General features: G+C 55.5%; 411 protein-coding genes, 2 tRNA genes, 12 pseudogenes and 3 riboswitches (2 of these 428 only partly in view). Of the genes and pseudogenes, 182 read left to right on the top strand and 243 right to left on the bottom strand.

Annotated elements, in window-relative coordinates; all coding sequences use genetic code 11:
• The 4 genes from pstB to BUA49_RS04265 form a co-directional block, all read right to left on the bottom strand.
• Window positions 1-463, bottom strand: the 5' portion of a protein-coding gene (gene pstB, locus BUA49_RS04280; protein WP_072795804.1) for a phosphate ABC transporter ATP-binding protein PstB. The gene continues 428 nt to the left of window position 1, outside the view; only the first 463 of its 891 coding nucleotides appear in the window; its start codon is at window positions 461-463; the stop codon falls past the left edge of the window.
• Window positions 464-473: 10 nt separating this feature from the next.
• A complete protein-coding gene (gene pstA, locus BUA49_RS04275) occupies window positions 474-1,751 on the bottom strand; it encodes a phosphate ABC transporter permease PstA (RefSeq protein ID WP_072795802.1) in 1,278 nt (425 codons plus the stop codon).
• Window positions 1,744-3,132, bottom strand: a complete 1,389-nt coding sequence (pstC, locus tag BUA49_RS04270) for a phosphate ABC transporter permease subunit PstC (RefSeq protein WP_072795800.1) — start codon at window positions 3,130-3,132, stop codon at window positions 1,744-1,746. The genes pstA and pstC overlap by 8 nt, the downstream gene beginning before the upstream one ends.
• Window positions 3,133-3,281: 149 nt before the next feature.
• Window positions 3,282-4,340, bottom strand: a complete 1,059-nt coding sequence (locus BUA49_RS04265; protein WP_072795798.1) for a substrate-binding domain-containing protein — start codon at window positions 4,338-4,340, stop codon at window positions 3,282-3,284.
• Window positions 4,341-4,534: 194 nt separating this feature from the next.
• Between BUA49_RS04265 and BUA49_RS04260 the strand changes: the two genes are divergently transcribed.
• Window positions 4,535-4,939, top strand: coding sequence for an acyl-CoA thioesterase (locus BUA49_RS04260; protein WP_072795796.1), 405 nt, complete (start codon window positions 4,535-4,537; stop codon window positions 4,937-4,939).
• On the opposite strand, the gene BUA49_RS04255 is transcribed toward BUA49_RS04260, so the two are convergent.
• Together BUA49_RS04255 and BUA49_RS04250 are read right to left on the bottom strand one after the other, a co-directional pair.
• Window positions 4,940-5,737 (bottom strand): ABC transporter permease, encoded by a 798-nt coding sequence (locus tag BUA49_RS04255; protein WP_072795794.1) that lies wholly within the window; start codon window positions 5,735-5,737, stop codon window positions 4,940-4,942.
• Entirely contained in the window at window positions 5,724-6,368 is a 645-nt protein-coding gene (locus BUA49_RS04250) for an ABC transporter ATP-binding protein (protein WP_323807510.1), read from the bottom strand. Before BUA49_RS04250 ends, BUA49_RS04255 begins: the two co-directional genes overlap by 14 nt.
• Before the next feature lie 194 nt (window positions 6,369-6,562).
• Here BUA49_RS04250 and BUA49_RS04245 point away from each other — a divergent pair, with 194 nt between their 5' ends.
• On the top strand, window positions 6,563-7,189 hold the full coding sequence (locus BUA49_RS04245) for a porin family protein (protein WP_072795790.1): 627 nt from the start codon (window positions 6,563-6,565) through the stop codon (window positions 7,187-7,189).
• Window positions 7,190-7,203: 14 nt separating this feature from the next.
• On the opposite strand, the gene arsJ is transcribed toward BUA49_RS04245, so the two are convergent.
• The 3 genes from arsJ to BUA49_RS04230 are packed head-to-tail and all read right to left on the bottom strand — an operon-like array spanning window position 7,204 to window position 9,838.
• Window positions 7,204-8,397, bottom strand: coding sequence for an organoarsenical effux MFS transporter ArsJ (arsJ, locus tag BUA49_RS04240; protein WP_072795788.1), 1,194 nt, complete (start codon window positions 8,395-8,397; stop codon window positions 7,204-7,206).
• Between the two features lies 1 nt (window position 8,398).
• Window positions 8,399-9,403, bottom strand: coding sequence for an ArsJ-associated glyceraldehyde-3-phosphate dehydrogenase (locus BUA49_RS04235; RefSeq protein ID WP_072795786.1), 1,005 nt, complete (start codon window positions 9,401-9,403; stop codon window positions 8,399-8,401).
• Window positions 9,404-9,448: 45 nt separating this feature from the next.
• The gene (locus tag BUA49_RS04230) at window positions 9,449-9,838 is read right to left on the bottom strand and encodes an ArsR/SmtB family transcription factor (protein WP_072795785.1); all 390 of its coding nucleotides are present in this window, start codon (window positions 9,836-9,838) and stop codon (window positions 9,449-9,451) included.
• 189 nt (window positions 9,839-10,027) lie between these two features.
• Between BUA49_RS04230 and BUA49_RS04225 the strand changes: the two genes are divergently transcribed.
• On the top strand, window positions 10,028-10,825 hold the full coding sequence (locus BUA49_RS04225) for an undecaprenyl-diphosphate phosphatase (RefSeq protein WP_072795783.1): 798 nt from the start codon (window positions 10,028-10,030) through the stop codon (window positions 10,823-10,825).
• A gap of 49 nt (window positions 10,826-10,874) precedes the next feature.
• Here BUA49_RS04225 and uvrD read toward each other — a convergent pair whose 3' ends face one another.
• Together uvrD and BUA49_RS04215 are read right to left on the bottom strand one after the other, a co-directional pair.
• A complete protein-coding gene (gene uvrD, locus BUA49_RS04220) occupies window positions 10,875-13,040 on the bottom strand; it encodes a DNA helicase II (RefSeq protein WP_072795781.1) in 2,166 nt (721 codons plus the stop codon).
• A 130-nt stretch (window positions 13,041-13,170) separates the two neighbouring features.
• A complete protein-coding gene (locus BUA49_RS04215) occupies window positions 13,171-14,625 on the bottom strand; it encodes an NAD-dependent succinate-semialdehyde dehydrogenase (protein ID WP_072795779.1) in 1,455 nt (484 codons plus the stop codon).
• A gap of 172 nt (window positions 14,626-14,797) precedes the next feature.
• Between BUA49_RS04215 and BUA49_RS04210 the strand changes: the two genes are divergently transcribed.
• Window positions 14,798-15,811, top strand: a complete 1,014-nt coding sequence (locus tag BUA49_RS04210; RefSeq protein WP_072795777.1) for a histone deacetylase family protein — start codon at window positions 14,798-14,800, stop codon at window positions 15,809-15,811.
• Window positions 15,812-15,936: 125 nt separating this feature from the next.
• Complete coding sequence (gene ppnN, locus BUA49_RS04205) at window positions 15,937-17,331, top strand: nucleotide 5'-monophosphate nucleosidase PpnN (protein WP_072795775.1); 1,395 nt, start codon at window positions 15,937-15,939, stop codon at window positions 17,329-17,331.
• A gap of 10 nt (window positions 17,332-17,341) precedes the next feature.
• Here ppnN and BUA49_RS04200 read toward each other — a convergent pair whose 3' ends face one another.
• Window positions 17,342-17,677 (bottom strand): c-type cytochrome, encoded by a 336-nt coding sequence (locus BUA49_RS04200; protein WP_072795773.1) that lies wholly within the window; start codon window positions 17,675-17,677, stop codon window positions 17,342-17,344.
• Window positions 17,678-17,895: 218 nt separating this feature from the next.
• On the opposite strand from BUA49_RS04200, the gene BUA49_RS04195 reads away from it, so the two are divergent.
• On the top strand, window positions 17,896-18,999 hold the full coding sequence (locus tag BUA49_RS04195; RefSeq protein WP_072795771.1) for an enoyl-CoA hydratase/isomerase family protein: 1,104 nt from the start codon (window positions 17,896-17,898) through the stop codon (window positions 18,997-18,999).
• Window positions 19,000-19,197: 198 nt separating this feature from the next.
• Here the strand turns inward: BUA49_RS04195 and BUA49_RS04190 are convergent, their stop codons facing one another.
• Window positions 19,198-21,330, bottom strand: a complete 2,133-nt coding sequence (locus BUA49_RS04190) for a tRNA(Met) cytidine acetyltransferase TmcA (protein ID WP_228704400.1) — start codon at window positions 21,328-21,330, stop codon at window positions 19,198-19,200.
• Window positions 21,331-21,341: 11 nt separating this feature from the next.
• Entirely contained in the window at window positions 21,342-21,719 is a 378-nt protein-coding gene (locus tag BUA49_RS04185; RefSeq protein ID WP_072795767.1) for a DUF2237 family protein, read from the bottom strand.
• A 112-nt stretch (window positions 21,720-21,831) separates the two neighbouring features.
• Between BUA49_RS04185 and BUA49_RS04180 the strand changes: the two genes are divergently transcribed.
• From BUA49_RS04180 to BUA49_RS04170, 3 genes are all read left to right on the top strand, one after another.
• Window positions 21,832-24,159 carry an ATP-dependent helicase gene (locus BUA49_RS04180; protein ID WP_072795764.1) on the top strand — a complete coding sequence of 776 codons (2,328 nt, stop codon included), beginning with the start codon at window positions 21,832-21,834 and terminating at the stop codon, window positions 24,157-24,159.
• A 171-nt stretch (window positions 24,160-24,330) separates the two neighbouring features.
• Window positions 24,331-25,536, top strand: a complete 1,206-nt coding sequence (locus tag BUA49_RS04175; protein WP_072795760.1) for an OmpA family protein — start codon at window positions 24,331-24,333, stop codon at window positions 25,534-25,536.
• A gap of 88 nt (window positions 25,537-25,624) precedes the next feature.
• Window positions 25,625-26,104 (top strand): DUF4124 domain-containing protein, encoded by a 480-nt coding sequence (locus BUA49_RS04170; protein WP_072795756.1) that lies wholly within the window; start codon window positions 25,625-25,627, stop codon window positions 26,102-26,104.
• 68 nt (window positions 26,105-26,172) lie between these two features.
• Here BUA49_RS04170 and BUA49_RS04165 read toward each other — a convergent pair whose 3' ends face one another.
• Window positions 26,173-27,444, bottom strand: coding sequence for a D-amino acid dehydrogenase (locus BUA49_RS04165; protein WP_072795752.1), 1,272 nt, complete (start codon window positions 27,442-27,444; stop codon window positions 26,173-26,175).
• A 185-nt stretch (window positions 27,445-27,629) separates the two neighbouring features.
• On the opposite strand from BUA49_RS04165, the gene BUA49_RS04160 reads away from it, so the two are divergent.
• Window positions 27,630-28,439 carry a TatD family hydrolase gene (locus BUA49_RS04160; protein WP_072795750.1) on the top strand — a complete coding sequence of 270 codons (810 nt, stop codon included), beginning with the start codon at window positions 27,630-27,632 and terminating at the stop codon, window positions 28,437-28,439.
• Window positions 28,436-29,644, top strand: coding sequence for an HD-GYP domain-containing protein (locus tag BUA49_RS04155; RefSeq protein ID WP_072795749.1), 1,209 nt, complete (start codon window positions 28,436-28,438; stop codon window positions 29,642-29,644). Before BUA49_RS04160 ends, BUA49_RS04155 begins: the two co-directional genes overlap by 4 nt.
• A gap of 22 nt (window positions 29,645-29,666) precedes the next feature.
• On the opposite strand, the gene BUA49_RS04150 is transcribed toward BUA49_RS04155, so the two are convergent.
• The 6 genes from BUA49_RS04150 to BUA49_RS04130 are packed head-to-tail and all read right to left on the bottom strand — an operon-like array spanning window position 29,667 to window position 34,140.
• Window positions 29,667-30,578, bottom strand: a complete 912-nt coding sequence (locus BUA49_RS04150; RefSeq protein WP_072795748.1) for a lysine exporter LysO family protein — start codon at window positions 30,576-30,578, stop codon at window positions 29,667-29,669.
• A complete protein-coding gene (locus BUA49_RS04145) occupies window positions 30,578-30,898 on the bottom strand; it encodes a DUF2288 domain-containing protein (protein ID WP_072795747.1) in 321 nt (106 codons plus the stop codon). Before BUA49_RS04145 ends, BUA49_RS04150 begins: the two co-directional genes overlap by 1 nt.
• Before the next feature lie 41 nt (window positions 30,899-30,939).
• A complete protein-coding gene (locus BUA49_RS04140; protein WP_217650396.1) occupies window positions 30,940-31,341 on the bottom strand; it encodes a response regulator in 402 nt (133 codons plus the stop codon).
• The gene (locus tag BUA49_RS04135; RefSeq protein ID WP_072795744.1) at window positions 31,319-32,479 is read right to left on the bottom strand and encodes an HDOD domain-containing protein; all 1,161 of its coding nucleotides are present in this window, start codon (window positions 32,477-32,479) and stop codon (window positions 31,319-31,321) included. Before BUA49_RS04135 ends, BUA49_RS04140 begins: the two co-directional genes overlap by 23 nt.
• 28 nt (window positions 32,480-32,507) lie before the next feature.
• Complete coding sequence (locus tag BUA49_RS17520) at window positions 32,508-33,044, bottom strand: GGDEF domain-containing protein (protein ID WP_084063486.1); 537 nt, start codon at window positions 33,042-33,044, stop codon at window positions 32,508-32,510.
• A complete protein-coding gene (locus tag BUA49_RS04130) occupies window positions 32,929-34,140 on the bottom strand; it encodes a response regulator (protein WP_084063485.1) in 1,212 nt (403 codons plus the stop codon). The genes BUA49_RS17520 and BUA49_RS04130 overlap by 116 nt, the downstream gene beginning before the upstream one ends.
• A gap of 102 nt (window positions 34,141-34,242) precedes the next feature.
• Between BUA49_RS04130 and BUA49_RS04125 the strand changes: the two genes are divergently transcribed.
• Together BUA49_RS04125 and BUA49_RS04120 are read left to right on the top strand one after the other, a co-directional pair.
• Window positions 34,243-36,030 (top strand): sensor histidine kinase, encoded by a 1,788-nt coding sequence (locus BUA49_RS04125; protein WP_072795740.1) that lies wholly within the window; start codon window positions 34,243-34,245, stop codon window positions 36,028-36,030.
• A pseudogene (locus tag BUA49_RS04120) lies at window positions 36,027-37,965 on the top strand (GAF domain-containing protein). Before BUA49_RS04125 ends, BUA49_RS04120 begins: the two are co-directional and overlap by 4 nt.
• A 59-nt stretch (window positions 37,966-38,024) precedes the next feature.
• Here the strand turns inward: BUA49_RS04120 and acnA are convergent.
• The 3 genes from acnA to BUA49_RS04100 form a co-directional block, all read right to left on the bottom strand.
• Window positions 38,025-40,793, bottom strand: a complete 2,769-nt coding sequence (acnA, locus tag BUA49_RS04110) for an aconitate hydratase AcnA (RefSeq protein ID WP_072795731.1) — start codon at window positions 40,791-40,793, stop codon at window positions 38,025-38,027.
• 130 nt (window positions 40,794-40,923) lie between these two features.
• Entirely contained in the window at window positions 40,924-42,447 is a 1,524-nt protein-coding gene (locus BUA49_RS04105; RefSeq protein WP_072795729.1) for a methyl-accepting chemotaxis protein, read from the bottom strand.
• 73 nt (window positions 42,448-42,520) lie between these two features.
• Entirely contained in the window at window positions 42,521-43,099 is a 579-nt protein-coding gene (locus BUA49_RS04100; protein ID WP_084063483.1) for an SCO family protein, read from the bottom strand.
• 148 nt (window positions 43,100-43,247) lie between these two features.
• Here BUA49_RS04100 and BUA49_RS04095 point away from each other — a divergent pair, with 148 nt between their 5' ends.
• Complete coding sequence (locus tag BUA49_RS04095) at window positions 43,248-44,702, top strand: hypothetical protein (RefSeq protein ID WP_072795728.1); 1,455 nt, start codon at window positions 43,248-43,250, stop codon at window positions 44,700-44,702.
• 39 nt (window positions 44,703-44,741) lie between these two features.
• Here the strand turns inward: BUA49_RS04095 and BUA49_RS04090 are convergent, their stop codons facing one another.
• Window positions 44,742-46,190: a rhomboid family intramembrane serine protease gene (locus BUA49_RS04090; protein WP_072795727.1), complete on the bottom strand. Its 1,449-nt coding sequence runs from the start codon at window positions 46,188-46,190 to the stop codon at window positions 44,742-44,744.
• A 193-nt stretch (window positions 46,191-46,383) separates the two neighbouring features.
• On the opposite strand from BUA49_RS04090, the gene BUA49_RS04085 reads away from it, so the two are divergent.
• Window positions 46,384-46,824, top strand: a complete 441-nt coding sequence (locus BUA49_RS04085; RefSeq protein WP_072795726.1) for an OmpA family protein — start codon at window positions 46,384-46,386, stop codon at window positions 46,822-46,824.
• A gap of 58 nt (window positions 46,825-46,882) precedes the next feature.
• Here the strand turns inward: BUA49_RS04085 and BUA49_RS04080 are convergent, their stop codons facing one another.
• The 5 genes from BUA49_RS04080 to BUA49_RS04060 form a co-directional block, all read right to left on the bottom strand.
• Window positions 46,883-47,284 carry an MAPEG family protein gene (locus BUA49_RS04080; RefSeq protein ID WP_072795725.1) on the bottom strand — a complete coding sequence of 134 codons (402 nt, stop codon included), beginning with the start codon at window positions 47,282-47,284 and terminating at the stop codon, window positions 46,883-46,885.
• A gap of 2 nt (window positions 47,285-47,286) precedes the next feature.
• Window positions 47,287-47,529 carry a GlsB/YeaQ/YmgE family stress response membrane protein gene (locus BUA49_RS04075; RefSeq protein WP_072795724.1) on the bottom strand — a complete coding sequence of 81 codons (243 nt, stop codon included), beginning with the start codon at window positions 47,527-47,529 and terminating at the stop codon, window positions 47,287-47,289.
• Between the two features lie 129 nt (window positions 47,530-47,658).
• Window positions 47,659-48,357, bottom strand: coding sequence for a lysophospholipid acyltransferase family protein (locus BUA49_RS04070; protein WP_072795723.1), 699 nt, complete (start codon window positions 48,355-48,357; stop codon window positions 47,659-47,661).
• A gap of 47 nt (window positions 48,358-48,404) precedes the next feature.
• On the bottom strand, window positions 48,405-49,007 hold the full coding sequence (locus BUA49_RS04065; RefSeq protein WP_072795722.1) for a class GN sortase: 603 nt from the start codon (window positions 49,005-49,007) through the stop codon (window positions 48,405-48,407).
• Window positions 49,004-51,172 carry a marine proteobacterial sortase target protein gene (locus BUA49_RS04060; protein ID WP_072797644.1) on the bottom strand — a complete coding sequence of 723 codons (2,169 nt, stop codon included), beginning with the start codon at window positions 51,170-51,172 and terminating at the stop codon, window positions 49,004-49,006. The genes BUA49_RS04065 and BUA49_RS04060 overlap by 4 nt, the downstream gene beginning before the upstream one ends.
• A gap of 321 nt (window positions 51,173-51,493) precedes the next feature.
• On the opposite strand from BUA49_RS04060, the gene pdsR reads away from it, so the two are divergent.
• Complete coding sequence (pdsR, locus tag BUA49_RS04055; RefSeq protein WP_072795721.1) at window positions 51,494-52,195, top strand: proteobacterial dedicated sortase system response regulator; 702 nt, start codon at window positions 51,494-51,496, stop codon at window positions 52,193-52,195.
• A 3-nt stretch (window positions 52,196-52,198) separates the two neighbouring features.
• Window positions 52,199-54,247 carry an ATP-binding protein gene (locus tag BUA49_RS04050; RefSeq protein WP_072795720.1) on the top strand — a complete coding sequence of 683 codons (2,049 nt, stop codon included), beginning with the start codon at window positions 52,199-52,201 and terminating at the stop codon, window positions 54,245-54,247.
• 2 nt (window positions 54,248-54,249) lie between these two features.
• On the opposite strand, the gene BUA49_RS04045 is transcribed toward BUA49_RS04050, so the two are convergent.
• The 4 genes from BUA49_RS04045 to BUA49_RS04030 all read right to left on the bottom strand — a co-directional run bounded on the left by BUA49_RS04045 (window position 54,250) and on the right by BUA49_RS04030 (window position 56,917).
• Complete coding sequence (locus BUA49_RS04045; protein ID WP_072795719.1) at window positions 54,250-55,032, bottom strand: ATP-binding protein; 783 nt, start codon at window positions 55,030-55,032, stop codon at window positions 54,250-54,252.
• Between the two features lie 169 nt (window positions 55,033-55,201).
• Window positions 55,202-55,780 carry a porin family protein gene (locus BUA49_RS04040; RefSeq protein WP_072795718.1) on the bottom strand — a complete coding sequence of 193 codons (579 nt, stop codon included), beginning with the start codon at window positions 55,778-55,780 and terminating at the stop codon, window positions 55,202-55,204.
• Window positions 55,781-56,081: 301 nt separating this feature from the next.
• On the bottom strand, window positions 56,082-56,594 hold the full coding sequence (locus BUA49_RS04035; protein WP_072795716.1) for a hypothetical protein: 513 nt from the start codon (window positions 56,592-56,594) through the stop codon (window positions 56,082-56,084).
• On the bottom strand, window positions 56,594-56,917 hold the full coding sequence (locus tag BUA49_RS04030; protein WP_072795714.1) for a hypothetical protein: 324 nt from the start codon (window positions 56,915-56,917) through the stop codon (window positions 56,594-56,596). The genes BUA49_RS04035 and BUA49_RS04030 overlap by 1 nt, the downstream gene beginning before the upstream one ends.
• Window positions 56,918-57,189: 272 nt before the next feature.
• Here BUA49_RS04030 and BUA49_RS04025 point away from each other — a divergent pair, with 272 nt between their 5' ends.
• Window positions 57,190-57,963: a substrate-binding periplasmic protein gene (locus tag BUA49_RS04025; RefSeq protein ID WP_072795712.1), complete on the top strand. Its 774-nt coding sequence runs from the start codon at window positions 57,190-57,192 to the stop codon at window positions 57,961-57,963.
• Window positions 57,964-57,968: 5 nt separating this feature from the next.
• Here BUA49_RS04025 and BUA49_RS04020 read toward each other — a convergent pair whose 3' ends face one another.
• The 15 genes from BUA49_RS04020 to tssB form a co-directional block, all read right to left on the bottom strand.
• The gene (locus BUA49_RS04020) at window positions 57,969-58,853 is read right to left on the bottom strand and encodes a DNA ligase (protein WP_072795710.1); all 885 of its coding nucleotides are present in this window, start codon (window positions 58,851-58,853) and stop codon (window positions 57,969-57,971) included.
• A 70-nt stretch (window positions 58,854-58,923) separates the two neighbouring features.
• Window positions 58,924-62,541 carry a type VI secretion system membrane subunit TssM gene (tssM, locus tag BUA49_RS04015; protein ID WP_072795708.1) on the bottom strand — a complete coding sequence of 1,206 codons (3,618 nt, stop codon included), beginning with the start codon at window positions 62,539-62,541 and terminating at the stop codon, window positions 58,924-58,926.
• A gap of 35 nt (window positions 62,542-62,576) precedes the next feature.
• Complete coding sequence (gene tssA / locus BUA49_RS04010; protein ID WP_072795707.1) at window positions 62,577-64,064, bottom strand: type VI secretion system protein TssA; 1,488 nt, start codon at window positions 64,062-64,064, stop codon at window positions 62,577-62,579.
• Between the two features lie 29 nt (window positions 64,065-64,093).
• A complete protein-coding gene (vasI, locus tag BUA49_RS04005) occupies window positions 64,094-64,786 on the bottom strand; it encodes a type VI secretion system-associated protein VasI (protein ID WP_228704399.1) in 693 nt (230 codons plus the stop codon).
• Window positions 64,783-66,354, bottom strand: a complete 1,572-nt coding sequence (locus BUA49_RS04000) for a sigma-54-dependent Fis family transcriptional regulator (protein ID WP_072795705.1) — start codon at window positions 66,352-66,354, stop codon at window positions 64,783-64,785. Before BUA49_RS04000 ends, vasI begins: the two co-directional genes overlap by 4 nt.
• Window positions 66,355-66,421: 67 nt before the next feature.
• Complete coding sequence (tssH, locus tag BUA49_RS03995; protein ID WP_228704398.1) at window positions 66,422-69,064, bottom strand: type VI secretion system ATPase TssH; 2,643 nt, start codon at window positions 69,062-69,064, stop codon at window positions 66,422-66,424.
• 10 nt (window positions 69,065-69,074) lie between these two features.
• On the bottom strand, window positions 69,075-69,902 hold the full coding sequence (gene icmH / locus BUA49_RS03990) for a type IVB secretion system protein IcmH/DotU (protein WP_072795701.1): 828 nt from the start codon (window positions 69,900-69,902) through the stop codon (window positions 69,075-69,077).
• Between the two features lie 3 nt (window positions 69,903-69,905).
• The gene (gene tssK / locus BUA49_RS03985) at window positions 69,906-71,240 is read right to left on the bottom strand and encodes a type VI secretion system baseplate subunit TssK (RefSeq protein ID WP_072795699.1); all 1,335 of its coding nucleotides are present in this window, start codon (window positions 71,238-71,240) and stop codon (window positions 69,906-69,908) included.
• Window positions 71,240-71,773, bottom strand: coding sequence for a type VI secretion system lipoprotein TssJ (gene tssJ, locus BUA49_RS03980; RefSeq protein WP_072795697.1), 534 nt, complete (start codon window positions 71,771-71,773; stop codon window positions 71,240-71,242). Before tssJ ends, tssK begins: the two co-directional genes overlap by 1 nt.
• Window positions 71,770-73,134 carry a type VI secretion system-associated FHA domain protein TagH gene (tagH, locus tag BUA49_RS03975; protein WP_084063482.1) on the bottom strand — a complete coding sequence of 455 codons (1,365 nt, stop codon included), beginning with the start codon at window positions 73,132-73,134 and terminating at the stop codon, window positions 71,770-71,772. The genes tssJ and tagH overlap by 4 nt, the downstream gene beginning before the upstream one ends.
• A gap of 20 nt (window positions 73,135-73,154) precedes the next feature.
• On the bottom strand, window positions 73,155-74,171 hold the full coding sequence (tssG, locus tag BUA49_RS03970) for a type VI secretion system baseplate subunit TssG (protein ID WP_072795695.1): 1,017 nt from the start codon (window positions 74,169-74,171) through the stop codon (window positions 73,155-73,157).
• Window positions 74,135-75,907 carry a type VI secretion system baseplate subunit TssF gene (gene tssF, locus BUA49_RS03965; protein WP_072795693.1) on the bottom strand — a complete coding sequence of 591 codons (1,773 nt, stop codon included), beginning with the start codon at window positions 75,905-75,907 and terminating at the stop codon, window positions 74,135-74,137. Before tssF ends, tssG begins: the two co-directional genes overlap by 37 nt.
• Window positions 75,908-76,052: 145 nt before the next feature.
• The gene (gene tssE, locus BUA49_RS03960; RefSeq protein WP_072795691.1) at window positions 76,053-76,481 is read right to left on the bottom strand and encodes a type VI secretion system baseplate subunit TssE; all 429 of its coding nucleotides are present in this window, start codon (window positions 76,479-76,481) and stop codon (window positions 76,053-76,055) included.
• 3 nt (window positions 76,482-76,484) lie between these two features.
• Complete coding sequence (gene tssC, locus BUA49_RS03955; RefSeq protein ID WP_072795689.1) at window positions 76,485-77,966, bottom strand: type VI secretion system contractile sheath large subunit; 1,482 nt, start codon at window positions 77,964-77,966, stop codon at window positions 76,485-76,487.
• A 65-nt stretch (window positions 77,967-78,031) separates the two neighbouring features.
• Entirely contained in the window at window positions 78,032-78,526 is a 495-nt protein-coding gene (gene tssB, locus BUA49_RS03950; protein WP_072795687.1) for a type VI secretion system contractile sheath small subunit, read from the bottom strand.
• A 304-nt stretch (window positions 78,527-78,830) separates the two neighbouring features.
• Between tssB and BUA49_RS03945 the strand changes: the two genes are divergently transcribed.
• Complete coding sequence (locus tag BUA49_RS03945; protein ID WP_072797640.1) at window positions 78,831-79,091, top strand: acyl-CoA-binding protein; 261 nt, start codon at window positions 78,831-78,833, stop codon at window positions 79,089-79,091.
• A 61-nt stretch (window positions 79,092-79,152) separates the two neighbouring features.
• On the opposite strand, the gene BUA49_RS03940 is transcribed toward BUA49_RS03945, so the two are convergent.
• A complete protein-coding gene (locus BUA49_RS03940) occupies window positions 79,153-79,611 on the bottom strand; it encodes a hypothetical protein (protein ID WP_072795684.1) in 459 nt (152 codons plus the stop codon).
• Window positions 79,612-79,746: 135 nt separating this feature from the next.
• Between BUA49_RS03940 and greB the strand changes: the two genes are divergently transcribed.
• Together greB and BUA49_RS03930 are read left to right on the top strand one after the other, a co-directional pair.
• Window positions 79,747-80,220 carry a transcription elongation factor GreB gene (greB, locus tag BUA49_RS03935; RefSeq protein ID WP_072795682.1) on the top strand — a complete coding sequence of 158 codons (474 nt, stop codon included), beginning with the start codon at window positions 79,747-79,749 and terminating at the stop codon, window positions 80,218-80,220.
• A 295-nt stretch (window positions 80,221-80,515) separates the two neighbouring features.
• Window positions 80,516-80,797, top strand: a complete 282-nt coding sequence (locus BUA49_RS03930) for a hypothetical protein (protein WP_072795681.1) — start codon at window positions 80,516-80,518, stop codon at window positions 80,795-80,797.
• Window positions 80,798-80,800: 3 nt separating this feature from the next.
• Here BUA49_RS03930 and BUA49_RS03925 read toward each other — a convergent pair whose 3' ends face one another.
• From BUA49_RS03925 to ftsY, 8 genes are all read right to left on the bottom strand, one after another.
• Complete coding sequence (locus BUA49_RS03925; protein ID WP_072795679.1) at window positions 80,801-82,282, bottom strand: HAMP domain-containing sensor histidine kinase; 1,482 nt, start codon at window positions 82,280-82,282, stop codon at window positions 80,801-80,803.
• Complete coding sequence (locus BUA49_RS03920) at window positions 82,269-82,949, bottom strand: winged helix-turn-helix domain-containing protein (RefSeq protein ID WP_072795677.1); 681 nt, start codon at window positions 82,947-82,949, stop codon at window positions 82,269-82,271. The genes BUA49_RS03925 and BUA49_RS03920 overlap by 14 nt, the downstream gene beginning before the upstream one ends.
• 108 nt (window positions 82,950-83,057) lie before the next feature.
• Window positions 83,058-83,831, bottom strand: coding sequence for a hydroxypyruvate isomerase (gene hyi, locus BUA49_RS03915; RefSeq protein ID WP_072795675.1), 774 nt, complete (start codon window positions 83,829-83,831; stop codon window positions 83,058-83,060).
• A 6-nt stretch (window positions 83,832-83,837) separates the two neighbouring features.
• Entirely contained in the window at window positions 83,838-84,749 is a 912-nt protein-coding gene (locus BUA49_RS03910; RefSeq protein ID WP_072795673.1) for an NAD(P)-dependent oxidoreductase, read from the bottom strand.
• Window positions 84,750-84,906: 157 nt separating this feature from the next.
• Complete coding sequence (rpoH, locus tag BUA49_RS03905) at window positions 84,907-85,767, bottom strand: RNA polymerase sigma factor RpoH (RefSeq protein ID WP_072795671.1); 861 nt, start codon at window positions 85,765-85,767, stop codon at window positions 84,907-84,909.
• 197 nt (window positions 85,768-85,964) lie between these two features.
• Window positions 85,965-86,978 (bottom strand): permease-like cell division protein FtsX, encoded by a 1,014-nt coding sequence (gene ftsX / locus BUA49_RS03900; RefSeq protein WP_072795669.1) that lies wholly within the window; start codon window positions 86,976-86,978, stop codon window positions 85,965-85,967.
• Window positions 86,968-87,657, bottom strand: coding sequence for a cell division ATP-binding protein FtsE (ftsE, locus tag BUA49_RS03895; protein WP_072795667.1), 690 nt, complete (start codon window positions 87,655-87,657; stop codon window positions 86,968-86,970). Before ftsE ends, ftsX begins: the two co-directional genes overlap by 11 nt.
• Window positions 87,658-87,684: 27 nt before the next feature.
• Window positions 87,685-88,902: a signal recognition particle-docking protein FtsY gene (gene ftsY, locus BUA49_RS03890; RefSeq protein ID WP_072795666.1), complete on the bottom strand. Its 1,218-nt coding sequence runs from the start codon at window positions 88,900-88,902 to the stop codon at window positions 87,685-87,687.
• 159 nt (window positions 88,903-89,061) lie between these two features.
• On the opposite strand from ftsY, the gene rsmD reads away from it, so the two are divergent.
• Window positions 89,062-89,736, top strand: a complete 675-nt coding sequence (gene rsmD / locus BUA49_RS03885) for a 16S rRNA (guanine(966)-N(2))-methyltransferase RsmD (RefSeq protein ID WP_072795665.1) — start codon at window positions 89,062-89,064, stop codon at window positions 89,734-89,736.
• 89 nt (window positions 89,737-89,825) lie between these two features.
• Here rsmD and BUA49_RS03880 read toward each other — a convergent pair whose 3' ends face one another.
• Entirely contained in the window at window positions 89,826-91,004 is a 1,179-nt protein-coding gene (locus BUA49_RS03880) for a DesA family fatty acid desaturase (RefSeq protein ID WP_072795664.1), read from the bottom strand.
• Between the two features lie 162 nt (window positions 91,005-91,166).
• On the opposite strand from BUA49_RS03880, the gene mutM reads away from it, so the two are divergent.
• From mutM to BUA49_RS03850, 6 genes are all read left to right on the top strand, one after another.
• Entirely contained in the window at window positions 91,167-91,979 is an 813-nt protein-coding gene (mutM, locus tag BUA49_RS03875; RefSeq protein WP_072795663.1) for a bifunctional DNA-formamidopyrimidine glycosylase/DNA-(apurinic or apyrimidinic site) lyase, read from the top strand.
• Window positions 91,980-92,184: 205 nt separating this feature from the next.
• Window positions 92,185-92,517 carry a hypothetical protein gene (locus BUA49_RS03870; protein WP_072795662.1) on the top strand — a complete coding sequence of 111 codons (333 nt, stop codon included), beginning with the start codon at window positions 92,185-92,187 and terminating at the stop codon, window positions 92,515-92,517.
• 93 nt (window positions 92,518-92,610) lie between these two features.
• Window positions 92,611-93,318 carry a GMP/IMP nucleotidase gene (gene yrfG / locus BUA49_RS03865; RefSeq protein ID WP_072795661.1) on the top strand — a complete coding sequence of 236 codons (708 nt, stop codon included), beginning with the start codon at window positions 92,611-92,613 and terminating at the stop codon, window positions 93,316-93,318.
• A gap of 41 nt (window positions 93,319-93,359) precedes the next feature.
• Window positions 93,360-93,767 (top strand): ribosome-associated heat shock protein Hsp15, encoded by a 408-nt coding sequence (hslR, locus tag BUA49_RS03860; RefSeq protein ID WP_072795660.1) that lies wholly within the window; start codon window positions 93,360-93,362, stop codon window positions 93,765-93,767.
• 58 nt (window positions 93,768-93,825) lie between these two features.
• A complete protein-coding gene (gene hslO / locus BUA49_RS03855) occupies window positions 93,826-94,680 on the top strand; it encodes an Hsp33 family molecular chaperone HslO (RefSeq protein ID WP_072795659.1) in 855 nt (284 codons plus the stop codon).
• Window positions 94,681-94,853: 173 nt separating this feature from the next.
• On the top strand, window positions 94,854-96,386 hold the full coding sequence (locus tag BUA49_RS03850) for a phosphoenolpyruvate carboxykinase (RefSeq protein ID WP_072795658.1): 1,533 nt from the start codon (window positions 94,854-94,856) through the stop codon (window positions 96,384-96,386).
• 125 nt (window positions 96,387-96,511) lie between these two features.
• Here BUA49_RS03850 and BUA49_RS03845 read toward each other — a convergent pair whose 3' ends face one another.
• The 5 genes from BUA49_RS03845 to BUA49_RS17940 all read right to left on the bottom strand — a co-directional run bounded on the left by BUA49_RS03845 (window position 96,512) and on the right by BUA49_RS17940 (window position 99,389).
• The gene (locus BUA49_RS03845) at window positions 96,512-97,762 is read right to left on the bottom strand and encodes an ABC transporter substrate-binding protein (protein ID WP_072795657.1); all 1,251 of its coding nucleotides are present in this window, start codon (window positions 97,760-97,762) and stop codon (window positions 96,512-96,514) included.
• A gap of 80 nt (window positions 97,763-97,842) precedes the next feature.
• Window positions 97,843-98,037 carry a hypothetical protein gene (locus tag BUA49_RS17955; protein ID WP_072795656.1) on the bottom strand — a complete coding sequence of 65 codons (195 nt, stop codon included), beginning with the start codon at window positions 98,035-98,037 and terminating at the stop codon, window positions 97,843-97,845.
• A 24-nt stretch (window positions 98,038-98,061) separates the two neighbouring features.
• Entirely contained in the window at window positions 98,062-98,223 is a 162-nt protein-coding gene (locus BUA49_RS17950; RefSeq protein ID WP_228704397.1) for a hypothetical protein, read from the bottom strand.
• Window positions 98,224-98,288: 65 nt separating this feature from the next.
• Window positions 98,289-98,876, bottom strand: a complete 588-nt coding sequence (locus tag BUA49_RS17945) for a hypothetical protein (RefSeq protein WP_228704396.1) — start codon at window positions 98,874-98,876, stop codon at window positions 98,289-98,291.
• A 294-nt stretch (window positions 98,877-99,170) separates the two neighbouring features.
• Window positions 99,171-99,389, bottom strand: a complete 219-nt coding sequence (locus tag BUA49_RS17940) for a hypothetical protein (RefSeq protein WP_228704395.1) — start codon at window positions 99,387-99,389, stop codon at window positions 99,171-99,173.
• A 350-nt stretch (window positions 99,390-99,739) separates the two neighbouring features.
• On the opposite strand from BUA49_RS17940, the gene BUA49_RS03830 reads away from it, so the two are divergent.
• A complete protein-coding gene (locus BUA49_RS03830; protein ID WP_072795655.1) occupies window positions 99,740-100,012 on the top strand; it encodes an HU family DNA-binding protein in 273 nt (90 codons plus the stop codon).
• 54 nt (window positions 100,013-100,066) lie between these two features.
• Here BUA49_RS03830 and BUA49_RS17935 read toward each other — a convergent pair whose 3' ends face one another.
• The 9 genes from BUA49_RS17935 to gshB form a co-directional block, all read right to left on the bottom strand.
• Window positions 100,067-100,198: a hypothetical protein gene (locus BUA49_RS17935; RefSeq protein ID WP_267283706.1), complete on the bottom strand. Its 132-nt coding sequence runs from the start codon at window positions 100,196-100,198 to the stop codon at window positions 100,067-100,069.
• Window positions 100,188-100,595 carry a putative solute-binding protein gene (locus BUA49_RS17930; RefSeq protein WP_228704393.1) on the bottom strand — a complete coding sequence of 136 codons (408 nt, stop codon included), beginning with the start codon at window positions 100,593-100,595 and terminating at the stop codon, window positions 100,188-100,190. The genes BUA49_RS17935 and BUA49_RS17930 overlap by 11 nt, the downstream gene beginning before the upstream one ends.
• A gap of 252 nt (window positions 100,596-100,847) precedes the next feature.
• The gene (locus tag BUA49_RS03820) at window positions 100,848-102,149 is read right to left on the bottom strand and encodes a dihydroorotase (RefSeq protein WP_072795653.1); all 1,302 of its coding nucleotides are present in this window, start codon (window positions 102,147-102,149) and stop codon (window positions 100,848-100,850) included.
• Window positions 102,146-103,168: an aspartate carbamoyltransferase catalytic subunit gene (locus BUA49_RS03815; protein WP_072795651.1), complete on the bottom strand. Its 1,023-nt coding sequence runs from the start codon at window positions 103,166-103,168 to the stop codon at window positions 102,146-102,148. The genes BUA49_RS03820 and BUA49_RS03815 overlap by 4 nt, the downstream gene beginning before the upstream one ends.
• A 27-nt stretch (window positions 103,169-103,195) precedes the next feature.
• Window positions 103,196-103,705 carry a bifunctional pyr operon transcriptional regulator/uracil phosphoribosyltransferase PyrR gene (pyrR, locus tag BUA49_RS03810; RefSeq protein WP_072795650.1) on the bottom strand — a complete coding sequence of 170 codons (510 nt, stop codon included), beginning with the start codon at window positions 103,703-103,705 and terminating at the stop codon, window positions 103,196-103,198.
• Window positions 103,706-103,720: 15 nt separating this feature from the next.
• Window positions 103,721-104,152 (bottom strand): Holliday junction resolvase RuvX, encoded by a 432-nt coding sequence (ruvX, locus tag BUA49_RS03805; protein WP_072795648.1) that lies wholly within the window; start codon window positions 104,150-104,152, stop codon window positions 103,721-103,723.
• A complete protein-coding gene (locus BUA49_RS03800; RefSeq protein ID WP_072795647.1) occupies window positions 104,145-104,711 on the bottom strand; it encodes a YqgE/AlgH family protein in 567 nt (188 codons plus the stop codon). Before BUA49_RS03800 ends, ruvX begins: the two co-directional genes overlap by 8 nt.
• On the bottom strand, window positions 104,708-105,574 hold the full coding sequence (locus BUA49_RS03795) for an energy transducer TonB (RefSeq protein ID WP_072795645.1): 867 nt from the start codon (window positions 105,572-105,574) through the stop codon (window positions 104,708-104,710). Before BUA49_RS03795 ends, BUA49_RS03800 begins: the two co-directional genes overlap by 4 nt.
• 45 nt (window positions 105,575-105,619) lie before the next feature.
• On the bottom strand, window positions 105,620-106,573 hold the full coding sequence (gene gshB, locus BUA49_RS03790) for a glutathione synthase (protein WP_072795643.1): 954 nt from the start codon (window positions 106,571-106,573) through the stop codon (window positions 105,620-105,622).
• Window positions 106,574-106,871: 298 nt separating this feature from the next.
• Between gshB and pilG the strand changes: the two genes are divergently transcribed.
• The 11 genes from pilG to znuB all read left to right on the top strand — a co-directional run bounded on the left by pilG (window position 106,872) and on the right by znuB (window position 122,505).
• The gene (pilG, locus tag BUA49_RS03785) at window positions 106,872-107,264 is read left to right on the top strand and encodes a twitching motility response regulator PilG (protein ID WP_072795642.1); all 393 of its coding nucleotides are present in this window, start codon (window positions 106,872-106,874) and stop codon (window positions 107,262-107,264) included.
• 32 nt (window positions 107,265-107,296) lie between these two features.
• Window positions 107,297-107,659 (top strand): twitching motility response regulator PilH, encoded by a 363-nt coding sequence (gene pilH, locus BUA49_RS03780; protein ID WP_072795640.1) that lies wholly within the window; start codon window positions 107,297-107,299, stop codon window positions 107,657-107,659.
• 20 nt (window positions 107,660-107,679) lie between these two features.
• Window positions 107,680-108,225, top strand: coding sequence for a chemotaxis protein CheW (locus BUA49_RS03775; protein ID WP_072795638.1), 546 nt, complete (start codon window positions 107,680-107,682; stop codon window positions 108,223-108,225).
• Between the two features lie 91 nt (window positions 108,226-108,316).
• Window positions 108,317-110,392, top strand: coding sequence for a methyl-accepting chemotaxis protein (locus tag BUA49_RS03770; protein ID WP_072795636.1), 2,076 nt, complete (start codon window positions 108,317-108,319; stop codon window positions 110,390-110,392).
• Between the two features lie 26 nt (window positions 110,393-110,418).
• Window positions 110,419-111,318, top strand: coding sequence for a CheR family methyltransferase (locus BUA49_RS03765; RefSeq protein WP_072795635.1), 900 nt, complete (start codon window positions 110,419-110,421; stop codon window positions 111,316-111,318).
• 11 nt (window positions 111,319-111,329) lie between these two features.
• Window positions 111,330-118,778, top strand: a complete 7,449-nt coding sequence (locus tag BUA49_RS03760; protein WP_072795634.1) for a hybrid sensor histidine kinase/response regulator — start codon at window positions 111,330-111,332, stop codon at window positions 118,776-118,778.
• Entirely contained in the window at window positions 118,778-119,830 is a 1,053-nt protein-coding gene (locus BUA49_RS03755) for a chemotaxis protein CheB (protein WP_072795632.1), read from the top strand. Before BUA49_RS03760 ends, BUA49_RS03755 begins: the two co-directional genes overlap by 1 nt.
• Window positions 119,831-119,841: 11 nt before the next feature.
• The gene (locus BUA49_RS03750) at window positions 119,842-120,303 is read left to right on the top strand and encodes a chemotaxis protein CheW (RefSeq protein ID WP_072795630.1); all 462 of its coding nucleotides are present in this window, start codon (window positions 119,842-119,844) and stop codon (window positions 120,301-120,303) included.
• A 118-nt stretch (window positions 120,304-120,421) separates the two neighbouring features.
• On the top strand, window positions 120,422-120,913 hold the full coding sequence (locus BUA49_RS03745; protein ID WP_072795629.1) for a Fur family transcriptional regulator: 492 nt from the start codon (window positions 120,422-120,424) through the stop codon (window positions 120,911-120,913).
• Window positions 120,906-121,694, top strand: a complete 789-nt coding sequence (gene znuC / locus BUA49_RS03740; RefSeq protein ID WP_072795628.1) for a zinc ABC transporter ATP-binding protein ZnuC — start codon at window positions 120,906-120,908, stop codon at window positions 121,692-121,694. Before BUA49_RS03745 ends, znuC begins: the two co-directional genes overlap by 8 nt.
• Window positions 121,681-122,505 carry a zinc ABC transporter permease subunit ZnuB gene (gene znuB, locus BUA49_RS03735; RefSeq protein WP_072795626.1) on the top strand — a complete coding sequence of 275 codons (825 nt, stop codon included), beginning with the start codon at window positions 121,681-121,683 and terminating at the stop codon, window positions 122,503-122,505. Before znuC ends, znuB begins: the two co-directional genes overlap by 14 nt.
• 43 nt (window positions 122,506-122,548) lie before the next feature.
• Here the strand turns inward: znuB and BUA49_RS03730 are convergent, their stop codons facing one another.
• The gene (locus tag BUA49_RS03730) at window positions 122,549-123,631 is read right to left on the bottom strand and encodes a patatin-like phospholipase family protein (protein ID WP_072795624.1); all 1,083 of its coding nucleotides are present in this window, start codon (window positions 123,629-123,631) and stop codon (window positions 122,549-122,551) included.
• 201 nt (window positions 123,632-123,832) lie between these two features.
• Between BUA49_RS03730 and BUA49_RS03725 the strand changes: the two genes are divergently transcribed.
• A complete protein-coding gene (locus BUA49_RS03725) occupies window positions 123,833-124,900 on the top strand; it encodes a GGDEF domain-containing protein (protein ID WP_072795622.1) in 1,068 nt (355 codons plus the stop codon).
• A 16-nt stretch (window positions 124,901-124,916) separates the two neighbouring features.
• Here the strand turns inward: BUA49_RS03725 and BUA49_RS03720 are convergent, their stop codons facing one another.
• Complete coding sequence (locus BUA49_RS03720; protein ID WP_072795620.1) at window positions 124,917-125,831, bottom strand: alpha/beta fold hydrolase; 915 nt, start codon at window positions 125,829-125,831, stop codon at window positions 124,917-124,919.
• A 211-nt stretch (window positions 125,832-126,042) separates the two neighbouring features.
• Between BUA49_RS03720 and folE the strand changes: the two genes are divergently transcribed.
• From folE to BUA49_RS03665, 11 genes are all read left to right on the top strand, one after another.
• Window positions 126,043-126,612: a GTP cyclohydrolase I FolE gene (gene folE, locus BUA49_RS03715; protein WP_072795619.1), complete on the top strand. Its 570-nt coding sequence runs from the start codon at window positions 126,043-126,045 to the stop codon at window positions 126,610-126,612.
• 25 nt (window positions 126,613-126,637) lie between these two features.
• Window positions 126,638-127,012, top strand: coding sequence for a dihydroneopterin triphosphate 2'-epimerase (gene folX / locus BUA49_RS03710; protein WP_072795617.1), 375 nt, complete (start codon window positions 126,638-126,640; stop codon window positions 127,010-127,012).
• Window positions 127,013-127,035: 23 nt separating this feature from the next.
• Window positions 127,036-127,473: a CoA-binding protein gene (locus BUA49_RS03705; RefSeq protein WP_072795615.1), complete on the top strand. Its 438-nt coding sequence runs from the start codon at window positions 127,036-127,038 to the stop codon at window positions 127,471-127,473.
• Window positions 127,474-127,574: 101 nt separating this feature from the next.
• The gene (locus BUA49_RS03700) at window positions 127,575-129,842 is read left to right on the top strand and encodes a putative bifunctional diguanylate cyclase/phosphodiesterase (protein ID WP_072795613.1); all 2,268 of its coding nucleotides are present in this window, start codon (window positions 127,575-127,577) and stop codon (window positions 129,840-129,842) included.
• Between the two features lie 51 nt (window positions 129,843-129,893).
• Entirely contained in the window at window positions 129,894-130,214 is a 321-nt protein-coding gene (locus BUA49_RS03695; RefSeq protein WP_072795611.1) for a hypothetical protein, read from the top strand.
• A 222-nt stretch (window positions 130,215-130,436) separates the two neighbouring features.
• Window positions 130,437-130,868 (top strand): MerR family transcriptional regulator, encoded by a 432-nt coding sequence (locus BUA49_RS03690; RefSeq protein ID WP_072797638.1) that lies wholly within the window; start codon window positions 130,437-130,439, stop codon window positions 130,866-130,868.
• 6 nt (window positions 130,869-130,874) lie between these two features.
• A complete protein-coding gene (locus BUA49_RS03685) occupies window positions 130,875-133,496 on the top strand; it encodes a heavy metal translocating P-type ATPase (RefSeq protein WP_072795610.1) in 2,622 nt (873 codons plus the stop codon).
• A 141-nt stretch (window positions 133,497-133,637) separates the two neighbouring features.
• Complete coding sequence (locus BUA49_RS03680; RefSeq protein ID WP_072795608.1) at window positions 133,638-134,087, top strand: DUF411 domain-containing protein; 450 nt, start codon at window positions 133,638-133,640, stop codon at window positions 134,085-134,087.
• Between the two features lie 226 nt (window positions 134,088-134,313).
• Window positions 134,314-136,032, top strand: a complete 1,719-nt coding sequence (locus tag BUA49_RS03675; RefSeq protein WP_072795606.1) for a diguanylate cyclase domain-containing protein — start codon at window positions 134,314-134,316, stop codon at window positions 136,030-136,032.
• A gap of 70 nt (window positions 136,033-136,102) precedes the next feature.
• On the top strand, window positions 136,103-138,079 hold the full coding sequence (locus BUA49_RS03670) for a ribonuclease R family protein (protein WP_072795605.1): 1,977 nt from the start codon (window positions 136,103-136,105) through the stop codon (window positions 138,077-138,079).
• A gap of 84 nt (window positions 138,080-138,163) precedes the next feature.
• Window positions 138,164-138,385, top strand: a complete 222-nt coding sequence (locus BUA49_RS03665) for a hypothetical protein (protein WP_072795604.1) — start codon at window positions 138,164-138,166, stop codon at window positions 138,383-138,385.
• Between the two features lie 46 nt (window positions 138,386-138,431).
• Here BUA49_RS03665 and BUA49_RS03660 read toward each other — a convergent pair whose 3' ends face one another.
• Window positions 138,432-139,325, bottom strand: a complete 894-nt coding sequence (locus BUA49_RS03660) for an acyltransferase (protein WP_072795602.1) — start codon at window positions 139,323-139,325, stop codon at window positions 138,432-138,434.
• Between the two features lie 275 nt (window positions 139,326-139,600).
• Between BUA49_RS03660 and BUA49_RS03655 the strand changes: the two genes are divergently transcribed.
• The 4 genes from BUA49_RS03655 to BUA49_RS03640 all read left to right on the top strand — a co-directional run bounded on the left by BUA49_RS03655 (window position 139,601) and on the right by BUA49_RS03640 (window position 144,004).
• On the top strand, window positions 139,601-140,512 hold the full coding sequence (locus BUA49_RS03655; RefSeq protein ID WP_072795601.1) for a LysR family transcriptional regulator: 912 nt from the start codon (window positions 139,601-139,603) through the stop codon (window positions 140,510-140,512).
• A gap of 155 nt (window positions 140,513-140,667) precedes the next feature.
• The gene (locus BUA49_RS03650; protein WP_072795599.1) at window positions 140,668-141,888 is read left to right on the top strand and encodes a Bcr/CflA family multidrug efflux MFS transporter; all 1,221 of its coding nucleotides are present in this window, start codon (window positions 140,668-140,670) and stop codon (window positions 141,886-141,888) included.
• A 134-nt stretch (window positions 141,889-142,022) separates the two neighbouring features.
• A complete protein-coding gene (gene tpx / locus BUA49_RS03645) occupies window positions 142,023-142,520 on the top strand; it encodes a thiol peroxidase (RefSeq protein ID WP_072795598.1) in 498 nt (165 codons plus the stop codon).
• A gap of 143 nt (window positions 142,521-142,663) precedes the next feature.
• Entirely contained in the window at window positions 142,664-144,004 is a 1,341-nt protein-coding gene (locus BUA49_RS03640) for an MATE family efflux transporter (protein WP_228704392.1), read from the top strand.
• Here BUA49_RS03640 and BUA49_RS03635 read toward each other — a convergent pair.
• The gene (locus BUA49_RS03635) at window positions 143,990-144,415 is read right to left on the bottom strand and encodes a thioesterase family protein (protein ID WP_072795596.1); all 426 of its coding nucleotides are present in this window, start codon (window positions 144,413-144,415) and stop codon (window positions 143,990-143,992) included. The two genes, BUA49_RS03640 and BUA49_RS03635, sit on opposite strands and share 15 nt — an antisense overlap.
• A 134-nt stretch (window positions 144,416-144,549) precedes the next feature.
• On the opposite strand from BUA49_RS03635, the gene hmgA reads away from it, so the two are divergent.
• A complete protein-coding gene (gene hmgA, locus BUA49_RS03630) occupies window positions 144,550-145,854 on the top strand; it encodes a homogentisate 1,2-dioxygenase (protein WP_072795594.1) in 1,305 nt (434 codons plus the stop codon).
• A gap of 3 nt (window positions 145,855-145,857) precedes the next feature.
• Window positions 145,858-147,159: a fumarylacetoacetase gene (gene fahA / locus BUA49_RS03625; RefSeq protein WP_072795592.1), complete on the top strand. Its 1,302-nt coding sequence runs from the start codon at window positions 145,858-145,860 to the stop codon at window positions 147,157-147,159.
• A 25-nt stretch (window positions 147,160-147,184) separates the two neighbouring features.
• On the opposite strand, the gene BUA49_RS03620 is transcribed toward fahA, so the two are convergent.
• The 4 genes from BUA49_RS03620 to BUA49_RS03605 are packed head-to-tail and all read right to left on the bottom strand — an operon-like array spanning window position 147,185 to window position 152,313.
• Window positions 147,185-148,486, bottom strand: coding sequence for a TRAP transporter large permease (locus BUA49_RS03620; RefSeq protein WP_072795590.1), 1,302 nt, complete (start codon window positions 148,484-148,486; stop codon window positions 147,185-147,187).
• Window positions 148,483-148,968 carry a TRAP transporter small permease gene (locus BUA49_RS03615; RefSeq protein ID WP_072795588.1) on the bottom strand — a complete coding sequence of 162 codons (486 nt, stop codon included), beginning with the start codon at window positions 148,966-148,968 and terminating at the stop codon, window positions 148,483-148,485. Before BUA49_RS03615 ends, BUA49_RS03620 begins: the two co-directional genes overlap by 4 nt.
• A gap of 27 nt (window positions 148,969-148,995) precedes the next feature.
• Window positions 148,996-150,012: a TRAP transporter substrate-binding protein gene (locus BUA49_RS03610; RefSeq protein ID WP_072795586.1), complete on the bottom strand. Its 1,017-nt coding sequence runs from the start codon at window positions 150,010-150,012 to the stop codon at window positions 148,996-148,998.
• A 27-nt stretch (window positions 150,013-150,039) separates the two neighbouring features.
• On the bottom strand, window positions 150,040-152,313 hold the full coding sequence (locus BUA49_RS03605; protein ID WP_084063548.1) for a cytochrome P450/oxidoreductase: 2,274 nt from the start codon (window positions 152,311-152,313) through the stop codon (window positions 150,040-150,042).
• A gap of 313 nt (window positions 152,314-152,626) precedes the next feature.
• Here BUA49_RS03605 and maiA point away from each other — a divergent pair, with 313 nt between their 5' ends.
• From maiA to BUA49_RS03590, 3 genes are all read left to right on the top strand, one after another.
• Window positions 152,627-153,259: a maleylacetoacetate isomerase gene (gene maiA, locus BUA49_RS03600; protein ID WP_072795582.1), complete on the top strand. Its 633-nt coding sequence runs from the start codon at window positions 152,627-152,629 to the stop codon at window positions 153,257-153,259.
• Window positions 153,260-153,413: 154 nt separating this feature from the next.
• Window positions 153,414-154,490 (top strand): 4-hydroxyphenylpyruvate dioxygenase, encoded by a 1,077-nt coding sequence (hppD, locus tag BUA49_RS03595; RefSeq protein WP_072795580.1) that lies wholly within the window; start codon window positions 153,414-153,416, stop codon window positions 154,488-154,490.
• A 182-nt stretch (window positions 154,491-154,672) separates the two neighbouring features.
• Entirely contained in the window at window positions 154,673-156,310 is a 1,638-nt protein-coding gene (locus tag BUA49_RS03590) for an MBL fold metallo-hydrolase (protein WP_072795579.1), read from the top strand.
• A gap of 39 nt (window positions 156,311-156,349) precedes the next feature.
• Here BUA49_RS03590 and BUA49_RS03585 read toward each other — a convergent pair whose 3' ends face one another.
• Window positions 156,350-156,508 (bottom strand): YqaE/Pmp3 family membrane protein, encoded by a 159-nt coding sequence (locus BUA49_RS03585; RefSeq protein ID WP_072795577.1) that lies wholly within the window; start codon window positions 156,506-156,508, stop codon window positions 156,350-156,352.
• A 202-nt stretch (window positions 156,509-156,710) separates the two neighbouring features.
• Between BUA49_RS03585 and BUA49_RS03580 the strand changes: the two genes are divergently transcribed.
• The 3 genes from BUA49_RS03580 to BUA49_RS03570 are packed head-to-tail and all read left to right on the top strand — an operon-like array spanning window position 156,711 to window position 159,460.
• The gene (locus tag BUA49_RS03580) at window positions 156,711-158,102 is read left to right on the top strand and encodes a succinylglutamate desuccinylase/aspartoacylase family protein (protein WP_072795575.1); all 1,392 of its coding nucleotides are present in this window, start codon (window positions 156,711-156,713) and stop codon (window positions 158,100-158,102) included.
• 46 nt (window positions 158,103-158,148) lie between these two features.
• On the top strand, window positions 158,149-159,090 hold the full coding sequence (locus tag BUA49_RS03575) for a DMT family transporter (RefSeq protein ID WP_072795573.1): 942 nt from the start codon (window positions 158,149-158,151) through the stop codon (window positions 159,088-159,090).
• Between the two features lie 19 nt (window positions 159,091-159,109).
• The gene (locus BUA49_RS03570) at window positions 159,110-159,460 is read left to right on the top strand and encodes a hypothetical protein (protein WP_072795571.1); all 351 of its coding nucleotides are present in this window, start codon (window positions 159,110-159,112) and stop codon (window positions 159,458-159,460) included.
• Here BUA49_RS03570 and BUA49_RS03565 read toward each other — a convergent pair.
• Window positions 159,444-160,646, bottom strand: coding sequence for a MalY/PatB family protein (locus BUA49_RS03565; RefSeq protein WP_072795569.1), 1,203 nt, complete (start codon window positions 160,644-160,646; stop codon window positions 159,444-159,446). The two genes, BUA49_RS03570 and BUA49_RS03565, sit on opposite strands and share 17 nt — an antisense overlap.
• Window positions 160,647-160,870: 224 nt before the next feature.
• On the opposite strand from BUA49_RS03565, the gene BUA49_RS03560 reads away from it, so the two are divergent.
• The 9 genes from BUA49_RS03560 (at window position 160,871) to lhpI (ending at window position 171,090) form a co-directional block, all read left to right on the top strand.
• On the top strand, window positions 160,871-161,758 hold the full coding sequence (locus BUA49_RS03560) for an AEC family transporter (protein WP_072795568.1): 888 nt from the start codon (window positions 160,871-160,873) through the stop codon (window positions 161,756-161,758).
• 11 nt (window positions 161,759-161,769) lie between these two features.
• Complete coding sequence (locus BUA49_RS03555; protein WP_072795566.1) at window positions 161,770-162,660, top strand: prenyltransferase; 891 nt, start codon at window positions 161,770-161,772, stop codon at window positions 162,658-162,660.
• 112 nt (window positions 162,661-162,772) lie between these two features.
• Window positions 162,773-165,274, top strand: coding sequence for an acyl-CoA dehydrogenase (locus tag BUA49_RS03550; RefSeq protein ID WP_072795565.1), 2,502 nt, complete (start codon window positions 162,773-162,775; stop codon window positions 165,272-165,274).
• A gap of 244 nt (window positions 165,275-165,518) precedes the next feature.
• On the top strand, window positions 165,519-166,292 hold the full coding sequence (locus tag BUA49_RS03545; RefSeq protein WP_084063481.1) for an ABC transporter ATP-binding protein: 774 nt from the start codon (window positions 165,519-165,521) through the stop codon (window positions 166,290-166,292).
• Window positions 166,282-167,001: an ABC transporter ATP-binding protein gene (locus tag BUA49_RS03540; protein ID WP_072795564.1), complete on the top strand. Its 720-nt coding sequence runs from the start codon at window positions 166,282-166,284 to the stop codon at window positions 166,999-167,001. The genes BUA49_RS03545 and BUA49_RS03540 overlap by 11 nt, the downstream gene beginning before the upstream one ends.
• A gap of 64 nt (window positions 167,002-167,065) precedes the next feature.
• Window positions 167,066-168,283, top strand: a complete 1,218-nt coding sequence (locus tag BUA49_RS03535) for an ABC transporter substrate-binding protein (protein WP_072795563.1) — start codon at window positions 167,066-167,068, stop codon at window positions 168,281-168,283.
• 44 nt (window positions 168,284-168,327) lie between these two features.
• Window positions 168,328-169,218 carry a branched-chain amino acid ABC transporter permease gene (locus BUA49_RS03530; protein ID WP_072795562.1) on the top strand — a complete coding sequence of 297 codons (891 nt, stop codon included), beginning with the start codon at window positions 168,328-168,330 and terminating at the stop codon, window positions 169,216-169,218.
• A 7-nt stretch (window positions 169,219-169,225) separates the two neighbouring features.
• On the top strand, window positions 169,226-170,146 hold the full coding sequence (locus tag BUA49_RS03525; protein ID WP_072795561.1) for a branched-chain amino acid ABC transporter permease: 921 nt from the start codon (window positions 169,226-169,228) through the stop codon (window positions 170,144-170,146).
• A 5-nt stretch (window positions 170,147-170,151) separates the two neighbouring features.
• Window positions 170,152-171,090 carry a bifunctional Delta(1)-pyrroline-2-carboxylate/Delta(1)-piperideine-2-carboxylate reductase gene (gene lhpI / locus BUA49_RS03520; RefSeq protein ID WP_072795560.1) on the top strand — a complete coding sequence of 313 codons (939 nt, stop codon included), beginning with the start codon at window positions 170,152-170,154 and terminating at the stop codon, window positions 171,088-171,090.
• A gap of 5 nt (window positions 171,091-171,095) precedes the next feature.
• Here lhpI and BUA49_RS03515 read toward each other — a convergent pair whose 3' ends face one another.
• Window positions 171,096-172,049 (bottom strand): LysR family transcriptional regulator, encoded by a 954-nt coding sequence (locus BUA49_RS03515; RefSeq protein ID WP_072795559.1) that lies wholly within the window; start codon window positions 172,047-172,049, stop codon window positions 171,096-171,098.
• 345 nt (window positions 172,050-172,394) lie between these two features.
• Here BUA49_RS03515 and BUA49_RS03510 point away from each other — a divergent pair, with 345 nt between their 5' ends.
• Window positions 172,395-173,312: a DMT family transporter gene (locus BUA49_RS03510; RefSeq protein WP_072795557.1), complete on the top strand. Its 918-nt coding sequence runs from the start codon at window positions 172,395-172,397 to the stop codon at window positions 173,310-173,312.
• 18 nt (window positions 173,313-173,330) lie between these two features.
• Here the strand turns inward: BUA49_RS03510 and BUA49_RS03505 are convergent, their stop codons facing one another.
• The gene (locus tag BUA49_RS03505; RefSeq protein WP_072795556.1) at window positions 173,331-173,894 is read right to left on the bottom strand and encodes a gamma-glutamylcyclotransferase; all 564 of its coding nucleotides are present in this window, start codon (window positions 173,892-173,894) and stop codon (window positions 173,331-173,333) included.
• Between the two features lie 33 nt (window positions 173,895-173,927).
• Window positions 173,928-174,551, bottom strand: a complete 624-nt coding sequence (locus tag BUA49_RS03500; protein WP_072795555.1) for a MarC family protein — start codon at window positions 174,549-174,551, stop codon at window positions 173,928-173,930.
• Window positions 174,552-174,791: 240 nt separating this feature from the next.
• Between BUA49_RS03500 and BUA49_RS03495 the strand changes: the two genes are divergently transcribed.
• Entirely contained in the window at window positions 174,792-175,634 is an 843-nt protein-coding gene (locus tag BUA49_RS03495) for a DUF2279 domain-containing protein (protein WP_072795554.1), read from the top strand.
• Window positions 175,635-175,643: 9 nt separating this feature from the next.
• Here BUA49_RS03495 and BUA49_RS03490 read toward each other — a convergent pair whose 3' ends face one another.
• Complete coding sequence (locus tag BUA49_RS03490) at window positions 175,644-177,332, bottom strand: phosphoethanolamine transferase (protein WP_084063480.1); 1,689 nt, start codon at window positions 177,330-177,332, stop codon at window positions 175,644-175,646.
• Between the two features lie 230 nt (window positions 177,333-177,562).
• On the opposite strand from BUA49_RS03490, the gene BUA49_RS03485 reads away from it, so the two are divergent.
• The gene (locus tag BUA49_RS03485; RefSeq protein ID WP_072795552.1) at window positions 177,563-179,140 is read left to right on the top strand and encodes a Re/Si-specific NAD(P)(+) transhydrogenase subunit alpha; all 1,578 of its coding nucleotides are present in this window, start codon (window positions 177,563-177,565) and stop codon (window positions 179,138-179,140) included.
• A 12-nt stretch (window positions 179,141-179,152) separates the two neighbouring features.
• Window positions 179,153-180,547: a Re/Si-specific NAD(P)(+) transhydrogenase subunit beta gene (pntB, locus tag BUA49_RS03480; RefSeq protein WP_072795550.1), complete on the top strand. Its 1,395-nt coding sequence runs from the start codon at window positions 179,153-179,155 to the stop codon at window positions 180,545-180,547.
• Between the two features lie 70 nt (window positions 180,548-180,617).
• Here the strand turns inward: pntB and bamE are convergent, their stop codons facing one another.
• Both bamE and BUA49_RS03470 read right to left on the bottom strand, forming a co-directional pair.
• Window positions 180,618-180,926, bottom strand: a complete 309-nt coding sequence (gene bamE / locus BUA49_RS03475) for an outer membrane protein assembly factor BamE domain-containing protein (protein WP_072795549.1) — start codon at window positions 180,924-180,926, stop codon at window positions 180,618-180,620.
• Window positions 180,927-181,027: 101 nt separating this feature from the next.
• Window positions 181,028-182,140, bottom strand: a complete 1,113-nt coding sequence (locus BUA49_RS03470) for an NADH:flavin oxidoreductase (protein WP_072795548.1) — start codon at window positions 182,138-182,140, stop codon at window positions 181,028-181,030.
• A 135-nt stretch (window positions 182,141-182,275) separates the two neighbouring features.
• Between BUA49_RS03470 and BUA49_RS03465 the strand changes: the two genes are divergently transcribed.
• Together BUA49_RS03465 and BUA49_RS03460 are read left to right on the top strand one after the other, a co-directional pair.
• On the top strand, window positions 182,276-182,746 hold the full coding sequence (locus BUA49_RS03465) for a winged helix-turn-helix transcriptional regulator (protein ID WP_072795546.1): 471 nt from the start codon (window positions 182,276-182,278) through the stop codon (window positions 182,744-182,746).
• 157 nt (window positions 182,747-182,903) lie between these two features.
• Window positions 182,904-183,551, top strand: coding sequence for an OmpW/AlkL family protein (locus BUA49_RS03460; protein ID WP_072795544.1), 648 nt, complete (start codon window positions 182,904-182,906; stop codon window positions 183,549-183,551).
• A 138-nt stretch (window positions 183,552-183,689) separates the two neighbouring features.
• Here BUA49_RS03460 and BUA49_RS03455 read toward each other — a convergent pair whose 3' ends face one another.
• Complete coding sequence (locus BUA49_RS03455) at window positions 183,690-185,594, bottom strand: hypothetical protein (RefSeq protein ID WP_072795542.1); 1,905 nt, start codon at window positions 185,592-185,594, stop codon at window positions 183,690-183,692.
• 195 nt (window positions 185,595-185,789) lie between these two features.
• Here BUA49_RS03455 and BUA49_RS03450 point away from each other — a divergent pair, with 195 nt between their 5' ends.
• Entirely contained in the window at window positions 185,790-187,946 is a 2,157-nt protein-coding gene (locus BUA49_RS03450; RefSeq protein WP_072795540.1) for a choice-of-anchor O protein, read from the top strand.
• Window positions 187,947-188,008: 62 nt separating this feature from the next.
• On the opposite strand, the gene mrtJ is transcribed toward BUA49_RS03450, so the two are convergent.
• The 4 genes from mrtJ to BUA49_RS03430 form a co-directional block, all read right to left on the bottom strand.
• Complete coding sequence (gene mrtJ / locus BUA49_RS03445) at window positions 188,009-188,485, bottom strand: JDVT-CTERM system glutamic-type intramembrane protease MrtJ (protein ID WP_072795538.1); 477 nt, start codon at window positions 188,483-188,485, stop codon at window positions 188,009-188,011.
• Window positions 188,486-188,624: 139 nt separating this feature from the next.
• The gene (locus tag BUA49_RS03440; protein ID WP_072795536.1) at window positions 188,625-189,941 is read right to left on the bottom strand and encodes a DEAD/DEAH box helicase; all 1,317 of its coding nucleotides are present in this window, start codon (window positions 189,939-189,941) and stop codon (window positions 188,625-188,627) included.
• Between the two features lie 279 nt (window positions 189,942-190,220).
• Window positions 190,221-191,525 carry a hypothetical protein gene (locus BUA49_RS03435; protein WP_072795534.1) on the bottom strand — a complete coding sequence of 435 codons (1,305 nt, stop codon included), beginning with the start codon at window positions 191,523-191,525 and terminating at the stop codon, window positions 190,221-190,223.
• Between the two features lie 104 nt (window positions 191,526-191,629).
• On the bottom strand, window positions 191,630-192,085 hold the full coding sequence (locus BUA49_RS03430; protein ID WP_072795532.1) for a DUF302 domain-containing protein: 456 nt from the start codon (window positions 192,083-192,085) through the stop codon (window positions 191,630-191,632).
• Between the two features lie 195 nt (window positions 192,086-192,280).
• Between BUA49_RS03430 and BUA49_RS03425 the strand changes: the two genes are divergently transcribed.
• Entirely contained in the window at window positions 192,281-193,354 is a 1,074-nt protein-coding gene (locus BUA49_RS03425) for a transporter substrate-binding domain-containing protein (protein ID WP_072795530.1), read from the top strand.
• Window positions 193,355-193,388: 34 nt separating this feature from the next.
• Here BUA49_RS03425 and BUA49_RS03420 read toward each other — a convergent pair whose 3' ends face one another.
• Both BUA49_RS03420 and BUA49_RS03415 read right to left on the bottom strand, forming a co-directional pair.
• The gene (locus BUA49_RS03420) at window positions 193,389-194,099 is read right to left on the bottom strand and encodes an SGNH/GDSL hydrolase family protein (protein WP_072795528.1); all 711 of its coding nucleotides are present in this window, start codon (window positions 194,097-194,099) and stop codon (window positions 193,389-193,391) included.
• A 15-nt stretch (window positions 194,100-194,114) separates the two neighbouring features.
• Window positions 194,115-194,405: an encapsulin-associated ferritin-like protein gene (locus BUA49_RS03415; RefSeq protein ID WP_072795526.1), complete on the bottom strand. Its 291-nt coding sequence runs from the start codon at window positions 194,403-194,405 to the stop codon at window positions 194,115-194,117.
• A gap of 157 nt (window positions 194,406-194,562) precedes the next feature.
• On the opposite strand from BUA49_RS03415, the gene BUA49_RS03410 reads away from it, so the two are divergent.
• Window positions 194,563-195,600 carry a histone deacetylase family protein gene (locus tag BUA49_RS03410; protein WP_072795525.1) on the top strand — a complete coding sequence of 346 codons (1,038 nt, stop codon included), beginning with the start codon at window positions 194,563-194,565 and terminating at the stop codon, window positions 195,598-195,600.
• 217 nt (window positions 195,601-195,817) lie between these two features.
• A complete protein-coding gene (locus BUA49_RS03405; protein ID WP_072795523.1) occupies window positions 195,818-196,975 on the top strand; it encodes an iron-containing alcohol dehydrogenase in 1,158 nt (385 codons plus the stop codon).
• A 73-nt stretch (window positions 196,976-197,048) separates the two neighbouring features.
• On the opposite strand, the gene rlmE is transcribed toward BUA49_RS03405, so the two are convergent.
• Window positions 197,049-197,669, bottom strand: a complete 621-nt coding sequence (gene rlmE, locus BUA49_RS03400) for a 23S rRNA (uridine(2552)-2'-O)-methyltransferase RlmE (RefSeq protein WP_072795522.1) — start codon at window positions 197,667-197,669, stop codon at window positions 197,049-197,051.
• 170 nt (window positions 197,670-197,839) lie between these two features.
• On the opposite strand from rlmE, the gene BUA49_RS03395 reads away from it, so the two are divergent.
• The 3 genes from BUA49_RS03395 (at window position 197,840) to BUA49_RS03390 (ending at window position 200,980) form a co-directional block, all read left to right on the top strand.
• Window positions 197,840-199,477, top strand: coding sequence for an NAD(P)/FAD-dependent oxidoreductase (locus BUA49_RS03395; protein ID WP_139248735.1), 1,638 nt, complete (start codon window positions 197,840-197,842; stop codon window positions 199,475-199,477).
• Window positions 199,474-200,208: a TrmH family RNA methyltransferase gene (locus tag BUA49_RS17615; RefSeq protein ID WP_139248734.1), complete on the top strand. Its 735-nt coding sequence runs from the start codon at window positions 199,474-199,476 to the stop codon at window positions 200,206-200,208. Before BUA49_RS03395 ends, BUA49_RS17615 begins: the two co-directional genes overlap by 4 nt.
• Before the next feature lie 109 nt (window positions 200,209-200,317).
• Window positions 200,318-200,980: a transglutaminase-like domain-containing protein gene (locus BUA49_RS03390; protein ID WP_072795521.1), complete on the top strand. Its 663-nt coding sequence runs from the start codon at window positions 200,318-200,320 to the stop codon at window positions 200,978-200,980.
• 24 nt (window positions 200,981-201,004) lie between these two features.
• Here BUA49_RS03390 and BUA49_RS03385 read toward each other — a convergent pair whose 3' ends face one another.
• On the bottom strand, window positions 201,005-201,772 hold the full coding sequence (locus BUA49_RS03385) for a type 2 periplasmic-binding domain-containing protein (protein ID WP_072795520.1): 768 nt from the start codon (window positions 201,770-201,772) through the stop codon (window positions 201,005-201,007).
• 187 nt (window positions 201,773-201,959) lie between these two features.
• Complete coding sequence (ahpF, locus tag BUA49_RS03380) at window positions 201,960-203,540, bottom strand: alkyl hydroperoxide reductase subunit F (protein ID WP_072795519.1); 1,581 nt, start codon at window positions 203,538-203,540, stop codon at window positions 201,960-201,962.
• A gap of 266 nt (window positions 203,541-203,806) precedes the next feature.
• On the opposite strand from ahpF, the gene BUA49_RS03375 reads away from it, so the two are divergent.
• Together BUA49_RS03375 and BUA49_RS03370 are read left to right on the top strand one after the other, a co-directional pair.
• Window positions 203,807-204,538 (top strand): DUF3581 family protein, encoded by a 732-nt coding sequence (locus BUA49_RS03375; protein WP_072795518.1) that lies wholly within the window; start codon window positions 203,807-203,809, stop codon window positions 204,536-204,538.
• A gap of 76 nt (window positions 204,539-204,614) precedes the next feature.
• Window positions 204,615-207,467: a cation-translocating P-type ATPase gene (locus BUA49_RS03370; protein ID WP_072795517.1), complete on the top strand. Its 2,853-nt coding sequence runs from the start codon at window positions 204,615-204,617 to the stop codon at window positions 207,465-207,467.
• 105 nt (window positions 207,468-207,572) lie between these two features.
• Here BUA49_RS03370 and ahpC read toward each other — a convergent pair whose 3' ends face one another.
• Window positions 207,573-208,136, bottom strand: coding sequence for an alkyl hydroperoxide reductase subunit C (ahpC, locus tag BUA49_RS03365; protein ID WP_072795516.1), 564 nt, complete (start codon window positions 208,134-208,136; stop codon window positions 207,573-207,575).
• 178 nt (window positions 208,137-208,314) lie between these two features.
• Here ahpC and BUA49_RS03360 point away from each other — a divergent pair, with 178 nt between their 5' ends.
• A complete protein-coding gene (locus BUA49_RS03360; RefSeq protein WP_072795515.1) occupies window positions 208,315-208,692 on the top strand; it encodes a thiol-disulfide oxidoreductase DCC family protein in 378 nt (125 codons plus the stop codon).
• A 14-nt stretch (window positions 208,693-208,706) separates the two neighbouring features.
• On the opposite strand, the gene BUA49_RS03355 is transcribed toward BUA49_RS03360, so the two are convergent.
• The 3 genes from BUA49_RS03355 to BUA49_RS03345 form a co-directional block, all read right to left on the bottom strand.
• Window positions 208,707-210,011 carry a TRAP transporter large permease gene (locus BUA49_RS03355; RefSeq protein WP_072795514.1) on the bottom strand — a complete coding sequence of 435 codons (1,305 nt, stop codon included), beginning with the start codon at window positions 210,009-210,011 and terminating at the stop codon, window positions 208,707-208,709.
• Window positions 210,001-210,495 carry a TRAP transporter small permease gene (locus BUA49_RS03350; RefSeq protein ID WP_072795513.1) on the bottom strand — a complete coding sequence of 165 codons (495 nt, stop codon included), beginning with the start codon at window positions 210,493-210,495 and terminating at the stop codon, window positions 210,001-210,003. The genes BUA49_RS03355 and BUA49_RS03350 overlap by 11 nt, the downstream gene beginning before the upstream one ends.
• Before the next feature lie 86 nt (window positions 210,496-210,581).
• Complete coding sequence (locus tag BUA49_RS03345) at window positions 210,582-211,592, bottom strand: DctP family TRAP transporter solute-binding subunit (RefSeq protein WP_072795511.1); 1,011 nt, start codon at window positions 211,590-211,592, stop codon at window positions 210,582-210,584.
• 238 nt (window positions 211,593-211,830) lie between these two features.
• On the opposite strand from BUA49_RS03345, the gene BUA49_RS03340 reads away from it, so the two are divergent.
• Window positions 211,831-212,997, top strand: a complete 1,167-nt coding sequence (locus BUA49_RS03340) for an AI-2E family transporter (RefSeq protein WP_072795509.1) — start codon at window positions 211,831-211,833, stop codon at window positions 212,995-212,997.
• Between the two features lie 318 nt (window positions 212,998-213,315).
• Window positions 213,316-214,704 (top strand): membrane-bound lytic murein transglycosylase MltF, encoded by a 1,389-nt coding sequence (gene mltF / locus BUA49_RS03335; protein ID WP_072795507.1) that lies wholly within the window; start codon window positions 213,316-213,318, stop codon window positions 214,702-214,704.
• A 4-nt stretch (window positions 214,705-214,708) separates the two neighbouring features.
• On the opposite strand, the gene BUA49_RS03330 is transcribed toward mltF, so the two are convergent.
• From BUA49_RS03330 to BUA49_RS03315, 4 genes are all read right to left on the bottom strand, one after another.
• Window positions 214,709-215,629 carry an LpxL/LpxP family acyltransferase gene (locus BUA49_RS03330; RefSeq protein WP_072795505.1) on the bottom strand — a complete coding sequence of 307 codons (921 nt, stop codon included), beginning with the start codon at window positions 215,627-215,629 and terminating at the stop codon, window positions 214,709-214,711.
• 161 nt (window positions 215,630-215,790) lie between these two features.
• Complete coding sequence (locus tag BUA49_RS03325; protein WP_072795503.1) at window positions 215,791-216,561, bottom strand: SDR family NAD(P)-dependent oxidoreductase; 771 nt, start codon at window positions 216,559-216,561, stop codon at window positions 215,791-215,793.
• A gap of 143 nt (window positions 216,562-216,704) precedes the next feature.
• Window positions 216,705-218,015 carry an LLM class flavin-dependent oxidoreductase gene (locus tag BUA49_RS03320; RefSeq protein WP_217650395.1) on the bottom strand — a complete coding sequence of 437 codons (1,311 nt, stop codon included), beginning with the start codon at window positions 218,013-218,015 and terminating at the stop codon, window positions 216,705-216,707.
• Window positions 218,015-218,788 (bottom strand): 3-oxoacyl-ACP reductase, encoded by a 774-nt coding sequence (locus BUA49_RS03315; protein ID WP_072795501.1) that lies wholly within the window; start codon window positions 218,786-218,788, stop codon window positions 218,015-218,017. The genes BUA49_RS03320 and BUA49_RS03315 overlap by 1 nt, the downstream gene beginning before the upstream one ends.
• A 58-nt stretch (window positions 218,789-218,846) precedes the next feature.
• Window positions 218,847-218,942: riboswitch (TPP riboswitch) on the bottom strand.
• Window positions 218,943-219,022: 80 nt separating this feature from the next.
• Window positions 219,023-219,130: riboswitch (TPP riboswitch) on the top strand.
• A 98-nt stretch (window positions 219,131-219,228) separates the two neighbouring features.
• Between BUA49_RS03315 and BUA49_RS03310 the strand changes: the two genes are divergently transcribed.
• Both BUA49_RS03310 and BUA49_RS03305 read left to right on the top strand, forming a co-directional pair.
• On the top strand, window positions 219,229-220,668 hold the full coding sequence (locus BUA49_RS03310; RefSeq protein ID WP_072795499.1) for a sodium:solute symporter family transporter: 1,440 nt from the start codon (window positions 219,229-219,231) through the stop codon (window positions 220,666-220,668).
• A gap of 161 nt (window positions 220,669-220,829) precedes the next feature.
• Window positions 220,830-221,249: a universal stress protein gene (locus BUA49_RS03305; RefSeq protein WP_072795498.1), complete on the top strand. Its 420-nt coding sequence runs from the start codon at window positions 220,830-220,832 to the stop codon at window positions 221,247-221,249.
• A gap of 11 nt (window positions 221,250-221,260) precedes the next feature.
• Here BUA49_RS03305 and BUA49_RS03300 read toward each other — a convergent pair whose 3' ends face one another.
• On the bottom strand, window positions 221,261-221,716 hold the full coding sequence (locus BUA49_RS03300; protein WP_072795494.1) for a CopD family protein: 456 nt from the start codon (window positions 221,714-221,716) through the stop codon (window positions 221,261-221,263).
• Between the two features lie 178 nt (window positions 221,717-221,894).
• Here BUA49_RS03300 and ltaE point away from each other — a divergent pair, with 178 nt between their 5' ends.
• Window positions 221,895-222,905 carry a low-specificity L-threonine aldolase gene (ltaE, locus tag BUA49_RS03295; RefSeq protein ID WP_072795492.1) on the top strand — a complete coding sequence of 337 codons (1,011 nt, stop codon included), beginning with the start codon at window positions 221,895-221,897 and terminating at the stop codon, window positions 222,903-222,905.
• Between the two features lie 727 nt (window positions 222,906-223,632).
• Window positions 223,633-223,827 carry a CsbD family protein gene (locus tag BUA49_RS03290; RefSeq protein WP_072795490.1) on the top strand — a complete coding sequence of 65 codons (195 nt, stop codon included), beginning with the start codon at window positions 223,633-223,635 and terminating at the stop codon, window positions 223,825-223,827.
• A gap of 72 nt (window positions 223,828-223,899) precedes the next feature.
• Here BUA49_RS03290 and BUA49_RS03285 read toward each other — a convergent pair whose 3' ends face one another.
• The 4 genes from BUA49_RS03285 to BUA49_RS03270 all read right to left on the bottom strand — a co-directional run bounded on the left by BUA49_RS03285 (window position 223,900) and on the right by BUA49_RS03270 (window position 225,685).
• Window positions 223,900-224,190, bottom strand: coding sequence for a sll1863 family stress response protein (locus BUA49_RS03285; RefSeq protein WP_072795488.1), 291 nt, complete (start codon window positions 224,188-224,190; stop codon window positions 223,900-223,902).
• A 45-nt stretch (window positions 224,191-224,235) separates the two neighbouring features.
• Complete coding sequence (locus BUA49_RS03280) at window positions 224,236-224,589, bottom strand: YkgJ family cysteine cluster protein (protein ID WP_072795486.1); 354 nt, start codon at window positions 224,587-224,589, stop codon at window positions 224,236-224,238.
• Window positions 224,590-224,684: 95 nt separating this feature from the next.
• Window positions 224,685-225,395, bottom strand: a complete 711-nt coding sequence (locus tag BUA49_RS03275) for a pseudouridine synthase (RefSeq protein ID WP_072795484.1) — start codon at window positions 225,393-225,395, stop codon at window positions 224,685-224,687.
• 68 nt (window positions 225,396-225,463) lie between these two features.
• Window positions 225,464-225,685, bottom strand: coding sequence for a zinc-binding dehydrogenase (locus BUA49_RS03270; protein WP_228704464.1), 222 nt, complete (start codon window positions 225,683-225,685; stop codon window positions 225,464-225,466).
• Window positions 225,686-225,845: 160 nt separating this feature from the next.
• Between BUA49_RS03270 and yccX the strand changes: the two genes are divergently transcribed.
• Window positions 225,846-226,124, top strand: coding sequence for an acylphosphatase (yccX, locus tag BUA49_RS03265; RefSeq protein WP_072795482.1), 279 nt, complete (start codon window positions 225,846-225,848; stop codon window positions 226,122-226,124).
• 86 nt (window positions 226,125-226,210) lie between these two features.
• Here the strand turns inward: yccX and BUA49_RS03260 are convergent, their stop codons facing one another.
• From BUA49_RS03260 to BUA49_RS03235, 6 genes are all read right to left on the bottom strand, one after another.
• Entirely contained in the window at window positions 226,211-226,999 is a 789-nt protein-coding gene (locus tag BUA49_RS03260; protein ID WP_072795480.1) for a fused DSP-PTPase phosphatase/NAD kinase-like protein, read from the bottom strand.
• A gap of 20 nt (window positions 227,000-227,019) precedes the next feature.
• Complete coding sequence (locus BUA49_RS03255) at window positions 227,020-227,622, bottom strand: DUF6691 family protein (RefSeq protein ID WP_072795479.1); 603 nt, start codon at window positions 227,620-227,622, stop codon at window positions 227,020-227,022.
• Window positions 227,619-228,128, bottom strand: a complete 510-nt coding sequence (locus BUA49_RS03250; RefSeq protein WP_072795478.1) for a YeeE/YedE thiosulfate transporter family protein — start codon at window positions 228,126-228,128, stop codon at window positions 227,619-227,621. Before BUA49_RS03250 ends, BUA49_RS03255 begins: the two co-directional genes overlap by 4 nt.
• Window positions 228,129-228,182: 54 nt before the next feature.
• Complete coding sequence (locus BUA49_RS03245) at window positions 228,183-228,644, bottom strand: DUF2231 domain-containing protein (RefSeq protein ID WP_175547544.1); 462 nt, start codon at window positions 228,642-228,644, stop codon at window positions 228,183-228,185.
• 487 nt (window positions 228,645-229,131) lie between these two features.
• On the bottom strand, window positions 229,132-229,500 hold the full coding sequence (locus tag BUA49_RS17610) for a hypothetical protein (RefSeq protein WP_072795476.1): 369 nt from the start codon (window positions 229,498-229,500) through the stop codon (window positions 229,132-229,134).
• A gap of 109 nt (window positions 229,501-229,609) precedes the next feature.
• Window positions 229,610-230,032, bottom strand: a complete 423-nt coding sequence (locus tag BUA49_RS03235; protein WP_072795475.1) for a Replicative DNA helicase — start codon at window positions 230,030-230,032, stop codon at window positions 229,610-229,612.
• Window positions 230,033-230,380: 348 nt separating this feature from the next.
• Between BUA49_RS03235 and BUA49_RS03230 the strand changes: the two genes are divergently transcribed.
• Entirely contained in the window at window positions 230,381-231,043 is a 663-nt protein-coding gene (locus BUA49_RS03230) for an OmpW/AlkL family protein (protein ID WP_072795474.1), read from the top strand.
• Window positions 231,044-231,124: 81 nt separating this feature from the next.
• Here the strand turns inward: BUA49_RS03230 and BUA49_RS03225 are convergent, their stop codons facing one another.
• The 4 genes from BUA49_RS03225 to BUA49_RS17750 form a co-directional block, all read right to left on the bottom strand.
• Complete coding sequence (locus tag BUA49_RS03225) at window positions 231,125-234,028, bottom strand: LVIVD repeat-containing protein (protein ID WP_175547543.1); 2,904 nt, start codon at window positions 234,026-234,028, stop codon at window positions 231,125-231,127.
• 737 nt (window positions 234,029-234,765) lie between these two features.
• Window positions 234,766-236,328 (bottom strand): diguanylate cyclase, encoded by a 1,563-nt coding sequence (locus tag BUA49_RS03220; RefSeq protein WP_084063477.1) that lies wholly within the window; start codon window positions 236,326-236,328, stop codon window positions 234,766-234,768.
• Window positions 236,329-236,497: 169 nt separating this feature from the next.
• Entirely contained in the window at window positions 236,498-237,223 is a 726-nt protein-coding gene (locus tag BUA49_RS03215) for a phosphatase PAP2 family protein (protein WP_072795471.1), read from the bottom strand.
• Window positions 237,224-237,371: 148 nt separating this feature from the next.
• Complete coding sequence (locus tag BUA49_RS17750; RefSeq protein ID WP_175547542.1) at window positions 237,372-237,542, bottom strand: hypothetical protein; 171 nt, start codon at window positions 237,540-237,542, stop codon at window positions 237,372-237,374.
• Window positions 237,543-237,619: 77 nt separating this feature from the next.
• Between BUA49_RS17750 and BUA49_RS03205 the strand changes: the two genes are divergently transcribed.
• Window positions 237,620-237,844, top strand: coding sequence for a hypothetical protein (locus BUA49_RS03205; protein ID WP_072795469.1), 225 nt, complete (start codon window positions 237,620-237,622; stop codon window positions 237,842-237,844).
• Here the strand turns inward: BUA49_RS03205 and BUA49_RS03200 are convergent.
• From BUA49_RS03200 to BUA49_RS17510, 3 genes are all read right to left on the bottom strand, one after another.
• A complete protein-coding gene (locus tag BUA49_RS03200; protein ID WP_072795468.1) occupies window positions 237,839-238,645 on the bottom strand; it encodes a substrate-binding periplasmic protein in 807 nt (268 codons plus the stop codon). The two genes, BUA49_RS03205 and BUA49_RS03200, sit on opposite strands and share 6 nt — an antisense overlap.
• A gap of 70 nt (window positions 238,646-238,715) precedes the next feature.
• Window positions 238,716-238,916 carry a GDCCVxC domain-containing (seleno)protein gene (locus BUA49_RS17925; protein ID WP_072795467.1) on the bottom strand — a complete coding sequence of 67 codons (201 nt, stop codon included), beginning with the start codon at window positions 238,914-238,916 and terminating at the stop codon, window positions 238,716-238,718.
• Window positions 238,852-239,676: an MDR family NADP-dependent oxidoreductase gene (locus tag BUA49_RS17510; protein ID WP_228704463.1), complete on the bottom strand. Its 825-nt coding sequence runs from the start codon at window positions 239,674-239,676 to the stop codon at window positions 238,852-238,854. Before BUA49_RS17510 ends, BUA49_RS17925 begins: the two co-directional genes overlap by 65 nt.
• A gap of 113 nt (window positions 239,677-239,789) precedes the next feature.
• On the opposite strand from BUA49_RS17510, the gene BUA49_RS03175 reads away from it, so the two are divergent.
• Window positions 239,790-240,035, top strand: coding sequence for a type II toxin-antitoxin system CcdA family antitoxin (locus BUA49_RS03175; protein ID WP_072795466.1), 246 nt, complete (start codon window positions 239,790-239,792; stop codon window positions 240,033-240,035).
• Entirely contained in the window at window positions 240,035-240,352 is a 318-nt protein-coding gene (locus BUA49_RS03170) for a CcdB family protein (RefSeq protein ID WP_072795464.1), read from the top strand. Before BUA49_RS03175 ends, BUA49_RS03170 begins: the two co-directional genes overlap by 1 nt.
• 66 nt (window positions 240,353-240,418) lie before the next feature.
• Here the strand turns inward: BUA49_RS03170 and BUA49_RS03165 are convergent, their stop codons facing one another.
• Window positions 240,419-240,631: a hypothetical protein gene (locus BUA49_RS03165; protein ID WP_072795462.1), complete on the bottom strand. Its 213-nt coding sequence runs from the start codon at window positions 240,629-240,631 to the stop codon at window positions 240,419-240,421.
• A 30-nt stretch (window positions 240,632-240,661) separates the two neighbouring features.
• Here BUA49_RS03165 and BUA49_RS17605 point away from each other — a divergent pair, with 30 nt between their 5' ends.
• Both BUA49_RS17605 and BUA49_RS18130 read left to right on the top strand, forming a co-directional pair.
• Window positions 240,662-240,862, top strand: coding sequence for a hypothetical protein (locus BUA49_RS17605; protein ID WP_139248732.1), 201 nt, complete (start codon window positions 240,662-240,664; stop codon window positions 240,860-240,862).
• The gene (locus BUA49_RS18130; protein WP_267283705.1) at window positions 240,859-240,984 is read left to right on the top strand and encodes a hypothetical protein; all 126 of its coding nucleotides are present in this window, start codon (window positions 240,859-240,861) and stop codon (window positions 240,982-240,984) included. The genes BUA49_RS17605 and BUA49_RS18130 overlap by 4 nt, the downstream gene beginning before the upstream one ends.
• Before the next feature lie 12 nt (window positions 240,985-240,996).
• Here the strand turns inward: BUA49_RS18130 and BUA49_RS03160 are convergent, their stop codons facing one another.
• Window positions 240,997-241,908: a LysR substrate-binding domain-containing protein gene (locus BUA49_RS03160; protein WP_072795460.1), complete on the bottom strand. Its 912-nt coding sequence runs from the start codon at window positions 241,906-241,908 to the stop codon at window positions 240,997-240,999.
• A 120-nt stretch (window positions 241,909-242,028) separates the two neighbouring features.
• On the opposite strand from BUA49_RS03160, the gene BUA49_RS03155 reads away from it, so the two are divergent.
• Window positions 242,029-242,976 (top strand): sterol desaturase family protein, encoded by a 948-nt coding sequence (locus tag BUA49_RS03155; protein ID WP_072795458.1) that lies wholly within the window; start codon window positions 242,029-242,031, stop codon window positions 242,974-242,976.
• A 253-nt stretch (window positions 242,977-243,229) separates the two neighbouring features.
• Here BUA49_RS03155 and BUA49_RS18255 read toward each other — a convergent pair.
• Both BUA49_RS18255 and BUA49_RS03140 read right to left on the bottom strand, forming a co-directional pair.
• Window positions 243,230-243,453, bottom strand: a pseudogene (locus tag BUA49_RS18255) (ribonuclease E inhibitor RraB).
• 268 nt (window positions 243,454-243,721) lie between these two features.
• Entirely contained in the window at window positions 243,722-244,933 is a 1,212-nt protein-coding gene (locus BUA49_RS03140; protein WP_072795455.1) for a hypothetical protein, read from the bottom strand.
• Window positions 244,934-245,194: 261 nt separating this feature from the next.
• Between BUA49_RS03140 and BUA49_RS03135 the strand changes: the two genes are divergently transcribed.
• The 4 genes and pseudogenes from BUA49_RS03135 to BUA49_RS03120 form a co-directional block, all read left to right on the top strand.
• On the top strand, window positions 245,195-245,446 hold the full coding sequence (locus BUA49_RS03135) for a type II toxin-antitoxin system Phd/YefM family antitoxin (protein WP_008938366.1): 252 nt from the start codon (window positions 245,195-245,197) through the stop codon (window positions 245,444-245,446).
• Entirely contained in the window at window positions 245,443-245,697 is a 255-nt protein-coding gene (locus BUA49_RS03130) for a Txe/YoeB family addiction module toxin (protein ID WP_008938367.1), read from the top strand. Before BUA49_RS03135 ends, BUA49_RS03130 begins: the two co-directional genes overlap by 4 nt.
• 66 nt (window positions 245,698-245,763) lie before the next feature.
• Window positions 245,764-246,072 carry a transposase gene (locus BUA49_RS03125; protein ID WP_072795453.1) on the top strand — a complete coding sequence of 103 codons (309 nt, stop codon included), beginning with the start codon at window positions 245,764-245,766 and terminating at the stop codon, window positions 246,070-246,072.
• Window positions 246,045-246,926, top strand: a pseudogene (locus BUA49_RS03120) (IS3 family transposase); the annotation flags it as partial. The gene BUA49_RS03125 and the pseudogene BUA49_RS03120, both read left to right, overlap by 28 nt.
• A 170-nt stretch (window positions 246,927-247,096) precedes the next feature.
• Here BUA49_RS03120 and BUA49_RS03115 read toward each other — a convergent pair.
• From BUA49_RS03115 to BUA49_RS03050, 14 genes and pseudogenes are all read right to left on the bottom strand, one after another.
• A complete protein-coding gene (locus BUA49_RS03115) occupies window positions 247,097-247,723 on the bottom strand; it encodes a LysE family translocator (protein ID WP_072795449.1) in 627 nt (208 codons plus the stop codon).
• Window positions 247,724-247,972: 249 nt separating this feature from the next.
• Entirely contained in the window at window positions 247,973-249,544 is a 1,572-nt protein-coding gene (locus tag BUA49_RS03110; RefSeq protein ID WP_072795447.1) for an IS1182 family transposase, read from the bottom strand.
• Window positions 249,545-249,690: 146 nt separating this feature from the next.
• Window positions 249,691-249,972 carry a type II toxin-antitoxin system RelE/ParE family toxin gene (locus tag BUA49_RS03105; protein WP_072795445.1) on the bottom strand — a complete coding sequence of 94 codons (282 nt, stop codon included), beginning with the start codon at window positions 249,970-249,972 and terminating at the stop codon, window positions 249,691-249,693.
• Entirely contained in the window at window positions 249,969-250,241 is a 273-nt protein-coding gene (locus tag BUA49_RS03100; protein ID WP_072795444.1) for a CopG family ribbon-helix-helix protein, read from the bottom strand. Before BUA49_RS03100 ends, BUA49_RS03105 begins: the two co-directional genes overlap by 4 nt.
• Window positions 250,242-250,369: 128 nt before the next feature.
• The gene (locus BUA49_RS03095) at window positions 250,370-250,669 is read right to left on the bottom strand and encodes a helix-turn-helix domain-containing protein (protein WP_072795443.1); all 300 of its coding nucleotides are present in this window, start codon (window positions 250,667-250,669) and stop codon (window positions 250,370-250,372) included.
• The gene (locus tag BUA49_RS03090; RefSeq protein WP_072795440.1) at window positions 250,662-250,976 is read right to left on the bottom strand and encodes a type II toxin-antitoxin system RelE/ParE family toxin; all 315 of its coding nucleotides are present in this window, start codon (window positions 250,974-250,976) and stop codon (window positions 250,662-250,664) included. Before BUA49_RS03090 ends, BUA49_RS03095 begins: the two co-directional genes overlap by 8 nt.
• Window positions 250,977-251,098: 122 nt before the next feature.
• Complete coding sequence (locus tag BUA49_RS03085) at window positions 251,099-251,413, bottom strand: HigA family addiction module antitoxin (protein WP_072795438.1); 315 nt, start codon at window positions 251,411-251,413, stop codon at window positions 251,099-251,101.
• 10 nt (window positions 251,414-251,423) lie between these two features.
• The gene (locus tag BUA49_RS03080) at window positions 251,424-251,702 is read right to left on the bottom strand and encodes a type II toxin-antitoxin system RelE/ParE family toxin (protein ID WP_072795436.1); all 279 of its coding nucleotides are present in this window, start codon (window positions 251,700-251,702) and stop codon (window positions 251,424-251,426) included.
• Between the two features lie 208 nt (window positions 251,703-251,910).
• Window positions 251,911-252,804 carry a dihydrodipicolinate synthase family protein gene (locus BUA49_RS03075; RefSeq protein ID WP_072795434.1) on the bottom strand — a complete coding sequence of 298 codons (894 nt, stop codon included), beginning with the start codon at window positions 252,802-252,804 and terminating at the stop codon, window positions 251,911-251,913.
• A gap of 165 nt (window positions 252,805-252,969) precedes the next feature.
• Window positions 252,970-253,614: a HEPN domain-containing protein gene (locus BUA49_RS03070; RefSeq protein WP_217650394.1), complete on the bottom strand. Its 645-nt coding sequence runs from the start codon at window positions 253,612-253,614 to the stop codon at window positions 252,970-252,972.
• Window positions 253,614-254,447, bottom strand: a pseudogene (locus BUA49_RS17595) (IS3 family transposase); the annotation flags it as partial. The gene BUA49_RS03070 and the pseudogene BUA49_RS17595, both read right to left, overlap by 1 nt.
• Complete coding sequence (locus BUA49_RS18250; protein ID WP_072795430.1) at window positions 254,423-254,794, bottom strand: transposase; 372 nt, start codon at window positions 254,792-254,794, stop codon at window positions 254,423-254,425. The pseudogene BUA49_RS17595 and the gene BUA49_RS18250, both read right to left, overlap by 25 nt.
• Before the next feature lie 77 nt (window positions 254,795-254,871).
• Window positions 254,872-255,351 carry a hypothetical protein gene (locus BUA49_RS03055; RefSeq protein ID WP_139248730.1) on the bottom strand — a complete coding sequence of 160 codons (480 nt, stop codon included), beginning with the start codon at window positions 255,349-255,351 and terminating at the stop codon, window positions 254,872-254,874.
• A 107-nt stretch (window positions 255,352-255,458) separates the two neighbouring features.
• Window positions 255,459-255,878: a tetratricopeptide repeat protein gene (locus BUA49_RS03050; protein WP_072795425.1), complete on the bottom strand. Its 420-nt coding sequence runs from the start codon at window positions 255,876-255,878 to the stop codon at window positions 255,459-255,461.
• 622 nt (window positions 255,879-256,500) lie between these two features.
• On the opposite strand from BUA49_RS03050, the gene BUA49_RS03040 reads away from it, so the two are divergent.
• Window positions 256,501-257,466 (top strand): integron integrase, encoded by a 966-nt coding sequence (locus BUA49_RS03040; RefSeq protein ID WP_072795420.1) that lies wholly within the window; start codon window positions 256,501-256,503, stop codon window positions 257,464-257,466.
• Between the two features lie 24 nt (window positions 257,467-257,490).
• On the opposite strand, the gene BUA49_RS03035 is transcribed toward BUA49_RS03040, so the two are convergent.
• Window positions 257,491-258,549 carry a ribonucleotide-diphosphate reductase subunit beta gene (locus BUA49_RS03035; RefSeq protein ID WP_072795418.1) on the bottom strand — a complete coding sequence of 353 codons (1,059 nt, stop codon included), beginning with the start codon at window positions 258,547-258,549 and terminating at the stop codon, window positions 257,491-257,493.
• 28 nt (window positions 258,550-258,577) lie between these two features.
• A pseudogene (locus BUA49_RS03030) lies at window positions 258,578-260,992 on the bottom strand (ribonucleoside-diphosphate reductase subunit alpha); the annotation flags it as partial.
• Window positions 260,993-261,158: 166 nt separating this feature from the next.
• Window positions 261,159-261,354: riboswitch (cobalamin riboswitch) on the bottom strand.
• A gap of 186 nt (window positions 261,355-261,540) precedes the next feature.
• Between BUA49_RS03030 and BUA49_RS03025 the strand changes: the two are divergent.
• Window positions 261,541-262,176 (top strand): DUF3047 domain-containing protein, encoded by a 636-nt coding sequence (locus BUA49_RS03025; protein WP_228704462.1) that lies wholly within the window; start codon window positions 261,541-261,543, stop codon window positions 262,174-262,176.
• 5 nt (window positions 262,177-262,181) lie between these two features.
• Here BUA49_RS03025 and BUA49_RS03020 read toward each other — a convergent pair whose 3' ends face one another.
• The 8 genes from BUA49_RS03020 to BUA49_RS02990 form a co-directional block, all read right to left on the bottom strand.
• Window positions 262,182-262,955, bottom strand: coding sequence for a substrate-binding periplasmic protein (locus BUA49_RS03020; RefSeq protein ID WP_228704391.1), 774 nt, complete (start codon window positions 262,953-262,955; stop codon window positions 262,182-262,184).
• A 165-nt stretch (window positions 262,956-263,120) separates the two neighbouring features.
• The gene (gene nhaB / locus BUA49_RS03015) at window positions 263,121-264,626 is read right to left on the bottom strand and encodes a sodium/proton antiporter NhaB (RefSeq protein ID WP_072795414.1); all 1,506 of its coding nucleotides are present in this window, start codon (window positions 264,624-264,626) and stop codon (window positions 263,121-263,123) included.
• A gap of 146 nt (window positions 264,627-264,772) precedes the next feature.
• Window positions 264,773-265,735, bottom strand: coding sequence for a 5-oxoprolinase subunit C family protein (locus BUA49_RS03010; protein WP_072795412.1), 963 nt, complete (start codon window positions 265,733-265,735; stop codon window positions 264,773-264,775).
• On the bottom strand, window positions 265,732-266,439 hold the full coding sequence (locus tag BUA49_RS03005; protein ID WP_072797625.1) for a 5-oxoprolinase subunit B family protein: 708 nt from the start codon (window positions 266,437-266,439) through the stop codon (window positions 265,732-265,734). Before BUA49_RS03005 ends, BUA49_RS03010 begins: the two co-directional genes overlap by 4 nt.
• Before the next feature lie 2 nt (window positions 266,440-266,441).
• Window positions 266,442-267,809: an amidase gene (locus BUA49_RS03000; protein WP_084063546.1), complete on the bottom strand. Its 1,368-nt coding sequence runs from the start codon at window positions 267,807-267,809 to the stop codon at window positions 266,442-266,444.
• Between the two features lie 179 nt (window positions 267,810-267,988).
• The gene (locus BUA49_RS02995) at window positions 267,989-269,512 is read right to left on the bottom strand and encodes a hypothetical protein (RefSeq protein ID WP_072795410.1); all 1,524 of its coding nucleotides are present in this window, start codon (window positions 269,510-269,512) and stop codon (window positions 267,989-267,991) included.
• Between the two features lie 66 nt (window positions 269,513-269,578).
• Window positions 269,579-269,773, bottom strand: a complete 195-nt coding sequence (locus BUA49_RS17590; protein WP_139248729.1) for a hypothetical protein — start codon at window positions 269,771-269,773, stop codon at window positions 269,579-269,581.
• 401 nt (window positions 269,774-270,174) lie between these two features.
• On the bottom strand, window positions 270,175-271,452 hold the full coding sequence (locus BUA49_RS02990; protein WP_072795408.1) for an abortive infection family protein: 1,278 nt from the start codon (window positions 271,450-271,452) through the stop codon (window positions 270,175-270,177).
• Between the two features lie 149 nt (window positions 271,453-271,601).
• Here BUA49_RS02990 and BUA49_RS02985 point away from each other — a divergent pair, with 149 nt between their 5' ends.
• Window positions 271,602-271,820: an antitoxin Xre/MbcA/ParS toxin-binding domain-containing protein gene (locus BUA49_RS02985; RefSeq protein WP_072795406.1), complete on the top strand. Its 219-nt coding sequence runs from the start codon at window positions 271,602-271,604 to the stop codon at window positions 271,818-271,820.
• 1,566 nt (window positions 271,821-273,386) lie between these two features.
• On the opposite strand, the gene BUA49_RS02975 is transcribed toward BUA49_RS02985, so the two are convergent.
• Window positions 273,387-274,952 carry a TnsD family Tn7-like transposition protein gene (locus BUA49_RS02975; protein ID WP_072795402.1) on the bottom strand — a complete coding sequence of 522 codons (1,566 nt, stop codon included), beginning with the start codon at window positions 274,950-274,952 and terminating at the stop codon, window positions 273,387-273,389.
• 97 nt (window positions 274,953-275,049) lie between these two features.
• Between BUA49_RS02975 and BUA49_RS17745 the strand changes: the two genes are divergently transcribed.
• Window positions 275,050-275,355 carry a hypothetical protein gene (locus BUA49_RS17745; protein ID WP_072795400.1) on the top strand — a complete coding sequence of 102 codons (306 nt, stop codon included), beginning with the start codon at window positions 275,050-275,052 and terminating at the stop codon, window positions 275,353-275,355.
• Between the two features lie 13 nt (window positions 275,356-275,368).
• On the opposite strand, the pseudogene BUA49_RS17585 reads toward BUA49_RS17745, so the two are convergent.
• A pseudogene (locus BUA49_RS17585) lies at window positions 275,369-275,592 on the bottom strand (integrase core domain-containing protein); the annotation flags it as partial.
• A gap of 44 nt (window positions 275,593-275,636) precedes the next feature.
• Here BUA49_RS17585 and BUA49_RS18305 point away from each other — a divergent pair.
• A pseudogene (locus tag BUA49_RS18305) lies at window positions 275,637-275,781 on the top strand (transposase domain-containing protein); the annotation flags it as partial.
• Window positions 275,782-275,948: 167 nt separating this feature from the next.
• Here the strand turns inward: BUA49_RS18305 and BUA49_RS02960 are convergent.
• The 4 genes from BUA49_RS02960 to BUA49_RS02945 form a co-directional block, all read right to left on the bottom strand.
• The gene (locus BUA49_RS02960; RefSeq protein ID WP_072795398.1) at window positions 275,949-276,854 is read right to left on the bottom strand and encodes an extracellular catalytic domain type 1 short-chain-length polyhydroxyalkanoate depolymerase; all 906 of its coding nucleotides are present in this window, start codon (window positions 276,852-276,854) and stop codon (window positions 275,949-275,951) included.
• A 237-nt stretch (window positions 276,855-277,091) separates the two neighbouring features.
• Window positions 277,092-278,735, bottom strand: coding sequence for a putative bifunctional diguanylate cyclase/phosphodiesterase (locus tag BUA49_RS02955; RefSeq protein ID WP_072795396.1), 1,644 nt, complete (start codon window positions 278,733-278,735; stop codon window positions 277,092-277,094).
• A 15-nt stretch (window positions 278,736-278,750) separates the two neighbouring features.
• On the bottom strand, window positions 278,751-280,223 hold the full coding sequence (locus tag BUA49_RS02950; protein WP_072795394.1) for an ATPase domain-containing protein: 1,473 nt from the start codon (window positions 280,221-280,223) through the stop codon (window positions 278,751-278,753).
• Window positions 280,220-280,675, bottom strand: coding sequence for a hypothetical protein (locus tag BUA49_RS02945; RefSeq protein ID WP_139248726.1), 456 nt, complete (start codon window positions 280,673-280,675; stop codon window positions 280,220-280,222). Before BUA49_RS02945 ends, BUA49_RS02950 begins: the two co-directional genes overlap by 4 nt.
• A gap of 175 nt (window positions 280,676-280,850) precedes the next feature.
• On the opposite strand from BUA49_RS02945, the pseudogene BUA49_RS02940 reads away from it, so the two are divergent.
• Window positions 280,851-281,054 (top strand): annotated as a pseudogene (locus BUA49_RS02940) (transposase domain-containing protein); the annotation flags it as partial.
• 93 nt (window positions 281,055-281,147) lie between these two features.
• Here BUA49_RS02940 and BUA49_RS02935 read toward each other — a convergent pair.
• The 3 genes and pseudogenes from BUA49_RS02935 to BUA49_RS02925 all read right to left on the bottom strand — a co-directional run bounded on the left by BUA49_RS02935 (window position 281,148) and on the right by BUA49_RS02925 (window position 284,845).
• Window positions 281,148-281,684 (bottom strand): PRC-barrel domain-containing protein, encoded by a 537-nt coding sequence (locus BUA49_RS02935; protein ID WP_072795391.1) that lies wholly within the window; start codon window positions 281,682-281,684, stop codon window positions 281,148-281,150.
• Between the two features lie 462 nt (window positions 281,685-282,146).
• Window positions 282,147-282,418 (bottom strand): annotated as a pseudogene (locus BUA49_RS02930) (transposase); the annotation flags it as partial.
• 69 nt (window positions 282,419-282,487) lie between these two features.
• A complete protein-coding gene (locus BUA49_RS02925) occupies window positions 282,488-284,845 on the bottom strand; it encodes a DUF748 domain-containing protein (RefSeq protein ID WP_072795390.1) in 2,358 nt (785 codons plus the stop codon).
• A gap of 274 nt (window positions 284,846-285,119) precedes the next feature.
• Between BUA49_RS02925 and BUA49_RS02920 the strand changes: the two genes are divergently transcribed.
• The 3 genes from BUA49_RS02920 to BUA49_RS02910 all read left to right on the top strand — a co-directional run bounded on the left by BUA49_RS02920 (window position 285,120) and on the right by BUA49_RS02910 (window position 288,853).
• Complete coding sequence (locus BUA49_RS02920; protein WP_072795389.1) at window positions 285,120-286,433, top strand: SAM-dependent methyltransferase; 1,314 nt, start codon at window positions 285,120-285,122, stop codon at window positions 286,431-286,433.
• Window positions 286,434-286,451: 18 nt separating this feature from the next.
• On the top strand, window positions 286,452-287,576 hold the full coding sequence (locus BUA49_RS02915) for an NAD(P)/FAD-dependent oxidoreductase (protein ID WP_072795388.1): 1,125 nt from the start codon (window positions 286,452-286,454) through the stop codon (window positions 287,574-287,576).
• A 161-nt stretch (window positions 287,577-287,737) separates the two neighbouring features.
• The gene (locus BUA49_RS02910; protein WP_228704389.1) at window positions 287,738-288,853 is read left to right on the top strand and encodes a fatty acid desaturase; all 1,116 of its coding nucleotides are present in this window, start codon (window positions 287,738-287,740) and stop codon (window positions 288,851-288,853) included.
• Here the strand turns inward: BUA49_RS02910 and BUA49_RS02905 are convergent.
• A complete protein-coding gene (locus BUA49_RS02905) occupies window positions 288,824-289,342 on the bottom strand; it encodes a DUF2141 domain-containing protein (RefSeq protein WP_072795387.1) in 519 nt (172 codons plus the stop codon). The genes BUA49_RS02910 and BUA49_RS02905 overlap by 30 nt on opposite strands.
• Before the next feature lie 281 nt (window positions 289,343-289,623).
• Between BUA49_RS02905 and BUA49_RS02900 the strand changes: the two genes are divergently transcribed.
• Complete coding sequence (locus tag BUA49_RS02900; protein WP_072795386.1) at window positions 289,624-290,970, top strand: DUF2254 domain-containing protein; 1,347 nt, start codon at window positions 289,624-289,626, stop codon at window positions 290,968-290,970.
• Window positions 290,971-290,992: 22 nt separating this feature from the next.
• On the opposite strand, the pseudogene BUA49_RS17580 reads toward BUA49_RS02900, so the two are convergent.
• The 21 genes and pseudogenes from BUA49_RS17580 to BUA49_RS02800 all read right to left on the bottom strand — a co-directional run.
• Window positions 290,993-291,123, bottom strand: a pseudogene (locus tag BUA49_RS17580) (IS1380 family transposase); the annotation flags it as partial.
• A 276-nt stretch (window positions 291,124-291,399) separates the two neighbouring features.
• Window positions 291,400-291,828: an antitoxin Xre/MbcA/ParS toxin-binding domain-containing protein gene (locus BUA49_RS18240; RefSeq protein ID WP_072795385.1), complete on the bottom strand. Its 429-nt coding sequence runs from the start codon at window positions 291,826-291,828 to the stop codon at window positions 291,400-291,402.
• Between the two features lie 119 nt (window positions 291,829-291,947).
• On the bottom strand, window positions 291,948-293,540 hold the full coding sequence (locus BUA49_RS02890; protein ID WP_072795384.1) for an ATP-binding protein: 1,593 nt from the start codon (window positions 293,538-293,540) through the stop codon (window positions 291,948-291,950).
• Window positions 293,533-295,614 (bottom strand): Mu transposase C-terminal domain-containing protein, encoded by a 2,082-nt coding sequence (locus BUA49_RS02885; protein ID WP_072795383.1) that lies wholly within the window; start codon window positions 295,612-295,614, stop codon window positions 293,533-293,535. The genes BUA49_RS02890 and BUA49_RS02885 overlap by 8 nt, the downstream gene beginning before the upstream one ends.
• A complete protein-coding gene (locus tag BUA49_RS02880; protein ID WP_072795382.1) occupies window positions 295,604-296,419 on the bottom strand; it encodes a heteromeric transposase endonuclease subunit TnsA in 816 nt (271 codons plus the stop codon). The genes BUA49_RS02885 and BUA49_RS02880 overlap by 11 nt, the downstream gene beginning before the upstream one ends.
• A gap of 134 nt (window positions 296,420-296,553) precedes the next feature.
• Window positions 296,554-298,386: a glutamine--fructose-6-phosphate transaminase (isomerizing) gene (gene glmS, locus BUA49_RS02875; RefSeq protein WP_072795381.1), complete on the bottom strand. Its 1,833-nt coding sequence runs from the start codon at window positions 298,384-298,386 to the stop codon at window positions 296,554-296,556.
• 27 nt (window positions 298,387-298,413) lie between these two features.
• Complete coding sequence (gene glmU / locus BUA49_RS02870; RefSeq protein WP_072795380.1) at window positions 298,414-299,781, bottom strand: bifunctional UDP-N-acetylglucosamine diphosphorylase/glucosamine-1-phosphate N-acetyltransferase GlmU; 1,368 nt, start codon at window positions 299,779-299,781, stop codon at window positions 298,414-298,416.
• A 155-nt stretch (window positions 299,782-299,936) separates the two neighbouring features.
• Window positions 299,937-300,359 carry a F0F1 ATP synthase subunit epsilon gene (locus BUA49_RS02865; RefSeq protein WP_072795378.1) on the bottom strand — a complete coding sequence of 141 codons (423 nt, stop codon included), beginning with the start codon at window positions 300,357-300,359 and terminating at the stop codon, window positions 299,937-299,939.
• A gap of 48 nt (window positions 300,360-300,407) precedes the next feature.
• Window positions 300,408-301,802 (bottom strand): F0F1 ATP synthase subunit beta, encoded by a 1,395-nt coding sequence (gene atpD / locus BUA49_RS02860; protein ID WP_072795376.1) that lies wholly within the window; start codon window positions 301,800-301,802, stop codon window positions 300,408-300,410.
• A 56-nt stretch (window positions 301,803-301,858) separates the two neighbouring features.
• The gene (gene atpG, locus BUA49_RS02855; protein ID WP_072795374.1) at window positions 301,859-302,722 is read right to left on the bottom strand and encodes a F0F1 ATP synthase subunit gamma; all 864 of its coding nucleotides are present in this window, start codon (window positions 302,720-302,722) and stop codon (window positions 301,859-301,861) included.
• A gap of 73 nt (window positions 302,723-302,795) precedes the next feature.
• Entirely contained in the window at window positions 302,796-304,340 is a 1,545-nt protein-coding gene (atpA, locus tag BUA49_RS02850) for a F0F1 ATP synthase subunit alpha (RefSeq protein WP_072795372.1), read from the bottom strand.
• Window positions 304,341-304,368: 28 nt separating this feature from the next.
• On the bottom strand, window positions 304,369-304,905 hold the full coding sequence (locus BUA49_RS02845) for a F0F1 ATP synthase subunit delta (protein WP_072795370.1): 537 nt from the start codon (window positions 304,903-304,905) through the stop codon (window positions 304,369-304,371).
• 15 nt (window positions 304,906-304,920) lie between these two features.
• Window positions 304,921-305,391 (bottom strand): F0F1 ATP synthase subunit B, encoded by a 471-nt coding sequence (locus tag BUA49_RS02840; protein ID WP_072795367.1) that lies wholly within the window; start codon window positions 305,389-305,391, stop codon window positions 304,921-304,923.
• A 63-nt stretch (window positions 305,392-305,454) separates the two neighbouring features.
• Window positions 305,455-305,712 carry a F0F1 ATP synthase subunit C gene (gene atpE / locus BUA49_RS02835; RefSeq protein WP_026224019.1) on the bottom strand — a complete coding sequence of 86 codons (258 nt, stop codon included), beginning with the start codon at window positions 305,710-305,712 and terminating at the stop codon, window positions 305,455-305,457.
• Window positions 305,713-305,784: 72 nt separating this feature from the next.
• Window positions 305,785-306,660 (bottom strand): F0F1 ATP synthase subunit A, encoded by an 876-nt coding sequence (gene atpB / locus BUA49_RS02830; protein WP_072795365.1) that lies wholly within the window; start codon window positions 306,658-306,660, stop codon window positions 305,785-305,787.
• A gap of 19 nt (window positions 306,661-306,679) precedes the next feature.
• The gene (locus tag BUA49_RS02825) at window positions 306,680-307,075 is read right to left on the bottom strand and encodes a F0F1 ATP synthase subunit I (RefSeq protein ID WP_072795363.1); all 396 of its coding nucleotides are present in this window, start codon (window positions 307,073-307,075) and stop codon (window positions 306,680-306,682) included.
• A gap of 268 nt (window positions 307,076-307,343) precedes the next feature.
• A complete protein-coding gene (locus BUA49_RS02820; protein WP_072797621.1) occupies window positions 307,344-308,219 on the bottom strand; it encodes a ParB/RepB/Spo0J family partition protein in 876 nt (291 codons plus the stop codon).
• 63 nt (window positions 308,220-308,282) lie between these two features.
• Window positions 308,283-309,077, bottom strand: coding sequence for a ParA family protein (locus tag BUA49_RS02815; RefSeq protein WP_072795361.1), 795 nt, complete (start codon window positions 309,075-309,077; stop codon window positions 308,283-308,285).
• Window positions 309,078-309,099: 22 nt separating this feature from the next.
• Complete coding sequence (rsmG, locus tag BUA49_RS02810) at window positions 309,100-309,696, bottom strand: 16S rRNA (guanine(527)-N(7))-methyltransferase RsmG (protein ID WP_217650411.1); 597 nt, start codon at window positions 309,694-309,696, stop codon at window positions 309,100-309,102.
• Between the two features lie 53 nt (window positions 309,697-309,749).
• A complete protein-coding gene (gene mnmG / locus BUA49_RS02805; protein WP_072795357.1) occupies window positions 309,750-311,636 on the bottom strand; it encodes a tRNA uridine-5-carboxymethylaminomethyl(34) synthesis enzyme MnmG in 1,887 nt (628 codons plus the stop codon).
• Window positions 311,637-311,976: 340 nt separating this feature from the next.
• Window positions 311,977-313,275 (bottom strand): MFS transporter, encoded by a 1,299-nt coding sequence (locus BUA49_RS02800; protein WP_072795355.1) that lies wholly within the window; start codon window positions 313,273-313,275, stop codon window positions 311,977-311,979.
• On the opposite strand from BUA49_RS02800, the gene BUA49_RS02795 reads away from it, so the two are divergent.
• Window positions 313,274-314,770: an EAL domain-containing protein gene (locus BUA49_RS02795; RefSeq protein WP_228704388.1), complete on the top strand. Its 1,497-nt coding sequence runs from the start codon at window positions 313,274-313,276 to the stop codon at window positions 314,768-314,770. The genes BUA49_RS02800 and BUA49_RS02795 overlap by 2 nt on opposite strands.
• A gap of 15 nt (window positions 314,771-314,785) precedes the next feature.
• Here BUA49_RS02795 and BUA49_RS02790 read toward each other — a convergent pair whose 3' ends face one another.
• The 3 genes from BUA49_RS02790 to BUA49_RS02780 are packed head-to-tail and all read right to left on the bottom strand — an operon-like array spanning window position 314,786 to window position 319,583.
• The gene (locus BUA49_RS02790; protein WP_072795353.1) at window positions 314,786-317,932 is read right to left on the bottom strand and encodes an efflux RND transporter permease subunit; all 3,147 of its coding nucleotides are present in this window, start codon (window positions 317,930-317,932) and stop codon (window positions 314,786-314,788) included.
• A 2-nt stretch (window positions 317,933-317,934) separates the two neighbouring features.
• The gene (locus tag BUA49_RS02785) at window positions 317,935-319,029 is read right to left on the bottom strand and encodes an efflux RND transporter periplasmic adaptor subunit (protein WP_072795351.1); all 1,095 of its coding nucleotides are present in this window, start codon (window positions 319,027-319,029) and stop codon (window positions 317,935-317,937) included.
• 38 nt (window positions 319,030-319,067) lie between these two features.
• Window positions 319,068-319,583 carry a DUF3833 domain-containing protein gene (locus BUA49_RS02780; RefSeq protein WP_228704461.1) on the bottom strand — a complete coding sequence of 172 codons (516 nt, stop codon included), beginning with the start codon at window positions 319,581-319,583 and terminating at the stop codon, window positions 319,068-319,070.
• Window positions 319,584-319,710: 127 nt separating this feature from the next.
• Here BUA49_RS02780 and BUA49_RS17920 point away from each other — a divergent pair, with 127 nt between their 5' ends.
• Window positions 319,711-319,935 carry an acyl-CoA dehydrogenase C-terminal domain-containing protein gene (locus tag BUA49_RS17920; protein ID WP_228704387.1) on the top strand — a complete coding sequence of 75 codons (225 nt, stop codon included), beginning with the start codon at window positions 319,711-319,713 and terminating at the stop codon, window positions 319,933-319,935.
• Window positions 319,936-320,021: 86 nt separating this feature from the next.
• Window positions 320,022-320,510 carry a YchJ family protein gene (locus BUA49_RS02770; RefSeq protein ID WP_228704386.1) on the top strand — a complete coding sequence of 163 codons (489 nt, stop codon included), beginning with the start codon at window positions 320,022-320,024 and terminating at the stop codon, window positions 320,508-320,510.
• Between the two features lie 85 nt (window positions 320,511-320,595).
• On the opposite strand, the gene BUA49_RS02765 is transcribed toward BUA49_RS02770, so the two are convergent.
• From BUA49_RS02765 to rpmH, 8 genes are all read right to left on the bottom strand, one after another.
• A complete protein-coding gene (locus tag BUA49_RS02765; protein WP_228704385.1) occupies window positions 320,596-322,419 on the bottom strand; it encodes an ArnT family glycosyltransferase in 1,824 nt (607 codons plus the stop codon).
• Window positions 322,419-323,087: a TVP38/TMEM64 family protein gene (locus tag BUA49_RS02760; protein ID WP_072795349.1), complete on the bottom strand. Its 669-nt coding sequence runs from the start codon at window positions 323,085-323,087 to the stop codon at window positions 322,419-322,421. Before BUA49_RS02760 ends, BUA49_RS02765 begins: the two co-directional genes overlap by 1 nt.
• Before the next feature lies 1 nt (window position 323,088).
• Entirely contained in the window at window positions 323,089-323,835 is a 747-nt protein-coding gene (locus tag BUA49_RS02755; RefSeq protein WP_072795347.1) for a glycosyltransferase family 2 protein, read from the bottom strand.
• A gap of 214 nt (window positions 323,836-324,049) precedes the next feature.
• On the bottom strand, window positions 324,050-325,447 hold the full coding sequence (gene mnmE, locus BUA49_RS02750) for a tRNA uridine-5-carboxymethylaminomethyl(34) synthesis GTPase MnmE (protein ID WP_072795345.1): 1,398 nt from the start codon (window positions 325,445-325,447) through the stop codon (window positions 324,050-324,052).
• Window positions 325,448-325,540: 93 nt separating this feature from the next.
• Window positions 325,541-327,268: a membrane protein insertase YidC gene (yidC, locus tag BUA49_RS02745; protein WP_072795343.1), complete on the bottom strand. Its 1,728-nt coding sequence runs from the start codon at window positions 327,266-327,268 to the stop codon at window positions 325,541-325,543.
• A 4-nt stretch (window positions 327,269-327,272) separates the two neighbouring features.
• Window positions 327,273-327,566 carry a membrane protein insertion efficiency factor YidD gene (gene yidD / locus BUA49_RS02740; protein ID WP_072795341.1) on the bottom strand — a complete coding sequence of 98 codons (294 nt, stop codon included), beginning with the start codon at window positions 327,564-327,566 and terminating at the stop codon, window positions 327,273-327,275.
• Window positions 327,566-327,976 carry a ribonuclease P protein component gene (rnpA, locus tag BUA49_RS02735; RefSeq protein ID WP_072795339.1) on the bottom strand — a complete coding sequence of 137 codons (411 nt, stop codon included), beginning with the start codon at window positions 327,974-327,976 and terminating at the stop codon, window positions 327,566-327,568. Before rnpA ends, yidD begins: the two co-directional genes overlap by 1 nt.
• Window positions 327,977-327,991: 15 nt before the next feature.
• Window positions 327,992-328,126 carry a 50S ribosomal protein L34 gene (rpmH, locus tag BUA49_RS02730; RefSeq protein WP_008172542.1) on the bottom strand — a complete coding sequence of 45 codons (135 nt, stop codon included), beginning with the start codon at window positions 328,124-328,126 and terminating at the stop codon, window positions 327,992-327,994.
• Window positions 328,127-328,815: 689 nt separating this feature from the next.
• Here rpmH and dnaA point away from each other — a divergent pair.
• The 5 genes from dnaA (at window position 328,816) to gyrB (ending at window position 336,516) form a co-directional block, all read left to right on the top strand.
• Window positions 328,816-330,264 carry a chromosomal replication initiator protein DnaA gene (dnaA, locus tag BUA49_RS02725; RefSeq protein WP_407656686.1) on the top strand — a complete coding sequence of 483 codons (1,449 nt, stop codon included), beginning with the start codon at window positions 328,816-328,818 and terminating at the stop codon, window positions 330,262-330,264.
• Between the two features lie 116 nt (window positions 330,265-330,380).
• Window positions 330,381-331,484, top strand: a complete 1,104-nt coding sequence (gene dnaN, locus BUA49_RS02720; protein WP_072795335.1) for a DNA polymerase III subunit beta — start codon at window positions 330,381-330,383, stop codon at window positions 331,482-331,484.
• A 10-nt stretch (window positions 331,485-331,494) separates the two neighbouring features.
• The gene (locus BUA49_RS02715; protein WP_072795333.1) at window positions 331,495-332,766 is read left to right on the top strand and encodes an ABC1 kinase family protein; all 1,272 of its coding nucleotides are present in this window, start codon (window positions 331,495-331,497) and stop codon (window positions 332,764-332,766) included.
• Between the two features lie 122 nt (window positions 332,767-332,888).
• Complete coding sequence (recF, locus tag BUA49_RS02710) at window positions 332,889-334,022, top strand: DNA replication/repair protein RecF (protein WP_072795331.1); 1,134 nt, start codon at window positions 332,889-332,891, stop codon at window positions 334,020-334,022.
• 79 nt (window positions 334,023-334,101) lie between these two features.
• On the top strand, window positions 334,102-336,516 hold the full coding sequence (gene gyrB / locus BUA49_RS02705; protein WP_072795329.1) for a DNA topoisomerase (ATP-hydrolyzing) subunit B: 2,415 nt from the start codon (window positions 334,102-334,104) through the stop codon (window positions 336,514-336,516).
• 129 nt (window positions 336,517-336,645) lie between these two features.
• On the opposite strand, the gene BUA49_RS02700 is transcribed toward gyrB, so the two are convergent.
• From BUA49_RS02700 to BUA49_RS02690, 3 genes and pseudogenes are all read right to left on the bottom strand, one after another.
• Window positions 336,646-337,371, bottom strand: a complete 726-nt coding sequence (locus tag BUA49_RS02700; protein ID WP_072795327.1) for a VC0807 family protein — start codon at window positions 337,369-337,371, stop codon at window positions 336,646-336,648.
• 99 nt (window positions 337,372-337,470) lie between these two features.
• Window positions 337,471-338,666: pseudogene (locus BUA49_RS02695) on the bottom strand (aspartate aminotransferase family protein).
• Between the two features lie 90 nt (window positions 338,667-338,756).
• Window positions 338,757-340,490: an ABC transporter transmembrane domain-containing protein gene (locus BUA49_RS02690; protein ID WP_072795325.1), complete on the bottom strand. Its 1,734-nt coding sequence runs from the start codon at window positions 340,488-340,490 to the stop codon at window positions 338,757-338,759.
• A gap of 169 nt (window positions 340,491-340,659) precedes the next feature.
• On the opposite strand from BUA49_RS02690, the gene BUA49_RS02685 reads away from it, so the two are divergent.
• Together BUA49_RS02685 and BUA49_RS02680 are read left to right on the top strand one after the other, a co-directional pair.
• Window positions 340,660-342,465 carry an ABCB family ABC transporter ATP-binding protein/permease gene (locus tag BUA49_RS02685; protein WP_072795323.1) on the top strand — a complete coding sequence of 602 codons (1,806 nt, stop codon included), beginning with the start codon at window positions 340,660-340,662 and terminating at the stop codon, window positions 342,463-342,465.
• Window positions 342,466-342,475: 10 nt separating this feature from the next.
• A complete protein-coding gene (locus BUA49_RS02680) occupies window positions 342,476-343,654 on the top strand; it encodes a phage tail sheath family protein (protein ID WP_072795321.1) in 1,179 nt (392 codons plus the stop codon).
• Here the strand turns inward: BUA49_RS02680 and recD are convergent.
• Genes recD through recC form a run of 3 tightly spaced genes read right to left on the bottom strand, consistent with a single transcriptional unit; the run spans window position 343,593 to window position 353,205 of the window.
• A complete protein-coding gene (gene recD / locus BUA49_RS02675) occupies window positions 343,593-345,890 on the bottom strand; it encodes an exodeoxyribonuclease V subunit alpha (protein WP_072795319.1) in 2,298 nt (765 codons plus the stop codon). The genes BUA49_RS02680 and recD overlap by 62 nt on opposite strands.
• Window positions 345,887-349,615: an exodeoxyribonuclease V subunit beta gene (recB, locus tag BUA49_RS02670; protein ID WP_072797614.1), complete on the bottom strand. Its 3,729-nt coding sequence runs from the start codon at window positions 349,613-349,615 to the stop codon at window positions 345,887-345,889. Before recB ends, recD begins: the two co-directional genes overlap by 4 nt.
• A 5-nt stretch (window positions 349,616-349,620) precedes the next feature.
• Complete coding sequence (gene recC, locus BUA49_RS02665; protein WP_072795317.1) at window positions 349,621-353,205, bottom strand: exodeoxyribonuclease V subunit gamma; 3,585 nt, start codon at window positions 353,203-353,205, stop codon at window positions 349,621-349,623.
• Between the two features lie 173 nt (window positions 353,206-353,378).
• On the opposite strand from recC, the gene BUA49_RS02660 reads away from it, so the two are divergent.
• Together BUA49_RS02660 and BUA49_RS02655 are read left to right on the top strand one after the other, a co-directional pair.
• Window positions 353,379-355,073: a VRR-NUC domain-containing protein gene (locus tag BUA49_RS02660; protein ID WP_072795315.1), complete on the top strand. Its 1,695-nt coding sequence runs from the start codon at window positions 353,379-353,381 to the stop codon at window positions 355,071-355,073.
• On the top strand, window positions 355,070-357,334 hold the full coding sequence (locus BUA49_RS02655; RefSeq protein ID WP_072795313.1) for an ATP-dependent DNA helicase: 2,265 nt from the start codon (window positions 355,070-355,072) through the stop codon (window positions 357,332-357,334). Before BUA49_RS02660 ends, BUA49_RS02655 begins: the two co-directional genes overlap by 4 nt.
• Window positions 357,335-357,362: 28 nt before the next feature.
• Here BUA49_RS02655 and BUA49_RS02650 read toward each other — a convergent pair whose 3' ends face one another.
• The 3 genes from BUA49_RS02650 to BUA49_RS02640 all read right to left on the bottom strand — a co-directional run bounded on the left by BUA49_RS02650 (window position 357,363) and on the right by BUA49_RS02640 (window position 361,640).
• Window positions 357,363-357,734: a VOC family protein gene (locus BUA49_RS02650; RefSeq protein WP_072795311.1), complete on the bottom strand. Its 372-nt coding sequence runs from the start codon at window positions 357,732-357,734 to the stop codon at window positions 357,363-357,365.
• 52 nt (window positions 357,735-357,786) lie between these two features.
• Window positions 357,787-360,153: a sensor domain-containing phosphodiesterase gene (locus BUA49_RS02645; RefSeq protein ID WP_072795309.1), complete on the bottom strand. Its 2,367-nt coding sequence runs from the start codon at window positions 360,151-360,153 to the stop codon at window positions 357,787-357,789.
• Between the two features lie 224 nt (window positions 360,154-360,377).
• On the bottom strand, window positions 360,378-361,640 hold the full coding sequence (locus BUA49_RS02640; RefSeq protein ID WP_072795307.1) for an NAD(P)/FAD-dependent oxidoreductase: 1,263 nt from the start codon (window positions 361,638-361,640) through the stop codon (window positions 360,378-360,380).
• 246 nt (window positions 361,641-361,886) lie between these two features.
• On the opposite strand from BUA49_RS02640, the gene BUA49_RS02635 reads away from it, so the two are divergent.
• Window positions 361,887-362,327 (top strand): hypothetical protein, encoded by a 441-nt coding sequence (locus BUA49_RS02635; RefSeq protein ID WP_072795305.1) that lies wholly within the window; start codon window positions 361,887-361,889, stop codon window positions 362,325-362,327.
• Between the two features lie 98 nt (window positions 362,328-362,425).
• Here BUA49_RS02635 and BUA49_RS02630 read toward each other — a convergent pair whose 3' ends face one another.
• From BUA49_RS02630 to BUA49_RS02620, 3 genes are all read right to left on the bottom strand, one after another.
• A complete protein-coding gene (locus BUA49_RS02630; RefSeq protein WP_072795303.1) occupies window positions 362,426-363,037 on the bottom strand; it encodes a cytochrome b/b6 domain-containing protein in 612 nt (203 codons plus the stop codon).
• Entirely contained in the window at window positions 363,034-364,644 is a 1,611-nt protein-coding gene (locus BUA49_RS02625) for a tetrathionate reductase family octaheme c-type cytochrome (protein WP_072795301.1), read from the bottom strand. The genes BUA49_RS02630 and BUA49_RS02625 overlap by 4 nt, the downstream gene beginning before the upstream one ends.
• Before the next feature lie 62 nt (window positions 364,645-364,706).
• Complete coding sequence (locus BUA49_RS02620; RefSeq protein WP_072795299.1) at window positions 364,707-365,252, bottom strand: rhodanese-like domain-containing protein; 546 nt, start codon at window positions 365,250-365,252, stop codon at window positions 364,707-364,709.
• 256 nt (window positions 365,253-365,508) lie between these two features.
• Here BUA49_RS02620 and BUA49_RS02615 point away from each other — a divergent pair, with 256 nt between their 5' ends.
• The 4 genes from BUA49_RS02615 (at window position 365,509) to BUA49_RS02600 (ending at window position 371,989) form a co-directional block, all read left to right on the top strand.
• Window positions 365,509-366,987 (top strand): phospholipase D family protein, encoded by a 1,479-nt coding sequence (locus BUA49_RS02615; RefSeq protein ID WP_084063466.1) that lies wholly within the window; start codon window positions 365,509-365,511, stop codon window positions 366,985-366,987.
• A 109-nt stretch (window positions 366,988-367,096) separates the two neighbouring features.
• On the top strand, window positions 367,097-368,095 hold the full coding sequence (locus tag BUA49_RS02610; protein ID WP_072795297.1) for an HlyD family secretion protein: 999 nt from the start codon (window positions 367,097-367,099) through the stop codon (window positions 368,093-368,095).
• Window positions 368,088-370,868 carry a ribosome-associated ATPase/putative transporter RbbA gene (gene rbbA / locus BUA49_RS02605; RefSeq protein ID WP_407656652.1) on the top strand — a complete coding sequence of 927 codons (2,781 nt, stop codon included), beginning with the start codon at window positions 368,088-368,090 and terminating at the stop codon, window positions 370,866-370,868. Before BUA49_RS02610 ends, rbbA begins: the two co-directional genes overlap by 8 nt.
• 2 nt (window positions 370,869-370,870) lie before the next feature.
• Window positions 370,871-371,989: an ABC transporter permease gene (locus tag BUA49_RS02600; RefSeq protein ID WP_072795295.1), complete on the top strand. Its 1,119-nt coding sequence runs from the start codon at window positions 370,871-370,873 to the stop codon at window positions 371,987-371,989.
• On the opposite strand, the gene BUA49_RS18170 is transcribed toward BUA49_RS02600, so the two are convergent.
• The 9 genes from BUA49_RS18170 to def all read right to left on the bottom strand — a co-directional run bounded on the left by BUA49_RS18170 (window position 371,891) and on the right by def (window position 380,442).
• Window positions 371,891-372,229, bottom strand: a complete 339-nt coding sequence (locus BUA49_RS18170; RefSeq protein WP_217650410.1) for a Fic/DOC family N-terminal domain-containing protein — start codon at window positions 372,227-372,229, stop codon at window positions 371,891-371,893. The genes BUA49_RS02600 and BUA49_RS18170 overlap by 99 nt on opposite strands.
• 39 nt (window positions 372,230-372,268) lie before the next feature.
• A tRNA-Pro gene (locus BUA49_RS02590) sits at window positions 372,269-372,345 on the bottom strand.
• Window positions 372,346-372,369: 24 nt separating this feature from the next.
• Window positions 372,370-372,939, bottom strand: coding sequence for a D-glycero-beta-D-manno-heptose 1,7-bisphosphate 7-phosphatase (gene gmhB, locus BUA49_RS02585; RefSeq protein ID WP_072795293.1), 570 nt, complete (start codon window positions 372,937-372,939; stop codon window positions 372,370-372,372).
• A gap of 3 nt (window positions 372,940-372,942) precedes the next feature.
• Window positions 372,943-375,024, bottom strand: a complete 2,082-nt coding sequence (gene glyS / locus BUA49_RS02580) for a glycine--tRNA ligase subunit beta (protein ID WP_072795292.1) — start codon at window positions 375,022-375,024, stop codon at window positions 372,943-372,945.
• 2 nt (window positions 375,025-375,026) lie between these two features.
• Window positions 375,027-376,037, bottom strand: coding sequence for a glycine--tRNA ligase subunit alpha (gene glyQ / locus BUA49_RS02575; RefSeq protein ID WP_072795290.1), 1,011 nt, complete (start codon window positions 376,035-376,037; stop codon window positions 375,027-375,029).
• Window positions 376,038-376,231: 194 nt separating this feature from the next.
• Window positions 376,232-377,608, bottom strand: coding sequence for a Trk system potassium transporter TrkA (trkA, locus tag BUA49_RS02570; RefSeq protein WP_072795288.1), 1,377 nt, complete (start codon window positions 377,606-377,608; stop codon window positions 376,232-376,234).
• Complete coding sequence (rsmB, locus tag BUA49_RS02565; protein WP_072795286.1) at window positions 377,605-378,906, bottom strand: 16S rRNA (cytosine(967)-C(5))-methyltransferase RsmB; 1,302 nt, start codon at window positions 378,904-378,906, stop codon at window positions 377,605-377,607. Before rsmB ends, trkA begins: the two co-directional genes overlap by 4 nt.
• 1 nt (window position 378,907) lies before the next feature.
• The gene (gene fmt, locus BUA49_RS02560) at window positions 378,908-379,843 is read right to left on the bottom strand and encodes a methionyl-tRNA formyltransferase (RefSeq protein WP_072795284.1); all 936 of its coding nucleotides are present in this window, start codon (window positions 379,841-379,843) and stop codon (window positions 378,908-378,910) included.
• Window positions 379,844-379,938: 95 nt separating this feature from the next.
• Window positions 379,939-380,442, bottom strand: a complete 504-nt coding sequence (gene def / locus BUA49_RS02555; RefSeq protein ID WP_072795282.1) for a peptide deformylase — start codon at window positions 380,440-380,442, stop codon at window positions 379,939-379,941.
• A 401-nt stretch (window positions 380,443-380,843) separates the two neighbouring features.
• Here def and BUA49_RS02550 point away from each other — a divergent pair, with 401 nt between their 5' ends.
• From BUA49_RS02550 to BUA49_RS02515, 8 genes are all read left to right on the top strand, one after another.
• Window positions 380,844-381,863 carry a LysM peptidoglycan-binding domain-containing protein gene (locus BUA49_RS02550; RefSeq protein WP_072795280.1) on the top strand — a complete coding sequence of 340 codons (1,020 nt, stop codon included), beginning with the start codon at window positions 380,844-380,846 and terminating at the stop codon, window positions 381,861-381,863.
• Between the two features lie 67 nt (window positions 381,864-381,930).
• Window positions 381,931-383,070 carry a DNA-processing protein DprA gene (gene dprA / locus BUA49_RS02545; RefSeq protein ID WP_072795278.1) on the top strand — a complete coding sequence of 380 codons (1,140 nt, stop codon included), beginning with the start codon at window positions 381,931-381,933 and terminating at the stop codon, window positions 383,068-383,070.
• Between the two features lie 45 nt (window positions 383,071-383,115).
• A complete protein-coding gene (locus BUA49_RS02540) occupies window positions 383,116-383,688 on the top strand; it encodes an L-threonylcarbamoyladenylate synthase (RefSeq protein ID WP_072795276.1) in 573 nt (190 codons plus the stop codon).
• Between the two features lie 8 nt (window positions 383,689-383,696).
• Window positions 383,697-384,623 carry an oxygen-dependent coproporphyrinogen oxidase gene (gene hemF, locus BUA49_RS02535; protein WP_072795274.1) on the top strand — a complete coding sequence of 309 codons (927 nt, stop codon included), beginning with the start codon at window positions 383,697-383,699 and terminating at the stop codon, window positions 384,621-384,623.
• 12 nt (window positions 384,624-384,635) lie between these two features.
• Window positions 384,636-385,463 carry a shikimate dehydrogenase gene (gene aroE, locus BUA49_RS02530; RefSeq protein WP_072795272.1) on the top strand — a complete coding sequence of 276 codons (828 nt, stop codon included), beginning with the start codon at window positions 384,636-384,638 and terminating at the stop codon, window positions 385,461-385,463.
• A gap of 55 nt (window positions 385,464-385,518) precedes the next feature.
• Window positions 385,519-386,292, top strand: coding sequence for a MotA/TolQ/ExbB proton channel family protein (locus BUA49_RS02525; protein ID WP_072795270.1), 774 nt, complete (start codon window positions 385,519-385,521; stop codon window positions 386,290-386,292).
• 4 nt (window positions 386,293-386,296) lie between these two features.
• Window positions 386,297-387,130: a flagellar motor protein MotB gene (locus BUA49_RS02520; protein ID WP_072795268.1), complete on the top strand. Its 834-nt coding sequence runs from the start codon at window positions 386,297-386,299 to the stop codon at window positions 387,128-387,130.
• Between the two features lie 32 nt (window positions 387,131-387,162).
• Window positions 387,163-387,462, top strand: a complete 300-nt coding sequence (locus tag BUA49_RS02515) for a PA4642 family protein (RefSeq protein WP_072797611.1) — start codon at window positions 387,163-387,165, stop codon at window positions 387,460-387,462.
• 8 nt (window positions 387,463-387,470) lie between these two features.
• On the opposite strand, the gene BUA49_RS02510 is transcribed toward BUA49_RS02515, so the two are convergent.
• Window positions 387,471-389,021, bottom strand: a complete 1,551-nt coding sequence (locus tag BUA49_RS02510) for an alkaline phosphatase family protein (protein ID WP_072795266.1) — start codon at window positions 389,019-389,021, stop codon at window positions 387,471-387,473.
• A gap of 70 nt (window positions 389,022-389,091) precedes the next feature.
• Entirely contained in the window at window positions 389,092-389,628 is a 537-nt protein-coding gene (locus BUA49_RS02505; RefSeq protein ID WP_072795264.1) for a gamma carbonic anhydrase family protein, read from the bottom strand.
• A 111-nt stretch (window positions 389,629-389,739) separates the two neighbouring features.
• On the opposite strand from BUA49_RS02505, the gene prlC reads away from it, so the two are divergent.
• Both prlC and BUA49_RS02495 read left to right on the top strand, forming a co-directional pair.
• Entirely contained in the window at window positions 389,740-391,785 is a 2,046-nt protein-coding gene (gene prlC, locus BUA49_RS02500; RefSeq protein ID WP_072795262.1) for an oligopeptidase A, read from the top strand.
• Between the two features lie 57 nt (window positions 391,786-391,842).
• Window positions 391,843-392,097 carry a YheV family putative zinc ribbon protein gene (locus tag BUA49_RS02495; protein WP_072795260.1) on the top strand — a complete coding sequence of 85 codons (255 nt, stop codon included), beginning with the start codon at window positions 391,843-391,845 and terminating at the stop codon, window positions 392,095-392,097.
• Window positions 392,098-392,270: 173 nt separating this feature from the next.
• Here BUA49_RS02495 and BUA49_RS02490 read toward each other — a convergent pair whose 3' ends face one another.
• The 8 genes from BUA49_RS02490 to BUA49_RS02455 form a co-directional block, all read right to left on the bottom strand.
• Entirely contained in the window at window positions 392,271-393,593 is a 1,323-nt protein-coding gene (locus BUA49_RS02490; protein WP_072795258.1) for a Na+/H+ antiporter family protein, read from the bottom strand.
• 115 nt (window positions 393,594-393,708) lie between these two features.
• Window positions 393,709-393,939: a DUF1653 domain-containing protein gene (locus BUA49_RS02485; protein ID WP_072795256.1), complete on the bottom strand. Its 231-nt coding sequence runs from the start codon at window positions 393,937-393,939 to the stop codon at window positions 393,709-393,711.
• Window positions 393,940-393,997: 58 nt separating this feature from the next.
• Window positions 393,998-394,447, bottom strand: coding sequence for a group I truncated hemoglobin (locus tag BUA49_RS02480; RefSeq protein WP_072795254.1), 450 nt, complete (start codon window positions 394,445-394,447; stop codon window positions 393,998-394,000).
• A 2-nt stretch (window positions 394,448-394,449) separates the two neighbouring features.
• Window positions 394,450-395,349, bottom strand: coding sequence for a DUF3034 family protein (locus BUA49_RS02475; RefSeq protein WP_072795252.1), 900 nt, complete (start codon window positions 395,347-395,349; stop codon window positions 394,450-394,452).
• Window positions 395,346-397,703: a putative bifunctional diguanylate cyclase/phosphodiesterase gene (locus BUA49_RS02470; RefSeq protein WP_072795250.1), complete on the bottom strand. Its 2,358-nt coding sequence runs from the start codon at window positions 397,701-397,703 to the stop codon at window positions 395,346-395,348. Before BUA49_RS02470 ends, BUA49_RS02475 begins: the two co-directional genes overlap by 4 nt.
• Complete coding sequence (locus tag BUA49_RS02465; RefSeq protein ID WP_072795249.1) at window positions 397,703-398,368, bottom strand: methylamine utilization protein; 666 nt, start codon at window positions 398,366-398,368, stop codon at window positions 397,703-397,705. Before BUA49_RS02465 ends, BUA49_RS02470 begins: the two co-directional genes overlap by 1 nt.
• Before the next feature lie 50 nt (window positions 398,369-398,418).
• Complete coding sequence (locus BUA49_RS02460) at window positions 398,419-399,069, bottom strand: hypothetical protein (RefSeq protein WP_072795247.1); 651 nt, start codon at window positions 399,067-399,069, stop codon at window positions 398,419-398,421.
• A gap of 191 nt (window positions 399,070-399,260) precedes the next feature.
• Window positions 399,261-400,589 (bottom strand): MATE family efflux transporter, encoded by a 1,329-nt coding sequence (locus BUA49_RS02455; protein WP_072795245.1) that lies wholly within the window; start codon window positions 400,587-400,589, stop codon window positions 399,261-399,263.
• 205 nt (window positions 400,590-400,794) lie between these two features.
• On the opposite strand from BUA49_RS02455, the gene coxB reads away from it, so the two are divergent.
• The 4 genes from coxB to BUA49_RS02435 are packed head-to-tail and all read left to right on the top strand — an operon-like array spanning window position 400,795 to window position 405,068.
• On the top strand, window positions 400,795-401,919 hold the full coding sequence (coxB, locus tag BUA49_RS02450; RefSeq protein ID WP_072795244.1) for a cytochrome c oxidase subunit II: 1,125 nt from the start codon (window positions 400,795-400,797) through the stop codon (window positions 401,917-401,919).
• A 58-nt stretch (window positions 401,920-401,977) separates the two neighbouring features.
• Complete coding sequence (gene ctaD, locus BUA49_RS02445; protein WP_072795243.1) at window positions 401,978-403,561, top strand: cytochrome c oxidase subunit I; 1,584 nt, start codon at window positions 401,978-401,980, stop codon at window positions 403,559-403,561.
• Between the two features lie 12 nt (window positions 403,562-403,573).
• Window positions 403,574-404,164: a cytochrome c oxidase assembly protein gene (locus BUA49_RS02440; RefSeq protein ID WP_072795242.1), complete on the top strand. Its 591-nt coding sequence runs from the start codon at window positions 403,574-403,576 to the stop codon at window positions 404,162-404,164.
• Window positions 404,165-404,180: 16 nt separating this feature from the next.
• On the top strand, window positions 404,181-405,068 hold the full coding sequence (locus BUA49_RS02435; protein WP_072795241.1) for a cytochrome c oxidase subunit 3: 888 nt from the start codon (window positions 404,181-404,183) through the stop codon (window positions 405,066-405,068).
• A gap of 18 nt (window positions 405,069-405,086) precedes the next feature.
• Here the strand turns inward: BUA49_RS02435 and BUA49_RS02430 are convergent, their stop codons facing one another.
• Entirely contained in the window at window positions 405,087-405,290 is a 204-nt protein-coding gene (locus BUA49_RS02430) for a twin transmembrane helix small protein (RefSeq protein ID WP_072795239.1), read from the bottom strand.
• Window positions 405,291-405,344: 54 nt separating this feature from the next.
• Between BUA49_RS02430 and BUA49_RS02425 the strand changes: the two genes are divergently transcribed.
• The 8 genes from BUA49_RS02425 (at window position 405,345) to BUA49_RS02390 (ending at window position 414,303) form a co-directional block, all read left to right on the top strand.
• The gene (locus BUA49_RS02425; protein ID WP_072795237.1) at window positions 405,345-406,082 is read left to right on the top strand and encodes an SURF1 family protein; all 738 of its coding nucleotides are present in this window, start codon (window positions 405,345-405,347) and stop codon (window positions 406,080-406,082) included.
• The gene (locus tag BUA49_RS02420; protein WP_407656651.1) at window positions 406,063-406,713 is read left to right on the top strand and encodes a hypothetical protein; all 651 of its coding nucleotides are present in this window, start codon (window positions 406,063-406,065) and stop codon (window positions 406,711-406,713) included. Before BUA49_RS02425 ends, BUA49_RS02420 begins: the two co-directional genes overlap by 20 nt.
• Window positions 406,714-406,777: 64 nt before the next feature.
• Entirely contained in the window at window positions 406,778-407,866 is a 1,089-nt protein-coding gene (locus tag BUA49_RS02415; RefSeq protein ID WP_139248768.1) for a COX15/CtaA family protein, read from the top strand.
• Window positions 407,863-408,783 carry a heme o synthase gene (gene cyoE / locus BUA49_RS02410; RefSeq protein ID WP_072795232.1) on the top strand — a complete coding sequence of 307 codons (921 nt, stop codon included), beginning with the start codon at window positions 407,863-407,865 and terminating at the stop codon, window positions 408,781-408,783. The genes BUA49_RS02415 and cyoE overlap by 4 nt, the downstream gene beginning before the upstream one ends.
• Window positions 408,784-408,927: 144 nt before the next feature.
• Window positions 408,928-409,593 carry an SCO family protein gene (locus BUA49_RS02405; protein ID WP_072795230.1) on the top strand — a complete coding sequence of 222 codons (666 nt, stop codon included), beginning with the start codon at window positions 408,928-408,930 and terminating at the stop codon, window positions 409,591-409,593.
• A gap of 97 nt (window positions 409,594-409,690) precedes the next feature.
• Entirely contained in the window at window positions 409,691-410,905 is a 1,215-nt protein-coding gene (locus BUA49_RS02400) for a YbfB/YjiJ family MFS transporter (protein WP_072795227.1), read from the top strand.
• A gap of 7 nt (window positions 410,906-410,912) precedes the next feature.
• Entirely contained in the window at window positions 410,913-413,420 is a 2,508-nt protein-coding gene (hrpB, locus tag BUA49_RS02395) for an ATP-dependent helicase HrpB (RefSeq protein ID WP_072797610.1), read from the top strand.
• Between the two features lie 64 nt (window positions 413,421-413,484).
• Complete coding sequence (locus BUA49_RS02390; protein ID WP_072795226.1) at window positions 413,485-414,303, top strand: ATP-grasp domain-containing protein; 819 nt, start codon at window positions 413,485-413,487, stop codon at window positions 414,301-414,303.
• Window positions 414,304-414,319: 16 nt separating this feature from the next.
• Here the strand turns inward: BUA49_RS02390 and BUA49_RS02385 are convergent, their stop codons facing one another.
• Complete coding sequence (locus BUA49_RS02385) at window positions 414,320-416,674, bottom strand: fatty acid cis/trans isomerase (protein ID WP_072795224.1); 2,355 nt, start codon at window positions 416,672-416,674, stop codon at window positions 414,320-414,322.
• Between the two features lie 247 nt (window positions 416,675-416,921).
• Here BUA49_RS02385 and BUA49_RS02380 point away from each other — a divergent pair, with 247 nt between their 5' ends.
• The gene (locus BUA49_RS02380) at window positions 416,922-418,097 is read left to right on the top strand and encodes a type III PLP-dependent enzyme (protein ID WP_072795222.1); all 1,176 of its coding nucleotides are present in this window, start codon (window positions 416,922-416,924) and stop codon (window positions 418,095-418,097) included.
• A 142-nt stretch (window positions 418,098-418,239) separates the two neighbouring features.
• Here BUA49_RS02380 and BUA49_RS02375 read toward each other — a convergent pair whose 3' ends face one another.
• From BUA49_RS02375 to BUA49_RS02360, 4 genes are all read right to left on the bottom strand, one after another.
• Window positions 418,240-419,364 (bottom strand): MFS transporter, encoded by a 1,125-nt coding sequence (locus BUA49_RS02375; protein ID WP_084063465.1) that lies wholly within the window; start codon window positions 419,362-419,364, stop codon window positions 418,240-418,242.
• Between the two features lie 72 nt (window positions 419,365-419,436).
• Window positions 419,437-419,832 (bottom strand): ectoine synthase, encoded by a 396-nt coding sequence (locus BUA49_RS02370; protein ID WP_072795218.1) that lies wholly within the window; start codon window positions 419,830-419,832, stop codon window positions 419,437-419,439.
• Between the two features lie 50 nt (window positions 419,833-419,882).
• Window positions 419,883-421,313, bottom strand: a complete 1,431-nt coding sequence (locus BUA49_RS02365) for a GTPase/DUF3482 domain-containing protein (protein WP_072795216.1) — start codon at window positions 421,311-421,313, stop codon at window positions 419,883-419,885.
• A complete protein-coding gene (locus BUA49_RS02360) occupies window positions 421,310-422,722 on the bottom strand; it encodes a DUF2868 domain-containing protein (protein ID WP_072795214.1) in 1,413 nt (470 codons plus the stop codon). Before BUA49_RS02360 ends, BUA49_RS02365 begins: the two co-directional genes overlap by 4 nt.
• An 87-nt stretch (window positions 422,723-422,809) precedes the next feature.
• Here BUA49_RS02360 and BUA49_RS02355 point away from each other — a divergent pair, with 87 nt between their 5' ends.
• The 9 genes from BUA49_RS02355 to BUA49_RS02310 all read left to right on the top strand — a co-directional run bounded on the left by BUA49_RS02355 (window position 422,810) and on the right by BUA49_RS02310 (window position 436,001).
• Complete coding sequence (locus BUA49_RS02355; protein WP_072795212.1) at window positions 422,810-423,172, top strand: DUF6164 family protein; 363 nt, start codon at window positions 422,810-422,812, stop codon at window positions 423,170-423,172.
• A gap of 228 nt (window positions 423,173-423,400) precedes the next feature.
• On the top strand, window positions 423,401-425,515 hold the full coding sequence (locus tag BUA49_RS02350; RefSeq protein WP_072795210.1) for a 3-hydroxybutyrate oligomer hydrolase family protein: 2,115 nt from the start codon (window positions 423,401-423,403) through the stop codon (window positions 425,513-425,515).
• Window positions 425,516-425,653: 138 nt separating this feature from the next.
• Window positions 425,654-427,066: a sigma-54 interaction domain-containing protein gene (locus tag BUA49_RS02345; protein ID WP_072797609.1), complete on the top strand. Its 1,413-nt coding sequence runs from the start codon at window positions 425,654-425,656 to the stop codon at window positions 427,064-427,066.
• A gap of 326 nt (window positions 427,067-427,392) precedes the next feature.
• Complete coding sequence (locus tag BUA49_RS02340; RefSeq protein ID WP_072795209.1) at window positions 427,393-428,445, top strand: TRAP transporter substrate-binding protein; 1,053 nt, start codon at window positions 427,393-427,395, stop codon at window positions 428,443-428,445.
• 117 nt (window positions 428,446-428,562) lie between these two features.
• Window positions 428,563-429,201 carry a TRAP transporter small permease subunit gene (locus tag BUA49_RS02335; protein WP_072795207.1) on the top strand — a complete coding sequence of 213 codons (639 nt, stop codon included), beginning with the start codon at window positions 428,563-428,565 and terminating at the stop codon, window positions 429,199-429,201.
• Window positions 429,201-430,565 carry a TRAP transporter large permease gene (locus tag BUA49_RS02330; protein ID WP_072795205.1) on the top strand — a complete coding sequence of 455 codons (1,365 nt, stop codon included), beginning with the start codon at window positions 429,201-429,203 and terminating at the stop codon, window positions 430,563-430,565. The genes BUA49_RS02335 and BUA49_RS02330 overlap by 1 nt, the downstream gene beginning before the upstream one ends.
• Window positions 430,566-430,575: 10 nt before the next feature.
• Window positions 430,576-431,355 carry a 3-hydroxybutyrate dehydrogenase gene (locus BUA49_RS02325; protein ID WP_072795203.1) on the top strand — a complete coding sequence of 260 codons (780 nt, stop codon included), beginning with the start codon at window positions 430,576-430,578 and terminating at the stop codon, window positions 431,353-431,355.
• 16 nt (window positions 431,356-431,371) lie between these two features.
• Window positions 431,372-433,363 carry an acetoacetate--CoA ligase gene (locus tag BUA49_RS02320; protein WP_072795201.1) on the top strand — a complete coding sequence of 664 codons (1,992 nt, stop codon included), beginning with the start codon at window positions 431,372-431,374 and terminating at the stop codon, window positions 433,361-433,363.
• A 394-nt stretch (window positions 433,364-433,757) separates the two neighbouring features.
• Entirely contained in the window at window positions 433,758-436,001 is a 2,244-nt protein-coding gene (locus tag BUA49_RS02310) for an NADP-dependent isocitrate dehydrogenase (RefSeq protein ID WP_072795198.1), read from the top strand.
• Window positions 436,002-436,094: 93 nt separating this feature from the next.
• Here BUA49_RS02310 and BUA49_RS02305 read toward each other — a convergent pair whose 3' ends face one another.
• Complete coding sequence (locus tag BUA49_RS02305; RefSeq protein WP_072795197.1) at window positions 436,095-437,288, bottom strand: cation:proton antiporter; 1,194 nt, start codon at window positions 437,286-437,288, stop codon at window positions 436,095-436,097.
• Between the two features lie 3 nt (window positions 437,289-437,291).
• On the bottom strand, window positions 437,292-437,762 hold the full coding sequence (gene ybaK / locus BUA49_RS02300; protein WP_072795196.1) for a Cys-tRNA(Pro) deacylase: 471 nt from the start codon (window positions 437,760-437,762) through the stop codon (window positions 437,292-437,294).
• A gap of 112 nt (window positions 437,763-437,874) precedes the next feature.
• On the opposite strand from ybaK, the gene BUA49_RS02295 reads away from it, so the two are divergent.
• On the top strand, window positions 437,875-439,161 hold the full coding sequence (locus BUA49_RS02295; protein ID WP_072795195.1) for a serine hydrolase domain-containing protein: 1,287 nt from the start codon (window positions 437,875-437,877) through the stop codon (window positions 439,159-439,161).
• A 9-nt stretch (window positions 439,162-439,170) separates the two neighbouring features.
• On the opposite strand, the gene BUA49_RS02290 is transcribed toward BUA49_RS02295, so the two are convergent.
• Complete coding sequence (locus tag BUA49_RS02290) at window positions 439,171-439,515, bottom strand: hypothetical protein (protein ID WP_072795194.1); 345 nt, start codon at window positions 439,513-439,515, stop codon at window positions 439,171-439,173.
• 198 nt (window positions 439,516-439,713) lie between these two features.
• Here BUA49_RS02290 and BUA49_RS02285 point away from each other — a divergent pair, with 198 nt between their 5' ends.
• The 5 genes and pseudogenes from BUA49_RS02285 to BUA49_RS02270 all read left to right on the top strand — a co-directional run bounded on the left by BUA49_RS02285 (window position 439,714) and on the right by BUA49_RS02270 (window position 443,916).
• Window positions 439,714-439,971, top strand: a complete 258-nt coding sequence (locus BUA49_RS02285; protein WP_072795193.1) for a hypothetical protein — start codon at window positions 439,714-439,716, stop codon at window positions 439,969-439,971.
• 255 nt (window positions 439,972-440,226) lie between these two features.
• Window positions 440,227-441,843, top strand: a pseudogene (locus BUA49_RS18165) (sensor histidine kinase); the annotation flags it as partial.
• Between the two features lie 84 nt (window positions 441,844-441,927).
• A complete protein-coding gene (locus tag BUA49_RS18160) occupies window positions 441,928-443,022 on the top strand; it encodes a response regulator (RefSeq protein ID WP_323807514.1) in 1,095 nt (364 codons plus the stop codon).
• Window positions 443,019-443,444, top strand: coding sequence for a hypothetical protein (locus BUA49_RS02275; RefSeq protein WP_072795192.1), 426 nt, complete (start codon window positions 443,019-443,021; stop codon window positions 443,442-443,444). Before BUA49_RS18160 ends, BUA49_RS02275 begins: the two co-directional genes overlap by 4 nt.
• Before the next feature lie 58 nt (window positions 443,445-443,502).
• A complete protein-coding gene (locus tag BUA49_RS02270; RefSeq protein WP_072795191.1) occupies window positions 443,503-443,916 on the top strand; it encodes a response regulator in 414 nt (137 codons plus the stop codon).
• Window positions 443,917-443,948: 32 nt separating this feature from the next.
• On the opposite strand, the gene BUA49_RS02265 is transcribed toward BUA49_RS02270, so the two are convergent.
• The gene (locus BUA49_RS02265) at window positions 443,949-444,221 is read right to left on the bottom strand and encodes a hypothetical protein (protein WP_072795190.1); all 273 of its coding nucleotides are present in this window, start codon (window positions 444,219-444,221) and stop codon (window positions 443,949-443,951) included.
• 521 nt (window positions 444,222-444,742) lie between these two features.
• Complete coding sequence (locus BUA49_RS02260) at window positions 444,743-445,249, bottom strand: 3'-5' exonuclease (protein ID WP_072795189.1); 507 nt, start codon at window positions 445,247-445,249, stop codon at window positions 444,743-444,745.
• Between the two features lie 147 nt (window positions 445,250-445,396).
• Here BUA49_RS02260 and queC point away from each other — a divergent pair, with 147 nt between their 5' ends.
• Together queC and queE are read left to right on the top strand one after the other, a co-directional pair.
• The gene (gene queC / locus BUA49_RS02255) at window positions 445,397-446,062 is read left to right on the top strand and encodes a 7-cyano-7-deazaguanine synthase QueC (RefSeq protein WP_072795188.1); all 666 of its coding nucleotides are present in this window, start codon (window positions 445,397-445,399) and stop codon (window positions 446,060-446,062) included.
• Window positions 446,062-446,718 (top strand): 7-carboxy-7-deazaguanine synthase, encoded by a 657-nt coding sequence (queE, locus tag BUA49_RS02250; protein WP_072795187.1) that lies wholly within the window; start codon window positions 446,062-446,064, stop codon window positions 446,716-446,718. Before queC ends, queE begins: the two co-directional genes overlap by 1 nt.
• Before the next feature lie 54 nt (window positions 446,719-446,772).
• On the opposite strand, the gene BUA49_RS02245 is transcribed toward queE, so the two are convergent.
• Both BUA49_RS02245 and BUA49_RS02240 read right to left on the bottom strand, forming a co-directional pair.
• Window positions 446,773-448,533: an ExeM/NucH family extracellular endonuclease gene (locus tag BUA49_RS02245; RefSeq protein ID WP_072795186.1), complete on the bottom strand. Its 1,761-nt coding sequence runs from the start codon at window positions 448,531-448,533 to the stop codon at window positions 446,773-446,775.
• A gap of 10 nt (window positions 448,534-448,543) precedes the next feature.
• Window positions 448,544-449,446, bottom strand: coding sequence for a helix-turn-helix transcriptional regulator (locus BUA49_RS02240; RefSeq protein WP_072795184.1), 903 nt, complete (start codon window positions 449,444-449,446; stop codon window positions 448,544-448,546).
• A gap of 271 nt (window positions 449,447-449,717) precedes the next feature.
• On the opposite strand from BUA49_RS02240, the gene BUA49_RS02235 reads away from it, so the two are divergent.
• From BUA49_RS02235 to BUA49_RS02215, 5 genes are all read left to right on the top strand, one after another.
• Window positions 449,718-451,004: an MFS transporter gene (locus BUA49_RS02235; RefSeq protein WP_072795182.1), complete on the top strand. Its 1,287-nt coding sequence runs from the start codon at window positions 449,718-449,720 to the stop codon at window positions 451,002-451,004.
• Between the two features lie 172 nt (window positions 451,005-451,176).
• Window positions 451,177-451,602: a MarR family transcriptional regulator gene (locus BUA49_RS02230; protein WP_072795180.1), complete on the top strand. Its 426-nt coding sequence runs from the start codon at window positions 451,177-451,179 to the stop codon at window positions 451,600-451,602.
• Between the two features lie 117 nt (window positions 451,603-451,719).
• Window positions 451,720-452,778, top strand: a complete 1,059-nt coding sequence (locus BUA49_RS02225) for a L,D-transpeptidase family protein (RefSeq protein ID WP_072795179.1) — start codon at window positions 451,720-451,722, stop codon at window positions 452,776-452,778.
• Window positions 452,779-452,840: 62 nt separating this feature from the next.
• Window positions 452,841-454,358, top strand: coding sequence for an NfeD family protein (locus BUA49_RS02220; protein ID WP_072795177.1), 1,518 nt, complete (start codon window positions 452,841-452,843; stop codon window positions 454,356-454,358).
• Entirely contained in the window at window positions 454,355-455,140 is a 786-nt protein-coding gene (locus BUA49_RS02215) for a slipin family protein (protein WP_072795175.1), read from the top strand. Before BUA49_RS02220 ends, BUA49_RS02215 begins: the two co-directional genes overlap by 4 nt.
• Window positions 455,141-455,244: 104 nt before the next feature.
• Here BUA49_RS02215 and BUA49_RS02210 read toward each other — a convergent pair whose 3' ends face one another.
• The 3 genes from BUA49_RS02210 to BUA49_RS02200 all read right to left on the bottom strand — a co-directional run bounded on the left by BUA49_RS02210 (window position 455,245) and on the right by BUA49_RS02200 (window position 458,123).
• Window positions 455,245-455,526, bottom strand: a complete 282-nt coding sequence (locus tag BUA49_RS02210) for an Lpp/OprI family alanine-zipper lipoprotein (RefSeq protein ID WP_072795173.1) — start codon at window positions 455,524-455,526, stop codon at window positions 455,245-455,247.
• 203 nt (window positions 455,527-455,729) lie between these two features.
• Window positions 455,730-456,290: a L,D-transpeptidase family protein gene (locus BUA49_RS02205; RefSeq protein ID WP_072795171.1), complete on the bottom strand. Its 561-nt coding sequence runs from the start codon at window positions 456,288-456,290 to the stop codon at window positions 455,730-455,732.
• Between the two features lie 108 nt (window positions 456,291-456,398).
• Window positions 456,399-458,123, bottom strand: coding sequence for a potassium/proton antiporter (locus BUA49_RS02200; protein ID WP_072795169.1), 1,725 nt, complete (start codon window positions 458,121-458,123; stop codon window positions 456,399-456,401).
• Between the two features lie 73 nt (window positions 458,124-458,196).
• Between BUA49_RS02200 and BUA49_RS02195 the strand changes: the two genes are divergently transcribed.
• Window positions 458,197-458,270, top strand: a tRNA-Gly gene (locus tag BUA49_RS02195).
• A 406-nt stretch (window positions 458,271-458,676) separates the two neighbouring features.
• Window positions 458,677-459,279: a class I SAM-dependent methyltransferase gene (locus tag BUA49_RS02190; RefSeq protein WP_072795167.1), complete on the top strand. Its 603-nt coding sequence runs from the start codon at window positions 458,677-458,679 to the stop codon at window positions 459,277-459,279.
• 252 nt (window positions 459,280-459,531) lie between these two features.
• Here the strand turns inward: BUA49_RS02190 and BUA49_RS02185 are convergent, their stop codons facing one another.
• Complete coding sequence (locus BUA49_RS02185) at window positions 459,532-460,842, bottom strand: NAD(P)/FAD-dependent oxidoreductase (protein ID WP_072795165.1); 1,311 nt, start codon at window positions 460,840-460,842, stop codon at window positions 459,532-459,534.
• Between the two features lie 189 nt (window positions 460,843-461,031).
• Between BUA49_RS02185 and BUA49_RS02180 the strand changes: the two genes are divergently transcribed.
• Window positions 461,032-461,373, top strand: partial view of an LOG family protein gene (locus BUA49_RS02180; RefSeq protein WP_072795163.1) — the 5' portion only. The gene runs 219 nt beyond the window's last position; 342 of the gene's 561 nt are visible here — the first part of the coding sequence; it begins with the start codon at window positions 461,032-461,034; its stop codon lies beyond the right edge, outside the window.

Here is a 461,373-nt window from a genome sequence, read left to right as displayed (position 1 = left end):
TTCGGGGCCCATAGGCCACATTGTCGTAGATCGACTTCGGGAAGGGGTTCGGCTTCTGGAACACCATTCCTACCCTGGCCCTCAGTTCAACCACGTCCCGCTTTGAGTCATAGATGTTCTGATCATCCAGTTCAAGCGAGCCTTTAACCCGACAAATTTCAATGCTGTCATTCATCCGGTTCAGGCATCGCAAAAAGGTAGATTTACCGCAACCAGAAGGACCGATGAAGGCAATGACCTCATTTCGGCCAATATCCAGGCTGATATTCTTGATTGCCCGGGCCGCGCCGTAGGAAACCTCCACATTACGAAGCTTGAATTTAGGATCGTCGGCAAATGGCTTTCCTACCGTTTTGCCTTCTTCAATCACGGTATCTTCAGGCTTGTCTTCAGGCACAGAAATCTCTGTCCCCTGGTTTCTAATGTCGGCTTCTGCGGAAATACTCGGATTCATCGTGTTCATATCATTCTCCTTACCAGCTACGCTCAAGCCGTTTACGCAGCCAGATCGCAAGTGCGTTCATACTGATCATGAAGGCAAGCAGCACCATGATGGCGGCAGATGCCAGCTCTACAAAACCCTGCTCGGAGCTACTTGCCCATAGGTAAATCTGTACTGGAAGCACAGTGGCCGAATCGAAAAAGCCGCCGGGCACGTCCACGATAAAGGCCACCATGCCAATCAGCAGCAGCGGGGCTGTCTCCCCCAGAGCTTGAGCCATACCTATGATAGAACCTGTCAGCATTCCGGGCATCGCCAGAGGTATCACGTGGTGGAGCACCACCTGCATCTTGGAGGCCCCGACACCTTCCGCAGCCTCCCGAACCGAGGGCGGCACGCTCTTGATGGCCGCACGGCTGGAAATGATGATCGTTGGCAGGGTCATCAGTGCCAACACCATGCCGCCTACCACCGGAACCGACCGGGGCATACCGAACAGGTTTATGAATACCGCCAGACCCAGCAGACCAAAAATGATGGACGGTACCGCAGCCAGATTATTGATATTCACTTCGATAAAATCGGTAAGTTTGTTCCGTGGCGCGAATTCTTCGAGGTAGACTGCCGCCGCAATACCCACTGGAAACGAGATGCCCAACGTGACCAGCATGGCCAACAAAGAACCGACTATCGCACCCAGGACACCGGCGTTGGCAGGCTCCCTGGAGTCACCTCGACTGAACAGCACGTCGTTGAAGCTGGTATCGATAATCCCTTTTTCCAACAGCTCATCCACCCAGCGTTGCTGCTGTTCGGAAAGTTTGATGCTGTAACGCGGATTGTCTGCATGCTTGACGTATACCGAGACCCGATCATGGGCCGGAAACTCTATAGTTTGGGTGGTGTCCAGAAGATCCGGATTTTTTGTCAGTAAATCGCGGACTTCACTGGCTGCAAAAGTGCCCAGAAAACGGCCCAGCTCACGCCTCTCACCCGCGCTGCGCGCCTCAGGAACATGCTCCTGCAATGCGGCGATAATCGGCGCGGTGAAATCCGCCATGGACAGTTGGTCCGCATCGGTTGGATCATCAAGGTACATCATTGCGGAATCGAGGTTCACGTCCAGGGTGATGGTGGTCTTTACGAACCCGGTATGTCCCTTGCTGATAATATCGGCGAACAGGGTAAACAGGGACGCCAGGGCGATGAAAATCGCCAGAATGCCGTACAGCCGGAATCGACGCTCCTTACGGTACCGACGTTTCAGCGACTTGCGGACGATCTCTGCCTGAGAACGTTGATCAGTCATACTGTTCCCTATATTTACGTACGATTTTCAATGCGACCACGTTGAGCAGCAGCGTTACGATAAACAACAACATACCGAGGGCAAAGGCCGACAGTGTCTTGGCGCTATCAAATTCCTGATCACCCACCAGCAATGTTGCAATCTGAACGGTCACTGTCGTTACCGATTCCAGCGGATTCGCCGTCAAGTTGGCTGCCAGCCCTGCCGCCATCACCACAATCATGGTTTCGCCGATGGCGCGGGACGCCGCCAACAGAATGCCGCCAATAATGCCAGGAAGTGCCGCCGGGAAAATTACCTTTTTCATGGTTTCCGACTGCGTCGCACCCAGAGCCAAAGAGCCGTCCCGCATGCTCTGAGGTACCGCATTGATCACATCGTCTGACAGCGATGACACGAACGGCACGATCATGATTCCCATCACCAGGCCGGCGGCCAGAGCACTCTGGGAAGAGGCTTCCAGGCCCACTATTTCGGCAAGGTCACGGATAAACGGGGCAACGGTCAATGCCGCGAAAAAGCCGTAAACGACGGTAGGAATACCCGCCAGCAACTCCAGCACCGGTTTGATCGTTGAGCGCATACGCTTGCTGGCATACTCAGACAGGTAGATGGCAGATAATAGGCCAACAGGCACTGCAACCAGCAGAGCAATGGCGGAAATCAACAGGGTGCCGGTAAACAGAGGGATAACGCCAAAGGCGCCGTCGGAACCCACCTGATCAGCACGCAAAGCGGTTTGCGGGCTCCAGCTGGTCCCGAACAGGAACTCGGTAATCGGCACTCTGTCGAAGAAACGTATGGTTTCAAAAAATACTGAGAACACGATGCCTGCGGTGGTCAACACTGCCAGCGCGGCACACACAAAAAAGATTCGACGCAGTGTTGTTTCTACGTTTTTTCTGGCGTTTATGTGAGGCGCTACGCGGGTCCAGGCAAAGGTTGCTCCCAACACTGCAATCAACACAACCAGGATTGCCTTAAAGTTCCCACTCTTGTCTTCCATGGCTTCCAACAACGATGCCGCCCCGGCAATATGCTCCGGCACAAACTCAGGGTTCAGGCTGCCCGCTGCCACGTTGCTGATTTGTGAAAGAATCAAGCTTGCCTGTCCGGCCGACTCGGGCCAGGCATCCTGGGGCAGCGATGCGATCACAATGCCCTGAATTACCTTGTCTTCAAAACCGGCCCAGGCTGCCAGCACAATCAGTGCTGGGATGGCACACCAAAGCGCGGCACGCGCAGCGTAGTAGAAAGGGAGCGCCTTGAGATTCCGGATGCCGCCAAGGGGCGCTGCCACAGCCCGGGATCGCATATAAGCGAGGCCATAGGCAACCACGGCGAGAACCAGAATCAGGGGCAGAAGATTAGCCGTCTGCATATCAGTCTCTGTATTAATGGCTTTAAGTTAGCTGGGCGTCTATTTTGCCAGTTTGCCGCACAAAAATATTCATACCAATGTAACAAAAGAACGCGAGCCACCAAGCCCGCGTTCTTTTTTCGTCATCCCTGACGACTCCTGATCGAGCCTTACAACTCGTTACCAGTCATCGGCTTCAGTTCTTTCGCTGCTTTGGCAATCTTCATGCGCTCGTTGCGCGGGCTTGGGATCAGGCCTACATCGACCAGATAACCGTTATCACCCCAGGCACCCTCACTGGTGAACTCAGAGACGTATTCCTGGATACCCGGAACAACACCCACGTGCGCCTTCTTGATATAGAACCACAGTGAACGGGCTACCGGGTATTTGTCGCTGGAAATGGCTTCGGGAGTCGGCTCGACGCCGTTCACGGTCGCCGCCTGGATCTGGCCACTGTTTTCCATGAGGAAGCTGTAGCCGAAGATACCGACAGTTTCCGGATCCTGAGCCAGACGCTGAACGATCAGGTTGTCATTTTCGCCAGCTTCAATGAACGGGCCGTCTTCACGCATGCTTTGACACACGGTCTTGAACTTGTCTTCGTTCTCGTCTTCCATCTGCGCGATCATGTCGAACTGTTTGCAACCGCTCTCCATCGCCAGCTCAACGAACGCGTCACGGGTGCCTGAAGTCGGGGGCGGGCCCATTACGCTGATTTCAATATTCGGAAGGCTGGAGTCGATTTCGCTCCAGTTCATGTAAGGGTTGGCAACCAGCTCGTTACTACCGTCGGGGTTAGGTACATCTTTGGCCAGTGCCAGGAAAATTTGCTTCAGGGACAAGTCGAGCTTTTCCGCATCCTTGGAGTTTGCCATAACGATACCGTCAGCACCGATACGTACTTCGGTGATTTCCTTGACGCCGTTTGCCTGGCAGTTAGCGAATTCGCTCTTTTTCATACGACGGGAAGCGTTAGTGATGTCCGGGTGCTGAGTACCAACACCTTGACAGAACAGCTTCAGGCCGCCACCGGAACCGGTAGACTCAATCTTGGGCGTCTGGAAATCGGTGTTACGGCCGAAACGCTCGGCAACCACGGTAGCGAACGGGTAAACCGTGGAAGAGCCCACGATGCTGATGGTGTCGCGTGCCATGGCAGGAGTCGACACGGCTGCAATACTGCCTGCCAGTGCCACGCTTGTAAGGGCTGTCTTAAGTTTGATCAAGTTGAGTCTCCATTTGTCACTTTGACTTTATTTACGGGGTTGCTTCACCGATGTGTGAACAATAAAGGGGTTCTGTGACAACTTTATTACAACCACTGAAATATAGACCAAGACGCTCAATTTTTCTTGCAGACGCCGTTCAGGGCGCTAACATGCGGGGACTACAACAATTCCGTACTAAAAAGGTTGAATCCATGACGGTGCTCGATGACGACAGACCCACGCCGAGGGGCGAGCTGATAATCCAGGTAATCCCCCTGCCTTCCGACACCAACCCCAACGGCGATGTATTCGCCGGCTGGCTGGTCAAACAGATGGACATTGCCGCGGCCTCCATGGCGGAGCGAATTTCCCAGGGGCGCAACGCGACCGTTGCCATGGACCGAATGGAGTTTCTGTCACCACTGCGGGTTGGCTCCCAGGTCGGCTGTTACGGAGAACTGGCAGACATCGGCCGTAGCTCGATGAAAATCAATGTGGAAGTGTGGACCCTTGACCGCACCGCCAAAAACCCACGCAAGGTTACCGAAGGCCGGTTTGTGTACGTCGCCATCGATGAGCATGGCCGTATTCGGGAAGTCCCGGAGCAACATCAATAGTCAGGGCTTCACCAGCCGATCCAACCGCAACCGCTCGCGTTCGTCGAACAACCGGCGGCTACCCCAGGATACTGCCATTACCGCACCGAAGCCGGTGCCTGCGGTAATGATAAGCATCACCAGAATCTGATACTTGACGGCCACTGCCGGCGAACTGCCGGCAAGAATCTGACCGGTCATCATACCGGGCAGGCTGACAATACCTGCCGCCGCCATGGCATTGATCGACGGCATCATTCCACTGCGCATAGCGTCTCGCCGGATATCTTCCAAGGCCTGCTGCCAGGTTTGCCCCAGCATCAGCCGGTTTTCAATCACCAGCCTCTGGCGCCAGGCCGATTCGTTCAACCGGTCCAGGGCCAGGCTGACGCCAGTCAGGTTGTTGCCCAGCATCATCCCCAGTAACGGAATGGCGTACTGCGGGGCGTACCAGGGATCAGGACCAATCACCACGATCAGTGCCAGCACGGTCACGGTGAATGACGACACGAACATCGCACCAGTGCCAATACCAAACGCCCACCAGCCCTTCAGCTTTCGGCCCTGACGGGCCACCACTTCCCTTCCCGCTACCAGCAGCATGATCAGCGCCATCAGGGCAATCCAATAGAATGCGGACGAAGCAAAGAGCGCTTCCAGAACCAACGCGATCAAGGCCAACTGGATGACGGTGCGCACAGCAGCTGTTAACAGGCTGCGGGTAATACCCAAACGGGAAAGATGGCTGGTTGCCGCCAGCGCCAGAATCAGCAATGCCGCCAGCCCCAGTTTCCACCAGGCTAGATCAATCACTTCCATGAACGAGCTCCAGTCTGGTTCCATCAATCTGGTAGTGTGCATCGGCCACACGCTGAATCTGGGCCGGATCATGGGCCACCCACAGGGTGGCAAGCTGCCGGCGATGAATCTCATCAAGCAGCCAGTTTTCGATGCTGATCGTGGTATCGCCATCCAGATTGGCAGTGGGTTCATCCAGCAACAGTGCTTGCGGTTCTCGGGCTAAAGCCCGCCAGAGTGCCAGACGTTGGCGCTCGCCAGACGACAGGCGACTTACCGACCAACCCATCACTTCCGGCGGAAAACCCAGGGCCAGCGGCAACCGATCACCGGTCGTGCCAGGAAAGTGCCCACCCACCTCGTCAAACCACCACTGGCTGTCAGCGGGCACCATCCCCACCTGGAGGCGCCATTGGTGGGCGGCAAGGGCGAGCTGATCGATGCCACTGAGCGAGATTCGGCCGCTGTGGGGCTCAAGATCGGCGATCGCCCGCAGCAACCGGCTTTTACCACTGCCGGAAGGCCCTGACACGCAGACTACTTGCCCGCCAGGCACCGCCAGCGATACCTTGGCCAATGCGCCAACGCTGACGTTTTCGAGCCGCAGAGCCGTCAAAATCGAATCACCAGGGCAGTTCCAGGCCAATGCCACGATTGGTACCGGTAATCGCAATCCGTTTGGATTCAGACATAACACCTCTTTTCTGTTCGGTTTTCACTGGGAACAACGGACAGGCTTCACCAAGACATGCCTGCCCACCGCTATTGGCAAGGCTCTGCTGAATCTGTAATGGTTACACCATTACACCCATCTTGCCAGCAACCAACGATCGAGCCCTGGGCCATATGAACATTCAAGCACTAAGCGCAGCTACACTCGCACTGATTATGGCAGCGCCTCCCGTAGCAGCTGAGATTGGCCTTACGCCGTTTGCAGGTTTTCGCATGGGCAGTTCCGTGGATATTGAATCCGCCAGTGCCAGCACTGACGATGAAATCCGCTTCAAGGATTCTGTCAGTCACGGTCTGGTGGTAAATTTTGATCTGCCGGAAGCTGGCAAACAGGGGGAGGTCTACTTCGGGCGACAGAGCACGTCGGCCAGGCTCAGCAATGGACTGTTCGCACCGAATACTCGATCAATTGACCTCACGATCTACCAGCTCCAGTTCGGTGGCCTCTACTTTCCGAGCGGCAAAACCAGCGGCGGCTTTGTCTCCGGCGCTTTGGGCGTGACCCGGCTGGAGCCGGACAATTCAGAGTTTGACACTCACCACCGCGCCGCCCTGTCGCTGGGTGGCGGCTATCAGTTTTTCCTGAGCGACCAACTGCGCCTGAGGCTCGACCTGCGCGGCGTCTACACCGCCTTGGACTCCGGTGGCTCAGTATTCTGCTCCGGTGGCTGCGAGCTCAGATACAGCAGCAGCGGCTATATTCAGGTTGAAGCGGGTGCCGGTTTGGTGCTGCGTTTCTGACGCCTTTGCCACTGTCAGGCCGTGGCTTCATGCCTTTGGGGAAGCATCAGCGATAGCAACGCGGCCATGGCCACCAATCCCGCAGAAATCCACAAACAGGCCTCCAGACCATAAACCTGATAAACCCAGCCTGACAGGATTGTCCCGAGAAGCCGGCCGGCGGCGTTGGACATATAGTAAAATCCTACATCCAGAGACACACCATCACCTCGTGCATAGCTGATAATCAGATAACTGTGCAGAGAAGAATTGATAGCAAACAGCACACCAAATAACAGCAGGCCGCCGATAACCACGTACTGAGGCGACCAACCCATCATCAGGCCAGCGGCAATCGCCGCAGGCACCAGCGCGAGGGCAGCGGCCCAAAGCACTGCCGGCCCTTTGCTTTCCATGTTGCCGGTGATGCGTGGAGCAATGGTCTGAATGAAGCCATAACCGATTACCCAGGTGGCCATGAATCCGCCTACCTTCCAGAAATCCCAGCCAAACACCGTATGCAGGTATACCGGCAGAGCTACCACGAACCAGATGTCCCGCGCACCGAACAGAAACATCCGCGCAGCGGACAAAACATTGATGGCACGGCTTTTCGACAAAATTTCTCTGAACTTCGGCTTGGCTTTGCTCTTGCCCAGTTCTTGCTTGAGCAGGAACAGACTGGCCAACCAGACCAGACCCAAAGCCACGCCCATAATAATCACCGCACCCGTGAACCCGACTGCCATCAGCAGCACGCCGCCCAGAAAAAAACCGACGCCTTTCAGAGTGTTCTTCGAACCTGTCAGGATAGCCACCCATTTGTACAGCCGATCCTGCTCGCCATCCGATACCAGCAGTTTGATTCCGCTTTTCGCTGACATCTTGTTCAGGTCTTTGGCAATACCCGACATCGCCTGAGCTGCCATCACCCAGGGCACGGTTAGCACTGCCGCTGGAACCGCCAGCATTCCCAGTGCCAGAATTTGCAGGAACAAACCGAGGTTCATGGTGCGATTGAGCCCGATTCGCGCACCCAGATACCCCCCAACCAGATTGGTCACTACCCCGAAAAATTCATAGAAAATGAACAACAGGGCAATATCCAGCGGCGAATAGCCCAGCTGGTGGAAATGCAGCACCACCAGCATGCGCAAGGCTCCGTCCGTCAGGGTAAAGGCCCAGTAGTTGCCGGTGATCACCAGGTACTGACGGAGGGCAGCAGTCATATCAGGCAGAACCTACCTTGCGTACCAGTTCCGCGGTGCGGTTAGCGTAACCCCATTCGTTGTCGTACCAGGCGTAGATCTTCACCTGAGTGCCGTTGACCACTAGCGTGGACAGGGCGTCGACAATGGATGAGCGCGGATCGGTTTTGTAGTCGATGGACACCAGCGGGCGCTCTTCGTAGCCCAGAATATCCTTGAGTTCGCCCTCGGCGGCTTTCTTCAACAACTGGTTCACGGTGTCGCGATCCGTCGGCGTTTCCACTTCAAAAACGCAGTCAGTCAGCGAGGCGTTCGTCAGCGGAACCCGCACGGCGTGACCATCCAGCCGCCCCTTCAGCTCCGGGAAGATCTCGATAATCGCGGTGGCGGACCCTGTGCTGGTGGGGATCAGCGAACTGCCACAGGAGCGTGCCCGGCGCAGGTCCTTGTGCGGCGCGTCGATTATGGTCTGAGTGTTGGTCAGGCTGTGGATGGTGGTGATAGAGCCGTGTTTGATGCCGAGTTTCTCATGAATGACTTTTACCACAGGCGCCAGGCAGTTGGTGGTGCAGGACGCAGCGGTAATGATGCGGTCGTTGGCCGGATCGAAAATATGCTCGTTCACACCCAATACGATATTCTTGGCCCCCGCTTCCTTCACCGGCGCAGTGACCACCACACGCTTCACGCCCTGATCCAGGTAGCCCTGCAACGCCGCTACCTTCTTGTTCGCGCCGCTGGCTTCGATCACCAGGTCGCAGCCGGACCAGTCAGTATCGCCGATAGCCTTGTTGTGAGTGACGGTGATGCGCTTGCCATCAATCACCATCTCATCGCCACTGGCCTCGGCCTCATGGCTCCAGCGACCGTGAACACTGTCAAAGTTCAGTAGGTGTGCCAAGGTATGGGTGTCTGCCCCCGGATCATTGATGGCGACAAATTCCAGTTCCGGCCAGCCCCAGGCCGCCCTCAGAGCCAGGCGGCCAATGCGGCCAAATCCGTTAATGCCTACTTTGATCTTACTCATGGTGGTCTCCTTGCGAGATTCGCAATTCGGGTATCCGGTAAATAATCAGGCGCACTGCACAACCGAGCGCTGCGCCATGGCCTGCAACTGCGCCAAGGGAGTTTCGATCAATGCCTGATTGTTCTGAGCGGCTTCATTCAGAACCCGCGAAACCCAGGCTGGTAGCCGGGGGTTAAGATAATAATAGACCCATTGGCCACGACGTTCCGTTTCCACCAGTCCGGCATCTCGCAGGCTGGCCAGGTGCCGGCTGACTTTCGGCTGGGACACCTCAAAGGCTTCGGTCAGTTCGCACACGCACAGCTTTTCCTGATCCCGGATCAGCAACAGAGCTGACAGCCGCAACTCATCACCCAGCGCCTTGAAAATAGTCACCGGGTTGCAGTCTGCCGGTTTCAGGCCGGTTTGTTTCTGGTGCAGGACTCTACTTTTCATAGGATCTTCCGATATTCAAATTATCGTATATTCGATTTTCCATATATGTATTTTGCGATATTAGACATGAAAAATGACAAAGTGAAGACACCAGGATCAGGAAATCTGTTAAGCCAACCGCCATCCTGCTAATATCCCGCCCATCTTTTCATCGCATTGAACCGTGAATCCCCGAACGGAACCCACACAATGGATTTTTACCAGACCTTTTTCCTTGGTCTCCTCCAGGGACTGACTGAATTCCTGCCCATTTCCAGCTCAGCCCACCTTATTCTTGTCCCGGCCTTATTTGGCTGGGTAGATCAGGGCGTAGCCTTTGATCTTGCGGTGCACGTGGGCACCCTGCTGGCAGTTGTGCTCTACTTCCGCGACGATGTTTTCAAAATCGCACGAGATGGTTTGGTTTCCATGGGCCAACGCCGCGTAGTCGGTCAGGGCGCACTGGCACTGTACTTGGTGATAGGCACGATTCCAGCCGGTCTTGCCGGTCTGGCGCTGCTGGATATCATCGATAATGAGCTGCGTGCCGTGGAAATCATCTTTGCCACCACACTGTTCTTCGGCCTGTTGCTGGGCCTTGCAGACTGGATACCCAACCGCCAGCGCACTTTGGACAGCCTTAACTGGAAGGACGCATTACTGGTAGGGATCGCCCAGGCAATTGCACTTATTCCCGGCACCTCACGCTCAGGCATTACCATCACCGCCGGCCTGTTTCTGGGCATGAGCAGGCAAGCCGCCTCCCGGTTCTCCTTCCTGCTGGCCATCCCCATCACGGCCCTGGCGGCCGGTGTAAAGCTGTTGGAAGTCGCTGCTGCGGATATGGTCGTTGACTGGAACGCATTTCTGGTTGGCGGCGTAACCTCCTTTTTGATCGCCATTACCGCCATCCATTTCTTCCTGAAATGGTTGAACACGGTGGGTATGTGGCCGTACGTTATCTACAGAATCATTCTGGCTGGGGTTATTTACGCGGTGCTGATGTAAGAGAGGGCTGGCACAGCGCCGGATCCAGCCTCTGCAACCCCCGAAAACTCTAGCAGGCTTCCAGAGGCGCGTAAGCCAGCACCAGCCATTTGGCCCCTTCTTCGAAATTGACCTGCACCCGTGTGTGGTGGCCGCTACCTTCGGCGTTCAAAACAACGCCCTCCCCGAACTTTGGATGCCGCACCCGCTGGCCGAGGCTGAAACCGGACTGCTTTGCAGAATCCTGGCTGAACAGACCCTCGTTTGGCCGCTCGAGCATCGCCGGGCGGGTTACCGTATTGCGTAACCGCACTTCCTGCAGGCAGTCACCGGGGATTTCGCGTACAAACCGGGACAGCGCATGGAATTTCTCCTGGCCATACAACCTGCGGGACTCAGCGTAAGTAATGACCAACTTTTTCATGGCCCGGGTGATGCCAACATAAGCTAACCGCCGCTCTTCCTCCATACGCCCCGGCTCTTCCAGAGACATGCTGTGAGGGAAGAGTCCCTCTTCGACACCGGCAAGAAACACCAGAGGGAACTCCAGTCCCTTGGCGGAATGCAGGGTCATGAGCTGCACGCTGTCTTCGTGATCAGCAGCCTGGGATTCGCCCGCATCCAGCGCCGCCTGGGCAATGAATTCCGAGAGCGGATCAACGCCTTCTTCCACTTGAAAATCTGCAAGCGCGTTGACCAACTCTTCGAGATTTTCAACTTTCTGCTGGGCCTTCTCGCCTTTCTCATTGGCGTGGTAGTCCTTCAGACCACTGGCTTCGATGGTCTGCTTCATAAGGCCTTGAAGCGACGCGTCTTCGGCCATGGCGGACAGCTCTTCAATGATATCGATGAAGGTCTGCAGGCCGGTTTTCGCCCGCCCTTTCATCTGTCCAGCCTCTAATAACCGCTCAGCCGACTCCCACAAGGAGATGCTCTTGCTAGATGCGTATTGCCGCAGTTCGGACAGGCTTTTGGCACCGATACCACGGGCAGGCAGGTTTACCACTCGTTCGAACGCTGCGTCATCCCGGCGATAATGTACCAGCCGAAGATAAGCCAGCGCGTTGCGGATTTCCTGGCGATCGTAAAAACGCAGACCACCGTACACCCGGTATGGAATACCCTGGCGCATCAAGGACTCTTCCAGTACCCGGGATTGGGCGTTGGAGCGGTATAGAATGGCGGATTCGCTACGCAGATTGCCCTCATCAACCCAGCTGGAGATGCTGTCGGCAATGTAGTTGGCTTCATCCTGCTCGTTGAATGCCGCATACAGGCTGATGGGCTCGCCTTCCACGCCATCTGTCCAGAGCTCTTTGCCCAGCCGGCCCTGATTATTGGCAATCACCGAGTTGGCGGCTTTCAGTATCAGTTGCGTGGAACGGTAGTTTTGTTCCAGCCGCACCAGTCGGGCGTTGGGAAAGTCACGCTGGTACTGCTGGATGTTCTCGATTTTTGCACCGCGCCAGCCGTAAATTGACTGGTCGTCATCTCCCACGACCGTCAGCGGAACACGGTTACTGGCCAGCACCTGCAACCAGGCGTACTGGATCGTGTTGGTGTCCTGGAACTCGTCCACCAGAATGTGCTGAAAACGCTGCTGGTAATGGGCCAGTAATTCGGGCCGGTGCAGCCACAGCTCATGGGAGCGCAGCAGCAACTCGCCAAAATCCACCAGCCCGCTCTGCTGGCAGAGCTGCTCGTACCGGCGGTACACCTTCAGCATGGTGGACGTAAAGTGATCACCGGGGTTTCCCTGAATGTGGTCTGCCCGCAAGCCTTCGTCTTTTTTGCTGCTGATAAACCACTGGGCCTGTCGCGGGGGGAATTGGCTCTCATCAATCTGCGCCTCCCGCATCACTCGCTTGACCATCCGGAGTTGATCATCGCTGTCCAGCACCTGAAAGTTCTCCGGCAAACCGGCATCTTTCCAGTGCGCTCTCAGCAATCGATGGGCAATGCCGTGAAATGTGCCAAACCATAGGCCACGCGTCGGGATGTTCATCATCTGCTCGATGCGGTAGCGCATCTCCTTGGCGGCCTTGTTTGTAAAGGTAACCGCCAGAATCCCCGTAGGCGGAACACGATCCACCTGCATCAACCAGGCAATCCGGTGCACCAGCACCCTGGTTTTACCGCTCCCGGCACCGGCCAGAACCAACAAATGATCGTTCTGTGCCGTAACCGCCTCACGCTGGGCATCATTCAGGGAATCGATTATGTGGGAGACATCCATAGTGAATACTTTCGCTACTGGTTAAATGAACAGTCCGGAAGTATATCAGCCTTGATCCACCCCTGCTTTCCTGCTCTAAAAACAAAGAAGGCGAGCCGTAGCCCGCCTTCTTTGTTAACGCATCGGAGCGTCAGAATCCGCGGGGCACCGTCTGCGCTTCAACAAACTCGAACAAGCCCTCAAGCCCGCCTTCGCGGCCAGTTCCGGAGGCTTTCATACCACCAAAAGGTGCTTCGGGCGTTGGCCCGGTGCCGGTATTCCAGCCCACATGGCCAAACCGCAGACCGGCGGCGACTCTCTGGGCGCGCTCCACATCGGCTGTGAACACGTAGGACGCCAAACCGAATTCGGTGTCATTACCGGCTGCGATAACCTCATCCTCTGTCCGGAAGCTTGCCATCGGCACCAGTGGCCCGAAGGTTTCTTCACGGGAACAGCACATACCCGGCGTTACGCCGGAAACAACCGTCGGCGGGAAGAACAGGTGCCCGTCGCCCAAGTCGCCAGGCTGTTTGCCGGCGACCAGTGAGGCGCCCTTGTCAAGCGCATCTTCCAGATGGCGTTTTACCTTGTCAAAACCGGCTTTGTTGATCAACGGGCCAAGGTCGACGTCGCCTGCAATACCATCACCCACGGTCATTTTATTCACACGCTCCGCGAGCTTTTCGCCAAAGGCATCCATCACCTTCTCGTGAACAAAAACCCGGTTTGCACAGACACAGGTCTGCCCGCCGCCACGGAATTTGTTGGCGATCAGATTGTCTGCGGCGGCGTCCAGATCCGCATCGTCAAACACGATAAACGGCGCATTTCCGCCCAGTTCCAGCGCCAGTTTCTTGATCTGGTCAGCAGTATCCAGAATCAGCTTGCGGCCCACTTCCGTGGAACCGGTAAAGCTAAGCATGGGCACATCCGGGCTTTCGCAAAGAACCTTGCCGATCACACTGGCCTTGCCCATCACCAGGTTCACCATGCCATCCGGCAGGTTCACGTGCTTGTCCATCAACTTGAACAACGCAATCATCGTCAGCGGCGTTTCACTGGCTGGCTTGATCACGGAAGGGCAGCCCGCTGCCAGGGCTGCAGAAAGTTTTTTGGCAATCATGCCAATAGGAAAGTTCCAGGGCGTGATCAATCCGGTAACGCCGATTGGCCGATAGTGCACTGTCCAGGTGCAGTCCTTGGGTTTTTCCGGAAGTGTGTGGGCGTCCAGTGCCTGAATATGCCTGGAACAGTAATCAAAAAAGCCGGCAGCGTAATCCACCTCGCCCTGAGCTTCGTTCAACGGTTTGCCATGTTCCAGGCAAAGGATCCGGCCGACTTCTTCCTTGTTCGATTTGAGCGCATCGCGGATATCCTCCAGCCATTTTCTTCGGGTTTCGATGGAGTACGGGCTGGTCAGTCGTAACGCGGATTTGCCTGCATCGACCGCCGCTTTCACCTCGCTTTCAGACATGGAGGCAACCTGTGCAATTACCTGACCCGTTGCAGGGTTATAAACATCAAAGGTGCTGCCCTGTTCATTGTCAGTCCAGCGACCGCCGATGTAGCCTGTCAGCTTTTCCAGCAGTGGTGACTCGATCATTTCGGCTCCTATTCTGTCAGTAACTGCAGCTGTGGCGATGCACAGTTGCGCAGGTTTAATATGTCTTCCATAGTGGATGCTGAATCTCTACCTGTAAAGTCGATAACCCGGCTTTTGACCATCCTCCGTATGGGCCTATACTCGGAGAACCGGAAATCCAAGAGGTCGGATAATGAAAGCATTTTTCCATCCCGCGCAAGACAAGCACACACCCCAAACCTATTTCACCCGGGGCCAGATGCGTCAGCCCCAGGAAATACCGGATCGCACCAGCCAGATGCTGGTGGGCCTGAAAGAAATGGGTATACCGGTGCTACAGCCTTCTGATCATGGGGCGGGCCCGATTTCCAAAGTGCACGATCTTGGGTATCTGCGCTTTCTCGAATCGGCTCATCGTCGCTGGATAAAAATGGACGACTGGGGTGAGGAAGTAATGTCCAACATTTTTGTCCGCTCCCCGAATCACCTGACAGGTATTCTTGCAGAAGCTGCCCGGTATCAGGCCGACGGCAGCAGCCCCATCGGTGAGCACACATGGCATGCGGCTTACTGGTCTGCCCAGACTGCCCTTGGTGCTGCAGACGCGGTGATGGCTGGCGATCGCGCAGCATACGCTGTTTGTCGGCCACCGGGCCACCATGCCCGTAAGGATTCCGCAGGTGGCTTCTGTTATCTCAACAATGCGGCCATTGCAGCCGAGCATATGAAATCCCGTTTCCCGCGCCTGGTCATTCTGGATACGGACATGCACCATGGCCAGGGCATCCAGGAAATCTTCTACGACCGCAGCGATGTGCTTTACATATCCATTCACGGCGACCCGACCAACTTCTACCCTGTAGTTAGCGGCTTCGAGAACGAACGGGGCGAAGGCGAGGGTTTCGGCTACAACATAAACATGCCAATGCCCCACGGCTCGTCCGAAGAAGATTTTTTCGCGAAGCTTGATGAGGCCATGGTAGCTATCCGGCTGTTTCAGCCAGATGCACTAATTCTGACTCTGGGCTTTGATATCTACAAAGACGATCCCCAGGCCAAGGTATCGGTATCTTCAGAAGGCTTCTGCCGGCTAAGCACACACACGCGCCAGCTTGGCCTGCCGACGCTGGTTGTCCAGGAGGGCGGCTACGATCTGGATACCCTGAGCGAGAACGTCCAGCAGTTCTTCAAGGGGCTGGCTGGCTGAAGCACTATGAAGTGGGCGCTCGCGATTAGCCCGATGGGGTATAGTCGCTGACCTGCTCAATGTAACGTTTCGGCGCCAGGCCTCGAAATCGGGTACTGCTGCAACACTGAGGAGCTTTTTCTTTAATGACCGAACACACCATCAATGCCCTCGTATCACCTGAGGGCAGCTTGGAAATACTGTCCAATCACGAAGTCAATCTGCTCAAAGACAGGAGCGAAGGCGGCCTGTACCGGCTGTTCCGGCAATGCGCTCTGGCCGTTCTGAATACCGGTGTCGTGACCGATGACTGCCAGGACTTGATGGAGGCCCATGCGGATTTTGATATACGCCTGATACCCCAGCCCAGGGGTCTGAAGCTGGAGCTTATCAACGCGCCGGCGCACGCATTTGTGGATGATGAAATGCTCCGGGCCATTCGTGAACATCTGTTCTCCGTTCTGCGGGATATTGTTTACACTCACTCCACGCCGCAGTTTGCCCGGATTCTGAAAAGGAACGAGCCAGATGACCTTACCAATATGGTGTTTCACATTCTGCGCAATGCCAGAGTGTTGCAGCCCGGCCGCCAGCCTGACCTGATTGTTTGCTGGGGCGGTCACTCCATCAGTCATGAGGAGTACCAATACAGTAAGGAAGTAGGCCATCAGCTTGGCCTCCGGGAACTGAGCATCTGCACCGGCTGCGGGCCGGGCGCCATGAAGGGTCCGATGAAGGGTGCCACCATCGCCCATGCCAAGCAGCGGATAAAAAATGGCCGCTATATCGGTATTACTGAGCCTGGCATCATTGGAGCAGAAGCACCCAATCCCATCGTTAACGAACTGGTGATCATGCCGGATATCGAAAAACGCCTGGAAGCCTTCGTGCGCTGTGGCCACGGCGTAGTCGTCTTCCCGGGCGGCGTCGGCACCGCCGAGGAAATCCTCTACCTGTTGGGCATTCTTCTGCATCCGGACAACGTCGACCTGCCCTTCCCGGTCGTTTTCACCGGCCGGCAGGAAAATGCCGAATATTTCGAGATGATCGACAAATTCATCCGCAATGCTCTGGGAGATGAGGCCGCCAGCAAATACGAAATCATCATTGATGATCCCGTTCTTGTGGCGCGAGCCATGAAAAAAGGCATGAGGGAGGTCGAGACCTTCCGCCGTGCCATGCAGGATGCCTATTACTTCAACTGGATGCTGAAGATCGACCCGGTATTCCAACTGCCCTTCGAGCCTGACCACGAGAACATGCTCGCTCTGGAATTACACCGTGATCAACCCGTGCACCTGATCGCGGCCAACCTGAGAAAGGCATTCAGTGGCATAGTGGCGGGTAACGTGAAGGAGGGAGGTATTCGAAAGGTTCAGGAGAAAGGGCCATTTGAGATTGCCGGAGATCCAACCCTGATCAAGCCTCTGGAGGCCATGCTGGAGCATTTTGTCGCCCAGAACCGCATGAAGTTGCCGGGGACATCAGCTTATCGCCCAAGCTATCGCATCATCAGCACGGCAACTCAGCTGCCGTGCTGACACATACCGCTTACTTGCCGCCAGCTGGCAAGCTTGAGAAGTAGGCTGCCAGATTGGCGATATCAGCATCGCTCAAGGCTGCTGCCTGACCCTGCATGATGACCGCCTGGCCGCCATTGCGCTGCTTGCTTTTGTAAGCCTTCAGCGCAGAAACAAGATACAGTTCATGCTGACCCGCCAGATTCGGGTACGTCGGAATCATGGCAACCCCGTTCTGGCCGTGGCAAGCTGCACAAACGGCTGCTTTTGCCTTGCCGGCTGCGGCATCACCGGCAGCAGAAGATACTGCCGGAACTGCAGCACTCAGTGCAAAAAGCCCTGCAACAACATAGTGTTTAAGTTTCATTATGATTAACCTCTCATCATCGTTTTAAATTTTCCAAACCGGTATTCTGAACCGGACAATAACTGGCTGAAACTTATAGCACAGCCGCGCCACAGCGCAAATGCCATAGATCAATGCGCCTGTTTCGACGTTCGTCCTCTTTAACTTTCATCCGGTTAAAGGGACAGTACGAACAAAATCCGAATAAGAGATTACTTTACCGCCCGGAGACACCGTTAATGTCCGTAGAGGTTCAGGAACTCCCCTGTCGCGAAGGCCATATCGGCTTAATGACTCTGAATTCCCCCGCCACACTTAATGCGCTCACTGAGGAGATGATCGTCGTTATCAGGGACAGCCTGGAGCGCTGGGCTGCTGACGAACGCATCTGTGTCGTGATACTGCGAGGCGCCGGAGAAAAAGGCTTCTGCGCAGGCGGCGACATCCGGGATCTGTACCGGTCACTGACAGGTGTGGAGAGCCCCGAAACTGCATTCAGTGTTTTTCGGCACGAGTACGCACTGGACTATACCCTGCACAGGTTCCCCAAACCGGTTGTTGCTATCGGACACGGTATTATTATGGGCGGTGGCCTGGGCCTGTTCTCCGCCTGCCGCTACCGACTGCTGACACCAGACGCCACCCTGGCTATGCCGGAGATTTCCATTGGTCTGTTCCCGGACGTTGGCGCAAGCTGGTTTCTGAATCGCCTGCCGGGGCGCCTTGGGTTGTTTATGGGCCTGACCGGAGCCCACCTGAATATTGCCGACGCACTGCGCGTGGGCCTGGCCGATATGGCCCTGCCAACCAATGATCAGCAAGGCTTGTTGTCACGACTGCTGGAGGAACGCTGGAGCGGCCGAAGGGCAGCTGATGACAGCCGTCTGTTCCGCTTGCTGAATCAACTTGAACCTCAGGATTATCGTGCGTTGCCCCCCAGTCACCTGGAGTTGCACGAACGGGATATTGCAAGGCTTTGTGCAGGCTCCAGCTTACCGGAGATCGTCGATCAGCTGCTGGCAGCTCGTGTGGACAGTGAATGGTGGCAAGCCTGCATGAAAACGCTGAAGGGGGGTTGCCCGGTATCGGCATGGCTGATCTGGAACCAGCTCAGTAAAGCCCAACAGATGCCACTCAAAGACGTGTTCCGGATGGAGCTGGCTATGGTCTGGGAATGCGTGCGCAGACCCGATCTTACCGAAGGCATACGGGCACGGCTGATTGATCGCGACCAGAACCCACAGTGGTCTTTCTCCCGTATCGAAGATGTACCAGAAGCGGTTATCGATGCCCACTTCCTGCCCGTATGGAACGATCAGACGGATCCCATGCAGCTGGAATAGCACGGAGTTAACAACATTTTCTTTAAAGTTCGGCCCCGGCCTGCACCAGCAACATTTCCAGATCCTGGTGGTTACTGGCCCGGGCCACATCCAGCGCAGTAGCGCCATCCTTTGCGCGGAAGTTTACATCAGAACAGACTCTGTCAGGTAAGTGGCGCCTATTCTGAGCAGGTGACCGTCATAATTAAATCGAGCGGGTCACAACTCTGGCCCGTTTTGCAGAAGTTCCAGAACAACAGTGCGCAAGCGATCCTCGCCATCGCGCTGGCCCGAGCACAACCCTTCCCTTTGCAGCTCTGGCCAGCTCCACCCCTGCAACACCGCCCGGCACCAAAGGTTCGCCTCCTCATGCCCGCGAAGCCAGCTCATAACGCCAAAGCCCAGGCTAAGATCCCGCAGTACCGGCACCATCAGCCGGAAGCCTCGATGGCCACCACCAAAATTCTGCAGGTCCCGGATATCTGCTGCGTCTGGCCAGCACTCCGATGGCAAGCCGGCTGTCATTTCCGCCAACAGCCCAGGCTCCAGGTCTTTCCAGTTCAGCGGCACAAGCACCAACCAGTGCCGGGCCAGTCGCGCCCGCACCTGCTGAACCAGAGACATGCCTTCAGCACTCCCGGCATAAGCCATCTGTACCGGATACTCACCACTGGTAGCCTCCTGCCGCAGCCCGATGCGCACAAACTCCAGCCCACAAGAGGCCCAGAAATCATATAGGTCGGAACTCCCCCCAAAACTGGTGCCTGTAAAGTCCAGCCCTTCCTGTTCCGCGCCCGCAGCCGCTGCAGCGACCAGACCGCGTCCGATACCGACGCGCCTCGCTTGTGCTGTGACCGCAATGCGGATAATCCGCAAACCGCGTTGGCTGGCCGCTTCCGGAAATCCGCTGTGGCTGGCCAGGGACTGGGGCAGAAGATTCCCACGAACCCGGCGCTTGCCACTGGCCACCTGTGCTGCCAGCTCCTTACTCAGCCCGCCTTCCACAGCACCCCAGAGCACCCCCACGGTTTTACCATTTATATGAGCCCGCCAGCTTCTGGCGGCGGGCTCATCCATCCATTGCCTAAGGTCTGCTGGCGTGGTTCGGTAGTGGGCATCCACCAAAAGGCCAAATGCATCAGCAAGCTTCGCCTCGGAAGCCTGGGCAGGCTGCCAGGGCTCAATGACCACCTCTCCAACCTCCGCTTCCGGTAAATCGCCCGGATTATGCTCAGCACCGAGCAGAAACAGCCCGGATATCAGAAGCTCCAGCGGATCCCCTTTAACCCAGCGCACCGGCTGGGAAAGCGTTTGTGACTGCCACTGCGGTGTCGCCTGATCCAGAATCTGGCGAAAGCGAATGGCAAACCCACGCCCGGCGCCTTCGTAACCGTGAACCGTGGAAGCAAAGGCCACCCGAGGCCAGCCCAACAGAACGAGCTTTAGCAGGAACACCGGAATAGCCGCAGCTTCGTCTACCATGACCACCTCAGCCTCCGGCTTTTCCCGGAGCAGATCCCGTATCGGCAAAAAACGCAACTGTGCGCCAGACACAGTTTCTATGCGGTCGTGATTGGCTTCCAATACCTCAGCACCAAGACTTCCCCGGGCATGCTCGAACAAAGCATCCACATTGTCTCTTGATGGCGCAGTCACCAGAACCTGCCGGCGCCCCTGAAGCAGCAGTTGCGCCGCGGCCATACCCAGCGCTGCGGATTTGCCCCGCCCACGATCCGCCGTCACAACCAGCGGCCGGCGCCTGCGCCCCAACCCGAAAGCCACAAGTTTTTGGATCAGACCCTGCTGATCAGGTGTCGTGGCAACCGTAAATTCGCAATGCGGCGCCGAAAGCTCAGGCAGTGTACACGGCAGATCTGGCCTCACCCGGATCACCGAAGGATCTGCCGCCAGGATGCCCGCCATGCGTTCAGCAAAAGGGTGAGCCTGACCATGATCCAGCCCGGTTCTCGCGTAATCCGGATCGGCAAAATGCCCCCACTCCTTCAGCGGAGGCATCAACCAGAACAGTAGCCCGCCTGCTTTCAGCGTGCCTGTGAGCGCCGCCAAGGCATCCGGCGGATTGCCCCGCCAGCCATCCCACACAAGCAGCGACGTCTCACGGCCCAGCCATTGCCGTGCTTTCGCCGGCTCTATGCTCGTCAGGCGACCATCCAGCGCATCGCTGGCAACCCCGACCCACAGCCCGCCTTCCAACTCCAGAGACGGCGTCAGCGCCTGCAGCCACTGCATGGAGAGATCGCGTGCGCCCTCCAGCAATACCAGCCGGCGCTCGCCTCTGGCCGCAAGGCTAGCCTGTAATGAGCGCCAGGCGTAGGTATCAGGCGCTACCATTCCGGAAGTCATTAACTGAGATCTATGCCGTGAGCTTTCAGGTTTTCGAGAGCACAGTGTTCCAGTGCCCCCTGATGCGTGGCACGCAACCGCACTCTCGGCGCGCTCCCGGCCTCAAAAGCCTCATGCCAGCGCGCCGCACAAAGGCACCAGCCGTCTCCGGCTTTTAAGCCTGGGAAGCCGAAAGCCGGCACCGGCGTGCTCAAATCGTTGCCGCGAACTTTAGAGAACTCCAGAAATTCATCAGTCACCACGGCGCAAACCGTATGCGAACCATGATCATCCGGCCCTGTGTTACAGCAGCCATCCCGGTAGAAGCCTGTTTCAGGATCGGTGCCGCAGCTTTCCAGTTTTTCACCCAGTACGTTAATCGATTTTTCAGTTTGCATATTTATCTCCTACAACTGTCGAGGTAAGAAGCAAAGCAGGGCCCTGCTTTACTTCTTACCCCAAACTCGCATGATGGGTTAATCAGGTTAACTCAGCAGATTGCCCGCAATTATGCGGGACAGGTACCCGCGCTACCAGTTGGCCCGTACAATAGCATCTATGCCAATCCATACCCCCGAATCCGCCGCCCTGGATCTGCCCGATTTTCTCACCAACGAGCAGCGGGCGATTATTACCGCCGGCTACGAGCATTCAGTGATCACCGCAGTAGCAGGCAGTGGCAAAACGTCCACGCTTGCCTGGCGCATCCGCTACCTACTGCAACAGGGCCATGACCCCGGCCGCATGCTGGTACTTATGTTCAACCGCAGTGCCCGGGTGGATTTTGAGCGCAAGCTGCAGGAGGTATGCCACCAGAACGGGCTGGCATTGCCGGAGATACGCACCTATCACGCCATGGGGCTGCGGCTGTATAAGCGGTTTGTGCGGGAGGGCTATCTGCCGGCTTTTTCCGAGAAGATTCTGACCGAGCAAGAGATCAGCTTTCAGGCCTGGCTATTAACACGGCGGCTGGCGCCGGAGGATCTCGCGGACGAGATACGGCGCAACAAGAAGGATTTTGTGGAGACCGCAACGGGGTTTATTGATCTGGTAAAGACTACCCTGTCACCCACCGAGATAGTGTTTGAAGAGCTGGGCTACTCCGATAAGCACCGCTACCTGATCGACCTGTTCCACAGCTTCGAGCAGTGGCGTAAAGGACAAAGCCGGATCAGTTTCGCGGATATGCTGTACGAGCCGGTGATGGCGATTCACCAGAACCCACCCCTACAGCGGCTGGTGGGGAACAAAATGGATCTGATTCTGGTCGACGAGTATCAGGACACCAATGAGATTCAGCACCTGCTGTTACGCTATGTTGCCGGAGACAGAGCCCGCGTAACGGTGGTAGGAGACCCGGATCAGACCATTTATGAATTCCGGGGCGCGAAGCCGGAGTTTATTCTCAAACGCTTCAGCGATGAGTTTGAGAGCCCGCTGGAGCAGACACTGAGTTACACCTTTCGCTATGGTCACCGCGTAGCCCTGCTGGCCAACCACCTGATCTGCCACAACACCGGGCGCAGGGATGTGCTGTGCCACTCCCACCCTTCCACACCGGCCACGGAAACCACTCTGCACCGGGCTGAGAACGACGCGGATACCGTGTTGCAGATCCTTGATCAAGAAGCGGACGTCACTCTGGCGAATACAGCGATCCTGTTCCGGGTCTGGAGCCAGAGTGTGCCAATTGAACTCAAATTGCTGGCGCGGCAGATTCCCTACCGAATAGATGCCGGCAAGGGCGCGCTGTTCAGTCGCGAAGTGCAAGCGATCACCGCGCTGTTGATGGTGGTTTCCGGAAAACTGGAGAAACTGCCGGAGGACGACAGGTTGGAGCTGGCCCGGCAGCTTCTGCGCTTTCCCCACGTAGGCCTCAAAGAGCCGGAGCTGGAGCAGCTGGCGCGATTTCTTGCAGGGTCTGCCAACGGCTGGCACGAACGTTTGCTGGCGCTGGATTTTGGGGCGCTGGCGCCCATGGCTGCGCGCAAACTGCGCAAGCTGGGTGAGGTTCTGGAACAGTTGCGCGGCTACTCAGGCTCCGTTGCTGGTCTGATCACGGTTTATGCGGAGCACACCGACCTGTATGAAGGTGTCCGCAGTCTGGCGCTGACTCATGACAGCGCGGAGGAACGCATTGATACGATTCACGGATTTCGCGAATATCTGAAAGGCCTGAATATTGATGCCGGGGGCGCCCTTGCACACCTCAAGGCGCTGCGACAACAGGCCAGCGAGAAGCAGGCTGGCGAGGGTGCTTTGCTCTCCACCATTCACCGCACCAAGGGGCTGGAGTGGCCGCGGGTGATCATACCCGGGCTGCAGGAAAAATATCTGCCCCACAGCCCGAGACCCAAAGATGATGCACGGGCGTCTCTGGAAAGCGAGCGCAGGCTTCTGTACGTCGCCATGACACGCACCCGGCAAACGCTGCACCTGATCACCCGACCAATGAGCAAACAACCCCATCTGGATGGCGATCAGGGCCCTAGCCGCTTTGTCGAAGAATTCTGCTTTGATCTGGCCAATGAGTTCGGGCGCTGGCTGGATGAACGGACACCGGATACCGATCGCTCACTGAAGCTGGAAGCACTCCTGACACCGGTCAGCTCACGTTATGCCGAACAGGAAGGTATTACTCTGCAAGGCGAGATTAAGACAAATGACAACACCATCTCACCCTTGTGGCACCAGCCGCGTCTTAATCACACCATTTTCGGCGCAGGCGCAGTAGTCGCAGAAGACGAAAGCTCTTTTGAGGTTCATTTTGCCGGCGGTGAGAAAATGAATTTCAGCAAAAAAAGCGCCCATCTCTATTTCAGCATTCCACCCCGCTAAAGCACTGGATAATTTGGTGAACGCCGCGAGCAACACGTATATCTCCTGATGTAACATCGCGTCACTATTCTTTGTTTTTTGTACCCTTATGGCTTAAATTAAAGGTACGTGTGACCTCAGTCACATAGCGATTCCGCAGCTTTACAAAGATAATCGAACAGGAGGTTCTGCATGAGCATCATGCGCCCGATCGCGATGGCCGCCATCGCCAGTACTCTTGCGGCCCCAGCCTTGGCTGATCGCAATGAAACGGTTTACGTTAACCCTTTCGCCGCTTTTCAGCTTTTTGATGATGACCGTGATCTGAGTGAATCAGGCACATTTGGCGTGGGTCTGGAATACCGGTTCAAGCCGAACTGGGCGATTGAAGCGATGTTCTCCCGGGCTGATGCAGACCGCAAGTACGTCTCCGGGTCGTCAGATTTTGAAGAAATCCGCGTGGACGGCACATACTACTTTGCCCCTCAGGACAAAGCCTGGAACCCTTATGTTTCTTTAGGTTTAGGTAACGCTGACTTTGGTGTGAACGATGCCAGCGGCGTGCGTACCGCCGGTACCAACCACGATGAAACCCGCGTTAACGTGGGTACAGGTGTGCGGTATAATATAAGCGATTCCTTATCTCTGCGGGGCGACCTGCGCGAATTTCACGGCATCGACGAAAGCACCTTTGATACCCAGGTTGCTCTCGGCATCAGTTTTGCGTTTAACCGCACGGTTGCAAGCGCAGCGCCTGCTCCAGCAGACATGGACGGTGACGGCGTGCCGGATTCCCGCGACCAGTGCCCTGGCACCCCGACTGGCGCAACCGTTGACAGCACTGGTTGTGAGCCAGACGCAGACCGCGATGGTGTACCTGATTTGCGCGATGCCTGCCCGGATACCCCTAGTGGTGCCGTGGTAGACATGCGTGGCTGCGAACTCGACAGCGATAACGACGGTGTCGTCGATACCCAGGATCTTTGCCCGAACACCACCGCTGGTGCGGAAGTGGATGACACGGGCTGCGAAGGTATAGTAGTCAAAACCATCGAGACCTTTACTATTGAGGTTCAGTTCCCGACGAACAGCTCCGTGATCGGCCATACCTACGATGCAGAAATCAGTCGTGTCGCAGATGCCCTCAACGACAACCCGGGAACTGTTGTTGAAATTGCCGGCCACGCCGATAGCATGGGCAAAGCGAGCTATAACCAGCGCCTGTCACAGCGTCGCGCCGAAGCTGTAGCAGCACGCCTGACTGGCCCGCTGGGTGTAGATCCTGCAAAAGTGAGGGCCAGAGGCTATGGTGAATCGGAGCCGGTAGCTTCCAATGCCACCGCCGCTGGCCGTGCTGAAAACCGTCGGGTTGAAGCGCGCATTCAGATTCTCCGTTAAAACGGCATAAGCCTGTATATGTGTAGATGAAGTCAATAAAGGCGCCCTCCGGCGCCTTTATTTTTGGCGGTGTCCCCAGGAGTCATCCATGCTCAGATTATTGGTCGGCCTGGTTTTTTCACTCGCGATGACAGTTTCAGCTCAAACGCAGGTGTTCCGCTGTGACGACGCTCAAGGAAACACAATATTTTCCGACACGCCCTGTAGTGACGATGCCGAAGCCATTCAACTCAGAGATAATCGCATCGGGGGTCGTTTCAACCAGAACCTGCCAGCCCCGGCCGCGGCTGAACCGGAGCCAGAGAAAAAAGCCGGCGAAGCATCCGAACCAGACTCCTGTCGCTTTATCAACTCGACGGATCTGCGCCGATATCTGATTCGAGGACAGGTCGTCGAAGGCATGACTCGGGAGCATGTGCGCAGCGCATTCGGTAACCCACCGGAAACCTACGGTGGCCCCCAGGAGGTGTGGATTTATCAGACCCGCTATTACGGTGCACTCTATGAGCTGACCTACGTTTACTTTAAAGACGGCTGTGTTGCGCGAGTGGAATACCGCAAACCCTGAGCGCGTCCAGAAACAGCCATTAATCAGTTGCTACCGCGAGCAATAGGTCTCGGTGGGCTCGTGAACACTCACTCCTGATAGCGCCCCGGGCGGAAGGCATCCAGGCAAACAGCCGGCTCTTCACCATCAATCACCTGCGCAATCACATCCGCACTGCCCGCCGAGAAGGTCCAGCCGAAAGTTCCGTGGCCGGTGTTGAGGTACAGGTTGCGGCGCGGGCCGCGACCGATGATGGCGGGGCCATCCGGGGTCATGGGGCGGAAGCCGGTCCAGGTTTCTGCCGCATCCAGGTCTGCACAGCCCGGGAAGCGGGACTCAACGGATTTCCGGATGGTGGCAATGCGCGCTTCAGGAATGTCCCGATTGAAATCGGCCAGTTCCACAAAACCGGTTGCGCGCAAGCGGTCACCCAGGCGCGTGGATACGACTTTGTAGTTATCATCGTGGATCGTGGAAACGGGTGCCATCTCCGGGTTTTTCAGGGGCACAGTAATGCTGTAGCCCTTGACCGGGTATATGGGCAGTTTGAGGCCCAAGGGGCGAACCAGTTCCGGAGACCAGCAACCGGCGCTGATCACAAAGGCGTCCGCAGCAAGGGTTTCCTGCTGGCCGTTTTCGTTGCGCAGTACAACCGATTCCACAGCCTGGCTGTTGGCGATAAGCCGCTCCGCCTGAACGCTGTACCGGAAGCGAACGCCTTTGTTTTCACAGGCTTTTGCCAGCTCTTGAGAAAACAGTTGGCAGTCACCGGTGCCATCGGTGTCGTAACTCAAGGCACCATACAGCGGGCCATTCCCGGCCATACCTGGCTCAGCCTCGTAAACCTGCTCCGGGGTCAGCAGGCTGGAGGCGATGCCCATTTCGTTCAGTACCCGTTGTGTGCCCCGGTACGCTTCCAGCTGTTCAGGCGTGCTGGCAAGGCTCAGCAGGCCGCGGTGGCCGCCATCAAACGCCAGATTTAACTCGTCTTCCAGTTTCAGAAACCGCTCGCGGCTATGAATACCGAGGCGGAGCATGGCGAGCTTGTTAAAACCGAACAGACCAGGCGACCAGGCATAGCGCAGAGTAGAAAACATGAACCGCATGGCATCCAGGGAGGGTGGCACTCGCAGCTTCAGTGGGCCATCCTGCTTGAAGAGCCAAGGCAGTGCTTTGAACACCATGCCCGGATCTGCCCAAGGGTAAACCACTCCGTAGGAGCGCTGGGCCGCGTTGCCTTTGCTGGTCTCATTGCCAGCCATGCTGAGGCGCTCAAGCACCGTCACCTGATGACCGCGGCGGTTCAGTTCAAAGGCTGTTGTTACGCCCACAACGCCAGCACCAATAACGACAACGTGCATCTGTACCTCCATCCCGAATCAAACCCGAATGACGACATTCATTAAGGAACCCCTTACCGATGAATGTAGGCCAATAAACGAACAACTGATAAACTAGCCCACTTGAGACCCAAGCGTAAGCGTAGCAGCCAAACTAAAGAGTAGCAGTCAAATTGACTGCCTGTACCGGAGCCTAGCACCCGTCAATGAGTAAAAAACGTCGCGAGATTCCCGTATTCGATCACCCGATCATCGAGACTCACTGTCACTTGGATTACCTCAAGGATCGGCCCCTGGAGGAAACCCTGGAGGAAACCAGGAGGGTGAACATCGAGCGGGTGATTACCATTGCTGTTGCACCGGGCAACCTGGCGCCGGTGCGCGAACTCAGCACAAAAGCCCCGTGGCTTTTCGGCACTCAAGGCATCCATCCCCATGAGGCGGAAAGTTACAGCGATGCCGTTGAAGCTGAAATTCGCACTCACGCCCGGGACGACAAGATCGTCGCGGTTGGCGAGATCGGGCTGGATTATTTCTATGACAACGCTGATCGCGCCATCCAGCGTGAGGTTTTCCGGCGCCAGCTTCAGATTGCCTCCGACAGCGACCGCCCGGTGGTTATCCATAGCCGTGATGCAGACGTGGATACAATAGCTATACTCAAAGAGTTCGAGCAGTCCCTCAAGCGCCGTGGCGTAATCCACAGCTTTACGTCTGGCCCAGGCCTCGCAAGATATGCGCTGGATCAGGGCTGGAATCTCGGCTTCAATGGCATTACTACTTTCAACAAGGCAGAGAACGTGCGGGATATTGTTCGTATGGCACCCCTCAGCCAGATTCTTCTAGAAACCGATGCCCCGTTTCTCACGCCAGTGCCCTATCGTGGCCGGGAGAATGCGCCTTTCTATCTGCCGTTTGTGGCTGAGAAAATCGCCGAAGTGAAAGATCTGCCGCTGGAAGAAGTGATTATCCAGACCTATCAGAACAGCCTGCAAACGTTTTTCCCTGAGCAATGATCAAACGCATCCCCATCTCTGCACTGAAGGTCGGTATGTACATTACCGACCTCAACAACGACTGGATTCCCCATAATACCCAGCGCAAGCATGGCGTTATCAAGCGTGAGGAAACCATCGAAAAGATCCGCAAGATGGGCGTACAGTTTATCTATATCGATGCCCGGAAGGGCACGGATACCCAGGATTCGGAAACAGCGGCAGAAGTAGAAGAGCGTAACGAAGAAGCATTGCAAAAAGCGGGTGAACAAAAGCCCGGTATTACGCCACGGGTTTCTCTTTCCGAGGAGATGGTGACGGCGCTGGGAGTTCATTCGCAGGCACAGGAGCTGGTCGGCAGCTTCATGAACAGCGCCAAGATAGGCGCATCTATCGATATAGCCCCACTCCATAAGCTTGCGGACGAACTGCAAAGCTCAGTAGCGCGGAATGCCAATGCGCTGGGTTGTCTGGGTCGTATTCGCGAAAAAGATAATTACTTGCTCGAGCACTCGGTAAACCTGAGCGTTCTGATGACCGTTTTCGGGCAGTACCGAGAACTTTCTGCCGACATCATGCACCAGACCATTGTGGGCGCCCTGCTCCACGATCTTGGTAAAATCCTGACGCCCGATGAATTGCTGCACAAACCCGGCCGCCTTTCACCGGAAGAGTTTGAAGTCATGAAACTTCATGCCCGGCATTCCCGCGACATTCTGTCTGCAACGGAAGGCATCGGCGAACTCTCCGTGATCACTGCGGCCCAGCACCACGAACGTATGGACGGTTCCGGTTATCCTGAAGGTCTCAAAGGCGAGCAGATTTCAGTTTACGGACGCATGGTCGCCATTGCCGATGTTTATGATGCGATTACCGCAAACCGTGTCTATCACCGGGGCATGACGCCCACTCAGGGCCTCAAGAAGCTTCTGGAGTGGAGCGGTGATCACCTGGACCCGGCGTTGGTAAAGCAGTTCATCCGGTGTATCGGCTTGTACCCGGTGGGATCCCTGGTTCTGCTCGACAGCGGGCGGCTCGGTGTTGTGGTTGAAATCAACGAGGAAGATCAGCGACTACCGATTGTGCGAGTGATGTACCACACAAAATTCCGGATGCCGATTACCGTTACAACCATTGACCTCTCAAAAACCAGTAGCCAAGACCGTATTTTGCGCGCCGTTGACCCGGATGAGTACAGAATTGATGTGCGCAAGTTCCTTTCCTGAGCCCGCGCAGCGCTCTCCTGTTCTAGCCGAGAGACAAAAAAACACCCATCAGAACTGGCGACAGAAAAGACAGCAGAAAACCTGAAGCAATGGCGACCGGTACACAGCTCAGCCCGCCATTACTGCGGATCACCGGAAGCGTGAAGTCCATGGAAGTGGCTCCGCCATAACCGATGGCCATGGCGGGTCGGCTGCCGATAACCAGCGGTATAATGGCTAGCGCAATAATCTCACGAAGCACGTCATTCAGGAATGCCACCCCGCCCCAGGCGGGCCCCAGGGCATCACCGATCACAATTCCCGAGAGCGAATACCAGCCAAACCCGGAAGCCAGCGCCAGTACATCGTGCCAGGGCAGTCCCAGCACAGGAATCAGCAGCACGCCCGCCAGCAGAGAGCTGGCCACAAGTACTACCGCAATACCCAAGCCCTGGGTGTTCATAAGCAATTTGCGCAGGGAAAGCCCGGCATTGCGCAACTGCAGGCCAATCAGGAACAGCAGAAGCATCAAGGACCAGGTGGCCAGCTGCTCCGCTTGCGGCAGTTCTGGCAACAGAAAGTAGCCCGACAACAAGCCCGCCAGCACCGCAAGCAGAGGTTTCAGAGCGGCCATGAACAGACGCACGTAACCAGCGCCGCCAGAGGACGCATCCCGGTGCTCCGGTACCATGGGCCGCCAGCGGTGAAGCAGCCACAGTCCTGCCATATTGGCAACAAACAGAACCACCACCAGAGTCGACATTTGGCCTGCCATAGCTCCAAGCTGACCCACCAGCCCTTCCATCTGGCCCAGACCAAGCCCCAGCAGAGCCAGGATGAAGTACACCAGAGCTTCCACCAGATAATGAATAGCGGCCATCAAGCGGCGGTTTTCAAGCGACAGCGCAAAGCCCAAAAACAGGGGGGCAAGAATCAGTAACGCGCCGGTCAGCATTAATGCACCGGCGAGTCAGAGCGGTTCTGAACCAGCACCCAAGGCGCCACAACCACGGCCCAGAGCTCGGCGTTGCGGTCGTACCAGGCACGAGCCATATCCGGTGATACGTCCCCTACGTCGCCGTTGGCGAGCCATTGCTCAAAGCAGGCGCGGTTATCAGCGGCCAGCTCGGAGGCCACCTCCAGCAGGTCCAGATCGCTTCCCACACGCACCACATGACCCCGTGCATAGTAGGTCTGCAGTTCGTGCCAGCGTATGTGGGAGGTTTCCAGGTTGAGCCTGGCTTTGATTTCATCGTTATTGCGAGAGGACGACATGACAGCCTTTTCGGATAATGACAGTAAAAACCGGCAAGATCTTAACCGATAGCACAGGTCTCGTTCCAGATTTCCCTGATCTGGTCGGCCAATATGAGCGGATCAAATGGTTTAGGAATAACGCCCACTGCGCCCAGCGCCAGATAACCTTGAACTTCATCGCTCTGAACCTTCGCGGTCATGAACACGGCTGGTGTCGCAGCATGGCCCGGCAAACGCCGGATGGCTTTCAGGGTTGCCGGACCATCCATCCCCGGCATCATGACATCCAGAACGATCAGCTGGGGCTGGCATTCACCAATCTGTTCCAGCGCCTGCTGTCCGGATTCACAAGCCGTCAGCTCAAACCCGCCAATGGCTTCCAGAGCCAGTTCCGCTACCGCGCGGATATCCGGCTCATCTTCAATCATCAGAATACGTTTAAGACTGTTGTCTGGCATCATCCCTGCTCTTCTCACTGTGCTCAATACCCAGCCTTCGCAATAATGTACGGCACTCAGGGCTTTCGGCCTGCTCCGCCACCAGCAACGCAGACGCTCGCATCACCAGTTTTGACCGGCTGACGTTGCTCTTGCTCAAGAAATATACGGCACCAATCAGTTCCCGAAGATCCAGAGGTAAATGCCACTGCACCTTGATTCGGTTACCCAGCATTTCCGCCCAAAAGGTAATGGCGGAGTCAATCTGCTCAAGCTCCGGTGGCTCGCCGCTCTGGTCGCAGTGGTTCTGTAGAACTTTTAGCGCCGCCAATTCCCCGGCCCTGCTCAACAGGCCCGCCGTGTAATAGATCGCCGGGTTGTCACCCACCTTTCTGGCGAGATTACTGGCAGCCTCAGCAACTCGCAACGCCTGTTCCTGTTCAATGCGCGCGCGCTCAGCGAGGTGCGGACAGGTTAACTTGCCGGCAATATCCAGCGATAGCGCAAGCGCTTGATTCAGCGCCATGGAAACGCCAATCACGCTGATTGCCTCTTTTGGCGTTTTTACCGACGTACCGGAGCGTCGGAATGAAGCGCTGTTCGCCACATCCAGCATCTTGGCACTCAGAGCAGGCTCCTGCTTCCATTGTTTCGCAAGCGTGATGGCGTCCAGCTCGTCGCGGTTTGCCATGAGAGCAAGGACTGCAGCTGTGTCAATCTGACCTGGCAGCTGTATCGCAGATTGGCAGGCTGCCTGCATTTTCTCATCCAGAGTATTTGCCCCGCTACCATGAACGAACGAAGCCGGCACCAGCCCTGTCAGCCGCTGGTGCAGCGCATCTACCTGGAACGGTTTGCTTATGTAACCGCTAATACCCAAGTGAGCCGCCGCAAGAATGGAGTCACGGTCAGTGCGGCCGCTGATCATGAGCACAGGAGTCTCGCCGCTGGTTTGCCGAACCGCACGAATCAGCTCCAGACCGGAGCCATCTGGCAGATTCCGGTCAGTGATGACAAGGTCTGCGGGCTGCTGCGCCCAGCTAATGAGCGCAGCCTGCAGCAAGGTAAAAAGCCGGATAGTGGCGCCCGGATAAGCACTGGCCACAACGGTCTCCAGTAAATCACCTACCAGCTCATCATCTTCGAGAATCAACACATACATCGTGGCACTCTCAATTTGCAATTGTAAATCACGACAGATCTCCGGAGGCAGCAGTCACGCCATTACGTCCCGCACGCTTACGCTGATAAAGTGCTCGGTCTGCTGCTTCAATAGCCTGCTCACCGGACTCATAGACGTTCAATGCAGCAACACCCGCGCTGAGGCTGACTGAAAATTCCTCGCTGCCTCCGTTGAACACCAGCCGGGAAAAATCCTGGCTCAGCGCTTCAAGCACTTCAACGGCCTTGTCCAGTGAGCACTCCGGCAACAGCACTACAAATTCCTCACCGCCATAGCGGCCGATAATGTCTGTATTGCGCAACCGGTGGCGCAGCAGGTTCGCCAAAGCCTTGATGACCATGTCACCCGTCCCGTGGCCATACGAGTCGTTGACCTGTTTAAAATGGTCCAGATCCAGCATGGCCACAACAGAATCATGCCCGTTACGGTTACAGCGCGCGTATTCGCGATTCAGCTCGGTTTTGGCAAGCGCGTGCTTCAACAGACCGGTAAGACTGTCGGGCGCGATAGCAGCGTATCCTGGCTGTGCGCAACAGGAACTCATCCGATACCGGTTTGGTCACAAAATCATCACCACCGCGGGCCAGCACATCCAGTTGCAGGTCACGATCTTCTTCCGACGAAAAGAAAATAATCGGAAGACTGAGCCACTCTGCCTGGAACCGTAACATCCGGGCCAAAACCGGACCATCGTAATGCCCCATCTGCACATCCATGAGCAAAATGTCAGGCCGGAACTCTGACAGCTCAAAAAGCAAGCGTGAGGGGTCGTACAGGGCACGCACCTCCATCCCGCCGCTGGTGAGAACCAGACGGTAGTGTTCCAACAGCTCGCTGTCGTCGTCCACAATCATCACCCGGCCGGTGAGCGTTGCCAGCCCTTCCGCCAGTAACTGCTCTACCCGGTCAGCAAGAGCTGGAATATCCTGGGGCTCATCAAGACAGGCATCAACGCCCAGGCTGGCCAACCGGTAACGGGTGGTAAATTCGTGGGCCTGACTGAAACAGATCACTGGTCGGTCATGCAGTCTGGGCAACCAATGCGCATTCTCATCCTCTAGAAGAGTGTCCCTGACCATGACCAGATCAACATCGTCCATGTTGTCTGGCCACTCCTGGCCATTGCTCACACTGCGCAATCGATACCCGTATAGCGCCAGGCCCTTCGATATCAGCTCCGCAAGCTCCTGTTCAGGCTCCAGAATCAACAACACAGCCTGGTCGTCAGCCTCCACAGGCATGGGCTGGTGCCACACGGTTGCTACAGGCTCGGCCGCACCTAAAAGATTGCCAAGGCCGACTATATCTTCTTCATAGCCAGCATCCAGAAACTGCTTTAACTGCAGCCGGATGCGCTCGCTTTCAGCCCCGACAGCAACCTGGTCTGCCAGTGGCTTTATTGCAATCTCAAGTTTTCGGGCCTGTTCGCCAAGCTGTGTAAAGCCCAAAGTGCCGGCAGAGCCCGCCAACCTGTGCAACAACTTATAGGCAGCGGTCACTTCTTCAATGGCTTCAGGGTACCGGGATGCGTTAAAGATACTGGCGACCAATCCCTCAATTTCACGTATCGTTTTATCTCGAAAACGATTACGAAGAATCTCCAGTTTTTTCCGCACCTCGGAAGAAGGGCTTTGAGGCATAAAGGCTCTTGCTGATAGTCGCGCACAAGCGCTGTGAATTCTCGCTCAATTAATGTTCAATCAAACCAAGTTTTCCGGCAAATAGCCAGACAGGAGCACGTTTTGAGTCATTTATCTCTGGGCACTCGCCTTGCCGTAATCATAATCCTTGGCAGTCTGGCCACCTTGGGCTCAGTTATCTATACCGCTTACGATGCATTGCTGGAAGATTTTGAAAACAACCTCTTAGCACAACAGGTGAATGAAACCGCCCGCATTTCCAACTTTGTCAGCCAGGACCTGGAGCTTCGTATCAGCGTGATGGCTCAGTTTGCCACCATGTTAGGCAACGATGGTCAATTGTTACCAAAGGCACAACTTACAAGGCTCCTGCAAAAGCAGCGAAAACTGAGAGAACTGTTCCCCCACAGCCTGACCGTTCTATCTCCAAACGCTATATTAATTGCTGAAAATATTTTTGCTCAGGGCAGAATCGGCACCTATTACGGGGACCGGCCCCACTGGAGAAGGGCCATTGAAACTCGCCGCCCGGTAATCAGCCGACCCATTATAGGCCGGGCAACGGGCCTGCCGCTGATGGTTTTTATCGCACCAATTGAGAGTGATAACGGAAAACTTCTTGGTTTTCTCAGCGGCACTCTGCAAATGAATCGGTCGCTTCTGATACCGGCGCACATACGAGAGGATGCCAGTAAAGACGCTATATTTCTGGTGGTAGACACGGATAACTTTTTGTTTGTAGAGGGTTCCCGAGAAGGCAAAATTATCGAGACACTGCCAGATCCGGGAGAAAATCTGTTGATTGACGCCGCACTGTCCGGCATCAGCTTTGGCGAGGTTGACGCTGAATCAGGAGAGACGCTTATCTATGCAACCAGTCATCTTCAGCGCCTGGGCTGGCTGTTTATTCGCGCGGTTCCCAAGTCCCTTGCAACCGCTCCCGCCGAGCGGGCTTTCAGCCGGTTTTTCCTGATTAGCACAGGGGCAACTCTCGGAATACTATTACTGACATATGTGGCGCTGCGGTCCACAACCTCTTCCCTCACACAGATGACCCGGCGTATACGCTCCATGATTCAGAAGCCCGAATCCTCGCGTCGGCTCAAAAAACAGGGTGCGCCAGAGGTGCGTGACCTGGCCCAGGCGTTTAACCAGTTGTTGGATGAGCGGGATGCCAACAACCAGCTCAAAGACAACTTCGTTTCCAATGTCAGCCATGAACTACGAACGCCGCTGACATCCATGAATGGCGCTCTGCGGCTGCTTCAGTCTGGTACGACGGGCGAACTTCCCGAGCGTGCCAGAGAAATGACAACGCTGGCTTTGCGCAACGGCGAACGCCTGCAATTGCTCATCGGCGACATGCTTGACTTCAATAAGCTCTCAAGCGGCAAGATGCGCCTTAGCTTCCAACCTGAAGACCTGCGGAAATTACTCACCGACACCGTCAGTAGCAACGAAACAATGGCCAGAGAATCAGGCGCGAGGCTGGTCGTGAGTGATACACCTGAAATACGGCTGACGACCGATGGCCATCGGTTGCGACAGATTCTGGATAACTTCATCAGCAATGCCATCAAGTTTTCACCAGACAATGGGCTGATCATCATTAAAGCCGAAAAAACCGATCATAACCGGCTACGCATTACCGTCAGCGATCAGGGCGCTGGAGTGCCGGAAGACTTCAAGAGTCAGATATTTGATCGTTTTTCCCAGGCAGAAGTGGGCACCACCCGGGCAACCAGCGGCACGGGTCTCGGCCTGGCAATCAGCCGCCAACTTGCTGTTCTGCTGAACGGCGATGTCGGGTTCTACAACAGTGACGGTGCGCATTTCTGGGTTGAACTGCCCCTGTGCGACACAACGCTCCCGGAGGGTCAAGCATCATGAAGGCACCTGAGTTACCCGCCAATGAGCGCTCCAGACAAACGGCACTGGATCAACTGCGAATTCTGGACACTCCCCCTGAAGAGCGCTTCGACCGGCTCACCCGCATGGCAGCACGACTGCTGGATGCTCCCATCGCTCTGATTTCGCTGATCGACCGCGACCGGCAGTGGTTCAAGTCCTGTGTCGGGCTGGGGGTCGGCGAAACGCCCAGGAGCATTTCGTTCTGCGGCCACGCCATTTTTGACAGGCAGCCGCTGGTGATTGAGGATGCGCTTGAAGATGAGCGTTTCTGCGACAACCCTCTGGTGACGGGCGATCCAAATATCCGCTTCTATGTTGGCACGCCGCTTCATAGCGCAGACGGCCATGCCTTGGGCACTTTATGCGTGATTGACCGGAAACCACGCAGGCTGGGCGAAGAAGATCGCCAGTGCCTGCGGGATCTGGCGGACTGTGCCGAAGAGCAGATCAGTGCTCGCGAGCTGGCCGTTCACTACCGTGAACAGGAACTGGAACAACAGAATGAGTCCCTGGTCGTGCTCAAACAACTGGTAGACCTGGTTCCCGGTGGGCTGTATCAGTTCCGTCTCTATCCGGATGGGCGCATGAATTATCCCTACAGCAGCAAGGGTATTGAGCGCATGTTCGGTTTGACCGAGAAGCAGGCCCGGGAGGATGCTGCGGCTGTTTTCGCGATGATCAACCCCGATGACCTATCCGCTGTAAAAACCTCGATTAATGAGTCTGCACGCCGGCTGAGCACTTGGTCGATTCAGTTCAGGATACGCGGGCAGGAGCGCAGCTGGCGCTGGATTGAGGGCAACTCAACGCCACAAAAACTCTCCGACGGCAGCGTTATCTGGCATGGCTACCTTGAAGATATCGACGATAAAAAAAGGGCCTTGATAGGCTTGCAGGAAAGTGAACTGCAGCTTCGTCACCTGTTCGAACTCGCGCCCAGCGGCATCCTTCTGGTTGACTACCAAACTGCGGCAATCATCGACGTGAATGCTGCCATGCTCAAGTCGACCGGCTACCGCAAGGATGAATTCCTGAAACTGGACTATCGCCAGCTGCTTGCCTCCAGCCACGGGTCGTTACGAACTGAGGTTCTGGAGAAATTAAGGCAGACGGGGTATTTCGGCCCCCTGGAGCAAGAAGTGACCGACTGCAACGGTACTGCCTACCCCGCCATCATTCACAGTATGCTGATACGTGATTCTTCAGAACGCAAATTGCTCTGGGTTCTCGTGGAGGACATTTCCGAACGCAAAAAGATCGAACGCATGAAAAACCAGTTCGTATCTACTGTGAGCCACGAACTGCGCACACCGCTCACCTCCATAACCGGCGCCATCGGACTGCTGGCTGGCGCCGCCGCCGGGACTCTTCCACCAAAAGCCCAGCACATGATGGCCATCGCCGAGCGCAATGCCCGCTAACTGGCGACGCTGATTAATGACTTACTGGATATAGAAAAGCTGGTAGCAGGCAAACTGGACATCAACCTGAAACGGCAGCCTTTACGGCCTCTGCTTGAACAGGCGGTCACTGTAAATCAGTCCTACGGGGCTCAGCGTGAAATCACCATCGATCTTGCGCCCGACACCCCCGAGACCGAGGTATTCGTCGACGGCCAGCGGTCGCGTCAACCTGTCTGCCCGGCAGCAAGTCTCTGAAGGGAAACCAACGGTCACCATTGATATTGAAGACAACGGACAGGGGGTTCCGGAAGCCTTCCGGGATCAGATCTTCCAGCGTTTTGCCCAAGCAGACAGCTCCGACACCCGGAGCCAGAGTGGAACCGGGCTTGGGCTCGCCATCACACGGGAGTTGGTCACTGTAATGGGCGGCGAAGTCGGTTTTGAGTCTTTGCCGGGCCGGGGCGCCACCTTCTGGATACGCCTGCCGATGGCAAACAGCGATACCCCATAAAAAAACCGGCAGCCTTTTAACAGGCTGCCGGCTCCTAACTGAACCAGAAAACAAATGGTTCAGGCAGACTTCAGCATCTCACGCACCACATAATGCAGGATGCCGCCGTGGATAAAATACACCGCCTCGTTGGCGGTATCGATCCGCGATTTCAGCTCACAGCTTGCGGTGGAACCGTCCTTGTAGGTTATCGCCATCGTCAAGGTCTGACCCGGCTTTATCTCGCCGGACAATCCATTGATGGTAATTGTTTCCTCTCCTGTCAGCTTCAGGCTCTTACGATCCGTGCCTTCAGGGAACTGCAGAGGCATAACGCCCATACCAATCAGGTTGGAACGGTGAATCCGCTCATAGGACTCCGCCACCACGGCCCGGACACCCAGCAACCGCGTACCCTTGGCTGCCCAGTCACGACTGGAGCCAGTTCCATACTCTTTACCGGCAATCACGACCAGCGGTGTTCCCTGTTCCTGGTACTTCATGGCGGCATCGTAGATGGCCATCTGTTCTCCGGTGGGCACAAACTTCGTGAAACCACCTTCAACGTTCTCCAGCATTTCATTACGAATACGTACGTTGGCAAAGGTGCCACGCATCATCACTTCGTGGTTACCACGGCGGGAGCCGTAGGAGTTGAAGTTTTTCGGATCCACCCCGTGTTCCTGAAGGTATTTTCCCGCCGGAGAATCCGCCTTGAACGAGCCAGCCGGAGAGATATGGTCGGTGGTTACAGAATCCCCCAGCAGCGCCAGAATGCGCGCGTCCTTCACATCCTCAATAGGCTCGGGCTCTTCACCCATGCCTTCAAAAAAAGGCGGATGCTGAATGTACGTAGACTTTTCAGACCACTCGTAAACCTTGCTCTCAGGTACCTTGATGGCCTTCCAGGTGTCGTCGCCATCAAACACTTCGGCGTATTCCTTGCGGTACATGTCAGTTTTCACTTTCTCAACTGCTTCCGCTACTTCCTTCTGGCTGGGCCAAAGATCCTTCAGGAATACCGGGTTACCCTCTTTATCCTTGCCCAGCGGCTCCTTGTCGAGATCCAGCCGCACGTTGCCAGCCAAAGCGTAGGCCACAACCAAGGGAGGCGAAGCCAGCCAGTTGGTTTTCACCAGAGGATGCACTCGGCCTTCAAAGTTGCGGTTGCCGGAGAGCACAGAGGCCACGGTGATATCGCCATCAAGAACGGCTTTTTCAACCGCATCCGGCAGCGGGCCGGAGTTACCAATGCAGGTCGTGCAACCGTAACCGACCAGGTTAAACCCAAGTTCGTTCAGATCATCCTGAAACCCGCCTACACGCAGATAGTCGGTTACAACCTTGGAACCGGGGGCCAGTGAGGTTTTTACCCAGGGTTTGGTTTTCAGCCCTTTGGCGACCGCCTTCTGAGCAATCAACCCGGCGGCCATCATAACGCTGGGGTTGGATGTGTTGGTACAGGAGGTAATGGCGGCAATAACCACCGCACCCGGGTCCAGGCGCGTTTTTGTTCCGTTCAATTCAAGATGCTGGCTCGACGGGTGGTGGTAGCTGTTATCCACGCCCACCGCTGTCTGGCCACCTTCTGACGCCAGACTGCTTTCACGGGAATCACTCGCACCCGGCAAACCTTCGGCAGTTGCCATCAGCAATTCAAAGGTTGATTTCATGTTTTTCAGTGCAACCCGATCCTGTGGCCGCTTGGGGCCGGCCATGCTGGCTTCCACCTTACTCATGTCCAGCTCCATGGTGGAGCTGTAAGCCGGCTCATGGCCAGGTTCACGCCACAGGCCCTGAGCTTTGGCATAGGCCTCTACCAACTCTACCTGCTCGTCTTCGCGGCCGGTCAGGCGCAGGTATTTGAGGGTTTGCTCGTCCACCGGGAAAAAGCCGCAAGTTGCCCCATACTCCGGAGCCATATTGGCAATGGTGGCACGGTCTGCCACAGGCATATCCTTAAGGCCATCGCCATAGAATTCCACGAACTTGCCAACCACGCCTTTCTTGCGGAGCATTTCAGTAACTGTAAGCACCAGATCCGTGGCGGTGATGCCTTCACGCAGTTTGCCGGAAACCTTGAAGCCCACGACTTCCGGGATCAGCATGGATACCGGCTGGCCTAACATGGCGGCTTCTGCTTCAATACCGCCAACACCCCAGCCAAGAATGCCGAGGCCGTTAATCATGGTGGTGTGGGAGTCTGTTCCAACTAGCGTGTCCGGATAGGCTAAGGTTTTATCGCCCTGCTTCTTATGCCAAACGGTTTTGCCCAGGTATTCGAGGTTTACCTGGTGACAGATACCGGTTCCCGGCGGCACTACGCGGAAGTTGTCAAAGGCCTGCTGGCCCCAGCGCAGGAATTCATAGCGCTCCTGATTGCGCTCCATTTCGATGGCTACGTTCTCAGAAAATGCGGTGGGAGTGCCAAACTCGTCGACCATCACCGAGTGATCAATTACCAGATCCACAGGCGATAGCGGGTTAATCAGCGCGGGGTTCTTACCCGCCTTTTTAACAGCCTCACGCATGGCCGCGAGATCAACCACACCAGGCACGCCGGTAAAGTCCTGCATCAGAACACGGGCGGGGCGGAACTGTATTTCAGTGTCCGAGTGGCGGTCTTTGAGCCACTGGGCCATGGCATTGATGTGGGTCTGGTCCACCGTTATGCCGTCTTCATTGCGCAACAGGTTTTCCAGAAGCACTTTTAGCGAAAAAGGCAGGCGGCTGATATCGCCCAGCGATTCAGCCGCTTTGGGCAAACTGTAATAGTGGTAGGTGCGCTTGCCTGCCTGCAGACTGCTGAAGGTATTCAGGCTGTCCTGACTGTGAGTATCACTCGACATGGTGTGCCTCCTACGATGAGTTAGTATCTTACTACTATCGCATCGTTTCGGCAGACTTCAACTCACGGCAATTGATGTTCGCCATTCAGCCTGTGAATGGACGGCCATAAAGCATTTCTCAACAGGTCTGCTAGCGTGTTTTGTAATCGGCGATCAATGCGTCCACTTCTATAACCATACGTTCGATTTCTGCGGCCATAGCTTGAGATTTCGCCGCTTCCCGCACGACATCCTGGCTCTGCTCTGCAACCTGCTGCACGCTCTGGTTGATCTGCCCCGAGGCCACAGCCTGCTGCTCGGTAGCCGATGCAATTTGCAGATTCATTCCATTTACTTCGGAAATCGCTGCTTCAATATCCGCAATCGCCTTGCCCGTCTGGTTTATTGCGCCCAAGGTTTCCCTGGAGCGGGTCTGGCCCATTTCGATGGCTGCCAGAGTGGCCTCAGAAACATTGGCCAAACCATCCATCGTAGCGCGAATCTCAGTGGTGAAGTCCTGAGTACGCCGTGACAGATTACGGACTTCATCAGCCACTACGGCAAAACCACGGCCATGCTCCCCAGCGCGTGCAGCCTCTATAGCGGCATTCAGGGCAAGCAGGTTGGTCTGATCTGAAATATCGTTGATCGAGGCGATAAACGTGCCAATGGATTGCACTTTCTCGACCAGCTCGGTAACCATGCGGGAAGAGTCAATCAACGCAGTATTAGTGGCTTCGGTCATGGTAATAGCGCTATGGATGTAGCGACTACCTTCTGCAGACGCTTCCGCTGAGCGTGTTGCCGACTCAGCGGCCGATTGTGCATTACGGGCTACATCCTGAATGGTTGCAGTCATCTGGTTGGTGGCAGCGGCCGCCTGATCGGTCTGCCCCTGCTGAGCATCCATGATTCGGTTGGTAGATACACCCGCAACGGTCAGAGCTGAGGCGCTGGTATGCAGCTGCCCCGATAGCGCCCGTACAGACTCGATCAATTCTGCAAATCTCGTCACCATCGTATTGAAGGAGGTAGCAGCAAGGTCGCCCTTTGCATTCGCCAGCCGGCCGCGCAGATCGTGCTTGTCATCAAAGGCGCTGACCAGTGCGATCATTTCCCTTGAGCGTTCTTGCTCAGCCGCCATTTTGATCGCAAAGAACGACAGAACACTGGCCTCAAAAACCACGAAAATCGCATGCACAGTGGTGATAGACCAGCTGCAGCCGTAGTTGAAGAGTATCAACGGCATACCGCCTACTGTGGCCTCTGACAGTTGCAACGCTGTGAGCACCAGATGGTGCACCGCTATCAGCGCGGCTGCCGCAACTACCGGCAACCAGTCACGGTAAGCAATCGCAAGCGCCAGCGCGGCAAAAATATGAAAATGCATTTCGAGGCGCCCCAGCTGGGCCTGAATCATGGTCGCCGAGAACAGCATCAGGCACATGCAAAAAAGCACACCACAAGCACGGGTTCCGCGCAGCAAGCTGTAACCGGCAATCACCAATGCACCGATTGACAGAGATGCCGTGATCGCAAAGCCATAGGTTCCATACCCCCAAGGCACAAGCAACCCCACTACCGGCACGTGAGCCAGCAACAGCCAGAGCATGCTGCGGTCTACACTGAGCAGTTCCTGCCTGTACAGGTGCTGAACATTATTAGTTGAACTCACAGTGACACCTCATTTTCAAGCCAGACCTGAACCGGCCCGCTCAACAATTAATCTGAAAGCTCGCCATGGCATTTTAGCCTTCGGGTTGCTCCATAAGTCGCGCAAGATCGGCATTTACCCTCTGCAAATCCAGCTCGGGCGTGGTGTACAGCAGTTGCCGCCGATTATTAGCTGCGACTACATAAAGCCGGGCACCGTGGTTAATCTCGCTGCTGGCGCCGCCCTCACGTGCGGCGAAATCGCCGTATTCGTCGGAAAGAGCCTGCGCCTGACGGAAATTTTCCGGCCGCACAGCACGAAAGTTTTCACCCAGCGCCTCCATAACTATGTTCAACTCACGTTGGCTGTCGTTTTCCGGATCCAGAGTCACAAACACAAACTGCACCGGGCTATCCTGCCAGCGCTCATGCAAAGCTTTCAGATTCAGCAACTGCAACGGGCACACGGTGCCGCAGCTGCGATAACCAAAAAAAACCACATTCAGCCCCGCATCCGGAACCTCTGCGCCCGGCAACGCTGGAACCGACACATCAGTTTTATAGCCGTAAAATCCTGATTCTCCGCCCAGCTCGTTTAAAAGGCCCTGCGCAAACGGCAGAGCCGCTGCCATAACGAAAGCAGACATTAACAGAATGGCGGAGACAGTTTTCAACGCAGATATCCTGTCATAAGCGTGTGAACGATCCTTTTGCAATAACTGCGATCTATAGATTATTTTACGACCGCAACGGCATATTCTTTAGACAGCATTTTTGCGATCATAAAAGCATATTTCTATTCAGGCAGGACTTCCTCCGACCATGAAACATGATTGCCACTACCACCCGGGCGACCCTGCCAAATGGCACTGCGGTGAATGTCAGGTGCATTACTGCACCCGGTGCATGCCCGATGCCGATACTCGCCAGCGCAATGCGCTGTGCCCAGGCTGCAATAAAGCCATGCGTTATCTGGGAGCCGCGACGGAAGTAGTACCTTTCTGGAACCGGATCGGATCTTTTTTTCGTTACCCATTCCACTCGGACCCACTGATCGTCATCGCTATCTGCACGCTAGTGCCCGTTATTGCACCGGCCAATCTGATCGGGATCCTGATCTGGCTGCTGCTGGCGTTGGCGCTGTTTAAATACACCTATGCCGTGATTAACCACACCGCTGAAGGTCACCTGAAGCCACCCTCCGTGTCTGTCGCCTTCACCGGCAGCGGGTTCAACATCGTTATTCTCCAGCTGCTGGTTTTCATTCTGATGGGCGGGTTGGTTGGCGCGGCCGCGATGGTGGGCGGCCCGTTACTGATGATGCTGGCACTGGCTTTTGTGGTACTGGCGCTGCCCGCCAGCATCATGGTTCTGGCCATGGAACGATCTGTGGGAGCCGCGGTAAATCCGATGAATCTGGCGCTACTGATTTCACGCATCGGAAGCCCCTACTTCCTGCTCTACGGCTACCTGATTCTACTCACCCTGGCTTCCGGTGTGGCTCAGGATTTTGCCCTCAACCACTTCCCATTTTGGCTTTCACAACCCTTGTCTGGCTTTCTGAACAGCACCTTCACCCTGATTCTGTTCAACATGCTTGGCTACCTGTTGTTTCAGTACCAGGAAGAACTGGGGTTCGCCTCGGATATTCAGGGGGGCACTGCGGATGTCGATATGCACCAGCGGGATCGCAGCACCCGCTTTGATGCGGACATTGATATGAACCTGAAAGACGGCAACTACGATCGCGTTCAGGGGATGCTGAAAGAAGCGCTGAAGCGAAACCGGGACGATGCGCTGCGCATCGGACAGCTTTACCAACTGCTGATTGCCCGGAACGATGCGACTGAGCTTTACCAGTACCACCCTCGAATTCTGGGCTGGCTGGCGGATCGGAACGACGGAGAGGGCATAGCTTCTGTACTTGGCCTGCTTGAGCAGGCTGAACCGGGTTTTAAACTGGATGATCCGGAGCTTGCCGTCCGCTGCGCCCGCTGTCTCTATCTTCGGGGGCAGTTCAAGCAGGTACTGCGGCTGCTGCAGGACTTCCACAAACGCTTCCCCGACAGCGAAGAACTTGCCCCGGCCTACCTTCTGGTTGCGCAGGCTCTGGCCAACGGGTTGAACCAGTGGGAAAAGGCGACGGCCTTCCTGACGTTTATCCAGAAGCGCTGTGCCAGCCATCCGTTACACGAACAAATTCCGATTTTTCTGGATCAGGCTGAGAAGAGGGAACTCCTCAAGGGCCCAAAGGCCTCGTTCGTAGTTCAGGAGTAAGACCTGTGGGGGCTCCGCCCTCACAGGTCCCAGGCTGCGTCAATCCGCCTGAAGCAACTGCCGATAGTGTCGGGCCTTGGGCGCAATCTGCAGTTTCTCAAACTCTTCGGCGAGTAGCCGGCAGGCCTCTATGGTAAGCAAGGGATCATCAGCGCTGCGCAGGCGCTCAAAGGCTTTTTCTGCTGCCTTGAGGTCGTGTTGCTTGAGACTGGTGAACAGCACCCTGTTGTGATCCTCCGCCGCAAGCGGGTGATAGCTTTCCCCTTTACTCAGGTATTCCTGCCAGGCAGCAATCATCTTCTCCGGCTGCCGGCGGCTCAGGGTGTCGTTCATAAGCTCCCGGGTACGGGACAGGTACTCCGGTAAGTCCGGGCGCAGTTTCGCCAGGTTATACAGATGCTCCAGCAGAATGGGCCTGTCGGGATAATGTTCACGCAACGCCTCGAACTGACGCTTGGCCAGATCAAAATCCATGCGCCCCAGGCTTGCCATGGCCTGGGCATAGCCGGTTGTGAAGCGATCATCCTGTTCATCCTCTTCCGGCTCAAAAAACTCCTCACGTACCTGCAGCCAGCTTTTGCCCAAGAGCCAGACCAGCCCCGCGCCTGCCAGCAGACCGCCGGCATGCGCCATATAAGCGACACCGGTCGCACCGGCAAACCAGTAGTCGTATATTTCCTTGCCCAGCCACACCGGCAATATGGCCAGCGCGGGCGCCCGGAAGTAGTTGAAGTACACGCCAAGAAAGTAGAAGAAGCGGATCTTCTGTAAACCGTAAATGGCCACGTACATGCCCATAAGCCCCGAAATGGAACCGGACGCACCCACAAGCGGGATATAGCTACCCAGCGAGAAAACAGTGAAAACAACACCAGACAGTGCGCCGCACACCAGGTAGGCGAGCAGAAAACGGCCCGGGCCAAGGGCTTTTTCAACGGTGAAGCCAAGAAGGAACAGGAAGACCAGGTTACCAATGATGTGCCCCCAACTGCCGTGCAGGAACTGGTAGGTAACCAGAGTGTATAGAGACAGTTTCGCGGGAATCAGACCCAGTTTCTGGGCGCTCAGGCGCTGGATGTAGGTTTCTTCAATGATGGTACGCTGTTCCAGCCAGCGCACCCGCTCTGCCGGGGCCCAGATGACGTCGCGATTCTGCAGCAGATACTGGTAGAACTCACGATCCATAAGCAGGCTGACCGCAAGCCAGGAGTTCTCGTCTTCCGCTCTCAGCTTCTGAAACCTCTGAAGCTCAAAAACCCGCTCATCCTCACCTTCAAAGCGGATTTTCCTCTGCAGGTAATCCTCATAAGCAGGCCCTTCCAGTAACGCCAAACCGGAATCCAGATAGATACCAACCGCCTGTTCAAGCTTGCGGCTGTCTCCGGCCTGGTAAAAAAGAAAGACCAGAATACAGGTAAGCATCAATCCGAGGGTAACCCAGGGCGGGCGTTTCCAGTTAACAGCGTTCTCGGCAGGAATAATCAGCATGGGCGGTCACAATTCATCATAATCTGTCCCTGAAAAACCGGTTTTTATCATACCAGTGTCTTATTTTCGCGCTTAAATAGTTTTCAGCGTGAATGTCATGTCGACCATCCGCCAATTGCCGTTATTTCTGCCTGGGCTAATAGTGAGCAGGAATAACAAGAAAAATCGGAGACCTGAAACAAGGATACTGCAGATGACCGTACTCGTATTGGACAACCCGGAGTTGATTGCCAAAGCTGCCGTAGCATACGGCTTTAATGCAGCCTCCCTTGTGGTTGAGGAGAAACGCCCACACCGGATGAGGTTTCATTACGGTTTCAACAAGCACGAACTGGACGTTTCAGACAGCGCAATCATCCGGCAACATGCAGTCTACCTGAGGCAGTATCCGGCCGTCAGCGTCCGGATTCATGGCCACTCTGATAATTTTGGCGCCGAGGACTATAACCGCTTTCTGTCCAGACTGCGGACTAACGCAGTAGCCAGGCTTCTGATTAAAGAGGGTATTGCCGAATCGCGTATCCTGGTTGCCAGCTGGGGGTCAGCCCGCCCTCTGGCTACGCCGGACGACCGGGCAGCCAATCGCAGGATAGAGCTCGAATACCTGACCCGCGACATGGCCAAAGCACTCTAGGCAGGGAATACACAGCGGGGCCGAAATGGACGGCCCCAGGGAGTTCAGGCCGTTACAGTCAGCCGTATACGTACCAGACATTCCATAACAGCAGAATCGCAGCAACCAGTATGGCCAACCACGTCAGAACAATGCCGATCGCCCGCGCTTTGTGCTCCTCGCCATGACCGTTGATCATACCCCAGGCATGAAGAATGCGGCCGACCACCAGAGCCATGCCTGTCCAGTAGATGAAACCACTGGCTACGCCGTTAAGCTCGGCAATACCCAGCATGATCAGCCCCAAAGGTGCGTACTCTATGAGGTTTGCATGGGCTCGGACGGCAGCTTCGAAATCACGGTCGCCCGTAGTACCCATGCCTATTTTGTACTTCAGCCGGAATTTCACCACTTGAGCCGACAGCACCAACAACAGAATACCGAGGACAGCAGCGAACACTCCGGTAACAGGTACGATCATCTTCAGCTCTTCCTGATTTGGCTGACGATAGCCAGCAGCAACACTGCACCCACTGTAGCGGTTACCAGTTCTCCAATGGTTCCCTGAGCAGCCAGCCCCAAGAGGCGAAAAACAAAACCGCCGATAAACGAGCCGACGATACCAATGCCGATATTGGCTAGCACGCCAAAGCCACGGCCTTTCATGATCAAGCCAGCGAGCCAGCCGGCAACACCGCCAATAATCAGAAACAGAATCAGGTTCATCTTTTGCCTCTCTTTGCAGGACTTCTATGGGAAATTCTTTGAACCAAACAATCAGCACCGCAAAGACTGCCCTGTTTTTACTGATGCTTCAACCACTTCAGGCACGCAGCAAAACCAGGGCGGCGTGCATCACAGAGAGGCAACCGCTTCCGCCATCTGTTGATGGCAGCGCGCGATCAAGGCAGGAACATCCTCGGTGGTAAGGCCTGTGGTTTCAACCGGTGGCAGAATGCGGATGGCCACCGGCTCACGCCTGCCCGACCAGCCCGATGTTCTATTCCGGTACTCCGCGTTGCATACCATCACAATAGGGGCTCCAGTCATCACCGCAGCATAAAATGCGCCTTTTTTGAACTTCTGCAGGCCGCGGCCTCGGCTGCGAGTGCCTTCCGGGAACACCCACAAACTCTTGTTATCCTGGGTAATGGCATCGCTGGTGGCCTGCATGGCCGCAATGGCTTTGCGCGAATGAGCACGGTTAAGCATCACATTGCCTCCAAGCCAGAATACCTGACCAAAGAACGGTAGCCAGATCAGCGCGGACTTTCCGACGGTAACAGTGCGGGGCGGCATCAAGTCACCCATCACAAACAGATCATCGTTGTACTGATGATTCGCAATGACAATAACAGGACGGTCTTTGGGCATGTTCTGAGCGCCCTCCAGGGGCCGCTTCATACCCAGTATCACACGGCCGACCCGCGACATTGTCCAACCCAGCAACCGGTTGTTGTCCGGGTTGAACGGCCGTGCAATATAAAACGGCAAGGCAAACATGCAGATCACCGGAACACTCAACCAAGCCAACAGATTTCTTAAAACACTCATGTAAAAAACTCTGTAACAGGATTTTTGCGCACAAGTGTACGCCAAGTTTATAGCCCTGCAACAGCCTCAATTTTCCTGAAATCATCCTGGTCAAGAACACTCTCCGCGCGGGCTTCCACCACATACCGGAGAGGGCCGCCCGCATCCATACTGTCAAACGGATAGCAAGTAACCAGCAGAAGGGTACCCGCAGGTAACTGACCGGTATCGATGAATTCTGAACGGCTATCCACAATTCTGGTTTCATGCACCCGATAACCTTGCCAGCGCCCGTCACGGCCTTGCAGTCGAAGCTCATTGCCGGGCTCCAGATGTTTCAGGGGCCGGAAATGGGTGTCTCTGTGGCCGGCAATAACCACCGCACCCCGCTGGCCGTCTGTGCCCACCATTTGCCCAGGCCCGAATGCCAGGCTCTCTCCATGGGCACCCGCCAGAACAATCATTGAGTCACCCAACTCGGGCATGGACAGTTTTGCCACCGGCCAGGTATCAGCCCAGGGCCAAGGCCGGGATTCGGTTTGCCGCGCCTGGCTCTCCGCCCAGGCAATCTCCAACAGTTCCTGGGCAACCACTGCCTTAAAGGGAATCCACAGTCCGAAAACCAACAGAATGGCAGAGCTTGTCATCAACAACAGCAACAACCGGCTCATGGGTATGCCCGCCTTTGCAGCAACAAGATAGCAGCAGAGAACATCAGCCCAAGCAATCCCAGAGCAAAAAGCAGAGGCGCGAGCGTAGCCGTTTGCGGGTAGCGCACCATACCTGGCTGGGTTCCAGCTGGCAGCAAGGTTGGCAGGCTGTCTCTCACCAGCGAGCTTTCTAAATCGCGAGCCGGCGTTGTGTCTACCGCCACAAAGCTGGTGTAAGGCGACATCAGGCTGTGCTCAATCGCCAGATTGGTGATCTTCGCTTTATCCGGTTCCTGCCCCTCTACCCTCGCTTCGTCCAGAAGGCTGTCGATTTTCTCCCGGGCCCAATAGCGGTTCAGGCCAGTGCCAGAAGCAGCGTCCTGCAAGTCCAGGTTTCGCTGCCATGTCGCGCCCCCCGGCAACCGGCCTGAGACCCTTAATTCACCGGCTGGCGGCACGCCCCGCACCACCTGCAACAGCGGCTCACCCTGAAACAGATCACCTGGGCGAAGCGGAAAACTATCCTGCTGTGCTGATGCTGACTGGCCCGGCCAGCGCACCTCGATATCCGTCAGCACCGGCGCCTCCATGGCTTCAAACAGCCGGGCCAGAGGGCCACTGATATCCCCAGGATCCTGCACAGCGGTATAGCTGCCACGCCCCCAGCGCGCAGCTTCACGCATAAAGTGCCTGTTAGGCGCCGAACCTATGGCCACAGTGAACAGCCTCTGGTCGCCCAGTTGGCGCCGGATCTGGCTGAACAGCGCCGACTCGTTGCCAACCGCACCATCGGTCATGAACACCACCTGCCGCACTCTCGATAACCCATCCGGTGATGCATCTTCCGGCAGTTCACCCATGCCCCTGTCGTGACTCTTGTCTCGACTCTGCAGAGCCATCGTCAGCGCTGGCGCCATTTCCGTGCCGCCGTCGGCCTTCAGCCGGCTGACGTACTGGCGAGCGCGCGCCAGATTGTTGGCCGTCGCCATTTCCGGCTGCATGAACAGAGCGTGAGGCTGGGAATTAAACTGAATCACATTGAACCGGTCACCGAGTGCCAGTGTCTCCAGCCCCAGTTGCAAAGCGTCCCTCGCCTGCCGGATAGACTCGCCGGCCATGGAGCCGGAGGTATCAATCACAAACGTCAGCTCCCGCGGCAAGCGGGTTTTACCAGCCCGCCCCGGCACCACCATAGCCAGCAGATAGTCCTCCCCTTCCCAACGCTGATGAAAAACAGCTGCGCCGGGCTCCTGACCAGCAAGCGGCTGCCAGCGCAATACGAAATCCCGGTTCATCACAATATCCCCTGCCAGCGGCTGAATCGTCACCACCTGACCGTCCTGCCGAGTGTCCAGCTCATGGCTGGGGCTGGACACCCGCGCCAGCGGAAGGCCGGCATCAATCGTGAACTGAACCGAAGCCCGGTGACTATCAATAGCCACGTCTGCCACATCCACCGTAAACGGACTGATGGCGACAGCATCGGGCACCTCCGTGGTGGGCACCGCCCAGCCAGCCTGCCACTTCTGCGGCGTCGCAGCCAAAGGCTTGCCCGGCATGTACCTCGGCGTCAGCGTCGTCGGCACACTCAGCTCAAAAACCCCATCCTGATAACGCACCGGCTGCTGATAATTAAGCTCCACGCTCACCGTTGCGCCGGGCGGAATATTGGCCACGCGGGTTGTGAACAGGTTCGGCCGCTGCTGCTCAACCGTGGCAGCATGGCGACCGGAGTCCCGGGCTTTCTCATAGGTTTTCTTTGCCTCTTCACGAGGCTGAACCTCCCCCACAATGGTGCGCTCCCCTACCTTCATAGTCAGCCCGTAAACACTGGCCTTATCCGGAAGCGGAAACACAAACACGCCCTCGCGCCACTGATCACTGGTATTCCGGAAGGTGCGCACCAATCTACTGTCCGCAATCAACCCGCTGATCCGAACATCAAAATCACTGCCCAACACCAGCGCCGGCTTCTGCCACTGGCCTTTACCATCCACGAAATGCAACACACCGGCTGTATCCTCACTACCAGTGTTGGCTTCGGCATAAATAGGCTGAACAAACAGCATCAACAACACCGCCAGCCACAAACTGACACCTTCCATAACGTTCTGAATGCGAAGCCTCCGGCGCGCACTGAGCCCTTCGGTGAGGCCGAAAGCCTTTCGGGAACCGTGCGGAGCCATGGATGGCGGAGCCGAGCGTACAGGGACGTATTCACAGCGTGTTCCAGAAAGGCTTTCGGCCTCACCGGAGGGCGGACTCTGAAGGTACGGTAAAGCCCCGAACTTAGAAGATAGCGAAGAAAACATCATGACAAGATCCTTTAGCTGCATGACTAAACAAGACCTCGCCATTTCAGCAATCCGAAAAGGAACTCCCGTGGCAGAATCAAACATTCCGCACACAAAAAATGATGAATTATGACAACACCACAGGCTAACCTTGTTCTCACAGCCCGCCGTGTTTAAATAGAGCCTCATCGCCCACGGATAGCAGCCAGAACCATGAAAAAACACCTTGTCCTGATAGAGGACGAACCCGCCATCCGCGACAACTACCGCGCCGCCTTTGAACGCCGCGGATATCGCGTATCCACCTATGGTGACCGCGCGTCCGCCTGGCAGGTGCTGCGCCAGAGCCTACCCGATCTCGCCATTATTGATGTCGGCCTGGGGGATGAGCCCGAAGGCGGGTTTACCCTGTGTCAGGACCTACGCTCACTATCCGGAACACTGCCCATCATTTTCCTGACCGCCCGCGACAGCGATATCGATTCCGTGCACGGCCTGCGCCTGGGCGCCGACGACTATGTCACCAAAGACATGAGCATGGAGCACCTGCTGGCAAGGGTGACCGCTTTACTGCGCCGGGCGGATGCCTGGGCAGAAGCCCTACACAAACCGGATGAAGTGGTGAACCGTGGCCGCCTCAACCTCAACGTTGATCGTATGAACGTAGTCTGGGATCAGACTGCGATAGATCTCACCGTTACAGAGTTCTGGATGCTGCACGCACTGGTTCAGCACCCAGGCCATGTACGCAGCCGCGAGCAGCTTATGGAGGCTGCCAGCACAGTTCTGGATGACAACACCGTGACCTCCCACATCAAGCGCATCCGAAGCAAATTCCTTCAGCTCGACAGTACCTTTGACAGCATTCAGACCGCCTATGGAATGGGCTATCGCTGGAATGCCCGTGAGCTCTGATTCGTGACACTCAAACGCCAGCTCTTTGTTGCCAGCCTACTGATGCTGCTGATTCCGTGGGCTGGCCTGCAGTTTGTACTGGAACTGGATCAGGCTCTGCGACAACAGGCGCTGCAGCAGTTGCAAGACCAGGCTGAACGACTGGCACAGACAGCGGGAGATCTCAGCCTCGGGCTACCCGCCGTAGCACCCCAGGCGCCCGCCATTTATGTGGAAAGCCTCAGCAGCCCACTCAACCTGGACGGCTACAGCGATGACTGGCCCGGTTACGACGAAGGGGAACAGTTCCAGCCCTGGCAATCTGCCGAACGCCCAAATCAGCCAGCGGAAACCACCGGCAAACCCACCATGCGCTGGCAAGCCGCCACCGACCAGCGCCACCTGTACCTTTTAATACGGATCAGTAACCGCCGGCCCGTATTCTTCAATCCCGGCGCGTCCGAACAGCCTTATGACCGGCTCCTGCTCTGGCTGGAGCCAGCAGATGGAAACCTGGATCCGGATATCCGGCCCACCTCCTGGCTCATCCGCACACCAGCGCCTGGCAAGGTTTACGCCACAACGGGAAACGAACAAACACCCGATTACCGGGTTAGTGGTTACTGGCACAGTGTGGGAAACGGTTGGCAGCTTGAACTGGAACTGCCCAAACCACCGCAGGGCAGCCGGCTGGGGTTTACCGCCCGGTGGCAGGACAACTCAGATTCGGCGCAAATAGCAACGTCTAAAGACCCGCTACCGGTTCTGGTCGAGCGCAAGCCTGAGCTGGAGCGGCAACTGACTCCAGGGATGAGCAGAGGACAATCTGCCCGACTGATTGAGCCGGCAGGCTGGGTGGTCGCGCAACAATCAACGCCGTCCCGGCAGGCACAGCCCGAGTTTGAAGCGCTCAGCCCTTTGCAGATTGTTGAGCATATCAGCCTCAATGCCCTGCGGGCGCTGGTGCAGTTTTATCAACCCAGGCCTGCAACCCTGGCTGCCAGCACCAACTGGCTCGATATGAACGCGCTGCCAAGCGAGGGCCTTGTACGTCATGAGGACGACAGCGTCTGGCTGATGACCACATGGCCCGTATTCGGTGGCCGGACTCTTGTGCTTGAGCAATCCCTGAATCAGCTGCTGACGCTGTCCGGTTCTACCTTGGGCTCCGTCATTGCCCGCAGTACGCTTATTATTATCGGCCTGACGCTGGTCTTGCTGGGTTATGCAAGCTGGCTGTCCTGGCGTATTGCCCGCTTACAGCGCGCGGTGAGCGCCAGCATTGATCAGGATGGCAGGATTATCGGAACCCTGCCGGTCTCCAAAGCCCGGGACGAGCTGGGGCAGCTGCAAAATCATTTCGCCCAGATGGCCGTCAGGCTGCACGGCTACAACCGTTATCTGGAGAGCTTTTCACGGCGCCTGTCCCATGAACTCAAAACCCCCGTGGCCGTGGTGCGTTCATCACTGGAAAACCTCTCCCTCAGTGAAACGGAAGAAGAACGCTCGCAGTACATCGGTCGCGCGGCTGGGGCTACAGAGCGTTTGCGGCAGATCCTTAACGGCATGAGCGAGGCAGCTCGGCTTGAGCAGAGCTTTGATAACGCAGATAAGGAAGCGTTCGATCTGGCCGATGTCATCGGCCAGGCAACCGCAGCGTACCAGACCCTGGATGGGCATCATCAGCTTCATTACAGCGGGCCGGAATCCGGTATATGCCTGACCGGTTCACCCGAGCTGATGGTGCAGCTTCTTGACAAGCTGGTGGACAATGCCCGGGATTTCACTCCTGAAAATGGCAGGATTCTTGTCGGCCTTGAACAGACTGAGGGGCCTGTTTACCTGTCCGTTTTCAACGAAGGGCCGGCCCTGCCGGACAATCCGGATACCAGCATTTTCAGTCCCTTCGTGTCAGTCCGGGAAGGTAGGGAGGAAGGCCATCTTGGTCAGGGCCTGCTGATTGTTCAGCTGATCGCTGACTTTCACGGTGGCCATGTTGAAGCGGCAAATGAGGCCCGCAACGGCGTTGACGGTGTCTGCTTCCGGGTTATTATTCCGACCGACCGCCTTTAACCTTAGGAGAGGCTTTCATCTCCGGCAAACTGCCGGTAAAACTGCTGCGCCGTGCGGCCATTGCGCACACCCTTGGAGGTTGCAAACCGGATGGCTTCACGGTGCAGATGTTCCCGATCGGTAACATCCGGAAACAAGGCATCCACCGCCTGAAGATAAACCTCCTGAGGAAAGGCGTAGAAGGAAAGCTGCAGGCCGAAGCGGTCGGCCAGAGAAACCTGCTCTTCTATCGCCTCCGCAGGGTGGAGTTCTCCGTCCTGAACCTTGCTGTTGAGGTTATCGGACATGAATTCCGGCATCAGATGACGGCGGTTCGATGTGGCATAGACACGAACATTCTCGGGCGGCAGCTCCAGCGAGCCTTCAAGCACACTTTTCAGCGCCTTGTAACCGGATTCGCCCACATCAAAGGACAGGTCGTCACAGAAGATGATATAGCGGAACGGCAGATCGCAAATATCGTCAACAATCTCCGGGAGATTCACCAGGTCATCCTTGTCCACCTCGATAATTCTCAGGCTCTGCTCTTTGTAGCGATTCAGCAGTGCTTTGATCAGGGACGACTTGCCGGTTCCTCTTGCACCCCAGAGCAGCGCATTATTCGAGGGCTCTCCGGCAAGAAAGCGTTCGGTGTTGCGTGCAAGCGCCTGTTGCTGGCGTTCAATGCCGGTCAGAGAGCCCCATTGAACCGGATCCAGCCTCCGCACTGCGCGCAGCCCTGCGCGATGACGGCGCCACACCGCTGCCGGGGTCGATGACCAGTCAAAGGGTTCGTTTTCAGACATAAGCTTTCTTCCTGTTCAGCTGTTTACAGACGTGCACTCCGACTTATCGCTGGCGTACAGGGCAACAGTATATCTGTATGGACTGGAAGCGGGCTATCAGGGAGGACGCTGAAAAAAACGATGCAAAGACAACGTCTCTGCATCGTTTCGAGGGGCATACCACCGTTGCTCAGAACTGGAACTTGAGACCAACCTGAGCGGTATCAAAGTCCGGGCCATCGTTATTCAGCTGACCATTGAAGTCGTTCTCATCAATGTCGACGTTATAACGGTTGTACTCCAGGAACGTGGTCAGGTGTTGTGTGATGCGGAAGTCGACACCAGCACCAATGACGGGGCTCACATCGTCGTAGGTCTCGTCCTCATTAAAAGCATCCACATCAAGTGCGGCCGCAAAGGCACCAGCTTTGGCGTACACACCAAAACTATCGGTCACTGGCAAACGACCAATCGCCACAAGAGAGCCACCTTTGAGCTTGCCATCAACGTCGTCTTTTCCGAAATTGCCAAAGTCTATGTAGTCCGCTTCCAGAGCAAAGAACTCGTTGAACTGGTAACCGACGCCCGCACCGTAGAGATCATTCGAGTCATCAAATTCTCCACCGTGCGACTTATAGCCACCATAACTGCCTTTAATATAAGGACCGGAGGCGTCACGATCCGGAGAGCCTTGGGCGAACGCGACCGGAGCAGCAAATACACTTGCAGATAATACCGTGGCGCAGGCAATACGAGCTTTGGAATCCATAATGTTTCATCCTCACTAGTTGAGAGTTCCATTTTTGAATGCGTTCTTCGGGTGACTGCATCGTTGCATTCAGCACCCCGAAAAGCGTAGCTCTACCCTAGTATCTCTGATCCGGAATGTGGGTTACATTCAGACTAAAATCTCTTCATATCCCCTTAATTTTTTCAGGATATTATAAAAATACAGCATTAAAATCAGAATGTTAAAAATTGAGACCCTGCCACGCCCAAGCCACTGTGAAAGCGCAGTTTTAAAGCTTGAAGGGAAGATAATTCCGGAGCTGTCAGGGTGGTTCGAAAGATTATTCGGCGGGAGCTTTGGCCGTCGAAGGCGCGGGTGCGCCTTCTGAATCACCGGTTTCGGGATCGCTGGAACCGGCTGATTGGCGCATCAGAACCATACCGCCCTGGAACAACAGGTTTTTTAACCTCGGGTCGCTCTGCTCCGCCACACCAAAAGCAAAAGCCAGCGCTGCTGCCTCCAACGGGTTACGGGTAATCAGCGAGCGCAATACACCGATGGGTGATCCGGAGCCTGAACCGGACTGGTTTTTCTCTGAATCGCGGAAGGTTCTGGCTGGGCGGGTCAGGCGGTAGAAAAACAGGGCCAGCAAACACAGACATACCACCCCCGTGATGGCCATAGCCCCCGGCTCGCCCACTATGGGAGCCAGGGCCAGGGTCGCTGCGTTGACCAGCAGATAAAAGCCGGTTATCAACAGTGCCGTAAGCAGCACCAAAGCCAGTACCACCCCGGTGACAGCCGCGACAGCCTTGCGAATGGTGCTCTGGATAGTTGCAGAATCAGGCAGCATCAGCGATCAAGCATTTTGCCTACGATGATACCCGCCAGAAACATGAGGATAATACTGAGAAACGGTCTCTCCTCAATTTTGTGCTCCACATTTTCTACCGTTTGCGAGCCGGCTTCCGTCGCGCGAGTCAGAGCCGCGTCGCCCCGTTTGCGCAGGTTATCAAATACAGCGTGGGCCTCCCGATTGATTTCATCTTTCAGATTGTTTGCGCTGGATCTCTGACCTTCCGCAACCGCTTTTGTCAGTGACGCAAGATCTTCGCGCAAGAGCTGAAGGTCATTTATGACCCTGCCATAGTCATCTTTTGCTGTTTGCTTTTCCATATACTGTCCCCTGATTTGATTCGACAATGGCCTGCAACAGACCTGTTTTCCAACACCGGTTTCTCGGGCTGTCGCTGGAATTACTCTAGCACAGGGCACGGAATCGGCAACTGTACCCCGTCCTGACAGAAGGCCGAGTTACTACAATCAGAACATCGCTACGTTTTGTCACTGACTTTTCTGCGCGAACCGGCGATTATTAGATTTCGCGTGGCATACTGCCTTCTTCCGCACCGGAATCATTAATTAAGGAAACAGGAGTGCCTACTGCAATGGATTCAACTACCCTTAAGCTTCTGAAAGTCGCTAAGGCGGGTTTGTTATCACTGATACTGGCCGGTGTTGCAACTACTGCGGCAGCTGCCGATAAGCTCTATATATTTACCGAGAAGTACCCGCCCTATAACGACTCTGTTTCCGGCCAGAGCTTCGCACACAATGAAAACGACATTACGGGCATTTGCAGTGACATGGTCAAAGCCGCCCTCGCTCGGGTGGACTACGATTACGTCATGAAAATGCGGGCCTGGAGCTATGCCTACAACTGGGTTCAGGATCGCGAAAATCACGGCCTTTTCTGCACTGCGAGAACGGAAGAACGTGAGAACCAGTTTCAATGGGTCGGACCTCTGGCATCCATCAAATGGACGCTTTTCGCCGCTCCGGATTCGGATATCAGCCTGAACTCCCTCGAAGACGCAAAAAATCTTCAGATTGCCGGCTATAAGGGTGATGTGATGTCTGATTACCTGATCGATAACGGGTTCAATGTCATCATGGGCGTCTCGGGCGACGTAAACACCAGGCGCCTGATGCTCGGACAAGCTGATTTATGGGTGACGGATGGACTGGTTGGCCCTCTGGTCGCCAAGGCAGAACACGGTATCACCGGCCTGAAGCCGGTGCTGGTATTCCGTGAAACACCCATGTATCTGGCGTTTAGCACCAATACCGATCCAGCGATTATAGCGGACCTTCAGAAGGCTCTGGATGAGGCCCGTGACGCCGGAGAGCTGGAGCAGATCGAAAACCGCTACAGTCAGTGATTACTTCAGGGCTCCGTCCCTGACTGCTCCGGTTCATCGTCACGCACACGCAGAAAGCTTGCGAAGCGTGGCAGGCCGGTTGCCGTGAGGCCATAGTACTTGAAGGTTATGCGGGTTCCCGGTGCTGGCGGCCGGGCACGCATTTCATCGCTGAACCCGGTACCGATGCGGAAGCGGCGACCGCTTGGAAGCTCCACCTGCAATGCCCCCATCATGCCCTGCAGGCGACCTTTGCCAGCTATGTGCTCAACCACGATAGCCTCGGCATCTTCAAAGGTTTTTACCTTCAGCAGGTCATCAGAGCGGCCCGCTTCATACCGGCTTTCGCGCCGTTTGAGCATCAATCCTTCACCACCCTCGCCGACCACTCTGTCCAGGCGGGACTTCAGTGCCGTGTAGGAGGAGACTGGTTTCTGCTCCACCAGCTTCAGGTAACGGGAGTCGGCCTTTTCTACCAATGCCTGCAGTTGCCCGTACCGTTCGTAAAACGGCCCCGGGCCCGGCAGATCGAAGACATGAAACTGGATATCATGCCACTCACTATCCACCGGGAACCGTTTACGCACCGCCCCGGAAAGCTCTGCAAAGCGCTGCCGCCCCATCCACAGCTCGCCATCAAGTGGAACATCGGGGAAATCTGCGACAAACCAGTCTGGCGCCTGATAGACGTTGCCGTTGCGGGATAAAAAACGCCGGCCATCCCAGTAAGCTCTTACACCATCAAGTTTCTCACTGATCCAGTAACCCTCCAGCGCAATCCCTTGCTGGTATGTGTTGGCGAGAGGCACCGGCGGCGGACTGGTCTCACCTGCCCGCGCCACAAATATCAGAATCAGCAATAAAACAGGCAGCAACAGCCTGTAAGCATCCCGTTTTTGGCAAGTCAGCATTCCTTACGCCCCGTTTTCTGCTCCAGGTCCTCCACAAGCTCCTCCGTTCGGTTTTGAAAACGCACGTTACTCAGTACAAGCTGGGTGGTATCCGGTATCCCGATAACAGCTGCTGGGTGAACGGGTTGGTATTGCTTGCTGCGTGCAGGCGATAACGCATCTCGCCGTCATCTACCTGAAACCGGACATCCAACGCACTGCTGCTGACGCCGGTTATATCGGCTTTATCCAACAGCCGGAACAGCGCCCAGGGACCACTCTCAGAAATGCTGCGCGGCGAGCGGTTGACCTGAACCGGCACGAGGGTAATCCGGCTTTCTACCGTATCCCTGAGCGTATTAGGCCATACCAGCGGAATGCTCTGGCGCGGGCCGTGACTGAACTCCACCAGCTGGCCATCAAGGTTTACAACGCTGCGGCGCTTGTTGGAAGACAGGTTCAGCGGCTCCAGGGCAAACTCCACATCCAACGTGCCGCTGCGGGTAAAGTAGGCGCTACGGATTTTGTCGGCGTTACCCAGAGATGCCAGCACGTCCCGGCGCACCAGACCGGCCCGGCGGGCATTCCCCACCTGCTCCGGATGATCCTCCAGGAACAGTTTCAGGTTCTCCTTGTAGAAAGTGTCCAGTACGCCACCCGGCGCAAAAAACTGCTCAAAATCCTGCAGAGCAACATCGCGACCAGCGTTGGCGTTAAACGGGTAATGCCGAGCCAGATTTTGCTGAAAAGGCTGATAAACCTCCCGGTACCACTCCCGTTCAAGCTGAGCCACCGCCTGATCCAGCAGCACCCGCCAGCTCTCCGTGGCCAACCGATTCAGCAACCGGCCAACTGGCTCGGGCTGATGCCCCGCCATCCGCTGCAGGGTGAAAATCGGATCCGCACCCTGCAGGCCCATTCTGGCGCGGGCCGCATTAAGGGCGGCCTTGCCCTTGTCTGGCGCCTCCTGAATATTGCGCATGTATTCGTGCAGATCGTTCACCACCAGCATGACCTGCTCAAGCCCACTGGGCTGATCCCCGTTCTTGCGCGTGAGCTGGTTCAGGTCTGTAAACTGGCGCTCGATGTTCTGCAACATGCGGAAGTGGGCCGACTGTTCGAGCAGTTCCCGCGCCACGGCGCTATCCCCCTCAGCGGCCGGTATCAGGTGCGTATTCCGGCGTACCTGTCCGAGTAACTGTGCCAGTGGTTGATGACCACCCGTAAGGCTTTCCAGCACCCGAACCCCGTGATTGAGGTCCTCAAACTGCTGGATATTCACCCGGCTCAGGGCCGTGCGCCAGGCGTTGGCGTAGTGCTCAGCATAGAGATTCTGTAACCCGGCCTGCAGCTCTGCTTCATCGGCTTTGCTGAAGTCAACATTGTCCCGGCGCCCCAGCACCCAGGCATCTACGAGGGCCAGCTCAGTGACTGCGCCGGATTTACGCAGGAACCACTTTTCCAGGCCGTCCCGGGTCAGCAGTGCCGGAATCCTTAGTGGGTTCGGTGCGGATTTCTGCAGCTGTCCTGACGGCTCTCTCGACCGGTTTTCCGCCGGTTCGCCATACTCATCCACACGCACGAAGACGTTACTGAACGCAGGTCCAGAGGTACGGGCCAGATCGGTTGGCTGGCTGAATTCGCGGTCTGCCTCAATTTCCAGGTCCCGGTACACACGGTCTGGCGTCGACATCCGCCCTAACTCGTGTTGCGACCACTGTACGCTGCTCCTGAAAGGCGCAAGCGTCATTTCTGCCGTTACATCACCGTTTTGGGCCTGCTCCGCCAGGTCTGTATAGGTCATAGCAAAATCAAGATGCCCCAGAAGCCTCCGCTGGATATCACGCCGGCCCGGGAATGCACGCTGCCAGTATTCGCTCATGTAGGTCGTTACAATATCGTTCCGTCGACCGCTGGCATCGTAGAGCATTCGCAGCACACGCAGGTGTTCAAGGCGTTCCGGGCTGTCGTCCGGTGCCCGGCTCATTTCACCCATCACCCCGAACATCAGCGCAGGCAGGTACTGGTAGGCCAGCATATCCAGGTAGGAGGCTTCGACTTCCGGGCCTACCTTGTGGCCCTGATACAGTCCCATGTCACTAACCAACAACCACTGATTACGATGGTCTCCGAACGCCAGGGTTGCCTGGCGCAACTGATCCAGTGGCTCAAGCAGGTTGCGGCCAGTGGTATCCGGCTCGTAACCCACTGGTTGCCAGTTGTCGATGAAGCGTTGTACCCGTGTCTCAACCGAAGCAGCTGCCTCGGCGTTCTTGATAAAGTAATGCTGCCAGCCCGCGGTCATGCCTGTACCGGCACACACTGCGACGACGGCGGCGATGGCCACCCTGCGCTGACGACTACGCACAACCCGCCGGTTGTCGCCAGCCAGCCCGGCTTCGGGATAAATAATTCCGGGGAACAGCGACTGGGTAAACAGGTTTGCAGACGGACCCGTGCGCTGAGCCGGCTGAATCGGGCCGGATACCTGGTAATGGCTCGCGGCGGCGGAGACAAAAGCATCTTCCGGCACACCTTCCTGCACAACAGAAGTGAAGTAGGTACCCCGAACCAGTGCTGGCGTCGAAAAGGCATCCGCCGACAGAAGACTGGTCAGGAAAGTTTCAAGCACAGGCTTCATACCGGCCAGCTGGCGGGTGAACGAGTAGGCGGCTGCCCGGTCTTCGGTGTCCCGGGTCCCTGCGAGTACATCAGGCAGGCGCGCATTCAGCCGTGCGACCATCTCGCTGAAACGCTCCGAGAATTCATTCAGCCAGTCATCGTTATCCAGCTGACCTTCCAGCCGGAAGGTAAACCCGAGAGCCTGCTCTTTCTCCTGCTTGCTAAGGGTACGGACAAATGGTCCGAAGCCATAAAGCAGATCCATTTTAGTAAAAGACACATACACCGGCAGGCGCGAGCCTATCTGCTCCATCAGCTCTCTCAGACGCATCCGCAGCAGGATGGCATGAGCTTCTAGCTGCTCGTCATTGGCAGTACTCAGGCTCGCCAGATTCACTGCCAGTACCACACCGTTAAGCGGGCGTTGCGGGCGATTGCGCTCAAGCCATTGGATGAAATGCCCCCAAAGCCGCTGCTGTATTTCCCCCGCAGCGCTCTGGCTCTGATTCTGGCTTAGCAGTTCGCCATCAGGATCGATCAGTACGCCGTTATCTCCAACCCACCAATCGAATCCGAACGGATTGCGATCCGCACGGCTATTGCGGGTAACGTTGGTCAGGGTATAGGTTTGTCCGGAACGCTGGATAAGGCTGGTTTTCCCCGCATTCTCCAACCCCATGACCAGATACCAGGGCAAGTGATAGACACCGCGGCGCCCGGGGAGGTTGTTCTTCAGGGCCGCGAGCTGACGGTCCAGCAATCGCTGTTGCCGGCGTTCCATGGGCAGGATCGGATCCTCCAGCTCTTTATGCTCCTCGGCTTTGTCCGCATTAACCTTACCCAGACGGCGGGCCAGTATCGTGCCCCAGGTCATGGCGACCAGCAAAATGACACCCAGAGTAACCAGCGCCCGCATCTGCCAGGCGGCCAGCGGGAATTCTCCGCCAACCTCCCACTTTGGCCCGAGCCACCAGGTGGCAACCAGCAGCGCAACCAGGCCCAGCGCCAAGGCAACCGGTGCCGCGTTTCGAACGTATGGCAGAAGCCAGCGACCGACGAGTAAAGCTTTTCTCCACATGGTGTCCATTCCTGCTGTTTATCCGTAATGAGATAGCCAGGCCCTCAGGCCAGTCGTTCAAGTTGTTTCAACAAAGCCGGTTCCCAGTCTTCAATCGCCAGACCACCTATCTGCTGTTGCAGGTCCTGGATCTGCCGGGTAGCCAGACTGACCAGGCTGGCGTCTTTCATCAGTCGTGCTGAGGTCAGGCGCCAGTAGAACTGTTCTCGCGGCTCCCGGGCTTCCGCCAAACCGTCTTCCAGCAGTTGCATCGCTGGAGCCAGACCTTTCTGGGCAGCCAGCTCTCGCGCTGCATCATAGGCCTGCTCCCAGGGGCTGGCGCCGCCACTGGAATGCCCTGGCGTGGACGCCGACCAGAGCCATTCCTGTGCTTCCGGAGACAGGAACGGGGTGCCATCGTTAAACGTCAGCTCTATCAACTGAGGCAGCCTTTCCACAAACTCGTCAACGGCTGCGCGTATGACTCCTGCGCAGCTGTCGCACCCTAAAGCGGAGGCGACGCTGGCACTGAGCCGGTGACCCTCAAGCCAGAACGGGCTTACCGACAGACTCTGTTCTATGCGTTGCCACAGCGCCTGATCCGGCGATTTTTCCAGGGCTTCACGGTATTCCGAGACGCGATCTGCACTGACTGCCGCCAGGTCGGAGCGTTTGCCGTCCCTCGTTGGCGGCACTGATGTAATGCTCTGCCAGATGGCGTATCGCCGGATCTGATAGCCCAAAGGCCGCTCCGGCTCGGTTCCGGTCAGCATGTCTGCCACTTTCAATAAACTCTGGCGGGTGGCCCGCTCATTCCCAGGATCCAGCGTCAAAGTGCCGAGGGAAGGGCTGGCGGACATCATTGAAGGTGCTGAGCCAGCCTTGACGCTATCGCCTGCAGCGGCGGAAGAATTGGCAGAGGTAGCCTCTAAACCTTTTCCCAGTCCATTTCCTGCCTCCTCGCCTGAACTTTTTTCAGAGCTGGCAGCGGCGTCCTGAGCCTGGGGCAGCTTTTCGATTGAGCACCTGAGATCCGTCAATGCGTCCTCGGGCAGTTCCCGTTGTTGCACCTGTCCCTGAAGCTTTGTCAGCACCTCCAGACAAAAACTGCGGCCATCGCCCACACTGGCATCGAAGGATATTCCCGCCATGCCCTTGGCTGCGCGCTGGAGCATCTGGGTGAACATCTTTTCGCGGGCCCGTTTTCCTTTACCTCCCGGGTACGGCCAGCCCTCTTCCCACCAGGTTTCCAGCACAGAGTTCAACAGGTAGAGTGCGAGTGCAAAGCGCTCCCCATCGCCGCCGCGCTGCAGTGCAATCAGGAGGAAACCCAGGACTTTCAGATCCTTGCTGCGGGCAGACAGAATCTTCAGGGATTCGCTTTCAACCTTGCCCCAGTCAATATTGGTATGGGCAAGGGAGCCGACTTTCATGATCTCGTTTTCAAGGAATCCGAGGTCGGCGTCCTCTCCCAGCGCGGGGCCTGCTGCAGACTCCCCCTCCAGAGGGTTAACAATCTGCTCAACGTAGGGATGTTGTTCGATAACCTGCATATTTCTGTCCTTGCATCCTCGCTGACCGGCTACCAGCCGCAGCTCTCACGGAGCGGGCGAATGGCATTCTCAAAGCCCGTCAGATCGAATAACAGGCCATCGATACGGCTGTTTTCGGAGTAAACACGGATATCGGCTTCCGGCCCTATTTCCTTGACGGCCCGAATAGCGGGCAGGCCGCGACCGATGCTGAGCACATAGCCGTTATCGCGCACTCTCCAGGCGCTCCGGCCAGCTGTTTCAGAGACTCCGAGCACGAGATTTACCCGTTCGGCGTCCAGTGGTTCCGGTAGCATCAGAGCAAGCTCGGTGATGTTGTTGTGGCACTGCAGGGCAAGCAAAGGCCGGGGCGGCTTTGCACCCAGCGCCGGCACTGTGACCAGAAGGCCCGCCGCCTGCCCGGTGTTGCGGTAACCAACACCGCCAGCGGCTTCGGACTCCGCCTGTGCATAGGCCTCACGCCAGCGCCCAGAGCGTTTTAAATCAGGTAAACCCGCGTCTGCCTTGGTACCGGCTTCAGGCTCCGCCAACGGAGTACCAAATACTTCATCAAAACATGCCAACCGCTCCAGACGCTGCATTTCGCCGGTGCACCCGCGGGCCTCTTCCAGCGTTCCGGCCTGAGCAGGCACACACAAAGCCACCACGCTCAGGGCGGCCATATTGCTGATGAGCGTCAGGACGAAAGTTCGGGCCAGAGCAATCATTTTCAGATATCTCATGCTTCGGCAACCTGATACTTCAGACACTTGTGGGCGAGCGTGCGCTTCGGCAGGCCAAGACTTTCGGCCGCCTGAGCGCGGTTGCCGCCATATTGGCGCAGGCGATCACGGATAACCGCGGCTTCAAATGCCTGGGCGGCTGCTTTGAGGTCGCGGATATCGTCCGTGTCTGACACAGCGGGAGCCTCCGAGGTGAATGTCGCCCCCTCATGCTTTTCCGTGCTGCCAAGCTCTGCGAACAGGTCGGTGAGCCTGAGCACTTCGGGCTGAATATCGTCTCCGGTGGGAGTCTGCAAACAGGCCAGTTCTATGATGTTGCGCAGCTCTCGGGCATTACCGGGAAAGTCATAGGTTGAGAGCGCCTGCAGGGCGTGGCTGCTGATGCCCAGAGGCCCGGTACCTTCACGCTCGGTATACAGGCGGATAAAGTGGCGACTGAGAGATTCAAGGTCGTCCAGGCGTTCACTCAGAGACGTGACGTGCAACGGAAACTGGCTCAGTCGATAGAACAGATCCCGGCGGAAGCTGCCGTCTTTGATGCTCTGGCGCAGAGGCTGATGGGTGGCAGCAACCAGCCGGAAATCGGAATGCTGTTCCTGACGGGCCCCGAGGGGCCGGAACTGACGGCTTTCCAGCACTCGCAGAAGCTTGGACTGCAAGGCCATGGGCATATCGCCGATTTCGTCCAGAAAGAGCGTGCCACCATTGGCCTGAGCCAGAAGCCCTTCCTTGGCCTGATCAGCGCCGGAGAAGGCACCTTTGGTATGGCCGAAGAGCTCACTCTCGAGCAGGCTGTCCGGTATGGCGGCGCAGTTGACCACGACCATGGGGCCACCGGCACGATCGGAGAGTTCGTGAACGCCTCTGGCAACCACGTCTTTGCCGCATCCGGTTTCGCCCTGAACCAGCACCGAAAGCTGGCTTCCGGCGGCACGGACGACCTGAGCGCGCAGCTTGGTCATGGATTCAGAGGGACCGACAAGCGTCCGGGCCAGTATTTCGCAGCGTTTACGAACGGTTTCTGCATCGTGCAGGTTGTCCAGCGAGCGCTTGAGCAGGCGGCGCTGCCAGACCTGATCGCGGCTTTGCAGTTGCGATACCCACTGGTGTGTGAGCAGCTGCAGGAGGCCGCAATACAGGGGCTGGGCGGTTATGCCGCTCCAGTCGGGCTCGTCGCGGCAGAGCACAAGTATGCCGAGGATTCGGCCGTCGCCGCCGCGCAATGGCTCTAGCCACAGGGATTTCGGGCGGTCGCTGGCTTCAATGAGGCTCTGGAAGCTCAAGTGGTCCAGGCGGTAGCTGGCGGCGCGTGTGAGTTCGCGGGCTTTGCCGGTTTGCAGCAGGTGGGCGAAGGGGTGGCTGAAGTCGCCACAGTCGAATTCGCCTGGTTCGGGCAGGTTGCTACAATGCAGTATGCGGCCACTGAGATCGAGTTCCAGTGCCCAGCAGCGGGTTAACCCGAAGGTGTTTTCCAGCTGTGCTGTGGCGGTTTTCAGCAAGTCCGGCAGTGTTGTCTGCCGGGTCAGTGCGACCGCCAGCTCAATGCCGGTGTGCAGTTCCATCTGCATCCGTCCCATTTTGTTCTTCCCCGTCTTGTTTCTTCCTGCGACCGCTCAGCAAGCCATCTGCGTATGATCAGGCAACTGTTCCAGTGAACCTGTTTTCGGAAACACCTAAGGTCACTCGCTTAACCGGCTCTTTCGCGGCCAGCTTTTCAAGCAGCGCCAGTGAGATCGGAGGCAGCAGCTCACCTTCAATGATCGATTCAAGCATTCGCGCACCGTTTTCGCTCCGAGTTGCACGGCTTCGAATGGCTTCAACCAGGCCTTCTTCCATGACCACGTCAGTGTGGTAGCGGTCGCGAACCTGATCGGCCAACCGTTCCAGTTTATCGTCGACGATGCGGTTAAGGGTGTCTTCGCCTAATGGCAGATAGGGCACGATTTCCATTCGGGCCAGCAGGGCTGGCTTGAAGAAGTCTGCCAGTTCCGGGTACAGGGCTTCTTCAATTTTCTCCAGTTGTTCGGCGTGGTTGATGATGGTCTGGTAGCCGAGGTTGGAGGTGAGGAAGAAGACGATATTTTTGCAGTCGATCAGGCGGCCTTCGCCGTCTGCCAGTTCGCCTTTATCGAAGGCCTGGTAGAACAGGTTGAGCACTTCCGGGTGGGCTTTTTCTACTTCGTCCAGCAACACCACGGAGTAAGGTTTCTGGCGGATGGCTTCGGAGAGGATGCCGCCTTCGCCATAGCCGACGTAGCCCGGGGGTGAGCCGATCAGACGAGAGACGGTGTGTTTTTCCTGATACTCGGACATGTTGATGATGGTGAGGAACTGGCGGCCGCCGTAGAGCAGTTCTGCGAGCTGTACAACGGTTTCGGTTTTACCAACACCACTGGGGCCGACCAGCAGGAATGTGCCCATGGGACGGCCGGGGCGACGGAGGTCTGCGCGGGCGGTAAGCAGGTGCTGGTGCAGGCATTCAATGGCGGTGTCCTGGCCTTTGATGTGAGCCTGCAGGTAAGAAGGCAGGTGAGTGATTTTTCCCAGTTCGTCCGAGGTCATGCGGTTGACGGGGATGCCCGTCCAGTCGGCAATAACTTCAGCGATCTGGCGGTCATCTACCCGGTCGTGCACCAGTGGCTCGTCGGCCTGCAATTCAGCAAGTTCCTGTTCGATGGCAGCAGCTTCGTTTTGCAGACTCGGGCGTTCTTCAAGGCCAGTCTCCGGCGCTTTGGTGTACTCGGAGGAGGTGGCGTCTTCCGTCTCCGCTTGATTCAGAAGCTGCTCCCGGATTTCTACCAGGCGGGCGACTATTTCACGCTGGGTATTCCAGCTCAATTCCAGATCCGCTGCCTGCTCACCCAGTTCAGCGATGCGTTGTTCCAGTTCGATTTCCCGGAAAGCATCAACGTTCTGCCCGAGGATGTGCTCGCGGCTAAGCAGCTCCTGTTCCATGGAGAGCTGGTGCCGTTCGCTGCGCACGTGGCTGAGCCTGCGTGGTGGTGTGCTCAGATTGAGGCTGACGCGGGCGCAGGCGGTATCCAGCACATCGATGGCTTTATCCGGAAGTTGGCGGCCAGCCAGGTAGCGGGCGGACATTTCGGAGGCGGCTTTCAGGGCGCTGTCGGCAATGAGCACCTGGTGGGCTTTTTCATACACAGCGCGCAGGCCGCGAAGAATGTGGACGGCCTGTGCCGGGCTGGGTTCGTCCAGCGCCACCGGCTGGAAGCGGCGGCTGAGGGCCGGGTCTTTTTCGAAATATTTTTTGTACTCACGCCAGGTTGTGGCAGCAATGGTGCGTAGTTCGCCCCGCGCCAATGCTGGTTTGAGCAGGTTGGCAGCGTCGGAGCCGCCTTCATTGTTGCCGGCGCCGATCAGAGTGTGAGCTTCATCGATGAACAGAATAATCGGTGTGACTGAGCCTTTCACCGCTTCTATGACGCCTTTCAGGCGCTTCTCGAACTCACCTTTTACGGAGGCGCCGGCCTGCAACGCCCCCATGTCGAGCGTCCAGAGTTCAACCTTTTGCAGTCGATCAGGCACATCGCCGGTAACGATTCGCAGGGCGAGGCCTTCCACCACCGCGCTTTTGCCCACCCCGGCATCGCCCACCACGATGGGGTTGTTCTTGCGACGGCGGCTCAGGATATCGATCATCTGATCGATTTCGGCATCGCGGCACACCACCGGATCCAGCTTTCCTGAACGGGCCAGGGCGGTAAAGTTGGTTGCGTAGCGCTTGAGCGGATCCAAATCCGCCTCAACGCGGGGCTCGCCTGCTTCGCGCTGTTCCGTTTCCTGACGTTCGGCGGAACCGGTAGTCATGGTGTTGAACTGGCGGCGCAGATGTTCACGATTGATGTCCCGGAGCTGCTGGCTGACCCGCGGCATGAGGTAGCGATCGGCGTTCATCAGCAATGCCAGGAAGACAGCGCCGGAACACAGATCCCGGTGGCCCAGTTCGGTTGAGGCCAGCAGCCAGGCGTCTTGCAGCAGATCAATCAGCAGAGGCGAAAACGACGGATAGGGCTCTGCCGTCTGCGGTTGGCCATTGAGGCTCTCACCGACAACCTGCTGAAATTCCTGATAGTTGATTCCGGCCTGTTCCAGAATCTGGCGTACGTCGGAAAACGGCGTTTCCAGCAATTTGAACAACAGGTGAGCCGGCGTAATTTCTGCGCCCTGGCGGCTGATACAAAGGGCCGCAGAGGCTTCCAGCCCGTTGCGGCAAATGTCGTTGAGGCGCCCGATGAGCGCCGGCAGTTCTACCCGAATCACATTGATATCCTTATTTCGGTAGTTGTTCCAGTACGCTGAGTACATCCCTGATGCGTTCTTCCAGCGCTATGTTGTAAAGGCTGTAAATTCCCGCCATGGCTGCTACAAAAAACCCCGCAATACCCCAGAGCGGCAAGCCGCTGCGCAGCCGGTTACGCGCTGGTGTGACATTGACCTGTGCGTCTGCCAGAGGCTCCGGGCTCTGCTCTTCCCTGAGTGACTGAAGCTGCTCATGAAGCCCGCGCAGAATCTGCTCATACTCATCGCGGCCGTTTTCCATCACTTTGTAACGGCCTTCAAAGCCCAGACAGAGGCAGAGGTAGATAAACGCCAGCATGTCCTTGTAGCGTGCCGGTTCTTGCTCCATGCGCGCGAGGATGGCGAATACTTTTTCCCCGCCCCAGGTCTCGTTGTGGAAGCGCGATAGCAGCGAGTACTGTGACCAGACGCTGTGGGCACCCCAGTCCGTACCCAGCACCGCCTCATCAATAAAGGCGCAAAGCACATAGCGGTAAGCCACCACCGCAGGGCGCTCGTAGCCCTGCTCGATCAGGTCACGGTCTATAGCGACAACCTCATCCACCACCTGCTGGTAGAGGCTTTCAACCGCTCCAAAATCCGCCAGCCGGCGAATCCGGATTACCAGCCCGAGTAAGGGCGTGGCTGCATCGGTCAGGCGATTGTCTTCCAGCCCTCTGAGCTGGAACTGCTCATTGCCAAAGTCGCTGCCGGAAAGACCGTTTTGCGGCTGCTCATCGGAAAACAACAGGTCACTGACTACACTGCCGCCTGAGTGCCTGCTGCCATTGGGTAAATCCATTACCGGTGCATCTGCCATGGTTTAGCTCCTGATTGCCCAGAACTGCATTTCCAGACCCGGGAAGCTACCCGCCACGTGAAAGGCGAAGCCGCTGGCGTTGTCGAGCATTTGCCAGGCCTGGCTTTGATCATCCAGCCGAAAGTACACAAACCCGGCGTGATACGGCAACTGGCGAGGCGCCACCGGCAAAGCAGACAGCGGAATGCCCGGCAGTTGCAGGCTGATGAGATCTCGAATTTTCTCCACCGACGCCACCTTGCACTGCTGGGTGAACTGCTTGCGCAGATCGTCCAGCGGCATATCAGCTTTGACCGCCAGAATGAATTCGGCGCCGTGAATCAGCTGGCTGTCCTGAACCGGGGCTACTGTCAGGCCGTACTGGCGCTGCTGTAACTGAATGGCCAGAGCCCGAGGCTCCAGTACCGTGCTGAGGGATTGCCGCAATACCTGCATCAATGGAGTAAAGCAGTCTTCGGGCAGGTCATGATCGTAGACCGGATATTCCCGGGGCAGGCGGCCTTCGTCGGTAAAGGTCACAAGCTCACCGCAGAGCTCCAGAAGGGCTTCGTAAAGACGCTCCGGATGCAACTGGCGCAAACGGGCCAGGTGCATGAACCTGGGGTGCGCCCGGTTGAGCATCTGCAACAGCATGAAATCCGCCACGTCGGCGACGCCGCCTTGCCCCGGCGCACCAACGCGTTCCGCAATATTACGCGCACGTTCGCGCATCAAGCCCGCCATTTCACCGACAAATCGCTGCAACCTGGGCGCCGAGTGGACGCTGAGCATGGTGGGCATAAAGTTCGGATCCATCACCAGGCTGCCGTCGGGGCGTTTTTCCAGAATCCGGCCAATAGCCAATGCCGCATAGGCGCTCCTGTCATCTCGCTCCAGCATTAGCCGCGGCGCTACCCGGGCCACGTCGATGGTATGGGCATCGCCGTCGATGGAGTGCAGATCCCGAATTTCTGCACTCTGGGCCTGGAACCTTCCGGCCACAGGTGCATCCGGCCACTCTACTTCTGACAGACTGTCGCTGCCCAGGGGCAGCGACAGATACACAACCTGATTGGCCACCGACGCATCAGCGATTTCAAGAGGCTCCGGCATCACATCATCCTGGGGCAGATTGAACCAGGTGCCATCAGGGAATAAGCCGCTGGCCCGCACCAGCCCGACACGCCCGAAGCTCAGATACTCCGCATTCAGCTCCAGATCGCTGAAACCATAGAGGTAGTCAGAAACCGCCAGGGATCGTTCATTAATCTGGTGTTCCAGATACCGCTGCTGCTGCTGGAAGTGCTGGGGCTTGATAAACAGACCATCACTCCAGACGACTCGATTTGTAACTGCCATCAGGATTCTTCCGACCGCTTGAGTTGTACTTCCCTGTCCCGCAGATTAACCAGAAGATGGTAGCGACCACCGACAGGATCCACCCTGACTACCTTTTTCCACTGGGACAGGTTCGGGTAGGCATAGAACGCAATCACGCCGATGAATCGGGTGTCTTTGCTAATCTCAAACGGCTCCACAAACCTGAACTGGCCGGGTACGAGGGTGTAATCGCTGTGGTCGATGTAGTTCCGGCCAAGAGAACTCTTCAGATTGTTTAGCAGCTGGTCAAAATCACCGGCCATCAGCAATGAGCTGTCGCGCATTTCAATTATCTGGAAGGCAACCGGTGTGGGTGCCAGGGACTCGTTCGGATTCACGCCGGGCTCGGCAACCATGGTCAGATCCATCCGGCTAGGGAGATCCTCCGGGTAGCCTACGGGGATATCGGGATCCCAGAGCACTTTTGCGGTTTTGGTTACGGCGTTGTAGGGCGTGCTGCATCCCGCGAGCACAAATACCATCGCCAGCAAACTCCATTTGCAGGTTTTCACAACAGATCCTCCCTTTGTAGTTGGCGCAAATGCTGGTCGTAAGCCTGGTCGAACACTTCCTGAAAAAGGCGCTCAAAGCCCTGCTGACGACTCGATTTCAATTCCCGGTAGTAATGCTGATACATATCCCAGGCCCAGCGGCCCTCTTCCTCGTTCTGCTGAAGTCCGCGCCGGTAGCCATGAAAGCGGCGGAGCAGCGCTTCCGGTGAAAAGGCGTGGAGGATGGCTTCCAGTGCTTCGCTGATCGCCTCGCGGGTGGCCCGCTGGTGATGATTCAGGCTCTGCAGGCTTTCCTGCACAGCTGCAGGTGCCGACAAGTGCACCGGGCTGCGCTGGCTGGCAAACAGGGTCTGGACGGTTTCCCCGTAGTCACCACCAAGGCGCAAGGGGTTGTCTTCAATGGGCTGTAAACGGGTACGTAGCGCCTGATGCCGGCTGTCTTCACTCTGGTGCAGGGCCAGCAATCCTTCTATCGCCGCTTTAAGCGTCTGCCCGGCCTCTTCCAGAAACAGCTGCATACCGTCACTGTCAGCAAATCCGAGCCCCGATTCCATGCCCTGCATAAGAGGGGCAACACTGATGTGCTTGCGACTCTGATCACTCTTGTGATTGCTCTTGTGATCATTCTTCCTAGCACTGGATTCCCGATCCTGAGCACCGATATTGGTTTGCGACATCCTGTCCTTTTCTCCTTTTCTTACCGGAAGGCCCATCGCGACATCACGATTTTCCCGGTATTCGTCCGTTACGTCGGCTTCAGCCGAAAACCAGACCCGCTCGCTTGCCATCAGCGTGCGCTCTTCCTGATCGGCGCGAGCTGGCTCATCCTGCCAGTGCACCATGGGATCGGCACTGACGGTTTCTGCTTCAGCCGGAGCCAGTCCTTCCAGAGGTTCGGCTACCTGCAGGGCGCTCTCCCTTCCAGCGCCCCGGGCCAGCTCGCCTTCTCCCACATCCACCAGCCTCCTGTCCTCTGCGGCCTCCCGGCGCTCCAATTCCTGATCAGCCGGCGCTTCTGACAACTCTTCGAGCAATTCTGCGCGTAGCCGGTAGCGACCGATGCTGACGGTATCGCCCTGGTTCAGCCGTGCCCGGCGGCCCCGCCCCACAGGCTGGGTCCCGCTGTTAATGTAGGTTCGACCACTGCGGTCAATCAGGCAGTAACCACCATCAAGAAGCCGGACTTCCGCGTGGCCGGGAACGACGCCGGTGCGGTGTGCCGACAGCTGCCAAGTGTCATTCCCGGCTGTCCCGATGGAGCCACCCTGGGGGCCGAAGCTGTGCTCAATACTGGCCCCGCTTCGCGTTGAGCCTGGATTGATGGCCGTCAGCTTCAGCCTGGTTACCTGCCGCTCGTCCATGATTGCGTTCCTTTTCCCTGTTAACGGCGTAACTGAATCCGCACGACCAGCCGGCGCCGGGATTTCTCCGGCGTCACGAAAGAGTTCCAGCCCAGCCGTACATCCTGTCCGAACTGCATAGGGCGAATATCCTGTGCCCGCATCTGCAGTTCCAGGTCGTAGGCCAGCTGCTCGCGGGTGGCGAATTCCACCAGTTTCACCAAGCGTTGGTGATCCTGTCCGTTGGGCAAAAAATCAGCAAAGCGCTGGCGGCTCAGATTGCGGATCCGCAGAATAAACTTGCCGCTGCGATCACGGATCTGAGAGCCCACCAGAGTGTCGTTCCCCAGCGTTGCGTTGCTCTGGCCCAGACGTGTTTGCTGGTCATCGGCAATGGCCACCTTGCGCAGTACCCACTGCTCGATGCTGACATCGTCCAGATCAAAGCAGTGGCCCACGATGCCACTGACCACCTCCGGAGAACGGCTGCGGCCTGCCATCAATCCGGAATACGCCAGCATCTTCGACCAGTTGACCGGTGTGGCTTCCCGCAACCGGCTGTCGCCAAGACCTGCGAGTGCATAGATGAGGTCAGAAAAACCATCCGAAGCGCCGGGGCGAAAGCGCACGTAGTAGCGGTATTTGCGCCAGGTCCGATGAAACAGGGTGACCAGCCGGTGATTGAAAAAGTCCAGAAAATGCCGGCGTATACCGAGATCCTGGCCGGCTTCCCATGCAAGATCCTCAAGGTAGTAACCGGGCAGCGGCGACTGCGAACCGTGCAGGCCCAGAAAGCTCACTTCCATCTGATAGGGTGCGTGCTCGTGCTCCGGCGATAACGCTGAAACCACATCGCTGCCGGGAAACCCCAGCCCGGCCGACGAAGAAAAACGGATGCGTTCCGGGCGCGGCTGATCGTCCCGGCCACGCTCCTGGTCATCACCGTGGTGCCGGTGAATCAGATCCACCAGCTGAAAAAAGCTGTAACGCCGCGCATTGCCCAGAACGGGTTGCAGGCCGGCTACATCAGCGGCTGCTGACCTTTCTGTAACGTCCATTTATACCGTTCCTGGTTGTCTGCATTCACCACTTCCAGTTGGTGAAATGCGTTGATACTGGCATAAAGTGCAAAGAAATGGCTGAGTACGGTACCGAACAGGTACAAATCGCCTTCCGAGGCAAAGGCCTGCTGATCCAGCTTCAGTACCGAACGAATGCCCCGCACCGGCAGCCCCCGGATCATTCTGTCTACCGGGTTGGTTTCGATGGCGCCGATACCGGCAAGGCGTTTCTGGGATACTCGCTCAGCCTGCCGGTCTACCAAAGCGCGAAAGTCATACACTCGCAATACGGTGCGCAGGGCATCCACATCCAGCATCGACAGATAGTTCAGTGAGAGATTTGAAATCAGCGTCCACAACAAACTTCCATCAAGGGTCGGTCTCAAGGTAGCGGTGGGACGGGTGATATTTCTGAACGACGCAAATGCCGGTGTTGTTTCCGTCGCCATACACACTTCCCCGATCGCCAGCTGCTGAGGCAGTTGCCGGTTGGTACAGGTCAGCGTCAGTGAAATCGCTTCCTGGCGATCCAGACATTCAGATTCATCGCCGCGGACGAACGAAATGTAGTGATCAAACCCCTCGCCCCGTACACTGTCCCGGGCCCGCACCCGGTAATACAACGCCGTGCGGCCACGATCCCGCTCAACTTCGTGCTGAAAGCTCTCGAAAGCCGTGTAAATTCGACGCTCGCCCCGTCCGGAGCGGCCTTCCAGCCAGCCTTCAACCTGCTCAATACTGAACACCTCAAAGTGATCCGGCGACCAGCTCGATGCCAGAATCCGGTACTCCGTCTGGCGCCCGTTAAGATCAACCGGCTCACCCTCATGAGTAAACAGGTTAACCGCAGGCGTGCAGTAAAGTTGCATATTCTCAGCCCGAATCCGCGCGTCCGGCGGCAGAATCCGACTGAAGTGGAAACGCAGACTGATTTCATCCGCCTGAATCGCCGGCAAGCGATTCCCCAGGCCAGTAATATCCACAAACCGGAACGCCTCAGGAAAACTCAGGTATTCCTGCAGAATCCGGTACCCGGGATAGGCATTCTTGGGATATGGCAGCAAGGCCTCATCATTGGCAAACCCAACCGGTTTCAGCAGCAAAGTCGGCAGGCTATATACTGATTCCCCGACAACCAATTCCATACGGCTGAGATAGTGGTTCAACCAGAGATAGAGCGTTTCAGCCGTGTGATTGTCCCCGCCCAAATAGAAGCGCAGATTGTCGAGACCCAAGGCACTCAGCGACTGGTCTGTATGCAGCGCCAGATCCACGGTCATCGACGACACTTCCCGGGAATGCTCGGCATGGGCATTTGCCACGCTGATCGGAAACAGATCCACCGCCCGACAGGTACGAAACCTGCACTGAGTCTGCCGCATGGCATCACCGAGCGGCCGACTCTTGATCTCGGTATGACGCTCAACCCGCTGCCGTTCACTGATCGCATGCAGTTGCGGATCAAACCGCATAATGGTGCAACTGGGAACCGGGCGAAGGTAGTTCGGCCACAACATGTTCAGCAGAGAGTGTGTGAGCTCCGGGAATTCGTCTTCAACCTTCTCGCGAAGCTTCCCGGTCAAAAACGCAAAGCCTTCCAGCAGCCGCTCAACATCCGGATCCGTGCTCTGCTCCGACAAGAATCGTGTCAGCTGCGGGTGAGCCTCCGCAAACTCCCGCCCCTGCAATCGCAGAAAGCTCAGTTCATCCCTGTAAAATCGTTTTAACTTCATACAACTACCGCATCCTTGGGAGTATGAGCCGGTGGGTATACTTTTCTTCCGGGAAAAAACAACTCGCTGTGCTCAGACATTTTTTTCCTGCAGAAAAGCATCCCCGCCGTCTCCTGCCATCCTTGGTTATTGCCGATCTTTTTCGTTACACCACTCGGTAGTAACGTTTGTCATCGAGTAACAAATCTATCGTTGTTTTATCGTCTTTTGAGCCGACGTTCAGGTATACCGTCACCTGGAAACGCAACTGCAACGGATCCGGGCCTTGGGGTAGTGCAACCACATCTACGCGCTTCACTCTGGGCTCATACTTCTCAATACATTGCCGGATAGCACTGCGAATCTGGATACTCAAATCATGGGTACCCAGAGTGGCGTCATTGAAATCCAGCAATCCCAGTTCCGGCACGCAGGTGCTGTTGCCGGGGTGGGCATTTAGCAGGCGTACCAGATGGCGTTTGATTGAATCAACCACATGGATGATTTCGCCCATGCCCTGCTCCGCAGGAGCGGCAGCCTGTTCCAGTCTTTCAAACAGGCTGCCGCCCTTGGTTTGCGCGTCACCACTGAACACGGTTTAATCCTTGTCCAGACGGCCCACCAGTGACAGCTCGAAGTTAGCCCCCATGTATTTAAAGTGCGGACGCACAGCCAGGGATACCTGGTACCAGCCCGGATCACCTTCTACATCGGATACGGTTATCTTCGCTGCGCGCAACGGGCGGCGGCTGCGCACATCGGCAGGCGGGTTTTCCTGATCTGCCACGTACTGCCGAATCCAAGTGTTCAGTTCGCGTTCCAGATCCTGACGCTCTTTCCAGGAGCCGATCTGCTCGCGCTGCAGCACCTTGATGTAATGTGCCAGACGGTTAACGATCATCATGTAAGGCAGCTGGGTGCCCAGTTTGTAGTTGGTCTCCGCTTCCTTGCCTTCCTTGGTGTTCGGGAACTGCTTGGGTTTCTGCACGGAGTTGGCGGAGAAGAAGGCAGCGTTGTCACTGCCCTTGCGCATGGTGAGGGAAATAAAGCCTTCGTCGGCCATTTCATATTCGCGACGATCGGTGATCAGCACTTCGGTCGGAATCTTGGCTTCCAGCTGGCCGAAGGACTCGAACAGATGAACCGGCAGATCTTCCACCGCACCACCGCTTTGCGGACCAATAATATTCGGGCACCAGCGGTATTTGGCAAAGCTTTCAGTTAATCGGGTGGCAAGCAGGTACGCAGTGTTGCCCCACAGGTAATGCTCATGGTCGCCAGAGACGTCTTCCTTGTAGTTGAAGCTGCGCACCGGATTCTCGCTGGGATCATAGGGTACCCGCAGCAAGAAGCGTGGAGACGTCAGACCCAGGCAACGGGCATCTTCCGATTCGCGAAGTGAGCGCCACTTGGCGTATTTCGGACCTTCAAAAACGGCTTTCAGCTCCTTGATGGCCGGCAGTTCCTGGTAACTGTCTACGCCAAAGAAAGACGGAGCAACTGAAGACAGGAAAGGCGCGTGGGCCATGGCACCCACAGACGATACATACTGCAGCAGCTTCATGTCCGGGGTGGACGGAGTGAAGGCGTAATTGCCCACCACAGCGCCCACAGGCTCACCGCCAAACTGGCCATATTCCGTGGAGTAAATATGCTGGTAAAAGCCAGTCTGGGTAACATCAGGGGCAAACTCGAAGTCTTCCAGCAGTTCGGTTTTGGTGGCGTGCAGGATGTCCACTTTGATGTTCTCGCGGAAATCGGTGCGCTCAACCATCAGTTTGAGGCCGCGCCAGGAAGACTCCAGTTCCTGCAGTTTTGGTGCGTGCAGTATTTCATCCATCTGGGCGCTGATCTTGCGATCCAGTTCGACCACCATCTGGTCGACCAGTGCCTTGTTGACTGGCTGGCCCTTCTCTTCGTTTTTCAGCAGGTTGGCGATAAACGTTGCGACGCCTTTGCGAGCGACGTCATAGCCCTCATCGGCCGGAGCCAGGCGACTGTTGGCCATTACCTGGTCGAGCAACGAGCCTTCCTTTACGGATTCGGAGGCAGCAGATTGCTGCACAGCAGTATCAGACATACCACATCCCTTCAGTACGTGATTTATATTCAGTGTTGTACACCGCGTTCAGGCGGCAACTTTGATTACTCGCTGTCGGTAGCCAGTTCCAGCTCAGACAACAGTGTTTCCCGAGCTTCGTCGTTATCCAGCAGCTCCTGCAGCTTGGAACGGAACGAAGGCACGTTGCCCAGTGGCCCCTTGAGGGCAACCAGAGCTTCCCGCAGTTCAATGAGCTGCTTCAGCTCGGGAACCTGGCGGGCAATGCTATCGGGCGAGAAATCATCCAGGGACTGGAATTCGAGGTTGACCGGCAGTTCGTCGGCTTGCTCTTCCAACTGGTTGGATACGGTGGTGGAAAGCGTAAGACCCGCTTCCTTCATGACAGAACGAAAGTTGTTCTTATCGACGGAAATGGCCTTGCGTTCTTCGATGGGGGTTTCTTCGGCGTGTCCCTTGAAATCACCAACCACGAACATTTTCAGCGGCAGTTCGGTTTCAGCCTGCTGATCTCCGGTGGCGGGGACATACTTGATATTGATGCGCTCTTTCGGCGCGACAGAACCGTCTTTAAACGACATGGCTTGCTCCCTGTGCAAATCATTTGCAGTTGTTCAATCCCTGGCACATACCTTCCTGGTACGCAGTGGCAAAACTGTACACAGATAGATCTGGTTTCTCAAGCAAAAGCTGGCCAGCGGCACGTCAGACTGTGAGCACGAGCAAGCTTTTGCCAAAGCGCCTATACCCGTGCGTTCGCCTGTGCCCTAGTGGCTACAGCTTCCGGTGAATCGGTCAATGACGGCAGGCAGGGCCGTGGCTATACTTCTGCAATCGCCAACGAAGCAATACAGCAATATCACAACAACCAAGGAGGAAATTGAAATGAGCGACCTGAAAGCCGGATTCGACGAAGCGGTAAACTACATCCAGTCTGCGGAAGGTGACTTCAAGCCGTCCAACGAGATGAAGCTGGAGTTTTACGCCCTTTACAAGCAGGGGACCGAAGGCGATGTGTCGGGCAAGCGCCCGGGCATGATGGATTTTGTTGGCCGCGCCAAGTATGACGCCTGGGAAAAGTGCAAAGGTATGTCCAAAGACGACGCCATGCAGAAGTACATCGACAAGCTCGAAGCTCTCAAGTAAGCCGCCCTGCTTTCTGATCCCGGCAACAACCCGCCGGCCCTCCCCTTATTCAGCACAAAGGTCAGCGGCCGGTCATATTTACATTGAGTGCATCGTAAGTGCGGTTTTCCGGCGGGCGGATCACGTAGTTGTTGCTGTGGGTCTGTCCAGGAATGGACTTGGGTGTACTGAAGCGGAACTCTACCGGTATCTCCGAGCGCCCGAGATCAGTGCGGCCGTCGCCAGGCTGCAGCGCCAGCGGATCCAGATAGAAGTCATCCTTGCCCGCCGGCTGCACCGGAACACCCTCGGCCGGAGCGGCCAAGCCACCTTCGATCACTGTATCCGAAAGAGCATCTTCGGCAATGGAACGGAACGGGATGGTCTCCAGCGTTGAGCGTTGTTCAATCTCGAACACCGGGCTCTGGCCAGAGCTGGTCTGCGCGCCGGCCGGCCCTGCTAGCATGGACAGGAAAGCTGCAGGAATAAGCCCGAGGCGTATCAATTCAGACGGTCTGGCAATACGATGCAAGACATTCATGGCGTCCATCCTGATCTGAGACACGCCTTCTTCGAAAGGTGTCAATTTTTGATCAGTCTATCGCCAAATGCGCACTCTGAGTTTTGAACTCACCCAGGCTCTGAACTCACACTATTTACAAAAACAGGAGCAGCCTTGAAGACACCACTCATTACCCGACAGGGCTACGATGACCTGCAAAAAGAGCTTGATGAACTCTGGCGATTTGAACGCCCGGAGGTCACAAAAAAGGTGACTTGGGCTGCCGGCCTGGGTGACCGCAGTGAAAACGCGGACTATCAGTACAACAAGAAACGGCTCCGGGAAATCGACCGCAGAGTGCGCTATCTGAGGCGTTGCCTCGACAACCTCAAGGTTGTTGATCATCGTCCTGAGCAAGAGGAGAAGGTGTTTTTCGGTGCCTGGGTAGAGGTCGAAAATGATGACGGCAAAACCCTGAAATTCAGAATTGTAGGCTACGACGAGATTTTCAACCGCAACGATTATATTTCCATCGATTCTCCGATGGCCCGGGCATTGCTGAAAAAGGAAGTAGGCGATGAAGCCGAGGTGGGAACTGAAGCCGGGACCACCACCTGGTATATCAACGCCATTAAATACGATAAATAGCGCAGCCGGCCGAATATTTCGCTCTGACCTTAATAATCAGGCATAAAAAAACCCCGTAAAAACGGGGTAAGGCTAGCGCTGTGCTGGAGGAAGAAACAAGCGGCTATTGATGCTTGCTTCTAACTACAATTTCTATTATCCACACCCGGTATTACCGCGCCGTTGCCGATGAATTACCTTTTAGTCAGGGTAGTCAGGGCAACTCTGCCAGAAAATTAGGTTGTACACTCTAGGGAACGTCGATAGATTTCGAAAATAAGACCTTATATCCGTTTCCAGCTATGGAGATTGCAGCATGGACACACAGAAGCTCCTGAACATGGCCCTTGAAGGCGCAGACGCCTTGGGTTATCGACTCGACCAGATGGGTATTACCGGCAAGGTTAACCGCCATAATATTGCGGCTTTCCTGATGTTGGAACAGAAGCACCTTGAAGGGGAGTGGGACAGCATTCAGGTTCGTCTGAACCTTCGACGCTCACAGTTTGAGCGGGTTACCCGGAAAATTGAAACCCGGACAGATGCCCTGATCGGGCCGGTGATGTCAAAGGTAAACCGGTTCCGCCCAAGCCACTAAAGCTCAGGTGCGGCCGGTTTCTGCAGAGACATGAGGATCACCGCCGGTCGAATCAGGTGCCTGCTCCGCCTGAGTAGCCTTGATGCGTTTGCGTAGAGGGGCGAAAGCCGGCATGTATACAGCTATCGTCAGGCCAGGTGGCACTTCATCCGGGTAGGTATCGCTAAGCACAATCCGGCCCTGGTGAATTTCCGCGACGGCACTCACCAGGCTGAGACCCAAGCCGTTACCCGGCAGTGAGCGGCTCTTTCCAACGCGGTAGAAACGCTGGAATACCTGATCTTTCTCAGCATCAGGAATACCAATACCGCTGTCCCTGACTTCAAAAATCGCATCCTCGCCCTCTTTCCGGACAGCCACGCCAATCGTTCCGTGCTCGGGGGTGTATTTAATGGCGTTATCAATCAGGTTGCTGATCATCTGGAACAGCAGATCCCGGTCACCTTCAATGACGACTTCGGCCTCAAGCGACTGCTCAAATACCTGGTTTTTATCCTCCGACAGCGCCTCGTAAAGCTCACAGGCATCGGATACCAGCTCATCCAGAGAAACCTCCTTCATATCGGCGAAATTGCCTCTGGTTTCCAGGCGCGCAATGCGCAGCAGGGCATTAAAAGTCGCAAGCAGCTGATCTGCTTCGGCAACGGCTCGGCCTGCCTGTTCACGGGCCTCGTCGTTGTCAACGGACATCAAGGTGTTTTCAAGCTGGTTCCGCAGTCGCGTGAGGGGGGTGCGAAGGTCATGGGCGATGCTGTCAGACACGTGACGGATACCTTCCATCAGGTAAACAATCCGGTCCAGCATCTGGTTAAGGTTTTCCGCTAGCTGATCAAAGTCATCCTCTGTACCTCGGGTGGGTATGCGCAGAGAGAGGTGCCCGTTCATGATTCGCTGGGAAGTGTTATTGATAATCTCGATACGGCGCGTTGTGCTTCGGCTCATCAGAAAACCGCCGAGCAGGGCCAGCGCAAGAGTGATCCCCATACCCCAGTTGATAGCCGTTTCAATAACCCGTTTGAGGCTGGTGAGCTCGTCAACATCCCGGCCAACCAGCAATCTCAGGCCGCCCTGAACCTCGAAAATACGGGCCCGGGCAAGGCGCTCCGAACCCGTCCACCCAACAGCCGAGCTGAGCGTGAAATTGATCCAGCCGCTTTCTGAGCGGGAACCCTCCGGCCAGGTCTCTATATTGCCGGCGAGTTTGAGGAAGTCCTCGGTGGTCAGCAGATAAATAGTTTTGGCATTGGGGTCGCGGGCAACCCGCTCACGGATAATCGTGATCAGGCCGTTTACACCACGCCCCCGATACTGCTCCGCCAACCCGGCGATTTCCGCTTCGATGGTTTCGTCGGTCTGAGCGGTCATGAAGCCCGCTGTACGCCAGTAAATAAAGGCCAGTAACAAAAATACCGAGGTGGCGAACACCACCATATACAGCAGGGCGAGCTGGAAGGACGATGTCCTGAGCTGGCTAAGCAGTTTCACGTAACATATACCCTGCACCCCGGATGGTTTGCAGTAAGGGTGTCTCGAATTCCTTGTCGATCTTTGCCCGGAGACGGCTGATGTGCACGTCGATCACGTTCGTCTGGGGATCAAAATGATAATCCCACACTTTTTCCAGCAACATGGTCCGGGTGACCACCTGGCCTGCATTGCGCATCAGATATTCGAGCAACCGGAACTCCCTGGGCTGAACATCAATATTCTGGCCGGAGCGCTTCACCGTCCGGGCCAGAAGATCCATTTCCAGATCGGCCACCCGCAGCACAGTTTCGGTTTCCGCAGACTGGCGGTTCCGACGCACCAGTGACTCGATTCGGGCGAGAAGCTCAGTGAAGGAGAAGGGCTTGGTCAGATAATCATCGCCGCCGCCCCGCAGGCCTTCAACACGATCATCCACATCGCCCAGGGCACTCAGAATCAGAACCGGCACCTGGTTTCCCGTGGCGCGAACCGTCTTGATGATGGAGAGCCCGTCCATGCCAGGCAGCATGCGGTCGACAATCATGATGTCGTACTCTCCACTGGCGGCCATCATCATGCCATCTTTGCCGTCGGCAGCATGATCGACTACGAAGTCTGATTCCTTCAGCCCTTTGACAAGATAATTTGCTACGTCCTGATCGTCTTCGATTACCAGCGCTTTCACCGGATCCCCTCCCAATAACGAATTAACTTAACAACAGAGTACGAATAACTCGTGACACCGGCCAGTTACGATCTTGTAAGAGGGTGTCGCCAATGGCGACGGTCAGCTCTATGCAGGCAGCCAGTGCAGGCTTTCTGCTGTAACGCCGGAGGGCAGATATTCCGCGCTTACCCAGCCGTCATAATCCATTTTGTCTATGGCTGAGAAAACATTCGAAAAGTTAATCTCACCGGTTCCCGGCTCATGCCGGCCCGGATTATCCGCAAACTGGATGTGGCCAATCCACGGCAACAGGCACTCCATGGAGCGCACGAGGTCGCCCTGCATAATCTGCATGTGGTAGATGTCGTACTGCAGGCGCAGGTTATCGGCATCAACTTCCTCGATCAGTGCCATGACCTTATCGGACGTATCAAGGAAAAACCTGGGCATATCGACCCGCGAATTAATGGCTTCCAGACACAGTGTTATATCTTCATCCACCAGCTTGTCAGCCGCCCATGCGACATTGGCAACCAGCGTTTGCCAGGCTGTTTCTTCATCCAGATCGACCGGCTTCAGACCCGCCAGACAGTTCACCCGCTTGCAACCAAGCGCCCGGGCATATTCGATGGCCTGATACACTCCATCACGAAACTCATCGACCCGTTCCGGCAGACAGGCAATGCCGCGCTCTCCGGCATCCCAGTCACCCGCAGGCAAGTTGAACAGAACCTGAGTAAGAGCGTTGTCTTGCAGCGCACTAATGAGCACCTCTTTTGGCCAGGCATAGGGAAACAGATACTCTACGCCGGTAAATCCGGCCTCAGCCGCTTTGGCAAAGCGCTCGGTAAACGGCACTTCGGTAAACAGCATCGACAGATTGGCAGCAAAACGGGGCATAGCCGATTACTCCTTCGGGCCCGGGGCAGCGACACCAAGGCGGGTTCCGTTAACATGCTCCAGCTCCAGCAGCAGACCGCTGTGATCAGCATCGCTGTGGCCATTAGCAACCAAAGACAAGTACTCATTATGCACCTGTTGCGCCAGCGGCAGCGTTAATCCCTCTGCGCGGGCTTCATCCAGAATCATTCGCAGATCCTTTAGCTGGATACGGGCAGGCGCACCCGGGGCAAAATTCCGGTCAATCATGCGCTGACCGTGCAGCTCCAGAATCCGGCTACCAGCAAAGCCGCCCATCAGCGCCTCACGCACTGCCGCGGGATCCGCACCGCCCTTGGCGGCCAGCAGCAGGGCTTCAGATACCGCCCCGATGGTAATCCCGACAATCGCCTGGTTAGCCAGCTTGGCAAGCTGACCGGTCCCCACAGGCCCAATCCTCGTGCACTTCCCCAGTGCCTCAAACACCGGTCGCGCGCGGAGAACATCTTCCTCCGAACCGCCCGCCATGATGCTCAATCGTGCTTCTTGAGCACCAAGAGTGCCACCGGAAACCGGCGCATCCACATAACCTACGCCTTTTCCCGCCGCAAGAGCAGCGTGGCGGCGAGCCACAGACGGCTGAATGGAGCTCATATCAATCACCAGAGCGCCCAGCTTCGCGGCCTCCATCGTACCTTGCGTAATCATCACCTGCTCCACCACATCGCTGTTTTCCAACATGGTGATAACAACATCCGCAGTTCGCACGGCCTCAGCAGGGTTGCTGACGATCGTTGCCTCGTCGGCAAACGGCTCGCACTTGCTGGCCGTGCGGTTCCACAATGTCATGGGAAAGCCGGCATCGAGCAGATTGCGGGCCATCGGGGAGCCCATCAGGCCGATACCCAGGAAAGCAATATGGGGTGGTTTTTTTGTCATGTTAGCGGACCTTTATCAAGCATCGGGAAGCAGGAATTGGGCTGGCCTTTCCAATTCCTTCCTGCACCGAACTATAAGATACAGATTATACAAACAAAAACGCCACCAACCTTAACGGTGGTGGCGTTTTCAGAACACGTCCGACTGAACAGCTTAATCAGGCAGCTTCAGACATCTGCACCCGGATCTTTTTCATCGCATTCTTTTCAAGCTGGCGAATACGCTCGGCAGAGATACCGTACTTGTCGGCCAACTGGTGAAGCGTTGCTTTGCTCTCGGACAACCAGCGCTCACGCAGAATATCCTGGCTACGTTCATCAAGCATTTCCAGCGCCTGCATCAACCGGCCGTTGGAATCCTCAGTCCAGTCTGAATTTTCAAGCTGAACGGCCGGATCGCTGCGGCGGTCTTCCAGATAATACGCCGGCGCTTTGTAGGCGCTATCGTCGTCATCATCCATAGGACCATCAAAGGCAGTGTCATGGGAAGACAAACGGCCTTCCATTTCCCGCACTACTCTTGGCTCGACTCCCAGGTCCTCTGCTACCGCGTGCAACTCGGCGTGGCTCAACCAGGCCAGCTTTTTCTTCTGGCTGCGTAAATTGAAGAACAGTTTACGCTGGGACTTGGTGGTCGCCACTTTCACAATGCGCCAGTTGCGCAGAATGAACTCGTGAATTTCCGCCTTGATCCAGTGCACGGCAAAGGAAACCAGCCGGACACCGTATTCCGGGTTGAAGCGCTTGACGGCCTTCATCAGGCCCACGTTGCCTTCCTGAATCAAGTCTGCCTGCGCCAGGCCATAACCTGAATAGCTACGGGCAATGTGAATCACAAAACGCAGGTGAGACAGAACCATCTGACGGGCGGCGTCTACGTCTTCATCGTAATAAAGACGCCCCGCCAGCTCCTGCTCTTCTTCCACTGTCAGCACCGGTATGCGACTCGCGGCCTGTATGTAAGCCTCGAGATTGGCGCCCGGAACCAGTCTTTCAATGAGCTGTAAGCTCGTACCCATGCTTTAACCTCCGAACCTGACGATCGCATAATATATACGAATAAAGATTAGACCGCCAAGAACCGTAAAAGTTCCCGAACTTCCCAGTAAAACGTTTTAAATCAACAAAATGGGAAATCCACCCTGACCTTTTCTACTTAAGAAGCTACCCCGGAACAAGCTTCAGTTTCAATACGGTCTTACCGCTATCCGGATCATCAGCCGCCGGCAATTTCACCCGGCTCAATGTCATCCAGGTGGCGCTTTACCGCAACCCAGGCGCCTAGCCAGCCTAGCAGCATCGCTGCAATAATCAATGCAAGCGCACCGTCAATGCTCAGGCCGTTAAGGGAGAAATCACTACGATACAGCCCGGCAAGACGTTCAACAGGCCCACTCAGCCACCACAGGGAAAGCTGCAGCAGTATCCATGCAACAACGCCGCCACCCAGACCAAACCAGGCGCCCGTGTAAAGAAACGGCCGGCGCACAAAGCCATCTGTGCCACCAACCAGTTTGGCCACCAGAATTTCATCACGGCGGCTTTCAATGGACAGTCTTACGGTGTTCCCGATCACTAACACCACGGCCGCGGCCAGCAGTATTGCCAGCGCCCATACGGCTCGAGCAAGCAGGTCTGTCATGGCGTTGAGGCGTTGCAGCCAGCCGAGATCCACTTGAACCCGCTCTACGCCGTCCATACCCTCAATAAACGTCACCAAGCCCGCCACACCGTCTGCGGATCGGGCGCTCTCCTCGGGAGTGACAAGCAGCGTATGGGGCAAAGGGTTCTCTTCCAGATAATCCAGCGCGTCATCAAGCCCCGATGAGGCCCGAAACTCTGCCAGAGCGCGATCCCGATCAATCAGCTCCAGCTCGGCTACACGGCCATCTGCCCTGATTTCGCTCGCCAACTCACGGGTCTTCTCAAGACTGGCGTCCAGCTTCATGTAGGCAGTTACACGGGCACTGCTCTCCCAGCCGGCACTGACACCCTGAAGGCTCGTTAACAACAGCAAGAGTGCAACTGGCAAAGCCAGAGCAACACCCATAACAGTCCAGGTCATCAGGCTTGCTACTGGCGTTCGCCACATGCGGTCAGCACTGTCGCGGGCCACTTTCCGGTGATGGATAAAGTAGGATTCTGCCTGCGCGCGCCAGGGCGACCGGGAGACTCTGGCTCCCCGTGCAGGATCTGGTTTGCGGGATCGGGATGAAGGATCAGCGGCCAACGGAACCTCCCTGCAACGGCTTACCGCCGGCAATCAGATTGCCATGATCCAGCGTCAGTGTGCGCCGGCCCATTTCGTTGATCAGAGCAAGGTCGTGACTGGCGATCAGCACGGTTACACCTACCTGGCTGAACTGGGCAAACAGATTCATGATGTCTGCGGACAGCTTCGGATCCAGATTACCCGTAGGCTCATCCGCCAGCAGTAACGGTGGCTTGTTGACCACCGCGCGGGCAATGCCGACGCGCTGCTGCTCACCACCGGACAACTGCAAGGGGTTCATTTTTTCCTTGCTGAGCAGGCCAACTTTATCCAGCGCCGCCCGAACCCGACGGCCCACGTCGCGGGGAGAGACGCCCATCACTTCCAGCGGCATAGCGACGTTATCAAACACGGTACGGTCAAAAAGCAACTGGTGATTCTGGAACACCACGCCGATGTGCCGCCGAATATAGGGAATCTGTCGCCTCGGCAGGCGATTGAGCACCTGACCACCGACTACCACTTCGCCGGCACTGGGCCGCTCCATAACCATGAGCAGTTTCAGCAACGTACTTTTGCCCGCACCGGAATGCCCGGTCAAAAACGCCAGCTCACCGCGATCCAGGTGAAAATTCACCTGGCGCAGTGCGGTATGGTCACTGTCATACCGCTTGGTAACCTGACGGAATTCGATCATGGCGGGCTACTGCTCCACAAAGCCGGATTATTCGGCAAACAACGCATCCACAAAGGTTTCAGCATCAAAGCTGCGCAGGTCATCAACCTGCTCGCCAACGCCGATAAAGCGAATGGGAAGCTGCAACTGGCGGGCAATGGCGAACACGATACCTCCTTTGGCTGTGCCGTCCAGTTTCGTTAAGGTAATGCCGCTTACGCCAACGACCTTCTGGAACACCTGGGCCTGGCTCAGAGCGTTCTGCCCCGTGCCGGCATCCAGCACCAGCATCACTTCATGGGGAGCGGTGTCATCCAGTTTTTTCATCACCCGGACAACCTTTTCCAGTTCGCCCATCAGGTTGTCTTTGTTTTGCAGTCGGCCCGCAGTGTCGGCAATCACCACGTCTACGCCGCGAGACTTGCCCGACTGGATCGCGTCAAAAATCACCGATGCGCTGTCAGCACCTGTGTGCTGGGCCACAACCGGAACGTTATTACGCTCCCCCCAGACCTGCAACTGCTCGACGGCAGCAGCACGGAAAGTATCGCCAGCCGCCAACATGACCGATTTGCCTTCGCTCTGGAACTTCTTGGTGAGCTTACCAATGGTGGTGGTCTTGCCTACGCCATTTACGCCGACCATGAGAATTACATAGGGCTTTTTCCCCGCATCAATCGTTAGCGGCTTGGTGACATCCTTGAGCAGACCCTGCAGCTCGTCACGCAAGGCCTTGCGCAACGCTTCACCATCCTTGAGCTGATTGCGCTGAAGCTTGTCGGTGAGGGATTCAATAATTTCCGAAGTGGCGGTCACGCCCACATCCGCCATCAGCAGTGTGGTTTCGATTTCTTCCAGCAGCTCTTCGTCGATTTTCTTGCCAACGGAAAATATGTCCGCCATACCGCCGGTCAGACTTGCACGGGTTTTGCCCAGGCCCTGCTTGATACGTTCAAAAACACTGACCTGGGGCGTGAGTTCAGACTCAGGCTCCGGAACCGTTTCCGGCTCAGGCGCGGGCTTTGGCTCAGCCTGCGGCTCAACGGCGGCAGGTACTTCGGCGGCCTCCGCAGGTGCGGGCTCGGGGGCGGTTTCTGTGGCTTTCTTCTCAACTGATACCGCGGGTTCAGGACCTTTCACGGCCTCCGGTTTGCGCTGGGGCACAGGTTTCGGCCGCGGCACACGGCGGCGATTGCTGGCAATATCCAGAACAAACACGAGCACAAGAAGGGCCAAAAGGCCGATTGAAATCCACTCTGCCATCATAAAGTCATACCATCAGTCTGAATGGGCGGGACAAATAGAGCGCACATTCTAGCAGACTGTCCCCAGGAAGTGAGGATCGCGTGGATTATCATGGGAGGTACAGTTTCCGCTAAGATACGCCACACAAAGTGACCGTGATCCGCTGCCGGAGCTAACGACATGACACGCAGAAGACCCACAGGCCCGCGCCTATCAAACAAGCCTTCCAAGGGAACAGCCCGGGAGCAGAGCCGGAATCAAAGTGCTGCAGGCGAACTGCGCATAATTGGTGGTGACTGGCGTAGCCGGAAGCTCCGTTTTCCTGATGCTGGCGGCGTGCGCCCGACTCCGGCACGCACACGGGAAACCCTGTTTAACTGGCTTTCATTTCACTTGGCGGGAAGTGACTGCCTGGATCTGTTTTCCGGCTCCGGCGCGCTGGGACTGGAAACACTCTCCAGAGGCGCCTCCCATGCCACTCTGGTCGACAACAATGGCGCTCTGGCAGAAGCTTTACGGGATAACCTTCGGCTGCTCGGCTCCGAGTCCGGCACTGTGGTGTGCACCAACGTCGACACCTACCTTAGCCAGCGAACACGACAACCGTTCGATATTGTCTTCATGGACCCACCGTTCCGGCAGGGCTGGCTGACCACTCTGTTTCCGCTGCTGGAGGCTCAGGGCTGGGTGAAGCCCGGCGGTTGGGTCTATGTGGAGCATGAGAGTGAGATCACCGCGCCGGCTGCGCCCGCCAACTGGCAGCTGCAGCGCCAGAAAACCGCCGGACAGGTTACTTATTGTCTGTACCGGGTGGCCCACATTAGCGATGGCGAAAACACCGAAGAGGCAGAGTGAAAAAAGAGTAACAAAAAAGCCCGCAAACGCGGGCTTTTTACAGACCAGATGCGAAGCGGGATTCAGCTCCGGCTAAAGGGTCCGGTGATTCACGCAGCTGGTCGCAGAGAGTACGCCCGCAAATGGACCGCAAACTCTTCCAGGTACCGGATGCCACTGGCCTCTGCCTCTTTGCACCACTCCATCAGAACCTGCAGTTTATCCTGGGGCTTGAGCCCACGCTGGCGCCAGAGCACCTGTAACTCATGACTCTTCTCGTAAATCTGGCGCAAGACCGCGTTACTCTCAAGAACAGACTCCAATGTTTCCTTTTCCCTTGGCTTGATCAAGGTTACTTCCCGTGAGAGAAGTTGCTTGAGCTTGCGATAACGGGGACGGATCTCATCATCCATCAGGTTCTTTTGCTGGCGCAAGACTGGCTCCATTACCCGCTTGCGATATTGACGCATAATATCAAAACGGTTGTTGGCAATAGCCTGCACGGTTTCGACATCCATATCCTGCTTGCCCGGCACATAGTGAGCAATCGGGCGATACCCTTTGGGTTTGGCAAGGCCGAACAGCTGAAACAGGCGAATGTAGCCCCAGCCAACATCCACTTCGTACCATCGACGCGAGAGCTTGGATGAATTCGGATAGGTGTGGTGATTGTTGTGCAGCTCTTCACCGCCAATCAGGAGTCCCAACGGGGAAATATTGCGGGCGTTATCAGCACACTCAAAATTACGGTAGCCCATCCAGTGACCAACACCGTTCACTACGCCGGCAGCCCAGAAGGGTATCCAGACCATCTGCACGGCCCAGATCCAGATACCGTGCACGCCAAATAGCGCCAGATTAATGACTGCCATCAGCGTTATGCCCAACATCCTATAACGGCTGTACAGGTTGCGCTCTACCCAGTCTTCCGGAGTGCGCTGGCCGTAGCGCTCAAGATTCTCAGCCGTAGCCGCTGAGGCATAAAGCTCTGCGCCCTCAAATAGAACCTTCTTTATACCGAGAACCACAGGGCTGTGAGGATCCTCTGCCGTTTCGCACTTGGCGTGATGCTTGCGGTGGATCGCCGTCCATTCTTTGGTATTCTGCGCGGTAGTCAGCCATAACCAGAAGCGGAAAAAATGCTTCAATGCAGGATGCAGATCCAGTGAGTTGTGAGCCGAATGACGATGAAGGTAGAGCGTTACACCGATAATGGTGATGTGCGTCATACCCAGAGCAACCAGAATGAGCTGCATCACCGACAGGTCAAGGAGACCGTTAAACCACATAGTTAATCCTCAAATCAAAATCCATGGCGTCCGTAAAAAGGAGCCAGTATCCATACTCTAGCGTACAGGTGTTAGCCAGAACAACAGCCTTTGAAGGCAAATTTGTTACCGTTCACACTTGCGCGGCATCACGCCCCACATACTTAACCGGAGACTGGCTGCGTGCCCGAATTACCCGAAGTTGAAACAACACGACGCGGTATTGCGCCCTACTGCGAAGGACAAACCATCGCCCGTGTCAGGGTGCGCAATGGCAGACTGCGCTGGCCGGTGCCTGAGGACATCGCTGCTCAGATGGAAGGCCAGATTATCCGGACCGTGGATCGGCGGGCGAAATACCTGTTCCTGAACCTGGATCATGGCACCGCCATCATTCATCTGGGCATGTCCGGCAGCCTTCGCATCATCACCGACAACACGCCCGCAGTGACACACGACCACATCGACCTTACGCTGAATTCCGGCGTTATTCTGCGCTTTAACGATCCGCGCCGGTTTGGCTGCTGGTTATGGTCTGATTCTGCAGCGACCCACCCGCTGATTGCCAGCCTAGGCCCGGAGCCATTGTCGCCGGAGTTCAGCGGCCGGATGCTGTTCCGGTTATCCCGGAGTAAAAACACCCCGGTAAAATCCTTCATCATGGACAGCCATGTGGTTGTCGGCGTGGGGAACATTTACGCCAATGAAGCCCTGTTTAAAGCCGGAATTCATCCCCGACGCAAGACAGGGCGCATAAGCCTCGACCGCTACCAACGCCTTGCAGAGGCCATTCGGGAAACCCTGAGTGCCGCCATTCTGATGGGCGGCACCACACTGCGGGATTTCGTCAACAGCGACGGCAAGCCGGGCTATTTCGCCCAGTCTCTCCTGGTATATGGGCGAGCCGGGGAGCCTTGCACCGAGTGCGAAACACCGTTGAAAGAAATCCGTATGAGCGGCCGATCCACGGTTTACTGCACCCGTTGCCAACGGTAATTTCGCGCAACACCCCGCCCAAACCGCGCTGAATTGCACAATTCACAATGGAAATCCGTTTGAAAATACGCAAATATGATTCATAGTTAACAGATGATTAATACCCGGGAGTTACAATAGGGATCAATCTTCCCGATACGAACTCTGGTATCGGTTACGTACAACCCGGTACCAACGGGGCCCCAAAAGTTCAGGAGACAGACTAATGACCCGCAAGATTTCACGCACTCTGGTGGCCACTGTAGCAGCTTGCCTGCTGGCTTTTTCATCTGTAGGCCACGCACGCGCTATTGATGAAAGTCCGTCTGCACTGGCTATGGCTGGTGATGCCGTGTTTGTTCGTCCGGTGCTGCTGGTCACCACCATTTTGGGAAGCGCCGTATACCTGGTATCTCTGCCGTTCTCCCTGCTCGGTGGCAATGCTGAAGAAGCAGGGGAAGTTCTGGTCGTAGGCCCGGCGAAAGCAACCTTCGTGCGCTGCCTGGGCTGCACCCAGTCAGGCCGGAAAGCAGGAACGGTCGAGCAGACCGGCAACTGATCCCATCCCTTGTATGACATCGGTAACATCCCGACTTGCCTCAGGCCGGGATCTGCGGCAGCCTGACGAAAATTCTTCAGGCTGTTTTTGTTTATGATCAACTGGACTTCCCTCGAAACCGTGTTCCTGGACATGGACGGAACACTGCTTGATTTGCATTTCGACAACCACTTCTGGCTGGAGCACCTGCCCCGGCGCTATGCCGAGCAAAACAACCTGCATCCAGATGAAGCCAAAGACCGGCTGATCAGTATGATCATGGCCGAAAGAGGCACTCTTAACTGGTATTGCACCGACTACTGGAGTGAACGGCTCGCCATGGACATCACCAGCCTGAAGTCCGAGGTCGGCGACCTCATCGGCTATCGCCCCCATGTGGCAAGCTTTCTGCAGGCGCTCAAGAAAACCGGTCTGCAGTCGGTGATTGTAACCAACTGCCACCCAGACCCACTGAAGCTCAAATTGCAGCGCACCGGCCTGGACAGTTTTGTAGACGGCATTGTTTCCAGCCACCAACTGGGCAGACCCAAGGAAGACATCGCATTCTGGAAGGACCTGCAGCAGCTGGCACCCTACAGGGCCGACACCACGCTAATGGTGGATGACAGCTTCTCGGTGCTGGAGAGTGCCCGGTCTGCCGGAATCGCTCAGTGCCTGGGCATTCTCACCCCTGACAGCAAGCAGGCCGCCCGGGAAACACATCCCGAGATACCTTGCGTCCATCACTTTGATGAGCTCCTGACCTCTATTCACCAGCAAAGGTCCCTCCACCAGAAAAGCCCCCTGCCATCTGCAGGCTGAGGGCGTTATAATCCCGACATACGCCCATCAGGTGAGGAGACATGGCGGCATCTACTTCGGACGATCAACGGGTAAGGCTTGATAAATGGCTCTGGGCTGCGCGCTTTTATAAAACCCGCTCCCTGGCCAAAGAAGCCGTTGAAGGCGGCAAAGTCCACTACAACAGCCAGCGCTGCAAGCCAGGCCGTCTTGTGGAGCACGGAGCCATGCTCACCTTGCGCCTGGGCTGGCAGGAAAAAGTTGTGGTTGTAGACGAGGTAAGTGAGCGCCGGCGCGGAGCGCCGGAAGCTGAGAAGCTCTACCACGAAACCGATGACAGCTTAAAAAAACGGGAAGATCTCTCTTGGCAGCGCAAGACCATGCAGGCCGCCCAGTTGCCGCCGGCCAGGCGACCTTCCAAAAAAGATCGTCGCGACATTCAACGATTCCGTGACCACAACGGTATCTGAGCCAGACCGCTCTGCCGTCACCCATCGATGCGAGCACCCAGTTTTCAGGAGAACCAGCATGGCATCCCGCGATCAGTTCCAGCGTTTTATATTTGAACACAGCCAGGTGCGCGGAGCCTGGGTACAGCTTGACGAGAGTTTTAATGAGATCACCCGTCAGGCACCTTACCCAGAGTCCATCCGGGGCCTGCTTGGAGAGGCCCTTGTGGCGAGTATTGTGATGAGCAGCAGCCTGAAATTCGAGGGCACCTTATCCATTCAGGCCCAAGGCGAAGGCCCGCTACGAACGCTGATGGCCGAATGCAGCCATGACCGGAAAATCCGTGGCCTGGCACGGTTTGATGAGCATGCGGTCAGCGAAGAAAGTTTCCATAACCTTCTGGGCGACGGGCGCATGGCCATTACCATTACGCCACAGCAAGGCAATCGCTATCAGGGCGTGGTTCCCCGGGAGCGCGACAGCCTCGCAGGGTGCATTGAAGAATATTTTGAACGCTCAGAGCAGATTCCCACCAGCCTGTTCCTGTTTTCCAGCGAAAATGGCGCCGCCGGCCTGATGCTTCAGCGCATGCCCGGAGCCACTGAACAGGACGACGAACTCTGGGAGCGGGTCAACCACTTGGCACGCACCGTTAAAGCGGAAGAATTACTGGAGTTAGACAGCGAAACCCTGCTGCACCGGCTGTTCCATGAAGAAACCGTGCGTCTTTTCGACCCCGAAATGGTAGCGTTTCACTGCAGCTGTTCCAAGGAAAGAACTCTCAACGCGCTCGAGGCCATCGGCAAAGACGAATGCTACAGCATACTGGAGGAACAGGGCGCCATCGACATGGATTGCCAGTTCTGCCACGCACACTATTGCTTCGATAGGAATGATATTGATCATCTTTTCGCTGGCCATACGCTACACTAACAATGGTTACGGAATGGCCCGGAAGCCATCAATCACACGGCCTTCCGTGAAGTCGTTTTTTACCGGCGCCTCTGGCATAATAGCGCGCCTGAATTGACTCGATTGCTCAGTTTTCCGCCAATTTTTGGGAGCGGCCTGAGTAATCACTAAGACATCCCGAGGGTGAGGTCGAAGTGAGTAAGACTTATAATGATCTGAGTACAGCAAGGCTGGTCGAGCAGGCACTGGCACGTAGCGAGGGGCAGCTGGCTTCCAATGGCTCATTGGTCGTAAAAACCGGTGAGCGTACCGGCCGATCTCCTATGGACCGCTACATCGTCGAAGAGCCGAGCACGTCTGACGACATCCACTGGGGGCCGATTAATCGCCCGTTTGAGGCCGATAAATTCGACGCCCTGTGGGATCGTGTAGAAGCGTACATTGCGGAAAATGACAGCTTTGTCTCCCTGGTTCACGTCGGCTCCGACCCGGAGCACTATCTACCGGTGAAAATGACCACCGAGACCGCCTGGCAGAACCTCTTTGGCCGCAACCTTTTCATTCGTCCTGAACACTACAACCAGGCTGACAAGCAGGAATGGCAGATCCTGAACGCCGCCAATTTTGAGTGTGTGCCGGCACGCGACGGCACCAACAGCAAGGGCTGTGTGATCATTAACTTTGCACGTCGCAAAGTGCTTTTGGCCGGCATGCATTACGCCGGTGAAATGAAAAAGGCCATGTTCTCCGTGCAGAACTTCCTGCTGCCGGAAAAAGACGTACTTCCAATGCACTGCTCTGCCAACGTAGGCGAAGATGGCGAGACCTGCCTGTTCTTTGGCCTTTCCGGCACTGGCAAAACCACCCTCTCTGCTGATCCGCACCGCTTCCTGATTGGTGACGACGAGCACGGCTGGGGTCCCGGCACCGTATTCAACATCGAGGGAGGCTGTTACGCCAAGTGCATCGACCTGAGCAAAAAGAACGAGCCGATCATCTGGGACGCTATCCGTTTTGGCGCTATTGTTGAAAACGTAACCATTGACCCGGAAACCCGCGAGCCGGATTACAACGATGTTTCCCTGACCGAAAACTCCCGTTGCGCCTACCCGCTTGAGCACGTAGAAAAGCGCGTGCTTGAAAACCGTGCCGGCGAGCCGTCCCACATCGTGTTCCTGACCTGCGATATGACCGGCGTACTGCCCCCCGTGTCGATCCTGAGCCGTGAAAGTGCTGCCTATCACTTCCTGAGCGGCTACACCGCGCTGGTTGGCTCCACGGAGATGGGTTCATCGTCCAAGCTGAAGTCCACCTTCTCCACCTGTTTTGGTGCGCCCTTCTTCCCGCGTCCGGCCGGCGTATACGCCGAGCTGCTGATGAAGCGTATCGACGAGTATGGCAGCAAGGTCTTCCTGGTGAACACAGGCTGGACCGGCGGCCCACACGGCGAAGGCACTCGTTTCAGCATCCCGACGACTCGCGCCATCATCAGCGCGATCCAGAACGGCGACTTGGACGAGGTGGAAACCGAGCATTTGCCGACACTGAATGTCGACGTTCCCAAGCACGTACCGGGAGTAGACACGGAACTGCTAAACCCGCGCAACACTTGGGCCAGCGCTGACTACTACGATGGCAAGGCGGAAGAGCTGATCAGCCAGTTTGTGGCAAACTTCAAGAAATTTGATGTTTCCGATGCAATTGTAGAGGCCGGCCCGAAACTCTGAGCCCACCTGCTATAAAAAAAGCGCCCTGCGAAAGCACGGCGCTTTTTTACCTCAACCAAAACCTTTCTACTCGGAGAGAGACGAACAGGGCGACTGCCCTGTCCTGCCGATACCCTCAGCAAATATCACAACGACGGCGGCTTACCTGCAGCAGCACGCTCAGCCCTCCACTCAGTGGGTGTCTGTACTGCTTGCCCTCCATCGAGCGAGCCTACTACCTCAAAAAAGTCGCTGCGGAGGGAGTCTTTAACCACTTGTTCTCTGCTTTTGCTGCGCACAACATATATTGTCTGCAGATTCTGATGATCAAGTGCCCGCCACTGCTGAGTGTCTTTAAGCAGGCTATATTCATGCCCCTCAAGTGCCTTGATAAGATCTTGAGTATTCGTGGTTCCGGCACGTTCAACAGCATCCTTGTACTGATACACTATGCCATAAGCCGTAGCCGCAGTAGATGTGGGCCTTACTTCATATTTCTTTGTAAACGCCTCAACAAATTGTTGCCCGCGCTCAAAGTCCAGCTGGTAAGGGATCATCCACTCCCAGGGAGTCGTAGAGATAACACCCTCCATGATGGAGGCTCCAACGTTCAACGCAATTCCAAGGCTGATGTTAGGGATAACTATTTTCAGCTTGTCTTTCAACCCCATATCATGGGCAACCTTGAGCGCCCTCACCAAATCATCACCATATAAAACCAGAACCAGGATTTCAGCATCACTTGCTTCGGCTGCTTCCAGTGCTTTCTTGAAATCCTTGATGAACGCTCTTGGGAAAGGTGTCAGAGCATGGGGGTGGACTTGCTTATCGGTGGTATTTGTAAAGTTACGAATAGATGCTTCAGAGGACAGGCCCCAAGTGTAATCGGCCGTTACGTAAAAGTACTTTGAATCATCAAACGTTTTGGTCAGATAGCTCCCAAGTGCTTTCGCAGTCATCCACGCATTAGGGTACTCACGAAACATATGGTCGTGCCCTTCGCTGCCAGTAGTGGCGTTTGCGGAAGTTGTCGTACCGAAATAGAGGCGGTCCAAGTCTTTTGCTACTTTGCCTGAAGCAATAGCAACTGCGCTGGAAGCGCCACCGAACAACATGTCTACCTTTTCCTTTCTGATGAGCTCATCGGTATTAGCGGCGCCTCTTTCAGGGGATCCAGCTGTATTACGAATTAACAGCTCTACATCTTTACCGAGGATTCCACCAGCCTGGTTGATCTCTTCGACTGCCAGAAATGCTGCGAGCCTTTGTTGCAACCCCAGGTCTTTGTAACGCCCGGACTGGGGGTAGTTAAATCCAAGCTTGATGGTGTCCGCTAATAGCGAAAAACTGCAGAGCAGAAGTATAAACCCTGCAAGTAAACTTACTCTCCGTTTCATTTTTGATGATCCCTGATGCACTTTAAATTGTATTTATAGTCGTCAACTATATCGTTATATGATTGCAAATATCAGAAATCTTAAGTTAAGAAAGTCGCACTTATCGTTAACAAATGTAGGCGGCCATCGAGTTCCACGAAGGCGCTGTCGAAGGACTGAGGGAAACTCTGCATGATCTGGGAGCGCTCAATTACACCACCAATACTCACAGACAAACCAAGCAGCAGTAACAGCGCACCAATTTCGGCCGTGGTGTCGTTGGTAGCTCCACGCAAGCTGCACTCCAGCCCTTGATGTACTTAGGGGATCAACGGCCTGAAGGCACGAAACATGGCCGGTAAAGCCTGGGAAGTCGGCGCCAGATCAAACTTGCTCTGTCGATTTACGGTAAACGCAACCAGGGTAAACATGGCGGCCGTCAGCAAACAGGGACGCAACACAACACCCAGGGAACCGGACATGGCGGTGGCCGCAAGCGCCAGGGCCGGAACAGGTTGAACACCAGCGTCTCGCCAGGCGGGTCTGTTTAAGCATCATGCCAACCCACACATACAGCCCCACGTTCAGGAACATATCCGCCAGCTCCATCATCTTGCCCAGATAGATACCAATACCCGAGGCATGACCAATCAGTGCGAAATAGGTTCCGGAAATCAGACACATAACCGTGGTGACGTGTCAGGGTTGCAGTAACGGCACACAACATAACCAGCAGCACCAGAATATAACGCTGGGACTCGAGGCCGAAGGCAATCAGATCGGCAACGAACAGTTCAATCGCGCGATAGGCTTTCACACCCGGCGTACGCTGATCCCGGAGGCTGGCAAAGCTTTGGTGCGCGGATTTACAGTCGGCTACCGATCGCTCAATGGCAAGCCGTATATCGGCGGGGTCGTTTTCCTGGGCGCCCAGCGGTGCTGCCACAGGGTCATCATCAACTGGCCTCTGAGCAAGCTCGTGCGCCACAGCGGCTTCAATTGCATGGAATACATGGCTGAGCCGCACACCCGCCTCCTCGCCTTGTCGATCGGCAAAAGCCAGGCACTCAAAGGCGTTCTCACCTTCGGGCAGCGCGCCAGGCATCATGGCCCACACTGTCGCTTTAAGTGCCATAGGAGCGCCCCACCACTTGTCATTTTCCAGGCAGCTTATGGCTCGCGCTACAATTGAGCCTACGTTCTTGGGAACACCGATAGACGAGTAGACTGGATCTCTGAATTGAGCGCCTGCAGACCTGAGAGCAGCCCGGCCAGGTATGTGAACTCATCCATGTCGTCGTCAAAATCCGGGCACTCACCTGTGCCAGGTTCACCGTAAAAAACGTTGTGGTGCTACCAGGATTTCAGATAGCGCTTTGATGCCAGGGCGTAGGCTCGCTTCTGGCGGATCATGGCGTCTTCAGCTGCATTACTTTTTTTCATACAGGGCGACCAGGACCGCCAACTCATGCTCACGACCCTGCGCTTCGGCACAACGTCCGGCCGAAAGATAGAGCATTACCGCCAGTTGATCCGGCTCGCTGGCCACACGACCAAAGGACATGAGCAACGGAGCTGTGGCCTCACTCATGGCGCAACCCATGGCCAGAGCGACAAAAAAGCCCCTGAGCAGGAATGCCGAACGCATAAACCCTTGCCCAAAAGACTGCGGGTGGGTGTGACCCCGGACGGAAGACTCTGGAAATGAAGTCCCGGAATACAGCATGGTGTCTGAACCTTCTAAACGTTTTGTATTGTTATTCTGATCGCGCAATTATCGCGTCTGGCTTTTCCGGCCTGTTACAGACTGTAACCAGAGCGGCACTATGGCCTACAGAGCCCGTGCTTTTTGAGACAAGCACCGCAAATGACGCCTGTGCACATAGTTTTTACCGCTCCCCGGGTTTGCACAAAGCGCCGCAAACCACTATAGATTCAGGCAGCCGCACGCCAACCTGGCTGCGACTCCGATGGACAAAAACAAAAAAGGAATACCCGATGCGCAAACCTGAACTCGCGGCGACTATAGCCGAACATACTGGCCTGACCCGTGAAAAAGCCAGTGAAGTGATTACCGCCTTTACGGATCAGATCTCAGCTGCCGCTGCGCGGGGTGAAGACACTACTCTGATCGGCTTCGGCACTTTCAATATCCGCGCCCGTGAAGCGCGGGATGGCAGAAATCCTCAAACCGGGGCGTCTATCCGAATTCCCGCCAGCAAGACCGTCGGATTCAAAGCAGGCAAAGCATTCAAAGACGCGTTCCGCTGAGCAAAGACCCACCCGCTCTCACGGGTGGGCCTGTTTGAAACCCAGAGCCGATTATCAGTTTCCGGCCACGGAACCACACTCAGAGCGGGCTGCATCCACACGACAGCGAATAGCCTTCATAAGCCTGATCGCACGCTCGTCATATATCCCGTCTTCGAGCAGTGACATGCGCACTTTACGCAGCATCTTGTCGTACTCGGCCGTGTCTTCCTGCGGCAGGTTCATCCACACTGCCGTTGTTGAACTTGCCGGCAAAATTGGCGGAATTGGAGCCGACTGCTGAAGCGCCCACGTGGCGAACCATACGAACAGATGCCTGGTCGTAATCCAGTGTTGCAATGCGTTTGCCCTGAAGCTTCTCAACCGAATCGATGCTGCGGTCACGGGTATGCAGATAGATTGCGCCACCCGGGAAGACACCAGCTACTTCATAAGGGCCGTCCGTCAGCAACGGGCGGGCCCTGGGCTGGCTGAGGGTGTTATAAAGCAGGCACATTTCTTCTTCACCGGGAACAGCACCCATGGCTTCCAGGCTACCGGTGAACTTGTTGAATTCCCGTGCGCGAGTACCGGTAAGCAGCACCGCGTCGCACTGGCCGGCTTTGAAGTCTTCAGCAGCGACTTTTCATCGGTGTAAGCGCTCAGATTAAGCTTGATGCCACTTTTAAGCGCTGCGGGTAAGCGCTGCGGGCTAAAACGTTTTCGAGATCGCAAACAGCTGCCCGTTGGCACAGGCGCCCTTTTTCAAGAGTTTTTAAGCAACACTCGGGATTATGTGATGGCGTCGACAGAGGTTGGCCAACCTCCGCCGCATTTTCAGGCGGGCTTAACGGCTTCAGGCGCTGGCCCAGACCTCCTGTCCATCCACCAGCGTAAGTCTCACCACACCGGGTAACGTCTGACCCAGAACCGGCGCGTGATGACCTGCAGAGATCAGGGACTGACGACCAGGGGTCCAGTACGCGCCGGGATCAAACACACAAAGGTCTGCAATGTCATCGTTGCTGATCGTTGCGGTTCGGCCGATCACCGATGCCGGGCCTGAGGTCAGGCCGCGAACCAGCTCAGCAAGTTTGAGCTCACCGCGCTGAACCAGCCGGAGACCCAGCGAGAGCACACTTTCTATACTGGAAAGGCCAGGTTCAGTGGCCGGCAAGGGCGCCTGTTTGGCAGCGCTGTCATGGGGCAGGTGCTGGCTTACAATCGCATCGATCACTCCCTCGCGAACACCGGCAACCAGAGCCTTGCGGTCCGCTTCCGAGCGCAACGGCGGGCGCAGGTGAAAACGGCTATCAAAGCCCGCCAGCGCGTCTTCTGTAAAGGCAAGCTGATGCATGGCCACATCGGCCGTAACAGCAATTCCACGGCGGCGCGCGTCGGCGACCATTTCAACACTGCGGCCGCAGGAAAGTTGACTCAGGTGCAGCCGAACGCCGGTTTCTTCCGCCAGCAGAAGCATTTCCATGACCGATGCGGTTTCTGCCACCTCCGGAATACCCAGCAGGCCGAGCCGGGACGTCACCAGACCGTCATGAGCATAGCCGTCTGCTGCCAGCGACTGGTTTTCCGGGCGGAACATCACCGTAAGACCAAAGGTTTGAGCATACGCCATGCAACGGCGGAGTATGCGCGCATTGCGCACCCCGCGGGATCCGTTACCAACGGCAACACAGCCCGCAGCGGTAAGGCCCGCCATATCACTGAGCATCTCCCCTTCCAGCCCCCGGGTCACCGCTCCCACGGGCAACACCCGGATAGGGGAATTGGTAGCCGCACCGTCCCGGATCAGATGTGTAACGGCCCGGGAGTCGTTAACCGGGGAGGTTTCCGGAGAGGCGCACACAGTCGTGAATCCGCCCCGCGCCGCAGCGCGGGTTTCCGAGGCAATGTTGCCCTTCTGGCCATTGCCCGGCTCCCGCAGATTGCAGTACAGATCCACAAACCCCGCAGTGATCACACAACCTTCAGCGTTAAACACCTGGTCCGCATCAGCCTGTTTTGCCGCCTCACCTGTGGCCGCAATGCGCCCGTTACGAATCAGCAGGGCAATGTTTGCGGTCTCACTTCCATGGCCATCCAGCAACTGGCCGCCGGTGATTTTCAGACTGGTGCCGGCGGATTTCTCGTTATCACTCATGCCAGGCCTCGTTCGGTCAGTTCCGTCAGTTTCTGCTGGCGATCTGCCACCTGCCCGCCCATCGCCATGGACATCACAGCCATGCGGATGGCAATGCCATTGGTGACCTGGTTCAGGATGACCGATTGCGGACCATCCGCCACGGCGGACTCGATTTCCACACCGCGGTTAATCGGCCCCGGATGCATGACAATGCATTCCGGATGCGCCAGTGCCAGCTTGTCCTGGCTCAATCCGTAAAGCCGGTAAAACTCACGCTCGCTCGGCAGTAAAGCACCCTCCATACGCTCTTTCTGCAGGCGCAGCATAATCACTACATCCAGATCTTTCATGCCTCTGGCCATGTCGTATTCCACGGTGCACCCGAGGCTCTCAACATCACTCGGTAACAGCGTGCCGGGTGCAATCACACGGATCTGTTCGGCACCCAGCTCATTCAGCGCACGGATCTGGGAGCGAGCGACCCGTGAGTGCAGGATGTCCCCCACTATGGCAACTTTAAGGCCTTCAAACGCGCCCTTGTGCTGGCGAATGGTTAGCATGTCCAGCATGGCCTGGGTGGGGTGGGCGTGGCGGCCGTCACCGGCGTTGATAATAGCGACCCCGGGGGTAACGCTCTCAGCGATAAAGTGCGGCGCGCCACTCTGGGCATGGCGCACCACAAACATATCGCTGGCCATGGCCTCAAGGTTCAAAAGGGTGTCTGAGAGCGATTCGCCCTTGGAGGTGGCCGAGGTATTGATATCGAGGTTGAGCACGTCCGCAGAAAGCCGTTTGGCAGCAAGCTCAAACGTGCTGCGGGTTCGGGTACTGGACTCGAAGAACAGATTTACCACCGTCCGCCCCCTCAGCAGAGGCACTTTCTTGATGCTTCGTTCACCCACTTCAATAAACGAATCTGCGGTATCGAGAATGTCAGTCAGCAGATCCCGGCCCAGACCATCCAGAGTCAGAAAATGCCGCAACTGGCCGTCCCGGGTTAGCTGCAAATGGTTGGGGGAAGCTGCGTTTGCGGTCATGGTTTGCCTGCTGTCGGGTTCGGGAGTTTACTGTCCGGCTTCCTGGAGTTCGATTCGGAGCGGATCCGGGCCGCGAAGTTTTACGCGCTGCTGCGCTCCAAGCACCAGCGACTGCCCTGCCACATCAGGCTGAATTGGCAGCTCGCGTGCACCGAGATCAATCAGGGTGGCGAGTATGATACTGGCCGGCCGGCCGTAATCGAAAATTTCGTTCATCGCAGCACGTATGGTGCGACCACTCATTATGACGTCGTCGACCAATATGATATTCCTGCCTTCGGTGTCCAAAGGCAGGCTCGAGGGCGTGACCTTCGGATTCAGGCCAATCCGGCTGAAGTCATCCCGGTAGAATGATATATCCAGCTTCCCGAACGGCCCCTCAATACCAAGGCGTTTGCCAAGGATATCCGCCACCCAGACTCCGCCAGTACGAATGCCTATCAGCACCGGCGACTCGATACCACGCTGTATGAGCAGGCGACGTAGCTCCGTTTCCAGCCTATCCATCAACTCGTCCACATCAAGCAATGCGCTCATTACGTTCTCGCTTCTCTAAACTGTCTGCAGCCGACACCAGGTTTCCAGTATCAGCACCGCTGCACGGTCGTCCACTCCGTGGCGACCGAAATCCCGGCTACCACCGGCAGCCATCACTTCGCCCTTGGCTTCGTAACTGGTCAGGCGTTCATCCACCATTTCAATCGAGACATGAAAGCGACCATGCAGGCGTTTACCGAATTTGCGGGCGCGGCCACACATATCGTTTTCGCTGTCGTCCATGTTCAGGGGCAGGCCTACCAGCACCAGATCTGGCTGCCATTCCGCCAGTAGCTTTTCGAGCTGATGCCAGTCCGGCATTCCGTTATCGGCGGGGATCATGGCCAGAGGCTGGCCTGTGCCAAGCATCTCTTGGCCGGTAGCCACGCCAATACGACGTAGCCCGAAATCAAACGCCATAACACTGCGACGGCCGGCTTCAGGCATGCCCCACCGTCTCACTGAGCTGATTCAAGTCAATCCCGATTAACTTGAGGACGGCGCTGTACCGGTCAGCCCAAGGTGTTCGGAACAGGATATCTGTAGTTGCCGGACAGGTCAGCCAGGCGTTGCTTCCTAACTCATCTTCCAACTGTCCTTCACCCCAACCGGAATAGCCCAGAGCCATCAGAAACTCTTCCGGGCCTTCGTTTTGACCAATGCCGGCGAGTATGTCACGGGAGGTCGTCAGCATAACGTCGTCAGTGACTCGAGCGGTGTTCTGCCAGTTGGCGCCCGGCGAATGCAGAACGAAACCCCGCTCCGTCTCAACCGGACCACCACTGAATACTGGCAGATCCAGCTCCCCGCCCTGGAGGTCGAGCTGCTCCAGAATTTCCCCAAGATGGATATCCAGAGGCTGGTTGATCATCAACCCGAGGGCGCCGTCATCGGAGTGTTCGCAGAGGTATATAACAGCGCCGTGGAACCGGGGGTCCGCCAGATAAGGCGACGCCACCAGAAAGTGATGTCTCAGACTGTGAGGAGAATGTTTCGATGCCGTCATCCGGATGTCAGCCCCCGTTGCTGGAAGGACCAGGTGCGTATGATTTCCAGTTCGTCCACCTCTTTCCGCATCTCATCCGGAAAGGGTGCGAACGGTGCAGCCATCCTGACAATACGAATCGCCGCGTCATCAAGCAGGGTGCTTCCGGACGATTGCAGAACGGCCACTTCCTTTATTGTGCCATCTTTCTGCATGGATACCAGCATTCGCAGGGTGCCATAGACTCCGGCACGGCGGGCTTCGGTGGGATAATTGATGTTCCCGACTCGCGTCACCTTGCTGACCCAGTTCTGCACATACCAGGCGTTGGTAGACTTCAGGGTGGAGGCCGCCGTCACCCTCATCACTCTGGGTTTCCGGGCATAAGCCTGTTGCTGGGCGTCGAACCGGGCCTCAAGACTGGCGATCTCAAGGCTGCGCTCCATCAGGCTTTTCTTTTCTTTTACCGGCAACGGCTCTTCTTCCGGCCTGGTGCGCTGCTCAGGCTTCTGAACCTGCCGGCTCGACTGGCTTTGAGTCTGCACAACCGTCTGTTCCTGGCGGCGAACCGGCTCGGTTTGTGCCTGTGGCTCGGGCTGTACCTGAGCCACCTCTGGCTGACTGACTTCGGAGGGCTGCGGAGTGGTCATCTCCCGGGGCTCTTCCTCGGTGCCACTGCCCTGCTGGCTGGTCTGGGCCAGGAAATCTGCCTTCTCAGGCGCCTGCTCGTCATCAAACTGCGACAGGGTAATTTCCATGGTCTGGGCAGAAGATCGCGGCGACTCAGGGGCAAAGGTAATCCCCAGCACCACAACTGCATGCACAACCAACGCCATGAACAGCGTAAAGGAAAACCTGTCGAAATCGCTTACCTGCACTGCCATTACTGCGCCCGTTCCTGTCGTTGGCCCTGATCCATGATTTCCCCGTCAGCTCCGGTTAAGACGTTTCTCGACGGCGTCCATCAGCAAACCCGCAATGTCTGTTCCGAAAGCATCATCCAGCTCCCGGATACAGGTCGGGCTGGTCACATTGATTTCGGTAAGATAATCACCGATCACATCCAGGCCTACAAACATCAGACCTTTTTCTTTGATAACCGGCGCAACCCGCGCACAGATCTCACGATCACGGGCAGTGAGCTCGCGGCCCTCGCCCCTGCCACCGGCCGCCAGATTGCCGCGATTCTCGCCTTGCGAGGGAATCCGTGCAAGCGAGTAAGGCACTGCCTCACCCTCGATCATCAGAATGCGCTTGTCGCCGTCGCTGATTTCCGGAATGTATTTCTGGGCCATGGCCTGATGAGCGCCATAGTTGGTCAGCGTTTCAATAATCACGCCCAGATTAAAGTCGTTTTCCTTGATGCGGAAGATAGAGTGGCCACCCATACCATCAACCGGCTTCATGATAACGTCACCGTGTTCCGCGTAAAACTCCCGGAAACGCTTCGACGACCGGCTTACCAGCAACGGCGGCGTAAGATCCTCGAACTGGGTAGCAAACAGTTTTTCATTACAATCACGCAGGGTTGCTGCGGGGTTAACCACCAGGGCGCCCTGCTGCTCCGCAGATTCAAGAATGTAGGTGGCAATCAGGAACTCGCGATCCACGGGCGGATCCTTGCGCATAAGAATCGCATCGAGATCGCCCAGAGCGCGATCCCTGGCCGGGCCGAAGCCGTACCAGTTCTCCGGATCCATGTGCACCGTGAGGCTGCGCGTATGGGCCATGGCTTTGCCACCATCCATATACAAGTCTGGCAGCTCCATGTACTCGATTTCCCAGCCGCGGTTTTGCGCCGCCAGCAACATCGCCAGTGAACTGTCTTTTTTGAAATGGATATCCTCAATCGGATCCATCACGATCCCGAGTCGAACTGTCATAGTGCCTCTTGCGCTCCTGAGGGGTTAAAAACACGAACCGGTCTGCAGAGTGAACCGGACAATAAGTGCTATGCTGCGACACCAGATGGTATTGTACCCGAGCCTTGAATGCATCCGGAGAAATCCTTGGTCGATTACGTGATGTTTCAGGCAGAAGTACATTTGGTCACAAAGTAATACTTTTTATCGGGCCATCGATAATCTATAAATGATCGGGGTTTATAGAAGAACCTTAAGGTTTATGCTAAAACCCTCGTTTGAAAACAATGACAGTCGCTGAGCGCAAGGCACCTGGATAATGGATGACAACTTCGAGAACTTGAAGATCATGGTGATCGACGACAGTAAAACCATCCGTCGCACCGCAGAAACCCTCCTGAAAAAGGTTGGCTGTGAGGTTATCACCGCGACAGACGGTTTTGATGCTCTGGCCAAAATTGCCGACTCACAACCGGACATCATTTTTGTGGATATCATGATGCCTCGCCTGGACGGCTATCAGACCTGCGCGCTCATCAAGAATAATTCCTCTTTCAAAAAGACGCCGGTCATCATGCTGTCCAGCAAGGACGGGCTTTTCGATAAAGCCAAGGGCCGTATCGTCGGCTCTGACGAATATCTGACCAAACCGTTCAGCAAAGATGAGCTGCTCAATACGATCCGTCACTATCTACCCGTGACGACACAGTAAACCTGCTGACACAAAGAACCATCGAGGAACCCATGGCTCGCATTCTGATTGTTGATGACTCTCCTACCGAGGTTAAGAAAATCTCCACCATTCTGGAAAAGCACAAACACGACGTGCTTACCGCCGATAATGGCGCCGATGGTGTTGCAAAGGCTCGCGCAGAAACCCCGGATCTGGTGCTCATGGATGTGGTCATGCCTGGCCTCAACGGTTTTCAGGCAACCCGCCAACTGACCCGAGCTCCGGAAACGGCGTCCATCCCTGTCATTATTGTTACCACCAAAGATCAGGAAACCGACCGCGTGTGGGGCACCCGCCAAGGCGCCAAAGGGTATCTGGTAAAGCCGGTTAACGAAGACGACCTGATCAAGACAATCAACAGTCTGATTGCCTGATCCCTAACCGTGGAGTAAGCATGTCCGCCCAGGTCGCCCCCTTTGCCGTTCTGACGGATATCGCCCAGCGCAGCCGGTCCATGGCCGCTGGCCTGCCGGAACAACAGGAAGCCGTAGAACTGTGGAATGGCATCGGCTTTGTTCTTGCAGGTGAGCACTATGTGGCTCCCATGGGTGAGGTCACTGAGATACTGCACGTTCCCCGGTTTACGCACATTCCGGGAGTGCGGCCATTTTTGATGGGTGCTGCCAACGTTCGCGGTCGCCTTCTCCCCCTGGTAGATCTTGCCGGATTCTTTGACATTCCCCGCTCATCCCGCAGCCCGCGGGAACGACGGGTTCTTGTTGTTGAACAAGGCGATATTTTCAGTGGTCTGGTCGTCGATACTGTACTGGGCATGCAGTACTTTGCAACCGACAGTTTCAAGGCAGCGCCAACGGGTGTGCCTGAAAACGTTCAACCGTTTGTCGCAGGCGGCTATGAACGAAACGAAGAAGTCTGGAAAGTGTTTTCCGCCGTCGACCTGCTCGAAGACGAACGCTTTCTCGACGTCGCACAGTGGTAAGGGTGATGACCGTGGCAGGACAAACGCCCTGACTGCCTGAAGCCTGATTAAAACAACTTGCCAAATTCTTGAAGAGGCCGGGAGCCAGAAAATGAAAAACAGAGCCGGAAGAATCGGTACAGGCCAGGGAGGCAACAAGCTCGTTGCCGGCTTGATCGCCTCACTGATCGCACTCACTGTCCTGCTCGTTGTGGTCCTGTTTATTGTTAACAGGGACAGCCAGAACGATCAGGAATACATCGCCAACTCAGCTGATCTGAGGGTGCTTTCACAGGAAATCGCGAAAAACGCGACTGAGGCCGCCGGCGGTACCGCCGAGGCATTCAACCAGTTGCGCCGCTCCCGCGATGAATTCCAGCAGCTCTGGGCAAACGTGACCGAAGGCAACCCGGAAACCGGCCTGCCACCTAGTGAACTGGCCCGCGAGAGCGGTGTTCAGCAACACTGGAACACGGTACGCGAGAACGCTGACAGCATTCTGACCACCCGGGATGCCGTGCTTGGCCTGCACGAAGTAGCGCGTACCCTGAACGAAACCATTCCTCAGCTTCAGGTTGAGTACGACGATATCGTACAGATCCTGCTGGACAACAAAGCGCCGTCTGAACAGATTGCACTGGCACAACGCCAGTCACTGCTGGCAGAGCGGATTGTTCGCTCGGTAAACAACGTACTTTCCGGTGACGAAGACGCTGTTATCGCCGCCGACCGGTTTGGCCGCGACGCCAGCCTGTTTGGCCGGGTGCTCGAGGGTCAGCTTAACGGCAATCCGGCCATGGGCATTTCGAAAGTAAACGACGAAGATGCCATTTACGGCCTGGAAGCGGTTGATGAACTGTTCGCGTTCGTTTCCCAGAACGTAGACGCTATCCTTGAAGCTTCTCCCGACCTCTTCAAGGTACGCACCGCAGCCAGCGACATCTTCCAGAATTCCGAAATCCTGCTTTCTGAGCTCTCTGTTCTGGCCGAAAGCTTCCGCGCCCAGAGCGGCTCGCGGCTTGTCAGCCCGACTCTGGCTTTTTTCATTCTGGCTGCCATGGCCGCCATGGTAGTGTTTATCGGCCTTGCTCTGTACCGGGAAGCCCAAGCGCGTCTTGCAACTACTCAGGAGCAGAATGAGCAGAACCAGAATGCGATCCTTCGGCTGCTGGACGAACTGGCCGATCTGGCCGACGGTGACCTTACCGCAGAAGCCACAGTAACCGAGGACTTTACCGGCGCCATCGCCGACTCCATCAACTACGCGATCGACCAGATGCGCGGGTTGGTACAGGCGATTCGTGGCACAGCGGTACGTGTGGCCTCAGCAGCCCAGGAAACCCAGTCCACTGCCATGCACCTGGCAGATGCATCTGAGCACCAGGCTCAGGAAATTGCCGGCGCCTCTGCAGCTGTTAACGAAATGGCCGTATCCATCGACCAGGTATCTTCCAACGCTGCAGAATCTTCAGCGGTTGCGGAACGCTCGGTTGCCATCGCCAAGAAAGGCGCAGAAGTGGTACAGAACACCATCCGCGGCATGGATAACATCCGCGAGCAGATCCAGGAAACATCGAAGCGGATCAAGCGTCTGGGTGAATCTTCCCAGGAGATCGGTGACATCGTATCCCTGATCAACGACATTGCCGACCAGACCAACATTCTATCCCTGAACGCTGCAATCCAGGCCTCCATGGCCGGTGATGCAGGCCGGGGCTTTGCGGTAGTTGCGGACGAGGTTCAGCGCCTCGCGGAACGCTCCTCTGCGGCAACCAAGCAAATTGAAGCACTGGTCAAGACGATCCAGTCCGACACCAACGAAGCGGTTATCTCCATGGAGCATACCACCGCCGAGGTGGTTCGTGGTGCACGTCTGGCACAGGATGCGGGTATTGCCCTCGAGGAAATCGAGAACGTATCCATGAGTCTTGCGGAGCTGATTCAGAACATCTCCAACGCCGCTCGCCAGCAGTCATCCTCTGCGGCGCACATTTCCAATACGATGAACGTTATCCAGGAAATTACTTCCCAAACATCGTCCGGTACCAACGCAACCGCGAAGTCGATCGGGAATCTGGCAGACATGGCGTCCGAGCTGCGGTCCTCCGTTGCCGGCTTCACGCTGCCCGAAGAAGATATGGTCGACCACGAAGAAGAGGAAGACAGCAACGTTCCGGTGGTGAGCTGATTACAGCCCAGGGCTAATGGCGGTTTATGTCTGAACTTCATAACAACCCGTCACCTGCCGAGAGCACTTGGTTTCTGCGTCGTCTTCCTGATATGGACGAGGCGCAGTTCAGCCAGTGGCAGGCACTGCTGGAGGACCGCACAGGCATGACACTGCCTGCGGAGCGGCGCTCTTTTCTGGAGACCAATCTTGCTATCCGGATGCGGGAAATAGGCTGCAGTAGCTATCAGGCCTACTACGAAACGATTGTCTTTGGGCCGGATGCCATACGGGAATGGTCGACACTGGTTGATCGGGTAACGGTACAGGAAACCCGTTTTTTCCGGGATCCGGACGCCTTTCGGTTAGTCGCCGACTATATTCTCACGCGGCCCAGAGAGCAGTTCCGGAAGCATGCTCTTGAAGCCTGGAGTGTCGGATGTTCCACGGGCGAAGAGCCTTACACTCTTGCCATGGTGCTGAACGAGTGTATGAACCAGCTGGCTCTGCAGCCGCTGTATGGCGTAACCGGCTCGGATATCAGTTCGCCGGTGATCGAGAAGGCCCGGGCTGGCCAGTTTAATGCCCGTAAACTGCAGGGCATGGAAGAAAACATGAAGACCCGGTATTTCCGCCCGGCCGAGCGAAATACCGTTGAAATTGTCGATAGCATCCGGGAAAGGGTTTGTTTCACCAGATTGAATGTATTGGATCTGGATAAGGCACCCATGCACGGGATGAACATTATCTTCTGCCAGAATTTGCTGATTTATTTCCGTCGCTGGCGCCGGCGGGACATTGTCAGGCGACTTGCAGAGCGGCTGGCGCCCGGGGGACTTCTGGTTCTGGGCCAGGGAGAGCTGACCGACTGGCAGCCCCCTGGCCTGCAAAGAGTACCCTCGGAACATGTACTGGCGTGGATAAAGCGCCAGACTGACGAAGAATAACCGGAGAGGTTATGGGCAATCACCATGACAGCATCGCCCTCGACTGGGTTCGGGGCGAAATACAGGACACGCTGACTCAGGGTCAGCACGCGCTGGAAGCGTATGTCGAGAATCGTGACGACACCGCTCGCCTGCGCTTCTGCCTGAATTATCTCCATCAGGTGCATGGCACTCTGAAGATGGTTGAGCTTTACGGTGCAGCCTTGCTGACCGAGGAAATGGAGAAGCTCACCCAGGCGGTGCTGAACAACAGTGTCGCCAGCGTGGACGAAGCCGTTAACGTTCTGATGCAGGCGATTCTGCAGCTTCCGCAGTATCTGGAACACCTGACCAGCAGCCAGGATGATTTCCCCATGGTGCTGCTGCCTTTGCTGAACGATCTCAGGGCCGCACGGGGCGACTCTCTGCTTTCAGACACCTCGCTGTTCAAACCTGATCTGGGCCCGTCGCGTATGCAGGTTGCAGGCAACGTTTCCCAGCGCCTGCAGGATCCGAACGTACTCGGCCATGTTCGTAAACTTCGCCAGATGTACCAGTTTGCCCTTGCCGGCGTCATTCGCGAAGAAGACCTCAACGCACAGTTTGCGTACCTGCAGAAAGTCATTCATCGGCTGGTTCGCCTGTGCCAGAAAACACCCCGCGGGGAACTCTGGAAAGCCGCAGCAGCCTTCGTGGAAACGCTCCAGGCCAGGGCCAACCCAGTCAACGCCGCGGTTAAATCCTTGCTGCGGGAGCTCGACAGCGAGATCCGCCGTCTCATCGACGAGCATGGCAATATCCTCGCGCAGCCCGCGCCCGACGCGTTGCTTAAACACCTGCTCTATTATGTTGCCCGGGCCCGGGACCTGGACTCCGAAAAGGTCCGGGACCTGCGTAGCCGCTATCAACTTGAGCAGGCTCTGCCCTCTGAAGATGATGTAGATGCTGCCAGGAACCGTGTTTCCGGCCCCGGCCGTGAAGCCATCCACTCTGTTGTCAGCGCGCTTAATGAAGAGCTCGCCAAGCTGAAAGATCAGCTTGATCTGTTTGTCCGCTCTGAAATGCGTCAAAACAGCGAACTTGAAGATCTTCTGCCTGGTCTGGTGCAAGTAGGTAACACACTCGCAGTTCTCGGCCTGGGAATTCCTCGGAAAGTCATTACAGAGCAGATCGAACTGGTTGAAAAACTCAGCGCCCAGAACGAATTGGTCGATGATGGCACCTTGATGGACATCGCCGGAGCTCTGCTCTATGTGGAAGCCAGCCTCGCTGGCCTGGACAGTGACCGGCAACCGGAGCGCTCCGGTAATAGTGACGATAACCTGCCTCTCAGCCAGGGCTCCCGGGAGCTCGGTGAAGCCAGCAGCGCCCTCCTGAGGGAGTCGCGCAACACACTGGAGCAGGTGAAATCTGCTGTTATCAACTTTATTGCGTCCCAGTGGGACACCCGTGAAATCGAACATGTCCCCGGCCTGCTGCACAGCATCCGCGGCGGTCTGAGCCTGGTTCCACTGGACCGTGTGGTCAGCATGCTAGCCTCTGCCGAGCGCTACATTTCAGACGTTCTGCTCAGCGACAGACACGTGCCCGACTGGAAACAGCTGGATACCCTGGCCGACGCAATCACCAGTATTGAATACTATCTGGAGCGCCTGGCTGAAGGCATCAGTGATAACGACGACATTCTGCGAATCGCCGAAGAAAGTCTCGCCAGCCTTGGCTTCCCCGTAGGTGAGGAACCGACTTGGGACAACGAGCCTGCCCAAGACAGCACACCGGTTGTCGAACAAACCGAAACCAAAACGTCGGACGAGGATCTTCTGGACGATGAGATCCTCGGTATCTTTGTGGAGGAAGCAGAGGAAGTTCTGCAGACCATCCACGAATTTTACCCACGGCTGCGCCAGAACCACGACGACCGCGCGGCACTGACAGAAGTCCGTCGAGCGTTCCATACGCTCAAAGGCAGCGGTCGCATGGTGGGTGCAAACAGTCTTGGAGAGCTGGCCTGGTCTGTGGAAAACCTGCTGAACCGGGTCATCGACCAGAGTATCAAACCGAACGACGAACTTTTCACTCTGATCGACGAAGTCAACGCCCGCATTCCTTCATTGATTCAAGAGTTCCGTGAAGGCAAGGTGGCTGGCGACGTAGCCGGGCTGATCGAACGCGCCGAGTCCATAGCGACAACTCGCCGCAGCGACGACGATGAACAGACCGACACTCCGGCCGACGTGCTGGGCGAACCAGCGCCCGAGGCAAACCCGGAGCCGGACGTAGCGGCCGGCAATGACCGGCACGATGATCTGATTGACGATGAAATCCTCGAGATCTTTATCGAGGAGGCGGGCGAGGTTCTGGACACCATCCGGGAATACCTGCCAATGCTGCTGCGCCAGCATGATGATCGCAGCGCCCTCTCCGAAGTACGACGCGCATTCCACACCCTTAAGGGTAGCGGTCGCATGGTGGGTGCACTGGTGGTAGGTGAGCTGGCCTGGTCTGTAGAAAACATGCTGAACCGTGTAATCGACGGCAGCATTTTCATGAACGACGACATTGCCAGCTTGCTGGATGACGCTACCGGCATTCTTCCGTCTCTGGTGAGTGATTTTGAACACCAAAACCCGCCTTCAGTCGATCCTTCTGGCCTTGAAGCGCGAGCCACCGCCCTGGCCAACGGCGAGATCCCCGACACCAGCACCATGCCGGCCGCAGAAACCGAGGGTGCTCCCAATGCCGGCGCTATGGAGCTACCCGAAACGTCATACGACGCGGATGACGGCGGCGTTGATCCGGTGCTGCTGGATATCTTCGAGAGCGAAACCGAAACCCATCTGCAGACCCTTAGAGCGTTTCTTGAATCAGCTGGTGACAAGATTAACGTGTCCTACACCGACAATCTTTCCCGTGCTCTTCATACTCTCAAGGGCAGCGCCCATACGGCGGGGATCGCCCCAATTGCAGCGGTCATTGCCCCGCTGGAGCGCTTCATCAAGGAGTCCCGCGCCCAGAATCTGCGCGCCGACCGCGATGTGCTGTCGCTGATTGAAACGGCTTGCGACTTTCTGACACAAGGGTTGGAGCAGATCCGCAGAGAGCCCCAGGCTTCCCTGCCCGGCACCGAGGCCTTTCTTGAAAAACTGGAACATATTTCCAGCGACAGGCTCCGCACCTACAGTGAATACGCGAGCCATGACGGCCAGCAGCCCGCACCATCCCAGCTCGTGCAGCTATTCCTCAATGAAGGCCTGGACATTGTTCTGGATGCTGACCTCATCCTCGAGCAGTGGGCAGACAATCCGCAGGATACCGGATCGCTCCGCCGCCTGAATGCCGAACTGGCGCAGCTTACCGACGCAGCGACCGATGCCGGGCTGCCTGATGTAGCAGCCTTGTCAAAAGCATTGCAAGAAGTCTACGCAGCAGCCACAGCCCGAAGCGAAGCACCAGACAAACAGTTCTTCTCAACCGTGGGCAACGCCCATGAGCATCTGCTCAACATGATGGATCAGGTGGCTGCAGGGCTGGCAATCGAGTCCGGCGATGAGTTGGTTGCTGAGCTCGAAGCACTTACCCAGTCCATGTCGGAGCCGGAAGCCGAAGCCGCAAACGCCTTCGACCAGGAGTTCACCGACGATCTGGAAGAAATTGATCTCAGCTTTGACATGGATGAACTGGAAACGGCCGAAACCGAAAAAACGGATGCCGGCCAGCAGCCATCATCCGAACTGGCTTTACCAGAAACGTTCGACAGCGAACTGGATGAAGAGCTGGCGGAAATATTCCTGGAAGAAGCTCGCGACCTCATCGATAGCACTGCCGAAGCGCTGCAGAACTGGAGCGAATCTACCGGCAACCTGGATATCCTGCGTTTGCTTCAGCGGGATCTGCATACTCTGAAAGGCGGTGCTCGCCTGTCCGATATTCCGGCGGTGGGCGACCTCTCTCACGAGCTGGAAAACCTGTTTGAGGGGTTGACTGAACAGCGGCTATCGGTCAACGACGAGCTGTCAGACCTGTTATTCCGCTGTCATGACCGGCTGGCCGGCATGGTAGAAAACATGGAAGCCAAGGAGCTTCCGCGCCCGGCTCCGGATCTGATCAGCGAAATCCGCGCCTACATGGACAACACAAACGGAAGCGGCTCCCGACCGGTCACAGACGTAGCGATATCGGACGAGAACAGTGAAGCCATATCCGATGAGGGTGCAATCCCGGTTCCGGAACTTGAGGAGGCTGACGGGCCTGAAGAGAGCGATCACGAAACCTATCTCTCGCACATGGACCCGGAGCTGACTGGCATCTTCCTTGAGGAAGCCTACGACCTGATCAACTCCACAGGCAGTGCGCTGCATACCTGGAGTGAAGATCCGTCCAACCGCTCAGTAGCCGCAGAGCTGCAACGGGACGTTCACACCCTCAAGGGTGGCGCCCGGATGGCCGGGGTGGATGCTATTGGTGACCTGACCCACGTGCTTGAAGATCTGTTGGAGAAAGTGGCGGAGGGCCAGCTGGAAGCCAGCAGTGTCATGACTGATCTACTGTTTGCGTGCCACGACCGGCTGGCGCAGATGGTTGAACAGGTCGCTACCCAGAAACCCTGCCCCCCCGCCAGCGATCTGGTGGATCAGGTAGACGCCATTCTCCGTGGCAAATCTTTGCCCGTGGCGGCTACAGACAGAGACACTGCCGCGCCACTTCCCGAGGTCAGCCAAACGGAAGACAGTGACGGCGAACTCACTGACATCTTCCTGGATGAAGGCCACGAGATCCACGACGCCATCAGTGAATGTCTCGACCAGTGGCGCGAAGACCCACAGGCAATGGACGGCGTAACTCAATTACAATATGAGCTGCATACACTCAAGGGTGGCGCTCGGCTATCCGATGTTGACCCCATTGCAGACCTGGCTGACGGCTGGTCGGGCGCACTTGATGCCTTGATTTCCAGCACCGGCAACCAAAAGCTTTTGTTGGCCCTCAGTGACCGCGGTCTTGCCGACCTGAAATCCATGCTCAGTGCGCTGGAGCAGGGCAACGAACCGGTCGCAGACCCCGAACTTCTTGCCGCCTTCAGCAGCGCACAGGATCCTGATGTCGGCATCCGGGAACTTTCAAAAGAGCAGACTGCAGCGACAGACCAGGACATGGTTGATCCGGAAATTCTGGAAATATTCCTGGAAGAGGCCGGCGAAATCATGGATCAGCTGGAGCACCTCCTTGATGACTGGCGTAAAGATCCTGCCAGTAGCCATTTCAATCAGGAAGCACAGCGCGCACTGCACACGCTCAAGGGCGGAGCCCGTTTATCCCAGCTCTCTGCACTGGGTGATAGAGCTCATAGCTTTGAAACGCGCCTGATCGAACTGGGCGGCAAAGCACCGGATGACGCCCAGTGGCAGTCCATTACCGAACACCACGACGGCATCATTGCCCTGGTGGCAGACGTATGTGAACGCTTCAAATCCGGCGTGGCGACACAAGAACCGCTGAGTGCAGTTACGACAGGGGCTCAGTCGCAGCCGGAAATATCAGCGGATCAGAGCACATCTGGCGCCTTGGCCGAACGTGCGCCCAAGCCTGTACTGGCTAAAACACCGGCAAAGGCCCGGAATAGAGGCGCAGACGCACAGCGTACCGCCGCTCAGGAAACCATCCGGGTCTCCGCACCTCTGCTGGACGATCTGGTCAACCTGGCGGGCGAAACCAGTATCACCCGTGGCCGACTGGAACAGCAAAGCAGTGATTTCGGTCATACTCTGGATGAAATGGCCGCAACCATAGAGCGCTTACGCGAACAGCTGCGCCGGATGGAAATCGAAACCGAGACACAAATCCTCTTCAGTGCTGAAAAAGAGCACGGCCCCGACTACGGCGACGATTTCGACCCGTTGGAAATGGATCGGTACTCATCCATTCAGCAGTTGTCCCGAGCTCTGACCGAATCGTCTTCAGACCTTGCAGATCTGCGCGAGACACTGTCTGACCGGGTTCGGGATACGGAAACGCTGCTGGTCCAGCAATCCCGAATCAATACGGAACTCCAGGAAGGTCTGATGAAGACCCGAATGATTCCGTTTTCCTCTATGGTGCCGCGTTTGCGCCGGATTGTTCGCCAGATCAGCGGCGAGTTGGGCAAAAAAGTGGAATTTGATGTACGCAATGCCGAAGGCGAAATGGATCGCAACATTCTGGAGCGGATGATCGCGCCACTTGAGCACATGTTGCGCAACGCCATCGACCACGGAATCGAAAGCCCGTCCGAACGCCGGAAAAACGGCAAAGCAGAAGCGGGTGACGTTACTCTGTCGCTTGTCCGGGAAGGCGGCGATGTGGTTCTTCGCATGATAGACGACGGCGCCGGCATTCCTTCGGCACTGATCCGGGACAAAGCTATCCGCCAGGGATTGTTGCGGGAAGATGAAGACCTCTCAGAACGGGAAATTCTCCAGTTTATTCTGCAACCGGGATTTTCGACCGCGCAGAAGGTGACTCAGATTTCCGGTCGCGGCGTTGGCATGGATGTGGTGGCCAGCGAAATCAAACAGCTCGGCGGTAGCCTGGACATCGAATCACAGCTCGGCCGGGGCACCGTATTCACAGTAAGGCTGCCGTTTACCGTCTCGGTAAACCGCGCCCTGATGGTATCCACGGGTGAAGACTTCTACGCCATCCCGCTTAACACCATCGAAGGTATAGTCCGGGTCAGCACCTACGAGCTTGAGGAATACTACAAGCCGGATGCACCGATGTATGAATACGCTGGCCAGGAGTATCGACTGCAATATCTCGGCAGCCTGCTGAACAGCGACCATCATCCCAAGCTCCAGGGCCAGGCCCTGCCGCTGCCGGTGATTCTGGTCCGCGGTGCCGAGCAGCCCATGGCTCTGCAGGTAGACAACCTGATGGGTAGCCGGGAAATTGTTGTTAAATCCCTCGGCCCTCAGTTCAGCAGCGTTCGCGGCGTATCCGGTGCCACCATTCTTGGTGATGGTAACGTGGTGGTGATTCTCGACCTGCCAGCCATGATCCGTTCCGATATATTGTCCGAACGCCAGCGCCTGGCCGATCTGGAAAAGGGCCGGGAATCTGCCCGCTTCGAAGAGCGCGCTACGGTCGTGATGGTGGTGGACGATTCGGTAACCGTCCGGAAGGTTACCTCTCGCCTGCTAGAGCGCAATGGCATGGAGGTTATCACCGCTAAAGATGGCCTGGATGCGGTTGCGCAGCTGCAGGATCACAAACCGGACATCATGTTGCTGGATATCGAGATGCCCCGCATGGACGGCTTTGAAGTGGCCAGCTTCGTGCGGCACGACGACAACCTGCGCGATATGCCTATTTGCATGATCACGTCACGAACCGGTGAAAAACACCGTGAGCGCGCGCTGGCTATCGGTGTAAACGAATACCTCGGCAAACCGTTCCAGGAGACCGAATTGTTGAAAACAATTGAACGGCTGACCGGTAAGCAGTGATGACCGGCCATAACGGTCGGGCTCAGGTCGGAATTGTTTCGGATGTTGTCCTGCAGAGGCACCGCCTGCAGGCAGCCACCGCAAAATTCGGCCTTGAGGTCTGCTTCTCCGGTGACCCTGAAAGACTTCAGGGACAACCCGGGTTTCCAGATGCCGGTTTATGGCTGGTCACACTGGAAGATGAGGCGGATCACCCGGCTCTGTTCGACTATCTGCTGGAAAATACCGAGGCACCGGTTCTGTTCGGGCTGGATCAGGCCCCCGCATCTGGCAGTACGGAGTATTTCCGCTGGGAGCGCAGACTGTTGGGCAAGCTGGAGCAACAACTGGGAGAGCTTGCGCAGCTGGATTCCCGAGCCAGCCTGGAAGAGCTTGGGGAACAGGCTCCGGAAAACGCAGGGGCATCCGAGCTTCCGCAGTGGCTGACACCCGCGACACCTGGCTCTGTAGCAGAGGATGTCTGGGTGTTGTGCGCCTCTCTGGGTGGGCCCGCTGCAGTGAAGGCGTTTCTGGATAGCCTGCCGCCTGGCCTGCCTGTGGGTTTTATATACGCCCAGCATATTGATGGCAATTTTGCCGAGGTGCTCACCCGGGTACTTGGCCGACATGCGCATTACAAACTGCAGCGTGCAGAGGAAAATTACCGGGTAAAAAACGGCGATGTCGTACTAATGCCGGTTGAGCACGAATGGAAGTTTGACAGCACTGGCGTACTAACCGAGCTGGAGACTCCCTGGCCCGGGCCTTACGGCCCTTCTATTGACCAGGTGTTGCTGAATACCGCAGATCACTACGGCGCGCACTGCCATGGGATCCTGTTTTCCGGTATGGGCAACGACGGTGTGATAGCAGCACCATTGCTCAAGGCCTATGGTAGCCGGATCTGGGTTCAGGAGAGCACCAGTTGCGGCAACAGCTCAATGCCGGATTCCATAGCCGCTACGGGCTGTTCCAGCTTTTGCGGTACGCCCGAACAACTGGCCCGGGAACTGGTCAGAACCATCGAAAAATCCTGCCTGCTCAAAAGCCGGCAGAAACGGGACACCGCCTGAGGACACAAGCAATGAAAGACAACAGCCAAACCCTCACCTGCGTTATGATCCCCGTAAGCAGGCGGCAGCTTATACTGCCCAACGTATCCATTGCCGAGGTCGTGGACTACGCCAGTAATGACGCAGGCACTGGTGCGCCTGACTGGCTGGCTGGCCGACTGGAATGGCGCGGGCTGAATTTGCCAGTTATATCTTACGATGCGGCCAACGGCGGCACCCTGTCAGTACCCGGTGAAAACCGTGGCCGGATTGTCGTGCTCAACACCATCAGCGACAATAACAAGAAGCTCCGCTTTATGGCCCTGATCACCCAGGGCATCCCCAGCCAGGTTCGTATTACCGAAGATCAGGTTAAGCGACTGGATGGCGAAAATGGCCCTGCCGATCTGATGCAGGTCGAAGTTGACGGGGAAGCCGCCTGGATTCCCAATCTGGATTACCTGGAATCTCTCGCCAGCGAATCACTGGTATAGACGCAGAATCTGGAACCACAGCACCAACAGATACCCGGCTTATTCGTCTGCCCCGTGGCAGAAGGATCCTAGCAAATGTTATAATGTTGCACTTTTTTGCAAATGCAGGATCCCGACCATGTCTGCCCGTGCGCTCCCGTACCGCCCTCACAACCACGATGCCTGTGTCCGTCAGGCTCTGGCCGACGCCAGAACGATTTGTCAGCAGCAGAATGCCCGCCTGACGCCCACCCGTGAGCGAGTGCTGGAGCTGATCTGGCAATCCCACAAGCCCCTCGGGGCCTATGATGTGCTCGCAGAACTTACGTCCGAAGGCCATAACGCCGCACCACCAACGGTATACCGGGCACTGGATTTTCTGCAGCAGCAAGGGCTGGTTCACCGCATAGCTTCGCTTAACGCTTTTACCGGCTGCGCCCATGCCGGCGAACACCATACGGGTATGTTTCTTATCTGCCGCGCCTGCGGCAATGTTCTGGAGCTGACGAACACGTCGGTATCCACGGCGATACTCAATGCGGCAGGCGCCGAAGCATTCCGTACCGAAACGGTAACGCTGGAGGTGGCTGGTCTGTGCCCCGGCTGTCAGACGGAACAGCACCATGAGTGATGCGCTGGTTGCCATCGACAATCTTACCGTCCAGTTTGACGGCCGGCCGGTTGTTGACCGGGTAAGCCTGTCACTGCACCGTGGCGACATCATAACCATCATAGGACCCAACGGCGCGGGTAAAACCACGTTGATCAAAGCCATTCTGGGCATTCAGGCTGCAACCAGTGGCCGCATCATGCGTGCAAGGGATCTGGTTATCGGGTATGTGCCTCAGCATCTGAGCCTGGAATCAACGCTGCCGCTGAGCGTCAAACGCTTCATGCTGCTCAGTGGCCAACCGCTGTCAGAGTGTGTGTCTGCGCTGGCACGAACCGGTGTCAGCCACCTGCTCAACGCCTCAGTACATCATCTTTCAGGAGGCGAGCAACAACGTCTGCTGCTGGCCAGGGCGCTGGCCAGAAAACCGGATCTTCTGGTACTTGACGAGCCAGCTCAGGGCGTTGATATCAATGGCCAGGCCGCGCTTTATGATCTGATTCGCCAACTACGGGACGAGCTCAACTGTGGCGTTATCATGATTTCCCACGACCTGCACCTGGTCATGGCCGCAACCGACAAGGTCATCTGCCTGAACCAGCACGTATGTTGCAGCGGACATCCCGCCGACATCTCACACGACCCGGCTTTTATTGAAACCTTCGGCCGGCCAGTGGCGGAATCCCTGGCGGTGTATCACCATCATCACAACCATAGCCACGATCTCCACGGCAACGTGGTGGGGTCAGTCCATTCCGGTTCAGCCACTGGTCATGAGGAGTGTCATCATGACCATCATTGATGCCGTACTGAATGATTTCTTCTGGCGCGCCCTCATTGGTGGTCTTGGTGTGGCGCTGATCGCCGGCCCTCTGGGTTGCTTTGTAGTGTGGCGGAGGATGGCTTATTTCGGCGATACCCTGGCCCATTCAGCACTGTTGGGCATAGCTCTTAGCTTTCTGATCAGTGTTCCGTTGAATCTCGGGGTTATCATTACCAGCGTTATTCTGGCCATGGCCCTGATGCTGTTTTCCCGCAACAAAACACTCGCCACCGATACTCTGCTGGGCATTCTTGCTCACAGCGCCCTGGCAATCGGCCTGGTCGCGCTCAGTTTCATGCCAGATGTCCGGATCGACCTGACAGGCCTCCTGTTTGGCGACCTGCTGGCCATGAACCGCAACGATCTGCTGTGGATCTATGGCGGTGCCATTGTGATTCTGACACTTTTAACTATGCTTTGGCGTGGCTTGCTGATGAGCACCATCCACGAGGAACTGGCGCGGGTAGAAGGGGTTCCGGTTGAGCGCCTGCGCCTGCTGCTGATGCTGATGTTTGCGCTGGTGATTGCGGTCGCCATGAAGATGGTGGGCGTTCTGCTGATTACCGCACTGCTGATCATTCCCGCAGCTACAGCACGCAGGCTATCCAGTACCCCGGAACAGATGGCGGCCCTGGCGGTGGTATTCGGGTTTATTGCGGTGGCAGGTGGCCTGAGCATGTCGTGGCACTTGGATACGCCGGCTGGCCCCTCAGTCGTGGTGACGGCGTTTTCCACGTTTCTCGTTGTCTATGGCAGCGCTGGCCGATTTTTAGCCCGACGTTCTGCATGAGACAAGGATAAACACCACCATGACAGATCGCTTTGCCCCTCCGTCATAAGGGCTGGAGAACATCTCTCAGGCGGCCGGTTTCGAGGAGTTCGAGAAATTCGTCGCCCAGGCGCTCACTCTCGGCAATGGCTTTTCGCCAGGAGCGTTCCCGGCTACTGTCATCTCCGGCATAAGATTCAAAATCCTTACGATCCGGCAGTTTGCCATCCGGCAGGCGATCCAGGTATTCCGGCGAAGGCGCCACCAGCAACACATCCTGCAGGCGGGTCGCATCGCCACGCCGCCAGGGCAGCGTCTTGTCGAACCAGCCCGGTACTACACGATCAGTGAAATGTGGGTACAGAACCACGCCCGGCTGCTTGTACGGCAGATCCAGGTGGTAATCCAGAAGCCCACCATCCCGATATATACCGCTTGGCGCACCCGGAATATCCCGAACACCAGACATAACCATTGGAATGGACGCCGAGGCCAGCAAAGCCGGCAAGAGGTTGTCGCGACTCAGCGGGACTTCATGACTGAGAAAGTCTTTCAGCGGCGACAGCGGAGCTTTCAGCCGGGCGTCGTGGAGAATGCCCCGCTCCATGAAGCGGCCCAAGTGGCGCCGACCAACTACATTAGCGCTTATGGCGCTCATCAGGCCAAGGCTCAGGCGAGCTCTGGAATCGGATTCAAGCATGCCGCGGCTGCGAACAACGACAACATTCAGACGGTACCATGGGTGCTCCAGGATAAAATCTTCCCGACCACCGATCAGTTCTTCGAGAAACAGAGCGCTTTGACGACTGACTTCCGCAGCACTGACACCTTTCGAAAAACGCTGAGAAGTATAAAGTTCGGCCAGCCGGGTAAGTTGAGCCCGGGGATTATCCGAAGAGGCAATGGCGGCAAACCGCCAGCTGCCGATCGACGAACCAATCAGGGAACGCTCCTGCTCAACCTGCGGCAGCCAGTCACCGAAAATCGCTTTATCCAGACCACTTAGGCCAAGGGCCTTGGGGCCACCCGCCGCACCGGGTATAACGTGCACATCATCCGGTGTCAGCGGTTTTTCCTGCAACCGCTGCATGGTTTGGCGGCCTGCCCGAATGGTCAGTGCGGGCGCGCGGGTATGGATGGCGGTCATATCAGGTTTCCCGTCAGGGTTTTTATAAGAATGACAATCAGAACAAAACTCGGGAGAATTTTAACGAAATGGTCTTCAAGGGCCAACTGAACAAAACTAATAACGCCAATAAACAAATACTCGAGCTTCACCAGGCGCGCGCACGTGCTAAGCTCATGTTTAAGTCCGGCAGCGGCTTTATCCAGACAGCGGGAGTATGCTGTGAACACGTTTTCTTCCACCGTTTCCAAGTCTACCAACCCGACGCTTGCAGTGCTTGGTTTCAAGCGCCAGCTGGTATATCACCTACATTTTTGGGCCTTCATCGCCGTTGCACCGCTTGTAGTCGTACAATGGCAGCACCATCATTTTCTCCTCTCGGGGCTGCTGGTGCTTTTCGCCGTCAACGCGCTTCTGGTGATCGGCTTGTTGCGATTTCGCGACACTTACTTCCTGAAAGGTCTTCTGTTTCCCCTGCTGGCCGTGGTCTGCGCCGCTTACTCAACGGCTATTAACGGACACGCGGGCTTATACTGGGCTTACCCTGCCGCATCGGCCCTGTTTTTCCTGTTACCTCTGCGGGAAGCCATTGCCAGCAACATCGTTTTTGTCAGCGTTATGGCAGTGGTTTCTTTCGTGAAGTTTCCCGAAGCGGATTTCTGGCGCATTACCTTCTCACTGGGGCTTACTTGCCTGTTCTCCATGATCTTCGCGTGGCTGGTTGGTAAGCTCCAGAATGAACTCACCCGACTTGCAACCACCGACCCGCTTACCGGCTGCCTGAACCGGTCACAACTGGCCGACATTCTGAACAGCCAGATTCAGATGCGAGAACGCTATGACCGATTATCCAGTCTGATCCTGCTGGATCTGGATTACTTCAAGATGATTAATGATCAGTGGGGGCACCTTGCCGGCGACAAGGTTCTGAAAGAGATGGCATTGCGGTTGCGCAATCGGCTCAGAGAAAGCGACCAGCTTTTTCGTATCGGCGGAGAAGAGTTCATGCTTGTGCTGCCTGAGACCAGTCAGCAGGAGGGCAGTGTTCTGGCCCACCAGCTCCTGACCAGCATCAGCGCCCGGCCGTTTCTCGATGATGTCAAGGTAACCGCCAGCGCCAGTATCGCCGAAGTCAGCAAAGGTGAAACCTGGTCCGTATGGCTGAACCGTGCCGACCAGGCACTGTACGAGGCCAAATCCAGGGGCCGTAATCAGGTGGTCGGCGCTGCCGGCCACCTGATGCCAGAGAGCCAGAATCCGGACGAACCCCTGGCTCCTGTCATCAGTTAGTATCCCGTTTGGGGCATCACTGGCGTTTTCGGAAATCCCTGTAAGCACTGAAAACCTCCCAGGGGCTTTCAAAGTGCGGATAGTGTCCGACATTCTTCAATTGCACGACATCGGCCTCAGGAATCATTTCGTGATAACGCTGCACCATGGCCGCTCCTGATACAGGATCTGCAATTCCTGAAATCAAACGCATGGGCTGTCTGGCATTCTGCAACGCGGACACCCAGCGATGACGGTGGCACCGGCGATCTTCCATAAACTGGATCAGGTGATGCAGGATTCCGCGGCCGTTGTTGTAGGTGAGGAGGTGCCAGAAATCATCCATATCCCGCTGGTCAGGGACGTTTTTGCTGCCAAACAGCTTCAGAAAGCTGCGCTCGAAGCTGCGCCGTGTCAGGCCCCGGCTGATTAGCCCGCCCAACGGGCTGCGCAACAATCTCTGAATCAGCAAAGGGTTGTGTACTTCCGGAAACAGCGCGCCGTTCAGAAAACAGACACTGGCAATCCGAAAAGGCAGCATCCCTTCCTGCTCCCGGGCCAGAAGCTCCTGGACGACACTGCACCCATAGTCATGGGCAAAAAGATGCACCGACTCAAGCCCAAGGCCTTCCAGCAGCCCCTGCATCAAGTCTGCCTGGTCTTCAATGCTGTAGGCATGCTCCCGGGGCTTGTCAGAAAAGCCGAACCCCAGCATGTCCACAGCCAGCACATTATTGCTCTGAACCAACATGGGCCAGATACGGCTCCAGTCCCAACTGGCCGTCGGGAATCCGTGCAGGAGCACCAGCGGCTCACCCTGGCCCGCCATGCGGCTGAATATCGCGTGGCCTTCATAGCTGAACCATTTACCTCCCTGTTGCCATGCATCAAGCGTAGCCACTCCACGCCCGGCTGCCTTTACGCCCCCGATACCAGGTATCTGCTGTTCCATGCGTTACCCCCCGACAGATCTTTCACAGTCTGCGACTTTAGAATAAACCCGGCCGTCCCGCCATAGCCGCGCAGCTGCGCCCTATAAACTGCAAACTAAGACTGGTCTTTTCTGAGAGCATCATCGTAAACCGTAGAGATGCCAAGCAAATTCACTTAAGCTTTGGCTCTTGCACCATACCTCCGTACCATTAATAAAACCGGAAAAGACTATGACCAAACTCCTTGACGACCTCGCGGGCCACTACCGCGCCATCATCAACGGGCTGGGTGAAGACACCAACCGTGAAGGTCTGCAGGATACCCCCATGCGTGCGGCCAAGGCCATGCAGTTTCTGACCCACGGCTACCAGCAGGACCTTGACGATCTCGTCAACAATGCGGTTTTTGAGTCCGCAATGGATGAGATGGTTGTGGTACAGGATATTGAGCTATACAGCATGTGCGAACATCACATACTTCCCTTTATTGGAAAATGCCATATTGCGTATATGCCACAGGGTCGTGTTCTGGGCCTGTCCAAGTTTGCACGCATCGTAGACATGTATGCTCGCCGCCTGCAAATTCAGGAAAATCTGACACGCGAGATTGCCGAAGCCGTTGAGAGCGTCACCAATGCCAAAGGCGTTGCGGTGGTTATCGAAGCTCAGCATATGTGCATGATGATGCGTGGTGTGGAGAAGCAGAACTCGAAGATGAAAACCTCCATGATGCTTGGGCAGTTCCGTACATCTCAGGCAACACGCGCAGAATTTCTGAACCTGATCAGCAACAATCGCTGATAACAGCGATTCGAATGGAGGCGGTATGACAGAGGTTCCCTGCAACCACCAGGCAAGAGTCAAGATCAAGGATCTACTGCTGCGTGCCTATATCGGCATCAAAGAAGAAGAAATCAATAATCAGCAGGACGTGATCATCAATGTGTGCCTGACTTACGATGCGACTGAAGCGATTAACCGGAATGAAATTACGGCCGCGCTCAATTACCGCACCATCACCAAGCAGATTATCGGTCACGTGGATGGCAACCGTTTTGCCCTTCTGGAGCGCCTGACTCACGAAGTGCTCAGCATCGTTATGGAACATGGCGCCGTGCAATGGGCGCAGGTAGAAATCGACAAGCCGCACGCGCTACGCTATGCGGAATCCGTGTCTGTATGTCTTGAGGCACGTCGTTAGTCCAACACAGGTGTTCCGTACCCATGCCAAGCAATCAACCCGGCCAGATGCGCGCTATTCTCGAAAGCGTGCGCACTATTGCTCTGGTGGGAGCCAGCGGAAAAACCAATCGACCCTCCCATGAAGTCATGGAGTTCATGCAAGCGCACGGGTACCGGATTATCCCCGTAAACCCACGCCTGGCCGGCCAGACAGTGTTGGGTGAGACAGTCTATGCAGACATCGCCTCTGTGCCGGAGCCGGTCGATATGGTAGAGCTGTTCCTTGCACCGGAGCGCACGGATGCGATTATTGATCAGGCCATCGAGCTGAAGGTTCCGGTGATCTGGCTGCAGATCGGTGTCATCAATGAGGCAGGCGCCGCCCGGGCCGAAGCGGCCGGGCTGACCGTTGTTATGGATCGCTGCCCGAAGCAGGAAATTCCGCGCCAGGGTATACCAGCGGTCGACGCCAGAGCCTGAGCCACCGGGCCCAAGATAGTCGGTCCAGGAAGAATGGTTTATTATTAACGATCTGCAGCCGTTACAATGGCAAGTCGGTCTTGTAATAATCGGAGCACTTCTTGGAACAACTACCCCTGAACGGCGGGCTTTTTGTAAAGCGGCTACTGCACCCTGCCTTTCCGGTGGTGATCTTCCTTGTATTTCTCGCGATGGCCGCGGGGCTTCGCTACGGTCTTATCCTGCAGTATACCGGGCAGATACAGTCCAATCTTGAAAACGAAACACGGAGTATGGCCAATACTCTGGAACGTGAGTTTATAGTTCATGCCGCCGCCATCCGGCGCATGGCTAGCCGCCTGACAACGGATCCGCAAACGCCGGAAAGCGAATGGCGTGAGGATGCCCGCAATTACCTTGAAGACTTCCGCATCTATCAGGCAATTGAGTGGATCGACCGCAACTTTATTATCCGTTGGCTTGAGCCTTTTTCCTCCAACGAAGGCGTAGTTGGCTTCAACGTCGCCTTTAACGAGCAGCGCCGCAGGGCTCTTGAGGCGGCCATTCAATCTGGAAACTACGATATTTCCGGGGTGATCGAACTGCGCCAGGGAGGCAAAGGCATTGTTATTTATGCTCCAGTCGACGCAGGACTCGATAACAATGGCTTCGTTGCCGGGGTCTTCAGAATGGAAACGCTGGCGCGCGATCTTATGGCCACTCGGGAGCCGGGCATGTTCCGGATAGAGATCCTCAGCAACGGAACTCCGGTTTATACGCTGAGCGATTTTGAAAGCACCAGCAACTCCATGTCTTACACCCTGCCGATCGACCTGCCTACCCTGAACTGGCAACTGACTCTCAGCCCTTCACCGGCGTGGGTCGAAAAGCAGCGCAGCCCCTGGCCACGCTGGACGTTTATTTCCCTTATGTTCATGGGCCTGCTGACGAGCCTCACTACCCTTCTGCTTCAGCTCATTCTCAAGCGTAATCAAGCTCTGCTGACAGCCCGGCGGAAGCTGGATAAAGAAATCGCGCAGCGCGAAACTATTCAGCAGGATCTTGTGCGACTGGAGTCTACCGATGCTCTTACCGGCCTGGCGAACCGGCGCTTCTTTATGGAAGATCTCGCCTATGCCCTGAGCACCGCGGATCGCCAGATGCGGCAGGTGGCACTGGTAATGCTGGATCTCGACCGCTTTCAGATGCTGAACGACTCTCTTGGACACCAGTTTGGTGACGAGTTGCTGGTTCAGGTTGCCGGGCGCCTGAATCAGCTCAGTGATGAACGTATTACGGTGGCCTATTCCGGCGGTGACGAGTTCATGATCTGCCAACAGCATGTGGAGGAGATTGACGATGTCATTTATTTGCTCGGGTTGATCAAACAGTGTTTTGAATCGCCTTTTGTTATTCAGGAGGAAGCCCACAGTGTTACCGCAACTCTGGGCGTTGCCTTGTATCCTCATAGTGGTTTGGACGCGGATATCCTCTTGCGCAACGCTGACATCGCCCTGTATCGCGCCAAGGAACAGGGTCGCAACACCTACCAGTTCTACACCGACGGTATGCAGGAACGGGAAGTGATGCGTCTGGAGCTGGAAAAGGATCTCAGCCATGCCCTTGCCAATAATGAGTTTGTACTGCATTACCAGCCGCAACTGAACCTGAACAGCGGCGAAATCACCAGTGTTGAGGCGCTTATCCGCTGGCAGCACCCCCGCCGGGGCCTGTTAGCGCCAGGTGAATTCATTCCACTGGCGGAAGAGAGTGGCCGGATTACCGATATCGGGCACTGGGTGGTCATGGCTGCCTGCCGGCAGCTAGCGGCCTGGAAGGACACCCGCTTCGGAAAGCTCAATGTCGCCGTGAACCTGTCCGGGCGGGAGCTGGATGACGAGGATCTGGTGGATCGAATACGCGATGCCCTGGATGCTGAGGGTATTCCGGCTGCCCGGCTTGAAGTGGAGCTCACCGAAGAAATTTTCATTCAGAACATCGAGCACAACCTGGACCAACTGTCCCGCTTGCACGATCTTGGTGTGAATCTGGCGATTGATGATTTCGGCGTCGGCTATTCTTCCCTGGCGTATCTGAAAGATTTCCCGGTGGATCTTCTTAAAATCGACCGCTCTTTCATTACTGACGTGACTGAGCGCCATGATGACGCTGTGATCATCCGGGCGGTGATCAATCTCGCCCATAACCTTGGTTTACGTGTGGTTGCCGAGGGTGTGGAAACCCAGGCGCAGCTGGATTTCCTTAAGGACCAAGGCTGCAATCTGGTTCAGGGTTACCTGATCAGCCGCCCTATTCCGGCGCAGGAACTGGAAAAAGCGTTGGCCAGCGGCGCTCTAGAACAGGGTGCAACAGCTGATTCAGGTTTGTAATTACTTTCTGACACCCCCAACATTGGATTTGAATTTTTCAGGTGAGATTTTATGGCCACGGGTTATCTGACACCGGAACAGGACAGCAAGCTCCGCCGATGGGAGCGCTGGAACCGGAATTATTTCATTTTTGCGTTTGTGGCTCTGATAATTATCCTGGTTTTCAGCAGCCAACTCGGGCTTTCCAGTGGTGAAGACTGGGGGCCTCTGGGTCTTCTGCTCGCGGCCCTGATTACTCCCATCATTATTCTGCAACTGCGCCTGGCATGCCCGGCCTGCGGCCACAAGCTTGGCTGGCAGGCCAAGTTGATGGCTCCTGATCAGTGCAAAAGCTGCGGCACCTTTCTTCGAGCGAAAAGCTCCTCTTCTTAAAACCCTTTACCTGTGAGTAGGTCATAGGTTTTAGGCTATCCTTTAGTTCCTATACTGTTGGCTATCAGGCTTCGGCGATAGCCTCGTCGGTATGGGCAGTTCTTCCGAAAACCGCTGTGGATGCGTCCCTGTACGCTTGTTCTCCGCCATCCATGGCTCCGAACATTTTCGGAAGAACTGCCCACACCACCGCTCATTAACGTTTGGCGAGTGCTGCTGACAATGAAAGTGAAAGAAATTGCTACGTCTGCTGGGGTAAATCCGGATACCGTCCGTTTTTACACTCGGGAAGGGCTGCTTAAACCGTCCCGGAACCCGGATAACAACTATCAGCAATACGACACTGAGGATTTACGGCGGCTGCGTTTTGCCCGGAAGGCCCGCCAGCTGGGATTTTCACTGCCAGAGATTCGGCAAATTCTGGATCAGGCGGACGATCACCACTCACCCTGCCCGATGGTTCGGGATGTTTTCCAGCAACGGCTGGCAGATGTGGAGCGGGAGATTGACGAGTTGCAGCAGCTTCGCAAGCGTATGAAGACTGCGCTGGCCGCCTGGCAGGATATGCCAGACGGCACGCCGGATGGACATACCATCTGCCGGTTGATTGAACACTGGGACGACAGCAAATCGGGAATGCAGGCTGAGGAGTAAACCACCATGAGCGAAACATCTGTGTTACACACCACTCTCAGCATTTCTGGCGCCTCCTGCCAGGGATGTGCCAAAAAGATTCGCAATGCCCTGGAGCCGCTGACCGGTGATGCCGAGCTGGTGGAGGTCAATCTGGAAGATCAGACCGTGGCTCTGCCCGAAGGTATTGACGCAACGGAGGCGGCCCGGATCGTGACCGAAACCGGGTATCCGGCTGAACCGGTGACTGAGGCTGAGATTGAAAAGCCCGCCAACTGCTGTTCTTCCAAGTCAAAAACATCGGGCTCCAGAACGGATGAAGATCCGGGCGAACAGGGCAAGGTTCAAGAGAGCAAATCTGAAAAGGCAGCAACTCCTGCTCAAAGTGACGATCAGGTGCATCTGGCGGTAACCGGCGCTACCTGCGCCTCCTGCGTCAACACCATTGAGAAAGCATTAAAGTCAGTGGCAGGTGTTACCCACGCCCACATGAATCTCGCGGACAATACGGCGACAGCAACAGGCCAGACCGATCCGCAGGCTCTGGTGCGGGCGGTGGAGAGTTCCGGTTATGGCGCCAGTGTGATTGAGGATGTGGATGCCGCAGATGACCACAAGCAGGAAGAGGACAAAAAGCGGTACAAAACCCTGCTGGTGAAGATGGCCATCAGTCTCGGCCTGGGAGTTGGCTTGATGGTCTGGGGCATGGGGTTCGGCTCCATGACCGTAAACGAGGCGAACCAGGGCGTCTGGCTTGGCCTCGGCCTGCTGACTCTGGCCGTTATGGCCGGTACCGGGGGGCATTTCTACGTCGGCGCCTGGAAGGCATTTCGGCACCACAACGCCAACATGGATACCCTTATTGCGCTGGGCACAGGTACCGCATGGCTGTATTCCATAACCGTCGCCAGCATTCCCGAAGCCTTACCGGAGATGGCGAGGCACGTGTATTTTGAAGCCTCGGCCATGATCATCGGCCTGATCAACCTGGGTCAGGCGCTGGAACTCCGAGCCAAGGGCAAGACGTCTGAAGCGGTTCGCCGGCTGCTGGATCTGCGTGCCAAAACTGCACGCGTCATGCGTGACGGGCAGGAGCAGGATATTCCGGTGGAGGATGTGCGCAAGGGCGACCACATTCGCGTTCGCCCCGGTGAAAAACTGCCTGTGGACGGGCGGATTGTCGAAGGCAGCACCCGCATCGACGAAAGCATGCTCACCGGTGAGCCCATGCCCGTGAGCAAAGCCGTGGATGACGAAGTCTCAGCCGGTACACTGAATACCCACGGCGGGATTGTTTACGAAGCAACCCGCGTAGGCAGCGACACCGCATTGGCCCAGATCATCCGCCTGGTGAAAAAGGCGCAGGGCTCAAAACCGGCCATTGGGCGGCTGGCGGACAAAATATCGTCGGTATTCGTGCCCACCGTCATGCTTGTTGCTGTGGCCGCCGCGCTGGTTTGGTACAACGTCGGGCCCGAGCCCGCGATTGTGCACATGATGGTGGCGGCCACCACGGTGCTGATCATTGCCTGCCCCTGTGCTCTGGGCCTGGCTACACCCATGTCGGTGATGGTGGGTGTTGGCAAGGCAGCGGAGTACGGCGCCCTGATTCGTCAGGGGGATGCCCTGCAAACCGCTGGCAAGCTTGACCTGGTGATTCTCGACAAGACCGGCACCATTACCGAAGGCCACCCAGCGGTGACCAGCGTGCGCGCGGTAAGTGGCGATGAACAGCAGTTGCTGGCGCTGGCAGCAGGACTGGAACAGCATTCCGAGCACCCGCTCGCAGAAGCCATCGTTAGCAGGGCCAAAGAGCAAAGCGCAGAGCCACTCAAAGTCACCGGCTTTGAAGCTTTGAATGGCAAGGGTGTTACCGGCCAGTTTGAGGGTGACACCATCCGCCTGGGCAACCGCCGCTGGCTGGAAATCGAAGGCCTTTCACTGAGCGGTCTTGCCGACGCGGAAAAAGCCATTACCGAAGAAGCCGGCACGCCGCTGTTTCTTGCCCAGGGTAACGAGTTGCTGGGCGTTATCGGCGTTGCCGATGCTATCAAGGCAGATTCCCGGGCCGCCATCCGGCGCCTGCACGATGCCGGCATCAAGGTGATGATGGTCACCGGTGATATCGACGCGACGGCCAAAGCCATTGCAGCTAAAACCGGCATCGACGACTATCGCGCCGAGGTTCTGCCGGAAGACAAAGCCGACGTGGTAAACGAAATGCGCGGCAAAGGCTACACCGTGGCCATGGTGGGTGACGGCATCAACGACGCGCCAGCGCTGGCGGCAGCCGATGTGGGCTTTGCCATAGGCACCGGTACAGACGTCGCCATCGAAAGTGCCGCCATCACCCTGATGCGCGGCTCCCTGCACGGCGTGCCGGATGCCATCGAAATTTCGCGGGCTACCGTGAAGAACATTCACCAGAACCTTTTTGGTGCCTTTGCGTACAACAGCCTGGGCATTCCTATCGCAGCAGGCCTGCTGTACCCGGTCTGGGGCATATTGATGAGCCCGATTCTTGCTGGCGCTGCCATGTCATTGTCCTCGGTGACTGTTGTCACCAACGCCAACCGGCTGCGCCTGTTCAAAACCAGCCACAAGCCTGTTGAAGCCCAAAGCCAAAAAACAAACGGGGAGCGAAACTGATGGAAACAATACTGGTCAATACCGGTGGCCTTGTTCTGATGGCCTCCATCGTCTGGTGGTTCTGGCTTTCGTCATCGGATACCGATGCAGCCGCGCAGGATCAAAGCGATCACTGAACACAGCACAAAGGAAATAAAAATCATGAAAAAACAAATTCTTGGACTGGCCCTCAGTACCGCCCTCGGCTTCAGCACACCGCTATTGGCCGCCGGCGCAGCACAGAGCATTCACGTTTATAAATCGCCCACCTGCGGCTGCTGCACAGCCTGGGTCGATCACCTGGAAAGCAACGGCTTTGATGTCGAAGTTACCGACACCCAGGATATGAACCGCGTCAAAATCGAAGCCGGGCTTACCCGCAACCTGGCCAGCTGTCACACTGCCTTTGTGGGTGACTATGTCATCGAAGGCCACGTGCCCGCTGACGACATTCACCGGCTGATCGCCAACGCCCCGAAAGCCAGGGGCCTGGCCGTTCCCGGCATGCCCGCTGGCTCGCCGGGTATGGAAATGGGCGACCGAAAAGACCACTACCAAGTGCTGATGTTCAACGACAACGGCCAGACCAAGGTGTTTTCCGAGCACAACTAACCACTACCAGTTGTGCTCGGAAATGCACGGACCGCCAGGCGGGGCTCGGCCTGGCGGTGGCACCAACAAGCTTCTGGAAGGCCACCGAAAGGTACTCCAGGGCCAGAGCCCAGCTGTCTCTGCATGGACCTCAGTTTTCAATCCTTTTCTGACAATCTTCTCTACACACCTGTCTGTCGCTGGTCTATGATCATCCCCCCCCCCAGATAAACGGAGACAGAACTTCTTGAGCCTTAAAACCCGGTTTCTCAGCCTTGCTGCGGGCCTGTTCATTATCGCCGCATGCGCCTCCTGGCTCGCCTACCGGGAGCTCTCCGCAGATTTGATCGAGCGCTGGGGGCGTCAAGTGGCCGAGATACAGGTGCGCTATGACAGCGCCCGTCTTCTGCAGTCCCTCGAGCGTGAGATCGGCCTCGCCCGCCAGATGGCTGACTCCACTACACTGATCAATTGGGCTGCCGACCCGAGCAACCAGGCTCTGGAAGCCAATGCCCTTCGCGAAATGGAGAGCTTTCGCTCCAACTTTCGCGATAACAGCTATTTTGTCGCGCTCAAAGAAAGCGGCCGTTACTACTACAACAATGAACAAAACGAATTCGCCGGCAAGCAGTTCCGTTACGTTCTCAGTTCAGAGAAGCCTGACGACGCCTGGTTTTACCAACTGATTGAAGAAGATCGTGATTTTCATCTGAACGTGAATCCGGATACGGAACTGGGCGTTACCAAACTCTGGATTGATGTCCTGATGCGCGACACTGAAAAACAGATTGTGGGCATGGTCGGCACCGGCCTGAACCTGGATTCCTTTCTGCAAGACATCGTTGATATAAACCAGGACGGCATCACCACATTGTTTGTCGATTACGGTGGGGCCATACAGCTTTACCGGGATCGTAACTACATTGATTTCGCGACTTTAATCAAACCTGAAGGCCAGAAAAATACCGTCGACTTGCTGTTTGACGCTCCTGAAGACAAACAGAAGATTCTGGGCATGCTGCAATTGCTCAAGAAAAACTCTGGCGAGGCAGGTCACGTCGAAAGCGGTTTTGTCACCGTAGATGGCCGCGAACACCTGGCGGGAGTAGCTTTTTTGCCTGCCATTGGCTGGTTTGAAATAACCCTGCTTGACCTGAACACACTGCTGCCTAAAAGCTATCTGTGGCCTCTGGTGGCTGTATTTATCGCAAGTCTCCTGATTACGCTGGTTGTATTCCACCTCATTATCCAGTCGCGCATCGTTAAACCTATCATGGGGCTGGAAGAGGCTGTGGAGAGGGTCCGCAGCGGCAGCTTTACGCTGCCCCGGCTGGACAAGCCGGACAACGAGATAGGCAGACTCGTAGACCACTTTGAAAAAATGACCGATAGCCTGCGTGATTCCACACGGGAACTGGAACACAAGGTGGCCCTGCGTACTGACGAACTGAGCCGCCTGGCGCGCATTGACCCCCTCACTGGCCTGAAAAACCGCCGAGGGCTGGATGAAGTTCTGGAGGGAGAAATTCAGCGTGCAGGGCGCCAGGGTAGCGGCTTTGGCGTGCTGTGGCTGGACATTGACCACTTCAAATCGATCAATGATCAGCTTGGTCACCAGGCCGGTGACGAGATTCTCTGCCGTGTTGCGCTGTGGCTGAAAGCCGGCGTTCGCCCTTACGATCACCCGGGGCGCTGGGGAGGCGATGAGTTTGTCATCCTGCTATCTCCCTGCGATTTGGCAACGCTGGAGCGTATCGCAAAGCGTATTCGCGAGACAGTTGAGCAGGAGAGCCGCAAGACCGGCACACCGGTCACGGTTAGTATAGGCGGTTATTTCTCAAATCCCGGGGACAACGTCGATACTATTCTGCGACATGCCGACAAAGCGCTGTACCAGGCCAAAAATCAGGGCCGTAATCGCGTTTGTATCAACACTCCCGAAAATACCGAAGTTAACCCCGCGTAACGGGTCTGACTCATACCGCTATAACCGTTATACTCCGCTCCATCATTCATTTTTTCAGCCAGGTTAATCCATGTTCAACGCCGACGCTCTAAACCAGTTGCGCCAGCTAAAGTCTGACATTGAGGAAAGCAAAGTCGTTTTCCCCGGAACGGTTAAAGCCACCAACGGCCGCTTCGGATTCGTCGCACTGGACGAAGGGCGGGATGTCTTCCTGCCTCCCGAGGAGATGCAGAAAGTCCTTCCCGGCGACCGGGTTAACGTCACCGAACAGGAAGTGGCAAAAGGCAAGACCCAAGGCGTGATAGACGGTCTCATCGAAAGCCGGCTCAGCACCTTTGTCGGGCGCTATCTGGTGAAGGGCAAAGGGCACTTTGTGGTGCCGGAAACGCCCGGTATCAACCGCTGGATTTTCGTTCCGCCGAAAGAGCGCATGAATGCTCAACCGGACGATTATCTTTACTGCTGCATACACAAGCATCCGATCCATGATGGCAAAGGCCAGGCGAAAGTACTTCGTGTCATTGGCAAAGCCGGCGAGCCGGGTATTGAGCGCGCTCTTACCCTGGCCACCTTCGATTTGGCAGCCTCGTGGCCCGCGCCTGTCGTTAAGCAGGCGGAAAGCCTCGACGAAGCGACCATCGAAGCGCTTGAAGCCGGGCGGGAAGACCGTACCGACCGTGTGTACGTGACTATCGATAGCCCCGCCACTCAGGATATGGACGACGCACTGCTGGCTGAGCCTAATGCCACGGGTTGGGCGCTATCCATTGCCATCGCCGATCCATCCGCGGTCATTGACCTGGAAAGCCCGGCTGAGCTCGAAGCCTTCAACCGGGCAACCGCAATCTATTTCCCGGGCGAGCCTCTGCCCATGCTGCCCGACACCATCAGCACCCGACTATGCTCGCTGATGCCGGACGTGAAGCGGCTGGCCCTGGTGTGCGATCTGCAAGTCAATAACGATGGCAGTCTGGGCGACTACAGCTTTCATCAAGCGGTCATCCGTTCCCGGGGTAAGCTCAGTTACGACCTGGTCTCAAATCTGATTGAGGGTCGTGAAGACGAAGATATCAAAGCTCTGCCGGACGCAGTTGCCAACAGCCTGGACCAGCTCCATCAGGCCGCAACCGCACTGCGAAAGTGGCGCAGTGAACATGCGCTGTTAAGCGGTGACCGGCCCGAGTTCCGGCTTCGACTGGACGAAAACCGTCGCATTCGCGCCATTGAGCCTTCGGTGCAGAACGAAGCGCATCGCCTGGTGGAAGAGTGCATGGTTGCCGCCAACCGCTGCGCTGCGGATTTTCTGGCCAAGCAGCCTTCCGGCCTGTTCATCCAGCATCCGGGGCTCCGCAACGACCGTGCAGACAACATCCGCGCCCTGATTGAAGGCTACGCGCCGCACCTTGCTGATATCGACGCCACAACTCCACAAGGCTTTCAGGCGTTGATGAATCAGACTACAGAACTGGAAGCGGAAGTACCGGTGAAGACCATCATCTCGCGCCAGCTGGCCCGGGCGGAGCTGGCGCTCACTGCGGCCCCGCACCAGGGCATGGGGCTGAGTGCTTACACCACTTTTACGTCCCCACTGCGCAAGTACTCGGATCTCTACGTGCACAGGGTTATCAAGGCTGCGCTCTGGGATACCCCCATGAAGGCGCTGAGTAGCGACGACCTCCTGGCACTTCAGAGCGCCCAGTTCAAAGCGCGCCAGGCGGCCAACAGCCTGGAGACCTGGCTTCGGAGCGATTTTGCCAAAACTCTGGGCGACGAACCCATGGACGGCGCTATCAGCAGAACGATCCCCGCTGGCTTTTTTGTGCGCCTGGAAGCCAACGGCCTGGAAGGATTTGTCAGCTGCAAGGATCTGAACGGCAAGTACAGCTTTGATCCGGTTACTCTGCGCCTGATTCACAACAAAAATGGCCGTATTTTCCAGCTGGAGCAGGCTGTCAAAGTCAGCTTTTCAGGAGTTGAAGAAGAGCGTCGACAGATTAACTTCAAGCTGGTGGACGCTGAGGAAATTCCCGTCACTGCCGGCTCCTGAGCCGGTTGAAAAACCATTAAAACGGGCGCATCGTATTGAAGAGGGTAGTTCAGGGTCGTCCGACCCTTCAAAAGGAGATGCGCCATGCCCATCAGCGCAAGTGAATTTCTGAAAAAACACGGTTTTGACGAAGAAGGCGAAAGCCCGGATCACAGCCTTCGCGGCAACGCGATAGAGCATGCCAAGCACCTGCGTCGGCCCCACGCCGGCACACCTTACGATTGGGAAGACTGGGAAAGATACCAGCGAGAGCACCCCGATGAGGTTGAGCCAGACGAGAAAGAAAGCGACGACAGCGAAAACTGATGTCGCTCCAAGCTGCCAGATAATAGAGGCCGCTAGATAGAAAGCTCTATGGACGGAGCATTTCTTCCAGACGTGCATCCTTGGCCTGCCACTGCTCCGCCAGCCAGTTCTTCACATTGCGCCGGTGTTCGCCATCAGTTGAGTAATCCCGCCCTTTCAGGTGCTCGGGAATGGTGATGGTGTGAATTTCCATTTTCACTTCACGCACCCGACCGCACATAAAGTCCCAGAACGAAGGCGCGCCGCCAGGGTAGGCAATAGTTACGTCAACAAGGGTCTGTATCGAGTCACCCATGGTGTCCAGAACGAAAGCGGCTCCGCCGGCCTTTGGTGTCAACAGGTGGGTATAGCGTGATTTCTGCTTGTCGTGCTTGGCTTGGGTAAAGCGCGTGCCTTCCACAAAGTTCATCACACTCACCGGCGTGTAGCGAAATTTATCGCAGGCACGCCGGGTGGCTTTCAGATCCTCTCCACGTTTTTCCGGGTGCTTGATCAGATATTCCCGCGTGTACCGTTTCATGAACGGAAAATCCAGGCCCCACCAGGCAAGCCCTATGACCGGCACCCAGATTAGCTGCTGCTTGAGAAAGAACTTCAGGAAGGGCGCCCGGCGGTTGAACACCCGCTGCATGGCGAAGATATCCACCCAGCTCTGATGATTGCTGAGTACCAGATACCAGCTTTCACGGCGGAGATTTTCCGCACCTGTAATATGCCATTGCGTGCTGTGGGTGAGCTTCATCCAGCCGGTATTGCAGGCGACCCAGGACTCGGAAATCCAGATAATGGCCCTGGTACACAGTATCCGGAAACCCTTATGGGGAATTATGAGTTTCAGCAGCGCCGGGATATAGAGCAGTACACACCAGAACAGGGTGTTAACTGCCAGAAGAACAGAGTTGACTACGCCGATAACGGGAGCAGGTAGGAAACTGAGCATGCGGTTCCTGTTGTGTTGTTTGGCCAGTGGTGCTCAATCATACCAATCAGCGCGGGCGATGGGCAGTGGCCAATTGTGACCGCATTGCCAACCGGAAATGACAGTCTTGCCATAGCGCAGACAGGCACTGCACGATAGCCTCGTTTCTTTATCATGGATTTTCCGATGTCCGATCTTATCAAAGCCGTTATTGAAAAAACCGCCGGCTGGCGCAGCGCTCAGATTGATGTGAAGCCCGGTTCCGACATTGGACGTTCTGGATTACACTGCCATCCATGAACCTTATTGATACATTTAATCTTGATATCCGCGCACTCCATACCTTTGTCGCCGTTCTTGACGAAGGCAGTGTCTCCCGCGCGGCAGTCAAGCTGGGGGTCAGCCAGTCGGCGGTCAGTCACACTCTGGAACGCCTGCGCAACGCTCTCGGGGATCCCCTGTTCGTCAAATCCGGGCGTGGCATTACGCCAACGCGATATGCGTTGCAGGCCGGCCCCCACGTTCGCCAGATTCTCGACGACATGCACTCGCTGGCATCCGGCCCGCCCTTCACGCCGGAAACCACGGAGTTCACCTTCACCGTTGCCGCCAACGACTACGAGCGGGATCTGCTGCTGCCTCCGCTGATGCAGCGCTTGCGGCAACAGGCGCCGGGCATCCTGTTACAGGTGATTGCATCGGGAATTCCCAGTGCGGAAATGCTGCGCAAGGACATCTGTGACCTGATCATCTCGCCCCACGCCCCGGAAGCCACCGACATTATGCAGAGGGGCCTGATGGGCGATCGCATGGTGGTTTTCTACGATTCGCAGAAGCGCGAGGCCCCGGAGACCGTGACCGATTATCTGAAGGCCGATCACATCGCCCTGATCTTCGCCAGCGGCGAAAAAACTGCCCTTGAAGGCGGGCTCTCTGCCCGCGGACTGACCCGCCGCAACGTGGTCACAGTCTCCAACTTTTCCGGCTTGCCGGAATTTCTCCGGGGCAGCGACATGCTGGTTACCGCGCCGGAGCGCATGAGCAAACACTTACTCCGGGACTTTGAATGGGTTCCTTTACCCTTCAGTTTCAAGCCTTTTACCCTGCTGATGGTATGGCACCGCCGTAACCAGAACGACCCTGCCCATCGCTGGTTAAGAAACCAGGTGAACGCGGTGGCGGCCACCATGAATGGCCTGGACGACTGATTCATCAATTTTGCTCATACATCCTATGAGCAGCTTTGCCATTATTTTCTCGCAGCACAACCTCTAGAATCCATCGCCTGAACCTCGCAGTGCTGTTGAGCCGTTATGCTGAACAACGGCCCTCGAAGGTCGCACCCTTTAACTCTGGACAAGAAATGCTCGCACTCACCAGTATATGGACAACCATACTGCTCGCCGCCGCCGTCGCACTGGGGCCGCTGGCCACCGATATGTATCTGCCGGCGTTGCCGCAGATCGGCAGTGATTTTGGCAGCGGTACCAGCCAGGTCCAGCTGACCCTGAGCCTGTATATGGTCGGCTTTGCCATCGCACAACTGGTGGTTGGCCCTCTGGCAGACCGGTTTGGTCGCAAGCCAATCATGATTGGCGGCTTTGTACTGTTTGCCCTGGCCAGCATTGGTTGCGCTCTTGCCAGCAATATCGAAACCCTGATCCTGTGCCGTTTTTTGCAGGCGCTGGGTGGCTCGGCAGGGCCGGTTCTGGGCAGGGCGGCTATCCGGGATATCTACACACCCCGGGAAGCAGCAAAAATCATGGCGCTTCTTGCCAGCATCATGGCCCTGGCGCCCGCAGTAGCGCCGACAATCGGCGGCCTGATGGTAGCCGGTCTGGGCTGGCATTCCATTTTCCTCGCGCTGGGCGGCTATGCCCTGATCATGGCGGTGGTGGTCACCTTCGGCATTCCGGAGCCGATGCGGCCGGAATACCGCCAGCCCCTGAAACTCTGCAGTCTGTTGCGGAACTATCGTGCCATAGGAACCGACATCAGCTTTCTCGGCTACACCCTGACCAACGCGCTGATATTCTCGGGGCTGTTTGCGTTTCTTTCCGGCTCCTCTTTCGTGCTGATCGATTTTCTCGAAGTACCACCGCAGCAGTTTGGCCTGTATTTCGCCGGCATCGTGGTTGGCTTCGTAGCCGGTAATCTTTCAGCGATCCGCCTTGGCAGCCGCCTGGTGCCGGATCAGATCCTTATTCGCGGGCTGGTCATTGCCGTTGCCGCTGGCAGCCTGATGGTTGCTCTGGCACTGGCGGAGGTCTTCAGTGTGTGGGCCGTCATCCTGCCTCAGGCACTGTTTATGGTCGGTACCGGCATGGTGCTGCCCCAGACCATGGCGGGCGCCATGGCCAACTTCCCGCGCATGGCCGGCTACGCCTCCTCACTGTTCGGCTTTGCCCAGATGGCCGTCGCAGCTGGCGCCGGCATGCTCGTGGGCTACCTGCATGACGGCACCTCACTGGTGATGGCCACTGTTATTGCCATCTGCGCCGTTTGCTCCCTCTCCAGCTACCTGCTACTGGTTCAGCGTCACCCCGCGCCCGGGTTCGAGCCGCACGCGGTATCCGGTCAGTAGCAGCATTTCAATATACCCCCGAGGGGTGCAAACTCATCCAAAATGAACTAAACAGAGTAAGCTGTTTCTCAACATTTCCGGATAGCTATTTCTATACAACGATAGCTGTTTCTGTACAACGAAAGGAGCAACCCATGAGCACAGTAACTCTCGACGGCAACCCCATTGAACTGAGCGGTAAGTTTCCACAGAATGGCGACACAGCACCCCCCTTCACAGTAACCAACAGCGGTCTGGAAGAAGTAACGCTCGACAGCTGGGCCGGGAAACGCAAAATCCTGAACATCATCCCCAGTATCGACACCGGCGTGTGCGCCGCATCCACCCGTAAATTCAACGAAAAAGCCGGCGGCCTGGACAACACCGTGGTACTGGTTATCTCCGCCGACCTGCCTTTCGCAGCGGCCCGCTTCTGCGGTGCAGAAGGCCTGGAAAACGTCATTACTCTTTCCACCTTCCGGAACTACAGCTTCCAGCAGGACTATGGCGTAGCCATTCAAGATGGCCCGCTGGCCGGACTTTGCGGCCGCGCCGTGGTGGTTCTGGATGAAGACAACAAAGTCATCCACAGCCAACTCGTCAACGAAATCAAAGACGAGCCAGACTACGACGCAGCGCTTAAAGTTCTCTAAATAGCGAACTTGAGACAAACCGGGGAAGTTATCACCCGGGTACGAAGCCTGTCGGGCCCCACCCGACAGGCCACCCCCGAACTCAGAAGACAAACCTGTTAAACTTCAGCACCCACATCCAGACCAAGGCACCACCCCAACCCGTGAGCAATACCTCCCAAAACGCCAGCCTCTCCCGCCAGCTCTACATAATGACCTGGCCCATGCTGTTTGGCGTGCTCTCGCTGATGACATTCCAGCTCGCTGACAGCGCCTTTATCGGCCAGCTTGGCCGGGATCCTCTGGCGGCGCTCGGCTTCACACTTCCCATGCAGCAGCTCATCATCGGACTGCAAGTGGGCCTCGGCATTGCCACTACAGCAATCATTTCGCGGACACTCGGTGTGGGCGACGAACTTCGGGCATTTCGCCTGGGCGGGCTGGTCATTGCCGTTGGCAGTGCACTGGTGTTCGTGCTCTGTGTGAGCTTGTGGCTTCTGCAAAGCCCTATCATGACCGCGCTCGGCGCAGAAGATACCCTGCTTCCCCTGGTGCGCAGCTACTGGGTGCCCTGGCTGTTCTCCGCATGGATCGGCGCATTTCTGTACTTCGGCTACAGCATCTGCCGCTCCCACGGCGACACAAAACTGCCCGGCTACATGATGGTGGCCACCAGCCTCGCCAACATTGCTCTGGATCCGCTGTATATCTTTGTTTTCGACTGGGGGCTCCCCGGCGCTGCGTGGGCGACCGTCACCTCCTTCGGAATCGGCTGCCTGTTTATTTACCCAAAGCTTCTGAAACGCGGCTGGGCCCGATTCGATCTTCGCGAGCTCGCTTTGGGCCGCGCTCTGAAACAGCTCAACAACATTATGGCCCCTGCCATGGTCAGCCAGCTCATGCCCCCAACCTCAGCCATGCTGGCAACCGCCATGGTCGCCGGCTACGGCTCGGCCGCCGTTGCCGCCTGGGGGCTCGGCACGCGCCTGGAGTTTTTCTCCATTGTGGTGGTGCTCGCACTGACCATGTCCATGCCGCCGATGATCGGGCGCATGCTGGGCGCCGGCGATATTGAACAAATCCGTAAACTGGTGCGGCTTGCGGTGCGCTTTGTGGTGGTCTGGCAACTGGCCATCGGTCTGATCTGGCTGACCGCTTCTGGCCTGGTGGCCGAATTGTTCACCAGCGATCGCGAGGTTCAGGACATTCTCGGGGGCTACCTGCTGCGGGTACCGCTCAGCTACAGTGGCCTGGGAGTGTGCATGCTGATGGTATCGATATGCAACGCACTTGGCCTGGCCATGAGGGCACTGCTGGTTTCAACGCTGCGGCTGTTTTTGTGCTTCCTGCCACTGCTGTGGCTGGGCAGCCAGTTCAACGGCATCTACGGCCTGATGAGCGGCGCCCTGGTTGGCAACCTGTTCGCCGGGATTATGGCATACAGTTCCTACCGCACTGGTATGAAGCAGCTCCGCACGGATGAGAGGGTTTCAGACAAAGCGTGAACGGAAACTATCCGGCATGGGCACCACTTTTTTCTGGTGGTAGTTGAAAAATACAAAGCCGTATTTTGCCAGAGCCACTGGCTGCCCGCTTTCTGCCTTGGTAACCCGAAATACAAAGTCCCCTCCGTATTTATTGAAGTCCATTAGCCCGACTTCGAAGCGCAGCATTTCCGGGAAAAACGACTCTGACTGATACATAGTCGCCAGATCGGTCACGATCACACCGGTCCCGTCGCTCCCCGCCTCCGGAATTCCGTAACTTACCAGAAACTGTGCTCGCGCCTCGGAAAGCATGGAGACCAGGGCATCGTTGCCCAGGTGATTGGCGCCGTTAATGTCTGTAATACGCACCCGCATGCGGGTTTCAAAGCAGAATACATCGCCGGGGAAGGAGAGTTCGATTCGGGCCACTTCAGATACCTGTCTGGCTTAGTGTCGGGGTGCGGAATCGGATGATACTGGTTTATGACTTGACCTGATTCATGACACAAATTAGTTTAACTGAAATTGCTTTGTGCGTAATCGTTTCACGCAAAGAGGTAAACATGCGATCACAGCCTTCGTCCGATGGCCTTATCTATCAATCCGGTTTCGGCAATGAGTTCAGCTCGGAAGCCTTGCCTGACGCGTTGCCGGTCGGGCAGAACTCGCCGCAGAAAGTCGCTTACGGCCTGTATACGGAATTGCTCTCGGGCACGGCGTTTACGGTTCCACGCGCCGAATCCAGGCGTACGTGGATGTATCGCATCAAGCCCTCTGCCACCCACCCCGAATACCATCGGTTGACCCAACAGATCACTGGTCAGGAACTTGGACCAATCAACCCCAACCGCCTGCGCTGGAATCCCTTTGACGTCCCGTCCGAACCCACCGACTTCCTGGCCGGCCTGACCACCCTTGCGGCGACTTCCCCAGCCGAGCAGGCCGACGGTGTCAGCGTGCATCTGTATCAGGCCAACGCATCCATGACACGGACGTTCTTCAATGCTGACGGTGAATGGCTGATCGTGCCGCAACAGGGCCGTTTGAAAATCATTACCGAGCTCGGCGTGCTGGCCATCGAACCAGAGGAAATCGCCGTGCTGCCCCGTGGTCTCAAGTTTCGCATCGAGTTGCTTGACGCCAGTGCCAGCGGTTACATCTGTGAGAACCACGGCTGTGCCCTGCGGTTGCCCGATTTAGGCCCGATTGGCAGCAACGGGCTGGCCAACCCGCGGGATTTCCTGACACCGGTCGCCTGCTACGAAAACCGTGACCAGCCCGAGGTTCTGGTGCAGAAGTTTCTCGGCGAGCTGTGGGCCACGGATCTCGATCACTCGCCCTTTGATGTCGTTGCGTGGCACGGCAATAACGTGCCGTACAAGTACGATCTACGCCGCTTCAACACCCTCGGCACGATCGGCTTTGACCACCCGGACCCTTCCATTTTCACGGTGCTGACCTCGCCCGGTACGGTTCATGGTCAGGCCAATGTCGATTTCGTGATCTTCCCTCCGCGCTGGATGGTGGCGGAGAACACCTTCCGTCCACCCTGGTTTCACCGCAACCGGATGACCGAGTTGATGGGGCTGATCAAGGGCACGTACGACGCCAAGGCCGAGGGCTTTGTTCCCGGTGGAGCTTCCCTGCACAACTGCATGAGCGCCCACGGTCCGGACAACGCCACCACCGAACAGGCCATCGCCGCCGACCTGGTGCCACACAAGATCGATCAGACCATGGCGTTCATGTTTGAAACTGGCAGCGTCTTGCGCGCCAGCCGCCATGCGCTCGACTGCCCACAACGACAGCGGGACTACGACGCCTGCTGGGCGGGTATGAACAAAACGTTCGACCAGGGGAGTCTCTGAACAATGACAGCGCAGCCGTACAAGAGTTGGGTCGATTCTGCCAACGACCATCCCGACTTCCCCATCCAAAACCTGCCGCTGGGCATTTTCAGTCGTCCCGGTCAAAAGCCACGGGGCGGCGTCGCCATCGGTGACCAGATTCTCGATCTGCAAGCCGCACTGGACGCGGGTTTGTTCGTCGGTGACGCCGCCGTCGCGGCGGAAGCCGCCAGCCGGGAGCAGTTAAACGATTTCTTCGCGCTTGGCGCCTCCGGCCGCAAAGCATTGCGAACAGCGCTGTTACATTTGCTGGATGAACACAGCGAACAGCAAGCGACCATGCGGGCGCTCGGCGAGGCGTTACTGGTGCCGATGACTAGCTGTGAATTGCACCTGCCGGCACACGTAGGCGACTACACCGACTTCTACGTAGGCATTCATCACGCCCAGAACATCGGCAAATTGTTCCGTCCGGACAATCCATTGCTGCCGAACTACAAGCACGTGCCTATTGGTTACCACGGCCGCTCCTCGACGCTCTGCATCTCCGGTACACCCGTGCGTCGACCCAACGGCCAGACCTTGCCAGCGGGCCAGGAGACGCCCAGCTTTGGCCCCAGTAAACGGCTGGATTACGAACTGGAGCTGGGTATCTGGCTTGGACCGGGCAATAACATGGGCGAGTCCATCGCCATTGGTGAGGCCAGCAACCATATAGCTGGTTTCTGTCTGCTGAACGACTGGTCGGCCCGTGACGTCCAGGCCTGGGAATACCAGCCCCTCGGCCCCTTTCTGGCAAAGAACTTTGCCAGCAGCGTATCCCCATGGGTGATCACGCCGGAAGCGCTAGAGCCGTTCCGAAAACCCCAGCCTGCACGACCAGAGGGTGATCCACAGCCACTGTCTTACCTGCTTGACGATGCCGATCAGGCGGCTGGCGCCTTCGATATCGAACTCGAGGTGTTGCTGCTCACTGAAGCCATGCGCGAACAGGGCTTGCCACCCCAGCGGCTGGCGTTGAGCAATACGCTGAACATGTACTGGACTGTGGCCCAGATGGTCGCACATCACAGCGTTGGCGGCTGCAAGCTGCAACCCGGCGACCTGTTCGGTTCCGGGACCCTGTCCGGTCCGGACCCCGATGCGGTCGGCAGCCTGTTGGAAAGCACAAACGGGGGCAAACAGCCGCTCACCCTGGCCAGTGGCGAGCAGCGCACTTTTCTGGAGGACGGCGATGAAGTCATCCTGCGGGCGCGCTGTCGGCGTGATGGCTATCCGACTATTGGGTTTGGAGAATGCCGGGGTAAGGTGCAGCCCGCGCATTAGTCAGTGTCTGCGCATAGTAGCGTCGTCAGAACATCATCGCTGGCAACCATAGGGAAAGAGCCGGTACGGCGACCAGAATCACGAGCCGGATGACGTCCGCGATAATGAAAGGCAGGATGCCTCGCACGACCATTCGCTGTGTCAACCCAGGTTGTGTGGCCTGCACGACGAACAGATTCATACCAATGGGCGGCGTAATCAGTCCGATTTCTGCGACAGTAACCACAAGAATGCCAAACCAGACCATGTCGAAACCCAGCGATGTGGCGACCGGCGCCAGGAACGGCACAGTCAGAAGAATCATGGACATGGCGTCCATGAAACAGCCCAGCACAATATAGAACAGCAGGATCAGTATGAGGGCCATTGTCGGCCCCATGCCGCTGCTCTCAATTCCGGCGATCAGCGCACTGGGCAGGCCTGTTGTTTCCAGGAAATAGTTGAATAACGAGGCGCCGATCAGGATGAAAAAAATCATGCCGGTCAGCCCTGCCGTCTCCCGAACGGATTCCCAAAGAGTGCTCCAGTTCAACTCCCCGGAAATCAGCGCCAGAATGAAAGCCCCCACGGCACCAACCGCTGCGGCCTCCGTCGGTGAAAACCAACCCAGGTAGATGCCACCGATGACCAGTGAGAACAGCAGCAATACCCCCCAAACCCGCCGGAGACTTGCCAGCCGTTTGCTCCATCCCGTTTTGGCTGCTGATGGCGCCAGTTCGGGTTTCATTCGCACCCGGACAACAATGGCCAGACCATATAGAACAGCACCGAGAATGCCGGGCAAAATAGCCCCGATGAAAAGCTGCCCAATGGATGTCTGGGTAAGAATGCCGTAGATCACCAGCAGGATAGAAGGCGGTATCAGCACACCGAGGGTGCCGCCAGCTGCGATGGACGCTGAAGACAGCGACCCGTCATAACCGTGCTTGTCCATCTCGGGTATTGCAACACGACCCATGGTGGCAACGGTTGCAAGCGACGAACCACAGATGGCACCAAAGAGAGCACAGGCACCCACGGCGGTAACCGCCAGGCCGCCCCGGATATGGCCGAGAAAGCTGTTGACCATCTCGAACAATGAGCGCGACAAACCGGCTCGCGCCGCAAAGACTCCCATCATGACGAACAACGGCACGACACTGAGGGAATAGGGGAAAATGGCTTCGAAGGGGGACGAGCCCAGAATAAATCCGGCACCGGCTAAACCGTTCAGCGACCAAAAGCCAACGACGCCTACAAGAGCCATGGCAACCGCAACAGGAAAACCGAAAGCAATGAGAAACAGCGTAGCTCCGAAACCGATAAAGCCCATGGTGGCTGGTGTCATTCCGGTGTCTCCTGCCGAGGTGTCGGAATGATGGCCAACGCAGCGGCGACGATGGACAGCGCAACGCCGTACAGCAGCGGAATCCAGAAGTAGAAGATCGGGATACCCAACTGCTGAGAGCGGTCACCGAACATCAGTTTTTGCTGGAAGGTTTCGTAGCAATAGTTAAACATCAATGTCAGCAGCGCGATCGCGACAAGCCCTGCCATAGTCCGGAGCAGCGTTTCGAGCGCCCGGGGAAAGGACTCGACCAAAAGGTCGACGCCAACGTGGGCGCCCGTTAAAAACGCGTAGGGGATAACAAGCCAGGCACCACCCAAGACGCACAACTGCACAAGATCAATCACGCCGGGAATTGGCATGCCAATTTGGCGGCCGATGACGTCTCCCACAGTAAACAGCGCAGCGGCGGCATAGGCTGCCACGCCAGTTCCAGCCGATACGATGACCAGCACGCGCAGTATCTGGAGTACATATTTCATAAAACTATTGCCAACGCCGGGGTCGTCCTATTGTCGTTTTTCGGCGAGCAATTCAGCCATACGCTCGTAAATCTCACGGGCATTTTCGACGCCCTGCTCTGTGGTCTGCTCGATGTAGGCATCAATAGTTGGTTGCAACGTTTCGCGCCAACGCTTGCGCTCAGCGTCAGTCAGTTCCGTGATGACGTGATTCGCTTCCACGGCTTCCTTACGGCCAGCCGCATCCCACTTGTCCCACCAGTCACCGAACTTGGCAACCAGCGAAGCGCCCGAGGCATCGTCTATGCAGGTCTGTACATTGGCGGGCAACGAATCGTATTTACTCTGGTTCATCACAAAGAAGAACGGCACGGTATAAAAGCCGGCATCCAGGTGGTACTTCAGCACTTCGTTCAGACCAAAGGATTTCACCGGGTCCCATGGAAAGACCGTGCCATCAATGACATGCTTCTGAATATTCTCGTAAACCGCACCGGGAGGGAGCCCCTGGGGCGTTGCACCCAAGGCCGTCAGCGCCGCGGAAATGGCCGGACTGGGGGTTCTCAGACGAAGCCCTACCATATCTTCCATCGTTTCCACTTTCTTTTCGGAAGTGTGAATAAGGCCGCCATTGTGCGCGTGGAGCGCGAGCACCTTGAGATTCTGATATTCCGGTGCCAGGTACTCCGGATAGAGCTCCCATAACGTTTCGCTGGCATCACCGGCATCGCGAGTCAGAAAGGGCAGTTCTATTAAGGATGTGCGCGGGAATCGGCCCCGTGGAATGCCATGCAGCCCGTGCGCAATATCAACAACGCCCGCGAGCACCTGCTCCTGCTGCTTGGCGACGTTGCCGAGTTGGGTGCCGCCTGGGTAGATCTCAAACTGTACTTCTCCACCGGTACACTGGGTAACCTGCTTCGTCCAGGGCACGATAAAATCCGTATGGATACCGTGTACAGACGGCAGAAAGTGGCTGAGTTTAAGGGTAGTCTGCGCCGATGACGGGGCCGCCAAAAGCAATGAAACACTGGCAAGGACTGAGAGCTTGAGTACATTTTTCACGAGTTATTCTCCTTATTATTTTGCTTGTTAAATCGCCAAAAAAATCTTTCCTTCGTTGGCTCGGGAGCAACACGTCATCATTCGGCGGTTCTGTGCCCGTTCCGACGCGGTCAATACCTTGTCCCGATGATCAATATCGCCTGCGACCACCGCCACCTCACAGGTGCCACAGAGTCCTTCCTCGCAGTCACTGGGAATATCAGCACCTACCGCCCGCAGGGCCTGAAGCACAGTTTGATCCGGAGCGACGTGAACCGTCAGCTCGGAATCTGTCAGCACCACGTCGAAACCGATTTCCCGGGTAGGGTCCAGAACCGCGCCGGTGGCGGTAAAATGTTCGATGTGGAGTGTCTCCGGGTGATCGGATGTAACGTCTTCGAGCGCATCCAGTAACCGCTCCGGACCACAAGCATAGATCTGCGCTGCGTTACCTTTACGAACCACAGAGGATAGCGTTAACCGTCGATTCTCGTTGGCAGGGTATAGGTGTAACCGGTCGCCGTGGTCACGCTCCAGGCGGCTCAAAAATGCCATGGTTTCCCTGGCCCGGCCGCAGTAATGGATAGTGTAGTCTTTGCCTAAGTGCTTGAGGCGGTCGGCCATCGCAATGATCGGTGTGATACCGATTCCACCGGCGATCAGTAGATAGGAGTCTGCCGTTTCATCCAGGCGAAAGTGATTCTTCAGGCCTCGAATTTTAATCAGCGAGCCTGCTTTAACGGTCTCGTGGATAAAGGCGGAACCCCCGCGTCCAGCGGCTTCCTTCAGAACTGAAACCTGCAGACGGTAAGGGTCTTCCGGATCGCCACACAACGAATATTTACGCGCAAAATCACCGACAACGACATCGATATGAGCGCCCGGGCTCCATCGCGGCAGCATACGGCCGCGCGGATCTTCCAGCACCAACCGGATCACGCCCTCAGCCTCGACCACCACATCGGCTACCCGGACCGGACGTGCCGCATCATTTGGCGTCGGTGCACCAATGGTGAATGTATGGACGCGATTGAGTATATCCGGATCGCGCCGCTCAGGGTTCTGGCGTTGATCCCAGCGAACCCATAGGTGTTCCGGGCCACGGAACGAGGTATTGGGCACGAATGTGAAGGTCTGATCCGGCACCAGTTCGAGTTGTGGCAATCGACGGGTGAACGCCTCGAGGAAGATTCGCATTTCCATCCGCGCCAGATTCTTGCCCATGCATTGGTGGGCGCCATAACCAAATGTCAGGTGGTCTGTGGTGTTGTCCCGATAGATATCCAGATCGTCGGGATTCTCGAAGTGACGATCGTCGTGGTTAGCCGATGCGCTGATGATCAGCAGTTTGGAGCCTTTCGGAATCTCCGTATCGCCAATGCGGGTATCGGCAGTGGCGATACGTCGCCAGGCTGCAACCGAGCCCGAATAGCGCAGGCATTCTTCCACTGCATTGGGGATCAGGGCTGGGTTGCCACAAATGTCGTCCCATACTTCGCGGTTTTCCAGAAGCAGCCGGAACATGTTGGCCGAGGCGTGGGCTGTCGTTTCATGCGCAGCGACAATGCCAGCCATCATCATGGAGTGAAGATAGGAGTCAGTAACGATGTCTGGCAGTTCCTTCTGCATCCGGATGGCGTATTTCATCCATCCATGCCCTGACGGGTCCTGGCGCATTTTCTCCAGCACCTTACCGGCATACTGCCAAAATTTTCCGACCGCTTCCGCGACTGCGACCTGCTCTTCTTTTGACGGACGTCCCCACGTGTTTACGGTATGGGCGATGGAATATTCGCGTAAGGTGTCCATGTCTTCTTCGGGAATGCCCAAAAAATGCAGAGCGACCGTCAAAGGGATTTCCCACAGCATCTCGTCGACGAGATCGGCCTCGCCTTTATCGATAATCCGGTCCAGATATTCCTGCGTCAGACTTTGGAGCATCGGCTCGTGGTGCTTTAGCTCATCGAGTGTGAACGATTCCATAAGCGCACGCCGACGCTCCATGTGGGCCGGTTCGTCCTCATTAACCAGCGTCCGGTTCATTGCGTAATTGTAGCGCTTGAGCGTGTCCTGCGCCTCTTGTGACACCGGTGTGATTTTTTCCAGCGCGATGGCCGGCGAGAACACCTGGTTGTCGCGGAATATCTCTTTTACATCCGCATAGCGGCTCACCACCCAATACCCGAGTTTCGGGCTGTAGAACACAGGTTCCTGGTCCCGTGACCAGCGAAGGGCTTCCGGCGGATCGAGCTGGTAGGCGCTCTCGAAAGGGTCGAAATCTGCCGCTTCAGGCGAGACAGGGCACCCATTTGGCGCTGTCATGAAGCCACTCATCGGACAATGTCCAGTTGGATGAGGGGGACTCGAGGAGGGGTGGTCCGCCATAACAACTCCCTTAAGGGTCAGCGAGGCATCGGGATTGGTTTCAGTGAGAACACACGTGTTTTAATCGTAAAAGCTAAGTTAAACCCGAACGATGGTCAAGCAATGACTATTTTTTGCACGTCGGTAAACTTTACGGCCATTTGACACACGCCTTATTTGGACTCAAGTTACATAATCAGTAAAAGCATTATGAATAGAGTCTTTGCAACCAGGCGGTGCACAGACGCTATCCTGAAACCTGGCAGGCACGATGGATCTCTACACTTACTACCGTTCCACTTCTTCCTATCGCGTACGCATTGCGCTGGAGTTGAAAGGGCTGGATTACCGCTCCATACCGGTCAATCTGATTGGTGGTGGCGGCGAGCACCTCCAGCCTGCATACCAGGCCCTCAATCCACAAGGACGGGTACCGGCATTGCAAGTGGAAAACGATCAGGTACTGATTCAATCGCCGGCGATCATCGAGTATCTGGAGGAGTGCTATCCGCAGACGCCACTTTTACCGGAGGGCCTTTTGGAGCGTGCCAGGCAGCGTAGTGTGGCGGCGCTGATCGGGTGTGATATTCACCCGTTGCATAATGTGTCGGTGCTGAACCGGTTACGTCAATTGCAACTCCCGGAGACAGAGGTCGATAATTGGATCAGGCACTGGATCGGCCTCGGCTTCGATGCTGTCGAGGCGCTCATTGGTGACCAAGGCTTTTGTTTTGGCACGCCTGGGCTTGCGGATGTGTACCTGTTGCCACAAGTCTATGCAGCGCGGCGCTTCGCAATTGACCTTGACCGCTACCCGAGAATAGCGAGAGTTGAACGCCTGGCTCTTGAGCATCCGGCATTCCAGCGCGCGCACCCCGATGCTCAAGCGGACAAACCCGCTTGAGCGAATGAAGGAATCCTATATGAAAACCCTGGGTTTTAAACTGATCATTGGCTATTTCCTGGCTCGAAGTGTACGCGGCATCTCCTGCGCGCCACCATGGACTGTGCTCACTCGTTTACGTGCTTTCCATCCTTCCTGTTAAAGGAGCCAGACAATGGCTGATCTATTTGATAACCCCATGGGCCTGATGGGCTTTGAATTCATTGAGTTCGCGTCACCGACCCCAAATACCCTGGAGCCTCTCTTCGCGATGATGGGGTTCACCAAGGTGGCCAATCATCGTTCCAAGAACGTCTCGCTTTACCGCCAGGGTGAGATCAATCTGATCCTCAACAGCGAACCCGGGAGCGCGGCGTCCTACTATGCTGCGGAGCATGGGCCCTCGGCATGCGGCATGGCCTTCCGGGTCAAGAATGCCCATGACGCTTACGCCCGCGCACTGGAACTGGGAGCCCAGCCGATGGACATCCCCACCGGGCCGATGGAGTTGCGGCTGCCGGCAATCAAGGGCATCGGTGGAGCGCCGCTGTACCTGATTGACCGCTTCGGTGAGGGCTCATCAATCTACGATATCGACTTCACGTTCATTGAAGGCGTCGATCGCAATCCCAAGGGCACCGGCCTGAAAGTGATCGATCACCTGACCCACAACGTGTACCGGGGACGTATGGCCCACTGGGCGAACTTCTACGAGAAGCTGTTCAATTTCCGCGAGTTCAGGTACTTCGATATTAAAGGCGAATACACCGGGCTGACCTCCAAGGCCATGGCTGCGCCGGACGGTATGATCCGCATTCCGCTGAACGAGGAATCCTCACAAGGCGCTGGACAAATCGAAGAATTCCTCATGCAATTCAATGGTGAAGGCATTCAGCATGTGGCCTTCCTCACTGATGATCTGCTGAGCACCTGGGATGAGTTGAAAGCCCGGGGCATGCGGTTTATGACCCCACCTCCCACCACCTACTACGAAATGCTTGATGAGCGCCTACCTGAACACGGTGAGCCGGTCAAAGACCTGCAGGCCCGTGGCATATTGCTGGACGGCAGCTCAACAGGCGGCGATCACCGCCTGTTGCTGCAGATTTTCTCGGAAGCCTTAATGGGGCCGGTATTTTTTGAGTTCATCCAGCGCAAAGGCGACGAAGGTTTCGGGGAGGGGAACTTCAAGGCATTGTTCGAATCGATCGAGCGTGATCAGGTCCGCCGTGGCGTGCTGAAAACGACGTAAGGTACGTTGTTATGAAACCGCCCTCTGCTTGGCAGAGGGTTCACCTCAAGATCTTGTCGCAAGAATCGGCTATCTTCACTTTTGGTCTTTTAGTGCTGGGTTCAGCCTTTGCGCGCCAGGTTTGGCTTGCGCGCTGGATGTAAAGGCAAGCGGAGGTTACGGCTTTGAATAATGGAAACTCTATGGATATTCGCCCTGCGGCCACCCTGGCGCTGGTTCGGGATGCCGGCGATGGCATTGAAATATTGCTGTTGCAACGCACCTGGGAAGCGGTGTTTTTACCCGGCTATTACGTGTTCCCCGGCGGCGCAGTAGACCAGCAGGAATCCCGAGGACGCAAGCATGTTGCTGGCCCCGAAGACACTGAAATCAGCCACACCATGAGCCTGAGCGACGGCGGCACGGATTATATGCTGGCCGCTGTCCGTGAGTGTTTTGAAGAAGCCGGCGTATTGGTGGCGGTCGACGCAGACCGTCGTATAGTCAGCGGAGATCACGCCGCCCATGAAGACCGTATGGCGGTGTTCAGAGGAGAATTGTCCCTCGCCGAATTGTGTCAGCGGCACAAGCTGACGATCCCCCTGGACAAGCTCGCCTACCTCAGCCACTGGATTACCCCGCCCGGCCCTCCTCGGCGCTTTGATACCCGGTTCTTTGTGACTTCGGCACCAGAGAACCAGTGCGTGAGCCATGATGGTGAGGAAACCATCAGCCACGTCTGGGTCAGCCCGGCACAGGCATTGGAAGAACATCGTGCCGGCCAGCGGTTAATGACCCTGCCCACCATTAGAACCCTGCGGGTTCTGAGGGACTTTGACACCGTCGAAACCCTGATGCGCTATGCTTGGGCGAACCCACCTGAACCCTTCCCAAGTGAGCCATGGCCTGCCATCCGGCGCGGAAATCCGGTGATTCTTGAACCCGGTGCGCCAGCCTATGATGAGGCCGCCAAACTGGATCCGGAGGGTGCAGGCACCACAAAATCGGAGATTACTCCCGGTGAGCCAGTTGAGATCGCTGCAGGTGTGATTCGCCTTACGGCGCCCAACCCCGGCGTGATGACTGGTCCAGGCACCAATACCTATATTCTGGGACACAAGCGCTTTACGGTGCTGGATCCTGGCCCCGACCATGCCGGGCACATTGAGCGTATTCTGGAAGTGACTGGAGGGCAGATTGATTCCGTAGTGGTCACTCATACCCACCTCGACCACTCTCCTGGCACCCGGGCGTTAAAGGAAAAAACCGGATGTCGGGTTTATGGTCGGCCTGCGCCCGAGGGTGCATCACAGGATCAGAAGTTTGCGCCCGACGAACAGCCTGAGCACGGCGACCTGATCAAAACCGATGCAGGTACGCTCAAGGTACTGCACACACCGGGGCACGCTTCCAATCACCTTTGTTTTCTGCTGAGAGATCAGAAGCTGTTGTTTTCGGGGGATCACATCATGCAGGGCTCAACCGTGGTCATAAACCCGCCCGACGGCGACATGAAAGCGTATCTGGAAGCACTCTACGATCTGTTGGCGGAGCCCGTACGTTACATTGCTCCGGCTCACGGATTTCTGATGGGCCACCCAGAAGCGATCATCGATTATCTCATTACCCACCGCCTGGCCCGGGAGCATAAAGTCGCAAGAGCTCTCGACAAGCTTTCGCCTGTGGGCCTGAAAGACCTGACCAGCCAGGCCTACGGCGATGTGCCAACGGCGATTCACGGCGTCGCCGCCCGATCAGCACTGGCTCACCTGCTGAAACTGGAAGCCGATGGCCGGGCCTTGCAGGAAGACGGGCTCTGGCGGGCTACGCCAACAACCTGAGAACGTCTGCCGGCAGGTATTGCATGCGCCTGCCGGTTTCTATTTTTTGGCGATAATGTACACCGCGTGCACTATGCCGGGGATATAGCCCAGAAGGGTCAGCACTATGTTGATCCAGAAGTGCTTCCCTATGCCCACCTGCAGAAACACGCCCAGCGGCGGTAACAAAATAGCAATAAGAATTCGCAAAAGATCCATATTGTTTACTCCCTCTGTCGGCTATAACTGACATGCTTGCGCAACTGTTCTCTGCAAGCTGATCAAGCCAGTAATTTTACGCAAATTCGCGTTAAGTTCATGGCAACACCATGAAAATGGCATTAAACCTTTGTTATTGCCATTTTCATGACTACCAGTCGACCTTTATCCTTGGGTCCTTGTTGCTGACCCGTGAGGAATCATGCTGTTTTCCAGGTTGCAGACGCCGACCGTTATCAAACCCTTTCTTTGCCTGATGATGCTGGCGATACCAGCCATAGCCATGGCAGATCCGCCCGCCAACAGAAAACAGGCGGCACCCGCCCGGGAGATTCTGCTGGCAGAACTGGCGGAAGACGAAAACGTTGAAGATGTGGAACACTCGGAGCCACGGCGGAAAGCCGGTAAGGCGCCTGCGCGCATGGCAGGCTCCTCGGCAGAAAACACAGCACCAAAACCGAAGCCCGTACCGAAGCCCAAAAAAGTAGCGCCCAATATTGACCTGAAAGACGTTGCGCCGGCACCAGCTCCGGAGCCACCTAAGGCTCCAGGCAGCCAAGAAAGTGCGCCCACCTCTGCGAGCGAGCCCAAGCAACAGCAAGCACCCGAAGCAGAGACTAAAGAGCCACGGCCTGCCAACAATCTGGTACTGCTTGGCAGTGAAGTTCTGCCTGGCACATCAACGCGCCTGGCCTGGTCGTCCGGCATCCAGATTGCCAGCCTCTCGCAGCCCACGCCAGTACTCGTGGTTAACGGAGCCAATGCCGGACCAACCCTGTGCCTGACAAGCACGATTCATGGCGATGAGCTTAACGGTATCGAAATTATCCGCCAGACCATGTACGACCTTGACCCGGAAAAGCTGAGCGGCAGCGTGGTGGGCATTCCCATTGTGAACCTGTCCGGCTTCGAGCAGGGCAGCCGTTATCTGCCGGATCGCCGCGACCTGAACCGGCACTTTCCCGGCAGCACAAATGGCAGCCTGGCGGATCGAATTGCCCACTCGCTTTTCGAGAACATTATTCGGCACTGCGACATGCTGGTGGATATCCACACCGGCTCACTGAAGCGAACCAACCTGCCACAGCTTCGTGCCGATATGAACAACCCCACGGTTGCAGAGTTTACCCGGGGTTTTGACCGCATGGCCGTGGTGCACAGCAGTGGGTCGCCGGGCATGCTTCGCACCGCAGCAGTCAATGCAGGCATTCGTGCGGTAACATTGGAGGCCGGCGAGTCCCATCGCATTCAGGAGCACCAGATTGATGCTGGAGTAAACAGCCTGGCCAGCCTGATGGAAAAGCAGCGAATGATTTCCCGTATGTTTGTATGGGGGGACCCGGAGCCGGTGTATTACGACTCGGCCTGGGTACGGGCAAACCACGGCGGCATTCTGTTCAGTAAAGTTGAACTGGGCGCGAAGGTTTCCAAGGGTCAGATTCTTGGCTATATCGCAGACCCGATCACCAACGCTCAGTACTCCATTCACTCCAGCAGCGATGGCCGCATAATCGGTATGGCTGTGGATCAGGTGGTCATGGCTGGTTTCGCGGCCTACCACATTGGTACACAGGCAAAAGTTCCGGGAGAATAGTATCCTATCGTTTTTACGCTTTCGCGAATGACCGACAGGAGCCGATGTGTCTTCAGGAAACAGTCCAGCCAGATCGCTCCCCCTTACCTACGCAGGCCTGGTTCTGACACCCCTGTTCTGGGCCGGCAATGCCGTTGTTGCGCGGGGCACGGTTGACAGTATACCGCCCCTCTCCATGGCGTTCTGGCGCTGGGTCATAGCACTCGCCATTCTGCTGCCGTTCGCTTGGCCCGGTATCTGGCGACACCGAGGGGTGATCCGTCAGCACCTGGGTTCCATGCTGATGCTCGCCACGTTCAGCGTCGGCGCTTTCAACTCACTGTTGTACGTTGCTGCAGTGACTACCACAGCGACCAACATCGCTCTGATCAATGCCACCATTCCGATTTTCGTGTCCCTGCTGGCCTGGATTATCCTGGGCGATCGCACCCGGCCGATTCAGGCATTGGGGATTGGGCTGGCAATATTTGGCATTCTCACCGTAGTGGCACGGGGGGATTTATCGGTACTCACCGGCCTGGAAGCCCAGCCGGGTGACCTGATCATGGTGGCCGCCGTGTTCAGTTGGGGCCTGTTTTCCGTGTTACTGAGGCGCCAGGCCGTCCCTCTCCCGGGGTTCACTTTCCTGAGCACCCAGATTCTGCTTGGCACCCTGGTTATCCTGCCGTTTTACCTCGGCGACCTGCTGTTCTTCTCGGGTGGCTTTAAGTTAACCCGGGAAACAGCTCTCCCGCTTGCGTACTTCGCAATCTTCCCCGGAATTCTGGCCTACAGTTTCTGGAATTACGCGGTCCACAGCATCGGGCCGTCGCGGGCGGCTATTTTTATCTACCTCACACCGGTTTTTGCCTCGATTCTGGCGGGCATTTTTCTTGGAGAATCATTGGGGCTGTTCCATATTATCGGCGGCGCGTTTATTCTCGCCGGGCTATTATTGGCCACCCGAGCAGGTCGACAAGTACCGGATTACAGTAAACTGTCCAGATAGACGCAATAAGGAGCCCATCATGCTCAAGACATCCACTTTCGCATCCCTTCATCGTGCGCTGGCGTCATCGCTGCTGGCTTTGGTTATTACGGCACTCGCTTCTGCTGCCAATGCCCAGAGCAGTGAACCTATCCAGGTTAAAAGCCCGGGCTCAGCCACAAGTTCAACCAGCACATCCGGTGAAAACTCTGGTCTTTGCGAGCGCCCGGAACAGTGGCTTTGGGCCGAGGCTTATCAAGAGGGTGACATGGCCTTCCACGGCGGCAAAGTTTGGAAAGCCATCGAAAAAACCGATGGCGATATGCCGGGGATGAACGAGCCATCGCGCTGGGAACTCGTCGACGATCACTGTTTTATGGTTGATCAGTAGCCTGCCGGTTGCCCGGTAATGCCGCTTCGATACGCTGTAACACATCGACCAGTACCGCCTTGGGGCAGCCGATGTTGAGCCGCATGAAACCACTGCCCTGTTCACCAAACGAGATGCCGGGATTCATACCCACGCCGGCGTCTTCCACAAAAAACCGTTTCAGGGCAGCATCATTCAGCCCCAGGCGCCGGCAATCCAGCCACATCAGATAAGTAGCTTCAGGTGCCTGAGTCTGAATTCCGGGCAAGCGGGCGTTGACCGTTTCCACCACAAAATCGCGATTCTTCTGTAAATACGCCATCAGATCATCCAGCCAGGGCGCACCATAGCGGTACCCGGCTTCAAATCCGGCAATGCTGAACGGGTTACACTGCGGTAGGTGCATGGACTCGAACACCGCTTTAATAGCACTGCGCTGTTCCCGGTCCGGTATCACCAGAGCGGATAATCCCAATCCGGGCATGTTAAAGCTCTTGCTCGGAGCAACCGCCGTTATCAGCGCATCGTCCGGCCCGGCGAGTGAGGCAAGTATCCGGTGTCGTGGCTTGTCGGCAAAGGTGAGGTCGCAGTGGATTTCATCGGAAATCACAGTTAGCTCATGGCGGCGGGCAATATCCAGCACAGCCTTGAGCTCTTGCTCCGTCCAGATACGCCCAACCGGGTTGTGGGGTGAACACAGCATCAGAAGCCTGGCATCCGGGCGCGCGGCGCAGGCCTCCAGGTGCTCCAGATCCATCCGGTATTGTCCGGTTTCATCGTCGCAAACAAGCGGGTTTTCAATAACCACCCGGCCGCTGAGTCGAACGGAGCTGAAGAACGGCGGATACACCGGCGGTTGCACAATCACGGCTTCGCCAGGGGCCGCATAGGCCATGCAGGCAGCGTGCAGGGAGGGCACAACTCCGGGTGCCATCAGTATCCACTCGCGTCGGATTTCCCAGCCATGTCGCTCACGAAACCAGTCCATTATTGACTGGAACAGACTGTCTGGAAACAGGGTATACCCATAAACCGGATGCGCGGCACGCTCTGAAAGTGCCCGGGTGACGGCTTCTGGCGCAGCAAAATCCATGTCAGCCACCCAGACCGGAATCACATCCTCGCGGCCGAACACCGCCCTGCGGGCATCAAACTTTACCGAGCAGGTATTTTCCCGGGCAAGGGGCTGATCAAAAGAGTCGGTCACAGGCGCACTCCACTATCGGCTAGCAATCGGGTAACACTGGTTATTATTGTGAGTGGGTCTTGCCGCCTCCGCAACCAGCCGGGCCTCCTTGATACACCCCGTCAACACACCGGCATTCTGCTTTGGTCGAACGAAATGCAATAATACTTGCCGAATTACCCGGTTACTTGCGAACCTAACGGTTTATCCGCGCAAACCTTCCCCGGCGCCTGTTGGAGTTTTCAATGATTGGTCAGATCCTGTCCACCCTGTTACCGGTGTTTCTCATTGCCGGCTGTGGCGCACTTTACGGGCGGTTTCGTACGCCGGATATACAGGGGCTGAACGTTCTGAACATGGAGCTGTTTGTCCCCATGCTGGTCTTTGCTGTGCTGGCCGACCAGCAGGCCCCATTACAAGAGTATGCCGGGCTCGCGTTGGCCGCGACGGTTGTTGTTCTGGGCTCGGGGATTGTTTTATATCCGCTGGCACGATTTCTCAACCTGAACATGAAAACCTTCCTGCCGCCGATGATGTTCAACAACTCGGGCAACATGGGTATCCCTCTGCTGGTTCTGGCATTCGGTGAGGCGGCCCTGCCCGCGGCCATCGTGTTGTTTATTGTGGAAATGCTGCTGCACTTTTCCGTGGGCCTGTACATGCTTGACCCACACACCTCGATTATACAGCGACTGAGACTTCCCATTGTGTTTGCCAGCATCGCGGGGCTGGCAGTGAATTTCGGCGGCGTACCCTTGCCAGACTGGCTGCTACAGACTCTGAACATGCTTGGTGAGGTCTGTATACCGCTTATGCTGTTTACCCTGGGCGTACGCATGCTGGACATCGACTTCAGCGACTGGAAACTGGGTATGCTCGGCGCTATCGCCTGCCCGGCCAGCGGTTTGCTGTTAGCCTGGCCGATGATCCTTATACTGGACTTGCCCAGCCTTCAGGTTGCAGCCCTCTGGGTATTCGCGGCCCTGCCTCCGGCGGTGCTCAATTATATGGTTGCAGAACAGTATCAGCAGGAGCCCCATAAAGTGGCTTCCCTCGTATTATTAAGTAATCTGGGCAGCCTCATTGTCATGCCGATTGTGCTCGGGCTGGTCTTCGCCGCAGGTTATCTTTAAGGAAAACATGAATGTCTGAAGCCGTCGCCGTTGTCCGCGCCTCCCGCCCCAACTTTCTGGTTCTTGCACCTCTGTGTGTCGGGCTGGGGGTTGCAGTGGCGTGGCAACAGGGCGAGGCACCGGCACTACTGGACACACTGCTGGTCTTTGTTGGTGCCCTACTGGCACATGCTTCGGTGAACCTGCTTAATGAGTACGAAGATTTTATATCCGGGCTGGATCTGATTACCTCACGTACACCGTTTTCCGGTGGCAGCGGAGCACTCCCAGAGGTTCCTGGCGCAGCAAAGCGTGTGCTGGTGGCAGCCATTGGCACCCTGGCGCTGGTTATCCTTATCGGCCTCTATTTTCTGTGGCAGCGGGGACTGCCCATGCTGGTTCTGGGAACCGCCGGCGTCATGCTAGTGCTTACCTATACCCGATGGATTACCCGCTCACCCCTGCTATGCCTGTTTGCTCCAGGCATCGGCTTCGGGCCGGTGATGATTCTGGGCACGCTGGTTGCACTTGGCACCAGGCTTGATGCCACTGCAATCACCGTATCCGTTATCAGCCTGCTTCTGGTGAGCGAGCTGCTGCTGATCAATCAGATACCGGATGTTGAAGCGGATCGCAAAATAGGTCGTCGTCATCTGGTCATCACCCTCGGCACCCGCGCGGCCGCCCGATTTGTGTCCGCCCTGTTTGTTTCAGGCTACGTTGTTCTTGTAACGAGCGTATTCGCCGGCTGGTTGCCATTGCCGTCTATAATGTCATTGGCAACCGCACCCTTCGCACTCTGGCTTGCCTGGAAGCTGCCGGGGGTTATTAATCAGCCGGCCGCGCTCAACGTGTTGTTGGGCGCCAACGTAGCCATTCTTCTGGCCACTCTGGCCCTGCTGATTGTCGGTCTGAGCCTCTAAGCTGCGGCAGCGGCAAATTTGTACTCGGGTGCTGCCCTTGCATGTGCTGTGACTTTGACCGATGGTTAAACCTGAAATTTTATGATTTCATCCACGATATGGAGGTCTGCCCATGAGTGTACTTTTCTTACTCATCAGTGCCCTGATTCTGATCTATCTGGGAGTTGGCGGCACTACCGCTGCGCTGGTGATGTCCATCGCAACCTTAGTCGGCCTGTTTCAGGATGAGTGGCACATTGCCAGTATTCTTTTTGGCGGTCTTTTTCTGGCACTGGCCCTGATTCTGGTTCTCCCCAGCGAACTGCGCCTCGACAAATTCAGCCGGCCGCTGCTGGGCTGGGTTCGCAGCCGTCTGCCCAAGCTCTCTGACACCGAAGCAGAAGCCCTTAAATCCGGCTCTGTGGACTGGGATGGCGAGCTGTTTTCCGGTAAGCCTCAATGGTCAAAGCTTCTGGATGCCAGGCCTGCTCACCTGACCAGTGAAGAGCAGGCCTTTCTCGATGGCCCGGTAGAAGAACTCTGCGCCATGCTGGATGACTGGAAGATTACCCACGAGCATTACGATCTGCCGGACAAAGCCTGGAAGTTTATCCGTGAAAACGGCTTTTTCGGCCTGGTGATCCCGAAAGAAGACGGCGGTATGGGCTTCTCCAACACAGCCCATTCAGAAATCGTGATGAAAATTTCCACCCGCAGCGTTTCTGCAGCCGTCACCGTGATGGTACCCAACTCCCTCGGCCCTGGTGAGTTGCTGATGCATTACGGCACTGACGAACAGAAACAGCACTACCTGCCCAAGCTTGCAGGGGGCGAGGAAATTCCCTGCTTTGCGCTGACCTCCCCGGTCGCTGGCTCAGATGCGGGCGCCATTCCGGACAAAGGCATTGTGTGCAAGGGCGAATGGAAAGGCGAAGAAGTGCTCGGCCTGAAAGTAACCTGGAACAAGCGCTATATTACCCTGGCCCCGGTCGCGACGCTGATCGGCCTGGCCATCAAGGTTTACGATCCGGAAAACCTGCTGGGCGAAAACGACAATATCGGCGTGACCTGTGTTCTGGTCCCCCGCGAAACCGAGGGCGTGCATGCGGGTGCGCGGCACCTGCCCATGAATACCGTGTTCATGAACGGGCCGACTTGGGGCAACGAGGTGTTCATCCCCATGGACCAGGTCATCGGCGGTCAGGAAATGCTCGGTAAAGGCTGGACCATGCTGCTGGAGTGCCTCTCCATTGGCCGCTCCATTTCATTGCCCGCACTGGGTACAGGTGCTGGCAAGGTTGCCAGCCTGGCGACCGGCTCCTACGCCTATACCCGGGAGCAGTTTGGCCGCTCCATCAGCCAGTTTGAAGGCGTACAGGAAGCTCTGGAACCCATCGCCGGCTATACCTACATGATGGATGCCGCGCGCCTGCTGACTTCCGGCATGCTTGATAGGGGCGTGCGGCCGGCGGTACCCTCAGCGCTGCTGAAATACCGCAATACTGACCTGATGCGGATAGTGATCAATCACGCCATGGATGTGGTGGCAGGCCGCGGTGTCATTACCGGCCCCCGCAACTTCATGGCGCGCGCCTATCAGGCTGTACCCATTGGCATTACGGTTGAAGGCGCAAACATTCTGACCCGCAGCCTGATGGTGTTCGGCCAAGGCGCCATTCGCTGCCATCCGTTTATTGTTGAAGAAATTGCAGCTGCCGGCATGGAGGACGAAGATCAGGCCGCGAAGAAATTCGACGGCATCTTTTACCGGCACCTGGCACACACCACGCGAAACGCTCTGCGGGCCCTGGTTCTGGGCCTGACCGGCGGGTTGCTGGAGTCTGTTCCCAGGCAGGGGGATATCAAATCATCGTACCGCCAGCTTGCCCGTTTCTCTGCAGGGTTTGCGTTGATGACTGATGTGACTCTGCTCTCGGTCGGCGGAGGTCTGAAAGCCAAACAACGCCTGTCCGGGCGTATGGCGGATAGCCTGGTGCAGCTGTATTACGCATCAGCGGTGATCAAACAGTGGCATGAAGAGGGCTACCCGGACGATCAGCGGCCGCTGGTAGACTGGTGTCTGCAAACCTGCCTGCGGGACCTGCAGCATTCGATGCGTGAGGCGATCATCAACTTCCCTGTACCTGCCCTGCGCTGGCCTCTGCGCCTGCTTGTGTTCCCACTGGGTGCGACCGGTCTTAACGGGCCGGATGACAAGCTGGGCACCCGCGTAGCCGCCAGCATTGTTGAGGACACCCCGCTGCGTCAGCGCATCAGCCGTGGTACATACACAACCATGGATCCCGACGATTCTCTTGGCCGGGTTCTGAATGCCTACAAACTGGCAAATGAAACCGCCGACATGCGCAGCCGCCTGCACGATGCCATCCGCAATCGTGATGAAGACGATCTGGACGGTATCGCACTGTTGATGGGCCATGAGCGCAAGCAGCTGGTGGACTGGGCCTGTGCCGAGGGCATTGTGAAAGCTGATGAGTGCGACAAGCTGCAGGAGGCACTTACGGCCCTTTACGACGTTATCCGTGTGGATGCGTTTGATGAGGAAGGCCTGAAGGCGTTGTCCCGGTGCGCCAAGGGTAAACGCAAAGTGGTGGAACGCCCGCCTCAGGACTAAGACTAACCGCAAGAGATCACGGGCCGGAAATCGGCCCGTGATCATTTCCAAATCATTGATTTTCCATCCCTTCATCCTTGCCGCCTCATGCCTTCGTCGAGCTGGCCCAACTTGACAAAATCGTGTTTCTTATCTTAACTCCATGGTGTTTTCGGTATATCGAAATGCTGTTTTTATATTGAAAAAACAAAAACAAACAATAATCGCCGGTGTCTGAACCACTGGCCTAACAGGGGTGTTTTACGTGACTGATCACGCCCGGGAACCGGCCGCTATTCTGAAAACTCACGGCCTCACCAAAGACTTCAAGGGCTTCACAGCTATCAAGGACATCAATCTCAGTGTCCAAACCGGCTCGATCCATGCCCTGATAGGCCCCAATGGGGCGGGCAAGACCACGTTTTTCAATCTGCTGACCAAATTCCTGACGCCGACATCCGGCAAGATTATCTATGATGGCCGGGATATCACCCACGCCAAGCCGGCAGGCATTGCCCAGCACGGTCTGGTTCGCTCGTTTCAAATTTCTGCCGTGTTTCCCCACCTGACATCCAGGGAAAACGTTCGCATTGCTCTGCAACGGAAACTGCATGTGTCCTACCACTTCTGGCGCCCGCTGCAAATTCTCGACCAACTCAACGAGAAGGCTCAGGCGACGCTGGAGCAGGTCGGTCTTGGCAAGTTTGGGGACGTAAAAGCGGTTGAACTGCCTTACGGACAAAAAAGGGCACTGGAAATAGCCACAACCATTGCGCTGGAACCTAAGCTGATGTTGCTCGATGAGCCCACTCAAGGCATGAGTGCGGAAGATGTGAGCACGGTGACCGATCTGATCAAACGAGTGGTCGAGGGCAGGACTATTGTCATGGTTGAGCACAACCTCAATGTGGTCTCGACGCTCGCTGACCAGATCACCGTGCTGAACCGGGGCGAAATCCTTGCGGAAGGCAATTATGACGAGGTTTCCAAAAATCCCGAGGTGATGGAAGCTTATATGGGTACGACTGATGCAGCCTGACCAGAACCCGGAATTACTGCGGATTGAGAACCTGCACGCCTGGTACGGCGAGTCTCATATACTCCATGGCCTGAATCTGACACTGCGCGAGGGTGAGGTCATTACCCTGCTTGGCCGAAACGGTTCCGGGCGAACGACAACCCTGAAAGCCATACTCGGGCTGGTCAGCAAACGCACCGGCTCCATCAAAATCCACGGCACAGAAATCATCAATATGCCGACACACCGGATTGCCCATGTTGGCAAGCTGGGGTATTGCCCGGAAGAACGAGGGATTTTTGCGTCTCTGAACGTCGATGAAAACCTCGAATTGCCTCCGGTAGTCGCCAAAGGCGGGCTGTCAGTGGACGAAATCTACTCCATGTTTCCCAACCTGAAAGAACGCCGTAAAAGCCAGGGATCCAAGCTCTCCGGCGGCGAGCAGCAGATGCTGGCGATTGCCCGAATTCTCCGCACTGGTGCCACTCTTCTGTTACTGGACGAGATTACCGAGGGACTTGCGCCGGTAATCCTGAAATCTCTGGGTAATGTAATTCGCAAACTGAGAGAAAGAGGCTTCACGATCATTCTGGTAGAACAGAATTTTCGCTTTGCCGCACCTTTGGCCGATCGGCACTACGTGATCGAGCATGGTCAGGTGGTCGAGCAGATTGATGCGGCCGATCTCGAGGCCAAAAAAGAGCAGTTGAACAGACACCTGAGTGTCTGAGCCTGTGGGCCAGGACTGCCTTTATGGGTCCGACCCAGAATCTAATAACAAAAGGAAACCCACTATGTTCAAGCACTGGAAACAAGGACTGGTCGTCGCTGTGGCTGCGGCGTCCCTCGCATTGCCTCTAACCGCAGCCGCGGATTTATCCGACGACAAGGTCAAGATCGGGGTACTCAGTGACATGTCCGGGGTCTACAAGTCCCTGGAGGGCCCAGGTGCCGTAATCGCGGCCAAAATGGCCATCGAAGATTTTGGCGGCTCGGTGATGGGCAAACCCATCGAAGTCATTTCTGCAGACCACCAGAACAAACCGGATATTGGCGCCAGTACCGCACGTGAATGGATCGACGCCAAAGAAGTGGACATGATCACGGCTCTGGATAACTCCTCGGTCGCGCTTTCAGTGCAGGGCCTTGCCAAGGACAAGAAAATCATCACCATGAATACCGGGGCGGGCTCCACCGCGCTGACCGAAGAACAGTGCTCACCCTATGGCATTCACTATGTCTACGATACCCATGCCCTGCCGGTGGGTACAGCCACTGCGATGGTTAAAAACGGCGGCAAGAAATGGTTCTTTATCACTGCGGACTATGCTTTCGGGCACTCACTGCGGGATAACACCGGTGCGGTAGTGGAAAGCATGGGTGGCGAGGTGGTCGGCAATGTCAACGCACCGCTCTCCACCAATGACTTCTCGTCCTATCTGCTGCAGGCCCAATCCTCCGGTGCCGACGTAATCGGCCTGGCCAATGCCGGCCAGGATACGGTCAATGCCATCAAGCAGGCTAATCAGTTCCGTATCGTCCAGAGTGGTCAGAAACTGGCTGGCATGCTGGTGTTTCTAACCGATGTGCACAGTATGGGTCTCGACATTGCTCAGGGCCTGCAGTTCACCACCGCGTTTGTCTGGAACCAGAACGACGAAACCAAAGCGTGGTCCAACCGATTCAATGAACGCCATGGTGCCATGCCAACGATGGTCCAGGCCGGTGTCTATTCGGCAGTGACCAACTACCTGAACGCGGTTAAGGAGACCGGAACAGACGATACCGACACGGTTCGCGCCAAGCTGGGTGAAATGACCCTGAACGACATGTTCGTAAAGGGCGGAAAAATCGCCCCCAACGGCTCCATGCTGCACGACATGTACCTGGTGGAAGTGAAAAAGCCCTCGGAATCGAAAGGTGAGTGGGACTTGTTGAACGTGATCTCAAAGATTCCCGCAGACCAGGCCTACATCTCGATGGCAGACACCAAATGTTCGCTGGTTAACTAACACACGGTTTGACAACCACTTAAAGGGAGATAGCCAACGTGTCGATGCAGGTCATCCTGGCCCAGGCGCTGCTTGGGCTTAATGTCGGTGTGTTTTACGCCATGTTGAGCCTCGGGCTTGCGGTGATATTCGGACTGTTGAACATCATCAACTTCGCCCACGGCGCCATGTACATGCTCGGTGCTTTCATCGCATTGATTGGCTACTCCTTTCTGGAGCAGTGGTTCGGTGTCAGCGTCCAGATTGGCTTCTGGGCATCACTGATACTGGTGCCGTTGCTAGTCGGTCTGCTGGGGGTGCTCATTGAGCGCCTTTTGCTCCGGCGCCTTTACAATCTTGATCACATCTACGGACTGCTGCTGACCTTCGGCATCACGCTGATTCTGCAGGGTCTGTTCTCCAACTACTTCAACGTCTCCGGCACCCCCTATCCGGGTCAGCCGGAGAGCCTTAGTGGGGTGGTGGACCTTGGCTTTATGTATTTCCCCACGTATCGCCTGTTCGCCATCGTGTTCTCGCTCGTAGTGTGTTTCGCCACCTGGTTCTTCATTGAGCACACCAAATTGGGCTCGCGGCTGAGAGCGGGCGTCGAAAACCCGGACCTGACTCAGGCGTTTGGCCTCAATGTTCCACTGATGATAACCCTGACCTTTGCCTTCGGCGCTGGTTTGGCAGGCCTCGCCGGCGTTCTGGCTGCGCCGATTTACTCGGTTAGCCCCTTGATGGGGGCAGACCTGATCATCGTAGTGTTTGCCGTCGTGGTGATCGGCGGCATGGGCTCCATCATGGGCGCCATTCTCTCCGGCCTTGCACTTGGTCTCATTGAAGGGCTGACCAAGGTTTTCTACCCACCCGCTGCCAGCACCGTCATTTTCTTCCTGATGGTGCTGGTACTGCTGTTCCGCCCGGCGGGACTGTTCGGTAAGGAGAAGTGAGCCGCTCATGACCAACCGTATCCTGTTTATTCTGATGCTTATTGCCGGCCTGACCGCACCGTTCTTTGCCTACCCGGTGTTTGTCATGGACCTTCTGTGCTTCGCGCTGTTTGCGTGCGCTTTCAACCTGTTACTGGGTTATGCCGGGCTCTTATCATTTGGACACGCTGCTTTTTTCGGCGGCGCGGCCTACATCACGGGGTATGTCACCAAGGAATGGGGCTTTTCGCCGCTACTCGGTATATTGGCGGGCACCGGGTTTACCATGGTTCTCGGCAGCATTTTTGGCTTCCTGGCGATTCGCCGGCAAGGCATCTATTTCGCCATGGTCACCCTGGCGCTGGCACAGATCATCTATTTTCTGGCGCTGCAGATGCCGTTTACCGGCGGAGAGAACGGTTTACAGGGCATCCCCCGGGGCGAGCTATTCGGATTCATTGACCTGAACAACTCCCTCGCCATGTATTATTTTGTTTTCGCCATTTTCCTGATCGGATTCGGCATCATCTACCGCACGATTTATTCGCCGTTCGGTGTCGTACTCGAGGCAATCCGGGAGAACGAATCCCGCGCCTTGTCGCTGGGGTATGACGTAGACCACTTCAAGCTGCTGGCCTTCATTATCTCCGCTACGATTGCCGGACTGGCCGGAGCCACCAAGGCGATCGTTTTCCAGTTTGCGGCACTCACCAACGCACACTGGCAAACCTCCGGCGAAGTCATACTGATGACCCTCGTGGGTGGGCTCGGCACCGTATTTGGCCCGGTCGTTGGCGCCATCACCGTCGGTGCCCTCAGTCACGAACTCTCAGCCTTCGGCTCCTGGGTGCAGGTGATTCTGGGGACGATCTTTGTGGTGTGCGTGATGGTATTCCGGCGTGGCATTGTCGGTGAGATCCAGCGACTAACCACCCGTAAACAGGATTAGGCACTATGCGTATTATTTCTGCACAGGAGGTCGCGGGCGCGCTGGCATGGCCGGCACTGATCGAACGTCTCGCCAATACGTTCCGTCATGGCGTGGAAGCGCCACCTCGACACCATCATGCCATGCATCGGCCGGATGGCGAGGCCACCATGCTGCTGATGCCCGCCTGGGAACAGGCGGGATACATCGGTATGAAAATGGTCAACGTGTTCCCACAAAATGCCAACGCCGGCCTGCCGGCGATCTCCGGTCTTTATATTCTGTGCGAAGGCCAGCACGGCACTCCACTGGCCTGCATCGATGGCAGCGCGCTGACCAGTCGGCGCACTGCGGCGGCTTCCGCCCTGGCCGCCCGTGAGCTGTCGCGACAAGACGCGTCATCACTGCTGGTGGTCGGCACCGGCAAGCTGGCGCCCATGCTGATCGAAGCCCATGCCGCGGTGCGCCCTATCCGCAAAGTGCGGATCTGGGGTCGTAATCCGGACAAGGCCGCAGCGCTGGCTGAACGCTTTCGCGACCGTTTTGACTGTGAGCCGGTGAATGACCTGGAAACTGCCGTTCCGGCGGCAGACATCATCAGCTGCGCGACCCTGTCCACCGAACCGCTGATCCGGGGGGAATGGCTGCAACCCGGCAGCCATCTGGATCTGGTAGGCGCGTTCCGGCCAACCATGCGGGAAACCGACAGTGAGTGCGTGGCCCGCAGCGAGGTATTCGTGGATACCTACGCCGGTGCCATGGGCGAGGCTGGAGACCTGCTTCAGGCCATCGACGAGGGTGCGTTCAGTGAAACCAGCATGCGCGCCGAACTGGCGGAACTGATTAGGGGCGACAAGCCCGGACGCACGAGTGACGATGCCATAACTCTGTTCAAATCCGTGGGCGCCTCGCTGGAAGACCTTGCCGCCGCTATCGAGGTATGGGAAGCCCTGGAAGGTAGCTAGCAGAGTCAACCCACCTCACTCCGGAGCCCTCCTTCAATCGCCTCACTGACCAGCCAGCGACGCAGTATCTGAATACCGCGCTCCCGCCTGCGGCTGGTTTTCCAGGCAAAATAGAATTTGTCCCCGGTAACCAGCGAATGACTGGGTAACCGCACAAACTCTTCTGAGTCCTTACGGGTACTGAGCATGTAATCGTTGGTCAGTGCAATTCCCTGGTGAAAGCGCGCGGCCTCGAGAGCAAGCAGCATATGACTGAAGTGCTGGACGCGAGCGCCGGAAGGGATAGTTTCGTTCACGTTTCGGAACCAGGCCTCCCAGTCACCCGCCGCTTTATCGTAGATACTGTGGATGGATAATAGAGGAAAGCGCGCTATCTCGGCCGTCGTCATGGCCGGTTCGTCGCGCCCTGTTAGAGCTGCCTCTCGCCCTAGTTCCCGCCGGATGCGTTGCCAGTAATCCTGGCTGCACACGGGGAAAAGCCGCTCCACATACAAAAGCTCGTAACTGTAGGCCGGTGAGTCCCTGTGGATAGTGATAAAGCAGTCCGCTACGCGGTCGGACAGCACCGGGTTTTCACTGCTCATTTCCAGCGCCAGCTCCACCTGCGGGTGAAGCCGTTGCAAGCCCGGCAGCCGGGGCACCAGCCAGCGCACAGCGAAGGAACTGAATACCGACAACCGCAGCCGGGATTCCTCGTGCCCCAGCAGTTGTTCGCTGGCCCGCTCTATCTGCAGCAAGGCGGTGCTGATGGCATCCAGATACTGACGACCTTCGTCCGTAAGCGTGAGCGTGCGCCCACTGCGCCAGAACAGTTTCTCACCAAGATAGGTTTCCAATTGTTTGATCTGATGGCTCACCGCGCTCTGGCTCACCGCCAGCTCCTGTGCCGCCATGGAAAAACTGTTGAGGCGGGCAACGGCTTCGAATACCGGCAGGGCTTTGAGAGGAGGCAGCTTCATTATCTATTTTCCTAATATCTGAATAATAAGCATCATTTTATCCGATATTAAAACCCAAATAGACTACGACTGCCACTTGTCAGTCCAATTTGAGATTGAGATTCGATCTCACGAAGTGTGGTATTGCTCCAGGCCAGAGTTACCAAGGCTTGGGCGGCTATTTTTGTCCAATCAAGATGAGAGCCTCACAATTTTAACGTGAGATTCGGGCTGTTTTTGTCTCGTTTTGGCTTTTGTCGGTCCGCTGTTGTGAACCGGATTATCTGACAGTAAACGGCACCAAATTACATTCACCCAGGCTCGATACAGCTCACGCCTGTCGAAGTTGGAACATCAGAGGTCATCATGTCGGGGAAAACCGTTAACAGCGCCATACTACTTCTAGTGATCGGCAATGCCATGGCACTGGTCTCCGACGTGTTCATCAAACTTATGGAGCCGGGCGCGCCGATTTTTCAGTTTGCGTTTCTGCGCTGCCTGATCACCCTCGCGTTCCTGCTACCGCTGGCGCGCAAGATCGACCGCAACAATCTGTTTGCCGGGCTCAAAGTACATGCGATCCGGGCGCACATTCATCTGGCGGGCCTCCTGTGCATGATCGTGGCTCTGAGTAACCTGCCGCTGGCCACGGCTAACGCGGTGTTTTATGCAGCACCGATTCTGGTGATGGTGTTTTCGGTCTTTATTTTCCGGGAATCTTTGACTCCCCTCAGCGTATTTGCGGTGTTCAGTGGTTTTGCCGGCATTGTGGTTATCCTGCGCCCGGTAGAGTTCAACTGGGCCGCCATCGCTGCGCTGGGGTCCGCGCTTGCGCTGGCTATCAACGCCGTCATGGTGCGTAAACTGCCGAAGAACCAGACGACGGTTCACAAGCTGATTCTCAACTACCTGTTGGTCATACCCGCATCCGGGCTGCTCGCTGTATGGGAATGGCAACAGGGCGCAACCTGGCACCCGGAGATCCTGTTCACCGCGGCCGGTTCTGCACTTTTTATTCTGGGCTACAACATCACCGTTCTGCTGGCCTACCGCCAGGTAGACGCAAACCAAGTAACCAGTGCGGAATACACGGGCCTGATCTGGGCTGTGGGTATCGGCTGGATCTGGTTTAACGAGGTACCGGACTGGTGGTTCCTGGTAGGCAGCATGATGGTTGTTATACCTCTGGTGCTGACAGGTCTGGACCAGCGGCGGAAATCGCCTGCCAGGGGGTTCAATCCCGCTGCTCGTGAGAAGCGCCTGTCGACTAAGGTCGAGGCCTGACGCAGCTAAAGTTCTTGCTCAGGAGTTTTTCTTCAAACACGCCTCAATTGCAAACGTGTGAGTACACTCATCGCCGAGTGTTCTTAGTGAGTCTGCCAGCCTGAAAAGATATTCAGAATTGGGGCCGCTGGGGCCAACTGCTGTGGCGATCTGGCGAGCTATATCTGCTTCGGGAGCGTGACCAAGAAATGCCTCATTATCCTCAGTAGCGATATATACCAACCCTTCGGCATGGCCCCCGCTTTCGAACGTCAAGGTTGTGGAAAACCTCAGATAGCCATTCTTTTCACGCACATCCAGGTGTTCAAACACACTGGGCGAAACCCGGAATGCCATGCCCTTGCAGACGGCCCCGGGCTGTTCTATCAGGGTTACCACCCGCCCCGGCGCTTCTGCAGTTCCACGATGGTCGTGAGATGCCTGCCAGAACCGACGCACCCAGCCCTGGATAGAAGCGGGGCGCTGCTCCAGAAACGGAAAGTCCACTTTGTAAATCAGCGAGCCATAACCGAACAGCCAGATCGACTTGATGCCGGAAAAATCGAAGCGTTTGCGGTTGTGTTCAATGGTATCGGCAGACATACATCCCCATGAGCAATGAAACCCCGAATAACTTTATGTGCTTGCGATAAAGCCGGCAATACCCGTCAACACAATTTCGGCGGCCATTGCAGACAAAATCAGACCACTGATCTTGGACATAATATTCAGGCCGGTCTTACCCAGAACCTTCTCCAGGTAACCCGACAGATGCAGCAATACCGCCAGAACCAGCAGGCTCGATACCAGACCAAGCAGTCCACCGACCACCTCGGTCACCTTACTCAGTTCAGCACCATAAACCAGGATCGCACCAATGGTGGCGGGGCCAATCATCACCGGAATCGCCAGGGGTACCACGGCAATGTCATCCCGATCTTCGTCAGGCAGTCCCGTGGCGTGATTCCGGGTACCGCTAGTGACCAGACTGATCGCCGTCAGGAACAGCAAACTGCCGGCGCCAATACGAAAGGAGTTCAGGGTGATGCCAATGGCGCTGAACAGGAGCGGCCCGACAAAGAACAGAATAAGTCCAAGAATGAGTGCGGACAACGTCGACCGGCGAATGATCGACGTTTTCTCGGCCACCGGTAAACCCCTGGTCAACGCCAGGAACATGGTGACGACAAAAAACGGAGCCAGCAGAAACAGAAAACGCACGGTGCTGCTGATGTAGGTACTGACAAACGCTTCGATCATTCCGGACATCCGATGGGCTTGGAAAAGGGGCTAGCATAACCGCAAGGTTCGCAACTTTCCGTACGGAACTGAACGTATTCACAGGCCACGGCGACCTCCCCTGCCGCCGCATCAAGCCAGTCGTCACGGGTGAGCTAAGTCGCATTAGCCACCGTAACGGTGACACCCTGTGTCAAACCGGTCTATGCTGAAAGGGTCAAGGAATGCCCGGAACAGGATTGTGATCTGCAGGGTGACAACATGCCGCCAATATCAAACGACACAGCGTTTCGTCTCGGCCCGGTCCTGATGTTCACGGCCGCGTTAATCTTGTCATCGCGAGCCGAAGCCGAGTGCCGTGAGCCCATCGCGCCAGACGATCAGATCCGCCGGACCCTGAGTGTGACAGCCACCGGTGTGGGCGTGATTACCGCCTGGGGAATCGCGAACTGGGATTACTTCACGAAACGGCCCAAGTCATCGCCAGAGGGCTGGTTCGGGCAGGATACTACGGAAGGTGGGGCCGACAAACTGGGGCATTTGTTCACCACCTACGCGACCGCCCAAGGCGTTTCCAGTCTGTTTGAATACTGGTGCTTCTCTCCGGAAGACGCTGCCTTGTATGGTTCCCTGTCTTCCTTTGTCATCCTTGGCTATATGGAGCTGGGGGATGCCTTCAGCGACTATGGGTTTTCCTACGAAGACCTGGTCGCCAATGCCATCGGCGGTCTGGCAGGGTACTACCGGTACCGGTATCCGAGCCTGGCCAGAAAGGTCGATCTGCGCTGGGAAGTCGGTTTTCAGCCAAATCAGGCGGATATCACCACCGACTATGACAACTCAAAATACCTGGTGGCACTCAAGCTGAACGGCTTCGATACCTTCAGCGACAGTTTTCTCCGACACTTCGAACTGCACGCCGGCTATTACGCCAGAGGCTACTCAGAGCCGGACGAGCGCAATGAGCGAACCCTGTATATGGGCATCGGCCTGAACCTGACGGATCTATTCCGGCGCCACGGTCACAGGAAAACAGCCACCTTCCTCAACTATTATCAGCCACCGGGCACTTATATCCCCGCAGAGAAAAGGCTGGGCGACTGACAATCCGCCTTACTGCGCTCTGCAATCCTCGAAAATATTGAGTGACGGCTTCACCGCCTCGCTCTCAACGTTCATCATGCCCAGCATTGAAGAAAACAGGTTATCGTGGCTGAGCGGCTGCGATGCAACCTGATTCAGGCATTCGGCATCAATCCTGTTAGCTATCTGGAAACCGTCCGACAGCCACATCACCATGGGCACATGAGTCTGAGCCTCGGGTGCCAGCATGTAGGGAATGCCATGCAAGTAGATGCCACTTTCACCCAGTGACTCGCCATGGTCGGAGACATACACCAGAGCGGTATTATAGTCCGACTGCATTGATTTCAGCATGCGCACGGTGTCACCCAACAGCTCGTCCGTCACCAGAATGCTGTTATCGTAGGCGTTGATAATAGCCTGTTGGTCGCAGGTCTGAAACTCATTGCTCTCGCACTCCGGCAGGAACTTCTTCTGATCAGGTTTACTGCGCTTGTAGTACTCGGGGCCGTGACTGCCCAGTTGGTGCAACACCATGAAATGGTCCTTATTATCCCCTGCATCAAGCTGTTCATGGGCCCCCTTCAGCAACACCAGATCATCACAGTATTCCCCCTGGCACAATTCAATATCCTCCGGCCGAGTTGTGGGGATGCGATCACACACTCCCTTACAGCCGGAATTATTGTCTAGCCAGGTACTGACAATGCCCGCCCGGGCCATGATATCCAGATAGTTATCGCTGTTTTTTGCCACCGCTTCGTCGTAATCCGGCCTTCCCAGCCAGGAAAACATGCAGGGCACCGACAACGCGGTTGCGGTTCCACAGGACGATACCTGGGGGAAGTTTACAAGCTTTCCACCGGGCTCCCGAACCAGCTGACTGAGCTCTGGTGTGGTATTGCGCTCATAGCCATTGAGCCCGAAATGATCTGCGCGCGCAGTTTCACCCAGGACAAAAACCACCAGATTGGGTTTGGCACGATCGGCAACCGGGAGAGAAACCGTCGCATCAAGACCGACCTGCTGATACTCCTGGGGAAACTGCGCCGCAGCGACCTTGCTAACAAGGGATCCCAGGGCAGCCACACTGTTCACCGGCACAACAAGATCCTTGATATCCCGGTGATTACGAAACGTTGAGGCCATCTCCTGATAGCTGGTCAACGCCAACACCAGAATGAGCGCCACATCGATTGCTATCGGAGCAAGCCAGTGCGTGACCTTTTTAAACCCGGGCGGCCACTTCACCCGGATCAGATATAGCAGAACGGCCGGAACAACGAAAAAGATCGCCATATGAATAAGCATTCCGGTGCTGAGCAGACCACGGGCCTCGTGCACATCGGTTTCCAGCGCGTTCTGAAGCATGTGCTTGTCTATCAGCACACCGTAGGCATTCATGAAATAACCGCTGAGTGCAGCACTGAAAAACAGGAACACCAGTGCCGGCTTTAAGGCAAATCGAAACGAAAACAGGCTGATCAACAGATGATTGACCAGTAGCAACAGAAAGACGAGCTTGACCATAAGCATCGGCTGTTCAAAGCCAACGTATCGCTCAATGGCGGAATAGAATGGAAAGTTGTAGAACCCGGTCAGGGCAATGGCGCCAATTAACACCATCCAGTGGGGTTTGATCGCGGGCCATTGAAACCGACCAGTTCCACCAGGCGCGGCAGTTTCTGCATGGAAAGAGCGTTTAGAGGACAAGGACATTAGTTTTCCCGGTAAAATCTGATTCAATATTTTAGCAGTATAGGCCCTGAACCTTACAGAAAACTTAACCCGCCTATACTCAGACTACCGGAACCATTTCAGTTAATCGCCGCTTCCTGACTCTAAAGTTCTGATTACTTGAGCTCGCATAAATGGGCAGTTTTCTCAGGTTGCACTAGTCTATATGTCAGACACTTGGTTCATCGGTTTAGCTGGAGGACGGGCGCGCTATGAAACTGGGCATTCCGAAAGAGATATATACAGACGAGCGGCGGGTTGCAGCGACACCACCATCGGTGCACAAGCTGATCGCCTTGGGCTACGAAGTCACTGTTGAGATGGGTGCCGGAGAGGCGGCACACTATCGCGATGAAGCCTATGAGGCCGTTGGCGCGACCATTGCGGCGGATACCCGCTCGCTATGGAGCGATGCGGATTTCATCCTGAAAGTCCGCGCACCCATGCAGAATCCGGCACTGGGCAAGCATGAAGCCGATCTGATGAAGGAAGGCGGCTTTCTCGTCAGTTATATCTGGCCAGCCCAGAACCCGGAACTCCTAAAGCAACTTGCTGCCCGCAAAATCACTACGTTCGCCATCGACAGCCTGCCCCGGATCAGCCGGGCCCAGAAAATGGATGCCCTCAGTGCCATGGCGAACATTGCCGGCTATCGGGCAGTGATCGAGGCGGCTAACCATTTCGGGCGTTTCTTTACCGGCCAGATGACGGCAGCCGGCAAGGTGCCACCGGCCAAAGTAATGGTGATCGGTGCCGGCGTGGCTGGGCTCGCGGCTGTCGGCGCTGCCAACAGCCTGGGGGCTATCGTTCGGGCGTTCGATACCCGGCTGGAAGTGAAGGAACAGATTGAAAGCATGGGTGCCGAGTTTCTTCAGTTGGATTTTGATGAGGAAGAAGGTTCTGGCACGGGTGGTTACGCCAAACAGATGAGCGACGAGTTCATCAAGGCGGAGATGGCCCTGTTTGCGGAGCAGGCCAAAGAGGTGGACATTATCATCACCACCGCCCTGATTCCCGGCAAGCCAGCACCCAAACTGATTACGGCGGAGATGGTGAAGTCCATGAAGCCCGGCAGTGTGATTGTTGATCTGGCGTCGGAACGCGGCGGCAACTGCGAACTCACCGAGCCTGGCAAAATTGCGGAACAGCATGAAGTTACGCTGATCGGCTACACGGATCTGCCCAGCCGCATGGCCAAGGTGGCCAGTGACCTTTACGCCACCAACCTTTTCCACCTGCTGACCGAGCTGACGCCGGAGAAAGACGGCCAGCCGCAGGTGAACATGGAAGACGACGTTATCCGTGGCCTCACCGTAGTGCTGGATCAGGATGTTACCTGGCCGCCACCTCAGCCTCAGACCCCGGTCAGTCCGAAGCCCGCGCCGGGCACCGAAGAACCCTCTGCCGAGCAGAAGGCAGCGGCACACAAGGAATCCAGGCGCCGCAGCCTGATTGGCAAAAGCGCCGTGCTGATTGTCACCATTGCTGCACTTTACGGCGTTGGCGCTTACGCACCTGAGAGCTTCCTGCGCCACTTCACGGTGTTTGTGCTGGCCTGTTTTATTGGCTGGCAGGTTGTCTGGAACGTGACCGCCTCTCTGCACACGCCCCTGATGAGTGTAACCAACGCCATCAGCGGCATTATCGTGATTGGTGCCATGCTGCACCTGGCCCAGGCAGAAAACGTCGTGGTCGGGATCATGGCGTTTGTGGCGGTGCTGATTGCCAGCATCAACGTGGGGGGCGGCTTCCGGGTTACCCATCGCATGCTCAAAATGTTCCGCAGATAGGAGGCGACCGCCATGAGTACAGGACTCGTTAGTGTGGCCTATGTGGTGGCCAGCGTATTGTTTATTCTCAGCCTCGGAGGCCTTAGCCATCAGGAATCCTCGCGCCGGGGCAACCTTTACGGGGTTGCCGGCATTCTCATCGCACTGGTGGCCACGATCGCCAGCGTCAGCGATAGCGGGCTAGTCGCCATTGTGATTGCGGTGTTGGCAGGGGCCAGTATTGGCATCGTCATCGCCAACAGGGTGGAAATGACCCAGATGCCGCAACTGGTGGCCCTGCTGCACAGCTTTGTGGGCCTGGCTGCGGTGTTGGTGGGTTTCTCCGGCTACATTGAGCCGCTGATTCACACCACCGGTGCCGAACACACCATCAAACTGGTGGAAGTGTTTGTCGGTATCTTTATCGGCGCGGTCACCTTTACCGGTTCACTGATCGCCTGCGGCAAGCTTGATGGCCGTATCGACAGCAAAGCCCTCACTCTGCCTGGCCGGCATCTGATGAACCTGGCCGCAGTATTGGCGTCAGTGTTGCTGGGCGCCTGGTTTCTGGGCACCGGCAGCATGGCTCTGGGTTTGATTGCTCTGGTGCTGATGACCGTGATTGCCGCCGCCCTGGGTATTCACCTGATCATGGCCATTGGCGGTGCCGACATGCCCGTAGTGGTCTCCATGCTCAACAGCTACTCCGGCTGGGCCGCGGCTTCCATTGGCTTCATGCTGGGCAATGACCTGCTGATCGTCACCGGCGCGCTCGTCGGCAGCAGCGGTGCCATCCTCAGCTACATTATGTGCAAGGCGATGAACCGGTCGTTTATCAGCGTCATCCTCGGTGGTTTTGGTCAGACCAGCAGCAGTTCCGCCACTGCAGGCCCGGAGCAGACGGCTCTGGAGACCAGTGCTGACGAGGTATGTGAGGAGCTGCGCAACGCCGATTCGGTGATTATCGTACCGGGTTACGGCATGGCCGTGGCGCAGGCACAGAGCGGAGTCAGTGATTTGACCAAACTGCTCAGGGAGCGTGGGGTGACTGTGCGCTTTGGTATTCACCCTGTCGCTGGCCGCCTGCCCGGGCACATGAACGTGTTGCTGGCAGAAGCCCATGTGCCCTACGACATTGTGCTGGAGATGGACGAAATCAATGCGGATTTCCCGGCGACTGACGTAGTGCTGGTTATAGGCGCCAACGATACGGTGAACCCCGCAGCCGCAGAAGACCCGGGCAGCCCGATCGCCGGCATGCCGGTTCTTGAGGTCTGGAAGGCGCGCCATGTGGTAATTCTTAAACGGGGCATGGCAACAGGATATTCCGGGGTGGAAAACCCGCTGTTCTTCAAGGACAACGCCCGCATGCTGTTCGGCGATGCCAAAGACAGCATCGACAAACTGGTGAGCGGGTTACGGGGCTAAGCCAGGTGAGCCACACAGGCCGTAATGGATGCGGTATCCGGATATTGCGGGTACCGCATCATCGGAGTCTTTACTCGGTGGTGTTATAAACGTAGGAAGAGACTGTGCCGTCGGAATTGAAGCGTACAACCAGATCGGTTGTTTCCGCATCGCCGAAGGCTGACCAGCGGTATTTGCCGTAGGTCCAGGTGCGTTTTCCGTCTTCAATACCCGTGCGCCAGGGCTCACCGAACATTTCCTGAATGTCGGCCCGGGTGGTTTCATCCGCCTTGATCTGATCAACATTGTGTGTGGAAAAATCCTTGCCTACGGTGGCGCAACCGGCAAGCACCAGCATGCCCGCAAGCATCAACACTGAAAGACTGTTTTTCAAAGACATTGCCGTCCCTCCTGTAAAACTCTTCCGATGAAAAAACACCCCCATCATACGCTTCGGCAGAGGGGGTGTGCTGTTACAGAGAGGAAATATTCTGCCCGGGATCAGTACAGTTTGGTGAGGGATTTGCGGGCGAAATCGTCCACTTCGTCAAGCCGCCCTTCCTTCACTTTGGTAAGCCATTCCGGATCCTGCAGAAGCGCGCGGCCCACGGCAATCAGTTCAAATTCATGGTTGTTCATGCGCTCTACCAGCTCGTCGATACCAGACCGCTCAACCGCCTCTTTCTTACTGGCAAAAGTACCGCTGATGAAGTCTTCCGTCAGGCCAACGCTGCCAACAGACATGGTGGGCTTGCCGGACAGCTTCTGTGTCCAGCCCGCCAGGTTGAGGCTGGAGCCTTCAAACTCAGGCTCCCAGAAACGACGGGTTGAGGCGTGGAAAATATCCACACCGGCTTCAACCAGTGGCTTGAGGAACTGTTCGAGCTCTTCCGGGCTGTTCACCAGTTTCGCGTCATAGTCCTGCTGCTTCCACTGGGAGAAGCGCAGCATGACAGGGAACTCCGGGCCCACACGATGGCGAACCGCTTCCACAATCTCAACAACGAAACGCAGGCGGTTTTCCATGCTGCCGCCGTACTCGTCATCGCGCTGGTTGGTGCCTTCCCATAGAAACTGGTCGAGCAGATAGCCGTGCGCACCATGAATCTCAACACCATCAAATCCCAGGGCTTTGGCGTCCTGTGCGGCGTCGGCAAATGCGGTCACAACATCATCTATGTCTTCTTTGCTCATGGCCTTGCCAGTGGGTTTGCCGGGTGCAAACAGGCCTGAAGGGCTGTAACCGGGAACCGACGGATTTGGCTCTGTGCCTTCCTTGCGTACCGCACCCACGTGCCAGAGCTGCGGAAAGATAGCGCCACCGGCTTCGTGCACGGCATCCACTACCTTCTTCCAGCCCGCCAGCGCTTCAACACCGTGAAACGCGGGCACATCAGGGTAACCGCTGGCCGCAGGGTGATTCACCGTGGTGCCTTCAGTAATGATAAGGCCCACACCGGCTTCGGCACGGCGTCGGTAGTAGGCAACCACGTTCTCGCCGGGAATGCCTTTGGGCGAGAAATTCCGGGTCATCGGCGCCATGGCAACCCGGTTGCGAAGTGTAAGGTTGTGAACCTCGAAGGGTTCAAACATGGGGCCCAGATTCATGGTCATCACTCACTACTCCCTGAAAAACGGTGTTGAATAATATAGCGAAGCAGCCTGTAGCCACCTTATTAATTTGGTCTCTTAACGCAACTCTATTTAATCTGGTTTTAAAATGCAACCCAATTCTGTACACTCGAATTTATGGCAAGAAAACGTTTTGATGATTCCAGCTGCTCCGTCGCTCGCGCCCTGAACCAGGTTGGCGATTGGTGGTCCCTGCTGGTTGTGCTGCACGCCATGTATGGCACCCGGCGTTTCGTGGATTTTCAGAAAGAACTGGGGATCGCCAAAAACATACTGTGTGACCGCCTGGCCCGCTTGGTAGATAACGGCGTGCTGAAGAAAGTGGAGGTAGGCGAACATGGCTCCCGCTTCGAATACCGGCTTACCGAGAAAGGCCGCGATCTGTTTCCGGTAGTTATTGCGCTGCGCCAGTGGGGCGACAAGTGGAACCCCGCGCCAGACGAAGCCCCGCTCGATTTGCGTGACCGGGCCACCGGGCTACCTATCCCGACGGTTCAGGTACAGAACGCTAAAGGCGAGCCCATCACCATACGGGACATTTTTGTGCCTGCCGCATCGGCCTCCGGCAACAAAAAAGATTCCGCCTGACAATCCGTGAATGTGCGCTGCCCACCGATTTCTTGAGCTGCGTCAATCTGACAGCCTAACCTGAATCATCCATCCGCGATTATTGCTCTATATCAAGTTTCCAATCTCTGTGACCTTTAATCTGGGCGCAACAATGATTCAGGTTAAGGAGATTGATATGTCCCGCACATTTAAACTTGGTGTTCTGGCTGCAGCAGTCATGGTTGCAGCTCCCGCAGTTCAGGCGTACGAAGCCGGTGATTTCATTGGTCGTGTTGGCGCCGCCACTGTTGTCCCGGATGCCTCCAGTGATCCTATTACCAACTTGTCCGCCGACGCGAGGGTTGATGTTGATAACGACACTCAGTTGGGCCTGACAATGACCTATATGCTCACTGATCAGTTGGGTCTTGGCGTGCTGGCAGCAACCCCTTTCAGCCATGATATTAAAGGCGCGGGTGACTTGGCCGGCCTGGGCAAGCTGGCGGAGACCAAACACCTTCCACCAACTGTCACGTTGCAATACTTCCCAATGCCGAGTGGCAGCAAGTTTCAACCTTACGTTGGCGCCGGTGTCAACTATACGGTTTTCTTTGATGAAAAAACCTCCGGCGCTTTGGCCGGCACCGATATCAAGCTGGACGACAGCTTTGGCTTGGCTGCTGAGGTAGGCATGGACTACATGCTCACCGAAAACATCGGTGTCAATGCTGCGCTCTGGTACATAGATATCGATACCGAGGCAACAATTGCAGCTGCAAACCAGACGATCGATGTTTCAATCGATCCCTTGGTCTACATGGTAGGTGTTTCCTACAAGTTCTGATCCCCTTCCGTCAGTCTCCAAAATCTATTGACTGACGGAAGGTAGTTTCCTGTGCGGGGCTTCGGCTCCGCCTTTTTTTTGCCCTTCTGAAGGTTCGTCCCTGAACCTCGCAGTGTTATCCTCTACTCTCTGAAAATCCTATTGAACCTGGAAGGTTGCAGACCCCAGAACTTCGGCTGGTGGTGGGTTCAGCGCCACAACACCATGGAATTCGTCGATCCACGGATGGTCCCCATGCAGGCCTTCAACGAAGGTCGGGCGGATGCTCTGATAATACAGAGTGGTTTCAACTGTCAATGGTGGCACCGCCGTCTCCGGGACGGTCAGACGATAGGCAATGGTGTCCTGACCACTGTTATTCATGTTGAAATCCGTATCACCCTCCACCCCCGCCGGCCTGGCCGTTTCAGGCACTGTCGTGATGTCGAACCCACGGGGCGGAATCCGGTTATCCTTAAGTGACTCGGATGCGTAAAGCAAAATGTGGGTAATTGCATCGGTGGTTGAACCCAGCACAAGCTCGTAGACCGGTATATCGTCAGGCGAACTGACCTGCGTGACATGGCTTTGGTAGCAACCTGAAGAATCAAAACCTTCCGGTTTTTTCGCGGCCATACACTCGGCGCTGGTGTATTGAGCATCAGACGCCAGATGGTAATTCTCATCCGGGAAGCCACTACTGAAAATCACAGCGCCATTATTGTCTGTCACTTGCGTGGCAACCCAGACCCGACGTGAGGGGAAACTGGTGGGGAGTTTGTGGCCCGTATTGTTCTGGATAGTCAGATCAAACGCCAGCTCGTTCCCTGAAAGGTTCTGGGCAGACGGAACAAGGTCGGCTGCCGTTTCCAAAAGATCCCGGGTCAGCTTTGCGGTATTTGCGAACTCCCCTTCTGCATTGATTTCCGCCCGGCCAAGCTCCTCCCGGAATAGTTCCAGAGTCTCTAACAGCCAGGTATTGCCGCCCACCATGACATGGGGGAAATAGGGCTGGCGCTCTGGCCAATTGGAATTCACCGTACCATTGGGAGTCACGGCAATCCGGGTCAGATAGTTATCGCTGATTTCCGGGCGCGCCATATGGCATTGCTGGCATGAGGTTGTCGCACTGCCATCCGGCCCGAAATCACTGTTTACCCATTCGGTATAAGGCGCCTGTTCCGGGAACTCCTCCCCATTGGGCTGATCCGTCTCCATATCAATCGTCGGTGTCAAGAGATCATGGCAGCTGGCGCAGTGTTTGGAGTCGGACATGTGCTGACTGGGCTGAGGGGTATAGCCAACGCGGTTTTGCATCGCCTGCCCCACAGGGTTCTGGTAGGGCCCGAAGATCTTGAACGCGTCCGGGTGTTCGGCATCGACAATTTCATAGTTGCCAGAATTTATATCTCCGGACAGAACCGAATCCGTTATCTGGTGACAGGCCGTGCAGCTTATGCCCTCACGGGCGTGGGGGTCTTCCACTGCCTGTTCCGCGCGGTAACAACCCTCCGCCAACGTGCAGCTGTCGTCCTGCACCAGACTAACACCGGTTTGATGGGCATGGGTTCTCGCCATTGGGCTGTGGCAGGTCAGGCAGGTGTCTTCAATCAAGCCTGCCAGATGGGGAAAGGTTTCCGTTTCATGCATCATGGTCGCCCGGAAATAGGGATCCGTGAAGGCATTAGCCATGACACTGCTTTTCCAGTCGTAGAATGGGCTGATGTCCTCGCCATCAGGCGACGGCTGGTTCTCCGACACCACGGGATCGGGCATACGCAGTACCGCCGGACTGTCGCTATCGCCAAGCGCACTGGCCGTATGACACTCGCCACAATCGGCCGCCGCCATAAATACGCCGGTTTTGCTCCAGTGTTCGATCTGGGTGGTTAGTGCAGGCAAGGCTTCCTCATGTTCCGAATCCGATTCCCGATCCGGTCCCGAATCCGACCTGTCGATTACCTCACCAACGGGGCTACCACCATCACTACACGCCGATAAAAAAATCACCAAAAGTGCGACATAACGCCGCAGGAACCCGCCGTTTCCGAGGGAAATTCTCATAATTGCCTCTGCAAATTGGTCAATAATTCAATCTGATACACAACTCGAATTCAGATTTTGATGCTGATCAACTTTTCATCAGAACAAGCCGTAACCCGTGTTGTTTTTTGTAAAAGGGTTTTAAGCTAATAATGAAAGGTAATTTATTGCAAGCCGTACACCAGCAATCTGAAATTGGGTATAGAGGTTAAAAAGATGAAAAAAACACTACTTGCTAGCGCATTGATAACCGCGGTTGGCTCTTCCGGAATGGCCTGGGGGGCAACCGGTCTGAGCTTTGGTGATAGCGTTCAGCTGAGCGCCAATGGCGGGGCAAGCAAAACCAAACTGGTAAGGATGGCTAACGGTCGGCTGGTTTCCGTTTACGGGGATTACCTTGATCCGAACGGCAACACCGTTTACGACGTCAAGGCACAGGCCGAGCGGCCAGCCCGGGATATTTTTGCCCGACATTGCGATGCCGACTGCGATCAGCTGGCCAACTGGTCTGACGCCGTCAACATTTCCGGCACCGCCAGCCAGTCTTCCATTGACACCGACTGGAGCGGTGACGGTACACCCATGGCGTTTGCCGGTGACTCCGACAAGCCCAACATTTTCAACGCCGGATCCCGCATTGTGGTTTCCTGGGTCGATAAGTATTGTGCGGGCGGCGCCCAGCGGACGGTCAGTTATCTGACTCTGGAGAACCGCGAAATTCCCTTCAGCTGTGCCTACACCGTGTCCAGCTCCGATAACGGCGCAACCTGGTCGGCGCCGGAACAGCTCTCCAGCGGCGCACGTGATGCCAAACAGGATGTCCATCGTGGTCTTGGTACTGGTGAGTGGGCGATCACTTGGCAAGAAGATCCAAGAGGACTTCAGCTGGGCGAGGCAGATGGCCCGGGAGATGGCGCTTCCGGCGCCAATGTGAGCCATGGCACCGATATCTGGTACAGCTACGCCGATGCCGGCTGGACAGACCAGGATCTGGGCATGTGGACCACGCCGGTCAGAGTTACCGACAATTATGATGCCCAGACCGCTTCCGGCAACTTCAATGTCATCAAGAACAGTGCAGGTGATGTTGTTGCTGATGACCAGATTGAGAGCGGCACAGCCGGCGCCTCACGTGCCAACATGGCACTGCAGTTGGGGTCATTGGATGCTTTGGTTCCACAGGTAATCCTTGCCTATGAAGAGACCAAGGGCTCCGATGGACTGGATGAAGGCAAGTACGTCCGCTACCACACCTTCGACTGGAATACGCCAGGAGAACAGGCAGGCTGCATTATCAGCAACCCTGCCCTGAACGCGCGCCGTGTTCGCTTCGTTCCGCAGAAAGAACCCGGAACTGCCAGCGGGCTGCGCCTTGGTATTTTCTGGAAAGAAGGTGAATTCACTCAGGGCGGGCCTTCCGACATCATGCTCCGCAAGGGCATTGTGAACGGTGGCAACGGTTTCTCTTCAGCAGAAATGGTGCCGGCGGTTGGTGCCAACTGCGCCGTGTCCGATTATGCGTCTGCCATCGTTCTGAACAACCAGCCAGCGCTGAACATGAGCAGCCGGACCGAAGACGCTCAGGCTACTGCCGATGCCGACATTGGCACCTCTACGCTATCGGATGACACCAACCAGAAAGTGGAAGAGAACGCCATTGCCCATCGCGGCCTGCTCCGCGGCGATGATCTCTACATCGGCTACACCTATACGCCGGTGCTGGCGGAACTGCTCTACACCAATACCAAGAACTACAACTTCTACACTCGTCACTACGACGCAGCAGCCGGCACCTGGTCTGCCCCGGAAAATCTGAGCAACATTACCGACACCGGTATCAATGTAAGGGAACCACGCCTGGTTGGAACACCGGGCACCAACACAACCAAGTGCCCGACCAATCTTGAGGAATGTCAGGACAAGGCCAAATATTATGTGGCTTGGGGTACCCAGACCAACGTTTCCGAGTGGAGCCTGGAAGAGCCCAGCGAACTGGATCTTTACGCGGCTCGTGCAGAAGACAAAGGTGCCTATGTCACCCCGGTGGTGCGTTTTGCCGGCGAAGCTGCTGATGCCGAGGATTTCGAATCGCAGATCCGGATGACACCGGCAGGCAATGAGCTATTCGTGGTCTGGAACGAGAACGATGCCAACGGCACCCATGCTGTTTACCGCGAAGCGGTGACTACCGAGCTTCCAGATGATGGTGGTGATGACAGCGGCGACACTCCGACCGCTTCCAGCAGCAACAGCGGCGGCACGGTCTTCGGTTGCAGCTACAACCCGGGTGCTCCGTTTGACCCGACTCTGTTCCTGCTGACCGCCCTGGCGATTGGTGGCCTGACAGTACGGAAAGTAAAAGCCCGGTCATAAAGTCGATCGGTAATAGCAAAAAACCCCGGTTCTGATATCAGGCCGGGGTTTTTTAATGGCGCTCAGGAAACCAGATACCAACCTGGCAACAGAGCGGCGTTCCAGGCTGCGTGAAGAATCACACAAGGCAGCAACGACCCATGACGATCCCGGAAGTAACCAAAAGCCAGGGCCGGAATAAACACCAGCCAGGCCAGCAGATCGGTTCGGTAAACCAGGTGCCAGGCCGCAAACAGAAACGCCGCGATAAGATTGGCGAAAGAGAGACCCGCCAGATGACGTTTGCCAAAAGCGGTGTCACTGAGATAACCCTGCACGACACCGCGAAAAGCAATTTCCTCAACCACCGGGGCCCAGAGAATCAGGGAAACCAGCGCCATCCAGCTGGTATCAAGGCGGGCATCCCCGCCTGCCAGCGCGCCAACCACCACACTCAGGCAGCAGCCTGTGATTAACGCCAGTATAAACTGTCGGTCCGCGAACAGCCGCTTCGGGAGCGTCAGCCCCAGCTGGGACTTTAGAGAAGCGCTTTCATGCATGGGCGGGAAAACCTTTTGCGGCAGAGAGTTAAACTCTGAATACTAGTGCATCTGCAATGGGAAAGTCAGGCGCCACAAACAACAATGCGGAGCCGAAGCTCCGCATTGTTTCATCACTTACCTGGGAGCCTGTAAGGCCTCAGGCACTCTGGCTCTGGCCTGAACGTCCGCGCTGGCCATTGCCGTTCTGACTGCGGCCACCACTACGCCCGCCGGGTTTATCGCCAAAACTGCGGGGCTTGCCATCGGGCCGGCCGTTTCCGCCACCATTGCGGTTGCGAGCCTTGCTCGGATCCGCCTTGGCTTTAGGTTTGAGGGGCAGGTTGTTCTTTGGCTCAAAGCCTTCCATTTCATTGCGTGGCAGCTGCTTTTTGATCAACTTCTCAATGCCCGCCAGCATCTTGCCTTCATCGGCACTCACCAGTGACAGCGCATGCCCGCTCTCACCAGCTCGACCAGTCCGGCCGATGCGGTGTACATAGTCTTCCGGCACGTTAGGCATCTCAAAATTCACCACTTGGGGCAGCTGTTTGATATCCAGGCCACGGGCCGCGATATCGGTGGCAACCAGTACCCTTACCTGGCCCTGCTTGAACTCCGCCAGAGCCCGGGTGCGAGCGCCCTGGGATTTATTGCCGTGTATGGCTACTGCGGTAATGCCGTCTTTTTCCAGCTTCTGAGTCAGGCGGTTGGCACCATGTTTGGTGCGGGTAAACACCAGCACCTGTTCCCAGCTGTTATCTCGCACCAGCTTGCTCAGCAGAGCGGTTTTCTGGCTCTGGTCAACCGAGTACACCGACTGTTTCACGTTCTCAGCCGTGGTGTTCCTGACCGCCACGTCAATCTGCACGGGGTTATTCAGGAGGCCTTGGGCCAAGCCACGGATTTCACCGGAGAAAGTCGCAGAGAACAGCAGGTTCTGGCGCTTGGCCGGCAGCAGCGCAAGAATTTTCTTGATGTCACGGATAAAGCCCATATCCAGCATGCGATCGGCTTCGTCCAGTACCAGGATTTCCACTTCGTTGAAGCGCACAGCATTCTGCTGATAGAGATCCATCAGGCGGCCTGGCGTGGCGACCAGTACATCCACACCCTTGCGCAGCTTCATCATCTGCGGATTGATTTTCACACCACCAAAGACCACAGCGGCCTTGGTAGGAACGTATTTACTGTAAAGATTCACACTGTCGTGAACCTGCGCCGCCAGTTCCCGGGTAGGTGTCAGAATCAGTGCACGCGGGCCTTTGCCTGTGCGGGGATTCTCAGCCAGGCGCTGCAATAAGGGCAGTGTAAAGCCGGCAGTTTTGCCGGTACCCGTCTGGGCTGCAGCCATAACATCCTTGCCCGCAAGTACGGCAGGAATGGCCTGAAGCTGAATGGGGGACGGTGTTTCATAACCTTGGTCGGTGGTTGCACGGACCAACTGCTCGGACAAACCGAGTGAAGAAAAACTCATATAAGATCAACTCTTGATTGTTCTGCCTCCACGAACACCGTTCTCGGCGAATGCGGGCAGATGCCATGAAGATTCATGGAGTAAAAGACGACTACAGTCACGCGCCGTTATCGGGGTGACGTCCTCTGGCAGGTCGTTTGGATGGTTCGCAAGAAGGCTGTAAGCCTGAAACTGCGGAATCCCTAGAGGCAGGATGCGAAGAACCATAACAGAGGCCCGGAGAATTAGCTATAAGTGATTATGGTGGCCATTAGAGACAATTCGCTGCCAGCCAGCGCCTTATAGCAACATAACCGTCATACCGGCAGCCAGAAGGCTGGCTGCTGTCAGGCCGCCCAGAGACAGCCGGAGATTCCAGCGGAAGGAGGCATCCATGGCTCTATAGCCTGTCAGACGCTCCATAATAAGAGCGTTGGCCGCAAAGGGGGTTCCAAAGGCAGTAATTCCCCACCCCGTTACCATGCCGAAACCCAGACCAATCAGGGCGTTTTCCGGCCAGATAACGCCGAGAACGCCGCCCGCGAGGGTGCCAACCACAATGGGATTAACGCCGGCCAGGCCAGCAACAAAGTAAACCCAAGGCACGCAGGCAGCGATAACCGGCCAAAGCCAGGTGGGCACATTCGGATCACCACTGATCTGCCCAAGCACCGCTCCGCTTATTACTGAACCAATAAAAGCAGAACCGCCCACAATAGCCAGCTCATTGCTGACGTTAGACATATTGACCAGTGGCGGGTTTGTTTTCCGACTCCAGGCCAGCAGCCTTGCACCAAAAACCGCACCCATGCAGCTGAGGGTTACAGCATAGGCATAACTGAGCTGATACCGGTGACTGAGCAGGAACACACCCGCACAGATAGCCAGAATCAGAGCGCCAAACCGTAACCAGGGAGCCAGGCCGACTTTGCTCTCAGACGAACCGGTTTCCTGAGCGATTTCTGGCTCACGCCAGATCAGCCCGCACAGCACGAGCACAACGGAAAACGGAACGGTAAATAACAGCAGCTGAAGGCTGCCAAGCCCCGGTAACAGGGTGAGGGTAAGCACCACAGAAATCGATAGCGGAGAAAACGTGGGCGATACACCAAATCCTCTTAACACAGCACGGGTTGCATTGCGGGTAGCCGGCGAGTCACCGCTGCTGCGCATACGCTCACCTACCAGGCTGCCTACAACCGCCACGGAGCCAAAATTCAGAGGTATTGAAACAAGAGAGGTGCCGAACGACAGGCTCAGATAGCGAGCCACAGGCTTGCCACCGAAGAGGCTGGCCGAAATCTGCTGCAGGTCACTGGTACGGCTAAGCACAGAGGACAGCAGCATCACAGCCAGTATCAGACCAGCCAGACGGCTCATATTTCCAGCCGCCGAGCTGATCAGGGCAGGATCGCGCCCCAGAGCAAACACCAGAGCCAGACCGGCCACCAGAAAAACGGCCCTGGGTACCCGGCGCATATCCTGCCACCCCAGAATCACAGCCAGGCTAACCGCCCCGGCTCCAAGGCCGGCCATACCGGGAAACAGCGCGAGAATGGCAGCCATGAGGGCAATATAGGCAAGAGCGGAACGTATCAGCTGCAAGGATGAACTTCCTAAGCGACAAAGCGAGCGATCTTAGGGGTTCAATGCTTTACTGGCTATCCGCAATTATGATGATCCCGGTAGCTTCCTTATGGATTTACCTGTCAATTGGTTGCGCTCTTGGCAAAATTCGCCAGAGCTCCACTCACTTTTGTCAGCACAGCATCACAGCCTTCTATGGAGTGCCTGGCTTTCAGGTACTCCGGGTCGTTATAGCCGAGCCAGACCTGCCCACTTGCGTCTTCCCAGATCAATGCTTTCTGGGGCAGGTCCACCGCCACACTCTGCGCACACTGCATCAGTGGCGTGCCCACTTTCGGGTTGCCAAAAATCACCAGCTCGGTCGGTCGCAGCTCCATACCCGCCGATTTGGCTCCGGCGGCATGGTTGATGCGATTCATGATTTTCATGCCGTTTTCACTCAGAACCGCTTCAAGTTTGTCAGCGGTAGCCGCTACGCTATGGCTACTTTTAACAACGATCAGACCATCTGCAGCCTGAGCCACGCTCGAACACAGCAGGAAAATAAAGGGCAAAGCGATAATTCTGAAAGCGTTCATTGGGCGTTCCCTTTTTGTGATAAACAAACTTCATACTAGACCACTCAGGCCATATGAAGCGATCCGGATAATTGATTGTGGAGTGTGTTTTCATTTAACTACGTGTTAATACGTAGGTATCGTATGTTTCGCCTTTAAAAAATGACCGCCAACAAACAACAAGGAGCGCGGCCCTGCCATGGGCCGCATACAGCTATGTCTACAAGAATTCTTTTCTGCATTTTTTTACTCGCTCTGAGTATCTCCGGTCAGGTTCACGCCCAGGAAGTGCAAACGCCTCTGAAGATTGGCATTACCAATGTGCCTCCTTTTGTCATTCAAACAGACGATGGTCGCTGGGAGGGGATCAGCATCGACCTCTGGAAGGACATTGCTGAGGGAATGGAGCGGGAGTTTGAATGGGTTCCACTGGGCTTCAATGAACTGCTCGAAGCTGTGGAAAACGGCGATATCGATGTTGCTGTCGGCGCCCTGACCATGACAGCCGACCGGGAAACCCGTTTCGATTTTAGCCATCCTTTTTATCAGACCGGCCTGTCGATTGCTGTACCGCCCGTGCCGGAGCAGAGCCTGCTTGGCAGCCTGAAGGCGTTCATCAGCTGGCAGTTTCTCAGCGCGGTGCTCGCACTGGGCGCTCTGTTGCTGGGCGTTGGCTTCCTGCTGTGGCTGGTTGAACGGCACCGCAACCCGGAACAGTTCGGGGGCTCCGCAGCAGAGGGCATTGGTTCCAGTTTCTGGTGGGCAGCCGTTACCATGACCACCGTCGGTTACGGTGATAAAGCACCCGTATCACTTGCAGGCCGGCTAATCGGACTGGTCTGGATGTTTGCCGGGTTAATCATGGTGGCAAGCTTTACAGCGGCAATTACATCCTCATTGACTGTGAGCAACCTGCGCTCCGGGATCCAGGGCGCAGACGATCTGCCCGGCAAGGTAGTAGCCACCATTGCCAACACCGCAAGCCAGCGCTACCTGGAAGAGCAACGGGTTCGTTACCAGACCTACCCGGACCTCACATCGGCCATGGTATCGGTAGCCAAAGGTGAAACAGACGCCATCGTGTATGACCGGGCCCTGATGCAGTACCGAAACCTGCAGCTGGGACAGCAAAAACTGACAGTTCTCCCGGGTGTGTTTGCAGAACAGCTTTACGCACTGGCTCTGCCAGATGGCAGCCCGCTTCGGGCACAGATCTCGCAAGAGGTTCTTCGGGTGACAGAAGGCGATAGCTGGGAGGGTATCCGAGCGGCCTACCTGGGTAAGGAATAAACGTTAAAGGCCTAGGCACGAGCTGCGCTGGAAATCAGGATGGCACAGCTCGTCTGCGGATGGCTCTGGCAGAATGCTCTGCCCATAACCGATAGGCATCCAGCCCGGGATGAAAGCCATCCGAGGCCATAAAACCAGGCTCAAAGGGAAAGGAAACGCAAAGGTATTCAACGTTACCACGGCTGGCGCAGACGCTTTCCATCAACCCGTTCAGTTGCCTGGCCCGCATACCCAGGTACCAGCCCAAGGGCTGAGGCAAGGCAGGGAAAAGATGCATGGGCGGAATGGCAGTAAAAAGAACTCGGGTGGCGCCCATGCCGTCTACCAAGCGATCGGCAAGCTCGTTCAGAAACGAAAGCCACTGCTGAGTGCTGGTGCGACCGGTGACATCGTTAACACCCACGGAAACGATCACTACGTCATAGTGGTTTTCCGGCGCTGCGTTGAGCGCTTCCAGAACGTCGGCAGCCGTGCGGCCTGTTCCCGCTAGCAACGCCCAAGATACACGATGATCTGTAGCCAGTTTGCTGACCAGCTGGCCCGCCAGCGCATCCTGCTGATTACTCACGCCCACGCCGGCGGCAGCCGAATCACCGAGAATAAGCAGCCGGAGTTCCGGCCCTTCGCCAACGCTGCCCTGGCGTTCGCCCTCAGGCTCCGGCAAACGCGGCGTTACCCGGCGCACATAACGTCCTTGGCCAATAAGAACAGGGGCCAGCGCAAGCGTCGACAAAGGGTACAACACAGCGTTTACGTCCAGTCAGTCGTGGTGGCCAATCGGGCCTTCCGTAAACAGGAACGTTTTCAGGTGCTTGTCCATCATCGGATCCTTGCGGCGGATCCACTCCAGCACCATGGCTGCGTGTTCTTTTTCCTCGTCGCGGTTGTGTTCAAGAATCCTTTTCAGCTCGGGATCCTTGCAAGCGTCCACACGCTGGTTGTACCAGTCCACCGCTTCAAATTCTTCCATCAGAGAGCTAACGGCACGATGCATTTCGCGGGTTTCATCCGTCAGTTCGCCTACCGGTTCGTGATAACTGTCGCTCGCCATAACTGGATCCTTCTTTAAAAGTCGGTGGGGTATTTTTACAACAATGACACTATCCAACAATAACCGAAAATTTAGCTCTTAAACACCCGGGGGTCGTTTGAGCCACTGCACATCCTGTGGCAAAGTCAGGCACCAAGCCGACCCGGGTATCCGCGACATGAAAACCGTTTTCTCACCACTGCATCACCTCCGCTCCGTCAAAACCGAACTGGATGGCGGCATTCTGATCGAGCCCCATGAAAAGCCGTCCCGGGTAGAAACCATTCTTGCGCGAGTGAAATCGCAAACCTTGGGCGAGGTGCTTGAGCCAGAAGAGTTTGGTCTGGGACCAGTAAAGCGGGTGCACAAACCAGACTATGTGGAGTTTCTCGAACACTGCTGGGCGGACTGGGTAGCTGCAGGCAAGCCCGGCGAAGCCATCCCCGCAGTCTGGTGCGGCCGCGGCATGCGTGCCCGGATGCCCAAAGACATAGACGGCCGCCTTGGCTATTACAGTTTTGCGGCCGAAACGTCGATCTCTGATGGCACCTGGGAAGCGGCCTGCGCCTCTGCAAATGTAGCACTGACGGCCCAGAAACTGGTGGCCAACGGCGAGCGTGCCGTCTTTGCCCTGTGCCGCCCGCCCGGCCACCATGCCCACGCTGACCTGTTCGGCGGTTACTGTTTTTTCAACAATGCCGCCATCACCGCACAGGCGTTTCGCGATCAGGGATACCAGCGGGTGGCGATTCTCGATTTGGATTTTCACCACGGCAACGGTACCCAGGCCATCTTCTATGATCGCAGTGATGTGCTGACCATCAGCCTGCATGGCGATCCCGACCTGGCATTCCCTCACTTCCTCGGTTTCGAGGATGAAACCGGTGAAGGCGAGGGTGAAGGCTATAACCTCAACATTGTTTATCCTCCGGGAACACCCTATGGCGTCTGGAGCCAGGGCCTGGAAACCGCCTGCGAACGCATTGCAGCTTTTCAGCCGGGCGCACTGGTCATCGCTCTGGGCGTGGATACCTTTGAAGACGATCCGATCTCATTCTTTAAACTGAAATCGGCGGACTATCTGTCCCTGGGAAAACGTATTGAACAGCTCGGATTCCCCACGGTGTTCACCATGGAGGGCGGTTACGGCGTCGATGCCATTGGCGTCAATGCCGTGAATGTCATGCAAGGTTTTGAAGGTAAGAAACATAAGTAAGGGATAACAACTACTAGACGACCGGTCTAATCATCTTTATTATCGAGTCATACATCGACATAAAGACACTTGCCAACACCTGCTGACCAAACGTTATCGGGCTGATCAGGAACCAGGCAAGCCGTTATAAACAACGGGCCAACAGGCATTATTTTTTGCCTTGTCGCTAGACGACCGGTCTACTTTTTATTTACTGACCCAACATTAAGGATCACACGTGAACAACTTCAACTTTTATAACCCGACCCGCATCGCCTTTGGCGAAGGTAAAGTTGCCGAGCTTGACCAGTTGGTACCCCACGACGCCAAAGTGCTCGTGCTGTTCGGTGGCGAGAGCGCACGACGCACTGGCACCCTGGATGAAGTGACATCGGCCCTTGGCAACCGTCAGGTTACAGAGTTTGGAGGCATCGAGCCGAACCCGAGCTTCGAGACGCTGATGAAAGCGGTTGCCCAGGTACGTGAGCAGGGCATCGACTTTCTGCTCGCCGTTGGTGGCGGATCCGTCATCGATGGCACCAAGTTTGTGGCCGCCGCAGCCGTCTTCGAAGGAGACGAATGGGACATTCTGCTCCAGGGTGGCAACAACATTGAGCGTGCCCTGCCCTTTGGCTCCGTGCTAACTCTGCCTGCCACGGGATCCGAGATGAACAAAGGCGCGGTTGTCACTCGCAGATCGCTGAAGGCAAAGCTGCCGTTTCATAGCGATTTCGTGTTCCCGCAGTTCTCAGTGCTCGATCCCACGAAGACCTACACCCTGCCGCTGCGCCAGGTAGGTAATGGTGTCGTTGACGCCTTCGTCCATGTGGTTGAGCAATACCTGACCTATCCAGCCCAGGCGCCGGTACAGGATCGCTTCGCAGAAGGCCTGCTGCTGACACTGGTCGAAATTGGTGAGCAAGCCCTGGCTGAACCCGAGAACTACGAGGTACGAGCCAGCCTGATGTGGACCGCGACACTGGCCCTGAATGGCCTGATCGGCAGCGGTGTGCCGCAGGATTGGGCCACCCATATGCTAGGCCATGAGCTGACGGCTCTGCATAATCTTGATCACGCCCAGACCCTCGCCATTGTGTTGCCGTCCATGCTGCGCGAGCGCAAGGCCGCCAAACTCGACAAGCTGGTTCAGTACGGCGAACGCGTCTGGAATATCCGTGAAGGCAGTGCTGAGGAAAGAGCCGAAGCCGCCATTGCCAAGACCCAGGCGTTCTTTGAATTGCTCGGCGTCAAGACTCGCCTTGGCGATTATGACCTTGGCGAGAACCACATTGAGCCGTTGATCCAAAGCCTGGAAAACCACGGAATGGTGGCGCTTGGTGAACATGGTGATGTCACACCGGATGTGTGCCGCCGGGTACTTCAGGCAAGCCTGTAAGCAAAAACGTTGTCCTTTTGCGGGGCCCTGTGATTACAGGTGCCCCTTTTTTTGCGCAGACGGTCGCGGTTTTTCAGCCCTTGAATCCCTTGCCAACAATATAGACTTCCCTGGAGCGAGAGCGAGAAGAATCCGGCTTGCGCGCCACTACCTTGTCGAACACGGCCCTGGTGGCTTTCAGGTAATCCTCGTAGCCTTCGCCCTGGAACACCTTGGCCACAAAACTGCCTTTGGGTTTGAGCACCTGGCTGGCCATATCCAGCGCCAACTCCACCAGATACATCGACGATGCCTGGTCGGCCACCGTCACCCCGCTGATGTTCGGCGCCATATCAGAAATCACCACATCCACCAGGCTATCGCCAAGAGTCTCCATGATGGCGTCAAACACCGAATTCTCAGTGAAGTCGCCCTGGATGAACTCCACACCGGCAATGGCGTCCATAGGCAGTATGTCGGAGGCCAGAACCCTGCCCTTGTGGCCCACCAGATTAGCCGCCACCTGTGACCAGCCACCCGGCGCAGAACCGAGATCCATCACCACCATGTTGGGGTGAATCAGCCTGTCCTTCTTGTTGATTTCAAGAAGCTTGTAACTGGCTCGTGAGCGATAGCCATCTACCTGCGCCTGTTTCACGAAGGGGTCGTTCACGTGCTCTTCAAGCCAGCGGTTACTGCTTTTGGATCGGGCCATAGGGACTCATCGAAAGGGAAAGCCAGCCAACTATTCTACGTGTCAGGCCCGCCTGCGGCAAAACCCTGACAACCGGGGCGAGCGCACGTACAATTGCCGCAACATTCTCCGATCTCTTTATACCCGGCAACCAGCCCGCCATCGGCGGTCAGAGCCGGGCAGGACGCACTATGATCCGCCTTACCGAACTGGCGCTGCCGCTGGACCATCCCGAAAGTGCCTTGCGGCCCGCTATCCTCGAGCGCCTGGGCATCGCCGACGCCGACCTGGCGGACTTCACTGTGTTCAAGCGCAGCTACGACGCCCGCAAAAAAAACACCGAGATCAAATTCGTTTACATCATTGATCTGAACGCTCGGAACGAAGACGCCATTCTGGCCCGGTTTGAAAAAGACCAGCACATACGACAGGCGCCAGATACCGGTTATTACCCGGTTGCACAAGCACCCGCTGGCCTCACCGAACGCCCGGTCGTGATCGGATTCGGCCCGTGTGGGTTGTTTGCCGCCCTGATTCTCGCCCAGATGGGGTTCCGACCCATTGTGCTCGAGCGCGGCAAGGACGTGCGCCGCCGCACCAAGGACACCTGGGCGCTATGGCGCAAAAAGCAGTTATCGCCGGAGTCCAATGTTCAGTTTGGTGAAGGCGGCGCAGGCCTGTTCTCGGACGGCAAGCTATACAGCCAGATCAAGGATCCGAAGTTCTTTGGTCGTAAGGTAATGCATGAGTTTATCCGGGCCGGTGCGCCCGAAGAAATCCTGTACGTCAGCAAGCCCCACATCGGCACCTTCCGGCTGACGGGCGTCGTGTCCACTATGCGAGAGGAAATCGTCCGCCTGGGCGGAGAGATCCGCTTTGAAAGCAAAGTCACCGACATGCACATTCGCGATGGCCGCATTGAAAGCGTGGAGCTGGCGAACGGCGAACGCCTTAACAGCCGGTATGTGGTTCTGGCGCTCGGTCACAGCGCGCGAGATACCTTCCGTATGCTCCATCGGAACGGTGTATTTATTGAAGCCAAACCCTTTGCCATAGGCTTTCGCATTGAGCACCCACAATCGCTCATCGACAACGCTCGTCTGGGCAAATACGCCGGTCATCCTGCCCTGGGGGCTGCGGACTACAAACTGGTGTACCACGCCAGTAACGGGCGGGCGGTTTACAGTTTTTGCATGTGCCCGGGGGGCACAGTGGTGGCTGCAACTTCAGAGCCGGGGCGAGTCGTCACCAATGGTATGAGTCAGTATTCCCGCAATGAGCGCAACGCCAATGCAGGTATTGTGGTGGCGGTGCACCCGGAAGAAGACTTTCCGGGCGGCCCGCTGGCCGGCGTGGATCTGCAGGAGACGCTGGAATCCCTGGCCTACACGCTTGGCGGCAGTGATTATTGCGCGCCCGCCCAGCTGGTGGGGGATTTCATCAAAAGCAAACCCTCCACCGAATTGGGCGACGTCGAGCCTTCCTACAAGCCCGGCATCAAGCTGGGCGACCTCGCGTCCTCCCTGCCTGCCTACGCCATCGAGGCCATCCGCGAGGCTCTGCCAGCTTTCGGCAAGCAGATCCGGGGCTTCGACCGGGACGACGCCATCCTGACCGGCATCGAAACCCGCACCTCCTCACCGGTGCGCATCACCCGGGACCGCACCAGCCTGCAAAGTCTTAATACCCGAGGCCTGTATCCGGCGGGCGAAGGTGCAGGCTATGCGGGCGGCATTCTCTCGGCCGGCGTGGACGGCATCAAGGTTGCCGAAGCGCTGGCCAAAGCCATGCTGGAAGACCTGGAAACCAACAGCGAAACCCCATCGTGAAGCTGGACGACATCAAGAAACTGCACCAGAAAAAATACCGACAGGCCTTGGGCCACTATCTGGTCGAGGGCGAACATCTGGTGCTGGAGCTGCAAAAAGCCGCAGCCCGCCAGCCCGCGCTGGAAGCCTCCGAGCTGTATGTAACCGCTGCGTTTGAGCATTGGCCAAGCCCGTTCAGAACCCATCACGTCAATGAACGCCAGATGGCGCAGCTCGCCGATACCCGCACGCCCCAGGGGATTCTGGCCGTGGTCCCCATGCCGGATAACGACGTTGAGCCAGTAGTGGAAACTGGTGAAAAAGCCATTTACCTGCACGAAGTTCAAGACCCGGGTAACCTCGGAACGATTTTGCGCACCCTGGCCTGGTTCGGCGGCTTTCGCTGCCTTCTGAGCCCCGGCAGCGTCGACCCTTACAACCCGAAAGTGGTGCGCGCCAGCATGGGCGCTATCTTCCACGTACCGCTGGAAACCGAGGTACCCCTGGACTGTCTGAGCAGCCGCTACAACTCAGTTGCCTGTCTCGATCTGAACGGTGACAAACTGACAGAGGAGACTTTCAGCCAGCACGATTGCTACCTGTTTGGTAACGAAGCCCGGGGCGTTCCGCACGAAGCGCTGGCTCAGCTCGCGGCAACGCCTTACACCATTCCGGGCAACGGCGAGATCGAATCCCTCAACCTGGCCTCGGCAGTCAATATGTGTGCTTATGAGCTGGTTCGAAGCTCCTGACCAGCAGACGTGGTCCATTTCGGCAATCATCCTGGTGGTTATCGCCATTGCCTGTAGCTTGCTAATTGGCGATGATCGAAGCCTGACACCCTGAACCGGATGCCCGATTATGGAACGCTATCTTCAACCCACTGCCTTCTTCGATTACAACCAGCCCGAGCTCGAAGCCTGGATCGACAAGCAGCTCGAAGGCGTGGCCAGTGATCCGGTTGAGCAGGCCAAGGTCCTGTACCTGGCGGTGCGAGACGGTATTGCTTACAACCCTTACGTATTCCGTACCGAACCGGAAACCTTCAGCGCCAGTTTTGCCCTCAGCAGCGGCGAAACCTATTGCATCCCCAAAGCTGTCCTTCTGGGTGCGGCGGCTCGATATCTCGGTATTCCAAGCCGTCTCGGCCTGGCCGATGTACGCAACCATCTGTCCAGCCCGAAACTGATCGAATGGCTCCAGTCAGACATTTTTCGCATGCATGGGTTTATCGAACTCTACTTGAATGGTCGCTGGGTGAAGGCCACGCCGGCTTTCAACAAGCAGCTGTGCGAGTTGATGAACGTAGAGCCTCTGGTATTTGACGGTGTAAACGACTCCGTATTCCAGGAATACACCGAGACCGGTGAAGCGCATATGGAATACGTGAATGATCACGGTGTTTTCGACGACGTTCCCCACGACTTCATACTGGCTGGAATAAAGTCCGCTTACGGGCATCTGTTCAAGGACAATAGCGCGGATCAGGTTAAGGGCAGTCTGGCAGAGGATATCCGGCAGTAACCCGATCAGGATTCCCAGAAGCTGTCAGTTCAGCAACATTTCATCCTTGACCTTCTCCTCATCAAAATCCACAAACAGCGGGCCGGCGATTTCCTGATAGTAGCCGGCCTTCTTGAGGCGTCTCAACTCTGCAGACAACGCTTTTAAAAACACCCGATTGCGTTCCGTATTGTGGCAGGTAAGCCGGTCGTAGCTCTCAAATAACGAATACTCCGGAGCGTAAGAAAGCTTGTCCAGGTATGGCCGGATGTCGGGAATGGCCGCGATCATGGTATCGAAACGGCCATACTCCAGCATGGCAACATTCAGAGCTTCATGTCTTGTCCAGATGACGTCAATGTTTCGACCTTCCAGAATCGGGCTCAGGTAGGCCTCATGGCCAATCACGCCCCCCAGCCTTTTCCCCTCAAGAGCATCGAGACTTATCGGAGGCTCTTTATCCTTCAAAGAAAAGAGGTGGTAGCTGAACCTCCCCAACGGAAAACTCGCAATGACCGCATCGTCGCCGAGTCGATCCTTGAGCACTTCCGTGAATGAGTAGATGCAATCTGCTCTGGCTTGCTCAAAAACCAGTCTGGTGCGTTTGTAGGGGTAAAACGCCTCCTGAATATCGATATCCAGCGTTTTCAGGGCGCGCTGCATGATTTTCTGGTAGACGCCAGTCTGATTCTCGTTCAACAGATTGGAAATATCGGGGACAGCCACGCGGATCGGCTCTGCCGAATGAGCATAACTGCACAAGGCCAGGGAGCAGAGCATAACTGCAACCAGATAGGGAGCCGAGCGTTTCATAGTGAGAGCGTCAGTCCGTGAAATGCAATGAATGCCTATTGTCACACAGGCAAAGAGTATGGCAAGCCCCTCCCAGCGTAGCAGGAATAACGAGTTAAACCTCCCGAAAATCACTGCCCAACAGCAAAGGGCACCGGATCTCTCCGGTGCCCTTTGCTTTACTCTGGTTGAGCGGCTGAGAACCGGTTTACGCTGCTTCGCTCTCATCCACAGAATTACGGATAAGGAAGTCGAAGGCGCTCAAGGCCGCCTTTGAACCTTCACCCATGGAAATCACAATCTGCTTGAACGGCACTGTAGTGGCGTCGCCGGCCGCAAAGACCCCGGGAATTGAAGTCTCGTTTCGGTCGTTGATGATAATTTCACCATGCGGACTCAGCTCAATATCGCCTTTCAGCCACTCGGTGTTTGGTACCAGGCCAATCTGTATGAACACACCTTCCAGAGTCACATGGTGGCTTTCTCCGGTATTGCGATCTGTGTAGTTCAGGCCGTTCACCTTGCCGTTCTCACCGACAATATCGGTGGTCTGGCCAGAAGTGATAATGTCCACGTTATTCAAGCTACGCAGCTTTTTCTGCAGCACATCGTCAGCCCGCATTTCGGCACCAAACTCAATCAGTGTCACATGACCAACAATACCGGCCAGGTCGATAGCCGCTTCCACGCCTGAATTACCGCCACCAATCACGGCAACATGCTTGCCCTTGAAGAGCGGGCCGTCACAGTGCGGGCAGTAGGCCACGCCCTTGTTGCGGTATTCATCCTCGCCCGGCACACCCAGCGGGCGCCAGCGAGCGCCGGTGGACAGCACAACCGTGCGAGCTTTGAGCGATGCACCATTAGCCAGACGGATCTCATGAGGCATTCCACGCTTGGCAGCCGGGATCAGCTTCTCAGCGTGCTGCATATTCATGATATCCACGTCGTACTCTTTCACGTGCTGCTCCATGGCTGCAACCAGCTTGGGGCCTTCGGTGTAGGGCACAGAAATCAGGTTCTCGATACCCATGGTGTCGGCTACCTGACCACCGAAGCGATCGGCTGCGATACCGGTGGAAATACCTTTACGGGAAGCATAAATGGCAGCCGCTGAGCCAGCCGGGCCGCCACCGATCACCAGCACCTCAAAGGTGTCTTTCTGGTTGATCTTCTCAGCTTCTTTCTCATCGGATTTGGTGTCGAGCCTGGACACAATCTCTTCAAGCGTCATACGCCCCTGGCCCCAGGGTTCACCATTCATGTAAACACTTGGTACCGCCATAATCTCGCGCTTTTCCACTTCATCCTGGAACAAGGCACCATCGATAGCCGTGTGGCGAACGCCCGGGTTCAGAACGCTCATCAGGTTCAGGGCCTGAACCACATCCGGGCAGTTCTGGCACGATAGAGAAAAGTAGGTTTCAAACTCAAAGTTGCCGTCCAGTTGCTGGATCTGCTCGATGACTTCCTGAGAAGCCTTGGATGGGTGGCCACCCACCTGCAACAGTGCCAGAACCAGAGAGGTAAATTCGTGCCCCATGGGGATGCCCGCGAAGCGAACACCCACATCTGTACCAATGCGATTTATCGCGAAAGATGGGCGACGCACGTCATTCGACTCTTCCGTACGCAGGCTGATCTTTTCGGACATCGGCTCGATTTCTTCCAGAAGTTGCCTCAACTCCCGGGATTTATCACCATCATCGTAGGCTGCGACCAGCTCAATCGGCTGCTGCAGTTTTTCCATGTACGCTTTGAGCTGCTGCTTGATATTGGCATCCAACATGTAAGGATTCTCCTTCAGGATTCTTTAGACTGATCGTTTGAATTGCTGAATTCAAAATGATCTTCGATTCGGTTATAACCAAACGATACGGGCTGGCAATCGAATGCTCAAATTAATTGACCCAAACCAATTGATAGGAAACTGCTATGACAAGGTCATTTACCTCGCGGTGAATGGACAAATAGCGCATATCCATACACGCCCGACATCGGTACCATATTGAAGGACGCTGCGGCGTCACCCTTTGCACTCAGGACAAGCAGCACATGTTTCCAGACCGTTTTCACTCAATCCAGGACGGACGCGTACATATTTCCGCATCCCAGGCCAGCCTGTTCGCCAAGGAAGTAGCCGGAGATTTCAATCCGATCCACGATCCCGATGCCCGCCGGTTCTGTGTTCCCGGAGACCTGCTTTTTGCTGTGGTGGTTTCACGCTTCGGACTTTCCCGGCACATGACCTTCCAGTTCCGCGCCCTGCTGGGCGGCGGCATACCACTGGAGTTCCGGGAAAGCGGTGACGAAACCATTGAAGTGTGCGATCAGAATGGCAAGGTTTATATCGAAGTAACGCGCAGTGGCGATGTAACTCGGGATGAGCGCGTTGTTGAGGAATTTATCCGCTGCTACGTATCCGCCTCCGGCAAGAACTTCCCCCACACACTGAAGCCATTGATGGAATCCAAGGACGTGATGTTCAATCCGGATCGCCCCATGGTGATGTACGCGAGCATGAGCCTTACTCTGGATCGGCTGGATGCCGCCTCACCGGAGCTGGAACTGCATAGCGCCAACCTGGAAGCGAATGGCAAGCGCGGCAATGTCACTCTTGATTACCGCCTGATCTCTGATGGCAAGCCCGTGGGTGAAGTAGCGAAGCATTTGGTACTGGGTGGTCTACGGCCTTACAGCCAGGATGCCATGGACGGTGTCATTGAAGAGTTCTATCGTCTGAAAGCACGTGGATCCCGGTACGGTATCGAAACAGCGAGTTCCTGATACAGATCGTCTTTTCATACAAGATTTATGGTTACAATGATCCTTATGAACTTCGCAATCACAAGGATGAATAGCCATGACCAGCGAACGTTCGCCGGGAGAGACGTTAGCAGCTTATCGATTATCTTCCGATGCCGTCATCTCCGCTTTGGGAACCACCGAGCAACAGGGCCTTGACGGCCATGAAGCCAGTATCCGCCTGGAGCGTGATGGTCCGAACGAGCTGACCGCTGCACCGCCAGTGCCCGGCTGGCGCAAAGTACTCGCCCAATTCACCGATACCCTGGTTATTTTACTTCTGATCGCCGCAGCGATCTCCTTAGGTCTGTGGCTGATAGAGGGAGAGTCCCCTCTGCCCTATGAGGCCATTGCGATTCTGGCCATCGTTCTTTTTAACGCGGCTATGGGTTATGTCCAGCAGGCGCGTGCAGAACAGGCCGTGGCAGAATTACAGCAAATGTCTGCCGCCCAGGCCCGGGTGATACGGGATGGCGAACAGCAAAGCATTCCAGCGGCCGGGCTGGTAACCGGCGATATTATCCTGGTGGAAGAAGGCGATACGATTCCCGCAGACAGCCGCCTGATTCAGTCCGTTTCCCTGCAAACCTCTGAAGCTACACTGACCGGTGAAAGCCTTCCCGAATCCAAAGACCCTGAAACCATCATCGACGATGCCCCTATCGGTGACCGTCAGAACATGATTTTCAGCGGTACCACGGTCACCTATGGCCGTGGTACCGCGGTGGTGACAGCAACCGGCATGCAGTCCCAGATGGGCCAGATTGCCGGCATGCTGGAGCAGGCACCGCCCGAGACCACCCCACTGCAACAGGATCTGGCCCGGGTAGGAAAAATGCTGGGGCTGGTGGTGATTGTAATTGCTGTGGTGATGATTTTCACCATTATCCTGGTGGATCACGTCACCGGTTTTTCCGCCCTGTTCGATGTTCTGATTCTTGGCGTCGCTCTCGCGGTAGCTGCCGTGCCCGAGGGCCTGCCGGCCATAGTAACCGCGGTCCTCGCCCTGGGGGTTCAGCGCATGGCACGTCGCAATGCCATTGTGCGCCACCTGGCAGCGGTGGAGACTCTGGGCGCCGCCAATGTGATCGCCTCCGACAAAACCGGCACCCTCACCCGCAATGAAATGACCGTGCGGGCCATCGTTACAGCCAGCGGCCGAATCGCCCTGGGCGGCACAGGGTATGAGCCAACAGGCGACGTTACCCTGCACGGCACATCCGCCAGTAACGATGCAGACACGATCAGCGAGCCCTTGCGCCTGGAGCTGGAGCAAGCCCTGACCGTCGGCGACCGTGCAACCAATGCCGTTTTGCAAGAAGACGAAGGCCTGTGGACCGTTCAGGGCGATCCCACCGAAGGTGCTCTGGCGGTTGCTGCCCGAAAAGTAGGGCTGACGGAAGCCATACTGGACGCCCGTTATGAACGGGTTGGTGAAGTTCCGTTCTCATCAGAACGAAAAATGATGTCCACGCTTCATACCGACAGCCAACATCAAGGACACATTCAGGTATTTACCAAGGGCGCCCCGGATGTTCTTCTCGGCCACTGCAACCAGGAACGCGTTGGCGACAGTAGCCGCCCTTTAACGCCGGAACGCCGTTCCGAGATTCTGCAAGCCAACGAACAGCTGGCCGGTGAAGCGCTGCGCACACTGGGTGTTGCGGCCCGGTACCTGCCGGAGGATGGATTCGAACCAGAGAATATCGACGAGAACCTCGAGGAAGATCTTATCTTCGCCGGCCTTATCGGCATGATCGACCCGCCCCGGGAAGAAGCCAAAGAGGCCGTTGCCCTGGCCCGAAGTGCTGGCATCCGGCCCGTGATGATCACCGGCGATCATCCGATTACAGCCGCTGTTATAGGTGCGGAGCTGGGCATTTGTACGGATAGCCGTGCCGTCACCGGGGCGGAAATTGACGCCATGACGGATGAAGTACTGCACCAGACCGTTCAGGAGGTCTCCGTTTATGCCCGGGTTAATCCGGAGCATAAACTGCGCATCGTCAAGGCTCTGCAGAATGGCAAAAACATCGTCGCCATGACCGGCGATGGTGTGAACGATGCACCCGCCCTGAAGACAGCGGATATCGGCATAGCCATGGGCATTACCGGCACCGATGTGTCCCGCAAGGCCTCGGACATCATTCTGGCAGACGACAACTTCGCCACCATCGTTGCTGCCGTGGAGGAAGGCCGCACAATTTTCGCCAACATCCGCAAGTTCCTGCGCTATCTGCTGTCATCCAACATTGGCGAAGTACTGACCATGTTCTTTGGTGTGCTTCTGGCCGATGTGATCGGGTTGACCGCAAACGGCGCCGGCCTGGCTCTGCCCCTGCTGGCAACACAGATCCTCTGGATCAATATGGTCAGCGATGGCGCACCAGCTCTGGCGCTCGGGCTGGATCCGGGCGATGAGGAGGCAATGACCAAACCACCAAGACCTCGTGGAGAAGGGATACTAACGCGTGGCATGTGGGCCGGAATCGTTTCCGTAGGCATTATCACCGCAGCCGGCACTCTTTTCGTTCTCGACGCCTCAATGCCTGGCGGCCTGATAGCTGGCACAGGCAGTCTGGCCTACGGCCAGACCATGGTCTTCACCACTCTGGTATTGTTCTCGATGTTTACCGTGTTTATTTCGCGGTCTGACGAACAAAGTGCCTTCATTGGGCTGTTCTCCAATCTCTGGCTGTGGGCTGCGGTGGGCGCGTCACTGTTGCTGCAAATGGCGGTGGTCTATCTGCCCATCCTGCAGAAACCCTTTTCCACAGTCAGCCTCAGCCTTGAGGACTGGCTGTTCTGCACCGCCGTTGCAAGCTCCGTATTGTGGCTGCGGGAACTGAGCAAACTGATCATCCGCCTGCAAAAGAGTAAGGCTGGCTCAGCAGCTGCAAGCAGCGTTTAATCTGCTTTCTCCTGAACGCAGAAAACCCCGGAAATCCGGGGTTTTCTGGTAGTAGCAGGCCCGTAAAACGAGCCTGTACTGTTTGGATCCCTGTTAAAAGGAGCCTTAGATCTTGCCAACCAAATCCAGTGAAGGAGACAGTGTCGCTTCGCCTTCCTTCCACTTGGCGGGGCAAACTTCGCCCGGATGCTTGCGAACGTACTGAGCGGCCTTAACCCTACGCATCAGCTCAGACGCATCACGACCGACGCCTTCTGCGGTGATCTCCACGGCCTGAATGATGCCATCCGGATCGATCAGGAAAGTAGCACGGTCTGCCAGGCCCTGGCCTTCACGCATCACACCAAAGTTGTTGGTAATGCTGCCGTTCTGGTCGCCAACCATGAAGTAGTTGATCTTGCCAATGGTCTCGGAGCTGTCGTGCCATGCTTTGTGGGTGAAGTGGGTGTCTGTGGATACAGAGAATACTTCAACGCCCATCTTCTGAAGCTCTTCGTACTTGTCAGCAACGTCGCCCAACTCGGTAGGGCATACAAAGGTGAAATCAGCCGGGTAGAAGAAGAACACAGACCACTTGCCAATTACGTCTGCCTCGGAGATTTCAACGAACTCGCCCTGCTTGAAAGCGGTTGCGTTAAACGGTTTGATTTCAGAGTTGATGATACCCATCGGATATTCCCCTTGTCGTCTGTGGGTTAGTGTATGACCGTGACTATAATGATCTTGCGTGCTTAACGAAAATTGATTATGCCCAAGTAAGCAATAGCCTAATGCTATTAACACCCTTCATGAGTACATTTTACCTTTGCCAACGTAAATTCAACAAAATCCGAGCAAAGGTAGTGCAATGCCCACAAAACCAATTTTGTTCTACGATGGCCAGTGCCCGTTATGCCGCCGCGAAATTGACCACTACCGCAAGGTGGATCAGCAGGCGCGCGTTGACTGGCAGGATATTTTCGCCAGCGACACTGCCCTGGCGCAGTACCAGCTTAGCCACATCGACGCCATGAAGGTCATTCACGCGGTAGACAGCGCAGGCAATCTGCAATCCGGTGCCCACGCCTTTGTGGTGGTGTGGCAGGAACTGCCCGGCTATCGCCACTTGGCAACCGTGCTGAAAAAACTGCATCTGGTTGGCCTGGTAAATCGAGCCTACCATGTGTTTGCCCGCTTACGCTTTCGTTCGCGCTGCAAGCAGGGCTGTGATTTGCCGCCGCGCTAGCCGGCGCGCCCTGCTTACCACGGCCCTACAACATAGCCGAGTTTTTCCGGAAGCCAGAGTGCAATACCCGGCATCAGCGCCACCAGCAGCAGGCTTACGCTCATCGCGGCAATGAAGATCAACGCCCAGCCTATGGTATGTTCCAGGCGAATATCAGCAATACGTGTTGTAACCATTAGGTTGACTGCCACCGGCGGGGTGAACTGGCCAATGGCGATGTTCATAGCCAGCAGGATGCCGAACCACACCGGGTTCCATTCAAAATGGTTCATCAGCGGCAATACGATGGGGATGAGGATCAGATAGATCGATACCGCATCCAATAGCATGCCTGCAATCAACACAAGCACCATTACCAGGCTCAGCAACACCCAGCTGTTTTCTGAAAGGGATAACAGCGCATCCGCCAGATGCTGAAAGGTGCCCAGTGTGGTTCCTGCCCAGGCAAAAATACCCGCCAGCGCAATAATCAGCATAACCACCCCGGAGGTCACCGCAGCGTCTGTCATCAGTTCAAACAGACTGCGCAAACTCAGGTTGCGGTATACCAGACAGCCCACAAGCACGCCGTAGGCAACTGCAACCACAGCAGCTTCTGTCGGCGTAAACAACCCGGAGCGCAGGCCGCCGAGAATAATCACCGGCGCAAACAATGCCGGCAGTGCCGCTTTGAAACTGGGCCAGAACGGCGGGCGCTCAGTGGTTTCGGGGTTCTCCCAGCCGAACTTGCGGGCGAGATACAGCGCTGGCACCAATAACGACAAGCCCGCCAGAATGCCCGGAAACAACCCGGCCGCAAAAAGCGCCCGCAAATCCACTCCGGGCACCACGATGGAGTACAGAATCAACGCGATAGAAGGCGGTATCAGGATAGCGGTAGACGACGATGCCGCAATCAAAGCGGCAGAAAATGGTTGCGGATAACCCGCCTTACGCATACTGGGCAGCATTACCATAGCCACCGCAGCCGCATCCGCAGGCCCGGAGCCGCTCATACCACCCATAATCAGGCAAACAAGAACGGCCACAACGGTCAGGCTGCCGTGGCGCGGCCCAATAATCGCCTGAGCAAAGCGCACCAGACTGGCGGCCACCCCGGCACGTTCAAAAATAAGGCCGGTGAGAATAAACAACGGTATCGCGATCAGCGGATACTTCGCCACGCTGTTGTAGGTATTGGTGCCGAATGTGGCAAGCATGTCGGGAGACAAGCCGAAGAGAATCCCCACCAACCCGCCGAATCCCAGCGCAATGGCAACCGGAACACCCAGCAGCAACGCCAGCAGGAAACTCCCTATCATCAACAGGTCAGGACTCATGAATGACCTCCGGATCTTTCTTGCCGCGCAGACGGTCAACGAGGTTTTGAGTTATCCGGATAATGATCGCAACCGACAGCATCGGCAGCCAGATGACATAGATCCAGCTTGGCAGCCCCAACCCAGGGGACAAAGACTCCCAGTTGTATTCCTGCATCGCAAACGTACTTCCATACCAGGCAGTTACGCCAAAAACCGCCACGCCCACCAGCCACTGCAGAACAAACAGCCCCTTCAGGGCGGAAGGCGGCAGATAATGCTCGATCAGCTCGATGCGAATGTGCTGGTTATTGCGGGCGGCCACAGCCGCGCCGGCAAAGGTGAGCACAACCAGAAGAAATACCGAGAACTCTTCGGTGAACGCAAAGGAGGCATCTGTGGTATAGCGGACAATCACGTTGCCCAGGCTGATCACACAGATTGCAATCAGCGCCAGAGACGCCAGCCAGGCTTCCGGCCGGAACTTCGGGGGTCGGGAGGGCATGAATACTCCATTTCAGACAGCTACCCTGACACAAAGAGCCCACCGGATCCGACGGGCTCTCTAGCAGGCAATCTGACAGGTACGTTTTACTGCTTGCGGTTGGCAACAGCAGACTGAGCCTGCTTCACCAGATCTTCGCCAATGCGCGGTATCCATTTTTCGTAGACCGGCAGGGTAGCCTTCACAAACGCATCGTGCTGCGCCTGAGTCAACTCGGTCACCGTTACACCGCGATCCTTGATGGCCTGCAGCGTGTCCGCAAGCTCGGCACGGGATTTTTCGATTTCCCACTTACCGGCATCAACAGCGGCCTGCTTCAGGAGCGCCTGGTCTTCAGCATTGAACTGGCCCCATATACGGTTGCTGACGGCAAACACAAGCGGGTCGGCCATGTAATGCCACAGTGTGAGGTGTTCCTGCCCTACCTGATCAATACGCGCCACATCAAAAACCGACAACGGGTTTTCCTGGCCATCGACCGCACCGGTAGTCAGTGCCGGCTTGGCATCCGCCCAGCTCATCTGGGTTGGGTTAGCGCCCAGCTCGCTGAAGGTATCCTGGAACAGAGGCGAGCCTACCACGCGGATTTTCAGGCCTTCCAGATCCGCAGGTTCGCTGATTGCACGCTTGGAGTTGGACAGCTCGCGGAAGCCATTCTCGCCCCAGGCCAGCGGCGTTACGCCACGCTTTTCAATCGCTTCGAACACGGCCTTGCCCGCATCACCCTGGGTGATTGCATCAATGGCGGCGTTATCCGGCATCAAAAATGGCAGGGAAAAAAGGTTCAGTTGCGGAACCTGGGGAGACCAGTTGATGGTAGAACCCACGGCCATATCGATCAGCCCTGAGCGCATGGCAGAAAATTCTTTGGTCTGATCCCCGGAAACCAGCTGGGAATTGCTGTAAATCTTCATGTTAATACGCCCTTCAGAGCGCTCTTTCACCAGTTCAACCCACTTATCCGCAGCTTGCCCCCAGGGAAACGCCGACGGCAGTACGGTAGAAACCGTGTATTCATCTTTGTATTGCGCGTGCGCCACAGAACTAAGCAGCAGTGTAGCCGCAGCAACAGCGATCAATGAGCGGGATTTCAGCATCTTGTTTTCCTTTTTGTTGGTAGGTGTGAGACCACGACTGGGCAAAGGACACGCCGCAGTATTGAGGGAGTATAGGAGGGGGCATTGTTGTGACGCAAAACAAAAAAGCAGTGGCTGAGCATCATTTCTTAACCTCACTGAATTGCTGCCTCATTACAGATCTGTTGTTTTTGTTCGCACGCCGCCACTGCCATCTACAATAAACAGAATATAAAACCGGCAAAGAACAGTGGCAGACATGGAAAGCAACAAGCAAAACGAGCTCAGCAATACCGATGCCGACACCAGCGATGCGCCCAGACCTGCGCTGCTTGAAGCCGTAAACATCCGCAGCATGGCGCTGATTACTCTCACGAGCATCGCCACCCTCTTTTTTATTGACTGGGCACAAGCCGTTCTGCTTCCTTTGGTGGTTGCAGTGATGATCAGTTATGCACTGGACCCGCTGGTATCGACACTTGATCGCCTCCGAATTCCCCGGCCACTGAGCGCGGCTATCGTAATGGTCCTGATGCTCGGCGCTATCGCTGCTGCAAGCATTCCTCTGCAACGCGAAGCTATGGCCATGCTGGACAAAGTTCCTCTGGCTATCAGCGAGTTCCAGCGCAAAGAGGCCAGATCTCCCGATAAAGAAGAGGGCCTCATGGAAAAGGCCCAGGCGGCGGCAAAGAAAATCGAGGAGTCTGCCGCGCAGAGCGAAAGTAGCAGGCATCCGGCGCACGAAGGCGTAACGCCTGTTCGGGTGGTGGATAAACCGATGGACGTTCAGGAATACGTGTTAAAGGGCTCGCCTGCCGCAATCGTGCTTGTGTCTCAGTTTTTCTCGGTGCTGTTACTGGTGTATTTCATACTGGCAGCCGGGTCGCTTTATAAACGCAAAGTTGTGAAAATCTCCGGCCCCTCGTTCGGGCGAATGCGCAAAGCCGCCAGAATCATGAACGAATTCCACCATCAGGTTCGGCGCTTTCTGTTCGTGATGCTAGTCGGCGCTCTGTTTGTAGGCGTGCTGACCTGGCTGGCGTTCCTCGCCCTGGGCGTGGAGCAGGCCATGCTGTGGGGCGTGGTCGCAGGTGTCGCCAGTGCCATTCCTTATCTGGGGCCGTTTCTGGTGCTTGTTGGCACCGGCGTTGCGGCGTTCATCCAGTTTGGTGAATTGAATATGACAATCATTGTGGCCGGTACGTCACTGGTGGTCACCAGCATTCAGGGATATCTGCTGACACCCTGGTTAACCAGCCAGGTTTCAAGCCTCAATGCCGTGGCGATTTTTGTCGGGCTTCTGTTCTGGGGCTGGCTTTGGGGCCCGGTCGGGTTGATCATCGCGACACCGATCCTGATGATCATAAAATCGCTGTGTGACCATGTGGTAAATCTGCGGCCTGTGGGCGAGTTATTAGGCAAGTAATGTCAGTACGAGCCATCACAAATCGTCCCTCCATCAAGACTGCAAGGGGTTTGCTGTTTAACACGTCGGGCAAGGTCTCAAAAAACAGACCACCAGTCTCCTTCGCCAGACTCCACTCGCGGGGGTCCTCGCCTTCTAAAAAGGTGATATCAACGCTGCCCAGCTTCCCGAGCTGCAAGCGAAGATAGCCAATCGCATAAGACGATCGTTTTTTGATGAATTTAACCACCTCTCCACTGCGTACGCTGTTTGAAATCAATGTGATATGTTGTTCCGGGAGGTACGTAAAAATAGGGAAATCAAACGCTGAGGTCTTCTATGGTTCACAAGCTGCGAGTGTTGGGGGGAGTGCTTCTTCCGCTTACCTTCATTATTACGACTGGCTGCGGCCAGGGCAACGCTGGTTCTGCCGCCAGTGCCAAACCATCAGAACAGCTAGCTCCCCCGGAAGAGACTGGTGTCCTGGAGGTGGCTACACGCAACGGCTCCACCACTTACTATCTTGACCGCCATGAAAACCCGGTCGGACCGGAATACAGCTTGATATCACAGTTTGCCGACAGCAAGGGCTGGACAGTTAACTGGACCATGTACGATTCAACCGCTGCCGTTCTGCAGGCGCTGCAATCCGGCAACACCCACATGGCCGCCGCAGGGCTGACACACCTGCCATCACGAAGCGAAAAGTTCACCCGTGGCCCCGCCCACACAGAAATTGTCGAGCAGTTGGTGTGCCACCGGGCAATGCGCCCGATGCCCCGCAAACCCGAAAATATGCCAAACATCAGCATTGCGGTAACAGCCGGCTCCAGCTACGTGGAAACGCTGAATAAGCTTGCCGACGAGCACGAAGGCATCACCTTTATCGAAGACGAAAGTAAAACGACAGAAGTACTGCTTTCCGACGTGGCCAGGCAGGATATTGACTGCACTGTGGCCGATTCCAATATTGTTCAGGTAATGCGCCGTCACTTCCCCCATCTGGAAGTGGCCATGAACCTGACCCAGGGCAACAACCTCGGCTGGTATCTGCCGGCAGGCTCCGAGGAGCTGGCGGGAACGGCGCATGAATGGATGAACAGCACAGAGGGCGACGCAGCCATGGGTTACGTCGAAAGCCGTTATTACGCCTACATTGGCGAGTTCGATTTCGTCGACCTCCGGGCGCTCAATCGCCGCATTGACGAACGCCTTCCGGGTTTTATTACCCGGTTCTCCGAGGCCGAAATCGCCACTGGCATGCCAGCTGATCTGCTGGCCGCATTGGCCTATCAGGAATCCCACTGGGACCCATCCGCCGTGTCGCCCACCGGGGTTCGCGGCATCATGATGCTGACACGGCGTACGGCAGAATCCCTCGGCGTGATGGATCGCCTCGACCCCACAGCCGCCATTGATGGGGGCGCCCGCTACCTGGCAGATCGCCATCGCCGGCTGCCGGATACCATTCCAGAGCCGGATCGCACCTTCCTGGCACTGGCCAGCTACAACATTGGCCGCGGCCACCTTCTGGACGCCCGCCAGCTGGCACGGGAGTTGGGCAAAAACCCGGATTCCTGGGACGATATGAAAGAGGTGCTGCCGCTAAAAGCCGACAAACGCTATTACCCGAGTACCCGCTATGGCTACGCACGTGGCTATGAGCCGGTGCACTATGTGCAGCGCATCCGGAATTATCGCGATGTCATCAGCTCGGCGTTCGACTAGCCTTTCAATAGACTTTACCTACCCCTTCGGGGCGGGTTTTGAAGCGCTTGTGCAGCCATAAATACTGATCAGGCTGTTCACGAATGGTGTCCTCAATGTACCGGTTCCAGACCTCGGTATCCTTATGCTTGTCGACTCCGAAATCGGCCTGTATCGGCGAGAACACCACACGATAGCCGCCATCGGGCATCCGGAGGTGGCTGACGCAAATCACCGAGGCGCCAGATACCTTGGCGATGTAGCTTGGGGAAGTAATACACCCGGTTTCGACACCAAAAAATGGCACGAACAGTTCAGTTTTTCCGCCAAAATCCTGATCGCAGGCAAACCAGATTTCACCGCCCTTTTTCAAAAAAGACACCATTGGCCGCAATTCACGCTTGGTGAACGGCCGGATACCAAAATGGCGACGACGGCCTTTTTCGATCATACGATCAATAACCGGGTTATTGTTGGGTCGGTAGACGTACCCGGGATTTTTCAGGTGACAGGCAACCAGCGGTAACGCGAAATCAAAAATGCTGTAATGACCGCCAATCAACAGCACGCCTTTACCCTTGCTTTGCGCTTCCCTGAGATACTCCAGCCCCTGCACATCGGCAGCTTCGCAATAGGGCGACGTATCGCGCCACCAGGCATGGGTACTCTCCAGAAAGCCGCGGCTGCATGCAATGAAGTTATCCTGCACCAGCTGTTTTCGGGCTTCCTTGTCCAGATCGGGAAAGCAGATGTCCAGGTTGCGGTCAGCAACCCGAGCACGGGATTTGAGTTTGCTACTCAGGAAACAACCCAGCCGCCTTCCCAGCTTCTGCTTGGAAGACATAGGCAAAAATGACAGCAGATATAACGCGAATACCAGCGCCCATGAGGGCCAAAAACGCACATGCCACAGCGGCGATTTATTTTTACTGGAAGATCCGGGCATACATCACTGCCTGCTCAAAAACGGACAATGAGCCTGCCACAGTTCCTGCCAACTTTGTAGTTGCATTTACAAATCAAAAGGTCAATGTGCGTAATCAGAAACCACCTGCGCTGAGGGCGTCAGGTGATTCGTGTTGTCAGGTATAGCATGGGCGCTCAACGTTATTTAGCGGTGTAACCTCCATCTATAACCAACTCACTGCCGGTAACAAATTTAGATTCGTCTGAAGCAAGGTACAGAACACCATAGGCGATATCATCTGGCTCCCCGATATGCCCAATCGGGTGAAGACTGTCGAGATGCTCCCTGAATGCCTTAACTCCCTCAGATGATCTTTTTGCCAGATCTTCTACCAAGGGTGTCCAGATAAAGCCGGGGTGCACTGAATTAACCCTGATATGGTCTTTTGCATAATGCAGAGCATCGTTTTTGCTCATCAGCCGAACGGCACCTTTAGACGCATGATACGGAGGGATATCCCCAGCGCCTATAAGGCCATAAATAGACGACATGTTAATAATACTTCCACCACCAGCCTTCTGCATGTATGGGATCGCATGCTTGGCACAGAGGAAAACACCTTTAACGTTAACGCTTATAACTTTGTCCCATTCCTCTTCGGTTATTTCATGGGTAGGTTTATCCACCCCGGAGATGCCTGCGTTGTTAACGAGAACATCAATCTTGCCAAATTCACGAACAATATCAGCGAAAACGCTTTTGACCTCATCCTCCGCTGTGGTATCCAGGTGCCAGAATTTTGCTGTTCCGCCAAAAGCTGCAATCTCGTCTACAACGTCCTGGCCTTCTTCATCCTTGATATCCACGACGGCAACCTTTGCTCCCTCTTGTGCCAATAGCAGAGAAGTTGCCCGGCCTATGCCTAATACGCCGCCTGTTACTACAGCTACCTTACCCTCTACTCTTTTCACGGTTATCTCCTTTCATCGTGAGTTGCCTAACGCAGACGTTCCGTTGCCGCTGGAGCAACCAGAGGCCGCGGAGGAAACGTAAACCGCAGCAATGCTTTAGGTAGTCAAGTACAGCAACCTGAAGGTGTCAACTACACCGGTGCTCACTCAGGCCGCGCCAATCCAAGATGGCTTCGCAGGGTATGGCCCTGGTATTCGGTACGAAACACCCCGCGACGCTGCAATTCCGGCACCACCTGCTCGACAAAGTCCTCAATACCGGAGGGCAAAGACGGCGGCATCAGATTGAAACCGTCGGCGCCGTCGTTGTTAAACCAGTGCTCCATTTTGTCGGCAACCTGCCCCGGTGTACCCACTATGCTGCAGTGGCCACCACCCGCTGCAAGCCGGCCCAGCAACTGGCGCAGGCTGGGTTGCTCGGTTTCAATAATGCGCAATATGGTGCTGTAACGCCCTTGCGGCCCGCTAAACTCTTCCAGCGGCGGCAGGGGCGGCACCGGCGCATCGAGATCCCAGCCAGAACAGTCCTGATCAATGAACATGGCCAGCTGGCGCAAAGATGCTTCGGAGGGCAACAACTCGTCCAGCTCACGCTGCTTCGCCAACGCCTCCGCTTCGGTTGGTGCCACGTAGGTGACCAAACCAGGCATGATCGGCACCGTAACATCACGCCCGGCCGCTTTGACCCGCCGCTTGATATCGCGGTAGTAGCTTTGAGCCGCCGGCAAGTCGTAAGCCACAGCGTAGATTGCCTCTGCGCATCTGGCCGCCAGCTCCCGGCCCTGCTCCGAGGCTCCTGCCTGAAACAGCACCGGATGCCCTTGCACCGGCCGGGGAACGTTCAACGGGCCATCCACCCGAAAAAACTCTCCCTTGTGGTTAATGGGCCGCACTTTGGCCGGGTCGGCATAGTGGCCCTGGCGATCAAACATCAGGGCGTCATCGGCCCAGGAATCCCACAATCCCAGCACCGCCTGCACAAATTCGTCAGCGCGACGATAGCGCTCGGCATGGCCCGGCATGGCTTCATAACCGTGGTTGCGTGCTTCCACATCGAACATCGAGGTGACCACATTCCAGCCAATACGCCCGCCGGAAATGTGATCCAGTGAGGCCACCAGACGGGCGGCGTGGAACGGTGTGTAAAACGTGCTGGAAACGGTGCTGATGAAGCCGATGTTTTCTGTAGCTCTGCTCATGGCCGCTATGGCCGTAAGTGGCTCCAGATACCACCAGCTGCCGTCGGAGACATTACCCGCCGAGTTGCTATCGGCAAAGAACACTGCGTCCAGCTTGCCGCGTTCGGCGGTTTGCGCCAGACGCTCGTAATAGCGGATATCGCCCAACTGCTCCACAGCCGATTGCGGATGGCGCCAGGCAGCCCGGTGGTGGCCGCAGCCCATCAGGAACAGGTTGATGTGCATCATGCGCTGTTCCGACTGTGAGGCTGCCATCAGTTTTTCACCAAACCGCCGTCCACCACCAGATTCTGCCCGGTGACCGAGCGTGCCCAGGGCGAGGCAAAAAACAGCGTGGCATCGGCAAACTCCGAAGGCGTGGTTACCCTCCGCAACGGCGTGCTGGCAGCGATAAAATCAAATACCGCCTCAGGCGTAGCGGCGGATGCGTCGGTGGTGCGCAGCAGGCCACCGGAGACCATATTTACGGTGATATTATCTGGCCCCAGGTCTTGCGACAGAGTGCGGGTGAGCGACAGCAAAGCCGCTTTGCCTGCGGTGTAATCGTGATAAGGCACCACCGGGTTCTGAAACAGATTCGTTCCCACATTCACAATGCGGCCAAAGCCGGCTTTACGCATGCCATCCAGTGCGGCCTGGGTAGTGTTCAGCGCACCGCCCACCACACCGGCAAACTGCTGGTTCAGATTTTCCCAGGTCAGCTGATCCGCATTTGGGCGGGCATCGCCGTTGAATGAAAAGTCCGGCAAGGCGTTGTTGATCACCGTGGTCACCGGCGTTCCAAAATGCTGTCGTGCCTGGGCAAACATCGCCTGCACTGCCGCGCGATCGGTGACGTCAGCCTGAACCGCGAGCGCACGTACAGGTTCTTCGCTGGCCAGCCTGTGCGCCGCTTCGGCGCTGTTACGGTAGTTGATCACCACGCTGGCGCCTTCGCGCAGAAACGCGCGCACCAAGTGTTCGCCCAAGCCGCGGGCAGCACCGGTTATTAAAACCAGCTGTTGATCAAGACGGACGGATTTGTACATAAACACCTCATAGCTGAGGCGAAGGCATGAAGTGACAGATGCGGCGCTGTATCTGGCGGACGCCTGCGGCTGACATCCCTTCGCCAGTGTGAACTGGATCAGGTTCAACGGGTGTTATCTCAGCCCTGCAAGCAGGACACCCCGTGTCGAATCAAAACCATAACACACCAGATGTGCGGTTATGTAGGCCAAGATACCTGCAATTGACAAGTACTGGCAGACTTCCTACTCTGTCTACAATCCTGGGGGAGCCGGTTAACGGCTGAGATTCCGCATGCAATGCGGTAACCCTTCGAACCTGATCCGGGTAATGCCGGCGAAGGGAAGGAAAGCGCCGCTTTACGCACGCCTGTGTGTGTCTTTCTTCCTTCGCGACTGTCCCGGTGGTAAGCCACTTTTGACGATTGCGTTATCCGCCTCCAGGGCAAGGAAGACACCCGATGTTAAGCTCCTCTACCGCACTTGTGTGGCTGGTTTTATTCGCCGCTCTGTTTGCCATACCTGGCCTGATATACGCCCGCCGAAAACAGGACAAACTGGACGACTTTCTGGTCGCCCGTAACAGCCAGAGCAGTTCCGCCACTCTGCTGACGCTACTGGCCACCACTCTGGGCACCTGGATTCTGTTTGGCCCGGCGCAGGCCGCGACCTGGGGCGGCATTGGTGCTGTTACCGGTTACGCCCTGGGCGCACTGGCGCCACGTCTGATTATGATCCCCCTGGGGAATCGCATTCGCACACTGATGCCCGAAGGCCACACCCTCACCGAGTTTGTGCTCGGCCGCTACGGCCGGGTGATGTACGGTTTCGTGCTGGTCATTATGGTTTTCTATCTGTTTATCAGCCTGACCGCAGGCCTGACCGCCATTGCAAAAATGGTCGCCTTGCTGGCTCCGGTGCCCCTCTGGCTTACCGCCAGTATTGTGATGGCCGCTACCCTGCTCTACACCCTGTACGGCGGGCTGCGGGTGACCATCTTTACCGACCGGGTGCAGATGCTGGTAATCCTGCCCTTTCTGATTCTGCTGATCGGCTTCGGCTGGCAAGCCACAGGTGGTCTGACCCCGGCGCTGCAAGGCTTGCAGGAAAAAGCACCACACCTTCTTGATCCCCTGGACATCAACGGCCTGAAATCCGGCCTCACGTTCTTTATCGCGGTGGTGCTGACCGGGCTGTTTTACCAGGGAACCTGGCAGCGAATCTTCGCCGCCCGCGATAACAAGGTCATCCGCAACGGCTTCATCATTAGCGGCCTGCTGAGCTTCCCCATTATTTTCATCATGGGTCTGTTCGGGCTGGCTTTTGTGGGGCTGGACTTGCCGGGTGATGGTTCGGTAGCCCTGTTCAGCGTGCTGTTGGCGGATGTTCCGCTGTGGTTTGCCATCGGCCTGCTGCCCTTCGGGCTGGCCCTGATTATGAGCAGCGCCGACTCTACCATCAGCGGGCTGACCAGCATTATGGTGGTAGACCTGCGCCGGTTACTGCCAAAACTGAGTAACCATAGCCTGCTGTCGCTGTCGCGCTGGCTGATCGTGCTGCTGTCGGTGCCGGTGCTGTTCGTCGCCGCGCAAGGCTACAGTGTGCTTTACTTGTTCCTGCTGGCAGATCTGTTGTGCTGCGCAGCGGCATTCCCGGTCTTTTTTGGCTTCTACAACGCCCGCTACCAAAGCTACAACGCCGCACTCAGCACCTTCGCCGGCCTGGTTGCCGGGCTTATAGTATTCCCGGCACCGGGCGCACCCACCACGTATTTACTGGAATCTTTCCTGCTGGCAGCACTGGTGCCGATTGCAGTGTCGCTGCTACTGCTGCTTCTGCCCAAAGGAAGGCTCTTCGATTTTTCCATACTGGCGCAGCGAGTACGGAATCTTGAGGGGTAAAACGCAGGCGCTTGCGGGCTTAACGGGGCTTGTAATGTGCAGGGCAATAGCCCCGGTTTGCATCCGGGACTCGTTGGTTGGATATATCCGGTAAATGCTGCCACGCTTTTGATAGCAGAAGAAAATGGTTCAACACTTGAATCGGGATAAGGAAAAGCGCCATGTATAGCAAGATACTCGTGCCCGTCGACCTCGCACACACGGAGAAAATGTCGAAAGCCCTCAACACCGCGATCGACATCGCCAAGCACTATAACGCCACACTCTGCTATATCACAGTCACCAACACTGCGCCCTCTGCCGCGGCACACGATCCGAAAGAGCTGGCGGAAAAACTTAACACCTTTGCGCAAGAACACGGAAAATTACACGGCATTGATACCGACAGCAAAGTGATATCAACTGCAGACACCGCTGTGGAGCTGGAAAACCGGTTGCTGGAAGCCATCAAGGACACAGGTGCAGACCTGGTCATTATGGCTTCCCACCCGCCAGGGATCGGAGACAAGTTGCATTTTCTCCACTCAAATGGCGCAAACATCGTCAAGCACAGCAACGTATCGGTTTTTATCGTGCGTTAGAGCCAAACCGCTTACACGTAGCGTCCGCCGGCACCAATCACAACCACCACAATGCCAATGACCAGGTTGATACCAATCAGCTTGCGGATCTGACCTACCCGGCGGGCACCCTCCTCTGGGTTATTCTCAGCGACGGCATGCTTCAGCCGGCGAAAAGGCGCGAAGTAAACATGGAAGTATAGAAGCACCATAATCAGGCCAAGGGTTTGCATCACGTGAATGTGCCAGCCTGCCCCGGCCATGCCACCAAATACACTGAAAATCATCCAGTAACCGGTCACCAGCAACACCACCACTGCCAACCAGACCCAGCGGAAAAACCGGGACAGAGTCTCATACCAGAGCACTCCGCGCTGGGATGCTTCTACTACCGCAACCACCGCCGGGCGCATCGCCATGTAGGCGAAGAACATACCGCCTACCCAGATAACCGCCGACAACACATGTAACGCAATCGCCAAACTCATAAAAAAGCCTCCCGGCAGGTAAAAAAGTCAAACGTCCAGAACCCATGTTCTACCACAGCAACCCGTCTATCAGACATCACAACGCCTCAAGAGTGAATAGGATAAGATGGCATGAAATCCATCTGGACCCGTTATATACGAATGCCATACGTCCGATGACTCAAAAGGCGCCTTCACCATGATTGATTTACGCAGTGATACCGTTACCCGCCCTACCCGAAAAATGCGCGAAGCCATGGCTACCGCCGAAGTCGGTGACGATGTTTACGGTGACGACCCAACGGTTAACAGCCTGCAGGCCTATGCGGCCGAACGACTGGGCTTTGAGTCTGCCCTGTTTACCACCACCGGCACCCAGGCCAACCTGCTGGCCATCATGAGCCACTGCGGCCGGGGGGACGAATACCTTTGTGGCCAAGCGGCGCACAACTACCGTTATGAAGGCGGTGGCGCTGCTGTTCTGGGAAGTGTGCAACCTCAGCCGATAGAGAACAACCCCGATGGGAGCATCAACCTCGACAAAGCCCGCGCAGCCATTAAACCCGATGACTTCCATTACGCCATGACACGCCTGCTATCGCTGGAAAACACCATTGGCGGCAAGGTGCTCTCACTGGACTACCAGCACCAGGCGCGCGTTTTCTGCGACGAGAACCAATTGCAGCTGCATCTTGATGGCGCCCGGGTATTCAACGCGGCAGTCAAATCCAACTGCGATGTAACCGAGATAACCAAACACTACGACTCTGTAAGCGTTTGCCTTTCGAAAGGCCTGGGTGCCCCGGTGGGGTCCCTGCTACTGGGCTCGAAAGCCTTTATCGAGCGGGCAACTCGCCTGCGTAAAATGGTTGGTGGAGGCATGCGCCAGGCCGGCATACTGGCTGCCGCCGGGCGCATTGCCCTGGAGCAAGGGCCACTCCGGCTGCATGAGGATCATGAAAATGCTGAGTACCTGAGCGCAGGCCTCGCCGAAATGTCACAGATGGAAATCGACCCGGCCAAAACCCAGACCAACATCGTCTACGCTCGATGCCGTGCCGGCCAAGCCATGGCATTGCGCGACTACCTGACCGACCAGGGCATCCTCATCACAGCGGGCGACCCCATCCGGTTTGTAACTCATTTGGATGTAAGCCGTGCCAATGTAGACCAGTTGCTAGACGCCATCCGGCAGTTTTATCAGTCGTGATATTCAATTGCTTTCAGTTGCTCGTAATTGGGGCCATAATGATATTTCAGCGTGATCGACGTCGTAATTTTCATTGATGTCAACGCACGTATCAACAGAGGTAGATACAATGAGTAAAGGACAAGACAAAAAAAAGGACACGAAAAAGCAGCCACTTTTAACTGCAAAAGAAAAAAAAGCGGCCAAGAAATCAAAGAAAAGTGATACTAACGTACTAGGGAATTAAGAAAAAAATCAATAGCATTATTGATGTTTGGTTACTGAGATCAATACGATATATAGCGCCTTACGTGAGGGACGTTTTCAGAGTAGAGCGCAAAACGCCCCTCATGCAATTGGCAGGTATCATTTCTGCTCAGGATTACTGAACCTCAACAGACACTAAAACCTCATTCCGTCTTATCCCAGTTGCTTCGGTAACTCTCTTCACTATACCTACGCACTTCGAAGCTTTGCTCCTTGAGCACCACTGTGTATTCAGCTTCCAGCAGGCAAGCTTTGCTTTGCAGGGTTTTGTTCAGGCGTTTATGGCTACCTGCGGGTCTTGAGAGTTTTCGTCACCACAGTATGAATTAATCGCAACACTGAAAGCATTGTCAAACAAAGATCCCTATGGCAATTTAAATGCCGACGTCACGGATTGCTGCAGGAACTGCAAACCGGATATTCCTTTCATAATGGCAGTGTTCTTTTTTATTTACTGCCCTGTTAAAGCGAGGAAATTGCTATGAACAACGACATCATTGAAGGTAACTGGAAACAACTCAAAGGTAAGGTCCGCGAGAACTGGGGCAAATTGACAGACGACGATGTTGATGAAATAGCCGGCCGTCGCGACCACTTTATTGGCAAAATCCAAGAGAAGTACGGCATGAAAAAAGATGAAGCCGAGAAAGAATGGAAAAAGCTTTCTGACTTCTAGGCTTTTATAGTCGTAATAATATTTAAAAACCGGTGCTTGCTGTCAGGCAGGTGCCGGTTTTCAGGCCACTGCCTATTTCTTGAATTTCGCGGCAGCATCACCAACCGAAGACTTCAAAGTATCCCAGGCAGATTCCACGCCGTCCTTAAGCGACTCCCAAGCGTCGTCACTGGCATCAGAAAGTTCCGACAGCTTTGCCTTACCTTCTTCGATCTTGCTTTCCAGAGACTTGATTTTCTTGTTCATTTCTAGCTGAGTGTTTGCGCTAGCCCCTGAAGCCCTGGCCTTGAGCTTGTCCACCTCCGCCCGCCATTCATCCAACTGAGCCTGTCTCTTCTGCCGATACAGTTCTTTGTCACTCATGATATTTTCCTTCCTATGGTTTGGATTACGCGCCATCAAGAATAGCTACACTAACACTTGCCGTGTGTGTGCGATGTAGTGATGGACCTGACGCTCAATTTCGGAGTCAACCATGTCTTCTGGGCGACGATCGTTTGGGCAGGGCATATTTTGTGTTGTGCCAAACAATCGGCAGATCAACGGACGCTCAGCGTACACATTGCAACCATTTGGACCGAGGTGCACGCAGCTAAGATCCTCTAATGCTGCGTCATGTTCGGCGTCCGTTTTCACCGGCAGGCGTGACATTTCTTCCGAGGACGTAGTTACCGGGCCGCAACAATCGTGACAGCCCGGCACACATTCGAACGACGGAATGCTCTCGCGCAGTCGCGCGATAATATTGCGATTATTACTCATTTATAACTTCCATTTTTCAGGCTGTTTTTAGCCTAAACAAAATCCAGTAAAAAGTAGTCGCTTTTCATTTATAAAGTGATTTTAACATCAAAATATCAATGATTCTGAATTATCGCAACCTCGCTTGAGGTAAGCTGCCTGCAGTGTCCCACCTCAAGCCCCCCAAGGGAAATGTGCCCGACAGAAACCCGATGAAGTGCCAACACTTCGTTTTGAAAAAAGCCAAACATCCGTTTGACTTGATGATACTTGCCTTCAATCAGGGAGAGCCTTGCGGTGTACTCAGAGAGTATCTCTAAACAGGCAGGCTGAGTTGTAATATTTTCATAACCAAAATAAACACCCTCTCGAAACACAACAATATACTCGTCAGTTAATGGCTTAGATAAGGTGACCTCATAGGTTTTTTCGAGCTTTGTCTCGGGCAAACTTATCTTGCGCGACCATGCTCCATCGTTGGTCAACAGAACCAGACCTGTTGTATTCAAGTCCAGGCGCCCAACAATGTGAAGTTCGTTCTTCTGAGGGTGCCGAACAAGATCCACCACGGTAGAATGTTTCAGGTCTTTAGTCGCGCTAACAACCCCCCGTGGTTTATTCAGCATCATATAAACGGGCTTGTTATCTTTTAAGCAATTACCATCCAATACAACATGAGTGAACTCCGTCACTTTTTGCTGAATTGAATACGCTGCATGCCCATCCAAAAAAATCCGTTTTTGAGCAATTAAAAGACGCGTGTCTGAAAGCGAGAAAACACTATTCTGGCTAATGAAACGATCGAGCCGACTTACCTTGGATTTCATAAAATGATTACATCCATCACATGGGGCGCGGCGTCAGGAACATCCCTTGCCTGCACTTGTACGGATATTCACTCGCTGTACCGATCGCAGTAACGCAATGGTTGAGGTATCAGAACAAATTTACCCACATGCTTTTTCATAAGAAACTCCTTTTGAGCTTCAGCAATTTCAGAAAAGGGAAAGGTCTTCGCTAAAACCGGCTGAATTTCACCCTGCTCTATGTATCTTACGATATTTGGAAAAACTGCTTCTCGATCTTTGGCGTGGTCGGCTCTGCCTTCGCTTCCGATGCTTCATTAGTTGCGTCGTTAACTGAAGAGGAATACCAACCAAGTCTCGTATTGATCTCTGTGTTGTTAAGACCTGCGGCCGCTATTCTCCTTGAACATTTCCACCTTGAACCGTTAGATTCAAGCAAAGCCTGACATCCCCGCCTTAAAAGGACAATTTATGGAAATCAAACGCTGGTGTCTTCTGGTTTCCGGCCACGTTCAGGGCGTCTATTACCGTGCATCGACCCAGGCTCGGGCAGTTGAACTGGGCCTTACAGGATATGCCCGCAATCTACCCGACGGACGGGTAGAGGTTGTTGCAGAGGGAACAGAAGACAAGCTGGCTCAGCTCAAGACCTGGTGTGATGATGGCCCCCCTGCCGCGAACGTGGATTCTGTTAACGTTTCAGAGCAAACACCAGCAGGGGGATTTACCGGATTTAGTATTCGGGGCTAAGGAAGAGCCTGTCAGTAGTACAACCCATTTCGCCGGCTTGCGAAAATAATAAACGGCTGTTCGCAGATGAGAACCTTCCCTGGCCTTTAAAGCCCCATCATCTCGCGCACAGCGCCTTCCCGGCTTTGTTCCAGACCAGCCGCACGCCCTTCCTCAATGGCAATCTCTGCCGGAACGCCAACACTGTGCCGATACAAGGCCCACATGGCCCCTACCCGGTTACTGCTGGCGCAATGTACCAGAATCGGATAGTTCGCCGGATTGGCGGCGATACGCGCAAAGGCGTCAACCTGTTCGCGATTGGGCGCCCGGGTGGACACTCCCAGCCCATAAAAATTCAGGCCAGCCTGATGCGCTTCCTGTTCCTCATCTCCGACACCTTCGGACTCGGTCAGAAGACTCACCACCGTTTTAAAGCCCTGCTGTTTCAGTTGCACCATGGCGCCTTTCTGAACATGACCACCCGCTGCGATGAAGGGTGCCGGGCGATTGTAGTTAACCACCACATTTGGCATCGCATCGCCATACGGAGCAGCCTTCCAGTCATTTTCAATGGCAAATGGCAGGCCACGATCCCCTTTTGCTTGTGCCGGAGGATTGGGTACCGCAGTGCTAACCTGCTGAGAATTGCTCGTTCCAGCTGCACAGGGATTAGCGGATGCAGAAGATTTGGCTGCAGCGCATGGGTTTGCGGCTGCACATGGATTAGAGCTGGTGGACGGATTGGCAGCGGCGCAGGGGTTGGCACTGGCCGCCTGACTCTCCTGCTGCGCATTCGCAGCATTCTGGGAATCAGAACATGCCGTGAGACCTCCCCCCAATGCAAGCGCAATCGCGAACGGAAGGGCTGCTCGCTTGAAACGGTTAATATTCATGACTCGTCTCCTATTCTCTGTTATCTGTCTTCACCGTATAAATCACTGGCCTTGTAAGGGCCTCCAAATCTTTTCTCCAGACGACTCCCCAATTTGAAACCACCCCACGCCATCGCTGCCAGCACCAGGAGAATAAGCCACTCAGGTATACCGGTCAGGTCCATCAGTGTTTGTCCCTGTGGCCCCTGAGCGGCCAGATAGATGGATTCGAGCGGACCAAACCAGGCAGCGAACAAAGCCGTGCCCAGCACCATGCCAAACATGAATACCAGGGCATCAAAACGACCGCCTGCCAGCCCGGCCACAGAGGTGCCCGGACAATAACCGCCTATAGCAAACCCTGCACCGATGAGCAGGCCCCCGACAGCCATGGCGAGGTAAAACGGTGTTGGAACATAAAAGCTGCCCTGCGGCATCAGCCCGAGAAGCTGTGTCAGCCAGAGCAACACCGCCGCAACGATGACTGCAGTAAACATCACTTTGAAGACAGACCAGTCTTCAAGTCTGAATTGCCCCGTCAGCTTCCTGGGGCTTCCGAAGCCCGCATTTTCAAGTATAAATCCAAACAGGAAACCAGCCAGCAGACCGGAGGCAACACCAGAATCATAAAGTGGCCAGATCATTGCCAGTACCTCCGCACGATTAGACTGAACGCAAAGCCGGCAGCAAAGAAGCACAACAGGAACACAAAGCCACCGACGGCCAAAGCAGCGCCACCGGAAAGCCCCAAACCACTGGTGCAGCCCCGGGCAAGTCGCGCACCGAGGCCGGTAAGAATACCGCCAAGCAATGCCATCAAGATCCTGGAAGATCGCCCTGAGGACGCTCCGCGCTCAATTTGCGGCCTGAATCGGTGACTGGACAATGCGCCCACCAAGGCGCCGACAAAGGCGCCAACCACTTCCCAGGTAATCCAGGATTGAAGTGGCGAACCATTGCTCAGATAATCGCCAAGATAGCGATTATTGGAGGTAAGCTCGGGAGCAATCCATTGCCCAAGATCCGCCGTGAGACGCGTGAAAAAGCCGCTTGCTCCAAGCCCATGGCCAGTCAGAACAAACGTAAGAAATAGAGCCACTCCCAGGCCGATACCGGCCCATAAGGGTGACCAAAATGCTCGTGGAGACATGTGACACTCCTTATCTGAAAGATGTACGCCCGACGACGCAACGGGCGCAGAGCCCTAGTTGCTGACCGCGTTCACGTTTACGCCCAGGTCATAGACCAGTTGGCCGCCCAGGTAGGCCGCGTAGAACATCACGACCAGACCGACCAGCCCCAACCCTACCAGGCCCCAGTTCAGGGCAGGCTTGAGATGCATACCCCGCCAACGCACGAAAACCAGACACGCGCTGATCGCCACAAAGAGCCATAACGCAGTGCTGGCGATTTCCTCATGAGCCTCCAGCGCCTCGAGGGGGAAGCCTTTGTCCATTGCAATCTCCAGAGCCATATCTCCGAAGATCGCCGCGACACCGGCGGCCACAGTGCCCAGAAGGAGGGCCCAGAAGGCCGAACGGGCAACCCACTGGTCTGAAACCAGTGCGCCACCGCGCGCTACGACGCTCAACTGCATCAGGACTCCCAAAAGCCAAAGCACGAGGGGGAAGTGAACAATCATGGGATGAATATGGGCTAGACTCACAGTATTTCTCCTTGTCATGCGGCTCTGAAAACTGAATAGAAGCTAACTACCCACATTAAACCTGATGTTCCTTAATGGATTATTAACGCGGCCCATGTTCCTCATAATAAAGTGACGCTCATGACTGCGCCCTCAAGCTTGGTTACTACACTGTAGTACAACACGGTCAACGAGGGGGATTCCAACCGCTGTCGGATCAGCTCCGGAAGTGAAGATGCCGCATGCAAGGGGCTGACAATCACCAGCAGACATGCCAGCGACAGGATGAATATGATTTGATGGCGTACACATTGAGCTAAAGAAGGGGCCAAGTATGCTCCGCAAAGTCGAAGTTCGAATAACGTAAAGAGTATCGTCCATGAAGCGCGTCACCTGCACTGGCTGACATTACGGACGGTCGGAAAGGAAACCACTCGCCATAGTTGACCTGCCTGCGCACGCTGTCAACAAAAAGCGCTGGAAGTCCAGCATCGGATTGCTTGCCCTGTTATGTTTTTTTACTGGAAGTATCCGCTGTTTTTCCTTGCGACCACCCAATACGAAAAGAATCAATAACACCTACAACCCAACAAACTACTAACAATAGAGAAGGGATACTGACACGTTGACCATTACTTCCAGCCAACTGCTGAGATACCAATTCACTTATTTGGATGACATCCAAAGGAACTTCGCCACTTTGAATTTTTAATGCCAATTCTTGTGCAATATCCACGACAGCTGCAAGCAAAAAATAAATGCATACAATTGTTATGCCTGACAGTATCGAACCTTGCAGCGGCTTCTTTAATGAGAAATGCCCAATGCCTGGAAATACTAAGGCTGATAACAGAACCGCTTTCAGGGATTTACTCATAATTTTTACAAACGCCTATTGATGATGGAGCCGGCTGAAACATAGCGCGCAGCAAAGCGGCGGCCCGAAAGGAACGCTGCGGGCGATGCCTGTTCGCAACATAAAGGACCTAGTCGGCTAACAGACTTTCAAGCAGCTTATCTATTTCCATTTTAAATTCACTATCTTCAATTTTATTAGCGCTGACCTTTGCGTCTTGTAGATTTTTTATAGCTGCGTCCGTTTGACCTAACTCAATTTGCAATGTAGCCATAGAAAATGCGATCGATGACATATGGTCTTTCGCATTGATAGCAACAGCTTTTTCCAGAGCTTTTTCGTAGCCTGCCAGAGCGTCTTCCGAATTTTCTGTGAAGTCAGCAAGTGTTTCCCATTGCTCTGGATGGTCTTTCCCGGTTTTTTCGTTATCGGTGCAAATAGACTTCAACTCTGCATAGAGCGAATCGAATGCCTCTTTATTACCGTTTTTGTCAGCCTCCATTAGCTTTTCAGCTAAGTTATAGACGGACTTATATATTTTCGTATTAATCATTTAACATTACCTTTTTCCTCTTCTTTAGAATCAATTTTCCCGAATACCTCGACCCCAATCTGTTTGCACTTGCTTACAGACAAAGTACCACGGACATTCCGCGCTTTTGAGCCTGGAGCGAGAATTGCCTCTTCGACTTCCTGGGGATTAGCCTCTCACATCTCGATCTCTTCAAACAGCTCGTCCAATACGGTTTAGGCGCTGAAAGATGGCGGAGGTCTTGACCGGTTTGATCGCAAATTGACCAGTTTGTTTGATGCTCATCAAAGGATGTTGTCCGTGAACATCTACACTGGAAGCGTTGTTGTTGTTTTTTTCGGATGTAACAGGCTCCACAGGAGAGGAATCATGAACAATAATTCTTTGGTTAGCGGTTTGCGGTGCGCGGTTGTGATGGCCGCAGTGGGCGCGGTAGTAGTGAGTCAGCCAGTTATGGCTGCCGCTGGCGATTTGGTAATACGGGCAGGTGTCAGCGCGATGGAGACGGATTCCGGCAGCGACAGTTTCAGTGCCATTCCCAGAAGTGGTGTCCGTTTGGATAATGCGGTCACTCTGAGTGCATCGGCAGCTTATTATCTTAGCGATTATGCGGCCGTAGAACTCACAACGTCTCTGCCTTATCAGCATAATCTGGAGGGTAACAATCGGCTGAAAGAGCTTGGTCTGGGTAAACTGGCGGAGGTCAAGGAGATCCCGACATCGTTGACGATGAATTTCTACCTGAACGATTATTCCGCGGTGACGCCTTACGTTGGCGTTGGTGTGGCCTACACCCGATTTTATGATGAAGATATGAAGGTGCCAGGTCTTGCGGTAGATTTTGAGGATACGGTAGATCTCACCGCAGTTGCCGGTGTTGAGATGGCTTTCCTGAACAATCTGATAGTGAGTTTTGACCTGCGCTATATTGATTTAAAGCCCACTGCCGACTTCAGTGGTGCCGTCGATGAAAACATCGAACTGGAAGTGGATCCGGTGATATTTACACTCAGTGCCGGCTACAGATTCTGAACAAAAGTTGTCTTGAAGCTTTGGAGTCTGCAAAGAAAAGGCCGGGAATATCCCGGCCTTTTCTTTTATGGTGCAGATTGGTTACTGACGGAAAATGACCATGCCACCGCCTCCATCGGCCACATAGACCCTTCCATGAGCGATGGCAGTTCCGGTCGCCTCACCCACGGTCTGCTGATGCTCCATCAGTATCGGATTTGCCGGATCACTCCAGTCGAGCTTGGCAACCCCCGCTTCTCCATAAGCGACGTAGAACAGCAGCCTGGGTTCGTCGAGTGTGTACCAGTTGCCCTCACCGTCGATCAACAGTTTGTCGGCGGGGAAATACTGGGGTGTCATGTACAGGGCCTCCGGATCAGAGTCCTCAAGCCCCGGCTCAGTCTGGAGCCGGTACTGGGCCACGGCCTCAGGGCGATAGTCATAGCCGCCTGAACCACCCATGGTCCAGATCTTGGTCGGATCCACACCGTCAGGCAGCGGTTCCAGAAGATCGTCGATGCTGTATGCCAGCAGGCCAAACCCGCCGTAACTGAAGTACGCATGGTCACCAATGACATCCACATCAACGCTGCGGCTGTCCGCCTTGCCTATATGGACGGTTCCGTCCAGTTCTTCCTCAATCTTGACCGGCTGGAAGAGCTTGATCAGTTCCATGCCTGGAGTTACGCCGTCAACCAGCAGCCCGGTCATATCGACGACTGCAATGCCAGAGTGTCCGGCGGCGACGAAGGCGTAAACTTTGCCATCGGCAGGGTTGGTCCAGAGTTCGACGCCGGATGCGCGACCGAGGAGCGGATTACCGGTCCCGGCGCCCAGATTGGCGACCACATGGCTACCTGAGCCATCCGCCGGATTCATGGTCATATCATAGACAGTCAGACCGTTGCTGCCATCTGCTACAACGGCATAGTCGCCATGGAAATCCACATCATAGGCGTGGTCCTGGCGCTTGATGCCGCCGTACGAGCCCGAGTCCAGATTGTGCTCATAGAAGTCCGACGGTTGCGGCGTCAGCAACAAGGGCGCACCTGGCACACCCTGACCGGCTTCCGCCGAGCTGATGTCTACCCGACGCAAGCCGAGGCTCTGGGACATAACGTGGGCGAGACTGTCATCTTCACTCAGAATGACGTTGTAGGCATGGGGAGTTGGGTACACAGTCGAACCATCTGGGTTGTCGACCTCGTACTCATCCACCACGGTGTTGGCGACCACGTGCGGCTCATCCATTGCATTGCCGTTGGCGTCGGCGATTTGCCATACGCTCATGCCGTGGGGCCCATCCGCCAAATACAGGTACTGTCCGCTGGTTGCGACGCCTTGGCTATGACCAATCGCCAGGGGCGAGGAGGGCGAACCATCGGCGTCAGCGAAGGTTTCTGTGGTGCTGGCAAAATAGGCCGGTACCGTGAACCTAGTCGCCATGTCGACATCCGACGAAGGAGGAAGCGGAAGCGGCGTCAGGGCTCCGATATCCATGAAATTGAGACCACCAGCTCCCGTCGCCTGAACCACATCCACACCGCCGGTTGCATCGCTGGGCGTGGGCATCAGGAACAGACTGTTGCCGTGACCGCTGACCTCACCAGTGACCAGAAGGCTCGGGGCTCCATACATCCAGATTGGCAGCGACTCGTTATCGTCCACGTCCCAGGCGCCCATGTCGTAAGACGTGACGAACTCGTAGTCTGGCCAATGGAGAAGGGGGTTGTCATCATTGTCGAAGGGTCCGCCAGCCTGTTTCCAGCTGACCCCTGGCGAATCAGCGCCATCAAGCGCAACGAGGCCGGCAAAATGGTCGGCATAAAACACCCGGTTGTTGTCCTTGTCCACTTCAACATCAATGACCCCGGCTTCCTTGAGCATACCTACCCCGAAGTAGGGGAACAGGCTCTGGGATTGCTCACCGGTGGGCTCGTCGGGGCCATGAGCCGGCACAGCAGGAGCATAACCTTCATAGGTAATGTTGTTAATATCACTTGCATCGACCGCTACGAGGCCCCCCAGGCCATATGCCAGGTAGACCAGAGTCTTTTCGCTGCCGACAGACCCAAGGGTTTCTACATCAAGCTTATTCGCTTTGTAGTAATACTTGCCGTAGCGGTCAAAGTCCGCCCACGGGGTGGGGGCATCAACATCGCCGTGCCAGACTTCCTTGATCTCGAAGGAAGCCTGGTTGTAGTCAGGCATGCCAGTGGTCGGGTCGATAAAGCCCGGCTGTACTTCACTATCGACATTCATGGCGAGGAACCAATCCTCGGTCACAGAATCGTCGGTATAGAGATTGTAATAGCCCACACGCTCCAGCGTACTAGGGTTATAAATGCCCAGTCCGAGGAAGCCGATCGCAGCGTACAGGTTGCCATCCTCGTGCAGCTGCAAGTCTGCCGGCGCGCCCCATGGGTGCTCTCCCGAGTATTGCAGAGTGAAAGCCTCTGCATCGATCTTCAGAGTACCGTCGTCTTCAGTAACCGGTGTTTCGGTGATCACATTGGCAAGTGCAGTGCGGTGAATGCCGTAGCTTTCATCGGCAATCCACAGGTCAGTACCGTCGGTTTCCAGCGACTTTATGAAACCGTGGCCTTCGATGATGACGTCGGGCACCAGGTCACCACCGCCCTCCGCATAAGTAATGCCATCCTGATAGTAATTGACCGGGGTCGTATGCAGGACCTGCATGGCAGCGGGATCGGTGATATCCACCACCGCAATGCCGGATTCCCGGACGGCAACCAAAGCGTAGATGCGGGTCTCATAGGGAACCACCAGGATATCCTGAATGAAGCTCTCCAGTTCAATCTCGTGCACTGCGCCGGCGGTGGTCTCAATCGGGGTCATTGCCAAGCGGTTGGCCATGTTGTAGACCGCCCAATCGGTATCGCCCATGTCGGCGCGCGCTACAGCGGTCGTCGCGCCCCCGATCTGGACCGCTTTCGCCGTCAGGAAGGCTTCTTCAATGACCTGTCCTGTCGGGGTCCCGTTCAATGAACTACCGCCATCACAACCGCTCAAGAGCAGTGCAATGACCGCACTAATACCTAGGTTCGCTGTTGATATTGTTTTAGACCTGACATTCATCACTGTTCACTCCTTGGCATCTTTCGGTGCCTTAAATCATTCAACGCGCATACCGGTTCAATGCGCATCACTCATTGTCCGCCTGCAAGGTTTTGTAACGTTGACGCGTATCAAGATTGAGTGATTTATAAACAACGTACACGCTTGACGCTTTACTTGCCACGCAAGGTACATTTGCTGTTTTTGTAATGGGGAAGGTCAAATAAAGTGGGCAAGAACTTGAAATAATGGAATAAATGACAATTTGTTGTGAGTCTGCCGTCTCCGTATGCGCTCCGGCAATCATCAAGATGAACCGAACTTTCAGGATTTATGGCTCAGGCTCTGCGGAGGTAAGGGCACTAAACACTGCTCATAGATCTTGGCTTTCGACACCAGCTTAAAGCGTTCGAGGTACGAGACTCGCCTTTGATCGGCTTATTATGTATGCCGAATTCATATACTAATATTATAATCACGGACTAAATTAATACCCACTCCACTTTTGAATTCTAAACCTCGGACATATTGCTGTTTTCGTTAACGTTTACTTAAACCACATCTGCTTCACCCGCAAATGATTCTGAACTCCAAAGAATTAAAAAGAAAATGAGTATTGGCTTATATTTCTTCACGGCGTCCTTCATTATCTGGGCCCCGCCCTTTTACCCAGTCTCAACGCGATTACGTCCAAGCTTCTTGGCTCGATAAAGTGCTTTATCGACGCGGGCAATCATGATGTCTGTTTTTTCTTCTTGTTGATGAACAGCGACCCCTAAGCTGGCATTGAGTACCTTTTTTCCAGGAAATTCATGCTCCGCAATTCGCTTTCTCAGTTGTTCGGCCAGCTTCCCGCAACCCTGCAGATCCGTATCAGGGCAGATAATAAGAAACTCTTCACCGCCCCAACGCCCGACAATATCACTTTTACGAATAGCACTAACTAACAGAGAAGAAAATGCTTTCAGTAACTCATCCCCAACGAGATGACCAAAACGGTCATTCACCTGCTTGAAGTTATCGATATCCAACAAGATGATAGAAAATTCACTTTTCGTGCGTTCAGACCGTTTGACGGCATAAGAAAGATCTTCATCCAGCTTAAGACGATTATAAATTCCCGTGAGAGCGTCAGTAATCGACTGCCGTTTGAACATCCTGTTTTGATCTTTAAGTTGAGCCTGCACATTATGCAAATCATTAAGCGTGTCGCGAATTTTTCTGTTCGCTTGGGCCAGGTAATGGTTCCAGTACAGGGAGACGACAAGCACTGTTCCCAGTACCAGTAAGGTCAGCCATAACAAAGTATAGTCAGCCACCTTCTCGATCGTAATCGCGATCCATTTATCCCGAATACTTTGCCCCTCTTTCGGATCAAGATGAAGAATTGCCTTTTCAAACGCGCTACCCAGTAACGGCTCATCATTACGAGTGGCGACAGATAGCTCATATCGAAGTGGTAGACTGCCGGTAACCGCCAATTTATTCAGATTAAGGGACTGAATGGCAAAGGCCACCGCGCCTTGTGCTCCGATATAGCCAAAGACCTTTCCATCATAAACGAGCTCCATCGCCTGGATATTATTTTTAACTTCAACAAGCACAATACTGGGGTAACGGTTCCTGAGTTTATCAATCGCGATATCACCCTTGATCACCGCAAACTGCGTCCCGGCACCCTCAAGGCTTTCCTCAACAAAAATTCTGTCATAACGCGTGACAACTGCTAAAGGCAGGTAAAAATACGGGGTCGTAAAATCCAGAAAAGATTTACGCTTTTCACTGGCGTTGATCTGAGAAACCACATCACATTCGCGGCTCTTGGCCTTGCTGATCAGGTCATTCCAGTCCTGAACTTCTGGCACAACCATTTCGACGCCCAACATGCGCGAAAAAATGTCAAAGTAATCTTTCGATAGCCCAGTATGTTGTCTATCCTCATCCACCCCATCAAAGGGTAAGCGGTCAGGATCAACACAAACACGTACCACTTTCTTAGCCTTTAAGTAATCTCGTTCGGCTTGAGTCAGCCCAATATCATTTGAAGACTGGGCGGCTGCAGGATTCAGGACTAATAGAAACCAGCCTGCAATCAGGGTAATGAACAACCTTTTAACATAGTTTTTTTGACTAACTTTTATGTACAAGACTTTTCCTTTGACTTGCCTGCCAAGTGCTGGTTTGTAGTGCCATAGTGATGTTCCCCCAAAAAAGTGGACACGCGCCATGAGTCAATTCCTGCAAACTCTAGCGGAGTCCGCTACCCGAAGATTCTCAAGTAATTCTGCATAAGACTGGTCGGTAGTTATGACCTGCCATCTCTCACGTTCACTCACAGAACCAGCTGACAGAATGGCTGACACCAGCGCCAGGATACAATTTACAATCACCGCAGCTTTACTTTGTCCGAGTGCATGTTTTTGTTAGGCTTTTTCTCTCACCTCTATCAGAGCTAAAATAACTTACCAAATAATTAGTATTAAGTATTAATAACCAAGACAATGTCATTGTTATAAATGTATGACCAAAAAAATGATCGCCAATCATCATTTTATAACTTCCGACTACCCACCCAATAGAAATTGCAGAAACCAGAGCTATTTTTCTATTCCTTTTCATTGAAAATAAAAAATATAAAGACATTAAAGAAAAACCACCACTTGCATGACCTGCTGGATAACATTTTATTCTACCAGTTTGCTGGAATGCACTCGGATACTCGGATAATACAGAAACATACGGATAAACACCTCCGTAGTGTTGAATATCTTTCGGGCATGGCACATTAGTTACGTATTTTAAAAATCCAATAAATAACGGTATGAAAATACATGATATCAATACAACAATAATCCCTTTTTTATAGCGAACAATAATGCTTTTCTGCCGAAAAAATATCAATATTATTAACAATGTAACAACAAAAAGAATGTATATTCTTTTTATTCCATCATAAAATATTAATTTAGGGATTACTGCATTTTTATCCAAAACCCATCCATTAGTTTTAAAATTAAAAAAATAATCCTGGATAGCTAAATCAATTGGAGTGAGCTCAAAAATTAAAAATGAAAAAAGTAAAACAAAAAGGCTTAGCCAGATATCTTTAGTTATCATTTTCATGCTAAATAATATTCACATCATCATCATGGATGTTCGATTTAATTTTCACCAACCATAGCATTTCATGAAATGAATTGTCATGTGATAGTTTCTTATGAGCTTGCTTTTTAAGCTCTTTAAAATTAACTTCTTTCGTGATTACAACCAGCTAGCCTTTTTTGTCTATCGTTAACTCAATAGATTTGCTATCACCAGCAAACCACTTCTGAACATACAAAGTACCCACGACAGGAGCTGTTCCTTCATCAGGAACCTCCTTATATCGAACGCTATTTTTTGTTTCTTTCTCGTATTCAAACATTACTACTTTCTTCGACATAAAATGCTCGGCAAACACACCCTTGAGCGCAGGTAATCCTGGTAGCCTGTCGACCGATACTGAACACCACAATTCGAATGCACAATCAGCCCTGGGCTCACCTCTCGGCGGCCATACGCCATGGTCAGGGTGACCGACAGGTGCGGGACGAAAGTGAGACCAATGTCATCGAGAAAGCCACGCCGGCGATGGCGATCATCGAACCGGCGACAATCCCGGTCCATCAAATAAATCTGTCCCTGTTTTTTAAAAATGAGCATCAAAAGCCCAAGTATATCCAGCGCGAATCCCGCGCCTTATAAAATGCCGTATCGACGGAGAATGCCATCCAGCCTACCGGATTTCTTCAAGTCAGTGATCTTATCGGACAGTATTTCAGCATGCCGGGCGGCATCCGGATTGCGGGGACTGAATCCGGTATAGTCTTCAAACGCCTCAGTTGTAAAGCCTGCAATTGTGACTGCTTCCCTGATCCCCATTTTATCAAGCTGATATACGGCAGAGTATTCGCCTTCCAGAAAAGTGCTAACGCGATTAGCCTGGAGCATCAGTAATCCTCGTCTGGTCGTGCTCTCACCATGGATGACATGCACCCGATCTTCATTTCTCTGCTCTTTTTCAAGATAAGTGATCAGATCGGGGTCGACATAATGGAAGCCTTTGACAATGCCAACGATGACCCCGGATAAGGACTCGACTCCGGTATATTTCCATGATGTTCCAGAGTTCACCAGAAACGCCACCCGTTGAACGACCGTCGGCTCGTCCGGATACACCAGATTGGGCGCATAGTCTCTGCCAACCACAATAATTCCGTCGTATTTGCCGGTCTGGACCGAATCCACGGCCCGCGCATAGGGAAGCATATCGATCACAAGCGTGTATCCGGCCTGTTCGAACGCTTCTCTGACGACGTCCGTCATAAACCCTTCCTTGCCCGCTTCTTTTGAGGGGTCACAGGTGAAAGGGCAATAATCAATCGTCGCAAAGCGAATGGTCTCCGCCCAGGCAATGGTCGGGTAAAGACAGATGCCTATCCAACCAACGAACAGAACAGACCACCTCGCTGTCCTCATCTTTTCTTCATCTTTTTTTGCGAACATCTGACTTCACGGACCGAACCAACGCCTGAAAATTAAGCGTCCGGTTAGCCGCCCCTGCCGGTTCTTTTGATCAGAATAGCAGCTTATCGTCACCCACGGAGGCACAACACCCTGACCCTTGCTGAATTGGTGGACACGCTACTGTGCCGTATGAACAAAAGACACAGCAGTCTCCCTGCTTGGGCTTCAGCAAACTACCGCAAGATTCACACTCGTAAAAATACTGGCAGGAATCGGTAGGCATAGTTTCCGTTTTCTCGTGGTAAGGCATCCGCAACGACAAACAATACCGCCAAACCAGGCAAAGCCTGCTCGCGCTGAATCAGTATGAAATGTTTGGAAAAGAAATGGCAGCTAAGTGCGCCGACTGCCAAATTCTTGAGTACAGAGTCACTGATCTCGCCAGCCGTGTTGTCGAAGTAGACATCGATTCCATTCGGGCAAGCCTGAGCGATTTCCGCTTCAAGGTTCCCAACTCGATAGTCGATGGCCACCTCGTACCCAAATTCATTGACGCACAGTTCGGTCTTCTTCGGTCCACCAGCAATGCCGATCGTGCGACAACCCTTGATCTTTGCGATCTGTCCAACGCAAGATCCGACCGCGCCTGCGGCGGTTGATACCACCACAGTCTCTTTCGCCTTGGGCTGCCCAAGGTCAAGGAGCGCGAAGTAGGCAGTAAGTCCGTTCAGTCCGAGTACTCCGAGCGCCGTCGAAACTGGGAGATCAACCTCATTTATCCGGCGCTGAACCTTCGATCCATCAACTACCGCATAGTCTTGCCAGCCAAACATTCCCGTCACGACATCATCGACGCCATATTCAGCGCTGCGCGAGGCGGCGACTCGCCCTACCGTGAAGGCGCGCATAACGCCTCCGACAGGGACTGGATCTGAGTAGTTGCCGACGCTACTTACCCAACCGCGCATCGCTGGTTCGACGGAGAGGTATAGGTTGCGGACGACGATCTGACCGTCCATTGGTTCAGCAACAGGCGTTTCGACGATCTCGAAGTGTTCGGCCTGAGGAATGCCGGAGCGCTAGCTCAGGCGCGTCCGACAACAGCCATTGGTTAAATGCTTGAATGCGCATTGGCGTGCGCATACACTAAATCCGTGCATTAAACAGCCACCTGGAGGCTCTGATGGCCGAACTCTACAATCCAACCGCACCCAAAAAGGCAACTAACCTCTCCATCAATAGCGATCTACTGCGCAAAACTCGGGAACTCAACATCAACCTGTCTGCTACTCTGGAGCGAGCCCTGAAAGAAGAGCTTTCCAAACGCGAAGCAGCACAATGGGTTGAAGAAAATCGCGCTGCGATAAGAAATTACAACGATTTTGTCGAACAACATGGATGCTTCGGCGACGAATTCAGGGAGTTCTAATGTCACAGTTCGATGTGTACCCCAACCCGAGCAAAGTTAGCAAAGCTCATTATCCTTACCTTGTCGATATTCAGAGCAGCCTCCTGAGCGAATTGGCAACTCGAATCGTCATCCCTTTGGGCAAACGCTCCGCCTTTGGTGGCGAATCCATGCAAGGACTCACGCCGGGAATCAGCTTTGCCGACCAGGAACTTTTACTGCTAACCCCACAAATTTCCTCTGTGCCAGAAAAGCATCTCAAAAACCCGGTTGGTTCCCTCTCGCATTTCAGAGACCAGATTGTCGGAGCTCTGGACCTTGCTGTCACTGGCATTTAACGCTGAGCACAGCGGCGCCACGACAGTGGCGGCCGGCGGCCGCAGGCCGCGTACTGATGCGCCTTGTTAAAACATTTCAATGATGCGTTGCAAGATCGAAGTGCCGATACTCACAGCCATCACAATTGTAAAAATACTATCGTAAAAGAGCACCAACGGCTCAATCTCTAGCTCGAAAAAGGAAATAGCCAAATCGGAGAGCATCACAACGCCCCAATAACAAGGTTCGCGTAGAAAGCCCCTTGTGGCATATTTGTCGACCAACTCTAACTTACTCATTTAGAAACAAACTCTGAAAGTTTTCTCGCCATGCCGAATGATTTAAAGACCGCAGCGTGCGCGGCTTGGAATGTAGGCGAAGCCGCAATGGAAAAGCTGCTGGAAGCTACTCTGCATCGCCAAAACCTCACCACTTTTGTAATCTTCAACAAGAAATACAAACTTGCCCCCATCGAATCTGTTGATGGCGCCATAGCGGCAGCGAGTAACGTAATCAGATACAGCACGTGAACGACCCTGTGGTCACCGATACGGCTCTGCTTGCCAGTGACGGTTACCACCCCGGAGAGAGCGGCTATCGCTACATCGCTGAAGCGCTCGCGTCTTCGCGGATCGAAGATGCAGAAAGGTAATGCACCGGCAGTTCACAGACGTTGTGCAAGATCCTTCACAGCTTCCCTGAGCCAGGTATGGGCTGCGTCGCCGTTGGATGAACGATGCCAGGCCATAAACACGTCAAAAATAGCCCCCTCAAAAGGGAAAGGCAGAATGCGAATGGCTTCCCGCTCCATGAAGTAGTCCGCCATCCGCCGTGGAAGCGTCGCAATCGCGTCGGTCGCCTCAACAAGTCTCGGTATCGCAACATATTGATTGACCCTGGCAGCAATGCGCCGGTTCTCGATAAGCTGCATTCCGGGAATTCGCTCAAGCAGAGTGTGACTGCCATCGCCAATCGCCAGCACAACATGTCGCTCACTCAAGAACTGCTCCATGCTCAAGGAGCCCGTTAGACGCGGATGATCCGCACTGCAGATAACAACCAATTCTTCGGTCAGGAGTTCACAGCTTTCAATCGTGGAGCTCGTGGGCGGTCGGACATCAAACAATAGATCCAACTGGGCCTGTTCAAGCTTGGCGACAACGTCCGGATCCGTGTTGGGATGATTCTGTACGGTCAGCGCACCTTCATGTCTGGCAAACACTCGTAAAAGTTCTGGCAGCAGGAGGTGTTCCCCGTAATCGCCCATCGCCAGCTTAAAGTTCCGTTCCGAGTTATCGGGATCAAAGAACTTTTTTGACCCCACTGCCGCCCTGATGGTCGACAAGGCCTGCCGAATCTCCGGGTATATCTGTACCGCGTAGTTGCTTGGGCGCATTCCGTTCCCGTAGCGCACAAATACCTCATCTCCAAGCGTCAGCCGCAGACGCGAGAGAGCCTGGCTGACGGCCGACTGGGTCATGCCAAGCTTCACCGCGGCGGCAGAGAGACTGCCGTGCTCCATTACAGCTTCGAAGACGGTAAGCAGGTTCAGGTCGATGCTTCGCAAATTTTTCATGACAATAATATTAGCTGTGCTAATAGTAGTTGTTCAATTTATTAACTTGAGAAGCTCGACTCAATCGCCGAACCTGAAGCGCGAAACAAACAAAAACTATAAGAAATGGCGGAGCTGTGTATGCAAGAGTTCTTCGATCTGCCCGATGCCGTGCGCGAAACCGGATCCACGGCAGCGATAGTCACCGTGTTATTTCTCGTGTTGTTCTCAATTTATGAAATTGTCAGTGGCCAGACCCGCAATGGAAAAAAATCATTGAAGGACTGGGCCATGTCCGGCGTATCCCTGGGTTTTCTGGCCACCTTTCAGCGCCCGCTGCTTACGGTAATCGTGTTCCTTCTTATGGCGGCGCTCTTTCCCACCTACGCTGGTGCCCTTACCTGGCTTGAAGCACAGCATTTCTGGCCCACGCTGATTGGCTTTCTGCTTATTGACGAATACCTGCACGGCAGAGCCCATCTTTTCGCCCACAGCCGGAAACCAAAAAGCCGGCTTGTTGGCAAAGTGCAGGACTTCTACAAAGCGGCCCATCGGCCTCATCACCTGAACGGTGGTCAAGACGAACGTGGTGAAATCAGTGCCAGCCAGACGTTTGTCGAAAACTGGGCGTGGTGGCTGATATTGCCAAACTACTGGTTCGGATTGGCGTGTTTGTACCTTGGGCTTTATGAGGTTTTTCTTTGGGGAACCGTCTCAAAAGTGATCTGGGGTATGCATGTGCACACGAACTGGAAATGGCAGTACGATCTCTGGCTGCTGAACCACGACAATGCAATGGTTCGGAAGTGCATGCGCGGCCTTTGTCACGTGTTCACATTCCCGAATATGCATCACCATCACCACAGCCGTACCGCAAACTCGACCAAGAACATGACCAACTTCATATCAGTTTTCGACTGGCTACTCTGGGACACACTCAAAATTGAGACCGAGCGCCCCAAAATCTACGGCTGGCGCCAATACGATGCTGAAGCGGGCAGCGTAATGCACCGTTTCCTACGCACTGCTGCACCTGTCCGGGAGCGCCGTCAGCCGGGAGACACAGCCGCAATCGCGAACCAGGAATGACGGATCGCTGACGACCAGAATCAACCTTGCTCTGGGCGCCAGCTCGCGTTCAGGGCCTTGGCCATTTCAACAGAGTTGATCACCGACCGCGCAGGACCAGCTGGGAATTTACTTCTTCACTCACCTCTTCCACGCCGACACTCTCCAGTTTGATATTCAAAACCGAGAAGGGGGCATTTTTGAAGATAACGCCCGGCTTTGCGGCGTGCCGGAGCGCAAGCGTAGGTGCGTCCGACAACAGCCATTTGTTAAATTACTCGACTATTGGCGTTCCCCAGCCGTCATAGTGTGCATCAAATTCATCCGCTAGCTCGAGCATAAGTGAATTCTGCTTATTGATGGTTTCGAGATCTAAAGCAGTGTCTTTAATGATCGAAGGCAATCTGAGCTATAGCAATAAAAATGATGCTCGAGTGGATGCGGTTTTTTCGGGTTTGAACCTGCCTTAATAAGCGCCTGGATTACCTGTTCATTCATTTCAACGTTTGGGGGAAAATCGTAAGCCTGAACGCTGGAAAAACCTAGGACAGCAATAATTGACGCAAAGACTTTAAGCATGATCTTCCTTGAAAATTTAGCGCTTGCGGCATGCGCGCCCTCGGAATGGAGCCGAAGGTGCCATGGAAAGGGCGTCGCGGTGCCTGCACTTGCGGAAACCCGAGACAGATTTATTTCTACTTTCCCGGGAGTCGTGACAACTATTTCAGTTTTGTAGTTGCGGTTGCCGGAAATAATGCAGTTGATATCAACGCGTCGAACCATCGCGCTTTCGAGGCCAGAAGGTAACCAGGAGTACAAGCACGACGGTGCCCAACAGCATCCAAGTTAATAGTGTTCCCGCAAGATGATTACGGACCTGCCGACGCTCTTGGTGATACGTTTCGACGGCGTCATAGGACATTAGCGTTGAACGTCGGTCTTCCAAGGTTTCGTGTGCTGTGTTCAAGTTTCGGTCCACTATCTGGTAAAAGGGGCTTTTTCTCCTGTTATGGTCGGCAGGGCGTGCATAGCCTTCACCTTTGCAGGTCCAATGTACAAGCCCATCATCCTCGACTGGCACCAGCTTGGTGTCGCATTCCTGGGTACTATGCTTCGGTTTATCGCTTGCCCAAGTGGGTATTCTTTGTATTCGATAGACTTCGCCGCGATAGGTTTCCAGATAGAGGGTTATGCCTGGTGGCGGAATAGTCGCGAAGACTGCCGGTAGTTTGTACCCCGGTCCAAACGTCCAACGTTCTCCAGTCTGTGAGACAAGGTAAGGTGTGTAATCACATGTGAGACTTGGGTGTGTTGGCCATGCGGGAGGGCAGTCAGCCTGCCTGGAGACATGGCTGAAATTTATTTCACGAGTATGCAGCTCTTCTGGACTGGGTAGATCAGCACTTGGAAAGAAGAGATAGGTAAGCATGGCGACAAATGCCACCAGCGCGAACTTCACAAACGCTCTGGTTTCCGGGAGCGACATCGACGAGACCCTGCGCCAGACCAGGAGGACAAGCAGTCCATCGAGAATCAGAAAACTTGAGGCGCTGAAAAGGCTGTCTGACCGCCACTGGTTGAATTCTGACAGTGGAAAGTGTTGTAGGTCGTTTGTCTCATTAGTGGTGCTGATGACCGAGAAGGCATACATGTCGATACCCGCCACGCTCATCGAGACTCTTGAGCCTTTTGGCACACTATATAGCCGATCCAGCCCCTTATTGAAGAATGGCCGCATAAAGACTTTGTAGCGTTGCCCACTCTCGCTAGACAGGTAAGCCTGATACTGACAAACGCGGGACTTACCCGAGCCACTGCATTCGCGCTGTGTGTCGATGGAACTTACGATGGCCGTTTGCGTGGAAAAGCTATCTGGAATTTCCGAAGAGTCGAGAATCAACCCAATGCGATTAAAAGCATCGTATACGGCTACCAATCCGATGACGCAAAGTAAAACGGGAAGCCAATGCTTGCTCATGAAAATCCTTTTCCAACAGACTTGATCGAATCCTTGAGAATCAGGCTAATGGATTCAGTAGCCAACCTCCAATGCAGCATATAAAAATAGATCTGTACCGGGTTTTTATTTCCTGTATGAACTCCTGCCAGCTAATGCCCGGCTCACGCCCCGGTTTGGAGCCGCGAAGCGGCGGAAAAGCGGTCGCTGTGCAGCCGATTGTTAAATCCTCTTATGTACGATATCCTGCACAGGGACAAGATTCTGTACAGGAGCAGCCTTATGGATGCCATTAGCTACACATCCGCTAGAACCAATCTAGCAAAAACCATGGAACAGGTCTGTGAAGACCATGCACCCGTGATCATCACCCGAAGCAAATCGCAGTCCGTGGTCATGATCTCTCTTGAGGACTATGAGGCATTGCAAGAGACCGCATACCTCCTGCGCGCACCCAAAAACGCTCGTCGTTTGCTAGAGTCCGTTGCCGAGCTGGAGCAAGGCAATGGTCAGGAAAAGGAACTTCTTGAATGAAACTCATCTTCTCCGAGAACGCCTGGGAAGACTATCTGTACTGGCAGAAAACCGACAAAAAAATCCTGAATCGCATCAACAAGCTTATCAAGGAGACCAAACGAGAACCGTTCGAGGGTGTCGGCAAACCGGAACCCCTCAAACACAGCCTCGCTGGTTACTGGTCCCGCCGAATTAACGAAGAACACCGCATCGTTTACAAGGTCACGGATGACGCTTTGCTCATTGCCCAGCTCCGGTACCACTATTGATCCGAGTTACCCACGGACAGTAGACACCTTCTATAGTTAGGGAAGCCCCTAGCATGGAGGTGCTCCATGAGTCGCAAGAAGACCCAAGCTTATACCGAAGAGTTTCGTCGGGAAGCCGTTCGCAGAGCCGATCAATCTGGTAATACAGCAGCGTCTGTTGCCCGCGAGTTGGGCATACACCCCGGTCAGATCTACAACTGGCGTCGACAGTTCACGCGCCTCTCGGACAAGCAGTTCAATAGCGTTGATGGCGTCGATTATTCCAAGGCTGAAAGTGAAGCCATGCGGAAGCTCAAACGCGAAATGGAGACCTTGAGGAAGGAGAACGAGTTCCTAAAAAAGGTGTCTGCGTACTTCGCGAAGTCCCAAGAGTGAAGTACGCCCTGATGGATGCGTTTCGTCAGTCGTATGCCGTTCGGTTGATGTGTCGGGTGCTGGAGGTTTCCGCCAGTGGCTACTATCGCTGGAGACAGCGCCCAACCAGTCTCAGAGAGCAGCGCAGAGCGGTCACGGAGGCGGCCATCATGGAGACCTACGCCAGCTTTAAAGCTCGCTATGGCGCTCCCCGGATTGCCCAGGAACTGAGCGCCACTGGTATTCCATGCTCCGTGAACTATGTGGCCGGGATCATGCGGGAGAAAGCTATTCGCGCCCGCAACGGCAAGGCCTTTAAATACAGTCGCACGTCTGAAGCGATGACGAACGTGGCAGACAATCTGCTGTGGCGTCAATTTGCAGCGCCGGCTCCAAACCTGAAATGGACCACTGACATTACCTACATCTGGGTGAATGATCGCTGGCTTTATTTGGCGACGGTGATGGACCTGTACTCACGCCATATTGTTGGCTGGTCGCTGGATATGAGCATGACAGAGCAACTGATTACCGATGCCCTGACTATGGCGTATGGCCGTCGAGAGGTGAACGCAGGGCTGATTGTGCATTCGGATCGTGGTGTTCAGTATCGGTCATCAGGCTACCAGGATTACCTGCGCTCAAGGGGTTGTGTGCCAAGCATGAGCCGTAAAGGCAACTGTTGGGACAATGCCCCCATGGAATCGTTCTTCAGCCGCCTGAAAGTGGAGCTGATTTACGCCGAGTGTTTCGATTCGATCGCGGCAGCCAAATCCGCTATCTTCGAGTACATCGAAGTCTTTTATAATCGAAAGAGAAGACACTCCGCTTTGGGCTATCTCAGCCCGGTGGAATACGAGCGCAGATGCGCATAACCGAGTGTCTACTTTTCGTGGGTAGGACCATGATTTAACGCCCGCTTAAGCGGACAAAAAAATGTTGGTTATAATGTGGAGCGAAGCGGAACCTAACCAACGGTTTTTGTTCCGTTTAAAGCTCTTGTTAATTGCCTGTCGGACTATGAAATAATAATCAATTAACACGATCAAGTCTGTGAAGAGCGACTGCTAAACATTAAAAAAACAGATGCGCTAATTAGTGCAGAGCCACCCATTCGATTTAAAACCATTGGATGAGTATTCATAAACCCTAGGAATTTTTTAGTTGATAGTGCATAAATCATCACCCATGTGAAATCTAAGATAGCCATTGTTGGGCACATAATTGCCATTTGTTGAAACAAAGGTTGGCTAGGATCTATAAATTGAGGAAAAAAAGCAGTAAAAAACACAATGGCTTTTGGATTCCCTGCTGCGACAAAAAAACCACTTAAAAATAGTTTATGCAATGGTACAGCTTCTTCTTCATTTATTTTGTTAATCAGAGGAGGCTTGCTAAGTAGCATTTTTATCCCCATATATAACAAGATTGCAATACCAAACCATTTAATAACTAAAAAAGCCGACTCAGAACTTGCAATAACGGCACCTAAACCAATTGCAACGAGCATCATTTGCAAAAAATTAGCGGAGATGTCACCTAAAGCGGTGACGACTGTTTTACTTGCACCATATTTCATAGCGTGCACCATCCCCAATAAAATACTAGGTCCAGGAGTCATCGTAAGCACTAATGATGCGGCAACAAATGCTAGCCAAGTTTCGATATCCATATTTATTCTCCTCTATATTTAATGCTATAAATTCAAGTAGGACATAACACTATTTGAAGGTAACGAGGCTGTAGAAAAACCCAATTCTGAGCTGTTCCCACCGCCTGATTCCTGTAAATTTTGTCGCGGCCATCAACTGGCCGAATATCGCGATTCCAGTGTTCAACCGTCAGTTTCGGCCCTTTGACGATGTTAGTGCCGGTATTGTTGGCCTCCAGCTGCCACGTTTCCCGCCTTCTGCCTCCTGCATCACGCCGCCAACCGCCCGTAATTCGCCAGCTTCTCAATATTGTGCACCAGGCAGTATAGCTGCCACTGGCCCTGGACCTTTTTCTTACCTCGCAGACTGAAACGGTTCAGCCGTTTGTTCGTGCCGATGTTGCCGAACACCGGTTCCACCACGGACATGCGGTGACTGTAAATTTCCTTGCCCTGCTGGCTGTCCACCCGGTGTTTCATCCAGTCCGTGTAATTCGGCAGGCGCTTGTTCTCAATGGTGAACGACACCTGTCTTCCCGAGCCTTTTCGGTGGTCGGCGGAAGCGGGATTCTGCATGCACTGGTGCTTCTTCGGGCAATGCCGGCATTGCAGTAAACGACCTTCGAAGTGCACCCGGATTTTGCCATTCTCGGCTTCGCGTGTGCCCTGGTAACTGACGGCGTTACCCGCCGGGCAGATGCACGTCAGGTTCACCGGATCGAACTGGAAGTCACTGGCGGGAAGGGTGTCTTTCCAGCCCTTGTCTGGCAGGTTCTGATGCCGCTTTCCGTATTTGTCTTTCTGGTGATTGAACTTGGGGTCTCGGCTGCGGAACTTATTGTCCGGCACGTAGCCGTTGATCCGCCGTTCGTGCAGGTATTTCATGTTGGCTTCGTTGGCGAAGCCGGTGTCGGCCGTGATGATGGTGCCTTGTTGGTAAATGCTCTCGGCAATGCCCAGCTTCTTGAATCGTGTTTCGACCGTTTCCAGCACCGGTTGCAAGGTGTGGTGCTCCTGACCTTCGCCGAAGGCTTGGGCATCGATGATGACCTGGTGTTTCTTGTCCACCGTGGCCACGCCGTTATAGCCTTGGATCGTGCCCTTGCTGGTGGTCATCTTGCCGCTTTCGTTATCGGTAATGTTGCTCTTCACTTCCTTGCGCCGTTTCCCCTGGCCCATCCTTGGGCTGCTCGTCTTTAGGAAGCGGTCCACTTTCTTCAGGGATTCATCCAGGGACAGTATCGTTTTTGCCTGCCGGATATCCCGGTCCAGTTCGGCTTCGGTCTCTGCCTCGTCCCGCTCGTGGTGTGCCTTCAAGTGATGGCGGACCAGTCGTCGCAACTTCTCCCGTTTCTCACCCAGCTCCTTGAAGGTACCGGACCATTCCTTGGCGGCGTTGGAGGACATCTTGCAACCGTCGATGGCAAACAGCTCGTTACCCAGAAGACCTTGTTCGTGGCACACCAACAACACCTGCTCAAACAGCTCTTCAATTTCATCAGCGTGGTGGCTGACGAACTTTGCCAGGGTGGTGAAGTGCGGGACGGTATCGCAGGACAGTGCTTTGAAAATGATATTAGTCTCACAGCACCACTGGATCTCGCGGCTGGAGGTGATGCCCTTGGAGTAAGCAAACAGGATGATCTTCAGAAGAATGGCGGGATCGTAAGCCGCACGGCCGGTGTCGTCGTTGCGGTACTTGGGGTGAAACACCGACAGATCCAGCTTGTGCTCAATCAGGTAATGAACGGCGTGTTCAAAAGTGCCGGCCTGGAGCTGTTCCTGATAGTTGATCACGACCATGGCATCCTGATCGTAGTTGTAGTGCTTGAAACGAGGCATGCCGACGGCTCCTTGTCTGTTTACTCAATGCTACCAAAACCAGTCTGATTTGGGGTTTTTCTACAGCCTCAACGCTGAGCGCACCGGTGACTTTGACGTAGCGAAGTGGAGACAAAGGCATCCGAGTGCCGCGCCTGGTTAAATTGCTATCGTTCACCTTCAAGGCCATGCCATACCCGGAGAATGATGATGGCACTGGCATGAAGTGAATATCGAACGACGTATTTTCCGAAAATCATATCTCGAACAGAGTCTGGCACCGGTGCGATTTCAACGGGTGTGCCCATTTTGGGGAAGTCTGGAAGCAGTCCGATTTTGCCAACCAGTTCGGCGGCGATCTTGGCTGCCGCCGATGGATTGTGGACTTCAATGAACTCCCTTAAGCGTTTCAAATCTTCGATGGCTTCATCCGTGTAAACCAGTTTCACTTACCTGACCTCGGTGCATCCTGCTCGTTCTCGGCTCCCCAACTATTAAGCCAGCTATGAACCTCGCTGGCATCAACAACCTTGCCTTGGGCGGCAGACTCCATTGCCTCTAACGTTTGTTTCCACCGCTCTTGCTCAAGCTGCTGCTTTTCTATGTATTCCGACAATGCCTGGTTGATTACCCAGCCTTTGCTCCGGTGCAGCCTGCCGGCGATTGCTTCCAGGTGCTGTTCAACTTCTGCTTGAAGGCGAACTGTGGTGACACTCATGACTATACCCTCGGATTTGGCGACTACAACGTATTACAGCATAGTCGATGAGGGTGCGGCAAAATTTAACGCTCGGCTTTGCGGCGAACCGGAGCGCCAGCGCAGGCGCGTCCGACAACAGCCGCTTGTTAACCCCTTAGTTCGAGATCTTCCCGGATTACCTCTGGATGGCGGAAAGCAATCTCGATGAGTGCTTTTGCCGGCCCGGAGGGTTTACGCCGACCCTGCTCCCACTCCTGCAGGGTACGCGGAGAAATATGCAGTACCTCAGCAAACTCTACCTGAGTCAGGCCAGTTTTGCCGCGGGCCTCTGCAACCTCGTTAGGCTCAACACGACTGACTCGTGCAGCTTTGCCGGCTTTCATTTCTTTAACAGATTGGAGCAACTTGTTGCCAAGTTCCTCTGCACTCAGGGTCTCGTTAATCATTTTCCAGTACCTCACGAATCGACTTCAGGATATGCGCGGGTATGTTGTCCTTGACGGCCTTTTTGTAGATCACCAATAACCAGATCTCACCATTAGCCAACCTGGTGAAGTAGATGACTCGCACCCCTCCACGCTTCCCTGAACCCGCCACCGACCAACGAACCTTTCTACACCCTCCGCTACCTGGAATAGCGTCACCAATTTCCGGATTGGCGGCTAACCAGGCAAAGAAAGCGCTTCGCTCCTCTTCGGGCCAGATTTTTCTGGCATCCGCTTCAAATGTAGGGGTTTCGATGATGGTAAACATGACGACCAATATACGTCATTGACGGAGTTTTACAAGGTGGCGGCTTGAAGGGTTAACGCCCGGCTCACGCGCCGGTTTGGAGCCGCGAAGCGGCGGAAAATCGGTCGCCGTGCAGCCGTTGGTTATGCCCTGTGCGCAACTTCTGACAGAGAGTTCCACGGACGAATATTTTTCAATTGGCCCTCAAGAGCCTCTTCCGCAATCTCTGTGTCGTAGGCTGCCTGAGTCCGCAGCCAATACCCATTGGACAAACCAAAGAAGCGGCACAGTCGCAGGTCAGTATCTGCGGTTATCGAGCGCTTACCTGCAATAATCTGGCCTATTCTCTGAGCAGGCACGCCAATTTCTTTAGCGAGACGATATTGAGAAATGCCCATCGGCTCAAGAAACTCTTCTTTCAGTAATTCGCCTGGCGTTACAGGTTCAATGTTGCGCATGAATTACCCCCTAATGGTAATCAACAATTTCGACCTCTTCCGCACCGGCCTTGGTCCAGCGGAAGCAAACCCGGAACTGCCTGTTGATTCGAATGCTGTGCTGACCTTGGCGGTCACCATGCAACGGCTCCAACATATTGCCGGGCGGAACTTTAAGATCATTCAGCTGGCTTGCAGCCTGTAGTTGCCGAATTTTCCTCAAGGCAACCCGCTCGAAATTGACAAAGCGCCTGACGCGGCGACCGCTTGCCAGCCTCTCGGTGTCCTTACACTTGAACGATATGATCATGGATCAATAATGACGCAACGCGTTAATGACGTCAAGCGTTACTATCCGTGGAGATTGATTGGAAGAAAGGCATAACGCCCGCCATCACCGGTGACAAACCGGAGCAAAGCGGAGGGTTTGGCGTCCGGTGCATGGCTTGGTTATACATGCCAAAACCTAGCCTACGGTAATAAGCCTGCCACGCCATCGGCGTAGGGAGTTCGTTCTTTCACGATAACTCCAGTTCATCGATCAATTCCGCGAGTCGGTGGCGTCCTTCTCCACTCAAGGCTTTGAGCGGTAGCGGCAAACACGGGCGCTCAACGAGCCCCCGCAATTCCGCAGCCGCCGCCACAACACGCAGGCTACCCCCATACTCGCTGAAAAGCTGCCAAAGCGGCTGCAATCGTTCCGATAGACGTGTTGCTTCCTGCGCATTCCCAGCCTGTGCTGCGCGAGTAATCGCAAGCGCCGTAGCGGGAAACACACCCCCGATCACGGAGTACCAAGCGTCACAGCCGGCATTCAGGCCATTCGCGGCGAGGCCATCTCCGCTGACGCCCACGGTGACGCGTGAGGGAATCTGTGCGCGAAGTCGGTCCACCCGCGATCTTGCCTCAGCAGCATCCCCAGGCACTCCGGGAATCTTGATGGATGCCACGTTCGGAAGCTGCGCTATTTGGCCATGAAGCTCGTCGCTGAACACAAACTGCGTGGTGCCGGGATTATCGTAAACACACAGCGGTAACGACAGTTCGTGCGCTACGGTCTCATAAAGCCCGAAAACCTCATCCGCAGACAATTTCTGATACGACATTGGCGGTAATAACACGCCGTCTGCGCCAGCAGACTGTGCATCTTCCGCCAGCGTCAGAACATCGCGAGTACGCAATGCGCCAATACCAGCTATCACCGGGACGTTACCGGCGTGCTCCACCGCAAGTCTCAACACCCGCGCCCGCTCGACCATAGTCAAGTAAGCGTAGTTCCCGGTCGAGCCCAGCACGCCTATTGAATCAACATTGGCGGCGACCAGCAGTTCGATCAGACGAGCAAAAGCCGCTTCGTCCAAACCGTGCTCATTCATCGGGGTCAAAGGAAACGCGCTAAGACCGGAAAACATACGGAATACTCCAAGCTCACTAAAAAGAAAGAGGTCTTACCCCTTTAAGCAAACTCCCTAGGGCGAAGACTCAGTAATGTATAACGCCAGCCATAAGCGGCGCCCTGAGAAGGGCGTCCGGTGGAGGGCCGACGGCCCGGAACAACCTTAATGGCCTTGTTAGAATTATTTGGCAATTTTCACTTTTTCAGTTGCACTCACCAAACCTTTCAAGAACCTAATGGCTTTTTCTAAATCATCTCGCTTAACAATATGTGCTGAGTAAGCGTTTGTGTTTGCTTGATGTGCAGCCTCCCCGCGCTTTGAAATGAGTTCGTTTAGAGCTTTCTTTGCTTGGGGTTGAAGATAGTTGTCCCACTTCCAATGCTCGGTGATATCAATATCGAAATAGGTTTTGAAAAGATTTTTGGTACGGTCGTAATTTGGATTGAAGAAGCGCTTAAGATCTTCATCGACTTTTTTTAACACAAAATTCGAGATTTGACTTCCCTTTAAAGAGCAAAGCCAGACATCAATTTCTTCACGAAATCGATCCTTAACATAGGTTTCCCACGCAGCTAATGCGATGATCATTCCCGCTCTTTTTAAGGTTTCTGATCCATTCAATGGGTCATGTTTATCCGCATCAAATCGCGCTAGTAATTTTTCGGCGTCTTTTATCGAGTACTCAAACAGCTTCCCAGCTTCAGACAACTTCAATTCCTCTTGTAAAATTCTAACGCTGAGCTTAGCGGCGCCCTGACAAGGGCGTCCGGTGGACGGCCCAAGGGCCGGGAATGGTATTCCCCCAAAAAAATAGACACGCTCCATTAGTTATCTCCTTCGAACTCTAGCGGAGTCCGGTAACCAAGGCTACTGTGGAGCCGTTGGGTATTATAGAAGCGCTCAATATAGTGTTTTATATGACGTCTCAGTTGGCGAAGCGTGATGTAGCTCGTGGCGTGCAGCAATTCTCCCTTAAGGCTTTTGAAGAACGATTCCACTTCAGCATTGTCCGTGCAATATCCAGGACGGCTCATGCTGTGCCGTACCTGATGACGTTTGAGCATGTCACGCATTTTCAGGGCCCTGAACTCGGTGCCGCGATCGGTATGCAGCAGGAGCCCTGGCAGCGGTGAGCGATCGGCCACCGCCTGCCTGAGAGCCCCGCGAGATAGATCACTGTTCAGGTTGGCTTCCAGCTTCCATCCAATAATGCGCCGGGAGTATAGGTCTAGTACCACCGCCAGAAACACGTTCTTCCGGCCCATCTTGATATAGGTAACGTCGCTGCTCCATTGCTGATTCACCGCCACGGGTTTGTCCAGAGTCAGGCGATAGTTCGGCCAGGCCTTCAGAACCGCTCGACGGGTGAGCAGCCTTCGGTAGATTCTGTGAGTCCGGGCCTTCATACCCCAGACCTGCATCAGGCGGGCAACACGATTCTCGCCCACCCGGATACCCTGTCTCTTAAGGGCTCGATACACTTTTGGGCTGCCGTAACGGCCCTCGCTCTCATTGAATATCCGCCGTATCTTAAGCAGCAGTTCCGCGTTCTCAGAGGCCCGCTTACTGGGCTTGCGATTTACCCATGCGTAATACCCGGAGCGCGATATATTCAGGTGCCGGCACAGGGCCTTTACGCCGTGCTCTTGTTGGTGTTTCCAGACGAATCGGAACGCTTCTGTCGTTCCTCGGCCTGAAAACGTTGAAACTTTTTTAAGATGTCATTCTCCTCCTGAAGCTCGGCTATTTGTCGCTTCAATCGGTTGATCTCATCCTGCTCAGTGATCTTCTTCTTGGCGTCTTCTGGTGCTCGCTTGACCCGTTTCATGGCGAACTTCCCCTCACGGTGTTCCTTACGCCAGCGTGACAGCATCATCGGGTGAATATCCAGCGCTTCCGCAACGCTCTTCACACTCCGGTGAGCCTGGTGACTCCACTCAACGGCTTTGACTTTGAACTCAGTGGTGTACTTCTCGGTTTTCTTGCCAGTCTTGATCGCAGGCATCGGTTTTCTCCTTTGGCGGAGTTATCGATGCGTGTCTATTGAAGTGGGGGAAGTGCAGAACGAACTTAATTGATTGGTTATATTTTGTCATAGGCCAAACGAGTGTAGCCCAGTGGAATAGTACCCATAAAGGGCTCGTAACTGACCCAGTACATGCGTGGGTCGTCAGAGTCCTGAGCAATATTTGCGGTAAAGCAATCTCCATGTAAGCACACATCAAAAACATACGGCCGATCACTTGGGCGTGTACCTGAAGAGCCTTTCCATTGATAGAGATTTGATATGACCTCCTGTAGAACAGGCTTCGGATTGGAGGCTATTGAAGGCGACACAGTCACTTTTACTTCTAAATCTGCGAGCTTTTCATTTAGCACTTTAACTATGGCCACTTTAGAGAGGAGAAAGAAAAGAAGCGGAACCAATAAAAAAGAAATTGAGATGTAGGGTATCTTCCGTCTTCCCCCCATGGCTCTTACGAGCGACACCAAGCACAATGCAAAACCAATCAACATAGCCAAGGCCATGAAAGGCGATAAAATGTTGATGGCTGAAAGCAACCTCATATGCACCTTTGAGAGATATAACGCTGAAATAAGCGGCGCCCGACTAGGGCGTCCGGTGGAGGCCGCAGGCCGGAACGTACTTAATTGACTTGTTAAAAACTTTAGACGATTGCTGGCTTTTGACTGGCCAAAATTTGATTTATTTCCTCAATGCTTTGATCTGCCGAACCTTTCATGCTGGGCTGAAGTTGAGCCACTTGACGGAAGTGCTCCCTTGCTTTGACGTAGCTCTTTTCACGGTACAGCGCCAACGCAAGATAGTAGTGCCCCCAGCTATCACCAGGGCAGCTAGTAACACGGGTCTGGGAAAGGCCTTTGAGCTCACTTGTTTTATTCTCGTTCGATAGCCTCAATGCAGACCTTTGAAATTGATTCGACAGTAAGCTGTCGCCCGAGAAGTAGCTGATATAGACCCCGTAGGCTCTCATGCCAACGAGAACAAACAACAACCCGCCAACACCACCGACTAAGCAGGTCAGAAGAAAAATGTCGAACATCAGATCCTTCAACAGTGCTTCCATGTACTCAATTCCTTTTTAACGCCAAGCTAAGCGGTGCCCTGACAAGGGCATCCGGTGGACGGCCGCCAGGCCGGGAACGAACTTGAGCGATTGGTTATGTGAATGATAGTGGATCCCCTTAACGCTTCCTGCGCTGTCTTTTCTTGGCCCACCACTTCTTGTTGCCCTTTGATTCGCTATATGCAGCAAAAACGATGCACAGTGCGCACACACTCAATACCGCAATGCCCGTGTACTCTGGAGCATACTTTTGCGAAAGCTGAATAACGACAAAGAAAAGTAAACTGGCACCGCCAACCCTGTAGATGAACTGCTTGTATGTTGGATTACTCATCGATGCCAGCACTATCAGAAACCATGAAAATCCTTTTCGTCAGCTTCGCCACTCAACCTGTATTTACACATAACAGCAACTAGACCGCGTTCCGCGATATTGCAAAAAAGTGCGTTCTCGATAATGCCACTTTTTCATACCCGCTCCACGCCTTTAGTCCCAAATTTAACAACAGGTTAGCTCAGTTTTATCTGAACCTCCACGTAATCGCTTGACTTCTTGTTTTCATGAAAACAATAATGCTGTACAAATAAACAGTGTTAAGAGCTGCTAAAGGGGTACGCCAACATGGACGGCACACAACCTCAGCCGCGCCTTCGGGATCAGGTTCGCGCGGTCATTCGGGTTAATCGCTACAGCATTCGTACGGAAAAATCCTATTGGTACTGGATCCGTTTTTATATCCGCTTTCACCAGATGAAGCATCCCCGGGACATGGGCCCAAATGAAGTAAATGAATTCCTTACTTGGCTAGCCGTTAACCGCAACGTAGCTGCCGCAACTCAAGCCCAAGCTTTAAACGCTCTCGTGTTTCTGTACTCCAAGGTTCTCGATATGCCTCTCGGGGAAATCGGTTCAGTTATCCGTTCCAAAAAACCAAAGCGCTTGCCCGTTGTGCTCACCCACGATGAAGCCATGGCAATTATCGAACAACTCAAAGAACCCTATCGTTTATTAGCTTCGCTCATGTACGGTTCTGGCTTGCGGGTAACCGAAGCATGCCGTTTGAGAGTTAAGGATATTGATTTCAGTAACCAGGTCATCATTGTTCGGGATGGTAAGGGCGCAAAAGATCGAACAACGCTCATGCCGGGCTCTCTAATTTCAGAACTGGAAAGACAGATTGCCTCTATCCGAAAGGCCTGGAAAGAAAAAGACCTCGCCCTTCAAACACCGGTCAGCCTTCCGTTTGCGCTTGCCCGCAAGTATCCCACGGCGGATATGTCGCTGGACTGGCAATGGTTGTTTTCCTCGCACTCTCTGAGTAAAAACGACTTAGGGAAGGTGGTTCGCCACCACATTCACACCAGTTCGGTGCAGAAAGCGGTAAAGGTGGCAGTTGCTGCAACCAGAATCGGCAAGCCCGCTGGCTGCCATACCTTCCGCCACACCTTCGCCACCGAACTCCTGAAACGCGGTAACGACATCCGCACTGTGCAAGACCTGCTCGGCCACGCGGACCTGCGAACGACCCAAATTTACACCCACGTTCTGGGGCAGGGTTTTGCGGGGGTTCGTAGTCCGCTGGGTTGAGCCGGGCTGAGCGCTAGCGAGTGCTCACCACTCCAGTTGCGCCCCCGTCTGGTACTCAATCACCCGCGTTTCAAAGAAGTTCTTTTCCTTGCGCATGGTCGCCTGCTCATCCAGCCAGGGCGAGACGTTTTTCGCCCCCGGGAACGGTTCTTCCAGCCCTACCGTGCGGGCACGGCGGTTGGCTACGAAGCGGAACTGTTCGGTGTGGTATTCCGCCGAGTAGCCCAGGATGGGATCACGCAGGATGTAGTTGGCGTAGTCGCGCTCGGCGGCTTCGGATTCGTCCCACATTTCCCGCACGGCTTTGGGGTCGAAGCTGATGTTTTCTTCTTCCAGGATCTGGTTAACCACTTTCAGGCCGAAGGCGAAGTGCATGGCTTCGTCGCGCAATATGTACTGAAACTGCTCCCCTGTACCGCGCATCAGGCCTCGGCGCTGCAGCGCGAAAATGGGGCTGAAGCCGTTGTAGAACCAGCAACCTTCGAACACCGCCGCAAAGAACAGATACGACATGATGAATTCTTGCAGGTCGTCCTTGTTGCGCAGGTTCAGGTCGGAGCGCATGGCGGCATCCAGTCGGCGGTTCGCCATCTGGATTTTGGCGTTAATCTGCGGCACCACGCGGTAGCGGTTGTAGATTTCGCTCTGGTCCAGGTTTAGGGTTTCAATGCAGTGCTGGTAGGTCCAGGTGTGCAGGGCTTCTTCGTATACCTGGCGGGCCTGGTATATCTGCAGCTCCGGCGCGGTCATCTTTTCCATCACAGCCAGCCCGATGTTGCGCATGGCCAGTATGTCGGAGGTGGTCAGGTAGGCCACCACATTTTCGAACACGTGCTTTTCAGCCGGGTTCAGGCGGTGATGGTAGTCGTGAACGTCCTGTGCCATGTTCACGTCCAGCGGCGTCCAATGGTTTTTGTTGGCGTTCATGAAGAACTCCCAGGCCCAGGGGTACTTGAAGGGTGCCAACTGATTTACGTCCGTTTCGCCGTTGATCACGCGTTTATCATCAACGTTCACCGGGGCCACGCTGCTGTTCGCGGCGGGCCGGCTTTGTGGTTTGGTTTCGTCGTCCCAATTCAGCATGATTGTGCCTCTCAATAAAAGTAAGTGGTTACTGACATGCTTCGCAGTCGGGTTCATCAATGCTGCATACCTGGGGTTGCGGCGCGGCAACCGGGGCAGCTTGCTCGTTCACGCCGGTGGCACCCAGCGAGCGCAGGTAGTAGGTGGTTTTCAGCCCACGCTCCCACGCCAGCTGGTACAGCTCGTCCAGTTTTTTACCGCTGGGCTCGGCCATGTACAGGTTCAGGCTTTGGGCCTGGTCCAGCCATTTCTGGCGGCGGGAGGCGGCTTCCACCAGCCAACGGGCGTCAATCTCGAACGCGGTGGCGTAACGGGATTTCAGTTCGGTGGGTATGCGGTCAATTTGCTGCACGCTGCCGTCGTAGTATTTGAGGTCGTTTACCATCACGTTGTCCCACAGGCCTTCGGCCTTGAGGTCGCGCACCAGCGAGGGGTTCACCACGGTGAATTCGCCGGACAGGTTCGATTTGACGAACAAGTTCTGATACGCCGGCTCGATGGACTGCGACACCCCTATGATGTTGGAGATGGTGGCGGTGGGCGCGATGGCCATCACGTTGCTGTTGCGCATACCGTAATGGGCAATGAGGTCGCGCACGGGAGCCCAGTCCAAACGGCTTTCGGTGTTCACGCTCAAGTCGCCTTCAAGGCGCGCGGCTTTAAGCAGTTCGATGGAATCGATAGGCAGTATGCCCTGGCTCCACAGGGAACCTTCGTAGCTTTCATAGGCGCCCCGCTCTGCCGCCAGCTGGGCGGATGCGCGAATGGCGAAGTAGCTCAACTGCTCCATGGCCAGATCAGCGAATTCCACCGCTTGTGGGCTGGTGTACGGCAGGCGCAGTGCGTACAGCGCATCCTGAAAACCCATCAGGCCCAGACCGACCGGGCGGTGCTTGAGGTTTGAGTTGCGAGCCTGGGGTACTGCGTAGAAGTTGATGTCGATAACGTTGTCGAGCATGCGCACGGCAGTGTTAACGGTAAGTTCCAGGCGCTTCACGTCCAGTTCGCCATTGGCAATGTGGGCGGCCAGATTCACCGAGCCCAGGTTGCACACGGCAATTTCGTCGGCACTGGTGTTCAGGGTGATTTCGGTACACAGGTTGGAGCTGTGAACCACGCCTTTGTGCTGCTGCGGCGAGCGCAGGTTGCAGGGGTCTTTGAAGGTAATCCACGGGTGCCCGGTTTCAAACAGCACGGTCAGCATTTTGCGCCACAGTTGTTTCGCCGGGAGGATTTTGAACAGCTCGATTTTGCCCTCCGCGGCCAAGGCTTCGTAGTGCTCGTATCGTTCACGGAAAGCGTTGCCGTAAAGGTCGTGCAAGTCTGGCACGTCGCTGGGGCTGAACAGGGTCCAGTCGCGATCCTGGCGCATGCGCTCGATCAGCAAATCCGGCACCCAGTTGGCGGTGTTCATATCGTGGGTGCGGCGGCGCTCGTCGCCGGTGTTTTTGCGCAGCTCCAGAAACTCTTCGATATCCAGGTGCCAGCTTTCCAGGTAGGCGCACACCGCTCCTTTGCGCTTACCGCCCTGGTTGACGGCTACGGCGGTGTCGTTCACTACTTTCAAAAACGGCACTACGCCCTGGCTTTGGCCGTTGGTGCCTTTAATGCGGGAGCCCAGCGCGCGCACCGGCGTCCAGTCGTTACCCAGGCCGCCAGCCCATTTGGACAACATCGCGTTATCACGAATAGCACCGTAGATGTCTTCCAGGTCGTCGCCGACAGTCGTCAGGTAGCAGGACGACAGCTGGGAATGGAGAGTGCCGCTGTTGAACAGCGTGGGAGTAGAAGCCATGTAGTCGAACGACGACAACAGATTATAGAACTCGATGGCGCGGCTGTTGGGGTCGTCTTCACGCAGTGCCAGGCCCATGGCAACGCGCATGAAAAATACCTGCGGCAGTTCCAGGCGGTCTGCTTTCCAGTGCAGGAAGTACCTGTCATACAGCGTCTGCAGGCCCAGGAAACCAAACTGCAGGTCACGCTCGGGTTTCAGTTCCGCGCCCAGGCGTTCCATGTCGAATGCCGCCATGGCTTCGTCGAGCAACTCGTAGCCTATGCCCGCGCTGATGAAGGCGCTCAGGGCTTGGGGGTACACGTCGGCAAGGGTCAGGCTGGCGTCCAGCTTCAGTGCGGTTACGCTCTCAAGGCGCAGCTGTTCCAGCAATAAGCGGGCGGTAACGGCGCTGTAGTCCGGCTCGCGCTCGATGCGTCCCCGGGCGGTCATGATCAGAGCTGTCAGCACTTCGGCTTCGTCGATACCGTTGTAGAGGTTGTGTATGGCGTCGTCCATCAGGGATTCGCCATCAATACCGTCGAGCCCGAAAGCGGCACTGTCGACCTGCTGTTTCATCAGGCCCAGGTCCAGCGCTACGGTGCGTCCGCCAGCCTGTTTTACGGTCAGGGTCGGGTGCGCTTCTGTGTCGGATGGCGATGCGGGCCGGGCTTCGGCCAGAGCTGTAGCAGACATACCGTTATCTCCTGAATACGCGTGAGTTCTGTAACCTTCGCGTACGCAGGACAAACCAGCACCAGCCAGTGATGGCTGTGACAGTGCCGTGTTCGTTGCTGCTCACCTTGTAGGGCCAGATGCAGGCGCCTGAGTCGCGAAGGTGCAGTCTTCCCTGGCAGGTCTTCGGACTCAGGAGCATGAACCTGCAGGTTCTGCCTTGCGTGGCGACTTCCCGGCCTGAGCCAGTGTCTTTATGCCACGCTCGTTCCCCAATACCGCTGCGCGTCAGTTCCGGATTCTCACCGGATTCCCGATACCATATCTGGTATCTAACCAAGGATTTCGGCACTATATACGGGAAGAATATGAAGGACAAGGCACTTTCCCTCAATCCGCCGGTCTGTCACAGACACACTGCAAAGTGGGACGAATTCATGCACATCAACACCCGCCCTGTTATCTGGCTGCTGCTTGCGGCATTCAGTCTGACCTCTTCCCAATTGCTGGCACAGGAGTCATTGCTTCCGACATTCTCGAAAATGACGTCGCTTTCAGATGGCTGGGAGCCGCTGGAGTTTCCCAACATAGATCAGCACTCGCGCTACGAATTGATCCGCGAGAACGACGCTCAGGTGGTAAAAGCGCAAACCTCCGGCGGTGCTTCCGGCCTGATCACCCGGCTGAATATAAAGCCGGAAGGCTCGCTGATGCTGAGCTGGAAGTGGAAGGTGTCCAATGTATTTGAGAAAGGCGATGCCCGGAAAAAATCCGGCGATGACTACCCTGCCCGGATTTACGTCGCCTTTGAGTTCCAGCCCGATAAAGCGGGTTTTTTCGAGCGTGCGAAGCGTAAAACGGTGGAGCTGTTATTCGGCGAGGAGTTGCCGGGCAATGCCCTGAACTACATCTGGGCAAATACCCTGCCGGAGGGCGAGTTTATTACCAACCCCTATACAGACAAAACCGTGATGATTGCTGTCAATTCAGGCAGCCAGCAGGCTGGTGAGTGGGTAAGCATCGAACGGGATATTGTTGCAGATTACCGCGAGGCCTTCGGTGAAAGCCCGCCGCCGATCCGGGGTATCGCGATCATGTCGGATTCAGACAACACCGGTGAGCAGGCAACCGCCTGGTATGGCGATATCACTCTCAGCCCTGCAAATCCGGACTCATAACCTTCCTAGCGCGGGCCTCCAGGAAAACCGGGAATAACGAAGTCAGAATCGAAATCCCGGACAGGTGGCACCTCACCCCGGCCGACAAGTCGCAGATAGGCATCGTCGAATTGTTCCCGGAGCAGCGCGGCCCTGGGGCTTGCCAGGGAATACATCCAGGCCAAATAACGCGACCGCAGTTCCGACCCCCGAATCTTGCTGTCCGATGGCTGGGTCATGATTGCCTCAAGCGGCTGGCGGTAATCCAGAACGTAATCACCGCGTTTCAGCTTGAGCATCTCGAGCGCTGCGCGATTGTTAGGGGCTTCAGTAAGCCGTATGTTTTCAGAGCTTTCAAGCCATGAAAGCAGGCCGCCATAGGTGTAGCCACTGATCACGATAACGGTTTTCCCCGCAAGCTGGTCAAAGTGTGTCAGCGGCTCTGAAGCCTCAAGGTACCAGGCGAACAATTGCACAGGATCAGCATTGACCCAGCTTTCAAGAACCTCCCCCTGAATGCCAGGCACTCCGGACAGTCCGGGCCAGAGATCTACCGTTCCATCTTTCAGATACAGGTAGATTCGGCTGACCGGCAGGTAAATAAACTCTGCCTCATAACCCGCTTCTTTCACGACTTTTCGCGTGAGCTCGATAAATTGCCCTGCAGGCTCACTACGTTCGTTCTGGTATTCGAGGGGAGGAAACTCGGTGTAGCCAATGCGCAGCTTATACGGGTCAACGTCGGCCCAAACGGGTCTTGCCAGAACGGCGATCGCCAGCCATGCAAAGATAATTACCAACCGGGGCCCTGAAACCGGAAGCCCGCCTGGGAGCAAAAATGATTTCAAGGATCTGGACATAACACCAACAAATTGAAATATACGGATTGATGAACAGCGTAAGCGGAGGTTAGCAGACCTGCCTGAAAAAAATACCGGCTGTCACATCAAAACAACGACTAACCATCAGATATGATAGCTAACCATATACAAGCCGACTCCGCCCATCACCAAGGTATACGGGAACGCCATCACGACCATCCTTCCATACGAAAGCCGCACCAGTGGTGCAATGGCTGAGGTCAGCAGAAACAGGAAGGCGGCCTGCCCGTTTGGCGTTGCTACGCTTGGCAGATTAGTTCCAGTGTTGATGGCGACTGCCAGATCCTGAAAGTGTTCATAGCTGATACTGCCGGCGTCCAGGGCCTGTTTGACCTCGCTGATATACACCGTCGCAACAAACACGTTGTCGCTGATCATTGAGAGCAGCCCGTTGGCAATAAAGAACATGCCTGGCTGCTGGCTTTCTGGAAGCGACAATACGTAGTCAATAATTGGCTTGAACAGGTGCTGTTCGTGAATCACTGCCACCACGGCAAAAAACACCACCAGCAAGGAGGTAAACGGCAGTGACTCCTGAAAGGCTTTGCCGATCTGATGTTCGCCGGTAACCCCGGTAAACGAGGTGATGAGAATAATAACCAGCAGGCCAATCAGGCCCACTTCTGCCACATGCAGGGCCAGACCAAGCACCAGTATGACCGCCGCAATCGCCTGTACCCAAAGCGCGGCCTGATCGGCCTTGGTGCGCTTTGTGCGTTCATTGTCGGCAAACTCTTCCAATACCCTCCTGACGGGTTTCGGAAGCCGTCCGCCATAGCCAAACCAGCGCATCTTCTCCAGCACCCAGCAGGTTAGCAGCCCGGCTGCCAGCACGGGCAGGCTCACCGGCGCCATATGCAGAAAAAACTCGACAAAGTTCCAGTCCACAACCTTGGCGATCAGCAGATTCTGGGGTTCACCGACCATGGTCGCAACGCCGCCAAGAGCGGTGCCAATGGCGCCATGCATCAGCAGGCTGCGCAGAAATGCCCGGAAATTTTCCAGATCCTCCCGGTGCAGCTCAACCACTTCCTCATCACTGTCCGCATTATGATCGCTGCTTTGATAGCCCTTACCGGATGCCACCTTGTGATAGACGGAGAAAAATCCGACGGCAACGCTGATGATAACGGCGGTCACCGTCAGGGCATCCAGAAAGGCTGAAAGCAACGCTGCTGCACTGCAGAACAGGAGCGAGAGGGCAGATTTGGAACGCACGCCGACCAGGATCTGGGTAAACGCAACCAGCAGCAAATCCTGCATAAAATAGATGCCGGCCACCATGAACATCAACAACAGAATAACCGGGAAGTTGGTCAGCACTTCCAGATACACGGCATCGGCTGTGGTGAGGCCAATCAGCAGCGCCTCTGCCGCCAGCAAGCCGCCGGGCAACAACGGATAGCACTTCAGAGCCATGGCGAGGGTAAAGATAAACTCGGCGATTAAAAGCCAGCCCGCGGTAACGGGCCCCAGCAGATACATCACAATCGGGTTGGCAATCAGAAACAGCACAATAATCTGCTTGTACCAAACGGGGGACTTACCAAGAAAATTGCTGGTAAAGGCGGAAAACAGGGTTGTGGGCATTGCGGAGTTCTTCTGAGTTAGCGGGCGAAAACAGTATGTGGCAACAAGCTTGTATCTTCCTTGATATTTCTGTGCCTGTGAATTCGACAAAGATACAGGATAGCCCCATCCTTTAGTACTGCCGTTGCTGGGGCATTACTCGCGCGCTAACGGGAAGCGGAGTTAAAAAGAGCCCTGAACGAACGGTACTGTGCAAGTGCAGCATCACTGCCTTTAGCCGCCAGCTTTACGTGTTCTTTCGGTAAACACTGGGCCAGTCGCGAAGCCGACAAAGGTGAAAGGGAGCCAAGCCGGGGATAACCACCAATGGTCTGACGATCATTCAATAACACGATCGGCTGACCATCCGGCGGCACCTGCACGCCACCGAGGTTAATACCCTCTGAAACAAGAGTGCTGATCTTGCAGTTTAGCCTGGGGCCGGTGAGGCGAACACCCATGCGGTCGGCGCGGTCATCAACCTGCCACCAGGTGTTGAATGCGTCGAACAGACTGCGGCCGGTGAAGTGTGCAATCTGGGCACCCGGCAGCAGGTCCAGAACAGCCGGCTGGCTAAAATCAGGTATCGCCGTTCGGGGTGCCTGTGTAGGCCCCTCGCCACCATGCAGCTCTGTGTTGTAAACAGACAGCTGATCACCCATTGCCAGTTTCGCGCCGATGCCGCCGAAGCCACCCAGTTCTTCCCGGGTTACGCAGGCCACGCTCCCCAATACAGGCTCGGCTACAAATCCGCCACAAACGGCCAGATACGCCCGGAGCCCGCTCACCGGCGCGGCAAATGCCAGGGTCTCCCCTGCTTTCCAGCTTATCCGTTGCCAAAGTGGAACAGGCTTTTGATCTATGGTTGCGCCCAGGTCAGCGCCGGTAATGGCTATTTGCAGATCTCTCACGGCAACCAGCTGCAGGCCTCCGAAGGTAATCTCCAGGTTGGCGGTACCCCAGGGGTTGCCGGTAAGGTGGTTCGCCCAGGCCCAGGAGTACTGATCCGCCGGGCCACCCTGAGTAACACCCAGGTGGCGGACACCAAATCTTCCGCTGTCTTGCAGCAACGCAAGGGGCCCGGCACGCAATACTTTGATACACGGTTCGGGGTTGGTCTGCGGCCTCATACTAACGGCTCCATAGGCGTAGTATCCCCGCCCTCACGTTCAAATTCTTCACGGCTGACGGGCCTAAACCGCACCTGATCGCCCACCCTCAATAGGCTGAAGCCCTCACGCTTCCGGTCAAACAGCCTGGCATTAGTGCGCCCCAGAAGGTTCCAGCCCCCGGGCGTTGCCGTCGGATACGCGGCTGTCTGGCGGCCGGCCATGGCCACACTACCCGGCGGTACACGCCGGCGGGGCGTATCAAGCCTGCCACACTCAAGGCGAGGATCGGTTAACCCCATAAAAGCAAAGCCGGGGGCAAATCCCAGGGCAAAAACCCGATATACCTGCTGACTGTGGGCGTCGATCACGTCGCTGACCGCCATCCCGGCATGCTCAGCCACCCTTGTCAGTTCCGGGCCTACACTGGCGTCGTACCAGGTTTGGAGCTCGTGTATCTTTCCAGCATGGGTGTTGTCTTCCGGTTCCAGATCCGCGAGTATCCGGCAAATCATTGTCCGGGCCTGAGATGGCGATAGCATCAACGGATCGAAAACAACCAGAAGCGTGGTATAGGAAGGCACCAGATCGATCAGCGCATCACCAAACGCCTGCTCACACCGGCGTGAAAGCGCGGATAACCAGGGCAGGTTGTGCTCATCGATATCCTCGAACAGCCTTATGATCCAGCTATCCAGCCCAGCGGATTCGAGCACCGGCTTCAAGCTCACAGCTTCAGTGCCTTTTCCATCGCCTGCGCGATACCAAGCACGGCCATGTCTGAGCCATTACGACCAACCAGCATCAGGCCACTTGGCAAGTCGCCATACTGGTGGTTCGGGAGCGTAATAGCACACAGATCGAGCAGATTCGCCACGGTCGTGTTTCGCAGAACAAGAAGGTTCAGCCGCGCGTACTCCGCGTCGTTTTCAAGCTCCGTCAACAGGGGCGGCTCAATGGCTATGGTAGGTGCAAGTAGGCCGTCATACGCGCCAAGCCATTCCTCTGCCTGCTTTTCCCGTTCGGCCCGGAGATGTTGTAGATCCAGGTAATCAGCCGCGCTGATGCTGGCACCCCGCTCCATGCGCTGGCGTATCTGTGGGTCGTAATCCTCTCCGTGTTGCTGCAGCCAGCGTCGGTGAACGTGATAGCTCTCAGCCGCTGTAAGTCCCCCACCCTTCAGGAGCTCAGGCAAGGTATCCAGCACCGGCACCGGTGCTTCCACAATCCGGGCGCCGCGCTCACGCAGTTTACGGAGGCTACGGGCGAACGCTTCGGCAACCCCCGGGGACAATTCATCCAGCATGTAATTGGCCGGGACCACAAAACGACGACCGCGCAGATCTGCTGGCGTGCGCTTTTGCCAGCGTTCGCCAGCCATAACCGCATCCAGGCGATCACAGCAGTCCACGCTGCGAGCAATGGGACCAATGGAATCAAGACTTTGGGATAAACGGAATACACCCTCACGGGGTATGCGTTGCTGAGAAGGCTTGAAACCCACAAGGCCGCAGAATGTAGCCGGAATACGCACGGACCCGCCGGTATCACTACCAATGGCCGCAACGGCCATTCCCTGCGCTACCGCAGCTGCTGCTCCCGACGAGGAACCGCCACATATCCGGCCCTGTGCAATCGGATTTACCGGCGTGCCATAGTGGGGATTGAGCCCCAGACCGGAGTATGCGAACTCGGTCATGTTGGTATGCCCTGTGATAACAGCTCCCGCCCGGCGCAGGCGCGAGACAATTAGCGCGTCACTCTGCGCCTGCTGAGTCCACCATTTGGATCCCGAGTGGGTCACTTCACCGGCAACATCAAACAAAACCTTGAGAGCTATCGGCAGCCCGGCAAGCTCCCCCAGAGGAACCTTGCCTTTCTGGAGCGCATCGATGGCGGCCGCTTCAGCTTTTGCTGTGCGATCAAAGCGCGCCGTATAAACCTGATTGGCAGGGTCATCATACCGGTCTATGTTGCCAAGGCATGTCTCAAGCAGCTGGCTCGCATGCCATTTGTTCTGGCGTATCCCATCAAGCAGCGACGACAACGTCGCCTCTGACAGATCCACAGGTGCCAAGCCAGACTGTTGATTCATATCTCCACTGTCAGCGGACATTAAAGTTTGATAATAAAATCGGCACTTACGCGAACTCCTACCCCCCAAAAGGGGTAAAGTTTGATACTTTCTAGATCTTTTCCATTCAGCCTTTAGGGAGAATCGGGCATTAAAGTTTGATATTTTTCGTCGCTATTAGAAGTAATAATCTAACCAGTTCATTCAAATGCAGCGACTAAAGTTTCCGATAACCCGATGCTTGTCCTCGATGCTGGCTCGATGTTCTGAAGGTAGTCAAAGAGTGCCTTTTCGTAAATTATACTGACGAATACCGACATGTTCCGACTAGAATCTGTCGTATCATGAATCACATCGCAAATTACTGATCCGTCTCTAAGAGCAATGCGAGCGACACCAATGTGCAAACTCATTGGAAGAGCCTTTTCATGAATTTCTAACCGCGTGAGGCCAAGTATGGCTGGTGGCACTACCTGAGCCAAAACCTTTCCCATGTAGTCCCTCAATAGCATGAAGCGGGCATTAAAAATAACCGGGATAGATTCTTGATTGTTTGCTTTCAAGATCGACTCCAAAATCACATAAATAATCGATGCACACCTTTCAGCTCTCAAGTACAAATCATCAGCGTCCACCCTTACATCCTTGTTAGTAGCAACAATCAAATGGGTGGGAAAAAAACACGTTTCTTGGTCTGGATATCCCGGTTGAACGTATGCTGGAGGCTCGGCCGATAAATAGGAAATTCCATTATTCATCTTTAAGCGAAAGCGAATGTTGGGCCCATAGTTGTCGTCATGCACATAGAAATATATAGAATTTTCATCCTCCGCGCATACTGCCTCATTATTATCTTCACCAACTTGATTCTCACGTGCGCCGACCAAACAAATCGCATGACCACCAGATCCATTATGTCCTAACAAAAGAACTGGATATCCTGACCTAATGAAGGACATACAATTTATAGAAAATCTTTTTTCAGAAAACCCAACAACAACACCACCCTTATTGATATCGCCAGATACTGCGACTGGATTAAAATTTTGCCGATGGATCGCTTCAAGTATCTGATTCATCGTCATTCCCTTTGACGGAAATGCCCTCGCTCCAAATTGCTCAGCGGACGTTGTGATCTCGGCTGTTGTGGGGATTGCATGGTGATCATCTAGCGCAGAGGAGTGAAACATTGTCCACAAACCTATAGTGGCACAGGCAGCTACTCCTGTATCTTGCTGTTGCCAAGCCAAGCCTTTCACAGATAACTGAACTCCAGCAATGTGAACATGGTAGTCCCGAGCAGGCTCAGTGATTCTTGGAGTTTCAGGCATTTTATCAGGATATAAAGCAAGAACAGTTCGCCCAAATGGCGCAGAGGGAATTGGTCGTAAGACTATAAATCCAAGGTAATTATTTTGAAGAACTTTCTCTTCATCGCTCGCATTCAAACTTTCTAAAAAACCATCTCTATCGATTTCGTTTGGGCCAAAAATGTGCAGCCTTTTACAGACATTGGGATAACCAACAGCTACACGCGAATAAAAACTAGAGAATTCATCCAAATAATCTCGATCAAAATAATTTTCTTCTACCAAAATAGTTTTAGCGCCAGCACCAGAAAGGTAACTAATAATATACTTTTTTTGATGAGTCTCCTCCAAAATCCGAATAGGATTAAGTTTATCCTCAAAGGACCACCAAGAAATACCTTTTGGCTGGTTCATTGACACTCCATATCAACAAAAAACCCAGCATAACCGCTGGGTTTTAAAATTAAAATCATTTAGTGATTAGCTGTAGAACTGCGCCAAGCAAGACTCGTCGAATCGAGTATTGTAAGGCGAATCTTTTTGCTCTTTTTTCTTCCGATCCAGAGTTTCAACTAAAATATGCATGTCTGCTTTTGGAATCTGAAGGTCTGACGGCAAGGATGATCTAACCCTTTGGCTTTCGCTCCAGAGCATCCTGCTTTGTTTTTTAGTCATATCCACTCCCAGTGCACCGAAAATTAGAACACCTAATCAATCTAAAAACCTATGGCCGAAGAAAGCGGCCATAGGATCTTTGAAATATTTCCATCGCTCCGCCCCCTGCCTAGACTAATCTACACCTTTTATATAGCCTAAGAACAGAGTAACAAGCAAGAACGGCGTCACATTCTACTCGAAGGACAAGCTTGGTTCCATCAACAATTGGCGCAGGTGCTCTGTGTAACGCCTTAAGCTGGAGACGAGCCTGCCCGCCAAAGAACTAAGAGGCCCAGAGGGCTTCGAAGACCGTCGAACATACTCATTCGGACTCATTGCATCACCTACTCCTTAAGCCCTAGTATCACCGTTTTCTGCTGGGCAGCCGTCATATCGAAAAGCTATCCCGCCGATTATTTTCAGGGAGTCAGCCCCCTCGGCCGATTAATGCTTTCCTGAGGATCAGTCGATTCTCGATAATGGTGAGTTTCAGCAATAAAGTCGATGAAAGCTACTGCGGATGCCACAGCCAATCGAGCGTGACGTGGTTGCAGACCACGGTGTTGACCATCACGGCCATGACCACTTCCATAGAGTCCACGCAGGTGCGCAAGATTGCTCGTAAGTTGAGTGAGGTTTTGCAAAATCAAACGAATAGAATCTGCACCCTTGGCTTCATCGGTAATGCCTTCTGGCACCAACTGAAGCTCTCTCGTCAATTTCTTGGTCAGCTGCCCCAGATTATCGGACTTACCAATTGACACCCCTCTCTTACTTAATATGGTTTTGCAGCACGACTCTACTAGGTCCTTGGCAGTACCGATGGCAAGTGCGGGGTCAATGTCCACGGCATTTTCTAACCGTTCAATTTCCTTCGCCATCCAGCCAGCGTCCAGTGCATCAGCTACCGTCTTAGCACGAGTAACTGCCCGAGCGCCATTGTTAGAGATTTGACGATAGGAAAAACGAGAGCGTCCCGCTATCCGTTCTACCTCATGAAGCTCCCAGCCAACTTGGCGTAACTGGTCGTTAAAATGCGCAACAATTTTAAGCGCTTCATCGTGATTTAGGCGCACCACAGGATGCACAATTTCACACAAAAAACGTAAAAATGTGTCAGCGGAGGCGTTTAGCAAACCAAAGCGTTCATCCGAAAATACCCAATCACTGTTCCAATCGTCGTTGTTGATACGGTGTTGCCAAATGTCTCCGGCAGCGTCCTGAAATCGACTATCTAACGACGGCAAGTTCTGAAGATCATACAGTCTGCTCAAGAACTCGACGTCATTAAGGTTTCCATTCCAATCTATATTCTCTAGCCCGAGACCGTCGAAAATATTTAAGCGAACCTGTTGTGGCAGTTCGGCTCCGCCTTCCCTCCAATCAGCTCTGTATAGTTTCACAGGCACAATTTTCGCCGAATACCAATCCTGCGTATCTGGCTCTAGAACTGTTCGCAGTCGAGCTGAAATCTGCTCCTCCAGTTGCTTCTTGCTAGACACTAAACGGGCATAATCGTCAGCTGGAACTTCAAAAAAAAGCTGCCAAATATCTGTCCCTCCGTTCCAATTATCGTAACCGGTCTGCTCCGCACGTGCCGGATAAAAGCGAACCAAATCTGCGGCTTCACTCATACCCTCTGCCTGGAGTAAGGCGTGAACTGTTGCTAACGTGTTTTCTAGCTCTTTCTTTTGCACGAAAATCACACTCCTAGCTCTAAACTGAAACAACTACAAATGTTCATGCCCAATACGAACTCGGCATCAAAAATACTATATGCAATACTGACTGAAGAATAATGGAATGTTGCCGATTAACGCCTTCGCTGCGCAAGAGGAAGCCCACCATGAGCCAAAACAACATAGATCTGAACACCTTACGCACAAAGGCTATTGCGGAAGCCGTGGCGCTTTTCGAAGGGGATCAAAAAGCCGCCGAGCAATGGCTCTCGACACCTATCCGTGGGCTGAGCCGCAAGAAACCAAATGATCTACTTGAAACTATGGAGGGTATTCAGCAGGTACGAGACATAATCGGTCGGCTCGAACATGAAGCCTTCACCTGAATCAGTCCTCAGGAGCGTTTTATGTCACGCACCAGCGCCTTAATATTGCGCTCCAGTATATCGACCCACCTGTCTTGATATGTTTCTGGGCTCACCGCTACTGATTCCCCCTCTCTTTTTGTCACACGGTGAGGGTGAATACAGGTTTTCGGGGCTGCATTTAAACTTCTGATGTAGTCGAGATCCCAGTACAAACCCATGGTTGAACAACGCTGAAGCACTAGCTTGACTCCCTCGCTAGCATCCTCTGAAAAAACCACCACCAAATTACTGAGCGTATGCACTTTTCGTAAACTCTCAGTATCTATCTCAAAGACAATTACTGAAACAGACTGATAACGCAGCAATGCAACATAAGTTTGCACTGGTCTTCCCGACATTGTCTTGGTGGCGACCAAATTGTTACCTTTTGGCCAAGGTAGCTCAAAGCACGCTTTCTTTTTAAAGCTGAAATCAGGACGATCTCCGAGTTGCTGCACTACGTCCTCGAAAATCTTGAATCTATGTGTGGGCTCGGCTTCGATGAGCTCCTCGGAAATCAGCTCCGCTTCATCTCCAATCCGATTAATACCATAATCAAGCTCCCGCCCCGTTCCTCGCACAGTAGCATGGCCTGGGCTGCTGGTTTCTGGGGCAGGTGCCGAGTCAAAATCTACGCTGGGTTTTACTCCATAACGCTTACCGTTTACCTGCACCCTCACTTTTAGCTTGTCATCAAACGAGAACCTAAATCCTTGATCTGATATCCGGTCCAACCTTTTGCCAAGCAATGGCTCTAAGCTGAGCTCCATAAGCGGATCATCATCAGTACGCTGTATCAACGGCCTCGTGCAGCCTGCATGATCTTTAGCCAAGAGTTCGTTGAAACTGGGATGATCAATAACGATCGGTTTTGAGTGAGAAAAAACAGGATTATGAAAGCACGTAACTTCATCGATCGTAAATACCTGACCGGCATCTCCTACCCCGTAATAGCCGGATCCAGCAATGTGCCAACCCTCCATTGTTGGCGGATCAAAACGAAAGTTCCACAATTCGCTGCTCGACTCCATCCATGAGTCCAAGACTGATCCAAAGCTCCGCCGAGCGTTCCGATCCAAAAACAGCCATGAGAGATGAGCTAGTGTAGCTTTGGACTTCAGATTGGATTGCGGATAGTCCGCCATTGCTGTGAATTTGATAGTTGTCGAATCATCACCTTTTGAAACCTGAGCTAGGCCAGCCAACCCATCAGGTCGAAAGGCAGTTCTGGCGAGGTGGAAATTGTGAAGGAAAAGGCATCTCGCCAACTCTAACTGCCTCACGCGAACAATATGACCCTTATCCGTTTTGAGCCGAAACCAATTCACGCCTGATGCAGACCGCATCGGCTTTGGTTCGTTAACTAGCGTAAACTCGCACTTTTCAGTTTTAAGCGCAGGGCTTCTCTCCTTGTTTTCGTAACTACTCTCCACAACTAACATGGAAATCAGCTCAACAGGAACAGCTTTCTGGGAATGACCTTTGAATTGAACGTTGATAAAGGGTCGTGCTTTCACAGAAAACCATTTTCGCTGATGAATGCCATCAACCCATTTGAGGGTGCTGCCGGAAGGCAACCTCCTCAGAAAAGCACCAGGCTGGGATGGCTTGGTATAGTATTTGTCGACCAGCTTCACGACACTTTCTTTGATTAAGTCCGGCCATTCGCTCAATTTCATAGATCGGTATCCGCCATCCATTATTCAGAACCAACCGAGCAAATATGCATGCCAGTCGCCTCGTCTGATACTCGTCGACCGTCTCGGCATATCGAACAAAGAATTCTCGGCACAGAGGTAATTTGCTGAGCTTTTTTTCCAGTATTCTTCGACTGACAACTTGTTTGCAATACCAGCTCTTCGACCGCCTAGGACCTCCCAGATCTTGCCAGACAGACCGCTCGATAGCGAAAACTTCCCGTACAATCATCTGGTCCCGCTTCGTCCAGTCGACTTTGGGCTTACTTTTTGGGCTGATTTTCTCGGGCTTGTGTAACGCAAGCCATTGCGAATCAAACCGGTACAGCCAAGAATAGACTCGCGCACCCTCCCTGTGTTTCCTGACATCGCGCAATGAACCATAGCGTCCTAGGATCTCATTCCAGAGCGCCCGATACTGATGACAAACCTCCTCTGCGCGTGGTGAGAAATACACTGCTTTTCGTAAGGGCTGGTTCGAGAATTGGGAAGCCTCAGCTAACACGTCGCTCAGCACGGGCTTTTTGTCGCATAGAGCAAACCAACAAACGAAATGCTGGAGATATGAAAATGGTCGGCGATGTTTTCGGAACATAGAGACCAACCAGCTTTCATCAACGTCAAGCGTGAGACCCTGCCTCTCCAACCAATCAACTCCCCAATAGGCTCGAACCCGAGCAGCAACTTCCTTATGCTGCACGCCTTTTCCTCTACAAATATCCCGTTGACGCGCCAGGGCCCGATAAAATCTCGACCACTGATAGTTATTCGGCGTCTCGGTCGTTTTACATCGGAGCAAGTCTGAAACACCAATGGATAACAAGAGATCTTTTCTATCGGCGAGAGGTGACACTGCGGGAATATCTTGCATGAAGGCTTGTGTACCAACAAACCGGTGCCGCCTGTGCGACTGCAAAGGGACTCCCGTATCGATCAGTAAGCAGCCATGTTCCGGGCATGCTTCAACACCTGGACACTGGAAAAGTCGTTGCCAATACAGATAGCCAAACCTTCTTGATTGTTGCTGACAGCACAAAGGGCAGATCCTGAAATTAGAAGGCCAAACGATATTTGAAGCATTAACGCCCGTTCTCAGCATGCTGTGGTTTTTACCCTCGTCACATAAATCACGGACAAAATGATTGTAGGCCTTGGACGCTACGAAGGGACGAAACACCGGCAGAAGAGTATGCTTCTCTAACAGTTCGCGTGGTGAGATAGTCCATAGATGCCCGATATTCGCGAGCAATTGATTTGCATGGCCCTGAAGGACCGACGATGGCACAATTTTCTGAGAAGCAAAAAGCTGACGCAAGGCCACTTTATCGTCTTCCAGACCTTGCCGTTTGACGAATCGCGCTATAACGCTACCAAGCAGTTCGTCGTCATGTGCCATGGGAAATTGCATCAACATATCTGTTCCGGTCTCATTCGGTATTATGTAACCGTTTAGTGCGAGTGGCGGCCGAGGGTTGGTCACATGGATACACAGTAGTTCGAGGTAGAAAAAAATGATCTTGCGAGACAATATTAACGATTCTGATATTGAGCAACATGCCATTCTGCAAGAGGCTGCGACACGAATCGTATTGAGGGGTCTTTCTGAAAGCGATGCTATGAGCGTCGCTGAAAACCTGTACGCGGACCGGCGGGAAGCAGAGCGGTCTGGCCAAGTGACGACAGATGAGCAGGGCAATGTTGCGTTTTATCACGATGCGTCTCTTAACCTGGAGCCTTTGCCGGAATCAAAACGTGACTTAGTAAATAAGATCTACCGTGAGCTTTGTGAGAGAAAGGGGTTTGTAGTGGTCAACTAAATTTGGTCACAACTTAAGAGGCAAGTTGATATCTTGCCTCAGTTGCAGCGGGCGTCAGCCCGCCATTAAAAGTATGGGATCTAATCAGGCTGTAATAGCCTATTATATATTGTGCTATCACTGCTTGTGCCTCTGGCAGTGAAGAGAAGCCTGTTTCCGGCACCCACTCCGTTTTTACGCTCCTAAAAAACAGCTCTGTTGGTGAGTATCCCAGCAATTTCCTCGTCGGCTCATGCTCTATGTAGATCGAGGGTTCCAAGCTATTGGCTTTCGCGGATTAAATGAGAAGTGGGCAACGTGCGGCTGCGGTAATGACCTGATCCAATCTGCAAAACTGAATGGGCATGATCCCTATACCTATCTGAAAGATGTGCTGACTCGGCTGCCGACCCAAAAAACAGCGCCATCGACGAGTTGTCACCTCACAACCAAAATACCATTCTCAAGTTTCGTCATTCCGTGGAAGTCCACGGCCCGAGCAAGGTGTTATTCGAAGAGGCGAACAACATTTGGAGAAGATCTGATCATGGCTTGCGTCAGAACTGACGCCCTGATCAACTGAAATACTGGAAGAACAAATGGCCGGAGTTCCCTTACCGCGTAAGGCCCCAGAAATTCGCAATGTGACGGGTCGAGGAAATGCCGACTTCCAGCATAAATTTTCCTTCTTCCCCGAGACCCTCGTCCCCTCCAGCCATGATCGGGGTGCCGTGGGCCATTCCCCCGATGATGAATTTCTCAATCACCTCCCGCCCATCCGCGTTGCACCAGACCTGTCGGGGGAAACCGTCGACCTCTTCCTCACGTGTCGGTGGCCCTTCAACCTCGTGGATCTTCTGCCACTGCCGGACGATGGCGTCCGCGTTGGCGTTGTCGACGGTCAAATCGCTACCGCCATGCCAGACCGAGATCGTTGGCCAGGGGCCCTCAAATGTGGAGGCTTCGCGTACAAGCGCGTCGAGCTCACTGTCCGACGGGCCACCATATCCCCTCATTCGAACGAGCGCCTCCATCAGGGTGACAGCGCTGCGGTAGGGTAGTCCGGCGATGATCGCGCCCCCCGCGAACACCTCTGGATAGGTCGCCAGCATCACAGTTGCCATAGCGCCACCGGAGGACATCCCTGTGACGAAGACGCGGGACGGATCGATCGCGTGATCATCAACGACTTGCCTGATCATTTGACGAATAGAAAGTGGTTCGCCGCTTCCGCGGTGGCTGTCGCCAAACTTGAACCAATTGAAGCTTTTAATGGAGTTGTTGGTTTCTCTTTGCTCCGGAAACAGGAGTGCTATTCCGCATTCGTCGGCGAGAGCAGACCAGCCTGATCCGCTATCATAGCTTTCCGCTGATTGAGTGCTGCCGTGTAATACCACGACGAGTGGCCCGTTCTTCGGAAAGTTCTTTGGAATGTAGGTGTATGACTGTAACGACCCAGGGTCAGTTCCGAATTCGTCTAAAATGGTCAGACGCCCGTGGCTGTCTGTTGATTTCGACATGTTGCTTCTTTTGCCTGTTTAGTGTGCTGATTAATATTACCGCCACAAGCGAGATGCCTGATGACTGGAAAACGACGAGTGTTTACGTCAGCGTTTTTATAACACCCCTGGCTCTTGAAATTCCCAACACACCCAATAATGAGTAATCAACACACGTTAAGTCACAAAATATCAGTCAGTTTTTCGAGCGAACCCGAATACTCGCATTAGCGATGCTCTGTCTGACAAAATCTGACATCAAAAAGAGGCTGCCATCAATGCGGTAAAATCCTCAGCAGCCACAGGTCGGCTGAAATAATAACCTTGTCCCTCGGTGCAGTTTTTAGATTTCAGAAAGCCGAGTTGTTGTTTCGTTTCTATTCCCTCGGCCACGACACGATGCTTCAGACTCTCACTCATCGCAATGACGGCACTGATGATGGCATTTTCTGTATCGCGTGAAGCGTCATCCAGATTGTGTACGAATGACTGGTCAATTTTAAGCGTGTCGAGAGGAAAACGCGCCAGATAGCTCAGGCTGGAATAACCGGTGCCAAAATCATCAATAGCAATCCGCACGCCGAGTTTCTTGAGCCCGTGCAAGATCGCCATTAATTGCTCTGTGTCTTTCATGAGTCCGCTTTCCGTAATCTCCAATTCCAAGCGTCGCGGGTCAAGGCCCGTTTCATTGAGTACGGAAATGACACCGGCGAGGAAATCCTGGCTATGGAACTCTCTGGCCGAAACGTTAACCGCTATCTGACCGATATCGAACCCGGCGTGCAACCATTCCTGTGCTTGCCTACAGGCTTCACGGAGAACCCACCTGCCTACCGGCAGAATCAAGCCGCAATCCTCAGCAATGCTGATGAAGTGCTCCGGGTAGACGAGTTGATTATCTGATTCCCGAATGCGGATAAGCGCTTCGACGCCGGTAATCAATCCCGTTTCAAGGTTCACCTTTGGCTGGTAATGCAACACAAACTTGTTCTGCTCCAGCGCGCAGTGCAATTCCTGCTCCATGGATTGCCGCGCGAGCGCACGAACTTCCATTTCTTTGATGAACATCTGATAGGTATTGCGCCCTTTTTCCTTGGCTTGATACATGGCTGCGTCGGCTTTTCTTGCGACTGTTTCATGATCCTCACCGTCGTCAGGGTAGATGCTGATGCCGATACTGAAAGTAACGTTGAGCTGATGACCACTGACAAAATGTGGCAGACCCATGGCTTCGATTATTTTCTCTGCCGTGACCACTGCGTCATTTATATTCTCAATTTCGTTCAGCAGCACTACAAATTCGTCTCCTCCCTGGCGGCAGACAGTATCGGAGTCGCGAATACATGTTTTGAGACGTTTTGCAATCGACTTCAATAATTTATCACCAACAGAATGTCCGAGCGAATCGTTGATGTTTTTAAAATGGTCCAGATCCATAAACATCAGGGCGACCTTCTTGCCATGACGCTGCGAGAATGCCATCGATTGCGCCATACGGTCATTTAACAGCGAACGATTTGGCAAACCAGTCAGGTAATCGTGACTAGCCATATGAGACATCTGCTCGTTAGCCAGTTCAGCGGATTCTGTCATTGTTTGGGCGTTAATTGAAGCGATGATCAGACGCTCGTTCGCGTCCTTCAACAACGACTGGGTGGTCGTGCTGAGCTTGGTTTTGGCGGTGACAGCCTCTTCGCGCTGATCAGCGGTATCTTCACGCAGATCTGCGATATCTTCGCGCAGATCTGCGGTACTTTGGCGCAACCCAGTGGCTTTTTTACGCAGGTCGCCGCTGTCGCAGCGCAAGTCTGCGTCATATTTGCGCGCTTGGGCTGCCCTGGCACGACTAGGAACGATCGGTTCTGTCCCGGTGTTTTGAACTTTGTATCCCTTCTTACTCATTTCGCCCTACCTCACTCAACGCTTCTGGTCGTTTAGTTTCCGCGTCGGCTGCCCGCCGAGGATGCCCTCGAAGTCGCACACCGGGTCACCGATAACGATACCTTTATCATTAATATCGTAACGTCTGATTTCGGTACTGTGGGAACTGGCACGTACTTTGACAACTGACATGACGCGCTCTAAGCAGCTCTCAACCTCGATGTAGCGCTGTACGATGATCGCATCGGTGAGAAAGGCGGCCCCGTAAGGGCTGAAGCGCAGATCGGTATAGCGGTCTTCGAGTTCCGACGTCATCAGCACCGTCACGCCGAGGCCGGAGAGTATCCCGATCATGCGAAACAGCGACTCGCGAAAATCCTCGCGAAACGTGGGTGCCACTGCCAGCTCGAACCCGGACAGCGAATCGATGACCACCCTGGTTGTCTTTCTCTCCTTAATAAGGTTAGTCAGGCGTTGTATGATCTCGTCGACCGACAGATCCAAGGCGCGGAGATTAATCAAGCCAACCTGCTGACCTTGAATCATGTCGCCGAGCGTGCGGAGCCAGGACTGGCCAGGCGTTTGCTCGAACGCGACAATCACGCCATGTTCGCCCAGGCGCGCGCCTTCGGCCAGGAAGGCAGTGGCGAGGATGGTCTTGCCCGACCCGGTCGGCCCAGCAACCAGCAGCGAATGGCCTGACGGCAAGCCGCCGCCCAGCATGTCATCAAGGCGCGGCACGCCCATGGCAACCCGCTTTTTATTGAGTAACGCCTCTGAGGCCTCCCCCACATCCTCAGGGCCTTTGTGAACGATCGACGCCGGAAAGACATTGACTCCCTCACTGGAAATGCGGAATGCATGCTTTCCTGGCAAGGTCGCCTGACCGCGCATTTTTATCACTTGCATCTTGCGCACCATCGAATTCCGCTCGACAGATTGTTCCAATGACAGCAGACCGTCAGCCACCGTCAAGATCTGCTGGGAGCCGCTGTCCGACAAAAAGTCTCCGATCAGGAAGGTGGTGGCTTGCCAGCCAGTCAGATGAAGCCCAAGACGCTGTAGGAACCGTTGCAGGCTCGAATCCTCGGGTTGGTGTTCCGCGTCCCGTAAAACCGAGCGGAACGAATCGACAAAGACCAACGCTGAAGAAAATGCCTCGATCTCGTGGGTGATGCGCGCCAGTATTTGGTCGAAATCGCCTGTCGCGGACTCTTCGCTCAAATCAATGAAGTGAACCGACTCGCTGATTTTGTCAGAGTCAAAAAAGTTGAACTGCTGCTGATAACGCAACATCTTTAAGGGCGGTTCGCCGAACGCCGTGAAGAATAGCGCAGGCCGCTCAGGCGTGGCCAAAGCGAACATGATCTGGTGGCACAGCGTCGTCTTGCCCGCGCCTGGAGACCCACTAATGAGGTTGAAGGAATATTCAGGTATGCCGCCGCCCAGGATATCATCAAGCCCCTGCACACCGGTTTTGAGGGGATGTATGGTCACCTTTTTGCTCATGATGTTGTGTCCTGCTTGGGTATTGAATCCTGCTTAGACGGTAGTTCCAGAGATGCGCTGAGCGAACCCAGCAAGGTCTCGACTAAGGAATCACCAATCAAGGTGGCCAGTAGTTCGGTGAAGCCTGCCAACAGGGCCGAACTTGCCTCTACTGCTTCCTTCGTATCGCGGCCCGCCAGGCGCGCACCAAGGCTTGCAAGAAAATCGCCGGCATCTCCGTGATTCTCTGCAATGGTAAGCCACGGAAAGGTTCTACTCGTCAGGTGCAGCGAGCGTTTGAATAGGACGTTCACACCCACTTCGCCAATCACCGGTGTCAGTGTGACGTTCACTTGGCGCAGTGTTTGGATGGTAGATTTGGCCACTGCACCCGCATCGAGGGTACCTTCGGATTGACGTTCCATAGCTCTGTGCAAGGCCTCTGGGCTCGCGTCTTTGTTCCTTGTTGACATAGAACGGCTCCTTTATACCGTCATCGCCTATGCGGCTTGTGAGGTACCGCTCACCACTGTAGCAGTTTTATCCATGTGCCCTGCTTTACTTTTAGTTGAGGAAGTTGCAATGGAAGGCATTTTCTTAATAAGTAGGCAGCGTCTACATGTAGTAATGAGATTTCCACGCGTAGCTAAAAAATCGCTGTTCGCGGGTTCTCTCAGAAGTGACCAGCGCGCTGCTGCCGTGATGACGCTGATTCAGTTTGCCAAATTGAATGGGCACGATCCTTATGCCTATCTGAAGGATGTGCTGACAAGTCTGTCGACGCAGAAGAACAACGCCATTGATGAGGCGCTACCGCACAACTGGAGGCCGGCGGTCATTAGCAAGGTGTGATGGTTGGACGCTTACGTTGAATGCGGGAAGGTTGGAGGAAGCAGGGGCATGCATGATGCAGGAAACGCCCTGCGGGGCGCTTCCTGGGGGGGCTTATTCGGTCGCTTTCTCGACCTTGTCACCCATCTTTTCTACGCCTTGCTTGACGTTATACCAGGCTGAAGAAGAGGCCTGTTTTGTGTTCTCCCAAGCGCTCTCACTGACTTTCTTGGTGTTTTCCCAGGCCTGTTGCAAGCTCTGACTGGTCTCGTTCCACCAACTCTCGTTGTACTCTGGCAGTTTTTTCAACTCGTCCTGAGTCATTTCCATGTGGACTTCGTACTCGACGTCGCCAAAGCCTGCATTGTCGGACGCCGTCACGACGGTAAAGGTGCCGCGTTCCGCAACGACCTCATTGCCCCCGAGGCCCAATATCTCACCGGTCTGGATAACCAGCGAGTGTACCGACATATCGTTGCTCATAAGGATGTCCTCGACCTCACCGATCTCCTCGCCAGTGCTGTCAAAAACATTTGCATCCTTCAGTTCGTCCATAGTGTACAGCCCCTCTGCCGCGAACGCTGAAAGGCTCATAGCCATGCCACCTGCCAGCAGGGAGGCACCCATTGCGCGAATAATAGGTTTACTCATTGTCGTACTCCTGTATGACGTCACTCCTGTGAACGCCCGGGGCGAAGATGCACTGCGGACGCTGCTCTCGGTAAACGCGATCAATGTCCGAATTCACTGATTCGGTGAACTACGTCACACTTTCCAAGCTAGCAAGGGCCATGGCAATTGCCAAGTGACGTTCCCGCAACAATGCAGGAGGATTTGGTGATGAGGGAAGTGAACCGGAAGCGGGCGAAAAGCAGACTTTTAGCTAGATCACCTCTCAACTGAGCCTATGCGCGTCACATGGGCGACCTGTAGGAATGGGACGACGCTCCTAACCCGAACTTCTCATAGTCGCCTGGCACTGCTGCTTTCTTGATGATATGCCAGTTTCCAGCGTCTCGTTCGAGTTGTTTTGATCGGAAATTAAACGATTCCGGGCATCCAGACACAACTCCCCCTTTCCCCATTGGTGTCGGGCCGGGGGAGCCCGATCATTTAACTGGGCACCAGTCGCTGAACCAGTGCCGAAAGGTCTTTCTTGTAAGGATAGCTGTCACTCATTAACACCCGGATTCGACGGGTGTTGCGGATGATCACAGCCCCGACCTTAATCAGCTTCAACCGCAGGGTTCCAGCGCTCATGCGTTCGAAGGGTGTGTTTTTCAGATGCACCCGCAGACGGTCCAACAAGGTGTAGGCAAAGCCGGAGAGGATGAGCTGCCACTGATTGGCCCACCACTGGCACTGGATGTGCGGTCGGCGATCACACCAGGCCAGGATCCGGGTCAACCTTGGTCGCGTTGGAAAGCTTGGCCTGGAATACGCATTCGCTTGCTTCAATCCGCAGTGATACCAACTTTCATGGCAATGCGCTCGCCGTCAGCTGAACCGATTTCTTTGGGATCCAGAAGACGCACTCGGTCAGTTGCGATACTGGCATCCGCATTTGGGTCGACCAGAGCGTCCCTTACCGCGGATGCGCGGGCGTTGGCGATGGCTTCAAGCTCAGCGTCGGTAATCGATTGTGCGGCGATGACCCGTTCGGCCAGGTGGTTGCGATAGGCCAGGGCGTCCAATCCCGCTCCGTCGGATGACTCATTCTGTTTTTCAGTGAAACGCGTCTGGACTGCCTCCAGGTCAGTTTCCGGGTAATACGAGCTGAACATCGTCTCGACAATACTCTGGTTAGACTCGGCCGTCAGGCTGGGATCCGCAACTTCGCGATCCGCCCCAGCCAATCTTTGCCGCAGGGTTTCGATGGCTTTCTCACGTTGCAGGGCCGGGCCATCAAAATTTCGACTGAAGGGACCGGCAAGCTCCAGGGCAAGCGCCGGGCGCTGGTTGAGGGCCTCGCGTAGTTTGGCGATGCGCTCGCGCTGGGGAGGGAGCAGGTCGGTGCGCCCCTTTGCGAATTCAACCTGGCCCAGGTTCTCCGAGCCCGCGCCGACGAGGTTTGCCAGAAAACTGAACGGCGCAGTGATGACAGACGTAATGGCATCTCCCAGTGCCTGGCGGATGACCTGGTTGAAGTCGAATTCCGGGTCGCCAACATTCCCGGTCACCGGGAGATTGAGATCAATCACGCCGTCGCTGTCCTGGAGCAGGGCAATGGCGAGGTCGAGTGGCAGGTCCATGGCGTCGCTGGAGGCCATCTTTTCTCCGAGCTTCAGATCATGGAGCACCAGGTTGTTTTGTCCGTCGAGTTGTCTGCTCTTGACCGTATAGTCAAGATCGAGATCCATGGTACCCCCCGCGATCTTGCGGCCCGCGAAATCCACCGTGTAAGGGGAGTATTCCGGGATCTGAAGGTTGCGGAACGTCAGTTGCAGATTGCTTGCGCGGCTGGGGTGCCAGACATCGACGGCGCCTTCGACGCGCGCCAGGCCATACTCCGCGACCTGACCCTCCAGATCCACACGCGCCGGCTGATCCGAGGTGGAGTTCAAGGTCGATATCTGTCCGTTCAGGGTGTGGATGCTCGTTGAGAAGGGCAACGGCAGTGAGTAATCCGCAAACCGGAGGGTGCCGTCGGTCAGCTCAATGCTTTCAATGGTGATACTGAAAGGGGTTACCTTCTCGTCCGTGCGCGCGGCATTGTCATTATCCTCGGCGTTGGCGGGGGGCTTCGCCACGAGCTGTCCGAAATTGGTGGTCTGGTCCTCATGGATGACTACCCTGCCGGACAGGCCGTCGATGGTGATGGTAGCCGTCTCAAGCTGCTTTTCTTTGATCCCTAAATCAAGCTGTTCGGTCTGGAGGCCTTGCCAACCAATAAGCAGTTCGTCATTGGAAGCGCCCCTGATACTCAATGAGTCAACGCCGGCGGAGCCCTGAAAGGCAAACGGCTGCTGGGCATTTTTATGGATTTGCCCGCTCAGGTTCAGGGTACCGCTACCGAGCCTCACATCCGCGAACTGCCTCAAGTAGGGTTCGGCCTGCTTCAGTGCCAGTTCATCGATACGGGCGCTGCCCTCCAGGGCGGTGGTCGGTAGAAGCTGAAGGGTACCGTCAAAGGCGAGCTTACCGCCTTCGGCGAGCTGCCCGTCCAGACGCAGAGGGAAACGAGTATTTTTCTGCAGCGTAAGGTCCTTTACGGATACCAGGACATTCTGCAGTGCCAGCGACACCTGTTTCGGTTGATTCGCGTCACCGGCCGCCGGGTCCTGTAGGTTGTCAGCAAAGCGCAGAATACCGCCCTCAACGCGCAGATCGTTGATCCGCAACGCAGGCAGTGAATCGGGTTTATTTTCGGCCGGGGCCGTGTCAGAGGACTCGGATGCCAGCCGGGAGAGGCGGGTTTCGCCCGAGGCGAAGCGTTCTTCCAGAATGATCGGTTTGTCGAGACGGATGGTCTGGAAAGTCCAGGTTCTGTTGACCAGGCTCGACCAGGCAAGATCGATGAACAACCGGTCCCAGCCGAGCAGCTGCCGGTTGTCAGTGTCGTCCAGTTCAACCCCGTCGATCTGGAGCGTCAACGTGAAGGGGTTGGCCTGTACCACCTCTATGCGGAGTTCGCGCCCAAAGTCTTTCTCAGCGGAGTTCACCGCGAGGTACTGGATGATCCAGGGCAACGCAAAAAAGCCCAGTAATGTGTACAGGATGATCAACACGAGCAGCCAGAACCGGACCCGGCGCGGCGAAGCCCATCCTGTTCGTAGACCGCCGCCAAATCGGCGAAGTAAACCGCTATACATAAGACCACGACCGTTGAAATGAGCTATGTTACACAGTGTAGACCTGCCCGCGCTCAACGCCACTTCCGGCTCAAGCTATGGGATGAAAGTCAGGGGAAAATGGTCGCTTTTCCCTAGCAACTGAAAAAGGGAGAGTACGTGACAAAACCCGCCTGTTTTCTATACTGACACTGGGTGCCATCGGTATGGTACGGGAAGTGGCTATATCGGGCGGATTGACGTGAGACGTACCGAATAAGTGAATGCCAGCAAGCATCAGGGAGCGAGAGGATCTATGAGCCAGAGCACCAGGAAGGCAGACACCCTGCAGGACCAGCCGACTAACCGGCCCCATAAGTTATCCATAGCGGCTGTAGAGGAAAGCACGGATCGCAAGCCCCACAGTTACGAACGCTGGTTAATTGCAAAGTTTTTGAGAATGGCAGGCAATCCGCCTGTTCGATTTCAGCTATGGAATGACGAAATCATTGAATCAGACCTCAGCGCCGCCAGCTTCACTCTCCGGCTGGCCGATCCCAAAGCCCTCTATCAATTGGTCAGTAATCCCAACCTGGCATTTGGTGATCTATACAGCTCCGGACGTTTAGAAGTCGAGGGGGATCTGTCAGACCTGATGACGGCGCTATACCGGGCCGTGCACAAAGCCCGGGAACAGTGGCCAAAATGGCTTGAAGCGGTCTGGCGTAATCATAACCCCCGCTCTACCAGTGTTTCGGATGCCAGGGAAAACATTCACCACCATTACGACCTTGGCAACGAGTTCTACCAGCTCTGGCTCGACCACGCCGAAATGCAGTACACCTGTGCCTACTACGAAAGCCCGGACCTGTCCCTGGAGCAGGCACAGCTGGCAAAGCTGGAACTTGTTTGCCGGAAATTGCGGCTCCAACCCGGCCAGACCGTGGTTGAAGCTGGCTGTGGGTGGGGCGGCCTGGCACGGTATATGGCCCGCCAATACGGTGTGAAAGTCCATGCCTACAACATCTCCCGGGAGCAATTGGCCTTTGCCCGCGCGGAGGCTGAAAAACAGGGCCTGAGCCATCTGATCGAATACATTGAGGACGATTACCGTAATATCGAGGGCCAGTACGACGCGTTTGTTTCTATCGGCATGCTGGAGCATGTGGGTAAGGACCATTACAGCGAGATGGCCCGGGTGATTCGTCGTTCCCTTAAACCAGAGGGTATGGCGCTGCTGCACAGTATCGGTCGAAACCGCCCGATGTTGATGAATGCCTGGATTGAGAAGCGCATTTTTCCCGGCGCCTACCCACCCAGCATCGGCGAGTTCATGAGCATTTGTGAGAGCGGCGATTTCTCGGTGCTGGACGTGGAGAACCTGCGGTTGCACTACGCCGCTACCCTGGAGCACTGGATGGAACGATTTGAAAGTGTTCAGGACCAGGTCACCGAACTGTATGACGCGCACTTCACCAGGGCGTGGCACATGTATCTGGCGGGCTCCACTGCCGCCTTCCGGGCGGGCTCCCTGCAACTGTTCCAGGTTGTGTTCACCCACGGGGATAACAACAACCTGCTCCCGACCCGCAAACATCTCTACAGCGCTCTCGCTGCGCCGGAGGCCTAGCCGATATGGAGCTCATCCATGGATCACTATGACATCATCGTTATTGGCGGCGGCCCTGCGGGATCAACCCTGGCCTGGTCGCTGGAAAAAAGCGGTAAACGGGTGCTGATAATCGACAAGCAGGATTTTCCACGGGATAAAACCTGTGCTGGCTGGGTTACGCCGGCCGTGATGGATACGCTGGAAATCGATCAGGACAATTACGCCCGGGGGCGAACCTTACAGCCCATCAGTGCTTTCCGAATTGGTATGATGGGCCAGGCTCCTGTCGACAACGATCATGGTGAAACGGTCAGTTATGGAATTCGCCGCTGTGAGTTTGATGCCTATCTGCTGGACCGAGTGAACGCCAACAAGCAGTTAAATACGCCGGTAAAATCCATCGAGCAGAAAGGCCGCAACTGGGTGATCAACGACACCTTCGAAGCCCCACTATTGATTGGAGCGGGTGGTCATTTCTGTCCCGTCGCCAAAAAACTGGGACACGGCCCCGGCAGCCATGAAACTGTTGTAGCCGCAAAAGAAATTGAGTTCGAAATGACGGCCGCCCAGGCCAGCGTATGCCAGGCCCGGGGTGATACACCGGAACTCTGGTTCTGCCGTGACCTGAAAGGCTATGCCTGGGTATTCCGCAAAGGTAACTTCCTGAATATCGGCCTTGGTCGTGAGGACAGCCACAAGCTGACGGATCATCTCAATGACTTTGTTGACGACATGAAAGCCCAAGGTCGCATTCCCGCTGACCTCCCAGGGCGGTTCAAAGGTCATGCCTATCTGTTGTACGCGCACGCAGAGCGACCATTGGTAGATGAAGGCATAATGTTGATTGGCGATGCCGCTGGCCTCGCGTATACCCAAAGTGGCGAAGGTATTCGTCCCGCCATTGAATCGGCATTAATAGCCGCAGACGTTATCCGGCGTGTACCTGATGTATCAGCCCGCAATCTGCAGCGATATGGCGAGGCGATTTCCGAGCGCTTTGGCACCCGCGCACTGAACGATCAATCCAGCTGGCAAATCCCCGACTGGGTAAAGCTGCCCCTGGCCAGCGGCCTGATGCGGTCCCAGTGGTTTACACGCAAAGTGGTGACCGAAAAGTGGTTTTTGCACCAGCAAGTACCGCCGCTGGAGTCTGCACTGTAGTTTCCCTGCAGCCATCGCCACAACCTACGAACGCCATTTCTTCTGGTCCGAGGTCACCTGCCATGCCAGCACGGTTTAGAACGAACGGTAACGTAATGGTTGCAATACGGGCCTTGATGTAGACTCGGTGTTTAAGACCCCGGATTCGAGGCAAAAGCACTATGAACACACCATCAGCATCGACCTCCGAGTTCACCACTGACCCCAGATCCCTGAGGCAGACGCTCAGAGCATATTGCAAGCCACGCCTGGCACGCAGTATTGCGGAGATCCTGATCACCGCACTCCCTTTTGTGGTGATCTGGGCTCTGATGTGGTTGGCGGTCAGTGCCGGATACTGGCCCGTGGCCCTGGTGCTGGCCGTCCCTGCCGCGGGATTCCTGGTACGGCTGTTCATGATCCAGCATGACTGCAGCCACAGGTCGTTTTTCCATTCGCGGCGCGCCAATGACTGGGCCGGCCGTATCATCGGTGTGCTTACCCTCACACCTCATGATTTCTGGCGCCACTCCCACAACATTCACCATGCAAGCTCCGGCAACCTCGATAGACCCAGCGTTGGCGGGCTTGAAACCTTAACAGTGCGCGAGTTTCAAGCTCTGCCCCGGTGGCAGCAATGGCGCTATCGCCTCTATCGCCACCCTCTGGTGCTATTCGGTTTCGGCCCCATGTACACTTTCCTGCTGGACTACCGGTTGCCTTTCGGATTCATGCGTGCTGGCAGGATGCCCTGGATTAGCACCCTGGGCACCAATGTGGCCATTGCGGTTCTGGCAACCGGCGCAATCTGGTTCGTCGGAGTGGGCCCCTTCCTGATGGTCCAGATCCCGATCACGCTGCTGGCCGCCACCATGGGGATATGGTTGTTCTACGTTCAGCACCAGTTCGAGGCCACCTACTGGGAACACGATGAACATTGGAATGCCTATGACTCCGCACTACAGGGCAGTTCCTACTATGTGCTGCCGGGTATCCTGCGCTGGTTCAGCGCCAATATCGGCGTGCACCACGTCCACCATCTGGCCAGCCGAATCCCTTCCTACCGCCTGCCCGAGGTGTTGCGGGACTACCCCGAACTGCAAACAGTCAGCCGGGTCACGCTGCGCGAAAGCATCGATTCAGTTCACCTGACGCTCTGGGACGAAGACAAACGGCGGCTGGTTTCCTTCAGCGAGGCGAGCGTCGGATCAGGAATCAAGTGTGAACGGAGTCAGACCTCACATTTCACAAAGCAAGATGGGTGTGGCTCAGTAACCCAAGCTGATCGTCAGATCTAAGTTTCCCCCTTCGTACGGAAAGCGGGCTGCTTCGAACGAAGGCGCGCCCATCAAGGCGCTTGCACCGTTTGAAAACCCGTAGCCTTCCGTGGGGATTCCTATCCCGTTGGTGCCAAGTTTGCCGTCCATATTTTCATCATGAATGACGGCGAGCGAATAGGTCCCCGGTGGGATGTCTACAAAATCGCAACGCGCCTCCGTATCCTGCACCTTCGTCATTATGATATTGGTCGCTGACTGCAGAAACTCAGTAGGAAAGCCCTCTGACGTTTTGAAAAGCGCGCAAGCTACTGCTCCAGTGCTGTTTCTGATGTCCAGAATCCTCACGTGAATGCCAGGGCACGATGATTGCGCAAAGGTGATCGCGGGAAAAGCCGCCAATACTAGCACTGTCAACAATGCTACAAACCGAGCCCTCATGGGGACCAGCGTCACTGGATGTCTGACCGTGGAGGCCAATACGGACTTGCGATTAGTTGACTCACTCATGAGCTTCCTCATAGGTCCGATCTGCGTCGTTTTAGAAAATAATCAATGTAATCGGAAAATCATCCACAGTTGAACAGTAGTTCTTCTATCAATAAGCGTCAATCGCTTGAAATGCTCCGAGAAGCAGTATTCCATGAAGCTATTAGGTGTTCAGTATATCGAGGGCTTGCCAAGTACCGAAATTCGATCTGTTGGTAGATGAATTTTATAAGCGTCCACATTTGCTCACGAAGGTTGGTGTACGAGATGCTGAAATGGTTCTGGTATGAGGTGACCATGTCATGCAGGTAAATATTGTTAAGTATTGGGATCGCATCCGTTCCAGCTTCTGGTTCGTCCCCATCATCATGGCCGTCGGGGCGGTGACGTTGGCCTTCGTGACCGTCGCATTCGATTCACGAATGACGGATTGGTTGCGGCGCACCTTGGGCTGGACGTTCGTCGATGGGGCAGCAGGAGCGAGCAGCGTGATGGGGACCATCGCCGGGTCAATGATCACTATCGCCGGGGTGGTGTTCTCCATGACTTTGGTCGCCCTGTCGCTCGCCTCATCGCAATTTGGATCCCGCATGCTCCGCAACTTCATGCGCGATACCACGACCCAGGTGGTGCTCGGCACGTTCGTCTCCACCTTCCTGTACTGCTTGCTCGTTCTTCGCACGATACGCCGCGTAGAAGAGGCCCTCTTCGTCCCTCACCTGTCGGTTTTGCTCGGCGTGGTGCTCGCGGTGGTGAGTGTGGGCGTGTTGATCTACTTCATTCATCACGTATCCGTTTCCCTCCAGGCAAACGAGATCGTGGCGCGGGTCAGCAGGGAGTTGATCGAGGGGATCGACCGCGTGTTCCCGGAACAGATCGGGCGGGGCGCTCCACAGATTCCGGCAAAACCGCCCGACGCCAGCTTCATCAACGCGTTCGACCGGGAGGCGCGTCCGGTTGGTGCGACCGGGGACGGCTACCTTCAGTTCATCGACCCGGACGTTCTGTTGCCGTTGGCCATGGAAGAAGATGTGGTGCTTCGGCTGGAACGGAGGCCCGGACAGTACGTTGTAGCCGACCAGCCGCTGGTCCTGGTCTGGCCCGGAGACCGGGCGACCGCCAAGCTCATATCTCAGATCCGTTCCGCGTTTATACTGGGTAGCCAGCGAACCCCCCGCCAAGACACCGAGTTTACGATCAACCAACTGGTTGAGATCGCGGTACGGGCGCTTTCCACCGGGGTGAATGACCCATTCACGGCAATTGCGTGTGTGGATCACCTCGGGTCCGCATTGTCTCGCTTGGCTCAACACGAGACGCCGTCGCCTTATCGACATGACGAGCAGGATCAGCTTCGGCTGATTACGCCTGCCGTCTCCTTTTCGATATTCGCGGACGCGGCGTTCAACCAAATTCGGCAAAATAGCCGCTCCAGCGCCGCAGTGACCATCCGCCTTCTGGAAACGATTGCCGTGGTCGCGGAATTTGCACATCGCGCAGAGGATCGCGCCGCGCTCCAAAGGCATGCCGAGATGATTAACCGGGGGGCTCGCGAGGGATTGTCGGAAAGAAAGGACCGCCAGGTGGTGGGAGAGCGCTACCAGGCGGTGAGCCAGCTACTCAGCGAACCGGCAGCGCCTGACAAGTGAAATACATTTACACGCGAGAAGGACTCAAGGGGCGTTGTTTATCGACTTCGCGGAGTAGCAACAAACCGGCATCGGAGGGATGTGGCCTCCGGAGAAATCAGCTTCAATCTGGCGGCTGGAGAGTGGCGAGAAGGTCAGTTTTTTAGGTACCAATTTGGACGCGGCTGTTGGTGCATGGTGGATTGCTTAGCCTATTGAAATCATAGCGCTTTCAGCTGCTTTCTTTTATCCTCCCATGAGAAATTCGGGCTAAGGTTGCTAAGAAGTTTCTATGAAACGATTCTGGGAAAGTGATTACTGTAGCGATTGGGTTGGGTTGGGCTTGGTTGCTTGGATGTCAGGTGCGCCCGCCAGTCAAACGGGGGCGGAAGCGGCACTGGGCTCAAGATGGGATTACCGGACGTGTACCTCTGTGAAGCCGGGAAATAATTACGTACCGCCGCGTCTCCATGAGGCAAAATCAGGCTGTACTGATTTAGCTCCGGATATGATGAAAGTCGCGCTGGCGCCATAGGGGCTTAGCGACTCAAGGTAACTTGTTATATCTTCCAAGCCCAACGTATCCCGCATCCGATCAATGGGAGCCGATTTGAATTGCCTGTTTCGTGTTTTCATCCAATGGATCATCTTGCTACTGTCGTTCCCGGTCAGAGCATACAAATGCTGATAAATTCGAATAAGTTGCCGAGCACGAATTCCCACTCTGCTTTCTGGATCAATAGACGCCCCCAGATCACTTTCATTAACGCCTAGGATGAGTGCGAGCTGCCCAGACGTGAGCCCTAATGGCGAGGCAGCTCTTTCCACTGCTTTCGCCAGTATGTCACCTGGTCTGAGGTTGTTCTCGGAAGAGCCCATACTGTCTCGCTAAACCTGAATGCTTCAATTTTAGAAGCGATACCTTTTCAGAGAAGATAGCCTAAAACCCACGCTAGATGGATCGAGAACCGGGTATACGGGAATTCTATCTTGCGCCCTCAAAGATAAGCCGATAGCTCAATAACCACACCACTTTTCTTCAAATTTCGGTATGTCGCCTCATAATCGTCATCCCGGGTCAACCGAAGATCATCTTTCAAGTAAACCGGGCGCAACTTCTCTTTTTTCTGAGGACTGGCTTTGGTTTCAGGCTGCGCCGGAGTCTTCTCCTCCAGCTTTTTAATAAGAGCTACTAACGAGAATAAATCCTCATCTGGCCGCTCCTCCAAAGCCTGCTCAGCAACAATGGGCGCAATATCTTCCCCAATACCCATCTGACCTAATATCGCAATCAGACGCTCCAGTTTGGAGCTCTGAGCATCAGTCTGTGTTCTTTGATCGACAGGCCTGTGAGGAGCTTTCTGCAAAGCACTTTGAACACGCAGCGCCTCCCTGGGTATATCAAGGTCAGCGAATTGAAGAATCGTTGCTTCGCGGCCACTTCGTAAAGCGGCAATCATCGGATGCATCATCGCAAGCTCTTCTTGGTAGACGTTGGTTACGATCGCTCGATCTATCGACTCCCGACCCGACACAACTGCTCTTACCTGGCTGAGATAGAAAAGGGCAACGGCTATGTGCGCAATACCCTGGGTGTACTCCCAGAACAAGTCCATCATTTCATCAGTGAAGGGAGTGGCATGCTCGAACCACTGCAGCTTCCATAGTCGCTTAAAGAATCTTTCCCACTCTTCATCACTGCCAGTATTCTCGGTGCGTGCAAACCGCCCCCAATCCAGACTGCCAAACTGAGCCGCCCTTCGCGCCGACCGCATAGTCGGCTGGAAAAGCTCTAGGGCTTTGGGCGTCCCAATAAAAAGAACTGGTACTTTGATCACGTTGGTCAGAGTGACAAAGAAGTTGAGCATCTTGGCCGCACCTCCTGACCGGGATTTCTCCAAGTGCTGAATCTCATCAATGACCAGCACGCCGACTGAATGCAGCGCAGACACACGAGCAACGTCCCCCAGCATAGACTCTGCAGAGGATCTACTTTTTACATCGAGCGCCTGGTAATCAGTACCTAGCGCATCGTCAATAGCTCGGAAAAAGTGAGTACACAAACTCTTCACCGAGCCATCATGGGGGCATTCCACTTTTAACCAAACAAGCTGACAATGTTGGTAGTCAGGGTGGTAAATCGCTTGCGGATAACTCCTTAGGATAGCCTCTATCGCCGTTGTCTTGCCGGTACCAGAGCATCCAATGACGGAACTGACCAACGCCTCATTACCGGCGTTTCGTAAGATTGCTGTGAAGTCAGTATGTGCCACATCATCAAGATTACGGTGGTAATCAGACGCAGCGATATTCCGGCTCAAATACCCACGGCGAATCATGCCCGAAATCATTTGCTCCAACTGAAGATGAGATTTCGTTGGATACAGAAATTGATCTAAAATTCGCATCATTGCATGACGTCGAATGTGGGCCGGCAGTACCTTTTCGGCTTCGTCGACGTTCGGGAAGCGGGCCAGCATTTTCGCAGTAACCTGCGGTGAATTTATAGGAGGCAGCGCATTTATCAGTGGATGCCCCTGATACTCCCGGATTTCCGCTTCTCGATACTCGGCGGGTGGCAACTTAATCATCGTCGTCCTCCAAGAAAGCATCCAAATCGGGGTAATCTATGCTCTCGTTTGAGGGCGTTTTTTGAGAGCGGAAAGGCACTACATCGGCTGGGCGATCTCGCTTGACCTGATTATTATTTTTAATAGCACTTTGATCCCTTTCAGTCTCTTTTTCTGTCACGCGATTGTCCCGTATTCCACGGAGCCGCGCTGAATCGCTGGCGGATGACTTATTGATTTTTTGTCGCTTCTTGGCAGTCGCAACAATTTGTTCAACGGCGGCCAGTGAATCGGGCTTTCGATACTCCTCAGCCTGTCGAGCGGTCGCTTTCGTACGGCCCATAGCTTTGAGCACGCCAGCAGCTTCCATAAAACTCATATCGCGAAATCTGCGACTTCTGTCCGAAAGCTCGCACACCCAATAATTCTCAAAAGTTTTGTCCGGTCTCAGATAGACCGTATTGGTTCGCCTGGGATCGAAAGCGACTTCAACTTTTGACGGCCGGTTCTGGCGGATGCGATCAAACCAGCCTGCTGTAATTGCTTCCCGACAGGTATAAACAAGACCTTTGAGGGTAATGCCCACCTGAGACACTGTTCCATTTTCATAGGGCAAAAGGTTAATTCGCGCTAAACTCTCGTCACATGACCGGAGCTTGCCGGTGCGGTTCTGGATTCCCCAATTCCATAAATCCAACGGTATTGATGGCAGGTCTATTGGCATATCGGGCGCAAGGTCATAGCCTTCAATAACATGTTGGGTGTTATAGACAACAACCAAGTTGATCAGCATTTTTGTGAATTCAGAAATGTTCAGAACTGCATCCAATTCATAGCGCTTACCGATGCGCTTCTTGCCATTCACCGGCTCCACTACACCACCCACGTAAGGCCGGAACTGACTCTGAATTGTGTTGAAGAACCGCTCGCAGATCGCTTTATCATCACCTCGGTAGGCCCGTGAGTTACTCAGTTGCACGCCGAACCGGTTAACCAGCACATCGGCTTGGCGGTACAGAAGTTCGCCCCTATCAGCCATGATCCCCGCAGGAATGCCCATACTGGGCCAATCTTCTGTTCGAATATTCACTCCGTATTCCTGGCAATAGGCCGTTTTGTCACTAAAGGAATTACTCAACGCCAGCATTGCGGCCACCCAAGAGGGGTTTTCCAGGCCCACGTACATGCCAACCACCATTCGACTAAACACGTCTTTGACGAAGTACAAAACGGGTCGACCGATGATGACGTTAGGATCGTCTTCGGCCACGAGATAAAGATCGCCGATCGTCGCATCGATCTCGTATCGTGCTCCGGGGCCAAAGTTCAGATTCGCCGAGGTGCTTGTCAACGCCCGCATATCCTTTTGGTAAATTCGTGCAGGAGTTCGCTTCCGCGCTACTTCACTATTCTGATAGTTAGTCTGAAAGAAATACCGAAACTGCTTCAGTGTGGGCACAGCCGATTCTGTGGCGGTGGGATATCGTGCTTTGAAGAGGCCAACGGCTTTGTCCTTCGCCGCGGTCAGCGGCACTTTTTCATTGGTTAGATAAAAGCCATCGAACACCATGCGGAACAGCTCCGCGACCTCCTCCGTTACGGGTACACCTACCCCTGGGGAAACCGTTCGCTTTCGCCCAACTTTGTTTTCAATTTCGCGCCTTGGCCGCCCAACGGCTCCGCATTTATGGTAGTCCGGTGCTAAAGCATTTGGTGCCATTCCCCTCTGCCAATAACGCCGAAGTTGGCGAGTGATGTAAAGTCTCGGCTTATCAGTAGATATTAGGAGCTGGCTAATCAGCCGATTACGCTCACTCTTGATGAACATCAGCGCATAATCGCCAAGTAAAGGGCTGATGGTGCTCCAAGCTTCGTCCCGTCTTGCAGCGCCAACGCTTCCCTCTTCGACACTGACCAAAGGGTATGGGTCAGAGATAGATTGATATCCCGCTGCGTGGAACTCTTCTTCAGGGATTGGGAAAGGCCAGGCTTTCTCGCTATCTACATCTATCAGCATTAAGTCACTCAGGTGCTCAAGAACGACTCTGTAACGTCTATTTGTATCGGGGTCGCTGAAAACTTGATTAAGAAGCATTATTCACCCCGGCGACTGGCACTGTTTCTCTGAGTGCGAGATCTCCATAGGTCCAGCTGTGGAACGCTTTATCTAGAGGAGCCCGTATGAATCGATATGCCACCGCATGCCGGAGGGTGCTCAAATGAAACCCGGGGTCTAGTCTATATTGGTCATCGAGCTTAGCGCACAGCCGTGTCAACTTGGTTTGGGGGTGCAACTCCAGCCGGTACAAAAGATCCTGCACGTCTGAAGCGCCCAACTCCTGGTGATTGGTCATGTCCGGGTTTAGGTAAGGCTGGATCCAGGGCAGGTTTTCTCGCATACCATCGGTTACTTCTCTCTGTGTGAAAATTCTCCACTCGACCCCGCGAGTTTCCCAGAATGTTTTTTCAATTTGGAGTTTTTCTATAACTCTCTGATTTGCTAGTTCTGATGAGGATTTGACGGCAATCGCCAGTTGCTTACCCGAAGACAGGTCGATCAAAAGATCGGTTGAAACGACGGTCAGAAAGCCACGAACCTGAGGATGACGAATACCCAAGCGAGCACAGATATCGAGAGTGTCCTCAATTGGCAGGGGATATTGTTCACGAATATCGATGGTTTTCTCAAATTGGTCGAAAACCAGGAAGGCAAATAGTTCTAAACCAGATAGCAGATGATGCACTCGACCGACCGAAGCACTTCGAATTCGAACACTTTCACCCTGACTGCTGAGCTCATGAACCTTGATGAATGGCTCATAGTCTTTTCCTGCTCCCCGACCACGGGTTTTGAGCAGCCTTTCGTGTTTCGGATCGATGAGTTTATTAGTATCTGCCATAAAAAAAGCCTCCTGCTAAACTTAGAATAGTAGGAGGCTTACTTTTATCAAACTTTAATGTAAATGATCAAACTTTATTAGTATTTATCAAACTTTAATGTCCACCGACATCCACCTGCAACACCGCCGCTGAACTACTCAACCGTTACGCTTTTCGCCAGATTTCTCGGCTGATCCACATCCGTGCCCTTCAGTACGGCAACATGGTACGACAGTAGCTGTAACGGAACGGTGTAAACAATCGGCGCCGTGATTTCGTGCACTTCCGGAAGCAACACCACGTGGGTGTTTTCTTCCGGTTTTACATCCGCTGCACGGTCCGCAAACACAAACAGCTCACCGCCCCGGGCACGGACTTCTTCCAGGTTCGATTTCAGCTTCTCAGCCATGCTGTTATTGGGCGCAACTGTGACCACTGGCATTTCGCTGTCTACCAACGCCAGTGGGCCGTGCTTCAATTCGCCGGCTGGGTAAGCTTCAGCGTGGATGTAGGAAATTTCTTTCAGTTTCAGGGCACCTTCCAGAGCTACCGGGAACTGCGAGCCCCGGCCAAGGAACAGGGCATGATTTTTGTCCATGAACCGCTTGGAGATCTCTGCGATCTCGCCGTCCAGTGCCAGAACATCACTGACCTGGCCGGGCACCAGATGCAGGGCTTTGACGATATCCGCTTCCCGCTCTTCGCTTAACCCATTTTTACGAGCCAGTGCCAGGGTGAAAATAAGCAGGGCTGTGAGCTGGGTCGTAAAGGCTTTCGTGGAGGCAACACCGATTTCCGGCCCTGCCTGGGTCATGATCACCAGGTCGGATTCGCGTACCAGAGAACTGCCCGGTACGTTGCAGATGGCCAGCGCGGCACGGAAGCCGGCCTTTTTGGCCTGCCGCAGCGCCGCCAGAGTATCGGCGGTTTCACCGGACTGGGAGATACATAAAAACAGGGTGTCTTTCTGGATTACGTGCTTGCGATAACGGAACTCGGAGGCCACCTCCACGGAGCAAGGCACGCCGGCCAGATCTTCAATCCAGTAGCGGGCAACCATGCCAGCGTGGTAGCTCGTGCCGCAGGCGATGATCTGTACGTGGCGGACGTCTTTCAGTAAGTCGCCGGCTTCGGTGCCAAGCGCCTGCTCCAAGACCCGTGATTCTGTCACACGGCCTTCCATGGTGGCCTTGATGACTCTTGGCTGCTCGTTGATTTCCTTGAGCATGAAGTGCCGGTACTCGCCTTTGTCCGCAGAGTCTGCGCTGTGCTCAAACCGGCTGATGCTGCGCTCAACCGGTGTACCTTCACGGTCATGAATTTCAATATGATCCCGGCGGATATCTGCTAGATCGCCCTCTTCCAGGAACATAAAGCGGTCGGTCACTGGCAGCAATGCAAGCTGATCCGACGCAATAAAGTTCTCACCGATGCCCACACCCACCACCAGCGGGCTGCCTTCCCGGCACACCACCATATGATCGGGTTCATCGGCATGCACGACGGCTAGCGCGTAGGCGCCACGCAGGCGGGTAATTGAGGTCTTCACTGCATCGTACAGCTTACCCAGCTCGCGGTAGTTCTTTTCTATCAGGTGCACAACAACTTCGGTATCAGTCTGCGAGGTAAACTCAAAGCCGTCGGCCTTCAGTTCTTCACGCAGCTCCTGATAGTTCTCGATGATGCCGTTGTGAACAATCGCCAGGCGATCGCCGGACATGTGCGGGTGGGCGTTCAGCTGTGATGGCTCACCGTGGGTTGCCCAGCGGGTGTGAGCAATACCCAGATAACCGGAAAGCGGGTTGGTTTCGATGGCTGCCGCCAGCGATGCTACCTTGCCGACTTCCCGAGCGCGCTGCACAGCGCTCTTACCATCCAGAACTGCCATGCCGGCAGAATCATACCCTCGATATTCCAGGCGGCGCAGGCCCTCAAGAAGAATGCCCTGAACGTCCCGTTCCGAAACTGCACCTACAATGCCACACATGCTGTTTTCACCTGTTCATATAATCGTTTAATCAGTTTTCTTGGGCCGTTCCCAGCCTTCGATGTTGCGCTGGCGTGCACGGGCCACCGCCAATTCATTATCCTCAACGTTCCGGGTAATGGTGGAACCCGCCCCAACGGTCACTCCTGCACCGATAAGGACTGGCGCTACCAGGGAGGTATTGGAACCCACAAAAACCCCATCGCCAATGACCGTCCGGAATTTGTTTACCCCATCATAGTTACAGGTAATGGTTCCTGCACCTACATTCACGTTACGCCCAAGAGAGGCGTCGCCAACGTAACTCAAATGATTGATCTTACTTCCCTCTCCCACCACGGTTTTCTTGGTCTCGACGAAGTTGCCTACCTTGGTGTTCGCGGCCAGCTTTGTGCCCGGACGTATTCGCGCAAAAGGGCCAATCTGAGCATTGTTGCCAATCACCGCGCCCTCGATCACGCTGTGCGCGTGGATATGCACGCCATCCGCGATCACGGCATCCCGGATAACACAGCCCGGCCCAACAGACACATTACTACCAAGGCTGACCTTACCCTCAAAGACCACATTCACATCGATCAGAATATCGTTGCCAATGGTCAGCTCCCCGCGCACATCAATCCGTGCCGGGTCCGCCAGAGTAGCGCCTTCTGTCATCAGGCGCTCAGCTTCGCGTTTCTGGAACCAGCGCTCAAGTTCTGCCAGTTGCAGGCGGTTGTTCACGCCCTGAACTTCAAAAGGGTCTTCCGGCTGGGATACCGAGATCTTCAGATTATGCTCAACCGCCATGGCAATGATGTCGGTGAGGTAGTACTCGCCTTGTGCGTTGGCATTGGACAGAGCCGGGAGCCAGGTCTTCAGATGCTTCGCCGCTACCGCAAGGATGCCAGTGTTCACTTCACGAATAGCCAGTTGATCTGCACTGGCGTCTTTCTGTTCGACAATCGATGTCACCTTGCCATCCGCATCCCGCACAATCCTGCCATAGCCCTGCGGGTTATCCAGGGTGACCGTCAGCAAGCCGAGGGTACTGTCATCCAGTGACTCCACCATGGCGTTCAGGGTGTCTGCACGGGTCAGGGGGACATCGCCGTAAAGAATCAGAACGTGGGCGTCATCCGGAAGGTGGGGCAGCGCTTGGGCGACGGCATGGCCTGTGCCCAGCTGCTGCTCCTGCACTACCCAGTTCACCAGGCTTTCGGTGGTTACCTCGCGAACCTTGTCCCCGCCGTGGCCGATAACCGTATGGATCTTCTCGGCACCCAGTTGCCTGGCGGTGCCGATGACATGATGCAACATCGGGCGGCCGGCCAAGGAATGCAGAACCTTGGGCAGGGAAGATTTCATTCTTGACCCCTGACCAGCGGCCAGAATCACGACGTGTAACGGGCTCATGGCTACTTGAGACTCCTGAGAAGATTGACGATTACTGCGGTACGGATTCAATAAAAAAGCCGCAGCCCTTGGAGCGTGAAGAACAGACGCATGACGTCGGTCTTCCTGCTACTCAGGATGCGGCTTCCGTGTTCGGCAAGCCCGAAATAAAATGCCTAACGCATTTTATTACGCAACTGCTGAATAGTACGAAGCTGAGCAACAGCCTCGGCCAACTCTGCGGCGGCGCGGAAATACTCAAATTCACCGGTTTTGTTAGCAAGCGCTTTCTCGGCTTCTTTCTGAGCCTCGATTGCAGCGGCTTCGTCCACATCCTTTGCACGAACGGCTGTATCCGCCAACAAAGTAACCAGATTGGGTTGAACCTCCAGATAGCCGCCTGACACGTAAAGAATTTCTTCTTCACCGCCCTGCTTGACGATCCGAATGGGACCAGGCTTAAGCTGGGTCAGCAGTGGCGCGTGACCCGGGGCAATACCCAGGTCACCTTCAGAGCCAGCTGCGATCAACATTTCCACCAATCCGGAATAGATCTTTGTTTCGGCACTTACCACATCACAATGCACGGTTATAGCCATGTCAGTTGCCTCTTTGATCGATCCGGAAACAAACGCAAGGGCTCAGAATCACTTCTTCGCCTTGCTCTTCATTTCCTTCGCTTTCTCGACCGCTTCCTCGATGCCACCGACCATGTAGAACGCCTGCTCAGGCATATCGTCATAATCGCCGTTAAGGATGCCCTTGAAGCTACTGATGGTTTCCTTCAGGGAAACGTACTTACCGGGTGAACCGGTGAATACTTCAGCAACGTGGAACGGCTGGGAAAGAAAACGCTCAATCTTACGGGCACGGGATACTGTCAGTTTATCTTCTTCTGACAGTTCGTCCATACCCAGGATGGCGATGATGTCTTTCAGCTCCTTGTAACGCTGCAGGTTGGTCTGCACGCCACGGGCTATTTCGTAATGCTCATCACCGATGATCAGCGGATCCAGCTGACGCGAGGTGGAATCCAGCGGATCAATCGCCGGATAGATACCCTTGGAAGCGATATCACGGCTCAGTACCACGGTCGCATCCAGGTGCGAGAAGGTGGTGGCTGGTGACGGATCAGTCAAGTCATCCGCTGGCACGTAGACCGCCTGGATCGACGTAATAGAGCCGTCCTTGGTGGAAGTGATACGCTCCTGCAGCTCACCCATCTCCTGGGCCAGCGTCGGCTGATAACCTACCGCTGAAGGCATACGGCCCAGCAGTGCGGAAACTTCAGTACCCGCCAGGGTGTAACGGTAGATGTTGTCAATGAACAACAGTACGTCACGTCCTTCGTCACGGAACTTCTCGGCTATGGTGAGGCCAGTCAGGGCCACACGCAGACGGTTTCCAGGGGGCTCGTTCATCTGGCCGTAAACCATGGCCACTTTGTCGAGTACGTTGGAATCCTTCATTTCGTAGTAGAAGTCGTTACCTTCACGGGTCCGCTCACCAACACCTGCGAATACGGAGAGGCCGGAGTGCTCTTTCGCGATGTTGTTGATCAGCTCCATCATGTTAACGGTCTTGCCTACACCGGCGCCACCGAACAGACCAACCTTACCACCCTTGGCAAACGGGCAGATCAGGTCGATAACCTTGATGCCGGTTTCCAGCAAGTCTGCAGACGCTGCCTGGTCGGCATAGCCCGGAGCTTTGCGGTGGATACCCCAACGCTCTTCTTCGCCGATCGGGCCCTGTTCGTCGATAGGACGACCCAGAACATCCATGATACGGCCCAGGGTCTGGGTACCAACCGGTACCGAGATTGCCTTGCCTGTGTTTTCTGCTTTCAGGCCTCGCTTAAGGCCGTCGGTGCTGCCCATCGCGATAGTACGAACGATTCCGTCACCCAGCTGCTGCTGGACTTCCAGAGTTGTTTCGCCACCTTCAAGCAGCAGTGCGTCATATATCTTGGGTACGGAGTCACGTGGAAATTCCACGTCGATAACCGCGCCAATGATCTGAACGATTTGTCCGCTACTCATGCTCGGTTCCTCGTTATCTTAAGTAGTCAATAAAACCAGTTGGATTGTGGGCCGGATCAGACCGAAGCCGCGCCGCTCACAATCTCCGAAATCTCTTGGGTGATGGCTGCCTGACGCGCCTTGTTATAAGCCAACTGAAGCTCGCCGATAATGTCGCCGGCGTTGTCGGTTGCGCTCTTCATGGCGATCATCCGGGCTGCCTGCTCACATGCCAGATTTTCTACCACACCCTGGTAAACCTGGGACTCAATAAAACGTGGCAGAAGGCCATCGAGGATCTGCCTGGCATCGGGCTCGTAGAGATATTCCCACTGGTTCTTGATCTCTTCTTCGTCTTCGCTCTCAGGCAGGGGCAGGAGCTGCTCTACCGTCGGGCTCTGGGTCATGGTGTTTACGAACTCGTTGCTGACCACATAAAGGCGGTCAATCTTGCCTTCCGAGAACGCATCCAGCATCACCTTGACGTTGCCGATGAGTTTATCAGAGCTCGGGCTATCGCCCAGATGGGTCAGTGCCGCAACGACGTTACCGCCGTAGCTCCGGAAAAAGGAGGCCCCTTTCTGTCCGATGGCGCACAGATCGATTTCCACTCCTTTGTCTTTCCACGCTTTCATTTCACGAATAAGCGCTTTAAACAGGTTGGCGTTCAGACCACCGCAAAGACCACGATCAGTTGACACCACAATATAGCCCACGCGCTTAACGTCTCGCTGGACCATGAACGGATGTTTATACTGAGCATTTGCCTTGGCAATGTGCCCGATCACCTGTCGCATCTTTTCAGCATACGGGCGGGTAGCCTGCATGCGTTCCTGAGCTTTACGCATCTTGCTCGCAGCAACCATTTCCATGGCACTGGTGATTTTCTGCGTGCTCTTGATGCTTGTAATCTGATTACGTATTTCTTTGCCGATGGCCATAACTCACTGCCTTCTCAAGTTAGACACTCGTTGCTTCGAAAGCGGCCCGCGACTATCGCCGCAGGCCTGTTTCTTACCAGCTCTGAGTGGTCTTGAATTTCTCAAGTGCAGCTTTAAGGCCGGCAGCGATTTCATCATTGTAATCGCCTTTCTCGTCGATCTTGGCGAGCAGGTCTTTCTGCTCGGAGCGCATCCAGTCAAGCAGCTGCGCTTCGAACTTAACAACCTTGTCGACATCAACGTCGTCCAGGAAACCTTCGTTGGCTGCGAACAGAACCGTACCCATTTCAGCCACAGACATCGGGCTGTACTGGTTCTGTTTCATGAGCTCCGTCACACGCTGACCGTGCTCAAGCTGCTTACGTGTCGCTTCGTCAAGATCCGAAGCGAACTGTGCGAAAGCGGCAAGTTCACGATACTGAGCCAGTGCCAGACGGATGTTACCACCAAGCTTTTTCATGATCTTGGTCTGGGCAGAGCCACCAACCCGGGATACGGATACACCGGCGTTCATTGCCGGACGGATACCGGAGTTGAACAGGTTGGTTTCCAGGAAGATCTGGCCGTCGGTGATTGAGATTACGTTAGTCGGTACGAATGCAGACACGTCACCGGCCTGAGTCTCGATGATCGGCAGAGCGGTCAGGGAACCGGTTTTGCCTTTCACTTCACCGTTGGTGAACTTCTCAACGTAGTCGGCGTTAACGCGGGAAGCGCGCTCCAGCAGACGTGAGTGCAAATAGAAAACGTCACCCGGGTAAGCTTCGCGGCCCGGCGGACGACGCAGCAGCAGGGAGATCTGGCGATAAGCCACAGCCTGCTTGGACAGATCATCATAGATGATCAGGGCGTCTTCACCACGGTCACGGAAATATTCACCCATGGAGGTACCGGAGTACGGAGCCAGGAACTGCATGGATGCCGGATCGGCGGCGCCTGCGGCAACCACGATGGTGTGATCCATCGCACCATGCTCTTCCAGCTTGCGCACAACAGCGGCAATTGAAGACTGCTTCTGACCAATGGCCACGTAGATACACTTGATGCCGGTATCTTTCTGGTTGATGATCGCGTCAATAGCGACGGCGGTCTTACCAATCTGACGGTCACCGATGATCAGCTCACGCTGGCCACGGCCGATAGGTACCATGGTATCGATTGCTTTCAGACCGGTCTGTACCGGCTCATCAACGGACTGACGCTCGATAACGCCCGGCGCAACTTTCTCAACCGGAGCGGTAAGATCAGTGCCCAGATCGCCTTTGCCATCGATCGGATTACCCAGGCCGTCAACTACACGACCCATCAGCTCTGGGCCGACCGGAACTTCCAGAATACGACCGGTACAACGAACTTTCTGGCCTTCTGCCAGTTCTTCGTAGTCGCCCAGCACAACCGCACCTACGGAATCACGCTCCAGGTTCAGAGCCATGCCGAAAATGCCGTTGGCAAATTCAATCATCTCACCAGACATAACGTCGGCAAGACCATGGATCAGTACGATACCGTCAGAAACAGACAGGATTGTACCTTCGTTCTTTGCTTCTGAAGAGATATCGAGTTTTTCGATTCTCTTCTTGATGATGTCACTGATCTCGGATGGATTCAGTTGCTGCATGCCAATATCCTCAAACCTTGTGCTGAAATCAGGAGCCCAGAGCGTCGGCCAGTTTAGTCAGCTTTCCGCGTACAGATGCGTCAATAACCATATCGCCAGTGCGGATAATCACACCACCAATCAGTGATTTGTCTAATGACGCTGCGAGTGACACTTGCCGCTCGAGCTTCTTCGAGAGTGCCTGGGCGAGCTTCTGTTGCTGTTCGTCCGTCAACTCAAAGGCTGCGGTCACTTCGATATCAACAGTGCGCTCCAGATCAGCGCGGTACGTGTCGAAGAGCGCTGCAATCTCGGTAAGAAGAGCGAGCCGGCCGTTTTCAGCCAGCACAGCAAAGAAGTTGCGCACCTGTTCTGAGTCGCCGGCTTCAGCAACCTCCAGAATCATGTCCGCCTTCTTCTGCTCTTCCAGACCCGGATTCGCAAGAAGCTGTCGAATATCTTTGTTCGCAGTGACCTGTCCGGCAATCGTCAGTACCCGGGACCACTCAGCAAGCTGGTCGTGCTCCCGGGCTACAGAAAATGCTGCCTTTGCGTAAGGACGGGCCAGCGTTCTCAGTTCTGCCATGATGAACCTCGTCGTTTAAAGTTCTGCCGCCAGTTTTTCCAACATTTCGTTGTGCTTGGAGGCATCGACAGAGGTTTCAAGAATCTTCTCGGCACCCGCAATGGCTATGACGGCAATTTCTGCACGCAGCGCCTCACGAGCCTGATTCCGCTCTTGTTCAATTTCGGCCCTGGCCTGTTCAATCAGCTTCTCACCTTCTTTGCGGGCGTCATCCTTGGATGCTTCCACAATCTGGGCAGCGCGCTTGTTAGCCTGTTCGATAAGGCCGGCGGCCTGCTGCTTGGCTTCACGCAGTTCCTGAGCTGACTTATCCTGCGCCAGTTCAAGGTCACGTTCTGCACGATCTGAAGCAGCAAGTCCGTCAGCGATCTTCTTTTGTCGTTCCTGCAAAGCGGCAATGACCGGAGGCCAGACCATCTTCATGCAGAAAACAACAAAGATAAAGAACGCGATGGCTTGACCAAGAATCGTCAAATTAATGTTCACGTCTTCACCTCTCGCCTGTTATGTAAGAAAACACCGTTCCGGAACATTCCGGTGGCGATTCGATTAACCGGCGAGCTGGCCGACAAACGGGTTGGCGAAGGTGAAGAACAGTGCAATACCAACACCGATCATGGTTACAGCATCCAGCAGACCTGCAACGATGAACATTTTGACCTGCAGCATCGGGGTCATTTCCGGCTGGCGCGCAGCGCCTTCCAGGAACTTGCCACCCAGAATACCAAAGCCGATAGCGGTACCCAGTGCGCCCAGGCCGATCAGCAATGCAACAGCAATCGCGGTCATTCCAACTACAGTTTCCATGATAACTCCCAGTTTTCGGTTTAGTTTTCAGTTTAAGGGTTAGGGGTTTAGAACTACATTTTCAACACATAATCAGTGATTGTCTTCGTGCGCCATACTCAGGTACACGATGGTCAGCATCATAAAGATGAAGGCCTGCAACGTGATGATCAGTATGTGAAAGATCGCCCAGGGTACAGACAATGCCCACTGTGCCCAGAAAGGCAGCAGAGCAATCAGGATAAAGATCAACTCGCCCGCATAGAGGTTACCAAACAGACGCAGCGCCAGTGAAACTGGCTTGGCCAGCAGGCTGACACCTTCCAGCAACAGGTTGACCGGAATCAGTACAAGCTTCAGGAAGAGATTGTCAGATGAGAACGGGTGCAGCGTAAGTTCGCCCACGAAGCCGCTCACACCTTTGATTTTGATGCTGTAATAGAGAATCAGCACGAATACTGACAGCGCCATACCCAGGCTCACGTTGATGTCCGTGGTCGGAACAATCTTCATGAACGGGAAGCCTGCGAGAGTAAACAGATGCGGAATGAAATCAACGGGTATCAAATCCATCAGGTTCATCAAGAAAACCCAACAGAAAATAGTCAGTGCCAACGGAGCGATGACGGCATTCTTGCCATGAAAGGTTTCTTTAACGCTTTTATCGACAAACTCGACCATCACTTCGACGAAGTTCTGGAGACCACCGGGAACCCCGGAAGTTGCCCGCTTGGCGGCAAGACGGAACACGAACAGGAACAACGCGCCAAGACCGATGGCCCAGGCCATTGTGTCTACGTGAATCGCCCAGAAACCCATATTGGCAGCTTCTTCGGATGTTTGTGCAATGGTCCAGGTTGCTTCAGAGAGCACGGTACCGTCAGGACGTACAGAGTCTGCCGGCAACTGCCCATAGGTCAGGTTCTGGAGGTGATGCTGGATATAATCGGATGCGGTTTTGCCTGCCATATCGTTCTCTCAGGTCCTGTTAGCGTCGCTGCGTGCTGTTTACCAAAAACGGCGTGAACCAGTTGGCGACCAGCATGATCGCAAATGTTAAAAAAAGTGCCGCTACGTCAAGCGGCTGAATCCATTTAAACACCACCGTAAACAAGATGGCGCACAGGATGAGTTTTCCGGACTCACCCTGGTAAAAAGAGCTTATGATCTTTTTGGCAGACCGCGCACCGGTGTAGCGGAATGCCTTAAGCGCAAAATAACCGTGGGGCAGCAGAAAAATGAGACCGCCCAGAAGCGCTGAATAACCGGAAACCTGACCACGTAACAGAAACGCCAGGCTGACCAGGACAAGTACCACACTTTCTATTGCAAACCATCGTTCGATGGGCGGGCGTTGAATGCCACCCGGAGCTGGTTTGGCCATGTTTGTCCTAGAGTTCGGTGTTTTAAAACGATGCCGTCTGAAAAATAAACAAGCACACCGACATTAGCGCCGCAGATTATATGTGTTCAATGTGCATGAATCAACTAAACCCGAACCGCGGAAAACCGTGGGAAATCGCAGAATAACCGGGCCTGGCTCTTATTCGACACAAATAGGCTTGCACTCAGCTTCTCACCACTACATGTTGTGTATCACAGCGGCAGAAAAATTTTGAAGGGGGCTCGAAAGTTCAGAACAATCCAGGGTTTTAACGGATATGACCCAAAATGCCGTCAAGCTCATCAAGGGAACTGTACTCAATCACCAGCTTGCCTTTGCCACGTTGCCCTTGAGCAATGGACACTTTTGCCCCCAGGCGCTCGGCAAGATCATCCTGCAAGGCGCGGATGTTGGGATCAATTGCACCCGATTTAACCGGCTTCCCGGTTGCAGTCTCCTGCTGAACCCGACGCACAAGAGCTTCTGTCTGCCTTACTGACAGAGACTTGCCGACAACCTGTTTCGCTACCTGCATCTGCTGTTCCGGCGAGAGGGTCAGCATGGCGCGACCATGACCCATTTCCAGGTCGCCGTGCTCCAGCATTAGACGCACGTCTTCGGACAGGCCTATCAGGCGCAGAAGGTTGGTGATGGTGGTGCGGGATTTACCCACAGCCTCGGCGACCTGGGCCTGGGTCAGGCCGAACTCTTCCTGCAGGCGCTGAAGGGCAAAGGCTTCCTCAATGGGGTTAAGGTTTTCGCGTTGGATGTTCTCGATAAGCGCCATGGCGATGGCCGCTTCATCAGGAACATCCCGAATAATAGCGGGTATGCTGTCCAGTTCCGCCATCTGGGTGGCGCGCCAACGGCGTTCACCAGCGATCAGTTCAAACCGACCCTCCGCAATGGGGCGCACCACAACTGGCTGCATCACGCCCTGCTGACGGATAGAATCCGCCAGTTCCTGCAGGGCTGCAGGGTCCATGTCGCGGCGTGGCTGAAAGCGGCCGCGTTGGATCAGATCGATGGGAACCTGTCGCAACTCACCGTCGTGGTCTTTCGGTTCCTGATCCAGGTTAACCCTGGACCCGGCCAGTAAGGCTCCCAGCCCGCGCTCACCCAATCCTCGTTTCTTCGCCGCCATGGTATCAGTCATTCTTCCCGTTGATAGTCGTTGTGCATCGTATAAAAGAGACGAGCCGGTATGTTACACCGCAACCTGAGCCGATGTCTTTTTTGCCCCGTGGCGACGCACCATTTCCCCGGCCAACGCCAGGTAAGCAATGGCGCCCTTTGACGCCCGGTCGTATTTCAGGGCTGGCAGCCCGTAACTGGGCGCTTCGGCCAGACGCACATTGCGCGGAATAACTGCGCGATAGACTTTATCCCCGAAATACTCGTTAAGCTGGCTGGACACATCCAGCGTCAGGCTGTTCCGGGGGTCGTACATGGTTCTTAGAATGCCCTCAATCTCCAGATTCGGATTGACCGTTTCCTTGATCTGTTCAACCGTATTCATCAATGCCGCCAGGCCTTCCAGAGCATAGTACTCACATTGCATCGGGATAAGCACCGAGTCGGCCGCCGAGAGCGCATTCACGGTTAGCAAGCTGAGTGAGGGTGGGCAGTCGATCAGTACGTAGTCGTAGTTGTCACGAACACTATTGAGCGCGAGTCTTAATCGGTGCTCCCGGCCAATCTCGTTCATCAGCGCCACTTCCGCAGCGGTCAGATCGCCGTTCGAAGGCATGATATCGAAACCTGAAGCTTCCGCAGGAATGATGACTTCCACGGCTGAGGCACGCTTGGTGAGCAGGTCGTAACCGGAAAGTTCCAGCCCGCTTTTATCCACACCGCTGCCCATGGTGGCGTTACCCTGGGGATCCATATCCACCAGCAGAACCCGGCGCTTGGTGGCGGCCAGCGAGGCTGCAAGGTTGACGCAGGTGGTGGTTTTGCCCACACCGCCCTTCTGATTGGTCACTGCAATCACGCGCGCCATGTCTCGCCTCCTTGTTGCGGGGTTACTGGGATTCTTTTGCCCGGGTCACAACCAGCAGGTGTCTCTCTCCACCGGCACCGGGAACTTTCAGGGAATGACTGGATGATACCTGCCAGCCGGCAGGAAGGGCAGCTACCTCATCATCCGGATACTGACCTTTCATGGCAAGGAACCTGCCCTCATTTGCCAGCAGCCCGCCACACCAGGCCACCAGATTGTCCAGCGCGGTAAACGCCCGGCTACTGATCTGGCGGAACGGTTGCTCCGGCTTGCAGTCTTCGGCACGACCATGGATCACTTCCACGTTTTTCAGGCCAAGCTCCAGCACGCATTGGTTCAGGAAGCGGGTTTTCTTGCCGTTGCTGTCCAGTAGCGTGAAACGCGTTTCAGGCAGAACTATAGCCAGGGGAACTCCCGGTAACCCTCCGCCGGCACCAACATCGAGCAGATGTTCCGTGGTTACCCAGGGCAGAATACTAAGGCTGTCGAGCAACTGCCGCGAGACCATCTCCCCCTCGTTGCGCACGGCCGTGAGGTTATAAGCCTTGTTCCACTTGTTAAGCAGAGCCAGAAACACCAGCAGCTGTTGCTGCTGGTCGTCACTGAGGGAAAGTTGCATCTCAGCCAGCCCTTCCCGGAGCTGGCGCTGCCAGAGTGTTTGGGACACCAGGCTCAGGCGCTCTGTTTGCGCAGAAGCTCGCGCTTCTTCAGGTTCACCAGGATCTGCGAGATCGCAGCCGGTGTAACTCCCTGAATCCGCGATGCCTGGGCAACCGTCTCCGGGCGTACCGCTTTGAGCTTCTGCTTGATCTCGTTGGACAGGCCGCCAATCACATCGTAATCCAGATCTATCGGCAACGCGGTGTTTTCATTCCGGCGCAGGCGCTCGATTTCATCGCTTTGGCGCGAAATGTAGCCTTCGTACTTGATCTCGATCTCGACCTGCTCAGCAACGACAGGATCATCCGCTTGCGCGGCACCGATCTCAGCAATATTGCTGTACACAACCTCCGGGCGACGAAGCAGCTCCGCCAATGTGTGATCCCGGGTCATGGGCTGCTTGAGAAAACCGTTGGCGCGATCACCTGCATCGGTTGACGGATGAATGCGGGTGGATTTCAGGCGGTTACGCTCGCTGGTAATGGCATCACGCTTCTCATGGAACTTCTGCCAGCGCTCGTCATCCACCAGGCCTAATTTGCGGCCAGTCTCGGTCAGGCGCAGATCGGCATTATCTTCACGCAGGATAAGACGGTACTCGGCGCGGCTGGTAAACATGCGGTACGGCTCGCTGGTACCCATGGTGATCAGATCGTCCACCAGCACTCCGAGGTAGGCCTCATCCCGGCGCGGATACCATTCGCTCTTCTCCTGCGCGCGCAGGGCAGCGTTGATGCCCGCCAGCAAACCCTGGGCGCCGGCTTCTTCATAGCCGGTGGTACCGTTGATCTGGCCGGCAAAATAAAGTCCCTGAATGAACTTGGTTTCCAGGGTGTGGCGCAGATCCTGCGGGTTCAGGAAGTCGTATTCGATGGCGTAGCCGGGGCGAGTGATATGGGCGTTTTCAAAACCCTGAATCGTGCGCACGGCCGCAAGCTGGATATCAAACGGCAGGCTGGTAGAAATCCCGTTCGGGTAAAGCTCATGGGTAGTCAGGCCTTCGGGTTCCACAAAGATCTGGTGGGAGTCCTTGTCGGAAAAACGGTTGACCTTGTCTTCAATAGACGGGCAGTAGCGCGGCCCAATGCCTTCAATGTTGCCGGCAAACATGGGCGAGCGGTCAAAGCCACTGCGGATTATATCGTGGGTCTGCTCGTTGGTGCGGGTTACGTAGCAGCAGACCTGCTCGGGGTGCTGATCACGGCTGCCGGTAAAGGACATCACAGGCGTCGGATCATCGCCCCACTGTTCCTGCATCACCGAGAAATCGACGCTGCGGGCATCAATACGCGGCGGTGTTCCGGTTTTCAGGCGCCCCACGTTAAATGGTAGCTCCCGCAATCGTTGAGCCAGCGCATTGGCAGGCGCGTCTCCGGCACGGCCACCGGCGTGGTGTTGCATGCCAATATGGATAACGCCACCAAGGAAAGTGCCGGTCGTCAGTACCACGGTTTTTGCATTGAAACGGATGCCGGTCTGGGACACAACGCCGGTAACCTGATCGTTTTCCACAATCAGATCGTCTGCAGCCTGCTGAAACAGCGTCAGGTTGGGCTGGTTTTCGAGAGTGTGGCGAATCGCCGCCTTGTAAAGAACCCGGTCAGCCTGGGCCCGGGTGGCGCGCACTGCCGGGCCTTTACGACTGTTGAGCACGCGGAACTGGATACCAGCCAGGTCGGTTGCATGCGCCATGGCCCCACCAAGAGCGTCAATTTCTTTCACCAGATGACTTTTGCCAATACCCCCGATGGCCGGGTTACAGGACATCTGGCCGAGAGTTTCGATGTTATGGGTCAGCAGCAGCGTTTGCGAACCCATACGCGCCGCCGCGAGCGCGGCTTCGGTGCCGGCATGGCCACCACCAATGACAATGACATCGAAACGGGTTGGAAAATCCACAGTTCACCTCGGAATTCGGGGGATAAAAACAGGGCGGGGAGTATAACGTTTCACCCGGGAAATTGCAGTCAGGATGTGCAAATTTTAACCAGAGCTACTCCGGGTTAAAATCCGCACAATCCAAACTCCGGGACAAAATAGTGAAAAATGCTCGTCTCAAGGTGTGTAGAAAACCGAAATTATCTGCTTTTCATAAGCTTGGCATCACCTTCTCAGAAAAGTTTTCAATAAAGTTATCCACATTCTGCACTACTGCTTAAGCACTTGAAACTTACCATTAACTATATGTTTTTAAATACTTTTAATTTATTCACTCAGACATTATCCATACGTTATTCAATCAATTATCCACAGGTTTCACCGTTTCCGAACGCCGCAAACGCCACACCACCAGCAATACCACGGCATTGAGCATCGACAGCAGCAGGAAAAAGCCCGGAATGCTTACCTCAAGGACACCAAGAACCAGAATCCCGGTCAGGGCACTGACGACCATGAACAAGGCATTGATCACGTTGAGAGCGGCAATGATACGTGCCCGCTTGTCGCGCGGGGTTTCGTGCTGAATGAAGGCATAGAGCGGTACGATAAACAGCCCCCCGCAGATACCGATACCCATCAGGTCCAGCAATACCCGCAGGTAGACCGGGTCGGTCACGAGGGTCCACCAGGTGGAGGAAACCGGAGAATCAGGAACGGCAAAGAACAGATCTATACCCAACAGGCTCAGACCCAACGCTCCCCAAGGAACGGGCACCAGGGAAATATGATGCTTGGTCAGCCGTTCACACAGCATGGAGCCTATGGAGATACCAATTGTAAACATCGCCAACAAGAGCGTGACTACGGTCTCATCCCCCAACAGGTTAATACGGGCAAAGTTGGGGAACTGGGTCAGATAAGCGGCGCCCAGAAACCAGAACCATGAGATCGCCAGCACGGCCAGCATTACCGGCCGGCGCTCAGCGGCAAGTGTCATCAGGTTCCTGGTTTCCTTAACCGGACGAAACCGGATGGCAATATCTGCGCCGTGATTTCCGGTTACGGGCACCTGACGGGCCGCCAGGTAACCGAGCACCGCCATGACCAGAACCGCGACGGCTGTGAGTTTCGCAGCCGTCTCAAAGCCCATGAGCAGGCCCGCAGCAATAGTACCCAGAAGAATCGCTACAAAGGTTCCCATGCCCACCAGACCGTTACCACCGACCAGCTCATCATCCGCCAGTACCTGCGGCAGGATGGCGTACTTCACCGGCCCGAAGAAGGTAGATTGAACGCCCATCAGGAACAGCAACAAGAGCAACAACTCATACCAGCCGAACCAGAGACCGATCGCAGCCAGCCCCATAATCACAATCTCAGCCAGCTTCACGTTGCGGATAATGCGGGATTTTTCAAAGTGATCCGCCAGCTGGCCGGCAATACCGGAAAACAGAAAGAACGGAAGAATAAACAGGAAGGCAGCCAGATTGACCACAACATTCACGGAAAGCCCCATCAAACCACCGGCATTGAAGGTTACCAGCAACAAGAGTGCATTCTTGTAGAGATTGTCATTGAACGCTCCGGAAAACTGGGTGAGGTAAAACGGCAGGAACCGTCGTTGCCCCAGCAAACGGAACTGACTGTGTTTAGCCATGAATCATCCTGTTTTGGTGCGTTGTGCCGGCAACCCATGCCGAATACGCACTGAAATTGTGCTGCATGTCTGTGAGACTGGCAACAAAGAACAGATTAATACCAATGTTATCAGTCATCTGGCACGTTTTGGCATGAAATTCGCTGATAATCCCTGTTCAATCATTTTCATTCCTGGCCAGGATGGCTTTAACAGAATCAGTTATGCAGGGTTCCTGACCATGAGCAGCGTAGTCCGACTTTCCCGTCGCAGCCATACCGGCGCCCGGGGAAAACCCGAACCCGGAATTATCCACAGCCATGATTTCAGATCTGTTTACCAACCGATACTAAGCCCTACCCACCAGAAACTGGTCGGCTACGAGGCCCTGGTCCGGGTCAGCCGGAACAAACATCCCATATCACCGGTAGAGCTTTTTGAGCAAGCGGCGAGTCTTGATCAGATCCCGGAGCTGGACCGCCATCTGCTGCACTTGCATCTGTCCGGTTTTTCCGCCGGAGACAGCCCGGTCTGGCTATTTCTCAACATCAATCCCCATACCTGTATTCACCCTGAAGCGTCATTGGAACGGCTGGCACAACAGTGCAAAAACAGTGGCATACACCCTGAGAAAGTCGTTCTGGAACTGGTAGAAACTGCCTCGGAAAATCCAGAAGCACTGATGGAATTTATCCACAAGGCCAAAGCCTTCGGCTTCCAGATCGCCATTGATGACTTTGGCATGGGGGACTCCAATTTCGAGCGCCTGTGGCGCATCAATCCCCTGATCGTCAAACTGGACCGAAGCCTGCTGGTGAATGCGGAAAACAACAACCGTGCCCGCCTGCTCCTGGAAAGTCTCGTGCGGATGATCCGTGAAAGCGGCAGTCTGGTGTTGCTGGAGGGTATTGAAAACGGTGCCCAGGCCAGAATTGCGCTGGATACGGAAGCGGATCTGTTACAAGGATTTCTGTTTGCCAGACCGGGGGCCATCAACAGTGCAACTGTGGAAAAGTCCGAATCCCGGCTGCGTACCGTGGTGACCGACTCCAGTGAATGGTCGCTGCAGGACAGCAGGGACCAGGAAAGTTACCTGCGACTGCTGCGGTTCGAAATCATGGATGCCGGCCACCAGATCGTGCGAAACAACCCATTCAAGGAAGCCTGCAAACTCCTGCTGCAGATGGATGGTGTCAAACGCTGTTTCCTGCTCGACGGGAACGGCATCCAGCAAGGCAATCTTGCCCACGCCAGCCATGACACCAAGCGAGGGGGGTTCAACCCGCTGTACCATTCTGCTGGCGCCTGCTGGGGCCACCGGGAATATTTCCTTAATGCCCTGGAACGGCAACAGTACATCAACAGTTCACGACCCTATGTCGCTCTGCCTGATGCCAGGCGCACCGTCACTTTGTCCACAACCCTGCCGACGGAATCCGGTCCACAGGTCTTCTGTGTGGATGTACATCCTGATGGGGTCTTCAACGGGCAACTGTGCTTTCCAACCACACTCTGAACACAACCGTATCGGTCAGAAATCGTCGGCCTGTTTGCTTGGCGCAATCGCCATTCCCGCCCCGCCAGCACTTCCAGTTGCCTGGCGCTCCAGTTCCCGCTCTACTGCGTTAGCGGATTTGGCAAACCTTGCCAGCAGATTGTACAGCACGGGAATAATAAACAGCGTCAGGGTGGTGGCGAAAATCAGCCCACCGAGAATAACCATACCAATAGCCGCGCGGCTTTCCGCGCCAGCACCCGTAGCAATGACCAATGGCACCGCACCGAAGACGGTGGATATGGTAGTCATCAATACAGGCCGGAAACGCAGGCTGGCGCCCTCGAGGATAGCGTCCTTCACTTCGTAACCCTTGTCCCGGAGCTGATTGGCGAACTCAACAATCAATATACCGTTCTTTGCCATCAGCCCAAGCAGCATGATGATGCCGATCTGGCTGTATATGTTCAGGCTGATGCCACTCCACCACAGAGCCAACAATGCGCCGGTTACGGCCAGAGGTACCGGAAGCATAATGATCAGTGGGTGAATCCAGCTTTCGAACTGGGCCGCCAGCACCAGGAACACAATCACAAAAGCCAGGGCAAAGGTCACGTAGATTGCAGATGAGGATTCCTGGAATTCCCGGGACAAACCCTGGTAGCTCACCCGCGCTTCCGGTGGCAGGTTATCCACCGCCAGGTTGTTCAGGTAGGTCAGCGCCGAGCCCAGGTCATAGCCATCCGCCAGGGAGGCACTTATGACCACAGCCGGAAGGCGGTCGATCCGCCGTAAATCCGGATTAGCGCCAATTTCATCGACTGATACCAGGGCCTGAAGGGGAATGAGGGTGCCGCCCTCTCTCGGTCGCAGAAAAATCTGGCCCAGGTCGGCCGGCGTGGCACGGTCAGCATCCGCCGCCTGTACGATTACATCATATTCGCGACCACGATCCAGATACGTCGTCACCTGCCGGGACGCGAGCATGGTTTGCAAGGTCAGGCCGACATCTTCAACGGTAATGTCCAGGTCTGCCGCCCGTTCGCGATCAATGTTCAGGCGCAGTTCCGGCCGGGTCAGTTCAAAGTCAGTTTCCAGGTTCAGCAGATCCGGGTTTTCCTTGGCCCGCTCAACGATTTCCTGACTCCAGGCCTGAACCGATTCGTAGTCCGGGCCGGCAACAACAAACTCCACAGGCTGGCTGAACCCTCTCTGTCCCAGCCCCGGAGGATTCACAGCCACAATCCGGATACCAGAAACCTGACTCAGTTTGCCCCGAAGCTCGCTTGTGATCTGCTGTTGCTTGATGTCCCGCTCTTCCCAGGGTGCCAGGCCCATAATCATGAAGGCATTGTCTTCTTCATCCCGGAAACCGACGATTGAGAGCAGACGATTCGCTACGCCGGACTCGAGATAGGGCAACAGCTGTTCTTCCGCTTTGCGTACATAATGATCGGTGAACTCCACGGTCGCACCCCGGGGAGCACTGGCAGGCATGATGATAACGCCACGATCTTCCGTAGGCGCAAGCTCCTGAGGCAGCTTTGGATAAATCACCGCCGTTACGATCAACCCCACCATGCCCAGGCCGAGTAACAGGCCCGGCTGATTCAGGGAGAAGCGCAACAGCCGCTGGTATCCTCGGGTCAGGCCGTTCAAAACTTTTTCGCTGGCCGCCCACAGGCGATGGCCCTCTAGCGACTCCGGGCTATGCCTGAGCCATTTCGAACACAGCATGGGCGCGAGGGTCAGCGCAACCAGGCTGGACACCACCACGGCAGCGGCGAGCGTGAAGCCAAATTCTGCAAACAGGCGGCCAATATTGCCTCCCATGAACGAAATGGGCACAAACACCGCCACCAGCGTCAAAGTAGTGGCAATAACCGCGAAAGCTACTTGCTTGGCGCCGCGATAAGAAGCCAGCAACGGCGGCTCACCATCGTCAATTCGGCGTTGGATGTTTTCCAGCATGACGATGGCATCGTCTACAACCAAACCAATGGCCAGAATCACGGCCAGCAGCGTCAACACGTTGATCGAAAAGCCCAGGAATCCCAGGCCAATAAAAGCACCGATGACAGAGACCGGAATAGTAACGGCCGGAATCAGGGTGGCACGCCAGGAACGTAGAAAAAGGAAAATCACCAGAATTACCAGAGACACAGCAATCGCAAGCGTGACGACCACTTCCTTGATTGAAGCCCGGATAAAGATGGACTCATCATAGCTCTCAGCGATCGTCACTTCTGGCGGCAGGGTTTCCCGGATTTTCTCCAGCTCCGCCTGAACTCCGTCAGACACAGCGACCGTATTGGCCTTGGACTGGCGGATAATACCCATGCCGATGGCTGTCTGGCCGTTGGCACGAAGGCGGCTGACGTCGGATTCCACCCCCATCTGAACATTGGCAACCTCGCCCAGACGCAGCAAGTCGTTGTCGTTTCGTCGGATGACCAGCTCGCGGAATTCTTCCACTGTGGATAACCGGCCTTCGGCCCGCACCGTGAAGTTCCGTGTAGAAGAATCGACTGAGCCGGCGGGCAACTCCACATTGTTGGCGCGCAGAGCTCTTTCCACTTCCGCCACCGTGATGTTTCTGGCCGCCAGTCTTTCTCTGTCGAGCCAGACCCGGATGGCATAACGTCGTTCACCGCCGATTCGGACATCTGCGACCCCATCCAGAACGGACAAACGGTCAGCCAGAACGCGATCTGCAAAATCGCTCAGTTCGGCGCTGTCCCAGACGTCACTGCGCAGTGTTACCCACATCATTGGGCGGGCATCAGAATCCGCTTTGCGCACTACCGACGGGTCCGCTTCTTCGGGCAGCTGGTTAGCGACCCGGGAAACGGCATCGCGTACATCATTCGCCGCAATATCCACATCCCGGGATGTGGAAAACTCAATACTGGTGCGGGATTCACCCTGCTCGGTGGACGACTCAATAGAGCGGATACCTTCAATTCCGCTGATGGCCCCTTCGATCACCTGGGTAATCTGGGTATCCACCACCTCTGCTGCTGCACCCGTGTAATCAGTGGAAATAGACACCACGGGCGGATCAATGTCCGGGTACTCGCGAACTGGCAGGCCCAGCAGGGCTGCCAGGCCGAACACCACAATCAGCAGACTGAGAACCGTTGCAAAGACGGGTCGCTTGATGGAGATATCTGAAAGAATCACGGTCAAGACTCCGTGGGCAGGGCAAAGCGGTTATCCGGTATGGCATTGTCCTCATCCACTACCCGGACGCGATTACCACTGCTTAGACGGTCCTGTCCGGTAACGATCACAGCATCCTCCAGAGCCAGGCCCTCGGCCACTTCCACCCGGCCGGGCATCCGGGAGCCAAGCACCACCGAAATGCGCCGCGCGATACCATCCTCAGCGACAAACACATACTGTTCATCGCCACGGATCATGACCGCCTGCTCGGGAATCACCAGTGCTTGCCGTTCCCGCAGGGTCAACGTTGCTGAGATAAACTGTCCGGGACGCAGTTTGCCATCGGAATTATCGAGCAGAGCCCGCACCGGGAGAGTCCGGCTGAGTTCGTTAATGCGGGTGCCCAGCTCGGCGAGTTCTCCGGAAAAACGGGTATCAGGAAAAGCGGGCGAAGTACCACCTACCTGCTGGCCCAGGCCGACCTGCCCCAGGAACCGTTCGGGAATGGCAAAGTTGAGTTCCATGCGCTCCGTGTTATCGAGCGTGGTGACGGTCGTACCGGCGGTAACATAGGCACCGATACTGATATCACTTAGCCCGACAACGCCGGCAAACGGTGCTTCAATCCGATGGTTTTCCAGACGTACCTGAGCGGCCTGACGCTGGGCTTCGGCCACGTCAACTGCCGTAAGCAGTTCATCCACCTGGGCCTGGGAAATACTGTTGTTGGAGCGGAGACTCCGGGCGCGCTCCAACTTTCGCCGGGCATCGGCTAACTGGGCCGCAATAACCTTGAGATCAGCCCGCGCCTGGCGATCATCCAGTCGCAGAAGGACATCGCCCTGCTCTACCCTACGACCGGTTTTGAGATTAAGTGCCACAGCGCGCCCACTGATTTCAGTGGTCAACTCCACCGCGTCCAGAGCCTTGAGGTTACCAACCGCCTTGACCACATCACGCACGGTATCAAGCTCGGGTGTCCGTGTATTGACGACACTGGCAGGCCGTTCGCGATCGCTTTGTGCCGCCTTGTCACTATCCATTGAACGGTAGGTAAACGCAGCCCCTGCTGCGATGACAACCATTACCAGCCCAATCAACCATTGCTTCAACATAGATCTTCCAGTGCCCGTCAGGTTTGATTAGATATTCTTTAACGTTTCTGGATAACCAGAACAATCTCCCCAACGTCAATCCCCCACTTGCTCATGGTGGTTTGATTGATCAGGGTGTCAGGCGTAATCAAGTACATCCAGTCGTCCATGCGCACATCAAGAGTGCCGTCGCCATAAGCAACCCGGAGCACATAATTCATATGAATGGCATTACCGCTCCAGCGCATGGTTCCCGGCTCAACCACGTCCCCCGCATTGGCGTGGTAACTGTCGGCGGAGTCTGATGGCGTCAAAGTCCAGACACGGGTTTGCACTTCGCCATCATCAAAGCGGAACTCTTCGTCCAGAGTGCCCACTCCGGCGCTGTCCCAGGACGCAGAGATATCCGCATCAAAGGTGCGAATGACTTCCCCGGAAATGTCCTTGACCACACCACGAGCCGTAAGTTCACCACTGAAAAACTGCTCCGGGATCAGCTTCGGGCCGCGCTCTGCATAATCAGTCAGCCCAGGCCCGGAACAGCCACTCAACAGCGCTAAAGCCGCTATCAGCATGAGTATAGAGCGCCGGCCGCCTTGGGGAATTAAAGAACACAGGTTTTGCATGTTTTTTACACTATCCATCGGGGTTCTCCATAAGAGTCCTTCGTTGAGAGACTCCATCATCATTCACAGTTCACCAATGTTAATTGAATACGCCAAAAGTGGGTTCTTCGATCAACTGATGGCTCCGGCGGATCGTCTGGATAAAGGGGGCGATGAATCGGAGGCCTTCTATAAAGCCAAGCTGGCCACTGCGGAATTCTATTACGAACGACTGCTGCCCAGGGCCCACGCCGGCAGCATGATGAGCCACAGTAAAAACCTGATGCAGCTGAGTGCGGACGATATGGCCTTCACCGGATAATAGACATGGTTTGAATCAATCCTTTTGTGTCTGAGTGCGGTTGTTATACTGCAGACACAAACCCCTGACGCAAACACCACAGATCAATGCCTGAGCAAACTACTATCCCATACTGCCCCTGTGGCAGCCAGAGCCGCTACGCCGATTGCTGCAAGCGCTACCATGCCGGCGAAACAGCTCCCACGCCCGAAGCGCTGATGCGCTCGCGCTTCACCGCGTTTGTGCTGAAACTTGAGGACTACCTGCGCGCCAGTTGGCACATCAGTACCCGGCCAACAGCGTTGAATCTGGGCGATTCACCGGACTGGGTTTCGCTTCGGATCCTTGATAGCGAAGAAACTGGCGACACCGGTCAGGTGCACTTTCAGGCTATTTATCGGCTTGATTCCGGGTGGGGTTATCTGCAGGAAAACTCAGATTTTGTGCGGGAAGACGGCCGCTGGTATTACTTGCAGGGCCAACCCCACGAGGGCGTCCTGAAACCCGGGCGCAATGAACCCTGCCCCTGTGGCAGCGGCAAGAAGTTCAAAGCCTGTTGCCTGCGAGGCGGCGCCGTTCTTCCGAAGCCCGGATAATCCGTTCAGGAAGTGTCAGAAAACCTGTTGATAAATCCGGGACCACAAACAAAAAAGGGAAGTACATAGTACTTCCCTTTTTTCGTTAATTAGGGCTTGTTCCTCGGTCAGGCTCACTGGGAACGCCTTTGCACAAGTGAGTGCTCTCACGGCACGGAAACGGAGTTGTAAACTCTTGCCGTTTGACGGGTGCCTGGCATGAGGCTTTTTGCTGGTCGGGGCCAAGGAGGTACCATGCATCCCGGTGGGCAACACCGAGTTTGGGAGCGCCCTCATAACCGAAACAGGCGAGCTCCAGGCCATTCTCTACAAGCAAATACCGTTCGGCACCCTCGTTCATCCACCGCCAGGCATTACGTTCCATCTCCTGCTCGCTGCTGAAATAGCTGAATTGGGTTACATCGAGCCGGGAAAACAGGATGAACTGTTCACTGAAACGAAGCAGGCCCAGTTCCGCATCGGGGGGCAGCCTCTGCTCTGCAGCGGCGAGTATATTCCTTGGCGTACGCAGGGGTTCCATGATGCTATACCCCCAGGTGGAAAACAGCAGCCAGCCAGCCATTAACGCCAGGAACCAGCGAGATATGGCGTGACTGCGCCAGAATATAACCAACGACACCAACCACAGAATGCCGAAGGTCAGAAAGAAGCTTCCAGCTGCATGGAGGCGGGCAGGATCCCGGCTGTAATCGCTGAATTTGTCCACGAGCTTTGGGTGATCGGTTAACGCCAGAATTCCGACCGCAATCAGAGCCACCACCATTACGCCGTGTAGCGCTGTCATTAACGGCCCGAACCAGGTGGCCGTGCCTTCCCGAAGTCCTGGCAAGCTGTCCAGGATCACAGCAATTCCAAGCGCAAACATCGGCAACGCGGGTAATATATAAACGCCACGCTTACCGGGGCTGAGACTGAAAAACACCACAACCAGAATGACCCAGACAAACAGTACAATAAGTTCCGGCTGCTGGCGCAAACGCTGAACAAATGGGCGCCAGGCTGCCAGGATCAGCAAGGGAAGCGGAAACCAGAGTGCCGGAATCACACTGACGATAAAGTAGTACCAGGGCTGCAAATGCCCCCAGGAATTGGCATATCGCTCACCCGTCTGTTTGAACAGTATATTGTCCCGATAGGCGAGTGCGGCATCGGTGCCAACACTGTCGACATACATCACCATGGGCACCAGCCAGGCAGCAGCGACGAGGAGCATCACCAGTGGGCCAGCAGCGCAGCGCCATGTAAGTGCACCAGCAAACCGGTTACGGTCTTTGATCGCGAGTGCCAGTATTGGCAGGAACATGAAGATAGGCAGGAATCCGACACCCTTGGTAATGATGCCCAGCCCCATAAAGCCCCAGGCAGTAAAATACCAGCCCCAAGAGGGTCGCTCGAAAAAGTGTCTCAGCAAACCGTAGCAGGCGATGGTTATCCAGCAGGCGACCATACCGTCGATTTGGGCTCTCTTGGCCTGAATCAGAAACTGGGGGGCGAGGAACAGCAAAGCAACGGCGATAGCACCAGTACGTGGGTTCCAGAGCCTGCGGCCCAGATCGAACACCAGTGCGGTGGTCAGCAAACCACACAGGGCATTGGGCAGCAGGAAAGCAATTTTAAGATTGCCCGTCAGCCAGTAGAAAAAAGCAATAACCCACATGAAAACTGGCGGCTTGTCGGGATAGTACTCGCTACCCCGCATAGGAATCAGCCACTGTCCCGAGTCCACCATTTCCCGGGCTACTTCTGCAAAACGGGGTTCATCCGCCGGCCAGGGGGAGCGGAAGCCGATTCCCATAAAAACCATAAGCGCGGCAAACGCCATCAGCAACAGGAAAAGCTGCCGCTCCGATAAATGGGTTATCCGGTGGACAAGATCATCAAGAAGGCGGGACACAGACATAGGATGCATCAGAATTCTTCAGATAAAGGGTCAGAAAGGTTTCGTATTCTCCGGTTGCGGTAAAGCACACCACCAATTGTTGCAACAATAAGGAAAAGGGCAGCACCCAACAACAATGGATATTCGTTGGCGTTGCCGATACCGGCGCCGGCCAGCGCGAAGATCAGCATTTGGGGAAGATAACCCAGAGTGCTGCCAATGAGGAATGGCAATACCCGGATACCGGAGGCACCAGCCAGAAGGTTTGTGAGCAGGTTGCTGCCTACAGGCAGTAACCGGATAAGCATGATCTTTAACAGCGGATCAAGCGCAATGGCGCGGTCAAAGGCCGTCATCCTCCGCTCAAATCGCTTGGTCAGCGTGGGTCTGAGCAGAAATCGAGCGGTGTAAAAACAACCCGCAGCGCCCAGGGTGGTCACCAGAGTGGAGAAAACTGTCCCCATGACTGTACCCATGGCAAAACCAAATACGAACGCAAGCAGTTGCCTTGGTGCTCCCAGCCCAGTGTACACAGCACTGCCAGCAGTAATCAGCAGAACACCCATCAGACCATGACTGTGAAGATAATTGGCAAACTGCTTCTGATCCGCCAGAAGGTCAAGCCAGCCCTGGCTGATAGCCAACGCTCCGGCCATTGCCAATAGTACAAATGAAAGTGGCTTGAGCCAGCTTTTCATATCAGGACTGGCTCGTGTCATGATGTTCGCTGATACGAATAACCGGCGTGCGGCGTATCAGCCACATCACCCCCATCAGATCAACAATGCCGACCCAGGCCCGGTTCCATGCAGAGTATTTTGAAACGCCCTGTTCGCGATGCCGGTGATTCACTTCAACAATATCAACTACCCCACCAACCGCTCTAACCAGAGCCGGGATAAAGCGATGACCATGGTTGAACCAGGGTAGTTTAAGAAAAGTGTCCCTGGGTAACAGTTTCAGACCGCAACCTGTGTCGGGAACGCCGTCATGCAGCAGGGCATTCCGTACCCGGTTCGCCAGCCGCGACTGAAAACGTTTCCAGGCGGTGTCTTTGCGGTTCTTGCGGTAACCTGCTATGCAGAAATCATCGGCATCAATGGCTTCTGCCCGTCGCACCATGGCGGGAATATCGGCTGGATCATTCTGACCATCACCATCGATAGTCACAATCCAATCACCATGGGCGTACCTCACACCGGTTTTTACAGCACAACTCTGTCCGGCATTGCGCTCATGGCGAACTGTCTGAAGTGGACACTCCAGGGATTTTGCCGTAGCAAGCGCCATGACAAGGGTCTGGTCGCTACTGCCATCATCCACTACCACGATTTCAAAACGGGGGTAGTCATGCAACGCTGAGTATATCTCGGTAATCAGTTTACCGATGCTGTCTTCCTCGTTCATCACTGGAATCACAACAGATAAAGATGTTTCTGAATCCATATTGACGCAACCTTGACCGGGGTACCTTCACTAACTGGGTTTGATGTCTTTTTTTGGAGCGCGATATTGTGGCCCAGAGAGCTTAAGAAAGCCTTAAAAAAATTAATGAAAATCTGACGACAACCACAAAGCGTCGATACACAGCTTAGCAAGCCTGTGTAAAAATGCAGGGAATGTATCAGGGAGAGGCAAAGTAGAACCGGTTCTTCCAGGACTACTTGCCAATACAGAAGCTGCTGAAGATCTTACCCAGCAAGTCATCCGGGGTCAGATGACCGGTAATTTCTCCCAGAGCATCCTGTGCTGCCCGCAGGTCCTCCGCCAGAAGTTCACCGGCACCATAGCCTTCCAGCTGGCTTTGTCCTTGCAACAGGGAATCCTGGGCGCGTTCCAGAGCATCGAGATGCCGGCGGCGAGCAAGAAAACCACCCTCGGTGGTGCTGGCAAAGCCCATGCATTGTTTCAGATGGTCACGCAAGATCTCAAGGCCTTCCGCAGATTTGGCCGCAAGCCGGATAACCGGGGCCGCCAGTTGTGGTTCGGCGGTAATACCAATGGTTTCACCGGAGAGATCCACCTTGTTACGAATGACGGTAATCGGTGCCTTGGCAGGCAACTGGTCGATAAAATCCGGCCAGATCTCATGCGGTTCGGTTTTATCGGTGGTAGTCGCATCCACCATAAGCAGGATACGGTCTGCCTGGCGGATTTCATCCCAGGCACGGGCGATTCCTATCTGTTCCACTTCGTCGGGGCTATCCCGCAGCCCGGCGGTGTCAATTATGTGCAGTGGCATACCATCGATATGAATATGTTCCCTTAAGACATCCCGGGTCGTGCCTTCTATGGCCGTTACTATAGCCGCTTCGCGACCAGCAAGGGCATTCAGCAGGCTGGATTTACCGGCGTTGGGCCGCCCGCCAATAACCACCTTCATACCGTCACGCAGAATCGTGCCTTGCTGGGCTTCCGCCAGAATGGTGTTAAGACGGTCCAGCAGCTCCTCCAGATCCCCGGCTACTTTGCCATCGGCCAGAAAATCGATCTCTTCCTCGGGGAAATCGATGGCTGCTTCCACGTATATGCGAAGGTGTGTCACCGCGTCTACCAAGTCGTCGATGCGGCGAGAGAATACGCCCTGCATGGAACGCACGGCACAACGGGCGGCTTGCTCTGAACTGCTTTCAATCAAATCAGCAATAGCTTCCGCCTGCGCCAGATCCAGCTTGTCATTGAGGAAGGCCCTTTCAGAAAACTCCCCGGGACGTGCCAGACGGGCTCCCAGGCTGCACACTTCCCGCAGCAGTAAATCCAGAATTACGGTACCACCGTGACCCTGCAGCTCAAATACATCTTCGCCAGTAAAAGAATAGGGGTTCGGGAAGAACAGACCAATTCCTTCATCAATGATCTCGTCCTTTTGATCGAGAAATGCCCCGTAATGTGCGTATCGGGGCTTCGGCGTATACCCCAACATAGCAGCAGCAATGACCTTTGCCAGTGGACCGGATACCCGGACGATACCCACTCCGGCCTGACCGGGAGCCGTGGCTATGGCAGCTATGGTCTCGGGGGTGTGGGGAGCGTGGAGAGTTCCAGGGCTCTGGGTCATCACATGTGCCTCTTACATGGCAGTTTTTTGCATTCCTTAAACAGTAAAGGCCCCATTACGGAGCCTTTACCAGATACCTGACTGATCACTGGATCAGTGTTTTCTATCGGCCATTTCTGCTTCAATCTTGCGGGTAATGTACCACTGCTGGCTGATCGACAGAATGTTGTTCACCAACCAGTAGAGTACCAGACCGGCTGGGAACCAGAGGAAGAAGATTGTAAAGACCACTGGCATCAGCTTCATAATCTTGGCCTGCATCGGATCCGGTGGAGTCGGGTTCAGGTGCATCTGCAACATCATACTGGCGCCCATCAGGATCGGCAGTATGAAGTAAGGGTCCATAACCGACAGGTCATGAATCCACAGCATGAAAGGCGCATGACGAAGCTGAACACTTTCAAACAGCACCCAGTATAGGGAGATGAACACTGGCATCTGAACCAGAATAGGCAAACACCCCCCCAGCGGATTGATCTTCTCCTTCTTGTACAGCGCCATCATTTCCTGAGACATACGCTGTCGATCATCACCGTAAAGCTCTTTCAGCCTGGTGAGCTGCGGAGCAACCGCTCGCATACGCCCCATGGAGCGGTAGCTGGTGGCAGAAAGTTTGAAAAACAGGCCTTTGACCAACACTGTCAGCAGGATAATGGAAACGCCCCAGTTGCCTAAAAGGCCATGGAACCAATCCAGAACGAAAAACAACGGCAATGAAATAAAGAACAGCCAGCCGAAATCCACGGTGCGATCAAGATTGGGTGCTGCCGCTTCAAGACGGTCGATGATTTTCGGGCCAACATAGGCACGAGCACCTATTTCTGTGGTCTCTCCAGGCGCTACGGTCGTTGCCGGATATACAAAACCCATTACATGTAATGCGCCACGGCGAGTGGTCTGGAACTGTGCCGGCTGGTCCCTGTCCGGTATCCAGGCTGTAAGGAAATAGTGCTGCAGAAACGCCATCCAGCCATTGGTTACCGTCTGATTGATACGTGTTTCTTCCAGATCACCAAAATCAAACTTCTCATAAGGATCTTCAGGAGAGCTGGTCACCAGGCCAAGGAACGCCTTGATACCCATGCTTGGCCCGGAGGTAGGATCCGCTGCCTGGTCGCGAACGATCTTGCCGGTAAAATTAGCCTGCCAGTTTTCGCTGGAGCGGTTATCAATCAGATAACGCACGCCAATTTCATAGCTGTCGCGACCAAACTGATAACGTTTGGTTATGCGAACACCGTTTTCCATAGTGTGTACAAGGTTAACGGTCAGCTCATTTTCGCCTTCCGCAAGCTCGTAGCTGGTAGCGTCGGTATTGTAGACGGGCGCCTGGCCATTTTTTGCACTATCTGGCCCGTTCTGTCCGATAAGCCCGCTTTCCAGTACATAAAATCGGTCTTCGGTGTTGTTAAGCAGCCTCAGTGGCTTATTGCCCTTTAGCGTCTTGTCATAATCAAGCAAAGAGCTTCTGACAAGATTGCCGCTCACACGATCAATAACGAGATCAAGCACATCTGTTCGAACCGTTATGTACTGATCGTTTACGCTGAGATCGTTACCGGCCACGCTCGAAACTGACTGGCCTCCTTCCGGAGTTGCAAACTCCTCGTCTGCACGGTTGGTGGCAGTTGATTGCTGTGACGATTCACCCGGAAGCAGCATAGAATCAGACCCGACAGAACTGTTGTCGGCTTTAACGCGCGCAGACTCTGTTACCTGCTCAGTAGGGACTGGCTGGTGATAATCATCATTCCAGGCAAGTACCATCAGATAACTGACAACAGCCAGGCCGGAGAATAATACGATGCGTTGAATATCCATAGAGTTACTGTCTGGTCTGGGTTGTTATTGAGGAATGGTCAGTCTGCGAGCAGCATTCGATCACTTTTTCTGGTCCGGATATCAAGGTATCAGGTACTGGATCATAACCACCTTCAGCCCATGGATGACATCTCAGCAAGCGTTTTACGGAAAGATACAGACCTTTCAGTGAACCGTGATGAGAAATGGCTTCCACAGCGTATTGTGAGCAGGTGGGATAATGGCGGCAATGACTGGCCATCATAGGGCTGATGGCGTACTGGTAGAAGCGGATAGGTAGAAGCAGAAAATTACGCATTAACCTGTTCCCTGACCGGCAGATGAAGATACTGCTGCTGGTTGCGATTGGGGGAGTTGATGATACTTTTTCGCTAGCCGTTGCCAGAGTCCATTCAGAGATGTGCAAACCGTTTCGTTATCCAGAGCAGCAAGCCCTTGACGCCCCAGAACAATAATATCCATTCTGGGAAGTTCGGGCAGATGCCGGAAAGTCTCTCGTACCTGGCGTTTGATCCGGTTCCGCTGTACCGACAGCTTCAGGTTCTTTTTCGCAAACACAAGACCAATCCTGGCATGTCCGAGATTATTCGGAGTCGCCAGGATCAGAAAATTCCTGTGCGGAACCTTCAGCTGTACGTCGTTGAAAACTTTGCCGTAATCGGCTGGTCGTAACAGACGGTGCGATTTCGGGAAGTTCAAAGCCTTCACGAGGCGAACGACAGATTACGCAGACAGACGTGCACGGCCTTTGGCACGACGACGGGAAATTACTTTGCGGCCGTTGGCAGTTGCCATACGGGCACGGAAACCGTGAACGCGCTTACGCTTCAGGACGCTTGGTTGAAACGTTCTTTTCATGGTGATTATCTCACAATTCGTGTGTTTGACATTCGGGAGTTGGTTGAAAAATTAATAACCAAAACAGGAGCGGCATTCTATGCAAATTCTGCTGCAGGTTCAATGTTTATTGGTACGCGCTTATGCCGATGGGAGGTTGTGTCTTCTGGGAGGTTGCGAAAGGGCGTGAATATCTCGATCGATCTGAAGACTAACAGTAGTAATAGGTGTTTTTATAATTCTTTTAAAGACTCTATTATTACTGTTATTACACAGGCCTTTTTCTGTGGAAAAGCCAGTTTCTGGCATATAAATCCGTAACCTGGAGCATTTACAAAGCTGCGTACAAGCACCCTTGAGTCCTGTGTATAAGCCTATGACGGATTGTGTATAAGTTGCGCCAGTCGGAAAAGCTTTAGTTATCCACCGAAAAGCCCAGAGTTGCGCACAGAGTTGGCGACCGGTTGTACACATAGGTGTGTGGGTAACTTACCTTTAAAGAATTTTCTGTACACAACCCTGTATATAAGTCTATAACAGACTGATAAAAAACAATATTAATTTCCACAGGTTGTTTATGATGTGGTGTTTACTCTTTCACTGGCGGAGCCGGCGGGTTAGAATCTCGGGTCATCTTTCGGAATCGGACGCTCCTTGTCCGGTTTGAGAAATTTATGCGTTATCGGGAGCGGACTGTCGTGCCGAACAGTATGTGGCATCAATGTCTTGAAGTACTCCGGGACGAGTTTCCCGCACAACAGTTCAATACATGGCTCAGACCCCTTCAGTCCGATCACCGTGAGGGGCATTTGATGTTGTTTGCTCCTAATCGGTTTGTCATGGACTGGGTGAACGAAAAGTATCTCCGGCGCATAGAGGAAGTTCTCAAGGAATTAAACGGTGGCCAGGCTCCTAGAGTCGGTATGAAGGTGGGGTCAGCTCCCCGAGAGAGCGAGCCGGTGCTGCGTTCGGAACTGGCTCAGCAAGGGTCAACCAGACGAGCCAAGGACGAATCAGGTGGCAGAGTCACTGAAGAAGAAAAAGGCGTTGCGGCAACCGTAGGCAACAATCGCCCATCACAACGTAATGGGTATGGTGGGGGGCGTCGGCAGACTCAGGTAGAAGGCGATATCAAACACCAGAGCTTTCTTAATCAAGGGTTTACTTTTGATACCTTTATTGAGGGTAAGTCGAACCAGCTCGCCCGGGCAGCCTCTATGCAGGTAGCGGAAAACCCTGGTGGAGCTTACAACCCGCTGTTTTTGTACGGGGGTGTCGGCTTGGGTAAAACCCATTTGATGCACGCCATTGGGAACGATATTGTGCGGCGTAACCCCAATGCAAAGGTCGCGTATCTGCGCTCGGAGCGGTTTGTTGCGGACATGGTGAAGGCGCTGCAACTGAACGCCATCAGTGAATTCAAACGGTATTACCGGTCGGTTGATGCACTGTTGATTGATGATATCCAGTTTTTCGCCCGTAAAGAGCGTTCCCAGGAAGAGTTTTTTCACACTTTTAATGCGTTGCTGGAAGGCGGGCAGCAGGTGATCGTAACGTGTGACCGTTTTCCCAAAGAAATTGTGGATATGGAGGAGCGCCTTAAATCCCGTTTTGGTTGGGGTCTGACTGTGATGGTAGAACCACCTGAACTGGAAACACGGGTGGCGATCCTGATGAAAAAGGCCGAGCAGGTAAACGTAAAACTCAGTAGCGAAGCGGCATTCTTTATTGCCCAGAAAATTCGTTCCAACGTAAGAGAGCTGGAGGGCGCGCTTCGACTAGTGATAGCGAATGCTCACTTCACAGGGTCTGAGATTACGCCACCGTTTATCAGGGAAAGCCTGAAAGATCTGCTCGCTTTGCATGAAAAACAGGTGAGTATTGATAACATTCAGCGGACGGTGGCCGAGTACTATAAAATAAAGGTGGCCGATCTTCATTCCAAAAGGCGAACTCGTGTGGTCACCCGTCCCCGGCAAGTAGCTATGTCGCTCTCGAAAGAGCTGACCAATCACAGTCTGCCGGAAATTGGAGATGCGTTTGGTGGTCGTGATCATACAACCGTCTTGCATGCGTGTAAGAAAATCGTGGAACTGCAGGGAACGGATCCGGGCATCCGCGAGGATTATCAGAACTTTATGAGACTACTGACCACCTGAATCCGGGAGTCTCCAGCGAGTGGACACGGAATCGTACAAAAAGAATCGCGCGTGGCGTGTTGAAATAGTAACAAACAAATACCATTCATCCTTCCAACAACAGAAAGCTGAGTGACATGAAACTGACGATCAGCCGTGAATCCCTGCTCACACCGTTGCAAAGCATCGCCGGTGTCGTTGAAAAAAAGCAGACCATGCCGGTGCTGTCCAATGTGCTGCTGGTGGCCGAAGACAATACACTGATCTTGACCGGGACGAATATGGAGGTTGAGCTGGTAGGACGGGTGACACCTGTCCATGTGGATCAGCCCGGGAGGATTACCGTACCGGCCCGCAAGCTTTCCGACATCTGCCGGGCGTTGGGAGACGAAGCGCCGATAGAACTGGTGCTTGAAGGCGACCGCCTGCATGTACGGTGTGGTGCGAGCCATTTCACGCTTTCCACGTTGCCAGCCGAGCATTTCCCGAATGTCGAAGACGAACCCGAGAGCTTCCGGCTTGAACTGCCACAGAAAGAACTGAGACGCATGTTTGATGCTACCGCCTTCGCCATGGCGCAGCAGGATGTCCGCTATTATCTGAACGGATTATTGCTGGAAGTAGATAAGGATCATGTACGCACCGTAGCAACTGATGGTCACCGGCTGGCCATGGCTCATGTTGAGCTGGATACGGGTTGTGCTGAACCGCGCCAGGTCATCGTTCCCCGTAAGGGCGTTCTGGAGCTTTCACGCTTGCTGGATGATGTGGAAACACCGGTCACATTGGTTATCGGGGATAACCATCTGCGTGCAACCGTTGGATCCTATACTTTTACCTCCAAGCTCATTGAGGGCAAGTTCCCGGACTACAATCGGGTGATTCCGCGCGGTGGGGACAAGATAGTGCTGGCAGATCGTGCCACTCTGAAGAACACGCTTCAGCGAGCCGGCATTCTCTCTCATGAAAATATCCGTGGTGTGCGCCTGAACCTGGCGACAAATGAACTCCAGGTGTTTGCCAACAACCCGGACCAGGAACAGGCCGAAGACGCGCTGCCGGTGGATTATCAGGGCGAATCACTGCAGATTGGTTTTAACGTAGGCTATCTGGTGGATGTAATGAATGCTCTGGAAGAGGATCAGGTCAAGATTACCCTCTCCAATCCAAACAGCAGCGCACTGATTGAATCGCAAAATGATAACCGCTGCCTCTATGTGGTTATGCCGATGAGGCTATAGGAGAAGACTGATGGGCACCGTAACGAACGGAATCAAAGGCGTATTCAGAATTGGACAAACACTTTCTGTATTGGGCCGGACAGGTGCCAAATGGGTCGGGGGTGACCGCCCCCCTGCCCCGAGGCTCCTGCGCCAGACGTTTGAGTCACTGGGTGCAACGTACATCAAGCTGGGACAGTTCATTGCCAGTTCTCCGACCTTCTTCCCAAAAGAATACGTGGAAGAGTTTCAGTATTGTCTGGACCGGACGCCCAACCTGCCTTTTGGCGTGATCAAACGCATCATCCGCGAGGAGCTGGATCGGCCAATAGATCAGGTGTTCTCTGAAATTGACCCGGTGGCTCTGGCCTCCGCCTCAATCGCGCAGGTGCATGCAGCTCGGCTGATTTCTGGCGAAGACGTTGTAATAAAGGTTCAGAAACCGGGCGTCGAGAACATACTTCTGACCGACTTGAACTTTTTGTACGTTTCGGCGCGAATTCTCGAAACGCTTGCGCCGAAAATTTCCTGGACATCTCTCTCCGGTATCGTTGAAGAAATCCAGCGCACCATGATGGAAGAATGCGACTTCATAAAGGAAGCGAACAACCTGAAGGTGTTCCGGAACTTTCTCCACGACACTCATAACGAAGATGCCACCGTCCCCGAAGTTTATGAACACTGCAGCACCCGGCGCATACTCACCATGGAACGCTTCCACGGTGTGCCTTTAACGGATCTTGAAAGTATCCGGGGTTACGCAAAGGATCCGGAGCGGACACTGATCACTGCAATGAACACTTGGTTTTCGAGCCTTACCCAGTGTGAGTTTTTCCACGCCGATGTGCACGCCGGTAACCTTATGGTACTTAAGGATGGGCGAGTTGGTTTTATCGATTTCGGAATTGTCGGGAGAATTCGGCCGGATACCTGGGAAGCGGTCAGCGATTTTATTTCTTCGGTGATGGTTGGGAATTTCGATGGCATGGCCGAGGCTATGATCCGTATTGGCATTACCAGCCATACTGTCAAAGCAGATGATCTTGCGGCGGACTTGCGCAAGCTTTATCAGCAGATGGATAAAATGGTACCGGATGACGTGCGCTATGAGGCCGATCAGGCAGAAGATGATGTGAATGGCATTCTTATGGATATGGTTAAGGTCGGCGAAAGCCACGGACTGCACTTCCCCCGGGAGTTTGCCCTGTTACTGAAACAGTTCCTGTATTTTGACCGTTACGTACATATCCTGGCACCGGAAATGGATGTGTTCATGGATGAGCGCCTTAATATGCTTCACTGAGGCGGTCGCCTTCACCTGTGTGGTTTTGTACACTAAGGCAGCATTCCACTAAACGGTGAAATGCTGCCTTTTTTCATGGATACGTTCCATTTCTCTTGCTGCCGCAACGAGCTGTCCTTTATATGGCGCTGGTAAAACTTCATACCGAGTTTTTTCGCAACCTGTCCTCTGCTGAACCTGTTTCGTTCTCGCCTTCGTTCAATTTACTTTATGGAGCCAATGGGAGCGGCAAGACGAGCGTGCTTGAGGCTATCGGCTATCTGGGCCTTGGACGATCCTTCCGTATAAATCGCCATCAGGCTGTTGTTCAACACGGGCAACAACGATTCACGGTATTCGGTGGTCTGGATCACGGGTTTGATAGGGAACGTAATACACGGTCGGCAGACTCGCTTGCTCACCGTTTAGGAATCTCCCGGGACGTAGTCCAGAAGGAAACCACGCTTCGGGTAGACGGTGAAGGCGTGCGCAGCCTTTCTGCTCTTGCAATGCACTTGCCAGTTTCGGTTATTGATCCTGGCGTCTTCGACATTGTGGCCGGCGGTCCAGGAAAACGTCGCCAATTCCTCGATTGGGCAGTGTTCCACGTGGAACCTTCCTTCGCAGCAAGCTGGCAGCAGTGTCAGAGAGTCACATCACAGCGGAATCAAACGTTGAGAAATGGTAGACTAGACGAATCCATGTTGCGCATCTGGGATACACAGTACGCAGCACTGAGCGAAAGAATAAGCGAAGCCCGGAAAGCTGCCTTTGATCAATTCAAAAGAGCGTTCGACAGTCTTGTTCACGAAGTGGATGTGAGCTGGACAGAGGGGCTGAAGCTGGAGTTTTATCCTGGGTGGGATACCAGTCAATCACTGATAGACGTGCTTGCCCGTCACAGGGAGCAGGAAGCTCGTATGGGGCACACCCTTTATGGGCCGAACCGTGCGGACATCCGGATCAGATTTCAGGGAAGGCCGGTGGCGGAAACATTTTCCCGCGGCCAGCAGAAAACCCTCGTTATTCTGATGAAGATTGCCCAAAGCATGGTGTTGAATGAGCTCGGAAAGCAAGTCAGCTTTCTGATTGATGACATTAACGCCGAATTGGATGGGAGCCACAGAACAATGCTGGCTCGCAAGTTACAGGAATTAGGTTGCCAGGTATTTATTACCTCCATTGAACATCCCGATCCGGAGTCATTGTGGCAAGGTAACGAGATACCTGATTACCGAATGTTCCACGTGGAACACGGCAAATTGAAGGAAGAATAAAACCGGCTTACCAAATCCTTGGCTTGCAGAAAAGCGGCTTTAAGGAAAGCGCCGGCCCTTACGCTTCAGGAGTTTCCTAATGAGTGAATCGATCTACAATTCCACCAGTATCAAAGTCCTGAAGGGGCTGGATGCGGTGCGAAAACGGCCAGGAATGTACATTGGCGATACGGATGACGGTACCGGCCTGCATCACATGGTGTTTGAACTGGTGGATAACTCCATCGATGAAGCTCTGGCAGGTCACTGCTCCGAAATCAGCATTATCATTCACCCGGATGAATCGGTGAGTGTTCAGGATAACGGCCGGGGTATTCCTGTGGATCTCCACGAGGAAGAAGGTGTATCGGCTGCAGAAGTTATCATGACGGTACTCCACGCCGGGGGTAAGTTTGATGATAATTCCTATAAGGTGTCCGGTGGTCTTCACGGTGTTGGCGTCTCGGTTGTAAACGCGCTGTCCTCAACGCTGACTTTGACCGTTCGCCGGGATGGTCGGGTGTTTGAGCAGGTTTACACACACGGTGTGCCCAATGCGCCTTTGGCGGCCGTAGGTGATACGGAAGCTTCTGGTACGCGGGTTCACTTTATCCCATCGCCGGAAACGTTCACCCACATCGAATTTCACTATGACATTCTTGCCAAACGCATAAGAGAATTGGCGTTCCTGAACAGCGGTGTGCGTATCCGCCTGACAGACGAACGCAGTGGTAAAGAAGAGCTTTTTCAATACGATGGAGGCTTGCGGGCATTTGTTGAGCACCTCAACGCGAACAAAACCCCCATCAACCGGGTTTTCCACTTCACCCGTGAGCGCGAAGACGGCATTGTGGTGGAAGTGTCCATGCAGTGGAATGATGCCTTTCAGGAAAACATCTACTGCTTCACCAACAACATACCTCAGCGTGATGGAGGCACACACCTGGCAGGCTTCCGTGCCGCGCTTACCCGGTCATTGAACAATTACATTGAACATGAAGGCCTGGGAAAGAAAGCCAAGGTAAGCACCTCCGGTGACGATGCCCGGGAAGGCCTTACGGCGATAATCAGCGTGAAAGTGCCCGATCCCAAGTTTTCTTCGCAAACCAAAGACAAACTTGTGTCTTCGGAAGTGAAAACAGCGGTTGAGCAGGAACTCTATCAGAACTTTGCCGCGTATCTGCAGGAACAGCCCAGCGAAGCCAAACTCATTGTCAATAAAATGATCGAAGCTGCACGGGCTCGTGAAGCTGCTCGTAAGGCCCGGGATATGACCCGTCGCAAGGGTGCGTTGGATATCGCAGGCTTGCCCGGAAAACTGGCAGACTGCCAAGAGAAAGACCCCGCCCTCTCCGAACTGTTCATAGTGGAGGGTGATTCGGCCGGCGGCAGCGCCAAACAGGGCCGGGATCGCAAAACCCAGGCAATTCTGCCGCTGAAAGGTAAGATTCTGAACGTGGAGAAAGCACGCTTCGACAAGATGCTGTCCTCCGCAGAAGTAGGTACTCTGATCACTGCTCTGGGTTGCGGTATTGGCCGGGAAGAGTTCAACCCGGATAAGCTCAGGTATCACTCCATCATTATCATGACGGATGCGGACGTTGACGGTTCCCACATTCGTACCCTGCTGCTGACTTTCCTGTTTCGTCAGATGCGCGAAATCATTGAGCGTGGCCACGTGTTTATCGCCATGCCGCCGCTCTACAAGGTCAAACGTGGCAAGCAGGAACAGTACCTGAAGGATGAGAAGGCAAAAGAAGCTTATCTCACCCAGACGTCTCTGGAAGGTGCACAGCTGTATGTGAACCCCGAAGCGCCACCTATTAAGGACTCTGCCCTGGAGACGATGGTTAAGGACTATCAGGCAGTGATGGCGATGATTGATCGCCTGTCCCGTGCTTACCCGGCCAAAGTACTGGAGCAGATGCTTCACAATGATACTCTGAAGGGGGAACACCTGAAGGATGAGGAGACAGTTGCCGCTTGGTCCAGCCGTCTGGGCGATGGGTTGAATGTTGATACTCGCACGGGAACCAAGTACACCTTCTCTGTTACCAAGGATACTGAGCGAGGGCTCTATCTGCCGAAAGTAACCATCTACGTGCACGGTATTCCTTACGAGCACGTATTCAACCACGATTTCTTCGATTCACCGTCTTATGGGGCAATAGCCCGCCTTGGTGAAACCCTGAACGGGCTGATTGAAGAAGGTGCCTATATTCAGCGTGGTGAGCGTAAACAGGTAATACTTTCGTTCGAGGGTGCGCTGAACTGGTTGATGAAAGAGGCCCAGCGAGGCCTGACCATCCAGCGCTACAAAGGCTTGGGTGAGATGAACCCGGACCAGCTGTGGGAAACGACCATGGATCCTGAAAGCCGCCGCATGATGAAAGTGAAGATTGATGACGCCATAGCGGCAGACCAGATCTTCACTACCCTGATGGGTGACGATGTTGAGCCTCGTCGAAACTTTATCCAGACCAATGCGCTGGCAGTGAGCAATCTCGATATCTGATAAATTTCTGATAAGTAAAAAAAAAGCGGCCAGAGCATGATTGCTCTGGCCGCTTTTTTTTGTCCGAAAAAACGACTATGTTTTTGGAATATAACGCTATTTACCAGACGCGGAGCCTGACGATCCAGCTTATTCTTTCTCCGCCAAGTGAGGGGCCATCACCTCTTCCAACGTAAAACCCGTAAGGCGACGTATGGTTCTCCAAAGGTAGTAGAAGATAAGCATCATCATTACCATGGATGGGATAGCGATCATCGGATAACTCACCAGGGTCATCCTGCCAAGTTCCTCGTTAAAAGCCTGAGTACCAGAGGGGCTGACCACAATCCAGCGGGCAAGAACGTAGTTCATGATGGATGAGAACAGAAAGGTGCCGGCAAAAAAGTAGCTGGCTTTCAACAAGCGTTCTTCAAACTGCCCTACACAATCTTTCTCTTCCAGCGCCCCGTGGATTTTTCCCACGTCGAGTACGTTCGGGTTATAGAGAAGTGTGCGAACCAACGGGTATTTTGTACGTGTAGAAACAAGCACTGCCAGGCCAATAATTGCGGGAATGGCCGCTTCCTTTACTGCCAGCCAACCGGCATCCAGCTCAAGTAAACCAATGCCGCCCGTCAGCGCGACACTCACCAGACCTAGTAACGCTATAAAATTTTTCTTGCCGTAGCGAATCAGTTCGAACAGCCCCCAACTGAGGGGGAATGCCAGGCCCAGGATCAGCGCATTGACGCTTCCAAGATATTGGTCCCCGCTGAACTTCATCAGGATAACGGATGGGATGATAATACTGACTAGCAGATCAACCCAGGGTCTGGGCTTGTGATCGGGCACTGACGTGGTGTTCGGTGAAGTCATGATTCTGCCTGGTTTGTGAAACAACTAGAGGCAGTATACGACGAACGCCATAAAAAAACCGAACCCGGAGGTTCGGCATTTTAACAACCGGTTTCCAGATCAGGCGCCGGCTTCTTTCAGACTCTCCTCAAGAATCGCCAAGCCTTCTTCAAGGATCTTATCCTCAATGGTGACCGGCATGAGGAAGCGCAAGGTGTTCCCGTACATGCCACAGCTCAGAAGGATCAGGCCCTTTTCCTTGGCCTTTTTGGTAACGGCTGCAGCCAGTTCTGGCATGGGCTTGTGGCTGTCCTTGCTTTCGACCAGCTCGAACGCCGCCATGGCGCCGAGACAGCGGACATTATCCACATGAGTGAACTGCTTCTGCCACTGGTCAAAGCAAAATTTCAGCTTCTCCCCGAGGCGCTGGCTCTTGCCCAGAATGTCCTCTTCTTTGAACACATCAAATACGGCCAGTGCTGCGGCACAGGCTGTGGGGCTGCCGGTATAGGTGCCACCCAGCGAATTCGGGCCTGAGGCGTCCATGTGCTTATCCGTTCCGACAATCGCCGAGATGGGCATGCCGTCGGCCATACTCTTGGCCATGGTCATCATGTCCGGCTCAACACCGCTGTGCTCAATGGCAAACATCTTGCCGGTACGGCCGGAGCCGCGTAAAAGCCACCCTCGCCCAGCACCGGCTCAATAACAATGGCTGCGGTATGCTTCGCGGGTGAATCTGCCTTCATGGTCATCATGAGGCCACGCAGGGCTTCATCTTCGCTTACGCCGTGGTAAGACACTGGGTAAGGCGCGCGGAAGACGGTTCCCGGCATAGGGCCAAAGTCCGTCTGGTAGGGCGCTGCCTTGCCGTTCATTGCCATGGTCATGAACGTACGGCCGTGATAACCGCCGTCGAAGCAGATTACGTTGGTACGGCCAGTGGCTGCACGAGCAATCTTGAGGGCGTTTTCCAGAGCCTCTGCGCCGGAGTTTGCCAGCATTACTTTGGCGTGCCCTTTTACCGGCGCAACTTCACTCAGCTTCTGTGCCAAACGCACATAACCCTCATAGGGCATGACGGTCTGACAAGTGTGCATCAGCTTGTCCAGTTGGGCTTTTATGGCCTCAACCACTTTCGGATGCCGGTGACCGATGTTGAGTACACCGATACCGCCGGCAAAGTCGATCATGCGCTTGCCGTCTGCATCCCACAGTTCTGCGTTGGTTGCGTGGTCGGCAAACTGCTCATTAGGGCTTGCCACACCGGCTGCAACATAGCGTTCTTTGAGTGCCTGCAATTCTTTATTGCTCACTTTGCCTTTCTCCCTGTGTCTCTGATTTATCAGTTTCATTAAACAGTGTAGGGAGTACCGTGGCGCGACACAAACGGATAACGTTGAATTTCATACCGGCGACTCCCGAAATTGTAGCTCTGCCAGGCGCCGGTATAGCGCGTTTTCCTGTATAAGCTCGTCATGACTGCCCACCGCTAGAAGGCGGCCCTGATCCAGAATGGCAATTCGGTCCGCGTCCCGCACTGTGGCAAGCCTGTGGGCAATCACAAGTGTGGTTCTGCCGGACGTGAGCGCTGGCATGGCTTGCTGGATCAGATTCTCGCTTTCCGCATCCAGAGCGCTGGTGGCTTCATCCAGCAACAAAATGGGCGCATCGGCGAGCAGTGCCCGGGCAATAGCAAGCCGTTGCTTCTGGCCCCCGGAAAGCCCCAACCCGGCGTCTCCCAGGCGGGTGAGGTAACCCTCGGGTAACATCTCTATGAATTCATGGGCGTGAGCGATGCGTGCGGCGTTTTCAACATCGGCCTGGCTAGCGTCAGGGCGTGCGTAGCGAATGTTGTCAGCCACTGTGCCATGGAACAGTGCCGGGTTCTGGGGCACCAGTGAAAAGCAGCTGCGCTGTGCCTCCAGGGACACCGTGGCGCTATCCGTACCGTCAATGTAAAGGGTGCCACTGTCGGGTTGATAGAAATGCAGCAGCAGGTCAAACAATGTGGATTTTCCGGCGCCGGAGGGGCCTACCAGAGCCAGGGTTTCCCCGGCACGGACATGCAGGCAGATATCGGTCAGTGCCGGGTGTTCACTGCGGCCGGGGTAGCTGAAATTAAGACCTTCGATGGTTATATCGCCGGTAATGGTTCCCGGGAATCCAGATGCCTGTCCCGCAGGTCGGTCAAATGCCGGCTCAGTCTGCAGCAATTCAAACAGCCGCGCAGCAGAACCGGCAGCCCGCTGAAGCTCCCCGATCACTTCGCTGATAGCCCCAGCGGCTACGCCCACCAGCAGGCTGTAGAACACAAACGCCGCAAGCTCTCCCGGGGTAATGCGGCCATGAATAACATCCAGGCCGCCAATCCAGATCACAACGCCGACCGCTCCCATCACCAGGGAAATAGCCAGAGTGGTCAACCAGGCGCGCTGTTTTATGCGGGCACGGGCAATGTCGAAGGCGCGTTCAGAAACCTCCGCAAAAAAGCGCCGGTCGTGGGGTTGGTGATTGAAGGCCTGCACGGTTTTTATCTGGGTCAGGTTTTCTCCCACGTAACTGCCCACATCCGCCACTCTGTCCTGGCTGAGCCGCGACAGCTGCCGGACCCGCCGGCCGAAAAACAGGATCGGCACAATAACCAGAGGAAAGCCCAGCAGGATAATCCCGGCCAGCTTGGCGTTGGTGATAAACAGCAACAGCAGGCCGCCCATCAGCATCAGCAAATTGCGCAAGGCAATGGAGACCGTCGAGCCGATAACCGACTGGAGCACCGTGGTATCGGCGGTAAAGCGCGACTGTATTTCCAGAGCACGATTTTGCTCGAAAAAACCTGGGTGCAGGTCGATCAGATGATTGAAGACCTGTTTGCGGATATCGGCTACTACTCGTTCACCAATCCAGGACACCAGATAGAACCGGGCGAAGGATCCGAACGCCAGCCCTAGCACCAGAATGAAAAACAGCCCGATAGCCCGGGCCAGATTGGCCGGGGATTCCGTTGCCAGACCCTGATCGACCAGAATCCGCAGGCCCTGCCCCAACCCGAGCGTGATACCCGCGGTGAAGATCAGCGCCACCAGAGCACCCGCAACTGCCTTGCGATAGGGAAGAATAAAGCCGATGACCAGTTTCAAGGCCTGCCGGTGACGAGTTTTGATGATGTGCCTCCTGAAGTTGCGGCGTCGTAAAAAGTTGCGGTGCTGTAAAAAGCTGCGGTGCTGTAAACTCGGGCAGATATACGACGTCTGCTCCCAACGAGCCTTATCATACGCTTGTCCCCTCTGTGACAATGAAGGAATTCCCGTGCGCGCATACGCTGACAGTGATTACCCCGCTAACCACAAACCCGACTGGAAAGTGATCGCCGGGCTCTGGCCCTATCTCGCCGAGTTTCGTGGGCGGGTAGCTCTGTCTGTCGCCTTCCTGATACTGGCAAAGCTGGCCACGGTAGCCACCCCTGTGGCGCTGAAATACATTGTGGATTATCTGGATCAGGGCCGCGAAGGTGAGCTGTTGCTGTGGATTCCCCTGGTGCTGGTGCTCGCCTATGGTGTGCTGAGGTTTGCCAGCACCTTGTTCAGTGAGCTGCGGGACGCCGTGTTTGCGCGTGTTGCCGAGCGCGCCATGCGGCGAGTATCACTGCGGGTGTTCCGCCATCTCCATAATCGTGAACTGGCGTTCCATCTGGATCGCAAAACCGGAGGCCTGGCCCGGGACATCGAACGGGGCACCACCGGTATCAGCTTCTTGCTGCGCTTTACCCTGTTCAACATTGTTCCGACCCTGCTGGAAATCCTGATGGTGGCGGGCGTTCTGCTGGCAGCGTTCAACGCCAGTTATGTGTTTGCCATCCTCATTGCCGTGGCGGTTTATATCGTATTTTCCATTGTGGTCACTGAATGGCGAACCCGATTCGTGCGCGAGGCCAATGCCCGGGACAACCAGTCCAATTCACGTGCCATAGACAGCCTGCTTAACTACGAAACCGTGAAGTACTTCAATAACGAGCAGTTTGAAGCCGACCTCTACGACCAGGACCTTGAAGGTTGGGAGCAGGCGCGCCTGAAAAACCGACTGTCCCTCGCCGCACTCAACACCGGCCAAGCGTTCATCATTGGCGTAGCAATGATTGTCATGATGGCGATGGCCGTACGGGAGGTGGCCAGTGGTGCCATTACTCTGGGCGATTTCACCATGATCAACGCCTACCTGCTTCAGCTGTTCATCCCTTTGAACGCCTTGGGTTTTGTCTACCGGGAAATCCGTCAGTCCCTGGTGAATGTGGAGCGCCTGTTCGGTCTGCTGGACGAAAAGCCGGCGGTTGCAGACGCTGCGGAGGCGCCAGCGCTGGTTGTGGATAAAGGCGAGGTGGGCTTCCATCATGTGTATTTTGCCTACCGTGCGGACCGCCGGATTCTGCAGGATGTGGATTTTTCCATACCCGCCGGGCATACCCTGGCGATTGTGGGTGCCAGTGGTGCCGGTAAATCCACCCTTGCGCGCCTGCTGTTCCGGTTTTTTGATGTGGATAAAGGCTATATCACCATTGATGGCCAGGACATTCGCGAGGTCAGCCAGGATAGCTTGCGCGCGGCTATCGGTGTGGTTCCGCAAGACACCGTGCTGTTCAACGACACGCTTTACCGCAACCTGGCCTACGGCCGCCCTGAGGCCACAGAAGCCGAAGTACACCATGCTGTCCGCCAGGCGCACCTGGACGATTTCATCCGCAGCCTGCCGGAGGGTTACGACACCAAAGTAGGTGAACGCGGCCTGAAACTCTCCGGTGGCGAAAAACAGCGCGTTGCTATTGCCCGGGTGCTGCTGAAAAACCCGCCGCTGTTGATCCTGGATGAAGCTACCTCGTCGCTGGATTCCATTTCCGAGCAGGCGATTCTGGGCGCCCTCAACGAAGTTAGCCGCCAGCGCACCACACTGGTTATCGCACATCGCCTATCAACCGTGCGTGACGCCGATACGATTCTGGTGATGGATCACGGCCAGATTGTCGAAAGCGGCGGTCACGGTGAGTTGCTGGCACAGAACGGTTACTACGCCAGATTGTGGTTGCAGCAACAGCACAGCGATGAAGAAGAGGAACGCACCTAAGGAACTGAAAATGGCAACGATCACGAGTTTACCAACATCAATCACACTCTTTATCGGTATGGCTCGCAAAGGTGACCTGGGTAACCCGACCCCGATCAGCAACTTTGCTCAGTTCGAACAGATCTTCGGCAACGATGCTGCCTATGGCGAGCTGGTGTCTCAGATCCGGCAGTTTTTCCTAAACGGCGGCGCCGAAGCGATTGTCGTGCGTATTGCAGGCGACGACGGAGACACTCCGGAGCTGGTCGACTACGCAAACGTCTTCAACTCGCCGGAGTCTGCGGTCGAACCATTCAACTTGCTGGTTTTGCCCCGTGGCTACGGGCAGACCGATGACCAGCGGCAACTGTTATGGGGCACTGCCAGCGTATTCTGTCAGCGTCGGCGAGCTTTCCTGATTGTCGATCCGCGGGAAGACTGGAAAACGGTGAACGATGTCGCAGCTGGAATCCCGGGCATGCGTATTGGGGCCGTTATCGATCATGCCGGCATCTATTGGCCGCGCATCAAGGTGGCTTCGGCCCCTTTACCCATTGACCCGGCCGGCACCATTGCGGGCATCATCTCGCGCACTGACACTCGGCGTGGCGTCTGGAAGGCGGCAGCGGGCCGGGATGCGTCTATTCTAGGGGCAACCGGCTTGGAGCATGTGATTTCGAGCGCCGAGAACGGAGTGATCAACCCCCAAGGGGTCAACGCTCTGCGGCAATTCGCCGGCGGCGCGGCGGTTTGGGGCGGGCGCACCATGGCCGGTTTTGACAGCGGGGACGAATACAAATACATCTCCGTTCGGCGTACGGCGCTCTTCATCGAGGAAAGTCTTTATCGTGGACTGGCATTCGCCAGGTACGAGCAGAATGATGGGAATTTGTGGATGGTGATACACGGGGCCGTTGGCTTGTTCATGCACAACCTTTTCCAGCAGGGTGCATTCTCGGGAACCAAGGCATCCGATGCTTATTTCGTGAGCTGTGATGCCAGCACCACATCACAGAACGACATCGATCTGGGCCGGGTCAACTTGATGGTGGGTTTCGCAGCGCAGCGCCCGGCGGAATTCGTAATCCTCAAGCTCCGGCTGGTTGCTGGGCAGAGCGCCGGCGCCCCACCAGCACTGAAGTCAGCACTCAAGCCAGCACTGAAGCCAACCCTGAGGCGCGCACGACCCTCTGCCCGACGCTTTCGCTGAATACGCTGGTGTCGCCGGTAATCAGGCTGAACCAGTTCTTTGCCCGGGTGATGCCTGTGTAGACCAGCTCTTTGGTGAGCACAGGGCTCAGGCGATCGGGCAACACCAGGCAGGTGTGATTGAACTCCGAACCCTGGGATTTATGCACTGTCATGGCGTACACGGTTTCCAGCTGCTGCAGCCGGCTGGGTGAGATCCAGCGGATCGCGCCACTGCCGTCGCTGGCGGGAAACGCAACGCGCAACACTGTTTGAGGGCTGTCACCGCTGTTTTGCGTGTTTTGAGAGCCAGCGCCCCAGGGCAGGCTGAAGGTAATGCCCACGTCGCCGTTCATCAGCCCCAGGTTGTAATCGTTGCCGGTAATCAGCACCGGGCGCCCGGCGTACCAGCCTTCGGCTCTTGGAATCAGCCCTTGCCCAAGCAAGTGATGGGCGATCAGCTCGTTCAGGCCCTCCACGCCCCAGGGCCCACGGCGCAGGGCGCACAGTACCTGAAAATCACTGAAAGCCTGCAATACCGATTTGGCCAGTTCGTCCCACTGCTCGGTTGTGCTGTTGCTGTCGAGGTTGTGATTCTGCATCAGCGATAAGTAATGGCGGTAACCCACCGGTGGCGACAGAGGCTGCCCGTTGTCATCGATTCGCCCTTCCCCGTTGTTGCTGAACGCCTGAGGGCTGCCGCTGCCCGCATGGCCGCAGATCAGCGCCTGGGTATCTTCCAGCGATGGTTTTTTGTTGCGGCCATTCAGCCATATCACATCCTCAAACTCGGCGTTACGGGCCTGCTGGAGGGTGTTTGCGTTCAAGGCGTTGGTGTTAACCGCTTCGGCCAGCTGGCGAATACCGCTGCCTTCCGCAAAGCGATAACTCTTGCGCAACATGGCCACCGCCTGATCCAGTGGCTGGCCTTCGGTGTCCTGCAAGGCTATCGGGATGTCGGTACCGGTTATGGCTTGCAGCCATTGCACTGTCGCTGGCTGATAATGCCCGTCTGGCGCGCGCTGGCATAGCTCGCCCAGCACTGCACCGGCGTCTACCGACGCCAGCTGGTCTTTATCGCCTAACAGAATCAGCTGGGCGTTGGCGGGCAGGGCATCAAATACCGACGCCATCAGATCAAGATCGACCATGGAGGCTTCGTCGATCACCAGAATATCCACCAGCAGCGGGTTGTCCCGGTTGTGGCGGAATTTGCGGGTGTCGGGGCGGCTGCCCAGCAGCCGGTGCAAGGTAGTTACTTTGGTGGGAATGTCTGCAAGAGTGACCTGTCCGGGCAACTGCGCCAGTGGCAGGCGGCTGACCGCGCCGCCAATGGATTCGTTCAGCCGTGCTGCGGCTTTGCCGGTGGGCGCGGCCAGGCGAATACGGTATTTGCGCCCCTCCCGCTCAGTGGATTCGCCGGCGACGGACTGCAGGGCTGCCAGTAAATTCACCACGGTGGTGGTCTTGCCGGTGCCCGGGCCGCCGGTAATGACGGCGAAACGATTGCGGGCTGCCAAGGCACAGGCGAGCTTTTGATAGTCCACAGGAGAGCCCACAGAATTCTGAGGTTTGAACAGTACTTCCAGAGCTTCGCTCAGTGTTACGGCAGCTGGCGAAGCCGGGTCCGCCAGAGTGGACGGCTGCGCCAGGCGCTGCAAAATGCCGGCAGCAATCTGCTGCTCATAACGCCAGAAGCGGCGCAGGTACAGACGGGTACCATTCAACACCAGCGGCGTAGTGTGTGAACCATCACTTACCGCCAAAGCATTGCCCAGAGCGGATAGGCACTCCTGAGTGGACACCCGGGCCAGGAGTTCGCCCGGTCCGGTCTGGCTGGCGTCACCGGTTGTCGGGCCTGCAAAAGAGCTGGTACCGTTAGGTTCCTCTGGTGGCAGCGAGAGAGTGCTATCCGCATCGGCCAGTAGGGTTGCCAGATCCACGCACACGTGGCCCCGGCCCACCTGATGGGACGTCAGTGCGGCGAGCAGTAAAACCAGCGGTTGCGGTGCATCACCCTGCTCTTCCGACAAGTCTTGAATCAGCCGCGCAAAGCGTACGTCCAGCGGTCGAATCCAGCCGGCTTGCTGCCAGTGATCCAGCAGCTCCAGAACCGTTTCTGTCTGATTCAGGGCAAGGCTGTTGTTACCGGGGCTACCACTACCATGGACGGGAGCAGCGGGCGCTTTTTTTTCCAGATCAAGAGCTTCGTCCAGATCAAAGGTAAACTGGTTTTCGGTATTCCGTGTTTTGCTCATGCCGCCACCTCCCCGGAGGCTGCCTTGCCGTCAAACATGGCATCCAGTTGTTCGATCAGTGCTCTGGGTGGTTTATCGGTAAACGCACCGGCCCCCGGCGCATTCACACCCCGTAAAAACAGATAGACCGCGCCGCCTATGTGCTGGTCGTAGTCGTAGTCCGGCAGGCGCGCTTTCAGCAAGCGGTGCAGGGCCAGCAGGTAGAGGATGTACTGCAGGTCGTAGCGTTTCTCCAGAATTGCCTCACCCATGGCCTGATCGGTGTAGGCGCTGTCGTTATCGCCCAGATGGTTGGATTTGTAATCCAGCACGTAATACTGCCCTTTGTGTTCAAACACCAGATCGATAAAGCCTTTCAGCATGCCGTTGAAGCGCCCGCCATCTACCTGTGGTCGGTCAGCGCCATTGAGAGTGTGTTGGGTAACCAGCCTGTCCATGGCCCGGGTGCTGACGTTGCGGCTTTCAAACCAGAATTCCAGCTCCGGGCGCAGTGTGCCAAGGCTCGCCAGGCTGGCGCTTTCGCCGCTGTCGCGGCTCAATGGCAGTGGTTGTTGAATCAGCGCAAGTATCCACTGCTCCAGAGTGTCTACCCAGTCACTCCAGCCCCGGGTACTGCAGCGGCGGATGAGCTGTTCGCGCAGCAACAGCGGGTTATCCACAATGTGTTGCAAACCATGCTGCACACACCATTCCAGCAGGTCGTGCAGAAACGTACCCGGGCCTGCGCCTTTGGGAAAATGATGCAGGCTGTGGCTGAGCGGAACGGCTATGTCGTCCTCCTCGCTGTTGTGGGCGCCCTCTTCCAGCAGGTTCTGGGTTTCTGCGTCTTCCACTTCGCCGGAGAACACAATGCCCGTGCCAGAGAGCCCGCTGTATTCCAGAGATGAGTAACTGGCAATCCACCAGTCTTCCCGAGCTTCGCGGGTAGAGATCAGTGCGGGCCCGAGCGCTGCGGGTGCTTCTTCCACATAACGCAGATCGGTAGCGGCCGGCAGCGGCTCTGCAGAGAGCTCGGTGTAGCCATTGGCGAGATTGCTCAACGCGTCACTCAGCGGCTGCTGTGCCGCAGGTTCACCACCCAGCAGATAACCCAAGCCGCTGAGGTGCCAGTATTCAATGTCGGCAACGCCCACCCAGGTGGCGAAGCGGGCGCGGGTCAGGGCCACGTAGAGTTTGCGGATGTCCTCGCCCAGCCGTTCGCTGTCTGCACGGGCAACGTCTTCCGGTGTGGGATCGAAGACGGTGATCAGCTGTGAGCTGTCATCGTGATACCGCACGAACGACTGTTTTTCACTCTGAGCGCGGAACGCGGTGCCAAAGGGCAGGAACACCAGCGGATATTCCAGGCCTTTGGATTTGTGCACGGTGATGACCTTTACCAGCCCGGCGTCGCTTTCCAGGCGCAGAGTGCGGTGTTCGTCTTCGTCGTCCGCTGCCCGCAGAATCTGGGTGTAGTGGTGTACCAGCGCGTGCTCGCCATCCAGTTGCAGGCTGTCCTGTTGCAGCAGTTCTGCAATATGCAGAATGTCGGTTAGCCGGCGTTCGCCATCAGCGCGCTGCAGCAATTGCCCGGGCACTTCGAAGTCCATCAGAAAGCTTCGCAGCATGGGCAGCACGCCCTGGCTTTGCCACTGTTGCTGGTAGCCCATAAAGCGCTCGATCTCACGCTCCAGCGCCATTTCGTCGGTCAGTAGTTGATCGAGATAGCTCCAGGGTAGCCCCAGTGTGGGGGTGGCCAGTGCCGCCCGGGCATAGGCCAACTGCCGGGGTTCGGCAAAGGCTTTGAGCCAGCATAGTACTTCCTTGGCCTCCTGGGAGGTCAGCACCGAATCCCGGTCGGACAGGTACACGCTTTTGATGCGTCTCTGGCCCAAAGCATCGCGCACTGCAGCCGCTTCGTTGCGATTGTTCACCAGAATGGCGATGTCTTTAGGTGCAACTGACTCCAGATCTTCAGCGTTGTTTTCTATGGCAAATCCTGCCAACCCCTGCTGGCCCAAAGTCAGCAAGCGCGCGATTTCGCTGGCACAGGTTTCTGCTACTTCGGTGGTCGCGGTGCCTTTGGCAAGGCTTTTGCGGTTGCCGCTGTTGTGTTCCTGATCGCTTTCCAGTGACCACAGGGTGAGGCTGGGCTGTATGTCGCCGTTCACCGACCACAGACGTTTGGTGCCGTTGGCCTCCACGCCCTGAAATGGCAGGGGTGAGGTATCGCCTTTGCCGAACAGGAAGGCCCCCTCAGGGCTGTTCTGATCGCCATGCTCGAACACCCGGTTGACTGCTTTCACCATGGGTTTGGACGAACGGAAGTTGCGGCCCAGGGTCCAGGTGCGATCGCGGGCACCGGTGCGTGCATCCAGATAGGTGTAGATATCGGCGCCGCGGAAGCCGTAGATGGCCTGTTTCGGATCGCCGATCATCAGCAGGCAGGTGTCCGGATGGTTCTCTGCAACCCGGTAAATGCGGTTGAAGATGCGGTACTGCACCGGGTCGGTGTCCTGGAATTCGTCAATCAGCGCCACCGGAAACTGGCGGCGGATGGTGGCGGCCAGTTGGTCGCCACGGGGGCCATGAAGGGCATCGTCCAGGCGCGTGAGCAGATCGTCGAAGCCCATTTCCGAGCGCTTCTGTTTTTCCGATTCCAGCCGCGCCGCAATCCAGCGGGTGGCGTGCCTGAGAATGTCAGCCTCGACGCTGGGCAGGCTTTCTGCAAAAGTGATCAGTTCTTCGATGGCATCAAAGGCTGGGTGGTGAGGCACATCGCCATCGCCTTTGAGTTTTGTGGGCAGGATGTCCGGCGTCTGGTTCTGGAAACCGGCTTTCTCCAGCCCTTCCGGGTAGAGCTCATCGGAGGCTGCCCAGTCCAAAAGCTTGTCCCAGGCGGCAATCATCGGCTTCATGCTGCCACCGTGCAGGCGTTTGCTCTTGTTGAGCTCGATAAGCATGTCGGTTACTACGGGCTTCCAGTCTGCCCAGGGACGCGCTTTCAGTGCCTGCGCCTGTTCTATCCGCCGTTGCACGGTGGCTTCAATGGCCTGCTTAACGTCGTCGGTGGCGACGTTCAAAGAATCGGCATCGCCAATCAGGTTACGCACGGCTGCACGCAGGATGTCCGGGGTTTTCCAGTGGCTCAGCACTTCGTCCATCAGTACCGGCGAGAGCGGATAGATAAAGGTGCGCCAGTAATCCCGCGCAACTTCATCCAGCAGATCACTTTGGTCGGTTTCCAGTGTGAGCCGGAACAGGCTGCCACTGTCGAACGCATGCTCAGTGAGCATACGATTACACCAGGCGTGGATGGTGGATACTGCCGCTTCGTCCATCCACTCGGCGGCCAGCAGCAGCTTTTTGCGGCAGTCTGGCCAGGTGTCGGGGTCTGGATAGCTTTCGTCCCGGAGCTTATGAATCAGCGCCGTTTCCGCCGAGGGCTGGATACTGTCAGCGGCGCTGGAAAACACCTCGGCAGCCTGAGTGAGCCGGGTGCGGATACGATCCCGCAGCTCCTTGGTGGCGGCGTCGGTAAAGGTGACTACCAGCAGATTCGGCGGCAGCATGCCTGCAGCCAGGGCGCTGCCCTCGGGCTGGCCGTTGCCAAGTACCAAGCGCACGTAAAGGATGGCAATAGTGAAGGTTTTGCCGGTGCCGGCGCTGGCCTCGATCAGGCTGCTGCCATTCAGGGGCAGTGCTAGCGGATCAAGGTTGGGGTTCGCGCCTGTCTTAGCTGTCATGGCTGTCATACCTTGCCCTCAATCTGGCCAGCGGCGGATTTGTCCTGTTCGGCTTCCCACAGAGGCACATAAAGTGCGTGCAGCAGCGCCTCAAATTCGCCGCTTTCCATGAGCGCTTCTGCACTTTCAAAGGCGCCTCGCAGGTAGCCGGTATCCCGTTCCAGCGCAGTGGTGTAAGCCTGTTGCGCGTCGCTGATGGCGCGCTCATGGTCACCGAGGAATTTCTTGCTTTGGTAGAAGCTGTAAATCCAGGCAAAACCAGCCTCACACTGCAGCGGCAAAGGGCGGGTGCTGGCCTCTATCCAGCGTGCCAGCATGGCGTTAAGATGCTTGATTGCGGTTTCCTTTGGCAGAGGCGCAAAGAAGACGTTGCGTTTTTCTTCCTTACCCAGAATCAGAGTTTCAAAAGGATGTGTTGTCAGTTGTCCGGCGAGATGAATGACCCAGTCCCGCATTAAATTGGCATAGCGGATTTTTTTGCTACTACCGCTGCCACTGAGCAGGCTGGAACCGGCGATAACCAGCCGGCAGAATTTGCCTTCGTGGTTGCGGCGCAGGTTGCCAATCAGATCCAGCACCTCCACTGACCCGATGTTGTTGGTCAGGTGATGCTCAAACGGCACCGGTTCGCTGACTAACTCGGGCCATTCGGCCAGTGCGCCCTGATAACGCTGGAACAGATCCGGCAGGCGGCCGGAGAGCTCATTGCGCAGCCGGTGCTCGGTTACACCCATGCCGAGGTCGCCACGCCTGGCCATGCGATCCAGAGTGCTTTCCAGGCGTTCGTGCAGGTCTTCTTCATCACCGGCTTTCAGCAGGCCCTGTTCAATCAGCTCGGTGTCCAGGCGCCAGCGATCGAGACCGGTCAGGTCAAAGTTTTCGTTATCCGTGTCGTCATCTTCCACGTCTTCGAAGCGCACTTGCAGGCGGCGCTGGTAGAACGTATCTACGGGCTTTTTCAGAAAGCCCGCAAGGTCATTAAGGGTGATGGGTTCCTCGGGCTGCTGATATGGCAGGGCTTCTTGCTGAAGCTGCTCTTTTTGCTGCTCCTTTTGCTCCGCAGCCTCGTTGCCATGGGCGCCGCGCCATTCGTGTTCGTAGGTGAACAGGCTGCGAGCGTGCTGGACCTGAGGGAAATAGTCGCGGCTGAACGGCTGCAGGGGGTGGCATGTGGTGAGGGCTGCAGTCAAAGTAATGTCTGGCTGCCCCTGTACACTCCAGAGGCTGTCCAGATGATCCTGCAACTGGCCCACCAGAACCGACGGTGGCCGTGGAGAATCGTCGCGGATGCTGCGCCCTACCCAGCTGATGTACAGCTGTTCCCGGGCTGATAGCATGGCTTCCAGAAACAGGTAACGGTCATCCTCCCGGCGGGATCGGTCGCCCGGCCGATAGTCCTGAGCCATCAGGTCAAAATCCACCGGCGGTCGCGAGCGCGGGTAATCACCGTCGTTCATGCCCAGCAGGCACACCTTGCGGAAAGGAATTGCCCGCATGGGCATCAGCGTGGCGAAGTTCACCTTGCCGGCCAGAAAGCGCTGGTTCAGGCCGCCTTCATCCAGGCCTTCCAGCAACACGTCCTTCACGATGTTCAGCGGCATGGGCTGTTGTTCCAGCCCCGCTGTGAGCGTGTCTTCCAACCATTGCTCCAGTTGCCGCCGGAAGCGGTTCAGCAACAACAGATCGTGGCCTTCTACCTTGTGGAAAAACTGCTCGAGCATGGCAGAGAAAAGCGCTTCCCATTGCTGGGGTGCGCGGCTTGCCTGCAGATCCTGCCACAGGGTTTCCAGACGGTACACAAACTCACCAAGGCGCCCCGCGAGGCTGGCCTGCAGGCCGCCAATTTCGCCATAGGGCTGAACGCCCGCCCAGGGCTCGTCGTCGCCCATACCGTAACCCAGCAGCATGGAACGCAGGCCAGACTGCCAGGTGTTGCGCTCTAGATCTGCAGGTAGCTCCAGGCTTTCCCGGTGTGCGCCGTGAAGCCCCCAGCGGATGTTGGCGCCCTCGACCCAGCGTCGGGCCAGGGGGATCTCTTCCTCGGCAATCTCGAAACGGTCGCGAATGCCGGGTACTTCCAAAAGGCTGATGATCTCACTCACCCCGAAACGGCTGCGGGGCAACGACATGAGCGTTTCCAGAGCAATCAATACGGGCTCGTGGTGGCGCTGGCCCTGATCGGAAATGGTGAAGGGAATATGGCGCTTGCGCCCCGGCGGATAGCGTCCAAACACCGCCTGGATATGCGGCGCGTAGACGTTGATATCCGGCACCATCACCATGATATCGCGGGGCCGCAGCGTGGCGTCAGCGTTAAACGCGGCCAGCAGCTGGTCATGCAGAATTTCCACTTCCCGCTGTGGGCTGTGGGCATCGTGGAAGGTTATGGAGCCATCAGCGGGTAAAGAGCCATCCTGGTTAAAATCCAGCTCGCGCTGTTCGTCGCGAATCTCCTGCAGCGGAGTCAGATTGTAAATGTCGTTCTGCAGCTGGTGCAGCAGGCAGGGCGCCTGTCCTGTGCCATGCTCCGAGAAGATATCGATCTTCTGGTCCGGGGTCTGGAAGCTGGCGCGGTACTCATCGGGATTATCGAATTCGTCCAGCAGGCGGATGTAATCCCTGCCCTGCTTGCCCCAGGCCGCCAGCAGCGGATTGGCGTGCTGGTGCAATTGGTCAGCATCCTCAATCTGCGACAGCGTTGGGTGGCTGGCTCCGCGCTTGCGCTCGGCTTTCAGCAGTTCGCGGTCGCTGACAATATCAGCCCAGTAATACTGTGAGGGATTGTGCACGCACAGCACCACCTGGCTGAAACGGCTCAGCACGTATAATGCTTCCAGTGCCTGTCGTGGCAGCGATGACACCCCGAACACCACAATGCGCTTGGGTAACCGGCTCGGGTGAGCTGGCGTGGTTATGCGCTGGCCTTCAGCCATAAACCGGGTGTGAATCTGCGAGCGGCTGGTGCGGGATTCAGCGCCGGTGTCTTCCACCAGCTTGCGCCACAGCATTGGCTGCCAGCGGGTGTCTTCTTCAATCGGTTTTTCGCCGTTACGGGTGCTAATCACCACATCCCGGCCCTGCTCCCAGGCGGCCAGCCAGTCGGCGCGGAAAACCTGGTACTGGTCGAACAAATCCGCCACTTTCTCGGCCAGCTGGAACGCCCGCAAATCAGGATCGCTGCCTTCCAGAAAGCGCGCTAGCGGGTTGAACACATCGTCTGTATGAACCAGTTCCGGCAGCAACCGGTAAAGCCGCCACACCAGCCGGCGTTTATCAAAGGGGGACTGTTCCGGCACCTCGCCATCGGGCAGCACAGCGCGGTAGGCCTGCCAGATAAACCGCGCCGGAAACAGGAAATCCATGCCAGCGGCGATGCCCAGCCCGCCTTCGCTGCCATCCTCCGAGCGTTTTTCCGCCAGTGCCAGCTTCAGCCACTGGGCAATACCGTTGCTTTGCACCAGAAAGGTCTCGCTCTGCAGCGGCGGCAGCGGGTTTTGCTGGCAGATAAACACCACGGCCCGGCGCAGATCTTCCAGATAGTTGGCGTGGACGGCGTGAAAACCGGGGGTGATGGTGGCATGCTCGGGCATTGTGTTCCTTATCGGATTATCGTTTCAACGGTAACCAGGTCATCGTATTAATAGTAAAGAGTACCGCAACTGGTGGCAGAATCAGACCGTAGACACCACACAGTATGATGAAAGGCAGCGACAGATTGTGTCGTTCTGAATAACCCTCAGTAGCAAGGTTTACCATTGTCGTTATGAGTATGCACCTCCGGCCCGCCGCAGCGGATCTTGAAAACCCGCTGTATTACCTGAAAAACATGGAAACGGTGGTGTCCTGGGTGGCCAATCACCACGCGGATCTGCTGCTGGAGCCGGAGCGCGCCCGCCTGCGCGATTTCTTTGAGCTGCCTCGCCCTTCCCGCGCGTTGCTGACCCGGATGGTGATGCGCAGCGGTGATCTGTTTCGGGCTGACAAGTTGAATTACCCGGAACTGGGAAGCCCGGAAGCCGACGCGTTGAATGAGCTGATTGCCGATAACTGGTTGGATGCTGCTCCGCTGTTGACGCTGGACGAACTCTTTCGCCTGTTCACCCTGGCCGAACTGCGTCCCGCCTTTGCACCCGTTCTGGCACAGGCAGGACATGCCAAAAACCTGCCCAAAGCCCGTATGCTCGAAGTACTACGGGACACCTTCGTTGATGCCCGAACACTGACAGACTGGTTCGATCAAGAGGTGGCCTCTGTAGTACGGGTCAAACAGATGACGTTGTTCGATCGTATCCGCCTGATGTTCTTCGGCAACCTGCGCCAGAGCTGGTCGGACTTCGTGCTGGTGGAGTTGGGCCACCACCGCTATGAACCGGTGGAGTTTAAACCCGAAGTACGGGCTTTTTCCCAACGCAGCGATGTGGATACCTACCTGGCAATGCACCACTGCCGTGAGTGGCTGGATGCCGGAGTGCTAGCCGCAGAAGTGTGGGCAGAGGTTCCGCATCCCTCGGATAACCCGTGGCTGACCAGCCGCCGTGATCGCCTTTTGCTGGAGCTGGGCCGACAGGCGGAGCGGCAGGGTGAACGGGAGCTGGCGTTGCAAGCGCTGGCGGCCAGTGGCCATCGGGAGGCAAGATTGAAACAGCTGCGCCTGCTGGAGCGGATGAAGCGCTTTGAAGAAGCCTGGGCTATCGCCGCGCACTGGCAAAACCACGAGCTGAGCGACGCCGAATCCCAAGGGCTGGCACGCATACTGAAGCGGTTGGCGGTAAAAGTGGGTCAGCCGGCACCTCCGGCACCCCGGGCCCCGGAGATCCATGAGTTCATACTGACCCTCCCGCAAACCGGTGGCTCTGTGGAGGCGGTGGTTCGGGATCACCTGTCCACGCCTGAAGCACCTGTGTTCTATGTGGAAAACACACTGATCAACAGCCTGTTCGGGTTGCTTTGCTGGCACACCATCTTTAAAGCCATACCCGGTGCCTTCTTTCACCCGTTTCACACCGGGCCGGCGGATTTGGTGCGGGAGGACTTTGTCAGCCGTCGGCAAGCAGCTTTCAATCTGTGTTTTGCGGCGCTGCATGATGGCCGGTACCGCCAGCAGATTCTGGATACTTATGAGGCCAAGCAGGGCATCACCAACCCCTTTGTGATCTGGCCAGCGCTTAATAAAGAGCTACTGACTCTGGCGTTGGATTGTATTCCCTCGGGGGATCTTCGTATTCTGTTTGAGCGCCTTTTACTGAATATACGCGAGCACCGAAGCGGGTTCCCCGATCTTGTGCGGTTTTACCCGGAGAACGCGGACAATAAGCCCCGTTACGAAATGATTGAAGTGAAAGGCCCCGGCGATAGGCTGCAGGATCACCAAATTCGCTGGCTGCATTTTTTCGCCCGCCAGGGCATTGCCGCCAGTGTGTGCTATCTGCGCTGGCAGGACAGCGGAGTAACAGCGTGAAGGTTGCGGTCAGAACCCTCTGCGAGTTTGCTGCCCGCGAAGGCGATCTGGACTTTCGCTATACTCCGGCGCCCAGTGCCGAAGAGGGCGTGGCCGGCCATCAGGCCATTCAGGGTAAACGTGGTTACGGATATAAAAGCGAGTATTCACTTACTGGCAAGTGCTTGGGGCTAGCGCTTTATGGCCGGGCTGATGTTTATAACCCACACTCCGGCCTGCTGGAAGAGATCAAAACCCATCGTGGGGATTTATCCCGTGTAAGACCCCATCAGCGTGCTTTGCACCGGGCGCAGTTACGAGCCTACGGCGCCCTGCTCTGCCGCCAGGAAAACCGAAAAACCCTGAAGCTGGCGCTGATTTACTTCGATTTTGGCAAAAACCGTGAAACACCGGTCACCGAAACCGCCACTGCCGATGAGCTTTGGCATGAACTGGAAGCCTTGTGCGATCGTTACCGACTCTGGGCGGAACAGGAAGCCCATCACCGGGAACAGCGTGATATTCGCCTTTCCGGCCTGCGTTTTCCGTTCCCACAGTTTCGTTCCCGCCAGCGTCAGCTTGCCGAAACTGTTTATAAGAACACGGTAAAAGGCGGCACGTTGCTGCTGGAAGCGCCGACGGGGCTGGGCAAAACCCTGGGTACCCTGTTCCCCGCACTGATGGCCATGCCTGCCGCTGGTCACGACCGGCTGACGTACCTCACCTGTCGCAACACTGCCCGCCAACTGGCGGTGGATGCCGTCGAGCGCCTGCGGGCCGCGCAGGAAGCACCACAGATCTGGCCCCTGCGCACTCTGGAACTGGTGGCCAAGGCCGATGCCTGCGAGCATCCGGACAAAGCCTGCCACGGGGATTCCTGCCCGCTTGCCAAAGGATTCTTCGATCGATTGCCGGATGCCCGCGCCGAAGCCGCTCAGGCCGGCACAACGCTCACGCAGGAAGTGCTGGCGAAGATCGCCACCGGCCACAACATCTGCCCCTATTTTCTGGGGCAGGAAATGGCCCGCTGGTGCGATCTGGTGATTGGTGATGTGAACCGGATGTTTGATCAATCGGCCTTGCTTCATGGCCTCACCCGGCAAAACAACTGGAAAACCGTGGTTCTGGTGGACGAAGCCCACAACCTTGTGGATCGGGGCCGGGGTATGTACTCGGTGCAGCTGGATCAACAACGACTGCTGAAAGTACGCAAAACCGCACCCAGGGCTTTGAAACCCCACTTGGATCGCACTGCACGCGCGTGGCAGGGCGTTGTCCGTGACCTCTCAGACAAGGGTGACGCTCCGGTGTTTCTGGACAGCCTTCCCTCAGCATTGACCGGCAGCCTGCTGGGGCTGGTTTCCGGACTCACGGATTTTCTGGCGGACAACCCGCCGGATCTGGCGCTGCAGGAAGTGCTGTTTGAATCCGTCGCCTTTATGAAGCTGGCGGATTCCTTTGGTGATCATTCCCTGTGCGAGTTCCGCCGCGAAGGCCGGGGCCGTGCCAGCCTGACCATTCAGAACCTGGTCCCGGCAGATTTCCTGCGCGACCGTTTTCAGGCGGCGGCCTCGGTGTTGCTGTTTTCTGCCACCCTTAGCCCCGGTGTCTATTACCGGGACCTGCTGGGCTTGCCGGAGGACAGCCGTTTTACCTCGTTGCCCAGCGCCTTCAGCGCCGACCAGTTGCAGGTGCATTTCACGCCAAAGATCAGCACCCGCCAGGCCCATCGCAACGCGTCGGTAACGCCTATTGCCGCGCTGATTGCGCAGCAATATCGGGAGCGCCCCGGGCACTATCTGGCATTCTTCAGCAGCTTCAAATATCTGAACGAGGTGAGCGAGGCACTGGGCAGCAATGCCCCGGATATACCCCAGCGATCCCAGCACCCCGGAATGAATCCGCAGCAGCGCCGGGAGTTTCTGGCGGGGTTCCGCGAAAAATCCGGCAGCGTGGCGTTCGCTGTTCTGGGTGGTGTGTTCAGTGAGGGAATTGACTTGCCAGGTGATCAGTTGATCGGAGCCTTTGTCGCCACTCTGGGCTTACCGCCTTTTGATGCCTGGCATGAGATTCTCAAACACCGGCTGCAGCAACGTTTTGGCGCCGGCTATGAGTACACCTATCTGATTCCAGGCTTGCAGAAAGTGGCTCAGGCCGCTGGAAGGGTGATTCGTACACCGGATGATCAGGGAGTGATCTGGCTGATAGACGACCGCTTTTTACAGCCGCAGATTCGCGGGTTGTTGCCGGGATGGTGGTTTGAAACCGAGACCGCTGACTAAAGCGGCCCCAGCTTCTAACAGGGCAGGATCAGCCGAAGTGGAAAAACGCCAGCTTGTTGCCGTCCAGGTCTTTCACGTAGGCACCGTAGAACTGGTCAGGAATACGCTGCCCCGGTTCTCCGTCGCAGGTCGCACCCAGTTCAATGGCTTTCTGGTAATAGGTATTAACCGCTTCTTTTGAGCCTGGCTGTAGCGCCAGCATATTGCCGTTACCGGGATGGTTTGGCGTGCCGTCGAACGGTGTGCAAACGGCCAGCATAGGGGATTTCATGCTTTCACCAATAAACGCAATGCGGCCCATATCCAGCAGGAGTTTCGCGCCCATGTCGCCCAGAAGGTCCGTGTAGAACTTCTTGGCTTTTTCCATATCACTGACACCAATGGTGACGTATCCGATCATGCTTATTCTCCTTTTCTGGCACAGCCAGTTATGTGGCGTTCATTTTTTGACGTTAGGTCTGAGCTATTACTCCGTTATCCCGCTGATATGCTGATGCCCAGCTTACGGCTTCGGGTAATGGCAGAGGTTTGCTGTAAAAAAAGCCCTGGCCTATATCACAGCCAAGCTCAATCAGTTTGCGTTCAACGTCCGCGCTTTCAATACCTTCAGCAACCAGCCGCCGCTTAAAGCTTTTCGAAAGGCTCACAATAGCGCTGACAATCATACTGTCGTCCGCATCATTCAGCATATCCATTACGAACGAACGGTCGATTTTGATCTCTTGCGCCGGCAGCCGGCGAAAATAATCCAGTGACGAATAACCGGTTCCGAAGTCATCCAGTGAAATATCCACGCCCAGTTCGCGACAGGCCTTGAGGTTTTGCAGAACGGTTTCGGTATCGTCCATTGCTGTGGTTTCGAGAATTTCCAGAATAAGCTTAGCGCGTATGTCTCTGGGGCAACCCTCCAGCGCACCGGATATATCGTCCCGGAACTGTTGGCTCAGGAAGTGCGACGGGCTCAGATTGATGCTCAGGGTATAAGGCAGGTCCTGTCGCGCGAATTCCACCAGCTGCTTTACTGCTTCCCGGATCACAAAGTTCCCCAGGGTGCGTGCATACTCGGTGTATTCGATATGCTCCAGAAAGTGACCGGGGCCGAGGATACCCTCTTTTGGATGATTCCAGCGTATAAGCGCTTCAAAACCGTTCACTGTGCGGTTGCGAAAGCAGATTTTGGGCTGATAGTACAATTCCATCTGCTGTTCGCGCAGGGCGCTGCCGACCTGATCCAGAACCCTGATCCGTTCTTTACGGGACGAATGTGACTGAAGATCAAATACTTTGTAGCAGTTCTTGCCGGTTTCCTTGGCGGCATACATGGCCTGATCCGCATGGCGAATCAGCAGATCGGTATCCGAGTCATCGTCCGGGTACACAGTGATGCCCATGCTGCCGGAAATCTGAAGCACGTGGTGCCGGAAGCTGATGGGCTGCCGGATGACCTCCAGAAGCCTGGCATAGACCCGTTCATCGCCCACATCACGGAGGATGGCCACAAACTCGTCACCACCCAGGCGAGCCACGATATCATGGCTGCGCACGGTGGCTTGCAGTTTGGCGGCCACGGATCTCAGAACCGCATCGCCCACCGCATGGCCGTGCTCATCGTTGATGATCTTGAAGCCGTCGAGATCAATAAAGCACACCGATACCAGGCCGTTTCTCCGGCCGGCTTCGTACAGTTCCTGTTCGAACAGTTCGGTGAGCCGGTGGCGATTGGGCAAGCCTGTCAGCGAATCGTAATTAGTTGCCAGCTCAAGATCCTTTTTATGGGTTCTTTTTTCCTCGTACAGTCGCTTGCGCTCGATCAGATTGCCGAGGGTTTGTGACAGCGGCGCCAGCTCGTCTGCAAGCTTCCGAGTGTAGCCCTCGGCCCGATTCGCGAGCCCTATCAGCCCTACATGCGTATGCCCGGAGAACACCGGAATACCAATATACGTATGAATGGGCGGATGCCCGGCAGGCAGCCCGCCGCGTCGAGGATCTGTGGCGAGATTGTTGGAGATAATAATCTCGCCGGTCACCATGGGTTTGCCGAGGATATTATCCAGCTGGTCGAAAACCATGCCCCGACGTTCCACCTCCTGGTATAGAGCCTGGGTCTCGGGGCTCCAGGCGATGTTCGTGATGGCGCCAACTCTCAGAAAAGGGGTACCGTTGTTCTCGTGCAGAACTTCTCCGATAAACCCGAACTGGCTTCCCGTCAAGGCGAGCAGATCGTTGAGCATCTGCGCAAATGCTGAGTTTTCGTTGTCGCTTGTAAGGAAAACATTCTGCGCATGATGGATGGCCCGGTTGAGGTGGGAAACCGGCACATATTCACTTTTATCAGACGCGACGTATAAACGCTCCAGCTCCTCCTCCACCATGGTGGACAGGGTGCGGAGCACATCCAGATCTTTCTCGCTGAACTGTCGTGGCTTGTCGTCAATGATGCACAAGGTGCCGACTTTGAAACCACCAGGCTCCCGCACCGGCATACCGGCGTAGAAACGGATGTGTGGATTACCCAGTACCAAAGGATTGGTGCGAAAGCGCGGATCCTCCAAGGCATTTTCCACAACCAATATCTGATCCTGCCGTATGGCATGGTCGCAGAATGCTACAGAGCGGGGCGTTTCGGTAACATCAAGCCCCTGCCGGGATTTGAACCACTGACGGTCGTGATCCAGTACGGTGAACAAAGCGGTTCTGACTTGATAGTGCTGGCGTGCGATGCGGGTAAGGCGCTCAAAACGTTCTTCAGGAGAGGTATCCAGAAGCCCCAGTCGGATGACCGCCGCAAGTCGTCTTTTTTCGGTTTCCGTGTCATTCATTCGGGGTCCTTGGTAAAGCCAGCGAACGAAATGTTAACAGATTGTGATTTGTTACTTTGTGACATTTGGTGAAGCATGAAAGGGTGAAAATGGGCCTCAGTCTTTCACGACCGCCGCATGTCAGGACCTTGAGATAAGATAATAGCAATGAATGCCACAGCGCCAGGGTGCTGTGGCATTCATTCACATAAAAGCCGGTTGCCAAAGCGTCCGGGCTTACGCTGTCAGACTGAGCGGCGTGCCGGCTTTGCAAGCCACTCGTGGCCTTTAAGCATACCGTGCCAGTACAGAGCGGGCAGTTGCTTGGCTTTCAGAAACCAGGCAATTTTTGTGGCTTTGGTGCCATCGTTTATCCAAGACGGAAAGGTGGGCTGCAACACCCCGCCATAGCCAAATTCCGCCAGCACAATACGACCGTTTTCCACGGTCAGCGGGCAGGAACCGTAACCAAGGTAGGCGGCTTTCATCGGCTGTTTACGCAGGCTTGCGATCAGGTTCTCGGCAACCACCGGCGCCATTTTGCGCACCGCGGCTGCGGTTTTTGCGTTGCCCGTCCCGCTCACATCCCCCAGACCAAAGATATTGGTGTGGCGCTTATGGCAGAGTGTGTCATCTTCCAGATCCAGCCAGCCGCCTTCGTTGGCAAGACGGGATTGTCTGATGAATTCAGGCGCTCGCTGGGGTGGCACGGCGTGCAGCATATCGAAGCCGATCTCCCGGTCCTCGGTATTGCCTTCAGCGTCTGTGCGGCGAAATGTGGCTTTTTGGGCCGGGCCGTTCACCGAGACCAGATTGCTCTGATAGTTAAGCCCGATATCGTACTTTTCGATATAGCTTTCCAGCGCCGGAACGTAAGCGGGAACGCCGAAGAGCACGGCGCCGGCGTTGTGGAACTGAATGTCCAGGTCGTTCAGAACCCCGTTCCGGAGCCAGTAATCCGATGACAGGTACATGGCCTTCTGGGGTGCCCCGGCGCATTTGATGGGCATGGGTGGCTGGCTGAACAGTGCGCGGCCTGTTTTCAGATTCTGTACAGTCTCCCAGGTGTAACGGGCCATACCTTCCTGATAGTTGGAGGTAACACCGTTCGAGCCCAGAGCCTCTTTAAGGCCGTCGATGCCGCCCCAGTTCAGTTCCAGTCCGGGAGCAAGAACCAGGGCCTGATAACCGATGGTTGAACCGTCTGCCAGAGTTACCTGGTTATTCTCCTCATCGACAGACCGAACCGATTCCCTGTACCAGGAGGCGAATCCGGGCATGACGGCAGCCATGGGTTTTGACGTTACGTCCGGCTTGAATATCCCGCCACCGACCATGGTCCAGCCAGGCTGGTAGTGGTGGGTCTGTGCCGGCTCAATAATCGCGATATCAAGGGCGCTGTCTCTTTTGTGGAGACTGGCCGCAATGGAAATGCCTCCGGCCCCGCCCCCTACGATAACCACCGTGTGTTGTTTGTTTTTGCCCTGTTCTGGGGTGTTGGTGCTCATGCCTGAAACCTCTTGTCATTATTTGAAAGTGCGGTTTTCTCTTGAGATAAGTCAAAGCGTACCAAACAATGAGTTCTATCGTTATATAAAATAGTAATATAAAAAGGTTGTTCACTCCAAGACCGATCTGAAGAGAATTTCGCCGAGTTTTAATCCGACTGAAGGTGACTTTGTCACTGAACGGAGCGGACAGTGGACCTACTCTGGACTCAAACCGACGATAAACCAACACAGGAGCACCTCATAATGGTCAAATCACTCAAGGCACTTATCGCAGCGGCCGTGGTTGCCGTTGCCCCCATCAGCGCTCAGGCAGGAGATCAGAAGATGGTTGAGGAAGTACTGGTGATTCTTTCGAGCGATTCCCCGCAAACTCAGGGTATGGCGATGGTTCTTTCCAACACCATGGCCCAGCAGGGTTCCAAGGTGAACGTACTGCTGTGTGACAAAGCGGGTGACCTTGCGTTGAAGAGCTACGAAGCACCGGCTCTGAAACCGAAAGACGTGACTCCCGGCCAGATGTTGCGTGGCCTGATGAAGCAGGGCGGCGTGGCCAACGTTTGCGCGCTGTACCTGCCCAACAGTGACTACAGCAAGAACGACCTGATTGAGGGTGTGGGTGTTGCTACTCCGCCGGAAATGGCGGGTCAGATGCTGAACCCGGCGATGCGTACCTTTACGTTCTAAGTCTCTTCTGCATATCGGCAAGGCGTAAAAAAGCCGGCCCCTTTTAACAGGGTCGGCTTTTTTAGGGGTACCTAATAAGCTGTGAGTGGCCAGCACTCTCAGGGCTTACCGGCAGGCTCGTCCAGGTCCTCGTAGCCGGTCACCATTGGCTTGATGAGGCTGGTTAGCGTATGGCCCATCGTAGCCATGTACACATGAGCGATAATGAAAACCAGCATGGCAAAGGCCGCAGCAGTATGTAGCAGTGCCACAGCTTCAAGGCTGAACGCCCCTGCCAGCATGGCAGGCCAGTCGTTGTAGAACAGGTACAGCAGGCCGCTCACCCAGATGATGGGTGAGATCACCAGTTTGAAAAACAGGTATGCCAGTCGCTGCAGCGGGTTGTGTTTGGCCTTGGTGGTTTTGCGGTAAGGGTGTTCGGCACCGGTAAACGTACCAATAAGGTAGTAATGCATCACCGCGAACAGACCATCGCGGGTGGGCACATACTGGCGCCATTCACCGGTCGTGATATGCCAGAAAATCGCAAACAGCCAGAGCACGATTAGCGACCAGGCCGCGATGGTGTGCAGTCGTGCAGCGTCACCAAAGCCCAGCAGTGAGTAACTTCCGTGAATTTCAAAGCCGGTAATCAGCAGGCTGAAAATCAGCAGGGCCTGAAACCAGTGCCAGAAGCGCTCAAAGCGTTTGTAGATCAATACTCGGCTCATGATTGCTTCCTCCCTTTGAATGCCATGCGAATCAGACCGTGGATAACCACCCCGACAAGAGTCAGCGCCACCAGCAGCCAGCCAATGCGATCCAGCCAGGGGTTGCCTCTATGCCCCGGCATGTAGATGCCACCAATACCCGCAAGGCGACTTTCTCCGGTATGGCAGGAACTACAGCGCAGGGCCTGGTCGGCGGGCGGTACCATGTGGGTAATAGGCCAGTACATTTTGGTTTCCACGAATTCGTAGTTGCCACTGAATGGCAAGCCCGACATCTCACTACCGGCTTTCAAAGCTTTGGACCAGTCGTAGTTACTCCAGAGGGCCGAGTCATCTGCGCCAAACACGTGAGTCGCAAGCAGAGTTCTGCGCTCGGTATCGAAAGGCTGTTTGCCGCGCATCAATTTGAACGGCCAGATGCGTGAAGCAGGGTCATCAGGCCCGCCTTCAAGCCGGTTGATCTCCAGCGGCTGGTCTTCAATATCGAACTGTTCATCAATCATCGTGTACTCGACGGTGCCATCAAACCACGCGTAGTAGGGAACCACATTTTCGCCGTGGCGGAAGTTGCCCTTTTCGCTCAGATAGCTGACGTGGCCCGCTTCATCGTACTCGGTGATGGGCTTGTTGTTTTCGTCGAGCTTGCCGGCGGTGGACCAGTCCCACCACATTTTGGTCGGTACGCCACCCCGGGCGAAAGCCGGTATGTGGCAGGTTTGGCACGCGAGTTTGTCCACGTGATCGTTCAACTTTTCTTTATGATGGGGCTGGCCGCCATGACAGGATTCACAGCTCGCCCGGCTCAGATCGGTGTGGCCGGGGATGTCGATGCCGAGGGTATCTTTGGCGTTTACCTGATAGCGGCTCCCGGAAACACTGTGGCCCCAGGTTGAGTGACAGTCTGAACAGCTGAAATTGCCGCCATCGGGAGACATATGCACATCTAGTGAACGCTCGGGTGAAACCAGCGAAGAATCGAGGTCACCATGTTTTACACCGTCACCACCGCCACCATAGAAGTGACAACTACCACAGTTGGCACGACCAGTGGCACCCACATTCTGGGCTATATCGGGCAGATTCGGCGGCTGAACTATCTTGCCACTGCCCTTGGGCCATTCCCGGGGCACATAGGTAGGGTCGCCGGCCAGAGTCGGGAACTTCCAGTAATCACCGGTCGTGTCGTGACACACCAGGCAATCCACCGCGGATTCTGCCTCAGGCGGCGGTTGCCTCATGTCTTTCCAGCCGTAGCCTACGTGGCAGGACGTGCAGCGGGCCTCGTTAGTGATGGCCATACCGCAGAAGCTGTTGATAACCTGACTTTTACCCAGTGTCTGGCCGGTCTCTGCATGCTTGTAGAGCCAGGTCCAGTGCGTGGTTGCCTTGATTTGACCGGCCGCCTCGGTGTGGCATTCCAGGCAGGCTTCAGTCACCTCGCTGGCGGATTCAAATGGGCCTTTCAGGGATTTGAACTTGCTGTGGTCGGCGGTGGCGGGAGCGCGCTCAACCGCCGCCATGCCAGGGGAGCCTGCAAACACCAGCAGGGCTGCCAGTAAACTCACAGCCAGATACCGGCCTGAGTTAGCCGTGATCAGCTTGGCCATGACGCCCTCCATATTATTCGCAGATTAAGGAACCGCCTATGCCCCTGCTAGTATAGCTGTTGTCAGGGCTGGTAGATTTTTTCCGGATTGAGCTTCATGGACCAGGGCAGACCATCGTTCTGCCAGCCGTTTACAATCCTCATGCCGGCTTTTTTGCCCTCTTTGGCACCGCTGCCCTGAAAGCCATGATCAATGTATTTCACGTTGCTGAAACCGTGTTCCAGAAGATAGTCGGCGCTGGGCTTTCCGCGGCTGGAGCCGGAGCGGCACATGGTGACAATCAGGGCATCCTTGCTGAGCCCTTTATCCTTAAGAGCCTGCTCAACACCGGCCGCAAAGTCCGGGTTGGTGTTCATGGCAAACCGGCCTTTGTCCGATAGAAAAGCGCTACGATCGGCGAGCTTGAACGGAATGTTTGTGTCCACAGCGTCGGTGAAACCGATAAACATGATTTCTACCGGATCTCGCACGTCAACGAACAGGATCTGATCGCCCTGCTTCTGAACCAGGTCATAGGTTTGCTGCGCGGTCAGTGACTGAGCTTCCTGCGCCGAAGCGTGAAAGCTCAGCCCGAAGGTAATGAGAAGTGTAACCAATAACAGCCTCATCGTTTTTTCTCCTGAAATCGAAATATAGTGGGGTGCAGCTTTCACCATACCCCCAAGGGGTTGGAGTCTCAATTTTTAGAATAAGCTTATAATCTATAGTTTGATCAAGATCAAACTAGCTCAAGGGGAGCTGTTACATATCCTCATCTGACCAGAGGGAGTCATTCAATTGTTGAACCGGCCCAAGCGACACTACCCGGGAGTGATAGCCGTTCTCACCACATTGCTGACCATAAGCGGATGTGCTCTGCCTCCCATGACTGACCGCACCGTGAGCTGGTCGGTGCCCACCGAGCAAACCGCAGATACCCGGCTGGGAAGCGTTATTGCTCCGCTGATAGAAACACACCCGGGCGAGAGCGGGGTATTACTGCTTGAAAACGCCTATGACGCTTTTGCTGCACGGGTATTGTTAGCCGAGGGCGCTGACGCCTCTCTGGATGTCCAGTATTACATCTGGCAATACGACATCACCGGCACAATGCTGCTTGATGTGCTTTACCGGGCGGCCGAGCGAGGGGTCCGGGTTCGCCTCCTGCTGGATGACAACGGCATCTCCGGGCTTGATGAGCTACTTGCCGCGCTGGATACTCATCCGAATATAGAGATCCGCCTGTTCAATCCGTCCATTGTGCGCAGCCCCAAATGGATTGGTTACCTGGCCAGCTTCCGACGTTTGAATCACCGCATGCACAACAAATCCTTCACCGCTGATAATCAGGCTACCATCATCGGCGGGCGCAACGTTGCTGATGAATATTTCGGAGCTGGCCGGGGGGCGTTGTTTGCCGATCTTGATGTTTTAGCCATCGGTCCAGTAGTGCATGAACTCTCTGATGATTTTGACCGCTATTGGTCAAGCGCCTCGGCTTATCCGGTGGCTATCATTTTGCCGGAAGCTGGCGAGAAAGACCTGGCACAAGTTGTGGAAACAGCCAGAGAATGCAGTGCCAGTTCTGAGGCAAACAAGTATGTCCGCGCAGTGGCTGACTCAGAGCTCCTGCAAAAACTGCTGGCGGGAAACCTGGAGTTTACCTGGGCGCCGGTTTCCATGGTTAGCGACGACCCTGCCAAGGTGCTGCATAAAAAACCGGAGAACGGGTTGTTGAGCCGGCAACTGGCAGAAGCCATGGGAAGCCCGGAGCGCTCGGTGACGTTGGTGTCGCCCTACTTCATTCCCACCAAAACCGGTGTTGAAATGTTCCGTAATCTGGAGCGTAAAGGTGTTCAGGTGCGTGTGCTGACCAACTCTCTGGAGGCCAATGACGTGGCCATGATGCATGCTGGCTACGCGAAATACCGCAAGCCTCTGCTGAAAGCCGGAGTTCAACTGTTTGAGCTGCGCAAACTGCCCGGAGGAGAGTCTGTGGAGGGCAAATTACAAAGAGGCCTGATGGGAAGTTCATCCACCAGCCTTCACGCCAAGACCTTCGCCGTGGATGGTGAAAGCCTGTTTGTCGGCTCGTTCAATTTCGATCCCCGGTCGGTCCATATCAACACGGAACTGGGTTTTGTTATTGAAAGCCCGGAGCTGACTCAGATGATGGAAGCACGGTTTCAAGAGCAAACACGGTTTACTGCCTACGAACTGGTGCTGGACGAGGATGGCCATTTGCAATGGCTGGAGCGTAACGGAGAGGAAGTGATCCGGCACGGCCACGATCCGGGAACCGGGCCGTTGCAGCGTATGCTGGTTTTTCTGTTCTCAATTTTGCCTATTGAGCCCTTGTTGTAGCCAGTCCGCGGGCTCTTGATGCGCATCAAGCGGGCACAAAAAGCGGCCGCTATACTGACTTCAGTGTTATTGTCATTGTATAAATTCTCGTCCGCACCAGGGAAGATCAATGTCCGGTTCAAAGCCCAAAGCCCGCCAGAAACTTCTGATTACTTTTGCCGTTATCGCTGTGATTGCTGTTGTCGCCTGGCAGTTTGTGCCGGATAAAAACAGGCTCCCGGAGAATATTGCCTCTGGTAATGGGCGCATAGAAGCCACCCAGGTGGACATTGCCACGCGCATTCCTGGCCGCCTGCAAACCTTTTTTGTGGCCGAGGGCGACCTGATTGATGCCGGCAACCCGGTTGCGGAAATGGACACTGCCGAACTGCAGGCCACCCTGGCCGCTGCCCAGGCTAATCTGAGCCAGGCGGTAGAAGGCAAACGCCTTGCTGAGGCTATTGTGAAGCAGCGGGAAAGTGAAAGGCGACTGGCCCGCGCAGAGCTGGGCCGGTTTGAGTCTCTGGTAGAAAAAGGCCACGTTTCACGTGAGCAGCTTGACCAGGCACGCACTGCTGCAGAAACTGCCGAGGCTGCCGTTCAGGCAGCCAAGGTTCAGATTGCTTCGGCGCAAGCAGGCATCGAGGCGGCTAAAGCCAACATCCATAAAATTGAAACCACCATTGATGACAGTCATCTGAACAGCCCGGTGGGTGGCCGTGTGCTTTACCGGCTGGCGGAACCTGGCGAAGTGCTGGCGGCCGGTGGCAAGGTGGCCACGGTGCTGGATGTCACCGATGTGTATCTGACTATTTTTCTGCCTACCGCCCAGGCCGGCAAGGTGCGGGTAGGTTCGGAGGCACGCATTATTCTGGACGCTCTGCCTGATTACGTAGTGCCTGCACAAGTGAGCTTTGTAGCCGCCGAAGCGCAGTTCACGCCCAAGGCTGTGGAAACCCGCACCGAACGCGAGAAACTGATGTTCCGTGTGCGCATGCGTATCAACCCGGAACTGCTTGACGCCTACAGGGATCGGGTGAAAACCGGCGTTCCGGGGGTTGCCTATGTTCGCCTGGATGAAAGCCAGTCCTGGCCGGAAAACCTGCAAATAACCCTGCCCAATGGATGACCTGCCCGACACCACTGGCCCGGAGGCAAGCCCGCGCTGTCAGAACATGGTTGCCAGCCTGCAGGCGGTGCGCCACAGCTATGGTAAGCGCCAGGCACTGAAAGACGTCAGCCTGGAGTTGCCTGCCGGCTGTATGGTCGGGCTGATCGGCCCGGACGGTGTGGGCAAGTCCACTCTGTTGGGTCTGGTGGCCGGTGCGCGCCAATTGCAGCAGGGCCGGTTACAGGTGCTGGGTGGCGATATGGCCAGCTCACAATTTCGCAGTGAAGCGTCGCCGCGCATTGCTTATATGCCCCAAGGCCTTGGTGGCAACCTGTACCACACTCTGACGGTAGACGAGAATATCGGTTTTTTTGCCGACCTGTTTGGCCTGCGAGGCAAAGCCCGGGTAGAGCAGATTAACCGGCTGCTGGATGCTACCGGCCTCCTGGATTTTCGCAGCCGGCCTGCCGGCAAACTCTCTGGTGGTATGAAGCAGAAACTGGGGTTGTGCTGCGCACTGATCCATAATCCGGATTTGCTGATTCTGGATGAACCCACCACGGGTGTGGATCCGCTTTCGCGTCAGCGCTTCTGGGATCTGATCGCTACCATTCGCAGCCAGCAGCCGTCGATGAGTGTGCTGGTCGCCACCGCCTACATGGAAGAAGCCGAGCGCTTCGATTTTCTGGTGGCGATGGACAGCGGTGCCATTCTTGCCACGGGCTCGCCGCAGGAACTGAAGCAGCAAACCAGCACAGACAACCTGGACGATGCCTTTATTGCCCTGTTGCCGGAAGATAACCGTGAAACCCTGGCCGCAGAGGACGAAATCACAAACCCGGCAAGTAACGGGGCGGTTAACAGCGATGTTCCAGCCATAGAAGCCCACAACATCACCCTGCGCTTTGGCGATTTCACCGCCGTGAAAGATGTCAGTTTCACGATTCCCAAGGGCGAAATTTTCGGCTTTTTAGGCTCCAATGGCTGTGGCAAAACCACCACCATGAAAATGCTCACCGGTTTGCTGACGCCTTCCGAGGGCGAGGTTTTGCTGTTTGGCGCAACCCTCGATGCGAAAGATCTGAAAACCCGCCAGCGGGTGGGTTACATGTCTCAGTCGTTCTCGCTATACAGCGAGCTGACCGTGCGCCAGAACCTGGAATTACACGCCAGGTTGTTCCATCTTGAGGCCGAGCGTATTCAGCCCAGAGTGGATGAGCTGTCCCAGGAGTTCGGTCTGGTGGACGTGATGGAACAGTTCGCCGGTGAGTTACCCTTGGGTGTGCGCCAGCGCTTGTCACTGGCGGTGGCGGTGGTGCATTCGCCAGAACTTTTGATTCTGGACGAACCCACCTCTGGGGTGGACCCAGGCGCCCGCAACCGTTTCTGGCAACTGTTGATGCGATTGTCGCGGCAGGATGGCGTCACCATTTTTATTTCTACCCACTTCATGAACGAAGGCGAGCGTTGCGACCGCATTTCATTGATGCACGCGGGCGAAGTGCTGGCCTGCGATACTCCCGCCGCGCTGGTTAAGCAGGCCGGGGCAAGCAGCCTGGAAACCGCCTTTATGCAAACCCTCGAGGTGGTGGATGAAGAGCCCGCAAGCAGCAGCGACGGCAAGGTGCTGGGTGATGACGCGACCGCCCGGCCGCGCTATCGCCGTTTCAGCCTTCAGCGGCTGCTGGCTTATGCCCGCCGCGAAACGCGCGAGCTGCTGCGTGACCCCATTCGCATGGCGTTTGCGTTTATCGGCTCGGCTTTACTGATGATGATTCTGGGCTACGGCATTACCCTGGATGTGGAAGACCTGACGTTCGCGGTACTGGATCAGGACCAGACCCCGCAAAGCCGCGACTATATTACGGCTGTTTCCGGCTCCCGTTACTTTTTGGAGCAACCACCTGTGGCCACCATGGCCGAACTGGAACAGCGGATGAAATCCGGCGAGCTCAGTCTGGCGCTGGCCATACCGCCGGGTTTTGGCAAAGACCTCAAGCGCGGCCGGCCCACAGAGATTGCGGTGTGGATAGACGGCGCCATGCCCTTTCGTGGCGAGACGATACGCGGCTACATACAAGGCCTGCATTTCAGCTATCTGAAAGACCTGGCCCGGCGTACCTACGGCAGCGTGCCCGCCTTTAGTCTGGTAACGGTGGAAGCCCGCTACCGCTATAACCAGGATTTCCGCAGCCTGGATGCCATGGTGCCGGCGGTGATTCCAATACTGCTGATCTTCATTCCGGCCATTCTGATGGCGCTGGGCATTGTGCGCGAAAAAGAGCTGGGTTCCATTACCAATCTTTACGTGACACCGGTTAATCGGCTGGAGTTTTTGCTGGGCAAACAGCTGCCCTACATCGGTTTCAGCATGGTCAGCTACGCCAGCCTGGTGCTGTTGGCGATCTTCCTGTTTGATGTGCCGATCAAGGGCGGCGTGCTGACCCTGACCCTGGGAGCCCTGCTCTTTGTAACCGCCACCACAGGCTTGGGCCAGGTGATTTCGGCATTTGCATCCACCCAGATTGCCGCGCTGGCGGCCACCGCGATCATCACCATACTGCCCACGGTGCAGTTCTCTGGCATGACCGAGCCGGTGTCGTCGCTGGACGGCGCCGCCGCAATCATTGGTCAGTTCTGGCCCGCCACCTGGTTTCTGCAGATCAGCCGCGGGGTGTTTACCAAGGGCCTGACCTTAGGTGATATGCAACACGCCTTCCTGATGCTGTCGGCGTTCATACCGGTGCTTACTCTGATGTCGGTGCTGTTTCTTCGTAAACAGGGGCGCTGATAATGGAATCCCTCGGTAATATCTGGAATCTGGGTGTAAAGGAGCTGCGCAGCATCTGGCACGATAAGGTGCTGCTGCTGTTTGTGTTGGTGGCTTTTACCTTCATGGTGTACACCGCCGGCTCTGCAGGCTCTATGGAGTTGCACAACGCACCTGTGGCTGTGGTGGATGAAGACCAGAGCGCGCTTTCCGGCTATATGATTGGCGCATTGCAACCGCCCTGGTTTCTGCCACCCGAGCTGATCCAGTTTGGCCAGATTGACGAGGTGCTGGATAAAGGCACCCATTCCTTTGCCCTGGTGATTCCCGAGGGTTTCGAGCGCGACATCCGCCAAGGCCGAGTAACCAGCGTGCAGCTGAATATTGATGCAACCCGCATGACCCAGGCGTTTATCGGGGCGCGCTACATCGAACAGCTGTTGACCACCGAAGTGGCGGAGTTTATGCAAACCGGCAGCGCCGGCGGTGCCCTGCCTATCAATCTGGTGAGCCGCGTGAGCTTTAACCCCAACCTCGATGGCACCTGGTTTGGCGGGGTGATGGAGCTGATCAGCATGATCACCATGATCAGCATTATTCTGACCGGTGCCGCGCTGATTCGCGAACGCGAACACGGCACCGTGGAACACCTGATGGTGATGCCGATAAAACCCTTTGAAATCATGGCCGCAAAAGTGTGGGCGAACGGCCTGATTGTGATGTTGGCCGCCACACTTTCCGTGACGGTAGTGATCCAGCAGGTGCTGGCCGTACCCGTGCGGGGTTCGGTATTACTGTTTTTATTAGGGGTGCTGATTCACCTGTTCTCCACCACCGCAATCGGCATTCTGATTGGAACTGTCGCCCGCACCATGCCCCAGTTCGGCCTGCTGCTGATACTTACCATCCTGCCTCTGCAAATGCTTTCCGGCGGCATAACCCCTCGCGAAAGCATGCCCGACCTGGTGCAGAACATCATGCTGGCCGCACCCACCACCCACTTTGTCAGCATGGCGCAAGCCATCCTCTACAGGGGTGCAGGATTAGATGTGGTATGGCCGCAAATGCTGGCACTGGTGGCTATAGGTGTGGTGTTTTTCAGCGTCGCGCTGGCGCTGTTCCGGCGGCATTTGGCGGTTTAGGCTCGGGTATGGCGGTATTGCCCCGTGTTGAGCCACGGCTGTGTTCGTGCATAGCGGTTTACGCTGAAGCTGAACGAATCCTTCATAGAGCGCGGTTCGGTACCTAAGGGCTTCTTTTGTTGCAGGGTCGGCCCCCTGCTCTTCTTGTGAATACCGGAACAGATTGTCGGTTGTGGTGACAATGTTTTTAATTTCGGAGCTGTCTTTGGCTCCCAGACGTGGCAGCAGGTTGATGAGCAGCGACTGATGGAGGAGTTAGAGCAGGAAAAAACGGGAAAGTGGTCGGCGTGGCAGGATTCGAACCTGCGACCCCTTCGTCCCGAACGAAGTGCGCTACCAAGCTGCGCCACACGCCGATCAACCGCCGGTATTATACGGATTCACTCGTTTTTTACCAGCCCCGAGCCTGATAAAAAGGCATCCGAAAATGCACTGAGATTGTCATGGATTGCCACACAGGCGCCGGGAATCGGGTGGGTTTTAAGGTGGCGTTCGGTATCTTGGCCGTTGCCGGTGCGAACCAGCACGGGCTGGCAGCCTTCGGCAAAGCCTGCTTCCAGATCCTTGCGGCTGTCGCCGACCATCACGGAGCCTTTCAGGGCGTCGAGGTGAAAGTGATCACGGATCTGTTCCAGCAGGCCGGTGAGGGGTTTGCGGCAACCGCAGCCATCGTCTGGATGATGCGGGCAGTAAGCGATGAAACTGATACAGCCGCCCAAGGTTTCCAGCAGCCGCTCCAGCTTTTCATGCATAGCATCCAATACGTCAGTGCCGTAATAGCCCCGGGCAATACCTGACTGGTTGGTCGCAATCGCTATACGGTGGCCGGCTTTGCAAAGCCTTGCCACCGCCTCGATGCTGCCGGGAATGGGTTGCCACTCATCCACAGAGCAGATGTAACCGCCGTCATACTCGTTGATGACCCCGTCCCGGTCGAGGATGATCAGCATCGGTCAGCCGGCGGCGGGCAGCAGTGAGATATCTGCAACTCGTAAAAACAGGTTGTGCAGGCGGTTCAGCAGCGCAAGGCGGTTGTCCCGCACGGCTTCATCTTCTGCCATAACCATAACCTCGTTGAAGAAGCTGTCTACCGGCTCCTGCAGGCTCGCCAATGACTGCAGCGCGCTGGCGTAGTCGCCCTGTTCAAATAGCGGGAGCACCCTCTCGGCTTGCTGGTCTACCTGTGCAGCCAGGGTTTTTTCAGCCGCATCCTGCAGCAGACTGCTGTTGACGGTTTCGCCCACGCTTTCGCCACCCTGCTTGGACAGAATGTTGGAAACGCGCTTGTTGGCACCGGCCAGAGCCAGCGCTTCTGGCAGTTGGCGGAATGCTTCCACGGCCTTTATCCGACGGTCGAAGTCCAGCGGACGGGTCGGGCGACGAGCGTGGACTGCGAGGTATACCTCGGCACCGATGCCCTGCTCGTCATAGTAGGCGCGGAAACGGTCCAGCATGTAATCAACAACGCTGGAGGCGGTATTTTCCGTGCTCAGTCCGGTGAAGTTGTCCTCCGCCCACTCGCAGCAGGTCTGCAGGTCAAGCGGCAGCTCCCGTTCGATGATGATGCGCAGCACGCCCAGTGAGGCCCGACGCAGGGCGAAAGGGTCCCTGGTGCCAGAGGGTGGCTGGCCAATGCCGAACAGCCCTACCAGTGAATCCAGGCGATCCGCGATGGCGAGTGCGCAACTGGTCAGAGTTGTGGGCAGGCCGTCTTTGGCGAAACGCGGCATGTACTGCTCGTTGAGAGCTTTGGCCACATCGGCGGGCTCACCGTCATCGGCTGCGTAGTACTGGCCCATGATGCCCTGAAGATCCGTGAATTCGAGCACCATTTCAGTAACCAGGTCAGTCTTTGCCAGCATGGCGGCGCGCTCGGCCAGAACCGGATCGCTGCCAATAGTGGCGGCAATTTTCTTGGCCAGCGCAGCAACCCGAACGGATTTATCGTAAACGCTGCCGAGCTTTTCCTGGAACACAATTGGCTTGAGCCTTTCGATGCGGTCTTCCAGACGGATTTTACGGTCTGTTTCGTAGAAGAAGGCGGCATCTGCAAGGCGTGGACGAATCACCTTTTCGTTACCGGAAACCACCTGGGAAGGATCCTTGCTCTCAATGTTGGCGACGGTGATAAACAGAGGCAACATTTCGTTGTCAGAACCCACCAGGTGGAAGTATTTCTGGTGTTCCGCCATGGAGGAAATCAGTGCTTCGGCCGGAACTTTCAGGAACCGCTTGTCAAAACGGCCCATCAGCGGCACCGGCCACTCGTTCAGGCCGGTAACTTCGTCCAGGAGGTCTTCATTAATCACCGCTTTAGCGCCGGCTTCGGTTTTGGCCAGGGCGCTGACACCGGAGCGGATTTGCTCACGGCGCTTGGCGAAATCGGCAATCACATAACCTTCTTGCTCGAGTACAACTTCGTAATCCGCCGGCGTGGGAATGATCAGTGTTTTCGGGCAATGGAAACGGTGGCCCCGGGTTTTGTTGCCCGGAGTCAACCCCATGATGGGCGTATCAATGATCTTGTTGCCGAACAGCATAACCAGCCAGTGAACAGGCCGGACAAACTCCGTGCGGTGGGCGCCCCAGCGCATGCGTTTGGGAATCGGCAGGGCGGCCAGTGATTGTTCAACCAGGCCGGGCATAAGATCAACGGTCGGCTTGCCTTGCTCCACTGTGCGATAGACTACCCAGGCACCCTTGTCGGTTTCCAGAGTGTCGAGCTGGTCCGGGGTTACACCCAGGGAGGTTGCGAAGCCGGTAAGGGCCCGGGTCGGGTTGCCGGAATCATCAAAAGCGGCTTTGATCGCAGGACCGCGCTTTTCAACCGGCTTGTCGGGTTGGGCATCGGCCAGATTGCGGATACGAACCGCCAGGCGCCGCGGCGCGGCAAAGGACTCTACTTTGCCAAATGTGATTCCGGCCTCTTCCAGGCCCTTGGCGATACCCTGAGTGAACGCATCAGACAGCGGCTTGAGTGCTTTCGAGGGCAGTTCTTCGACGCCCAGTTCGACCAGAAAATCCTGCTTTGCCATGATTATGCGTTCCCCTTTGCCTGCTGTTCCTGCTTCGCTTTTTTGCCTTTCTTGCCGTTAGCCTTGTGGTCAGTGGCTTCGGCTGCGCCCAGCACTTCCTGGCGTATAGCCTCCTGGGCGAGCGGGAAGCCGAGCTTGAGGCGGCTGTCGAAGTACGCCTGGGCAACGGCACGGGCAAGAGTGCGCACGCGCAGGATAAAGCGCTGACGCTCGGTGACCGAGATGGCGTGGCGGGCATCCAGCAGATTGAAGGTATGAGACGCCTTCAGAACCTGTTCGTAGGCTGGCAGCGCGAGGCCAGCTTCGATCAGTCGGGCACTTTCACGTTCGTGGACATCAAAGCTCTGGAACAGGAACTCGACGTCTGCGTACTCAAAGTTGTAAGTGGACATTTCCACTTCCTGCTGGTGGAACACGTCGCCGTAGGTAACCACTCCGTCGGGACCTTCCGTCCAGACCAGGTCGTAAACGCTGTCGACGCCCTGCAGGTACATGGCAATGCGCTCGAGGCCATAGGTAAGCTCGCCGGTAACCGGATAGCATTCAAGGCCGCCCACCTGCTGGAAATAGGTAAACTGGGTGACTTCCATTCCGTTCAGCCAGATTTCCCAGCCCAGCCCCCAGGCGCCCAGGGTGGGTGATTCCCAGTTGTCTTCCACAAAGCGGATGTCGTGCACCAGCGGGTCAAGCCCCAGGGCTTTCAGTGAGTCGAGATAAAGTTCCTGAAAGTTGTCCGGCGACGGCTTGAGTACCACCTGAAACTGGTAATAGTGCTGCAGGCGGTTCGGGTTCTCGCCGTAGCGACCGTCTGTGGGGCGGCGACTCGGCTGCACATACGCGGCATTCCAGGTTTCCGGCCCGATCGCCCGCAGGAAGGTGGCCGGGTGAAACGTGCCGGCACCCACTTCCATATCCAGTGGCTGAAGTACCACGCAGCCGTGCTTCGCCCAAAAATTCTGCAGAGCCAGAATCAGGCCCTGAAAAGTCCTGGTGTCCGGTGTGTTGCTGTTCATCGCCTTGTCTGTCGCCTTGTCTGTCACTACGTTTGCCTGCTGATTCGGTCTGTGTGTAGCCACTCTTCGGCTCAATATCGAGTCAATCCCAAGCCAATCTTCGATTCGCTCGCCAGAGGGTCATCGGAAAAAAGGCGCATTATACGCGCGCCAAAACGGTATTTCTAAGGGGGCTTCATGCTTTTGATTTTGAACTAGAAGAACGTCAGCCCCACGGAGAAGAGCTTTTCGACTTCCCGCACCCGGGATTTGTCCACCAGGAACATGATTACATGATCATCCGGCTGCACCCGCAGATGGTCGTGGGCGATCAGTACTTCGTTATGGCGGACGATTGCACCGATGGTCGCTCCCTGGGGCAGGTTGATTTCATCCAACCGCCTGCCAATTACCTTGGAGGATTTGTGATCACCGTGGGCAATGGCTTCGATGGCCTCAGCAGCGCCTCTGCGCAGTGAGTGAACGTTTACAACGTCGCCTCGGCGCACGTGAGTGAGCAGGCTCCCGATGGTGGTCTGCTGGGGGGAAATCGCTACATCAATCTCGCCGCCCTGGATCAGATCCACATAGTCCGGGTTGTTGATCAGGGTGAACACCTTGCGGGCGCCCAGCCGCTTGGCCAGCAGAGACGCCATGATATTGGCTTCGTCATCGTTGGTGACCGCGCAGAACACATCGGTATTTTCGATATTTTCTTCCAGCAGTATGTCTTTGTCTGCCGCATTGCCTTCAAGCACGACTGTCTTGCGCAGATTTTCTGAAAGCAGCACGCAGCGTTCGTGATTGCGCTCCAGCAGCTTCACCTGATAACGGTTTTCCAGGGTGTGCGCCAGGCGCTGGCCTATATTGCCGCCGCCGCAGATAAAAATACGTTTGTAGTTTTTGACCAGAGGCTGGAGCTCGCTCATGACCGAGCGGATATGGTCGGCACCGGCGATGAAAAACACTTCGTCGCCGTCTTCCAGCACCGTATCGCCCCGGGGCATGATGGCCCGGTCTTTGCGGAAAATGGCGGCAACCCGGGTCTCGACCTTGGGCATGTGAGTGCGCAGATAAGACAGCTCACGACCTACCAGCGGGCCGCCTTCTGTTGCGCGGATAGCCACCAGCCGGACCAGGCCCTTGGAAAACTCCAACACCTGCAGGGCGCCAGGGTACTCGATCAGGCGTGTAATGTGCCGGGTAACCAGATGCTCCGGGCTGATCATGACATCAATCGGAAAACCGCCTTCTTTCCCGAAAAGCTTGTTGTTGGATAAATAGGCACTGGCCCGCACGCGGCTGATTTTGGTGGGCGTGTTGTACAGGATGCTGGCAATCTGGCAGGCGACCATGTTGGTTTCGTCACTGTTGGTGACAGCGATCAGCATGTCGGCGTCTTCCGCGTTAGCCTGGCTCAGTACCGTCGGATAGGAGGCCATGCCCTGAACTGTGCGGATGTCGAGGCGATCCTGCAGTTCGCGGAGCCGCACTGCGTCTGTGTCGATGACCGTTATATCGTTGGCTTCGCTGGCCAGGTTTTCAGCCAGCGTGCCGCCCACCTGGCCGGCACCGAGGATCAGGATCTTCATGATTCAGGTTTCTCCAGTACGGCATAGAAAAAGCCGTCATGGCTGATTGGATCGGGGAGAAGCTGTCGCCCCGCGCCCATGTCGCGTCCCCACTGAACCTCTGGCTCAATAAGAACGACAGTGTTTTGCTGTTTAAGGAACCGCTGGATTATACGGTGGTTTTCCTGGGGGAACACGGAACAGGTTGCATAGACCAGGCGCCCGCCCGGTTTGAGCACAGACCACATAGCCTCCAGAAGCCCAATCTGTATAGCTGCCAAGGGCACAACGTCGGTTTCCCTGCGCAACATCTTGATATCAGGGTGGCGGCGGATAACGCCACTGGCGCTGCAGGGTACGTCGAGCAGAATGCGATCAAAAGGTTGTCCGTCCCACCACTGCTCAATGTCAGCAGCATCCGCCTCCAGCAGGCTGGCGTGCAAGTCCAGCCGATCCAGGTTTTCCTGAACCCGGGGCAGGCGCGCTGCCGATTCGTCGATGGCAACGATTTCGGCCAGCTCTGCCTGACTCTCAAGAATGGCGCAGGTTTTACCCCCGGGTGCTGCGCAGGCATCCAGAACCCGTTGTCCCGGTGCCAGATCAAGTAGCGTGGTGCAGAGCTGAGCTGCTTCGTCCTGAACGCTGACGGCGCCGTCAGCAAACCAGGGTAACCGATCGACCTGTACCGCCCTGCCAAGCTGGATACCGAGAGGCGCAAAGCGGGTAGCGGTCGCTTCAATACCTGCTTCGTTTAACAGCGCGAGATACTCGTCGCGGCTAAAGCGCAGAGCGTTCACTCTCAGTGTCATGGGTGCCTGGGCGTTATTCGCTTCCAGAATCTGTTGCCAGTTATCGGGCCAGTTATGGCGCAGCTTTTCCACCATCCAGACGGGATGACTGAAGCGGCTGGCATCGTTTGCCGGCTCCGGCGCACCTTCACGTTCGGCAGCCCGCAACACACCATTTACAAGACCGGTGAGGTGGGGTTTGTCGAGGGCGCGGCAGGCCTCTACGGATTCGTTCAGAACAGCGTAGGTTGCTTGCTGACTGAAGCGGAGCTGGAAAAGAGCGATCAGCATCAGATGGTGAACAATGCGATCTGGTTTCTTTAAGGGCTTTTTCAGCCGGCTGCTCAGTTCACCGTCGAGGCGATGAAACCAGCGGCAGGTGCCGTAGCAAAGGGCCTGAAGCACTGGGCGTTCGCTGGGAGCAAGTCGCTGCAGAGCCGGCGGCAGGCACTGGGACAAAGACTCGCCGTTTTCTACTGCAAGCAGCACGCTGGCAGCAATGGCACGCATGGGCTGGTCGTGGTCGCCCATATCAGTGCAGCTCCTGGCCGGGCAAAAGTAGTTCCTTGCCACCGTTAATCAGGTCATTCACGCTCTGGGCGCGGGATCCTGGCAGCTGCAGCCGGGTGATGCGCAGGGTGCCGTTACCGCAGCCAATATCAATACCTTCCCGTTCCCGTCGTATCACGGTGCCGGCCGGTTGCTGACTGCGCTCACCGGTGGCCTTGGCCTCGTGGATCCGCAGGCGTTGCTGCTCCAGATCCGTATAAGTACCGGGCCAGGGATTGAAAGCGCGTATCAGGCGTTCGATGGCAGGGGCGTCCTGAGACCAGTCGATATGGCCTTCTTCCTTGGAGAGTTTGTGGGCGTAACAGGCCTGCTCGTCATTCTGGGCCTCGCCTTGGAGTTCACCTCTTTCCAGCAGCTGCAGTACTTCAACAATGGCATTACCGCCCATATTGGCGAGGCGGTCGTGAAGGCTGCCGCCGGTATCGCTTGCATCAATGGCGGTCAGGGATTTTAGCAACATTGCGCCAGTATCCAGGCCTTTGTCCATCTGCATGATGGTAATGCCGGTTTCTTTGTCGCCTGCGGCAATGGCGCGCTGGATAGGGGCAGCACCACGCCAGCGAGGCAAAAGAGAGGCGTGAATGTTGAGGCAGCCGTGGGCGGGAATTTCCAGTACAGTCTGGGGCAGAATTAGCCCGTAGGCCGCGACAATCATGATATCGGGCCGGAGATCTGCAAGTTCCTGCTGCGCTTCCGGGGTTTTCAGGCTTTCTGGTTGAAATACCGGAATCTGGTTGTCCAGAGCAACTTGCTTGACCGGGCTGGGTTGGAGCTTGCGGCCACGGCCTGCTGGCCGATCCGGCTGGGAGTAAACGCCCACGATGGTATGGTGGGTGTCCAGCAGCGTCCTCAAGGCGGTAGCTGCGAAATCCGGAGTGCCGGCAAAAACGAGTCGCACGGTGTTGGGTCTCTGTTTCGTTGAATACGAAAAGACCGGGCCATGGCCCGGTCCGATACTTTCTACAAAATCCTCATGCGCCTTTCAGGCAATGTTCACGCACTTTGCTTGTGAAGCTTTTCCAATTTCTTGCGAATGCGGGTGCGCTTGAGGTTGCTGAGGTAGTCGACAAACAACTTGCCGTTCAGGTGATCCATTTCGTGCTGGATGCAGACCGCCAGAAGGCCCCGCGCTTCGATTTCAAAAGGCTTTCCGTCACGATCCTGTGCCCGGATGATGCAGTGCTCTATCCGCTCCACGTCTTCATAAAATCCGGGTACCGAGAGGCAGCCTTCCTGCATGGCTTCACGTTCGCCATCCAGTACTTCAATCTGCGGGTTGACGAACACCCTTGGCTCGCTCTTGTCTTCGGACAGATCCATAACGAGGATCTGCTTGTGGACATTCACCTGTGTAGCCGCCAGACCAATGCCCGGCGCATCGTACATGGTCTCGAACATGTCGTCGATCAGCTTACGGTCGGCGTCTGTCAGTTCATCAACCGGCTTGGCGATGGTGCGCAGACGGGGGTCCGGATATTCGAGAATTTCTAGTATCATAGTGCTCGTACTTTTGGCCTGTATGACGAATGTCAGGGTTTCTGACTGGCATTCTTTATGGCTTTGCCTGACTTTTAACGTTGTCTTTTGTAACTGTGTGAAAGCGATCACCTAAATGAGACAGCGTACTGCGCAAATTGTTCCTTTCGCACTAATATAAGCAAGGTCATGCCTCTGTCGGTATATTATCCAACAATTCGCCGATTGAGTACAAACTGATCAGGCAATAGTTAAAATCTTTTGCAAATAGCATAGAATTTACTGGAAGAACAAAAGATAACATCACAATTTGCGAGACTTCTTCTATAGTAACTGGCATAACAACGTAATAAGCTGCAGACAACTGGCTGCATCCTTACCAGAATTCACAGAATCAAGGCACGCGATCAAGGACTTAGATAATGAGGAAACTGCTGTACGCTCTGGCAGCCACTACGCTGCTATTAACCTCCTGGGCTCATGCTGCACCCGAACTGCGGTCTGATCATCCTGAGCGTTACACTGTTGTGAAGGGTGATACTCTCTGGGACATTTCCGGACGCTTTCTGAGCAACCCATGGTATTGGCCGGAAATCTGGCACGTTAACCCACAGGTCGCAAACCCCCACCTGATTTACCCGGGTGATCGTCTTGCCTTGGTTTATATCGACGGCAAACCGCGGATCACCAAGGTGACTTCGAACAACGGGATTGTGAAACTGTCACCGCAGGTGCGTTCCGAGCAGATCGATACACCCATTCCTGCGATCCCGTTGGATGCCATCGGCAGCTTTCTGACCGACACCCGGATTGTCAGCTCGGAGTTGATCAATCAGGCACCCTATGTGCTGGAAGGTAAAGACGGTCGCATCCTGACCGGAGCGGGTGACCGTGTCTATGCCCGTGGTAAAAAGCCGGCCGACAAAGTGGGTGTGTTCCGCCGCAGTAAGGAATTTGTCGATCCGGACACCGGAGAATTTCTCGGCCTTGAAGCGCGCAGCATAGCCCGAGGTGATATCTCTGCCGAAGACGGTGATGTGCTGACCTTGGACCTGACACGCTCCAGTGAAGAGGTGCGTATTGGTGACCGTTTGCTGGTCAGTGAAGATCGTCGCCTGACCACCAGCTTTGCACCCAGTTCTCCCGATCAGCCGATCGAAGGCAAGATGATATCGGTAGATGGCGGTGTCACCCAGATTGGCCAGTACGATGTGGTTGCCGTCAACCGAGGCAGTCGCGAAGGGCTGGAAGCCGGCAACGTGATGGCCATTCTCAAAAGCGGCAATCTGGCGCGTGATCCCATCACCAACGAGACTGTTGAGCTGCCCTCCGAGCGAGCCGGCCTGCTGATGATATTCCAGGTTTATGAAAAAATGAGCTACGGCCTGATACTGCAGGCAACTCGTGCGCTGGCGGTAGGCGACAAGGTCACCAACCCCTGATCTCATAACCGGTTAATCAAAGGCCGGGCCAGGAAGGCCCGGCTTTATTGTTTTCAAGGATGATGCTGTGTTTTCCTCTCCTTCTGCTCAGTGGCTGTTTCTTACCTGTTTGCCCAAATTCGGGCGCACCCGTCGGCGCGCCATGCTCGCAACAAACCCCGATCTCACTGACCTTCTCACCAGAAACTCTGCGACACTCCGGGCGCATGGCTTGCACGCCGAAACGGTGGCGGCAATCCTGGCGTGGCAACAACAGGATGAAGCCCATACCTTGGTAAACACAGTCCGGCAGACTCTGCTGGACTGTGAGCGGCATGGTATTGGTATCGTGAGCTGGCAGCACTCCGATTATCCGGAGGCTCTGAGGCACATCCATGATGCGCCACTGGTGTTGTACGCCCGGGGTGATCCCAGCCTGTTGCGCCATGAACAGATTGGCATTATCGGCAGTCGCAATGCCACGCCTGCGGGGCTGGATCACGCCCGCCGCTTTGCGGCAGAGTTGAGCAACCGGAGGTTGCTTGTAACCAGTGGCCTGGCATTGGGCATCGATGGCGCGGCCCATGCGGGGGCGCTGGATGCCGGGCACGCGACGATCGCGGTAATTGGCTGCGGGCTTGACCGTATTTATCCGAACCAGCATCGCCGGCTTGGCGAGCGGATTGTCGCAAACGGCCTGATGGTATCCGAGTATCCGCCGGGAACGCCCGCAAGAGCCGCTCACTTTCCCCAGCGTAACCGTATCATCAGCGGCCTGAGCCGGGGCATTCTTGTGGTCGAGGCCGGTTTGAAAAGTGGCTCCCTGATCACTGCCCGCATGGCTTTGGAGCAGGGACGTGAGGTTTTTGCCATCCCCGGATCCATTCACAGCCCGGTGGCGCGTGGCTGCCACCACCTCATCAAGCAGGGGGCCCGGCTGGTTGATCAGGTGGACGATGTTCTGGAAGAGCTGGGTGCGTCCTGGTCACTTCCTGCCGGTTGCACTTTGCCAGAGCAATTGGCCACACAACCAGCGCCCGGCCCGATGGATGCTCTGGACAGCCGGGAAATCGCGGTGTTTGAGGCATTAGGGTATGATCCCCAATCAACCGATGCACTATGCTCGGCGACAGGCCTTCCGGCCGATCAGCTTGTCCAGTCTCTGCTGCTTCTTGAGCTTGAGGGGTTGGTGAGTTCTGCGCCCGGAGGTTTCCAGAAAATCGCCTGAGCCCGGTGTGATGATTAATTCTGCTTCTGGTCTGACAACATCAACATGGCTGCGCTCAACCCCATCAGCGACTGGCAATTACACTGTGCCCGCAGAACGATCCTGCAAGGCGGCGTTATCGCCTACCCTACTGAGGCTGTCTGGGGCCTGGGCTGCGACCCCTGGAACGTTGATGCAGTAACGCGCATTCTTGAACTCAAGAACCGGCCGATGGAAAAAGGCATGATTCTGGTGGCAGCGTCTGTGGAGCAGGTTCGCTTTCTGCTGGACCCCTTGCCCGAGGCTCTTCAGTTCAACGCCCAGAGCCACTGGCCTGGCCCGGTTACCTGCCTGCTACCGGATGTGAATCAGCAGATTCCGGAGTGGGTGCGCGGCAGCCACAGCTCGATTGCGGTAAGAGTCAGTGAACACCCGGTGGTTAAAGCGCTCTGTGAAAGCGTCGGTATGCCTCTGGTCTCCACTTCCTGTAACCCGGCCGGAAGAGAGCCTGCGCGAAATGCTTTGCAGGTGCGTCGGTACTTTAATGAACAGCTTGACTGGATTGTGCCGGGTGCCCTTGGCGGTAACCGGAAACCCAGCCGGATTATTGATATTGTCAGCGGTAGACAGTTTCGTTAGGAGAATTCATGCCACAGCAACCGGATAGCAATGCGGTTAAACAGTATCTGCTTGGCTTGCAGGATACGATATGCCAGCGTCTCGAAGCGCTGGAAGGCGGTGCAGAGTTCGTTCGTGATGCCTGGGATCGTCCCGAGGGCGGCGGCGGTGTGAGCCGTGTGATCAGCGATGGCAGGATCTTTGAAAAAGGTGGGGTCAATTTCTCCCACGTGATGGGAGATACCATGCCTGCGTCTGCCACGGCGCACCGCCCCCATCTGGCAGGTGCACCCTGGCAGGCTATGGGTGTCTCACTGGTGATTCATCCGAACAACCCTTATGTGCCAACCTCCCACGCCAACGTGCGCTTCTTTATCGCGACTCCGGAAAACGGCGAGCCGGTTTACTGGTTTGGCGGTGGTTATGATCTGACACCCTATTACGGCTTTGATGAAGACTGCGTGCACTGGCACGAAACTGCCAGAGCTGCCTGCGCGCCGTTCGGCGCCGATACTTATCGACGCTACAAATACTGGTGCGACGATTATTTTTACCTGCGCCACCGGGATGAGCCACGGGGCGTAGGCGGGCTTTTCTTCGACGACCACAACACCGGTGACTTTGAAAAAGATTTCGGGCTGATGAAATCCGTGGGTAACAGCTATATTGATGCTTATGAACCTATTGTCCGGCGCCGTATGGATCATACTTACGGTGAGCGTGAGCGGGATTTCCAGCTTTACCGGCGTGGACGCTATGTGGAATTCAATCTGGTGTATGACCGTGGCACGCTGTTCGGTTTGCAGTCCGGCGGGCGCACCGAGTCTATTCTGATGTCTTTGCCGCCGCTGGTGCGCTGGGATTACAGCCGGGTGCCGGTAGCAGGCAGCGAAGAGGCACGCCTGACCGAGCATTTTCTCACCGGGCGCGATTGGCTGGCCGATGACGCGAAGTAAGCGAGGTAGGGAATGAACAATGAGTTTTATGCGGTGGTTGGCCACCCGATAAACCACAGTAAATCGCCCAGAATCCACAGTTTGTTCGCCAGCCAGACGGGTGAACCGGTGGAGTACACCGCTGTTCAGGCGCCTCTTGATGACTTCGCGGCAACGGTTCGCCGGTTCTTTGAGGGCGGCGGCAAGGGGCTGAACGTAACCGTCCCCTTCAAGGAGCAGGCCTGGGAACTGGCCGAGTGCTTTGCCGCGAGAGCCGAAAAAGCCGGTGCAGCCAATACGTTGTATCAGAACAGTGCAGGGCAACTGGTTGCCGACAACACCGATGGCTATGGGCTGGTGCGTGATCTGGCAACCAACCATGGCGTTCAGCTCCAAGGCGCCCGAGTGCTGGTTCTGGGCGCGGGTGGCGCCGTACGTGGTGTTTTGGGCCCCTTGCTTGAACAGCAGCCCGCCAGCCTGACCATCGCAAACCGAACGGTGGCCAAGGCCCAGGCACTGGCTGCGCTGTTTGCCGATGAGGCAGGCACTGCAACCCTGAGCGCGTGCGGGTTTAACGAGCCGGATCAGCCGTTTGATGTCATTATCAACGGCACCAGCGCCAGCCTGCAGGGAGACCTGCCACCTCTTTGTGCAAATGTGATCGCGGCCGGCACAGTGGTTTACGACATGATGTACTCTTTACAGACAACAACGTTTAATCAGTGGGCTCTTGATAACGGAGCTGTCCGGGTATTTGATGGTCTGGGTATGCTGGTTGAACAGGCAGCCGAATCGTTCCGGGTGTGGCGGGGAGTGCGTCCGGAAACGGCGCCGGTCATTGATGCGTTGCGTAACGACTGAAAGGGTGCTTCGCAGCCAGGCCAGTCTCAGAGACAACAATCCGTAAGGGCTATTCATGGATATTCTTACCCTCGTAGGGCTTGTCGCCGGTATTCTGATTGTTATTCTGGCGATGCTGGCAAACGCTACGCTTCTGACTTTCCTTAACCTGCCGGGCCTGGCCATTGTTATTGGAGGCACCTTTGCGGTAACGCTCATAAAATTCCGCATGTCCTCTGTGATGAGCGCCTTTCGTCTGGCTATGAGTGCTGCATTTACCGATAAAGTTGACCGACCTACGGAGCTGATCCGCGAGGCGGGGGCGCTGGCTCTGGTGGTGCGCAAAGAAGGCGTTCTGGGCCTGGAAAACCACCAGACAGGCAATGAATTCCTTCAAAAAGCCATCAATCTGTGTGTGGATGGCCATCCGCCTGAACTGGTTGAGGAGGCGCTGGCTCAGGAATCCCAGCAGATGGCAGAGCGCTACGAAGTGGCTGAACGGGTATTCCGGGGTATTGGCGAGTCTGCGCCGGCTATTGGAATGTTGGGTACCCTGGTGGGTCTGGTACAGATGCTCAACTCGCTGGATGATCCATCCTCCATTGGCCCGGCCATGGCTGTTGCCTTGCTGACAACACTATACGGCGCTTTCATTGCCCAGCTGATTGCGCTTCCTCTGGCGGACAAGCTTCAGCTTAAGGCGGAAGATGAAAGCCGCAACCAGATTTTGATCATTACATCCATCCGCAACATCATGCGCGGTGAAAACCCCCGAGTAATGACAGAACTGCTCTCCTCGTTCGTAACGCCGGATCAGCGCACCGGACTGGCGCCGGAGCGGGAGGCCTGAGGTTTTGCAACAGATCCGGAAAAACAGCAAACCCCGGTTGAAGAACCAGACACCTGCATGGATCGTTACCTTCGCCGATCTTGCCACGCTGCTGCTGACCTTTTTTATTCTGCTGTTGTCTTTCGCGGAAATGGATATTGAAAAGTACAAGGCGATGGCGAACTCTATGTCCGTTGCGTTTGGCTCCGCCAATGTACTGGCTGACGATATCGGCGGCTCGCCGATTACTCTGGTGGAATCAGACACAGCATCCCTGCCAGAGCCCACTGAAACCCAGGCCCGGGAGCCGGAATTCATCGATGAGCGTGCGCCAGAGTCTGCTGCCACCGCTATTTCTGGTGGCGTCATAGATCTGGCCAGCAGAATGATCGGTGAACTGGAAAACGAAGTGGCGTCCGGGGCTTTGAGCGTTAATTACGACAAAAACAAAGTGGTTATCCGTTTCTCCGAGGAAGCCACTTTCCGCTCCGGAGAGGCGGCCATCAAACCGGAGATGATCCCCATCATCGAGCGGGTGGTGGGAGTACTGGCGGGTTGCACCGGCGATGTGCTGGTTTCCGGCTACACCGACGACCGGCCTATCTCCAGCAGCCGATATCGCTCCAACTGGGATCTTTCTGCAGCCCGTGCTGTGTCCGTGGTGCATGAACTTGTAATGAGTCAGCAGGTGCCTGCTGAACGCGTAGTTGCCGCCGGCCGCGCAGAAACTAACCCCCTTGCCCCGAACGATACAGCTGAGAACCGTGCGCTGAACCGCCGGGTGGAAATCGCCATTCGCGATCCCGAGTGTGATGAATCCATCTCCACGGGAGACCTGCCGGTGGAAATCTTGCCCTGAGTACAAAATGAGCGAATAAGGAGACAATGGATATGAGTGGACCGGATAAACCCAAAGTCATTGGCGAAGAGTGGAGCGATGAGCGTGTAAAAAGTTTTCTCGTACCCCCTCCCAAAGGTGAAGGTTCGGATTACACCACGCTGCTTAAAGCCTATCAGGCGATGATAGCCGGAGATTTTGAACGGTTTATAGGTTTCTTCGTGGAATCGGGCGGGGATCTCAATGCGGTGAATGACAGTGGCGAAACCCTGCTGGATCGAATCGCTGAACATCGGAAAAGCGTGGACTATGTCCGTACGTTAGAAGACGCAGGCGCCAAAAAAAGTTTTTAAGGGTGGTTTTAAAGACTGCCAAAGTGCCGGTGCAGAAATGGCCGGAATCGGCTCATGGATGCGCCCGCTGTTTGCAGATCGGGCCTGGTGCCCAGCTGGAATCCTGGTAGCTCACCGGATAGAAACGGTGTAACCAGCGCGGGATCGCCACTGATGATGTGGACGATCACATCCCGACTGGCGTTCTCGCCAGTTATCAGCGGGGCGGGTTGATGATCGCCAAGAATAATCATCAATGTGTTCTCTTCTACATATCGGGCTGCGAAACCACTGGCAACGGTCAGGGTATACGCTATTGCCTTGGCATAGTGGTCACGAACGCGGTCCGGATCGCGCCAAAGCGATGCGGGCGCTTCTCCCGCGCCCTTCCAGCGCTCAAATACTTCCCCGTTACCAATGCTTTCCCAATCCTCAAGAACCGGCAGAATCGGAACCCAGGGCGCATGGCCGCTGATGAGCGCCAGCTCGGCGAACAGCGGCTCGGGCGATCGCTCGCGCAGTGTCTGAAACCAGCGCCAGGTATACTGATCCGGCATGGTCACCCAGTTGAAAGGCGGCCCCTGATAATCCATATTTTCATGATTGTAGATGTTTTCGTACCGGAGTAGCCGACCTTCGGGCCAGGCTTGGGTAATAGCAGGCATCACCGCCAAAGTCTTGTGGCCTGTGCTGCGAAAGTCGTCAATCAGGGTGGGATAGTTGCTGCTGAGAAGAGTCTCGTAGGCGAGCTGGTTATGAACCCATTGCCCACTGAGCACCGAGAGATGCCCAAGCCAGGACTGTCCGCCCTGGATAGGAGATTGCAGCCTCCCGGTTACGACTGTGAGGCCTGCCGAGTCCAGTTCTTGGGCCATGGATTCCAGGCGCTGGTCGATCATTGCATGGTAGCGATCGTCCGTCAGGGTGGATATACCATAGGATTCAAGAAAGCCAAGGATCACATCCTTACCGGCCAGCTGCGCTAGCGGTTGCGGGTTTTGGCCAGCCTCCGGCTGATTCCGAAGTTGCTCGGCAAAGGCCTCGGTCGCCTGATAGGTGTGGGTTGCCAGGGAAGCCTGATTGGCCACGAATGCCAGCGCTGGACTGCCGATAAGGGGGGTCGCCGCCCCTGCAATGGCCAGACCGGTGACCAACAGAAGCGGTTTAGCGCGATTTCCGGGCGAGTGATATCGAAGACGTTCCAGGCTTATATGAAACAGCCAGCCCAGACTTGCCAGAAGGCCCACGAGAAGCACCAAAGCCAGAGCTGCCATTATTGCGCCCAGGTTGGTCTCCAAAAGGTTCCAGGCGGCACCCAGCAGCCCGACCTCCAGATAGAGGTTCAGTCCTCGTCCCAGGCTTTCACGCACCAGAGCGTCCACCAGAACCAGGAATGCCAGTGCGCTGTAGGTCACCGCCAAAGTTATTGTGATGCGGTTGTGTCGATATTGATCCGGCAGCAGGCAAAACAGCGCCCAAAGAGCAATGGCCTCAATCGACAGCCAAGGCATCTCCCCCGGTAAGGCCATAGCCGGAATCAGGAACAGACCGTTAAGAAGCAACAGCCAGAGGAGCATCATAACGCACGTTCTCCATTACGGCTCACAGACACGGGTAATACGGAGTCAGACTGTTGTACAGATCACTCGCTTACGCCTCGTTAAGATACTCATCTTTTAGCCGGACGTAATTTGCGGCGGTGTATTTGAAGAAACTGCGCTCCTCCTCGGACAACGCTCTTGCCTTTTTGCAGGGAGAGCCGACGTAGAGGTGACCGGATTCCAGTTTTTTCCCAGGTGGTACCAGGCAACCAGCGGCGACAATCACTTCATCCTCCACCACTGCGCCATCCATAATGATACAACCCATACCCACCAGTACCCTGCTGCCAATGGTGCAGCCGTGCAATAGCGCTTTATGCCCCACGGTTACATCGTCGCCAAGGATGAGCGGATAACCCCCCGGGTTATAATCGCTGGCATGGGTGATATGAAGCACCGAGCCGTCCTGAATACTGCAGCGGTCACCAATGCGGATCTTGTGCATATCGCCCCGCACCACGGTCATCGGCCAGATGGAGCAATCGTCACCGGTTTTGACGTCACCGATCACGACAGCACTGGGATCCACCAGAGTGCGTTCTCCTAAATCTGGCGTGATACCCTTGTGAGAACGTACATTCGTCATTACATATACTCGATAGATGAGATTATTCCCCGAACTCCGCTCCCGGGGCCCAACAGTCTAGCGTTACACCTGTCACGCTACTTTACCAACTCATTGCTGAGAAGGGGATCCATGAATAACCCGTTACTGACTGATGATTTGCTGCCGAAGTTTGATCATGTGCGCACCGAGCACATGGAAACGGCAATTGACCAGATTCTCAGCGAAAACCGCATGAAAATAGCGAGCCTCGCCCAGAACGAAGATCCTGACTGGGACACCCTCGTGCAGCCCATGCAGTCTCTCGATAACCGACTGAGCAACGCCTGGTCCGTCATCTCGCACCTCAACGGCGTCATGAACAACGACGACCTGCGCAAAGTCTACAAAAACTGCCTGGAAAAGCTCACCGAGTACAGCACCGAAGTCAGCCAGAACACCGCCCTGTGCGAAGCCTACAAAAAACTCGCAGCCCGGGAAGACTTCAGCGAACTGAGCGAAGCCCAACGCAAAGCCGTGGAAAACACTCTGCGAGACTTCCACCTTGGCGGCGTCGACCTGCCCGACGATCAGAAAAAACAGTACGCGGCCTTGTCCCGCGAATTGTCCGAACTGTCCAACCGCTTCAGCGACAACGTTCTGGATGCCACCCAGCACTGGTTCAAACACATCACCGATGTGGAAGAACTCGCTGGCATACCAGAATCTGCAATTGAAGGTGCTAAACAAGCCGCCAGCCAGAAAGAGCTGGATGGCTATGTGATCACCCTGGATTTCCCTAGCTTCTTCCCGGTCATAACCTACTGTGACAACCGCGAGCTCCGTCGCGAAGTCTACGAAGCTTTTGTTACCCGCGCGTCCGACATGGGCCCGGATGCCGGAAAATGGGACAACACCCAGGTAATGGCCGAAATTCTTAAACGCCGCCACGCCCTGGCCAAACTGCTGGGCTTTAACAACTACGCCGAGCGCTCGCTGGCCACCAAAATGGCCCGGGATACCGACGAGGTTCTGGGCTTTCTCACTGAGCTGGCTGCCAAGTCCAAACCGGTTGCCGAGAAAGAGTTTGCCGAGCTCAAGGCGTTCGCTAAAGACGAACACGGCCTCGACGACCTGAACGCCTGGGACGTGGGCTACTACAGCGAAAAACTGCGCCAGCAGCGCTACGACATCTCACCCGAAACCCTCCGCCCCTGGTTCCCTGCCGACAAGGTAGTACCGGGCCTGTTCCGGGTCGCGGAGAAACTGTTCGACGTACAGATTGAAGCCAGACCCGAGGTGGAAACCTGGCACGAAGACGCCACCGCCTACTGCATCAGCCGAAACGGTGAGCCGATCGCCTGGTTCTACTTCGACCTGTTTGCCCGCCAGGGCAAGCGCGGTGGCGCCTGGATGGCAGACTGCCGGGTACGCTGGCGCAACCTGCGGGGCCAGCTGCAGTTGCCGGTAGCCTTCCTCACCTGCAACTTTACACCTCCGGTGAACGGCAAACCGTCGCTGCTCACCCACGACGAAGTGACCACCCTGTTCCACGAATTCGGCCACGGGTTACATCACATGCTGACCCAGGTGGAAGTCATGGATGTGTCCGGCATCAGTGGCGTGGCTTGGGACGCCGTCGAGCTGCCTAGCCAGTTCCTGGAGAACTGGTGTTGGAACCCCGACTCCCTGGCGCTGATTGCCAGCCACTACGAAACCGGAGAGCCGTTACCGGAAGACCTGTTACAGAAACTGCTGGCGGCCAAGAACTTCCAGTCCGGCATGGCTATGGTGCGGCAGCTGGAATTCTCTCTGTTCGATTTCCGCATGCACGCCGAATTCACCGAAGAGGCCCCCACTAATCCGCTGGACGTGCACCGCAAAGTGCGTGAGACCATCGCGGTAGTGGAGTCCCCGGAATTCAACCGCTTCCCGAACTCGTTCGCGCACATATTCTCTGGCGGATACGCAGCGGGCTATTACAGCTACAAGTGGGCGGAAGTGCTGGCTGCGGATGCTTTCTCGTTGTTCGAGGAAAAGGGAATTTTTGATCCTGATACCGGAAGAGCGTTTTTGCAGAACATTCTTGAAAAAGGCGGATCACAGGAACCCATGGAACTGTTCAAGGCGTTCCGTGGCCGCGAGCCTCAGGTGAATGCTTTGCTGAAGCAGACAGGCATCACGGACGAAGCGGCCTGATCCAATTCTCTCCGGTGGTCGTTATAGCCACCGGAGACTTTAATCTGGAGTTACGTTGTGGCTAGCCCTAAACGTTTTATAGCCGGTGCGGTTTGTCCCCGCTGTGCGGAGATGGACAAGATCATGATGTTCACCGACGATGCGGACGAGCAGATTCGCGAGTGTGTGGCTTGTGGTTTTACCGATGCGGTATCGGATGCCGAGAAGCCTGCGGGCCCTGAGTTGACGACTCGGGTTAACACGCGTGATAACGAGGATGATCATACGGTTAAGCAGGTTGTTTTTTTTAAGGCTGGGTCTGATGAGGACTAGAGATTTTAAGGATTTTAGCCTGCTAGCTTGAGAGGGGAACGAAGGTGCGGGGGTACTTTCTGGCGGAAAAAAGATGTCTGAGCGCAGCGAGTTGCTTTTTCCAGAAGAAAGTACCCCCGCGGCTTCGCATCCCCCAAAACCAGCAGGCTACGAAACGAAGGCAAACTCCAAAGTCAGAGAACCATAGCCGCCAACCACCCAAAGCCCAACAGCGGCAGGTTGTAGTGCAGGAACGTGGGCACTACGGAGTCCCAGATGTGGTTGTGCTGGCCGTCTACGTTCAGGCCGGCGGTGGGCCCAAGGGTGGAATCGGAGGCCGGGGAGCCTGCATCACCCAGAGCGCCGGCAGTGCCTACCAGGGCGACGATGGCAAGAGAACTGAAGCCCATTTCCAGTGCCAGGGGCACGTAGAGGGCGGCGATGATGGGGATGGTCGAGAACGATGAGCCGATGCCCATGGTGATCATCAGACCGACCAGCAGCATCAGCAACGCCGCCAGAGGCTTGTTGCTGCCGATCATGTCGACAGAGCTTTGCACCAGAGTCGCGATTTCGCCCGTTTCCCGCATAACTTCCGCAAAACCCGAGGCGGCGATCATGATGAAGCCGATCATGGCCAGCATTTTCATGCCTTCGGTGAACAGGTCGTCGGCCTCTTTCCACTTCACCACGCCAGAAAGGTTGAACAGCAGGAAGCCTGCCAGTGCACCGAGAATCATTGATCCGAGCCAGAGCTGAACCACGAAGGCGATCACAATGGCGGCTAGAGCCATGGCCAGTGTGCGCGGGTTGTAAGCGATGTTGACGCGCTCGGTGCGGGTAATGGCCTCCAGATCGTAATCGCGTTCGCCACGGTAGGTGAAAAACACTGCAACCAGCAGGCCGCAGAGCATCCCCAGAGCTGGCAGGGCCATGGCCCGCATTACGCTAAGGCCTTCTGTTTCGCCCCCGTTGGCGCTGATTTTGGCCATCAGTATGTCGTTCAGGTAAATACCACCGAAGCCGATGGGCAGGAACATATATGGCGTAATAAGACCAAAGGTGAGCGCACAGGCGATAAGCCGGCGATCCATTTTCAGCTTGGCCATTACGTAAAGCATGGGCGGTACGACCAGCGGGATGAACGCGATGTGAATGGGCAGGATGTTCTGTGAGGACAGGGCAATCAGCACCAGTACGCCGATAATCATGTAACGCACGCTTTTTGCCGCTGCGCTGTTTTCCTGCTGGCCAACCATGGCGAGGGTTTTGTCCGCCAGCGCGTGAGCCAGGCCAGATTTGCCGATAGCAACGGCAAAGGCACCGAGGGTGGCGTAGGACAGGGCTACGGTAGCGCCGCCGCCAAGGCCATTATTAAAGGCGGCAATGGTGGCTTCCAGGGACAGTCCGGCGATCAAACCGCCGGAGACGGCGCCTACAATAAGGGCAACTACAACGTGGATGCGGGCAAGGCTCAGCACGAGCATGATCAGCACCGCGGCAACGACGGCATTCATGGGAAAACTCCGGGTACGCGTAATGGTTTATCCGACCTTCTTGTGAAGGCCGGTATCATGAAAGCGCGGTAATTTGCAGTAATTGGCGGGCTTAGTCAAAGGGCTTGTGTAACGGTCAGGCTTTATCAATACGCGCAAAACGTGGAACCTGCTCCCCCGCCACGTTTACGGTTTCGCGGAACATGCTGAGGGGGCGCACCCAAAGGCTGTAATCGCCATACAGGCAGCGATAGACCACCAGTTTTTCTTCGGTTTCGCTGTGGCGGGCAATGTCGATCACTTCGTAATCCTTGCCCTTATAGTGCCGGTAGCGGCCCGGGCGGATGTCGTTCTTGCGTTCAGTCATCCTGCACCTCTATTTTTGCTGCGGAATTTCTGTGTTGTAGCTGTTCAGTGCCACCCGCTTAAAGATGGCGAATATCCGGGTACAGCGGCAGCAGTCGTTTAATCAGCCGGTTCTGCGCGGTTGTTGGTACATGGTTTTCTTCCATGGCCAGAATAAGATTCTCAGCCAGGGCGTTAAACTGGGTGTCTGTAATTCCCATGGCTGCATGCAGCTCACGCATTTCGCGTCCTGAATATTCACAAGGGCCACCACTGAGTTCACACAACTGATCTGTAAGGTTGCGATGGAACTGCGCAACATCCATACCTTTGAACTGTTCATTGATGCGTTCGTCATCCACGATGAGGTAAAGCAGGTCTTCCACCACATTGGCGATACCGGCGCGCTCACCAAGCTGCAGGTACAGGCTGTTGTCCGGCTCGCTGTGAAGACTCTGGCAGCCGCTCGCAACGAGGCCTGCCATAATCATGAGTGCAGCCACATACATCTTTATTGTGCTCAGGCGCATTGTCAGAAACTTCCCTGCAGAGACAGATAAACACCCTGTTGATCTGCCAGGGTTGCAACATCACCCAGATTGACGAACGCAGCGGTCACCGCGAGCCGGCGATCCGGCACCCAGGCAATAAACATGTCCCACCAGTCCTCTTCACGGGCAAAACTCAGGTTATCAGGCTTCTGCCGGAACTCGGTGCCCAGCAGCCATTGCCGGTTAATAAACACACCGACACCGGCTTCAGCCATGACTTCATAGCCGTTATTCAAGTCGCCACCAAAGCCTAGCAGCCCGCCCTGGTTGGCACGGGTTCCACGCACGGTGGCGTTTACCAGCAGGTTGCGGCCAAATACAGCGGCGAAAAACACTTTCGATCCAGAAAAATAGACGTCCGTGCCGCTGTCATCCCGGGCACCGATGGCTTCGGGCACGATGAAATCCCGCTGTCGTTTGTGCTGTACGCCTGCAGACCACTGGCCCCAAGGGCTATAGAGGGCGTCGCCGAGCAGCCGTACTTTCACCCCGAAGATGTCCTGGTTGAGCTCATCCTGCTCCAGCCCGAAGCCGTTTTTAAGAGTGAATGCCAGGCTGTCGAGATCCAGGGTCTGGCGTGCGACGGTAACCTCAATCCGGTTGTTCCAGTTTAAGCCTGCACCGGTAACCGAGAGTGTGTAGTCGCCTACTTCAGCGCGGCTCAGAGCGAGTGTGCCACCCCATTCCTCGTCACTGGCGTAACTGCCAAGCAGAGCCCAGGGCACCAGCCCGCCACCGGCGCTGCCTTCTATGGTGGTAACGCCACCTGTTGCCCAGAGACGGCTGCCGACATCCGCCATGGCCACAGGCGTTGCAAGAAGCCCCAGGGTTAATAGCGACGCGAACGTTCCGGCCCACAGTTTGTTGATAGAGGGTGTCATGACGAATGCTCTGGCATAATCTCGGCCAGATCGAGCTGACGCTCTGCAAGGGCTACGGCAGTCTGTGCAAGGTCATCTGCAGAAACCGGGCGGCTCAGATAGAACCCCTGGCCAAGATCGCAGCCCCAGGTCTGTAGCAATTTCCAGGTTGCCAGGTTCTCGATACCTTCTGCGACCACCTTGAGACCAAGGCCATGGGCCATATCGATGGTGGATTTTACAATCAGCTGATCCTGAGGCTCGGAATTCAGCTTTAACACAAAGGATTTGTCTATTTTCAGTTCCTGCACCGGCAGTTTGCGCAGCTGTGACAGCGAGGAATAACCGGTGCCAAAGTCGTCAACGGATAGGGTAACGCCCAGATCCCGCAGGCGGTTCAGCGTGGCCATGGCCTCTTCCGGGTCGTCCATCAGGGCGCTTTCTGTTACCTCCAGAGTGATTCGCGCCATGTTGTGATGCCAGCCGCCAAAAATACTGGCTACGCGATCGGTCAGCGCCGGCCAGGTCAGATCCATTGCGGAAAGATTGATCGCTACGCCCGCATCCAGGCCGGCGTTGAACCAGGCGCGGGCATCATCGGCAACTCGCTGCAGGATATGATCCGTCAGATCGTGAATCTGCCCGGACTGCTCCGCCAGAAAGATGAACTCTTCCGGTGATATGAAGCCCAACTCCGGGTGTATCCAGCGCACCAGAGCCTCCACTTGCAGTAACTGGCCTGTGCGGTTATCCAGTTTGGGCTGATAGTTCATATGCAGGCCACCGTGTCTTATCGCACTGTGCAGGTCCGAGACCAGCTTCAGTTCGCGCAGGTGGTTCTCATCCTGCCCAGGCTCGTACCGTGTGACCGCAACGCCCTGCTGCAGGGCCTGCTCGAAGGTCAGGTTTACACGCCTTCTCAGCTCATTGGTGTTGCTGGCATCTGCGGGCAATTGCAGTGTGATCAGGTTAGTGCGTAGTGAAAATGGGGTATTGTCGATATTTAAAGGCGCTTCCACGGTGTCATGCAGAGCCTGTGCTCGCTGCTCCAGGGTTTCCGGGTCTTGTTCGGAAACCAGTGCCAGAAACTCTCCGCTACCGGTGCGGGCAATCAGGCTGGCATCCGGGAGTTCATCACGTAGCCGTTGCGAGAGGCCCAGCAGTACCTTGTCGCCAAACTCCAGGCCAAGAGTATCGTTGATATCGGAAAGGTCTCTCACGCGCAGGCCGATCAGGCTGAAGGACTCTCGGGCCTTGAAGCCTTCTTTCGCAGTGTGCATCAGGGCGTTACGGTTACCCAGACTCGTGACCTCGTCATGGGTTGCGGCATGGCGAATTTCCCCTTCGCGCCGGGTGAGGCGGGCCAGTGTATCGCGCAGGGCATCCCGGAGCTGCCGGAGCTCACCGCCGGTGCGAATGTCAGGCGCTTGCGGATTATCTCCCCGCCCGACTGCCTGGGCGTAGTGGGCAAGCTGCAGCACTGGCCGGCCCAGGTATCTGGCCGTTAGCAGTGCCAGCACTATGGCAAACACCATAATCACCGCGACCAGCAGGCCTATTTCCAGGGCTCGGCTGTAGTAGTTCTGCAGGCTGGCCTCTCGGCTGGTCATCAGAACTGCCTCGAAGGTGTCTTGCCCGGATGCGCCGAGATTCAGGGTGCGGGTGAAGTAGCGGGCGCTCTCGATAAAGTTCTTGCCACCGGAAGACCTGAGCAGCGCAGGTTCCACGGTGCTGTCGATATCGGCAGATGCCGCAAAGCTGGTGAAGCCGCCAGGATTATTCGCGCTTGCACGGAAAATGATGGAACTTCCGCTGAGCCTGGCGATTACGTTTGCCAGTTGCTGATCCATCGCGAAACCGGCCACCAGCCATGCCCGTAATCCGGGCGCTACCACGGGGACAATGAGAACTTCGTAGCCGCGTTGATCAATGGTCAGGAGTGAGCGATCAGCTCCGCTTCTGCGAGCATTGGCAAGTTGCGAGGGGGTAATGTCGGGCAGAGCCCGGGATAGCGTGGAGGCCAGAAGCTCCCCCTGGCTATTCAGCAGCAGCGCAAAATCCGCCCCGACTCGCCCGCTGTGGTTTTCCAGGGCGCTGCTCAGGGTTGCAGGGTCGCGGCTGGCGATGGCAGAGCGGAAGCCAAAATCACGAACAATGACATTCAGCCGGGAGAGTTCGAGATCAGTGCGGCGCTCAATTACCTCGTTGGTCAGACGCTCGGCTATGGTGAGTTGTTCCAGCGCCCGGAGCTTTTCATCCTCGAACAGATACACCATCAGCAGCGCGCCAATCAACAGGCTGACCAGAGCAACCAGAGCAACCATGGCCGTAACCAGGCGGCCGCGGAACCCGATGCGGTTAGTCATGCCGCTCATCAAAGCTCCCGGAAGCGTTTCTGAAGATGATCCATCGGGCCTTCCTGGAGTGGCTCGGGCTCCAGTTCAATGCTGACGGTTTCTGTAGCAGCGTTTGCGAGACTGGAGGCATCGATTTCCCGAACCACCGGCCTGGTGTTATCCGGCAGGCGAGGATGCCAGATATTCAGGCTCAGTGAGCCGGTTGCCTGAGCGGCGCCGAAGTCCAGCGCCAGATTTACCTCTCCCTGCTCATTGGTTTGCCCGATGGCGCGGGTCTCGGCTACCACAATAAACGCCTGCATGTGGTCGTGAATATTACAACCAAGCTCGACAACGCCTGGCTGATCAAACACAACGGGTGCTTCGGGCCTGCCAGCATAGAGTTCGAGATCAAAGGTTTTCGCCGGCGAGAAGGAATAGACGTGATGCTGGGTGTTGTCCTGGTTGGGGAAATCCACGCTTGAGCCTGTAGGCAGAATCAGTATGTGGGGGTGAAACATGCGATCTTTCTGAATCATTTCTGCCCGCACAGGAGCGGCCCTGCTGCCGTCATTCATATACACCACAGCGCCGGTCACCGGGCCGGTCCCATCAGCAAGCTGAACCCGGACTGTCAGTTCATCTGACAGTCCGGGAGCCGGCAACAGACAACAGCCCAGCAGTAAAACCGTTTGTATCTTCATTAGGGCTATGAGCCTTTCAATTGCGCAGAACCTTCCAGAGCCGGGTAGAATCAGGCCAGACCAGAGCCCAGAGAGAAGCGGATATGATTGCGGATCAGGAGGTTTTCCCAGTAGCGCCGCATCCAGTTCCAGGCATCATTATTCACCTGCTCAACGAAGGGGTCGAGGTTCAGTTCGTAATAGTCCGGCGTACCTGCAATCTGCAGCACGGTTACGGTGATTGAATCGTCCAGTTCGTTTGCGAAAGGCTCGCCAATAAGTTCGTGAACCAGCAGATTAGCACGAGTTGCTTCCATATCGACAAGCCCGCCGGTTCGGATGGAGTGATTATTTTCGTGCATTTCCTCCATCAGGCGGTGGCATAGATAGGCGCGGATCAGAAGCCCATCCAGGCCATCGTAGCGCACCAGAAATGCCGACGGCTCGGTAAAGTAACCAATTGCCGCCTTCACAAACGGATCAAACAACTGTGCTGTGCCCGCTTCCCGCGCGCAGGCATCCACACACTCAATGAGCCTGGGTGCCATTTCAATGTATTCGATAGCGAACTGGAACAGACAGTTGGCAGGCTTGTACCCCTTAATCGTGACAGCAGAAGGCAATGCCGCTGCCTTCTCGTGCAACTGCTTCAGAAAGGTGCCCGAGCGGGCCTCCTTGCGCCGCGCGTGGTCAATGATCTCTAGGACTGCCTGTGGAGTCATTTGAGGGCATGCCGGTGTCTGAACAAATTGAGGTCGCAAGGCGCCTCCTGTAACGGGCAACAATTAACCGGACAACTATAAGCGGCGGCTGGTTACTGCCACGAGATGCCCGTCTTTTCTGACAAGTGTAGACGAGATTTCGTGAGCTGCGATTTCCGGACTGTCAGATATTGTTAACAAGCGCACCAGGGTTACCGGGTACTGAACCATCGGTCGTTGCGAGTATGTGACCAGCACAGCCAACCCATACTCGCTGCGCGGGCGAGCATAAGGCAGATGAGTGAAAACCAGAGCCCGTGGTTACCCCAACCTGTGGTCAGCCACCACACGGGTGCAAAGACGCCCAGCGCGGAAAACAGCATGGTGTTCTGCATATCCCGGGTGCGCGTAGCGCCAATGAATACACCATCAAACAGAAAGCCCCATACGGAGGCGAGAGGTAGCAGCCAGAGCCAGGGCAAGTATTGCCAGGCGGTGGTGCGCACCTCTTCAATGCCGGTCAACAGAGCGATCAGACTGCGGCCACCAACAACGAACAGAATGGTCAGTAACAGTGAACCCCAGAGGGACCAGCGTAACGCGCAGCGGAACACCACAAAGAACTGCCGCCGGCTGTCCCTGCCAACAGATTCGCCGATCAGGGCTTCAGCGGCATTGGCGAAGCCGTCCAGAGCATTGGAGATCAGAAGCAGGAAAGTGATCAGCACCGCATTGGCTGCCAGTATGGTGTCGCCCTGGCGGGCTCCCTGAGCCGTAAAGAACGCCAGCACGAGCAGCAGGGCGATGGTGCGAACCATGATGTGGCGGTTTACCTGAAGAATGGCCAGGTAGTCCGCAAGCTGCCCGAATAATTCCCTGGTGAGTCGTTGTCCATCTGGCATACGGCGCAGCACAATGGCGAAACCGATGATTGCGGCTCCGTACTCTGCGATCACCGTGGCAATGGCCACCCCCCGGCTGTTCCAGCCCAGTACCGTTACGAACAGCACATCCAGAACGATATTCAGCCCGTTGGCGACGATAAGCATGACCATGGGGCCCCGGGGAAACTGGGTTCCGATCAGCCAGCCCACAAGCGTGTACTGACACAGCACCGCCGGCGCGCTCCAGATTCTTATGGCGGCATATTCGGCGGCAAGCTCGGTAACGCCTGCGCTCGGGTTCATCAAGGTCAGTCCGGTCTGTATCAAAGGCTGATGGCACAGAATGAGCAGCAGGCCGATGCCAACCGCCAGCATGACTGAGCGCAACAGCAGGGCAACCTGGCTGAAACTGTCGCGCTTCCCCCAGGCCTGCGCGGCGAGCCCCGTTGTGCCCATGCGCATAAAGCCGAACGTCCAGTACAGGAGGCTGAACAGGTTGGCGCCAACCGCCACTGCGCCAAGGTATTCCGGGGTCTCGAGATGCCCGAGCACAGCGGTATCCACCAGCCCCAGTAATGGAACAGTGAGATTGGTGAGCATCAGTGGCCACGCCAGAGCCCATAAACGCCGGTCTGTAACCGACAGTCTGAAGGTCATATTCGATTTAATTCTTAAAAAGTGTTGGTTAGTATTTTTAGGTTTAGCCAATTTTTCGTGTTTTCTTGATCTGTGTCTATACTCGACGTTGATGTATCTATAAGCAGGCTTTCACTCTGAACTGTCCGGTGAATGCGAGAGCACCGGTAAGAATCAGAGGGATAACGCAAAATCCTACAAGAATAACACTCTGTGGAGACACAGCATGCGCGTGCACGCTCAGCGGGCGGGTGCCCTGTTAGGCGGTCTGTCGTTCCCCGCCCTGTCCCTTGCGGACTGGACGGTAAACATGACCCCCGGGGTGACCGGCACCAGTAACGATATTTTCGACCTTCACATGATAATTTTCTGGATCTGCGTCGCCATCGGCGTTGTGGTATTCGGGGTTATGTTCTGGTCTATCTTCGCCCACCGCAAGTCCCAGGGCGCGAAACCTGCAAACTTTCACGAGAATACGCTGGTTGAGGTTCTATGGACGCTCATACCGCTAGTCATTCTTGTCATTATGGCGATTCCCGCCACCGCAACTCTGATAGACATGTACGACACCACAGAGTCGGATATAGACATCAAGGTCACCGGCTATCAGTGGAAGTGGCAGTACGAGTATATCAACGAAGATTTCGGCTATTTCTCCAACCTTGCGACACCCGCGGAACAGATCAGTAACCGTCAGGTCAAGGGCGAAAATTACTTGCTGGAAGTGGATAACCCGATGGTGATTCCGGTGGGCAAGAAGATCCGCTTCCTGCTGACGGCAAACGACGTCATTCACTCCTGGTGGGTGCCGGATTTCGGCGTCAAGAAAGACGCCATTCCCGGTTTTATCAATGAGGCGTGGACCCGCGTAGACAAGCCGGGCACCTATCGTGGCCAGTGCACCGAGCTGTGTGGAAGGAACCACGGCTTTATGCCGGTGGTTGTAAAGGCGGTGCCGGAAGAGGAGTACAACACCTGGGTTGCCGGACAGAAAGCCGAGGCGGAGAAAGAGCGTGAGCTGACCCAGAAAGACTGGACCATGGAAGAGCTGATGGTGCGCGGTGAAAAAGCCTACGCTACCACCTGTGCCGCCTGTCATCAGGCGGATGGCAGTGGCGTGCCTCCTGCATTTCCTGCGCTCAAAGGCAGTGCCATCGCCACCGGAGATATAGCCGCCCACATCGACATTGTGGTGAACGGAAAATCCGGTACGGCAATGCAGGCCTTTGGCGGCCAGCTGAATGAAGTGGATCTTGCGGCCATCATTACCTACGAGCGCAATGCCTGGGGTAATAAAGTTGGCGACATGGTCACACCGAAAGAAATCTTCGATTACAAGAATGCACAGTAATCAACGCCAGATAACAGATATCACCAGCCACAATAATTGGCGGTAACGGGGGTTTTTAATGAGTGCGGTTGCAGATACCCACGCACAGGATCATCACCACGGCCCAGCGAGCGGCATCAGCCGCTGGCTGCTGACTACCAACCATAAAGATATCGGGACGATGTACCTGATATTCAGCTTCACCATGTTCCTTCTGGGCGGAACCATGGCGATGGTTATCCGGGCAGAACTGTTCCAGCCGGGGTTGCAGATTGTTCAGCCGGAATTTTTTAACCAGATGACCACCATGCACGGCCTGATCATGGTGTTTGGTGCCGTTATGCCTGCATTTGTAGGGCTGGCAAACTGGATGATTCCACTGATGATCGGCGCGCCGGATATGGCCCTGCCACGGATGAACAACTGGAGTTTCTGGCTGCTGCCCTGTGCCTTCCTGATACTGGTTTCAACCCTGTTTATGGAAGGCGGTGGCCCCAACTTCGGTTGGACATTCTATGCTCCGCTTTCCACAACCTACGGGCCGCCAAGTACGACCTTCTTCATTTTTGCCATTCACATCATGGGTGTGTCGTCGATCATGGGCGCTATTAACGTAATCGCCACCATACTTAACATGCGGGCGCCGGGCATGACCCTGATGAAAATGCCCATGTTCGTATGGACCTGGCTGATCACAGCGTTTCTGCTTATCGCGGTGATGCCGGTGCTGGCGGGTGTGGTAACCATGATGCTGATGGACATCAACTTCGGTACCAGTTTCTTTAACGCGGCCGGTGGCGGCGATCCGGTTCTGTTTCAGCATGTGTTCTGGTTCTTCGGGCATCCCGAGGTGTACATCATGATTTTGCCGGCGTTTGGAGCCATATCGCACATCATTCCCGCGTTTTCCCGTAAGCAGCTGTTTGGCTATGCCTCGATGGTTTATGCGGTGGGGGCTATTGCGATGCTTTCATTCCTGGTGTGGGCGCACCACATGTTCACTGTCGGCGTGCCCGTCGCCGGGCAGTTGTTCTTCATGTACGCCACCTTGTTGATTGCCGTACCGACGGGGGTAAAGGTGTTTAACTGGGTGGCCACCATGTTCCGGGGTTCGCTCACGTTCGAGACTCCCATGCTGTTCGCCATCGCCTTTGTGATCCTGTTTACGATCGGCGGCTTCTCCGGTCTGATGCTGGCGATTGCACCGGCGGACTTCCAGTACCACGACACCTACTTCGTGGTTGCCCACTTCCATTACGTACTGGTGCCTGGTGCCATATTCGGTATCTTCGCTTCGGCATACTTCTGGTTGCCCAAGTGGACCGGTCACATGTATGACGAAACCCTTGGTAAAACCCATTTCTGGCTGTCGTTTGTCGGGATGAACCTGGCGTTCTTCCCAATGCACTTCCTGGGTCTTGCCGGTATGCCCCGCCGGATTCCGGATTATGCTCTGCAGTTTGCAGATTTTAATATGGTGTCGAGTATTGGTGCCTTTATGTTCGGCTCTACCCAACTGCTGTTCCTACTGATTGTTGTGAAGTGTGTCAGAGGCGGTGAAAAAGCAGCTGCCAAGCCCTGGGAAGGTGCAGAGGGTCTTGAGTGGACGGTGCCTTCGCCAGCGCCTTACCACACATTTGCCACTCCGCCCGAAGTCAAATAGGGGGCTGGCAACATGGCTGAGCAACCGGCAAATAACGCGCCCCCCCAGCGCAGCAATGCGCGGGTTGTAGGCTGGTGCCTTGCCAGCGTAGTTGGCATGTTTGCCTTTGGCTTTGCGCTGGTGCCTCTGTACGACGTTTTCTGTGACATTACGGGCATTAATGGCAAGACCAGTGGCCGTTATGAATCCACGGAGCTGACGACTGCAGACATGACCCGCACCGTCAAAGTACAGTTTGTGGCGCAGAACGGGCCGGACATGCCATGGGTTTTTCGTCCGGTGGCGCGAAGTGTCGAGGCTCATCCCGGTGAGGCGATTAAGGTAAATTTCTACGCCGAGAACCCGACCGACCGGGATATGGTGGCGCAGGCGGTACCGAGCCTGTCGCCATCCGAGGGAACTTTGTATTTCCATAAAACAGAGTGTTTCTGCTTCAACCAGCAACCACTGGCTGCCGGTGAGAGTACAGAAATGCCTCTGGTTTTTATTGTGGACCGGGATTTGCCCAGCCACATTACCAAACTGACGCTGTCCTATACGCTGTATGACCAGGGCGAATCACAGGCTGCTGCGTTGAAAACAACAATAATCGATAATGGATAAGCCATCGGAGATTGCTATGGCGGACTTTCAGACCTATTACGTTCCTGAACAGAGCAAGTGGCCTATTGTTGCGACTGTGGGCTTGGGGGTTACCCTGTTCGGGGCAGCCTCGATTATGGTCAGCAGCAAACAAGGCGGGAGTACGAGCGGCGACTGGATGATATTCGCAGTCGGCATACTGATCATGATTTATATGTTATTTGGCTGGTTTGGCACCGTCATCAAAGAAAGCCGCTCTGGCCTATACAGTCCACAGATGGATCGTTCGTTCCGCTGGGGTATGAGCTGGTTTATTTTCTCGGAAATCATGTTTTTTGCGGCGTTTTTCGGAGCGCTCTTCTACGCCCGCGTGTTTGCTGTGCCCTGGCTCGGCGGCGAAGGCGACAGGGGCAGTTCCAACATGCTCTGGGAGGGTTTTCAGGCGACTTGGCCGTTGATTAACAATCCGGATCCGGAAGCCTTCCCGGCACCGGAATCCGTGATCGGCGCCTGGGGCCTGCCGCTTGTGAACACCATTCTTCTGGTTACTTCGTCATTTACCGTGACGGTTGCCCACCATGCGCTCAAAGCCGATAACCGGAAGAAAGTGAAAATCTGGCTTGCAGCCACAATCGTGCTGGCGCTGGCATTTCTTTCTCTGCAGGCAGAGGAATATCTGCACGCCTATCAGGAGCTCAACCTGACGCTTCAGTCCGGTATCTATGGCAGTACCTTCTTCATGCTCACCGGTTTCCACGGTGTTCACGTAATGTTGGGAACGCTGATGCTGATCATCATGCTGATACGCATTCACAAGGGGCATTTCACAGGGGACAACCACTTCGGATTTGAGGCAACTTCCTGGTATTGGCACTTTGTGGATGTGGTCTGGCTGGGCCTGTTTGTGTTTGTGTATGTCATCTGATGCAACAATGATTTGCCGTCAGGGAGTCGGGTGCAGTGTCAGGCTCCCTTGCCATATTGACAAAATAATGACGACCAGCAAAAGCACGCTTAGTGTTACCCGAACGGCGAGGGAGTTCACCACCCGATTGGTTTTACCGCCATCTTTGATGAGGAAAAAAAGGCCGCTGAAAAGGCTGACGATGACGGCGAGCATGAGAAAAATAATAAGGGCTTTGAGCATAAAAATCTCTCTGGTTTTTTGTTCTGGTTGCTGCCACATTTACTATAGCAGACCATGACTGAGCCAAAGAAAAACTCCCGACAATGGCGTATTGATTGGCGATTAATGGTTTTTACGGGTGCCTTTTTGCCGCTATTGATAGCGCTGGGTATCTGGCAACTGAATCGGGCGGAAGAAAAGCAGATCATACTGGACCAGTGGCAACAGGAAGCTCAGAATCTAGATTGGCCGGAACTGGTGGCCAGAGGGCTGGAGAACGGCAGGCCGGTTACAGTTACCGGGCTCTTTGGTGAGCGCAGCTGGTTGCTGGATAACCGGACCCGTGATGGTATCGCCGGTTACGAGGTGCTGACAGCTTTTTACCCGCTTGAGGGCCCGCCAGTTCTGATAAACCGAGGGTGGGTCGCGGCCCCGAGAACCCGAAATGAATTGCCAGATGTAACTCCCCCTGAAGGTATATTCAGTATGACCGGTCGAATAGGCCCGTACCCGGAGCCGCCGGTTCTGTCCAGCAAGTCAGTACAGGCAGAAGGCTGGCCCCGTCGGGTGCAGATGCTTCCAGGACCGGTAGCGAGAGCTGAGATTGCGAGGCTGCCTGGTGCCATTATCCGGCTGCAGAACAGCGAGCAGCCGGGAGCTTATCGTGCCGACTGGGAGCCGGATCGGATGGGGCCACAAACACATTACGGATATGCGACACAGTGGTTTGCGCTTGCAATGGTGCTGACTGTATTGAGTGTAGTAGCGAGCTATCGAAAGACAGGAACCAATAATGACAATGACAATGGCTGACCGGATGCCACAGCAGGAAGATAAAGACGGCCCGACGCCCGAGCAGGCTCGCAGAGGCCGGCGTACCGCGTTTTTATTGTTTGCCCTTGGCTTCGGGCCGATGATCCTGGCCACGCTCATGTTCTATACCGGCTGGTTGAACCCGGCAGGACACACCAATCAGGGGGTGCTGATCAACCCGACGGTGCCTGTGGCGGACCTCAGCCTTGAAACGCTTTCCGGTGAGCCGCTTGCCGAGAGGTTCAGCGCAGCACAGGCTGAGCCCCAATGGTTGCTTTTGGTCGCAGCCGGCGAGTGTGACAGCCGTTGTGAAGAGCTGCTCTATTTGGCGAGGCAAGCAAATATTGCGTTGGGCAAAAACGCCAACCGTGTCTCCAGAGCCGCTGTGCTGGGTGGTATTACCGGTGATTTGGCTGCGCGCTGGCCTACTGAGTACCGTTTAATGGAGCGCCTGGTGCCGGCGCCGGGCACAACACCAGCTTGGCCTGTGGGTATAAACCCGGAAAAAGAGCCACGCATCATGCTGATTGATCCTTTTGGAAACGTTATGATGCACTATGGTCCGGAAAATTCTGGCAAGGACATGCTCAAGGATCTGAAACACCTGCTCAAACTGTCACAGGTGGGCTGAGGCTCAGCCTGGAGGAATTACCTTGAATCATTTGTCCACCAGCAGTCAGCCAAAAGCACGAGCCATGTTGAACTGGGCTACGTTTTCGGTTCTTCTCGCCGTAGTGGTGATCATGCTTGGCGCCTGGACACGGTTGGTTGATGCGGGCCTGGGCTGCCCGGACTGGCCGGGGTGTTATGGCTTCTTGACCGTGCCCCAGAGCGATTCACATGTTGCGATTGCCAATGCCCGTTTCCCGGATACACCCGTGGATGTGGCCAAAGGCTGGCCTGAAATGATTCACCGTTACGCTGCCGGCACGCTGGGGCTGGTGGTGTTCGGCTTGGCTGTCAGCGCGGTGCGTCAGCGCCGGAGTGGCGTCCCCTTCAAATTACCCCTCTTCATTGCCGGTTTTATACTGCTGCAGGGTGCCTTCGGTATGTGGACGGTCACCCTTAAGCTTTGGCCCCAGGTTGTTGCCTTGCACCTGCTGGGTGGTTTTACAACACTGAGCCTGCTTACGTTGTGGGTGCTTCGGTTGCGGAAGTTTTCGGCTGATCAGGTCGCGGCGGCGGCCACAACGCCTGCAGCTTCGGCAAAGCCGTCAGAACTGGGGGCCAGCCTGGCGGGTTTCCGCCCGTGGCTTTTCGGTGGTTTGCTATTGATCATTATGCAGATTGCGCTGGGTGCCTGGACGGCCGCGAATTATGCGGCAGTCGCCTGTACAGACCTGCCAACCTGTCAGGGTCAGTGGTGGCCAGAAGGCATGGATTTCCAGCACGGTTTTGACATTACCCAGCATGTTGGTCCTAACTATCTGGGAGGGCAGCTCACAGCGGACGGACGAGTGGCGATTCACGTAACCCACAGGGCAGGTGCCTTGGTGGTTCTGGCCTATTTTTCAGTTCTGTTGGTATTGATCTGGCGCCGGAACAATAATCGGGAGCTGCACGGCCCCATCCGGCTGGTTGCAGCAGCACTGGCGGCGCAGGTTGCTCTCGGTATTGCCAACGTTCTATTCTATATTCCCCTTCCGGTCGCAGTTGCCCACAACGCCATGGGCGCTGGCCTGCTGCTGTCAGTCATTTACCTGATCTGGCGGCACCATCAATTGCAGCCACAGGCTGAAACAGCAACACATACAACAGCAATGAAGCAGGAGGTTACGGCATGAGTGAGCAAGTGGACGTACTGCCGGCCCAGGTAGTTTCCAGTCAATCCGCCGGTTCGATTTCCTGGCGGGATTACCTGGAGCTGACCAAGCCCCGGGTTGTGGCGCTGATGATCCTGACATCGGTCATCGGCATGCTGCTGGCGACCTCCGAGTTACCCAGCTGGAGTGTACTGATCTATGGCAATATGGGCATTGCCTTTCTTGCGGGCGCTGCTGCAGTAGTCAACCACGTTGTCGATCAGAAGATTGATACCGTGATGGCTCGCACCCGTAAGCGCCCGGTGGCCACAGGCAAGATCTCCCCTTTGGAAGCAATCACGTTTGCCGCGTTGCTTGCTTGTGTAGGTATGGCGGTATTGATGTGGCAAGTGAACGACTTGACCGCATGGCTCACCCTGGCTTCTCTCGTGGGTTACGCCGGTGTCTATACTTTGTTCCTGAAGCGGGCGACCCCTCAGAACATCACCATTGGCGGCCTGGCCGGTGCCATGCCTCCCCTGCTGGGCTGGACGGCGGTGACCGGGCAAGTAGACGGCCATGCTCTACTGCTGGTTTTGATCATCTTCGCATGGACACCCCCCCATTTTTGGGCGCTGGCCATTCACCGTAAAGAAGAATACGCCAAAGCCGGCATCCCCATGTTGCCCGTTACCCATGGCAACAAATATACCGAACTGCACATCCTGCTTTACACCCTTATTTTGCTGGCGGTCAGCCTGCTACCTTTTGTCACAGGCATGTCCGGCTGGATTTATCTGGCTGGTGCTCTGGCCTTAGGCCTGCGCTTCCTCCACTACGCCATACGGTTGCTGAAAGGCGACGATCGCCGTGTAGCTCTTAACACCTTCAAATACTCCATCACTTACCTGATGGCCCTGTTTGTGGTACTTCTTGTAGATCACTTTGTATATTTCTGACGCTACACAGGTTCACGGGGAGGAGGGGGATGTCTTTTCTGCCGGGAAAAATGTCTGAACGCAGCGAGTTGTTTTTCCCAGAGGAAAAGACATCCCCCTCCTCCGTACACTGTGTCGAAGCAGAGCTTGGCTAGCGGAGTCGTAATGAATCGTTCGGTGAAAATCACCTTATTTTTCCTTTTTTTATTTGTAATTCTGGTTTTCGGCCTGGTCGTTGGGCGGCAGGTATTTACGGTGAGCAATGGCGAGCCGACCCCAGCCCCGGATCTTGCCGAGATGAACACCTATGTTTATGACCAGCCACGGCCTCTGGCAGAGTTCACGCTGATTAACGAAAACGGGGAAACCGTTACCCGGGAAAGCCTTCGGGGCCGGTGGACGTTTGCGTTTGTGGGTTACACAAACTGCCCGGATATCTGCCCGGCGGCTATGGCCAATCTGCGTCGAACAGACAAACTACTGTCGAAGGAGTTGCCGCAGCCAGATTACCTGCTGGTCAGTGCGGACCCGGAGCACGATACACCGGAGCAGCTCAAATCCTATACCGGATTCTTTGGCGAGAACTTCCATGGATTGACCGGGGATCTGGAAACACTGCGGGCGCTGGCGACAAGTCTGAGTGCGGTTTTTGTGCATCGGCAGGTGGACGGCGAGCTGTTAGTAGACCACAGCGGGCATTTTGCACTGGTGAACCCGGATGGCGAGTTAGCGGCACTTATTCAACCGCCCCACAACCCTGAGCATCTGGCAGAGGCTTTTGAGCGCATTTACAAGTGGGCTAAAGCCAATCGTGAAAACGCCCGTTCCTGAGCCGGTTGAGCAGGCATCTCTGCCAAGGTCAAACTGACATAGTGGCGCGACTCGCATAGACTGCCCGGCTGAAAACACACTCGCCGGAACAGATAGCATGTATCAGCAGAACAGCACGACCCCGAAAGAGCTCTTTGGCGTTCTGGCAGCTGGCGCCATTATGCTAATGGTTGTGCACGGGCTCGGTCGCTTTATCTACACCCCTCTGCTGCCCTATCTGGTAGACGACGGCCAGTTCACCGCGTCAGACGGCGCGGCGGTGGCAACCTGGAATTACCTCGGCTACCTCATGGGAGCCATACTCGCTATCCGCTGGTACCGGGTCAGCCAGATCCGTGTGCTGCTGCCTGTTTCTTTGGTGGTGCATGTCATAACGACCCTGCTCGTCACCCAGACGGACAGCTTGACCGCCATTTCCGCCAGCCGTTGGCTGAACGGAGTCGCTAACGGTGTAGTTTTCGTTCAGGCTCCGGCGTTGATTCTTGAGTGGCTTGTGTTGCGCAATCGAGCCAGCATGAGTGGGCTTGTGTATATCGGCGTGGGCCTGGGCTTGTTGGTTTCCAGCGGACTAGTCACCGGCAGTGCCGATTGGCTGGAAGGAGCAGAGCGTTGGTGGCCTGCGGCTCTGATCTCCATTCCTTTGGCCGCTTGGGGCGCCTACCGGCTGTCGCGGCTGGAGTTGCAGGATCACGAGCACGGCAGTGATGGCAAAGCCGCAACCACCACACCACTTATTGATCGTGCCAGTATCCCACTGTTTTTGTCCTATGCTGGCGCCGGGTTGGGTTACATCCTCCCAATGACGTTCCTGCCCCTGCTGGCAAAACTGGAACTCGAAGCCGGCCATTGGTTGCTCGATGGTGTTTGGGTTATTGTTGCTCTGTGCACTATCCCGGCTGCCTGGCTGTGGAACCGGCTCGGTACCAAAATGGGAGACCTCCCTGCTCTGAAACTGAACTTTCTGATCCAGCTGGCCGGTGTGCTGGCCGTCGTTCTCTTGCCCGGTGCCATCGGCCTGGTGTTGTGTGCCGCGCTGGTAGGCAGCACCTTCCTGGGAACCGTCTTGCTCACCCAGCGCATTGGCCGTGCCCTGCACCCACATCAGGGCCCCCGATTGTCTGCCGCCATGGTTGCGCTCTACGGTTTTACCCAGATGGTCGGACCCTGGCTGACCAAGCAATGGCTGGACGCCGGTGGCACCCTGGTTTCAGCCTTCGGCATAGGAGTAGCAGCATTGGCCTTCGGGCTGATCTTCGTCTTCTTCGTACCCCGCCCCGAAGTCTGGCATGCGCGAACCCTCCGCTTTGACTGACAAAAAAGTGCTCCCCATAGACCACATCCTGCCGGAGCTGAAACAGACTCTGGAGCAGACCACCACAGCCCTGCTTCAGGCACCCCCGGGCGCCGGTAAAACAACGCGAGTGCCTTTGGCCCTGCTGGATGCACCCTGGAGACAAGGCCGTAAAATCCTGATGCTGGAGCCAAGGCGACTGGCGGCCCGGTCGGCCGCACGGTATATGGCAGCTCAGCTGGGCGAGAAGGCCGGGCAGACAGTGGGCTACCGAACGCGCTTGGATACCAAAGTGTCCGGCGCGACGCGCATAGAAGTTGTGACCGAAGGCATTCTTACGCGGCTGATCCAGAGTGATCCCATGCTGGAAGAATACGCCGCCGTGCTGTTTGATGAGTTTCATGAGCGTTCCTTGCAGGCCGATCTTGGATTGGCCCTTGTGCGGGAGACTCAGGAAGCGTTGCGGGAAGATCTTCGGGTACTGGTGATGTCAGCCACACTGGACACTGCCCCGATTGCCCGCCTGCTTGGGGATGTGCCCGTGTTAAGCAGCGAGGGGCGAGCATTTCCGGTGGACGTATTTTACCGTCCTGCGCCTGGTGCACAGCGCAACCCGCGGCTGTTGGATCAGGTAGTGGCTGTAGTTGCGGAAGCCCTGGCACAGCAGCCAGGCTCGGTGCTGGTGTTCCTGCCAGGTGCCGGGGAGATTCACCGGGTGGCTCAGGCGCTGGCCGGACAGGTGGCCCCGAATGTTGTGATTGCGCCCCTGTTTGGCAATCTCAAAGCTGCAGAACAGGATCAGGCCATTACGCCGGCAGCTGCGGGTACTCGTAAAGTGGTGTTGGCAACCGCCATCGCAGAAACCAGCCTGACCATTGAAGGCGTGCGCGTAGTGGTTGATAGCGGCCAGCAGCGCCGTGCGGTGTTTGACCCCAACAGCGGGATGACGCGGCTGGTAACCGGGCGAGTCTCGAAAGCTTCAGCGGAGCAACGCAAAGGCCGCGCCGGGCGGGTTGAACCGGGCGTTTGTTACCGGCTATGGAGTGAGTCGGAGCAGTTCGGACTGGCTGAGTTTACGCCGCCGGAGATTCGCGAGGCAGATCTGGCGCCACTGGTGCTTGAGCTTGCCCAGTGGGGCGCCCGTGTACCGGACAAGCTGGTATGGATCGACCCACCGCCTCCTGCGCACTGGCAGCAGGCTGTGGCGCTGTTGCAGTGGCTGGAGATGCTGGACGATGAAGGCGCTATTACAGAACACGGCAAGTCGGCCCGGGCACTGGGCATCCATCCCCGGCTGGCGCACATGGTTATACTTGGGCGGTCGCTTAAGCTGGGCAGGTTGGCGGCAGAACTGGCCGCGTTACTGGAAGACCGGGATTTGCTGGGCCCGGGCGCCGGTGCCGATATGCATGAGCGCATCCGCGTACTGCGTGGTGAGGGCGGATCCCCGCGCACAGACCCGCACCGATTGCAGGCGCTGCGCCTGCAGGCAAAGCGCTTATCGGAACCCGGGGCTAACGACAAAAGCGAGCAGGAAACGGTGCCAACAGCCACTGAAGTCGGGCGTTTGTTAGCACTCGCTTATCCTGATCGTATTGGAAAGCGCCGGCCTGGAGACACGCCGCGCTATCAGCTCAGTAATGGTAAAGGTGCACTATTGCGTGCGGACGATGGGTTGGCCCGTCATGAGTGGCTGGTGGCCGCAGACCTGGATGGTAAATCCAGAGAGGCAACCATCTATCTTGCGGCACCGGTAGACCTGCCAACCCTGGAAGACGATCTGGCAGCCCACATCCGTGAACAGGACGAGGCAGAATGGGATGACAAACGCGGCACGGTGGTTGCCCGTAAAACACGCCGGCTGGGTGCTTTGCTTCTTGCCGAAAAACCTCTGGCAAAACCCTCACCCGAGCTCATTCAGCAGGGCATACTCGCGGCTGTGCGGCGCAAAGGGCTGGATAGTTTGCCCTGGACCCCCGGGGCCCGGCAGTGGCAGGCCAGAGTCGCGCTGCTGGGCAGACACTTTCCCGGCCAGTGGCCGGATGTCGGTGACCAGGCACTGACCGAAACGCTGGAACACTGGTTGGCGCCTTTTCTGACCGGTATTAGCCGCTGGTCTGAACTGGCAAAGCTGAATCTGCAGAACGCCCTGAACAGCTTGCTGGAATACCCGCAACAGCAGCAGCTTTCAGAGCTTGCCCCGAGCGCTCTGATAATTCCTACGGGCAGCTCCGTGAGTCTGGATTACGCGGCTGAGAACGGCCCGGTTCTGGCAGCGAAGTTACAGGCGCTGTTCGGCTGGACAAAAACGCCGGAGGTTGCGGGCGGCAAGGTGCCGGTGGTCATTCACCTGCTTTCTCCGGCCCGGCGGCCACTTGCGGTCACGGCAGATCTGGCCAGTTTCTGGTCTAACGTCTATCCACAGGTGCGTAAAGACACTCGTGGACGCTATCCCAAGCATCCCTGGCCAGAAGATCCGCTAACCGCCGTCGCTCAGCAGGGCGTCAAAAGGCAAGGCGTCAAAAAAAGTAACTGAAAATGCTTGTACACAGGTCAAAACTGCCTAAAATTCACCCACTTTGGCCAGCGCGACCCCACTCATGCACTTCGTATCGTTTAATATTTTCCGCACACTCGGCTTTCCCGACACGACAGTGCTCAAGCCCGAGTATTTCCTGCGTCATAAAGAATTGTTGCGCAATGCGGACTGGGTGCTATTCCCTGAATACTGGCAGCTCAATGCACTGGTGCACGGTTTGAAATGCCGGGTTTTCCCCAGCATTGCCAGCTATCGCATTGGCCATGACAAGGTGGAAATGACAAGGGCTTTTGAGGCGGTAGCACCGGAACATATTCCCTGGACAATTATTGAAGCCAATGGCCCCGAAGAGCGCGAGCATATCTGGAGTGTTATGGCGCTGCCCTTTGTGGCGAAGCTGCCGAAGGCCAGTATGGGTGAAGGCGTTTGGCTGATTGAAACCTATGACGACTGGAACAGATACTGCGAGCGCACAGATGTTCTTTACGTTCAGGAATACCTGCCGCTGGATCGCGACGCGCGCATTGTGGTGGTGGGCGATAAAGTGGTAACAGCGTATTGGCGTACACAGGCTGATCAGGGCTTTTACAACAACGTATCCAAGGGTGGCCGGATTGATAATAGCCCGGTGCCGGCAGTGATGACCGATCTGGCTCTCCGGCTCGCACGGGACCTGGAAGTGGATCACGCCGGTTTTGATATTGCGCTGGTGGCAGGCTACCCCTATGTACTGGAATTTAACCGCTTATTCGGTAATCAGGGGCTGGGCCAGGGCAGTGACTTGAAAGAGGCTATTCTGGAATATCTGGAACAGCAGAGTGAGCCCCGGGATCCGGGCGGGCCTAATACCCCCGAGCCTGTCCACCCTCTGGCGGTCTGAGCCCGGGGCGGACCTGTTACAGGTTTTTGTACCGGTTAATGTCGAAAATACCCGCCTGCAGGGGCTGATGTTCCAGCTGCCAGGCAGTGATATCGTGAAGAATCTCCCAGAAATGCCGGTGGGTGCGGCGCACGCCCCATACGCTCACCAGCTCTTCAAAGGCTTCTGGCTCCTCCACTTTCAGCGCTTTCATCCGGTCTTTGAACAGCCCCAGCTGCGATGCCGGGATGTCGAACATGAAGTTAGGGTAGCTACCGATTATCCCCGGGTAGATGGTCAGTTTATCGTTCTCTGGTTGGTAGCGCAGATCCTCCCCAAGCAGGAAAGCGACGCTGCTGTGGGCGCGGTCGCGGATTACTGTGTAGACCGTGCGCTTTCCTTCCTCGTTGTATACCCGTAGAAAGGTGACGTTGGGCAGGTAGCTGATCGCTGGCAGGAACGCGGCTCGGGTTGCGGCCAGTTCGGAAAGCACCTGATCTGCCTCGCGAATCCATTCCGGTTCGTCTTTGCGGCCACAGTCACTGCCTCCACAGCGGTTGATGGGGTCATCCCGTTCTGCGTTCAGTTCGTGGAATTTCAGCAGCAGACGTGCACCCAGCTCTTCGTTGAAGGCTGAGGTTGCGTAGGGCACCTGTGACGGTGTCGTCTCGTCCATGCTGGCGTAGCTGTAGTCCAGTTTCAGCTCTCCAGCCCCCTGGTACCAGTGCCGCAGAACCCGGTTGCGTTCCCCCGGGGGCACCAGTCTCAGGTAGTCCTGTTCGCCGCCATTGCGGATCAGGTCAAAGTAGAGGCGCGTCTGGGCCTGATGGGCCACGTTGCCGAACACATCAAAATTCACCACCAGCTCATAATAGGTGCGCTCGAAAAGAGGATAATCCATCCACCAGCTGGTCAGCGGAACCTGGCCGATCAGGCCGCGCTGCACAGACGCGTTGTCGTGATGGCGGAATACGGTTAGGAGCGCATTGGTATTGTTGCCGTCACCGTCCCAGATATGATCAAGTGACGCACCTTTTGGGTATGCATCACCGTAAGCTATGTTTCGTATCTCATGGTAGCGGTTGCGCTTGTCTTTGTAGTTCCTCCAGTTATCCCCCAAATCCAGCAGGCCGTTGTCCTGCCCGGGTAGCGCCAGTAATGGCGTTACTTCTTTACGATACTCTGCGTCAGTTATATACAGATCGTTTTCCGGGTCGCGATAGGTCACCCAAAAGTGATCACGGATCACGTCCGTGGCAATCTGGCCCCGACATACAGGCCCGCGAATGAAGGTGCGGGTAAAGTACTCTGCATTATCCAGCATGAACTGGTAGCGCGCTTTTGCCGGGATGGCGGCAAAGGTGGCAAACGGGTTGGCGCGTTTGTCCCGGCTGTAATCCGGCGCAGTTTCCACTTGCCAGTTACCGGTTTCAAACAACTCGCGGGTGCGCTCGAACTGTTTTTTCCCAAAACCGAAGGTGATGTGGCGCTTGTGCACGATGCTGCCGGCCACCGGACGCAGGCGGTAATAAAGCTCGCCTTTGGGATCATCGTTGGGGCGGCGGGTGGCGATGATCTCAATTTCATTACCCGGCGGCGTGTGGGAGCGTACGATTTCGAAGAATCGCGTTTTGGCACCATCGTCCTCGAAGTACAGGTGCGCAAGATAGAGGTGCTCATAGATCCAGCGGCTGACCAATTGCCGGCGCTGGCTGCCTTCATTTAGCCAGGTTTCCCAGCGCTGGACGTGATTCTGCTCGGCTTCGCTGACGCTGGTTACAAGTGGGCTGATAGCGCCGCCCTGGTTGAGCCAACCGGTGAGCGTGGCGTATTCGTCGTCGGTCAGGCCGGCAACGGCCAATGGCATGCCCTCGTAGGGGTGGTTGCTGGCATAGTTGGAGAAGTCACCGTTGCTGACGCACTGATTGGCGCGGGACAGGCCCAATTCGATGTTCTCGGGCAGCTTGCTGTTGGGCGCAAACTCATACTGTTTACCCAGGCGGACCATGTTTTCAAACAGACTGCGGGTCTGGTCGCCCCGGGCCAGTACGGAGTAAAAACCCATGTCTCGCCATTGTTGTTCATTCTGGGCGTCGATTCCCAGGCGTGTAACTTTTTGGGTTTCCAGGCGTGCGCCATCGTAAACGGCGTCTTTATGTGCTCCGCGAATCAGGCCGTCGGAGTATTCCATTTTTAGCTGGCAGGGGGCGTCAAAGCAGCCGTGGCAGGCCAGGCATTTGGCTTCGACAATGGGGCGAACGTCTTCGTTGAAGCTGACGGGTTGCTGAGTGGCGGTGGGTAGCGCCTGTTTGAAAGTGGGCGACGAGGTTTTTTCGGCACAGCCGGCCAGGAACAGCAGGGTTAGGAGTGCTGCTGTAATGAGTCGCGCCATTGAGGAGCTCCTGAAGGAATCGCTTGTTGGTGTAAGATTATAGAGGGTTCCGGTGGTGTTCGCTAAGGCCCTTTGTCTTGGCGGTGGGCCGTGAGTAGGGAAGGCTTTTGCCATAAATTATGGGTAGATATGCTCATATCAGCCGGGTGAAAAAAGCCCGACTATCGCGATTATTGTCGGGGGTCAAACTGGGTTTGGCGCCTGCTATTACACATAAACTTAGTATCCCTGGAGAGACACACCATCCATGACCGATTCAGCTAACGCTAACATCGCCGATTACTACACCGCCGAGACCTTTAGCCGGATCAAGGCGTTTGCCGATACCAAAGAAACACCGTTTGTGGTGATTGATACCGCTACCATCGATCGTCAGTACGACGAGCTGGTGGAAGGTTTCCCCTATGCCAATGTCTATTACGCTGTGAAGGCAAACCCGGCTCCGCAGGTTCTGACCATGCTGCGGGACAAGGGTGCGAACTTTGATATTGCGTCGGTGTATGAGTTGGAAAAGGTGATGGCGCTCGGTGTGACCGCTGATCGGATCAGTTACGGCAACACCATCAAGAAGGCCCGGGATATTCGCACCTTCTATGAGAAGGGTGTGCGTATGTTTGCCACGGATTCCGAAGCGGACCTGCGCACTCTCGCCAAGGCAGCTCCTGGTTCAAGGATCTACGTGCGCATCCTGACCGATGGCACGCAAACAGCGGATTGGCCGCTCTCCCGCAAATTTGGTTGCGAGAATGATATGGCTATGGATTTGCTGATTCTGGCTCGGGATCTGGGGTTGGTGCCCTACGGCGTTTCATTCCATGTGGGTTCCCAGCAGCGGGAGATTGGCGCGTGGGATTCGGCACTGAACAAGGTAAAGGTCATTTTCGAGCGTCTGAAAGAAGAAGACGGTATCGAGTTGAAGATGATTAACATGGGTGGTGGTTTTCCTGCCAATTACATCAACCGTACCAACGAGTTGGGTGTGTATGCGTCGGAGATTACCCGTTTCCTGAAGGAGGACTTCGGTGATGAACTGCCTGAGATCATTATTGAGCCAGGCCGGTCGCTGATTTCCAACGCAGGTGTTCTGGTGAGCGAGGTGGTGCTGATTGCCCGTAAATCCCGTACGGCTCTTCACCGCTGGGTGTTCACGGATGTTGGTAAGTTCAATGGGCTGATCGAGACGCTGGATGAGTCGATCAAATTCCCCATCTGGACGGACAAGAAGGGCGAAGGCGAAGACTGTGTGATTGCCGGGCCTACCTGTGACAGTGCGGACATTATGTACGAGCACCACAAGTACCCGTTACCACTGAACCTGGCTATTGGAGATCGCATGTACTGGCTTTCTACCGGAGCCTATACCACTACCTACAGTGCTGTGGAATTTAACGGATTTCCTCCGTTAAAAGACTACTACATCTAAAACTGGAGGGCCTGCTTCATTGGAGTGGGCTGTGGAGCGGGGTGTCTTTTCTTCTGGGAAAAATAACTCGCTTTGCTCAGACATTTTTTTCCGGCAGAAAAGACACCCCGCTCCGCAGCCTTTGGCCATTGGTGCAGGGCGCTTACTGCCGTTGCAGGTTTAGCTTGATTGCCAGGGGAGAAATCAGTATTCCGTAGGTAATGATTACTGCTATGGCGTGTCTTACGTCGCCGGTCCAGTCTGATAGCAAGCCGCCTAGCATGGGCACTGCAAAGGCCATGGTGTAGCCAATCAGGAAGTTGCCGGCAGATAGCCGGCCGGTTTCGCTGGCGGGCACCAGAAGTGGTGGTAGTGCCACCATCATAATCAGCAATACGCCGGCGGTGCAGCTCATGAACGTCGCGCTGGCGATCGCCCACCATCCCGTAAACACCAACATTCCTAGTGTTCCCAGCAGGCTGAATATCAGCATGATGATCAGTGGGGCTTTTCGGCCTACCCAGTGGCGGGCCATTTTCAGCATCAGCAATGAGGCGATCACTTGGGCGAAGTTGTACCAGAACAGGGCTTCGGTGAGGTTTTCGAACTCGCCTCTTTGCTCGAGCAAAGCGCCCATATAGGCGTTTACGCCGAAAAACATGGAGCCTGAGACGCCAAGCAGCAAACCGAGCTTAAGCGTAAGTGGGTTTTGCCAGTCCGGTAGCCAGGCGACTTTGCGGGTGGGGCGGGCCAGGTCGCGTTTGGGCAGGAACAGGGCTGCGGCGACCAGCAGCGCGGGCAGTGACCAGACCAACAATGTTGCGCGCCAGCTGTTTTCCAGCAGAGGCATAATTAACGGCAGGGTGATGCCGGCGCCGATGAACTCGCCCATCAGCATGCCGTTCATGTAAATGGCAGAGCCAAAGGCCAGGTGTTTGGGCTCCAGCCAGCGTGGTAGCAGTGCCGGCAGGGCGGGCTGCATCATGGCAATGCCCAGGCCCATAACGGCGCTGGTTAAGAAGAGTGTAAAGGTGCCCGGAGCCAGGCCACGGCCGGCGGAGCCGATGACCATGATGACCATGGCGAGCGCGAGCGTATTGCGCGGGCCTATTCGTGATATGGACAGCGAGCCGGGCATGGCACCTATGGCAAGCATCAGGATGGGCAGTGTCGTCAGAGCGCCGGTGAGGGTTTGAGAAAGGGCCAGTTCATCAGCGATAAACGGTGCCAGCGGCGGCGCAACCAGTATCGGGATGCGCAGATAGACTCCGGCGAGCCAAAGTAACATCGCCACCGGCAGCAGGCTTGCTGTCGATGGCGATGTGGATGTCGCGGGATTTTCAATCGCAGACAAGGACGATCAGTCTTCGCTGGTATCCGGCAGGTAGGCGCCGTCTTCGTCGTGCACTTCCTGTCCGGTGACGGGCGGGTTGAACGCGCAGATCAGGCGCATGTCTTCCGTACCACCGCGAAGGGTGTGTTGATCATGCTTGTCGAGGGCGTAAAGCGTGCCGTCGGAGATCTCGTGGGTTTCACCGGTTGCTTTGTCGGTAATGGTGCCGTTGCCGGCTACGCAGTAAACCGCTTCCAGATGATGCTTGTACCACAGGTTCAGTTCGGCCCCTGCAGGGATAATCGTTTCGTGAAAAGAGAAGCCCATGCCGTCTTTTTTCAGCAGCATACGACGGCTGGTCCAGCCTGGGCCATGCACTTCACGTTCAGTACCGATGATGTCCTTAACTCGTACAATTTTCATGAGCATTCCTCGTTTTGTGATGGAATAACAGTACAATATAAACACTCATTTCAGGTTCGGTTCAACCGCCAGTCGTCATAAACTGCCATGCACTGTTCTATAGCAACATGGAATCTATGCCGCTGGTTTTCATCCAAAGGCTGCTGTTTACGGCATTTGTCCAGGGTTTTCTGAATGGTCTGACGGCTCTTTTTGTCGAGGCGTTCGAGCCAGTGATGATCTGCCGGTTCCAGGTCAAGCAACTCTCTGCCAGCGTGGTTGCGATGGCTTATGTGCCACCAGTGGTCCACAGCTCGTCCCAGTACCACGTAGCCGAACTGGCTGTCCTGCACAGGTCCGAAAGTAGCTGTTTTCAGGCCGTCCCGGAGCAGGCCAATGTTTAGTACCGGCAGTGTAAACCGACCCCCGTAATAATAACTTCCCGCCGCACCTATCAGGCCGCCCACCAACGCCCCGGCACCCAGTGAGGAACCCAGGGTCAGGGCGTCCAGTCCGGCGCCGCTGACCGCGCCCGCCCCGAAGCCTGCGGTTGCGAGGTAATGCTTGCTGACGGCCCAGTGTTTGCGGCTGTCTTCCGAGAACAGGTCATGATCGCTGTGCCATTCCAGTTCTGCTTCCTGGCGGCGGATAGTCTGATGCTGATACAGGTGTTCGATTTCCACCCGCAGAGTCTGCTCCCGCTGGCGCTGGCGTTGATACCAGCGTTGCCGGAGCTGGTCCGCAAGGGTGCTGTCGCTGGTGCCCGCCACCTGATCCAGAGTCAGGGTACGCTTCTCCTGGAACGACATCATGTCCTTCAAGGCTTTGGCAATGATGCCTGCGGCCTGAAGTCGACGCTGCTCGCGCTGGGCGGACAGGTGATGGGTTGCCTCACCCAAAGCCTGCTCCCAGTCCGGTTCAAGCTGACCAAAGGCCCGTAAAAGGCTGAGATGTTGTTCAAACGGGGCGCGAACAGCGTCGAACTTGCGCACCACCTGAAAAAACTGGCCCAGTGCAGCCTGCCAGGTGTCGCTGTAATCGTCGGGCCCGATGCTATTGATCAGCGCAAGGCTGGGCTGCCCAGTCCAGCGCAAAATGGTCATCTCGGCCTCATGCTGGGCGCTGTAGGGTGCGGAGCCGTCTACCACGTAGATGATGCCTGCGCCCTCAATCAAAGGTTCCAGCAGTTCACACTCGTCGGTAAAACGACCGTCGCCCTGATGCTGAACCACAAACGCGCGCACTGTTTCGCTGTGATCCGATGCCGAGACACTGTGAGCCTCCAGCCACTCGAGAACCCGCCGGGGTCGCTGGAAGCCGGGCGTATCCACCAGCGTATAGAGAACCTTACCGTCCACGCTCAGGGGATATGACTGCCGAGTGCGCGTGGTGCCCGGCTCCAGTGCGATGGCGATGGCATCGTTCTGCGACAGCGTTGCCACGATGCTGGACTTGCCCTTGTTCGGATGCCCCACGACGGCAAAGATGGGTGCGGTCTTCATTCGATAACTCCCCCGTCTATGTCGGGAACGATTCCGTAGGCCGGAATAAGGCTGACCGCTATGAACTCCGGCCCTGCCCGCCCGGCAAATCGCAGCCATTGCTGAACCTGGTGTACATCCGGCTCGCGCTCAACGTGAGTAGCCAGTGGCACCAGGACGATCTGACTGCCTTTGGGCCAGAGCTCCCTGGCGCTGGCCAGAAAATCGTCCAGCTCGCCGGTTGGCGGCTCCCAGCTGCGGGTAACCAGAAGAACGGGCAAGCGTGGCTTCCGTGCCAGTTGTGAGGCTACTTGCTCCAGCGTCTGCCGGTCTTCCTCCAGAGTCATTCTTCCACCGGCTCTGGCAACCAGGCTCTTGCCGGTACTGAGCGCATCTGGCAGCTCTGGGTCACCAGCGCCGGCCCAGCACAACACGATGCGGGCATCCGGCAAGGGCTGAAGGCTCACGTGTGTTTCGGTGTCGGGCAGGTCTGAGGCATCGTTATGTTCGTTGCCGGTATCCAGAGCCGGCGTTTCCATACGGTACATCAAAGTGCGCAAAGCGGGGTGGCTGGCCAGCAGTTGCCGGGCTTTCCGCCGGATAAGCACACCTGCCAGCACGGAAAGAACGAGCCGGGGCAATAGCGCCCAGGTCATCCAGAGCATGGCGATGAAGGGCCACCACTGGCCCCAGCGTGCCGGGTTTACGCTGCCTTCTCCGGTGGTGGCGCGAAAGAACCGGGTGGCCTCCACGAGCGCAAAGTCGGGCGCTGCGGCCGGCCACAGCCAGGCCCAGGGTGCGGCAACCACAGATGTCATGCGGTAATAACTGTTGGCGTCGGTATCGAGTGTGGTGCTCCAGCCAAAGGCAAGGTCTTGAAGCACCACCATGACCAGTAAGGTCGCCAGGCCAGCAGTCGCAAAAAACAGCCCGCCAAGCTGTGCGGCCTGCGCCATCAGAACCGGTTGAAGCCTCGTAGAAACAGTAGATTCCGGAGTGTTCCGAAAGCGCCGGAGCAGTCCGCGCCATGGCTGCCAGCCCGCCAGGGACTGCATGGTTGTCAGCAGTGCCAGCAGCAACTGGAAGGCGACAAAGGCCAGAATAACGGTAACGTTGATGCGCTGACCGCCATCATAAAACAGCAGGCCAAGCATGGTCAGCAAGCCGAATGCGGCCCCTGTTGCCATGAAGCCGCTGTTGATCCGGCGCCAGAAGCGCAGAGTCTGTTCTGCGGCGGATGAGCCTGCGCCGGGGCCGCTGAGATGGTTTATGTGGGCCAGCCAGCGGTCCGGGCCGGGTGTGACTCCCTGCTGTTCGCAGGTCAGCGCAAACTTGCGGTCCCGCCGGTGCAGAAATGCCGGAGCCTGCCCCTGGTCTCTCTGGGCGCAGGCATCAAAATCCAGCAGCAGGCGGAGGGAATGATCTGTCATGAACGGTTCCGGTAGTGAATTCGGTATGTGGGTCTTTGGTGTTAGGATATCGGCATTACCCTGTCCGATACCAGACAACGAGCCTTCATGCCCCACCATCTGATGAATCTGCGCCACGTGCCGGATGACGAAGCCGAGGAAATACGGGCCCTGTTTGGCGCCCACGATGTGCGTTTCTATGAGACCCCGCCAAGCCGGTGGGGCATCAGCATGGGCGGTTTCTGGGTTCACGATACCGACGAAGCTGACAGAGCCCGAGCTCTGTTGCAGGATTACCAACGCCAGCGCTTGGAAAGCCAGCGTGCAACCTATGAGGCGCGGCGCCTGAGCGGCGAAACAGGTGGAGTCTGGCAGATGTTCCGGCATAAGCCAGTTCGCACGCTGGCCGCCTGCTTTGCCATTCTGGTAATGATTGGTCTGAGCCTGCTGCCGTTTATCCACATAGGTTAGATTTCCTGGCCATTCCGCAAAGCGAATTTATGTTTTGCGGACAGGGCTGGATTTGTGTCGCTTTAATCGGCTGTCCGACAATCAAGACGAACATCCCTTCTCGCCAAAATAAATCCTGGAAATAATCAATAAAAACAAACGTGTAAAATTATGGCACAGGACGCGCATGAGTGTGGTTTCGGGTCTTGGTCCCGGCCCGTTCTTAACAACAACAAACAAGGAATGACCATGAAACGTATCATGATCTGTACGCTGATCGGCGCTACAGGCTTTGCTCTGAGTGCCTGCAATGACAGCAACAACGACAATCCTGCTGAGGTAAACCAGGTGCCCGGGTTCATCCAGGGCGATATACAGCGCACCGACTATGACGGAATTACCGATGACCTTCTGACGGCGGGTCTTGGCGCCACCGGCTTGCGCAATGGCCCGGAACCTATTTTTTTAGAGCCGCTCAACCCGACCTCCGCTGAGTTGCGCCAGCGTGCGATCTATAATAACTACCGTGCACTGGTCGATACCACCTCTGGTGGTGGTTACGGCGAGTTCTTTGGCCCCGGCGTGGGCAATGGCACCGAAGGGCTGATTCCAGGGCGTGAGTATATTGCTTTCATGACGGTTCCGGGCAGCGACGTGCCCGTTACGGTTATGGCCCAGATACCTGACAGTTTTGATCCACAGAGTCCGTGCATGATTACCGCTCCTTCGTCCGGCTCCCGGGGCATCTATGGCGCGATCGGTACCGCCGGTGAGTGGGGGCTGAAGAAGGGCTGCGTCGTAGTCTATACCGACAAGGGCAGTGGCACTGGCGCGCACAACCTGGAAACCAACACGGCCCAGCGCATGGATGGCACTCTTACGACCTCCGACGAGCCCGTGCAATTCCGCGCGGATCTGACGGCCACTGAGCGCAGTGAGTTTAGCGCAGCCTGGCCCGACCGCTTTGCCTGGAAACACGCACATTCAAAAACCAATCCGGAAGCAGACTGGGGGCAGCATGTTCTGCAGTCTGTCGAGTTCGGGTTCTGGGCACTCAACGAGCAATTCGGCAGTGACAGCAACGTTGCCCCTATCACGCCGGCAAACACGGTGGTTATTGCCTCCAGTGTTTCCAACGGTGGAGGCTCATCGGTTCGCGCGGCAGAGCAGGACACGAAAGGTCTGATCGATGGTGTTGCGGTCTCTGAGCCCAATGTGAACCCGGTTGTCGATGCCAGTTTCACCATTAAGCAGGGTAGTAACTCAGCCATTGAGCATCACAGCAGAAGCCTGCTCGAATACACCACAGCCCTGGCGGTGTACCAGGGGTGTGCCAACCAGGCGCCCGCCATTCGCGATATCGCACCACTGAACTTCCTCAACTCATCGACGGTGCGCGATAACATCTGTAACTCACTGGCCAACAAAGGACTGCTCACAGGTGCAGCCAGCGCAACCATTGACGACTACGCCACCGAAGCACAGCGTATTCTGAACGAGGACTTCGGCATCCAGCCTGAGCAGAACCTGCTGGCACCGGTGCACTTTGCCTCGAATGTGTCTCAGGGTATTTCGATGACCTATGTCAACGCTTATGGCCGCGCGGGTGTTGAAGATCGCGTGTGCGGGCTCAGCATGGCTGCAACGGACGGTGCCGGCGTTGTAAGGCAGCTGACGCAGACCGAAGAAGCGGCTTTGTTCGCGGTAAGTAACGGTATTCCACCTACAGGGAACGTCAATATCGTTTACGACCTTGCTGACGGCCAACCGACTCGACTGACCGACAGCGCGTCCCCCAGCAGCCTTCAGAAGGATTATGGTCTCGATGCCTTGTTGTGCCTGCACAGCCTGGCCCTGGGTCGCAATGTTATTACAGGAGGTTCGTTGTCTGTTGCTGATGCAAAGCTTCACGACGCGATCACCGTGGGTATCGAGGAAGTCAGAGCTACCGGCGATCTTCACGGCAAGCCTGCGGTGTTTGTAACTGGCCGGGCTGATGCCATTCTTCCCATCAACCACACATCCCGGCCTTATTTTGGGCTTAACCAGCGGGTGGAAGGTGCAAGCAGCGAACTTCGTTACTACGAAGTGCTCAACGCTCATCACCTGGACATACTGAACCAGTTTGACGGCATTGGTACCTGGTATGTACCGCTGCATCACTACTATTTCCAGGCTCTGGACCTGGTATGGGAGCGTCTGACTAACGGCACTGAGCTGCCGCCAAGCCAGGTCGTCCGGACAGTCCCACGGGGAGATCTCGCCACACCGCTGGCCGAGAGCAACCTGCCTGAGATAGCAGCACAACCTGCACCGGAAGATCTTATCAGTCTGGTTGGTGACGAGTTGCGCATCCCCGAATAAGGGTGTTTTGATCGTCGCGCGGGTCCTCTCATTTGCTCACTCTACAGGGAGGGCCATATACTTCCGACAACTCACCCGGCCATGCCGGGTGTCAGGGCTTTCGCAATGAACGATATTGAACCCGGCGGTACGCGCTACATGACACAGTTGTTTGGTGAGAAAAACAAAAGCGGGCTGACCCGGGACCTTATTGAAGCGCTCTTCCCCATGTTCGAGGAAGCCAGTGCAGGCGCGATTGCCGTTGATCGCGAGGCTCGCATTACCTGGATGAACAACAGCTATGCCCAGCTGCTTGGCTTGAAAGACCCGGCTGGTGTTATCGGCCGCCCCGTGCGCCAGGTGATTCCTGAAACCCGCATGCCCGAAGTTGTGGAAACCGGCAAACCACTGCTGCTCGATATCATGGAGCACCAGCAACAACAGTTGGTGGTTACCCGGTTACCATTTTATGACGAGGCTGGCGAGATCGAAGGCGCTGTGGCGTTCGTGCTCTACGACGACCTGCAGCCGCTTACGCCGCTGGTCAGCAAGTATCGGCGTTTGCATCAGGATCTCGCTGCGGCTCGCAAGGCGTTGGCAAAAAAAGCGAGGAGTACGCGATACAGCCTCGGAGATTTTGTTGGCGCCAGCCCTGGAGCTCTCGAGGTCAAGCGCCGTGCCCGCCTGGCTGCCGGCCGTGAGATGGCGGTGCTGTTGCTGGGTGAGACAGGTACCGGCAAGGAAGTGCTGGCTCAGGCGATTCACTCCGTCTCCAGCCGTGCAGAAAAGCCGTTTGTGGGTGTGAACGTGGCGGCCATTCCCGATAATCTCCTGGAAGCCGAATTTTTCGGTGTGGCGCCGGGCGCCTATACTGGCGCAGACCGCAAGCTACGGGAAGGGAAGTTCCAGCTCGCTAACGGCGGCACACTGTTTCTCGACGAAGTTGGCGACATGCCCTTGCCGCTGCAGGCCAAACTCTTGCGAGTCCTGCAGGAAGGAGAGGTCGAGCCCCTTGGCTCGAATAAGGTGACATCGATAGACGTTCGGGTCATCGCGGCAACCAGTCGCAATCTCGAAGCCATGATTGCCGATGGCATTTTCCGCTCAGATCTTTATTACCGGCTTAACGTGCTGGAAATCCCCATACCACCTCTGAGAGACCGCCTCGCTGACCTCGGCTTGCTCTGCGAAACCCTGCTTTGGGATATCAGCGAAGGGCTGGATATGCGTGCGGAGATTACGGATGCTGGTGTTGCGGCTCTCGCAAGTTATGACTGGCCCGGGAATATCCGCGAATTACGTAATGTGCTGGAAAGAGCCCTGACCATGAGCGAGGAAGGTGGTGTGCTGGATGCCGATGCCATGTTCAAAGTGCTGCCCCGGGTTGGCGCGCGCCCCGCCTCGCAAATTGCGTCGCGGCCTGTCAGGCCACTGGCCGCAACACTGGCGGAGGCGGAAGCTCAGGCAGTGGAAGAGGCGCTGGTTGCATGCAGAGGTAACCGTACCAAGGCCGCCCGGCTACTGGGTATTTCCCGCTCGGTGCTGTACGAAAAACTGGCAAAAATGTCCTGATTACCGGACATGTGTCTTGATATCTGTACAAGTACCTACGACTATAGCATTGTATTGTCCGGTATTCCGGACGTCCTGATAGTCGTTATTTTTTTAATTTTATTTATGCCATTGATATATAAAATAATTTTTTTTTGGCATAGTCTCTGCTAGTTCCCAAATGCAGGACGTCAGAACAACGCAGAAAACAAGACTGACGCTTTCGTTGGACCCGAAAATTACAAATGTCCGTCTCGTTTCCTGCAATGTCTGACTAGACTCAGATCAGGCCATCGGGAAAACCATCCTGCTGGCCATATAAAATAACAATGCTAGGAGACTCGCCAATGACATCCATCAAGGCCCTTACCGGTATCGCCGCCGCGATCGCCCTGACCACGGGATCAGCTTTCGCCGATGACCTGCGCTGGAAAATGCCGGTCGCCTTCGCTACCAATCTCCCTGGCCTGGGTTCGCCTGCCGCCTGGGTTGCCGATAGCCTCAACACCGCTTCCGATGGCAGCATCCAGGTTCGCGTCTATGAGCCCGGCAAGCTGGTTCCGCCTTTTGATATCTTGCAGTCCGTTTCCGATGGCAAGGTCGAAGCAGGTTACACCTGGATCGGTTACGACCAGGGCAAGGTACCTGCGATTCCCCTGTTTGCGGCTGTACCCTTTGGCATGAAGCCCTGGGCCTATACTGGCTGGTACTACTACGGTGGTGGCCATGAAATGCTGCAGGAAGTCTATGCCAACAAGGGCTTCGACGTGCACGCCCAGCTGTGCGGCATTATCGGGCCTGAAACAGCGGGCTGGTATGCGGAAAAAATTGAAACACTGGAAGACTACAAGGGTCTGAAGATTCGCTTCGCGGGTCTGGGTGGTAAGGTTCTGGAAAAACTGGGAGCCTCGGTTACCATGATGCCCGGTGGTGAGCTCTATCAGGCACTGGAAAAAGGCACCATCGATGCGACCGAATTCTCCATGCCAGCCATCGACCAGATCCTCGGCTTTGATCAGGTAGTCAAGTACAACCTGTTCCCGGGTTGGCACCAGCAGTTCACTGCCCAGTACATGCTGATCAACAAGGACGAGTGGAACAAAACCACCGAAGCACAGAAGGCTCTGGTTGTGGCCTCTTGCACTGCCGCAACAACCATGGCCCTGGCCGAGGGTGAGTACAAGAACGGTAAGGTTTTGGCCGGCTTCCAGGCGAAGGGCGTCCAGGCTGACCAGATCCCCCTCGACGTTCTGCGTGAGCTGAAAGCGGTTACCGGGGAAGTGCTGAAAGAAGAAGCCTCCAAGGATGCTGACTTCAAGCGTGTCTATGAAAGCCAGAACGAGTTCATGGAGACTTACAAGGTGTGGGATACACGCGCCTATGTTCCGGCGGACCTTTAAGGTCTCGGGCTGACCCTGAGACACCGGAATAGCTTCTGGTGCTCTCTAACCAAGTCTGGATGGCCCTTCGGGGCCATCCTTGTTTCACAACGGGCTTTCTGAGCGAGGAACTGTTGTATGACGGTGTCTGGTAAAGGCTCACCGCAGAACGTGCGGACATCGGTGTCCGACACCGACGAATTTCTCCATCATCACACAGAGTTGCCAACAACCCGGGTCAGTCAGGTGATGGACCGTGTGATCGCTGCGATCGGCAAGGGTGCTTCCTGGCTATGGGTCGTGCTTACCGGAGTGATCATCTGGGCGGTGGTTGGTCGCTATGCCTTTGACCATGGTTCTGTGACATTGGAAGAAGTCCAGTGGCATCTGGCTGGAGTGGGCTGGCTGCTGGGGCTGTCCTATACCCTGGTGGTCGATGATCACGTGAGAGTGGATGTACTCCATGAGCGCCTGTCCCTGAAAGGCCAGGGCTGGATTGAACTGTTCGGACTGGTATTCCTGTTGTTACCGTTTCTCGGGTTGGCGGTTTACGAAATGATCCCCTACGCCTTTAGTTCCTGGCAGCAGGGTGAAACCAGTCAGGCGCCTGCCGGGCTTCCTTACCGCTGGGCTCTCAAGGGTATTCTGGCATTGTCTTTCGTTCTTCTGATTCTGGCTGCGCTATCCCGCTTGCTGAAAGTCACCGCACTGCTTTTCGGTTTTCCGAAACCAATCCGGATCGAGACTGGAAATAACAAGAAAGAGGATGCGTCCTGATGGAGCTTGAAACCCTGTTTGTAATCGGTATGTTCCTGACGTTCGGGGCACTATTGATGACCGGTTTTCCGGTTGCCTGGGTGTTGGGTGGCACCGCAGTCATCTGGACAGTTGTTGGTGTGGTGGCTGTTGAAAATTTCGGTGCCAATCTGTGGTTCGACTATTCCTCCTCCATGGGGCTCGTGCCCGAGCGGGTATGGAACGTCGTAAACAGTGAGACCCTTGTGGCTCTGCCCATGTTTATCTTTATGGGTATCATGCTTGATCAGTCGGGTGTCGCCGAGCGACTGATGAACAGCATGGTAAAACTTTTTGGCGCGGTCCGCGGCGGGTATGCGGTAACGGTGATTATCATTGGCGTACTGTTGGCGGCCACCACCGGCATCATTGGCGCTTCCGTGGTGTTATTGGGCATGCTCTCTTTGCCCGTGATGATGGAGAACAAGTACGACAAGGGGTTTGCCGTGGGCACAGCCTGCGCCACAGGCACTCTTGGGATCCTTATTCCTCCTTCCATCATGCTGGTGCTGATGGCAGACCGGCTGGCGGTTCCGGAAGCGTCGGTGGGTGATCTGTTCATGGGAGCGTTCCTGCCCGGCCTGCTGCTGGGTGCCATGTACGTTGCCTATGCCATGATCCGCCCCCTGCTGCAGCCGCACATTGCGCCGGTGCCGGAGGGCACTGAGAAAGTATCCTGGAGCATTGTCTGGGAAGTGGCCAAGGCAGTTCTGCCCACGGCTGCGCTGATTCTTGGTGTGCTTGGTTCTATCTTTGCCGGTATAGCCACGCCCACGGAGGCTTCCGGCGTTGGTGCTCTGGGGGCTCTTGTGTTGGCCCTGATGGCAAGACGCCTGAACCTGAAAGTGCTCAGCTCATCGATTCAACAGACCACCCGCACGTCCGCTTTTATCTTTGCGATTTTCCTTGGCGCAACGGCTTTCTCCGTGGTGCTACGGGGTCTTGGTGGCGACGAGGTGATCAAAAATGCGTTGCTGGGGCTGCCATTCGGACCCTATGGCGTGATATTGACCATTCTGTTCGCGGTGTTCCTGCTTGGCTTCTTCCTGGACTGGGTTGAGATCACCCTGATTATTCTTCCGCTGGTGGCACCGGTGGTCCAACATCTCGGATTCGACCTGGTGTGGTTCACTATCCTCTTTGCCATGTGCCTGCAGACGTCGTTCCTGACGCCACCGGTAGGCTTTGCACTTTTCTACATCAAGGGCGTGGCGCCGCCGGAAATCACGGTGATCGACATCTACAAGGGCGTCATACCCTTTATCATTATTCAGCTGATAGCACTGTCGATTGTATTCCTGGTACCCGAGATCGCGACCTGGCTGCCCAGCGTGGCTTACGACTAAGGAGATAATAATGCGTCTAGAAAACCAGATAGCCCTGATTACCGGGGCGGGACGTGGCATCGGCCGGGCCATTGCCGAACACTATGGCCGTGAAGGTGCCCGTGTAGTGGTAGCTGACCTTACGCTGGAAAGCGCACAAGAGGCCGTTGACGCCATCGAAAAAGCCGGCGGCACGGCTATGGCCCTGGCCATGGACGTGACCGACGAGGCGGCTGTCGATGAAGGTGTCGCCACCATTGTTAAAACCTGGGGCGGCCTGGATATCGCTGTGGCAAATGCCGGTATCCAGCACATAGATCCCCTGCACAAACTGGCCTATGCGGACTGGCGCCGGGTGATGAATGTGCACCTCGATGGCGCCTTCCTGGTAACCCGGGCCGCGCTCAAGCAGATGTATGTGGGTGGCGGGGGCACTATGCTTTACATGGGCTCTGTGCATTCGCTGGAAGCTTCACCCCTGAAAGCCCCTTACGTGGCGGCGAAACACGGTATGCTGGGTTTGTGCCGTGCGGTTGCCAAAGAAGGTGCGGAACACGGTGTGCGTAGCAATATCATCTGCCCGGGCTTTGTAAGAACGCCGTTGGTGGACAAGCAGATACCGGAACAGGCAAAAGAGCTTGGTCTTTCTGAAGAAGACGTGATCAGCAAGGTCATGCTGAAGAATACAGTGGACGGCAAGTTCACCACGCTGGAAGATGTTTCCGAAATGGCCGTGCACCTTGCAGCCTTTCCCTCGGCCGCCCTCACTGGCCAATCTATTGTTGTCAGCCACGGCTGGCACATGCAGTAAGCAACAGGAGCGACGGATGAGCCTTACAGAACAATCACCCGTAGTCTGGTCTCCATCGGAGCAGACGCTGGACAACGCCCGGATGGGCCGGTTCAAAACCTGGCTGGAAGATCAGGGCTATGGCCCCTTTACTGATTATCACGCGCTGCACCAGTGGTCAGTTGATGATCTGGACACCTTCTGGGCCAAAGTCTGGGATTATTGCGGCCTGATTTGCGAGACACCCGCCAGCAAAGTGCTGGGTAAGCGGGATATGCCTGGCGCCGAGTGGTTCCCTGGCATGAAACTGAACTTTGCCGCCAACCTGTTGCGACTGGCAGAGGGCGACCACGCCAGCCAGGAAGCCGTCGTAGCCTATTGTGAGACACGCCCTGTTTTGCGTCGCACTTATGGCGAACTGAAAGCCGATGTTGGTGCACTGGAAGCGTTTCTCCGCAGCAACGGCGTCAAAAAAGGCGACCGGGTAGCCGGTGTTGTTACTAACGGCTACGAAGCTCTCGCCGGCATGCTGGCTGCAACCAGCATGGGGGCCATCTGGAGTTCCGCTTCGCCGGACTTTGGTATTGGCGCCATCCTTGACCGGTTTGGTCAGATTGAGCCGTCTGCACTGATCGTGGTAAACGGCTACGGTTATGGCGGCAAGACCTTCGCCCGACAGAACGACTTTGCTGAATTGATTGCTGGCCTGCCAACACTCAGGTGTGTTGTCAGTGTTGAGCAGCTTCCGGGTGAGGCGGCGGTTCCGGGTGAACTGGTTACCACGTGGGACGAGGCCCTTGCTTTTGGCTCAGGCCAGGCACCTTCGTATGCCCCGGTAGATCCGGACCATCCGGTTTATATCCTGTATTCGTCCGGCACCACCGGCAAGCCTAAGTGCATCGTCCACGGTACCGCAGGCCTGCTGGTCAATCATGCCAAAGAACTTATGTTGCACGGCGATGTAGGCCCGGAAGACCGGTTCCTTTATTTCACCACCTGCGGCTGGATGATGTGGAACTGGCAGGCTTCTGCCCTGTTGACCGGCGCCACCGTCATCACCGTAGACGGCTCACCCGGCTACCCCAGCCTCAGCTTCCTGTGGGAAACCGTAGCCGACGAGCGCGTCACCCACTTCGGCACCAGCGCGCGATTCATTGCAGGCTGTCGTAAAGCTGAACTGAGCCCTGCAAAAACCCTGGATCTCAGCAAGCTCAGAGTCGTGTTCTCAACCGGATCGCCGCTGCTTCCAGAAGATTACGACTGGGTATACAGCCATGGCGCCCCCGAAGTGCTGCTCGGCTCCATTGCCGGTGGCACCGACATCTGCGGCTGCTTTGTCGGTTCTACCCCACTACTGCCCGTGCGCCGAGGCGAAATCCAGTGCAGCTTGCTGGGCGTTGACGCCGTCGCATACGGCGACGATGGCAAACCCGTTGATCAGGGCCGTGGCGAACTTGTCTGCCGCCAACCCTTGCCTTCCATGCCTGTCGCTTTTTGGGACGACGCCGACGGCGAACGCTACCGCGCTGCCTACTTCGACAGCTTCCCCGGTGTCTGGGCACACGGTGATTTCATCGAGTTCACCGAACACGGCGGTGCCATCATCTACGGCCGCTCCGACGCCACGCTCAACCCTGGTGGCGTGCGCATCGGCACCGCAGAAATTTACCGCCAGGTAGAAACGGAAGCGGCCATCAAAGACAGCCTCGTAGTCGGACGCCAGATCGACGGCGACGTAGAAGTAGTGCTGTTTGTAGTACCTGCAGAAGGCCACGAACTCACGGACGACCTCCTGAAGCAGCTTAAAGCCCGAATCCGCAAAGGCGCCAGCCCGCGCCACGTTCCAAAACACATCGTGCAGGTGCCAGACATTCCCTACACCCGAAGCGGCAAAAAAGTGGAACTGGCCGTTGCCCGCCTGATCAATGGCTCCAGCAAAGCCGATAACCGCGATGCCCTAGGCAACCCGGAAGCGCTGGACCAGATTCGAGATCGGCTTGCCGAAGAGAATTTGCTGCCGAAGGGGTAGTTTTTAATCTCGGAAGGCAACTTAGAAGCTCGAGAAGTGGCGGGGTTAACGCTTCCCAAAACTGTGCGGAGCCATGGATGGCGGAGCCCAAGCGCCACAGGGATGTGCTTGAGCGGGTTTTGGGAGGCGTTAATCACGACGCTTTACTCCTAAGCCTACAGGCCAAAATGTTAGAATGTTTCGTAAATTCCCGCCATTTCATCGCCCTGTTACCGAAGATCAGGAGTTTTTACTCCGTTCTTATACTAAGATCGTAACCAGAGATTACAAAAAAATGGTATCTTAGTAGCCCTATTAAAAGTTCCAAAATCAGTCATTGCAAAGATCGGACGCCCACAAGGCGCCGGATCCTGCCATGACCGTCCTGAACCCACCTATTAGCCTGAGGACGAAAATGAAATCTTCCAAAGCCAAGATTGTCTACACGCTGACCGACGAGGCGCCTGCTCTTGCTACACGGTCTCTCCTTCCTATCCTGGAAACCTACGCCAAGCCGGCTGGCATCCAGTTCGAAACCAGCGACATCTCTCTCGCGGCTCGTATCCTGGCAACGTTCCCGGATCTCCTCGAAGAAAATCAGCGGGTTCCGGATGCCCTCCTGGAATTGGGCGAGTATACCAAAGACCCCGATGCCAATATTATCAAGCTGCCAAACATTTCTGCCTCCATCCCGCAGCTGCGCGCCGCCATTAAAGAACTGAGCGATCAGGGTTACAAACTTCCCGAGTACAAGGAAAACCCTGAAACCGACGAAGAAAAAGAGATCACCGCCCGTTACGCCAAAGTACTCGGAAGCGCCGTAAACCCGGTTCTGCGTGAAGGCAACTCAGACCGTCGTGCTCCTGCGGCCGTCAAAGCGTTCGCACGCAAATACCCCCACACCATGGGTGAGTGGAGCCCGGCTTCACGCACTCACGTGGCGCACATGCGTGGTGGCGACTTCTACTCCAACGAGCAGTCCCTGATTCTCGACAAAGCGACCAATGCCCGCATCGTTTTCGAGAACAAGAAAGGCAAGCAGACGGTCCTGAAGTCTGATCTGCCGCTGCTCGAAGGCGAAGTGCTCGATGGCATGTTCATGAGCAAGAAAGCGCTCTGCAAATTCTTCGAAGATGCCATCGAAGACTGCGAAAAGACCGGCGTGATGTTCTCCCTGCATGTGAAAGCTACCATGATGAAAATCTCTCACCCTATCGTGTTTGGTCACGCGGTGAAGATTTTCTACAAAGAGCTGTTTGACGAGTACGGCGACCTGTTCGATGAAATCGATGTAAACCCGAACAACGGTCTGTCGTCCGTGACTGAGAAAATCAAGCAATTGCCGGAATCCAAGCAGGAAGAGATTCAGGAAGCTCTGCACAAGACTTACGAGCATCGTCCGGAAATCGCCATGGTTGATTCCGTAAAAGGTATCACCAATCTGCACGTACCGAGCGATGTGATTGTTGACGCCTCCATGCCGGCGATGATTCGTAACTCCGGCAAGATGTGGGCTCGCGATGGCAAGCTCAAGGACACCAAGGCAGTTATGCCGGAGTCCACCTACGCCACCATCTATCAGGAAGTGATCAACTTCTGTAAGACCAATGGCGCGTTTGACCCCACTACTATGGGCACGGTGCCAAACGTGGGCCTGATGGCGCAAAAAGCTGAAGAATACGGTTCCCACGACAAGACCTTTGAAATCAAGGAAGACGGTGTTGTGCGTGTGATTGCCGAAGACGGCACCGTCCTGACCGAGCATAACGTGGAGAAGGGCGATATCTGGCGCGCCTGCCAGACCAAAGACCTGCCGATCCGAGACTGGGTCAAGCTGGCTGTTAACCGTGCCCGTGCCACCGGCATGCCGGCAGTTTTTTGGCTTGACGACGAGCGCGCTCATGACGCTCAGCTGATTACCAAGGTAAACACCTATCTGAAAGATCACGACACCGATGGCCTGGACATCCGCATCATGTCGCCTGTCCGGGCTATCCGCTGGACCATGGAGCGCCTGATCCGCCGCCTGGATACGATCTCTGTAACCGGTAACGTACTACGTGATTACCTCACCGACCTGTTCCCGATTCTGGAGCTGGGTACCAGTGCCAAAATGCTGTCGATTGTTCCCCTGCTGAACGGTGGTGGTCTATATGAAACCGGCGCTGGCGGTTCTGCACCCAAGCACGTGCAGCAACTGCTGCAGGAAAACCATCTGCGCTGGGATTCGTTGGGCGAGTTCCTTGCCATTGCCGTGTCTCTGGATGAGTTGGGTGAGAAGCACGATAACCATCGTGCACGCCTGCTGGGTCAGACACTCGACAAAGCTACCGAACGCCTGCTGGAAAACAACCAGTCGCCTTCTCGTGTGACCGGTGAGCTGGACAATCGTGGCAGCCACTTCCACTTGGCCCGCTACTGGGCAGAAGGGTTGGCCAGCCAGGACAGCGACAAGGAACTCAAAGAGTTCTTCACGAAAATGTCAGCACAGCTTGAAGAAAACAAGGATAAAATCCTGGAGGAAATGAGTGTTATCCAGGGCCATCCTGCAGATATTGGCGGCTACTACCACCCACCTGCGGAAAAGGTGAGGGCGATCATGCAACCAAGTGAAACCCTCAACCGGATTATGGAAGATGCCCGCGCATCGGTGAAGTAATCCCTGACGGCATCCGGGTATTTTGCCCGGCCGCCTGAGACAGAAACCCGGAAAGCCCGTAATACGGCTCTTCGGGTTTTTTTGTGGCTGGTCTTAATCGTCGTCCGGTTCTTCCTCGTAGCCTTTGCCGGACTCTCCGGCCCTGCTGAGTTGATACATTGTGACTGGCGGCCCGATCAGCTCGAATAACACGGTGGAGCCGATAATCAGCGGCAGGATGAAGGCTATCTCCGGCATGCGGTGAGTTGCGACCAGAGCCAGGCCCATGGCCACCCCTGCCTGAGGTAACAGACAGGCACCGTTACGCCAGCGCACGATATGGTTGGAGCCGGCAAGAACTCCGCCGGTGTACCCGCCGAGAATCCTGCCGGCGATCCGGGCAAGGATATAGACAGCGCCGAGCATCCCCAGCGTCGGCAGCAATTTCCAGTCCAGACCGAAACCCGCCAGGAAGAAAAACGTTGCCAGGAAGGGCTCAACGATGCCCTCAATGGAGCGGAATGGCCGCACATGATGGTATGCCCTGTTTGCCACAGTTATTCCAAGGGTCATGCAGGTAAGCAGGTAGGACACGTCCAGTGAGCCGGCAATGCCGGCTGCCAGGAAAACAAACCCCGCGGACTCCAGCAGCATCGGCTCGCCCGGTTTCAGACGACCCGTCATCCAGGCCATGGGCAGGCCCAAGAGTACTCCTAGTATCATGGCTCCAAGAACTTCATAGAGCCCATACCCGATGGTTTCGAACAAGTGCGCGCCGCTTCCCGACAACAGTTCAGCAAATACCAGCAGGATGCTGAACAGAATGGCACCCCAGGCATCGTCGATGGCAACAACCTGTGCCACTACCCGGGTCAGCGGCCCTCGGGACCCGGTTTCTCTCATTACATCGATCGTGGCTGCCGGGTCGGTCGCCGTTGCGATGGCAGCAAGCACCAATGAGGCCGGTAAATTTTGCGTCACTGCCCAGGTTGCGGCGAATATCAGCAAGGCCGTGACCAGGGTCACTGCCAGGCTTACGATAATGGCTTCCCGACCCTGTCTGAGATCGCGCATAGACATGCGTTCGCCAAGCAGAAAACCTACCATCGCCAGAGTAAGCTCTGTCACCAGGCCAAAATTGTCACTGACTCTGGCTGGAATCAGATCAAGAATCTCGGGGCCGGACAGTGCGCCCACCAGTAACAAGAGGGTCACTCTGGGTACATGCACCCGTTGGCCCAGTGTGTGGGCCCCGAGAGCCAACAACATGATGCCGCCAATTAGCACCAGATCCAGCGCGTGGGACATAGCTTACTCCTGCTGCAGCGGCACCTGTCGCCCCCCGGTCAGCCGAGCCAGATCTTCGGGTGAAAGCTCAATCTCCAAGCCGCGGCGGCCAGCGCTGACGTAGATAGTGTCAAAGGCTGCTGAAGAGGCGTCAATGAAGGTTTTCAGCCGGTTCTTCTGACCCAGGGGACTAACGCCCCCAAGCACATAGCCGGTGCGGCGTTGCACTTCCTGTGGGTCAGCCATATTGGCTTTTTTTCCGCCCGCAGCCCTGGCTATCAGTTTCATGCTCAGCATTCCGGTGACTGGCACCACGCCTACAGCGAGCATTTTGCCATCAACGATGACAACCAGAGTCTTAAATATCCGTGCCGGATCAACACCCAGTTTTTCTGCCGCCTCATTGCCGTACTCGGTGCTGCCGGGGTCGTGCTCGTACTCATGGATAGCGTGAGAAATGCCGGCTTTACTTACCGCATCGACACCGGGCGTCATAGGTTGCTCCTGAAATCGTTGGTTTTTCTGATGCTCAACGGTCTATGATAACTTCAGAGCTGGCCAGCCCGAAGATCGAATAAAAACAGTCACCAATACCAAGGCGTACCCGATGAACCCAATAGCCCGTCGTGCACTTCACAGTTGCAAGGTTCCCAAGGATCTTTCTACCGTAACTCATCGCGATGCTGCAGGCGAAAAGCCGGAAGCAGCCGGCGTTGACGCCAGCACCGTAGACACTATCTGGAAAAGCGTCGAAGCCCTGTATCGCACTGGTGTGCACCCTGGCATTCAGATATCTGTGCGCCACCGGGGTGAGCAGATCCTGCATCGCGCGATTGGTCATGCGAGCGGTAATGGCCCCCATGATCCCGCTGGAACACCTAAAGTACTCATGACTACAGACACGCCCATCTGCTACTTTTCTGCTTCCAAGGCGGTCACGGCGCTGCTGATGCACATGCTGGTTGAGCAGGGGCTGGTTAACCTGATGGATCCCGTGTCCTATTATTGTCCGGAGTTTGCTACAAACGGAAAGCGCACTATTACGGTACACCAGATTCTGTCACACCGGGGTGGAATTCCTGCTATTCCCAACGAGACCCCGATTGATGTTTTGTGGAATCAGGACGAGATCTGGCGCCTGCTATGCGAGGCCCGAGCCGTTGAGGTAAATGGTGCCAAGGTCGCGTATCACGCAATAACCGGAGGCTATGTACTGCAGCGAGTACTCGAAAAGGTTACCGGCGATTCCATTGAAAATTATCTCGATAAACACCTGCGCCAGCCAATGGGAATGAAATGGTTCACTTACGGGATTCAGCCCGAGAACCTTAATGAACTGGCCACCAATTACGCCACCGGCCTCAGGCCGCGCTTTCCTGTGTCCTGGATCGTTAACCGTGCGCTTGGCGGTGATATCTCGACCGTGGAGCAGGTAACCAATGATCCCCGCTTTCAGGAAGCCGTGATTCCAGCAGGCAACCTGTGCGGTACGGCCGAGGAAATGGGGCGGTTCTTCCAGATGATGCTTAACGGCGGCATCTGGAACGGCAAGCGCATCTGCAGTGAGATCACCATTCGTCGTGCCATTCAGCAGTTCGGCTCGTTACAGATTGACCGTACCATGATGATTCCCATGCGCTTCAGTGCCGGCATGATGCTCGGTGGCAATCCGGTTGGCTTGTGGGGTCAGAAAAGCCGCTATGCATTCGGCCACGTTGGCCTGATTAACAAGCTCTGCTGGGCTGATGCCGCACGGGATATCTCCGTAAGCCTGCTCAACACCGGGTTCCCCATTGTCGGGCACCACCTTCCTGCACTGGGTAAGTTCGTCTATACCATTGCCAGTCAGTTCCCGCTCCGCCCGGAGAGTGAGCGCCCCGTGGTCGCCGCTTGAGGCGGCCACTCACAGAGTTCTGAGCTGGGCTTCAAGAATACCGAGTACGGATGACAGAATATCCCGGAAGTCAGTCAGTGTCTGAGTGCGTTGAATGACTTCCTCGCGATTCTCGTCCAGTCGCTCCAGCTTGGGCACAACACGACGAATGCCTTCGGTGATCACCTCATAAGGGTAGTGGTGATCCTGAGTGCTGAGCTTGTTTATCTCGGATACTTCCTGGCTGAAAATACTGATGATGTCGTACAGCATGTCTTTGTGCTGGACGCTGGCGGCTTCCCAGTAAGCATCGTCCAGCAGTTCAAGCAGAGAAAGGTATTCCCGGAGGGTATCGGCAACGGATGTCTGGCTCATAAACAATCCCGGTAGCTGAAAAAGAAACAGTAAGGGAAACTATAGCAGCGGATTCGCCGGGAATCTCTGAGTGCCGGGTCTGTTGCGTAATTGTGACGTAAAAGTGAAACTCTATTCATTTTGTTGCGCTTTGTCGGACAGTTGTGCAAAATTAAATTCAGTAAAGGAACTGCTGCCACTCAATGGATGAGAGACACAATGGACAAGCCCATATACCCGCACCACGAATACCCTTTCACGGTCAGAAACGTCCGGCTCGATCATCACGATAGTGTCCGTAGCCACGTGCACCAACAAGTCAGCACGGAAGTAGAGCGGCTGGAACGCCGTATTGAAGTTCTGCGCCTGACCAAAGCACCCCATGTAGCCGTTATGATTTCAGCCTATGAGCGGATGATTGACCACAAAAAAAGTTTTTTGCAGAACTGTGATCTTGATGAGCGACGCTATTACTGACGCCGGGAAGCGCCCGCTGCTGTCCAGATTATAGCCGCAGCGTCGTCTGGCTGGTTGTCGCAATAGGCTTCATTAGCGCTCCTTTGGTCAGCCTCGCCATTGGAATAGAATATTCTTAGCTCTGAGTTCGTGTAATCCAGTTCAACCCTTAAGCAGTCAGGGCTTGGCTCACTCAGGTTGATGCCGTCATAACGATTCAGATCGAGTACTGCTTTGTCCGAACTCTTGATATAAAGCGTGTCGGTTCTCGCCTGAATGAAATCCTGCCTTAGTTCGATGCTGCCAAAGTTTCGGCTGCAGCTGGAACCGGGCAGCGTTACCTCGGTGTACCTGCGTATTATCAATACCAACACATTCCGCTTGCCCGTCAGCCTCTGGAGTCCAGACAGCTATATTGAAAAGGTGTCGGTGGATGAGGTTGTCCGGGGTGCACTGCTGGGCAGCCTGCTCGCTATTCTGGCCTATAACTTGTTTGTGGCGGTTTCGGTTCGCGAGCGCAGTAATATCTACTACGTGCTCTATCTGGTATCGGCGGCGGTGTTTATTGCTACCGAACAGGTTCACGGTATCCAGTTACTGGACAGCCGCCCGGCGATCTTTAACAAGGAATACCTGCACTTTCAGATCATCATGACCTGGTTCTGGGGCCTGCTGATGGCCCGCGCTCTGCTGGAAACCCGTACCCGGTCGATGGATCTGGACCGGGTTATCAAGATGTGCATCTCGTCAGTGCTTCTCACCTTTGTGTTGTCCCTGTTCCTTCCCTACCACGTTGCTATGGAATGGATTGTTATCGGGTAGGTGCTGCTCTGCCTTATTTTGATTGTGGTGAGCTATCTGTCCTGGCGTTATTACAACCCTGCTGCTCGCTCCTACTTTTTTGCCTGGACGCTGGCACTCATCGGTTTTGGTATATATGCCCTGACGGTTATGGGCTATCTGCCGCTCAATACGTTCACCATTTATGCGCCCCAGATTGGGCAGCTGGAGGCGCGGGGCACGGTAAAAGGTGTGGAGGCACGTTATCTGACCCAGGGAGGAGAAGAGCACTGGGCTATTATCTCACTCCACACGGCTTACGATGCCGGCGGTGCGCCGACGCACCTGGAAGGAACCTGCGTTGACTCCACGGAAAGTCACCGGCGCCAGCGCATTGAGCGCGAGCGGGAACAGGAGCGACTGGAGAAAGAACTGGCCCGCAATTCCGCGGAGGCCAAGAGCCAGTTTCTTGCCAATATGAGCCACGAGATCCGGACGCCGTTGGCGGCCATCATTGGCTATGGCGAAACGCTTATGGATCCGGATCTTGATGACCAGGAAAAGCGCAGCAACGCGGACACTGTCGTCCGGAGTGGGCGTCACCTGCTGGAACTGGTGAATGATATTCTTGATCACTCCAAAATCGATGCAAACAAGCTGGATGTGGATGTAGTCTTGGTGAACCTGCCGGAGCTGCTGGTTGAGATCCGGGCGTTCTTTGCACCCCGGGCCCGGGAAAAGGGGCTGGATTTCCATATACTCTGTGAGTTTCCGCTGCCCGAGCACATTCAGACAGACCCGACGCGTCTGCGCCAGATTATTATCAATCTGTGTGGAAATGCGCTTAAATTTACCGAAAAAGGGTCGATCTCCCTATCGATCCGCTGTGATCCCGAACAGGAAGTGCTGATTGCCCGGGTCGTGGATACCGGCATCGGCATGAAGCCTGAGCAGATTGGCCGGCTGTTTGATCCCTTCGCCCAGGGCAGTGCCGCTATTTCCCGGCAGTACGGCGGCACAGGCCTCGGCTTGAGCATTTCGCGGCGGTTGGCAGAAATGCTGGGTGGCAGTATTCGTGTCAGCAGCACATATGGAGAGGGCAGCGAGTTTGAGTTATCGATTCGCACCGGTACTCTGGAGCAGGTTCACTTCCTGCGGGACGCGTCGGAGCTCAGCCAGCGCCGGCGAACCATTCCGATGGTTGTAGCGCCGCGCCTTTCCGGGCGGATACTCTGTGCTGAAGACAACGATGTAAACCGCCGCCTGGTATCTTTGCTGGTGAGCCGCACCGGAGCTGAGCTTGTGCACGTGGGTAACGGGACCGAAGCTCTCGAGGTGAGTATCAGGGAGGATTTTGATCTCATACTGATGGACATTCAGATGCCGGTGATGAATGGCCGTGATGCTGCTGCTGCGCTGCGGGAAGCCGGGGTGAACACACCGGTCATTGCGTTGACAGCTAATGTCATGGCCGAGGATATCGCTGATTACCGGCGGGCAGGCTGTAACGAACATCTGGCCAAGCCCATCGATAAGCAGCGATTCTATGACGTTCTTGCGCGTTACCTTGAGGTTCGTACCGGCAGTTCCGCCGAGGCTTCGCAGCAATACCATGGCAGTGTGCTGGTGGCTGAGGACAACGAAGAAAACCGGCAGCTGGTGGAGCGGATGCTGAACCGCTTGGGCCTGGATGTTGTAGCCGTTGCCTCGGGTGCGGAAGCCGTACGTAAAGCGCTTTCAGAATCTGTGCAAATGGTGCTCATGGATCGACATATGCCGGAGATGGACGGCGTGGCGGCAACTCAGCTGCTCAGACAAGCGGGTTTCCGGCGCCCAATCATTGCTTTTACGGCGGGCGATCAGCAGGAAACCGACGCACTGCGCGAAGTAGGCTGCGACGGGGTGCTGGACAAGCCGATAGATGAGCACCGTCTGCAAGCGCTGTTGGGCCGTTTTCTGAAGCCTGTGCCGCCCGGCGAGGGCAGTGCTGATGAAGATGACGATATCAGTCGCCTGGCGGCCAGATTCTTGTCAGGGTTGGTTGAGCGCCGGCAGCGAATGAATCAGGCACTGGTAAACAGTGATCAGACAGTGCTTGAAGCTGAAACGCATCAGATCAAAGGCTCTGCGGGCGCCATGGGGTATCCGGTGATGACCCGCCAGGCGGGCATTGTGGAAGCACTCGTAAAAGTCACCAATCCGCAATGGAGCCAGGTTCGCAGCGAACTTGCGATACTGGATGAGATGATAGAGCGTGAACAAACACAGAGTAAAACAGGGTCGGGCCAATGAGTGAGCGCCAGTTACACCGTGAACATCAGTCCATGAGCATGATGTATGGCACCTATGCCGATATTTTGTTCGTGCTTGGGCTGGTTACCAACCGGGATCTTGGCCGCTACAAGGAGCGTAGTGTATTTTTTATTGCTCTGACACTGTTTGTGGTGCTGGGGCCGACCATTATCCTGATGCTGAGCATAACGGGTGGTGCCGAAGTGCCGGGGTTTGTGGCCTTTGTGCAGCCAGTGCTGCTGATTATTGCAATCTCGCTTTACTCAACGGCTGTTAGTATCAGCAATATACTGATCCGGGATGACGACCAGGAATCTTATGCTGCCCGCACCGATGAGCATCTGACGGATATCGCCCGCGCCCCGAAAGCCGGGCATGCGCCGTTGGATCTTCCCCGCCATACCGATACCGACTCGTGGTAACTGCGGTTTTGCAAGGATTCCGGGCAGCAATGCGCCTGGTGAAAAAAGGAGATAGAGGATGGGTAATTTGATCGTATTGGTTATTGAAGATGAGCCAGTGATGCGCGAGCGGTTGGTTGAGATGCTGTATAAGGCCGGAGCTACTGACGTAACAGAGTGCGAGAATGCGGCTTCAGCCCGCAAGGCATTTGATGCGGGCAAGTTCCAGATTGTACTGCTGGATCTCGGTTTGCCGGATGGTGATGGGCATGAATTGATGAAGGCATTCAAGACGGCCCGGGATGGGCAGCATATTGTGCTGGTCACTGCGGATGACTCTATTGACAGCATTCAGCGGGCAATCAGCGCTGGAGCCAACGGTTATGTGGTCAAACCCTATTCCCAGGAAAAGATTCTTGATGTGGTCAGCAATTATGCGGTGGTACATGGCGGCGACTCGGCAATGATGCAGGGCCTGAACCGGCACCATTGACGGGCTCAGGCTCCTTCCTCCTTCGTGCGTTCTTAAGCTACCTGGCGTGCGATCCAGGAGTTGTGGCGGCTAGCCAGAGCGCGAACGTAGCGGGCTTCCGCAGTACCCAGGGTGGCTAGCACGCCGTTGAAGATCCAGCCCCGCTCGTAAACCCCAAGCACTCTCTGCTCGTCATCGAAGTTAACGCGCTGGTTCAGCTTTTTACAGATAGCATCCAGCAACGGCAGTTTCTCTGGGCGACGGATGGGCCCTGGCCGGTTGTTCATGGTCTGGTTAGCGGCGCGCGTTGTCGCTGGTTTTCTCATGGTGATCTCCTTGTCGTTTTGCGACGGCAAAAACAAAACCCCGGAGCCGAGAGCAACCGGGGTTTTGCGGAGATGCTACCCCGGTTGCTGCAAAAGCTCCCGGGAACTGACCGAAAGCCGTTAGATGTCTTTTACCCGCGAACGCATGCTCTGCCCTTCAAGGCAATCTGCTGCGGTGTTCATCATGTGCTGTGGAATCATTCGGATCATAGTCGGCTTTACTGATTCATTTGAACTAATAGTGTATCTGTTAGCCCAGTGTTTGCAATAGCTCGAGCGCTTCGGCAAACGCGTACAGACGGATGTAGGGAGCACCCTCATAATTCTTTTGTCACGTTTTTTTACGTTGTGCAAATCCAGATACTTGCCAGCCAGGTGTCCAATGGATCTCTCCTTTATACGCAGCCTTTTTGGCTGCGTTTTTTTTCGGTAGTGGAAAGTCCGTAGCCGCTAACTCGTACAGATACCCAGGGCCATTTGGGCGCTATGCACCCTGAGGGATGGTCTGGGGATGATCGTTCTCAAAGCGCGTGCTCTGAAGCACTGACGTATTCCCAGGTTTTTTGCAGAATCAGCGCATCGTTTGCCGCCCGGTGAACAGGCAGGCCCAGGTCAGAAATTACCTGTTGTCGCGCAGATGGCCACTGCTTTACCTGCCGGGAATCGAGCAGTACAGAGACAGACTCCAGTTGAAATCCGGGCTTCACACCTGCAGCCCTGAATAACCGGTACAGCCAGAAACTGTCAAACGTCCAGGCATCACAGAAAACCTGCCCGGACAACAGCTGGTTGAGGTGATGAGCCACCTCAGTTACTGCATGGCCCTCAGTCAATAACCGTGCCCTCGGAATGCCATGAATCCCCTCTGCGCTTTCAGACCATTCCTGCCAGAGTACGTGGGGGGCAATCAGCCAGCTATGCAGTGCGCTGTCGGGCATACAAACCCCTACCTCGATCGGATAGCTTGCAATCAGGTCAAGGCTTGATGCCTCGAAGTCGATAAATGCCGGGCGCAGTTTGGAGGTCATTGGCAGTCTGGTTATCAGGTTACTTTGGGGTCAGTCTACCCGCCTGTCTTCATGGACGCGAACCCAACCCGCCTTTGCACTGTTACAATACCCTCATTCTATTACCCGGTCTTTACAGAACCCATTATCTCTTTGCCAGGAGCCTGCATGACTGACACTGTGGTTGTAATCTATTCCGGAGGTATGGACTCCTTTACTCTGCTTCACTGTGCGCGCGCACGGGGATTGCGGGTTCATGCGCTCTCCTTCAATTATGGTCAGCGTCACGTCCGAGAACTCGATGTTGCCCGCTCTGTTTGCGCTGACCTCGATATCCCACACAAAGTTATTGATATCCGTGCTATGAGCGAGGTTATGTCCGGTTCCGCGCTTACCTCCGGCGAAGACATACCCGAAGGCCATTATGAAGAAGAAAACATGAAGGCTACGGTGGTGCCCAACCGCAACATGATCCTGCTCTCCCTGGCTACCGGCTATGCCGTAACCGTGAATGCCGGTGCTGTGTGGTATGGCGCCCATGGTGGCGATCACGCTATTTACCCTGACTGTCGGCCGGAGTTTGTAGAGAAAATGGATGCCGTATGCCGGGTTGCCAACTATGAGCCCGTGGGTATCGAAGCACCGTTCATGCACATAAGAAAAGGCGAAATTCTGGCTGAGGGCCTGAAGCTCGGGCTCGACTACGCCAATACCTGGACTTGCTACAACGGGCGGGAACAAGCTTGCGGACTTTGTGGCTCCTGTGTTGAGCGGCTTGAAGCCTTTGCTGAAAACGGTCTTCCAGATCCGCTGGCCTATGAGGCGGGGCGCTGATGTACCGTGTCAAGGAAGCGTTTTATACCTTGCAGGGTGAGGGAGCCCAAGCAGGTCGAGCTGCAGTATTCTGCCGCTTCAGCAAATGCAATTTGTGGACAGGCCGGGAAAAAGACCGTGCAACGGCAGTTTGTGATTTCTGTGATACGGACTTTTTAGGCACAGATGGCCAGAACGGCGGTGCCTTTGAAACCGCAGAAGCTCTTTCGGCCCATATCCGCAGGCTCTGGCCGGATGCGCCAGGAGCACCCTACGTGGTTTGTACCGGCGGAGAGCCGTTACTGCAGTTGGACGAAAAACTGATTGATGCTTTTCATCAGCAAGGGTTTGAGGTGGGTGTGGAAACCAATGGCACCCTGCCCGCGCCTGCCGGCATCGATTGGCTCTGCGTGAGCCCCAAGGCGAATGCTCCTGTGGTAATTGAAGCCTGCGATGAGCTTAAACTGGTGTATCCCCAGCCTAAGGCCATGCCGGAAAGGTTCACTCATATAAACGCCCGGCATTTTTTCCTGTCGCCCATGGCCTCCCCGTCAGCCCCTGATAACGATACAGACCCGGTCAAGCAGAGCAACACCCGCAAGGCCACGGATTACTGCCTGGCCCACCCCCGCTGGCGCCTGACTTTGCAGATGCACAAAATCATCGGTATTGACTGATCACACGGGAGCCGATGTGTGGGGGAAGGGTTTTTCAGGAACCGGAGGATCCGGTCAGAGCCGGATATCGGTAATCACCGGATTGTGATCAGAGGAGCGCCAAGGCGACGCGGCTGTGCCAGGCAGGTTGTTTTTATACCCCAGAGGCGCTGGCTCGTCGGCATTGATGATCCAGGTTCTGGCGCCGAGAATCCGGGGTTTGAGCGAAGACGAAGCAAGAGCGTAATCCAGCGAACCTTTTTCGCCTTTGTACCGGTATGTGTAATGATCACATTGCTGTGCCGTGCAGGGGTGAAAATGATGCACCATGCTGGTGAATCCCGCCTGCTGCAGAGCCTGTAGCGGCGCTTCCCGGAAATAGCTGTTGAGATCGCCTGTGATCAGCGTGCCTGCAAGATCGGGGATCTGCGGTAGCTGATCCAGCCATTTTGTAAGGGCCTGAGCGGCTTCTGTGCGACGCCCGGCATAGCACCCCTGGCCATCATTCCTGTCCCGGTTGTCACCCGTTGCACCTTGGCAGGACTTTGATTTCAGGTGTGGCACTATTATCTGAATTGCATGACGTTGACCTTCGGGGCGGAAGATCTGTGCCAGTGGTGGGCGGCCCCTGTTGCTGAACGGGCCGGTGTTCAGACGTTTTGGCTGTGCTTCGGCTACGATGCGATCACGGCGGTATAGTAAGCCCGTGCGGATCTTGTCCTGGCCGTCTGCGCCCGGGGTCGCAACAAAGGCCCATTCTGGCCCGAGAGCACTGGCCAGCTGTGCTATTGCGCTGCTCTCATTATAGCCATCGTTTTCCAGTTCGGTGATCGCCAGAATGTCCGGGTCTGGTCGCCGCAGTGCTGCTACCAGCCGCCTTTGCTGTACCTCGAGTGCCAAAGCTGTTGACGCGCCGCGTGCAGTTGGGAAGCCTCCACCTTCACCATTGCCGTTAAAGTAGTTCTCCAGGTTCATGGTCATAACCCGGACATGGGGCTCTGCCGGCCGGCCGGGTGCTGGCAGCCTCATGTTTACAGATTCGAAAATCGGTGGTTTTTCCGGTTGTATCCGCCAGGCTCCGAACCGGTAATCAAGAATCCCCGAGAGCTCCTGGATTTTATCGCCGGTGCGAACCGTATTCTCATCACTCAGGCCGCCGGGTGGCCAGGGTATCGGGCTGGGATCGCGAACGCTGCGGCCATCGTCCAGCAGCAGTCTCTGCTGCCGGTTTCGGTCGGCAATCAGTGTGGCCTGTGGGTCGGGCTCCAGGTATTCCGTGGGCACCACCTGATCGCCGGCTGCCAGCGTGAGCTCGCCGTAACGTGCAAGGTTCCAGGAATCGATAATCGTCAACGGCTGGGCCACCCGGACTCGCATGTTTTCGAGTGACTCCAGGGTATCCGGCCAAAGCAGCTCCAGAACCTGAGCTTTCGGGAGGGGTGCCGAACCGCAGGAGGTGATGGTTCGGATGTCGGCCAGCTCGGTCAGGTCATGGAATTCTTTAACGGTGCCGGTAACGCGCAAACGCTCGCCCAACGCCCCCGTCTTTTTGCGGGTATAGATCAACAGTGCTTCGGAGGTCTCAGGGTTGCCGTCGGTTTCGCCATCAGCCTGTTGCAGATAAAAACCGTCAAACCCGCCGTCCATGCGGGCGTCGAAAGTGAGGACGCCTTCCACAGTCACCCGGTCGCCGACGAGCGGAGAGGTGTCGCCCCGGCCCTGAATCTCAGAGACCGGTATCGCCGGATCGCCACAAAGGTTCGCCGCCAAAACCTCTGAGGCAGGTAGTACCAGGGTAAGAGTGAGGGCACAAAAAAACCGTGCGCTTGGGGTCACGCTGATCAGCTTAGCTGAGGCCTGCGGCGGCTTTCAGCGCACGCTCGCGCTTGCTGCCAAACCCGAGCTGATCCGGATTGGTCAGTTCAAGTTGTTGTATCAGCGGATCAGGATGATGGTTGTCCAGTGCAATTCCAAGCCGCGACAATACATATGGCGCCAGAGCGGCCCGGGTATCAACGTTAAGGCGACCGTTCTCCATACCGTAATCCAACGCGATGATCTTTTGCTGGGCTTCCGTCAGGCGTTGATCAGGGGAGATCGACATCGTGACGTTGCGGTTCCAGTCATCGTCCTGCTGGCTAGTATGTTTGGCTTTTTGTCGCAGGGCCGTGGGTGCAGTGTGGAAACGGCTGAGGGCAAAATCCCGGAATTCGCGGTTGGATTCACTCCAGGCGCGCAGGTGCCAGTTGTTGCCCGTGCACACCAGCGTGTGCGGTTCCAGAATACCCTCTACGGCTTCAGGGCGGCTCAGGGATGCGTAGCTGGCTTTGAGTTGACGGCCATGACGGGTGGCAGCTACCACGGCGCGCATGGTTTCGGGTGCGATAACCCGGTTGGGGCTGTTTACAACCATGCTGTCCGGCAGGCCGATATCAAGGTCTTCAAAGGTGTTGCTAAGGCTCTGCTGGCGCGCGAGCAGATCCTGATATTCGCTGACGTACCCCCGGGTAACAACGGGCCGGTAACGCGCTGCTGGTACGTAGCCCTTGAGGTGACGATCATAAACGAGATTGCCCGGGGCTAGTTCGCGAAGGTAAGTGTTTATATCCTTGGATGCCTGCTGCCGGCCGATACCAAAGCTGTGACAAATGTGGTTGGTGGTCAGGCGACCTTCCCACAGGGCAATGGTTTCAATAAGTCGGTAACGAAGCAACAAGTCCCATCGAATGGGCCAGTCCGTTTTTTTCATAACCAAACGCTCACGGGTTTATTAAATAGCTGCTGTTTATGTTACCTCCTATGTCGAGGCAGGTCTGTTACGGCACATTAATGTGAAACATTGTGAAACCGCGCCATAGGCGGGTTTGACGCTCTTGGGTCGCGTGCTGAAATTCGGGAAGTGCGTAGTGGCCACGCTGCTTAGGTGCTGTTGTAATACGGTTTCAGCAAAGTCGGGTTCTTGCTGCTACTCTGACTTCCAGCCCCAATCAATTTGCACCGCAAAGCCCGGAGCTTCTGTAATGACCCGAACGGTCACTTCTCTGTCTGCTCTCCTTTTGAGTATTGTCCTGCTGGTCAGCGGAAACGCGTTTCTGACGACGTTGTTGGGTATTCGTTTGAGTATCGAATTGGTTTCACCCGACATTATAGGTTGGGTGCTGGTTTGCTATTCCATAGGCTTTGTTCTGGGCACCCTCTACGTACACCGGATCATCGGCCGGGTTGGTCATATCCGCGCGTTCGCTGTATTTGCGACGATCTCTGCCGTGACTGCACTCATGTACCCTATGGCCATTTCTTCGGAGTTCTGGGCATTCTTGCGGGTGCTTTCGGGGTTCAGCATTGCCGGCGTTCTGGTTGTCATCGAAAGCTGGTTCTCCAGCCGCGCCAGCAACACTAATCGGGGCGCACTGTTTGCGGTTTACCAGATCGTTTTCTACCTCTCGGCAGCAGGCGGCCAGCTTTTTATCAATGTGGGTGATCCGGCCAACTTTATGCCGTTCTCCCTGGCCGCGATTCTGCTGGCGCTTGCGCTGATTCCCCTGTCTCTGACCCGGATGGAAGCACCGGTTATCGAACAGGTTCAGCGCATATCGTTTTTCACGCTTGCCCGTGAGTCGTTTACCGGCGTTTCCGGCGCCGTGGTCTGTGGCGTGCTGGTCGGCGGCTTTTATGCATTGGGGCCGGTATACGCAACCCTGATGGGGCTTGATGTCGCGAAGACCTCAACCTTTATGGCCAGCGCCATTATTGCGGCCATGCTTCTTGCTTGGCCACTGGGGCGGCTTTGCGACCGTTTTGATCGCCGCCGGGTGATGTTCTGGGTAGTGTTTGCTGCCGCTCTGGCAGCGGTCGCTGTGAGCTTTATGGGCGCCGGAAATCTCTGGCTACTCATGTTGCTGGTGGGTACGTTCACCGGGCTCTCGGCCATGATCTACCCGATTTCTGTTGCTATAACCAACGACCGCATGGAAAGCACCCGGATTGTGGCGGCCAGTGCCACCTTGCTTCTCAGTTACGGTGTCGGCAGCGTTATCGGCCCCATTGCGATGGCTGAACTGATTAACCTTATGGGGCCAAAAGGCCTGTTTTTGGGCAATGCCGCTTTCCTGCTGGTGCTTGCGGTGATCACGTCTCTGCGCATTACCTTCACTGACGACGTGGCCATTGCGGATCAGGAGCACTATGTGCCAGCAATGCCCGAAACCTCTTCTGTACTGGCAGAACTGGATCCGCGGAATACGGAGTTTCAGGAGTCTCCAGAGGTTGAGGAAATGAATGAGGAGTCCATGCGCCAGACAGGCTGACGCATGAGTCTGGGGCCATCTTTCGGTTTTCACCGATTTTGTTTTGTTTTAATATCTGTTTTTATCTCAATGGTTAGCTTACTATTGGTAGCATTCCCTTAGTGTTATGCCTTTTGGTCGGCACTGTGTGACTCGCGAAGCGCGATTCCGGCCCCGGAACGGAGTATTAACCATGAAAGATCAGTTCCCCTTTGCCGTCGCTCGGGTAACTCGTCGCTGGCGCAAGCTTTTAGACGAGCGCCTGAAAGACCTGGGTGTTACTCAGGCCCGCTGGACCACCATGGTCTATCTTCAGCAGGGTGGCGAAGGTCTTACCCAGCGTGAACTGGCGGGTCTGATGGCCATTGAAAACCCTACACTTGTCCGCCTGCTCGACAGCCTTGAAAATCAGAAACTGATAGAGCGCCGTGCCTGCCCCAAGGATCGACGGGCTCGTCGGTTGCACCTCACCGATCCCGGTCGGGAGTTCATGGAAGTTCTGTCCGCTCGGGCCGATGCATTGCGGGAAGAAATGCTTGACGGTATCAGCCTCGACGATATCGAGAATTCACTGAAGGTGTTCCACAAAATCCTGGATAATGCTGAAAAGCAGAAATAGTGCTTCAGGTGATAGCCTCCGCTCCGCGTTACCGAAACAAACCGGGTAATCATCGGTGGTCTGGAACTCTTGAGGGTGGCTGCTGTCACTGCACGCGGAGATGCAGGTTTTTCTGGAATGGGATTTATGGAATTTAAAAAGTATTCAACACTGATGCTGCTGGCGGGTGCGCTGGTTTTCCAGCCCCTATGGGCCGCAGAGCAGAGCAGCACATCTGAAAAACCTGCTTCCGGAAAGGCGCCTGATCGCAGCCCCCGGGTGCCAACGTTTAAGGTGAACGGTGATCTGGCCGGTCGGTTGGGTGTGTTTACTACCCGTTACGAAGATACGTTTGCCGAAGTGGGTAGCCAGCTTGCGTTGGGCTATCTTGAGCTGGTGAAAGCCAACCCGGGTGTGGATCCCTGGCTGCCTGGTGAAGGGACTACGATTACACTGCCGCGCCAGTATGTTATCCCGGAGGCACGCCGGGAAGGTATTGTTATCAACCTGGCTGAGTATCGGCTTTACTATTTTACCGGGGATGGCGTGCAGGTTTATCCGGTTGGCGTTGGTACCTCTGAGAACCCGTCTCCACTGACAGATGCCAAGGTAACCATGCCACTGGAATCGCCGGCATGGTACCCCCCTGCCAGCATTCGCGCAGAATATGAGGCCTCGGGCGACTTTCTGCCCCGAATGATTCCCCCTGGCCCGGGTAACCCGTTGGGTAGTCATGCCTTGCTGTTGAGTGAGCAGGGTTACCTGATTCACGGCACCAACAAGCGGTTTGGCGTGGGTATGCCGGTGAGTCACGGTTGTTTTCGCATGTATAACGAAGACATATCCCGCTTTGTCTATCAGGTGAGCAAGGGCACTTCAGTGCAGATTGTTAATGATCCTGTAAAAATGGGGATATCCGGTGGCGAAGTCTGGCTGGAGGTTCATCGCCCCCATGAAGAATACAGTCAGCAGGATCGGGATCGCCTTTGGCGTGAAGTTACCCGGGAAGTTGAAGCATTTCGCCAGAAACATCCGGGTGTTGAGGTTCAGCGCAAGGCGATAGAGCTGGCAGTAGACCAGGCTGATGGTATTCCTGCCATGGTCGGTGAACAGGTTACACGCATGGCGTCCGACAAGACGTCAAAAGACAAACAGCCCCCCTTACCGGAAGAGCCTGAGCAGAAATTGTATTTCTGATCCTGCCGGTTTCGGTGCTTGCCAGGGGGTTCTGAACCATCTTTTGGATCCGGGGAGGCGATATGCAGTCCTACCATCCTATCAGGTCAGGCCGTCAGAAATGGTTGAGAGTGTGGGCCATGGTTTTTCTGACTGGCGCATTGTTCTCACTGGCTTCACTGACCCATCAGGTATTTGCCCAGCAAAAGAGCTCCGGAACCGCCCTGGTTCTCACGGTTGAAGGTGTGATTGGTCCCGCCACCATGGATTATGTTGTCCGGGGTATTCGCCGGGCCGAATCCGAAGGTGCAGCGCTGGTGGTGCTGGAAATGGATACGCCAGGCGGCCTTATGGACTCTATGCGAGAAATGATCAAAACCATTCTGGGCTCCGATGTGCCGGTGGTGACCTATGTTTCTCCCCAGGGTGCTCGTGCCGCCAGTGCCGGAACCTATATTCTCTACGGCAGCCATGTCGCTGCTATGGCACCTGCTACCAATCTGGGTTCCGCAACGCCGGTTCAGATGGGTGGGTTGCCGGGCAGCCCGGAAGCACCTGCCGACTCCCAGCCTGAAAAAGACACTGCCGGTGCTTCCGGCGATGATCAGAAAACGGCGCCAGACGACGGTGCCGGCGAGAACAGCAAGCGCCGCGGCGGAACGGCTATGGAGCGCAAGGTTCTGGAGGATGCAGTCAGCTATATACGAGGACTCGCGGATCGCCATGGCAGAAATGCAGACTGGGCTGAAGAAGCCGTGCGTGAAGCCGTGAATCTGGGAGCCAGTGAGGCGCTGGAGCGAAATGTTGTAGATGTTGTCGCGGCTGATCTACCCGGGCTGATGCGCCAGATTGACGGGCGCACTGTGCGTATGGCCACCGGCGATAGAACCCTGCAGACTGCCGGCCTGGAGATTGTCCGCATGCAGCCGGGCTGGCGCACCGGCCTGCTTTCTGTGATTACCCATCCCAACGTTGCCTACTTCCTGATGATTATCGGGTTCTACGGCATTATCTTTGAGCTGGCGAACCCGGGCGGCGTGGTGCCGGGCGTTATTGGCGCCATCTGCCTGATCCTGGCGATGTTTGCGTTCCAGGTGCTGTCAGTTAACTACGCCGGGTTGGCATTGGTTCTTCTGGGGTTGGCGTTTATTGTCGGTGAATCTTTTATCCCCAGTTTTGGCATTCTCGGTGTGGGCGGCCTGGTTGCGTTTGTTACCGGATCGGTCATTCTTATGGACGGCAGCCATCGTGCGATCTCTCTGCCGGTCATTGGCGGTACTGCAGCTGTGGCGGCAGGTTTCATTCTGTGGACAGTCACCCGGTTCGTTGGATTACGCAAAAAACATCCTGTAAGCGGTACCGAGCAGATAGTCCGGGAAAAGGCGGTTGCTCTGGATGATTTCCGCAAAGAGCATAATACTTACCGGGGCCACGCACGGCTCAGCGGAGAGCGCTGGAAGGCCGAGAGCGACAATCCTGTACGACAGGGCGATGCTTTACAGGTAACCGGGATTGACGGTTTGACCGTTAGCGTAGAAGCGGCCGGCCGGCACGCTGACCGGACACATAGTAACCAGCAGCGAAACGAGGAGGCTTTATGATCGGTGATCTGATTCCCTGGCTGGCACCCATAGTAGTGTTACTGCTGATTCTGGGTTCTGCCATCAAAATTTTGCCGGAGTACCAGCGCGGCGTGGTGTTTTTTCTGGGTCGATTCCAGGGTGTAAAAGGCCCTGGGCTGATCATTGTGATTCCCGGTATTCAGCAGATTGTACGGGTGGATTTGCGGGTAATCACACTGGATGTGCCCAGCCAGGACGTGATTTCCCGGGATAACGTGACCGTGCGGGTGAACGCGGTGCTCTATTTTCGGGTTGTGGATCCAGAGCGTGCGATTATCCGGGTGGAGGATTTCAACGCTGCTACCAGCCAGTTGTCCCAGACCACCTTGCGATCGGTACTGGGTAAGCATGATCTGGATGAAATGCTGTCTGAGCGGGACAGGCTCAACTCCGATATTCAGGAGATTCTTGATGCTCAGACTGAAGAATGGGGTATCAAGGTCGCCAACGTGGAAATCAAACATGTGGATCTAAATGAATCCATGATTCGTGCTATTGCGCGCCAGGCTGAAGCTGAACGTGAGCGGCGGGCGAAAGTGATTCACGCGGAGGGCGAATTGCAGGCATCTCAAAAGCTGCTGGAAGCTGCGCAGGTGATGTCAGCCGATTCCGGTGCCATGCAATTGCGTTACCTGCAAACTTTGTCGGATATGAGCAACACCAACTCATCCACCATTGTTTTCCCGCTACCCTTAGACATGCTAAAGATGTTTATGGAGAAGGCGACCGACAAGAGTCAGCCACAGCAATCGGAGTCGTAACGCGTCGTATTATCAGGCTGGTTGGAAACGCTGTGCAGGGAGTATGAGGAGGAAATAAAAAAGGCCGGGATTCCCGGCCTTTTTTCAGTGCTTAACCTTCAGCCTTACTTCTGGCTGGAGCGCTCGAGCATACGCTTAGCGCGCTCGTTTGCTTCGTCAGCAGACTTCTGAGCTGCTTTAGCAGCGGCCAGGGCCTGGTCTGCAGTCTTCTGTGCAGAACGAGCAGAGCTGGCAGCGCTGTTAGCGGTGTTCATTGCCTTATCTGCAGTCATCTCAGCAGAGCTGGCAGTTGCATTGGCTTCGTCGAGAGCGCCCTGGTCGGTAGTTGCACAACCTGCGGTCAGAGCAGTAGCCAGTGCGATTCCGGCGATCGTCAGTTTACGCATTATAAATCCCCTTATTGATCGAATTACTTCCTGTTGGTCCGAAAGTCAGTTCAGACGACTTCCTCTCAGCTTCGGCCCGATAGGCATTGACTACCGGAGTCGTAAAACAGTGTAAAACACTCTGAGAGGAAATGTTAACTAAGTATACGTAAATTTTTTTCAGGTTGTGACAACAACTTAATTCTTGTGTCATAGAGAAATGATCAGGGGAGGATTCTGATGGGTGTTCCGTCATTGACCAGTTGCCAGATTTCATCTATCTCCTGATTGTTAACGGCGATGCAGCCGTTGGTCCAGTCGAGGCCTGTATAAGCAAACGCCATGTCTTCTGCGCCATTGGGCAGGCCGTGAATCATAATGCTGCCACCGGGGTCCAGACCCCAGCTTTCCGCCATTTCACGGTCTTTTCCACTTGGGTAGGAAATGTGAATGGATTTGTAAAAATCGCTGCCAGAGTTACGCCAGTCCAGCGTGTAATCGCCTTCTGGCGTGCGCTCGTCGCCCTCAAAAAGCTTGTGCCCCTCCGGATTATCACCGAGCGATATGCGGTAACTCCGGATCACTTTTTCCCCGTTCATCAGATAGAGACGACGCTGCTCTTTTTTTACCAGCACCTTGTTAACCACCAGAGAATTGCCTAGCGCATCGTCCTTTGCCGGCATGTGGGAATCTGCCTTGGCCAGCAATTCTGAGCCGTAGGCCGGAAAGCTTGCTGAAAAAAACAGAGCCAGAAGGCACAGGATTAATAAACGGGGAATAGCCATAACCTTAACTTACCAATGATTAATTTTTACGCAGGACTGTTTATAACATAACCGATTGGCCAGATGTTAAGGGGTTTTGTTAACTTTTATGGTTATCCGGTGCAGATATCAGGCATTTTGTGACTTGTCCATTTTCAGACCAACCTTGGTAACCTGGTCTGCCTCTGTGGCCCTTGCCACCAGAGTAACGGGCCCCAGAACAACGGTATCGCCAACAACCGGGTGACCTTTGGTGCGCCGCGCAAAGCACTCCGCCAATGACAACTCCGGTGGCAGCTCATTGAATTCGATGCCATAAACCTGTTCCACGTCACCGAGTAGCGCATCTCCGTTCAGTACAAAGTCCCCGAAGAACGCCCTGTCTGCAAGATATTTTGGTGTATGGCGCCCACTCAGTGACTTGCCCAACTCCTTCAGCACGCTGGGCGTGGCAAACATGGCGACCATATCGCCACTGGATACTTCAAGATCTGCATTGGGTTGCAGGCAGACCCGATTGCGGAACACCCCTGCAACGGCAGTGTTTTCCGGAAAGCGCAGCTGGCCCAATAGTCTTGGTGTTTCCCAGTTTTCACCCCGTAAAGGGAACAGCATCAGCTCGTGGTCCCCGGCCGCAGGCGCGTCCAGCGGCAAACGTCGAAAGGGCTCGCCGTTTGCAGGGATTTCCAGGCGCAGCTTACGTGCCAGCGGTGTAAGGGTCGTTCCCTGAACCAGCAGGGACACCAGCACAATAAAAAACGCGGCATGGAAAACCAGCTGTGCCTCGGGCAAGCCGGCAATAATCGGGAAAAGGGCCAGAACAATGGGCACGGCGCCACGAAGCCCCACCCAGCTTATAAATCCAAGCTCACGCCGGTTAAAGCCGAAGGGCCAGAGAGTCAGCAGCACGGTTAATGGACGAATCACAAAAATCAGCGCCAGCGCCAGTATCAGGCCGCTTCCAGCCAGAGGAAGCAGGTCGGACGGATTAACCAGTAAGCCAAGAATCAGGAACAGACAGAGCTGGGCCAGCCATGCCAGACCATCGTGTACCTGGAGAATCATGGGCATCATCCGTACCTGGCGGTTGCCAATCACAACGCCACACAGGTAGATGGCCAGAAACCCGCTGCCGCCGAGGGCGTTGATGGCAGAAAACACCAGAATACCGGCGGCGACCACCAGCAGTGGATAAAGAGACGGAGTCAGGCGAATGCGATTGGCCAGCTCAGCAATCAGAAAACCGCCGACGATACCGCCAACGCCGCCAATGCTGAACTGCTTTATCAGCAGAATCAGCGAGTCCTGGACAGCGTGTTCGCCACCGCTGGTAATCAGCGTGACCATCATCAGCGTCAGGAAGATCGCCATAGGGTCGTTGCTGCCGGATTCAATTTCCAGGGTGGCGCTTACACGCTCATTCAAGTGCAGTCCACGACCCTGCAACAGTGAAAATACGGCTGCCGCGTCGGTTGATGAGATGATGGAGCCGATGAGCAGGGCCGTCATCCAGTGCAGATCGAACACCAGCCAGGCGACGAATGCAGCCCCCAAGGCCGTCATGGCAACACCAAAAGTTGCCAATACCAGTGCGGGTTTCAAACCCACACGGAAGGTTTCTGCCCGGGTGCGCATGCCGCCATCAAGCAGGATAACGCCGAGCGCCAGATTAGCGACAAGGAAAGAGAGCTGGAAATCGTCGAACTCAATACCGCCTGGGCCGTCTTTGCCCATCATCATGCCCACCACCAGAAAAATCAGCAGTACCGGCATACCGACCCGGCTGGAAAGCGGGCTCAGAACGATGCTGATGACAATCATCAGGGCACCTACCAGGGTGAGCGTTGGATCCATCAGAACTCCGAAAGAGAATGCTTGCCGGGGACCGGCTGAAGCGCTTATATTGCGCGGGTAGTCACGCCTTCTGGCGGGTGTAGTTCAATGGTAGAACGGCAGCTTCCCAAGCTGCACACGTGGGTTCGATTCCCATCACCCGCTCCATCGCCCCTCAATTTTGCCCATCGCAGGCCCAGTAGACAAGCAAGAGTGAATAGCAGATTGTTCACCCTGCTCCGTCGCCACGTTACAGGGCGCAAGTAAGAATAACCTTTACGCATCTTGATAGGTGGCAAATCATCGATGTCGGAGCCATGTTAAAGACAGATTCAGGCGGATCGCTTCCCGAGCCGAATAGCGTTTAATCATTTTTACAAATCAGGTGAGTGTGGGCCGGGAAATGCAAACGGCCACTATGTGGTTCATGGACGCACCATTCCCCCGAGGGCTTTCGGCGGAAAAAATACCGTACTTCTTGAGGGACGGCTTGATCACAATAACGCCTTTGTCTTCGTTCGACGCAGGCAAGACTGTATTGTGCTCTGACGATAATAAAAGGAAGTTTCCCGGTATGAGCCAATCGGTTGCCTACTACAACAAGCATGCACAGGCGTTTCTGAATGAAACGCTGCACGTGGATATGTCTGCGTTGTACGATGGGTTTTTACCCCACTTGCCCGAAAACGCCCACATTTTTGACGCTGGCTGCGGTTCCGGCCGGGACTCCCGCGAGTTTCTGGCCCGAGGCTATCGCGTTACCGCCTTCGATGCCTCCGAGAAGCTGGCCGATCTTGCATCCAGCGCCATAAGCCACCCCGTTTCCGTTCGCACGTTTGATCAGGTTAGCGAATATCAGGTCTACGATGGCATATGGGCCTGCGCCAGCCTGCTCCATCTCCCTTTGCAACAGATACCCCAGGCACTGGCGAAACTCTGGCAGGCTCTGAAGCCCGGCGGCGTTTTATACGTGAGCTTCAAACGTGGTGAGGGCCAGCGCGAACACAATGGCCGCGACTTTACCGACGCTACTGAGGTGCAACTGGAAAGCTGGGCAAGGGCTTTACAGCAGCTCAAAAAGATAACGATCTGGCAAACCGCTGATCGCAGGCCGGGGCGGGATGAGTATTGGGTGAATGGGGTTTTTCACAAAAGCCCAGAGTGGCTCGACGTTTAAAATGTGCTTTGCAAGCTTAAGCATCGCATCCTTCTATACTTTTTCACTGTATGAAAAGGCGTTCACGATGCCAGCGTATAAATTCTGGCGATGGCGAAAACTTACCTGGCAGCTCAATTGTGGTTCCGCTTCGTTCCAGAAATGTCTCGTGGATATGGCTGTTGCTTTGTTGCCTTTCCAATTCTCATGAAACCATCATTTCTTTCTTGTTGTCATTCCGCTGCCTTCACTGGAGCACCATTGTTGAGTCTATCAATGCAACTTCAACCTCGGCTGCATCGCCCGGTTCATCTTGTCCATAAACCAAATCACGGCAGTGCGTAAAAAGCCATGCAGAGCCACCTGGTGCATGCGGTACAGCGATACATAAAATAGCCGGGCGACTTTGCCTTCGATGTACATGCTGCGGCCAGAGAGATTGCCCATCAGGTTGCCTACAGTGGTATAGCGGCTGAAGTTGATCAGCGAGCCGTAGTCGTTGTAAACAAAGGGTACGGCGTCTTTGCCTTCCAGCCGGTTGCACAGAGTTTCAAACAAGGCATCGGCTTGCTGGTGGGCAGCCTGGGCGCGGGGGGCGACGGGCCGGTCGGAATTCGGTTGGGGGCAGGCGGCGCAGTCGCCGAAGGCAAATATATCGGTATCCTGGGTGGTTTGCAGGGTCTGGTGCACCACCAGTTGGTTGCCACGGTTGGATTCCAGGCCATCGAGGTTGGCCAGAAACGCTGGTGCCTTGATGCCGGCGGCCCAAACGGTCATTTCCGAGGGCAGCTCCGTGCCATCTTTCAGCACAACAACACCGGGGCGAATTTCGCTTACGGGCTGGCCGTTCAGAACGTTCACATGCTGGTGCCCAAGTTCCTTGGTAGCTGCTGCCGAGAGCCGGCCGGGCAGTGCAGGCAGAATCCGATCGGCTGCCTCGATCACGGTGATGCAGACATCGGAGGCTTTCAGGTGGTTCATGCCGTACACCGGCAATTCTCGTGAGGCCAACCTCAGTTCAGCAGCCAGCTCAACGCCCGTGGCACCTGCCCCTATAATGCTGATGTTCAGTATATGATCCCGGCCCTGCAGGGCTTCATGGTTTTTGCGCAAGAAAGCGTTGAGCAGTAAGTCATGAAAGCGCTGAGCCTGTTTCAGGCCGTCCAGGAACAGGCAGTTTTCCTGAGCGCCAGGGGTGCCAAAATCATTGGCAGTGCTGCCAACAGCGATAACCAGCGTATCGTATTGCAGGTGACGTTCGGGAACCACCTCTGCGCCATCTCTATCGAGAAAGGGCGCTATCACCAGTTCTTTGGTTTCACGGTTCAGGCCACTCATGCACCCAAGCTGGAATTCGTAGTGGTGCTTGCTGGCGTGGGCCCGGTAGTTGATTTCGTTGGAGCTGGCGTCCAGAGAACCGGATGCAACTTCGTGCAGCAGAGGTTTCCAGACGTGAGTCAGCCCTGCATCAACGAGGGTGATGCGTGCTTTGCGCTTTTTACCAAGCTTCTTGCCCAGGCTGGTAACAAGTTCGAGACCGCCGGCACCGCCGCCGACTACAACAATATGGTGAAGATTATCCATAGCAATCAGGCCTGTAAGTAAAGAAAGCCAAGCGCTCTTTCAGAAAAACGCTTGGCTGTCGTCACTGGGGCCTGCTTACAAGGTAGGATACTAACACTGCCATAATAATACTAACGCGGCCTGTGCCGTCGGCACAATTGGTCGGAACACGTATCGATTATTTAGACACACAGCAAGAGACAGGAAAGTATGAAAGTAGCAGTTTACTGTGGTTCTCGCTCAGGTAGTGAGCCGATGTACGCTGAAAAAGCCAGAGAACTGGGTGAGTTCTTCGGTAATAACGGCATAGATCTGGTGTTTGGCGGTGGGCATGTCGGCCTGATGGGTATTATTGCCGATGCCGTGCTTGCCAGCGGCGGCAAGGTTTATGGCGTTATCCCGCAGCATCTGGTCAATCGGGAGCTGGCGCACCCGGACCTTACCGAGCTTTTTGTTGTGAACAACATGCATGAACGCAAGGCGAAGATGGCCGAGCTGGCCGATAGCTTTGTCGCTTTGCCGGGCGGCATCGGCACGCTGGAAGAAATCTTC

This window comes from Marinobacter antarcticus (assembly GCF_900142385.1).
In the GTDB taxonomy this organism is placed as follows: domain Bacteria; phylum Pseudomonadota; class Gammaproteobacteria; order Pseudomonadales; family Oleiphilaceae; genus Marinobacter; species Marinobacter antarcticus.
Note: the sequence above shows the minus strand (reverse complement) of the source record. Positions and strands in the feature narration are given on the sequence as shown.

Bases quoted from the DNA above. Each gene is read 5' to 3' on its own strand.
- BUA49_RS03395 (WP_139248735.1), top strand. From the start codon at position 197,840: ATGATCCGCCTTACCGAACTGGCGCTGCCGCTGGACCATCCCGAAAGT.
- BUA49_RS03795 (WP_072795645.1), bottom strand. From the start codon at position 105,574: ATGGCAGTGCAGGTAAGCGATTTCGACAGGTTTTCCTTTACGCTGTTC.
- BUA49_RS03570 (WP_072795571.1), top strand. From the start codon at position 159,110: ATGCTCAAGACATCCACTTTCGCATCCCTTCATCGTGCGCTGGCGTCA.
- BUA49_RS02370 (WP_072795218.1), bottom strand. From the start codon at position 419,832: ATGAAAATTGTACGAGTTAAGGACATCATCGGTACTGAACGTGAAGTG.
- yidD (WP_072795341.1), bottom strand. From the start codon at position 327,566: ATGCGTAATTTTCTGCTTCTACCTATCCGCTTCTACCAGTACGCCATC.
- BUA49_RS02375 (WP_084063465.1), bottom strand. From the start codon at position 419,364: ATGTTACTTTGGCTCGCCGGAGTCTATCTGCGCATCCCGATACTGGTT.
- tssM (WP_072795708.1), bottom strand. From the start codon at position 62,541: ATGGACACCATGTGGAGAAAAGCTTTACTCGTCGGTCGCTGGCTTCTG.
- BUA49_RS03495 (WP_072795554.1), top strand. From the start codon at position 174,792: ATGCCGCCAATATCAAACGACACAGCGTTTCGTCTCGGCCCGGTCCTG.
- BUA49_RS03050 (WP_072795425.1), bottom strand. From the start codon at position 255,878: ATGGAAGCACTGTTGAAGGATCTGATGTTCGACATTTTTCTTCTGACC.
- BUA49_RS04090 (WP_072795727.1), bottom strand. From the start codon at position 46,190: ATGCTGATTATTCCTGCCGAGAACGCTGTTAACTGGAAACGCCCGCCC.
- znuB (WP_072795626.1), top strand. From the start codon at position 121,681: ATGACCATCATTGATGCCGTACTGAATGATTTCTTCTGGCGCGCCCTC.
- rpmH (WP_008172542.1), bottom strand. From the start codon at position 328,126: ATGAAAAGAACGTTTCAACCAAGCGTCCTGAAGCGTAAGCGCGTTCAC.
- BUA49_RS02190 (WP_072795167.1), top strand. From the start codon at position 458,677: ATGAGCCAATCGGTTGCCTACTACAACAAGCATGCACAGGCGTTTCTG.
- BUA49_RS04045 (WP_072795719.1), bottom strand. From the start codon at position 55,032: ATGTCTGAAAACGAACCCTTTGACTGGTCATCGACCCCGGCAGCGGTG.
- BUA49_RS02385 (WP_072795224.1), bottom strand. From the start codon at position 416,674: ATGGCGCGACTCATTACAGCAGCACTCCTAACCCTGCTGTTCCTGGCC.
- BUA49_RS03135 (WP_008938366.1), top strand. From the start codon at position 245,195: ATGGATGCCATTAGCTACACATCCGCTAGAACCAATCTAGCAAAAACC.
- tssG (WP_072795695.1), bottom strand. From the start codon at position 74,171: ATGGACGTTACAGAAAGGTCAGCAGCCGCTGATGTAGCCGGCCTGCAA.
- BUA49_RS03085 (WP_072795438.1), bottom strand. From the start codon at position 251,413: ATGCGCAACATTGAACCTGTAACGCCAGGCGAATTACTGAAAGAAGAG.
- BUA49_RS02505 (WP_072795264.1), bottom strand. From the start codon at position 389,628: ATGACGAATGTACGTTCTCACAAGGGTATCACGCCAGATTTAGGAGAA.
- BUA49_RS02915 (WP_072795388.1), top strand. From the start codon at position 286,452: ATGGATCACTATGACATCATCGTTATTGGCGGCGGCCCTGCGGGATCA.
- BUA49_RS02320 (WP_072795201.1), top strand. From the start codon at position 431,372: ATGAGCCTTACAGAACAATCACCCGTAGTCTGGTCTCCATCGGAGCAG.
- BUA49_RS02485 (WP_072795256.1), bottom strand. From the start codon at position 393,939: ATGACTGAACGCAAGAACGACATCCGCCCGGGCCGCTACCGGCACTAT.
- BUA49_RS03670 (WP_072795605.1), top strand. From the start codon at position 136,103: ATGTTCAACGCCGACGCTCTAAACCAGTTGCGCCAGCTAAAGTCTGAC.
- BUA49_RS18240 (WP_072795385.1), bottom strand. From the start codon at position 291,828: ATGGGCTCTTCCGAGAACAACCTCAGACCAGGTGACATACTGGCGAAA.
- BUA49_RS02680 (WP_072795321.1), top strand. From the start codon at position 342,476: ATGGCAACGATCACGAGTTTACCAACATCAATCACACTCTTTATCGGT.
- BUA49_RS02620 (WP_072795299.1), bottom strand. From the start codon at position 365,252: ATGAGGCTGTTATTGGTTACACTTCTCATTACCTTCGGGCTGAGCTTT.
- BUA49_RS03680 (WP_072795608.1), top strand. From the start codon at position 133,638: ATGAAAAAACAAATTCTTGGACTGGCCCTCAGTACCGCCCTCGGCTTC.
- BUA49_RS02920 (WP_072795389.1), top strand. From the start codon at position 285,120: ATGAGCCAGAGCACCAGGAAGGCAGACACCCTGCAGGACCAGCCGACT.
- BUA49_RS03930 (WP_072795681.1), top strand. From the start codon at position 80,516: ATGGACACACAGAAGCTCCTGAACATGGCCCTTGAAGGCGCAGACGCC.
- pstC (WP_072795800.1), bottom strand. From the start codon at position 3,132: ATGCAGACGGCTAATCTTCTGCCCCTGATTCTGGTTCTCGCCGTGGTT.
- BUA49_RS02185 (WP_072795165.1), bottom strand. From the start codon at position 460,842: ATGGATAATCTTCACCATATTGTTGTAGTCGGCGGCGGTGCCGGCGGT.
- BUA49_RS03470 (WP_072795548.1), bottom strand. From the start codon at position 182,140: ATGACCATGAATCTGGGCCCCATGTTTGAACCCTTCGAGGTTCACAAC.
- BUA49_RS03945 (WP_072797640.1), top strand. From the start codon at position 78,831: ATGAGCGACCTGAAAGCCGGATTCGACGAAGCGGTAAACTACATCCAG.
- BUA49_RS03025 (WP_228704462.1), top strand. From the start codon at position 261,541: ATGACGTCGCTTTCAGATGGCTGGGAGCCGCTGGAGTTTCCCAACATA.
- BUA49_RS03775 (WP_072795638.1), top strand. From the start codon at position 107,680: ATGTCCGCCCAGGTCGCCCCCTTTGCCGTTCTGACGGATATCGCCCAG.
- BUA49_RS03385 (WP_072795520.1), bottom strand. From the start codon at position 201,772: ATGAAACGCTCGGCTCCCTATCTGGTTGCAGTTATGCTCTGCTCCCTG.
- BUA49_RS03260 (WP_072795480.1), bottom strand. From the start codon at position 226,999: ATGAATATTAACCGTTTCAAGCGAGCAGCCCTTCCGTTCGCGATTGCG.
- acnA (WP_072795731.1), bottom strand. From the start codon at position 40,793: ATGTCGAGTGATACTCACAGTCAGGACAGCCTGAATACCTTCAGCAGT.
- BUA49_RS03235 (WP_072795475.1), bottom strand. From the start codon at position 230,032: ATGATTAATACGAAAATATATAAGTCCGTCTATAACTTAGCTGAAAAG.
- maiA (WP_072795582.1), top strand. From the start codon at position 152,627: ATGGATCTCTACACTTACTACCGTTCCACTTCTTCCTATCGCGTACGC.
- BUA49_RS02235 (WP_072795182.1), top strand. From the start codon at position 449,718: ATGACCCGAACGGTCACTTCTCTGTCTGCTCTCCTTTTGAGTATTGTC.
- BUA49_RS02430 (WP_072795239.1), bottom strand. From the start codon at position 405,290: ATGCTCAAAGCCCTTATTATTTTTCTCATGCTCGCCGTCATCGTCAGC.
- BUA49_RS02960 (WP_072795398.1), bottom strand. From the start codon at position 276,854: ATGTCGAAATCAACAGACAGCCACGGGCGTCTGACCATTTTAGACGAA.
- BUA49_RS03650 (WP_072795599.1), top strand. From the start codon at position 140,668: ATGCTCGCACTCACCAGTATATGGACAACCATACTGCTCGCCGCCGCC.
- BUA49_RS02240 (WP_072795184.1), bottom strand. From the start codon at position 449,446: ATGAAAAAAACGGACTGGCCCATTCGATGGGACTTGTTGCTTCGTTAC.
- recF (WP_072795331.1), top strand. From the start codon at position 332,889: ATGGCGCTGGTAAAACTTCATACCGAGTTTTTTCGCAACCTGTCCTCT.
- BUA49_RS04030 (WP_072795714.1), bottom strand. From the start codon at position 56,917: ATGGAAAAGCAAACAGCAAAAGATGACTATGGCAGGGTCATAAATGAC.
- BUA49_RS03720 (WP_072795620.1), bottom strand. From the start codon at position 125,831: ATGGAACAGCAGATACCTGGTATCGGGGGCGTAAAGGCAGCCGGGCGT.
- BUA49_RS03075 (WP_072795434.1), bottom strand. From the start codon at position 252,804: ATGTTTTCCGGTCTTAGCGCGTTTCCTTTGACCCCGATGAATGAGCAC.
- BUA49_RS03695 (WP_072795611.1), top strand. From the start codon at position 129,894: ATGGCCACGGGTTATCTGACACCGGAACAGGACAGCAAGCTCCGCCGA.
- BUA49_RS03290 (WP_072795490.1), top strand. From the start codon at position 223,633: ATGAACAACGACATCATTGAAGGTAACTGGAAACAACTCAAAGGTAAG.
- atpD (WP_072795376.1), bottom strand. From the start codon at position 301,802: ATGAGTAGCGGACAAATCGTTCAGATCATTGGCGCGGTTATCGACGTG.
- BUA49_RS02425 (WP_072795237.1), top strand. From the start codon at position 405,345: ATGACTGAGCCAAAGAAAAACTCCCGACAATGGCGTATTGATTGGCGA.
- BUA49_RS02340 (WP_072795209.1), top strand. From the start codon at position 427,393: ATGACATCCATCAAGGCCCTTACCGGTATCGCCGCCGCGATCGCCCTG.
- BUA49_RS02950 (WP_072795394.1), bottom strand. From the start codon at position 280,223: ATGAGCAAAAAGGTGACCATACATCCCCTCAAAACCGGTGTGCAGGGG.
- tssC (WP_072795689.1), bottom strand. From the start codon at position 77,966: ATGTCTGATACTGCTGTGCAGCAATCTGCTGCCTCCGAATCCGTAAAG.
- BUA49_RS02200 (WP_072795169.1), bottom strand. From the start codon at position 458,123: ATGGATCCAACGCTCACCCTGGTAGGTGCCCTGATGATTGTCATCAGC.
- BUA49_RS03730 (WP_072795624.1), bottom strand. From the start codon at position 123,631: ATGACCGCCATCCATACCCGCGCGCCCGCACTGACCATTCGGGCAGGC.
- BUA49_RS02635 (WP_072795305.1), top strand. From the start codon at position 361,887: ATGGTCAAATCACTCAAGGCACTTATCGCAGCGGCCGTGGTTGCCGTT.
- BUA49_RS04065 (WP_072795722.1), bottom strand. From the start codon at position 49,007: ATGAGCCGGTTGTTGCTGTTGTTGATGACAAGCTCTGCCATTCTGTTG.
- BUA49_RS03455 (WP_072795542.1), bottom strand. From the start codon at position 185,594: ATGAGAATTTCCCTCGGAAACGGCGGGTTCCTGCGGCGTTATGTCGCA.
- BUA49_RS03110 (WP_072795447.1), bottom strand. From the start codon at position 249,544: ATGCCTCGTTTCAAGCACTACAACTACGATCAGGATGCCATGGTCGTG.
- BUA49_RS02435 (WP_072795241.1), top strand. From the start codon at position 404,181: ATGGCGGACTTTCAGACCTATTACGTTCCTGAACAGAGCAAGTGGCCT.
- ahpC (WP_072795516.1), bottom strand. From the start codon at position 208,136: ATGGGTATCATCAACTCTGAAATCAAACCGTTTAACGCAACCGCTTTC.
- glyS (WP_072795292.1), bottom strand. From the start codon at position 375,024: ATGGCAAAGCAGGATTTTCTGGTCGAACTGGGCGTCGAAGAACTGCCC.
- BUA49_RS02935 (WP_072795391.1), bottom strand. From the start codon at position 281,684: ATGAGTAAACCTATTATTCGCGCAATGGGTGCCTCCCTGCTGGCAGGT.
- BUA49_RS03140 (WP_072795455.1), bottom strand. From the start codon at position 244,933: ATGAGCAAGCATTGGCTTCCCGTTTTACTTTGCGTCATCGGATTGGTA.
- BUA49_RS03515 (WP_072795559.1), bottom strand. From the start codon at position 172,049: ATGAAGCTGCCTCCTCTCAAAGCCCTGCCGGTATTCGAAGCCGTTGCC.
- BUA49_RS03910 (WP_072795673.1), bottom strand. From the start codon at position 84,749: ATGACAAAAAAACCACCCCATATTGCTTTCCTGGGTATCGGCCTGATG.
- BUA49_RS02220 (WP_072795177.1), top strand. From the start codon at position 452,841: ATGCAGTCCTACCATCCTATCAGGTCAGGCCGTCAGAAATGGTTGAGA.
- atpB (WP_072795365.1), bottom strand. From the start codon at position 306,660: ATGGCAGGCAAAACCGCATCCGATTATATCCAGCATCACCTCCAGAAC.
- BUA49_RS03370 (WP_072795517.1), top strand. From the start codon at position 204,615: ATGACCAGCGAACGTTCGCCGGGAGAGACGTTAGCAGCTTATCGATTA.
- BUA49_RS03090 (WP_072795440.1), bottom strand. From the start codon at position 250,976: ATGTTTACCATCATCGAAACCCCTACATTTGAAGCGGATGCCAGAAAA.
- hyi (WP_072795675.1), bottom strand. From the start codon at position 83,831: ATGCCCCGTTTTGCTGCCAATCTGTCGATGCTGTTTACCGAAGTGCCG.
- BUA49_RS03845 (WP_072795657.1), bottom strand. From the start codon at position 97,762: ATGAAACGGAGAGTAAGTTTACTTGCAGGGTTTATACTTCTGCTCTGC.
- rsmB (WP_072795286.1), bottom strand. From the start codon at position 378,906: ATGGGCGACCACGACCAGCCCATGCGTGCCATTGCTGCCAGCGTGCTG.
- BUA49_RS04190 (WP_228704400.1), bottom strand. From the start codon at position 21,330: ATGGTAGCGCCTGATACCTACGCCTGGCGCTCATTACAGGCTAGCCTT.
- BUA49_RS02215 (WP_072795175.1), top strand. From the start codon at position 454,355: ATGATCGGTGATCTGATTCCCTGGCTGGCACCCATAGTAGTGTTACTG.
- BUA49_RS03200 (WP_072795468.1), bottom strand. From the start codon at position 238,645: ATGTTCGCAAAAAAAGATGAAGAAAAGATGAGGACAGCGAGGTGGTCT.
- BUA49_RS03665 (WP_072795604.1), top strand. From the start codon at position 138,164: ATGCCCATCAGCGCAAGTGAATTTCTGAAAAAACACGGTTTTGACGAA.
- BUA49_RS02865 (WP_072795378.1), bottom strand. From the start codon at position 300,359: ATGGCTATAACCGTGCATTGTGATGTGGTAAGTGCCGAAACAAAGATC.
- BUA49_RS03275 (WP_072795484.1), bottom strand. From the start codon at position 225,395: ATGAAATCCAAGGTAAGTCGGCTCGATCGTTTCATTAGCCAGAATAGT.
- BUA49_RS03580 (WP_072795575.1), top strand. From the start codon at position 156,711: ATGCTGTTTTCCAGGTTGCAGACGCCGACCGTTATCAAACCCTTTCTT.
- BUA49_RS03095 (WP_072795443.1), bottom strand. From the start codon at position 250,669: ATGATTAACGAGACCCTGAGTGCAGAGGAACTTGGCAACAAGTTGCTC.
- BUA49_RS03160 (WP_072795460.1), bottom strand. From the start codon at position 241,908: ATGAAAAATTTGCGAAGCATCGACCTGAACCTGCTTACCGTCTTCGAA.
- BUA49_RS03130 (WP_008938367.1), top strand. From the start codon at position 245,443: ATGAAACTCATCTTCTCCGAGAACGCCTGGGAAGACTATCTGTACTGG.
- BUA49_RS02815 (WP_072795361.1), bottom strand. From the start codon at position 309,077: ATGGCGCGCGTGATTGCAGTGACCAATCAGAAGGGCGGTGTGGGCAAA.
- BUA49_RS02780 (WP_228704461.1), bottom strand. From the start codon at position 319,583: ATGCTGATAGCGGCTTTAGCGCTGTTGAGTGGCTGTTCCGGGCCTGGG.
- BUA49_RS02800 (WP_072795355.1), bottom strand. From the start codon at position 313,275: ATGGCTAAACACAGTCAGTTCCGTTTGCTGGGGCAACGACGGTTCCTG.
- icmH (WP_072795701.1), bottom strand. From the start codon at position 69,902: ATGGCAGATGCACCGGTAATGGATTTACCCAATGGCAGCAGGCACTCA.
- BUA49_RS02630 (WP_072795303.1), bottom strand. From the start codon at position 363,037: ATGAGCCGAGTATTGATCTACAAACGCTTTGAGCGCTTCTGGCACTGG.
- BUA49_RS02380 (WP_072795222.1), top strand. From the start codon at position 416,922: ATGACCGATTCAGCTAACGCTAACATCGCCGATTACTACACCGCCGAG.
- BUA49_RS04175 (WP_072795760.1), top strand. From the start codon at position 24,331: ATGAGCATCATGCGCCCGATCGCGATGGCCGCCATCGCCAGTACTCTT.
- BUA49_RS03035 (WP_072795418.1), bottom strand. From the start codon at position 258,549: ATGCTGAATTGGGACGACGAAACCAAACCACAAAGCCGGCCCGCCGCG.
- BUA49_RS02550 (WP_072795280.1), top strand. From the start codon at position 380,844: ATGAGGAAACTGCTGTACGCTCTGGCAGCCACTACGCTGCTATTAACC.
- BUA49_RS02260 (WP_072795189.1), bottom strand. From the start codon at position 445,249: ATGACCTCCAAACTGCGCCCGGCATTTATCGACTTCGAGGCATCAAGC.
- pyrR (WP_072795650.1), bottom strand. From the start codon at position 103,705: ATGAGCGCATTGCTTGATGTGGACGAGTTGATGGATAGGCTGGAAACG.
- BUA49_RS03415 (WP_072795526.1), bottom strand. From the start codon at position 194,405: ATGGCGAGCGACAGTTATCACGAACCGGTAGGCGAACTGACGGATGAA.
- BUA49_RS03000 (WP_084063546.1), bottom strand. From the start codon at position 267,809: ATGAATCAACAGTCTGGCTTGGCACCTGTGGATCTGTCAGAGGCGACG.
- folX (WP_072795617.1), top strand. From the start codon at position 126,638: ATGACAGAGGTTCCCTGCAACCACCAGGCAAGAGTCAAGATCAAGGAT.
- BUA49_RS03125 (WP_072795453.1), top strand. From the start codon at position 245,764: ATGAGTCGCAAGAAGACCCAAGCTTATACCGAAGAGTTTCGTCGGGAA.
- pntB (WP_072795550.1), top strand. From the start codon at position 179,153: ATGAGTACAGGACTCGTTAGTGTGGCCTATGTGGTGGCCAGCGTATTG.
- BUA49_RS17745 (WP_072795400.1), top strand. From the start codon at position 275,050: ATGATCTTGCGAGACAATATTAACGATTCTGATATTGAGCAACATGCC.
- BUA49_RS03830 (WP_072795655.1), top strand. From the start codon at position 99,740: ATGCGCAAACCTGAACTCGCGGCGACTATAGCCGAACATACTGGCCTG.
- BUA49_RS02785 (WP_072795351.1), bottom strand. From the start codon at position 319,029: ATGTTGAAGCAATGGTTGATTGGGCTGGTAATGGTTGTCATCGCAGCA.
- hslR (WP_072795660.1), top strand. From the start codon at position 93,360: ATGGCGGCATCTACTTCGGACGATCAACGGGTAAGGCTTGATAAATGG.
- ahpF (WP_072795519.1), bottom strand. From the start codon at position 203,540: ATGTTGGATGCCAATATCAAGCAGCAGCTCAAAGCGTACATGGAAAAA.
- BUA49_RS02325 (WP_072795203.1), top strand. From the start codon at position 430,576: ATGCGTCTAGAAAACCAGATAGCCCTGATTACCGGGGCGGGACGTGGC.
- BUA49_RS02615 (WP_084063466.1), top strand. From the start codon at position 365,509: ATGACTGACCGCACCGTGAGCTGGTCGGTGCCCACCGAGCAAACCGCA.
- tssB (WP_072795687.1), bottom strand. From the start codon at position 78,526: ATGTCGTTTAAAGACGGTTCTGTCGCGCCGAAAGAGCGCATCAATATC.
- BUA49_RS17935 (WP_267283706.1), bottom strand. From the start codon at position 100,198: ATGCTGCGTAAAGTGCGCATGTCACTGCTCGAAGACGGGATATATGAC.
- znuC (WP_072795628.1), top strand. From the start codon at position 120,906: ATGAGTGATGCGCTGGTTGCCATCGACAATCTTACCGTCCAGTTTGAC.
- BUA49_RS02510 (WP_072795266.1), bottom strand. From the start codon at position 389,021: ATGATGCTCCTCTGGCTGTTGCTTCTTAACGGTCTGTTCCTGATTCCG.
- BUA49_RS02420 (WP_407656651.1), top strand. From the start codon at position 406,063: ATGACAATGACAATGGCTGACCGGATGCCACAGCAGGAAGATAAAGAC.
- BUA49_RS02415 (WP_139248768.1), top strand. From the start codon at position 406,778: ATGTTGAACTGGGCTACGTTTTCGGTTCTTCTCGCCGTAGTGGTGATC.
- BUA49_RS03820 (WP_072795653.1), bottom strand. From the start codon at position 102,149: ATGAGTGATAACGAGAAATCCGCCGGCACCAGTCTGAAAATCACCGGC.
- BUA49_RS02405 (WP_072795230.1), top strand. From the start codon at position 408,928: ATGAATCGTTCGGTGAAAATCACCTTATTTTTCCTTTTTTTATTTGTA.
- BUA49_RS02760 (WP_072795349.1), bottom strand. From the start codon at position 323,087: ATGAAAAGCTGGCTCAAGCCACTTTCATTTGTACTATTGGCAATGGCC.
- BUA49_RS03815 (WP_072795651.1), bottom strand. From the start codon at position 103,168: ATGACCGCAAACGCAGCTTCCCCCAACCATTTGCAGCTAACCCGGGAC.
- BUA49_RS02400 (WP_072795227.1), top strand. From the start codon at position 409,691: ATGTATCAGCAGAACAGCACGACCCCGAAAGAGCTCTTTGGCGTTCTG.
- BUA49_RS03560 (WP_072795568.1), top strand. From the start codon at position 160,871: ATGATTGGTCAGATCCTGTCCACCCTGTTACCGGTGTTTCTCATTGCC.
- BUA49_RS03280 (WP_072795486.1), bottom strand. From the start codon at position 224,589: ATGAGTAATAATCGCAATATTATCGCGCGACTGCGCGAGAGCATTCCG.
- cyoE (WP_072795232.1), top strand. From the start codon at position 407,863: ATGAGTGAGCAAGTGGACGTACTGCCGGCCCAGGTAGTTTCCAGTCAA.
- hppD (WP_072795580.1), top strand. From the start codon at position 153,414: ATGGCTGATCTATTTGATAACCCCATGGGCCTGATGGGCTTTGAATTC.
- BUA49_RS02625 (WP_072795301.1), bottom strand. From the start codon at position 364,644: ATGGCCAAGCTGATCACGGCTAACTCAGGCCGGTATCTGGCTGTGAGT.
- BUA49_RS04245 (WP_072795790.1), top strand. From the start codon at position 6,563: ATGAACATTCAAGCACTAAGCGCAGCTACACTCGCACTGATTATGGCA.
- arsJ (WP_072795788.1), bottom strand. From the start codon at position 8,397: ATGACTGCTGCCCTCCGTCAGTACCTGGTGATCACCGGCAACTACTGG.
- tssK (WP_072795699.1), bottom strand. From the start codon at position 71,240: ATGGCAGTTACAAATCGAGTCGTCTGGAGTGATGGTCTGTTTATCAAG.
- BUA49_RS17940 (WP_228704395.1), bottom strand. From the start codon at position 99,389: ATGCGTTCGGCATTCCTGCTCAGGGGCTTTTTTGTCGCTCTGGCCATG.
- BUA49_RS02645 (WP_072795309.1), bottom strand. From the start codon at position 360,153: ATGAATGACACGGAAACCGAAAAAAGACGACTTGCGGCGGTCATCCGA.
- BUA49_RS02825 (WP_072795363.1), bottom strand. From the start codon at position 307,075: ATGGCCAAACCAGCTCCGGGTGGCATTCAACGCCCGCCCATCGAACGA.
- BUA49_RS03615 (WP_072795588.1), bottom strand. From the start codon at position 148,968: ATGAAATATGTACTCCAGATACTGCGCGTGCTGGTCATCGTATCGGCT.
- BUA49_RS03430 (WP_072795532.1), bottom strand. From the start codon at position 192,085: ATGAACGCTTTCAGAATTATCGCTTTGCCCTTTATTTTCCTGCTGTGT.
- folE (WP_072795619.1), top strand. From the start codon at position 126,043: ATGACCAAACTCCTTGACGACCTCGCGGGCCACTACCGCGCCATCATC.
- BUA49_RS02275 (WP_072795192.1), top strand. From the start codon at position 443,019: ATGAGTGAGCGCCAGTTACACCGTGAACATCAGTCCATGAGCATGATG.
- BUA49_RS02350 (WP_072795210.1), top strand. From the start codon at position 423,401: ATGAAACGTATCATGATCTGTACGCTGATCGGCGCTACAGGCTTTGCT.
- BUA49_RS17750 (WP_175547542.1), bottom strand. From the start codon at position 237,542: ATGTCGAAGAAAGTAGTAATGTTTGAATACGAGAAAGAAACAAAAAAT.
- hemF (WP_072795274.1), top strand. From the start codon at position 383,697: ATGCCACAGCAACCGGATAGCAATGCGGTTAAACAGTATCTGCTTGGC.
- mltF (WP_072795507.1), top strand. From the start codon at position 213,316: ATGGTTCACAAGCTGCGAGTGTTGGGGGGAGTGCTTCTTCCGCTTACC.
- BUA49_RS17925 (WP_072795467.1), bottom strand. From the start codon at position 238,916: ATGCCTTACCACGAGAAAACGGAAACTATGCCTACCGATTCCTGCCAG.
- pilH (WP_072795640.1), top strand. From the start codon at position 107,297: ATGGCTCGCATTCTGATTGTTGATGACTCTCCTACCGAGGTTAAGAAA.
- BUA49_RS04160 (WP_072795750.1), top strand. From the start codon at position 27,630: ATGAGTAAAAAACGTCGCGAGATTCCCGTATTCGATCACCCGATCATC.
- dnaN (WP_072795335.1), top strand. From the start codon at position 330,381: ATGAAACTGACGATCAGCCGTGAATCCCTGCTCACACCGTTGCAAAGC.
- glyQ (WP_072795290.1), bottom strand. From the start codon at position 376,037: ATGAACAGCAACACACCGGACACCAGGACTTTTCAGGGCCTGATTCTG.
- BUA49_RS04145 (WP_072795747.1), bottom strand. From the start codon at position 30,898: ATGTCGTCCTCTCGCAATAACGATGAAATCAAAGCCAGGCTCAACCTG.
- trkA (WP_072795288.1), bottom strand. From the start codon at position 377,608: ATGAAGATCCTGATCCTCGGTGCCGGCCAGGTGGGCGGCACGCTGGCT.
- BUA49_RS02290 (WP_072795194.1), bottom strand. From the start codon at position 439,515: ATGAGCCAGACATCCGTTGCCGATACCCTCCGGGAATACCTTTCTCTG.
- BUA49_RS02985 (WP_072795406.1), top strand. From the start codon at position 271,602: ATGAGCCAAAACAACATAGATCTGAACACCTTACGCACAAAGGCTATT.
- BUA49_RS04255 (WP_072795794.1), bottom strand. From the start codon at position 5,737: ATGGAAGTGATTGATCTAGCCTGGTGGAAACTGGGGCTGGCGGCATTG.
- mrtJ (WP_072795538.1), bottom strand. From the start codon at position 188,485: ATGCATGAAAGCGCTTCTCTAAAGTCCCAGCTGGGGCTGACGCTCCCG.
- BUA49_RS04135 (WP_072795744.1), bottom strand. From the start codon at position 32,479: ATGTATGTGTTGATTCTCGAAGATGATGAGCTGGTAGGTGATTTACTG.
- BUA49_RS02345 (WP_072797609.1), top strand. From the start codon at position 425,654: ATGACACAGTTGTTTGGTGAGAAAAACAAAAGCGGGCTGACCCGGGAC.
- BUA49_RS04075 (WP_072795724.1), bottom strand. From the start codon at position 47,529: ATGAACCTGATTCTGTTTCTGATTATTGGCGGTGTTGCCGGCTGGCTC.
- BUA49_RS03505 (WP_072795556.1), bottom strand. From the start codon at position 173,894: ATGTCTGCCGATACCATTGAACACAACCGCAAACGCTTCGATTTTTCC.
- hmgA (WP_072795594.1), top strand. From the start codon at position 144,550: ATGCGATCACAGCCTTCGTCCGATGGCCTTATCTATCAATCCGGTTTC.
- rlmE (WP_072795522.1), bottom strand. From the start codon at position 197,669: ATGGCCCGATCCAAAAGCAGTAACCGCTGGCTTGAAGAGCACGTGAAC.
- BUA49_RS04180 (WP_072795764.1), top strand. From the start codon at position 21,832: ATGCGGGACAGGTACCCGCGCTACCAGTTGGCCCGTACAATAGCATCT.
- pilG (WP_072795642.1), top strand. From the start codon at position 106,872: ATGGATGACAACTTCGAGAACTTGAAGATCATGGTGATCGACGACAGT.
- tagH (WP_084063482.1), bottom strand. From the start codon at position 73,134: ATGGACGAGCGGCAGGTAACCAGGCTGAAGCTGACGGCCATCAATCCA.
- BUA49_RS03460 (WP_072795544.1), top strand. From the start codon at position 182,904: ATGTCCCGCACATTTAAACTTGGTGTTCTGGCTGCAGCAGTCATGGTT.
- BUA49_RS02210 (WP_072795173.1), bottom strand. From the start codon at position 455,526: ATGCGTAAACTGACGATCGCCGGAATCGCACTGGCTACTGCTCTGACC.
- BUA49_RS03255 (WP_072795479.1), bottom strand. From the start codon at position 227,622: ATGATCTGGCCACTTTATGATTCTGGTGTTGCCTCCGGTCTGCTGGCT.
- BUA49_RS03250 (WP_072795478.1), bottom strand. From the start codon at position 228,128: ATGTCTCCACGAGCATTTTGGTCACCCTTATGGGCCGGTATCGGCCTG.
- BUA49_RS04000 (WP_072795705.1), bottom strand. From the start codon at position 66,354: ATGCAGATGGAACTGCACACCGGCATTGAGCTGGCGGTCGCACTGACC.
- BUA49_RS02715 (WP_072795333.1), top strand. From the start codon at position 331,495: ATGGGCACCGTAACGAACGGAATCAAAGGCGTATTCAGAATTGGACAA.
- queC (WP_072795188.1), top strand. From the start codon at position 445,397: ATGACTGACACTGTGGTTGTAATCTATTCCGGAGGTATGGACTCCTTT.
- BUA49_RS17945 (WP_228704396.1), bottom strand. From the start codon at position 98,876: ATGGCACTTAAAGCGACAGTGTGGGCCATGATGCCTGGCGCGCTGCCC.
- BUA49_RS03375 (WP_072795518.1), top strand. From the start codon at position 203,807: ATGTTTCCAGACCGTTTTCACTCAATCCAGGACGGACGCGTACATATT.
- BUA49_RS03585 (WP_072795577.1), bottom strand. From the start codon at position 156,508: ATGGATCTTTTGCGAATTCTTATTGCTATTTTGTTACCGCCGCTGGGC.
- BUA49_RS02515 (WP_072797611.1), top strand. From the start codon at position 387,163: ATGAGTGGACCGGATAAACCCAAAGTCATTGGCGAAGAGTGGAGCGAT.
- BUA49_RS04130 (WP_084063485.1), bottom strand. From the start codon at position 34,140: ATGCCTCAAAGCCCTTCTTCCGAGGTGCGGAAAAAACTGGAGATTCTT.
- BUA49_RS03590 (WP_072795579.1), top strand. From the start codon at position 154,673: ATGGATATTCGCCCTGCGGCCACCCTGGCGCTGGTTCGGGATGCCGGC.
- BUA49_RS02910 (WP_228704389.1), top strand. From the start codon at position 287,738: ATGAACACACCATCAGCATCGACCTCCGAGTTCACCACTGACCCCAGA.
- BUA49_RS03390 (WP_072795521.1), top strand. From the start codon at position 200,318: ATGGAACGCTATCTTCAACCCACTGCCTTCTTCGATTACAACCAGCCC.
- glmS (WP_072795381.1), bottom strand. From the start codon at position 298,386: ATGTGTGGCATTGTAGGTGCAGTTTCGGAACGGGACGTTCAGGGCATT.
- BUA49_RS03530 (WP_072795562.1), top strand. From the start codon at position 168,328: ATGCAGGTCATCCTGGCCCAGGCGCTGCTTGGGCTTAATGTCGGTGTG.
- BUA49_RS02845 (WP_072795370.1), bottom strand. From the start codon at position 304,905: ATGGCAGAACTGAGAACGCTGGCCCGTCCTTACGCAAAGGCAGCATTT.
- rsmD (WP_072795665.1), top strand. From the start codon at position 89,062: ATGACACGCAGAAGACCCACAGGCCCGCGCCTATCAAACAAGCCTTCC.
- BUA49_RS03800 (WP_072795647.1), bottom strand. From the start codon at position 104,711: ATGACGGCATCGAAACATTCTCCTCACAGTCTGAGACATCACTTTCTG.
- BUA49_RS04170 (WP_072795756.1), top strand. From the start codon at position 25,625: ATGCTCAGATTATTGGTCGGCCTGGTTTTTTCACTCGCGATGACAGTT.
- BUA49_RS03450 (WP_072795540.1), top strand. From the start codon at position 185,790: ATGAAAAAAACACTACTTGCTAGCGCATTGATAACCGCGGTTGGCTCT.
- BUA49_RS02600 (WP_072795295.1), top strand. From the start codon at position 370,871: ATGGAATCCCTCGGTAATATCTGGAATCTGGGTGTAAAGGAGCTGCGC.
- BUA49_RS02880 (WP_072795382.1), bottom strand. From the start codon at position 296,419: ATGGCAGATACTAATAAACTCATCGATCCGAAACACGAAAGGCTGCTC.
- BUA49_RS02230 (WP_072795180.1), top strand. From the start codon at position 451,177: ATGAAAGATCAGTTCCCCTTTGCCGTCGCTCGGGTAACTCGTCGCTGG.
- coxB (WP_072795244.1), top strand. From the start codon at position 400,795: ATGCGCGTGCACGCTCAGCGGGCGGGTGCCCTGTTAGGCGGTCTGTCG.
- BUA49_RS03620 (WP_072795590.1), bottom strand. From the start codon at position 148,486: ATGACACCAGCCACCATGGGCTTTATCGGTTTCGGAGCTACGCTGTTT.
- BUA49_RS03465 (WP_072795546.1), top strand. From the start codon at position 182,276: ATGGCAAGAAAACGTTTTGATGATTCCAGCTGCTCCGTCGCTCGCGCC.
- BUA49_RS02465 (WP_072795249.1), bottom strand. From the start codon at position 398,368: ATGAAGATACAAACGGTTTTACTGCTGGGCTGTTGTCTGTTGCCGGCT.
- BUA49_RS02490 (WP_072795258.1), bottom strand. From the start codon at position 393,593: ATGAATGCCGTCGTTGCCGCGGTGCTGATCATGCTCGTGCTGAGCCTT.
- hslO (WP_072795659.1), top strand. From the start codon at position 93,826: ATGGCATCCCGCGATCAGTTCCAGCGTTTTATATTTGAACACAGCCAG.
- BUA49_RS04150 (WP_072795748.1), bottom strand. From the start codon at position 30,578: ATGCTGACCGGCGCGTTACTGATTCTTGCCCCCCTGTTTTTGGGCTTT.
- BUA49_RS03685 (WP_072795610.1), top strand. From the start codon at position 130,875: ATGAGCGAAACATCTGTGTTACACACCACTCTCAGCATTTCTGGCGCC.
- BUA49_RS04230 (WP_072795785.1), bottom strand. From the start codon at position 9,838: ATGAAAAGTAGAGTCCTGCACCAGAAACAAACCGGCCTGAAACCGGCA.
- prlC (WP_072795262.1), top strand. From the start codon at position 389,740: ATGAATAACCCGTTACTGACTGATGATTTGCTGCCGAAGTTTGATCAT.
- recC (WP_072795317.1), bottom strand. From the start codon at position 353,205: ATGCCCGAGCATGCCACCATCACCCCCGGTTTTCACGCCGTCCACGCC.
- BUA49_RS03770 (WP_072795636.1), top strand. From the start codon at position 108,317: ATGAAAAACAGAGCCGGAAGAATCGGTACAGGCCAGGGAGGCAACAAG.
- aroE (WP_072795272.1), top strand. From the start codon at position 384,636: ATGAACAATGAGTTTTATGCGGTGGTTGGCCACCCGATAAACCACAGT.
- BUA49_RS03155 (WP_072795458.1), top strand. From the start codon at position 242,029: ATGCAAGAGTTCTTCGATCTGCCCGATGCCGTGCGCGAAACCGGATCC.
- BUA49_RS03750 (WP_072795630.1), top strand. From the start codon at position 119,842: ATGAAAGACAACAGCCAAACCCTCACCTGCGTTATGATCCCCGTAAGC.
- BUA49_RS03755 (WP_072795632.1), top strand. From the start codon at position 118,778: ATGACCGGCCATAACGGTCGGGCTCAGGTCGGAATTGTTTCGGATGTT.
- BUA49_RS03510 (WP_072795557.1), top strand. From the start codon at position 172,395: ATGTCGGGGAAAACCGTTAACAGCGCCATACTACTTCTAGTGATCGGC.
- BUA49_RS03165 (WP_072795462.1), bottom strand. From the start codon at position 240,631: ATGAGTAAGTTAGAGTTGGTCGACAAATATGCCACAAGGGGCTTTCTA.
- BUA49_RS02660 (WP_072795315.1), top strand. From the start codon at position 353,379: ATGAGTATGCACCTCCGGCCCGCCGCAGCGGATCTTGAAAACCCGCTG.
- BUA49_RS04060 (WP_072797644.1), bottom strand. From the start codon at position 51,172: ATGGCTCCGCACGGTTCCCGAAAGGCTTTCGGCCTCACCGAAGGGCTC.
- BUA49_RS02890 (WP_072795384.1), bottom strand. From the start codon at position 293,540: ATGATTAAGTTGCCACCCGCCGAGTATCGAGAAGCGGAAATCCGGGAG.
- BUA49_RS02885 (WP_072795383.1), bottom strand. From the start codon at position 295,614: ATGCTTCTTAATCAAGTTTTCAGCGACCCCGATACAAATAGACGTTAC.
- BUA49_RS03765 (WP_072795635.1), top strand. From the start codon at position 110,419: ATGTCTGAACTTCATAACAACCCGTCACCTGCCGAGAGCACTTGGTTT.
- BUA49_RS02480 (WP_072795254.1), bottom strand. From the start codon at position 394,447: ATGCGCCTGAGCACAATAAAGATGTATGTGGCTGCACTCATGATTATG.
- BUA49_RS03350 (WP_072795513.1), bottom strand. From the start codon at position 210,495: ATGCCCTCCCGACCCCCGAAGTTCCGGCCGGAAGCCTGGCTGGCGTCT.
- queE (WP_072795187.1), top strand. From the start codon at position 446,062: ATGTACCGTGTCAAGGAAGCGTTTTATACCTTGCAGGGTGAGGGAGCC.
- BUA49_RS02650 (WP_072795311.1), bottom strand. From the start codon at position 357,734: ATGATCGGATACGTCACCATTGGTGTCAGTGATATGGAAAAAGCCAAG.
- BUA49_RS03440 (WP_072795536.1), bottom strand. From the start codon at position 189,941: ATGAGTTTTTCTTCACTCGGTTTGTCCGAGCAGTTGGTCCGTGCAACC.
- BUA49_RS03285 (WP_072795488.1), bottom strand. From the start codon at position 224,190: ATGAGTGACAAAGAACTGTATCGGCAGAAGAGACAGGCTCAGTTGGAT.
- rsmG (WP_217650411.1), bottom strand. From the start codon at position 309,696: ATGCAACTTTCCCTCAGTGACGACCAGCAGCAACAGCTGCTGGTGTTT.
- mnmE (WP_072795345.1), bottom strand. From the start codon at position 325,447: ATGACCCAGAGCCCTGGAACTCTCCACGCTCCCCACACCCCCGAGACC.
- BUA49_RS02360 (WP_072795214.1), bottom strand. From the start codon at position 422,722: ATGACAGATCATTCCCTCCGCCTGCTGCTGGATTTTGATGCCTGCGCC.
- BUA49_RS04185 (WP_072795767.1), bottom strand. From the start codon at position 21,719: ATGCAAACTGAAAAATCGATTAACGTACTGGGTGAAAAACTGGAAAGC.
- atpG (WP_072795374.1), bottom strand. From the start codon at position 302,722: ATGGCCATCGGCAAAGAAATACGTAATCAGATTACAAGCATCAAGAGC.
- recD (WP_072795319.1), bottom strand. From the start codon at position 345,890: ATGAGCAAAACACGGAATACCGAAAACCAGTTTACCTTTGATCTGGAC.
- BUA49_RS03550 (WP_072795565.1), top strand. From the start codon at position 162,773: ATGAGTGTACTTTTCTTACTCATCAGTGCCCTGATTCTGATCTATCTG.
- BUA49_RS03230 (WP_072795474.1), top strand. From the start codon at position 230,381: ATGAACAATAATTCTTTGGTTAGCGGTTTGCGGTGCGCGGTTGTGATG.
- BUA49_RS03705 (WP_072795615.1), top strand. From the start codon at position 127,036: ATGCCAAGCAATCAACCCGGCCAGATGCGCGCTATTCTCGAAAGCGTG.
- BUA49_RS04070 (WP_072795723.1), bottom strand. From the start codon at position 48,357: ATGAGTGTTTTAAGAAATCTGTTGGCTTGGTTGAGTGTTCCGGTGATC.
- uvrD (WP_072795781.1), bottom strand. From the start codon at position 13,040: ATGGATGTCTCCCACATAATCGATTCCCTGAATGATGCCCAGCGTGAG.
- BUA49_RS02925 (WP_072795390.1), bottom strand. From the start codon at position 284,845: ATGTATAGCGGTTTACTTCGCCGATTTGGCGGCGGTCTACGAACAGGA.
- BUA49_RS02265 (WP_072795190.1), bottom strand. From the start codon at position 444,221: ATGAGAAAACCAGCGACAACGCGCGCCGCTAACCAGACCATGAACAAC.
- BUA49_RS02765 (WP_228704385.1), bottom strand. From the start codon at position 322,419: ATGCATCCTATGTCTGTGTCCCGCCTTCTTGATGATCTTGTCCACCGG.
- BUA49_RS03345 (WP_072795511.1), bottom strand. From the start codon at position 211,592: ATGCTGAAATCCCGCTCATTGATCGCTGTTGCTGCGGCTACACTGCTG.
- BUA49_RS03870 (WP_072795662.1), top strand. From the start codon at position 92,185: ATGACCCGCAAGATTTCACGCACTCTGGTGGCCACTGTAGCAGCTTGC.
- BUA49_RS02975 (WP_072795402.1), bottom strand. From the start codon at position 274,952: ATGTTGATGCAATTTCCCATGGCACATGACGACGAACTGCTTGGTAGC.
- BUA49_RS03525 (WP_072795561.1), top strand. From the start codon at position 169,226: ATGACCAACCGTATCCTGTTTATTCTGATGCTTATTGCCGGCCTGACC.
- BUA49_RS03745 (WP_072795629.1), top strand. From the start codon at position 120,422: ATGTCTGCCCGTGCGCTCCCGTACCGCCCTCACAACCACGATGCCTGT.
- BUA49_RS02755 (WP_072795347.1), bottom strand. From the start codon at position 323,835: ATGGATTCAGAAACATCTTTATCTGTTGTGATTCCAGTGATGAACGAG.
- gmhB (WP_072795293.1), bottom strand. From the start codon at position 372,939: ATGCTGATCATCCTCGACCGGGACGGGGTCATCAACGAGTATGACGGC.
- ftsE (WP_072795667.1), bottom strand. From the start codon at position 87,657: ATGATCGAATTCCGTCAGGTTACCAAGCGGTATGACAGTGACCATACC.
- BUA49_RS03310 (WP_072795499.1), top strand. From the start codon at position 219,229: ATGTTAAGCTCCTCTACCGCACTTGTGTGGCTGGTTTTATTCGCCGCT.
- BUA49_RS03305 (WP_072795498.1), top strand. From the start codon at position 220,830: ATGTATAGCAAGATACTCGTGCCCGTCGACCTCGCACACACGGAGAAA.
- BUA49_RS04200 (WP_072795773.1), bottom strand. From the start codon at position 17,677: ATGAAACTTAAACACTATGTTGTTGCAGGGCTTTTTGCACTGAGTGCT.
- BUA49_RS04040 (WP_072795718.1), bottom strand. From the start codon at position 55,780: ATGGATTCCAAAGCTCGTATTGCCTGCGCCACGGTATTATCTGCAAGT.
- BUA49_RS04035 (WP_072795716.1), bottom strand. From the start codon at position 56,594: ATGCTGCCTGATTCTGCAACTATCCAGAGCACCATTCGCAAGGCTGTC.
- ctaD (WP_072795243.1), top strand. From the start codon at position 401,978: ATGAGTGCGGTTGCAGATACCCACGCACAGGATCATCACCACGGCCCA.
- BUA49_RS04215 (WP_072795779.1), bottom strand. From the start codon at position 14,625: ATGATCGAGTCACCACTGCTGGAAAAGCTGACAGGCTACATCGGCGGT.
- rbbA (WP_407656652.1), top strand. From the start codon at position 368,088: ATGGATGACCTGCCCGACACCACTGGCCCGGAGGCAAGCCCGCGCTGT.
- BUA49_RS04080 (WP_072795725.1), bottom strand. From the start codon at position 47,284: ATGATCGTACCTGTTACCGGAGTGTTCGCTGCTGTCCTCGGTATTCTG.
- BUA49_RS02995 (WP_072795410.1), bottom strand. From the start codon at position 269,512: ATGAACCAGCCAAAAGGTATTTCTTGGTGGTCCTTTGAGGATAAACTT.
- BUA49_RS03690 (WP_072797638.1), top strand. From the start codon at position 130,437: ATGAAAGTGAAAGAAATTGCTACGTCTGCTGGGGTAAATCCGGATACC.
- ppnN (WP_072795775.1), top strand. From the start codon at position 15,937: ATGACCGAACACACCATCAATGCCCTCGTATCACCTGAGGGCAGCTTG.
- BUA49_RS02365 (WP_072795216.1), bottom strand. From the start codon at position 421,313: ATGAAGACCGCACCCATCTTTGCCGTCGTGGGGCATCCGAACAAGGGC.
- def (WP_072795282.1), bottom strand. From the start codon at position 380,442: ATGATACTAGAAATTCTCGAATATCCGGACCCCCGTCTGCGCACCATC.
- recB (WP_072797614.1), bottom strand. From the start codon at position 349,615: ATGACAGCTAAGACAGGCGCGAACCCCAACCTTGATCCGCTAGCACTG.
- BUA49_RS02475 (WP_072795252.1), bottom strand. From the start codon at position 395,349: ATGACACCCTCTATCAACAAACTGTGGGCCGGAACGTTCGCGTCGCTA.
- BUA49_RS02390 (WP_072795226.1), top strand. From the start codon at position 413,485: ATGCACTTCGTATCGTTTAATATTTTCCGCACACTCGGCTTTCCCGAC.
- BUA49_RS02310 (WP_072795198.1), top strand. From the start codon at position 433,758: ATGAAATCTTCCAAAGCCAAGATTGTCTACACGCTGACCGACGAGGCG.
- yccX (WP_072795482.1), top strand. From the start codon at position 225,846: ATGGAAATCAAACGCTGGTGTCTTCTGGTTTCCGGCCACGTTCAGGGC.
- BUA49_RS03205 (WP_072795469.1), top strand. From the start codon at position 237,620: ATGCACAATCAGCCCTGGGCTCACCTCTCGGCGGCCATACGCCATGGT.
- yidC (WP_072795343.1), bottom strand. From the start codon at position 327,268: ATGGATATTCAACGCATCGTATTATTCTCCGGCCTGGCTGTTGTCAGT.
- BUA49_RS03115 (WP_072795449.1), bottom strand. From the start codon at position 247,723: ATGGATATCGAAACTTGGCTAGCATTTGTTGCCGCATCATTAGTGCTT.
- BUA49_RS02335 (WP_072795207.1), top strand. From the start codon at position 428,563: ATGACGGTGTCTGGTAAAGGCTCACCGCAGAACGTGCGGACATCGGTG.
- bamE (WP_072795549.1), bottom strand. From the start codon at position 180,926: ATGTCTTTGAAAAACAGTCTTTCAGTGTTGATGCTTGCGGGCATGCTG.
- BUA49_RS04155 (WP_072795749.1), top strand. From the start codon at position 28,436: ATGATCAAACGCATCCCCATCTCTGCACTGAAGGTCGGTATGTACATT.
- BUA49_RS03100 (WP_072795444.1), bottom strand. From the start codon at position 250,241: ATGAGTGTCACCACAGTTCGCCTTCAAGCAGAAGTTGAACAGCACCTG.
- BUA49_RS03330 (WP_072795505.1), bottom strand. From the start codon at position 215,629: ATGCCCGGATCTTCCAGTAAAAATAAATCGCCGCTGTGGCATGTGCGT.
- BUA49_RS03500 (WP_072795555.1), bottom strand. From the start codon at position 174,551: ATGATCGAAGCGTTTGTCAGTACCTACATCAGCAGCACCGTGCGTTTT.
- BUA49_RS02900 (WP_072795386.1), top strand. From the start codon at position 289,624: ATGCAGGTAAATATTGTTAAGTATTGGGATCGCATCCGTTCCAGCTTC.
- tssF (WP_072795693.1), bottom strand. From the start codon at position 75,907: ATGAAGTTAAAACGATTTTACAGGGATGAACTGAGCTTTCTGCGATTG.
- BUA49_RS03010 (WP_072795412.1), bottom strand. From the start codon at position 265,735: ATGAGGCCGCAGACCAACCCCGAACCGTGTATCAAAGTATTGCGTGCC.
- BUA49_RS04235 (WP_072795786.1), bottom strand. From the start codon at position 9,403: ATGAGTAAGATCAAAGTAGGCATTAACGGATTTGGCCGCATTGGCCGC.
- BUA49_RS04195 (WP_072795771.1), top strand. From the start codon at position 17,896: ATGTCCGTAGAGGTTCAGGAACTCCCCTGTCGCGAAGGCCATATCGGC.
- BUA49_RS17590 (WP_139248729.1), bottom strand. From the start codon at position 269,773: ATGACTAAAAAACAAAGCAGGATGCTCTGGAGCGAAAGCCAAAGGGTT.
- BUA49_RS03485 (WP_072795552.1), top strand. From the start codon at position 177,563: ATGAAACTGGGCATTCCGAAAGAGATATATACAGACGAGCGGCGGGTT.
- BUA49_RS04085 (WP_072795726.1), top strand. From the start codon at position 46,384: ATGACCGTACTCGTATTGGACAACCCGGAGTTGATTGCCAAAGCTGCC.
- BUA49_RS02795 (WP_228704388.1), top strand. From the start codon at position 313,274: ATGAATCATCCTGTTTTGGTGCGTTGTGCCGGCAACCCATGCCGAATA.
- ruvX (WP_072795648.1), bottom strand. From the start codon at position 104,152: ATGCCTGAAGCCGGCCGTCGCAGTGTTATGGCGTTTGATTTCGGGCTA.
- BUA49_RS17520 (WP_084063486.1), bottom strand. From the start codon at position 33,044: ATGAGTTCCTGTTGCGCACAGCCAGGATACGCTGCTATCGCGCCCGAC.
- BUA49_RS03410 (WP_072795525.1), top strand. From the start codon at position 194,563: ATGAAAACCGTTTTCTCACCACTGCATCACCTCCGCTCCGTCAAAACC.
- BUA49_RS02305 (WP_072795197.1), bottom strand. From the start codon at position 437,288: ATGTCCCACGCGCTGGATCTGGTGCTAATTGGCGGCATCATGTTGTTG.
- BUA49_RS03355 (WP_072795514.1), bottom strand. From the start codon at position 210,011: ATGAGTCCTGACCTGTTGATGATAGGGAGTTTCCTGCTGGCGTTGCTG.
- BUA49_RS02610 (WP_072795297.1), top strand. From the start codon at position 367,097: ATGTCCGGTTCAAAGCCCAAAGCCCGCCAGAAACTTCTGATTACTTTT.
- BUA49_RS02285 (WP_072795193.1), top strand. From the start codon at position 439,714: ATGGACAAGCCCATATACCCGCACCACGAATACCCTTTCACGGTCAGA.
- BUA49_RS02770 (WP_228704386.1), top strand. From the start codon at position 320,022: ATGCCTGAGCAAACTACTATCCCATACTGCCCCTGTGGCAGCCAGAGC.
- BUA49_RS03040 (WP_072795420.1), top strand. From the start codon at position 256,501: ATGGACGGCACACAACCTCAGCCGCGCCTTCGGGATCAGGTTCGCGCG.
- BUA49_RS17920 (WP_228704387.1), top strand. From the start codon at position 319,711: ATGTTAATTGAATACGCCAAAAGTGGGTTCTTCGATCAACTGATGGCT.
- BUA49_RS02820 (WP_072797621.1), bottom strand. From the start codon at position 308,219: ATGGCGGCGAAGAAACGAGGATTGGGTGAGCGCGGGCTGGGAGCCTTA.
- BUA49_RS03340 (WP_072795509.1), top strand. From the start codon at position 211,831: ATGGAAAGCAACAAGCAAAACGAGCTCAGCAATACCGATGCCGACACC.
- BUA49_RS03315 (WP_072795501.1), bottom strand. From the start codon at position 218,788: ATGTACAAATCCGTCCGTCTTGATCAACAGCTGGTTTTAATAACCGGT.
- BUA49_RS03555 (WP_072795566.1), top strand. From the start codon at position 161,770: ATGTCTGAAGCCGTCGCCGTTGTCCGCGCCTCCCGCCCCAACTTTCTG.
- BUA49_RS04225 (WP_072795783.1), top strand. From the start codon at position 10,028: ATGGATTTTTACCAGACCTTTTTCCTTGGTCTCCTCCAGGGACTGACT.
- nhaB (WP_072795414.1), bottom strand. From the start codon at position 264,626: ATGCCCACAACCCTGTTTTCCGCCTTTACCAGCAATTTTCTTGGTAAG.
- BUA49_RS18250 (WP_072795430.1), bottom strand. From the start codon at position 254,794: ATGCCTGCGATCAAGACTGGCAAGAAAACCGAGAAGTACACCACTGAG.
- BUA49_RS02700 (WP_072795327.1), bottom strand. From the start codon at position 337,371: ATGACTTCACCGAACACCACGTCAGTGCCCGATCACAAGCCCAGACCC.
- BUA49_RS03940 (WP_072795684.1), bottom strand. From the start codon at position 79,611: ATGAATGTCTTGCATCGTATTGCCAGACCGTCTGAATTGATACGCCTC.
- BUA49_RS17950 (WP_228704397.1), bottom strand. From the start codon at position 98,223: ATGTCCGGTTCCCTGGGTGTTGTGTTGCGTCCCTGTTTGCTGACGGCC.
- yrfG (WP_072795661.1), top strand. From the start codon at position 92,611: ATGATCAACTGGACTTCCCTCGAAACCGTGTTCCTGGACATGGACGGA.
- BUA49_RS02905 (WP_072795387.1), bottom strand. From the start codon at position 289,342: ATGAGTGAGTCAACTAATCGCAAGTCCGTATTGGCCTCCACGGTCAGA.
- lhpI (WP_072795560.1), top strand. From the start codon at position 170,152: ATGCGTATTATTTCTGCACAGGAGGTCGCGGGCGCGCTGGCATGGCCG.
- BUA49_RS02470 (WP_072795250.1), bottom strand. From the start codon at position 397,703: ATGAGCGGCATGACTAACCGCATCGGGTTCCGCGGCCGCCTGGTTACG.
- atpE (WP_026224019.1), bottom strand. From the start codon at position 305,712: ATGGAAACTGTAGTTGGAATGACCGCGATTGCTGTTGCATTGCTGATC.
- gyrB (WP_072795329.1), top strand. From the start codon at position 334,102: ATGAGTGAATCGATCTACAATTCCACCAGTATCAAAGTCCTGAAGGGG.
- BUA49_RS02205 (WP_072795171.1), bottom strand. From the start codon at position 456,290: ATGGCTATTCCCCGTTTATTAATCCTGTGCCTTCTGGCTCTGTTTTTT.
- fahA (WP_072795592.1), top strand. From the start codon at position 145,858: ATGACAGCGCAGCCGTACAAGAGTTGGGTCGATTCTGCCAACGACCAT.
- BUA49_RS02440 (WP_072795242.1), top strand. From the start codon at position 403,574: ATGGCTGAGCAACCGGCAAATAACGCGCCCCCCCAGCGCAGCAATGCG.
- BUA49_RS02330 (WP_072795205.1), top strand. From the start codon at position 429,201: ATGGAGCTTGAAACCCTGTTTGTAATCGGTATGTTCCTGACGTTCGGG.
- BUA49_RS03880 (WP_072795664.1), bottom strand. From the start codon at position 91,004: ATGTGGTTTAACGGTCTCCTTGACCTGTCGGTGATGCAGCTCATTCTG.
- BUA49_RS03760 (WP_072795634.1), top strand. From the start codon at position 111,330: ATGGGCAATCACCATGACAGCATCGCCCTCGACTGGGTTCGGGGCGAA.
- BUA49_RS03220 (WP_084063477.1), bottom strand. From the start codon at position 236,328: ATGGCGCGTGTCCACTTTTTTGGGGGAACATCACTATGGCACTACAAA.
- vasI (WP_228704399.1), bottom strand. From the start codon at position 64,786: ATGAGATATCTGAAAATGATTGCTCTGGCCCGAACTTTCGTCCTGACG.
- BUA49_RS03535 (WP_072795563.1), top strand. From the start codon at position 167,066: ATGTTCAAGCACTGGAAACAAGGACTGGTCGTCGCTGTGGCTGCGGCG.
- pdsR (WP_072795721.1), top strand. From the start codon at position 51,494: ATGAAAAAACACCTTGTCCTGATAGAGGACGAACCCGCCATCCGCGAC.
- BUA49_RS03175 (WP_072795466.1), top strand. From the start codon at position 239,790: ATGGCCGAACTCTACAATCCAACCGCACCCAAAAAGGCAACTAACCTC.
- BUA49_RS04025 (WP_072795712.1), top strand. From the start codon at position 57,190: ATGGATTCAACTACCCTTAAGCTTCTGAAAGTCGCTAAGGCGGGTTTG.
- BUA49_RS02225 (WP_072795179.1), top strand. From the start codon at position 451,720: ATGGGATTTATGGAATTTAAAAAGTATTCAACACTGATGCTGCTGGCG.
- BUA49_RS04140 (WP_217650396.1), bottom strand. From the start codon at position 31,341: ATGATGCCAGACAACAGTCTTAAACGTATTCTGATGATTGAAGATGAG.
- gshB (WP_072795643.1), bottom strand. From the start codon at position 106,573: ATGACAGTTCGACTCGGGATCGTGATGGATCCGATTGAGGATATCCAT.
- BUA49_RS02640 (WP_072795307.1), bottom strand. From the start codon at position 361,640: ATGAGCACCAACACCCCAGAACAGGGCAAAAACAAACAACACACGGTG.
- BUA49_RS03080 (WP_072795436.1), bottom strand. From the start codon at position 251,702: ATGATCATATCGTTCAAGTGTAAGGACACCGAGAGGCTGGCAAGCGGT.
- BUA49_RS17610 (WP_072795476.1), bottom strand. From the start codon at position 229,500: ATGAGTAAATCCCTGAAAGCGGTTCTGTTATCAGCCTTAGTATTTCCA.
- tssA (WP_072795707.1), bottom strand. From the start codon at position 64,064: ATGCAGGTTATCGAACAACATCCCTACGTTGAGCAGATTGTTAACCCT.
- ybaK (WP_072795196.1), bottom strand. From the start codon at position 437,762: ATGACGCCCGGTGTCGATGCGGTAAGTAAAGCCGGCATTTCTCACGCT.
- BUA49_RS03540 (WP_072795564.1), top strand. From the start codon at position 166,282: ATGCAGCCTGACCAGAACCCGGAATTACTGCGGATTGAGAACCTGCAC.
- BUA49_RS02525 (WP_072795270.1), top strand. From the start codon at position 385,519: ATGGATATTCTTACCCTCGTAGGGCTTGTCGCCGGTATTCTGATTGTT.
- BUA49_RS03360 (WP_072795515.1), top strand. From the start codon at position 208,315: ATGCCCACAAAACCAATTTTGTTCTACGATGGCCAGTGCCCGTTATGC.
- glmU (WP_072795380.1), bottom strand. From the start codon at position 299,781: ATGAGCCCGTTACACGTCGTGATTCTGGCCGCTGGTCAGGGGTCAAGA.
- BUA49_RS03320 (WP_217650395.1), bottom strand. From the start codon at position 218,015: ATGGCAGCCTCACAGTCGGAACAGCGCATGATGCACATCAACCTGTTC.
- ftsY (WP_072795666.1), bottom strand. From the start codon at position 88,902: ATGATGGCAGAGTGGATTTCAATCGGCCTTTTGGCCCTTCTTGTGCTC.
- BUA49_RS02355 (WP_072795212.1), top strand. From the start codon at position 422,810: ATGCCCCACCATCTGATGAATCTGCGCCACGTGCCGGATGACGAAGCC.
- dnaA (WP_407656686.1), top strand. From the start codon at position 328,816: ATGTGGCATCAATGTCTTGAAGTACTCCGGGACGAGTTTCCCGCACAA.
- BUA49_RS17605 (WP_139248732.1), top strand. From the start codon at position 240,662: ATGCCGAATGATTTAAAGACCGCAGCGTGCGCGGCTTGGAATGTAGGC.
- tpx (WP_072795598.1), top strand. From the start codon at position 142,023: ATGAGCACAGTAACTCTCGACGGCAACCCCATTGAACTGAGCGGTAAG.
- BUA49_RS03660 (WP_072795602.1), bottom strand. From the start codon at position 139,325: ATGCTCAGTTTCCTACCTGCTCCCGTTATCGGCGTAGTCAACTCTGTT.
- BUA49_RS03490 (WP_084063480.1), bottom strand. From the start codon at position 177,332: ATGTCCTTGTCCTCTAAACGCTCTTTCCATGCAGAAACTGCCGCGCCT.
- BUA49_RS02455 (WP_072795245.1), bottom strand. From the start codon at position 400,589: ATGACCTTCAGACTGTCGGTTACAGACCGGCGTTTATGGGCTCTGGCG.
- BUA49_RS02295 (WP_072795195.1), top strand. From the start codon at position 437,875: ATGAACCCAATAGCCCGTCGTGCACTTCACAGTTGCAAGGTTCCCAAG.
- BUA49_RS03655 (WP_072795601.1), top strand. From the start codon at position 139,601: ATGAACCTTATTGATACATTTAATCTTGATATCCGCGCACTCCATACC.
- BUA49_RS02460 (WP_072795247.1), bottom strand. From the start codon at position 399,069: ATGACTCCACAGGCAGTCCTAGAGATCATTGACCACGCGCGGCGCAAG.
- pstA (WP_072795802.1), bottom strand. From the start codon at position 1,751: ATGACTGATCAACGTTCTCAGGCAGAGATCGTCCGCAAGTCGCTGAAA.
- BUA49_RS02270 (WP_072795191.1), top strand. From the start codon at position 443,503: ATGGGTAATTTGATCGTATTGGTTATTGAAGATGAGCCAGTGATGCGC.
- BUA49_RS04260 (WP_072795796.1), top strand. From the start codon at position 4,535: ATGACGGTGCTCGATGACGACAGACCCACGCCGAGGGGCGAGCTGATA.
- BUA49_RS02945 (WP_139248726.1), bottom strand. From the start codon at position 280,675: ATGTCAACAAGGAACAAAGACGCGAGCCCAGAGGCCTTGCACAGAGCT.
- BUA49_RS02955 (WP_072795396.1), bottom strand. From the start codon at position 278,735: ATGAGTAAGAAGGGATACAAAGTTCAAAACACCGGGACAGAACCGATC.
- rpoH (WP_072795671.1), bottom strand. From the start codon at position 85,767: ATGGGTACGAGCTTACAGCTCATTGAAAGACTGGTTCCGGGCGCCAAT.
- BUA49_RS02540 (WP_072795276.1), top strand. From the start codon at position 383,116: ATGGCTGCGCTCAACCCCATCAGCGACTGGCAATTACACTGTGCCCGC.
- BUA49_RS04095 (WP_072795728.1), top strand. From the start codon at position 43,248: ATGAAACATGATTGCCACTACCACCCGGGCGACCCTGCCAAATGGCAC.
- BUA49_RS04165 (WP_072795752.1), bottom strand. From the start codon at position 27,444: ATGCACGTTGTCGTTATTGGTGCTGGCGTTGTGGGCGTAACAACAGCC.
- BUA49_RS04210 (WP_072795777.1), top strand. From the start codon at position 14,798: ATGAAAGCATTTTTCCATCCCGCGCAAGACAAGCACACACCCCAAACC.
- BUA49_RS03425 (WP_072795530.1), top strand. From the start codon at position 192,281: ATGTCTACAAGAATTCTTTTCTGCATTTTTTTACTCGCTCTGAGTATC.
- BUA49_RS03170 (WP_072795464.1), top strand. From the start codon at position 240,035: ATGTCACAGTTCGATGTGTACCCCAACCCGAGCAAAGTTAGCAAAGCT.
- BUA49_RS18160 (WP_323807514.1), top strand. From the start codon at position 441,928: ATGGTTGTAGCGCCGCGCCTTTCCGGGCGGATACTCTGTGCTGAAGAC.
- atpA (WP_072795372.1), bottom strand. From the start codon at position 304,340: ATGCAGCAACTGAATCCATCCGAGATCAGTGACATCATCAAGAAGAGA.
- ltaE (WP_072795492.1), top strand. From the start codon at position 221,895: ATGATTGATTTACGCAGTGATACCGTTACCCGCCCTACCCGAAAAATG.
- BUA49_RS03070 (WP_217650394.1), bottom strand. From the start codon at position 253,614: ATGGAGCGTGTCTATTTTTTTGGGGGAATACCATTCCCGGCCCTTGGG.
- BUA49_RS03605 (WP_084063548.1), bottom strand. From the start codon at position 152,313: ATGACAGCGCCAAATGGGTGCCCTGTCTCGCCTGAAGCGGCAGATTTC.
- BUA49_RS04020 (WP_072795710.1), bottom strand. From the start codon at position 58,853: ATGCTGACTTGCCAAAAACGGGATGCTTACAGGCTGTTGCTGCCTGTT.
- BUA49_RS03215 (WP_072795471.1), bottom strand. From the start codon at position 237,223: ATGAAAATGATAACTAAAGATATCTGGCTAAGCCTTTTTGTTTTACTT.
- BUA49_RS03300 (WP_072795494.1), bottom strand. From the start codon at position 221,716: ATGAGTTTGGCGATTGCGTTACATGTGTTGTCGGCGGTTATCTGGGTA.